Annotated in this window: 306 protein-coding genes, 6 tRNA genes, 1 pseudogene and 1 riboswitch (1 of these 314 only partly in view); of the genes and pseudogenes, 119 read left to right on the top strand and 194 right to left on the bottom strand. The window is 51.5% G+C overall.

The window, feature by feature from the left end; genetic code table 11:
- Positions 1–29 precede the first annotated feature (29 nt).
- Positions 30–119: transfer RNA gene (locus ACLJXE_RS02650), tRNA-Ser, on the bottom strand.
- 93 nt (positions 120–212) lie between these two features.
- On the opposite strand from ACLJXE_RS02650, the gene mtfA reads away from it, so the two are divergent.
- Both mtfA and ACLJXE_RS02640 read left to right on the top strand, forming a co-directional pair.
- Positions 213–1,010 carry a DgsA anti-repressor MtfA gene (mtfA, locus tag ACLJXE_RS02645; protein WP_121584795.1) on the top strand — a complete coding sequence of 266 codons (798 nt, stop codon included), beginning with the start codon at positions 213–215 and terminating at the stop codon, positions 1,008–1,010.
- A gap of 99 nt (positions 1,011–1,109) precedes the next feature.
- Positions 1,110–1,185 (top strand) — tRNA-Asn (locus tag ACLJXE_RS02640).
- Between the two features lie 42 nt (positions 1,186–1,227).
- Here the strand turns inward: ACLJXE_RS02640 and cbl are convergent.
- Both cbl and nac read right to left on the bottom strand, forming a co-directional pair.
- Positions 1,228–2,178, bottom strand: a complete 951-nt coding sequence (gene cbl, locus ACLJXE_RS02635; RefSeq protein ID WP_410750025.1) for an HTH-type transcriptional regulator Cbl — start codon at positions 2,176–2,178, stop codon at positions 1,228–1,230.
- A gap of 101 nt (positions 2,179–2,279) precedes the next feature.
- Entirely contained in the window at positions 2,280–3,197 is a 918-nt protein-coding gene (gene nac, locus ACLJXE_RS02630; protein ID WP_005127781.1) for a nitrogen assimilation transcriptional regulator NAC, read from the bottom strand.
- Between the two features lie 326 nt (positions 3,198–3,523).
- On the opposite strand from nac, the gene ACLJXE_RS02625 reads away from it, so the two are divergent.
- From ACLJXE_RS02625 to ACLJXE_RS02610, 4 genes are all read left to right on the top strand, one after another.
- Positions 3,524–3,599: transfer RNA gene (locus tag ACLJXE_RS02625), tRNA-Asn, on the top strand.
- A 214-nt stretch (positions 3,600–3,813) separates the two neighbouring features.
- Positions 3,814–5,130, top strand: coding sequence for a shikimate transporter (gene shiA / locus ACLJXE_RS02620; RefSeq protein WP_410750014.1), 1,317 nt, complete (start codon positions 3,814–3,816; stop codon positions 5,128–5,130).
- 118 nt (positions 5,131–5,248) lie between these two features.
- Entirely contained in the window at positions 5,249–6,703 is a 1,455-nt protein-coding gene (locus ACLJXE_RS02615; RefSeq protein WP_137345652.1) for an AMP nucleosidase, read from the top strand.
- 15 nt (positions 6,704–6,718) lie between these two features.
- Entirely contained in the window at positions 6,719–8,497 is a 1,779-nt protein-coding gene (locus tag ACLJXE_RS02610) for an aminopeptidase P family protein (protein ID WP_410750013.1), read from the top strand.
- Positions 8,498–8,551: 54 nt separating this feature from the next.
- Here the strand turns inward: ACLJXE_RS02610 and ptsG are convergent, their stop codons facing one another.
- The 14 genes from ptsG to yceD form a co-directional block, all read right to left on the bottom strand.
- The gene (gene ptsG / locus ACLJXE_RS02605; protein ID WP_005128998.1) at positions 8,552–9,985 is read right to left on the bottom strand and encodes a PTS glucose transporter subunit IIBC; all 1,434 of its coding nucleotides are present in this window, start codon (positions 9,983–9,985) and stop codon (positions 8,552–8,554) included.
- A 293-nt stretch (positions 9,986–10,278) separates the two neighbouring features.
- Positions 10,279–11,076: a metal-dependent hydrolase gene (locus ACLJXE_RS02600; protein WP_286629223.1), complete on the bottom strand. Its 798-nt coding sequence runs from the start codon at positions 11,074–11,076 to the stop codon at positions 10,279–10,281.
- A gap of 10 nt (positions 11,077–11,086) precedes the next feature.
- The gene (gene holB, locus ACLJXE_RS02595; RefSeq protein WP_410750012.1) at positions 11,087–12,091 is read right to left on the bottom strand and encodes a DNA polymerase III subunit delta'; all 1,005 of its coding nucleotides are present in this window, start codon (positions 12,089–12,091) and stop codon (positions 11,087–11,089) included.
- Complete coding sequence (tmk, locus tag ACLJXE_RS02590; RefSeq protein ID WP_271441744.1) at positions 12,088–12,729, bottom strand: dTMP kinase; 642 nt, start codon at positions 12,727–12,729, stop codon at positions 12,088–12,090. The genes holB and tmk overlap by 4 nt, the downstream gene beginning before the upstream one ends.
- Positions 12,719–13,741: a cell division protein YceG gene (gene yceG, locus ACLJXE_RS02585; RefSeq protein ID WP_410750011.1), complete on the bottom strand. Its 1,023-nt coding sequence runs from the start codon at positions 13,739–13,741 to the stop codon at positions 12,719–12,721. The genes tmk and yceG overlap by 11 nt, the downstream gene beginning before the upstream one ends.
- Positions 13,742–13,743: 2 nt before the next feature.
- Positions 13,744–14,553: an aminodeoxychorismate lyase gene (gene pabC / locus ACLJXE_RS02580; RefSeq protein WP_410750010.1), complete on the bottom strand. Its 810-nt coding sequence runs from the start codon at positions 14,551–14,553 to the stop codon at positions 13,744–13,746.
- A 130-nt stretch (positions 14,554–14,683) separates the two neighbouring features.
- A complete protein-coding gene (gene fabF, locus ACLJXE_RS02575) occupies positions 14,684–15,925 on the bottom strand; it encodes a beta-ketoacyl-ACP synthase II (RefSeq protein WP_005129014.1) in 1,242 nt (413 codons plus the stop codon).
- An 85-nt stretch (positions 15,926–16,010) separates the two neighbouring features.
- Positions 16,011–16,247, bottom strand: coding sequence for an acyl carrier protein (acpP, locus tag ACLJXE_RS02570; protein ID WP_000103754.1), 237 nt, complete (start codon positions 16,245–16,247; stop codon positions 16,011–16,013).
- A gap of 154 nt (positions 16,248–16,401) precedes the next feature.
- Positions 16,402–17,136, bottom strand: a complete 735-nt coding sequence (fabG, locus tag ACLJXE_RS02565) for a 3-oxoacyl-ACP reductase FabG (protein ID WP_286629219.1) — start codon at positions 17,134–17,136, stop codon at positions 16,402–16,404.
- 12 nt (positions 17,137–17,148) lie between these two features.
- Entirely contained in the window at positions 17,149–18,078 is a 930-nt protein-coding gene (fabD, locus tag ACLJXE_RS02560; protein WP_286629218.1) for an ACP S-malonyltransferase, read from the bottom strand.
- 15 nt (positions 18,079–18,093) lie between these two features.
- Positions 18,094–19,047, bottom strand: a complete 954-nt coding sequence (fabH, locus tag ACLJXE_RS02555; protein ID WP_005129019.1) for a beta-ketoacyl-ACP synthase III — start codon at positions 19,045–19,047, stop codon at positions 18,094–18,096.
- A gap of 78 nt (positions 19,048–19,125) precedes the next feature.
- The gene (gene plsX / locus ACLJXE_RS02550) at positions 19,126–20,205 is read right to left on the bottom strand and encodes a phosphate acyltransferase PlsX (RefSeq protein ID WP_271441739.1); all 1,080 of its coding nucleotides are present in this window, start codon (positions 20,203–20,205) and stop codon (positions 19,126–19,128) included.
- 122 nt (positions 20,206–20,327) lie between these two features.
- Positions 20,328–20,501, bottom strand: coding sequence for a 50S ribosomal protein L32 (gene rpmF, locus ACLJXE_RS02545; protein WP_003036242.1), 174 nt, complete (start codon positions 20,499–20,501; stop codon positions 20,328–20,330).
- A gap of 16 nt (positions 20,502–20,517) precedes the next feature.
- Entirely contained in the window at positions 20,518–21,039 is a 522-nt protein-coding gene (gene yceD, locus ACLJXE_RS02540) for a 23S rRNA accumulation protein YceD (protein ID WP_003036239.1), read from the bottom strand.
- 197 nt (positions 21,040–21,236) lie between these two features.
- On the opposite strand from yceD, the gene ACLJXE_RS02535 reads away from it, so the two are divergent.
- Entirely contained in the window at positions 21,237–21,821 is a 585-nt protein-coding gene (locus ACLJXE_RS02535; protein ID WP_286629216.1) for a Maf family protein, read from the top strand.
- A gap of 82 nt (positions 21,822–21,903) precedes the next feature.
- Here ACLJXE_RS02535 and rluC read toward each other — a convergent pair whose 3' ends face one another.
- A complete protein-coding gene (gene rluC, locus ACLJXE_RS02530) occupies positions 21,904–22,857 on the bottom strand; it encodes a 23S rRNA pseudouridine(955/2504/2580) synthase RluC (RefSeq protein WP_286629215.1) in 954 nt (317 codons plus the stop codon).
- 698 nt (positions 22,858–23,555) lie between these two features.
- On the opposite strand from rluC, the gene rne reads away from it, so the two are divergent.
- Positions 23,556–26,816: a ribonuclease E gene (gene rne / locus ACLJXE_RS02525; RefSeq protein ID WP_410750009.1), complete on the top strand. Its 3,261-nt coding sequence runs from the start codon at positions 23,556–23,558 to the stop codon at positions 26,814–26,816.
- Positions 26,817–26,857: 41 nt separating this feature from the next.
- Here the strand turns inward: rne and ACLJXE_RS02520 are convergent, their stop codons facing one another.
- The gene (locus ACLJXE_RS02520) at positions 26,858–27,793 is read right to left on the bottom strand and encodes a LysR family transcriptional regulator (RefSeq protein ID WP_410750008.1); all 936 of its coding nucleotides are present in this window, start codon (positions 27,791–27,793) and stop codon (positions 26,858–26,860) included.
- Positions 27,794–27,904: 111 nt separating this feature from the next.
- Between ACLJXE_RS02520 and ACLJXE_RS02515 the strand changes: the two genes are divergently transcribed.
- Complete coding sequence (locus ACLJXE_RS02515) at positions 27,905–29,104, top strand: MFS transporter (RefSeq protein WP_410750007.1); 1,200 nt, start codon at positions 27,905–27,907, stop codon at positions 29,102–29,104.
- A gap of 78 nt (positions 29,105–29,182) precedes the next feature.
- Here ACLJXE_RS02515 and flgL read toward each other — a convergent pair whose 3' ends face one another.
- The 11 genes from flgL to flgB form a co-directional block, all read right to left on the bottom strand.
- Positions 29,183–30,136: a flagellar hook-associated protein FlgL gene (gene flgL / locus ACLJXE_RS02510; protein WP_410750006.1), complete on the bottom strand. Its 954-nt coding sequence runs from the start codon at positions 30,134–30,136 to the stop codon at positions 29,183–29,185.
- A 14-nt stretch (positions 30,137–30,150) separates the two neighbouring features.
- Entirely contained in the window at positions 30,151–31,809 is a 1,659-nt protein-coding gene (gene flgK, locus ACLJXE_RS02505) for a flagellar hook-associated protein FlgK (protein ID WP_410750005.1), read from the bottom strand.
- A 64-nt stretch (positions 31,810–31,873) separates the two neighbouring features.
- The gene (gene flgJ, locus ACLJXE_RS02500; protein ID WP_410750004.1) at positions 31,874–32,824 is read right to left on the bottom strand and encodes a flagellar assembly peptidoglycan hydrolase FlgJ; all 951 of its coding nucleotides are present in this window, start codon (positions 32,822–32,824) and stop codon (positions 31,874–31,876) included.
- Positions 32,824–33,900, bottom strand: a complete 1,077-nt coding sequence (locus ACLJXE_RS02495) for a flagellar basal body P-ring protein FlgI (RefSeq protein WP_410750024.1) — start codon at positions 33,898–33,900, stop codon at positions 32,824–32,826. The genes flgJ and ACLJXE_RS02495 overlap by 1 nt, the downstream gene beginning before the upstream one ends.
- Positions 33,901–33,933: 33 nt before the next feature.
- A complete protein-coding gene (gene flgH, locus ACLJXE_RS02490) occupies positions 33,934–34,632 on the bottom strand; it encodes a flagellar basal body L-ring protein FlgH (RefSeq protein ID WP_003836756.1) in 699 nt (232 codons plus the stop codon).
- Positions 34,633–34,689: 57 nt separating this feature from the next.
- Complete coding sequence (gene flgG, locus ACLJXE_RS02485; RefSeq protein WP_005129045.1) at positions 34,690–35,472, bottom strand: flagellar basal-body rod protein FlgG; 783 nt, start codon at positions 35,470–35,472, stop codon at positions 34,690–34,692.
- A 13-nt stretch (positions 35,473–35,485) separates the two neighbouring features.
- Positions 35,486–36,241, bottom strand: coding sequence for a flagellar basal body rod protein FlgF (locus tag ACLJXE_RS02480; protein WP_045441661.1), 756 nt, complete (start codon positions 36,239–36,241; stop codon positions 35,486–35,488).
- A 20-nt stretch (positions 36,242–36,261) separates the two neighbouring features.
- Entirely contained in the window at positions 36,262–37,473 is a 1,212-nt protein-coding gene (flgE, locus tag ACLJXE_RS02475; RefSeq protein ID WP_410750003.1) for a flagellar hook protein FlgE, read from the bottom strand.
- Positions 37,474–37,499: 26 nt separating this feature from the next.
- Entirely contained in the window at positions 37,500–38,198 is a 699-nt protein-coding gene (gene flgD / locus ACLJXE_RS02470) for a flagellar hook assembly protein FlgD (RefSeq protein WP_286629207.1), read from the bottom strand.
- An 11-nt stretch (positions 38,199–38,209) separates the two neighbouring features.
- Positions 38,210–38,614 carry a flagellar basal body rod protein FlgC gene (gene flgC / locus ACLJXE_RS02465; protein ID WP_045441655.1) on the bottom strand — a complete coding sequence of 135 codons (405 nt, stop codon included), beginning with the start codon at positions 38,612–38,614 and terminating at the stop codon, positions 38,210–38,212.
- A gap of 3 nt (positions 38,615–38,617) precedes the next feature.
- Positions 38,618–39,034 carry a flagellar basal body rod protein FlgB gene (gene flgB, locus ACLJXE_RS02460; RefSeq protein WP_003036189.1) on the bottom strand — a complete coding sequence of 139 codons (417 nt, stop codon included), beginning with the start codon at positions 39,032–39,034 and terminating at the stop codon, positions 38,618–38,620.
- Between the two features lie 157 nt (positions 39,035–39,191).
- On the opposite strand from flgB, the gene flgA reads away from it, so the two are divergent.
- The 3 genes from flgA to flgN all read left to right on the top strand — a co-directional run bounded on the left by flgA (position 39,192) and on the right by flgN (position 40,664).
- A complete protein-coding gene (gene flgA, locus ACLJXE_RS02455; RefSeq protein ID WP_410750002.1) occupies positions 39,192–39,851 on the top strand; it encodes a flagellar basal body P-ring formation chaperone FlgA in 660 nt (219 codons plus the stop codon).
- Positions 39,852–39,944: 93 nt separating this feature from the next.
- Complete coding sequence (gene flgM, locus ACLJXE_RS02450; protein WP_005129057.1) at positions 39,945–40,238, top strand: flagellar biosynthesis anti-sigma factor FlgM; 294 nt, start codon at positions 39,945–39,947, stop codon at positions 40,236–40,238.
- Between the two features lie 3 nt (positions 40,239–40,241).
- Positions 40,242–40,664 carry a flagella biosynthesis chaperone FlgN gene (flgN, locus tag ACLJXE_RS02445; RefSeq protein ID WP_410750001.1) on the top strand — a complete coding sequence of 141 codons (423 nt, stop codon included), beginning with the start codon at positions 40,242–40,244 and terminating at the stop codon, positions 40,662–40,664.
- Between the two features lie 88 nt (positions 40,665–40,752).
- Here flgN and murJ read toward each other — a convergent pair whose 3' ends face one another.
- The 4 genes from murJ to rimJ form a co-directional block, all read right to left on the bottom strand.
- Positions 40,753–42,288: a murein biosynthesis integral membrane protein MurJ gene (gene murJ, locus ACLJXE_RS02440; RefSeq protein WP_410750000.1), complete on the bottom strand. Its 1,536-nt coding sequence runs from the start codon at positions 42,286–42,288 to the stop codon at positions 40,753–40,755.
- A 221-nt stretch (positions 42,289–42,509) separates the two neighbouring features.
- Positions 42,510–43,433 (bottom strand): Gfo/Idh/MocA family protein, encoded by a 924-nt coding sequence (locus ACLJXE_RS02435; protein WP_410749999.1) that lies wholly within the window; start codon positions 43,431–43,433, stop codon positions 42,510–42,512.
- Position 43,434: 1 nt separating this feature from the next.
- Positions 43,435–44,082, bottom strand: a complete 648-nt coding sequence (locus ACLJXE_RS02430; protein WP_410749998.1) for a YceH family protein — start codon at positions 44,080–44,082, stop codon at positions 43,435–43,437.
- Positions 44,083–44,117: 35 nt separating this feature from the next.
- On the bottom strand, positions 44,118–44,702 hold the full coding sequence (gene rimJ / locus ACLJXE_RS02425) for a ribosomal protein S5-alanine N-acetyltransferase (protein WP_271450131.1): 585 nt from the start codon (positions 44,700–44,702) through the stop codon (positions 44,118–44,120).
- Between the two features lie 260 nt (positions 44,703–44,962).
- Between rimJ and mdtH the strand changes: the two genes are divergently transcribed.
- The 9 genes from mdtH (at position 44,963) to ACLJXE_RS02380 (ending at position 51,858) form a co-directional block, all read left to right on the top strand.
- Positions 44,963–46,171, top strand: coding sequence for a multidrug efflux MFS transporter MdtH (gene mdtH / locus ACLJXE_RS02420; protein ID WP_286629201.1), 1,209 nt, complete (start codon positions 44,963–44,965; stop codon positions 46,169–46,171).
- Positions 46,172–46,287: 116 nt separating this feature from the next.
- Complete coding sequence (locus tag ACLJXE_RS02415) at positions 46,288–46,848, top strand: lipoprotein (RefSeq protein ID WP_061068127.1); 561 nt, start codon at positions 46,288–46,290, stop codon at positions 46,846–46,848.
- Between the two features lie 105 nt (positions 46,849–46,953).
- On the top strand, positions 46,954–48,000 hold the full coding sequence (pyrC, locus tag ACLJXE_RS02410; protein ID WP_410749997.1) for a dihydroorotase: 1,047 nt from the start codon (positions 46,954–46,956) through the stop codon (positions 47,998–48,000).
- A gap of 74 nt (positions 48,001–48,074) precedes the next feature.
- Positions 48,075–48,320 (top strand): DNA damage-inducible protein I, encoded by a 246-nt coding sequence (gene dinI, locus ACLJXE_RS02405; protein WP_006685106.1) that lies wholly within the window; start codon positions 48,075–48,077, stop codon positions 48,318–48,320.
- Positions 48,321–48,659: 339 nt separating this feature from the next.
- Positions 48,660–48,914, top strand: a complete 255-nt coding sequence (bssS, locus tag ACLJXE_RS02400; RefSeq protein ID WP_003036154.1) for a biofilm formation regulator BssS — start codon at positions 48,660–48,662, stop codon at positions 48,912–48,914.
- Between the two features lie 254 nt (positions 48,915–49,168).
- Positions 49,169–50,287, top strand: a complete 1,119-nt coding sequence (gene solA, locus ACLJXE_RS02395; RefSeq protein ID WP_410749996.1) for an N-methyl-L-tryptophan oxidase — start codon at positions 49,169–49,171, stop codon at positions 50,285–50,287.
- A 52-nt stretch (positions 50,288–50,339) separates the two neighbouring features.
- Complete coding sequence (locus ACLJXE_RS02390) at positions 50,340–50,453, top strand: YceO family protein (protein ID WP_003846814.1); 114 nt, start codon at positions 50,340–50,342, stop codon at positions 50,451–50,453.
- A 261-nt stretch (positions 50,454–50,714) separates the two neighbouring features.
- Positions 50,715–51,281, top strand: a complete 567-nt coding sequence (locus tag ACLJXE_RS02385; RefSeq protein WP_410749995.1) for a cytochrome b — start codon at positions 50,715–50,717, stop codon at positions 51,279–51,281.
- Position 51,282: 1 nt separating this feature from the next.
- Positions 51,283–51,858, top strand: a complete 576-nt coding sequence (locus ACLJXE_RS02380; RefSeq protein ID WP_410749994.1) for a YceI family protein — start codon at positions 51,283–51,285, stop codon at positions 51,856–51,858.
- A 47-nt stretch (positions 51,859–51,905) separates the two neighbouring features.
- On the opposite strand, the gene ACLJXE_RS02375 is transcribed toward ACLJXE_RS02380, so the two are convergent.
- Positions 51,906–52,958, bottom strand: coding sequence for a rhodanese-related sulfurtransferase (locus tag ACLJXE_RS02375; RefSeq protein WP_040230660.1), 1,053 nt, complete (start codon positions 52,956–52,958; stop codon positions 51,906–51,908).
- Positions 52,959–53,177: 219 nt separating this feature from the next.
- Between ACLJXE_RS02375 and ACLJXE_RS02370 the strand changes: the two genes are divergently transcribed.
- Positions 53,178–54,098, top strand: coding sequence for a Kdo(2)-lipid IV(A) acyltransferase (locus ACLJXE_RS02370; RefSeq protein ID WP_286629196.1), 921 nt, complete (start codon positions 53,178–53,180; stop codon positions 54,096–54,098).
- Positions 54,099–54,252: 154 nt separating this feature from the next.
- Entirely contained in the window at positions 54,253–55,473 is a 1,221-nt protein-coding gene (gene mdtG, locus ACLJXE_RS02365; protein WP_410749993.1) for a multidrug efflux MFS transporter MdtG, read from the top strand.
- Positions 55,474–55,619: 146 nt separating this feature from the next.
- Here the strand turns inward: mdtG and ACLJXE_RS02360 are convergent, their stop codons facing one another.
- A complete protein-coding gene (locus ACLJXE_RS02360; protein ID WP_410749992.1) occupies positions 55,620–56,951 on the bottom strand; it encodes a sensor domain-containing diguanylate cyclase in 1,332 nt (443 codons plus the stop codon).
- A 697-nt stretch (positions 56,952–57,648) separates the two neighbouring features.
- Here ACLJXE_RS02360 and ACLJXE_RS02355 point away from each other — a divergent pair.
- A complete protein-coding gene (locus ACLJXE_RS02355; RefSeq protein ID WP_410750023.1) occupies positions 57,649–58,020 on the top strand; it encodes a MysB family protein in 372 nt (123 codons plus the stop codon).
- Here the strand turns inward: ACLJXE_RS02355 and ACLJXE_RS02350 are convergent, their stop codons facing one another.
- The 3 genes from ACLJXE_RS02350 to mdoG form a co-directional block, all read right to left on the bottom strand.
- Positions 58,021–58,248, bottom strand: coding sequence for a YceK/YidQ family lipoprotein (locus tag ACLJXE_RS02350; protein ID WP_061068836.1), 228 nt, complete (start codon positions 58,246–58,248; stop codon positions 58,021–58,023).
- A gap of 74 nt (positions 58,249–58,322) precedes the next feature.
- Positions 58,323–60,851: a glucans biosynthesis glucosyltransferase MdoH gene (mdoH, locus tag ACLJXE_RS02345; protein WP_286629192.1), complete on the bottom strand. Its 2,529-nt coding sequence runs from the start codon at positions 60,849–60,851 to the stop codon at positions 58,323–58,325.
- Complete coding sequence (gene mdoG / locus ACLJXE_RS02340) at positions 60,844–62,379, bottom strand: glucans biosynthesis protein MdoG (RefSeq protein WP_286629322.1); 1,536 nt, start codon at positions 62,377–62,379, stop codon at positions 60,844–60,846. The genes mdoH and mdoG overlap by 8 nt, the downstream gene beginning before the upstream one ends.
- A gap of 271 nt (positions 62,380–62,650) precedes the next feature.
- On the opposite strand from mdoG, the gene mdoC reads away from it, so the two are divergent.
- Positions 62,651–63,811, top strand: a complete 1,161-nt coding sequence (gene mdoC / locus ACLJXE_RS02335) for a glucans biosynthesis protein MdoC (protein ID WP_410749991.1) — start codon at positions 62,651–62,653, stop codon at positions 63,809–63,811.
- Between the two features lie 20 nt (positions 63,812–63,831).
- Here the strand turns inward: mdoC and ACLJXE_RS02330 are convergent, their stop codons facing one another.
- From ACLJXE_RS02330 to csgB, 6 genes are all read right to left on the bottom strand, one after another.
- Entirely contained in the window at positions 63,832–65,319 is a 1,488-nt protein-coding gene (locus ACLJXE_RS02330; RefSeq protein WP_410749990.1) for a phospholipase D family protein, read from the bottom strand.
- Positions 65,255–65,797, bottom strand: coding sequence for an O-acetyl-ADP-ribose deacetylase (gene ymdB, locus ACLJXE_RS02325; protein WP_410749989.1), 543 nt, complete (start codon positions 65,795–65,797; stop codon positions 65,255–65,257). Before ymdB ends, ACLJXE_RS02330 begins: the two co-directional genes overlap by 65 nt.
- Positions 65,798–65,897: 100 nt before the next feature.
- Entirely contained in the window at positions 65,898–66,218 is a 321-nt protein-coding gene (locus ACLJXE_RS02320) for a type 1 fimbrial protein (protein ID WP_410749988.1), read from the bottom strand.
- A 151-nt stretch (positions 66,219–66,369) separates the two neighbouring features.
- Positions 66,370–66,702 carry a curli assembly chaperone CsgC gene (csgC, locus tag ACLJXE_RS02315; RefSeq protein WP_137383204.1) on the bottom strand — a complete coding sequence of 111 codons (333 nt, stop codon included), beginning with the start codon at positions 66,700–66,702 and terminating at the stop codon, positions 66,370–66,372.
- A 60-nt stretch (positions 66,703–66,762) separates the two neighbouring features.
- On the bottom strand, positions 66,763–67,215 hold the full coding sequence (gene csgA, locus ACLJXE_RS02310; RefSeq protein ID WP_286629187.1) for a curli major subunit CsgA: 453 nt from the start codon (positions 67,213–67,215) through the stop codon (positions 66,763–66,765).
- A gap of 41 nt (positions 67,216–67,256) precedes the next feature.
- On the bottom strand, positions 67,257–67,712 hold the full coding sequence (gene csgB, locus ACLJXE_RS02305) for a curli minor subunit CsgB (protein ID WP_048211206.1): 456 nt from the start codon (positions 67,710–67,712) through the stop codon (positions 67,257–67,259).
- Between the two features lie 760 nt (positions 67,713–68,472).
- Between csgB and csgD the strand changes: the two genes are divergently transcribed.
- From csgD to csgG, 4 genes are read left to right on the top strand one after another with little or no spacing between them, the layout of a single operon-like run.
- Positions 68,473–69,123 (top strand): biofilm master transcriptional regulator CsgD, encoded by a 651-nt coding sequence (gene csgD, locus ACLJXE_RS02300; protein WP_005129125.1) that lies wholly within the window; start codon positions 68,473–68,475, stop codon positions 69,121–69,123.
- Between the two features lie 4 nt (positions 69,124–69,127).
- Positions 69,128–69,526 carry a curli production assembly/transport protein CsgE gene (csgE, locus tag ACLJXE_RS02295; RefSeq protein WP_410749987.1) on the top strand — a complete coding sequence of 133 codons (399 nt, stop codon included), beginning with the start codon at positions 69,128–69,130 and terminating at the stop codon, positions 69,524–69,526.
- A 25-nt stretch (positions 69,527–69,551) separates the two neighbouring features.
- On the top strand, positions 69,552–69,965 hold the full coding sequence (csgF, locus tag ACLJXE_RS02290; RefSeq protein WP_005129126.1) for a curli production assembly/transport protein CsgF: 414 nt from the start codon (positions 69,552–69,554) through the stop codon (positions 69,963–69,965).
- 25 nt (positions 69,966–69,990) lie between these two features.
- Positions 69,991–70,824 carry a curli production assembly/transport protein CsgG gene (gene csgG / locus ACLJXE_RS02285; protein WP_005129128.1) on the top strand — a complete coding sequence of 278 codons (834 nt, stop codon included), beginning with the start codon at positions 69,991–69,993 and terminating at the stop codon, positions 70,822–70,824.
- 45 nt (positions 70,825–70,869) lie between these two features.
- Here the strand turns inward: csgG and ACLJXE_RS02280 are convergent, their stop codons facing one another.
- The 4 genes from ACLJXE_RS02280 to ghrA form a co-directional block, all read right to left on the bottom strand.
- Positions 70,870–71,352 (bottom strand): DUF1097 domain-containing protein, encoded by a 483-nt coding sequence (locus tag ACLJXE_RS02280; protein ID WP_271450548.1) that lies wholly within the window; start codon positions 71,350–71,352, stop codon positions 70,870–70,872.
- A gap of 101 nt (positions 71,353–71,453) precedes the next feature.
- Positions 71,454–72,008, bottom strand: coding sequence for a molecular chaperone (locus ACLJXE_RS02275; protein ID WP_005129133.1), 555 nt, complete (start codon positions 72,006–72,008; stop codon positions 71,454–71,456).
- Between the two features lie 23 nt (positions 72,009–72,031).
- A complete protein-coding gene (locus tag ACLJXE_RS02270; RefSeq protein WP_286629186.1) occupies positions 72,032–72,769 on the bottom strand; it encodes a phosphatase in 738 nt (245 codons plus the stop codon).
- Between the two features lie 116 nt (positions 72,770–72,885).
- Positions 72,886–73,824: a glyoxylate/hydroxypyruvate reductase GhrA gene (ghrA, locus tag ACLJXE_RS02265; RefSeq protein WP_410749986.1), complete on the bottom strand. Its 939-nt coding sequence runs from the start codon at positions 73,822–73,824 to the stop codon at positions 72,886–72,888.
- A 236-nt stretch (positions 73,825–74,060) separates the two neighbouring features.
- Here ghrA and ACLJXE_RS02260 point away from each other — a divergent pair.
- Positions 74,061–74,148, top strand: a tRNA-Ser gene (locus tag ACLJXE_RS02260).
- A 712-nt stretch (positions 74,149–74,860) separates the two neighbouring features.
- Positions 74,861–75,760 carry a lipid kinase YegS gene (gene yegS, locus ACLJXE_RS02255; protein ID WP_410749985.1) on the top strand — a complete coding sequence of 300 codons (900 nt, stop codon included), beginning with the start codon at positions 74,861–74,863 and terminating at the stop codon, positions 75,758–75,760.
- 21 nt (positions 75,761–75,781) lie between these two features.
- Here the strand turns inward: yegS and fbaB are convergent, their stop codons facing one another.
- Entirely contained in the window at positions 75,782–76,834 is a 1,053-nt protein-coding gene (gene fbaB / locus ACLJXE_RS02250) for a class I fructose-bisphosphate aldolase (RefSeq protein WP_410749984.1), read from the bottom strand.
- A gap of 252 nt (positions 76,835–77,086) precedes the next feature.
- Between fbaB and ACLJXE_RS02245 the strand changes: the two genes are divergently transcribed.
- From ACLJXE_RS02245 to ACLJXE_RS02235, 3 genes are read left to right on the top strand one after another with little or no spacing between them, the layout of a single operon-like run.
- On the top strand, positions 77,087–78,364 hold the full coding sequence (locus ACLJXE_RS02245; protein ID WP_286629182.1) for a nucleoside permease: 1,278 nt from the start codon (positions 77,087–77,089) through the stop codon (positions 78,362–78,364).
- Positions 78,361–79,365 (top strand): ADP-ribosylglycohydrolase family protein, encoded by a 1,005-nt coding sequence (locus ACLJXE_RS02240; protein WP_410749983.1) that lies wholly within the window; start codon positions 78,361–78,363, stop codon positions 79,363–79,365. The genes ACLJXE_RS02245 and ACLJXE_RS02240 overlap by 4 nt, the downstream gene beginning before the upstream one ends.
- Positions 79,362–80,327, top strand: a complete 966-nt coding sequence (locus tag ACLJXE_RS02235; RefSeq protein ID WP_410749982.1) for a PfkB family carbohydrate kinase — start codon at positions 79,362–79,364, stop codon at positions 80,325–80,327. The genes ACLJXE_RS02240 and ACLJXE_RS02235 overlap by 4 nt, the downstream gene beginning before the upstream one ends.
- On the opposite strand, the gene ACLJXE_RS02230 is transcribed toward ACLJXE_RS02235, so the two are convergent.
- From ACLJXE_RS02230 to thiM, 3 genes are read right to left on the bottom strand one after another with little or no spacing between them, the layout of a single operon-like run.
- On the bottom strand, positions 80,301–81,047 hold the full coding sequence (locus tag ACLJXE_RS02230) for a GntR family transcriptional regulator (protein WP_286629179.1): 747 nt from the start codon (positions 81,045–81,047) through the stop codon (positions 80,301–80,303). The two genes, ACLJXE_RS02235 and ACLJXE_RS02230, sit on opposite strands and share 27 nt — an antisense overlap.
- 51 nt (positions 81,048–81,098) lie before the next feature.
- Positions 81,099–81,899 carry a bifunctional hydroxymethylpyrimidine kinase/phosphomethylpyrimidine kinase gene (gene thiD, locus ACLJXE_RS02225; protein ID WP_048211195.1) on the bottom strand — a complete coding sequence of 267 codons (801 nt, stop codon included), beginning with the start codon at positions 81,897–81,899 and terminating at the stop codon, positions 81,099–81,101.
- Positions 81,896–82,684: a hydroxyethylthiazole kinase gene (thiM, locus tag ACLJXE_RS02220; protein WP_410749981.1), complete on the bottom strand. Its 789-nt coding sequence runs from the start codon at positions 82,682–82,684 to the stop codon at positions 81,896–81,898. The genes thiD and thiM overlap by 4 nt, the downstream gene beginning before the upstream one ends.
- A 31-nt stretch (positions 82,685–82,715) precedes the next feature.
- Positions 82,716–82,812, bottom strand: a riboswitch (TPP riboswitch).
- 234 nt (positions 82,813–83,046) lie between these two features.
- Here thiM and ACLJXE_RS02215 point away from each other — a divergent pair.
- Complete coding sequence (locus ACLJXE_RS02215; protein WP_410749980.1) at positions 83,047–83,379, top strand: RcnB family protein; 333 nt, start codon at positions 83,047–83,049, stop codon at positions 83,377–83,379.
- A gap of 56 nt (positions 83,380–83,435) precedes the next feature.
- On the opposite strand, the gene ACLJXE_RS02210 is transcribed toward ACLJXE_RS02215, so the two are convergent.
- From ACLJXE_RS02210 to apbC, 6 genes are all read right to left on the bottom strand, one after another.
- Positions 83,436–84,419 carry a fimbrial protein gene (locus ACLJXE_RS02210; protein WP_410749979.1) on the bottom strand — a complete coding sequence of 328 codons (984 nt, stop codon included), beginning with the start codon at positions 84,417–84,419 and terminating at the stop codon, positions 83,436–83,438.
- 11 nt (positions 84,420–84,430) lie between these two features.
- Positions 84,431–86,917, bottom strand: a complete 2,487-nt coding sequence (locus ACLJXE_RS02205) for a fimbrial biogenesis outer membrane usher protein (protein WP_410749978.1) — start codon at positions 86,915–86,917, stop codon at positions 84,431–84,433.
- A gap of 17 nt (positions 86,918–86,934) precedes the next feature.
- Positions 86,935–87,612, bottom strand: a complete 678-nt coding sequence (locus tag ACLJXE_RS02200) for a fimbrial assembly chaperone (protein ID WP_410749977.1) — start codon at positions 87,610–87,612, stop codon at positions 86,935–86,937.
- Positions 87,613–87,675: 63 nt separating this feature from the next.
- Positions 87,676–88,215: a fimbrial protein YehD gene (gene yehD, locus ACLJXE_RS02195; RefSeq protein ID WP_410749976.1), complete on the bottom strand. Its 540-nt coding sequence runs from the start codon at positions 88,213–88,215 to the stop codon at positions 87,676–87,678.
- A 266-nt stretch (positions 88,216–88,481) separates the two neighbouring features.
- On the bottom strand, positions 88,482–88,763 hold the full coding sequence (locus ACLJXE_RS02190) for a DUF2574 family protein (protein ID WP_410749975.1): 282 nt from the start codon (positions 88,761–88,763) through the stop codon (positions 88,482–88,484).
- 261 nt (positions 88,764–89,024) lie between these two features.
- Positions 89,025–90,134, bottom strand: a complete 1,110-nt coding sequence (gene apbC / locus ACLJXE_RS02185; protein ID WP_286629171.1) for an iron-sulfur cluster carrier protein ApbC — start codon at positions 90,132–90,134, stop codon at positions 89,025–89,027.
- A gap of 164 nt (positions 90,135–90,298) precedes the next feature.
- Between apbC and metG the strand changes: the two genes are divergently transcribed.
- On the top strand, positions 90,299–92,332 hold the full coding sequence (gene metG / locus ACLJXE_RS02180; protein WP_410749974.1) for a methionine--tRNA ligase: 2,034 nt from the start codon (positions 90,299–90,301) through the stop codon (positions 92,330–92,332).
- A gap of 106 nt (positions 92,333–92,438) precedes the next feature.
- Here metG and ACLJXE_RS02175 read toward each other — a convergent pair whose 3' ends face one another.
- Genes ACLJXE_RS02175 through ACLJXE_RS02165 form a run of 3 tightly spaced genes read right to left on the bottom strand, consistent with a single transcriptional unit; the run spans position 92,439 to position 95,357 of the window.
- A complete protein-coding gene (locus ACLJXE_RS02175) occupies positions 92,439–92,909 on the bottom strand; it encodes a DUF1456 family protein (RefSeq protein ID WP_286629168.1) in 471 nt (156 codons plus the stop codon).
- Between the two features lie 46 nt (positions 92,910–92,955).
- Positions 92,956–93,675, bottom strand: coding sequence for a two-component system response regulator BtsR (gene btsR / locus ACLJXE_RS02170; RefSeq protein ID WP_005129174.1), 720 nt, complete (start codon positions 93,673–93,675; stop codon positions 92,956–92,958).
- The gene (locus tag ACLJXE_RS02165; protein ID WP_410749973.1) at positions 93,672–95,357 is read right to left on the bottom strand and encodes a LytS/YhcK type 5TM receptor domain-containing protein; all 1,686 of its coding nucleotides are present in this window, start codon (positions 95,355–95,357) and stop codon (positions 93,672–93,674) included. The genes btsR and ACLJXE_RS02165 overlap by 4 nt, the downstream gene beginning before the upstream one ends.
- A 225-nt stretch (positions 95,358–95,582) precedes the next feature.
- Between ACLJXE_RS02165 and mlrA the strand changes: the two genes are divergently transcribed.
- Positions 95,583–96,314 carry an HTH-type transcriptional regulator MlrA gene (gene mlrA, locus ACLJXE_RS02160; protein WP_048211186.1) on the top strand — a complete coding sequence of 244 codons (732 nt, stop codon included), beginning with the start codon at positions 95,583–95,585 and terminating at the stop codon, positions 96,312–96,314.
- 51 nt (positions 96,315–96,365) lie between these two features.
- Positions 96,366–96,473, top strand: a complete 108-nt coding sequence (locus tag ACLJXE_RS02155) for a protein YohO (protein ID WP_003027354.1) — start codon at positions 96,366–96,368, stop codon at positions 96,471–96,473.
- Here the strand turns inward: ACLJXE_RS02155 and ACLJXE_RS02150 are convergent.
- From ACLJXE_RS02150 to bglX, 5 genes are all read right to left on the bottom strand, one after another.
- Positions 96,454–97,185 (bottom strand): ABC transporter permease, encoded by a 732-nt coding sequence (locus ACLJXE_RS02150; protein ID WP_410749972.1) that lies wholly within the window; start codon positions 97,183–97,185, stop codon positions 96,454–96,456. The genes ACLJXE_RS02155 and ACLJXE_RS02150 overlap by 20 nt on opposite strands.
- Positions 97,169–98,116, bottom strand: coding sequence for an ABC transporter ATP-binding protein (locus ACLJXE_RS02145; RefSeq protein ID WP_286629165.1), 948 nt, complete (start codon positions 98,114–98,116; stop codon positions 97,169–97,171). The genes ACLJXE_RS02150 and ACLJXE_RS02145 overlap by 17 nt, the downstream gene beginning before the upstream one ends.
- Positions 98,109–99,302 carry an ABC transporter permease gene (locus ACLJXE_RS02140; RefSeq protein ID WP_410749971.1) on the bottom strand — a complete coding sequence of 398 codons (1,194 nt, stop codon included), beginning with the start codon at positions 99,300–99,302 and terminating at the stop codon, positions 98,109–98,111. The genes ACLJXE_RS02145 and ACLJXE_RS02140 overlap by 8 nt, the downstream gene beginning before the upstream one ends.
- Complete coding sequence (locus ACLJXE_RS02135; RefSeq protein WP_410749970.1) at positions 99,290–100,207, bottom strand: ABC transporter substrate-binding protein; 918 nt, start codon at positions 100,205–100,207, stop codon at positions 99,290–99,292. The genes ACLJXE_RS02140 and ACLJXE_RS02135 overlap by 13 nt, the downstream gene beginning before the upstream one ends.
- A gap of 231 nt (positions 100,208–100,438) precedes the next feature.
- A complete protein-coding gene (gene bglX / locus ACLJXE_RS02130; protein ID WP_410749969.1) occupies positions 100,439–102,736 on the bottom strand; it encodes a beta-glucosidase BglX in 2,298 nt (765 codons plus the stop codon).
- Positions 102,737–102,968: 232 nt separating this feature from the next.
- On the opposite strand from bglX, the gene dld reads away from it, so the two are divergent.
- Positions 102,969–104,681 (top strand): D-lactate dehydrogenase, encoded by a 1,713-nt coding sequence (dld, locus tag ACLJXE_RS02125; RefSeq protein ID WP_410749968.1) that lies wholly within the window; start codon positions 102,969–102,971, stop codon positions 104,679–104,681.
- 63 nt (positions 104,682–104,744) lie between these two features.
- Here dld and pbpG read toward each other — a convergent pair whose 3' ends face one another.
- Both pbpG and ACLJXE_RS02115 read right to left on the bottom strand, forming a co-directional pair.
- On the bottom strand, positions 104,745–105,692 hold the full coding sequence (gene pbpG, locus ACLJXE_RS02120) for a D-alanyl-D-alanine endopeptidase (RefSeq protein ID WP_286629160.1): 948 nt from the start codon (positions 105,690–105,692) through the stop codon (positions 104,745–104,747).
- 179 nt (positions 105,693–105,871) lie between these two features.
- Positions 105,872–106,459 (bottom strand): Yip1 family protein, encoded by a 588-nt coding sequence (locus ACLJXE_RS02115; protein ID WP_410749967.1) that lies wholly within the window; start codon positions 106,457–106,459, stop codon positions 105,872–105,874.
- 162 nt (positions 106,460–106,621) lie between these two features.
- Between ACLJXE_RS02115 and ACLJXE_RS02110 the strand changes: the two genes are divergently transcribed.
- Entirely contained in the window at positions 106,622–107,197 is a 576-nt protein-coding gene (locus ACLJXE_RS02110) for a DedA family protein (protein ID WP_410749966.1), read from the top strand.
- Between the two features lie 30 nt (positions 107,198–107,227).
- Here ACLJXE_RS02110 and mdtQ read toward each other — a convergent pair whose 3' ends face one another.
- The gene (gene mdtQ / locus ACLJXE_RS02105; protein ID WP_410749965.1) at positions 107,228–108,667 is read right to left on the bottom strand and encodes a multidrug resistance outer membrane protein MdtQ; all 1,440 of its coding nucleotides are present in this window, start codon (positions 108,665–108,667) and stop codon (positions 107,228–107,230) included.
- A gap of 168 nt (positions 108,668–108,835) precedes the next feature.
- On the opposite strand from mdtQ, the pseudogene ACLJXE_RS02100 reads away from it, so the two are divergent.
- Positions 108,836–108,919 (top strand): annotated as a pseudogene (locus tag ACLJXE_RS02100) (SAM-dependent methyltransferase); the annotation flags it as partial.
- A 144-nt stretch (positions 108,920–109,063) separates the two neighbouring features.
- Here ACLJXE_RS02100 and dusC read toward each other — a convergent pair.
- Positions 109,064–110,008 (bottom strand): tRNA dihydrouridine(16) synthase DusC, encoded by a 945-nt coding sequence (gene dusC, locus ACLJXE_RS02095; protein WP_410749964.1) that lies wholly within the window; start codon positions 110,006–110,008, stop codon positions 109,064–109,066.
- Between the two features lie 215 nt (positions 110,009–110,223).
- Here dusC and ACLJXE_RS02090 point away from each other — a divergent pair, with 215 nt between their 5' ends.
- From ACLJXE_RS02090 to preA, 7 genes are all read left to right on the top strand, one after another.
- The gene (locus ACLJXE_RS02090; protein ID WP_005129194.1) at positions 110,224–110,622 is read left to right on the top strand and encodes a CidA/LrgA family protein; all 399 of its coding nucleotides are present in this window, start codon (positions 110,224–110,226) and stop codon (positions 110,620–110,622) included.
- Complete coding sequence (locus tag ACLJXE_RS02085) at positions 110,619–111,314, top strand: CidB/LrgB family autolysis modulator (protein ID WP_271440062.1); 696 nt, start codon at positions 110,619–110,621, stop codon at positions 111,312–111,314. The genes ACLJXE_RS02090 and ACLJXE_RS02085 overlap by 4 nt, the downstream gene beginning before the upstream one ends.
- A 148-nt stretch (positions 111,315–111,462) precedes the next feature.
- Entirely contained in the window at positions 111,463–112,347 is an 885-nt protein-coding gene (gene cdd / locus ACLJXE_RS02080) for a cytidine deaminase (RefSeq protein ID WP_286629156.1), read from the top strand.
- 187 nt (positions 112,348–112,534) lie between these two features.
- On the top strand, positions 112,535–113,254 hold the full coding sequence (gene sanA, locus ACLJXE_RS02075; protein ID WP_286629155.1) for an outer membrane permeability protein SanA: 720 nt from the start codon (positions 112,535–112,537) through the stop codon (positions 113,252–113,254).
- Positions 113,255–113,256: 2 nt separating this feature from the next.
- Entirely contained in the window at positions 113,257–113,496 is a 240-nt protein-coding gene (locus ACLJXE_RS02070; protein WP_137382289.1) for a DUF2542 family protein, read from the top strand.
- A 233-nt stretch (positions 113,497–113,729) separates the two neighbouring features.
- Positions 113,730–114,971, top strand: coding sequence for an NAD(P)-dependent oxidoreductase (locus ACLJXE_RS02065; protein WP_410749963.1), 1,242 nt, complete (start codon positions 113,730–113,732; stop codon positions 114,969–114,971).
- Complete coding sequence (gene preA, locus ACLJXE_RS02060; protein WP_410749962.1) at positions 114,965–116,200, top strand: NAD-dependent dihydropyrimidine dehydrogenase subunit PreA; 1,236 nt, start codon at positions 114,965–114,967, stop codon at positions 116,198–116,200. The genes ACLJXE_RS02065 and preA overlap by 7 nt, the downstream gene beginning before the upstream one ends.
- 57 nt (positions 116,201–116,257) lie before the next feature.
- Here the strand turns inward: preA and mglC are convergent, their stop codons facing one another.
- The 6 genes from mglC to folE all read right to left on the bottom strand — a co-directional run bounded on the left by mglC (position 116,258) and on the right by folE (position 123,176).
- A complete protein-coding gene (gene mglC, locus ACLJXE_RS02055) occupies positions 116,258–117,268 on the bottom strand; it encodes a galactose/methyl galactoside ABC transporter permease MglC (protein WP_005129205.1) in 1,011 nt (336 codons plus the stop codon).
- A 15-nt stretch (positions 117,269–117,283) separates the two neighbouring features.
- Positions 117,284–118,804 carry a galactose/methyl galactoside ABC transporter ATP-binding protein MglA gene (mglA, locus tag ACLJXE_RS02050; RefSeq protein ID WP_061068162.1) on the bottom strand — a complete coding sequence of 507 codons (1,521 nt, stop codon included), beginning with the start codon at positions 118,802–118,804 and terminating at the stop codon, positions 117,284–117,286.
- Between the two features lie 71 nt (positions 118,805–118,875).
- Positions 118,876–119,874, bottom strand: coding sequence for a galactose/glucose ABC transporter substrate-binding protein MglB (mglB, locus tag ACLJXE_RS02045; protein ID WP_043016958.1), 999 nt, complete (start codon positions 119,872–119,874; stop codon positions 118,876–118,878).
- A gap of 295 nt (positions 119,875–120,169) precedes the next feature.
- Positions 120,170–121,192, bottom strand: coding sequence for an HTH-type transcriptional regulator GalS (galS, locus tag ACLJXE_RS02040; RefSeq protein WP_410749961.1), 1,023 nt, complete (start codon positions 121,190–121,192; stop codon positions 120,170–120,172).
- 143 nt (positions 121,193–121,335) lie between these two features.
- On the bottom strand, positions 121,336–122,493 hold the full coding sequence (yeiB, locus tag ACLJXE_RS02035; RefSeq protein WP_410749960.1) for a DUF418 domain-containing protein YeiB: 1,158 nt from the start codon (positions 122,491–122,493) through the stop codon (positions 121,336–121,338).
- A 14-nt stretch (positions 122,494–122,507) separates the two neighbouring features.
- Positions 122,508–123,176, bottom strand: coding sequence for a GTP cyclohydrolase I FolE (gene folE, locus ACLJXE_RS02030; protein WP_003027410.1), 669 nt, complete (start codon positions 123,174–123,176; stop codon positions 122,508–122,510).
- 321 nt (positions 123,177–123,497) lie between these two features.
- Here folE and fghA point away from each other — a divergent pair, with 321 nt between their 5' ends.
- The gene (gene fghA, locus ACLJXE_RS02025) at positions 123,498–124,334 is read left to right on the top strand and encodes an S-formylglutathione hydrolase (RefSeq protein ID WP_410749959.1); all 837 of its coding nucleotides are present in this window, start codon (positions 123,498–123,500) and stop codon (positions 124,332–124,334) included.
- A gap of 274 nt (positions 124,335–124,608) precedes the next feature.
- A complete protein-coding gene (locus tag ACLJXE_RS02020) occupies positions 124,609–126,594 on the top strand; it encodes a ligand-gated channel protein (protein WP_410749958.1) in 1,986 nt (661 codons plus the stop codon).
- Between the two features lie 626 nt (positions 126,595–127,220).
- Here ACLJXE_RS02020 and lysP read toward each other — a convergent pair.
- Both lysP and yieE read right to left on the bottom strand, forming a co-directional pair.
- Positions 127,221–128,690, bottom strand: coding sequence for a lysine-specific permease (gene lysP / locus ACLJXE_RS02015; protein ID WP_410749957.1), 1,470 nt, complete (start codon positions 128,688–128,690; stop codon positions 127,221–127,223).
- Positions 128,691–128,885: 195 nt separating this feature from the next.
- Positions 128,886–129,767: a DNA-binding transcriptional regulator YeiE gene (yieE, locus tag ACLJXE_RS02010; protein ID WP_048211165.1), complete on the bottom strand. Its 882-nt coding sequence runs from the start codon at positions 129,765–129,767 to the stop codon at positions 128,886–128,888.
- A gap of 133 nt (positions 129,768–129,900) precedes the next feature.
- On the opposite strand from yieE, the gene ACLJXE_RS02005 reads away from it, so the two are divergent.
- The 3 genes from ACLJXE_RS02005 (at position 129,901) to ACLJXE_RS01995 (ending at position 133,093) form a co-directional block, all read left to right on the top strand.
- Positions 129,901–130,950, top strand: a complete 1,050-nt coding sequence (locus ACLJXE_RS02005; RefSeq protein WP_410749956.1) for a YeiH family protein — start codon at positions 129,901–129,903, stop codon at positions 130,948–130,950.
- 194 nt (positions 130,951–131,144) lie between these two features.
- Positions 131,145–132,002, top strand: coding sequence for a deoxyribonuclease IV (gene nfo / locus ACLJXE_RS02000; RefSeq protein WP_410749955.1), 858 nt, complete (start codon positions 131,145–131,147; stop codon positions 132,000–132,002).
- A 2-nt stretch (positions 132,003–132,004) separates the two neighbouring features.
- A complete protein-coding gene (locus ACLJXE_RS01995; protein ID WP_137383676.1) occupies positions 132,005–133,093 on the top strand; it encodes a sugar kinase in 1,089 nt (362 codons plus the stop codon).
- 106 nt (positions 133,094–133,199) lie between these two features.
- Here ACLJXE_RS01995 and ACLJXE_RS01990 read toward each other — a convergent pair whose 3' ends face one another.
- From ACLJXE_RS01990 to hypT, 4 genes are all read right to left on the bottom strand, one after another.
- Entirely contained in the window at positions 133,200–134,450 is a 1,251-nt protein-coding gene (locus tag ACLJXE_RS01990) for a NupC/NupG family nucleoside CNT transporter (RefSeq protein ID WP_286629146.1), read from the bottom strand.
- A gap of 95 nt (positions 134,451–134,545) precedes the next feature.
- Positions 134,546–135,481 (bottom strand): pseudouridine-5'-phosphate glycosidase, encoded by a 936-nt coding sequence (locus tag ACLJXE_RS01985; RefSeq protein ID WP_286629145.1) that lies wholly within the window; start codon positions 135,479–135,481, stop codon positions 134,546–134,548.
- A complete protein-coding gene (locus tag ACLJXE_RS01980; RefSeq protein WP_410749954.1) occupies positions 135,469–136,410 on the bottom strand; it encodes a pseudouridine kinase in 942 nt (313 codons plus the stop codon). The genes ACLJXE_RS01985 and ACLJXE_RS01980 overlap by 13 nt, the downstream gene beginning before the upstream one ends.
- Before the next feature lie 301 nt (positions 136,411–136,711).
- Positions 136,712–137,623: a hypochlorite stress DNA-binding transcriptional regulator HypT gene (gene hypT, locus ACLJXE_RS01975; protein WP_286629144.1), complete on the bottom strand. Its 912-nt coding sequence runs from the start codon at positions 137,621–137,623 to the stop codon at positions 136,712–136,714.
- Between the two features lie 350 nt (positions 137,624–137,973).
- Here hypT and ACLJXE_RS01970 point away from each other — a divergent pair, with 350 nt between their 5' ends.
- Together ACLJXE_RS01970 and ACLJXE_RS01965 are read left to right on the top strand one after the other, a co-directional pair.
- Positions 137,974–138,693 (top strand): aspartate/glutamate racemase family protein, encoded by a 720-nt coding sequence (locus ACLJXE_RS01970; protein ID WP_410749953.1) that lies wholly within the window; start codon positions 137,974–137,976, stop codon positions 138,691–138,693.
- A 76-nt stretch (positions 138,694–138,769) separates the two neighbouring features.
- Positions 138,770–140,068: an anaerobic C4-dicarboxylate transporter gene (locus ACLJXE_RS01965; RefSeq protein WP_410749952.1), complete on the top strand. Its 1,299-nt coding sequence runs from the start codon at positions 138,770–138,772 to the stop codon at positions 140,066–140,068.
- A 112-nt stretch (positions 140,069–140,180) separates the two neighbouring features.
- Here the strand turns inward: ACLJXE_RS01965 and fruA are convergent, their stop codons facing one another.
- The 3 genes from fruA to fruB are packed head-to-tail and all read right to left on the bottom strand — an operon-like array spanning position 140,181 to position 143,954.
- Positions 140,181–141,869, bottom strand: coding sequence for a PTS fructose transporter subunit IIBC (gene fruA / locus ACLJXE_RS01960; protein ID WP_286629141.1), 1,689 nt, complete (start codon positions 141,867–141,869; stop codon positions 140,181–140,183).
- A gap of 16 nt (positions 141,870–141,885) precedes the next feature.
- Positions 141,886–142,824 carry a 1-phosphofructokinase gene (gene fruK / locus ACLJXE_RS01955; protein WP_003027446.1) on the bottom strand — a complete coding sequence of 313 codons (939 nt, stop codon included), beginning with the start codon at positions 142,822–142,824 and terminating at the stop codon, positions 141,886–141,888.
- The gene (fruB, locus tag ACLJXE_RS01950) at positions 142,824–143,954 is read right to left on the bottom strand and encodes a fused PTS fructose transporter subunit IIA/HPr protein (protein WP_410749951.1); all 1,131 of its coding nucleotides are present in this window, start codon (positions 143,952–143,954) and stop codon (positions 142,824–142,826) included. The genes fruK and fruB overlap by 1 nt, the downstream gene beginning before the upstream one ends.
- Positions 143,955–144,322: 368 nt before the next feature.
- Here fruB and setB point away from each other — a divergent pair, with 368 nt between their 5' ends.
- On the top strand, positions 144,323–145,504 hold the full coding sequence (gene setB, locus ACLJXE_RS01945; protein ID WP_410749950.1) for a sugar efflux transporter SetB: 1,182 nt from the start codon (positions 144,323–144,325) through the stop codon (positions 145,502–145,504).
- Here the strand turns inward: setB and ACLJXE_RS01940 are convergent.
- The gene (locus tag ACLJXE_RS01940; RefSeq protein ID WP_410749949.1) at positions 145,501–145,755 is read right to left on the bottom strand and encodes a YkgJ family cysteine cluster protein; all 255 of its coding nucleotides are present in this window, start codon (positions 145,753–145,755) and stop codon (positions 145,501–145,503) included. The genes setB and ACLJXE_RS01940 overlap by 4 nt on opposite strands.
- A gap of 235 nt (positions 145,756–145,990) precedes the next feature.
- On the opposite strand from ACLJXE_RS01940, the gene yeiP reads away from it, so the two are divergent.
- Complete coding sequence (yeiP, locus tag ACLJXE_RS01935) at positions 145,991–146,563, top strand: elongation factor P-like protein YeiP (protein ID WP_286629126.1); 573 nt, start codon at positions 145,991–145,993, stop codon at positions 146,561–146,563.
- A gap of 55 nt (positions 146,564–146,618) precedes the next feature.
- Here the strand turns inward: yeiP and torD are convergent, their stop codons facing one another.
- Genes torD through torC form a run of 3 tightly spaced genes read right to left on the bottom strand, consistent with a single transcriptional unit; the run spans position 146,619 to position 150,882 of the window.
- Positions 146,619–147,251 carry a molecular chaperone TorD gene (torD, locus tag ACLJXE_RS01930; protein ID WP_410749948.1) on the bottom strand — a complete coding sequence of 211 codons (633 nt, stop codon included), beginning with the start codon at positions 147,249–147,251 and terminating at the stop codon, positions 146,619–146,621.
- Positions 147,241–149,739, bottom strand: coding sequence for a trimethylamine-N-oxide reductase TorA (gene torA / locus ACLJXE_RS01925; RefSeq protein ID WP_410749947.1), 2,499 nt, complete (start codon positions 149,737–149,739; stop codon positions 147,241–147,243). The genes torD and torA overlap by 11 nt, the downstream gene beginning before the upstream one ends.
- A gap of 12 nt (positions 149,740–149,751) precedes the next feature.
- Positions 149,752–150,882, bottom strand: coding sequence for a pentaheme c-type cytochrome TorC (gene torC / locus ACLJXE_RS01920; protein ID WP_410749946.1), 1,131 nt, complete (start codon positions 150,880–150,882; stop codon positions 149,752–149,754).
- 167 nt (positions 150,883–151,049) lie between these two features.
- Between torC and ACLJXE_RS01915 the strand changes: the two genes are divergently transcribed.
- Positions 151,050–152,531, top strand: a complete 1,482-nt coding sequence (locus ACLJXE_RS01915) for a PLP-dependent aminotransferase family protein (RefSeq protein ID WP_410749945.1) — start codon at positions 151,050–151,052, stop codon at positions 152,529–152,531.
- Between the two features lie 71 nt (positions 152,532–152,602).
- Here the strand turns inward: ACLJXE_RS01915 and uxuA are convergent, their stop codons facing one another.
- Entirely contained in the window at positions 152,603–153,793 is a 1,191-nt protein-coding gene (gene uxuA, locus ACLJXE_RS01910) for a mannonate dehydratase (RefSeq protein WP_410749944.1), read from the bottom strand.
- A 202-nt stretch (positions 153,794–153,995) separates the two neighbouring features.
- Between uxuA and ACLJXE_RS01905 the strand changes: the two genes are divergently transcribed.
- From ACLJXE_RS01905 to yejF, 9 genes are all read left to right on the top strand, one after another.
- Positions 153,996–155,462, top strand: a complete 1,467-nt coding sequence (locus ACLJXE_RS01905) for a mannitol dehydrogenase family protein (protein WP_410749943.1) — start codon at positions 153,996–153,998, stop codon at positions 155,460–155,462.
- A gap of 119 nt (positions 155,463–155,581) precedes the next feature.
- Positions 155,582–156,568: a CobW family GTP-binding protein gene (locus ACLJXE_RS01900; protein WP_271440084.1), complete on the top strand. Its 987-nt coding sequence runs from the start codon at positions 155,582–155,584 to the stop codon at positions 156,566–156,568.
- A gap of 34 nt (positions 156,569–156,602) precedes the next feature.
- Positions 156,603–157,316 carry a phosphatase PAP2 family protein gene (locus tag ACLJXE_RS01895; protein WP_410749942.1) on the top strand — a complete coding sequence of 238 codons (714 nt, stop codon included), beginning with the start codon at positions 156,603–156,605 and terminating at the stop codon, positions 157,314–157,316.
- A gap of 413 nt (positions 157,317–157,729) precedes the next feature.
- Entirely contained in the window at positions 157,730–158,299 is a 570-nt protein-coding gene (gene mepS, locus ACLJXE_RS01890) for a bifunctional murein DD-endopeptidase/murein LD-carboxypeptidase (RefSeq protein WP_286629119.1), read from the top strand.
- Positions 158,300–158,481: 182 nt separating this feature from the next.
- Entirely contained in the window at positions 158,482–160,041 is a 1,560-nt protein-coding gene (locus tag ACLJXE_RS01885) for a cyclic di-GMP phosphodiesterase (protein ID WP_410749941.1), read from the top strand.
- A 100-nt stretch (positions 160,042–160,141) separates the two neighbouring features.
- The gene (locus tag ACLJXE_RS01880; RefSeq protein WP_410749940.1) at positions 160,142–161,956 is read left to right on the top strand and encodes an extracellular solute-binding protein; all 1,815 of its coding nucleotides are present in this window, start codon (positions 160,142–160,144) and stop codon (positions 161,954–161,956) included.
- Entirely contained in the window at positions 161,957–163,051 is a 1,095-nt protein-coding gene (locus ACLJXE_RS01875) for a microcin C ABC transporter permease YejB (RefSeq protein ID WP_410749939.1), read from the top strand.
- Positions 163,051–164,076: an ABC transporter permease gene (locus tag ACLJXE_RS01870; RefSeq protein ID WP_286629115.1), complete on the top strand. Its 1,026-nt coding sequence runs from the start codon at positions 163,051–163,053 to the stop codon at positions 164,074–164,076. The genes ACLJXE_RS01875 and ACLJXE_RS01870 overlap by 1 nt, the downstream gene beginning before the upstream one ends.
- A 1-nt stretch (position 164,077) precedes the next feature.
- On the top strand, positions 164,078–165,667 hold the full coding sequence (gene yejF, locus ACLJXE_RS01865; protein ID WP_410749938.1) for a microcin C ABC transporter ATP-binding protein YejF: 1,590 nt from the start codon (positions 164,078–164,080) through the stop codon (positions 165,665–165,667).
- A 3-nt stretch (positions 165,668–165,670) separates the two neighbouring features.
- On the opposite strand, the gene ACLJXE_RS01860 is transcribed toward yejF, so the two are convergent.
- The 3 genes from ACLJXE_RS01860 to rsuA all read right to left on the bottom strand — a co-directional run bounded on the left by ACLJXE_RS01860 (position 165,671) and on the right by rsuA (position 168,261).
- Positions 165,671–166,015, bottom strand: a complete 345-nt coding sequence (locus tag ACLJXE_RS01860; protein WP_410749937.1) for a YejG family protein — start codon at positions 166,013–166,015, stop codon at positions 165,671–165,673.
- 332 nt (positions 166,016–166,347) lie between these two features.
- The gene (locus ACLJXE_RS01855; RefSeq protein WP_410749936.1) at positions 166,348–167,538 is read right to left on the bottom strand and encodes a Bcr/CflA family multidrug efflux MFS transporter; all 1,191 of its coding nucleotides are present in this window, start codon (positions 167,536–167,538) and stop codon (positions 166,348–166,350) included.
- Positions 167,539–167,553: 15 nt separating this feature from the next.
- Positions 167,554–168,261: a 16S rRNA pseudouridine(516) synthase RsuA gene (gene rsuA, locus ACLJXE_RS01850; protein WP_410749935.1), complete on the bottom strand. Its 708-nt coding sequence runs from the start codon at positions 168,259–168,261 to the stop codon at positions 167,554–167,556.
- 151 nt (positions 168,262–168,412) lie between these two features.
- Here rsuA and ACLJXE_RS01845 point away from each other — a divergent pair, with 151 nt between their 5' ends.
- Positions 168,413–170,173 carry a DEAD/DEAH box helicase gene (locus ACLJXE_RS01845; protein ID WP_410749934.1) on the top strand — a complete coding sequence of 587 codons (1,761 nt, stop codon included), beginning with the start codon at positions 168,413–168,415 and terminating at the stop codon, positions 170,171–170,173.
- Positions 170,174–170,297: 124 nt separating this feature from the next.
- Positions 170,298–170,582, top strand: coding sequence for a 50S ribosomal protein L25 (gene rplY, locus ACLJXE_RS01840; RefSeq protein ID WP_286629110.1), 285 nt, complete (start codon positions 170,298–170,300; stop codon positions 170,580–170,582).
- A gap of 119 nt (positions 170,583–170,701) precedes the next feature.
- On the opposite strand, the gene yejK is transcribed toward rplY, so the two are convergent.
- The gene (gene yejK / locus ACLJXE_RS01835; RefSeq protein WP_271456611.1) at positions 170,702–171,709 is read right to left on the bottom strand and encodes a nucleoid-associated protein YejK; all 1,008 of its coding nucleotides are present in this window, start codon (positions 171,707–171,709) and stop codon (positions 170,702–170,704) included.
- 134 nt (positions 171,710–171,843) lie between these two features.
- Here yejK and ACLJXE_RS01830 point away from each other — a divergent pair, with 134 nt between their 5' ends.
- The 4 genes from ACLJXE_RS01830 (at position 171,844) to narP (ending at position 174,869) form a co-directional block, all read left to right on the top strand.
- Entirely contained in the window at positions 171,844–172,071 is a 228-nt protein-coding gene (locus ACLJXE_RS01830) for a YejL family protein (protein WP_003027506.1), read from the top strand.
- Positions 172,072–172,102: 31 nt separating this feature from the next.
- Entirely contained in the window at positions 172,103–173,863 is a 1,761-nt protein-coding gene (gene yejM / locus ACLJXE_RS01825; protein WP_410749933.1) for an LPS biosynthesis-modulating metalloenzyme YejM, read from the top strand.
- A 74-nt stretch (positions 173,864–173,937) separates the two neighbouring features.
- Positions 173,938–174,014, top strand: a tRNA-Pro gene (locus tag ACLJXE_RS01820).
- Between the two features lie 207 nt (positions 174,015–174,221).
- Positions 174,222–174,869 (top strand): nitrate/nitrite response regulator protein NarP, encoded by a 648-nt coding sequence (gene narP / locus ACLJXE_RS01815; protein ID WP_286629103.1) that lies wholly within the window; start codon positions 174,222–174,224, stop codon positions 174,867–174,869.
- A gap of 95 nt (positions 174,870–174,964) precedes the next feature.
- On the opposite strand, the gene ACLJXE_RS01810 is transcribed toward narP, so the two are convergent.
- The 15 genes from ACLJXE_RS01810 to napF form a co-directional block, all read right to left on the bottom strand.
- Positions 174,965–176,014, bottom strand: coding sequence for a cytochrome c-type biogenesis protein CcmH (locus tag ACLJXE_RS01810; protein WP_410749932.1), 1,050 nt, complete (start codon positions 176,012–176,014; stop codon positions 174,965–174,967).
- The gene (gene dsbE / locus ACLJXE_RS01805; RefSeq protein WP_260863843.1) at positions 176,011–176,568 is read right to left on the bottom strand and encodes a thiol:disulfide interchange protein DsbE; all 558 of its coding nucleotides are present in this window, start codon (positions 176,566–176,568) and stop codon (positions 176,011–176,013) included. The genes ACLJXE_RS01810 and dsbE overlap by 4 nt, the downstream gene beginning before the upstream one ends.
- The gene (locus ACLJXE_RS01800; RefSeq protein WP_286629100.1) at positions 176,565–178,520 is read right to left on the bottom strand and encodes a heme lyase CcmF/NrfE family subunit; all 1,956 of its coding nucleotides are present in this window, start codon (positions 178,518–178,520) and stop codon (positions 176,565–176,567) included. Before ACLJXE_RS01800 ends, dsbE begins: the two co-directional genes overlap by 4 nt.
- Positions 178,517–178,996: a cytochrome c maturation protein CcmE gene (gene ccmE, locus ACLJXE_RS01795; RefSeq protein WP_005129319.1), complete on the bottom strand. Its 480-nt coding sequence runs from the start codon at positions 178,994–178,996 to the stop codon at positions 178,517–178,519. Before ccmE ends, ACLJXE_RS01800 begins: the two co-directional genes overlap by 4 nt.
- Positions 178,993–179,205 carry a heme exporter protein CcmD gene (ccmD, locus tag ACLJXE_RS01790; protein WP_410749931.1) on the bottom strand — a complete coding sequence of 71 codons (213 nt, stop codon included), beginning with the start codon at positions 179,203–179,205 and terminating at the stop codon, positions 178,993–178,995. Before ccmD ends, ccmE begins: the two co-directional genes overlap by 4 nt.
- On the bottom strand, positions 179,202–179,939 hold the full coding sequence (locus ACLJXE_RS01785; RefSeq protein ID WP_061068190.1) for a heme ABC transporter permease: 738 nt from the start codon (positions 179,937–179,939) through the stop codon (positions 179,202–179,204). The genes ccmD and ACLJXE_RS01785 overlap by 4 nt, the downstream gene beginning before the upstream one ends.
- Before the next feature lie 88 nt (positions 179,940–180,027).
- Complete coding sequence (gene ccmB / locus ACLJXE_RS01780) at positions 180,028–180,687, bottom strand: heme exporter protein CcmB (protein WP_410749930.1); 660 nt, start codon at positions 180,685–180,687, stop codon at positions 180,028–180,030.
- Positions 180,684–181,301 carry a cytochrome c biogenesis heme-transporting ATPase CcmA gene (gene ccmA, locus ACLJXE_RS01775; protein WP_086523394.1) on the bottom strand — a complete coding sequence of 206 codons (618 nt, stop codon included), beginning with the start codon at positions 181,299–181,301 and terminating at the stop codon, positions 180,684–180,686. Before ccmA ends, ccmB begins: the two co-directional genes overlap by 4 nt.
- Before the next feature lie 13 nt (positions 181,302–181,314).
- Positions 181,315–181,917 carry a cytochrome c-type protein NapC gene (gene napC / locus ACLJXE_RS01770; protein WP_096756434.1) on the bottom strand — a complete coding sequence of 201 codons (603 nt, stop codon included), beginning with the start codon at positions 181,915–181,917 and terminating at the stop codon, positions 181,315–181,317.
- Between the two features lie 9 nt (positions 181,918–181,926).
- Positions 181,927–182,376: a nitrate reductase cytochrome c-type subunit gene (gene napB, locus ACLJXE_RS01765; RefSeq protein ID WP_048212558.1), complete on the bottom strand. Its 450-nt coding sequence runs from the start codon at positions 182,374–182,376 to the stop codon at positions 181,927–181,929.
- A complete protein-coding gene (gene napH / locus ACLJXE_RS01760; protein ID WP_286629096.1) occupies positions 182,373–183,236 on the bottom strand; it encodes a quinol dehydrogenase ferredoxin subunit NapH in 864 nt (287 codons plus the stop codon). Before napH ends, napB begins: the two co-directional genes overlap by 4 nt.
- Complete coding sequence (gene napG, locus ACLJXE_RS01755) at positions 183,223–183,918, bottom strand: ferredoxin-type protein NapG (RefSeq protein ID WP_137384108.1); 696 nt, start codon at positions 183,916–183,918, stop codon at positions 183,223–183,225. The genes napH and napG overlap by 14 nt, the downstream gene beginning before the upstream one ends.
- A gap of 6 nt (positions 183,919–183,924) precedes the next feature.
- Complete coding sequence (gene napA, locus ACLJXE_RS01750; protein WP_410749929.1) at positions 183,925–186,411, bottom strand: nitrate reductase catalytic subunit NapA; 2,487 nt, start codon at positions 186,409–186,411, stop codon at positions 183,925–183,927.
- Positions 186,408–186,671 carry a chaperone NapD gene (gene napD, locus ACLJXE_RS01745; RefSeq protein ID WP_286629094.1) on the bottom strand — a complete coding sequence of 88 codons (264 nt, stop codon included), beginning with the start codon at positions 186,669–186,671 and terminating at the stop codon, positions 186,408–186,410. Before napD ends, napA begins: the two co-directional genes overlap by 4 nt.
- On the bottom strand, positions 186,661–187,152 hold the full coding sequence (napF, locus tag ACLJXE_RS01740; RefSeq protein ID WP_286629093.1) for a ferredoxin-type protein NapF: 492 nt from the start codon (positions 187,150–187,152) through the stop codon (positions 186,661–186,663). The genes napD and napF overlap by 11 nt, the downstream gene beginning before the upstream one ends.
- Positions 187,153–187,566: 414 nt before the next feature.
- On the opposite strand from napF, the gene eco reads away from it, so the two are divergent.
- Positions 187,567–188,064, top strand: a complete 498-nt coding sequence (eco, locus tag ACLJXE_RS01735; RefSeq protein ID WP_286629318.1) for a serine protease inhibitor ecotin — start codon at positions 187,567–187,569, stop codon at positions 188,062–188,064.
- 48 nt (positions 188,065–188,112) lie between these two features.
- Here eco and mqo read toward each other — a convergent pair whose 3' ends face one another.
- A complete protein-coding gene (gene mqo, locus ACLJXE_RS01730; RefSeq protein ID WP_410749928.1) occupies positions 188,113–189,774 on the bottom strand; it encodes a malate dehydrogenase (quinone) in 1,662 nt (553 codons plus the stop codon).
- 278 nt (positions 189,775–190,052) lie between these two features.
- On the opposite strand from mqo, the gene ACLJXE_RS01725 reads away from it, so the two are divergent.
- Positions 190,053–191,300, top strand: coding sequence for a SulP family inorganic anion transporter (locus ACLJXE_RS01725; RefSeq protein ID WP_410749927.1), 1,248 nt, complete (start codon positions 190,053–190,055; stop codon positions 191,298–191,300).
- Here ACLJXE_RS01725 and mgtE read toward each other — a convergent pair.
- The 6 genes from mgtE to ACLJXE_RS01695 form a co-directional block, all read right to left on the bottom strand.
- Positions 191,263–192,699 carry a magnesium transporter gene (gene mgtE / locus ACLJXE_RS01720; RefSeq protein ID WP_137384114.1) on the bottom strand — a complete coding sequence of 479 codons (1,437 nt, stop codon included), beginning with the start codon at positions 192,697–192,699 and terminating at the stop codon, positions 191,263–191,265. The two genes, ACLJXE_RS01725 and mgtE, sit on opposite strands and share 38 nt — an antisense overlap.
- Positions 192,700–192,850: 151 nt before the next feature.
- A complete protein-coding gene (locus tag ACLJXE_RS01715) occupies positions 192,851–194,494 on the bottom strand; it encodes a multidrug ABC transporter permease/ATP-binding protein (protein ID WP_410749926.1) in 1,644 nt (547 codons plus the stop codon).
- Between the two features lie 75 nt (positions 194,495–194,569).
- Positions 194,570–195,220, bottom strand: a complete 651-nt coding sequence (gene alkB / locus ACLJXE_RS01710; protein ID WP_410749925.1) for a DNA oxidative demethylase AlkB — start codon at positions 195,218–195,220, stop codon at positions 194,570–194,572.
- Positions 195,220–196,284, bottom strand: a complete 1,065-nt coding sequence (gene ada, locus ACLJXE_RS01705; RefSeq protein ID WP_410749924.1) for a bifunctional DNA-binding transcriptional regulator/O6-methylguanine-DNA methyltransferase Ada — start codon at positions 196,282–196,284, stop codon at positions 195,220–195,222. Before ada ends, alkB begins: the two co-directional genes overlap by 1 nt.
- A gap of 79 nt (positions 196,285–196,363) precedes the next feature.
- Complete coding sequence (apbE, locus tag ACLJXE_RS01700; RefSeq protein ID WP_410749923.1) at positions 196,364–197,419, bottom strand: FAD:protein FMN transferase ApbE; 1,056 nt, start codon at positions 197,417–197,419, stop codon at positions 196,364–196,366.
- A 115-nt stretch (positions 197,420–197,534) separates the two neighbouring features.
- Positions 197,535–198,635 (bottom strand): porin OmpC, encoded by a 1,101-nt coding sequence (locus ACLJXE_RS01695; protein ID WP_286629087.1) that lies wholly within the window; start codon positions 198,633–198,635, stop codon positions 197,535–197,537.
- 741 nt (positions 198,636–199,376) lie between these two features.
- On the opposite strand from ACLJXE_RS01695, the gene rcsD reads away from it, so the two are divergent.
- Together rcsD and rcsB are read left to right on the top strand one after the other, a co-directional pair.
- Positions 199,377–202,046 (top strand): phosphotransferase RcsD, encoded by a 2,670-nt coding sequence (gene rcsD, locus ACLJXE_RS01690; protein ID WP_410749922.1) that lies wholly within the window; start codon positions 199,377–199,379, stop codon positions 202,044–202,046.
- 16 nt (positions 202,047–202,062) lie between these two features.
- Positions 202,063–202,713, top strand: coding sequence for a response regulator transcription factor RcsB (gene rcsB / locus ACLJXE_RS01685; protein WP_003027592.1), 651 nt, complete (start codon positions 202,063–202,065; stop codon positions 202,711–202,713).
- Positions 202,714–202,825: 112 nt separating this feature from the next.
- On the opposite strand, the gene rcsC is transcribed toward rcsB, so the two are convergent.
- Complete coding sequence (rcsC, locus tag ACLJXE_RS01680; RefSeq protein ID WP_410749921.1) at positions 202,826–205,672, bottom strand: two-component system sensor histidine kinase RcsC; 2,847 nt, start codon at positions 205,670–205,672, stop codon at positions 202,826–202,828.
- A 168-nt stretch (positions 205,673–205,840) separates the two neighbouring features.
- Here rcsC and atoS point away from each other — a divergent pair, with 168 nt between their 5' ends.
- The 6 genes from atoS to ACLJXE_RS01650 all read left to right on the top strand — a co-directional run bounded on the left by atoS (position 205,841) and on the right by ACLJXE_RS01650 (position 213,104).
- Positions 205,841–207,679, top strand: a complete 1,839-nt coding sequence (gene atoS / locus ACLJXE_RS01675; RefSeq protein ID WP_410749920.1) for a two-component system sensor histidine kinase AtoS — start codon at positions 205,841–205,843, stop codon at positions 207,677–207,679.
- Positions 207,676–209,061, top strand: a complete 1,386-nt coding sequence (gene atoC / locus ACLJXE_RS01670) for an acetoacetate metabolism transcriptional regulator AtoC (RefSeq protein ID WP_410749919.1) — start codon at positions 207,676–207,678, stop codon at positions 209,059–209,061. Before atoS ends, atoC begins: the two co-directional genes overlap by 4 nt.
- A gap of 196 nt (positions 209,062–209,257) precedes the next feature.
- Positions 209,258–209,917 carry an acetate CoA-transferase subunit alpha gene (atoD, locus tag ACLJXE_RS01665; protein WP_410749918.1) on the top strand — a complete coding sequence of 220 codons (660 nt, stop codon included), beginning with the start codon at positions 209,258–209,260 and terminating at the stop codon, positions 209,915–209,917.
- Between the two features lie 2 nt (positions 209,918–209,919).
- Positions 209,920–210,570, top strand: a complete 651-nt coding sequence (locus ACLJXE_RS01660; protein WP_048211108.1) for a 3-oxoacid CoA-transferase subunit B — start codon at positions 209,920–209,922, stop codon at positions 210,568–210,570.
- Positions 210,567–211,889, top strand: coding sequence for a TIGR00366 family protein (locus tag ACLJXE_RS01655; RefSeq protein ID WP_286629080.1), 1,323 nt, complete (start codon positions 210,567–210,569; stop codon positions 211,887–211,889). The genes ACLJXE_RS01660 and ACLJXE_RS01655 overlap by 4 nt, the downstream gene beginning before the upstream one ends.
- Positions 211,890–211,919: 30 nt before the next feature.
- Positions 211,920–213,104 carry an acetyl-CoA C-acetyltransferase gene (locus ACLJXE_RS01650; RefSeq protein WP_410749917.1) on the top strand — a complete coding sequence of 395 codons (1,185 nt, stop codon included), beginning with the start codon at positions 211,920–211,922 and terminating at the stop codon, positions 213,102–213,104.
- A 43-nt stretch (positions 213,105–213,147) separates the two neighbouring features.
- Here ACLJXE_RS01650 and gyrA read toward each other — a convergent pair whose 3' ends face one another.
- A complete protein-coding gene (gene gyrA, locus ACLJXE_RS01645; RefSeq protein ID WP_286629078.1) occupies positions 213,148–215,784 on the bottom strand; it encodes a DNA topoisomerase (ATP-hydrolyzing) subunit A in 2,637 nt (878 codons plus the stop codon).
- A gap of 159 nt (positions 215,785–215,943) precedes the next feature.
- Here gyrA and ubiG point away from each other — a divergent pair, with 159 nt between their 5' ends.
- Entirely contained in the window at positions 215,944–216,666 is a 723-nt protein-coding gene (gene ubiG, locus ACLJXE_RS01640; RefSeq protein ID WP_410749916.1) for a bifunctional 2-polyprenyl-6-hydroxyphenol methylase/3-demethylubiquinol 3-O-methyltransferase UbiG, read from the top strand.
- A 40-nt stretch (positions 216,667–216,706) separates the two neighbouring features.
- Here the strand turns inward: ubiG and yfaL are convergent, their stop codons facing one another.
- Positions 216,707–220,474, bottom strand: a complete 3,768-nt coding sequence (yfaL, locus tag ACLJXE_RS01635; RefSeq protein WP_410749915.1) for an AIDA-I family autotransporter adhesin YfaL/EhaC — start codon at positions 220,472–220,474, stop codon at positions 216,707–216,709.
- A gap of 688 nt (positions 220,475–221,162) precedes the next feature.
- Here yfaL and nrdA point away from each other — a divergent pair.
- The 3 genes from nrdA (at position 221,163) to yfaE (ending at position 224,944) form a co-directional block, all read left to right on the top strand.
- Positions 221,163–223,448 carry a class 1a ribonucleoside-diphosphate reductase subunit alpha gene (gene nrdA / locus ACLJXE_RS01630; protein WP_410749914.1) on the top strand — a complete coding sequence of 762 codons (2,286 nt, stop codon included), beginning with the start codon at positions 221,163–221,165 and terminating at the stop codon, positions 223,446–223,448.
- A gap of 111 nt (positions 223,449–223,559) precedes the next feature.
- Positions 223,560–224,690, top strand: coding sequence for a class Ia ribonucleoside-diphosphate reductase subunit beta (gene nrdB / locus ACLJXE_RS01625; protein ID WP_003834668.1), 1,131 nt, complete (start codon positions 223,560–223,562; stop codon positions 224,688–224,690).
- Entirely contained in the window at positions 224,690–224,944 is a 255-nt protein-coding gene (gene yfaE, locus ACLJXE_RS01620) for a ferredoxin-like diferric-tyrosyl radical cofactor maintenance protein YfaE (RefSeq protein WP_135321220.1), read from the top strand. Before nrdB ends, yfaE begins: the two co-directional genes overlap by 1 nt.
- An 81-nt stretch (positions 224,945–225,025) precedes the next feature.
- On the opposite strand, the gene glpQ is transcribed toward yfaE, so the two are convergent.
- Together glpQ and glpT are read right to left on the bottom strand one after the other, a co-directional pair.
- Complete coding sequence (gene glpQ / locus ACLJXE_RS01615; protein ID WP_286629074.1) at positions 225,026–226,096, bottom strand: glycerophosphodiester phosphodiesterase; 1,071 nt, start codon at positions 226,094–226,096, stop codon at positions 225,026–225,028.
- A 3-nt stretch (positions 226,097–226,099) separates the two neighbouring features.
- Positions 226,100–227,458, bottom strand: coding sequence for a glycerol-3-phosphate transporter (gene glpT / locus ACLJXE_RS01610; RefSeq protein ID WP_048211098.1), 1,359 nt, complete (start codon positions 227,456–227,458; stop codon positions 226,100–226,102).
- 272 nt (positions 227,459–227,730) lie between these two features.
- Here glpT and glpA point away from each other — a divergent pair, with 272 nt between their 5' ends.
- Genes glpA through glpC form a run of 3 tightly spaced genes read left to right on the top strand, consistent with a single transcriptional unit; the run spans position 227,731 to position 231,795 of the window.
- On the top strand, positions 227,731–229,359 hold the full coding sequence (gene glpA / locus ACLJXE_RS01605; protein WP_410749913.1) for an anaerobic glycerol-3-phosphate dehydrogenase subunit A: 1,629 nt from the start codon (positions 227,731–227,733) through the stop codon (positions 229,357–229,359).
- A complete protein-coding gene (gene glpB, locus ACLJXE_RS01600) occupies positions 229,349–230,608 on the top strand; it encodes a glycerol-3-phosphate dehydrogenase subunit GlpB (protein WP_410749912.1) in 1,260 nt (419 codons plus the stop codon). The genes glpA and glpB overlap by 11 nt, the downstream gene beginning before the upstream one ends.
- Positions 230,605–231,795, top strand: coding sequence for an anaerobic glycerol-3-phosphate dehydrogenase subunit GlpC (gene glpC / locus ACLJXE_RS01595; RefSeq protein ID WP_286629071.1), 1,191 nt, complete (start codon positions 230,605–230,607; stop codon positions 231,793–231,795). The genes glpB and glpC overlap by 4 nt, the downstream gene beginning before the upstream one ends.
- Positions 231,796–231,836: 41 nt before the next feature.
- Here the strand turns inward: glpC and yfaU are convergent, their stop codons facing one another.
- The 6 genes from yfaU to ACLJXE_RS01565 form a co-directional block, all read right to left on the bottom strand.
- Complete coding sequence (yfaU, locus tag ACLJXE_RS01590) at positions 231,837–232,640, bottom strand: 2-keto-3-deoxy-L-rhamnonate aldolase (RefSeq protein ID WP_410749911.1); 804 nt, start codon at positions 232,638–232,640, stop codon at positions 231,837–231,839.
- Positions 232,641–232,665: 25 nt separating this feature from the next.
- The gene (locus ACLJXE_RS01585; RefSeq protein ID WP_410749910.1) at positions 232,666–233,955 is read right to left on the bottom strand and encodes an MFS transporter; all 1,290 of its coding nucleotides are present in this window, start codon (positions 233,953–233,955) and stop codon (positions 232,666–232,668) included.
- 56 nt (positions 233,956–234,011) lie between these two features.
- Positions 234,012–235,217, bottom strand: a complete 1,206-nt coding sequence (rhmD, locus tag ACLJXE_RS01580) for an L-rhamnonate dehydratase (protein ID WP_286629068.1) — start codon at positions 235,215–235,217, stop codon at positions 234,012–234,014.
- Positions 235,218–235,231: 14 nt separating this feature from the next.
- Entirely contained in the window at positions 235,232–236,014 is a 783-nt protein-coding gene (locus ACLJXE_RS01575) for an IclR family transcriptional regulator (protein WP_410749909.1), read from the bottom strand.
- Positions 236,015–236,284: 270 nt separating this feature from the next.
- Positions 236,285–237,481: a nicotinamide mononucleotide deamidase-related protein YfaY gene (locus ACLJXE_RS01570; protein WP_410749908.1), complete on the bottom strand. Its 1,197-nt coding sequence runs from the start codon at positions 237,479–237,481 to the stop codon at positions 236,285–236,287.
- A 113-nt stretch (positions 237,482–237,594) separates the two neighbouring features.
- The gene (locus tag ACLJXE_RS01565; RefSeq protein ID WP_410749907.1) at positions 237,595–238,137 is read right to left on the bottom strand and encodes a YfaZ family protein; all 543 of its coding nucleotides are present in this window, start codon (positions 238,135–238,137) and stop codon (positions 237,595–237,597) included.
- Positions 238,138–238,454: 317 nt separating this feature from the next.
- Between ACLJXE_RS01565 and nudI the strand changes: the two genes are divergently transcribed.
- The 8 genes from nudI (at position 238,455) to arnF (ending at position 246,549) form a co-directional block, all read left to right on the top strand.
- On the top strand, positions 238,455–238,880 hold the full coding sequence (gene nudI, locus ACLJXE_RS01560; protein ID WP_410749906.1) for a nucleoside triphosphatase NudI: 426 nt from the start codon (positions 238,455–238,457) through the stop codon (positions 238,878–238,880).
- A gap of 295 nt (positions 238,881–239,175) precedes the next feature.
- The gene (arnB, locus tag ACLJXE_RS01555) at positions 239,176–240,315 is read left to right on the top strand and encodes a UDP-4-amino-4-deoxy-L-arabinose aminotransferase (protein WP_410750022.1); all 1,140 of its coding nucleotides are present in this window, start codon (positions 239,176–239,178) and stop codon (positions 240,313–240,315) included.
- Positions 240,316–240,317: 2 nt separating this feature from the next.
- The gene (gene arnC / locus ACLJXE_RS01550) at positions 240,318–241,301 is read left to right on the top strand and encodes an undecaprenyl-phosphate 4-deoxy-4-formamido-L-arabinose transferase (RefSeq protein WP_410749905.1); all 984 of its coding nucleotides are present in this window, start codon (positions 240,318–240,320) and stop codon (positions 241,299–241,301) included.
- Positions 241,298–243,280, top strand: a complete 1,983-nt coding sequence (gene arnA, locus ACLJXE_RS01545; protein ID WP_410749904.1) for a bifunctional UDP-4-amino-4-deoxy-L-arabinose formyltransferase/UDP-glucuronic acid oxidase ArnA — start codon at positions 241,298–241,300, stop codon at positions 243,278–243,280. Before arnC ends, arnA begins: the two co-directional genes overlap by 4 nt.
- Positions 243,277–244,179: a 4-deoxy-4-formamido-L-arabinose-phosphoundecaprenol deformylase gene (arnD, locus tag ACLJXE_RS01540; protein ID WP_410749903.1), complete on the top strand. Its 903-nt coding sequence runs from the start codon at positions 243,277–243,279 to the stop codon at positions 244,177–244,179. Before arnA ends, arnD begins: the two co-directional genes overlap by 4 nt.
- Positions 244,176–245,831 carry a lipid IV(A) 4-amino-4-deoxy-L-arabinosyltransferase gene (gene arnT, locus ACLJXE_RS01535; protein WP_410750021.1) on the top strand — a complete coding sequence of 552 codons (1,656 nt, stop codon included), beginning with the start codon at positions 244,176–244,178 and terminating at the stop codon, positions 245,829–245,831. Before arnD ends, arnT begins: the two co-directional genes overlap by 4 nt.
- Positions 245,828–246,163 carry a 4-amino-4-deoxy-L-arabinose-phosphoundecaprenol flippase subunit ArnE gene (gene arnE / locus ACLJXE_RS01530; RefSeq protein WP_410749902.1) on the top strand — a complete coding sequence of 112 codons (336 nt, stop codon included), beginning with the start codon at positions 245,828–245,830 and terminating at the stop codon, positions 246,161–246,163. The genes arnT and arnE overlap by 4 nt, the downstream gene beginning before the upstream one ends.
- Positions 246,163–246,549: a 4-amino-4-deoxy-L-arabinose-phosphoundecaprenol flippase subunit ArnF gene (gene arnF / locus ACLJXE_RS01525; RefSeq protein WP_410749901.1), complete on the top strand. Its 387-nt coding sequence runs from the start codon at positions 246,163–246,165 to the stop codon at positions 246,547–246,549. The genes arnE and arnF overlap by 1 nt, the downstream gene beginning before the upstream one ends.
- A gap of 2 nt (positions 246,550–246,551) precedes the next feature.
- Here arnF and pmrD read toward each other — a convergent pair whose 3' ends face one another.
- The 9 genes from pmrD to ACLJXE_RS01480 all read right to left on the bottom strand — a co-directional run bounded on the left by pmrD (position 246,552) and on the right by ACLJXE_RS01480 (position 254,909).
- The gene (gene pmrD, locus ACLJXE_RS01520) at positions 246,552–246,815 is read right to left on the bottom strand and encodes a signal transduction protein PmrD (RefSeq protein ID WP_286629060.1); all 264 of its coding nucleotides are present in this window, start codon (positions 246,813–246,815) and stop codon (positions 246,552–246,554) included.
- Between the two features lie 106 nt (positions 246,816–246,921).
- Entirely contained in the window at positions 246,922–248,337 is a 1,416-nt protein-coding gene (gene menE / locus ACLJXE_RS01515; protein ID WP_410750020.1) for an o-succinylbenzoate--CoA ligase, read from the bottom strand.
- Between the two features lie 11 nt (positions 248,338–248,348).
- Complete coding sequence (menC, locus tag ACLJXE_RS01510; RefSeq protein ID WP_410749900.1) at positions 248,349–249,311, bottom strand: o-succinylbenzoate synthase; 963 nt, start codon at positions 249,309–249,311, stop codon at positions 248,349–248,351.
- A complete protein-coding gene (menB, locus tag ACLJXE_RS01505; protein ID WP_137384147.1) occupies positions 249,311–250,168 on the bottom strand; it encodes a 1,4-dihydroxy-2-naphthoyl-CoA synthase in 858 nt (285 codons plus the stop codon). Before menB ends, menC begins: the two co-directional genes overlap by 1 nt.
- A gap of 14 nt (positions 250,169–250,182) precedes the next feature.
- Positions 250,183–250,941: a 2-succinyl-6-hydroxy-2,4-cyclohexadiene-1-carboxylate synthase gene (menH, locus tag ACLJXE_RS01500; protein WP_410749899.1), complete on the bottom strand. Its 759-nt coding sequence runs from the start codon at positions 250,939–250,941 to the stop codon at positions 250,183–250,185.
- Entirely contained in the window at positions 250,938–252,608 is a 1,671-nt protein-coding gene (gene menD, locus ACLJXE_RS01495; RefSeq protein WP_410749898.1) for a 2-succinyl-5-enolpyruvyl-6-hydroxy-3-cyclohexene-1-carboxylic-acid synthase, read from the bottom strand. The genes menH and menD overlap by 4 nt, the downstream gene beginning before the upstream one ends.
- Positions 252,609–252,695: 87 nt before the next feature.
- Positions 252,696–253,994, bottom strand: a complete 1,299-nt coding sequence (gene menF / locus ACLJXE_RS01490; RefSeq protein WP_410749897.1) for an isochorismate synthase MenF — start codon at positions 253,992–253,994, stop codon at positions 252,696–252,698.
- 94 nt (positions 253,995–254,088) lie between these two features.
- Positions 254,089–254,394, bottom strand: a complete 306-nt coding sequence (elaB, locus tag ACLJXE_RS01485) for a stress response protein ElaB (protein WP_286629049.1) — start codon at positions 254,392–254,394, stop codon at positions 254,089–254,091.
- 53 nt (positions 254,395–254,447) lie between these two features.
- Positions 254,448–254,909, bottom strand: a complete 462-nt coding sequence (locus tag ACLJXE_RS01480) for a GNAT family N-acetyltransferase (RefSeq protein ID WP_410749896.1) — start codon at positions 254,907–254,909, stop codon at positions 254,448–254,450.
- Between the two features lie 67 nt (positions 254,910–254,976).
- Between ACLJXE_RS01480 and rbn the strand changes: the two genes are divergently transcribed.
- Positions 254,977–255,894: a ribonuclease BN gene (rbn, locus tag ACLJXE_RS01475; protein ID WP_410749895.1), complete on the top strand. Its 918-nt coding sequence runs from the start codon at positions 254,977–254,979 to the stop codon at positions 255,892–255,894.
- A gap of 64 nt (positions 255,895–255,958) precedes the next feature.
- On the top strand, positions 255,959–256,963 hold the full coding sequence (locus ACLJXE_RS01470) for a chemotaxis protein (protein WP_286629046.1): 1,005 nt from the start codon (positions 255,959–255,961) through the stop codon (positions 256,961–256,963).
- A gap of 58 nt (positions 256,964–257,021) precedes the next feature.
- Here the strand turns inward: ACLJXE_RS01470 and nuoN are convergent, their stop codons facing one another.
- The 14 genes from nuoN to lrhA form a co-directional block, all read right to left on the bottom strand.
- On the bottom strand, positions 257,022–258,479 hold the full coding sequence (gene nuoN / locus ACLJXE_RS01465; protein ID WP_286629045.1) for an NADH-quinone oxidoreductase subunit NuoN: 1,458 nt from the start codon (positions 258,477–258,479) through the stop codon (positions 257,022–257,024).
- Positions 258,480–258,485: 6 nt separating this feature from the next.
- Complete coding sequence (gene nuoM / locus ACLJXE_RS01460) at positions 258,486–260,015, bottom strand: NADH-quinone oxidoreductase subunit M (protein WP_005129465.1); 1,530 nt, start codon at positions 260,013–260,015, stop codon at positions 258,486–258,488.
- 228 nt (positions 260,016–260,243) lie between these two features.
- Positions 260,244–262,085 (bottom strand): NADH-quinone oxidoreductase subunit L, encoded by a 1,842-nt coding sequence (gene nuoL / locus ACLJXE_RS01455; RefSeq protein WP_410749894.1) that lies wholly within the window; start codon positions 262,083–262,085, stop codon positions 260,244–260,246.
- A complete protein-coding gene (gene nuoK, locus ACLJXE_RS01450; RefSeq protein ID WP_006683663.1) occupies positions 262,082–262,384 on the bottom strand; it encodes an NADH-quinone oxidoreductase subunit NuoK in 303 nt (100 codons plus the stop codon). Before nuoK ends, nuoL begins: the two co-directional genes overlap by 4 nt.
- On the bottom strand, positions 262,381–262,935 hold the full coding sequence (gene nuoJ / locus ACLJXE_RS01445; RefSeq protein WP_003028059.1) for an NADH-quinone oxidoreductase subunit J: 555 nt from the start codon (positions 262,933–262,935) through the stop codon (positions 262,381–262,383). The genes nuoK and nuoJ overlap by 4 nt, the downstream gene beginning before the upstream one ends.
- Before the next feature lie 11 nt (positions 262,936–262,946).
- Positions 262,947–263,489: an NADH-quinone oxidoreductase subunit NuoI gene (nuoI, locus tag ACLJXE_RS01440; protein WP_135321187.1), complete on the bottom strand. Its 543-nt coding sequence runs from the start codon at positions 263,487–263,489 to the stop codon at positions 262,947–262,949.
- A 14-nt stretch (positions 263,490–263,503) separates the two neighbouring features.
- Positions 263,504–264,481: an NADH-quinone oxidoreductase subunit NuoH gene (gene nuoH, locus ACLJXE_RS01435; protein ID WP_003028063.1), complete on the bottom strand. Its 978-nt coding sequence runs from the start codon at positions 264,479–264,481 to the stop codon at positions 263,504–263,506.
- Complete coding sequence (gene nuoG / locus ACLJXE_RS01430; protein ID WP_410749893.1) at positions 264,478–267,204, bottom strand: NADH-quinone oxidoreductase subunit NuoG; 2,727 nt, start codon at positions 267,202–267,204, stop codon at positions 264,478–264,480. Before nuoG ends, nuoH begins: the two co-directional genes overlap by 4 nt.
- A 79-nt stretch (positions 267,205–267,283) precedes the next feature.
- A complete protein-coding gene (gene nuoF / locus ACLJXE_RS01425; protein ID WP_410749892.1) occupies positions 267,284–268,621 on the bottom strand; it encodes an NADH-quinone oxidoreductase subunit NuoF in 1,338 nt (445 codons plus the stop codon).
- Positions 268,618–269,118 (bottom strand): NADH-quinone oxidoreductase subunit NuoE, encoded by a 501-nt coding sequence (nuoE, locus tag ACLJXE_RS01420; protein ID WP_003028069.1) that lies wholly within the window; start codon positions 269,116–269,118, stop codon positions 268,618–268,620. The genes nuoF and nuoE overlap by 4 nt, the downstream gene beginning before the upstream one ends.
- Before the next feature lie 2 nt (positions 269,119–269,120).
- Positions 269,121–270,923: an NADH-quinone oxidoreductase subunit C/D gene (nuoC, locus tag ACLJXE_RS01415; protein WP_137384160.1), complete on the bottom strand. Its 1,803-nt coding sequence runs from the start codon at positions 270,921–270,923 to the stop codon at positions 269,121–269,123.
- 85 nt (positions 270,924–271,008) lie between these two features.
- The gene (gene nuoB, locus ACLJXE_RS01410; RefSeq protein ID WP_003028075.1) at positions 271,009–271,671 is read right to left on the bottom strand and encodes an NADH-quinone oxidoreductase subunit NuoB; all 663 of its coding nucleotides are present in this window, start codon (positions 271,669–271,671) and stop codon (positions 271,009–271,011) included.
- Positions 271,672–271,686: 15 nt separating this feature from the next.
- Positions 271,687–272,130 (bottom strand): NADH-quinone oxidoreductase subunit NuoA, encoded by a 444-nt coding sequence (gene nuoA / locus ACLJXE_RS01405; RefSeq protein WP_040230134.1) that lies wholly within the window; start codon positions 272,128–272,130, stop codon positions 271,687–271,689.
- A gap of 626 nt (positions 272,131–272,756) precedes the next feature.
- Positions 272,757–273,695 (bottom strand): transcriptional regulator LrhA, encoded by a 939-nt coding sequence (gene lrhA / locus ACLJXE_RS01400; RefSeq protein WP_271440146.1) that lies wholly within the window; start codon positions 273,693–273,695, stop codon positions 272,757–272,759.
- A gap of 925 nt (positions 273,696–274,620) precedes the next feature.
- Between lrhA and alaA the strand changes: the two genes are divergently transcribed.
- Together alaA and yfbR are read left to right on the top strand one after the other, a co-directional pair.
- The gene (alaA, locus tag ACLJXE_RS01395) at positions 274,621–275,838 is read left to right on the top strand and encodes an alanine transaminase AlaA (RefSeq protein ID WP_286629042.1); all 1,218 of its coding nucleotides are present in this window, start codon (positions 274,621–274,623) and stop codon (positions 275,836–275,838) included.
- A gap of 84 nt (positions 275,839–275,922) precedes the next feature.
- Entirely contained in the window at positions 275,923–276,522 is a 600-nt protein-coding gene (yfbR, locus tag ACLJXE_RS01390) for a 5'-deoxynucleotidase (RefSeq protein WP_135321182.1), read from the top strand.
- A 49-nt stretch (positions 276,523–276,571) separates the two neighbouring features.
- Here yfbR and ACLJXE_RS01385 read toward each other — a convergent pair whose 3' ends face one another.
- From ACLJXE_RS01385 to yfbV, 4 genes are all read right to left on the bottom strand, one after another.
- Positions 276,572–278,404 (bottom strand): SLC13 family permease, encoded by a 1,833-nt coding sequence (locus tag ACLJXE_RS01385; protein ID WP_410749891.1) that lies wholly within the window; start codon positions 278,402–278,404, stop codon positions 276,572–276,574.
- A gap of 77 nt (positions 278,405–278,481) precedes the next feature.
- Positions 278,482–279,159, bottom strand: a complete 678-nt coding sequence (locus ACLJXE_RS01380; RefSeq protein ID WP_286629314.1) for a sugar phosphatase — start codon at positions 279,157–279,159, stop codon at positions 278,482–278,484.
- Positions 279,152–279,646 carry a YfbU family protein gene (locus ACLJXE_RS01375; protein WP_003028086.1) on the bottom strand — a complete coding sequence of 165 codons (495 nt, stop codon included), beginning with the start codon at positions 279,644–279,646 and terminating at the stop codon, positions 279,152–279,154. Before ACLJXE_RS01375 ends, ACLJXE_RS01380 begins: the two co-directional genes overlap by 8 nt.
- Before the next feature lie 83 nt (positions 279,647–279,729).
- Positions 279,730–280,185: a terminus macrodomain insulation protein YfbV gene (gene yfbV / locus ACLJXE_RS01370; RefSeq protein ID WP_003028087.1), complete on the bottom strand. Its 456-nt coding sequence runs from the start codon at positions 280,183–280,185 to the stop codon at positions 279,730–279,732.
- A gap of 339 nt (positions 280,186–280,524) precedes the next feature.
- Between yfbV and ackA the strand changes: the two genes are divergently transcribed.
- Positions 280,525–281,727, top strand: a complete 1,203-nt coding sequence (ackA, locus tag ACLJXE_RS01365; protein ID WP_006683648.1) for an acetate kinase — start codon at positions 280,525–280,527, stop codon at positions 281,725–281,727.
- A gap of 75 nt (positions 281,728–281,802) precedes the next feature.
- Entirely contained in the window at positions 281,803–283,947 is a 2,145-nt protein-coding gene (gene pta / locus ACLJXE_RS01360; protein WP_410749890.1) for a phosphate acetyltransferase, read from the top strand.
- Between the two features lie 69 nt (positions 283,948–284,016).
- On the opposite strand, the gene ACLJXE_RS01355 is transcribed toward pta, so the two are convergent.
- The 4 genes from ACLJXE_RS01355 to yfcF form a co-directional block, all read right to left on the bottom strand.
- Entirely contained in the window at positions 284,017–285,777 is a 1,761-nt protein-coding gene (locus ACLJXE_RS01355; RefSeq protein ID WP_410749889.1) for a hypothetical protein, read from the bottom strand.
- 506 nt (positions 285,778–286,283) lie between these two features.
- Positions 286,284–286,838, bottom strand: coding sequence for an NUDIX hydrolase YfcD (gene yfcD, locus ACLJXE_RS01350; protein WP_040230136.1), 555 nt, complete (start codon positions 286,836–286,838; stop codon positions 286,284–286,286).
- A gap of 56 nt (positions 286,839–286,894) precedes the next feature.
- Positions 286,895–287,446: a phosphodiesterase gene (gene yfcE / locus ACLJXE_RS01345; RefSeq protein ID WP_410749888.1), complete on the bottom strand. Its 552-nt coding sequence runs from the start codon at positions 287,444–287,446 to the stop codon at positions 286,895–286,897.
- Between the two features lie 55 nt (positions 287,447–287,501).
- Positions 287,502–288,146, bottom strand: a complete 645-nt coding sequence (gene yfcF / locus ACLJXE_RS01340) for a glutathione transferase (protein WP_410749887.1) — start codon at positions 288,144–288,146, stop codon at positions 287,502–287,504.
- A 134-nt stretch (positions 288,147–288,280) separates the two neighbouring features.
- On the opposite strand from yfcF, the gene yfcG reads away from it, so the two are divergent.
- From yfcG to ACLJXE_RS01320, 4 genes are all read left to right on the top strand, one after another.
- Positions 288,281–288,916 (top strand): GSH-dependent disulfide bond oxidoreductase, encoded by a 636-nt coding sequence (gene yfcG, locus ACLJXE_RS01335; protein WP_410750019.1) that lies wholly within the window; start codon positions 288,281–288,283, stop codon positions 288,914–288,916.
- A 54-nt stretch (positions 288,917–288,970) separates the two neighbouring features.
- Complete coding sequence (gene folX, locus ACLJXE_RS01330) at positions 288,971–289,333, top strand: dihydroneopterin triphosphate 2'-epimerase (protein ID WP_005129505.1); 363 nt, start codon at positions 288,971–288,973, stop codon at positions 289,331–289,333.
- 19 nt (positions 289,334–289,352) lie between these two features.
- Positions 289,353–290,246 (top strand): TIGR01777 family oxidoreductase, encoded by an 894-nt coding sequence (locus ACLJXE_RS01325; protein WP_286629038.1) that lies wholly within the window; start codon positions 289,353–289,355, stop codon positions 290,244–290,246.
- A 71-nt stretch (positions 290,247–290,317) separates the two neighbouring features.
- Complete coding sequence (locus ACLJXE_RS01320) at positions 290,318–290,833, top strand: GNAT family N-acetyltransferase (protein ID WP_286629037.1); 516 nt, start codon at positions 290,318–290,320, stop codon at positions 290,831–290,833.
- 33 nt (positions 290,834–290,866) lie between these two features.
- Here the strand turns inward: ACLJXE_RS01320 and hisP are convergent, their stop codons facing one another.
- From hisP to ACLJXE_RS01270, 10 genes are all read right to left on the bottom strand, one after another.
- Positions 290,867–291,640 carry a histidine ABC transporter ATP-binding protein HisP gene (hisP, locus tag ACLJXE_RS01315; RefSeq protein ID WP_005129511.1) on the bottom strand — a complete coding sequence of 258 codons (774 nt, stop codon included), beginning with the start codon at positions 291,638–291,640 and terminating at the stop codon, positions 290,867–290,869.
- Between the two features lie 13 nt (positions 291,641–291,653).
- Positions 291,654–292,361: a histidine ABC transporter permease HisM gene (hisM, locus tag ACLJXE_RS01310; RefSeq protein ID WP_271440245.1), complete on the bottom strand. Its 708-nt coding sequence runs from the start codon at positions 292,359–292,361 to the stop codon at positions 291,654–291,656.
- Positions 292,358–293,044 (bottom strand): histidine ABC transporter permease HisQ, encoded by a 687-nt coding sequence (locus tag ACLJXE_RS01305; protein WP_271440244.1) that lies wholly within the window; start codon positions 293,042–293,044, stop codon positions 292,358–292,360. The genes hisM and ACLJXE_RS01305 overlap by 4 nt, the downstream gene beginning before the upstream one ends.
- Positions 293,045–293,136: 92 nt before the next feature.
- Entirely contained in the window at positions 293,137–293,919 is a 783-nt protein-coding gene (gene hisJ, locus ACLJXE_RS01300; protein WP_003028120.1) for a histidine ABC transporter substrate-binding protein HisJ, read from the bottom strand.
- 247 nt (positions 293,920–294,166) lie between these two features.
- Positions 294,167–294,949 carry a lysine/arginine/ornithine ABC transporter substrate-binding protein ArgT gene (gene argT / locus ACLJXE_RS01295; RefSeq protein WP_410749886.1) on the bottom strand — a complete coding sequence of 261 codons (783 nt, stop codon included), beginning with the start codon at positions 294,947–294,949 and terminating at the stop codon, positions 294,167–294,169.
- Between the two features lie 287 nt (positions 294,950–295,236).
- Positions 295,237–295,806, bottom strand: a complete 570-nt coding sequence (locus ACLJXE_RS01290) for a UbiX family flavin prenyltransferase (protein WP_410749885.1) — start codon at positions 295,804–295,806, stop codon at positions 295,237–295,239.
- On the bottom strand, positions 295,803–297,269 hold the full coding sequence (locus tag ACLJXE_RS01285; RefSeq protein WP_410749884.1) for an amino acid permease: 1,467 nt from the start codon (positions 297,267–297,269) through the stop codon (positions 295,803–295,805). Before ACLJXE_RS01285 ends, ACLJXE_RS01290 begins: the two co-directional genes overlap by 4 nt.
- Before the next feature lie 66 nt (positions 297,270–297,335).
- The gene (locus tag ACLJXE_RS01280; protein WP_410749883.1) at positions 297,336–298,439 is read right to left on the bottom strand and encodes an alanine/ornithine racemase family PLP-dependent enzyme; all 1,104 of its coding nucleotides are present in this window, start codon (positions 298,437–298,439) and stop codon (positions 297,336–297,338) included.
- 1 nt (position 298,440) lies between these two features.
- Positions 298,441–299,862: an APC family permease gene (locus tag ACLJXE_RS01275; protein ID WP_200005627.1), complete on the bottom strand. Its 1,422-nt coding sequence runs from the start codon at positions 299,860–299,862 to the stop codon at positions 298,441–298,443.
- 94 nt (positions 299,863–299,956) lie between these two features.
- Entirely contained in the window at positions 299,957–301,354 is a 1,398-nt protein-coding gene (locus tag ACLJXE_RS01270) for a diaminopimelate decarboxylase family protein (protein ID WP_410749882.1), read from the bottom strand.
- Positions 301,355–301,567: 213 nt separating this feature from the next.
- Here ACLJXE_RS01270 and ACLJXE_RS01265 point away from each other — a divergent pair, with 213 nt between their 5' ends.
- Entirely contained in the window at positions 301,568–302,995 is a 1,428-nt protein-coding gene (locus ACLJXE_RS01265; protein WP_410749881.1) for a sigma-54 interaction domain-containing protein, read from the top strand.
- A gap of 35 nt (positions 302,996–303,030) precedes the next feature.
- On the opposite strand, the gene purF is transcribed toward ACLJXE_RS01265, so the two are convergent.
- From purF to pdxB, 9 genes are all read right to left on the bottom strand, one after another.
- Positions 303,031–304,548 (bottom strand): amidophosphoribosyltransferase, encoded by a 1,518-nt coding sequence (purF, locus tag ACLJXE_RS01260; RefSeq protein WP_137384176.1) that lies wholly within the window; start codon positions 304,546–304,548, stop codon positions 303,031–303,033.
- A 33-nt stretch (positions 304,549–304,581) separates the two neighbouring features.
- Positions 304,582–305,070: a colicin V production protein gene (cvpA, locus tag ACLJXE_RS01255; RefSeq protein WP_096756345.1), complete on the bottom strand. Its 489-nt coding sequence runs from the start codon at positions 305,068–305,070 to the stop codon at positions 304,582–304,584.
- Positions 305,071–305,272: 202 nt separating this feature from the next.
- A complete protein-coding gene (gene dedD / locus ACLJXE_RS01250) occupies positions 305,273–305,941 on the bottom strand; it encodes a cell division protein DedD (protein WP_410749880.1) in 669 nt (222 codons plus the stop codon).
- On the bottom strand, positions 305,931–307,199 hold the full coding sequence (folC, locus tag ACLJXE_RS01245; protein WP_410749879.1) for a bifunctional tetrahydrofolate synthase/dihydrofolate synthase: 1,269 nt from the start codon (positions 307,197–307,199) through the stop codon (positions 305,931–305,933). Before folC ends, dedD begins: the two co-directional genes overlap by 11 nt.
- A 192-nt stretch (positions 307,200–307,391) precedes the next feature.
- Positions 307,392–308,306: an acetyl-CoA carboxylase, carboxyltransferase subunit beta gene (gene accD, locus ACLJXE_RS01240; protein ID WP_286629031.1), complete on the bottom strand. Its 915-nt coding sequence runs from the start codon at positions 308,304–308,306 to the stop codon at positions 307,392–307,394.
- Between the two features lie 149 nt (positions 308,307–308,455).
- Positions 308,456–309,115 (bottom strand): DedA family protein, encoded by a 660-nt coding sequence (locus ACLJXE_RS01235; RefSeq protein WP_410749878.1) that lies wholly within the window; start codon positions 309,113–309,115, stop codon positions 308,456–308,458.
- 24 nt (positions 309,116–309,139) lie between these two features.
- The gene (truA, locus tag ACLJXE_RS01230; RefSeq protein ID WP_271454958.1) at positions 309,140–309,952 is read right to left on the bottom strand and encodes a tRNA pseudouridine(38-40) synthase TruA; all 813 of its coding nucleotides are present in this window, start codon (positions 309,950–309,952) and stop codon (positions 309,140–309,142) included.
- Positions 309,952–310,965 (bottom strand): aspartate-semialdehyde dehydrogenase, encoded by a 1,014-nt coding sequence (locus tag ACLJXE_RS01225; protein WP_410749877.1) that lies wholly within the window; start codon positions 310,963–310,965, stop codon positions 309,952–309,954. Before ACLJXE_RS01225 ends, truA begins: the two co-directional genes overlap by 1 nt.
- Before the next feature lie 67 nt (positions 310,966–311,032).
- Positions 311,033–312,169, bottom strand: coding sequence for a 4-phosphoerythronate dehydrogenase PdxB (pdxB, locus tag ACLJXE_RS01220; protein ID WP_410749876.1), 1,137 nt, complete (start codon positions 312,167–312,169; stop codon positions 311,033–311,035).
- A gap of 108 nt (positions 312,170–312,277) precedes the next feature.
- Between pdxB and flk the strand changes: the two genes are divergently transcribed.
- Positions 312,278–313,285, top strand: a complete 1,008-nt coding sequence (gene flk / locus ACLJXE_RS01215) for a flagella biosynthesis regulator Flk (protein WP_410750018.1) — start codon at positions 312,278–312,280, stop codon at positions 313,283–313,285.
- On the opposite strand, the gene ACLJXE_RS01210 is transcribed toward flk, so the two are convergent.
- A complete protein-coding gene (locus ACLJXE_RS01210; protein WP_410749875.1) occupies positions 313,282–314,460 on the bottom strand; it encodes an MFS transporter in 1,179 nt (392 codons plus the stop codon). The genes flk and ACLJXE_RS01210 overlap by 4 nt on opposite strands.
- Before the next feature lie 239 nt (positions 314,461–314,699).
- Positions 314,700–315,920, bottom strand: a complete 1,221-nt coding sequence (gene fabB, locus ACLJXE_RS01205; protein WP_005129715.1) for a beta-ketoacyl-ACP synthase I — start codon at positions 315,918–315,920, stop codon at positions 314,700–314,702.
- A 159-nt stretch (positions 315,921–316,079) separates the two neighbouring features.
- Here fabB and mnmC point away from each other — a divergent pair, with 159 nt between their 5' ends.
- The gene (gene mnmC, locus ACLJXE_RS01200; RefSeq protein ID WP_410749874.1) at positions 316,080–318,080 is read left to right on the top strand and encodes a bifunctional tRNA (5-methylaminomethyl-2-thiouridine)(34)-methyltransferase MnmD/FAD-dependent 5-carboxymethylaminomethyl-2-thiouridine(34) oxidoreductase MnmC; all 2,001 of its coding nucleotides are present in this window, start codon (positions 316,080–316,082) and stop codon (positions 318,078–318,080) included.
- 122 nt (positions 318,081–318,202) lie between these two features.
- Here the strand turns inward: mnmC and ACLJXE_RS01195 are convergent, their stop codons facing one another.
- From ACLJXE_RS01195 to prmB, 6 genes are read right to left on the bottom strand one after another with little or no spacing between them, the layout of a single operon-like run.
- The gene (locus ACLJXE_RS01195; protein WP_005129722.1) at positions 318,203–318,478 is read right to left on the bottom strand and encodes a YfcL family protein; all 276 of its coding nucleotides are present in this window, start codon (positions 318,476–318,478) and stop codon (positions 318,203–318,205) included.
- A 32-nt stretch (positions 318,479–318,510) separates the two neighbouring features.
- Positions 318,511–319,059 carry an elongation factor P hydroxylase gene (locus ACLJXE_RS01190; RefSeq protein ID WP_286629025.1) on the bottom strand — a complete coding sequence of 183 codons (549 nt, stop codon included), beginning with the start codon at positions 319,057–319,059 and terminating at the stop codon, positions 318,511–318,513.
- A complete protein-coding gene (locus tag ACLJXE_RS01185; protein ID WP_410749873.1) occupies positions 319,059–319,868 on the bottom strand; it encodes a sulfite exporter TauE/SafE family protein in 810 nt (269 codons plus the stop codon). Before ACLJXE_RS01185 ends, ACLJXE_RS01190 begins: the two co-directional genes overlap by 1 nt.
- Positions 319,868–320,692, bottom strand: a complete 825-nt coding sequence (mepA, locus tag ACLJXE_RS01180) for a penicillin-insensitive murein endopeptidase (RefSeq protein ID WP_410749872.1) — start codon at positions 320,690–320,692, stop codon at positions 319,868–319,870. Before mepA ends, ACLJXE_RS01185 begins: the two co-directional genes overlap by 1 nt.
- 3 nt (positions 320,693–320,695) lie before the next feature.
- Complete coding sequence (aroC, locus tag ACLJXE_RS01175) at positions 320,696–321,781, bottom strand: chorismate synthase (protein WP_286629022.1); 1,086 nt, start codon at positions 321,779–321,781, stop codon at positions 320,696–320,698.
- Positions 321,782–321,820: 39 nt separating this feature from the next.
- Complete coding sequence (gene prmB, locus ACLJXE_RS01170; protein ID WP_286629021.1) at positions 321,821–322,753, bottom strand: 50S ribosomal protein L3 N(5)-glutamine methyltransferase; 933 nt, start codon at positions 322,751–322,753, stop codon at positions 321,821–321,823.
- 166 nt (positions 322,754–322,919) lie between these two features.
- On the opposite strand from prmB, the gene smrB reads away from it, so the two are divergent.
- Complete coding sequence (gene smrB, locus ACLJXE_RS01165) at positions 322,920–323,471, top strand: endonuclease SmrB (RefSeq protein WP_286629020.1); 552 nt, start codon at positions 322,920–322,922, stop codon at positions 323,469–323,471.
- A 100-nt stretch (positions 323,472–323,571) separates the two neighbouring features.
- On the opposite strand, the gene sixA is transcribed toward smrB, so the two are convergent.
- The 4 genes from sixA to ACLJXE_RS01145 form a co-directional block, all read right to left on the bottom strand.
- Positions 323,572–324,057 carry a phosphohistidine phosphatase SixA gene (gene sixA / locus ACLJXE_RS01160; RefSeq protein ID WP_048211041.1) on the bottom strand — a complete coding sequence of 162 codons (486 nt, stop codon included), beginning with the start codon at positions 324,055–324,057 and terminating at the stop codon, positions 323,572–323,574.
- A gap of 208 nt (positions 324,058–324,265) precedes the next feature.
- Entirely contained in the window at positions 324,266–326,413 is a 2,148-nt protein-coding gene (fadJ, locus tag ACLJXE_RS01155; protein ID WP_410749871.1) for a fatty acid oxidation complex subunit alpha FadJ, read from the bottom strand.
- Positions 326,413–327,723 (bottom strand): acetyl-CoA C-acyltransferase FadI, encoded by a 1,311-nt coding sequence (gene fadI, locus ACLJXE_RS01150; protein ID WP_410749870.1) that lies wholly within the window; start codon positions 327,721–327,723, stop codon positions 326,413–326,415. Before fadI ends, fadJ begins: the two co-directional genes overlap by 1 nt.
- A 176-nt stretch (positions 327,724–327,899) precedes the next feature.
- Positions 327,900–328,184 (bottom strand): YfcZ/YiiS family protein, encoded by a 285-nt coding sequence (locus ACLJXE_RS01145; protein ID WP_137384194.1) that lies wholly within the window; start codon positions 328,182–328,184, stop codon positions 327,900–327,902.
- A 371-nt stretch (positions 328,185–328,555) separates the two neighbouring features.
- On the opposite strand from ACLJXE_RS01145, the gene fadL reads away from it, so the two are divergent.
- Positions 328,556–329,887 (top strand): long-chain fatty acid transporter FadL, encoded by a 1,332-nt coding sequence (gene fadL / locus ACLJXE_RS01140; RefSeq protein WP_410749869.1) that lies wholly within the window; start codon positions 328,556–328,558, stop codon positions 329,885–329,887.
- Positions 329,888–329,947: 60 nt separating this feature from the next.
- Here the strand turns inward: fadL and mlaA are convergent, their stop codons facing one another.
- Positions 329,948–330,703 (bottom strand): phospholipid-binding lipoprotein MlaA, encoded by a 756-nt coding sequence (mlaA, locus tag ACLJXE_RS01135; RefSeq protein ID WP_005129765.1) that lies wholly within the window; start codon positions 330,701–330,703, stop codon positions 329,948–329,950.
- A 286-nt stretch (positions 330,704–330,989) separates the two neighbouring features.
- Here mlaA and ACLJXE_RS01130 point away from each other — a divergent pair, with 286 nt between their 5' ends.
- The 6 genes from ACLJXE_RS01130 (at position 330,990) to ACLJXE_RS01105 (ending at position 335,970) form a co-directional block, all read left to right on the top strand.
- Positions 330,990–331,931, top strand: a complete 942-nt coding sequence (locus ACLJXE_RS01130) for a formate/nitrite transporter family protein (RefSeq protein WP_410749868.1) — start codon at positions 330,990–330,992, stop codon at positions 331,929–331,931.
- Positions 331,932–332,006: 75 nt separating this feature from the next.
- Positions 332,007–332,078: transfer RNA gene (locus ACLJXE_RS01125), tRNA-Arg, on the top strand.
- A gap of 331 nt (positions 332,079–332,409) precedes the next feature.
- Positions 332,410–332,772 carry a GtrA family protein gene (locus ACLJXE_RS01120; RefSeq protein WP_410749867.1) on the top strand — a complete coding sequence of 121 codons (363 nt, stop codon included), beginning with the start codon at positions 332,410–332,412 and terminating at the stop codon, positions 332,770–332,772.
- Positions 332,769–333,677 carry a glycosyltransferase family 2 protein gene (locus ACLJXE_RS01115; RefSeq protein WP_410749866.1) on the top strand — a complete coding sequence of 303 codons (909 nt, stop codon included), beginning with the start codon at positions 332,769–332,771 and terminating at the stop codon, positions 333,675–333,677. Before ACLJXE_RS01120 ends, ACLJXE_RS01115 begins: the two co-directional genes overlap by 4 nt.
- A 3-nt stretch (positions 333,678–333,680) precedes the next feature.
- Positions 333,681–335,282, top strand: a complete 1,602-nt coding sequence (locus tag ACLJXE_RS01110) for a DUF6311 domain-containing protein (RefSeq protein ID WP_410749865.1) — start codon at positions 333,681–333,683, stop codon at positions 335,280–335,282.
- A gap of 148 nt (positions 335,283–335,430) precedes the next feature.
- Entirely contained in the window at positions 335,431–335,970 is a 540-nt protein-coding gene (locus ACLJXE_RS01105) for a DUF2058 domain-containing protein (RefSeq protein ID WP_286628998.1), read from the top strand.
- Positions 335,971–336,070: 100 nt separating this feature from the next.
- Here ACLJXE_RS01105 and pgtA read toward each other — a convergent pair whose 3' ends face one another.
- The 3 genes in view from pgtA to pgtC are tightly spaced (each overlapping or abutting the next) and all read right to left on the bottom strand, a layout consistent with a single transcriptional unit that may run on beyond the window.
- Complete coding sequence (gene pgtA / locus ACLJXE_RS01100) at positions 336,071–337,318, bottom strand: two-component system response regulator PgtA (protein ID WP_286628997.1); 1,248 nt, start codon at positions 337,316–337,318, stop codon at positions 336,071–336,073.
- Entirely contained in the window at positions 337,308–339,317 is a 2,010-nt protein-coding gene (gene pgtB / locus ACLJXE_RS01095; protein WP_410749864.1) for a two-component system sensor histidine kinase PgtB, read from the bottom strand. Before pgtB ends, pgtA begins: the two co-directional genes overlap by 11 nt.
- Positions 339,314–340,405: the 3' portion of a phosphoglycerate transport regulator PgtC gene (pgtC, locus tag ACLJXE_RS01090; protein ID WP_410750017.1), read on the bottom strand. It continues 108 nt past the right edge of the window; 1,092 of the gene's 1,200 nt are visible here — the last part of the coding sequence; its start codon lies beyond the right edge, outside the window; the stop codon is at positions 339,314–339,316. Before pgtC ends, pgtB begins: the two co-directional genes overlap by 4 nt.

Here is a 340,405-nt window from a genome sequence, read left to right as displayed (position 1 = left end):
GTAGTGAAACGACATAAGTGCTTGAATAGTGGCGGAGAGAGGGGGATTTGAACCCCCGGTAGAGTTGCCCCTACTCCGGTTTTCGAGACCGGTCCATTCAGCCGCTCTGGCATCTCTCCGTTCTGGTGGTTGCCATGATGCCAGGTAATTTGGCATTTTAACAGACCCAGTTCCGTCAATTTCGTTCAAGTGACGAGTTTGCGAGCAAAACGATGATTAAGTGGCCCTGGAAAGAGCAAGAAACAGCCCGGAATGATGACTGGCCCTGGGATGACGCCCTGGCAATTCCTCTTCTGGTGAATCTTACTGAACAAGAACAAGCCAGGCTTATTGCCCTGGCCGAGCGTTTTTTACAGCAAAAAAGATTGGTTGCACTACAAGGATTTGAACTGGACGCACTGAAAAGTGCACGAATTGCTCTGCTTTTCTGTTTGCCTGTTCTGGAATTAGGCATCGAGTGGCTTGATGGTTTTCATGAAGTCCTCATTTACCCTGCCCCGTTTGTCGTGGATGACGAATGGGAAGATGATATTGGGCTGGTGCACAATCAACGGATTATTCAGTCAGGCCAAAGCTGGCAACAGGGTCCGGTGATCCTGAACTGGCTTGATATCCAGGATTCCTTCGATGCTTCCGGCTTTAATCTGATTATTCATGAAGTGGCACATAAACTTGATATGCGTAATGGCGATCGCGCCAGCGGCGTTCCGGCTATCCCGCTGAGGGAAATTGCGAACTGGGAGCACGATCTCCATGCCGCTATGAACAACATCCAGGATGAAATCGATCTGGTGGGTGAAACGGCCTGCAGTATAGATGCCTACGCAGCAACCGATCCTGCAGAATGCTTTGCGGTATTATCCGAGTATTTCTTCAGCGCCCCCGAGTTGTTTGCACCACGCTTTCCGGCATTGTGGCAACGTTTTTTCCAGTTCTATCGCCAGAACCCAATGCTTCGGTTGCGCGATAGCCAGGAAGAAGACCATTTTCGCTCATCAAATGTGCATTAATACTGAATTTGAAGATTAATTAACCAATTGATATGACGTATTAATTTTACTGTTGACACGTCATAGTGAGGTCAGTAATATGCGCCTCGTTCACACGATTCCTCTGTAGTTCAGTCGGTAGAACGGCGGACTGTTAATCCGTATGTCACTGGTTCGAGTCCAGTCAGAGGAGCCAAATTTAAGAAGCCTGCTCAGGAAACTAAGCAGGCTTTTTGCTTTATATCTGATAATCAATCATCACTTCATCAGGCTCCATTGCCTGGCGTTTAATCTCTTCCACCGATAAACCTGCGTTGCATAGCTCGATGAATCGCCAGACGTAATTACGTTGCAACTGACCGCGTTTGAGCCCCAGCCAAACGGTGTTTGCATCAAATAAATGCCGGGTATCAAGGCGGGTTAACGTCCCCTCCTCCTGCTCGCCACTGGATTGCTCCGCCACCAGCCCGATTCCCAGCCCCAGCGCGACATACGTTTTAATCACGTCCGAGTCCTGTGCACTGAGAATAATATCCGGCACCAACCCTTTACGCGCAAATGCCTCATCAATACGTGAGCGCCCCGTAATGCCCTGCCGATAGGTAATGAGCGGCCAGTGAGCAATAGACTCAAGCGTAAGCGGGGAAGCCTTAACTAATGGGTGATCCTGTGGAACGAGCAGGCTATGCTGCCAACGAAACCAGGGAAACGCCACCAACAACGGATCGCTACTGAGTCGTTCACTGGCAATACCAATGTCAGCGCCACCATTTTGCAGGAGAACGTCAATTTCTTGCGGTGTCCCCTGGATAAGCTCCAGGCGAACCTCCGGGAAGAGTTCACGAAATGCTTTGATCACCGCAGGCAGACTATAGCGTGCCTGCGTGTGCGTAGTCGCAATAGTCAGCACACCAGACGTGTCATTGGTAAACAGGTCCGCCAGTCGGCGAACATTGCTGGCTTCATTAAGAATACGCTCAGCGATCACCAGCAGTGCCTTCCCCGGTTCGGTCATGCCAAGTAAACGCTTACCACGGCGAATAAAAATTTCGATGCCAAGTTCATCTTCAAGTTCACGAATATGCCGACTTACCCCCGACTGCGAGGTATAAAGAATATTCGCGACTTCCGTCAGGTTGTAATCCTGACGGGCCGCCTCGCGGATTATTTTAAGTTGCTGGAAATTCACTTTTCGCTCCGGGTACATCAGACATAACGCTATTGTTAAAGTCTGACGCCCGGCATAACAAATAATAAAAACCAGCATCTTATTCCTGGCTGGAATAAGGTTTAACTCACCAGCTGTAGCTCACGATTTTCCAGAGCCGGACGGCTAACCAGTGACAACAGAATCTCTTTCACCGCCTGAGCCTGTGGTGTCAAACTGCCTCTGGCTGACATGTTAAGCGAGAGAGGCAGATTCATTGAGGGCGTTGTAATCCGCGCCATCCAGCCGTTCGCTGCATGACATAATGCCCGGGCTGCCGATTCAGGCAAAACTGTCACCCCCATACCGCTGGCAATCGCGGCCGTTAAGGTGGAGATAGAATCAATTTCACCTATTACTTTGGCCGTTAAACGGCGCAGTGAGAAGGCTTCGTCAACACGGAGGCGAACCGCACTGTAGTCCCGTGGCAGAAACAAATTCATCTGCGCGACTGCAGTTAAATCGACACTTGGCCCAGGACATTCACGCGTCCCCACCAGGAAAAGGTCCTCTTTGAGTAACGGTTGACTGGAAATACCAGCGATCGGCGAGCGCTCATAGAGCACCGCCATATCTAATTGACCACTGAGCAGTTTATCGTTCAGCACCGCCCCACTGTTTTCATGCAAATAGACCAGTACATCGGGCAGCTCTGCGCGAACGGTCTGTAATAACGGCATGGTAATTGATGATGCCGCAGTGCCAGGTGCCAGACCAATAGAAACGTGTCCACTCAGGGTCTGCCCTACATTATTGACCGCAAGCTGCGCCTGTTCACACTGACGTAATATCGTCCGGGCGTGCGTATACAACACTTTCCCTGCTTCTGTCGGCGTAACCCCACGTTTGGTGCGGATCAACAACTGTTGATCCAGTTCCCCCTCCAGCGTAGCAACCTGCTGGCTCAGCGCGGGTTGAGCGATATGCAATACTTCCGCGGCCTGGGTCAGGCTACCAATATCGACGATTTTTACGAAGTATTTCAGTCGTCTGAAGTTCATTTTGCCTCCTGTCGGAATACCAGAACCCATGCTGGCAGTCATGGAACTCAGGAGTGCAAGATACTTGCCAGTTTCATCTGCAGACGATTATTTAATGTTAAGCTCCCGTTAAGTAAGGGATGGCGCTGGAAAGTGATAGCTTTTACTGATTCCGCCTTTTTCCGGGCTGCCCCACAAGAGGTAGACACGCACCAGAATGGGGCAAATGTCTAAAAAGCATGAAAGATCGCCGCTTTGTTGAATTTGTCAGCAAACGAACACACAATTTCATTTACCCCTTTGACAACCCCCATCGCCCTCGCTAATATTCGCCTCGTTCACACGATTCCTCTGTAGTTCAGTCGGTAGAACGGCGGACTGTTAATCCGTATGTCACTGGTTCGAGTCCAGTCAGAGGAGCCAAATTTAAGAAGCCTGCTCAGGAAACTAAGCAGGCTTTTTGCTTATTAACGTCTTCAATCGTCTTATTTTTCATCTTGCCCTCTTGTAAGGGATAAAATCGTTTTATCTTCTCGTCTGTCGCGGTAGTCTCATTACAGTCGTTTATACCCCGACTGCAATGTGCGTAACCTAACTCCAATACTAATAATGAAAAAACAGTACAGACAGGATAACTATGGATTCCACCCTCACCTCCACGGGTCCCCAGCAGGACACCTCATCGCTTAACCGTGCCCGACGTGCCGCACTCGGCAGCTTCGCGGGTGCTGTGGTCGACTGGTATGATTTTCTGCTTTATGGCATCACCGCCGCGCTGGTATTCAACCGCGAGTTTTTTCCGCAGGTTAGCCCAGCGATGGGGACGCTCGCTGCCTTCGCCACCTTTGGTGTCGGGTTTCTGTTCCGCCCACTAGGCGGGATTATCTTCGGTCACTTTGGCGATCGCCTGGGCCGCAAACGTATGTTGATGCTTACCGTCTGGATGATGGGTATTGCAACTGCGCTGATTGGTATCATTCCCTCTTTCGACACCATCGGCTGGTGGGCACCTGTCCTGCTGGTGACGCTACGTGCCATTCAGGGTTTCGCCGTCGGCGGCGAGTGGGGTGGCGCGGCATTACTCTCTGTTGAAAGTGCCCCGAAAAATAAAAAAGCCTTCTACAGTAGCGGCGTTCAAGTAGGTTACGGCGTCGGGCTACTGCTCTCTACGGGGCTGGTCTCGTTGATTAGCTCGCAAACAACCGATGAGCAGTTCCTGAGCTGGGGCTGGCGTATTCCGTTCCTGTTCAGCATTGTGCTGGTTCTGGGCGCGTTGTGGATGCGCAACAGAATGGATGAATCGGCTGAATTCGAACAGCAAAAACAGGCCCCCCAACCGGTGAAAAAGCGACTACCGGTTATCGAGGCGCTCACCCGTCACCCAGGGGCATTTCTGAAAATTATCGCCCTGCGTCTGTGTGAGCTCCTGACGATGTACATTGTTACCGCGTTTGCTCTCAACTACTCCACGCAAAACCTGGGACTACCGCGCGAACTGTTTCTGAATATCGGGTTACTGGTTGGTGGGCTGAGTTGTTTGACCATCCCCTGCTTCGCCTGGCTTGCTGACCGCTTTGGTCGTCGGCGCGTCTACATTACCGGAGCACTGGTCGGTACACTCAGCGCCTTCCCGTTCTTCATGGCCCTGGAAGCGCAGTCCATCTTCTGGATAGTGTTCTTCGCGATTATGCTGGCCAACATTGCGCACGACATGGTGGTCTGCGTACAGCAGCCGATGTTTACCGGCCTGTTTGGCGCAAGCTATCGCTACAGTGGCGCGGGGGTGGGTTATCAGGTTGCCAGCGTTGTCGGCGGCGGTTTTACCCCGTTTATTGCCGCTGCATTAGTGACTTTCTCCGGTGGCGACTGGCACAGCGTTGCCATTTATCTGATGGCCGGATGCCTTATTTCGGCCGTCACCGCAATGTTGATGACAGATAAGCAACACGCGTAAATCTTTATGCGAAGGCTATCGGGTCTTCGCATAATCTTCCTCAACGTCTGACTTTTGTTTCACATTCCTGTGACATACTATCGGGAGAGCAGTACATCTGTGGAACAAGGAGACAGACATGAATAATAAGGGCTCCAGCCTGACCCCCGCTCAGGCACTGGATAAACTGGACGCGCTGTACGAACAGTCGGTGAAGGCTCTGCGTAGCGCCATTGGTAAGTATATTGAAACAGGGACGCTCCCTGACGACATCGCCCGCCAAAACGGTCTTTTTGTTTACCCATCGCTTTGTGTCACCTGGGACGGCAGTGCCACAAACCCACCGAAAACACGCGCATACGGACGTTTTACCCATGCAGGCTGCTACACCACGACCATCACCCGCCCGTCGCTTTTTCGTCCTTATCTTGAAGAACAACTGACGCTGCTGTATCAGGATTATGATGCGCATATTTCCGTCGAGCCATCACAGCATGAAATCCCCTATCCCTATGTGATTGACGGTTCTGAGTTAACGCTTGATCGTTCGATGAGTGCCGGACTAACGCGCCATTTCCCTACTACCGAACTCTCACAAATTGGTGACGAAACGGCAGATGGTACCTACCATCCGGCAGAGTTTTCTCCGCTGTCACACTTCGACGCCAGACGGGTAGATTTCTCTCTGGCGCGTCTGCGTCATTACACAGGTACACCGGTTGAGCATTTTCAACCCTTTGTGCTGTTCACCAACTACACCCGCTACGTGGATGAGTTCGTACGTTGGGGCTGCAGTCAGATCCTTGACCCGGACAGTCCCTATATTGCGCTGTCATGCGCAGGCGGGATCTGGATCACTGCAGAAACCGAAGCACCGGAAGAGGCCATCTCCGATCTGGCATGGAAAAAACACCAGATGCCTGCCTGGCATTTAATCACCACCGACGGTCAGGGGATCACGCTGGTGAATATCGGCGTCGGCCCCTCTAACGCCAAAACCATTTGCGATCATCTGGCCGTGCTGCGTCCGGACGTCTGGCTGATGATTGGACACTGTGGTGGCCTGCGCGAAAGTCAGGCTATTGGCGATTATGTTCTGGCTCATGCCTATCTGCGCGACGACCATGTACTGGATGCCGTGCTGCCGCCGGATATTCCGATTCCCAGCATCGCCGAAGTTCAGCGCGCACTGTATGACGCCACCAAAGAAGTCAGCGGCATGCCTGGTGAAGAAGTTAAACAGCGGCTGCGTACCGGCACCGTCGTCACCACTGACGATCGTAACTGGGAATTACGCTATTCCGCTTCTGCGCTGCGTTTTAACCTCAGTCGTGCCGTCGCTATTGATATGGAGAGTGCCACCATTGCAGCCCAGGGCTACCGCTTCCGCGTCCCTTATGGCACGTTACTGTGTGTTTCCGACAAACCACTGCATGGCGAGATCAAACTGCCAGGTCAGGCCAATCGTTTTTATGAAGGGGCCATTTCTGAACACCTGCAGATTGGCATCCGGGCTATCGATCGACTGCGTGCCGAAGGCGACCGGCTGCACTCCCGCAAATTGCGTACATTCAATGAACCGCCGTTCCGTTAAGGCCTGAAGGTAACTATGCACAACTCAACTCCCCTTTCCGCCCTGCGCAGTCTGCTGTTAGCGCAGGGACTGGATGGCATGATTGTTCCCCGCGCCGATGCTCATCAGAGCGAAGATTGCACACCGCACGACAATAAACTGGCCTGGCTCACCGGCTTTAGTGGTTCCGCTGGTCTTGCATTGGTACTTCGCGATCGCGCGCTGATGTTTGTCGATGGGCGCTATCAGGTCCAGGTGCGTAACGAAGTCTCTCTCGATGATTTTGAAATCCATCATTTGCACGATGAACCTCTGGCCGACTATTTGCAGGCTTACGTCACCTCGGGTTCGCGTATCGGCTTTGAACCTCTGCTGATGGTCAACAGCCAATTTGAAGCACTGTCGGCCACTCACTGCAAACTGGTTCCGATGGAACGCGATCCCTTCGACCAGATCTGGCTCGACCGTCCAGCCGCCCCCTGTGGTGTTATTCGCGAAATGCCCATTGAGATAAGCGGTGAAAGCAGCGCGCATAAGCGCGTAAGAATAGTGGAGCAACTGACTCAGCATCAGGCCGACGTACTGGCGATCACGCTGCCGGATAACATCGCCTGGCTACTCAATGTCCGTGGTGCCGATCTTGCGATGGTTCCGGTTCCTTTTTCGTTTGCCCTGCTACATCGCAGCGGCGAACTGGAGTGGTTTGTTGATAATAATAAGACGCAGCAGCTGCCTGCATCATTGCTGGAGACAGTCACGCTGGCCCCGCAAGAAAACTTTCTCTCTCGCTGCCAGCAACTTGCCCAGGGAAAGCGTTTCCTGGTTGATAAAGACTATGCGCCAGTCGCGCTGCGGTTTGCCATTGAACAAAACGGGGGTGAGGTTCTCTGGGTCCCCGATCCCATCACATTGATTAAAGCTCATAAAAATGATGTTGAACTGGCAGGGTATCGGGAATGCCATGAACAGGATGGCGCCGCATGGGTAAACTTTCTGGCCTGGCTGGCGCATGAAGTGCCATTGCGTGAGGCGGCAGGTAATCCTGTCACTGAACTGGAAGCACAAGCTAAACAGCTGGCGTTTCGCCAGCAGCAGCCCGGATTTATAGAACAAAGTTTCAGTACTATTTCCGCCTCTGCCAGCAATGCGGCGATGTGCCATTACCATTCGAGTGAGAAAACAAATACGCCCATCACCACACAGGCAATGTATCTGAATGATTCCGGCGGCCAGTATCAAAATGGTACTACGGATACAACCAGAACACTCGCCTTTGGTCCACAGGATCCGCAGCGTCGACTGCATTACACCGCCGTACTGAAAGGGTTTTTATCACTGATCTCATTGCAATTCCCCAGCGGTACGCAGGGTCACCAATTGGATGCGTTTAGCCGTCGGGCGCTTTGGGAGTTGGGTCTGGATTTTGACCACGGCACAGGACACGGCGTAGGCCACCAGCTACTGATCCACGAGCAACCGCACCGCATTGCGAAGAAAGTGAATCCCTGGCCTTTGGTGGCGGGTAACATTATCACCATCGAACCAGGCTATTATCTGGCTGGACAATATGGGATCCGCATTGAGAATCAGGTGGAGATTATCAATAGCCGACCCAGTTTTTGCCGCTTCTCTACCCTGACGCTGGTCCCCATCGATCTGAACCTTGTTGAATTACATCTGCTAAGTGATGCAGAGAAACAGTGGATTGATGATTATCATCAACAGGTAAGAGAAACGCTATCGCCACGCGTGGGCAGCGACGCGCGCCCGTGGCTGTTTGCTGCTACGGCGCCAATTCGCGTTCAGACTAATTAAGGCATAAAAAAGGCAGCCCGCAGGCTGCCTTAGTTCTCCCCAACATCTTACTGCTTAGCTGTTACGGATGTACTCATCCATTTCAGTTTTCAGGTTATCGGACTTGGTACCGAAGATAGCCTGAACACCAGAACCCGCGACCACAACGCCCGCCGCACCCAGTTTTTTCAGGCCAGCCTGATCCACTTTGGCAACGTCAGCAACGCTGACGCGCAGACGCGTGATGCACGCATCGAGGTTAGTGATGTTTTCTTTACCGCCAAACGCGGCAACCAGTGCCGGAGCCATTTCGCCAGTCGCGCCCGCTTTGTTGTCTTCAGTCGCATCTTCACGACCCGGAGTTTTCAGGTCCAGCGCTTTGATCAGCACACGGAAGATGGTGTAGTAAACAATCGCGTAACCAATACCGACAATCGGGAACAGCCACAGTTTGCTGCTGTTACCGGACAGAACGATAAAGTCGATCAGACCATGAGAGAACGACGTACCGTCGCGCATACCCAGCAGAATACAGATTGGGAATGCCAGGCCTGCCAAAATCGCGTGGATGATGTACAGGATCGGTGCCACGAACATGAAGGAGAACTCGATCGGCTCGGTGATACCGGTCAGGAACGAGGTCAACGCAGCGGAGATCATGATACCGCCCACTTTCGCGCGGTTTTCCGGTTTAGCAGAGTGCCAGATTGCAATAGCGGCAGCAGGCAGACCGTACATTTTAAACAGGAAGCCACCGGACAGTTTGCCCGCAGTCGGGTCACCTGCCATATAGCGAGGGATGTCGCCGTGGAATACCTGACCCGCAGCGTTGGTGTATTCACCGATCTGCATCTGGAATGGAACGTTCCAGATATGGTGCAGACCAAACGGCACCAGGCAGCGTTCGATGAAACCATAGATACCGAATGCGACGACTGGGTTCTGGTACGCCGCCCACTGGGAGAACGTCTGAATAGCAGTACCGATCGGCGGCCAAATGAAGGACAGGACCACACCCGTGAAGATGGCAGCCAGACCAGAAATAATAGGAACGAAGCGCTTACCGGCAAAGAAGCCGAGGTACTCAGGCAGTTTGATGCGGTAGAAACGGTTAAACATGTACGCTGCAATCGCACCGGAGATAATCCCCCCGAGAACACCCGTATCAGCAAGGTGTTTAGCGGCGATCTCTTCAGCAGGTAAATGCAGAACCAGCGGCGCAACAACAGCCATGGTTTTAACCATGATGCCGTAAGCAACAACTGATGCCAGAGCCGATACGCCGTCGTTGTTGGTGAAGCCTAACGCAACACCGATAGCGAAAATCAGCGGCATGTTCGCAAAAACAGATCCGCCTGCTTCTGCCATTACGTGCGATACAACGGCTGGCAGCCAGCTGAAGTTAGCGGAACCGACACCCAGCAGAATACCTGCAATCGGGAGTACGGATACCGGTAGCATCAGCGATTTACCGACCTTTTGCAGGTTAGCAAATGCATTCTTAAACATAATTGAGAGTGCTCCTGAGTATTTGTGCTTTTCTACGTTCTCACGCATTGGCGAGGGGGGAGAACCTCGCCGTGGACAGGGCATCTAAGTACCCTTTATTTATTACACAGAGTAAAATAATTCAGTTCATTTTTGTTTGACGGCTATCACAATTCAGCTGTGGATAGCCGAAAAACCCGCACATTCCGATAAAATGAGTAGCTGAATGTTTCCAACTGGTTATTCACCGCCCATTTTGTGGCGGTGAACTTTACTCGCTTTATTTATTAATTACGAGCTTTAAAAAAACTCAGTTAGCGGGCTGATTGCAGGCGAGAAGCGTCGATGTGAAACAGGCGGGCAAAGTTATCTGTGGTGATTTGCGCCAGTTCTTCAACGGCAACACCTTTCAATACGGCCATGTACTCTGCGACATCCCGAACCATGGCTGGCTGATTCTCTTTTCCGCGATGCGGTACAGGCGCAAGGTATGGGGAATCAGTCTCAACCAACAAACGATCCAGAGGAACATAACGCGCTGCATCGCGGAGCTGCTCAGCATTACGGAACGTGACGATGCCAGAAAACGAAATATAAAATCCGAGATCCAGCAATTTACCCGCAGTTTCCCTGTCCTCTGTAAAACAGTGTAGTACGCCGCCACAATCCGTCACGTTTTCTTCGCGCAGAATCGACAGCGTATCGGCACGCGCATCGCGGGTATGAACGATAACTGGCTTGTGTAACTCACGGCCAATCTGGATATGGTGGATGAATGATTCCTGTTGGCGAACTTTAGTTTCCGGAGTGTAAAAATAGTCCAACCCCGTTTCACCCAGCGCAACTACGCCCTCTTCGGCGGCAAAGCGACGCAGGTCCTCGACGTCATAGGTTTCATCCTGGTTTAGTGGATGAACGCCACATGAGAAAACCACATTGTCACGCTCGCCGACCAGTTTACGCATACTGCGGTATCCTGGTAGCGTGGTGGCAACAGCAAGACAGAACTTCACATCACGCGCGGCCGCTTTCGCCAGCACGTCATCCACGTCCTTATGCAAAGATTGATAATCCAGACCATCAAGATGGCAGTGTGAGTCGACTAAAAACATAATGTCTCTCTCAAAGATGGGGAACAGGCAGTATGGTGCCTGGTTGCAGGTAATGCTCAGTACGGAGAATAAGATCGGTTAATACCAGTTCACGGTTTACGCCGGTCACGTTAAGCAATTGCTGACGACAGTGACAAACATCACCGAGTATCGCCTGTATCTGCGCGACGGATAACCGCTCAGCGATTGACGATATCAACGCCAGAGCATCAGGATTGGTTAAATGGGCAACGCCATACGGGCGTTTGAGTGCATCTGTAAACAGCGTTGCCAGCCAGTGTAAACGGGTCGCAGCGTGCTCATGATTAAGTGCCGCCAACAGGATATACCAGTCGCCGGATTGCAATGTGTTCGCCAGTGCTGCACAGAAGTCAGTCCGGTGCGCCCAGCTTTCGGTTTGTAGCAACGTTAATGCCGCACCGGGCGATCCGGCACTCAGCCATAATGCGCTCAGTAGCGCCTCCTGAGATGCCGTCACTTCGCGGGCAAGCCAGGAAATGGCATACGATTCTGCCGGAGGAGCAAGATGATGTAACCGACAGCGGCTGCGTAGCGTCGCCAATAATCTTGCCGGCTCTGTGCTGGCGAGGAAAAACCAGGTCTGTGCCGGAGGCTCTTCCAGAGTTTTCAGCAAGGCATTGGCTGCTGCATCGGTCAACTGAGCCGCATCGGGGATCCATACCACCTTTGCCCCTCCCAGACGTGAGTGCTCGTAGAGCTTCTCGCTGACTTCACGTACCGCATCAACACCCAGCGTACTTTTTCCTTTTTCTGGCAACAGCGAATAATAGTCCGGGTGTGTACCTGCCTGCATCAACTGACAGCCACGGCAGTGCCCGCAGCTTTTGTGTCCTTCCGGCTGCTGGCACATTAAATAGCGGCTAAGAGCGTAAATCAGCGCGTCGTCACCCATTCCGGGTAACGCCTGAATCAGTAGCGCATGGTGACCACGACCCGCCTGGTAGCTGGCTACCAGTTTTTCAAAATCCGGTCGTAACCATGGATACCATTTCATGCGCCCTGCTCCTTCACCCACTCGGTGATGGTATTGCGGATATCCTCCATCACGACATCAAGCGGCTGTGTTGCATCAATCGTACGAATACTGGCGTCTTTGGCAGCCAGTTCAAGGTAGCGTGCGCGGGTGCGATTGAAGAAATCGAAAGACTCCTGTTCAATACGATCCAGTTCGCCACGTGCCCGAGCACGTTTTAACCCTACCTCGGGTGTCACATCCAGATACAGGGTCAGGTCAGGGCGAAAATCGCCGAGCACGGCATCCCGCAGTGTTGCCAGCATGTTTTGATCGATCCCACGACCACCGCCCTGATAGGCCTGAGTCGACAGATCGTGACGATCGCCAATAACCCAGCGGCCTTTTGCCAGCGCTGGCTTAATCACGGTTTCAACCAGCTGTACGCGCGCGGCATAAAACATCAGGACTTCGGCTTTATCGGTAATCACTTCATCGCCGACCGATTTGATGTCCAGCACCAAACTTCTTAACTTCTCTGCAAGCTGGGTCCCACCGGGTTCACGGGTAAATACCATGTCGCGAATCCCGAGTTGCTCAAGTGTCTCGACCACTACGTCACGTGCAGTGGTTTTTCCGGCGCCTTCCAGGCCCTCGATGACGATGTAATTACTGCCCATTTTTTTCCTTAAGCACTTTCAGATAATCCTGCACGGAGCGGTTGTGGCTGACAAGATTAGTGTTAAACGTGTGACCGCCTTTACCGTCAGCCACGAAATAGAGATACGGGGTCTTTGCCGGATGCGCGGCCGCCTGCAGCGAAGCCTCACCAGGCATGGCAATCGGACCCGGCGGCAAACCGGTGATGGTATAAGTGTTATAGGCGGTCGGCATTTCCAGATCTGCACGCGATAATTTTCCATTATACCGTGCCCCCATACCGTAAATCACGGTCGGATCGGTCTGCAAGCGCATACCGATACGTAAGCGGTTAATAAAGACCGAGGCCACCTGGTCACGCTCGCTGGCAACAGCGGTCTCTTTCTCAATAATTGAGGCCATCGTCACCAGTTGATTTTTGTCTTTATATGGCAGTCCGTCAGCGCGCCCTTCCCAGACCGTATCCACGGCTTTAACCATCTTTTGATTCGCACGCTTCAGCAACGCCACATCGGTAGTATTCGCGGTATACATCCAAGTATCTGGCCAGAACCAGCCTTCCACCCACTCCGGGTTTTCCAGCTTCAGTGCTCTGGCGACGGTTTCGTAGCTATCATCGCTCAGCGTATGCTTGATATACGGTGCATCGCGCAATTGTTTCAGGTAATCGCTCAGGCGCATCCCCTCGACCAGACGTAACGGAAACTGCGCTTCTTTGCCGCTTTCCAGCAATTGCAGCATCTCGCGTACGGTCATATCAGGCGTTAAACGGTAGGTTCCGGCTTTAAAATGCGAAAGTTCAGGTTCAACACGTAACAACCACTGGAATACCCGCGGACGATTGATAACCTTGTCCGTATACAGCTGTTCCCCCAGCGCCAGACGGCCCGTCCCCGCTTTCAGCGTAAAAATTGTCTCTTCTTTGATCAATAACTTACTGTCCGCCAGATGACGAACTTTCCACATTCCCACTCCCGCGGCAATGCCCAGCACAACCAGTAATAACAGGACAACGAGTAACAATTTTTTCATGACTAATTTGGGTGCTCACAAAGTGGGGCTAAAAAATTGAATAACAAACGTGAAGACAACGGCCTGTCGTCACAGGTACGCACGGGGAGAACAGGCATTAATGCATTGCAGACGACGATTTCTTCGGCCTGCATAACCTCCGCCAACCCGGCATACACTTCGACAACCCTGAAAGGCGATTGTGCCAGCATACGTATACAGAATTGTCGCATAATGCCATTCACACCTGCCTGATCCAGCCGGGGCGTATAAACCACGTCGTCTTTTCGCCAGAACAAATTAGCCGCACAGCATTCCGTAACCCATCCCTCGCTGTCAAGAACCAGCGCTTCATCGGCGTCCGTCTGTTCAAGATGAGAGCGGATCAGCACCTGCTCCAGCCGATTCAGATGCTTAAGCCCGGCAAGCATCGGGTTGCGCCCCAGACGAACAGGACTTAACGCCAGCACGATGCCTTGCTTTCGCCAGCTATCATAATGTGCAGGGTAAGCTGATACAGAGAGGATACGAGTCGGCTCATGACAACTTGCCCCACTGTAACCACGACCGCCACTGCCGCGGCTGATAATCACTTTCAGTACGCCACGAGCATGCCCTGCAGCCAGTTTTTCCATTTCAGCTTGCAATTCTGGCCACTTATCAAAGGGGATAAACAATGTTTGGCATGCGTCCTGCAAACGCTGGAGATGCGCGGCAAAAAAGCAAATTTTGCCGTCGGTAATACGCGCAGTGGTAAAGCAGCCATCACCAAACTGCGTCGCCCGATCGCTTGCAGCCAGCACATCCTGCTCACGGCCATTAATTAAGAACATAGTGGCTCCTTATTCGTGGTCCGCTAGTTTGGCAGGATGAGTCACCCAGGACAAGGACTGAAAATTGAATAAAAAAAGGCCCGACAAGCGGGCCTTTTCTCTTAGAGCCTGGTAAGTCACCTGCTGGTACTTAGATCTTTTTGAAGATCACAGAACCGTTGGTACCACCGAAGCCGAAGGAGTTGCACAGTGCGTATTCCATACCGCTAACCTGACGCGCCTCGTGCGGAACGAAGTCCAGGTCACAACCTTCATCCGGGTTATCCAGGTTGATGGTTGGCGGAACGGCCTGATCGCGCAGCGCCAGAATAGAGAAAATAGACTCTACCGCGCCCGCAGCACCCAACAGGTGCCCGGTCATGGATTTGGTTGAACTGACCATCACGCTACGTGCAGCATCACCAAACACCGATTTCACGGCCTGGGTTTCTGCTTTATCACCTGCTGGTGTGGACGTACCATGCGCATTGACATAGCCAATACGACCTGGTTCAATCGCCGCATCACGCAGTGCATTGACCATCGCCAGCGCAGCACCTGCACCGTTTTCCGGAGGTGATGTCATATGGTAAGCATCGCTGCTCATACCAAAGCCAACCACTTCAGCATAGATTTTTGCGCCACGCGCTTTCGCATGCTCGTACTCTTCCAGTACCACCATACCTGCGCCGTCGCCCAGCACAAAACCGTCACGCTCTTTGTCCCACGGACGGCTTGCCGCTTGCGGGTTATCGTTACGCGTAGACAGCGCACGTGCTGCGCCAAAGCCACCCACACCCAGCGGTGTACTGGCTTTTTCTGCTCCACCCGCAACCATCGCGTCCGCATCGCCGTATGCAATGATACGCGCGGCATGACCGATGTTGTGCACGCCTGAAGTACAGGCCGTGGCGATGGAGATGCTTGGCCCTTGCAGGCCGTACATGATGGTCAGATGACCCGCCACCATGTTAACAATCGTCGACGGAACGAAGAACGGGCTGATCTTACGCGGTCCACCATTTACCAGAGAGGTATGGTTTTCTTCGATAAGACCGAGACCGCCAATACCGGAGCCGATAGCGGCGCCAACACGGTGAGCGTTCTCTTCCGTAATTTCGAGGCCAGAATCCTGCATGGCCTGAACGCCAGCGACAATTCCATATTGAATGAAGGCATCCATCTTGCGCTGTTCTTTGCGCGAGATAATGTCATCACAGTTAAAATCCTTTACTAAGCCAGCAAATTTCGTTGCATAGGCGCTAGTATCGAAATGGTCGATCAGGCTGATGCCACTCTGACCGGCAAGGAGAGCTTTCCAGGTAGACTCTACGGTATTGCCGACAGGAGACAACATGCCCAGTCCGGTCACAACTACACGACGCTTAGACACGGTTGTCCTCCAGGGAGGGAAAATAATTCAAGTGGGAAAAAAAGATAAAACTCAGGCGGTCGAATGACCGCCTGGAGATGTTCACTTACGCCTGGTGGCCGTTGATGTAATCAATGGCAGCCTGAACGGTAGTGATTTTCTCAGCTTCTTCGTCCGGAATCTCAGTATCAAACTCTTCTTCCAGAGCCATTACCAGCTCAACGGTGTCAAGAGAATCCGCGCCCAGGTCTTCAACGAAGGAAGCATTGTTGGTAACTTCTTCCTGCTTAACGCCAAGCTGTTCGCCGATAATTTTCTTAACGCGTTCTTCGATAGTGCTCATACTCTTAAATTTCCTATCAAAACTCGCTTTCGCGATGGTTTTCGTAGTGTATAAAATGTTGAAAAATTTGCAACTAAATCCCGGCAGGTCTTACCACGATTTTACGTTATTTTGAGGCTAATCCCTACAATAACGCAAATCTTTTTCATCGTGGTTAAACCATGTACATCCCGCCGTTGACGTGCAAAGTCTCACCAGTGATGTAACTTGCTTCGTCGGAAGCTAAAAATGCAACCGCGCTGGCGATTTCCTGAGCGCCACCAAGGCGACCCGCAGGAACCTGCGCCAGAATACCCGCACGCTGATCATCAGACAGCGCACGCGTCATGTCCGTTTCAATAAAGCCCGGAGCAACAACGTTTACAGTAATACCACGGGACGCGACTTCACGCGCCAGTGATTTACTGAAGCCAATCAGACCCGCTTTCGCCGCAGCGTAGTTAGCCTGACCCGCATTTCCCATGGTACCAACCACAGAACCGATAGTGATAATACGACCATGACGCTTTTTCATCATAGCTCGCATTACCGCTTTTGACAGACGGAAAACAGATGACAGGTTGGTTTCGATGATATCGTTCCACTCGTCATCTTTCATGCGCATTAACAGGTTATCACGAGTAATCCCGGCATTATTGACCAGGATATCGACTTCACCAAATTCTGCACGAATATTTTCCAGAACAGATTCGATAGATGCAGGATCGGTCACATTCAACATCAGACCTTTACCCTTTTCACCTAAGTAATCGCTGATGGCCTGCGCGCCGCTTTCGCTTGTTGCAGTGCCGATAACGATCGCGCCACGGGCAACGAGTGTCTCAGCAATTGCGCGGCCAATGCCACGGCTTGCACCGGTAACCAGCGCGATTTTTCCTTCAAAACTCATGGTTTTCCTCTTTTATTGCTCTAGCGCCGCAGACAACGCCGCCGGCTCATTCAGTGCCGAAGCAGTCAGGGTGTCAACAATACGTTTCGTTAAACCGGTGAGGACTTTACCCGGACCGACTTCATACAGGTGCTCTACGCCCTGAGATGCCATAAATTCAACGGTTTTAGTCCACTGAACCGGGCTGTAAAGCTGACGAACCAGTGCATCGCGGATAGCATCGGCGGTGGTTTCGCACTTCACGTCAACGTTGTTCACAACGGAAACAGTCGGCGTGTTAAAGGTAATTTTCTGCAGTTCAATAGCCAGTTTCTCGGCCGCAGGCTTCATTAGCGCACAGTGAGATGGAACACTCACCGGCAGCGGTAACGCACGCTTAGCGCCAGCAGCTTTACAGGCCGCGCCTGCACGCTCTACAGCTTCTTTGTGCCCGGCGATAACCACCTGACCTGGTGAGTTAAAGTTTACCGGTGAAACCACCTGACCTTCAGCAGACTCTTCGCACGCTTTCGCGATAGCGGCATCATCCAGACCGATGATAGCAGACATACCACCAGTGCCTTCCGGAACGGCTTCCTGCATAAATTTGCCACGCAGTTCAACCAGGCGCACGGCATCAGCAAAATTGATAACACCTGCACACACCAGTGCAGAGTATTCACCCAGACTGTGACCTGCCATCAGCGCAGGCGTTTTACCCCCCTGCTGCTGCCATACGCGATACAGCGCGACAGATGCCGTCAACAGTGCTGGCTGCGTCTGCCAGGTTTTATTCAGTTCTTCTGCCGGACCTTGTTGAGTCAGAGCCCAAAGATCATAGCCCAGCGCTGCTGAAGCTTCAGCAAAAGTTTCTTCAACAATTGGGTAGCTTGCTGCCATATCAGACAACATTCCAACGGTTTGAGAACCCTGACCCGGGAACACAAATGCAAATTGCGTCATATTAAAATCCTTATACTAGAAACGAACCAGCGCGGAGCCCCAGGTGAATCCACCTCCGAAGGCTTCAAGCAATACCAACTGCCCTGCTTTAATTCGCCCGTCGCGGACGGCTTCGTCCAACGCGCACGGTACGGAAGCCGCTGACGTATTGCCGTGTCTGTCCAGCGTGACGACGACATTATCCATCGACATACCCAGCTTTTTCGCTGTTGCGCTGATAATGCGAAGATTTGCCTGATGTGGCACCAGCCAGTCCAGCGCAGAACGGTCGAGATTATTTGCTTCCAGCGTTTCATCAACGATATGAGCAAGTTCGGTAACCGCAACTTTAAATACTTCGTTACCCGCCATCGTCAGGTGAATCGGGTTTTCCGGATTCACGCGATCGGCATTTGGCAGCGTCAGCAGTTCGCCATAGCTACCGTCAGCGTGCAGATGGGTGGAGATAATACCCGGCTCTTCAGATGCGCTCAGTACAACCGCACCCGCGCCATCACCAAAAATAATGATCGTCCCGCGATCGGTTGGATCACAGGTGCGCGCCAGCACATCTGATCCGACAACCAGCGCATGTTTGACCGCGCCAGATTTTACATACTGATCGGCAACGCTAAGTGCATAGGTAAAACCAGCACAGGCTGCTGCAACATCAAACGCTGGGCAGCCTTTAATCCCCAGCATACTTTGGATCTGGCACGCCGCGCTTGGAAATGCGTGGGTTGATGACGTGGTCGCAACCACAATCAGACCAATTTGCTCTTTGTCGATGCCGGCCATTTCAAGTGCACGGTTAGCGGCAGCAAAGCCCATCGTCGCAACTGTTTCATTTGGCCCAGCAATATGGCGTTCGCGGATACCTGTACGACTGACGATCCACTCATCAGACGTCTCGACCATTTTTTCCAAATCGGCGTTAGTACGCACTTGTTCAGGCAGATAGCTGCCAGTACCAATAATCTTCGTATACATGTACGCTCAGTCACTTTTTGGTTATATACCGCCACGAGCAAATCACTGGTACGTTGACAGCACCCTCAGCCGGCACTGTTACCTGTGCACTCGTGAGTTGATACTTTCGCCACCGTCCAGCAGTTCGAATCCAGCTGGGTATACAGATTCCAGGCGAGCGGCAATTCGCTGAGGAACTTGTCGCTGCACCGCCTGCACTGCCTGTTCAATCGCGACTTCAAATGCTCGCTGATTGGCAGCACCATGACTCTTAATCACCGTGCCGCGCAATCCTAACAGACAGGCGCCATTATACTGGTCGGGGTTGAGGTGACTAAATCGCCTTGTCAGGCTTTTTTGTAACCAACGTTTTAATAACAGCAGCCACCACGACCGTTTTTTGCCCTCACCCTGAGATTTCAGCAGTGAAAGGAACATTCTGACAACACCTTCCATCGTCTTTAATGTGACATTACCTGTAAAGCCGTCACAGACCAACACATCGGTTTTGCCCGTCAGCAACTCATTGGCTTCAAGATAGCCGATATAATTGATAGAAGGGATTGTTTTTAGCACAGCAGAAGCATCCCGAATACTGTCGAGACCCTTAGTTTCTTCTTCACCGATATTGAGTAACGCAACGCGAGGATTGGCAATCCCAACCACCTCTTCTGCCAACACGGAACCCATGACGGCAAATTGCACCAACATCGTACTATCGCAATCCACGTTGGCACCTAAATCCAGCACCACCGTTTTGCCCTTTTGCTGATGCGGTAAAACCGTAACCAGCGCAGGACGCTCAATACCCTCAAGGGGTTTGAGCAAGAGTTTCGCAAGTCCCATTAATGCGCCCGTATTACCAGCGCTGACACAGGCTTGTGCTCGACCTTCTTTCACGAGCTCCAGGGCGACACGCATTGAGCTTCCACGACTGGCGCGGATGGCTTGCGAGGGCCGGGCATCACTGGCAATAACTGACTGAGCAGGGATAATCTGCAGACGTGAACGTTGTTCGAAGTCAGCTTTGGCAAGTAATGGCGTGATTGTATCGGGATCCCCGACTAAAAGAAGAGTGAGTTGCGAATTAGAATTCAGTGCCTGCAATGCTGCAGGCACTGTCACGGTAGGGCCAAAATCTCCCCCCATGACATCTAACGCCAGGGTTAGACGTGTCAAGGTATCGTCGCTGCCCGGTTAGGTATTTCCCCAGTCACCCGGGGAAAGCCTCACTAAGCTTCATCACGCTTGTGCTCTCTGTCTTTCTCACCGAAGTGGGAAATCCATTGAGTCATGCGTGATTACTTAGCGATTACCTTACGGCCACGGTAGAAACCGTCGGCAGTGATGTGGTGACGCAGGTGTTGTTCACCAGAAGTTTTGTCTACAGACAGGCTGGTGACTGCGGTCAGAGCGTCATGAGAACGACGCATGCCACGTTTGGAACGGGTTGGTTTATTCTGTTGTACGGCCATGGACCTTACTCCTCAATTACTTACGCTTTAAGCTGGCTAATACGGCAAATGGGTTTGGTTTTTGCGCTTCATCAGGCAATTCGCCAAAGACCATGTCCGCCTCGGACACTTCACAGTGTTCAGAATCATGCACCGGAACTACCGGCAAGGAGAGGATAATTTCATCTTCAACCATTGCAAGCAGATCGATTTCACCGAATTCGTTAACCTCAATCGGCTCATACGCTTCCGGGAGTGCTTCAGCCTGCTCGTCAGAACGGACAGGACTAAAACAATATGTTGTGTGAACATGAAGTGGGAACGGTTTCCCGCAACGCTGACACTCGAGCGTAACCGAAACCTTCGCATCACCGGTTATAACGGCAAGACGCTGGTTATCGATAGCGAACGACATGGAGCATTCCACATCACTGTCCACACTGACTACAGAATCGGCGACGCGCTCAACCAGATCAGAAGTATAGATACCTTCATAATCGAGGCGTTTTTGAGCCGTACGAACCGGATCAAGAGTCAGGGGTAATTTTACCTTTTGCATAGGGCGCGCATATTAACTTTGTAACGTCATATAGTCAAAGAAAAAGGCAGCCTGTGGTTGCCTTTTGCCAATAATTCGCACACATTGCGGGTCATCGACTTAAAATCGATCACGACAAGCCATCGCAGCCAGCTTGAAGGACGAAGTCCATAGTTTAAAATGGCTCTCATCATTACGCTATATGCGGGGGAAAAAATATGCCTCAACTTATTCTTGCGTCCACCTCTCCCTGGCGTCGCGCTTTGCTCGAAAAATTGGCCATCCCGTTTGAATGCGCTGCCCCGGAGGTTGATGAAACCCCCTTACCCGGCGAAACACCTCGGCATTTAGTGTTACGCCTGGCACAAGAAAAAGCGCAATCCCTTGCGCATCGGTTTCCATCACATTTGATAATTGGGTCTGATCAAATTTGTGTTCTTGATGGTGAAATAACCGGCAAGCCGTTAACGGAAGAAAACGCCAGACAACAATTAACCAAAGCCAGTGGAAATATTGTCACTTTTTACACAGGACTGGCGCTTTATAATTCAGCTAACGGTCATCTACAAACCGAAGTTGAACCGTTCGATGTCCATTTCCGCCATTTAAGTGACATGGAAATTGAAGATTACGTGCGTAAAGAACGCCCGTTACATTGCGCAGGCAGTTTTAAAAGTGAAGGATTAGGGATAGCGCTCTTTGAGCGTCTGGAGGGCCGCGATCCTAACACACTGATTGGCTTGCCGCTGATCGCATTGTGTCAGATGCTGCGCCGGGAAGACATGAATCCGTTAAAAGCCTAGTTAATCTGCCTGATGGCGACGCGGTGCGTCTTATCAGGCCTACGGCGCATAGCGCGATTGTAGGCCTGATAAGCAACGCGTATCAGGCTTTGCTGCGCAATACCTCAAGGCAGCGCTTCAGCTGATTATCCATCGGCGCTTCAATACGCATAACCTCACCCGTACCGGGATGGGTAAACTTCAACGCAGCAGCATGCAGGAACAGCCGGTTCAACCCCGTACCCGACAGTTGCTTATCAAACTCACGGTCGCCATAGCGGTCATCAAAAGCAATCGGATGCCCGGCAAATTGCGTATGGACACGGATCTGGTGAGTACGACCGGTTACCGGGCTACAGCGTACCAGCGTGGCAAACGCATAGCGTTCTTCTACTTTAAAACGGGTTTCCGACGGTTTCCCTTCCTGATTCACCCGCACGATACGCTCACCGCTTTGCAGAATGTTCTTTAACAAAGGTGCCTGCACAGTTTTGACATGCGATTGCCACTGACCCCTTACCAGCGCCAGATAGTCTTTTTGCATGCCTTTTTCACGCAATTGTTCATGCAGTGAACGCAGCGCCGAGCGCTTTTTGGCGACCAGCAACACACCGGAGGTATCACGGTCCAGACGATGCACCAGTTCAAGGAAACGCGCTTCAGGACGTAAGGCACGTAAACCTTCGATCACACCAAAGCTTAATCCGCTGCCACCATGAACGGCAGTGCCAGAAGGTTTGTTAAGTACCAGTATATGGTCATCTTCATACAAAATGACATCAGTCAACGCAGCGACCTTCTGCAAATTCGGAGAAATCGCTTCTTCTTCACGCTCAGCGACACGCACAGGCGGAATACGCACAATATCCCCGTCTTCGAGTTTGTACTCGGGTTTGATGCGTTTTTTATTCACCCGCACTTCGCCTTTACGCAAAATGCGATAAATCATACTTTTCGGCACGCCTTTGAGCTGGGTGCGCAAAAAGTTGTCGATGCGTTGCCCTGCTTCATCGGCAGTAATGGCAACTATTTTTACGGCTGGAGTCTCTGTTTTCATGGGGGCCGATTTTAAATAGCCATCAAGATTCGCGCCACACATTTTTCTATGCTTATATTAACTGCTATACCCTATTACTTAAGTTTGACATAACCGATTTGGTGGTTATTAAAGCAATCACCAGGCGGAAGTGTAAAAACTGTGAGTAACTGGGTGATAAATGGCAAAAGTCATCTTGCTATAACAAGGTTAGCAGTGGAATAATGGGCTTGTTTCCGTGTTGAATCTTGTTAAAACAAGAACTTTTCCGGAATGACCCAATTTTGCCCGACCGATCATCAACGCAGCAATGGCGTAAGACGTATTGATCTTTCAGGCAGTTAGCGGGCTGCGGGTTGCAGTCCTTACCGGTAAGTGCTCTATGGATTTCGCGTTGTAGGAAGGCGGCAAGTCTGGAATTCCCAGCTGCTTACTCCTGTAAGTCGCTGGGGTGAGAAGATGAAGCCAACGCACCAACAGCGTGAAAGACGACAAGCACAATGGAAGCTTCTCTGGAGAGTAATACCCAGACTGTTCCCCTGATAATTGCGCTGTGTTTCCGTATGAAATACAGGCAACCGACACTCTGCGCCTCTTTGAGCTGACGATAACCGTGAGGTTGGCGACGCGAATAGACACGAGGCCATCGGTTCACACCCGGAAAGGCATTTCTCTGCCCGCAGCTTAGTCGTCAATGTAAGAATAATGAGTAAGTTACGATGAAAAGAATGTTAATTAACGCGACTCAGCAGGAAGAGTTGCGTGTCGCCCTTGTAGATGGGCAGCGTCTGTACGATCTGGATATCGAAAGTCCTGGACACGAGCAGAAAAAAGCCAACATCTATAAAGGTAAAATTACCCGTATTGAACCGAGTCTGGAAGCTGCTTTCGTTGATTACGGCGCTGAACGTCACGGTTTCCTCCCGTTAAAAGAAATTGCCCGCGAATATTTCCCTGCAAACTACAGTTCCCATGGCCGTCCCAACATTAAAGATGTGTTGCGTGAAGGTCAGGAAGTTATCGTCCAGATAGATAAAGAAGAGCGCGGAAATAAAGGCGCAGCACTGACAACCTTTATCAGTCTGGCTGGCAGCTATCTCGTTTTGATGCCAAACAACCCGCGTGCGGGCGGCATCTCTCGTCGCATTGAAGGTGACGACCGTACCGAATTAAAAGAAGCGCTGGCAAGCCTGGAACTGCCTGATGGCATGGGGCTTATCGTGCGTACCGCGGGTGTCGGCAAATCTGCCGAAGCGCTGCAGTGGGACCTGAGCTTCCGTCTGAAACACTGGGAAGCTATTCAAAAAGCGGCTGAAAGTCGCCCCGCCCCGTTCCTGATCCACCAGGAAAGCAACGTCATCGTTCGTGCTTTCCGTGACTATTTACGTCAGGATATTGGTGAAATCCTTATCGATAACCCGAAAGTGATGGAGATGGCGCGTCAGCACATCGCTGCGCTGGGTCGTCCGGATTTCAGCAGCAAAATCAAACTGTACACCGGCGAAATCCCACTGTTCAGCCACTACCAGATTGAATCGCAGATTGAATCTGCCTTCCAACGTGAAGTGCGTCTGCCTTCCGGCGGGTCAATCGTTATCGACAGCACTGAAGCGCTGACGGCTATCGATATCAACTCCGCACGCGCAACCCGCGGCGGCGATATTGAAGAAACGGCGTTTAACACCAACCTTGAAGCTGCCGATGAAATTGCGCGTCAGTTGCGTCTACGTGACCTTGGTGGCCTGATCGTCATCGACTTTATTGATATGACTCCGGTTCGCCACCAACGTGCGGTAGAAAACCGTCTGCGCGAAGCCGTTCGTCAGGATAGAGCACGTATTCAGATCAGCCATATTTCTCGCTTCGGTCTGCTGGAAATGTCCCGTCAGCGTCTGAGCCCGTCTCTGGGTGAATCCAGCCACCACGTCTGCCCGCGTTGCTCCGGCACCGGTACCGTGCGTGACAACGAATCGCTGTCGCTCTCCATTCTGCGTCTGATCGAAGAAGAAGCACTGAAAGAGAATACCCAGGAAGTTCACGCAATCGTCCCGGTACCCATTGCGTCTTATCTGCTCAACGAAAAACGTACTGCGGTCAATGCCATTGAGACGCGTCAGAATGGTGTACGCTGTGTGATCGTGCCAAACGATCAGATGGAAACGCCGCACTATTCCGTACTGCGTGTACGCAAAGGGGAAGAGACGCCAACTCTGAGCTATCTGCTGCCGAAACTGCACGAAGAAGCGATGGCATTGCCGACGGAAGAAGAATACGTCGAGCGTAAGCAACCTGAACAACCGGCACTCGCAACGTTTGCGATGCCTGATGTTCCGCCTGCCCCGGCGCTACAAGAACCCGTTGCGAAACCTGCCTCTGCGCCAAAAGTTGCCGCAACAGCGGCCGCAACAGCCGCACAGCCTGGTTTGATTAGCCGTTTCTTCGGCGCGCTGAAGTCTATCTTTAGTGGTAGCGAAGAAGTGAAACCGGTGGAGCAACCCGCACCGAAAGCCGAAGAAAAAGCTGAACGCCAGCAGGATCGTCGTAAGCCGCGCCAAAACAATCGTCGCGACCGCAACGAACGCCGTGATAACCGCGACAACCGTGGCGATCGTGACAACCGCAACGAACGTTCAGAAAATGGCGAAAACCGCGATGAAAATCGTCGTAACCGTCGTCAGGCGCAGCAGCAGAATGCTGAAGCGCGTGACAACCGCCAGCAATCCAGCGAAGTTGCAGATAAAGCGAAATCCGGCGACGAGCAGCAGGCTCCGCGTCGTGAACGTAACCGCCGTCGCAACGATGATAAGCGTCAGGCGCAGCAGGAAGTTAAAGAGCTGAACCAGGCTGAACAGCCTGCACAGGATTCCGAGCAGGAAGAACGCGTGCGTCAGCCGCAGACTCGTCGTAAACAGCGTCAGTTGAATCAGAAAGTTCGATTCACCGACAGCGCGCCGGTTGAAGCCGAAGTGTCTACTGCAACCATCGTTGCTGAAACCGCTGTTGCTCAACCTGTTGAACAGTCCGCACCGGCTCAACGTACCGAACTGGCTAAAGTCGATTTACCAGCAGTCGTTGCACCAGAGCAAGAAGACAACAACGAAGCACGAGATAACAACGGTATGCCTCGTCGCTCGCGTCGTTCTCCTCGCCATCTGCGCGTAAGCGGGCAGCGTCGTCGTCGCTATCGTGACGAACGTTATCCGGTTCAGTCGCCGATGCCGTTAACGGTTGCCTGTGCTTCTCCTGAATTAGCATCCGGCAAAGTCTGGATTAGCTACCCTGTTGCCCGTGCTCAGGACATGCAGGTTGAAGAACAGCGCGAACAGAAACTGGATCAGGAACAAAACACGGCTGTGGCAGTAGAGCCTCAAGTCGCTGCTGCTGTCGTAGAGCACATTGCGGATGTCCCTGTACAGGAAAACGTCGTGCAACCTGATGTTAGCGTAGCGGAAACGCAGACTGTTGTGGCTGAAACGGCACATCCGGAAGTGATTGCCGCTCCGGTTGCTGAACAACCGCAGATTATCGCCGTCGCTGATGCACCTGTTGCCGAAGAGATTGCCGCACAAGCTGAGCCTGTTGCTGACGTCGCACCACCAGCAGTAGCCGAAGAGCCTGTTGAAACCGTAGCTTCCCAGCCAGAAGTGGTTGAAGAGGTTAGTGAGGTTGCGCCAGTTGTTGAGGTTGCGCCGGTTGTTGAGGCAGCCCCCATTGTTGAAGCGCCGAAAGATGCGATGAGTGCCGTAGCGCCAGCCACAGTGGCCGAAGTCGCGACAGCCAGCGTAGACGCTGAACTGATTCACAGCCATGCGACCGCACCGATGACTCGTGCACCAGCACCTGAATATGTACCAGAAGCGCCGCGTCATAGCGACTGGCAGCGCCCTGCTTTTGCCTTTGAGGGTAAAGGTGCGGCAGGTGGACACAGTGCCAGCCATCAGGCAACCGCACCAGCAACGCGCCCGCAGCCTGTTGAGTAAGTCATAAGCAATGAAAAAGCCGACCTCAGGGTCGGCTTTTTTTATACGTCGTGAACGCCCCTCATCCCCGTTACCTGTGGCATAACATCTTTCATCAATGCCAGAAATTTGCGTAAGCGGGTTGGATAATAACGTGCCCAGGGATAAACCAAATGCACGGGCAATGACGACGCATGCCAGTCAGGTAATAGCGTAATCAATCTTCCGCAGGCTATATCGTCTTCAACCATCCAGCTTGAGACAAGGGTAACCCCCAGCCCCGCAAGTGCAGCATTTCTGGCGACATAAATACTGTCGGTACTTAATCTGGGAGAAATATTCAACGTGATAGCTTCGTTACGCTGGTGATGAAGTAACGACACGCTGTGCTGATAAAATGTATTTACCGCGATCCAGGGCAGCGCCGATAGCTGTTCAGGGTGAGCCAAAATCCCAAATTGCGCGAGAAGCTCAGGACTTGCCACCATACTTCGCGGGACTTCAGCCAACAATACCGAAACCGTTGCCGGATCAACCTCAACCCCAACCCGGATAGCGCAGTCGATATTATCGCTGAGAAAATCAACGGTCTTATCATTCAGCATCCACTCAACGGATAACTGTGGATAGCGGGAAAGGAATTGCAGAAGCGGTTCAAGGAGTTGCTGTTGGCCGAACGCATGCGGTGCCCGAACCCGCAACGTCCCCACGGGCTCATCCTCCGTGACGTTCAGTCCATCCTCCAGCGCCAGCCAGGCATCAATAATGTGTTTGGCGTGCTGATACCCTCGCTCGCCATCATCAGTCAGTTTCATTGCATGGGTGGTACGCATAATCAGCTTAACGCCCAACAGCGTCTCAAGGGATTGCAGTCGTCGACTGACGGTTGCCTGGGTGGTACCCATTTGCTTTGCCGCCGCAGAAAGCGAACCAGCCTCGACGATGCGCACAAACGTGCGCATCAACTCCACCCTGTCTATACGTTCAGTTTTTATCATTTAGTCATTATTCATACGTGTAGCGTATAACTGTTTTACCACTGCGCGCGCTACCGTGCTACCGCTTGAAGGATAAAAATAGCCGCACATCCCGTGATTGAGGAATCATTTGTGAACACACACACCGCACTTTCCCGTTGGGTTATTTTTGTTCTGGCACTGGGCGCTGGATTCAGCGTTGCAGCAATCTATTATGCCCAGCCTCTTTTGCCTTTAATGGGCCAGGACCTGGCCTTAAGCATCACTGGCATGGGTCTGGTGCCAACGCTCACCCAGGCAGGATACGCGCTGGGCATTTTGTTTTTGTTGCCGTTGGGCGACCGTTATGACCGCCGGACATTAATCCTGCTAAAAAGCGTCGCTCTTGCCGCACTGCTGTTGGCCTGCAGCTTTACCGGACAGTTACATTCGCTACTGCTGGTTAGCTTATTGATGGGAATGGCAGCGACCATGGCTCAGGATATTGTGCCTGCCGCAGCCATCCTTGCACCTGAAGGTAAACAGGGGAAAACAGTGGGTACCGTCATGACCGGTCTGCTGCTGGGGATCTTACTCTCACGGACCGTCAGCGGGCTGGTAGGTGAGGCCTATGGCTGGCGGGAAATGTATCAACTCGCCGCCGTCAGTATTGCTGTGATTGCCGTGCTGATGTGGACAATGCTGCCCCGCTTTACGGTCCATTCCACGCTGAGTTATCCGGCATTACTGCTCTCCATGGCGCAACTGTGGCGTCGTTATCCTGCGCTGCGCCGGGCGGCGTTGGCGCAGGGCTTTCTGTCTGTTGCCTTCAGCGCCTTCTGGTCAACACTGGCGGTTATGCTATCTGAGCATTACCACATGGGCAGTGCGATGGCGGGAGCATTTGGCATTGCAGGGGCAGCCGGAGCGCTGGCAGCCCCTATGGCAGGCCATCTGGCAGATAAAGTCGGTGCCGGACGGGTAACACAGTTGGGCGCGCTGTTAGTCACGCTTTCTTTTGCACTTATGTTCCTGCTTCCGGCCTTACCAGTACAGGGGCAATGGTTGCTGATTGCCCTGTCGGCGATAGGCTTTGATCTCGGGCTGCAGTCAAGCCTGGTTGCCCACCAGAATCTGGTTTATAGCCTGGAGTCTCAGGCACGAGGTCGTCTGAATGCGTTGCTATTCACTATGGTGTTTATCGGCATGGCGCTGGGTTCTGTACTCGGAAGTCAGGTCTATGCGCTGGCAGACTGGGAAGGCGTGGTGACGCTAGCCACGTTCAGCGGCGTTGTTGCACTGGTAATTAGACTGACGGGTAAATTACCGGTTAGCCAGACAACGACAGCCTAAAAAAATGCCCGCTCCGGGGTGTATGTGGAGCGGGCAGACAAACATATCCAGTTTCATGATATGTTTCAAAAATGATCGTTACCGGTTGAGCTGGAACAGTGACATTCCCTGCATATCGGTAAACGTTTTATATGACGCCTGTAGCGCAGCCTGCTGCATAACATAAGAAGAAATCGCCGCATTCCAGTCAACATCAACCAGATTGCTCATCTGTTGCGTTTGACCCAACGCACGATCGGCCCCCAACGAGTCCAGAGCGCTAAGTTCACTGAGTTGCGTACCGAGCTCAGCGCGAACAGACAACACATTATTCAGTGAGTTCTTCAGACCACGGTTGGACTTATCGATGGCTGCTTTGGCTGCATCTTTGGCCGCATCATTGCCTTCAATCGGCGTATTCAGGGCTGCAATAGCGGTATCCAACATGACGAATAGGTTCGTTTCTGACTTGCTACCGTCTGGCTCTGGAACCGCGTTGCTGGTCACCGAGTTAAAAATCTTATCTCCGGTATGACCAATCACCATTGACCGGGCAGCATCGACCTGTTGGGTGATATTTTGAGTTCCACCACTATAAGCACCATCAGTCTGGGAAAATGGTGGCGCTTCCGTTTTGTAGCCGCCAAAGATATAGCGACCATTACCGTCAGTACTGTTCGCCAGATTCATTAACTGATCGCGGATCCCTTGTAAATCAGTTGCTAACGATGCCCGGTTATCATCACTCAATGTACCGTTGCCTGCGTTGACAATCTTTTCCTGCGCAGCGGTAATCGCGGTCGTCGCCCGACTTAAAACGTTCTCTTCCAGTGACACTTTTTGCGTCGCGAAAGTACGCGCCAACGTATATTGGCTGTTCTGCGCCTGAGCCTGTGAAAGTACCACGGCCTGTGATGCGGCAATCGGATCATCAGACGGGTTGTTCACGCGTTTCCCCGTTGACATCTGCTCGCCAAATTTCAACCATTCAGCCTGAGAGTTGGTGATGCCGCGCATGTTCTGCTGGTACATCATCTGAGTACTGATACGCATTGAGTTCCTCTCCCTTAGCGAATATTCAGCAGTGCATCAAAGAGCGAATTCGCCGTTTGCAGCACCTGAGCGTTGGCCAGGTAATACTGCTGATAACGCTGCAAATTCCCGTACTCTTCGTCGAGGTTAACCCCGGAAATAGACTGTTGCTGATTTGAAAGCTGAGTGACTACGTTGTTTTGCGTAGTGCTGCTGGTTTTTAAGGTCGCCGTTTTGTTCCCGACATCGCTCACCAGCGTAGCGTAAGCATCGTTAAAGGTTTTATTCCCGACGGTTGCCTTGGTTTGCAGATCCAGCAGTTTCTGGCCGTTACGGTTATCGCTCTTTCCTTTATCGGCATTGGGATCAGTGTCATTTTTGGACACTTCAGCCATGGCGATTTTCGACTCATCGGTCACCGCCACTTTCATATTAATAATGGCGTCACCCACGGGTTTCACCGTGAAGCTGTCATTTGCCAGCGCACCATTTTTGACGGTGATTTCCAGCCCATCAAAAGACATTTTTTCGTTAGTGATCGCCGGCTTAAAGCTGGTATTGTCAGCCAGGCGGGTTACCTGCCAGTCAGTGCCATCAAAAGTAATTTTATAGTCGGTTGCCTGCACCGACGAGCTATCCGTCATTTTAACGTCAAGCGCACCTGTCCCTTTATTCTTTGTATTGCTAAGAACTGCCGGGCCACCAATCTCGAAAAAGTCTTTGCCTTGAGCGCCGTTGGCATCAAAACCTTCTTTGTGTTGCGTGTTAAACCTATCAGCAAAGGCGAGAGCCAACTGGCCAAGGGTATTACGCGTCTGGTCGAGTTCCTGCGAACGGAACGTCAACAGCCCGCCCAGCGAGCCGGTCGTGATCAGCTTTTCCGGGATGGCAACTTCTCCGGCCACGCCGTCAACATAAGCGACGGTCGTGCGAGAGGGATCATCGCTGGAAGGTACAGCGGCCAGTTGGCGAGCATTGCTGCCTTGTACCAGCGAATAGCCATTCGCCATGGTCACGTTATAGGTGCCGCCGTCCTGAATACTGACTTCCACGCCGACAATCTTATTCAGCTCACTCACCAGTTGATCGCGCTGATCGAGCAAATCGTTAGGTGATGCACCCGCGCCAACGCCGGTCAAGCGGGAGATTTGGTCGTTAAGGCTGGCAATTTGCTTCGAATAGTTGTTGATCTGATCGACGCTGGCTTTAATAGCAATATTGACCTGTTTATCCTGATCGCGCAGATATTGGTCCGTCGTTTTGAACTGATTGACTAAGCCATCAGCTTTACCGATAAGTGCCTGACGCGCCGCCGGATCTTCTGCGTTGCTCACCAACGTCTGCAGACTGGTAAAAAAGCCCTGCATCGACGTTGAGATCGAACTGGTTTTGCTGGCAAGCAGGTTGTCGATTTTTGACATTTGCTCATAACGTGTCGTCAGACCGCTGCTCTGGTTCTGCGCCGCACGTAACTGATTAGTGATAAATGAGTCATACTCACGCTGTACGCCAGAAACATAGACACCATTGCCGACCCAGCCCCCCGCACCCAGCGTGCTGTTCGCCTGCGCCATAATTGTCGTTTGTCGGGTATATCCGGCAACGTTATAGCTGGAGATATTATTACTGGCAGTGTTCAACGCGGCCTGCGCTGCGCTGAGTCCACTCATCGCGTTATTAATCAAGCTGGACATGGAGGTTCCTTGTAATCCTTCAATACTCGGTATTATCGGCAGCAGGTCAGCAGACTTGAGCTATTTAAAAGAGATTATCGAGATTCGTGCTGTAGGTTTTACTCACCTTTTCGCTCATCGATTTTAGCTGCTGGATCATACTGGTTAATTTGCGCGCATAGTTAGGGTCGGTGGCGTAACCGGCATTCTGCAATGCCTGGGCACCCTGCTCAGCGGTCGCGGCACCGGTCACCGCTGCGTAACGCGGATTGCGGGATATCAGACCGACATAATCCGACAGTGCTTCAAGATAGGAGCTATAAACACGGAATTTCGCTTTCACTTTTTTCGCCTCACCGTTTTCGTATTCGGTGGTGGTAATTTCAGTGGTCGGCCCTTTCCAGCTTCCCGAGGCTTTTACCCCAAAAATGTTAAAGCTCGGCTCGCCGTTCTCCCGTCGAATTTGTCGTTGCCCCCACCCGGACTCCAGCGCAGCCTGCGCCAGAATCAGATGATGAGGAACCCCACTCTGCTGACTGGCCAGTTTTGCCGGCAACGAAAGTTGAGCCAGGAAGTCTTTGCTGTCACCCGACAGCGGCTCATCATTGCTTTCTGTGGTTCTGGGCATGGCTTTACGGACCAGTTGTGTCAGCGTCTGGTTTTGATAGCTGGTCACCGTTTCCAGCGAGAACTTCATCGGCACCTGCGGCGTATCATCCGCAGGTTGCCCCTGTCCTTGCGTCATCTGCTTGACCATCATTTCTGCCAGTCCCAGTCCTTTTCCAGCCGTCATCTGCTGGGCGATCTGTTGGTCATACATGCTGGTGTATAAACGCGTGGAGTCGCTGCTAAACACACCGTCTTTTGGCAGCGCCTCACGCATGCTTTTCAACATCATCTGCACGAACATCCCTTCTACCTGGCGGGCGACCGGGCGGATATTTGCCGCCGGGTCCTGGCCCGCTTTCGCTTTCAGTTCGTTCAGTGATTGTGCGTCCCAGGCTGCGCTGGTCAGCAGTTTGCTATCACCAATCATCAGATGATTTCCAGTTTGGCGCGCAGACAACCTGCACTTTGCATGGACTGCAGGATAGACATCAGGTCCATCGGAGTTGCCCCCAGCGCATTCAATGCACGTACGACGTTGTTCAGGTTGGCGCTGGAACGGACGCTCTGCAACGCCCCCCCGCTCTGGCGCAAATCGATCTGCGTTTGTGGCGTCACCACAGTTTGTCCACCACCAAACGGGGTATCCGGCTGGCTGACATTCGCCTGGCGGTTAACCGTAACCGACAGGTTGCCTTGTGCTACAGCGCAGCTATCCAGCGTCACTTCACGGTTCATTACCACCGATCCCGTACGGGAGTTAATAATCACCTTCGCGTCCTGCGGCGTGACGTTCACTTCCATATTCTGGATATCCGCGAGGAAACGTACCTGCGAGCTATTGCCACTCGGGACGCGTACCTGAATCGTGCGAGCATCCAGCGCAGTCGCACTGCCAAATCCGCGAGAACGGTTGATGGTGTCGGTTATCTGCTGCGCCATGGTGAAATCTTCATTATTCAGCTGCAGATTAATGGTATTACCGCCACCAAACTGGGTGGGTAACTCACGTTCAATAATAGCACCGTTGGTGATACGTCCGCCGTTAAGCTGGTTCACCTGGACACTACTTCCACCCGCTGCGGCACCTGCACCACCGACCAGAATATTCCCCTGCGCCAACGCATACACCTGGCTATCGACCCCTTTCAGCGGTGTCATCAGCAACGTCCCGCCACGCAGGCTTTTGGCATTCCCCATCGAAGAAACCACCACATCGATGGTTTGTCCCTGACGACCAAACGCCGGGAATGATGCGGTCACCATCACTGCCGCCACGTTTTTCAACTGCATATTGGTGCCCGTCGGCACGGTAATACCCAGTTGCGAGAGCATGTTATTCAGCGTTTGCGTGGTAAACGGTGTCTGGGTGGTCTGGTCACCCGTACCGTCCAGTCCCACCACCAGCCCGTAGCCTATCAGCGAGTTTTCACGCACCCCCTGAACACTGGTCAGGTCACGAATGCGATCGGCATGCGCAAAGGTGGTAGCCAGTACCAGTACCATTCCAACAAGAGTTTTAAACACTGGATACCTCGCTTACATCGGCGATAAATTAAGGAAGAAACGCTGCAACCAGCCCATATTCTGCGCCTCGTTGATATAGCCGTTACCGACATATTCAATACGCGCATCCGCAACCTGCGTTGACGGTACAGAGTTGCTGCCGCTAATGGTGCGCGGGTTAACAACTCCAGAGAAGCGAATGAATTCAGTACCCTGGTTAATGGCAATCTGTTTTTCACCCACTACGTGTAAATTGCCATTCACCAGTACCTGATCAACCGTCACGGTCAACGTACCACTGAAGGTGTTTCTGGCGTTCGCGCCGCCTTTACCGTTAAACGAGTTGCCGCCAGAAGCCTCTACATCGGCACGCTCGTTGCCAAACAACCCCTGCAGGTAACGTGGTACCGTGTCAAAACCAAAGTTAGTTTTGCCATCACGACTGGCATTCGCCGAGGAGCTTTTGCTCGCACTGACGTTTTCCTGCAATACAATAGTCAGCGTATCGCCAATATTGCGCGGACGGCGGTCTTCAAATAACGGCTGGTAGCCATAATTAATCGGCTGCGCAGACTGAAATATTGATCCATTCGCCACCGGCGTCGGGCCTGGAACTGGCTGAGCAGTCGTCGCGCCCTGGACGAGCGGAGTAGCCGGGATCCAGGCACATCCTGTCAGTGAAACCACCAGCAGGGCCAAAATCGGGTATGGGTGAAGCGCGTATTTTCGCATTGCCTTCATCTTCAAAATCAGTGCGCCGGTGAGGCTTTCACCCCACCGGACATCACTTTAGAGTTGCGTCAGTTTCTGCAGCATCTGATCGGTGGTCGATACCGCTTTACTGTTGATTTCATAAGCACGTTGAACCTGGATCATGTTGACCAGTTCTTCCGCCACGTTGACGTTAGAGGTTTCCACATAACCCTGGTACAACAGGCCCGCGCCGTTCAGCCCCGGCGTACTTTCGTTCGGTGCGCCGGACGATTGCGTTTCGGTGTACAAATTTTCACCAATACTTTCCAGGCCAGTATCATTCATGAAGGTCGTCAGGTTGAGTTGTCCCACCTGAACAGGCGCAGCCTGACCCTGCTGAGTCACACTGACAATACCGTCTCGTCCAATGGTGATGCTCAGCGAGTTAGCCGGGATAGTGATTGCAGGCTGTACCTGAAAACCACCCGCCGTGACCAACTGACCGTTCTGATCCACCTGGAAAGAACCATCACGTGTATAGGCTGACGTCCCATCCGGTAACATGACCTGGAAAAAGCCCTGGCCTTTAATCGCCACATCTTTGCTGTTATTGGTCTGTGACAGATTACCCTGGCTGTGCAAACGTTCGGTCGCAACCGGACGTACACCGGTACCAATCTGCAAACCGGACGGCAGTGTTGTCTGTTCAGAAGACTGCGCTCCCGGTTGACGAATCGTCTGGTACAGCAGATCTTCAAACACCGCACGCTGGCGTTTAAAACCATTCGTACTGACGTTTGCCAGGTTGTTGGCAATCACATCCATGTTGGTTTGCTGCGCGTCCAGGCCGGTTTTGGCGATCCATAATGAATTGATCATAAAATGTCCTGTATTAACTCATCGACAGCAGTTGGTTGGCGCGGCCCGCGTTATCATCCACGCTACTGATAATCTTCATCTGCATTTCGAAGCGGCGAGCGCTGGCAATCATATCGCTCATCGCCGCAACGGGTTTGACGTTACTGCCTTCCAGTACCCCCGACATCACGCGGATGCTGGGGTCGGCTTGCAGTGTCGGTCCCCGGGTAGCTTGCGCTGCCGCATTCAGACGGAACATGCCATCATCACCACGTTGCACTTCACTTCCCGTCGCTTTAACCAGCTTCAGACGTCCTACCGGCGCCACCGTATTCGCGGGATCGCCTGGGTTGAGCGCCGAAATCGTTCCGTCAGCGGCGATAGTCACTTCCGACCCTTCCGGTACCGCTATCGGCCCAGCTTCGCCGATCACCGGATGTCCCTGAATGGTCAGTTCACCGGTTGGGCTCACCTGAATAGCGCCATTGCGGGTGTATCCCTCGCTGCCATCAGCGGTCTGCACAGCCAACCAGCCATCCTGCTGCAAGGCCACATCCAGCGGACGGGAGGTATAATCCATCTGGCCTGGCGTCATATCGGCCCCAGGCGTGGAAGCAACCACCAGCGTACGTGTCGGCAGTGAAAGCCCTTCTACGGGAACCGCGCGCAGCGCGTTGAGCTGAGCACGAAAACCCGGTGTGGAGGCATTTGCCAGGTTGCTGGCCGTCACCGCTTGTTGATTCAGCGTCTGACTGGCCGCGCCCATGGCGGTATATATTGCGTGATCCATTAAGCCATCCCGTCAGGCGCTTAGCGCAGGTTGACCAGTGTGTTAAGGATCTGATCCTGGGTTTTGATAGTCTGCGCATTCGACTGATAGTTACGCTGAGCGACGATCATATTCACCAGTTCTTTACTCAAATCCACGTTAGAAGCTTCCAACGCACCGTTGGTCAGCTTGCCGAAGTTCCCCGTACCCGCGGTACCCAGCAGCGCCACACCAGAGGCCTGAGTTGCTGCCCAGACGTTATCGCCCTGAGATGCCAGACCTTCGTTGTTGGCAAAGTTTGCCAGCACGATCTGTCCCAGAACCTGTTTCTGTTCGTTGGAGTAGTTACCGACTACGGTACCGTCATTGTTAATCTGGTAGCTCACCAGATCGCCTGGTTTGTACCCGTCCTGATTAGTGGCAACAATGTTGTTTGCGCCAGTGTTCTGCTGCATGGAGTTCTGGAAACTCATGGCGAAGGTGACTGCGGGTGCGCCATTAAGAGCGGATGTGGTGATATTGAATGTACCGCCGCCGATTAACGACCCATTGGTATTAAATTCCAGTGTGGACGTTGGTGCGGTTGGCACAGCAGCCTTAGGGTCGCTGCTATCAATGGTATAGACAGCCCATTTGTTATCAGGCTGCTTTACAAAATAGGCGTTAACTTCGTGGGCATTGCCCAGGCTGTCATAAACGGTGACAGGACCTTTTTTGTTATAGCTGTCAGCATCTTTCGGATCGAACGTTGTCGTTGTCGGGATTTTATCCGATGAGTTCAGGTTGATCTGCATTGAGGCCTTGCTGGTTGCCTGTGCCGCCATCAATGTATTAGGGATCGTGATCGGCCCTGGGTTCGCACCTTGCTGAACTGTCGGCGGCGTACCGGTCGCTGGATAGCCCGTCAGCTTTAGCCCCTGCATGTTAACGATGTTGCGGTTTTCATCGAGTTTGAACTGACCGTTACGACTGAAGAAAACAGAACCATTGCTGTCAACCATACGGAAAAAACCGTTCTGGCTGATAGCCACATCCAGCCCGCGTCCGGTGTTGGTGGTGGTACCATCGGTAAAGTCCTGGGTAATACCCGCCACTTTAACGCCCAGGCCCACTTTAGAGCCGGCAAACATATCGGCAAAGGATGCCGTACCGGATTTAAAACCGTAAGTGGCGGAGTTGGCGATGTTGTTACCAATGACATCGAGGTTGGTCGCTGCAGCGTTCAGACCGCTTACCGCTTGTGAAAAGGCCATGACTTACTCCTGATAAGTGTGAAGGCTTAGATTATCTGCCGTACTTCGTCGAGGGTGGTGGTTCCATAGGTGCCCAGATCCAGCGTGTTACCGCCGTTACTGCGGATAACACCCTGCACCAGCGCAAACTGTAGAGGCTGCGCCACAAGCTGCGTTCCGCCATTACTGGCCGCAATCGAGACGTTATACGAACCGCTCGGTGCATCCGTGCCGTCCGTCATCGTGCCGTCCCAGGTAAAGGTATGCACACCCGCTTTCAACCCGCCAATATCAATGGTGCGTACCACCTTGCCGTCTTTATCGGTAATGGTTGCGGTAACCTTATCTGCCGGTTGCTGCAGCTCAACGCCAAACGGTGTCGTGGTCGTCGTTGCCCCTTCTTCCGCACCTTTACCGGTCAGAATGGTGGTTCCCGGGATCATGACACCATGGCCAATCAGAGTACTGGCCTGCAACGACTGGCTGCTATCGATCTGTCCAGAGATCGATCCCAGCGTGGTATTCAATTTTTCAATGCCGCTTACGGTACTGATTTGCGCTAACTGGGTAGTCAACTCATTGTTTTGCAGCGGGTTGGTCGGGTCCTGGTTTTTCAACTGCGCAACCAGAAGCGTCAGAAAGCTGCTTTGCAGATCAGCCGCGTTGCTCCCTGTCAGCGAACTTTTGCCAGTGGCAGCATTAACACCCGACGTACTCGGGTCATTCATTTTTACAGCAACGGACATGTGCGCCTCCTTTACTGGCCCAGCGTCAGCGTTTTAAGCATCAAGCTTTTCACGGTATTGAGCACTTCAACGTTTGCCTGATAACTGCGTGAAGCAGACATGGTGTTAACCATCTCGCCGACCACGTCGACATTCGGCATTTTTACGTAGCCATTCGCATCCGCCAGCGGATTGCCCGGCTCATAAACCAGCTTGTCCGGCGCCTGACTTTCAATGACGTCAGCGACTTTTACGCCACCGGTTGCTGCACCTGGTGCTGCATCGACCTGAAAAACAACCTGCTTTGCGCGATACGGCTGACCATCAGGTCCGGTCACGCTATCCGCATTCGCCATATTGCTGGCTGCCACATTCAGACGTTGAGACTGAGCCGTCAGCGCAGAACCTGCGATATCAAAAATATTGAGCAACGCCACGGGTTAGTTCCCTCCTTGCAGCACGTTCATCATGCCCTTGATTTGCCCACCTAATGCGGTAAGCCCCATCTGGTACTTCAGGCTGTTGTCCGCAAACTGCGTACGCTCCCTGTCCATATCCACCGTGTTGCCATCCAGAGACGGCTGGTCAGGAATGCGATAGAGCAACTCCGTAGAAGGCGCCGAGACAGTCTGAGCAGGAATGTGTTGTGCAGAGGTCAGCGTCAACGAAACACCGCCTGTTTCTTCCCGCCCTCGCACCATGACTTTTTTTAATTCACTGGCGAAATCCAGGTCGCGCGCCTGATACCCCGGCGTGTCCGCATTGGCAATGTTGGCCGCTAATATTTCCTGGCGTTGGGCGCGCAAATTCAGCGCTTCCTGTTGAAAACGTAAGGCGGCGTCGAGCTTATCGAGCATATCTCCTCCGCAAATGACAAAATTCAGCCGACAGCTTAAATCCCATCACGCGCGCGTTATCGCCGGAATAAACGCAAAATGCGTCGCTATTTGTTGCGTTGATGACTGCGTCACACAGGTAGAATCCTGCCACTACCTGAAAAAGCGCGAGGTTTTGATGCAAACGTTTAAACGTGGAATAGTCGTGGCAGCACTGCTGTTCAGCCCGATGACGCTGGCACAAGACCTGAATTCGCAGTTAACAGCGTGGTTTTCCCAGCGCCTGGCCGGGTTTAGCGATGAGGTGGTCGTCACTGTCCGTACGCCGCCAAACTTGCAACCCAGCTGCGATCAGCCTGCTCTGAGCGTGTCCGGCAGTGCGAAACTGTGGGGTAACGTGAACGTGCTGGCCCGCTGCGCCAATGAAAAACGCTATCTGCAGGTAAATGTGCAAGCCACCGGCAATTATGTTGTCACAGCGGCCCCTGTTGCCCGTGGAAGCGTCCTGAACGCGACCAGCGTAACGCTAAAACGCGGTCGCCTGGATCAACTGCCGCCACGCGCCATACTGGACATTAATCAGGTTCAGGATGCCGTGAGCCTGCGCGACCTGGTTCCTGGTCAGCCCATCCAGCTCACAATGTTGCGCCAGGCCTGGCGAGTAAAAGCGGGTCAACGCGTGATGGTTATCGCCAACGGAGAGGGTTTTCAGGTCAATGCCGAAGGTAAAGCGCTCAACAATGCAGCCGTCGCACAAAACGCACGAGTGCGGATGATTTCTGGTCAGGTGGTGAGTGGAATCGTCGATTCTGATGGGAATATTCTTATTAACCTATAATAGGTTAAAGATTTTTTAGCGAGTGCCGATAGATAATCAACCAATGATTAAAGCGGGCCGCTATAGCGTAACCCCTCGATGAGGATAGAAAAAATGAGTATTGATCGTACCTCACCATTGAAGCCAGTAAGCACTGTCCAGCCACGCGAAACCAGCGACTCGCCGGTACAAAAAGCGCGGAAGGAAAAAACAGCAACGACAAACAGCACCAGCGTAATGCTGAGTGACGCTCAGGCCAAACTGATGCAGCCCGGCACCAATGACATCAATATGGAACGTGTCGAAGCGCTGAAAACCGCGATCCGTAACGGCGAGCTGAAAATGGATACCGGAAAAATTGCCGACTCGCTGATCCGCGAGGCACAGAGCTACCTACAGAGTAAATAAAGTATGACTCGTTTGTCAGAAATACTTGATCAGATGACGACCGTCCTCAATGACCTGAAAACGGTGATGGATGCTGAGCAGCATCAGCTTTCTGCAGGGCAGATCAACGGTAGCCAGCTACAGCGAATTACAGAAGAAAAAAGTTCTTTGCTGGCCACCCTCGATTATCTGGAACAACAGCGCCGCCTGGAAAATGACGCCACGCGCAGCGCCAACGATGAGATTGCCGAGCGCTGGCAGACAATCACTCAGAAAACACAGCATTTGCGCGATCTCAACCAGCACAATGGTTGGCTGCTGGAAGGGCAAATTGAACGCAATCAACAGGCAATTCAAGTGCTGAAACCGCACCAGGAGCCGACGCTGTATGGCGCGAACGGCCAGACCTCTGCGGCACATCGCGGCGGGAAAAAATTCTCTATTTGATCATTGCCTGATGGCATTGTGCTTATCAGGCAACGCTATTCTGTTGACCGGATGCGGCGTGGTACCGCCATCCGGCATAAGATGTCCATTACGCCGTCCGGCGAACGAACTCTTTCACTTTAAAGCCCAGCACAGCAAGAGCGGCAAAGTAGGCAACGATTCCCACGACCACCACCGCCATCAGACGCATCACACGCCACACCATTGTCCCTTGTGACCAGTCCGGCATAACGTAAAGCATCCCTACCAGCGCAGCAGACATCACCAGCACTGAAATCACCAGACGCGTCACGAACCAGGCCCAGCCCGGCTGTGGGGTGAATATTTTCTGTTTACGCAGTTGCCAGTAGAGCAGTGAAGCATTCAGACACGCCGCCAAACCGATCGACAATGACAGTCCGGCATGCTTCAACGGCCCGATAAACGCCAGGTTCATCACCTGGGTCAGAATCAGCGTCACAATGGCAATTTTTACCGGCGTTTTAATATCCTGACGCGAGTAAAAACCAGGCGCCAGTACTTTCACGATGATAATACCAATCAGCCCGACCGAATACGCCACCAGCGCACGCTGGGTCATTGCCGCATCAAACGCGGTAAATTTTCCGTACTGGAACAGCGACACCGTCAGCGGTTTCGCCAGAATACCCAACGCTACGGCACTGGGTAACGCCAGCAGAAAGCACAGGCGCAGCCCCCAGTCCATCAGGCGACAATACTCATCATGATTTCCGCTGGAAAAACTTTTGGACAGTGATGGCAGCAGGATTGTCCCAAGAGCTACCCCCAAAACACCGGAGGGAAACTCCATTAGACGGTCAGCATAGTACATCCATGACACCGAGCCGGAGGCCAGAAACGAGGCGAAAATCGTGTTAATAATCATTGAAACCTGGCTGACGGAAACCCCAAGGATCGCCGGTCCCATTTGCTTCACGACGCGCATTGCCCCTTCGTCGCGGAAGTTGACACGCGGCAGTACCAGCATGCCAATTTTCTTCAAATGTGGAAGCTGATAAACCAGTTGCAGCACACCGCCCACGGTGACAGCCCACGCCAGCGCCAGCACCGGTGGATGGAAATAAGGTGCGGCAAACAGGGCAAAACCGATCATGCTGATATTCAGAAACGTCGGTGCAAACGCTGGAATGGAGAAGCGATTCCATGTGTTAAGGATTGCACCTGCCAGCGAGGCCAGCGAAATCAGCAGAATATAAGGAAAGGTTATTCGCAGCAGTTGGGTGGTCAGTGTGAACTTATCTGCAGTATCAGCAAACCCTGGCGCGGTGACCATTATCACCCACGGCGCAGCAAGCATCCCGGCCACCGTGACGACGGCCAGCGCCAGCGTCAATAGACCAGAAACATAGGCGACAAACACGCGGGTGGCGTCTTCACCCTGCTTACTTTTGTATTCGGCAAGAATCGGTACGAACGCCTGAGAGAACGCACCCTCAGCAAAAATACGGCGCAACAGGTTAGGCAGTTTGAATGCCACAAAAAAGGCGTCGGTCGCCATCCCTGCGCCAAAGATTCTGGCGACAATCGCGTCACGCGCAAAACCCAGCACACGTGAGAACATCGTCATCGAGCTGACGGCTGCCAGCGATTTTAATAAATTCATCTATGTTGTATTCCAGACTCTGAGGCAGAACCCCGCATAGCCAGTCCATAGGCCGGAGAAGGCGTTAAGCCCTCATCTGGCAATGTCGCAGGGCCTGATGCCGACGCTAAAGCGTCTTATCAGGCCGACAAACTGGTCTATCGCTTGAAAAGAGGTGTTTTTTGAGTGGGCATATAGTACCTGGATTACCGTGAATTACTACCGCCAGATGTTACAGGGGGTTATTCCGCCATCGCCTCCCGCCACAGTTTTTCAACCACACGCTGCGCCAGAATCGCCTGCTCGCCCGCCGTCTCAGGAACCGTCTGATTTTGTACGCAGGCTATAAAATGACGTGCGCATCCGGCAAACCCACGTTGTTCTAACGTCGTTTGCCATCCTGCAATTGGCTTATGTACCACACCTTGCCCGCGTTCTTCGCGCCATTCCCGCATATCCGTCACATCAATCAAGCCCCCCTCCGTCACGGCCTGGATGCACTCGCGCTGGCTACCAGCACGGCGGTGCATACTGGTAGTTATCTGTAGCTGGTCGGCAGAAAAATGATGTTCAGCATAAAGCATCTCACCGGTGTCATTTGTTAACAGCGTGCCGCCATTAAGTTGAACCTTTCCTCCTGCCAGCCACAGCGCGGTGTCTACCACGTGCAGATAATCATCCAGCAGCGTAAAACGCAGATCGTGCGGCCCGACGCTGTCCGTACGGTGCTTGTCCATACGAACAGACGCCGCATTGCCCAACTGCACCTTGAGATCCTGGTACAGCGGCGCAAAGCGACGATTAAACCCAACCATTAGCGTCAGCTTTTTCCGTGCCGCCAGCTCCACCAGTTGTTCAGCTTCGCGCAGATTTTCTGCCAGCGGCTTGTCCACGCAAACGTGAACGCCGGCATTCAGCAACTCACTCACTACGGCATAGTGGGTGGCGGTACTGGAATGAACGAAAACGGCATCGCAGGTTGCCGCTAAATTCTGTACGGAATCAACGTATGGCATTCGCCAGGTTTCACAAATACGCTGTGCTTTTTCCCGCGAGGGCGACCATGCGCCCTGCAGTGTCCAGTCCGCAGATGCGCCCAACACAGGCAACCATGCCTTTTGCGCGATACTCCCTAACCCGACCACGCCGATACGCAATTTTCCCACGTTAGTCTCCCAGATGTGCCAATAACGAATCGAGCCGCTGTTTCAACTCTGCCACTTCGGTTTCCAGCGCTTCAACACGCGCCTGCAAATCTCCAGACGCCGTCTGCGGTTCATCTGCCGGAGAGAGTGACTCATCAACCTCGCCACAAAACAGGTGCATATAACGACTTTCTCGTTTTCCAGGTTCACGCGCCAGGCGAACCACATAAGGGCCATCTTCCCGGGTAGCCAGTTTTTCCAGCGTCGACTCCACTTCCGCCATATCGCTGAACTCATACATTCGGGATGCGCGGCTACGCAATTCACCCGGCGTCTGTGCGCCACGCAGTAACAGCGTGGTGATCAATGCCACTTCACCCGCACTAAGCTTAAGATTGCCAAACTCTGAATTACAGAACCGCTGTTCGTATTTAGTCACACGATTACCAAAGCCGCTCACCGTACGCAGAAAATGCCTTTTTACCAGGTTATCAAGCTGATCCTGCACCTCGGCTTCCGATAGATTCATCACCGGTTCACGGTTGGTTTTTTGATTACACGCGGTCACCACACCATTCACGGAAAGGGGATATTGTTCCGGTGTAGTAACCTGTTTTTCTAATAAGCAGCCAATCACACGTGCTTCGGTGGCGGTTAATTCGTATTTCATCGTCTTCTCCATTATTCAGGCCGCGCGCCTGAAACTTAGCGACCGGGGGTCCATTCTGATGTTGTCAACGCCGTAAGCACATGATCGCGCCACTGCCCATCAATCAGCAGATAGTCTTTTGCATACCCTTCTTTCTCAAAGCCAAGTCGCGCAAGCAAATCGCCGCTACGCTTATTGTGTGGCATGTAGTTCGCCATAATGCGATGAATATGTTGCGTCCGCTGCATATAACGAATAGCGGCGGTCAGGGCTTCGTACATCAGTCCCTGCCCTTGCCACTTCTGCGCAATGGAATAACCGAGATAACAGGCGTGGAAAGATCCGCGCACCACGTTTGAGAAGTTCGCAACGCCGATAATTTCTTTTTCGTCTGGATCGAGCAGCGCGAAATACCAGGCCGTGCCTTGTTTATGAAATTCAGAGATCATGCTCAGACGCGCCTGCCAGCCAGAGGGGTAGCAGTGGCTTTCATCGCGAATAGGTTCCCAGGGCTTTAAGAAATGACGGTTTTCTGCGTAATAATCTGCCAGACGCCAGGCATCACGCTCATGCACCAAACGCACGACCAGGCGGTCCGTGGTTAAGCGCACTTTTGGCACGTTACTGCGATAGCCAAACATTCTATACCTACTCCTTCCCGTAACGTCTTCAATACGCAATTCGCATTACTATACCTGTGCAAATACACCCTGTGAAAAGAGCAAAATGCCATTTTTTGAATTATTCACACATTTTGATGAAAACTCTCTATCAAGACTGACTTTTGATAAAAAAATATTGTCCAGCCAGGGGTGGGAAAAGCGCAAACGACACCGCAGAATAGAAGGTGCTTATCTTTTAAACTCTCCACCGAGTGACGAGTTTTTTCCCTGGAGGGGAAATGTCGCAAGTCTCGCAGGCAAGGAACCTGGGTAAATATTTCCTGCTCATCGATAATATGCTGGTCGTGCTGGGTTTCTTTGTCGTTTTCCCACTGATCTCTATCCGTTTCGTCGACCAAATGGGCTGGGCCGCCGTGATGGTCGGTATCGCACTTGGATTGCGCCAATTTATTCAGCAAGGGCTGGGGATTTTTGGCGGCGCAATTGCTGACCGCTTTGGTGCCAAACCCATGATTGTGACCGGCATGTTGATGCGTGCTGCCGGGTTCGCCACGATGGGAATTGCTCACGAACCCTGGCTATTGTGGTTCTCCTGTTTCCTCTCCGGCTTAGGCGGTACATTATTCGACCCACCCCGCTCGGCACTGGTGGTCAAACTGATCCGCCCGGAAAAGCGCGGACGCTTTTTCTCTATTCTGATGATGCAGGACAGTGCGGGCGCCGTTGTTGGTGCATTACTCGGCAGCTGGCTGTTGCAGTACGATTTCCGCCTGGTTTGTGCCACGGGTGCGATTTTGTTCGTTCTGTGCGCTGCGTTTAACGCCTGGCTGCTTCCGGCATGGAAGCTATCCACCGTGAAGATTCCCGTGCGCGAAGGCATGAGTCATGTGATGCATGACAAACGATTTGTCACCTATGTCCTGACGCTGGCGGGGTATTACATGCTGGCGGTACAGGTTATGTTAATGCTGCCGATTATGGTTAATGACATTGCCGGTTCGCCGGCCGCCGTGAAGTGGATGTATGCTATCGAAGCGTGTCTCTCTTTAACGCTGCTCTACCCTATCGCCCGCTGGAGTGAGAAACGTTTTCGTCTTGAACATCGACTGATGGCAGGCCTGCTGATCATGTCTCTTAGCATGATGCCCATCGGTCTGGTCGGGAATTTACAGCAGCTTTTCACCCTGATTTGCACCTTCTATATCGGTTCTGTCATCGCGGAACCGGCACGCGAGACGCTGAGCGCGTCATTGGCAAATGCGCGCGCACGGGGCAGTTACATGGGCTTTAGCCGCCTCGGATTAGCCATCGGCGGCGCCATCGGTTATATCGGTGGCGGTTGGCTGTTTGACATGGGTAAAGCATTGTCACAGCCAGAGCTCCCGTGGATGATGCTCGGCATTATCGGCTTTATCACCTTCCTCGCGCTGGGTTGGCAGTTTAGCCATAAACGCCCGTCACGCGGCATGCTGGAACCTGATGCCTGATAGCCGATCAGACGTCCCGGACTCAATTTCAGTTTTTTCTGCTGGTGTCCGGGCCGCTGGTGCTTGATGCTGCATTGTGTCACGATTACGCCACAAGCATCATGTTGAGGAACCCCATGAAAAAGATTTTTTTTGCTGCTGCACTGATTGTCAGCGGCCTGTTGGTTGGTTGTAATCAACTCACACAATACACGGTTAGCGAGCAAGAAATTAATCAGGCATTGGCTAAGCATAACGACTTTTCGAAAGATATTGGTCTGCCTGGCGTGGCGGAAGCCCACATCGTACTGACCAATCTCGCCAGCCAGATTGGTCGCGAAGAACCGAATAAAGTGACGCTGACAGGCGATGCCAATCTGGATATGAATTCCCTTTTTGGTAGCCAGAAAGCGACCATGAAGTTGAAGTTAAAAGCATTGCCAGTCTTCAATAAAGAAAAAGGCGCGATTTATCTGCAAGAGATGGAAGTGGTGGATGCGACCGTCACACCAGAGAAAATGCAATCTGTACTGCAAACTCTGATGCCCTACTTAAATCAGTCGCTGCGGAATTACTTTAACCAGCAACCAGCCTATATTCTGCGTGAAGACAGCAGCAAAGGCGAAGCGTTGGCGAAAAAACTGGCGAAAGGGATTGAAGTTAAACCGGGCGAAATCATTATCCCGTTCACCGATTAATAAACAACAGGGCGCTAATGCGTCCTTTTTTTTCGTGCAAACGAAAACGTTTCCGCTTATCCTTTGTTTCCGGCAAAAAAGACTATCCTCAGCCGGAGCATATTGATGACTGCACCATCCCAGGTTTTAAAGATCCGCCTCCCAGACGACTGGCACCTTCACCTTCGCGATGGCGACATGTTAAAAACTGTCGTGCCTTATACCAGTGAAACTTATGGTCGCGCGATTGTTATGCCAAACCTCGCTCCACCGGTCACTACCGTTGACGCTGCTATTGCGTACCGCCAACGCATTCTGGACGCTGTACCCGCCGGACATAACTTTACTCCGTTAATGACCTGCTACTTAACGGACACGCTGGATCCTAATGAACTTGAGCGTGGATTCAACGAAGGCGTCTTCACTGCCGCTAAACTTTATCCCGCCAATGCAACAACCAACTCTACACACGGCGTAACCTCAGTCGATGCCATTATGCCGGTACTGGAGCGCATGGAGAAATTGGGGATGCCCCTGTTGGTGCATGGTGAAGTGACGCACGCTGATATCGATATTTTCGATCGCGAGGCACGTTTTATCGAAACGGTGATGGATCCCTTGCGTCAGCGTTTAACCGCGCTAAAAGTGGTGTTTGAACATATCACGACCAAAGATGCTGCCGAATACGTTCGCGATGGCAACGAGCTTCTTGCAGCAACCATCACACCACAGCATTTAATGTTTAACCGCAACCATATGCTGGTCGGCGGAATTCGTCCGCACCTGTACTGTCTGCCGATACTCAAACGTAATATTCACCAGCAGGCGCTGCGTGAACTGGTTGCCAGCGGATTCAGCCGTGCATTCCTTGGCACCGACTCCGCACCGCATGCACGTCATCGTAAAGAGTCCAGTTGCGGCTGTGCAGGTTGCTTTAACGCGCCGACAGCACTGGGAAGCTATGCTACCGTGTTCGAAGAGATGAATGCTCTGACGCATTTTGAAGCCTTCTGCTCACTGAACGGTCCACAGTTCTACGGCCTACCCGTCAATGATACCTTCATTGAACTGGAGAAAATTGAACATCAGGTACCGGATAGCATCGCACTGGAAAATGACACGCTGGTGCCATTCCTTGGCGGTGAAACCGTACGCTGGTCAGTAAAACGCTAAAAAAGTGTAGCCCACTGTTGTCAACTGGCGCAGTTAACTGTATAAATAACCAGTACATCCAACAGGGGGCTATTATGCGTATTGAAGTCACTATTGCCAAAACTTCACCTTTACCAGCCGGTGCTATCGACGCGCTGGCAGGTGAACTCTCCCGCCGTATTCATCATCATTTTCCGGATAACGAAGGTAACGTTACCGTTCGCTATGCCGGGGCAAACAATCTGTCGGTTATTGGCGCAACAAAAGAGGACAAAGAACGCATCAGCGAAATCCTACAGGAAACCTGGGAAAGCGCAGATGACTGGTTCATCAACGAATAAAAAATGATATGCAGTGATGTTTGTTTGCCGGGTCGCCCCGGCTTTTTTATACGTGCAGCCTTTTAATCAATCTTGCATTTACTACGCTAGCAGACAATTTATATTAAACACCTTGATTATCTTTTAATCAGAACACCAAAATAATTGCACAACATGCTAAAAAAAAATGAATAACATGTTGTTTTATTAGTCAGATACCACTGAAAACAAAAAATTTATGCGCCGCCCTCTTTAAATTTTCAATGAATACCCTTATTTATTGATATACTGAAGTTGCTTCAGAAAAAAACGCATTGAACCTCGAAAACCGTTGTCTAGTAACACGAATTAGGGGGCATGATGGAAAAGAATAATGAAGTCATTCAGACTCATCCACTTGTAGGATGGGACATCAGCACTGTTGATAGCTACGATGCGCTGATGCTGCGTTTGCACTACCAGACCCCGAATCGTCCGGACCCGGATGGGACTGAAGTCGGTCAAACGCTCTGGTTAACCACTGATGTTGCCAGGCAATTTATTTCGATATTAGAAGCCGGAATCGCCAAAATTGAATCCGGTGATTACCAGGTAAATGAGTATCAGCGACATTAAACCTGATACATCCAACCATCAAAAGGCACCTTCACGGTGCCTTTCTTATTTGCAGGTTGAATATTCCGGTTCAGTTATTTACCCTGCTATACCTGTCATACTTCAAGTTGCATGCGCGTTGGCTTTATTACTCGGCCCCTCCCTGGGCCTCGCCCTTTCAGGGCCGCTGCAAGTAGCGTTCAAAACGGCCGGGGCGTTTTGTCCTGCAACTCGAATTATTTAAGGTATACTATCGCGATTGCAGAGAGAAGCGGATGAAATACGACTTAATCATTATTGGCAGCGGTTCCGTGGGCGCCGCAGCCGGATACTACGCCACGCGCGCCGGTCTCAACGTTCTGATGATCGACGCTCATATGCCACCGCATCAGCAAGGCAGCCACCACGGCGATACACGATTAATTCGTCATGCTTATGGCGAAGGTGAAAAATACGTCCCACTGGTCCTGCGTGCGCAGACCTTGTGGGATGAACTTTCCGCACAAAATGAAGAACCTGTTTTTGTTCGCTCTGGCGTTATCAACCTGGGGCCCGCAGATTCAACTTTCTTAGCAACCGTGGCGCAAAGTGCAAAACAGTGGCAGCTCAAAGTCGAACAGCTGGATGCAGAAGCTATCATGGCTCGCTGGCCAGAAATTCGCGTGCCTGAAAACTATATCGGACTTTTTGAAGCCGAATCCGGTTTTTTACGCAGTGAGTTAGCCATTAAAACCTGGATTCGCCTGGCTGAAGAGGCGGGTTGTGCACAACTGTTTAAATGCCCCGTCACGGCAATTCATCACCACGATGATGGCGTAACGGTTGCAACAGCCGATGGTGACTACCACGCGAAAAAAGTCGTCGTCAGCGCCGGTACCTGGGTCAAGGCATTACTGCCTGAACTGCCGATACAACCGGTGCGTAAGGTATTCGCATGGTATCAGGCTGACGGACGCTACAGTGTCAAAAACAAATTCCCGGCATTTACCGGCGAACTGCCTGATGGCGATCAATACTACGGTTTTCCAGCTGAAAATGACGAGTTAAAAATTGGCAGGCATAACGGCGGACAGGTCATTCATTCACCTGAAGAGCGTAAACCGTTTGCCACTGTCGCCAGCGATGGCTCTGAGGCCTTCCCATTCCTGCGCGCTGTTTTGCCTGGCATCGGCTGTTGTCTGCATGGCGCATCCTGTACTTATGATAACTCGCCAGATGAAGACTTCATTATCGATACGCTGCCAGACCATGACAACACGCTGGTGATTACCGGACTCAGCGGACACGGTTTTAAGTTTGCTTCCGTACTGGGCGAAATTGCCGCTGATTTTGCCCAGGGTAAACCGTCAGCCTTTGACCTGACGCCATTCCGTCTGTCCCGTTTTAAGCGATAATTGATCAACGGCCTCGTTGGTGAGGCCATTTTTAATAACAGGAATAACATTGATGCGTCGCATCTTTCACTATCTGGTTAATAATATTCGCGAGCATTTCATGCTCTACATTATTTTATGGTCGCTGCTGGCGATTATGGACGTCATATATATTATGTTTTTCTAACCTATTTGCGCTGACATTAACTGACAAAAACTGATAATTACTTAATCTCACTGCAATAAACTGAATAACTTAACGTCCACTCCTTCTTGTTATCAAGCCCTTCTCCTTATCCACTCACACTAACGCTTTGATGATTACGCCTTTATTTAATCAATTTTATTGAAATAAGAATAAATATCATCACCATTGTTATTTATTAGTTGCATTAATGTCTTTTCCGCGCCATTTTCATTCACTTCTGAAATATCTAACGGTGTGTTTATGCAATTCAATAATAGTCCACAGCGCTATGGCGTGGTATCAGCCGCATTACACTGGCTGGTCGCTATTGCCGTCTATGGCATGTTTGCTCTGGGTTTATGGATGGTAACACTCAGTTATTACGATGGTTGGTATCACCAGGCACCTGAACTGCATAAAAGTATCGGTGTGCTGCTGATGATGGGACTGGTTGTCCGCATTGTCTGGCGGGTTGTTTCCCCTCCCCCTGCCGCGCTGAAAAGCTATTCCCGTCTAACCCGCATTGCGGCGGCATTGGGTCATCTCACGCTATATACCCTGCTTTTTTCTATTGTCATCAGCGGCTATCTGATCTCTACCGCAGACGGTAAAGCAATAAGCGTATTTGGTTGGTTCGATGTTCCCGCCACATTTACCAACGCCGGCGTACAAGCCGACATCGCTGGTAACTTGCACTTGTGGCTCGCCTGGACCGTGGTGGTTTTATCACTTCTGCATGGGCTAATGGCCCTGAAACATCACTTTATCGATAACGACGATACCCTTAATCGCATGTTGGGAAAATCGTCATCTGACTATGGAGCTTAAAATGAAAAAAAACCTGCTGGGGCTCACACTCGCCTCTTTATTATTCACGACCGGCTCTGCCATCGCGGCGGATTACAAAATTGACAAAGAGGGACAGCATGCCTTTGTTAATTTCCGCATTCAGCATCTGGGATACAGCTGGCTGTACGGCACATTTAAAGACTTCGACGGTACATTTACCTTTGACGAGAAAAATCCGGCTGCCGATAAAGTCAATGTCACCATCAACACCAACAGTGTTGATACCAATCATGCCGAGCGTGACAAACACCTGCGTAGTGCAGATTTCCTTAACGTAGGCAAATTCCCGCAGGCCACTTTCACCTCCACCAGCGTGAAAAAAGCGGGTAACGATCTGGATATCACCGGTAACCTGACCCTGAACGGTGTCACCAAACCTGTCACGCTGGACGCGAAGCTCATCGGTCAGGGTGGCGATCCGTGGGGTGGCACACGCGCCGGTTTTGAAGCGCAAGGGAAAATTAAGCTGAAGGACTTTAACATCACCACCGACCTCGGCCCTGCTTCGCAGGAAGTCGACTTAATTATCTCGGTGGAAGGCGTACAGCAGAAATAACGTCCTGGTGATGCCGGATGAGGCTTTTGCCACCATCCGGCATAGTGTTATTGCGCAGGATCGGGAATACCGAGCTTAGTATTTAAACGACCACGCGATTTATTAAAGATCTTATTGCCATTCTCACGCCCCGCACGACGGCGGCGCTGCTCTTCTTCTGGCAGTTCGCTCTCTTCACAACACAGTTCACTACAGCAGCCTTTATACTTTTGCGCACAGGCTGGACACTGAATAAACAACAGATGGCAGCCATCGTTTTTGCAATTAGTATGGCTGTCACATGCGGTACCGCACTGGTGACAATGCGAAATCACATCGTCAGAGATCCTCTCACCCATGCGTTCATCGAAAACAAAATTTTTGCCGATAAAACGTACAGGCAACCCCTGCTCACGCGCTTTGCGGGCATACTCAATAATGCCGCCTTCAATGTGCCAGACTTTGCTAAACCCGTTATGTTTCATCCAGGCACTGGCTTTCTCACAACGGATCCCCCCGGTACAATACATAACGATTTTTTTATCCTTATGCTCCTGCATCATTTCTACCGCTTTCGGCAGCTGATCGCGGAAGGTGTCTGCGGGGATCTCCAGTGCATTTTCGAAGTGACCCACTTCATATTCGTAGTGGTTACGCATATCAATAAACACCGCATCCGGATCGTCCAGCATGGCATTCACTTCAGCAGCCTTCAGATAATCACCCACGTTGCTGGCGTCAAAATCAGGATCATCAATGCCATCCGCGACAATTCGCTCACGGACCTTCATACGCAGAACCCAGAATGATTTGCCGTCATCATCTAATGCAATATTGAGACGCAACCCGGATAATGCAGGATCAAATGCGTATAGCTGTTGGCGAAACGCATCAACGTTACTTTGCGGTACACTGATTTGCGCGTTAATGCCTTCCCGCGCAAGATATACACGGCCAAACACATTCAGTGTAGTGAACAGTTGATACAGTGCATCACGCGTTTGCTGAGGATCAGCAATGGTGAAATATTTATAGAATGAAATCGTCGTGCGCGGCTCAGATTCTGCCAGCATTTTAGCTTTGAGCGCGTCATTCGAAATGCGGTTGTGTAACACTGGCATGGTGTACGTATCCTGCAATCAGTAAAAATGAAAATGGGCCGGCATGATAAAGCAAACATCGCCAATTTACATCCACACATTTTACGCTACATTTCATACTTCACGATAAAAACGCAACAACAATTGATGGTTTAATCACCGTTCTCCCGTCGTAAATTTTAGATACGCGCAAAAAAATGCGACAATACAGGGAATTGGTCGTTAGAAGACAGGATAGACATGACGAATTTACCCAAGTTTTCGGCTGCACTCCTGCATCCGCGTTATTGGTTAACCTGGCTGGGTATTGGCATCCTTTGGTTAATCGTACAGTTACCTTACCCAGTGCTCTATAAATTGGGATGTGCATTAGGCCGTCTGGCATTGCGTTTGATGAAACGTCGGGCAAAGATTGTTTCCCGCAATCTGGAACTGTGCTTCCCGCAAATGAGCAAGCAGGAACGCCAGCAGATGCTGGTAAAAAACTTTGAGTCTGTCGGTATGGGCGTAATGGAAACCGGCATGGCTTGGTTTTGGTCCGACAGGCGAATATCACGCTGGACTGAAGTTATCGGAATGGAGCATATCCGGGACGTTCAGGCACAAAAGCGTGGGATCCTGTTAGTTGGTCTGCACTTTTTGACCCTCGAGTTGGGCGCACGCCAGTTTGGTTTACAAGAGCCAGGAATTGGCGTGTATCGTCCTAACGACAATCCGCTGCTCGACTGGCTACAAACCTGGGGGCGTATGCGCTCCAATAAATCAATGCTCGATCGTAAAGACCTGAAAGGGATGATTAAAGCGTTGAAGAAAGGTGAAGTGGTCTGGTACGCGCCGGATCACGACTACGGCCCTCGCGCCAGTGTATTTGTGCCTTTGTTCGCCGTTGAACAGGCTGCAACAACGTCCGGGACCTGGATGCTGTCACGAATGTCGAATGCCTGCCTGGTGCCATTTGTTCCCCGCCGCAAACCTGACGGCAAGGGGTATCAATTGATCATGCTGCCACCAGAGTGTTCACCACCGCTGGACAATGCTGAAACAACGGCGGCCTGGATGAATAAAATCGTTGAAAAATGCATCATGATGGCCCCCGAGCAATACATGTGGCTACATCGCCGCTTCAAGACACGTCCTGAAGGCTCCCCCTCTTTGTACTGAGTCTTTGTTGCAGTCCTGTGGACTGCAACACCTTCTCTCCCCTTTTAGGTTTAACTGCTATCCGCATTGCAGCGACTATCAACCAGGCGCATAATTAGCCTGCTTATTTATATTTAATCGATAGCGCAAACAGCGCATCACACTGCGGATCGCTATGTCACCCTCTGATGCCCCCATAAACTGGAAACGCAACCTTACCGTTGCCTGGCTGGGCTGTTTTTTAACCGGCGCGGCATTTAGCCTGGTCATGCCATTTTTACCCCTTTACGTCGAGAGTCTTGGCGTGACGGGTCACAGCGCCCTGAATATGTGGTCAGGGCTGGTATTCAGTATCACCTTCCTGTTTTCAGCGATTGCCTCCCCTTTTTGGGGCGGGCTGGCCGACCGCAAAGGCCGGAAAATTATGCTCTTACGCTCGGCGCTGGGCATGGCCATCGTCATGCTGCTAATGGGGTTGGCGCAAAATATCTGGCAGTTCTTGATCCTGCGCGCCCTGCTGGGTTTGCTCGGTGGATTTATTCCTAATGCCAACGCACTGATCGCAACCCAGGTGCCACGCAATAAAAGCGGCTGGGCGTTGGGAACACTATCCACCGGCGGCGTCAGCGGTGCTTTACTTGGGCCACTGGCAGGCGGATTACTCGCCGATCAGTATGGTCTGCGCCCCGTATTTTTCATCACAGCCACGGTGCTGTTGATCTGTTTTATTCTGACCCTCTTTTTTATCCGTGAACGCTTCCAGCCAGTGAGTAAGAAAGAGATGCTGCACGTTCGCGAAGTCGTGACGTCGTTAAAGAATCCAAAGCTGGTGCTGAGCTTGTTTGTCACTACCCTGATAATTCAGGTTGCAACCGGCTCCATTGCGCCAATCCTGACGCTGTATGTACGGGAGCTTGCGGGCAATGTCAGCAATATCGCGTTCATCAGCGGGATGATTGCCTCTGTACCAGGTGTTGCAGCCTTAATCAGTGCACCAAGGCTCGGCAAATTGGGTGACAGGATTGGCCCGGAGAAGATCCTGATCGTTGCATTGGTTATCTCCGTATTGCTGTTGATCCCTATGTCATTCGTACAAACACCCTGGCAGTTAGGCGTGCTACGCTTTTTACTGGGTGCAGCTGATGGTGCATTGCTGCCTGCCGTACAGACCTTGCTGGTGTATAACTCAACCAACCAAATCGCCGGGCGTATCTTTAGTTACAACCAGTCGTTTCGTGATATAGGCAACGTTACCGGGCCGTTAATGGGGGCTGCTATATCGGCAAATTATGGCTTCCGTGCCGTCTTCTGCGTAACCGCTGGTGTTGTGTTATTCAACGCGATCTACTCATGGAACAGTCTGCGCCGCCGCCGGGGATCTCATGTCCTGGGATGATTTTGTGTATTCATTCTCAACGGTCCCCCCAATATATCAATTGGTTTAATTGTGTGGGACCATTGAGTGAACTCAAAAATAATTCTGGTCGCACTGGCTAAACACCTTTTTAAACGTCATGACACTCAATACTGCTACATATTATTCTAACCGTTATAGTAAACCACTTTATTTCTTCCGGAGTTTTTCGCTTCATACAACGCAGCATCAGCATATGATACGACTTTATCAGCTGAATAATCATCAGATTTACTACAATATACACCGATACTGATCGTCATTTTCTCTTTCAAGCCATATATATTGGGCTCGGCTGTTTCAGCCTCAACATTTTTTCTTATTCTTTCCGCAACAAACACTGTTTCAGCTTTATCTTTACACTTAATCAGGATCCCAAACTCTTCCCCACCAATTCTCGCAAAGATATCTGAGTCCCTGATCGATTTATTGATAATATCAACAATACTCTTTATAACGCGATCGCCTTCCTGATGGCCATAAGTATCATTGATGCGTTTGAATTTATCTATATCCAGTATCATTATACAGACAGCACCTTTTACTAACGATGATTTCAGTGCCTTATAGAATAATTTCCGGTTATATATCTTAGTCATCGCATCTTTTATTGCTGAATCTGTCTCTCTCTTAAGAATAATGAACGTGTTGTACATTAATATAGATATGATACATAAGGTGCTGATAACTTCGATTCCCCGACTGACATACCAGATATACATACTATATTCATCCAGACTTAACAGCAGAACATTCGTCAGGATTGCAGAGCAACACAATAATGCTATGCTTTTCCATAGTATACCATGTATTTTGGTTTTCACTGCCAGATACAATAAAACCATTCCCCATGCGATAATCAGCGAATATATGTAGCCAATATGCCAGTGCACCGTTTTATTGTCAGCTTTTAAACTGGTAATTTTAATCGTGACATCAGTATTATAACTGGATAAGTTATGTGAAAGGAATGCAATTGCCAGCATAATCAACAATGCTATAATTATGTAACATGGCTCTCTTTCTTTAGTCTCAATAACTGTGGCAGTCGCTTTATAAGATTTCAATGATACAAAAAGCAATGCAATAAAACTAATTTGCCTAAAATAATAGAAGATAGCAATATCATTTGTACGTTTTTCTATCAAAACGCTATCATTAATTAAACCCTGAACTATATATATAGTTTCTATAAAATAGATATTATTACTAAGAAATGCCATTCCTAATATCATCAGGTAGGTTAAATCTTTCCTGCAAAGGTATTGAAAAAGCATAAAAAGGAAAATAATGGCGTAAAGAAAAAACAACCCAACAATAATAATTAAATATGTTGTTTGAGGTACCCTCTGCACTTCTAACTGATACTGAGAAAGACACACACCAGCAATAAAATAGCTGACTAAGCAAGTAATGTAAAAGCTCATCAACCTGCTATTGTTTGAATTACTATTATTCATGACAGCCCTGGCAAGAATCCTATTTCGCATTTTATATATTAAGTCATTACTTTTTGCAAATTAATAATTCACCTCAAAAGCAGTAACACAATCATTTTTCTTTCAATAATAATTATATTATTTATAACACATGTTATTATTCATTTAATATTATGGATACTCTTTTATACTTCTCTACATATTAACATCTCCATCACATATATAATGATTAGCAATATCATTTATAGATATCTGACTTAAACAAATATCGATATTTTCAGACGTAATATTCACACGCGTCACTTTTAATTTTAATCTTCATTTTCAATTAGTTATAATAAATGGCTTTATATAAGTTATATTATTTCACCCGCTACAAAGTATGGCCTGGCGTCTATTCAATCATCCCCTTTAAACGATAACATCCTCACTCATGATGCTCCTGCCATAACTGCTTGAGTTTAATACACAACAACCGATTCTTAAAAACTTAAGGTTTGCTGTTTATGAATCGTATTGCCGGTTGGGTTTCCCCGTGTTTTTTGTTGTCTCAGGAAGCACCACAACCGTGTGGATATGGTGAGAAACCCCCGATGCTTCAAGCCGTTGCATGCCTGAAACTTCGCGATAAACGAATGCTTTGACAGTTCTCACCACACCACCTATATCTTTTTATTAGGCCAATCACCCATGCGATCAGGATGCGACTATGAATGCCATGTACCCCACCCTTGAAGAAGCCATTGATGCAGCCCGTGAAGAGTTTCTGGCTGATAATCCAGGCCTTGAATCTGACGAAGCCAGTGTCCAGCAGCTGAACGTACAAAAGTACGTGTTACAGGATGGCGATATCATGTGGCAAGCTGAATTTTTTATCGACGAAGATGATGGTGAAGGCGAATGTTTGCCCATGCTGAGCGGTGAAGCGGCGCAAAGCGTTTTTGATGGTGACTATGATGAGATTGATATTCGCCAGGAGTGGCAGGAGGAAAATACGCTCCACGAATGGGATGAGGGTGAATTTCAACTGGAGCCTCCCCTTGATACGGAGGAAGGGCAGACCGCAGCCGATGAATGGGATGAACGATAGTTACTCGTAAGGCCCATGGTGTATATCGAGCGGTAATAGCAATGTATCAAACACCAGCGAAAACGGCAGATCCAGGATAGTGACATAACGCCACGCAGAGTCCCGGACATCCCACTGCACGCCTGGATAGTATTGATTTCCGTGTCCTTGTCCGGGGATCGTCCGGCTAATAATGCTGCCGCATCCGCTAAGAAGAAAGACCATCATTCCCACAGCCAGTATTCGCACTGGATACCTCGTAACGTTTATATTCAGTATAAAAAAATACCGGCTCCAGGCCGGTATTTTTACGTTTCACAGGCTTATTTTTTCCTGAGCGCCAGTGGGTTCAGAGAGATCCCCTGATAATAATTAACCCATGAAGAATACTTATCTGGTGAATTCCAGACGCGATAATGTAAACGCGCCATGGTCACCGGATCGCTCAACAGAACCAGGCGGCGATCGCGATTCAGTTTCTCCGGCGTTTCATTCAACGCCTGCTCGACATGGCGATCGCGTGCGATTTCAAGCACGTTACTCGCACGATGGCGCGCAGTAGCCATTGCCGTTGCCAGCGCGTTAAACGACGGGTTAAACACGGCATGCATGAAACCGTCATCCAGCGAACGATTACGGTTCAGCTCCAGATAGTTATCCGTGTCCACCAGCACCTTCGGCGGAGAATACTCTTCCGGGATCAGGAACAGCTTCCAGCGTTTGGTACGTAACCCGACCGTTGAACGGCTGGAAATGACGGAAACAAACGGCGACAGGATGAGTGAAAAGACAATCGGAGCCAGCCAGAACAGGAAACGCAGATCCAGCCAGGCCATCCCTACTGCCCACACCAGGCCCAGCAACAGCTGAGAGCCGTGACGCATAAACGCCTCGCCCCACGGAGTAGAGTCGTCATCGCGTTGCGGCGAGTTCCACACCACTTCCCATCCGAGGAAGGCACTCACCACGAAAACGGTGTGGAACAGCATACGTACCGGCGCCAGCAGCACGGAGAACAGAACCTCCAGCAGCAGCGACAGCGTGACGCGAATAAATCCACCGTATTCTTTCGTGCCTTTGCACCAGATAAGCAGAATACTCAGCAGCTTCGGCAGGAACAGCAGCACCATCGTTGAGGCAAACAACGCGATAGCCAGCTCAGGACGCCACTGCGGCCAGACCGGGAACAGCTGACGTGGTTGCAGGAAGTACTGCGGTTCCGTCAACGCATGGACCACCTGTAAGGCGGTAGAAAGTGCAAGGAACATGAACCATAACGGTGCTGACAGATAGGACATCACACCGGTCAGGAACACCGCACGATGAACCGGGTGCATCCCTTTAACCAGGAAAAGACGGAAGTTCATCAGGTTACCGTGGCACCAGCGACGATCACGCTTGAGCTCATCCAGCAGGTTCGGTGGCAGCTCTTCATACGAGCCCGGCAGATCGTAAGCAATCCACACGCCCCAGCCCGCACGACGCATCAATGCCGCTTCCACGAAGTCATGGGAGAGGATCGATCCCGCAAACGAGCCTTCGCCCGGTAGCGGTGCAAGCGCACAGTGCTCAATAAACGGTTTCACACGAATAATCGCGTTATGACCCCAGTAGTGCGACTCACCCAACTGCCAGAAGTGAAGTCCGGCGGTAAACAGCGGGCCATAAACGCGGGTAGCAAACTGCTGGCAGCGCGCGTACAGGGTGTCCATGCCAGACGCTTTCGGCGAAGACTGGATAATCCCGGCATTCGGATTCGCTTCCATCAGGCGTACCAGACCCGTCAGACAATCTCCGCTCATCACGGAGTCAGCATCCAGCACCACCATATAGCTGTACTGGTTGCCCCAGCGACGGCAGAAGTCATCAATGTTACCGCTTTTACGCTTCACACGGCGACGACGGCGGCGGTAGAAAATCTGTCCTTCACCCTGCACTTCGGCAATCAACTCCATCCACGCCTTTTGTTCCGCGACGCAGATATCGGGGTTGTAGCTGTCACTCAGAATGTAAACATCGAAATGCTCCGCATTCCCCGTGGCTTTAACTGACTCCCACGTAGCGCGCAGACCCGCGAATACGCGGTCAACGTCCTCGTTACAGATAGGCATGATTAGCGCGGTACGGTGCTCGGGATTCAGCGGTTCATCCCCTACCGTTGAGGCAGAAATACTGTACTTGTCACGCCCAATAAGCAACTGCAGGAAGCCCATCAGCGCAGTCCAGAAACCGGCTGATACCCAACAAAAAAGCACGGCAAACAAAATGAGGATACCGGTTTGTAGCACATAAGGCAGCAACTGCATAAAGGAAACCCACAGGTCCTGCCCCACCATATCTGCCGGATTAATGAACGCCCATCCCTGATAAGGAAGGATCGTCTTCATATACCAGGTCGCTACGACCGTTTGCGCCAGCGTTAAGATCAACAGCGTATAACGGCGGATCGTGCCGACGGTACGCCATTTCTGCTCACTCTCTTGTTCTTCTTTCGTCAAACGAGAAAGATAACGCGGCGTGACATCGCGCCCACGCAGGCGATCCCAAAAACGACCAACCGGGTTAGTACGCCAGGGATCGGGAAACATTGAGGTACGCGTTGCTTTCGGCATTGCCTGCAGCTGGTCACGCCCTTCATCATCCTTTATCAACTGATCTTTGGCCAGAGAGTCTGGCCAGGCTTGCTCAAGGCGAGCTTTTACAGACCCCTGCGGTGAATCATCTTCGCGCGAGTAAGTACGGTGCTCGGCATCCAGCGCCTGATGAACGGCGCGGATGTCAGTTTTCGGCAGTGCTGCTTTTTCGATATCCGAAAGCGGCATTGCGTCAATATACTCAGTTGTCTTATTCATTGGCAGGTAACTGGTAGCTCCAGGTTTCACTCAACGGCTGATCGGCATTGGCCAACGCAGCACGCATTTCAGTGGTTTTCTTCGCATCTTTCACTTTCACGCGCAGCATCAAACGCCAACCTTTCGTAACCGGGTTGTAACGCACGGTGTTTTCCACGATTTCACCGTTGTCACCAATGCTGGTTTGCGCGGTAATCGGGGTGTCCTGCGGCAGCTTCTTCATCTCGGTGCCGGTGAAATCCACCACAAACGCGATAGTGCCGTCAGGCTGACGAATGAGATTGGATTGTTTGACATCCCCTGTGGAACGACGAGTCTGTTGCACCCAGGCATTTTCTGGCGCATGAAGCTTATCTTCATCACGCGTAAACGTCAGGGTGTACTTAAAGTTCATCTCTTTGCCTGCTTCCGGCAGTTGATCCGGCGTCCAGTAGGCAACGATGTTATCGTTTGTTTCGTCGTTAGTTGGGATCTCAACTAATTCAATTTTGCCTTTACCCCAGTCGCCTTTTGGCGTGATCCAGGCACTTGGGCGCAGGTCATAACGGTCATCGATATCTTCGAAACGGGAGAACTGACGCCCACGTTGCAACAGGCCGAATCCTTGCGGGTTTTCCATAGCAAAGCTGCTCACCGCGAGATGTTTCGGGTTATTCAGCGGACGCCAAATCCACTCGCCGTTACCCGCATGGATAGACAATCCGTTTGAGTCGTGCAGTTCAGGACGATAATTTGTCGTCGGAGAAGGCTGGTTCGGCCCGAACAGGAACATACTGGTTAACGGCGCTACGCCCAGTTTGCCCACTTTATCGCGCAGATAGACTTTGGACTGAACATCCACAACCGTGTCACGGCCTGGAATAATCACAAAGCGATACGCCCCGGTCGCGCGCGGGGAATCCAGCAGGGCATAAATGGTTAAACGTTTGTCAGTCGGTTTTGGACGTTCGATCCAAAACTCACGGAAGCGGGGAAACTCTTCACCAGAAGGCAGAGCGGTATCTATCGCGAGACCGCGCGCAGACAGACCATAGACCTGGCCTGCACCCAGTACGCGGAAATAGCTGGCACCGAGCATGCTGACGATTTCATCGTTTTTATCTTTGCTGTTGAGCGGATACAACACCTTAAACCCGGCGAATCCGAGATCTTTTACGGTGTCTTTATCGTGCTGCACATCGCCAAAATTAAAATAATCCGGGCTGTATTTGATTTTTTTTACCGCAGTCGCGGTAACTTCGTTAATCTTGACCGGCGTGTCGAAGTACATACCCTGGTGGTAGAATTCGAGCTTAAATGGGGTCTTGAGATTGCTCCAGTAGGCTTTGTCGCGATTAAACTGGATCTGCTGATAATCCGCATATTTCATGTCGCGGAAAACGGAGGGCAAGTTACTTTTTGGCGCCTCGTAGCCTTTATCGGCTAAGGATTGAGCTTGCTTTGCCACATCATCAATACTGAACGCCCAGCTCGATGATGTGTACAGCGTTAACATTACTGCTGCACCCAACCAACGCATTTTCATCATTTGTAGTTTATGTTTCATAATTAGTAAGCACTTCCCCCTTTGTGTGCTTATATTGATCCGATCCATTTTAATGGATAATCGGGTATTCCGACAACTGAATCCCTGTATTGTTCGCGTGCTGGCTCATGGTTTAAGCAGGTTCGTCTCCCTGTTTTCACTTTGAGTGCTTATCCTGGAGACAGGTTGTTGGACTTCGTGTAGGGTTGCCGTCGAATGTAACCATAATTCGTCTTAGGGATAAGACGAAAAGTCTGAGAATACGTAACTGTCTATGAGCTCTGTATCTCCACCGCGTGAATATTTTCTGGATTCCATCCGTGCCTGGCTGATGTTGTTGGGAATTCCCTTCCATATCTCGCTGATCTACTCCACACATACCTGGCATGTGAACAGCGCAGAACCGTCATGGATATTGACCCTCTTTAACGACTTTATTCATGCATTTCGCATGCAGGTCTTCTTTGTTATTTCGGGTTATTTTTCATACATGCTGTTTTTGCGCTACCCCTTAAAACGGTGGTGGAAAGTGCGTGTTGAACGCGTGGGGATCCCGATGCTGACCGCAATCCCGCTACTCACGCTGCCGCAATTTATCATGCTGCAATATGTGAAAGGCAAAGCCGACAGCTGGCATACTCTCAGTGGATACGATAAATACAACGCCCTTGCCTGGGAGCTGATTTCTCATCTGTGGTTTTTACTCGTCCTTGTCGTTTTAACAACCGTGAGTATGTGGGTGTTTAGCCAAATGAAACACCGGTTGACGAGCCCTGATGCCGCCAGCAATTCCGCGGTATCGATGACGAAACTGACGTTGATATTTTTGTTGCTTGGTGTCGGATACGCCGCCGTCAGAAGAACAATTTTTATCGTCTACCCTTCTATTCTCAGCGATGGCATGTTTAATTTCATCGTCATGCAAACGCTGTTCTATGTGCCGTTCTTTATGCTCGGCGCACTGGCATTTATCAATCCAAAGCTGAAAGCACTGTTCACAACGCCCTCGCGCGGCTGCACGTTAGGTGCGGTATTCGCTTTTGTGGCTTATCTGCTCAATCAACGCTATGGAAACGGCGATGCCTGGATGTATGAAACCGAATACGTGATAACGATGGTGATGGGACTATGGATGGTGAACGTCGTTTTCTCGCTCGGCCACCGTTTATTGAATTTCCAGTCAGCCCGCGTCACCTATTTTGTCAATGCATCACTGTTTATCTATCTGGTGCATCATCCGTTAACGCTGTTTTTCGGTGCCTATATCACACCGCACATCACATCAAATCTGCTGGGTTTTCTCTGTGGGCTGCTGTTTGTTGTCGGGATTGCAGTGATATTATACGAAATCCACTTGCGGGTACCGGTGCTGAAGTTCCTCTTTTCCGGGAAACCCATCGTTAAGCAGGATAAAAACAAAGCCATTGCCGGATAGCAGGCCTGTGATTGCATGGTTCAGAGCAACCATTCAATCGGTAATACAGAGGCAAGTCTCACCAAAACCCGCTTCCAGAATCCTGTGGCGGGTTCTTTTTTCAATACCCGCTCACTGCCGCCAGGACGATCCACCCAGTTTATCCGGCCCCAGCGGTCCAGGCGCAATTGCCAGGCCACATCACGCTGGCTTTGCATAAAGCGTTTATGAATCAATGACGCCAGCACTTCACTCTCAATCACAAATCCCATTTCCGTATTGAGCAACGTTGAGCGCGGATCAAAATTAAGCGAGCCGATGAAAACGTTGCGGCCATCAATACTGAAGGTTTTCGCATGCAGGCTGGAGCCTGAGTTCCCGGTCAACCCGCGATCATGTACCACTGCGCCGCGATCGCGGGTGGGTTTTAGCTCATACAGTTCTACACCATAGCGCAGCAATTTTTTCCGCCAGCGCGCATATCCTGCATGCACAATTGCCACATCATTCGCTGCCAACGAGTTAGTTAAAATAGCAATCTTTACCCCTTTTCTGACCAGGCGCAGGAGCTGTGCGACACCGGCACGTGTCGGCACAAAGTAAGCAGAAATGATATCAATGCGCTCAGTGGGTGAGCCCATGACGTCAAACAAACGCTGCGGTAATAGTGAGTGACGCGGAGCCTTCCCCTCTCCTTTTGCTGGATCGTCACTGAGCAGCCGCGTTTTGGCCCAAATCAGCGACAGTGATCCCTGATCGAGATGCGTCATAAACTGGCTGGTCTCCAGTTTGTGCAAATAGCGCCGGGTAATATCGTCATTATACCAGGATTCAGGCAGTTCAATGCGTTGAGTCGTTTCTGGCTCAGACAACGCCAGGACTTTTTGTAACGTTGAAACTGACTGACATTGCCAGTATCGCTCAAAATCATCCGCGACTTCTTTCACCACCGGACCAATGGCCATCACGTCAAGATCGGAAAACAGCGGTTCTTCACCCGCACCAAAATAGGCATCTCCGATATTACGCCCGCCAACAAGCGTCACTACACCGTCTGCGGTATAACTTTTATTGTGCATGCGGCGATTGAGCCGGGCGAAATCGGTTAAATACCCCAACGCGCGAAGGATGCGAAATGAGAAGGGATTAAACAGGCGGACTTCAATATTCGGATGGTTATCCAGCAGACGCAGCGTGTCATCAAGGCCCGGTGTGTTGTTATCATCCAACAGCAAACGAACCCGTACCCCACGTTTTGCTGCTGCCAGCAGAACAGAAAACAGCAGCAGCCCGGACATGTCGTTCTCCCAGATGTAATACTGCACATCCAGCGTTCGTTCCGCCATTTCTGTCAGCCGATAACGGGCTGCGAAAGCATCCAGACTATCATCCAGTGCCAGAATGCCGCACTGGTCAGGATGGCTTACGCACAATGGGGTAATGGCACGCTCAAGTCGCGTCATATCAGGCCGTGTGATCATCGCCTTGTTGGGTGAGTAATCTCCTGTATAGTCTGGCATTTTCCTCATCAAAACACACGAAGTAGATTTGATCAGGTAGCGCACGGCGGGTGATAAATTTCAGCACCGTATTCACCGCTATCTCCGCCGCCGCCGCACGTGGATATCCGTAGGCTCCGGTGCTGATAGCCGGGAACGCAATGGATTGATAACCATTGGCCAGTGCCAGTTGTAATGAATTGAGATAGGCCTCTTCAAGACGTTCAGCTTCATGATGATCGCCACCCTGCCAGACGGGCCCAACAGTGTGGATCACCGCTTTGGCGGGAAGATTTCCCGCCAGGGTGATAACCGCATGACCGGTTGGACATTCGCCCTGTTGCTGTAATACCTGTTTGCAGGCTTCCAACAGTGCAGGTCCAGCTGCGCGATGAATCGCTCCATCCACGCCACCACCACCCAGCAGCGAGGAGTTGGCTGCATTGACAATCACATCAACGGCGATTGTCGTAATGTCGCCCTGTAAAACATGAACACGCGATTGCATAAGTTCCCCCTGACAAAACACTCTCTGTTAAGTGTACAGCAGGGTTTTCAATGAAATCTCACTTTTTAACCTTCCAGGTGCATATCTACGCCGGAACGATTCATTTATATTCAATATTAAGAATCGCCATATTTTTCTGTTCATTAAGGTACTGCATTTTCACACTGGCAATTTGCTGGAGGCTTTCAGGGGCCATCGCTATCTGTTGTGTGTTATAGCGACGACTCCGTAACTTGCCATCACGCATACATGACAATTCAATCTGTTGTTGTTGCGAGTTCACCTCACAAGGTGATTCAACTATTGCGCCACGGAAATGGATAATCCCGCCAGGTGTGATTTGCTGCGCCGTTGCGGGGAACATAAAAAAAGAAGTCACACACAAACTGGTACTTAAAATACGTTTTAATAAGGTGCTCATAAGGGTTCCTCAATGATAAACCATCCTTGAGGGATCGACGTGATCCTTCACCGCTGCGATTAATGACCAAATAAAAACGTTTTCACGTCTCTATATTCATAGAACAGCACCGCTTTCCCAGCCACACCCTTAAAGCAAATACAGTAAAAAATCATGAGCGACTGCTTGAATCAGGCCACTGCTGGGACAGATGCAATGACTGCCCATCCGAAACGGTAACAACAATGTTGACCGTATCCTCAGGTGAAATATTAAAGCTCAGTTTTGTTAATTCAATCGGCCGATTAGCAGGGATCGACAGGCTTGTTTTCTGTTGTGTTTGGCTTTGCCCCCCCGACCCTTTACGTATGGCAAGAACTTGAACCTGGCACACGCAGGGTTGAGATAACGTCACCTGAGGAATAATGGTATACATCTCACCTTGCTGAGTTGTATTAAAGGTTATTTGATTTGAAAGCGCGGCAATGAGTAATAGCGTATGCATAATATGCTCCCGAAAAAAAACAGGGCTTTCGCCCTGTTTATTATCAGTCATAAAACTGAATTAGTGCTGGTTAGCTGTTGCATTGTTGCCATAACCAACCTGCTGAATCAGAACATTCGAGTCAGATGCAGTCTGATTAACCACTGCACCGTTACGACCACCGAACTGAGTTACACTGATGTCAGCATTTTTTGCATTCCACTGATTGATATCAGCACTGTTCTGGAAGCCAGTCTGTTTCAGGCTAATGGTACTGTCATCAGCACCTTGCCCGACGGTAGCACCGTTACCATGTCCGTGTTGTGTGATAGTCACGTCTGATTTACGTGCATCACTTTGCAGCGCATTCGCAACGTTACTTGACCCATATTGGTAAATACTCAATGAAGAGTCCGGGCCATAATTACTACCACCGTTATGGTGACCATTGCCGTTCAATTGCGGAACAAGGCCTGCCAGAGCACTGCCAGAAACTACGATTGCTGCGAATGCTGCCACTTTTAAAAGTTTCATGGTAAAACCCCCATCGGATTGATTTAAACGTCGTTTACGGATTAGCGTTGAGTAACGCGAATTGCCATTTGCGACTGTCTCTGCACCACAACTGCTGTTTTTTGTGTACCGTACTGGGTAATATTTGCTTTATTACCAGAACCTTTCTGGATAATCATCGCTGTATTACCGTAAGAGCTTTGTTTAATACTCGCATCATTGGAGCTGCCCGTTTGATCAATATATGCAAAATTATATGATCCTGTCTGATCTGTTCTCGCCCGGTTACCTGAACCTTCTTGCGAAATGACCGACAATAACTTGCTGCCCTCCTGGCGAGTATTTGCACTGTTAGCAGTGCCAACCTGACCAATAATGGCTGCCTGATTAAATGAAGACTTACTTAATTCATTTACCGCAAAGTTATATTCTGAATTAGCTAAATCATAACTGGTTGCGGATGCAATCCCAGGCACACCCAGTATTGTAAACATCATAAATAACAACTTGTTTTTCATGCTGTCACCCTGGACCTGGTCGTACATGAAGTTAAATTAGTTACCACTCAAATTGTTGTTAACATGGCTTACATTTGTTAACGCCGCGTTACGATGAAGAGTATGTCCGTTGAAACATTTTAAATAACTCACCCGCGAGTGGTATTTTTATATCCAGATTCACCCCAAAGTACTAATTAACAGTGAATAACACCGCAACAGGTATAGGTTTTATTTTTATTTCGCCATCCGGAATGAATTTCTATGCAGTCACTGAAAAAGTGCATTTTCCACGATTTCAGGGCTTCGCAGCACCACGTCGCGATAGTCATCGATGCAAGTCGTGACAAAGGTCAGTTTTTTCTCTCTAAAATTGTCCAACGTAAAGTGGGACAAGGAATTTAGAATTCATTAGAAATCTAAAACTCGTTAATTATTAATTTAAACCTTAAGAATCAATGGATTATTATAATTTGTATGATTTTTTAAATCTATGCAGCAACGGTAAAATGTACAACTTTCCTATCAAATCTAAACTCCAACAAAACCTAAAAATCACATTTAAATATATAATTTTACATCTTGTTACATGTTTAACACTTGCTTTAAGATTTGTAATAGCTAGATTGAAATCAGTTGAAGTCCATTTGTTTTAATATTTTCACCCCGTTGGGTCGATATTTTATTTCTACGCAGCAGTGCAACATCTGTCAGTACTTCTGGTGCCTCTATTTTAGTAGAGACAGCTGTCAGGTGTGCGACTAAAAAGTGGAGTTTCATCATGTTTAATGAAGTCCATAGCATTCATGGTCATACATTATTGTTGATCACGAAACCTTCTTTGCAGGCAACTGCATTATTGCAGCATTTAAAACAATCACTGGCGCTAACCGGAAAACTACATAATATTCAACGTTCTCTGGATGATATTTCCTCCAGCTGCATTGTTTTACTGGATATGATGGAGGCAGATAAAAAACTGATCCATTACTGGCAAGATAATTTGAGCAGAAAAAACAACAATATAAAGACGTTATTGTTGAATACCCCTGATGACTACCCTTATCGGGATATCGAAAACTGGCCACATATCAATGGTGTGTTTTACGCAACTGAAGACGAACAACGTGTCGTTAGCGGCTTGCAGGGTGTCTTACGCGGTGAATGCTACTTCACGCAAAAGCTTGCCAGTTATCTGATCACGCATTCTGGAAATTATCGTTATAACAGCACGGAATCAGCGCTGCTGACACACCGTGAAAAAGAAATACTTAATAAATTGCGTATCGGCGCCTCAAATATTGAAATCGCTCGCTCACTATTTATCAGTGAAAATACGGTAAAAACGCATCTTTATAATCTTTTCAAAAAGATAGCTGTCAAAAATCGTACGCAGGCGGTCTCATGGGCCAATGATAACCTCAGGCGATAAAGCCATGAAACGCTATTTAACCTGGATTGTGGCAGCAAATTTACTCTTTGCTGTCGGGAATCTGCACGCAGCGACAAGCGTGGAGGTGGAGGTTCCCGGACTGTTAACTGATCACACTGTCTCTTCAATCGGGCATGATTTTTATCGTGCATTTAGTGACAAGTGGGAAAGTGAGTACACAGGAAATTTAACTATCAATGAAAGACCCAGTGCGCGTTGGGGAAGTTGGATCACCATAACGGTCAATCAGGACGTTATCTTCCAGACTTTTTTATTCCCCACGAAAAGAGACTTCGACAAAATTGTCGTCTTCGCATTGGCACAAACTGAGGAAGCATTAAATCGCCGGCAAATAGATCAAACACTATTAAGCACGAGCGATTTAGCGCGCGATGAATTCTAAAACATGATTTTGTCCGGAGGCTTTCATGCGTGTCAAACATGCAGTGGTTTTACTCATGCTAATTTCACCATTAAGTTGGGCCGGAAACATGACGTTCCAGTTCCGAAACCCCAACTTTGGTGGCAACCCGAATAACGGGGCTTTTTTGTTGAACAGTGCTCAGGCACAGAACTCCTATAAAGATCCGAGCTATAGCGATTACGGAATTGAAACACCGTCAGCTCTGGATAACTTTACTCAGGCGATTCAGTCACAAATTCTCGGCGGCCTGCTCACCAACATTAATACCGGTAAGCCGGGAAGAATGGTGACCAATGATTTTATCATTGATATCGCTAACCGGGACGGGCAGTTGCAGTTGAATGTTACCGACAGGAAATCGGGAAAAACATCAACGATCGAAGTGTCGGGTTTACAAACACAGTCAACCGATTTCTAAGCCATAGCCACGAAAGGAAAAAATCATGCAGCGCTTACTTATAATGGTTGCAGTATTTTTACTCAGCGGATGCTTAACGTCACCACCGCAAGAAGCTGCTAAACCGACATTAATGCCTCGCGCCCAAAGTTACAAAGACCTGACGCATCTCCCGATGCCTACGGGTAAAATCTTTGTATCGGTTTACAATATCCAGGATGAAACTGGTCAGTTTAAACCTTATCCGGCAAGTAACTTCTCCACTGCCGTACCGCAAAGTGCCACGGCAATGCTGGTTACCGCACTGAAAGATTCGCGTTGGTTCATCCCGCTGGAGCGTCAGGGATTACAGAACTTACTGAACGAACGGAAAATCATCCGTGCGGCACAGGAAAACGGCACGGTTGCCATTAACAACCGAATTCCGCTGCAATCATTAACCGCGGCTAACGTGATGGTGGAAGGTTCAATCATCGGCTATGAAAGCAACGTTAAATCAGGTGGTGTCGGCGCGCGTTATTTCGGTATTGGTGCAGATACGCAATACCAACTCGATCAGATTGCGGTAAACCTGCGTGTGGTTAACGTCAGTACCGGTGAGATCCTTTCTTCGGTAAACACCAGTAAAACCATCCTGTCTTATGAAGTGCAAGCAGGGGTATTCCGTTTCATTGACTACCAACGACTTCTGGAAGGGGAAATTGGTTATACCTCTAACGAGCCCGTCATGCTTTGCCTGATGTCAGCCATTGAAACTGGCGTTATCTTCCTGATAAATGACGGTATCGATCGCGGCTTGTGGGATTTGCAGGATAAGAAACAAGTTGATAACGACATTCTGGTCAAATACCGCCATATGTCGGTACCTCCAGAGTCCTGAGAATAAAGAGAGAATAAAAAGCGTGAGGGAGGCCTCACGCTTTTTTTATTTACTGGTCAGTGTGGATGAAGCCGGGTTTTCGCGACGTGATGCCAGCCACAGACCACTGTTTTTCATCGCATAGCCAAACACCAATCCCAACCCCAGAGAAGGCAGAACCAACTGCCAGTCTCCCTGCCCTGCAAATGTTGCACATGCCCCCATAAATGTGCCCGGGACAAATGAAAGCAGCCATTGCTTTGCCTGGATACACATCATAAATGCGACAATTCCCGTTATGACATAACCAAGGATGTCCATATGCGGGGCAAGTGCACTACCATTAATAATCACCAACGCCCACACCACACCGCTAAGCAGCGTACACGCCGAGATCCACAGCCCTTTCAGTCCACCTTGTGGGCAGGCAAAATAAGCCGTACAGCCCAGGAAGCCAGCCCAACTGAGTAAACCAAGAGAAACGGCCACCCATCCCCATAGTCCGGAGAGAATGCCCGTTGTGATTGCAATAGAGAGAAGTATGTTCATGCCGCGCATCTTAGCAGAAAAACGGCATAGTAATGAGATCGTGCACACAATTTATGCAAGATGATAAATTGCGTTGCAGTATATAGTGATTTAAATCACATTTATTCGTCTGTATCTTCCTGTAATTCGTCCCACATTGCGCTAATGGCATCGCGCGTCAGCGGTGCCATAGTTCGCCAGAAAGCGGTATTCGCATGCGCCTCAACTTTACCCAGAAACGTGTCGCACCAGGGAAGCAGGTAGTCAACAAACAGGGTTTCCAGCGCTTCGCTCTCATCTTCTGCGGACTGGTCTTCAAGCCAGGATGCCGCCAGCAACAAGGTACCAATATGATCGGCAGGTGTATCCGCCAGCGGCATTCCACGTGCTGACAGGAATGCTCGAACGTCCGCTTCCTTAGCCCCTTCTACCCAGGCGCTACGATAAGGCGGCACTGAACACTCTTTCCCGACAAACAGCGCGTTGTAATCTGCAGCAAGCTGGGGCATATCACAGCTTTTCTGCAAACGGGCCAACAGCTCATCCTGTTCCAGTGGCCAGTTAGCAGACAGTTTACCTTCGCTAATCAGGGTAAACAGGGGAACCAGTAAAGGGTCCTGCGGTTGGCGGTAAAACAGCGAGCCCAGTACACGGCACAGGATAGAAAACTCGTTCATTGATATATTCCAGTAAGTAACAATTAAAGTTCAGCAAATTCCGCGATAGGCTCCATGCCCCGCGATTCCAGAAACGTCAGCAAGCGTTTTGGTGAAACGTTCAGAATTCGGTCTTCCGGGAAGTCCACATCATCCAGAATCTTACGGCATTCACCGAACTCTCCCAACGTAAATGCGGTATGGGAATCTGAACCCAGGGCAACCCAGCCACCTGCATCACGTACTGCAGCAGCCACTGCGCGACAGTTATCTTCACTGCCCTTACGCGAATGCAAAAATGAGGAATTATTGATTTCCAGTGCAACATGATATTTTGCCGCCGCCTGTGCAATTGCGGTGATATCGACGGGATATTTTGGATTTCCTGGGTGGCTGATAATATGCACATTGCCACTCGCCATCGTGGCGATCATCGCCTGCGTATTGGTTTCTTTATCGTGAGGGGCAAAAACTGGCTCATGGAAGCCCGCAATAATCAGATCAAGTGAGTCAAACATCGGCCCTGAACAGTCGATCTCACCTTCAATATTCTTAATGTTTGCTTCTATCCCGCGCAGGATCCCCACGCCGTTCACCACGCGCGGCCAAATACGCATGTTAATAAAATGCCAGTGATGTGGTGCATCCGCCATGTCCGGTCCATGATCGGTGATAGCAAACAGCTTGATGCCCTTGCGATGGGCTTCAGCGATATAATCACTCAAGGTGCTGTAAGCGTGGGTGCTGGCAACGGTATGCATATGCAGGTCAACGGGATACATAACTCTCTCCTGTAGTCGTTTTCCGTCAAGGATAGCAGGTATCGCCGCCATTAATACCCTAAATAATTCGGGGTGTATTTAGTCAAAACCCGGCACTGGCCGGGTTGATATTGATATCAATAGCCCCGAACGCGATCGACCTGACCGGTAACAGCTTTGCCACTTTCCAGGTTCAGGATTGTACGAGAGATATAATCCACCGCTTCCGCCGGGCGCGTTACCGCTGCAATGTGCGGCGTCATCGCCACACGCGAGTGTTTCCACAATGGGCTGTCTTCCGGTAGCGGTTCCCGACTATAGACATCCAGCATCGCACCTTTCAGTTTTCCGCTATTCAACGATGCCAGAAGATCGTCTTCATTGAGATGAACGCCACGCGCCAGGTTAAGCACATAGGCTCCATCCTGTAATTGATTCAACAGCCCGGCATTAATAATGCCTACCGTTTCTGCCGTGTTGGGCAGAAGATTAATCAGCACACGCGTCTGGCTTAAAAACGCACTCAACTCTTCGGTGCCCGCAAAACTTTCCACACCAGGCCAGGATTTACGGGTACGGCTCCAACAGCGTAACGGGAATCCCCATGCCTGCAGGCTCTCTGCCACTTTAGCCCCTAATACACCAGCGCCCATGATGCCGATGGTAAATTCATCATGGGTATACTCTTGCAACGGCTGCCACTTCGCCTGGGATTTTAATGCCTGATAGTCATCAAAGCGGCGGAACCAGTGCAACACCTGACTCACCGCATACTCCTGCATTTGCAGACCCATACCGGTATCTTCCAGACGGAAAAGTGGAATCGAGGTATCCAGCATCTCCGGGTGTGCTTTTAGCTTACTGAGGATGGAGTCCACTCCGGCTCCCAATGCAAAGACGGCTTTCAATTTTCGTCCTGACAGCATGTCAACCGGCGGATGCCAGACCAGCGCATAGTCGGCATGGGCGTTATCACCCGCTTTCCACTCGCGAACGTTAGCACCAGGGATTGCTTTCGCCAGCGCCTTTAGCCACCAGGCCGTATCAAATGTAGGGTGATAGAAAATTATTTCCATATTGTCTCCTGAACATTGTTATGCGGAACGTTCTCGCACTTATTATCATCATTTTCCGAGGGAACATCAGATTAGCAAATTTCAGGGTGCTGGCAAAAAAAACAATTCCCGCTCATTTAAACCCCATGTTGCTTGAAGTTTGTGTAAATGCACGTTTTTTTGAAAAAGTAGATTGACGCCGGGGCGGTATTTCCCCTACATTAGCGCCCGTTCCAGCAGTACAGGAACAACAATATGGTGAGGTGTCCGAGTGGCTGAAGGAGCACGCCTGGAAAGTGTGTATACGGCAACGTATCGGGGGTTCGAATCCCCCCCTCACCGCCATATTCGAGAAAGAGCTCGTACGCAAGTACGGGCTTTTTTTTCGCATATTGCACATCTGCGGGGGGATGAGAAACCCCCGACCGGGGTTCGACTACTGGCGCAGCCAGTTGGACAGACCGGGAGCATCGCGAACGGGCTGCCCCAAAGGGGCGAGCAACGCGAGTCAATCCCCCCTCACCGCCATATTCGAGAAAGAGCTCGTACGCAAGTACGGGCTTTTTTTTCGCATATTGCGCCCTGCCGGGGGGGATGAGAAGCCCCGACTGGGGTTCGACAACTGGCACAGCCAGTTGGACAGACTGCGAACGCAGAGAGCAGGCGGCCCAAAGGGCGAGCAAAGCGAGTCAATCCCCCCCTCACCGCCATATTTAAGAGAGAGCTCGTACGGAAGTACGGGCTTTTTTTTCGCATATTGCGCCTTGCCGGGGGGATGAGAAGCCCCGACCGGGGGGCGACAACTGGCGCAGCCAGTTGGACAGACTGAGAGCGCAGCGAACAGGCTGCCCGCAGGGCGAGCAACGCGAGTCAATCCCCTCACCGCCATATTCAAGAGAGAGCTCGTACGGAAGTACGGGCTTTTTTCGCCTCTACCCCGTACAGACTATCAACCTCCTGCAGAACCCGTCGAGGGGTCTTCGCTTTCAGTCAGTTCCTACGCCATAAACGCATTCCTGGCATACACTAGTTAAAACGATAAAAGTGAGGCAACAGGATGATAGCATTCCCGACCAGCTTACTGATCCTGAATGGGAAAAGTGCTGATAACCTTCCCCTGCGTGACGCTATTGCTCAACTGCGCAACGAGAGTGTCGAAATCCATGTTCGCGTTACCTGGGAAAAAGGCGACGCGCAACGTTACGTTGATGAAGCGCTCCGGTTGGGCGTGGCAACGGTGATTGCCGGCGGTGGTGACGGTACCATTAACGAAGTATCCACAGCGCTGATCCACTGCCAGGGGGAGAATGTTCCCGCACTCGGGATTTTGCCATTGGGAACGGCAAATGATTTTGCTACCAGCGTTGGCATTCCTGAAGCACTGGACAAGGCATTAAAGCTGGCTATTGCCGGGAACCCGGTAGAGATCGATATGGTGCAGGTCAACGATAAAACCTGCTTTATCAATATGGCGACCGGAGGGTTCGGTACGCGGATCACCAGCGAAACACCGGAGAAACTCAAAGCCGCCCTGGGCGGTGTGTCGTATTTTATTCACGGATTAATGCGCATGGATACGCTGAAGCCAGACAGTTGTGAAATTCGCGGCGAAAACTTTCACTGGCAGGGGGATGCGCTGGTGATTGGCATTGGCAACGGGCGTCAGGCCGGTGGCGGACAGCAACTTTGCCCGACAGCGCTCATTAATGACGGTCTGCTGCAACTGCGAATCTTTACCGGTGAGGAGCTGATTCCGGCACTGCTGTCGGCGATAACTCAGTCCGAAGACAATCCGAATATCATTGATGGCGCATCATCATGGTTTGATATCCGTGCGCCTCATGAAATCACCTTCAATCTGGATGGTGAACCGCTCAGCGGGCAAGAGTTTCATGTTGAAATCCTGCCTGCAGCCCTACGCTGCAGGCTACCGCCGGGTTGCCCATTATTGCGATAATCCGACGGTACTCTACTGACATCAGGCAATCGTGACGTTGTTATCCAGATAAACATCCTGGACGGCATTAATCAGCTTCACGCCGTCAGCCATGGTTTTCTTGAACGCTTTACGTCCAAGAATTAACCCCATACCACCGGCGCGTTTATTAATCACCGCGGTACGCACCGCATCGCTGAGATCGGTTTCTCCACCGGCCGCACCACCGGAGTTAATGAGTCCGGCGCGTCCCATATAGCAGTTCGCCAGTTGATAACGCACCAGGTCAATCGGGTTATCACTGGTTAGCTTGCTATAGACACGATCGTCCGTATAGCCGAAGTTAACCGCTTTATACCCGCCGTTATTCTCCGCCATTTTCTGTTTAACGATATCCGCGCCGATAGTCGCCGCCAGATGGTTTGCCTGCCCGGTCAAATCAGCCGAAACATGATAATCCACACCGTCTTTCTTAAACGCTGAGTTGCGCAAATAGGCCCACAGTACCGTTACCATGCCCAGCTCATGGGCGCGCTCAAAGGCCGCAGAGATCTCTTCAATCTGGCGGCGCGACGCTTCTGAGCCGAAATAAATGGTTGCCCCCACCGCGACCGCGCCCATATTGAACGCTTGCTCCACGCTGGCATACAGCGTCTGGTCAAAGGTATTCGGATAGCTGAGCGTTTCGTTATGGTTAATTTTCACAAGGAATGGAATGCGATGCGCATAACGGCGGGAAACAGACGCCAGCACGCCATAGGTTGACGCGACGCAGTTGCAGCCAGCTTCAATCGCCAGCTCAACAATATTTTTGGGATCAAAATACAGTGGGTTTGCGGCAAACGATGCCCCAGCAGAATGTTCCACACCCTGGTCTACAGGCAGAATCGACAAATAACCGGTCCCGGCGAGCCGTCCGGTGTTGTACAGCGTCTGCATATTACGCAGCACGGCAGGTGGACGGTTATTGTCAACCATCACGCGGTCGACGTAATCATGTCCTGGCAGGTAAAGTTGGTCAGAAGGAATGGTCATACAACGATGCTGTAAAAGGTTGTCGGCATCTTTGCCAAGCAACTGCGCAATATCAGTCATAGCTATGCTCCCGTAAGTTCCGATTTGATATCGGAAGTGGATTGTCCTGACCCGCCTGGTGGCGGGCAGCAATAAGCCTGGTACTGACTGCGTATTTTTTCCATCTTTAGCGCACTTTTCAGCGATTTCCGCTGGCTCGATTCAGGCATCAAAAAATGATACAGCGGTCAAATTTAGACCACAAAGGTATTTTAAAGGTATTATATAATGGTACTATCCAGCCGTACCTTACCTGTCATGAAGGATTTAAAGATGAAAACTACAGTTAAGCTGTCGTTCATGATGTTTGTGGAGTGGTTTATCTGGGGCGCCTGGTTTGTACCGCTTTGGCTCTGGCTGAGTAAAAGCGGCTTTACTGCCGGTGAAATTGGCTGGTCTTATGCCTGTACCGCTATTGCCGCGATCCTCTCCCCTATCTTCGTCGGTTCGATCACTGACCGCTTTTTCTCTGCGCAAAAAGTACTGGCAGTGCTGATGTTTGTCGGCGCAATTTTGATGTATTTTGCAGCGCAGCAGACGACGTTCGGCGGATTCTTTCCGCTATTGCTGGCGTACTCACTCACCTATATGCCGACGATTGCACTAACGAACAGTATCGCCTTTGCCAACGTCCCGGATGTCGAACGTGATTTTCCGCGCATTCGCGTAATGGGAACGATCGGCTGGATTGCATCCGGCCTGGCTTGTGGGTTCTTACCGCAAATGCTCGGCTATAACGACATTTCACCAACCAACATTCCGCTGCTCATTACAGCCGCAAGTTCCGCATTACTGGGTATCTTCGCTTTCTTTTTACCGGATACGCCGCCGAAAAGTACCGGCAAGATGGATGTCAAAGTCATGTTAGGTCTGGATGCACTGATCCTGCTGCGTGATAAGAACTTCCTCGTCTTTTTCTTCTGCTCTTTTCTGTTTGCCATGCCGCTGGCGTTTTACTACATCTTCGCCAACGGGTACCTGACAGAAGTTGGGATGAAAAATGCGACTGGCTGGATGACGTTGGGCCAGTTCTCTGAAATTTTCTTCATGCTGGCGCTGCCGTTCTTCACCAAACGCTTTGGCATTAAAAAGGTATTGTTGCTTGGTCTTATCACTGCAGCGATCCGCTACGGATTTTTTGTTTACGGTGGCGCGGAAGAATATTTCACCTACGCCCTGTTATTTCTCGGCATTCTGCTACATGGCGTTAGCTACGACTTCTACTACGTTACGGCATACATCTATGTCGATAAAAAAGCGCCAGTGCACATGCGCACCGCTGCGCAGGGATTAATCACTCTCTGCTGTCAGGGATTCGGCAGCCTGCTCGGTTACCGCCTGGGTGGGGTGATGATGGAAAAAATGTTTGCTTATAAAGAGCCGGTTGATGGCCTCACCTTTAACTGGGCTGGCATGTGGGGATTTGGCGCGATCATGATCGCCGTTATCGCCGTGCTGTTTATGATTTTCTTTCGCGAGTCAGACAAAGAAATCACCGCCATTAAGGTGGACGATCGCGATATCGCATTGCAACAAGGGGAAGTTAAATGAAAGCAGAACGTATTCTCGGTGCTCTTTATGGGCAGGCGTTAGGGGATGCGATGGGTATGCCGTCGGAACTGTGGCCGAGAACCCGTGTAAAGGCGCACTTTGGTTGGATCGACCGCTTTTTACCGGGCCCAGACGAAAATAATGCAGCGTGTTACTTTAATCAGGCTGAGTTCACTGACGACACCTCCATGGCGCTGTGCCTGGCGGACGCGCTGCTGGAATGCGACGGGAAAATAGTGCCAGACGTCATTGGGCGCAATATCCTGGCCTGGGCGGAAAATTTTGACGCCTTCAATAAAAACGTACTCGGCCCCACGTCGAAGATTGCGCTCAACGCCATTCGCGACGGCAAACCTGTCGCTGAGCTGGAAAACAACGGTGTCACCAATGGGGCAGCTATGCGTGTGTCGCCGTTGGGATGTCTGCTACCGACAGGCAATCTTGATGCGTTTATTGACGACATCGCGCTGGCCTCCAGCCCGACACATAAGTCGGATTTAGCTATTGCGGGCGCGGTGGTCATCGCCTGGGCGGTATCTCGTGCTATCGACGGAAGAACATGGTCTGAGATTGCCGGGGCACTTCCCGCGATTGCTCTCCACGCTCAGCAAAAACGGATCACTACGTTTAGCGCATCGCTTGCAGCCCGCCTCGAACTGGCATTGAAAATCGTTCGCGAGGCCAACGGTGCGGAATCTGCCAGCGAGCAGCTGTATCAGGTGATTGGCGCCGGGACCAGCACCATTGAATCCGTGCCCTGCGCCATCGCGATGGTCGAACTGGCACAAACCGATCCTAACCGCTGTGCCGTACTGTGTGCGAATCTCGGCGGAGACACTGACACCATCGGGGCAATGGCAACCGCTATTTGTGGGGCACTACACGGCGTAAGCGCGATTAGTCCGACGTTAAAACAGGAACTGGATGCGGTGAATAAGCTCGATTTCACCCGCTATGCCAGTGCGCTAGCGCGGCTGCGCGAGCAACGGGAGGCGCTATGAGTGCTACGCGTCTGCAAACGCTTCTCCCACAGTTGCACACTCAGCGACCGGTGACGGTAGTCGGTGCGGCGGTTATTGATGTGATTGCCGATGCGTATGCTCTTCCCTGGCGCGGCTGTGATATTGAGCTTAAGCAACAGGGCGTGAACGTGGGCGGTTGTGCGCTCAACATTGCCGTCGCCCTAAAACGTCTGGGCATTGAGGCCAGTAATGCCTTACCGCTGGGTCAGGGCGTGTGGGCCGATATTATCCGCAATCGTATGGCGAAAGAAGGATTGCACAGCCTGATCGACAATGCCGAGGGCGATAACGGCTGGTGTCTGGCATTGGTAGAGCCGGACGGTGAACGCACATTTATGTCCTTTAGCGGCGTCGAAAATCAGTGGAATGCTGACTGGCTGGCACAGCTGAATATCCCGCGCCACAGTCTGGTTTATCTCTCGGGCTATCAGTTAGCGTCTCCGTGTGGCGAGCTGCTGGTGCAGTGGCTGGAAGGCCTTGAGGAGGTCACGCCGTTTATCGATTTTGGTCCGCGCATCGGCGATATCCCTGATGCTCTAATTGCGCGAATTATGGCCTGTCATCCGCTGGTGTCACTGAATCGCCAGGAGGCAGAGATTGCTGCTGAACGATTCGGGCTAAGCGCCGACGTCGAAAGTTTTGGTGTCGAGTGGGTAAAACGCTTTACCACACCGGTGGTGATTCGGCATGACAAAGACGGCGCGTGGTATTTCAGCGAGCACACATCCGGTTGCGTGCCCGCCTTTTCGACCACCGTCGTTGATACCATCGGTGCGGGAGACAGTCACGCAGGCGGCATGCTGGCTGGGCTGGCATCGGGCTGGTCGCTGGGCGATGCCGTCCTGCTCGGCAATGCGGTAGCATCCTGGGTGGTGGGTCACCGCGGTGGCGACTGCGCCCCCTCACGCGAGGCGTTACTCCTCGCACACAAAGACGTATAGGTCGCTTCGACAGTAACTGATACTGTATTCAATAGGCCGTTGCTGCTGATCAAGCGCTACTTGCTTTATCACCAGTACCGGCACTTTGCTGTCCATCTGGATATGGGACTGGAACTCTGCGTCCGGCATTCGCGCACTGACGCGTGAGCGCGTGCGCTGTGGAAAGATATGCTGGCTGCGGAAATAGTCGTACAGTGAAACGCCAATCGCATCCACGTCATGGATAAGATGGGCGGGTACCCATGATTCTTCAATAGACACAGCATCTTCATCAACATAGCGAATGCGCTTCAGCAAGAAGACCTCACTGCCGACAGCAACAGCCAACTGCTGAGCCACCTCTTCCGGGCAGGGCACCACGCGTTTATTCACCCATAGCGTATCCGGCTTTTTACCGCGCAACACCACCTGTTGTGAAAAACCGCGCGCTTCTTTGAGCGAATACTCGAAGATGTTATTGATTTGCGTCCCGTAGCCACGCGCACGCGTCACCACCCCCTCTTCTTCCAGCGCCTGCATCGCTTTCCGCACCGTAATACGTGAAACGCCAGTCAACTGGCTGAGGTCACGCTCACCCGGCAGGATATTACCATGCTCCAGGATCCCACTGCGCACAGCGTTCTTAACCGTTTGAGCGAATTTCATATACAGCGGCGTATTGTCCGCCGCTGAAATACGTTCATTCAGTTGCGCGATAAGCTGGGTATGCGCTTGTTCCATTTATCTTTTTCCTGGCAGCCGTTTCTGTCGCCAGTATACCATTTCTGCTCATCACCACCACGCGTGGAAATGATGCACCGGACCAATCCCCTCGCCCACTTCCAGCGTATCCGCCTGCGCCAGCGCCGCAGAGAGCCACAACTTAGCCTCCTGTACCGTATCAGCCCAGTTAACATGACGTGGACGCAGTGCCGCCAGCGCCGCCGACAGCGTACAACCTGTTCCGTGCGTATTTTTGGTCACTACCCTTGGCGCGGTGAAACGCTGTTCGCCATCACGGGTAAAGAGCCAGTCAGGGCTTTGCTCATCATCCAGATGCCCCCCTTTCATTAATACCGCCTCACAGCCCAGCGCCCGTAGCGCCCGCCCCTGTTCTAACATTTCCTGCTCTGTTCGGGCATGCGATGCCCCGAGCAACGCCGCCGCCTCCGGCAGATTAGGGGTAATTATCGACACTTGCGGTAACAGACGGGTACGCAGCGTTTCAACCGCAGAGGAAGACAACAGCGGATCGCCGCTTTTTGCCAGCATTACCGTATCCAGTACGACGTTTTGTACCCGGTGACGCTGTAAGCGTTCGGCCACGGCTTCGACAATGTCGGTTTCTGCCAGCATGCCGATTTTGGTGGTATCGATGCGCACATCGCTGAACACCGAGTCCAGTTGCGCCGCCACAAAATCGGGTTCAATCCGGTATACCGACTGTACCCCACGCGTGTTTTGCGCCACCAGTGCCGTGATGACTGAACAGCCATAAGCGCCGAGTGCCGAAAAAGTTTTTAAGTCGGCCTGAATCCCTGCGCCACCGCTCGGATCGGTTCCAGCAATGGTTAAGGCGTTAATCCGTTTCATGCGTGCTCCTGGGGGTTCAGATTATAGAGGGCATCGAGAAATGCCGGAATAAAGCTTCCCGGTCCCGTCGATTGTTCAGTGGCGCGTTGTCCGGCTAGCTTCATCCAGCTACAGGCAGAAGCAACATTGTTCAACCGGTCCCCCTCCAGGGCGCAACTGGCTGCAACTACCGCTGACAGTGCGCATCCGGTCCCCACTACCCGCGTCATCAGCGGATCGCCACCATGAATACCCACTGTCCGCTGACCATCGGTGACGTAATCCACTTCGCCGGTAACAACGACAATGGTTCCGACCTCGCGTGCCAATGTTTGTGCGGCCGGAATCGCAGCCAATGCTGTATCGGTGGTATCCACACCGCGCCCACCGGCGTTCATCCCAGCCAGGGCGAGTATTTCTGACGCGTTGCCACGAATGGCAGCCGGGCGCAGCGTAAGTATGTCCAGACAAAAGCGACGACGAAAATCCAGTGCGCCAACGGCAACAGGATCCAGCGTCCAGGGGGTTTTCGCCTGCTGCGCCTGCTCAACGGCGGCACGCATTGCCGTGGCTCGCGCCTGGGTCAGTGTCCCAACATTAATGAGCAGCGCCTGGGCAATAGCAGCAAACTGGCTGGCTTCTTCAGGTTCAATCACCATTGCGGGGGATGCCCCTAAAGCCAGTAGCGTATTGGCGGTAAAACTCTGCACAACGTCATTCGTCATACAGTGTGTCAGTGGGGAAAGCGTTCTAAATTGCTGTAAGGTGTGAGCCGCAAGGGCACGGCTGTGCAGGTCAGGCTGCATGGTTCAACTCCTGCCCGCGTGAAGAAGGGACACGAGCAGTGTCAGACTTCCCTACGCTGGCATTATCCAGATCAGGTGGTACGGGTATTTCTCAGCCTTCACCAGGAAGGGCACCCCGAGTCGTTGAAACACAAATATAATATTCAGGTTTCAGCAACAGGATACTGCCTGCTCTTAACGATGTAAATTGGCGCGGAACAGGCTTTGGCGGTGAAACCGCTGGTTACGGTTGCCGAGTTTCCGTACGTTCATTTACACTTTTTACGAAATGACTGGAGTAATCACAAAATAGTGCTTGTCAAATGTCCTGTTAGCCAGGAATCATACAGGGCTAATTTTGATGACCCGAACAGGTAGAGAGGATGGGTATGAAGAAGAAAATGTTGCTGGGTGCACTACTGCTCGCAAGCAGTGCGGTCCGGGCCGCGCCGGCTGCAACCGCTGCCCCCACAGGTATTGATAAATATGAGTTGAGCAGTTTCATTGCCGACTTTACCCATTTCAAACCTGGTGACACTGTCCCGCCACTGTACCGTACTGATGAATACGCGATTAAACAGTGGAATCAGCGCAACTTACCAGCGCCTACTGCAGGTACCCACTGGACTTACATGGGTGGCGCATATGTCCTGATTAACGATGCCGACGGCAAAATCATTAAAGCCTACGACGGCGAGATTTTTTATCACCGGTAACGAAAATGTACCTTCATAACGAAGGTACATTTTTTAAGCGGATTACATCAGGCTAGTTAGTCATAAGATACTGAAAATATGACTTTGCTTTGTACTTCACCCGGTCGTAGTGATTCCCCTGTCACGTGAACATATTTCGCAATAATAGGGAAAGTGTACTGATTGTTGATTGTCTCCAGTTTAGCTATTCTGTCCATCAGAGTATCCCCCTGTTTTAGGGGAGTCGTCTTGGTACCGTTGTAAATCTGGAACCCGACCCCTTTTGCACCATTCGTCGCGGTATTTTTCAGTATCTTCCCGCTTTCATCCCAGTCACCTCGCGCGATTTTAAAACTGACAGGATTGGTGGTGACGTTGTATACGCCGTTGCAATTCAATATCAGATTTGTGGAGCCTGATTTAGTATTATTTGCTGCCAGCATCTCATTTAACGTAGTATCTGGCATCTTAATTTCATATCGAGGTAATGAGAACTGACAGGTTGTTGGTTTATGCATTACTGTAAAGCTTAAATTCTGTGTAAAAGCAGAATTTCCCGACAAACGTCCGGTAATCCAGCAATAAAGATAAACTAACCAGTTTGATGTACATGAGTTCTCAGATGTAATACTGACTGCCGGGTCACTCAGACTAAACGCATCACCGGAGACTGTCTGCTTAGCCGTCCCTGAATTTACATAACTTGCTGTAATCGTGAATTTTTTGGTATTCAGTGTTTCACTGGCGCTAACTGTTTTCTTTCCAATACTAACGGGAAAATCACTGCTCGTTAGATTGATATTAATTAAAATCTTCTTGCCGCTGCTACTCTGAATAGCAACAATGTAATTCGTTAATGGCGTTGTAAAATATAAGCTATCGCTATTGGCAGTACACGTTATATCGCCACTGGAATTGAGATTCAGTTGATTCGTCGCTGTTCCGGATGTCATATCCAGATTAATTGCCGTCAACCCGCCATTTTTTGTCTGAAATGTACATCCTGCCTGGGCTCCAAAGGATGACAACAGCAGAAATATTAAAAATACGTATCCTTTCATATCTTGCATCCTTAGCGGCAAATATAGACTGTATTCTCATCAATCACCTTATCGAAGGTAATCGTGCAGAATTGTCCCTGCTGTTTATTGACCGCGACGTGTACCGACGCGGGAATGTCGTTGGTGCGAATAAATATCCGGCTGCCCTGACCGACCAAACCGACATGATTACCGGCGTTATCTTCTACCTCATAGCCGAACGACAACGGAGAGCCGTCCGGTCGCTGGGCGAGGAAGTACAAGGGTTTACGCCGATCGGTTTCAAACTCCGTCATCACGACCGCGCCGCGATAGGGTACTGTGCCTTTTCGATTGCCCAGTAACGCCACATCACTATTACTGTCGGAAAGATCCAATATCAGCATATTTTCACGGTACGGCGTCAGACTGTCATAAACCGCGTAACCTTTGCTGTTGGTTGTCAGGTAACGATGTCCCTGCACCGCCGCGCCCTGTAATCCAGGCGCTTTAACAATGGCAAATGTATCCGAAAGCCGAGGAGCTAACGCGACACCCTCTGACCACACCACCAAACCACCCTGAATATTGCCGCTGGCCTGTTGATATTTATTCGATTGGCTATAACTGCTGCCAATGGTTGCCATAGGCGCGCGCCAGGCCAGGTTACCCCCCACCGTTGTCTCGCTCCCCTGCCGCTGATGACTGAAGTTAGCGCCGTAGTTGAATTGATCACGACTACCCGCTACACCGCTTAAGCTGGTGTTATTCGACTGATAACCATCATCATCAAATGTTGTTGAGTTAGAGACAAACAAATCGCGCCGCGGCGTAGAAATACCATCCTCCCACGAGAACGGAATGGAGATATACAGGTTAAAACGCTTATCCTCGTGATTATCCTCATCGTACGTCTGGCTAACGGAAAAGGTATAACTGATACGTTGCCAGGCGTTCGAATAACTCAACTGATAATCTTTGCCCGTCCCACTACGTTGCCAGTAGTCACGCCACAGGCCACTGGCCGTCAGGCCCCCCCAGTTTTCGGGTAATGCTTGATTGATATTAAGCGAAAAACTGTTCTTTCGACCAAAGTCATTCTGGTAATAATCCACAATGTCATAAACATCATTTTCATCATGCCTATAGCTATTTTTGTTATTCGCCCACACGTGATCGTTGAAGGTACGATAATCCTGCGAAGAGTAGCGATAACCCGCCAGCGCAAACTGTGTTCCGGTCTGTGCGATATATTTATTCCACGCAACCTGATAACTCTGCCCGTCAAAAACGCCATTATCCTGTTCGCTGTGCGAGTACGTTCCATCTACAGAAACCGCACCAATCGGCGTGTTCCATCCCGTGCCGAATACAAATGAAGAGTAGTTATCCGACAACATGGAACCGCCATATACCGTTAGCAGATTATTCAGTCCATACTGGTAACTACCCTGTATAAAATCAGACTGGTTGCTCGCGCCTTCGATGTTGCTACGTCCGGCGGCAAAATCATATTTCGCGACCCCCGCCTGCAACATATTGGGTACCGATGAATAAGGCACAAGGTAATGCCTTATCGAACCATCAGCCTCTTTAACACTAACGTCCAGATCCGCGCCGCCACCCGCAAGCTGCAAATCATCAATGGCGAATGGCCCCGGGGAGACCTCTTTCTGATAAATAACAAAACCGTTTTGTTCAATAGACACCAGCGCATTGCTCTGGGCTATGCCACGTACCACCGGCGTAAAGTGCTGTTTCGAATTTGGTAACATTTGCATATCGCGCCAGATACGCACACCGCGAAACCGTACAGCATCAAAAATATCCGAGCCGGTATACATGTCCCCGGCACGCAATGTGCCAAGGATGGACGGGATACCCCGTTCCATATATAAGGTATTACTTTTCCATTCGCCGCTACCTTCGTTACCTTTCGTATAGTTGGCATTTGAATGCAGTTGCCAGTCCAGCAAATTCAATCCGCTGTTCAGATTGACATAGCTGCTTTTATCATTTCCGCCGAGTTTATAATTACTGTAATACTGGCTGGCATAATAGGAAGTATAAAATGCGTTAATTCCGCGATCCCAGGTTTCAGGCGGCATATATCCTGATTCATATTCAACTACATATGCCTGAGGCACGCTTAAATTCAGGATAAATTGCCCAATGTCATAACCAATACTGCCGCCCTGCACTGCTGCACGCAGCGGTACACAATCTACGCCTTTATCTGCTTTAATCCCTTCAGTACGAATACCAATTTGCTGCAACTGCGCCCAGGATAAGCATGTTGCATCCGGTTCGGATTTAATATTAATATCGTAATGACCGCGCCAATGGTTATTTAGATAAACATCCATTTCATATATGCCGGGCATCGGCTTGTCGCCATCAATGTGATAGCGAGAAATTTTCTCACCGTTCAAACCACCGATCATAAAGTGGGTATCAAACGTTTCTTCTTCAGCCCATACAGATAATGAAGTTGCCAGCACCGACAAGATGGTCAGTGTAATCGAATTGATCTTTGACATAGCCAGTCCTTGAGCTATTATTCAGTTTTTATTTTTTCACTCAAATAATTACCGTAATCGTCAATAAGCGTGATTTTGTAATGACTAACCATAGCGGTGGTGCTCAACTTTTTATCTGACCACGGAGCAAGTAACACTGTCTCGCTATTTATTTTAGTATGACCTACTAATTCAGGTATCGTTATCCAGTTTGCGGAATTGTTTTTGATATTAATACCACCACTGGCATATTTTATACTTAAGCGAGAAAAACTTTTTTCGTCCACACTGGTAATACCTTGCGGGCGATAAATAAATTTGATGCGATTCTGCATAGCAAATTTAATCATATTCTTACCTTCTGATTCCGCAGAATTAGGAGGAATATCTAACACATTAAGAAAAAAAAGGCTTTCGCGATCTTTTGGCAACGTATTCGTCAGTTGCTTAATTTTTAGCTGCTGGCCGGAACCACCGCTAACTTTTGCCACCGGCGGCGTCATCACAAACGGTACGTGAATTTTCTCCGGTGGCAGGCTGGTATCACCGTCGTCAATCCACGACTGGACCAGCGCACTGCGATTACCTTCATTCATTAACTGCACGGTAATTTCTTTTTTCTGTGCTGGATAAATGATACGCGTGCCGTAAATGTAAACGCCTCCCCATGCAGGCAATACTGTGCCAGCCAATAATAATACTATTATTTTTTTCATTATAATTATCCTTACTACGGAAATAATCGGCGACCAGAGCCGCCGACAAACAGGATAGTAATCTTAATCAGTAACAACAGTCATCGTCAGCGAAGAGGCAACATCACCCGCAGAGACAGCGGCTGAACCAATTTTCGCGTAACGTGCGCTAAAGTTCAGCGTATATTTATTATCTTCTGTTTTAGTTAACTCAATACCTGTATCGGGGTTAACCTGTTTTGTAAAATCATCACCATAGTAAACGGAGAAGCCTGCACCATTATTTGCTGCGGTATTTCGTGTAATATATTTATTAGTGCTATCAAATTGAGAACTGGAGAAAGTAATTTTCGGTGCTTTATCCCCCGTACATTCAACAGTTAATGGCACGGTGGTTTTATTTGAGTATCCGTCATAAACCCCTCCAGCACTTAAGGCATTTAGTCTGTCAGCACCAATCTGGTTCATACCAATGGTCGCCGTGGTATCACCCGTAAATTTACAGGTAGTCCCAACAACCTTACCAGTAATAATCAATTCACCCTGATCAGAATCAGCAGCAAATGCCCCAGTGCTCATAAATACAGTGGACAAAATAGCAACAGAAATAGTTGAACGTTTCATAGCGTCTTCCTTAGTGAATTAATTTCTATTTATTAAGAGGGTTTAACCCTTTAAATTAAATTCTCACACCAGAAACGTTACCGCAATGTAAACGCGTTGTTTTATTGATTTAAAACAAATAACAATCAGCAATATAATTGCAACAAATAAATTGCGCTAAACATTATATTTAGAATTAATAAATCAATACAATTAACTGCCCACGAATCATGTTAAAAATGAATAACAAAAAACGAATTATTCATATAAATAATAAATAGCGATACTTAGTCGTAATGATTTAGCACAATCTGTCGCGTTGCATCCCCTTGTACAGCCACAACCTCAGTTACTACGCCCCTGACAGATGTAGACACTACATCTGTCAGGTTTGAAAGGCGGGTCGTGTTGCCACACCGCTGCTGTAACTGACTATCCACAACATCAGCGCTGCAGGTAGGAACAGTAACGCTTCCACTAATCGTCAATGTTGCCGTATCAGAGGCGAAGACAGGGAATCCAACTCCATAACTCAAAACGATTATTCCCATCAGAAAACGGTTTTTCATTATTAACGTTATTCCTGTAGTTAACGTAAAACAGCATAAACACGGTTTGTTCAGTGAACTGTGCACGAAAAAATCCGTACAGATCAATTGAAATTGTAGATTAATGAAGCGAATTTGATCAATTCAAATGATGATTTACGACTTTTTTCAGATAAAAACGGGGTTTCATTAAGTCAGGATAAACAATAGGGCGTTACTTTTTTATCTAATATATTCACCGCATCAATAATGTATTGGTGCGGTGAATACCTTCAGAAGAGATTAAACCGCGCGGAAGGCAATTTCCCCCGGGATAACCTCTCCCTGCCAGTAGAGCTGTGCGGCGACACGGCCGGCCAGATCGCGATAAATCGCGGTAAACTCACTGTCAGGACGACTGATAACCGTCGGCATACCGCGGTCGAGATCTTCACGCAAGGAAATATGCAGCGGCATCTGTCCCAGCAGTTGGGTGTGATATTGCTCAGCCAGCTTTTGTGCGCCACCCGTGCCGAAAATTGGTTCATGATGACCGCAGTTGCTGCAAATATGCATGCTCATATTTTCAACAATACCCAGCACCGGTACTTCCACTTTTTCGAACATCACGATGCCTTTTTTCGCATCGATAAGCGCAATGTCCTGCGGTGTCGTGACCACTACCGCACCTGTTACCGGAATGTTCTGCGCCAGCGTCAGCTGAATGTCACCCGTACCCGGCGGCATATCCAGAACCAGATAATCAAGATCCGGCCATAAGGTCTCTTGCAGCATTTGTAACAACGCTTTGCTGGCCATTGGTCCACGCCACACCATCGCATTGTCATCAGTGACCAGATAACCAATAGAGTTCGTCGCCAGGCCATGAGACATGATCGGCGCCATATGGGTGCCATCTGGCGAGGTTGGGCGCTGATTTTCCGCACCGAGCATGGTCGGAATGGACGGACCATAAATGTCGGCATCCAGAATACCTACTTTCGCCCCTTCGGCTGCCAGCGCCAGAGCCAGGTTCACCGCAGTGGAGGATTTACCCACACCACCTTTGCCGGAACTCACAGCAATGATGTTTTTCACACCATTAATACCCGGCTGGTTTTTCACGCGTTTCAGCGTCGCGATATTGTGCGACAGCTTCCAGTCAATGGCTTTCGCGCCGGTGATGCGCAATAGATCGGCACTGCATTGCTCTTTTAACACTTCAAACGCGCTGTGCCAGACGAACGGCATCACCAGCTCAACGTGCAACGTGTCATCCATCCAGGCGACATGGTGCAACGCTTTTAACGTCGTCAGATTATGCTTCAGGGTTGAATGCTGAAAATTCGCCAGCGTCCCGGCGACCATGGCGCGCAGGGTTTCTGGTGATTTGGCCTGGGATTGTGCGTTCATCCCGACTCCTTTTTGTTGTTCTGAAAAGACGATTGTCAGCGAGTAGTTTACTCCAACCGCAACAATTATTCATTTAAGGATAAATGCCCTTATCACTTGGCGCAGTAATTACCATTTTGGTACTATCAAAGCCCTTTTCACTACAAAAGAAGTAATTGCCCACTATGACTCAAGTCGCGAAGAAAATTCTGGTAACGTGCGCGCTGCCGTACGCCAACGGCTCTATCCACCTCGGCCATATGCTGGAGCACATCCAGGCTGATGTCTGGGTCCGTTACCAGCGAATGCGCGGCCACCAGGTTAACTTCATCTGCGCGGACGACGCACACGGTACGCCAATCATGCTGAAAGCCCAGCAGCTTGGTATTACACCTGAGCAGATGATCGGTGAAATGAGTCAGGAGCATCAGACTGATTTTGCAGGTTTTGACATCAGCTATGACAACTACCACTCTACGCACAGCGAAGAGAACCGTGAGTTGTCCGAGCTTATTTACACGCGCCTGAAGGAAAACGGTTTTATTAAGAACCGCACCATCTCTCAGCTTTACGATCCGGAAAAAGGCATGTTCCTGCCGGATCGTTTTGTTAAAGGTACCTGCCCGAAATGTAAATCTCCGGATCAGTACGGCGATAACTGCGAAGTGTGCGGCGCAACCTACAGCCCGACCGAACTTATCGAGCCGAAATCCGTTGTTTCCGGCGCGACACCGGTAATGCGTGACTCCGAGCACTTCTTCTTTGACCTGCCGGCGTTCAGCGAAATGCTGCAGGCGTGGACGCGCAGCGGCGCGTTGCAGGAGCAGGTTGCCAACAAAATGCAGGAGTGGTTTGAATCTGGCCTGCAGCAGTGGGATATTTCCCGCGATTCTCCGTACTTCGGTTTTGAAATTCCGAATGCGCCGGGTAAGTATTTTTATGTCTGGCTGGATGCGCCAATTGGCTATATGGGGTCGTTCAAAAACCTGTGCGACAAACGTGGCGACACCGTCAGCTTTGATGAGTACTGGAAGAAAGACTCCGATGCGGAGCTGTATCACTTCATCGGTAAAGATATTGTCTACTTCCACAGCCTGTTCTGGCCTGCCATGCTGGAAGGCAGCAACTTCCGCAAACCGACTAACCTGTTCGTTCACGGGTATGTCACAGTAAACGGCGCGAAGATGTCCAAGTCTCGCGGGACCTTCATTAAAGCCAGCACCTGGCTGAAACACTTTGATGCTGACAGTCTGCGTTACTACTACACCGCGAAACTCTCTTCGCGCATTGATGATATCGACCTGAACCTGGAAGATTTTGTTCAGCGTGTTAACGCCGATATCGTCAACAAAGTCGTGAATCTGGCTTCTCGTAACGCAGGATTTATTGCTAAACGCTTTGACGGCATTCTGGCCACCGAACTGGCCGATCCGGCGCTGTACAAAACCTTTACCGACGCAGCTGCAGTCATCGGTGAAGCGTGGGAAAGCCGCGAATTCGGTAAAGCAATCCGCGAAATTATGGCGCTGGCCGACGTGGCGAATCGCTATGTTGACGAACAGGCACCATGGGTTGTCGCTAAACAGGAAGGCCGTGACGCCGACCTGCAGGCAATTTGCTCCATGGGTATTAACCTGTTCCGCGTCCTGATGACATACCTGAAACCGGTACTGCCGACGCTTGCTGAACGTGTTGAGGCATTCCTGAACAGCGACCTGACCTGGGATTCCATTGAGCAACCGCTGCTCGGTCACAAGGTCAACACCTTTAAGGCGCTCTACAACCGTATCGACATGAAACAGGTTGAAGCGCTGGTGGAAGCGTCCAAAGAAGAAGTGAAAGCCGCAGCCGCACCGGTGACCGGCCCGCTGGCGGATGACCCTATCCAGGACACCATCACCTTTGACGATTTCGCCAAAGTTGATCTACGCGTGGCGCTGATTGAAAACGCCGAGTTCGTGGAAGGTTCCGACAAACTGCTGCGTCTGACGTTGGATCTCGGTGGTGAGAAGCGTAACGTCTTCTCCGGTATTCGCTCTGCCTACCCGGATCCCCAAGCCCTGATTGGCCGCCAGACCATTATGGTGGCGAACCTGGCGCCGCGTAAGATGCGCTTCGGTATCTCTGAAGGGATGGTGATGGCAGCAGGCCCTGGCGGAAAAGACATCTTCCTGTTAAGCCCGGATGACGGTGCTAAACCAGGTCAGCAGGTGAAATAACAAAAAAGCCGGAGATAATCTCCGGCTTTTTTTCCGGCTGGCGGCTTCGCCTTTCCCAGCCTGCAAATCCCGTAGGCCCTGCAAACGCAACGCCACTGGGCAAAATTCACGACTTCGCGTTATGTACTCGTGCAGTTAAACCACGCAAGAAATAGCGCAAAAATTGGTCACCACATTCGCGATAGTTCTTATGCTCCGGTGCACGCATCATCGCGGTAATTTCCGGCATCGATACGCGAAATTTCTGTTCGGTCATGATGGCCAGAATATCATCGGTTTTCAGTGAAAACGCGATACGCAGTTTTTTCAGCACCGTATTGTTGTTAACACGACGTTCAATCGCCAGCTCCGGTGCAGAATCATCTTTGCCACGCAGATGATAGATAAGGCCGTTCAGGAAACCGGAGAGGATGATATCCGGGCAGCGAACAAACCCGTCTTCATCTTCTTTTGTCATCCAGGTGTCAAAACCTGCCGAGGTGGATTCCATCTCAGCAAGCGCAAGAATGCGCACCATGTCGTTATTGTTCGCTTTCAGGGTGTAGCGCAGGCTACGAAGAATATCGTTACTTAGCATAGAGCCTTCAACTGTCGATGATGCAATGGCGCGCAGTGTACCAGTTTTACAGGCCAATCGCCTCTTTTAGACTTTTGAGGTAACGACGGCTCACCGGGACAGTCAGTCCGTTACGTAAAATCAGCTCAGCCTGGCCATTATCTTCCAGACGAATCTCCTGCAAATGGGCCATGTTGACCAGGTATTGTCGGTGGCAGCGCAGCAGCGGAGTACGGCTCTCCAGTGTTCTAAGCGTCAGCTCGGTGAATCCTTCTTTGCCATCGCTACTGGTCACATAAACGCCGCTCATACGACTGCTGACAAACGCCACATCATCCATTTGCAGCAGATAGATTCGGCTATGACCACTACATGGAATGAACTTAAGCGCCTGCTGATGTTCCGGCAGTAACGACACATCCTGCTTCGTGCGCTCCTGACGTAAACGGATCAGCGTTTTCTCCAGCCGCGTTTCTTCAATCGGCTTAAGCAGATAATCAAAGGCATGCTCTTCAAAGGCTTTCACTGCATATTCATCAAAAGCGGTGAGAAAAACGATATACGGGCGATGCTCGGGATCAAGCATACCCACCATTTCCAGGCCGCTAATACGCGGCATCTGGATATCAAGGAACAGCACATCCGGTCGCAGCTTATGTACTGCACCAATGGCCTCTACCGCATTCGAACACTCTCCGACTATCTCGATGTCGCTTTGCTCCTGTAACAGGATCCGCAGGTTCTCCCGCGCTAACGGTTCATCATCGACGATCAGCACTTTGATCATGCCAGTTCCTCCAGGGGAAGTCGTAAAGTAATTCGGGTAAAGAGGTCAGGCTCACAGGCTACGCTGATACCAAAATCATCGCCAAACCGTTCCCGCAGGCGTTTGTCCACCAGACTCATTCCAAGCCCACTGGACTCAGTCGTGGGCTGATACAGTCCGGCATTATCTTCAATATCCAGCATCAGATACTGCCCTTCCTGACGAGCAGTGATAGAGACTTCTCCGGTATCAAGTAGCTGGGAAGTGCCATGCTTAATCGCATTCTCAACTATCGGTTGCAGAGTAAACGCAGGCAATTGCTGATGCGAAAGCGCTTCCGGGACCGTTAAGGTTACCTGCAGACGGGACTGGAATCGTGCCTTTTCAATTTGTAGATAGGCATTTACGTGTTCGATTTCATCAGCCAGCGTCACAATTTCCGACGGACGTTTTAAATTCTTACGAAAGAAAGTCGAGAGATATTGCACCAGTTGGCTGGCCTGTTCGCTGTCACGACGGATCACAGCTTTAATCGTATTCAACGCGTTAAACAGAAAATGGGGATTAACCTGCGCATGCAGGAGTTTGATTTCAGACTGAGTCAGCATCGCTTTTTGTCGCTCATATTGTCCGGCCAGAATTTGCGCGGAAAGCAACTGGGCAATCCCTTCCCCCAGCGTGCGGTTAATTGAGCTAAAGAGACGGTTTTTGGCTTCATACAGTTTAATCGTCCCCATCACCCGTTGGTTTTCACCACGCAACGGGATCACCAGCGTCGACCCTAATTTGCATTGCGGATGCAGTGAACAGCGATAAGGCACTTCATTACCGTCGGCATACACGACTTCTCCGGTTTCAATCGCCCGTTGGGTGTATGAAGAAGATATGGGCTTGCCTGGCAGATGATGGTCATCACCAATGCCGGTAAAGGCCAGCAACTTCTCGCGGTCAGTAATCGCCACCGCACCGATATCCAACTCTTCATACAGCACCTGAGCAACCTTCATGCTGTTAACCTCGTTAAATCCCTGTCGCAGAATCCCCTCCGTAGAGGCAGCAACTTTTAGCGCAGTGGCAGAAAACGCCGAGGTGTATTTTTCAAACATCGCGCGTTTGTCGAGCAGAATACGCATAAACAACGCTGCGCCAACGGTATTGGTCACCATCATCGGTGCGGCAATGTTACTGACCAGGTGCAATGCATTCTCAAAGGGGCGCGCAATCAGCAAAATGATGAGCATCTGCACCAGCTCGGCAACAAAAGTAATCGCACCAGCCGTCAGCGGGCTAAACACTTTATCAGTACGGCCTCGTCGAGTGAGTACACTGTGTACCAGCCCCCCAAGCAGGCCTTCCACTATCGTCGAAATCATGCAACTGAGTGCCGTCATGCCCCCCATCGAATAGCGATGAAGACCGCCGGTCAGGCCAACCAGCCCCCCAACAACAGGCCCGCCAAGCAGCCCGCCCATCACCGCGCCGATGGCACGGGTGTTCGCAATGGAGTCTTCAATATGCAACCCAAAGTAGGTGCCCATAATGCAAAAAATGGAGAAGGTGACGTAGCACAGAAGTTTGTGCGGCAGTCGGACAGTGACCTGCATCAGCGGGATAAACAGGCGCGTCTTGCTCATTAACCACGCGATAACGAGAAACACGCACATCTGCTGAAGCAGCAGCAACACCAGATTAAACTCGTACATACCCGCCAACCACACATTTCTTAAAAGCGCGTAACATACATGGGCTGCGCATAACTTTCTTTGAACTGTTGCAAAAAAACAGGAATTTGTGAGAACGATCACTCGAAAGCGCGAGTATGACGACAATCTCACCCTTCTTCTGATCAAAAAACAGACAAAACTACCTGGTTCGCAAAAGAGCGTCTAAAGTAAAACTGGGACCTCGCGAGCAAGAGTGAGACAACGATGGCGCTTTACACGATAGGTGAAGTGGCTTTGCTTTGTGATATCAACCCTGTCACTTTACGTGCATGGCAGAGGCGTTACGGATTACTAAAACCTCAGCGTACTGACGGGGGGCATCGCCTGTTTAACGATGCGGACATTGACAGGATCCGTGAGATAAAACGCTGGATAAATAATGGCGTTCAGGTCAGTAAAGTTAAAATGTTACTCAGCAATGAGAACATTGATGTGCATAACGGCTGGCGTGAGCAACAAGAAACGCTATTGAGCTATTTGCAAAGTAACAATTTGCACAGCCTCAGGTTGTGGATCAAAGAGCGTGGTCAGGATTACCCTGCGCAAACGCTCAATACACATTTGTTCATTCCTCTGCGACGACGTCTGCAATGCCAGCAGCCCATTCTTCAGGCGCTGTTGGGGATCCTTGACGGTGTGCTCATCAATTATATTGCGATTTGCCTTGCCTCGGCGCGTAAAAAACAGGGTAAAGATGCCCTGGTAGTCGGCTGGAATATCCACGATACCACCCGCTTATGGCTGGAAGGTTGGGTCGCCAGCCAGCAAGGATGGCGCGTTGATGTGCTGGCCCACTCGCTCAATCAGCTACGGCCCGAACTGTTTGAAGGGCGCACCCTGCTCGTCTGGTGTGGAGAGAACCAAACCCCTGCACAACACCAACAACTGGATGAGTGGCGCGCGTTAGGTCATGATATTTATCCACTCGGTATTTAATATTTTATTAACAAACGTGTACAATCCTTGAATTCACATAAGGAGTACAAAATGAGCGCAGCTAAAATCGGTGTTATAACCCTCTTCCTGCTGATGGCTATCGGTGGTATCGGCGGCGTGATGCTGGCAGGGTATACTTTTATTTTACGTGCCGGGTAAGGTAGTTCGCGAATCGCTCAAACCCGCGATCGATAATGACTGCGGCCAATGCGACCAGCAGCGCCCCCTGGATCACATAGGCGGTATTAAACCCGCTTAATCCAATAATAATCGGTGTTCCCAGCGTATTCGCACCAACGGTAGAGGCTATCGTTGCGGTGCCAATATTAATAATCACTGACGTGCGAATTCCGGCCAGAATAACCGGTGCCGCGAGCGGAAGTTCGACTTTGCGTAGCTGCTGCCCATGACTCATGCCCATCCCGCTGGCAATCTCTATTACGCTGGCAGAGATCCCTCCCAGCCCTGCCAGTGTTGCCTGTAAGATCGGTAACACCCCATACAGGATCAGCGCGATAATCGCAGGCTCCGGGCCAAACCCCATCACCGGTACAGCGATCGCCAGCACCGCAACCGGCGGAAAAGTTTGCCCCACGGCGGCAATCGTTTCGACCAAAGGTCTGAACTCTACTCCCCATGAGCGGGTTACCGCCACACCTGCCCCAACCCCAATAATGACAGCAATCAGGCTTGAAATACCCACCAGTGTGAAATGCGCAAATGCCAGCGCCGTAAAGCTCTCTTGCTGATAAACAGGACGCGGCAATTGGGGAAACAACGCGCTGAATAGTGCCTGGCTGTGGGGCAATCCCACCAGCAACACCAGGAACAGCGCAATGAGCCACAGCAGAGGATCACGCAGATGTTTCACCGTGCGGTGTCTCCGAAAGCAGATCGTGAAAATGCAGCGTACCGCGGGCCGCACCCTGAGCATTCACTACCGGCAACACATCACAGCCACGGGCGACAAAAACAGACAACGCATCACGTAACGTCATCTCGTCCACCAACGGCTCACCCGCCAACTGTTCACCACGACGGATAAAATCCCCCACCGTACGCAGCGACAGCAGCCGTACCCCCAGCTCAGTGTGGCCAAAAAAGGTCCGCACGAAATCATTAGCAGGCGCAGTCAACATCGACAGCGGCGTGCCTTGCTGCACCACCTTGCCCGCATCCATTAACACCAGGTGTTCCGCCAGTCTCAGCGCTTCATCAATATCATGCGTCACCAGCACGATGGTACGACCCAACAGACGATGGATACGGCTCATCTCCTGCTGTAGCGCACTGCGTGTTACCGGGTCCAGCGCGCCAAAAGGTTCGTCCATCAGCAGGACCTGAGGGTCAGCCGCCAGCGCGCGTGCTACACCGACTCGCTGCTGTTGACCGCCGGAAAGCTGATGCGGATAACGGTGACGCAAATCCGCTTCCAGCCCCAGCAACGCCATCAGTTCTTCTGTTCGGTCATCAATACGTGCACGTGACCACTTTTGCAGCTGTGGTACGGTGGCAATGTTCTGGGCGACAGTCCAGTGTGGAAATAAGCCAATCGACTGGATGGCATAGCCCATGCGTCGCCTTAGTTCCAGCACCGGCAGACTACGGATCTCTTCTCCGGCAAAACGAATCTGACCACTGTCATGCTCGACCAGCCGGTTGATCATTTTCAGCGTAGTGGACTTCCCCGACCCGGAGGTCCCAATTAATACCGAAAAACTACCTTCGCCTAAATGCAGATTGAGATCGCTCACGGCCTGTTGCTGGTTATAGGTTTTATTGACATGGCTAAATTCAATCATCGTTTGTCACCTTCAGCAGCGCTAAGCCTAAATCAAACAGTGCATCAATCAGCACTGCCAGTACCACCACCGGAATCACGCCCAGTAGCACTAAATCCACGGCGCTACTGAGTAGCCCTTGAAAGACCAGCGCGCCAAATCCGCCTGCACCAATCAATGCGGCAATGACCGCCATCCCCACCGTCTGAACCATCACCACCCGCAAACTGCGCAGGAAAATGGGTAGCGCTAACGGAAGTTGCACCGAAATAAAACGCTGACGCGCGCTCATCCCCATAGCCCGCGCACTTTCCAGCACATCACGCGGAACCTGATTCAGCCCGGCCACCACGCCACGAACCAATGGCAATAATGCATACAGCACCAGCGCAATCAGTGCGGGCGTCAGGCCCGTTCCCGCTACGCCGAGCGAGCCAAGCCACGGGAAATGCTTAACCAGTCCGGCAAGCGGTGCGATCAACAAGCCAAACAATGCGACGGAGGGGATCGTCTGGATGACATTCAGCACGGCAAATACTGGCCCCTGACGCGAAGCCGAAAAGGTGCACCAGATACCCAGCGGCACGCCAACACACAGCGCAGGCACCACAGTACCGAACAGAATAGTCAGGTGCTGCGCCAGAGCATCATCAAAGACATCCTGGCGGTTGGCATATTCTTTGAGCAAAGAAAGATCGTTAAGGGAACCGGACAGCAGCAGCGCCACTGGCACAATGACAATTTGTGCATGCAGTACCCAGCGCCACAGCGGCTGAGCGGTGATACGTCGAATGGCGTCACTGCCAGCGAGCAACAACACCCCTAACCCAAGCCAGAAACCGCTACCCAGACTGGTTCTGGCGACAGAAGTTCCTGTCTGAGCCAGATGCGTTGCCATTTTCCCGGCCATAAACAACGCCGCAATCACCAGTAACTGGACAACAACCAGCGTCAATACATTGCCGGATTTACCGGGTATGAAGCACAGAACCACGAGCAGTAAAAGGGTCGCCGCCAGTCCCCACACCATGTTGGGCCAGACCTCCCAGAGTTGGCGACCTTCACCGGAAACCAGACGATTAGGGGCATAACTGATGAAAGGAAGCGCGGCTGCGGCCACGGTCAGAACCACCAGCAGCAACAGCACACGATTAACTGATATCTTCGACACAACACTCACCTGCTGCAAATCCGTTACTTCACCCATCCTTTTTGCTTCAGGTAATCTGCAGCGACTTTTTTCGCATCCAGCCCCTCAACGGCGATACTGGCGTTGAGCTGCTGCAGCGTTTTTTCATCCAGACTGGCAAAAACCGGCTGTAGCCATTCCCCCATTTGCGGGTAATCCTTGAGTACCACGTCACGTACGACTGGCGCAGGTGCGTAAATGGGCTGAACCCCTTTGGGATCACTTAATGTTTGCAGCCCCAGCGCAGCAACGGGACCATCGGTTCCGTAAGCCATTGCAGCATTAACTCCGGAGGTCTGCTGCGCCGCAGCTTTAATTGTCACCGCCGTATCGCCCCCTGCCAGTGACAACAATTGGTTCTGATTGAGCGTGAAGTCATACGCTTTTTCAAATGCGGGCAGCGCATCTGCACGTTCAATAAACTCAGCAGAGGCAGCCAGTTTGAAAGTCCCCCCCTCTTTCAGGTAACGGCCTAAATCCGCAAGAGAGACAAGTTTGTTTTTTTCAGCGATATCCTGACGTACTGCAATAGTCCAGGTATTATTGGCTGGCGCAGGCGTAAGCCAGATCAGCTTATTTTGCTCAGCGTCCAGTTTTTTCACTTTCTCGAAACCTGCCTGCGCATTTTTCCACGCGGGGTCGTTTTCATCTTTAAAAAAGAATGCGCCATTACCGGTATATTCCGGATAAATATCCAGCTCACCGGAAGTGATGGCCCCACGCACCACGGGCGTAGTGCCCAGTTGTACTTTATTGACAGTTTTCACGCCGTGGCTTTCAAGCACCTGCAAAATAATATTGCCGAGCAGCGCCCCTTCGGTATCAATTTTTGACCCCACAGTGACGGGTGATGCGGCCTGTAAAGGCAAGCTTATCGTGGCCAGCAACGCCAGCGAACCCACCCATACCTTTGAGATTGTCATGCTGCTCTCCTCATCCTTTTGCTGCCCTTTTCAGAGACTTGAGGAAAAAGCATAGTTGAAAAATCCAGTCTTAACCTGGCTATTGGGGGGTAACACTGAGAGTTATTAGCGGTAAGGCGAGAACAAAATAAAAAAATCCGGCAAACCCAACGTGAATTTACCGGATGATACGATTTCGCAGGCCTGATAAACGTAGCGCTATCAGGCACTGCGCGTGGCTTTACTCACCAATTATAACAATTCAAACTCGCCCTGCTTCACTCTGGCGGAGTCTACGCCGATAAAGACGTTAAATTTGCCCGGCTCCGCATCGTATTTCATATGCTGGTTCCAGAACTTCAGCGCGTCAATATCAATGGGGAAACTGACGGTCTGGGTTTCACCTGGTTTGAGGTTCACTTTCTCAAAGCCTTTCAGCTGTTTGACCGGACGACTCATCGAGGCCGTCACATCCTGTAAATACATCTGAATGACTGTCGCACCTTCACGCTTGCCGGTGTTGGTTACCTGCACGCTGGCAGTCACGGTTCCGTCACGTTTCATTGTTGGTGCAGAGAGCTTCACATCAGACACGGTAAACGTGGTGTAGCTCAGGCCATAACCAAAGGGATATAGCGGGCCATTCGCTTCATCAAAGTAGCGCGATGTATATTTGTTCGGCTTATCGGCGTTATATGGGCGACCAGTATTAAGATGGCTGTAATAGACCGGGATCTGCCCCACCGATCGTGGGAAAGACATCGGCAGCTTACCTGACGGGTTATAATCGCCAAACAGCACATCAGCAATCGCGTTACCGCCTTCGGTCCCGGCAAACCAGGTCTCGAGGATCGCATCAGCCTGCTGATCTTCCTTCACCAGGGCCAGGGGACGACCGTTCATCAGCACCAGTACCAGCGGTTTCCCGGTTGCTTTCAGAGCAGCAATCAGATCACGCTGGCTTTGCGGGATAGTGATATCGGTTCGACTAGAGGCTTCATGCGCCATCCCCTGCGCTTCACCCACTACCGCAACAACCACGTCAGACTGTTTTGCCGCGTTAACGGCTTCATCAATCATCTCCTGCGGCGAGCGTGGGTCAACTTTCACCGCCTCTTCGTACAGGTTAAGGAAGTCCACAATACCTTTATCGTTGGTGATATTCGCCCCTTTGGCGTAGACCACTTTACCTTTATCACCTATGGCATTTTTAATGCCTGTCAGCACCGTGACCGACTGATCGGCAACACCCGCCGCAGACCAGCTTCCCATGACATCACGTTTGCTGTCTGCCAACGGTCCGACAACTGCCACGGTTGCTGTTTTTTTCAGAGGCAATGTTTCCAGACGGTTTTTCAGCAATACCAGGCTTTCACGCGCCACGTCACGGGCTTCTTTGCGATGCAAACGGCTTTCCGCGTTGGTGTCCTGTGGATCAGATTCTTTCGCCCCCAGGTGGCTGTACGGGTCGTTAAACAGACCCATATCATATTTTACATTCAGTACATGGCGCGCGGCATCGTCGAGTTCCGCCATCGTAACCTTGCCCGACTTAATCAGTCCCGGCAGGTACTTACTGTAGTATTCATCGCTCATACTCATGTTAATACCGGACGTGATCGCCACGCGCACAGCATCTTCGGGGTCGGACGCGGTTCCGTGCTTAATCAATTCTTTAATTGCACCGTGATCGGAAACCGTTATGCCTTTAAAGCCCCACTTATCGCGCAGCACGTCTTTGAGCAGCCAGGCATCAGAGGTCGCAGGCGTCCCATTCAGTGAATTAAGCCCCACCATTACCGCACCGCTGCCGGCATCCAGTCCGGCCTTGTACGGCGGCATATAGTCGTTGAATAAACGCTGCGGACTCATATCCACGGTGTTGTACTCTTTTCCGCCCTCAACTGCGCCATAAGCAGCGAAGTGCTTGACGCTGGTCATCACGGAATACCTGTCGGCCGGACTTTTCCCCTGCATCGCTTCCACCATGGTTTTGCCCATGATGGCAGTTAAATAGGTATCTTCACCAAAACCTTCAGACGCACGGCCCCAGCGCGGATCGCGGGAGACATCGACCATCGGCGCCCAGGTCATGTTCAGACCATCGTCTGCGGCTTCATAGGCAGAAATCCGGCCAACTGTTCTGACCGCATCAAGGTTAAAAGAGGATGCCAGTCCAAGGCTTATCGGAAACACGGTACGTTGACCGTGCAGCACGTCATAGGCGAAAAAGAGAGGGATTTTCAGGCGGCTGAGTTCCATAACCTGATCCTGCATCTTACGGATATCCTGGCGAGTGACGGTATTAAAAATCGCCCCAACCTGTCCGTCTTTGATCATCTCACGGATGGCTTCTTTCGGGTTATCAGGTCCGACGCTTATCAAACGCAATTGCCCAATTTTCTCATCCACGGTCATCTGTTTGAGTAAATCGGTCACAAACGCATCCCGCGCTTCAGGCGTCAGTGGATGGTTACCAAACAAGGTGTCCGCCAGCGCTGGTTGCAACGCCAGGCCCACCGCGACACCTACAGAACATAGCCATTTCATGTTGATTCTCTCTTAATTTCTACCCGACGAGGCAGCGAAAATATAACAAAAACCGCAGCTTGCCGTAAGCCTAAACGGGAGTGGGGAAGAAAGCTAAGGATATTCTCTGAATTTTCAAAACCAGCATGAATCAGTGGGATACAACACAGAGACAATGCGAATGAGAAAGCGTATTGTCATACATAGCGCTATGCTTGTTCCTGATATTGAGTCCCACCACAAGGAGTGGAGAATGTCTTCCATTACAACAACTGATAATAAAGCGTTTCTGACTGAATTGACCCGCCTGGTCGGCCATTCACACCTGCTCACCGAACCGGCCAAAACTGCCCGTTATCGTAAAGGCTTCCGCTCGGGCCAGGGCGATGCGCTCGCCGTCGTTTTTCCCGGCTCGCTACTAGAACTGTGGCGTGTCCTCAACGCCTGCGTCTCGGCTGACAAAATAATCCTGATGCAAGCCGCCAATACCGGTCTGACCGAAGGCTCTACGCCTAGCGGCAATGATTACGATCGCGACATCGTTATCATCAGCACTCTGCGCCTCGACAAGCTGCACGTCATCGGCAACGGTGAACAGGTACTGGCTTATCCCGGTACGACACTTTATTCGCTGGAAAAGGCGCTCAAACCTTTTGGTCGTGAACCGCATTCGGTGATCGGTTCTTCCTGTATCGGTGCTTCCGTTATCGGCGGTATCTGCAACAACTCTGGCGGCTCGCTGGTACAACGTGGTCCGGCATACACAGAAATGTCGCTCTTTGCACGCATTGATGAGCAGGGCAAGTTACAGCTGGTTAACCATCTGGGTATTGAACTGGGTCAGACTCCGGAGCAGATCCTCAGTAAACTCGACGATGAGCGGATCAAAGATGATGATGTCCAGCACGATGGGCGTCATGCACACGATCATGATTACGTCACCCGCGTCAGAGATATTGAGGCCGATACGCCGGCACGCTATAACGCAGACCCTGAGCGATTGTTTGAATCTTCTGGTTGCGCCGGAAAGCTTGCGGTGTTCGCCGTGCGCCTGGATACCTTTGAGGCTGAGAAAAACCAGCAGGTCTTTTATATCGGTACCAACCAGCCAGAAGTGCTGACTGAAATCCGTCGTCATATTCTGGCCAAATTTGAACATCTGCCGGTCGCGGGTGAATATATGCACCGCGATATCTATGACATCGCCGAAACCTATGGCAAAGATACGTTTCTGATGATCGACAAACTCGGCACTGACAAAATGCCGTTTTTCTTTACGCTGAAAGGCCGCACCGATGCGATGCTGGAAAAAGTGAAAATTTTCCGCCCGCACTTTACCGACCGCGCGATGCAGAAATTTGGTCATTTATTCCCCAGCCATTTACCGGCACGGATGAAAAGCTGGCGTGATAAATACGAACATCACCTGCTGTTAAAAATGGCCGGTGGCGGTGTAGCAGAAGCACAGAGCTGGCTGACTGAGTTTTTCAAAACTGCTGAAGGTGATTTTTTTGCCTGTACACCGGAAGAAGGTAGCAAGGCATTTTTACACCGCTTCGCGGCGGCGGGCGCGGCCATTCGCTATCAGGCCGTCCATGCGGATGAAGTGGAAGATATTCTGGCGCTGGATATTGCGCTGCGCCGTAACGATACCGAATGGTATGAGCACCTGCCGCCGGAAATAGACAGCAAGCTGGTGCACAAACTCTACTACGGCCACTTTATGTGCTACGTCTTCCATCAGGATTACATCGTCAAGAAAGGCGTGGATGCTCACGAACTGAAAGAGCAAATGCTGGTGTTACTGCGTGAGCGCGGGGCACAATATCCTGCAGAACATAACGTGGGACATCTGTATAAAGCACCAGAAACATTGACGCGTTTTTATCGCGAGAACGACCCGACCAACAGCATGAATCCAGGTATTGGCAAGACCAGTAAGCAGAAGTTCTGGAAAGAATCGTAGGCCCGATAGCGTAAGCGCCATCGGGCTCGTTGCCCGGGGCGCTTCGCTTACCCGCCCTGCGGTTTAATCGTTTTGCGCGGTTTGCTCACCTGTCGCTGAACCCGCTGCCGCCATCTGTGCGGCTTTTTGTTTTTTATAGCTCAGCGCCGCGGCCGGAACAGGCATCACCTTACCGGTTTCGATCCAGGTGCGTAAACGGCTGGCATCGGCAAAGTGGGTATATTTGCCAAAGGCATCCATCACCACCAGTGCTACCGGCTTGTTGTTAATGACCGTGCGCATCACCAGACAGTGACCCGCCGCGTTGGTAAAGCCGGTTTTGGTGAGCTGAATGTTCCAGTTATCACGGTACACCAGATGGTTGGTGTTACGGAACGGCAGCGTATAAGCCGGATTAGCAAAGGTCGCCATGTCTTCACGCGTCGTACTCAACTGCCCTATCAGCGGATACTGCTTGCTGGCAATCAGCAGTTTAGTTAAATCACGCGCCGTCGAGACGTTATGAATCGATAACCCGGTCGGTTCCACAAAGCGCGTCTGGGTCATTCCCAACGACTTCGCCTTCGCATTCATTGCTTTGATAAAGGCGTTATAACCGCCCGGATAGTGGTGCGCCAGGCTTGCCGCTGCGCGGTTTTCTGAGGACATCAGCGCCAGCAGCAGCATGTCTTTACGGCTGATTTCGCTGTTCAGTCGCACACGAGAATAGATGCCTTTCATTTCCGGCGTCTGGCTGATATCAACGTTCAGTTTTTCATCCAGCGGCAGTCGTGCATCAAGCACCACCATCGCCGTCATTAATTTGGTAATCGACGCAATCGGGCGCACGAGGTCCGGGTGGTTCGAATAGATAACTTTGTTGGTATTCAGATCAACAATCATCGCACTACCGGAAGCAATCTCAGGTTGAGATGCCACTGCGGTAGTCGCCGTTTTCGCTACGGCTTGGGGTGCAAAAGGAACGGCCAGCACCAGGGCAAGACTTAATAATGAAACTCGGAATTTCAGCATGATGAGGTTTCTGATAATGGTTCACGCACGTCACAACGCACACCGCCTGAAATAAGGATTATCTCAAGCTAGCTCAGGCATCATAGCGATCCGGCAGGTTTGCCGCTACAGAAGAATCATCTCGAAATGCTGCGTTGCTGACTTTTACGTCAACAACGCAGCGCAGACAGGTTGTACGCCTAGAACAATCGGTATCCGTACCCCCACAGGATCACCGTAATCGCCAGCAGAACCTCCAGCACCAGAACGCCGATTGCCAGCGTTGAGCTGGAAAAGCTCAGCCCTTCTTCTTTAGTGATATTCAGGAACGTTGGAATACCGAGATAGAGTAAATAGCCGGTGTAAAACAGCGCGATGGTTCCCACGAGCGCACACAGCCAGACCAGCGGATACAGCGCCACCAGCCCGCTTAAAAACAGCGGGGTGGCAACATATCCGGCAAAGACCATGCAATGCGCCAGCGACGGGCGTCGCGGGTAATTACGCGCCATCCACCAGATAACTCTGCCCATGATGGCCACACCCGCCAACATCACGCCGTAAAACAGAATTGCCATCGCAAATCCGGTAAACAGGGATAACTTCAGTACATTGCCGTCGCCAAAATTCCAGCCAATTTGCGTGGTGCCAATAAACGCACAAATCACCGGGATTGCCGCCATCAGCAGTACATGGTGGGTATAGTGATGCGAAACACTTTCGTTTTCGCTGTTGATCACGTGCATTTCACGATCGGGATGGGAAAACAGCCCCCAGACATGGTTCATACCGCCCCCTTCTTGTCAGCTCCGGACCTCAACACTTCAAGTATAATTCAGCTTTTGATTATTTTATGTACACATGAAAAATACCGATGCGCTGAGTTGCTGCTTTTCCGGCATGAACAATTCACTGGGTGTATGCTATGGAGCGTGGAGGTCATACAACGTATGGATATAACGCATTATGTTGAGCAATACGGCTATGCGGCGCTGATTATTGGCAGCCTTGCCGAAGGCGAAACCATTACCTTGCTAGGCGGTGTTGCTGCGCATCAGGGAGTTCTTAAATTTCCGCTGGTGGTGCTCTCCGTCGCGTTGGGTGGGATGATTGGCGATCAGTTACTCTTTTTACTTGGGCGCCGTTATGGCGGTAAAATTTTACGTCGTTTCTCGCGTCATCGGGCAAAAATCCACTACGCACAGAAGATGATCCAACGGCGACCCTATCTGTTTGTGGTCGGCACACGCTTTATGTACGGCTTTCGCGTCATTGGCCCGTTGCTGATTGGGGCCAGCCACCTGCCGCCGAAGATTTTCATCCCACTGAATATCCTGGGGGCGTTTGTCTGGGCATTGCTGTTTACCACGCTCGGCTATGTGGGCGGTGAAGTGATTGCCCCATGGTTGCATAGCCTCGACCAGCATATTAAACATGGGGTCTGGTTGGTTCTGGTTATCGGCGTTGTGGTGGCTGCTCGCTGGTGGATGAAACGGCGAAGTAAACGCAAAGAACACTCGAATTGACCCGACAGAAGCTTCTGCCGGGTCAGACTATCAGGAAGCGCGGTAACCGCCGCCCAGTGCGCTGGTCAGCTGTATAGAAGCATCCAGCCACTGTCCCTGTATAACCAGACCATTAAGCTGTTCGCGTAATGCCGGAATTTTGGCCTCGCTAACCCGGGAACCCGCAATGATACCGGCGCTATATCGTGCCTGCGCAAGCCCCACAACGCGTTGTGCGTCATGTTCAATTTGCTGCTGATGCTGGTTCTTCTGCGCCAACGTTTCTACCTGTGATGCCGCACGCGCCACATCATTCACCGCATCGACCACTGCCTTGTTGTAATTTGCCACCGTCAGGTTGCTCTGCGCTTTCGTGATATCGAGATTCGCATTCAGTCTGCCGCTATCAAAAATAGGCAGCGTCAGTCCAGCCGTCACGCCCATCTGCTGTGCGGAATGGCGGAACAAATCGCTCAGATGCAGCGCATCCTGCTGTAAAAACGCCATCAGGTTAACGTCCGGATAGAATGCCGCTTTTGCCGCATCAATGCTGCTCAGCGATGACTCAATGTACCAATGTGCGGCCTGTAAATCAGGGCGGCGGGCCAGCAGCGAATAACCAAGCTGGGACGGTAGCTGGCTTTCTACCGCCGGTAGCGTCGTCGCTTTAAGCTTCATGACGGAAGATTGCGAGTTGGTCAGTGCGCTCAGCCGCGCCTCTATCACCTTCATTTTGCCGCTGACATCGTTCAGCTGCTGCTCCGTTTTACTGGAGTCGATATCCGTTTCAACACCTTCGACAGAAGAGGTAATCCCGTTTTGATACAGTTGACGATCGACGGTGATGACGTTCTGCTGCTCGTTTTTAATCTGCGTCAGCACAGTTTTCAGCGCCGCCTGTGTCTGCCACTCCCAGTACAGACGCGATACACCGCTCGCCAGTAACTGGCGAGTTTGCTCACGTTCAGCCTCCCGTGCTTTCACCTCACCAATACGCGCCGCCACTTCAGCCCGGTTTTTACCCCACAGATCCAGGTTCCAGCCTGCAGTTAAACCAAAGGTTCCATTGGTGTACCACGGCCCGGTAGTGCCTGCCGCAGGATCGGTAATGGCAAACGGTCCCATTAAACCTTCTGCCGACATTCTTTGACGTTCAACATCTGCGGAAAAATCAACCTCTGGACCATCCTGCGCCTTAACCGCTTTAGCCTGCGCTTCTGCCAGTTGAATGCGCTGTTCTGCTACCTGCATGTCTGGAGAATTCTTGAGTGTGCTGTCAATCAACGCATTCAGCTGTGGATCGTGATACGCCTTCCACCATTGGCTATCCGGCCAACCATTTTTTAATGCCGCAGGCAACGCGGAGTCAACGTTCATAGCGGGCGTCTGCTGTGACAGCGATTGACGATTGTCATGCATAGGAGCACAACCGACCACCCAAATAAGCAGCGGCAAACATGCTGTTGCAACAAGAACAGAGTTACGATTCATGGGAATATACAGGTAAGAAAAGATGCACAGAGAGTACGACTTACCGCATTATCTTTTTTAGTTACGCGTGGCAATACATCTTTTGAAATAAAACCACATTATTAAGAAACATATACATAGCAAATGATTCTGTCAAAATAATTCCATTGAATTATAAATGGAGGCGTAATGTCACAAAATATCTATGATGACCCGACATTCTTTGCCGGATATGCCACGCTGGATATTTCACAGAGGATGTTATCCAGGGCGCGCAGCATGACACCCGCGGATGGGATTGTTTATCAGCGTACGTAAGCCTGTGTAATCCTGATGGCGCTGCGCTTATCCGGTCTACGAATTACGCGTCCGCTCCGTAGGCCGGATAAGGCGGTTACGCCGCCATCCGGCAATAAATCAGGCAGCACTTGTGATGGCCTGAATCGCGCGTGCAATATCCGGTGAATTATTCAACGCCCTAATTTTCTGAAACAGTTCTGTCGCTTCAACATATTCTTTACGAAGATATCCCAGCCACTGTTTGATACGCGCCACATGATACAGCCCGGTATCACCCTGTTTTTCCAGTCGGGTATATTTTTGCAATAATGTCACAACCTCAGGCCACGGCATACGCGGTTCGTTATATTTCACCACGCGACTCAAATTCGGGATATTAAGTGCACCGCGCCCTATCATGACGGCGTCGCATCCACTGATGGCCATACAGTCCTGTGCGCTTTGCCAGTCCCAGATCTCTCCATTCGCGATAACCGGGATATTGAGACGCTGACGAATCTCGCCAATAGCCTGCCAGTTAATGTGCTCGGCCTTATAACCTTGCTCTTTAGTTCGACCGTGCACCACCAACTCGCTGGCACCGGCCTGCTGGACGGCATCAGCGATTTCGAACTGCCTGTCACTGCTGTCCCAGCCCAGACGCACTTTTACCGTCACCGGTAAATGGGCCGGAACCGCGTCACGCATGGCCTTAGCGCCACGGTAAATCAGTTCAGGGTCCTTCAGTAAAGTTGCGCCACCGCCGCTGCCATTTACCAGCTTCGACGGGCAGCCACAGTTTAGATCGACGCCATACGAACCCAGCTCAACCGCGCGGGCTGCATTTTCTGCCAGCCACTGTGGATACTGCCCCAGCAGTTGTATACGCACCGGTGTACCGGATGTTGTGCGGCTGGCGTTAAGCAGCTCTGGGCAAATGCGGTGAAAGACTTTTACCGGCAGCAGTTGATCCACCACGCGAACAAATTCGGTGATACAGAGATCATAATCATTCACTTCAGTCAGCAACTCGCGCACCAGTGAGTCGAGCACGCCTTCCATCGGCGCCAGTAAAACACGCATATTGTTACCCGCAAAAAAGAGAGGCGCTATGGTAACGTCTCTATGCAGGAGATTAAAGCGTCTCAGCGCCGGGCACAGGTTTGGTTATGCTGATTGGGGGCATTGCCTGATGTTCCTGATATCTATTTCCACTATGCTTAGAATTCATGATGTGATCGGTAGCACGTTTTAAAGTTTAATTGTATGATGAATCAGTCTCGTCAAGGGTTTCAATTATGAGCAAGTCACTGAACATTATCTGGCAATATTTACGCGCGTTCGTCCTCATTTATGCCTGCCTCTATGCAGGTATTTTTCTTGCATCACTGCTGCCGATAACGATTCCGGGCAGCATTATCGGCATGCTGATTCTGTTTGTATTACTGGCATTACAGATCTTACCGGCAAAATGGGTAAACCCGGGTTGCTACGTACTGATACGTTACATGGCCCTGCTGTTTGTCCCGATTGGCGTGGGGATCATGCAGTACTTTGACTTGCTACGCGCACAATTTGGTCCGGTCGTGGTGTCCTGCACCATCAGTACGCTGGTCGTATTCCTGGTAGTGAGTTGGAGCTCGCACATTGTTCACGGCGAACGCAAAATCGTTGGTCAAAAAGGGTCTAAACAATGATGTCGTATATCTGGTGGTCATTACCCCTCACCCTGGCGGTATTTTTTGCTGCACGTAAGCTGGCAGCGCGATTTAAACTGCCGTTGCTGAATCCGCTGCTCGTGGCGATGGTGGTGATTATTCCCTTTTTGATGCTGACCGGTATCCCCTACGATCACTACTTCAAAGGCAGCGAGGTGCTGAACGATTTATTGCAACCGGCTGTCGTCGCTCTGGCTTATCCGTTATATGAACAGCTGCACCAAATCCGTGCCCGCTGGAAATCCATTATCGCAATCTGTTTTGCCGGCAGTGTCGTGGCCATGGTCACGGGCACGTCCATTGCCTTGCTGATGGGCGCTTCACCGGAGATTGCCGCCTCTATTATGCCTAAATCGGTAACCACACCTATCGCGATGGCTGTGGGAGGGAGTATTGGTGGTATTCCAGCAATCAGCGCAGTGTGCGTCATTTTTGTCGGTATCCTCGGTGCCGTATTTGGCCATACCCTGCTGAATGCAATGCGCATTCGCACTAAAGCAGCACGTGGACTGGCAATGGGGACGGCTTCACACGCCCTGGGCACGGCTCGCTGTGCTGAACTGGACTACCAGGAAGGGGCATTTAGCTCACTGGCGCTGGTGATTTGCGGGATTATCACCTCATTGGTTGCCCCCTTCCTGTTCCCGGTTATCCTGGCAGTGGTAGGCTAATTTGCATTTTTAAGCTGTTTATTTGCGATGCGTTGCACATTTTTCATTTAAGTTTCATAAGTTGCATACACAATGAGATTTGGATCACATATAAAGCCCTGTCAGGCCCGTAAACTACGGTTCCATTACATTGTTATGAGGCAACGCCATGCATCCACGTTTTCAAACTGCTTTTGCCCAACTCGCGGATAACTTGCAATCAGCCCTGGCCCCTATTCTGGCGGATGAACATTTCCCGGCCATGCTGACGGCTGAGCAGGTATCTTTGCTTAAACGCGAATCGGGACTGGACGAAGACGCGCTGGCATTCGCTCTGCTGCCTTTAGCTGCGGCCTGCGCACGCACCCCGCTGTCCAACTTCAACGTTGGCGCAATCTCACGAGGTATCAGCGGAACCTGGTATTTCGGTGGGAACATGGAGTTTCTTGGTGCAACAATGCAGCAAACCGTTCACGCCGAGCAGAGCGCGATCAGCCATGCCTGGTTACGTGGCGAAAAAGGACTCGCCGCGATTACCGTCAACTACACCCCTTGCGGACACTGCCGTCAGTTTATGAATGAGCTGAACAGCGGACTGGATTTACGTATTCACCTGCCAGGGCGTGAACCACACGCACTACGCGACTATCTGCCGGACGCTTTTGGGCCAAAAGATCTCGACATCAAGACGCTGTTGATGGACGACCAGGATCACGGCTTCGCGCTGCAAGGCGATGCGCTCACCCAGGCGGCGATTGCCGCAGCAAACAGATGCCATATGCCCTACAGCAACTCCCCGAGCGGCGTGGCGCTGGAGTGTAAAGATGGTCAGATTTTCAGCGGCAGTTATGCTGAAAACGCCGCCTTCAACCCAACGCTGCCACCGTTGCAGGGCGCATTAAACCTGTTGAGTCTGAACGGTTACGACTATCCGGACATTCAACGTGCGGTGCTGGCAGAAAAAGCGGATGCGGCGCTTATCCAGTGGGATGCGACGTCTGCCACCCTGAACGCGCTGGGCTGCGATAATATCGAACGCGTACTACTCGGTTAAGTCGTGACGCCCGGTGGCGTTGCACTTACCGGGCCTACAAGCCAACCGTACAGTATGTTGGTCCGATAATCCCTGCGCCATCGGGCAACAGTGACTAAAATCCCCTCAATCAGACTGCTGTTTCTTGCGCTCCGTCGTTGGGTACAGTAGCCTGATTGAAATTCCATCCAATTATCGAGTTTTCTGCATGTTAAAGCGCGTGTTTTACAGCTTGTTAGTCCTGGCAGGCTTGCTGCTGTTGACAGTGCTTGGACTCGACAGATGGATGAGCTGGAAGACGGCCCCCTATATCTATGACGAATTACAGGATCTCCCTTACCGGCAGGTTGGCGTTGTCCTGGGCACAGCAAAATACTACCGTACCGGCGTCATCAATCAGTATTACCGCTACCGCATTCAGGGCGCATTAAATGCGTATAACAGCGGCAAAGTAAACTATCTGCTACTTAGCGGCGACAACGCGCAGCAAAGCTATAACGAACCGATGACGATGCGTAAAGACCTGATTGCCGCGGGCGTCGATCCCGCTGACATCGTGCTTGATTACGCCGGGTTCCGTACGCTTGATTCAATTGTACGCACCCGCAAAGTATTCGATACCAACGATTTCATCATCATTACTCAGCGATTCCACTGTGAGCGCGCGTTGTTTATTGCGCTACATATGGGCATTCAGGCTCAGTGCTATGCGGTACCCTCGCCAAAAGATATGCTTACCGTGCGGGTGCGCGAATTTGGCGCTCGCTTTGGTGCGCTGGCCGATCTCTACCTTTTTAAACGCGAGCCACGTTTTTTAGGTCCGCTGGTGCCCATCCCGACCATGCATCAGGTACCTGATGATGCTCAGGGATATCCGGCAGTCACTCCGGAACAATTACTCGAATTACAAAAGAAACAAGGAAAATAAGCATGGATGTACAAACTCTCTTCGTGGTATTGGCCTTTTTGCTCATTCCCCTCTTTTGTTTCCGTGAAGCCTGGAAAGGATGGCGCTCCGGGGCCGTAGATAAAATTAAGAAGAATGCGCGCGAACCGGTTTACGCTTATCGCTCTCAAGAGCCTTTGCAATTTTGGTCCTATGTGCTGGTTTATGCCGGGTGCGGATGTTTATCATTAGGTATGGTTGTTTATTTAGTGTTTTATCGTTAACAATATTGCCTTTATATTAGCGTTTGCGAATAACTAATATTATGATAACGGTTACCATTTCAATATAAGGGATAAATGCTGCCTGTCAGCATCTCCCTCACACCTTCTTCTATTTGTGAATCCTTTCACAGAATACTCTTCCTGCAGTGCTTAGCCTTAAGGATAGCCTTTCAATTTTTATATTTTGTTATTAACGGTTTGCCTTAATTTACTCAAGCATTAAGGAATAAAATATGCCACAACAAAATTATCTGGATGAGCTCACGCCTGCTTTCACCCCATTATTAGCGATAAAAGAGGCTTCTCGTTGTTTATTATGTCACGATGCCCCCTGTAGCCAGGATTGCCCGGCACAAACTGACCCTGGGAAATTTATTCGCTCCATTTATTTCCGCAATTTTAAAGGCGCTGCTGAAACTATCCGGGAAAATAATGCGCTTGGTGCGGTGTGCGCCCGGGTATGCCCAACCGAAAAATTATGCCAGCGCGGATGTACACGCTCAGGAATTGACAGGCCTATCGATATTGCACGTCTGCAGCGATTTATTACCGATTTTGAACAGCAAACCGCAATGAAAATCTATCAGCCCGCAACAAAAACGCTGGGCAAGGTAGCCATCATCGGTGCAGGACCGGCCGGATTACAGGCCAGCGTAACGCTGAGTAATCTTGGCTATGATGTCACCCTGTTCGAAAAACAGGCCCAGCCTGGTGGCTGGTTGCGTTATGGCATTCCAGAGTTTCGTCTGCCACAGACGGTTTTAGATCATGAAATTGCCCGTATTGTGGAAATGGGCGTAACCATCAGATGCAATTGTGAAGTTGGCAATGCCCTCTCCCTTGAGCAACTCAAAACAGAATACCGCGCCGTACTGGTGACCGTAGGAATGTCTTACGGTTCTACGTTGCCTCTGTTTGACCAGGCGAATAATGTCGAAATTGCCGTCAACTTCCTGCAACGGGCCCGGCAGTCAGGCGGCGATATTACCGTAGCGCAAAGCGCATTGATCATCGGCGGCGGCGATGTGGCAATGGATGTCGCCAGTACACTGAAATTGCTGGGCTGCCCTTCAGTCACCTGTGTCGCGCGTGAAGAACTGGCCGAATTTCCTGCCAGCGAAAAAGAGTTCAACAGTACCCAGGCATTAGGGGTATCGATTATTGACGGTTTTACTCCTGTGGCGGTTAGTGGAAATCGCGTAACCTTTAAGCACGTACGTCTGCCGGGAGAACTCTCGCTTGAAGCCGAACATATTATTCTTGCCGTCGGTCAACATGCGCAGCTTGATGATTTTGCCGCGTTAAAGCCACAGCGCAATCTTATCGATACGCACAATTACCAAACCGCCGATCCGGTTATGTTTGCCGCAGGCGATATTGTTAAAGGCGATAAAACGGTTGTATACGCCGTGAAAACCGGAAAAGAAGCCGCTCAGGCCATTCATCACTATTTAGAGGGAGCTTGCTCATGTTAACGAAAGATCTTTCTATTACTTTTTGCGGCGTCAAATTTCCCAACCCGTTCTGCCTCTCTTCTTCCCCGGTGGGCAACTGCTATGAGATGTGCGCCAAAGCCTATGATACCGGCTGGGGCGGTATTGTTTTTAAGACCATCGGTTTCTTTATTGCCAATGAAGTCTCCCCACGCTTTGACCATCTGACCAAAGAAGATACCGGCTTTATTGGCTTCAAAAACATGGAGCAAATTGCCGAGCACCCGCTGGAGGAGAATCTGGCCGCAATTCGCCGACTGAAACAGGACTACCCAAACAACGTCCTGATTGCGTCGATCATGGGTGAAAACGAAGAACAGTGGCAGGAGCTGGCTCGTCGGGTTGAAGAGGCAGGTGCAGACATGATCGAATGCAACTTTTCCTGCCCACAAATGACCTCACATGCCATGGGCAGTGATGTCGGGCAAAGCCCTGAGCTGGTCGAAAAGTATTGTCGGGCAGTTAAACGCGGCTCAACCTTACCAATGCTGGCTAAAATGACACCGAATATTGGTGATATGTGTGAAGTAGCTCTGGCGGCTAAACGCGGAGGCGCCGACGGTATCGCGACCATCAATACGGTTAAATCCATCACCAATATCGACCTGAACCGAAAAATTGGGATGCCGGTCGTTAACGGTAAATCCAGTATTTCTGGTTACTCCGGCAAGGCCGTGAAACCTATTGCTCTGCGCTTTATTCAGCAACTGCGCATGCACCCTGAACTGCGCGATTTCCCGATTAGCGGCATTGGGGGAATTGAAACCTGGGAGGATGCCGCCGAGTTTCTGCTGTTGGGTGCTGCCACGCTGCAGGTAACCACCGGGATCATGCAGTATGGCTACCGAATCGTGGAGGACATGACCAGCGGGCTGTCACATTACCTCGCCGATCAAGGATTTGATTCGCTGGAGGAGATGGTTGGTCTCGCCAATGCCAATATCATCCCCGCAGAGGAGCTTGATCGTAGCTACCTCGTCTATCCGCATATCAATCTCGAAAAATGTGTTGGCTGTGGCCGTTGCTACATCTCCTGCTATGACGGTGGGCACCAGGCGATGGAATGGAATGAGGAGACCCGTACACCACACTGCAACACGGAAAAATGCGTGGGCTGCTTGCTGTGCGGCCACGTTTGCCCGGTAGCCTGTATCGGTCTCGGTGAGGTGAAATTTAAAACCGGCGAGAAAGCGCATGCGTTAACGTTGTAACACGCACAAAAAGCCCGGTGCAGATTGCGCTGCACCGGGCTTTTAGCGTTTTAATCGTTACTTCTTACGTGCGTATTTCAGTGAATCCAGCGCGACGGCGAAGATGATGATGCCGCCCTTAATAATATACTGCCAGTAAGGGTTCACGCCGATGTAGGTTAAACCATAGTTGATGACGGTGAAAATTATCACACCGGTCACCACGCCGAAGACCGTCCCCACGCCACCGCTAAACGACACGCCGCCTACCACGCAAGCTGCAATCGCATCAAGCTCATACATAAAGCCGAGGTTGTTGGTCGCGGAACCGATACGCCCGGCTTCCAGCAATCCACCGAAGGCATAGAACACACCAGACAGCGCATAGATAATCAGCAGGTTCAGCGCCACGTTTACACCGGACACTTTCGCCGCTTCCGGGTTCCCGCCGATGGCGAAAATGTTTTTACCAAAGCGGGTCTTGTTCCACAGCACCCAGACAAAAGCTACCGCAATCAGCGCATAGAAGGTGATGTAGGAAAGTCGGAAACTACCCAGCGCAATAAAGCCCTGCGCAAAGGTTGAGAACCCGCTGTCAAAGCCAGAAATTGGCGATGCGCCGACAAAGTCGTAGTACAGGGAGTTAATACCGTAGACAATAATCATCGTGCCGAGGGTGGTGATAAACGGCGTCACATTCAGATAAGCAATGATGATACCGTTTACCAGACCGATGACAGCACCGATAACGCAAACAATCAGCACGACCACAATAATGGGCATCGTCGCCATTTCCGGGAATACCTTGTTGGCATTCTCCATCGACTGCAACAAGGTTGCCGCAACGACCGCCGCCAAACCTACCTGGCGCCCTGCTGACAGGTCCGTCCCTTGCGTAACAATCAGCCCGGCAACACCCAGCGCGATAATAATACGCACGGAGGATTGCGTCAGAATATTACTCAAGTTCAGTAAACTTAAGAATGTGGGGTCCTGGAAAATAATAATGGCCAGCAAAACCAAAAGAACAACGTAAATTCCGCCTTCTTTCAGGTAAGTAAGAAAACTTTTCTTATTTAACGCACTCATGAGGAGCCCCTAATCTTAAAGGTGCAAAGACGCAAGACGGAGGATTTCGTTTTGCGTTGTTGTTTTAGTGTCAACAATTCCAGCGACGAGGCCATTGCTCATCACCAGAATACGATCGGTAATACCTAGCAACTCCGGCATTTCAGAGGAAATAATAATGATCCCCTTTCCTTTTTTCGCCAGTTCAGCAATCAACTGATAAATCTCAAATTTCGCGCCGACATCAATACCGCGTGTAGGTTCATCCAGCATCAGGATTTCAGGCTGCGTTAACAACCAACGGCCAATGACCACCTTTTGCTGATTACCACCAGAAAGTGAACCAATTTGCGTACGATGCCCTGGTGTTTTTACCCTCATCGAGTCAATTACCCACTGGGTATCACTCTTCATGCGGGAGTTATCCAGCAGGCCAACTTTATTTTTATAGTTTTGGATATTGGAAATTAACGAGTTAAAACCAATGTCCAGATAGGCATAAATACCGGTTGAGCGACGCTCTTCAGTGACCAGCGCAAAACCATGGTTAATCGCTTCATTCGCACTGTGATTATTGATTTTTTTGCCGTGGAGCGTAATCGTGCCCGATGATTTCTCACGAATGCCAAACAACGTTTCAACGATATCGGTGCGTTTCGCGCCAACCAGACCGGCAATGCCGAGAATTTCCCCTTTATGGAGATCAAAAGAGATATCACGAATCGACGGCTGACGCAGAGACGTCAGGTTACGCACTTCCAGAATCACTTCTCCCGGCTTGTTCTCTTTATCCGGGAAACGTTGGTTCAGTGAGCGTCCGACCATCATGGCGATGATCTTATCCATGTCCAGCCCTTCCAGCGGCTGGGTCGCAATCCATTGACCATCGCGCAGCACGGTAATTTCATCGCACAGTTGAAAGATTTCTTCCATTTTGTGAGAAATATACACGATCCCGCACCCACGCTCTTTCAGCTTACGGATGATGGTAAACAGATGATTAACCTCTTTCTCAGTTAACGATGAGGTCGGTTCATCCATAATGACGATTTTGGCGTCATACGAAAATGCTTTCGCAATTTCGATCATCTGCATTTGCGAAACAGATAATGTTCCGACGCGCGCACGCGGATCGATGTCAATATCCAGTTCATCAAAAATCGCTTTGGTATCGCGGTACATTTTTTCCTGATCGACAAACATACCTTTGGTGGGATAGCGCCCCAGCCACATGTTGTCCATTACAGAACGTTGTAATACCAGGTTTAATTCCTGGTGTACCATTGAAATACCATTCTCAAGCGCTTCTTTAGCAGAATGAAAATCGATTTCTTTACCCTGAAATAAAATACTACCGGAATCTTTTTGATAGATCCCAAAAAGACATTTTAATAATGTTGACTTTCCAGCGCCATTCTCGCCCATCAGAGCATGAATAGAATGTGGGCGGACTTTTAAATTGACATTATCAAGAGCCTTAACGCCGGGAAAGGACTTGTTGATGCCGCTCATTTCCAACAAGTATTCACCTGACGACTGAGTATTAGTGCTGACCATAATTATACCTTGTTGGCCTTGCAGAGTGCGTAATTAAGGGCGCAATGAAATTGCGCCCACAGACGGAGTATTTATTTGTTGGTGAACTCTGCCAGATTATCTTTATCGACACCTACATATGGAACGCGAACAATTTTGTTCTCAATTTTCCAGTTGGTGCCATCTGCCGCGCCTTTGCCGTCCGCCAGGTTCCTCGCCAGATCGAAGGTCGCTTTCGCCTGGTTGTTTGCATCGTTCAGCACGGTACCGGCCATGGCACCCGATTTCACCAGAGCCAGTGCTTCAGGCAGCGCATCGACGCCAAATACCGGGACGCTGGTTTTGTTGTGCGCTTTCAGCGCTTCAACTGCGCCCATCGCCATGGCGTCATTGTTGGCGATAACCACTTCAATTTTGTTTGCGTTAGGACCAGACATCCACGCATCCATTTTATCTTTCGCCTGAGCGGTATCCCACATTGCGGTATCTAACTGCAACTGCTCAGTTTTAATGCCTTTATCGTTCAGCTCTTTAATCACGTAGGTCGTACGTGCTTCAGCATCCGGATGTCCCGGTTCACCTTTCAGCAGTACAAACTGAATTTTGCCGTCTTTATTCAGATCCCAGTTTGGGTTAGCAGCCCAGTGCTTGGCAATCAAATCACCCTGAATAATCCCGGACTCTTTGGAGTCAGTACCGACGTAATAGGCTTTGTCATAGCTGTCCAGCGCTTTACGGGAAGGCTCTTTGTTGAAGAATACAATCGGTACGTTCTGACCACGTGCTTTTTCAATTACCGTTCCTGCTGCTGCCGGGTCAACCAGGTTGATGGCCAGTGCTTTAACGCCTTTTGCCAACAACACATCAATCTGATCGTTCTGTTTGGACTGATCGTTTTGCGAGTCATTCATCAGCAACTGTACATCCGGCGCCGCTTTGGCATCTTTTTCAATAGCCTTACGTACCACAGACATAAAGTTATCGTCATATTTATAGATAGTCACACCAATGCGGGTATCAGCAGCGTGCGCAGCCGCGCCGAATAACATGCTTGCCATTACAGCAGACAGGGTCAACACCTTCTTATTCATGGTATCTCCGGTTTTATTATGCAGGGTAGTGCTTGAGATAAATGCTCGGCAGGCAGAACGTTACTGAAGTGTTACTGAACGCCGAAGCTCACTTTTAAAAATATTTCTTCCGTGTCTGGCAACGCTCCAAAAACAGGCTTTAATTTTTGTTTAAGACGCCTATACCTCGATGAAAGTGATTATTCACCGTTACATAGTAGTTACAGCGCAGCAAACAGTGTCATCATAGCTATCGCATTGTTAAGATACTGTGAATTTACTCACATATTGAAAGCGGTTACATGGCCCGACATTATCAGTTAGTGATCGGTGCCGCATTCTGCCGCAAAGCCACAGAATGGCGCCGCACCAGTGTCGGCATAAAGCAATGTGTTGCATCAGGATCCAGCGTTCCCGCCGCGCCTTGTAGCGCAAGCTCAGTGGCCATTTTTGCCATAGAAGCAATAGGATAGCGCACCGTTGTCAACTGCGGGTCGGTGTAACGCGCGATGGGGATATCGTCGAAACCAATGATAGACAGATGTAATGGAATGGCGATGCCGTTGTCTTTTAGCGCCGTTAGCGCGCCAGCGGCCATATTGTCGTTGTAAGCGAAGACAGCCGTCAGTTGCAGGTTGCGTCCCAGTAGTTCCACCATTGCGGACTCTCCACCCTGCATATCCGGTGAACCTGTACCTATCCAGCTGTCGGCTGGGGTAATCCCCTGTTCTTTCAGCGCACTTAGCCACCCTTCTTTACGCATTGTATCGTCCTCAATGCGGTGACTTGATGCCAGGTAACCAATACGTTGATGCCCATTATTCAGCAGCATGCGGGTTGCCATTTTAGCGCCGCTAATATTATCCAGACAGACACAACGATGCGCATAGCCCGGCACAATGCGGTTGATCAGCACCATACCGGGGATCTGATCCATAAACTCCGCCAGCTCGCGATCGCTCAACGCTTTCGAGTGAACAATCAGTGCGTTACAACGCTGACGAATCAATACCTCAATGGCGTGACGTTCTTTTTCAGCTTCGTGGTAGCTGTTGCCAATCAGGACGTACTTCTGATGCTGCTGGGCAACCAGGTCCACGGCTTTGACCAGCGCGCCAAAAAATGCATCTGAAACATCCATCACCACGACCCCAATCGTGTCGCTCACCTGCGTCGCCAGCGCTTGTGCATTGGCGTTAGGGCGATAGCCGAGCTGAGTCACTGCTTTCATTACCGCTTCACGCGTGTCAGGACTCACCAGCGCGCTGTTGTTGAGTACGCGGGAAACCGTCGCAACCGAAACGCCGGACTGCCGTGCCACATCACGTATGGTTACCATATTCACTACCCTGTTTAAGATGCGGTTACCCGCAGACACCCCAGGCTGTGTATTTTGTCAGCACAACGCAGCGGACTGCGTGAGTGATGTCACAGGAATGAAAGCGCTTACATCCATTTTGTTAATGAATGTGATCCAGATCGTTATCTGGATGTTCGCGGTAATGATGCCCCTGACGCACGCAGGGTTAATTGACGCCATAGCCATTCGACCGGGCCTTGCCGGTAAAAACGCAACCAAATGACGGAGAAAAGCAGGTTAACGGCCCAGACCGGAATGACAAATAACAGCAGCGCCAGTCGGTCATATTTCATAAATAAGCCAAATTGATAAAACAGCGTGGTGCAAATCAAGGTTTGTAACAGATAGTTGGTCAACGCCATGCGCCCAACGCAGGCTATCGCAACAACCCATTTTAAGCGGCTAAGCTGCGGCCAGAAACCAAACAGCAACGCGGCATAGCCAATTGTCTGAAACGGCGCTCCCAGCTCACGCGGAGCCTGCAACAAAAAAGCGCACCAGCGATATGCCCAATCCAGATGCCACTGCGCAACGATAGCAGGCAGGTTAATCGCAATGCCAATAATGACCAATAACGCGCCGGTACGTCGATAGTGCTGCAAACTGTACTGCCCTTTCAGCCAACCGCTGCGCATCAATGCCGCTCCCAGCAGCATCATCCCCGCCAACTGCCAGCCGTACTGTGCCCCCAGCGCCAGTAAGCTGCCTGACAGCATATCTACGCGATTGCTGACCGCTTCCATACCGCCGTTAATCTTCCAGTATTTCTCATACAGCAACGCAGAAGCATCCGGTGTCCAGGCCCGACTGGTCTCACTTCCGGAAATAAATCCCAGCAATAACAGCACACCAACGCCCACCAGATAGAGCAACACGCCGGTATTAAACAGACTTTTGACTGAAGGGGCATCACGAACCAACCGCCAGCAAATCAGCCCGATGAGGCCATACGCCAGCAGGATATCGCCATCCCAGAACAGCAAACCGTGAATGAACCCCAGCAAAACCAGCAAAGTGAGTCGCGACTGGATCCAATGTTTGCCTCGCGGTAGCAGCATCTGCAAACCCGCGCCAAACAGCAGCGCAAACAGCGTGAGGAATTTCACCTGCGCAAAGAGATCAAGCACAGCCCAGGTCCAGGCATCTGACGGAGTAATGTTGCCGTACCAGGCAGGATTCAGATAGGCCGCCTTTGGCAGACCAAAGGCGCTAATATTGAGAAGCAGGATACCGAGGATGGCGACGCCACGAATAAAATCCAGCGTGACATTACGCTCCATGGCCCCTGCCCTGATCAGTTGTGGTGACGCACGGCGCGCAGGAATTCCTGACGCGTATTCTGGCTGGACTTAAACAATCCGCCAAGCGAGGTAGTGGTGGTGGCGCTGGTCGCATCACGGATACCACGCGCTTTCACGCAGTAATGCACAGCATCAATTGAAACCGCCACATTATTCGTCCCGAGCAGCGTTTGCAGCGCAGTTAGAATTTGCTGAGTCAGCCGTTCCTGGACCTGCGGGCGCTGGGCGAAGAACTGCACAATGCGGTTAATCTTCGACAGGCCGATAACCGAATCTTTCGGGATATAGGCCACCGTCGCTTTGCCATCAATCGTGACGAAGTGATGTTCGCAGGTGCTGGTCAGCGTGATATCACGAACCGTGACCATCTCATCAACCTTCATCTTATTTTCAATGACGGTGATTTTAGGGAAATTAGCGTAATCGAGGCCGGAGAAAATCTCATCGACATACATTTTTGCGATGCGATGTGGAGTTTCCATCAGACTGTCATCGCTCAAATCAAGATTGAGCAATTGCATAATCTCGGTCATATGTCCGGAGATAAGACGTTTGCGCGTTTCGTTATCCATCTCTTGCACGGGCGGGCGTAGTGGTGTTTCGAGACCACGCGCGACCAGCGCTTCATGAACCAGGGCCGCTTCTTTACTGAGTGATGACATTTCTTTTTCTCCTGCAGGTGTGGCGCCTCTGCCCTGCGTGGGGCAAAGTTTTTAGGCTGTGTCACAGCCAGAACATTGTGCGTGAGGTGGCGCACATAATCCAGTATTCACCGCGATAATTATTGAAATTGGTGCTGCCTTTTAGCGCAGGTATTCCATACGCCGTTCATCCGGGTGAATTCGAGTGTTAATGTAAAGTTATATAGATGATGAAGTATGTTTGCTCAATGCGGAAGTGAAAGTTACTCACAGTGCAATGAATAATCTGTATTATGGTGAGTTCGCAAACACATTCAGGTTCAACACAACAAGGAGCCACGCATGGAAATGCTTGAAGAGCACCGCTGTTTTGAAGGCTGGCAGCAACGCTGGCGTCACGACTCCATCACGTTAAATTGCACCATGACCTTTAGTATTTTTCTTCCACCCCCCCGGGATAATACCCCGCCTCCGGTGCTGTACTGGCTGTCAGGTTTGACCTGCAATGATGAAAACTTCACCACTAAAGCCGGGGCACAACGTATTGCGGCTGAACTGGGCATCGTTCTGGTGATGCCCGATACCAGCCCGCGTGGGGAACAGGTCGCCAATGATGAAGGCTACGATTTAGGCCAGGGTGCCGGATTTTATCTCAATGCCACGCAACAGCCATGGGCCGCACATTTCCGCATGTATGACTATATGCGTGATGAGCTGCCGGCACTCATTCAGTCACAGTTTAACGTCAGCGATCGCTGCGCCATCAGCGGGCACTCAATGGGGGGGCATGGCGCACTGATCATGGCACTGAAAAACCCTGGCAAATACACCAGCGTTTCTGCCTTCGCCCCCATCGTTAATCCCTGTCGCGTACCGTGGGGTGAGAAAGCCTTTAGCGCCTATCTGGGCACGGATAAGTCTCTATGGGCAGAGTGGGATAGCTGCGCGTTGATGTTAGCCAGTAAGCCAGAAGATGCGATTCCAACGCTGATTGATCAGGGTGATAGCGATCAGTTTCTTGCCGATCAGTTGCAGCCAGCGGTGCTGGCCGAAACGGCACGTCAAACCGCATGGCCGATGACATTGCGCATTCAGCCAGGCTACGATCACAGCTATTACTTTATTTCATCGTTCATTGAAGATCATCTGCGCTTTCACGCTCAATATTTGCTGAAGTAATCCTGGAGGGCGTTAGCCCTCTTTACTTCTCCATCTTTTCTTCACTTTTTCTCCTTTTTTATTTCACTACTATCCCACTGAATCAAAAAGATTTTTCTCACCAATCTCATCAAACACAAATGATTTCTATTATCATTTGTGTTTACAAAAATTCATACTTTTGTACAATCCTCCCGCTTCTTTACTGAAAAGAGTCCTTAAAAGACAAATACATACAATTGTCATGGCCTTTCATATGACACGCAGTTTGATTCATTTAAATGGAATGATACAAATGACTATACCTCACGTTAAGGCTGTAGCTGCCGCAGTATGCGTCGCCAGTCTCCCATCACTCGGCCATGCCGCTGAACAAGACACCGTAGTTGTTACCGCTACCGGCTTCGAGCAGAAGATTCAGGATGCTCCCGCGTCGATATCTGTTATTACCAAACAGCAGATTGAGGACAAAGCCTATCGAGATGTTACCGATGCGCTAAAAGATGTCCCTGGCGTCGTCGTCACTGGCGGGGGGAGCAGCAGCGATATCAGCATTCGCGGTATGGCTTCGCAATACACGCTCTTCCTGGTTAACGGTAAACGTATCAGTACACGCGGTACGCGCCCGAACAGCGACAACTCAGGTATTGAGCAAGGCTGGCTACCGCCACTGGAATCCATCGAGCGTATAGAGGTGATCCGCGGCCCGATGTCATCCCTCTACGGCTCCGATGCGATGGGCGGCGTCATTAACGTCATCACCAAGAAAGTGTCGAATACCAAAGCCTGGACTGGCTCTCTACACGGCGATGCCACTTTCCAGGAAGACAGAGATTCCGGCGATATTTACCAGACTAACGCCTATGCGTCTGGGCCACTGATTGACGGATTACTCGGCGCGAAGGTGACTGGCTTATTCTCCCACCGGGCCGAAGATAAAATCGTTAATGGCTACAATGAACAGCGTATGCGTAACGGGGGGTTAACCCTGAACTTTACGCCAGATGATAAAAATGACATCGACTTCGATGTCGCGCATGAACTACAGGATCGCAACAGCACACCGGGCGAATCGATGGCGGCAGAAAACTGCCGTAACGGTGTTTGTAAGCCAAACAGCAAAAGCTACAACCGCTATGAACACACGACGTATTCATTAACCCACAGCGGTTATTACGACGATTTCAACAGTACCAGCTATGTTCAGCAGGAAGAGACCAAAAACCCTGGTCGTCAGATGAAGTCCTACAACACGATCTTCAATAACCAGAACCAGGTCTTCCTCGGGGCACACACCCTGACAGTTGGCGGGCAATACCGTTATGAAAAACTGCGTGATAACGGCAACCAACTGCAAGCAGCTGACGGTCTGAACAAACTGACCCGCTGGAGCTGGGCGCTGTTTGCCGAAGATGAATGGGCGGTTACCGATACTTTCACGCTGACCGGTGGTCTGCGTATGGACAAGGATGAAAACTACGGTGACAACTGGACGCCGCGCGGCTATGGCGTATGGCACCTGAGCGATCAGTGGACCTTAAAAGGGGGTGTTTCTGCGGGCTATCGCGCCCCGGATCTGCGCCAGTCTTCTGCAAGCTGGGGGCAAGTGACCGGTGGCGGTCGTCTTAACGGTATCATCGTCGGCAACCCGGATCTGAAACCAGAAAAAAGCCTGAGCGAAGAGATCGGTTTACTGTGGGATAACGGCAACGACCTCAACGCAGGCGTTACGTTGTTCAATACTGACTTCAAAAACAAAATCACCGAAGTTCGCCGCTGTAACAGCAGTGCCGATCCGGCCTGCACCATCGGCAATACCCATTATGACTTTGTCAGCGATCGCGTTAACGTTGATAAAGCCAATATGCGCGGTGTCGAATCCACCTTCGGCTGGAAAATCACCCCCGACGTCAACTGGACAGCGAACTATACCTATACGGAATCTGAGCAGAAAAGCGGTCAGTTCTCCGGCCAGCCGTTGAACAAAATGCCGAAGCATATGTTCAACACCACGCTGGACTGGCAGGCCACCCAGGACCTCGGTTTCTGGAGCCGTTTGAATCTGCGCGGGAAAACGTCTGAATACCTGAGCCGTACCTCCATGGCACAAGGTACCCCTTCCTATACCCAGGTGGATATCGGTATGCGTTACTATGCAACTAAAGATGTACTGCTTACTGCTGGCGTGTATAACGTGCTGGATAAACAAATCGATTACGATACCTACGACACCGTTCTTGATGGACGTCGTTACACGGTTGGCCTGACTTACAACTTCTAAGTTTTGGACAATAAATAACCCCGGCACTCACCATGCCAAATGCTGTTCAGTTAACATTTTAGTTTCAGAAAGCATCAACATGTATTGGCGGGGTAATGAACATGCTCTCTCAGAGAAAGGGTTCCGTTCACCTCATGTTCATCGCTTCTCTGTACACTGAACGCCAGTGAACGTGTTAAGGGTGCTATCGCCGCACCCTTAACAATCCCGGCTCCCGGCACAGAAAATCGTCGCTGCGCGATTCATTCGTCTTATTCCGTCTGCCTGTCGGGTCGGGGCCGAGCCTGCGTCCCTGCAGGCCATCCCCTCTGCCCGCATCCCTGCGGGAAGCTCCGGTCAGCCGTCAACGCCTCATCGACTTTCAACCGGACCAGGGTGTCGTGTCAGCGCTCTGGCTTTCAGCAATATCCGTTTTACAGTTCAGACCAAAAATGCGGATAGTGAGGTGTGGGCTGGTCCGGCTGAAAATTGCCGACGTGTTTCCGTAAGGCCGGAGGAACCCGCAGGGATGCGGGTTCAGGGTGAGTGCCGGGGGGTTATTGTCTGCCGGATGGCAGCGCGGAGGCCTTACCCAACCTACACTATCTTACGTAGGCCGGATAAGCGCGGTGCCATCAGGTACAAGATTACTTCTTCACACGTTTCGGAAAGTGCATTTCGCTGTAACGAACGAAACGGGTTCCCTTGGTCAGCTTATAGCCAAACCAGATGATCAGGAACAGCGGGATACCAATGTAGGTTGCCATTACGCCGCCCCAGTCAATGGTATCTTTCAGGAACGCTTCGTAGTTTTGACCCAGGGTAATGATCAGGCACAGGACAAAGGCAAAGATCGGCCCCAGAGGGAAGAAGCCAGAACGGTACGGCAGACCCTTAATATCATGGCCCTGTAACACATAACCACGACGGAAACGATAGTGACTAATTGCAATTCCCAGCCAGGCGATAAAGCCCGTCATCCCGGAGGTGTTCAACAGCCACAGGTACACAGTCTGGTTACCAAACATGGATGTCAGGAAGCACAGACCTGCCACGACAGTCGTCGCGTACAGCGCGTTACGCGGTACGCCACCACGAGACAGTTTAGAGAAAATACGCGGCGCTTTACCGTCACACGCCAGGGTGTAGAGCATACGTGTTGATGCATACATGCCGGAGTTACCCGCTGACAGCACCGCCGTCAGGATAACGGCGTTCATCACCGCCGCTGCAGACAGCAGACCCGCGTGCTGGAATACCAGCGTGAACGGGCTGACGCTGATGTCTTTTACATCATTGCGCAGCAGGCTCGGATCGGTATACGGGATAATCAGGCTGATAATCAAAATCGCGAACACATAGAACAGCAGGATTCGCCAGAATACCTGGCGCACCGCGCGTGGAATGTTCTTCTCAGGATCTTCAGATTCACCCGCGGCGATACCAATCAACTCGGTTCCCTGGAATGAGAAGCCGACGATCATCGCCACACCAATCATGGCTGCAAAACCGCCAGCAAAGGGGGCATCACCTGTAGTCCAGTTACTCCACCCCACCGGTTGAGCACCTTTGAAGATACCGATAATCATCATCACGCCAACCACGATGAAGATAATCACGGTGGTAACTTTGATCAGTGAGAACCAATACTCCGCTTCGCCAAATCCACGTACCGAGATGTAGTTCAGCAGGAAGATAACGCCAAGGAACAGCGCACTCCAGATCCAGCCTGGCGTATCCGGGAACCACCAGCTCATTACCAATTGTGCGGCCACCAGGTCCACGGCGATAGTCACCGCCCAGTTGTACCAGTAGTTCCAGCCGAGCGCGAAGCCAAAGCCTTCTTCTACATAGTTCTGACCGTAGGTAGAGAACGAACCGGAAACCGGCATATAGGCTGCCAGCTCACCAAGACTGGTCATCAGGAAGTACACCATCAGGCCAATCAGAATATAGGAAAACAGCGCGCCGCCAGGACCCGCCGCAGAAATGGTTGCACCAGATGCAACGAAAAGACCCGTTCCGATGGAACCACCAATGGCGATCATCGTCAGGTGACGCGCCTTCAGTTCACGGCGTAGCGTGGGCGCTTCTGTGGTTTTAGTTTCGGAAACCATGTGAAAATGCTATCCATCCAAAAAATGAGGCGCGATTGTAGCAGACGAAATGGCATTCTTCCGGCACAAATGCGCTGTTATAAGAGACCTTCATGACTGGCCGCGGATTATAAGTAAAGCAGAAACTGGGCAACCTATAACGATTGCCCTCAGTTGAAGATGGGGTGTTCATTGCAGGTGCGACGCATCCGCGTCTTATTCAACCTGCTCTACCTGGTCGCTATAACGTAAAAAACGCAGCAGCGAGTTTGAAAGATGTTTTTGCCGATGATGGACGCGCCAAAGCGTGCGGACCAGACGTGGTAACGGCACCGGAACTTCACTTAACGTTCCTGCCTGCAGTTGTTCCGCAATAACCCGACGCGACAAGCAGCTGATCCCCAGGCCATGACGAACAGCATGTTTAATAGCCTCAGAGTTACCCAACTCCATTGCCATCTGAAATCTTGGTAGATGAGACAATAGCAGGTAATCCACCAACTCACGGGTACCGGACCCACGTTCGCGCAGGATCCAGGGCGAAGCCGCAAGTTGCTCCAGCGTCACGGGACCAGTGGTTAGCGGCGATGACGGCGCAGCAAATACCACCAGTTCATCTTCCAGCCACGGTTCAGAGATGATTTCTGTACTGTGACATGGCCCTTCGATAAGCCCGATGTCGACCCGAAAATCCAGCACTGCATTGATAACATCCTGGCTGTTGCCCACGCTGAGTTCCAGCGGCAAATCGGGGAAATCACGCCGATAACCTGCAATCATGGCAGGTAAAATATAGTTGCCGATGGTGCTACTGGCATAGACGCGAATCGCGCCATTATCTTCACGAAAAAGCTGTTCGATTTCTGTCGTCTGCTCGAGCAATGCCAACGCACGCGGATAGAGTAAGCGCCCGTGCTCATTGACCACCAGCCGCTTGCCGACGCGGTCAAACAGTTGCACGCCAAGTTGCCCCTCTAAATCGGTCAGCGCCGCGCTTACCGCTGATTGCGACAATGACAGCATGACAGAAGCCTGGGTCGTCGAGCCGCTTTTCAGTACCTCAGCAAACACTTCAAGTTGTCGCAGGGTGATATGCATAGTCGTTTTCCACCGGGTAGTCCGTGCTTACCACTTATAAAGATTAATTATAAATATATAATCAATTTTATTTTTAAGCCACTTCACCTTACAATTTTTGCCAAGAAATCATTCAAATTATTCAGGAGGGGTTATGACTGAACTCGCCCTACAGAATCATCGTCGTACAGTGTGGCATTTTATTCCGGGGCTTGCCCTGAGCGCAGTTATCACCGGAGCCGCCTTATGGGGAGGTTCCATTCCCGCCGTCGCAGGTGCGGGGTTCAGCGCCCTCACCTTAGCCATCTTATTCGGGATGGTTATCGGCAACACCGTGTATCCACAAATCTGGAAAAGCTGTGACGGTGGCGTGCTGTTTGCCAAACAACATTTACTGCGTCTGGGGATCATCCTTTATGGTTTCCGCCTCACCTTCGCCCAAATAGCCGACGTTGGTGTCAGCGGTATCGTCATCGACGTCCTGACGCTCAGCAGCACCTTTATGCTGGCCTGCTTCCTCGGGCAGAAAGTATTTGGTCTGGACAAACACACCAGTTGGCTGATTGGCGCGGGAAGCAGCATTTGTGGTGCCGCTGCGGTATTAGCCTCCGAGCCGGTGGTGAAAGCTGAAGCCAGTAAGGTAACGGTCGCCGTTGCTACCGTGGTCATCTTCGGGACCATTGCTATCTTCCTGTACCCGGCGATGTACCCGTGGCTTTCGCACTGGTTTAGCCCGGAAACCTACGGGATTTATATTGGCTCCACGATGCATGAAGTCGCACAGGTTGTTGCTGCCGGGCATGCAATCACCCCGGAAGCTGAAAACGCAGCCGTCATTGCTAAAATGCTGCGTGTCATGATGCTGGCTCCATTCCTCATCATCCTGGCGGCACGTGTTAAACAACTCTCTCCGGCGACCGGCGGAGAGAAAAGCAAAATCACCATTCCGTGGTTTGCCATCCTGTTCATTGTGGTCGCGATTTTTAACTCGTTCCACTTTCTGCCGCAGTCGGTAGTGAACATGCTGGTAACACTGGATACCATTTTGCTGGCAATGGCGATGGCCGCGCTGGGGCTGACCACTCACGTTAGCGCCCTGAAAAATGCCGGTGCTAAACCCTTGCTGATGGCGTTGGTCTTGTTTGTCTGGCTGATTGTGGGCGGTGGTGCAATCAACGTCTTCATTCACAGCGTGATGGCATAATCGATCACGACTATCCCCCGATGACCCGCTATACTCTTCCCTTTTGCAGTTGAGTATGGCGGGTTTTTCCCGTCATATTTCAAGTTGCAGGCACGTTGGCTGCGCACGTTCACCCCAGTCACGTACTTAAGTACGCTCCCGGGGATTCTCTTTCTTGCCACCTTCCTGCAACTCGAACTATTTAGGGAATCATTATGAAATACATCGGAGCGCACGTAAGCGCCGCTGGCGGTCTGGCTAACGCCGCTATTCGAGCCGCAGAAATCGAAGCGACCGCATTCGCCCTGTTCACCAAAAATCAGCGCCAGTGGCGCGCCGCACCATTGACCACTGAAGTCATTGATGACTTCAAGTCAGCCTGCGAGAAATATCACTTTTCCTCCGCACAAATCCTGCCACACGACAGCTACCTGATTAACCTCGGCCATCCTGTCAGCGATGCGCTGGAAAAATCACGCGATGCTTTTCTTGATGAAATGCAGCGCTGCGAGCAGCTTGGTCTATCCCTGCTTAACTTTCACCCGGGCAGTCACTTAATGCAGATCCCGGAAGATGAATGCCTGGCGCGTATTGCCGAATCAATCAACATTGTCCTTGCTCAGACTCAGGGCGTGACGGCTGTCATTGAAAACACCGCCGGGCAAGGTAGTAATCTTGGTTTTAAGTTCGAGCATCTGGCGGCAATCATCGACGGTGTCGAGGATAAATCCCGTGTAGGTGTCTGCATCGACACCTGCCACGCCTTCGCGGCCGGTTACGATTTGCGTTCCGCTGACGAGTGTGAAAAGACATTCGCTGAATTTGAACGTATTGTCGGCTTTAACTATTTACGCGGTATGCACCTGAACGATGCCAAGAGCACATTTGGCAGCCGCGTTGACCGCCACCATAGCTTAGGGGAAGGCAATATCGGTCACGATGCATTCCGCTGGATCATGCAGGACAGCCGTTTTGACGGCATCCCACTGGTACTGGAAACCATCAACCCTGATATCTGGGCCGAAGAAATTGCATGGCTGAAAGCGCAGCAAACTGAAAAGGCGGTCGCATAATCATGAACGACAGGGAAAAGCAGATCCTTAAGATCCTGCGTCGCAATCCGCTAATACAGCAAAATGAAATCGCAGATATTTTGCAGATCAGCCGTTCGCGCGTCGCCGCACATATTATGGATTTGATGCGCAAAGGAATGATCAAAGGTAAAGGTTATATCCTTACCGAACAAGATTATTGCGTCGTCGTCGGCGCAATTAACATGGATATTCGTGGTGTCGCTGACATCCACTATCCTCAAGCCGCATCTAACCCCGGCAGCATCCACTGTTCAGCAGGCGGCGTGGGACGAAACATCGCCCACAACCTGGCGCTACTGGGCCGTGACGTGCATTTAATTTCCGCTGTTGGTAGCGATTTCTATGGCGAAACGCTGCTGGAACAGACCCGTCAGGCTGGTGTTAACGTTTCCAATTGTATTCGTCTGCATGGACATAACACCTCCACCTACTTGTCGATCGCGAATCAGCAGGAAGAGACCGTACTGGCGATTAACGATACCCACATTCTGCAACAGCTAACGCCGCAGTTGCTGAACGGTTCACGGGATCTTATCCGCCATTCCGGCGTCGTGCTGGCAGATTGCAACCTGACTGCTGAAGCCATCGAGTGGGTATTTACTATTGCTGATGACATTCCGGTATTTATTGATACCGTTTCAGAGTTCAAAGCAGCAAAAATGAAGACCTGGTTTACACGTATTCATACGCTCAAACCCACGCAGAAAGAGTTGGGCATTTTATGGGGTAAGCCCGTCCAGTCGGATGCGGATCGCGTGCAGGCCGTCAACGACCTCCATCAGCAGGGGGTAAAACGCATCTTTGTGTGTCTGGAAGACGAATCCGTTTTTTGCAGCGAAAAGGACGGAGAGCAATTTTTACTGACATCGCCGAAGCATACGGTGATAGACAGCTTCGGTGCCGATGACGCATTTATGGCGGGATTGTTATACAGCTTTCTGGAAGGCAGTGAGTTCCGCGAAAGCGCGCAGTTTGCAATGGCCTGTGCAGCATTATCACGCGCCAGCGTCAGTATTAACAACCCGACGCTCTCCGCCGATAATGCCCTGTATTTGCTGAAAACCGCTTAGATGTAATGCCGGATGGCACTATGCTTATCCGGCCTGCAAACTACAAGCAACAACGCTTCCTCGTAGGCTGGGTAAGGCGTTAGCCGCCATCCGGCAAAACATCCGGCTACGCTAAACCAATAAAGAAACCGGCTATTGTGGCGCTCATCAGGTTAGAAAGCGTTGCCGCAGCCAGTGCTCTCATCCCAAGCTGCGCAATTTCCGGTGCGCGCTGTGGCGCAATGGCTGAAAACGCACCGACAACAACACCAATCGAACCAAAGTTTGCAAATCCACACAGGGCAAACGAAATAATCGCAATGGTCTTCACATCCAACGTCCCACCCGTTTGCAGGTACGGCGAGAAGTTGAGATAAGCGACAAATTCGTTGATTGCCAGCTTCTGCCCGATCAGGCTCCCCGCCAGCGTTGCATCGCTCCAGTCCACCCCCATAATCCACGCCAGCGGAGCCAGAATATAGCCAAAAATGCCTTCCAGGGTCGCGTGCCCGAAGCCAAACCAACCGCCAACGCCCCCAATAATGCCGTTAATTAACGCAATAATGGCGACAAATGCCATTACTACCGTCGCAACACCTGCGGCAATTTTCAGCCCGGTCATCGCCCCGCTCGCCGCCGCCTCGATGATGCTTTTCGGTGGTGTCTCAGTAAACGACAGATTCTCGAAGGTAACGCGAGACTCTTCTGTTGCCGGGCTCAACATACGCGCGAACAAAATCCCGCCAGGAATTGCCATCAACGATGCCGCCAACAAATAATCGATGGGTACCCCCATTCCGGCATAACCAATCATCATTGAACCCGCAATAGACGCCATCCCGCTACAAATTGCAGTAAACAGCTCATTGCGATTCAGGCGCTCAATAAAGGGTTTCACGATTGCCGGAATTTCGTTTTGCCCGAGAAAAATCGTCGTCACCGCAACAAACGACTCGATTTTACTGATGTTCAGCGCTTTCTGGAAAATACCACCGAGAATACGGATCAACAGTCCCATTACGCCAATGTAGTAAAGCAGGCTTATCAGCGCGGTAACAAAAATGATGGCGGGGAGAACCCGGAAGGCAAAGATAAAACCGGCACCGTCAAATAGCACATCCATTTTAGGACCTACCAACGAGCCAAAAATAAATGCACTTCCTGCATCGCTATATGACATAACCTTGTGGACACCGAGTGCAGCCTGTTCAACCAGCCATTTCCCCGGAGGGAAATACAACATGATACCGCCAATGGCGATTTGCAGAACCAACGCAGCGCCAACGGTACGCAGGCTAATACGTTTTTTATTTACTGACAGCAGAAACGCGATGGCCAGTAATACCACCATACCCACAACACTTCTCATTATATCCATAATGAAATCCCTTCATGCCAGGAAACCCGGCGCTAACGCCAGGTTTTGGTAGGTTTGATATGCACGGGCGACCGCTTTCTGCCCGGAAAATTCGGTCAGGCGAGGCGTTGATATTCCTTCGCAATCTCGCAAGCCAGTACGGCGTTGTTGAACACCAACTGAATGTTAGATTTCAGACTGTCGCCTCCGGTCAGTTCCGCAACCCGTGCCAGAAGGAACGGTGTGCTATCTTTGCCCACAACGCCCTGCTCTTCAGCTTCTTTCACTGCCCGATCGATTGCCGCGTTAATTTTTTCTTCTGCCATTGCAAACTGTTCAGGGATTGGGTTTGCGACAACCAGGCCGCCGTTCAGGCCGGTTTGCCATTTCACCGCCATTGCGCGGGCAATTTCTTTTGCGCTGTCCAGACGAATACTGACGTCAAACGGGCTGGTGCGGCAGAAAAATGCTGGCAGTGATTTTGTCTGATAACCAATGAGCGGCACACCGAAGGTTTCTAAATATTCGGTTGTTAATCCGAGGTCGAGAATAGATTTTGCCCCTGCGCAAATAACCGTAACATTGGTATGTGCCAGTTCTTGCAGATCCGCAGAAATATCAAATGTATGCTCCGCCCCGCGGTGAACACCGCCGATGCCACCGGTTGCAAATACTTTAATTCCCGCCATAGCGGCAATAATCATGGTAGAGGCAACGGTAGTCGCGCCATTTTTCCCCGCCGCTACAACAAACGGTAAATCTCGACGGCTAACTTTAGCAACGTTATGCCCTTCGCGTCCTAAAAGGTCAATTTCGTCTTTACTCAAGCCAACTTTCATTACTCCGCCAATAATGGCAATGGTTGCAGGCACAGCACCATGTTTGCGAATGGTTTCTTCTACTTCAATTGCTGTCTGCGCATTTTGTGGAAATGGCATGCCATGAGAAATAATGGTTGACTCAAGTGCAACAATCGGTTTTTTACTGTTTAATGCTTCCTGAACTTCTGGAGATATTTGTAATAATTCAGAGGAAAGAGTTAATTCAGACATTCTGTGTTCTCCACTATTGAGCTAACATTCGCAACAGACAAATCAGGGTTATTGGTATATTCACAGGCCAGTGCCATAGATGAGCAACCCTGCGCAAATCGAACCGAATCAATAAAGGGCAAACCGTCTACCCAGCAGGAAGCCAGTCCCGCCATCATGGCATCACCAGCTCCCGTTACATTGATGACGTGAGTTTTAATGGGCAGCGACCAGCCGCGACTCCCTGATATATCACTATAATAAACACCGTCCCCCCCCATGCTGAGCACCAGGCGGTTTAGGCCACGTTCATGAAACCACGTGGCAACTTTGCCAACATCCTCTCGCCCGGAGAGTGCAATACCACTCAGGGTTTCAGCTTCAAGTCGATTAGGTTTTAAGGTATGGATTTTGCCGAGTTGCTCGCGAATTTTAACGCACTTCCATGCCGATACCGGGTCAACAAACACCGGTACCTCACCCGCATTTTCCAACACCCATGTCAGCGCGTCTTCACTGATATTACAGTCAGCAACAATGACTTTTGCTGCACGAATAAAATCACGATGTTGCGACAAAAAATCTACTGAAATGTGGTCGGTAATACTCATATCATTAATGGCAACCAGCATCTCACCGGTATTATCAAGCAGCGACAAATAACTTGATGTATTTTCTCCAGCAACAATCAGGCATTTTTCGACATGAACACCAGATTGATTAGTTTGTGCCAGCAGTGATTGCCCATAGAAATCGTTACCAACGGCAGTCAGTAACCATGAATTTTTCCCCAGCAGCGCTAAATTATGAGCGATATTGCGTCCCACACCGCCTGGCGTAAATTTTATTTTCCCCGGATTTGAGTCCGCATAATTCAGAGAAGCATGCGAATACCCGGCAACATCCATATTGGCCGAGCCAATGGTTACTATGTATTCCTTTTCACGCATAGCACGTCCCCTGGCAATATAATTACCACTAAAGAGTTCGTCATAAATAATCCTTACCACATAAAGGATTATTAGAGCACATGTTCACTATCAAACATGTGTTCATGTTAGCCAGGTTTTTTGTAAAGTAAATCCATCCGCAAGATCTAAAACAAATAGATATGAACAGAGTCACAATTTTTTATAGATACAGTTTGCAAGGGAGCGAAAAAATGAGAGACAGAACACAAATCGAGCAAACCAGAAAAAAACCTCCGGATAACCGGAGGTTTTTCAGATGCGTCAGGCAGACGGGTGTGTATTAACTGAGCGAAACCAGATCCTCCGGCATGTGGTTGTACAAAATCCGCCAGAAGTGCTCAGCCGTTTTATTCAAGCGGGTATCCATCCGGTAAATATAGGCCTGAATAGGTACCATCAGTTCCGGCGTCTGCAGACAAACCAGCCGCTTGTCACGCAGTTCGTTTACGATAGTCCACGCCGGCAGCCAGGCGATACCATGCCCATCTAATGCCATATTTTTCAATAACTCACTCATCGAAGACATAAACAGTGTACGAGCAGAAATGCCCCCCACTTCCGCCAGATGACGGTTTACCAGTCTTCCCATGTAAGATGTGCTGGTATAGTTCAGAATCGGCACCTGCGGCTGATAGATATCAAACAACGCCCTCCCCTGCGCGTCAGCCGCACAGACGGGATACAGCTCAGACTCAAAAACCTTCAAACCGCAGAAAGGTGACTGCATTAAATCTTCATCCCGAAAGGAGATAATAAAATCACTTTTCCCTTCACGCAGGGTATTCACCGCTTGCACCACATCAATCGCCTCGACGTGATAAACAAATTCCTCCCCCCAGGCCGCCATTGAGTGCACTAATCTGGGCAACATAGTCAGCGACAGAGAATGTGCCGCCGCTATTTTGATATTGGGTACCCCAAGCAGGTTGTGCCCACTTAGCTCATCCAGATTGCATTCCAGCTGTTGCAGCAGACTACGGGTTTGTGAATGAAAGAGCTTACCCTCCTCCGTGAGTTGCAGTGGGCTCGTCGTGCGATCAAAAAGCTGTACCCCCACGGCTGATTCGAGCGCCTTGATCCGCCTGCTAAATGCCGGTTGCGATATATTGCGTTCCTCAGCCGCCTGGGAAAAATGACGACACGCCTCCAGCGTCAGGAAATCATATAACCATTTTGTCTCAATATTTTTCATGCCTGTCACGCGGATGTTTAAATAGGGTGATTAACCTAAAACATCATGCCAGAGGTGTTCCAGAGATGATATTGGCGATTAGCCACCGATGATTCGTTTTTTGCATCGAACCTTCGTTTTTGGCATTACCGTGCCTCCCTCCCCCTCGGCCACGACCGCTCGCCTGCCGCGTATTGTCGGACCTCAGGCTCAATATCGGCCTGCTGAGGTGACAAACGAAGCCAAATCCATGCAGTTTTTGCATTAAACAAAACATTATTGCATTTCTCCTCTCGACTCGCTGCTGTTAAACATTAGGGCAAGACAAACACAGCCTGAATATTATTTAACGGTGAATTGAGGTATATATCGTGAAAGGTTTAATTGGCGTACTTGGTGGTATGGGTCCGGCGGCAACCGTCGATCTCTTTAATAAATTCGTCACCTTTACCGCGGCACAACGTGACCAGGAACATATCCCATTAATTATTTCATCTATTCCTGACATTCCTGACCGAACTGACGCGTTAATGCATCATGGTAATTCTCCACTCCCGGCAATGCGCGATTATATGCATAAACTCGAAGATGCTGGCGCGGAGTGTATTGTGATCCCCTGTAATACCGCCCACTTTTGGTTTAATGAATTAAAAGAGTGCTGTCACACAGAGCTGCTCAGTATCGTTGAAACGACCATCAACGAGGTCAAGAACTGTGGGAAATCACGTATTGGACTGCTCGCCACCAACGCCACGTTGTACATGGGTCTCTATCAAAAAGGCATTGAATCTCTTGGGCTAACCTGCATCAGTCCTGACTCTGCCAGTCAGAAAAAAGTGATGGAAAGCATCTATTGCTTAAAAGCCGGTGATGCTAAGCGGGCACAAATTCTAATGAATGAACAGGCTCAGGCACTCTTCTCTCGCGGCGCACAAGTTATCGTACTGGGCTGTACGGAAGTCCCCGTCATCCTGGCCGACGCGGTCAAACAGTCACCTGATAAATATATCGACTCAACCGGTTCGTTGGTTCGCGCCGGTATTAAATGGTACGAGAAACGCGTGGGTAAAAATCACCTTTTGGTGCAATGAATATCTATGCCTGGCTAATTATTACATTACATAAACACCCATTTTAATAACGACTCATTCTCTGGCGGAGGCCATTATGATTTGGCTGGAAATTATCGTAGTGTTAGGGGCAATATTTTTTGGTATCCGCCTCGGCGGAATTGGTATCGGTTTATGTGGCGGGCTGGGGCTGGCTATATTAACGCTGGGATTTGGGTTGCAAATTGGTTCGCCGCCCGTGGACGTCATTCTTATTATTATGACGGTTGTCGTGGCAGCATCGGCGCTACAGGCCGCAGGTGGTATGGATTATCTGGTTCGCGTTGCCGGGAATTTTATGCGGCGTAACCCTAAATATATCAATATCATTGCGCCCATTATTACCTGGTCGATGACCATTATGGCGGGGACCGGATTTATTGTCTTTTCTACCCTACCAGTCATTGCCGAAGTAGCAAAAGAGTCCGGTATCCGCCCCTCACGCACGCTCGCAGGGTCCGTCGTCGCCTCCCAGGTGGCAATATCCGGCTCGCCGATCAGTGCTGCGATGGCCGCAATGTTAACCATCATGGAAGGAAACGGCGTCAGCTTTATACAGGTCATGGCGGTATGCCTGCCCGCCTCGTTCGTTGCCGCAATGGTAGCCGCATTAATCGCTTCACGCCAGGGGTGCGAGCTACAGGATGATGAAGTGTATCTGGAACGCCTGCAAAAAGGTCTGGTCCGTAAATATGAAAGCCAGAGTAGTACGACGCCAGGTGCTGTGCTTTCCGTTGCCCTGTTTATGCTGGCAACCATCGTCATTGTCATCCTTGCCGCCTGCCCTCAGTTACGTCCAGGATTCGACGTCGGTAGTCCGATGAATACGCGGGATATTATTATTATCTGCATGCTATCTGCCGCTTGCCTGATGGTCGTGCTATGCAAAACATCTACAGATGCCATTGTACTGGCATCCACTTTTCGGGCAGGGATGAGTTCGCTGGCCGTCATTCTCGGCATTGTTACGCTGGGAACCACATTCATTGACGCACACTTAGCGGAAATTAAAGATATCGCGGGTAATATTCTACAGGCCTACCCAATGCTGTTGGCTCTGGTACTGTTTGGGACCTGTGCGCTGCTCTATTCGCAGGGAGCCACCACGCCGTTGATTATCCCGCTTGCCGTCGCGCTCGGCGTACCCACCTGGGCCATTCTGGCTTCTTATGTGGCAGTGACTGGCGTGTTTGTTCTACCCACCTACCCCACTTCACTGGCGGCAATGGAGTTCGACACCACCGGGACAACACGCGTGGGTAAGTATGTCTTAAACCATCCGTTTATGTTGCCCGGACTCGGCGGCATCATCGCTGGCGTTGCCTTTGGTTTTATCATTGCCCCAATGATTGCTTGAGATAATAAATGACGGTTCACATTGCGGTGATGTAAGACCGCTAGTCTCAACGACAGGAATGTGCAGATCAAAAAAAGGGCAGAGAAATCTCCGCCCTTTTATCCGTATTTAATTATGCCGCTTTAGCAACTGCATCCACTTCCGGGCGCTTCAGCACCGCGTAGGAGAGACCTGCCACCAGCGTACCGGCAACAATCGCCAGCAGGTAACCAAGCACAGGGGTAATGGCGCCGGGGATCAGCAGTACGAACAGTCCGCCGTGTGGTGCCATCAGCTTCGCGCCTACAGCCATTGAAATTGCCCCCGTCACCGCGCCACCGACGATACAGCATGGCAGAACACGCATCGGATCGCGGGCCGCGAACGGAATTGCACCTTCGGTGATAAAGCACAAACCCAGTACCAGCGCCGCTTTGCCACCTTCTTGTTGTGCTTTGTCGAACTTACGACGCGCAACCAGCGTTGCCAGACCCAGAGCCAACGGTGGCACCATGCCTGCCGCCATAATGGCTGCCATCGGTGCATAAGTTTGCGTACTCAGCAGACCCACCCCAAAAGCGTAGGCCGCTTTGTTCACTGGACCGCCCATGTCGGTACACATCATGCCACCAAGAATGGCACCAAGCAGAACCGCATTCGCCGTCCCCATGGTTTGCAGCCAGTGAGTCAGGCCTTCCAGAATGCCCGCAACCGGTTTACCAATCAGGTAAATCATTGCCAGACCCACTACCAGACTCGAAAGCAGCGGAATAATCAGAATCGGTTTCAGCGCTTCCATACTCTGTGGGAGTTTCAACTTCGTGCTGATGATCTTCGCCACATAACCGGCAAGGAAACCGGCGATAATCCCACCGATAAAGCCAGAACCGGTGCTCACTGCCAGCATACCGCCGATAAGACCCGGCGTCAGGCCAGGACGGTCAGCGATAGAAAATGCAATGTAACCTGCCAGAACTGGCACCATCAGTGCGAAGGCTGAGCCCCCACCAATCTGCATCAGTGCTGCAGCCAGCGTACCTTGCTCTTTGAATGCTTCAATACCAAAGGCGAATGACAGCGCAATACACAGGCCGCCCGCAACCACCATCGGCAGCATGTAAGACACACCGGTCAACAGGTGACGATACGCGCCCGCGCCCTCTTTTTTGCCTTCTGTAGCCGCAGCCTGATTCTTCCCGGCAGGCTGATACGGGGTCGCTTCATCCAGCGCTTTATCCAGTTCCTGCTTCGTTTTCTTCAGCGCCAGGCCCGTAGACGTGCGATACATCGGTTTTCCAGCAAATTTCGCCAGATCAACCTCAATATCAGCCGCCACAATCACCAGATCAGCCTCGGCAACCTCTTCCGGCGTAATGGCATTACCTGCCCCTACTGAGCCACGGGTTTCCACTTTCACCCACCAGCCGCGTTTTTTCGCTTCGGTTTCAATGGCTTCAGCAGCCATAAACGTATGTGCGACACCTGTTGGACAAGCTGTCACTGCCACCACACGTTTTGGACCATTGCTTGCCACTGGCGTTGTCACAACCGGCGCGCTATATGGCTGCGCATGGCCTTTTGCTTCACTGAGAAAAAGCTCAGGATGCGCAACCGCGCGACCGATGTCACCCAGCCAGACCTTTTTGCCGTTCAGGGAACTGTCGACAGGCAGCTTATCGCCCAGGACAATGGCCAGCTCTGCATCATTTGGATTATCGATAATCTCCAGATGCGCTTTCTGTGCCGCCGCTCCAAGCAGGGTTTTCGCCATATAGGCGCGAGCCTGGCCGAGATTAGCGTCAATAATCAGCAGCGTTTTCATTATGCCTCTCCTGCTGTCAGTTAAACGGTTTTAAGTCGACACGCGCCATCATTGCGGCCAACTGAGGACGATCGGTAATGCCCACATTACTTTGGCTTACCGCCAGGGCGGCAACTGCCGTCGCCAGACGCAGGGTATGTTCGCTGGATTCACGCATCAGCAAGCCATAAATCAGACCGCCAACCATCGAATCACCCGCACCTACAGTACTGACCACCTCAACTGACGGTGGTTTAGCAATCCATTCACCCGAAGCGTTAACCCATAACGCGCCTTCCGCACCGAGTGAAATCACCACGTGCGCAATGCCTTGTTCACGCAGAGCATGTGCCGCATCGATAACATCTTTCATTTCTGGCAGCTTACGGCCAGCCCAGATTTCCAGTTCACGACGGTTTGGTTTCACCAGCCACGGAGCCGCTTTCAGGCCTGCGACCAGCGCTTCACGACTACTATCAAAGATAATGCATGGACACTGACTGCGCAGGCGCGTCATCCAGTCAGTGAATGCTTCAGGGCTCACGCCGGTCGGCAAGCTGCCACTGACGCACACCATATCGAATTGCCCCAGCCAGCTTAGCGAGTCATTCACAAAGCGTTCCCAGTCAGCCGGCGTGACTTCAAAACCGGAAAAATTGAAGTCAGAAACTTCACCATCTTTTTCAGTCAGCTTGACGTTAATACGGGTACGCCCCTGCACCACCTGAAAACGGTTAGCGATGCCCAGTTCACTGAACAACTGCTGAAAACCATCCTGGTTGTCCTTACCCAGAAAGCCGCCGACCGTTACGTCAATCCCCAGGTCCTTAAGCACTTTGGCGACGTTAATCCCTTTTCCCGCCGCATGCAGACCGGTCGTTTTCACCAGATTGACTTCACCGCGTTCAATTTCCGGGCAAAAACCGACCAGATCATAAGCCGGATTCAGGGTGATAGTTGCAACACGTCTGCTCATTATGCGCCCTCCCCGAGACCCGCCGCGATGGCATCGCCAATGGCTTTCAGCGCCTGTTCAGCATCTTCACCCTGTGCGGTAAAGCGCAGGTGGTGTCCTTTTTTCACGCCCAATGCCACAACTTTCATCAAACTGCGTCCATTTGCCGGTTTTCCGGTTCCATCAAGATTTGTCACGGTTATTTCACTATTAAATTGTTTAATCGTATTCACCAGCATGGTGCCCGGACGGGCATGTAAACCATGCTCATTACGCACTACAAACTCGGCACTCAGTACATCATCAGTTAATGCATCATCGCTGGTCAGCAGCGCCAGCACAGTCGCAGCATCAGCCTTCAGCAAACGGTCAGCTTTATTGCTCAGCAACAGATCACCAAGACGCTTCAGCACCGCAACGGGTTGGTCATCATTCATCGCGACAGTAACCAGCAGCGCAGCCGCTTCGCCCTGCACGTCAAATGCGCTTACCGCACGACTGACCGCGACGGCGCTGCGCACATTGCCTTCAGCACAGTCATTCAGCCAGATGCCCTGCCCAAGATTCATTGGTTGTTCGTTAATGGCTCTGGCCACAAAGGTGGCATCTACTGCACCGACTTCTTTCAGACGCGCGGCGTTCAGTGCCTGCAGCGTCACCAGCGAATTGGCGACGACGTCCAACGACAGCGTTTCGTTATCAAGCTTCAGTTGCTCGCTCTGCTTTTCTCCCATCAGCAATGCCCGCAACTCTTCTGCCGTGGTGGCAGATTTCAACTGTTCCGCTACCGAGTCATCACTCAATACATGAGTCAGCTGACGCAGCAACCCGAGGTGCTCATCTGAGCTGGCTGCAATGCCGATTGCCACATACGCAACCTGACCTTCGCCCCACGTCACGCCCTGCGGAAACTGAAACACCTGCACCCCGGTTTTCAGCACCTGATCGCGTGTGTCTGTCGTACCGTGAGGAATGGCAATACCATTGCCGAGGAACGTCGATGTTTGTTGTTCGCGCGCCAGCATGCCATTGACATAGCCGTCCGCAACGTTGCCCGCTTGCACCAGGGCTGCGGCAACCTGCCGAATAGCCTCTTCTTTATTCCCGGCCTGTTTGCCCGGGTGAATATCCTGAACAGATAACTGGAACATGATTCTCCTCTCCTGCCGAATTGAAACGATTCAGCTAACATGAGAAAAAAGGCGTCACCCGACTTCATCAGTTAAGGCAAGATGACGCTGAAACGTTTCAAGAAGTTTGGATCTTTCTGCTTCAGCACGCAAGTAAAGTTAACAATTAACTTGCTGAATTTAGATATGCCGCACATTTTCTCGGCGTTTCTTTGAAACAAGCTGACGCAAAAACGTGTTCAGCGACTCAACTTCAGCATCGTCAGCATGTGGACTTCTCAGACTGAAATGACATTTTGATTTTCCATACCGATTTTGATTTAGTGCCCTGTTTATTTTCTGGCGAGCAGCGTAAACTCCGCCTCTCTTCACTCCACTGATAGCTAAACATGCATAACACCCCCGTAGCCGCCACACCCAAGGCGTTTGATTTAACGTCTTCGGCGTTCCTGCTTGTCGCTTTTCTCACGGGTATCGCCGGGGCATTACAGACCCCCACGCTCAGCCTTTTTCTGACCGATGAAGTCCATGCTCGTCCGGGAATGGTGGGGTTCTTTTTTACCGGTAGCGCCGTCATCGGCATTTTGGTAAGTCAGTTTCTGGCCGGACGCTCTGACAAAAAAGGCGATCGTAAAAACCTGATCGTTTTTTGCTGTGTACTGGGCATGCTGGCCTGCGTGCTGTTTGCCTGGAACCGTAACTATTATATTTTGCTGTTTGTCGGCGTATTCCTCAGTAGCTTTGGCTCCACCGCCAACCCGCAAATGTTTGCTCTCGCCCGTGAACATGCCGATCGCACGGGCCGGGAAGCCGTCATGTTCAGCTCTATTTTACGAGCTCAGGTTTCACTGGCCTGGGTGATCGGCCCACCGTTGGCCTACGCGCTGGCCATGGGATTCAGCTTTACGGTGATGTATCTCAGCGCCGCGGTGGCATTTATTGTCTGCGGCGTGATGGTGTGGTTTTTCTTACCATCAATGAACAAAAGCGTCCCTCTCGCGACAGGTGCGGTTGAAGCTCCACGCCGTAATCGTCGTGATACGCTGCTGCTTTTTGCTATCTGCACATTAATGTGGGGTACCAACAGCCTCTATATCATTAATATGCCGCTGTTTATCATCAACGAGCTGCATCTACCTGAAAAACTCGCCGGTATCATGATGGGTACCGCCGCAGGGTTGGAAATCCCAACCATGCTGATTGCCGGATATTTTGCGAAACGTCTGGGCAAACGTCTGTTGATGAGAATTGCCGCCATCGCCGGGTTCTTTTTTTATGCAGGCATGCTGTTGGCACATTCGCCAGCGGTTTTGCTCGGCTTACAGTTGCTGAACGCGATTTACATCGGCATCCTCGGCGGGATTGGCATGCTTTATTTTCAGGATTTAATGCCGGGACAGGCGGGATCAGCAACAACGCTGTACACCAATACCATCCGCGTAGGCTGGATTATTGCCGGGTCGCTGGCAGGTATTGCTGCAGAGATCTGGAATTACCACGCCGTATTCTGGTTTGCGCTGGTGATGATCGTCGCGACAGTTGTATGCCTGGTGCGCATCAAAGACGTTTAAGGTGCAGTCAACGCTTCAAGCTCAATAAGGTACAGCATGGCCTGGTGTGTCGTTTTACCGCACATTTCCTCACTGGGTTGCAAACCGGCACACACTTTTGGGCGCAACGGAGACGCAAAAATCTTACAGCGCAGGGATTCATCTAGCTGAACGCATGGCGTATTAGCGGGCTTGCCATCAGGCATGCCAGGGATAGGGCTGGAGATAGAAGGCGCAGTGCAACATGCGCCACAATCCGGACGGCATTCCATACAGTATTCTCTTTAGCGTAAACCATCGGATTGTTCAGGTAGCGAACAGTATACACAAATTCATTCGGCGTGCCTCAAGATAGCAGATGCACAGCCAACAACGAGGCAACCAGAAGGGTGGAGTGTATACCCCCTTTTTTGCACCAGCAAAAGTGTGAATTCCGCTTGCCTGAATGCCCCGGCGCGAGTAGTTTGACGCGATATTTTAGACACTCCTCACTACAGGATTTTTTCGATGCCAAGAGCGAACGAAATTAAAAAAGGTATGGTACTGAATTACAACGGCAAGCTGCTGATTGTAAAAGATATCGATATTCAATCACCGTCCGCACGTGGTGCAGCTACGCTGTACAAAATGCGTTTTTCTGATGTCCGCACGGGTCTGAAAGTTGAAGAGCGCTTCAAAGGCGACGATATCGTAGATACTGTCACCCTGAGCCGCCGCGGGGTTGATTTCTCCTACGTCGATGGCAACGAATATGTCTTTATGGATAAAGAAGACTATACCCCGTATACCTTCACCAAAGACCAGATTGAAGAAGAGCTGCTGTTCATCCCGGAAGGCGGGATGCCGGACATGCAGGTACTGCTCTGGGACGGCCAATTACTGGCGCTTGAACTGCCGCAGACCGTAGATCTGGAAATCGTTGAAACCGCACCGGGTATTAAAGGTGCTTCAGCGAGTGCGCGCAACAAGCCAGCAACTATGAGCACCGGCCTGGTGATCCAGGTTCCTGAGTATCTGAGTGCAGGTGAGAAAATCCGTATTCATATCGAAGAACGCCGCTATATGGGTCGCGCAGACTAATACCTCTGCCGCACAGTGACGATCAGGGACAGCGCAGGCTGTCCCTTTGTCATTTTCAGCGTTGGCTACTGAGATAAAAATCATCCATCAACAGTGATTCCAGATACAGCTCATCTTCCCGTATAAAACCCACAATTACGCTAACCGCCCGCGCATAGAATCCCTCCTCATCACGCTGCTGGCAGCTATCACGAAACAAGGGTGCCCAACACATAATGTGATGATGCAAAAAGTAATATTGTGCAGATAGCGTTTCCTTTTTGGTCACCATCCTCGCCATCAACGCCAGCTGTATAGCGATATGATCGGAGGGTTCATTTTCCTGCGCAGCCAGTCCGTGTTCAACCAACAGTACATTCATTTGTCGGCGTTCTTCAGCCGCCGTTGTATGTGGATAATGTCCCGCATACGGGGAAACACCGCCGGGCGGCGCCAGCAAAAATAACGTTGCAAAATCTGCGGCCAGCTCCAGTTGTCGGCTTTCACGACGCAGAACCTGCGTAAGGCTACGTTCCAGTTTTTTAACATCCAGCGAAAGCCCAGGGATACCCGCCAGCGACGCAAGCCACTGCCGGTTTTCCTCACTTTCAAGACGAGCGAGTTGTTTCTGGTCCAGCTCACGAAACAGCAATTGCGAAAACCACTGATAGACCGCGGCACGTTGCTGACAAATAAGGTTATGCTGCATTTTCCCCCTCCTCTTTAACGGTTTCTGGTCCACCGAATCCCGTAACCTGCGGAGCCTTCTCCTGATAACGTTCAACCTCCACCAGCACGGTATGCGCTGAAGGCCCTTGCGCCAGTTGAGACGTACCAATATCCGCGCTCAGAACATTAGGATCGCCATAGGTACAGAGCGTCCCTGCTTTCCCACCTTCCCGTGGGGAATACCATGCCCCTTCATGAATGCGGATCACGCCAGAGGTAAAATCAGGGCTAATCACCACCCCCGCCAGCACCTGACCGCGCGCGTTAAAGACCCGCGCAATATCCCCGGCTTTTAACCCCCGCGCGGCAGCATCTTGCTCGCTGATGTAAAGCGGTTCTCTTCCGGCTACTGCATATGTGCTGCGAAACGCATCACTTGAGCACAACTGGGAGTGCAGACGTTTATCCGGGTGACAGGATTGCAGGTGCAGTGGATATTTGTCTTTCCTGCCCTGATGGCTACGTTCAAACGGCTCCATCCACACCGGATGCCCTGGGCAATCCTCATACTGAAAACCAGCGATCGTTTTGCTGTAAATTTCAATCAGACCTGATGGTGTACCCAGAGGATTAAGATCGGGCTGATCGCGAAATTCGCCATGACGAACCCACGGTTGTCCCGCGGGATATTCAACATACCCTTCACCTTTCCAGAACGTGTCAAAGTCTGGCAACGTGACACCGAGCGAGGCCCCCATTTTGACCCCTTCGTCATAGAGTGTTTGTACCCACTGCATTTCATCGCGGTTTTCCCGGTATACCGCCTCCTTGCCAAAACGTTTACAGAGTCCGGCAAATACGTCGAAATCATGCCGCGCTTCATATTGCGGTTTGACGATCTGATGCAGTGCCATCAGTCCCTTATTCGAATGAGTGCCAAACTGCTCAATATCATTGCGTTCAAAGCGTGTAGTCACAGGCAGGACAATATCGGCAAAACGACAGGATGCGGTCCATTGGTGATCTAACACCACCACGGTCTCCAGTTTCTTCCACGCCTCGATCATTCGGTTGCGATCCTGCTGGGCGTGGAACGGGTTAGCCGCGCTGAAGATCGCCATTTTGATGTCAGGGTAGATTAACGTCTCACCGTTAAAGGCGATTTTTTTGCCCGGTTCCAGCAGGCAATCAACAATACGTGAGGTAGGAATATGCTCAGATACGCCGCGAAAATCCGGTTTATACTTCGCCTCTGGCGGATTGTTAATGCTCCCCAGCCCAGATAGTACCGGTCCGGCTGACGTCACCGTCCCTCCGCCGTTGTAGTGCCAGCCGAACCCCACACCACCGCCCGGTAAGCCAATTTGACCGACCATACTGGCCAGCACCACCAGCATCCAGGGATACTGTTCGCCATGGTGCATACGCTGTACGCACCAGCCGCCCATAAACTGCGTCCGGCCTTTCACCAACAGCCGGGCAAAATCACGGATCTGATCCGCCGTCAGCCCACAGATTTCCGCGGCCCACTCGGCATTTTTCGGTTGCTTGTCTGTTTCTCCCATCAGGTAGGGTAAAAACTGCTCGAAGCCGACGGTGTAGTCGTTAATGAATACCGTGTCGTACAGTTTTTCTTCATACAGGGTATGTGCGAGTGCCAGCAGTAACGCAACGTCGGTTTGTGGTCGTAACGCCAGCTGTTCACACCCCAGAAAATTTTGCGATTTGCTCCGCACCGGATCAACACTGATGACGCGCATTTTGCCTTGGGCGACGGCCTCTTTGATCTGCTGCCAGTAGCCAAACGCGTCGTGATCGGGAACCAAAAATTCAATCTGCAAATTCTTAATGGGATCACAGCCCCACAGTACGATGGTATTGCTGTTCTCGATAACCAGCGGCAGCGAGGTTTGCTGTTCATAGACTTCAAGCGAACCAATAACATGAGGCAAAATCACCTGTGCTGCAGCCGCTGAGTAGTCGCCTACGGTCGTCACATAGCTACCATGCAAACCGAGCCCTCTGTCCATTGCACCGCCAGCCTTATGGTATTTGCCCACCATTTGCCAATCCGCCAGCCCGGTAAAGACGCCGGATGAACCATAGGTTTTTTGCACCCGTTCAAGCTCTTCATAAAACAGGTCCAACGCCTGATCCCAACTAACTCGCACAAAACGATTATCTCCCCGCTGGCTACGATCCGACTTCTCACGCTTGCGTAACCAGTCCAGTCGAACCATCGGATAGCGAATCCGTGAAGGGTTATAGACGATTTCACGTACCGCATTGAGCATCTCGCACGGGTATTTGTCATGTTTGAACGGACGCGTTTCCGTCCACTCGCCGTTAACCACTTTGGCTTCAAAAGCACCATAATGGGAGCCAGACTGGATCCATTGTTCGGGGTTTTCCCCCGCCGCCCATACTTTTGATATCAGCGGGTTAGGCGCCAGCGCACTGGCGGCACCAACCGCCAGCATTCCGGTCAGAAAACGACGGCGGGACGGATTAAAGTCATGAATATCCATATTTTATCCTTATTATTTGTTAGGTTCAGACACATCGCTGGCGTGGGTCTGGAGGTATTTCAACAACGTACGTTCTTCCACCGGATTGAGTCGATAATAGGTCGACATCGCTTTCAGTCCGGCAATCCAGCCATTGGCGGTGTATCGGGTAGCTGGCGGCGTGCTGTGACAGGCGCTACACGTCGATTGCAGCATCTGATCTGAGTACTCCCACACCGGTGTAATGCTATCGATGAGTCCCTGCGCGGAGGTCCATGCGGTCACGCTAACCTGCTGCCATTCCTGATGTGAAGCAGGGTCAGTCTGGGTTTGCAGGTCTTTCACGGTTTCCATCAGTGAAGCATCAAGGACCGCGGAAAATACGCGTTTGCCCATATACTGGGTGATCACCCGCCCACGCCCCTTGCTTTCACGCCAGCCCGTCACCTCCAGCTGGACGTTGCTCCCCTCTTTTTGCAGCACCTTGACCTGGGTTGCCGGAAATAACAGCGCTTTCCCTGCTGGCGCTCCCGCCGTCGCTGTCAGTGTTTTTTCGCTTAACGAAAACAGCATCGTCGCAGTTGATCGTTTTTCTCCTTGCTGTTGTAGCTGCTTGTAACGTTCGCGAAAGCCACTGCTCATGTCCGGTTTGTGGTGCGCGATCCCTTTGTGACAGTCAATGCAGTTGCTGTCCTTCGCCGCTGCCGCCGTCATCTGCGCCGCGGCATTGGCGGATTGTTTTCCATGATCCATCGCCTCATAGCTGTGACACGATTTACAGGCTGCCGAATTGTTGGCGCTCATCCGCGCCCATTCTCGCTGGGCGAGCTCAGCCCGTTTGGCATTGAACTTTTCCGGGGTATCAATCGAAGGTGAGATAAAGGTGTGGTAGAGATCGTTTAAGGCTTCCGTTTTGCGGATAAGCGTCGGGAAGACTCCCGGGGGAATGTGGCAATCCTTACACTCCGCTCGCACACCAGAGGCATTACGAAAATGCACACTGGTTTTATACTCCTCTCCTGGTGTGCGCATCGAGTGGCACGATAAACAAAACTCCGTAGTGCTGGTGTAATGTACGCCCTGCCATGTTCCCCAAATGACAATGGCCATTACGACTGCGCCACCTAACGCACACCAGAGCGCGTTCTTTTTTATCCACGACATACCTGCCTCCATTTTTTTAATAACGTCACGCTAAGGGATATTAAAAATCAAAAATAGAGACAGCGATTTCATATTATAGGAACAGCATTAACTCTATGAGGTTTATCAAAACAGTAATATTCTGAAACGTGTAATATGCCGTTATTGTTTAAACAAGGAATTTCCTCATGCTGACACTGTCTCTCAATAGGGAAAGTCGCACCCCGCTACAATTGCAGATTTTTCAATTTTACTTTCAGGCAATTCAGCAAGGCGATTTGCTTTGCGGGGATAAACTGCCCTCTATCCGCGAGCAGGCACAGACACTAAATGTGGCCAAAATCACGGTGGTCATGGCGTATGAAAAATTGATGGCGGCCGGTTTTATTAAAAGCAGGCAGGGTATCGGCTATGAAGTCACATTTACGGCACCTATGCGTAGTCCCCCGGTACACGTGCCGTCTGCGGAAGGATCTCCGCCGATAAAACCTAAGCCTGCCGGTGTTTCTACCGATGTTTACGGTGAAATGGGGCGTGAGTGCTATTGCCGGATGGGAGTCCCTGACCCCAATGCGTTTCCCTGGTCAAGCTGGCGTAAATGGAATAATGCCCCCAGCGTACTTAAAGAGCAGCTACTGACTCGATATCATTCACCAAACGGATTATTTTCATTACGTGAGCAAATTGTCAGATACCTTAATTTATCCCGCGGCATTAATACCAGTGCACAAAACATCATCATTACTGATGGAATTCAGGAAGGATTATCACTGCTCAGTCAAATATTTATTATCCATCATGCGCTAAGCCAGAATAAAAAGTGTCACGTGGTCGCCGAATCACCTTGTTATTCTGGTGCATGGCATCTGTTTAATTATTATGGTGCCGATATTACGTCTATTGCCGTGGATAATCACGGGCTATGTACCGATAATTTACCTGAGATTGAAACCCAGCTTTGTTATGTGACACCTGCTCATCAGTATCCAATGGGCAGTGTTCTGTCACTTGAACGACGTAAGTCATTACTCACGTGGGCACAGCGAGTGGGCGCCTGGATTATTGAAGACGATTACGACGCTGTATTTACGTATGGTGAGAATCCCCTTCCGGCACTGAAAGCCATGGATTACCACAACCGGGTTATCTACATGGGGACCTTCTCAAAAACGCTGGGACCGGGGGCACGTCTCGGTTACCTCGTTTGCCCTGATGAACTGCTGCCCGCCGTTCAAAATATGAAAGCGCTGAACAACAATGGTAGCCAGTGGTTATTGCAGCAGTTTTTAGCCGAGTTAATGCAAAACCAGGTGTTTTATACCCATCTCGGCAAGCTAGCCTGCAACTACGCAGCACGCCTTGCATTACTGCGTGATGGCTTATCAGCCCTGTTCCCTGAAGGAAAGATCGATGGTGCCACGGCAGGATTACATCTCTCATTACGCATTAACTGGTCGCCTGACGTCATCGCGAAACTACGCCAGCGCTGCCTGCTGGCAGGGGTACGCTTTGATACATTACAGGAAATTGAAAACGGCTCAGAAACCGCCTGGCGGCAAAAAAATTCCGATGCGGTGATGTTCTTTGGCTTTGGCGGGTTGCAGGTGCCGCACCTCAGAAAGGTATTAAACGTACTGGAGCAGGAGATGTGTGCGTTATTGCAGCAATAACAACGCACCTGAGTATTGCCGGGGGGCGGGACAAGCGCCATCCGGCAATTTATGGCCTCGTGTTGAGCGAATTACAGCAGATCGCGGAACTGCGTTTTTTTCAGCGCCAGCTCCACGCCGCGAACTTCTGCCAGCCCTTTCAGGCGACCAATCGCGGAATAGCCCGGATTCGTTTTCTTGTGCAGATCGTCAAGCATCTGATGTCCATGATCCGGGCGCATTGGGATCGGACGCAAATCGCCCGCTTTCTTTCGGCGTTGCTCTTCGCTCAAAATGGCTGCCACCACCGATACCATATCCACGTCGCCCTGCAAGTGTGCACCTTCGTGAAAGGTTTTCGGATTTTCTTCACGGCAGGTTGAACGCAAGTGTGTGAAGTGAATACGATCGCCAAAGGTTTCAATCATTTTTACCAGGTCGTTGTCGGCGCGCACGCCATACGATCCGGTACACATGGTGAAACCATTATTGATGCTATCTACCGTTTCTTTCAGCCATTGCATATCTTCAATGGTCGACACGATACGTGGCAGACCGAGGATTGGCCGTGGCGGATCATCAGGATGCACCGCCAGGCGTACGCCAACTTCCTCAGCAACAGGCACAATCGCCCGCAGGAATACAGCCATGTTATTGCGCAGATCGTTTTTGCTGATCCCATCATATTCCGCCAGGCGCGCGCGGAATTGATCCAGCGTATAACCTTCTTCGGCACCAGGCAGGCCAGCTATAATGTTGCGGGTCAGCTTTTCAATATCAGCAGCGGTCATTGCATTGAAATAATCCCGCGCCTGGCGCTGCTCTTCAGCGGTGTAATCGGCTTCGGCACCCGGACGTTGCAGAATGTGCAATTCAAAAGCCGCAAACGCAATCTGGTCAAAGCGCAGCGCTTTGGACCCATCCGGTAACTGATATTCAAGGTCGGTACGCGTCCAGTCCAGGATCGGCATGAAGTTGTAGCACACGGTATCAATGCCGCAGGTCGCCAGGTTTCGAATACTTTGCTGGTAGTTTGCAATCCACGTCTGATATTGGCCGGACTGTGTTTTGATGTCTTCGTGGACAGGGATACTTTCCACCACCGACCAGGTCAGCCCTTTTTCGGCCAGAATCGCCTGGCGCTTTTGAATTTCTTCTACGGGCCACACTTCACCGTTTGGAATGTGGTGCAAGGCGGTCACAACACCCGTTGCGCCAGCCTGACGCACATCATCAAGCGATACTGGATCGTTTGGTCCGTACCAACGCCAGGTTTGTTCCATTGCTTCACCTCACAAGTTGTTATACCAAATTAAACGACTGTTATGATGACTACCATACAGGCATCCGGTCCACGATCAACACATCGCCTATCATTGATTGATCCAGCTCACATTACCCGGATAAATGAGGCACACCAATTCAATTTGTTGTCATATAACTTTATACTGCCATTGTTAATTAATGGTTAATCAGGTGTATTTAATGAAGACTATTGCCTCAGCGTCTCTTGCGGAAAATGTCGTGATACCTCAGTACGATCGCCAACAGCTAAAAACGCGGATCGTACATTTTGGTTTCGGTGCATTTCATCGTGCCCATCAGGCGTTATTGACCGACCGGGTATTAAATTTGCAGGGCGGAGACTGGGGGATTTGTGAGATCAGCCTGTTCAGCGGCGACCGACTGATGAGTCAGCTACGCGAGCAGGATCATTTATTTACCGTGCTGGAAAAAGGTGCAGCCGGTAACCAGCCGATTATCGTCGGGGCCGTCAACGAGTGCCTGAATGCAAAGCTGGATTCACTGGCTGCCATTATCGAAAAATTTTGCGAGCCTCAGGTCGCGATTGTCTCGTTAACCATTACGGAAAAAGGCTACTGTATTGATCCTGCCACCGGGTCACTCGATATCGCTAACCCGCGTATTATTCACGATCTGCAAGTACCGGATGAACCACACTCTGCGCCGGGTATTATTGTTGAGGCACTGCACCGCCGACGTCAACGTGGGCTGCAACCGTTTACTGTTCTCTCCTGTGATAACATCCCGGACAATGGTCATGTGGTAAAAAACGCCGTACTGGGAATGGCGGAGAAACGCTCGCCTGAGTTGGCTAACTGGATACAGGAGCACGTCAGTTTCCCGGGAACCATGGTAGACCGGATTGTCCCGGCTGCGACTGAAGAATCCCTGGATGAAATTGCCCGCGAATTAGGCGTGGCAGACCCTTGTGCAATCAGCTGCGAGCCGTTTATTCAGTGGGTCATTGAAGACCATTTTGTCAGCGGCCGTCCGCAATGGGAAACTGCCGGTGTACAGATGGTTGATGATGTTTTGCCGTGGGAGCAAATGAAACTACGGATGCTGAACGGTAGCCATTCGTTTCTCGCTTACCTCGGTTATCTGGCGGGATTCCAGCATATCAGCGACTGTATGCAGGACAGCGCATTTCGCGAAGCGGCTCACCGCCTGATGCTCAGCGAACAAGCCCCGACGCTGCGCATCACTAATGTTGATTTAGACCAGTATGCAGACAGCCTGCTGGAACGCTTTGCCAATCCGGCGCTAAAACATAAAACCTGGCAAATCGCGATGGATGGCAGTCAAAAATTACCCCAACGTATGCTGGACGGGATTCGCGTTCATTTAGCACGTCAAAGCGAGTGGCCGCTGCTGGCACTCGGCATTGCAGGCTGGATGCGCTACGTAAGCGGGATTGATGATTCCGGTGCAATGATTGATATTCGTGACCCGATGAGTGACAAAATCCGCACTATCGTCGAACAGAGTACGGAATCAGAACGTGTCAGCGCGCTGCTTTCACTGCACGAAATCTTCGCCACTGACCTCGCACAGAACCCACAATTCGTCGAAACCGTGGAACGAGCCTGGCAACGTATCGCCCAATACGGTGCACATCAGGCTGTCATCGAGACGTTAAAACGTTAACGATTTCTGCCATTAAACAGGACGAAGTTCGTCTTCGTCCTCTCTGCCCTTCTCTTTTCCCCCGTTTTTCGCCAGGATTGTTAAGAGCCATTACGGTAATTTATGATTCTGGAGTAAACGTGACTAAAACCAATCTCATCACGGGTTTTCTCGGCAGTGGCAAAACCACATCTATTCTTCATCTACTGGCCAACAAAGATCCCGCAGAGAAGTGGGCCGTTCTGGTCAATGAGTTTGGCGAAGTGGGTATCGACGGCGCTCTGCTGGCCGATAGCGGCGCATTGCTCAAAGAGATCCCCGGCGGCTGTATGTGCTGCGTTAATGGTTTGCCCATGCAGGTTGGTCTCAATACGTTGTTACGCCAGGGAAAACCGGATCGGCTGCTGATTGAGCCCACCGGTCTCGGGCATCCCAAACAGATTCTGGATTTACTGACCGCGCCGGTTTACGAACCGTGGATCGACCTGCGCGCAACGATCTGTATCCTTGATCCGCGCCTGTTGCTGGATGAAAAAAGCGTAGCGAATGAGAATTTCCGCGATCAGTTGGCATCTGCCGATATCATCGTTGCCAATAAATCCGATCGTGCCACAACAGAAAGCGAAATTGCGCTGCAAACCTGGTGGCAGCACTACGGCGGCAACCGCCAGTTAGTTCACGCCGATCATGGACAAATCGACGGACAACTACTGGATTTGCCCCGGCTGAATCTGACGGAGCTTCCCTCCAGCGCGGCACATACTCACCAGCATGCTGATAAAAAAGGGCTGGCAGCCCTAAGCTTGCCTGCGCAGCAACGCTGGCGTCGCAGTCTGAACAGCGGTCAGGGACATCAGGCCTGCGGCTGGATTTTTGACGCTGACACGGTGTTCGATACCATCGGCCTGCTGGAATGGTCACGTCTCGCCCCTGTTGGGCGTGTGAAGGGAGTGATGCGTATTAAAGAGGGGCTGGTGCGTATCAACCGTCAGGGTGAGGACTGGCATATTGAGACTCAAAACGTCGCTCCTCCTGATAGCCGTATTGAACTCATCTCCGATACCGAGACCGACTGGAATGCATTACAGAGTGCATTGTTGAGGCTTCGTTTAGACGTTGGCGCGTAAGGTTGCCTCCGTTTTATGGCAATGGTAAACGACGATGAAAACCCGATACCCTCTGATACTCCTGCTTAATATTGCTGGTCTGGCGCTGTTTCTGTCCTGGTACCTTCCACACGGGCATGGGTTCTGGTTTTCTCTTGATTCGGGCATTTTCCACTTCTTCAATCATAAGCTGGTTGAGAGCCCGCTGTTCCTGTGGATTGTCGCTGTCACCAATAACCGGGCCTTTGACGGCTGTTCATTATTGGCGATGGGGACATTAATGCTGAGTTTTTGGCTAAAAGAAACGCAGGAAGGTCGTCGCCGTATTGTAGCAATTGGGCTGGTGATGCTGCTAACAGCGGTGATATTAAACCAGTTGGGCCAGGCGCTTATTCCGGTTAAGCGCGCCAGCCCCACTCTCACATTCGATAATATTAATCGCGTCAGCGAGCTGCTGCATATTTCAACAAAAGATGCCTCCAGAGACAGTTTTCCTGGCGATCACGGTATGATGCTGCTTATTTTTTCCGCATTTATGCTGCGTTATTTCGGAAAAGTCGCAGGAATAATCGGCCTTATTATCACTGTGGTTTTTGCCTTTCCACGCGTAATGATCGGCGCACATTGGCTCACAGATATCGTGGTAGGTTCAATGACCGTCGTATTGATTGGCTTGCCCTGGTGGTTAATGACGCCATTAAGCGACCGCCTGGTTACGCTGTTTACCCATTATCTTCCCGGCAAAAACAAACAATTTTTAAACAAATAACGCAGAGTAATTAACATCATCAGGGATACTTCTGATTCCCTGATGATATCTGCCGGGAAATTATCATTCTGACTGTCATTCTCCTGTCATATTATTCTTGTTTAAAATGAATGAATTGCGTATTTTTTACCCTATCTGTTCTTAATTTAGCCAATGCCGTTTATTCACTTTCTGTATCACTTTTTCTTATAAGAAATCACGTAAAATCACTCGCAATGACCGGAGCGATCGGGTAATCTCGGACTCGTTTTGCCTCGCGGGATAATTATTCTCTATAAGAATAAATTTGTGCGTTCTGCCACAGATTTGACCTTAAAGAATTGTCTCATTATGCGTTGGTAATTAGTCTCGTCACGTTTGGCATTTTTTATAACGATATTTATCGTTAAGGACTTCAAGGGAAAACAAACAAAATGGTCAAATCTCAACCGATTTTGAGATATATCTTGCGGGGGATACCCGCGATAGCAGTTGCGGTTCTGCTTTCTGCATGTAGCACAACGAACACCGCGAAGAATATGCATTCTGAGACGCATGCTGTGGGCAATGGAGATAACTCTTCACTGCAAGCCTCTCAGGATGAATTTGAAAGTATGGTACGTAATATCGATGTTAAATCACGTATTATGGATCAATACGCTGACTGGAAAGGCGTGCGTTACCGCCTTGGCGGCAGCACTAAAAAAGGTATTGATTGTTCAAGTTTCGTACAACGTACGTTCCGCGAACAATTTGGTTTAGAGCTTCCACGCTCAACCTACGAACAACAGGAAACGGGTAAATCCGTTTCGCGCACTAACCTGCGCACAGGCGATCTGGTTCTGTTCCGTGCTGGCTCTACGGGACGCCACGTCGGTATCTATATCGGCAATAACCAGTTCGTACATGCCTCGACCAGCAGTGGCGTTATCATTTCCAGCATGAACGAGCCTTACTGGAATAAACGTTACAACGAAGCTCGCCGGGTCCTGAGCCGCAGTTAATTTCGTTTGGCAGCTATCCCTTGGCTATCCTGATGAGACTTATCAAAAGCACTGCTTCGGCAGTGCTTTTTGCGTTGCGCCATGTTTAAGAAAAATCTCACTATGCGAATCAATCCAGGTTATAGTTTTACAGATCAAGCAGTTTAATAATAGGCGGATACCCCAGGTAAACATAAGGAACTATGTTCAGACGTCCCTCATCTTCCAGTCGAAATCTCCTTTTTACCTGTATTTTTACGGGGGTAGTCGTCGCGGTACTTGTCAGCGCCCTGCAGTTTTTTACCACCTGGCACAAACGCGATATTAAGTACGAGACGCTTCTTTCCGATATCGATTACTACATCAGCAGTTACCTCTCAGACCTCAAAAACACAACTGATGCCCTGCAGCCGCTGGTCTCATACAATTGCCAACAAGTTGCCGCCAGGCTGACCTCCAGCGCAGCTTTTAACCTCAATGTACGCGCTTTTTTATTGGTAAAAGACGGTATTGCTTTCTGTTCCTCCGCAACTGGCGCGATGGACTCGCCTATTCTGTCGCTGATTCCGAAGCTGGATATCCACAAAGATGTCGATGTGGAATTACTGTCCGGTACCCCGATGATGCCTGACAATCCGGCGATCATGATTTGGCACCGGAATCCTTCATTTAATAATAGCGGCGTGTTTTCCTCACTGAATATCAATCTGGCGCCTTACCTGCTCTATACCGCCCGGGAAGATGATTTTGACGGTATTGCGATTATTGTCGGTGATACCGCTATCACGACATTTTCATCCCAACTGATGGACGTCTCCGCGCTTCCGGATACCACCTGGCGCCAGACGACGCTGAAAGGGATCCCTATGAAAATTCGGCTTTACGCGCAAGAGTGGACGTACACTGACGTCTGGTATGCCGTCATGTTGGGATGTATGGTCGGGATCATGACTGGGTTGCTTTTGTGGTACTACATCTACGCCATTCGTTTGCGCCCGGGGAAAGATATTCTCAACGCCATCAAGCACGATCAGTTTTATGTGGTTTACCAACCGGTCGTTGAAATGGAGACGCTGGAAGTAAAAGGCGTGGAAGTATTGTTACGCTGGCGCCACCCGACCACAGGTGAGATCCCGCCAGATGCGTTTATTCACTACGCTGAATCACAACAAATGATTGTGCCGCTGACGCAGCATCTGTTCAAACTGGTGGCCCGTGATGCCCCTGCATTAAAAAAAGTGTTACCGCAAGGTGCAAAGCTCGGACTCAACATCGCTCCGACGCACCTGCATGGTGAGGGCTTTAAAGACGATATTCAGCACCTGAATGCCTCCCTGCCGCCACACCATTTCCAGGTTGTACTGGAAATCACCGAACGCGATATGCTCAATCAGCACGAAGCATCAAAGCTTTTTGAATGGCTACACTCTGCCGGATTCGAAATTGCCATTGATGATTTCGGCACTGGCCACAGCGCACTCATTTATCTGGAACGCTTTACCGTGGACTATCTGAAAATCGACCGAGGATTTATCAACGCCATTGGGACAGAAACGCTTACATCTCCGGTACTGGATGCTGTATTGACACTGTCTAAGCGTCTTAATATGCTGACGGTTGCTGAAGGGGTAGAAACGCCAGAGCAAGCCCGATGGCTGCGCGATCGCGGAGTTCATTTCTTCCAGGGATACTGGATCAGCCGCCCATTAACGCTTGATAATTTTGTGCGTTGGATGGCGCAACCCGATAAGCCAACGTGGTGATCGCACCAGGCGATTCATATATTTTCACTCGCCACCCCAACCTCTATTGCTCAGGCAAGAAGCCTGTCAGGTTGTGGCAGGACAAGGAAACCTCTGTGATATGATTCCTCGCGTACTGCTTCTGTTTATCGCCCTTATTGGGCTTAGCGTTCATGCCCAATCCATCAAAGAAAGCTACGCCTTTGCCGTGTTGGGCGAACCTAAGTACGCGTTTAATTTTAATCATTTTGATTATGTTAACCCTGCGGCCCCCAAAGGCGGGCAGCTCACCCTCTCCGCCCTTGGTACCTTCGACAACTTCAACCGCTACTCGATGCGTGGCAACCCTGGCGCACGCACCGAAACGCTCTACGATACGCTGTTTACCACCTCAGATGACGAACCCGGCAGCTACTACCCGCTCATTGCTGACAGAGCGCGTTACGCCGATGATTATTCATGGGTAGAAATCGCGATTAATCCGCGGGCCCGTTTTCACGATGGTTCACCCATTACCGCACGCGATGTCGAATTCACCTTCCATAAATTTATGACCGAAGGCGTACCGCAGTTTCGTTTGGTCTACAAAGGAACAACGGTAAAGGCAATTGCTCCGTTAACAGTGCGAATTGAACTCGCCAAACCGGGCAAAGAGGATATGCTCAGCCTGTTTTCCTTACCCGTTATGCCCGAAAAGTACTGGAAAGATCACAAGCTCAGCGACCCCTTGTCGTCACCACCACTTGCCAGCGGCCCTTATCGCATCAGTCAATGGAAAATGGGACAGTACATTGTTTATTCGCGCGTTAAAGATTATTGGGCGGCAAACCTGCCCGTCAATCGCGGACGCTGGAACTTTGATACCATCCGCTACGATTACTATTTAGATGACAACGTCGCTTTTGAAGCGTTTAAGGCCGGAGCATTCGACCTGCGACTTGAAAACGATGCAAAAAATTGGGCAACCCGTTATACCGGTAAGAATTTCGCGAATCATTACATTGTCAAAGACGAACAAAAGAATGAGTCCGCACAGGACACTCGATGGTTAGCCTTTAATATTCAACGACCAATGTTTAGTGACCGACGTGTACGGGAAGCGATTACGCTGGCCTTCGATTTTGAATGGATGAATAAGGCCCTGTTTTATCATGCCTGGAGTCGGACAAACAGCTATTTCCAGAACACCGAGTATGCAGCCAGAAGCTATCCCGATGCGGATGAACTGGTGATCCTTGCGCCTATGAAAAATGAGCTGCCACCGGAGGTCTTTAGTCAAATCTATCAACCACCGATGTCGAAAGGCGATGGCTACGATCGTGAAAACCTGTTGAAAGCCGATGCGTTACTACAACAGGCGGGGTGGATACTGAAAGGGCAACAACGGATAAATAGCACCAGCGGAAAACCGCTGACCTTCGAGTTATTACTCCCGGCTGGCAGCAACAGCCAGTGGGTATTGCCATTCCAGCATAACCTACAGCGGTTAGGTATTACGATGAATATCCGCCAGGTCGATAACTCGCAAATCACTAACCGCTTGCGCAGCCGTGACTATGACATGATGCCCAGGCTCTATCGCGCGATGCCGTGGCCAAGCTCAGACCTGCAAATTCTCTGGGCCTCTGAATATATAGACTCCAGCTATAACGCGCCCGGTGTGCAAAGCCCGGTCATTGATAAACTGATTAGCCAGATCATTGCCGCACAAGGGAATAAAGCCAAACTGATCCCGTTGGGGCGGGCACTGGACCGGGTATTAACCTGGAACTACTATATGTTGCCGATGTGGTACATGGCAGAAGATCGTATAGCCTGGTGGGATAAGTTTTCGCATCCGGCTATCCGTCCGATTTATACCATTGGCATCGACAACTGGTGGTATGACGTCAACAAAGCGGCGAAACTTCCCGCAGCCAGACGACAGGGAGAGTAAATGGGCGCTTATCTGATTCGACGTCTGCTGCTGGTGATCCCCACGCTCTGGGCCATCATTACTATCAACTTCTTCATCGTACAGATTGCACCTGGCGGTCCTGTTGAGCAGGCCGTCGCCGCCATTGAGTTCGGACAAAGCGGTGCGTTGCCCGGTGCGGGCAGCGAAGGTGTTCGCGCCAGCCACGCGCAAACCGGCGTTGGGAATATCAGCGACAGTAACTACCGTGGCGGCCGGGGCCTTGACCCGGAAGTTATTGCGGAAATTACCCGTCGCTACGGATTCGATAAACCCATTCATGAACGCTATTTCAAGATGCTCTGGGACTATATCCGTTTTGATTTTGGCGACAGTCTGTTTCGCAGCGCCTCTGTTCTTACGCTCATCAAAGACAGCCTCCCGGTGTCCGTTACCCTGGGGCTCTGGAGTACACTCATCATCTATCTGGTGTCGATTCCACTTGGTATCCGCAAAGCAGTCCACAACGGCAGTCGTTTTGACGTCTGGAGCAGCGCATTTATTATCATCGGCTATGCCATCCCCGCCTTCCTGTTTGCCATTTTATTGATTGTCTTTTTTGCCGGGGGCAGCTATTACGACCTGTTCCCGCTACGTGGGCTCGTTTCCGCTAATTTTGACGCCCTGCCGTGGTATCAAAAAATGACCGATTATCTGTGGCACATTACCCTGCCGGTACTGGCAACCGTGGTGGGTGGGTTCGCCGCGCTGACCATGCTGACTAAGAACTCATTTCTGGATGAGGTACGTAAGCAGTATGTCGTGACGGCGCGTGCCAAAGGTGTTAGTGAAAAAAATATTCTATGGAAGCATGTGTTCCGCAATGCCATGTTGCTGGTAATCGCAGGATTTCCCGCCACATTTATCAGCATGTTTTTCACCGGTTCACTGCTGATTGAAGTGATGTTTTCGCTTAATGGTCTGGGATTACTGGGGTATGAATCTACCGTATCGCGCGACTATCCCGTGATGTTCGGCACACTCTACATCTTCACCCTGATCGGCCTGTTGCTCAATATCCTCAGTGATATCAGCTATACGTTGGTCGATCCTCGTATTGATTTTGAGGGACGCTAATGTCGCGATTAAGCCCCGTCAATCAGGCCCGCTGGGCGCGTTTTCGTCATAACCGTCGCGGCTACTGGTCATTATGGATTTTTTTGGTGTTGTTTGGCCTTAGCATGTGTTCCGAGCTGATCGCTAATGATAAGCCACTGTTGGTACGCTATGACGGCAGCTGGTATTTCCCTCTGGTTAAAAACTACAGTGAGAGCGATTTCGGCGGCCCGTTAGCAACAAAGGCTGATTACCAGGATCCGTGGCTGCAACACCGTCTGGAGAACCAGGGTTGGATACTATGGGCCCCCATTCGGTTCGGCGCGACCAGCATCAACTTTGCCACCGATAAGCCCTTCCCTTCTCCGCCCTCTGCACAAAACTGGCTGGGTACTGACGCAAATGGTGGTGACGTGCTGGCGCGTATCCTTTACGGCACCCGCATCTCAATTCTGTTTGGCTTGATGCTGACCCTGTGCTCCAGCGTCATGGGGGTGATGGCTGGCGCACTACAGGGATATTATGGCGGTAAGGTAGACCTATGGGGACAACGGTTCATCGAAGTGTGGTCCGGTATGCCAACGCTGTTTCTGATTATATTGCTATCCAGCGTCGTTCAGCCTAACTTCTGGTGGCTATTAGCTATCACCGTGCTGTTTGGCTGGATGAGCCTGGTTGGCGTGGTACGCGCAGAATTTCTGCGCACCCGAAACTTTGATTACATTCGCGCAGCGCAAGCGCTCGGAGTTAGCGATCGCAGTATTATTTTGCGTCATATGTTGCCGAATGCGATGGTTGCCGCCCTGACCTTTTTACCGTTTATTTTATGCGCCTCAATCACCACGCTCACCTCGCTGGATTTTCTCGGGTTCGGATTACCGCTCGGCTCTCCATCACTGGGAGAATTGCTGTTGCAGGGTAAAAATAACCTTCAGGCCCCGTGGCTTGGGATCACCGCGTTTGTCTCCGTTGCCCTCTTATTATCGCTACTGATTTTTATTGGTGAAGCGGTACGCGACGCATTTGATCCCAATAAGGCGATTTAAGATGACACAACCTCTGTTAGCCATTGAGAATTTATCAGTCGGTTTTCGTCAACAAGATACCGTACGCACTGTAGTCAACACACTCTCTTTGCGCGTTGATGCCGGGCAAACGCTGGCGCTGGTGGGTGAATCGGGTTCAGGTAAAAGCGTCACCGCGCTTTCGGTGTTGCGTCTGTTGCCCACGCCGCCTGCAGTGTACCTCTCCGGTGATATCCGCTTTCACGGTGAATCATTACTTCACGCTAACGAGCAGACGCTTCGCGGTGTACGGGGAAATAAAATTGCCATGATTTTCCAGGAGCCAATGGTGTCGTTGAACCCATTGCATAACCTTGAAAAACAGCTCTATGAAGTCCTGTCTTTACATAGGGGAATGCGTCGGGAAGCCGCACGGGCAGAAATTCTGACCTGTCTGGATCGTGTAGGCATTCGCCATGCAGCGAAACGCCTTACTGATTATCCTCACCAGCTTTCCGGCGGCGAGCGCCAGCGCGTAATGATCGCTATGGCGCTGTTAACCCGCCCGGAGCTATTGATTGCCGACGAACCCACAACTGCGCTGGATGTCTCTGTGCAGGCGCAAATTCTGCAACTGCTGCGAGAATTGCAGCGTGAGCTGAACATGGGATTGCTGTTCATCACTCATAATCTCAGCATCGTGAGAAAGCTGGCCGATTCCATTGCCGTCATGCAGAACGGTCAATGCGTTGAACAAAACCGTGCCGAGCCACTGCTTGCTGCACCAACCCATGCCTACACACAGAAACTGTTAAATAGTGAACCCTCTGGCGATCCAGTCCCTTTACCCGCCGGACAACCGCCATTACTGGAAGTGAATGGGCTCAGCGTCGCCTTTCCTGTACGTAAGGGTATTCTCAAGCGCGTGGTGGATCATAACGTGGTGGTTAACAACGTCAGTTTTGCCCTCAGGCCCGGTGAAACACTGGGGCTGGTGGGCGAATCAGGATCCGGGAAAAGTACCACCGGTCTGGCGCTGCTGCGATTAATCACATCGCAAGGCAGTATTGTGTTCGATGGTCTGGCGCTGCATGCCTTAAATCGTCGCCAGCTGTTGCCAGTACGTCACCGCATTCAGGTTGTCTTTCAGGACCCCAACTCTTCATTGAATCCGCGTTTGAGCGTATTACAAATTATTGAAGAGGGATTGCGCGTTCACCAGCCAACACTTTCGGCTGAACAGCGGGAAGCGCAGGTAAAAGCAGTGATGGCTGAAGTCGGACTCGATAGCGAAACCCGCCATCGTTATCCTGCAGAGTTTTCCGGTGGTCAACGCCAGCGCATAGCCATTGCCAGGGCATTGATTCTCAAACCCTCGCTGATCATTCTGGATGAGCCGACATCCTCGCTCGACAGAACCGTACAGGCACAAATCCTCACACTGTTAAAGTCCTTACAGGAAAAGCATCGTCTGGCCTATATCTTTATCAGCCATGATTTGCATGTTGTACGTGCGTTATGCCATCAGGTTATTGTGTTGCGGCAGGGAGAAGTCGTGGAACAGGGGCAATGCGAGCACGTATTTAACGCGCCACAACAGGCCTATACGCGTCAGCTGCTCGCGCTAAGCTGACGCTCAAAACGGATTGTTGTTTGAAAAAGGTTCTGCAATGGCCACGCCGAAATTTTTCAGCCTGCAGGTCGCGGCAAACTCATCCTGGCGATTCACAAACAGACACGGTTCCCCTTCACATTCCAGTACGGAACAAGGAACTTCAATATCGCTAAGCGCCTGGCTGAGTTTATGCATGACTGACCACGCACTGTCACCATCGGGACTGAGTAATTTTAACGCTACCAGACTATTTTCTGTACTTTGGCCATTGTGCGGAATCGGTTCAACCTTTGAACCTGCGAAACCCACCGACCAACGATAGCACTGTGGCAGACGATGAACGATTGAGAGTTGTAATGTAGTCACTTTCTTTCCCCGGAAGCACAATTACTTCACAATTATTTTACACTAATATTAACACATCATTGACAACACGTCTTTAACAGTTCGTAAACGTTTACATCCAGTCCGCATGCGGCTTACTTAGCCAGATAGTTAAATTTATTCGTCGTTTCGGACATCTTTGCGGGCTATATGTACTCGTTTCTGCGATCTAACTCAACCTTTTTAACTACAATGATGTGACTTTTTACATAAATTGATTTTACATAAAATAAACATTACTGGGGGGAATGATAGATTTGGGGTTGATATGCATCAACTCCGGAGGCTTTATGGCCTCCAGGTTGTGTATTAGATCACCGTTTTTTGGCGCGACTGGCGTAGAGATAGAAGAGAATTGAGCTGGTGGCGCAAAACGCAATCGACCAAATCATTGGCCAGGCTGAGTTAAAGGTCGCCAGCGACAAGAGCGCGCCAACAATAGCGCCAATGCCAAAACGAAACGTCCCTGCTAACGATGAGGCCGTACCGGCCATGTGTGGAAACTCATCCAGAATGACCGCCATCGCATTTGATGACACCATCGACACGCAACCTACAAACGCCGCAACACCGACAACCAGTGCCCAGAATCCAATGCCGAACAGCGCGCTGAATACCATCCAGCACGCCATCATAAACTGGATCCACAGCCCGGTACGGAACATATTTAGTGCACCAACCCGACGAACAAAGCGACTGTTAATGATCGTCATCACAAACAGGAAAACGATGTTCAGTGCAAAGTAATAACCGAAATGCTGCGGTGAAACATGGTTGATTTCAATGTAGACAAAGGGACCTGCGCTCAGGAAAGAAAACATCCCGGCAAAGCTAAACCCACTGGCCAGCATGTAACTCAGGACGCGCTTGTGGCGAAACAGCGAGGCAAAGTTGCCCAGAGTAGTACGCAAGCGAAACGGCTGACGACGCTCAACGGGCAAGGTCTCCTTGATCAGCGTAAAGATCATCCCCGAGGCCAGAATCGCCGCCACAGCGAGGATCCAGAAGATATAGTGCCAACTTAGCCATACCAGCACCCAACCGCCCACAATAGGCGCCATCAGTGGTGCAATCGTCGTCACCAGCATGACAAATGACATCATGCGCGAGAATTCTTCCTTCGGATAGATGTCGCGCATCAGGGCATTGATGACCACGCTTGCCGCCGCTGCCGCCAGACCGTGGAAGAAACGCATAGTGATCAACTGATCGATAGTTTGCGCCAACGCACAGGCGACCGCTGCCGCCGCAAACACCAGAGTCCCTCCCAGTATCACGGGTTTACGCCCGATGCTGTCGGCCATCGGCCCATAGATCAACTGCCCCACCGCGAACCCCAGAATATAGGTACTGAGGGTCATTTGCGCGCTGCCTGCCGGCACGCCAAATTGAGCAGAGATCACCGGCAGTGCCGGAAGATACATATCGATCGACAACGGCATCAACATGGCCAACAAGCCAAGAATAAAAACAATGGCAATTGAAGAGTTCTGCCGGGTGGTCACATTTAGCTCCTGATATTAACGCGGGGTTAAGTTAACGCTGGCGATTTCTTCTTCAGTCAATGGACGGTATTCACCGGGCTCCAGATCCTCATCAAGCTTGATGGCACCGATGCGTTCACGATGCAGTTCCACAACGTGATTCCCGACAGCAGCAAACATGCGTTTAACCTGATGATAGCGCCCTTCACTGATGGTCAAACGTACCTGAGTCGGCGTAATCATTTCCAGCACAGCCGGCTTCGTCAGATCTTTCTCGTTATGCAATTGCACACCACGGGCAAACTGCTCAGCGGTATCGTCTGCCACCGGTGATTCCAGCGTTACCCGATAAGTCTTCTCACAATGGTGACGCGGAGAGGTAATGCGATGCGACCACTGACCGTCGTCGGTCATTAACACCAGTCCGGTGGTGTCGATATCCAGACGTCCTGCCGCATGCAGTTTGTGCGCGACAGGTTCGTCGAGAAAATAGAGAACTGTCGGGTGATCCGGGTCATCCGTGGAGCAAACATAGCCCTGAGGCTTATTCAGCATAAAATAGCGTGGGCCAGTCTGTTGAACCAGAGAATTGCCGTCATATTCAACGTCATGTTCTGGCAGCAGCTTAAAGGCACTATTTCTGACGATTTCGCCGTCGACGGTAACACGGTTACCACGGATCTCACGCCCGGCAATAGCGCGGCTGACGCCGAGTTGCTGAGCGATAAATTTATCAAGTCGCATGAGTGTGATTTTGCCTGTAACAATACGGAAATCGGGCGTTATGCCCGAAAAGTGGAGCCGTTTTCCGCTCAGTATAACGAGCTAACAACTTCCCTCAAGGGAAAAAGATTCGTGGCATACTATACGCGAGACTGTTACATATTGTGAGCCCATGATTTTTACTCTTCGTCCTTACCAAAAAGAAGCCGTGGATGCCACGCTCAACCATTTTCGCCATCACCGCACTCCGGCAGTTATCGTCCTCCCCACTGGCGCGGGCAAAAGCCTGGTTATTGCTGAACTGGCGCGGGTTGCACGTGGGCGCGTATTGGTACTGGCGCATGTCAAAGAGCTGGTTGCGCAGAATCATGCCAAGTACTGCGCTCTGGGGTTAGAAGCCGATATCTTTGCCGCCGGGTTAAAGCGCAAAGAGAGCCACGGGAAAGTGGTTTTTGGCAGCGTTCAGTCGGTGGCACGTAATCTGGACGCCTTCCAGGGAGAATTCTCCCTGCTCATCGTCGATGAATGCCATCGCATTGGTGATGATGAAGAGAGCCAGTATCAACAGATCCTGACACACCTGACCAACGTAAATCCTCATCTACGCCTGCTCGGGCTCACCGCCACGCCTTTTCGCCTGGGCAAAGGCTGGATTTATCATTTCCATTATCACGGTATGGTACGCGGCGATAAAAAAGCGTTATTTCGCGATTGCATTTATGAATTGCCGCTGCGCTACATGATAAAGCACGGTTATCTGACGCCGCCTGAGCGCCTCGATATGCCGGTCGTACAATATGATTTCAGCCGCCTGCAGGCGCAGAGTAATGGCCTGTTCAGTGAAGCCGACCTTAATCGGGAGCTGAAAAAACAACAACGAATAACACCGCATATTATCAGTCAGATTATTGAGTTTGCTCAGACACGCAAAGGGGTAATGATTTTCGCCGCTACCGTTGAGCACGCCAAAGAGATTGTCGGCCTGCTGCCTGCTGATGATGCGGCGCTTATCACCGGAGAGACACCGGGATCGGAACGTGATGTATTAATCGAAGACTTCAAATCACAGCGCTTTCGCTATCTGGTTAACGTTGCGGTCTTAACCACCGGATTTGACGCCCCACATGTTGATCTGATAGCCATCCTGCGCCCAACCGAGTCGGTCAGCTTGTACCAACAAATCGTTGGACGCGGGTTGCGCCTGGCACCGGGGAAAACTGACTGTCTGATCCTTGATTACGCCGGGAATCCGCACGATCTGTACGCCCCGGAAGTGGGTTCGCCCAAAGGGAAAAGTGACAACATTCCGGTGCAGGTATTCTGCCCTGCCTGCGGATTTGCTAACACTTTCTGGGGGAAAACAACCGCTGATGGCACGCTGATCGAACACTTTGGCCGCCGCTGCCAGGGATGGTTTGAAGATGATGAAGGTCATCGTGAACAATGTGATTTCCGCTTTCGTTTTAAAAACTGTCCGCAGTGCAATGCAGAAAATGACATCGCCGCTCGCCGCTGTCGGGAATGCGATACCGTACTGGTCGATCCGGACGATATGCTGAAAGCGGCGCTCAGGCTCAAGGATGCGCTGGTCCTGCGCTGTAGTGGTATGGCGTTACAACATGGGCAGGATGACAAAGGCGAATGGCTGAAAATTACCTATTATGACGAGGATGGCGCCGACGTCAGCGAGCGTTTTCGCTTACACACGCCCGCGCAGCGAACGGCCTTTGAACAGCTGTTTATTCGCCCACATACCCGCACCCCCGGAGTGCCTTTACGCTGGATAACCGCCGCCGATATCCTCGCCCAACAGGCCCTACTGCGGCATCCTGATTTTGTGGTGGCGCGCATGAAAGGCCAGTACTGGCAGGTACGTGAAAAGGTCTTCGACTATGAAGGTCGTTTCCGGCGGGCACATGAATTACGCGGTTAATTGTACTTTTGATTGATGTACCAGCCGTTTGAGTATAGAATCTCGCCCGCTTTTGCATACGCAAAGCAGATCACTTACCTGTTGCTGGGTCGCCTGTAGCAGGAATTATTAAAGAGAGATTTAAATGTTTACTATCAACGCTGAAGTACGTAAAGAGCAGGGTAAGGGTGCGAGCCGCCGCCTGCGTGCCGCTAACAAGTTCCCGGCAATCATCTACGGTGGCGCAGAAGCCCCGATTGCTATCGAACTGGATCACGATGCAGTTATGAACATGCAAGCTAAAGCTGAATTCTACAGCGAAGTTCTGACCCTCGTTGTTGACGGTAAAGAAGTGAAAGTTAAAGCTCAGGCTGTACAGCGTCACCCGTTCAAGCCGAAGCTGTCTCACATCGACTTCGTTCGCGCGTAATCGCCAACAAGTTGAAGAAAAACCCCGCCCCGGCGGGGTTTTTTTATGGCCGTTGTTTATCGATGGCGACAAAACAAAAGGCCAGATAAGGCGATTAAGCCCATCCGGCATCAACGATATTACTTTCCGCCTGATGTGCGACGCTGCAGTTGGTCACGCAGATTCGGCGGTGTACCTTTGATGGTTAAGGTATCCGTTGCCGGATCCCAGAAAATACGCTCACCCAACAGCATGGCATCAAAGTTAATCGTCAACCCACCGCCGCTCCCGGCAAACTTGGTTAACTGACGCAGTGTACTGCGATCTGCCGGGAAGCTTTCTTCCAGCTCATACCCTTTATCAGCAGTAAACTCACTGAAACTGACTTCACTGACGCCGGAGAGCTCTTTGGACAGCGACTCCAGTTCGATCTCTTCGCCTGCCTGCAGTTGCTCGTTACAGTAGCTGTAGACCTGCTGGCGCACGTTCTGACGCTCAGCCTTATCGAGCTGCGCCTCAGCGGTAAAGTCGTCCACGGCCTGCAACAGGCCACGGTTTTGCGCTTTGGCATTCAGACCTTCGCTAGCGCCAAGGAAATCCATAAAGAAATCGGCAACTTTACGCCCAACCCGCCCTTTCAGGAACGTCAGGTATCGCGTGGACTCCGGGTTGGTTTCCCACTCGGTTAAATCAATACGCGCGACGATGTCCGCATGATTGATATCCAGGTAGTGTGTCGGATTGATATCCAGGTTTTCATTGACGCGCATACTGCTTAAATTATTCAGCACCGCAACCAGAAGATACTCAACCGCCAGATAGCGATAATGGCAGAACAGTACGACACCACCGTCGGCAAAAGGATATTTCGCCAGTTCGTCGCGAAGACGTCCCGTCGCAGCACGACTAAAAGCCAGAAAATCTTCTTCACCCTGGCGCTGTAAGCGCAGCGTTTGCGCCAGCTCGCTCTCTTCGCTAAAGAGGCCATAGGCTTTATTCTTGGCGCTATAAACCCGGTGTAACTCAGCCATCATCTCGACAACCGTCGCTGTCGGTTCCAGTAATGAATCGCGCAAGACCAGCTCAAGATTCTGCTCGTCACGTTTGATAAGCTGGTGCAGGGCAATCTGGTTGATATCCAGACTCATGATAAACTCTCCTTTTAGACCGGGCGGTATTCAACCACCTGCCGGGCAGTGACGCAATAGAAGATAAAAAAGCAGAAAAAAAACTGTCTCTACGGTAATATGTTGCCCTTTCATGAACAGACTGATTTCGATTTATGCCACAAATTTCCCGCTATAGTGACGAACACGTTGAACAATTGCTGAATGAGATGCTCAACGTACTGGAAAAACATAAGGCACCAACCGATCTTTCCCTGATGGTTCTGGGAAATATGGTGACTAACCTTATCAATACAAGCATCGCACCGGCCCAGCGCCAGGCGATTGCGAACTCTTTTGCACGCGCATTGCAGTCTTCGGTAAACGACGACCAAGCGCACTAAGAGCCTGCTCCGGGGAAACGAACAACAGTTTATGGTAACTCATCATCAGCGCTACCGTGAGAAAGTCTCCCAGATGGTTAGCTGGGGTCACTGGTTTGCCCTGTTCAACATGTTGTTGGCCATGGTACTCGGTAGCCGTTACCTGTTTGTCGCCGACTGGCCGACAACGCTTGCAGGGCGTGTTTATTCTTACCTGAGCGTTGTCGGGCATTTTAGCTTCCTGGTGTTTGCCACCTATCTGCTAGTCCTGTTTCCTCTGACGTTTATCGTCATGTCCCAGAGGCTGATGCGATTCTTATCAGCCATTCTGGCGACAGCAGGTATGACGCTGTTGTTGATTGACAGCGAAGTGTTCACGCGCTTCCACCTGCATCTCAACCCCATAGTTTGGGAGCTGGTCATTAACCCTGACCAGAATGAAGCGGCCCGTGACTGGCAGTTGATGTTTATCAGCGTGCCCATCATTCTGCTAATCGAAATGCTGTTTGCGACCTGGAGCTGGCAGAAACTGCGCAGCCTGACGCGTCGCCGCCATTTTGCCAAACCGTTAGCCGCCTTCTTTTTCGTTTCATTTATCGCCTCGCATGTGGTGTATATCTGGGCTGATGCCAACTTCTATCGCCCGATTACCATGCAGCGTGCAAACCTGCCACTTTCCTATCCTATGACCGCACGTAAGTTTCTGGAAAAACATGGTCTGTTGGATGCACAAGAGTATCAGCGCCGCCTGATTGAACAGGGTAATCCGGAAGCGGTCTCAGTCCAGTATCCGCTCAGTGAGCTGCGTTACCGTGATATGGGAACGGGTCAGAATGTCCTGTTGATCACCGTTGACGGTCTGAATTACTCGCGCTTTGAACAGCAGATGCCTGCTCTGGCAGAATTTGCCGGGCAGAATATCTCCTTTACGCGTCACATGAGTTCGGGAAATACCGCAGACAACGGGATTTTTGGCCTGTTTTATGGCGTCTCTCCAAGCTACATGGACGGCATTTTGTCGACCCGAACGCCTGCCGCGCTGATCTCTGCGCTGAATCAACAAGGTTATCAGTTGGGATTGTTCTCCTCTGATGGCTTCACCAGCCCACTGTATCGCCAGGCATTGCTGTCGGACTTCTCGATGCCAAGCGTGCAAACGCAATCTGATGAACAAACTGCAAACCAGTGGATCAACTGGCTGGGCCGCTACGCGCAAGAAGATAACCGCTGGTTCTCATGGGTCTCCTTTAACGGGACCAACCTTGATGACAGCAACCAGAAGAATTTTGCCAAACGCTACGCCAGCGCGGCGCAAGATGTGGATGCAAACATCAACCGTATACTCAGCGCACTGCGTGATTCCGGGAAGCTGAACAATACGGTGGTCATTATTACCGCAGGCCGGGGCGTGCCGCTGACGCAGGAAGAGAATAACTTCGACTGGTCGCGCGGTCATCTCCAGGTCCCCCTGGTTATTCACTGGCCAGGAACACCTGCACAGCGTATTAATAGTCTGACCGATCATACTGACTTGATGACGACGCTCATGCAGCGCCTGCTTCACGTCAGCACCCCAGCAAGCGAGTACTCACAGGGACAGGACTTGTTTAATGCAACACGTCGCCATTACTGGGTCACAGCAGCTGACAGCAGCACAATGGCAATTACCACGCCAGAGATGACGCTGGTGCTCAACAACAACGGTAATTATCAGACCTATGATTTGCGCGGTGAGAAAATTAAAGACCAGAAACCACAGCTGAGCCTGCTGCTACAGGTCCTGACGGATGAGAAACGATTTATTGCTAACTGATTAATTATAAATCAGTTAGCAAGACATCCTCTTGCATTCGTGGTGGAAAGCAGTAGTATTAGCAGCCATAACGTCGGCACGTAGCGCAGCCTGGTAGCGCACCGTCATGGGGTGTCGGGGGTCGGAGGTTCAAATCCTCTCGTGCCGACCAAAATTCCCCAAAAAAACCAACCGTAAGGTTGGTTTTTTTATGCCTGCGATTCAATGGTCCGCACCACCACCACGACTTTCCACACAGGTTTTACTACTTACCCATGGACAAATTGGGGTAAAATTTATCCTCTCATCAGCACATGGAATCTGGACGATTTATGTGCTGAAAACAATAATGATACTAATAAAAACTCAGGAGAAAAGTATGCCTGAAGCAACGCCTTTTCGGGTGCTGATTGTTGACGACCACCCACTGATGCGGCGAGGAATTAGTCAATTATTGCAACTGGATAGCGCATTTGATGTGGTCGCTGAAGCCGGCGATGGCGCAAGTGCTATCGATCTGGCAAACCGTCTGGATCTTGATGTGATCCTGCTCGATCTCAATATGAAAGGCATGAGCGGACTGGACACCCTGAATGCGCTACGCCGGGATGGCGTCACTGCACAAATTATTATTCTTACCGTTTCGGATTCCGCCAGCGATGTGTACGCCCTGATTGATGCCGGCGCGGATGGCTATTTGCTTAAAGATAGCGATCCTGAAGTCCTGCTGGAAGCCATTCGCGCTGGCGCAAAAGGAGGTAAAGCCTTTAGCCAACGCGTCAGCGATTATCTGCGGGAACGGGAACTGTTTGGCGCGGAGGAAGATCCGTTCAGCGTACTCACCGAACGTGAGCTGGATGTGTTACATGAACTGGCTCAGGGATTATCGAATAAACAGATTGCATCTGTACTGAATATTTCCGAACAAACGGTGAAAGTGCATATCCGCAACCTGCTGCGAAAACTTAACGTCCGCTCTCGCGTTGCCGCCACCATCCTGTTTTTGCAAACACGCGGAATGCAGTAATCGATAAGATGCCGGATGCGACGCCTCAGCGTCTTATCCGGCCTACAAGGCCCGTACAGGCCCGAAAGCTGCGCGCCATCGGGCAATCTGAACGCTTATTTCTCCTGCGGCGCTAACTGTTCCATCGCCTGTTTGATGCTGCGCTCAATTACCGCCCGACGGGTATCATTGGCGGGCAATAATTTCAGCATCATCTCCCACGCCGCAACCGCCTCACCGAAGCGCTGCTGTTCGAAAGCGTTAAAAGCGTACATGCTCAGTACGCGCACATTCGCATGTTCGCTCCTGACCAATTGACGTAACAACTCCCCACCACGACGGTTATCATCTGGATCGGAAGAACGGGTCAACGCTTCAGCATAACCCAGCGCAGCATCGCTGTTTTTAGGATCCAGTCGGTATGCATTGGCATACGCTTCAGTCGCCGTACTGGCATTACCGAGAACCATGCCTATGCGACCAAGCATAATCCAGCCTTCAACGTTTCCGGAATCGGTTTGCAGCCGGGTGCGTAATCCCAGCGCCAGACGCGCCATATCCTCTTCATTCAGCGGTTCAGCCTTTGGATCTAACGCCCGCTCCAGCAACGCCGGAGCCTGTGCAGTCGCCTGTTGCCAGACCTTAACCTGCTTATAACTGCCGGTTAGGTAATAGCTCACCGCGCCCACCACCAGCGCCACGATCACGCCGGGTATAAAGAGTCCTAATCCACCGCGTTTACCGTCGGGGGTAATATCATCAGGAAATTCTTCCTGCTTCACTCGTACACGACGGCGTGAACGGGCAAAAATAATCCAGCCCCCCAGACCAATTGCCACAACAGGCATCACCCACAGCAGCACAGTCAGCGGCGTCAACGGCGGATCATACGTCACGAAGTTGCCGTAACGCGCCACCATGTAATCGACAATTTCTTTCTGGCTTTTCCCTTCCTGCATCAGTTCGTACACCTTCTGACGCAGATCGGTGGCAATCATTGAGTTAGAGTCAGCAATGCTGTTGTTCTGACACTTGGGGCAGCGTAACTGTTCAGTGAGCTGACGGAACTGCTGTTCCTGCGCCTCATCTTTGAACTGCATCACGTCAATAGTGGCCAGCGCCGATCCCGAGATAACCAGCATCAGCAGGCCCAGAAAGAACCTCATTGCGCCGCCTCCTTACTGTATTTATCCCACAATGGTTTGATCTCGCTTTCCCACACCCTGGCGTTTAAGTCGCCGGCATGACGATAGCGAATGATGCCTTTACCGTCGATCAGGAATGTTTCCGGTGCACCATACACGCCAAGATCCAGCCCGAGCATACCGTCACCGTCAAACAGACTTAAGGCATACGGATTGCCCAGCTCTTTCAGCCAAACGATGGCTTTTTGACGATCGTCTTTATAGTTCAACCCAACGACCCGCACGCCTTGTGCCGACAGCTGGTTCAGATACTGGTGCTCAGCGCGACAGGTTGGACACCAGGTCGCCCAGACGTTCAGCAGCACCGGTTTCCCTTGCGTCAACACATCAGCCTGGTAATGCTGGCCCGGATTTTCCAGTGACTCCAAACGGAATGTCGGCACCGGCTTACCGATTAACGCCGATTCCAGATTCGTCGGGTCGTCTCCCTGTGCGTTACGTGCCAGTTGCCACAGCAGCGCCGCTGCAATAACGAGAAAAATAATAAATGGAATTAACAATGCATTGCGCTTCATACAGCCTCCGGCGCGTTTTTTTGCGCAGCAGCACGAGGACGTGTGCGCTGGCGATAGCGTGGATCAAACAGGCAGAACAACCCGCCCAGCGCCATCAGCAACCCTCCGGCCCAAATCCAGCGAATAAACGGTTTATAGTACAGACGCACTGCCCACGCGCCGTTGTCCAGCTCTTCGCCTAATGCAGCGTACAAGTCACGCGTCAGTCCGCCATCGATCGCCGCTTCGGTCATCATTGAACTGGTGCTGTTGTAAAAGCGTTTTTCCGCATGCAGCGTCGCTTCCGGCTTGCCATCACGGGTAACACCAATCACGGCCACGCCCCCCCGATAGTTAGGTCCGGTAATATCTTTTACTTCGCGGAAAGTGAACTGATAATCATGGATACTGACGCTATCGCCCGCCTTCATTCGCACATCACGTTCAACGCTGTAGTTCTGGCTAAAGGCAATACCGACAATGGTAACAGCCAGCCCCACGTGACCTGAAACCATGCCCCAGTAGCTCGGCGTCAGCTTCGTGCCACGCGAAATACGCAGGAACGCTTCGGACATAGCCAGCACAAATATCCAGCATGCCATTGCCATACCCACGACCGTCATGGCAGCGATGCGGTCTTCAAACAACCACGGCAGCAGCACGGACAGTACCAGCGTGGTAACAAATGCGACAATCAGTAGCGTTTTCAGCTTACGCGGTCGGTCACGTCCCCAGCGCACCAGTGGCCCAATCCCCAGCAATAGCGCAAACGGTGCCATCAGCCAGGTAAACATGGTATTGAAGAATGGCTCGCCAATCGAAATACTGCCCAGTCCCAGTTGCTTGTGCACCAACGGCAGCAGCGTACCCAGCAGCACCACCAGCATCGCTGCAATCAGCAGAACGTTGTTCCCCAGCAGCAGCGATTCGCGCGACCACAGCGCGTTATTGACCCGCGAGCGAACCTTGTGTCCACGTACCGCAAACAGCAGCAGGGAACCGCCGATAACCAGCACCATAAAAGCAAGAATGAACATCCCGCGCGACGGGTCAGAGGCGAAAGCGTGCACCGACACCAGTACCCCCGAACGCACCAGGAACGTCCCCAGCAAGCAAAGCGAGAAGGCGCATATTGACAGCAGCAACGTCCAGGCTTTAAAGCTGGCACGTTGTTCGGTCACTGACAGCGAGTGCATCAGCGCAGTCCCCACCAGCCACGGCATAAACGAGGCGTTCTCAACCGGGTCCCAGAACCACCAGCCGCCCCAGCCCAGTTCGTAGTATGCCCACGCAGACCCGAGCACAATACCCAGTGTCAAAAACACCCATGCAGCCAGCGTCCACGGACGGGAAAAACGGGCAAAGGTGCTATCCAGACGCCCGCTCATTAGCGCGGCAATCGCAAAAGCAAACGCCACAGAGAAACCGACATACCCCATATACAGCAATGGCGGATGGAAGATCAGCCCCGGATCCTGCAATAGCGGATTCAGGTCGCGGCCTTCAATAGGAAAATCTGGCAACGTGCGGGCAAACGGATTGGAGGTAAACAGGATAAACAGCAGGAAGCCAACGCTGACCATGCCCATCACCGCCAATACGCGGGCGACGATATCCAGCGGCATCCGCTGGCTGAACAACGCCACAGCGAACGTCCAGCCGCTCATCAGCAACACCCACAGCAACAGTGAGCCTTCATGCGCGCCCCATGTCGCGGCGACGCGATACCAGACCGGAAGTTGCGTATTGGAGTTACTGGCGACATAGGTCACGGTAAAATCATTGACCACAAATGCGTTAATCAGGACCAGAAACGCGCCCATCACACAAATAAACAACAGCCAGGCGAATGGCCGCGCAGAGGCCATCATCCGCACATCGCCACGCGCGACACCCCACAGCGGATAGACCGAGAGCAGTAATGCAACGCCGAGCGCCAGGCACAATAGTCCATTGCCAATTTCAGGCATCATGACGTTTTATCCTTATAAACACTTTCCGGGCGACGGTGGTTCTCCTGCATCGCTTTTTCGACTTCCGGCGGGGTGTAATTTTCATCATGTTTGGCAAGGACCTCTTTGGCCTGCACATGATTACCCTGATCCAGTTCGCCCTGAACAACAACGCCCTGCCCTTCACGGAACAAATCCGGCAAAATGCCTTCATACGTCACATCCACCACGCCTTCGGCGTCATAGATGCTGAAGTTAACTTTCAGCGACTGCGGGTCGCGCTTCACACTACCCGGCATAACCATTCCGCCAACGCGCAGGCGTTGACCGACTTCCGGCATCTGCTGAGTTTCGCGCTTGCCGTAGAGTATTTCTCCCGGCGTATAGAATAAATCGATATTGGAACGCAGTGCGTAGAGCACCAGCGTGATGGTCAATGCCAGGCCCGCCAGCACCGCACAGGCTATCCATAACCGATTTTTACGTCGAATATTCACGCCGCCTCCCGTTGAGCTTGCGCTGCACGCATGCGGGCTTCCCGCGCCCGTTGTTGCGCCACCCCGCGCAAAATCGCGCGATGCTGTAGTGCAGAATGCAGCACCAGCACCGCCAGCGGAATTACGCTCATGGCTACGGCCAGCCAGACATATAAGGCGTAACCGCCCATTGCGAAAAAATCACTCCATGATGCAAATGCAGGGGTCATTGGCGGCCTCTTTTTAAGATCAGTTCACTCACCCACGGGCGGCGTTTTTCCATCAATAAAATCAGATTACGCATGCGCATCAGCGCCAGCGTGACAAACAGAAGTAGATAGCCAACGATCGCCAGGCGCAGTGGCGTACGCATCGCCGGATCAATACTTTGCTGCATACGGGTCGACCCCTGGTGCAACGTGTTCCACCACTCAACCGAGTAGTGAATAATCGGTAAGTTCACGACACCAATCAGCACCAGAATGCCAGCAGCACGCCCCGCCAGGCGGCGGTCATCAAACGCATGCCACAGCGCAATGGCACCAACATAGAGAAACAACAGCACCAGCTCAGAAGTGAGTCGGGCATCCCAAACCCACCAGGTTCCCCACATCGGTTTTCCCCATGCAGAGCCCGTCACCAGTGCAATAAAGGTAAACACTGCGCCAACGGGTGCCATCGCAGCCAGCGCCAGATTGGCCATTTTCATCTGCCAGACCAGGCCGATAAATGCGGCAACCGCCATCGACGCGTAAATGCCCATCGACCAGATTGCCGCCGGGACGTGCAGATAGATGATGCGATAGCTCTGCCCCTGCTGATAATCCGCTGGCGCGAAACCAAATCCCCAAACCCATCCTGTTACCAGTACCACTGCGCTGGCAATCGCCAACCATGGAATAAACCAGCCACAGACCTGATAGAGACGTGGGGGCATCGCCAGTTGATGAAGTGTTTTCCACATAGTTCAGTCACCAGACTCAATAAATTAGTAAATTTCCGTTTTACCGGAGGGCGGCTTCGCCTTGTCCGGCCTACAAGTCATATCTGCGCTATTGCACGCTGATACGTAACGCAGCCGCCGTCGCAAAGGGACTTAACGTGGCGCTTCCTACCAGTAGAGCGCCAAGAATCGCCATATACCCCTCAACGGGTAAGTGCATCGAGGCGGCGTCCATCGCAGCGGTTGCAAAAATCAACAATGGAATGGTTAGCGGGAGTACCAGCACGCTCAACAGCACGCCACCGCGTTTTAACCCCACCGTCAGTCCCACGCCAGGTGCGCCGAGAAAACCCAGCGTCGGCGTTCCAAGCAGCAACGTCAGCGCCATAATTTGCCAACCATACATATCCATTCCCAGCAGCAATGCCACCAGCGGCGAGAGAATCAGCAGCGGCAAACCTGTTACAACCCAGTGCGCCATCACCTTCGCCAGCACCACAGCCGGTAGCGGCAATGGCAGCAGCATCAATTGTTCGAGGCTGCCATCCTGTAAGTCATCCCGGAATAAACGTTCCAGCGCCAGTAATGATGCCAGCAATGCCGCCACCCAGATAACGCCCGGTGCAATGCGAGCCAGCAGCTGTGGCTCCGGCCCTATGCTGAGCGGGAACAGGGTTATGACGATCAGGAAAAACCATAACGGATTGGCGATCTCTGCACTATGACGGAACGCAACTCGCAGTTCTAAACGGAAGATTTGCCACATCATTGCGCGGCCCTCTCGCTGGTCAGCGCAATACGTCGCACTTTATCGGTCTCAACACCCAGAGGCTGGTGCGTGGTAAGGATCACAATACCACCCTGCTCTGTATGCTGTGCCATGCGCTGAGTCAGTCGCTCAACGCCGTGCACATCAATTGCCGTAAAGGGTTCATCGAGGATCCACAGTCGCGCGCGGGTCAGCCAGAGGCGAGCCAGTGCCACGCGCCGCTGTTGTCCGGCGGAAAGTTGATTAACAGGAATATCTTCATATCCGGCGAGACCTGCCTGCGCCAGCGCCGCCAGACAATCGCCATCATGATGGAAAAACCGCAGATTCTCCAACGCCGAAAGCCGGGTTTTTATCCCCGGCTGATGTCCGATCCACAGTAGTTCCTGATGGTAGCTGTCCCGCACCTGGTGCAGCGATTTCCCTTGCCAGCAAACCTCTCCGGCGTCAGGACGAGCCAGCCCGGTGAGCAACCGCAACAGGGTGGTTTTCCCTGCGCCATTACTCCCGGTAATTTGTACCCATTCCCCTGCATTGACGCGAAATGACAGATCGCTAAACAGTATTCTGTCATCTCGCTCACAGAGCAGTTCTCTGGCCTCAAGCATCCTGATTATTTACATCCTGTTAAAAGCCCGGTTTGACTTCGCGCATATCAGGTAGTTTGTGTGCAATCCCTTTATGACAGTCAATACAGGTCTGCCCTTCTTTCACGGCCTGGTCATGCATTTTTGCCGCAACACCTTTCTGGGCGGTTAAATCCATAAACTCGAAGTTGTGACAGTTCCGACACTCCTGCGAGTTATTGTCTTTCATACGCCGCCACTCATTTTGCGCCATCGTTAAACGATGGTCTTCAAATTTTTGCGGTGTATCTATCAACCCCAGTGCTTTCGCGTACAGCTCCTTGCTGGCCTTGATTTTGCGGATCATTTTCGGACCCCACTCATGGGGAACGTGGCAATCAGGGCAAGTCGCGCGCACACCGCTGCGGTTGTTGTAGTGTACGGTTTCCATATATTCCTGGTATACCGTATTGCGCATTTCGTGACAGCTAATGCAGAACTCTTCAGTATTGGCCTTTTCCATACCGGTATTAAAGCCGCCCCAGAAAATAATGCCGCCCACAAAGCCGATTAACAACAGCGTGCCGAGCGCCAGACGGCTGGGGCGACGCCACCATTGCCAGACGCGCTTAATCCAGCCTGGTTTACGGTTAGAATTTTCCATAATGACCTCTTATTTCCCGTAACCTTTCGAGGGGGTGAAGGTATTTTCAACAATCGGTGCCGCATCAGCCTGCGGGACATGACACTGCAGGCAGAAGTAACGACGCGGAGCGACTTCAGCCAGTACCTTGCCGTTGCTGTCCATAAAGTGCGTCGGGCTGATACGCGGTGCACCGGTGGTGCGGTAGCTTTCAACACCGTGACATTGCAGGCAACGGTTGGTATTGGTAGTCACCTGGTAGCCGTCAACACTGTGCGGAACCATCGGTGGCTGATTCACATAATTCAGTGGCATACGCTCCTGCTCTTTCGGCATGCGAATCGCCCCTTCCTGTGTCCCTGAGACTTCCGGTGACTGGCTCAGATCCACTCCATTTGCAGCCCAAACGGCCCCACTGACTACCAGGGCCAGCGCGGCTGTCCATTGACTCAGCGCTTTAATCAGGTCATGGCTTTTCATGATTTCGCTCCCGAACTCCATCGTGTTGTTATTGTAAAAACATCCTCAGAACAGACATCCACACAGCGACCGCAGGCCATGCAATCGCGACTGGTCACCTGCACCGGGCTTTGCTCATCCAGCACCGGCGCACGTAGCACATGCGGTTCCGGGCAAACATGAAAACAATCCATACAGCGGTTACATCTCTTACGTTCTTTCGCCGAAACGGTTAATGCACCTTTACTACCCAATGCGCCATATAGCGCACCCAGGGGGCAGAGATGCCCGCACCAGCCATGCTCAACAACCAGTAAATCAAATAAAAACAGCGCGAGAATAAGCAGTGCCCCGCTCCCAAAGCCCATTACCAGGCTACGTCCCAGCAAGGAGACCGGATTTATCCATTCCCACAGCAGCGTCCCTGTCAGGGCTGAACCGACCAGGATAACCACCAGCAGGACGTACCGTATATGGCGCGGCAAAGTTGCAGACTGATTCAGGTCAAATCTTCTGCGCAGCCAGCTCGCCAAATCAGTAACCGGATTCATTGGGCAGACCCAACTACAAAACAGTCGCTTACCTGCAAGGGCATACAGGACCGTAATAATGGCGGCCCCTGTTAACGCGACTGTTGCGGGCAGGTGCCCGCTGGCCAGGCTTTGCAGGGTGATCAGCGGATCGGTGAACGGAAGGGTATCCAGCAACAGGCTGCTGCTGTAATTACCATGCAGCACCCACACGCCCAGCCACGGACCGCTGAGAAACATTGCCAGAACCAGGAACTGGCTCAGACGACGCAACACCAGCCAGCGATGGCTCCGCCACCAACCTTTTTTCGCTTGTGCTTCACGCCCCGCATCACGTTTACGATTTGCCATTGTTCCCCTCCAGCCAACCGAAGCGGTAATGGTGTCCCAACTCCCCTTTTGCCAACGAAAGTGGCAACACTTTTATTGCCGGCTGTTCCAGTACGCAGACTTTTTCGCATTTACCGCAGCCAGTGCAGGCATCGCTATGCACGGTCGGAATAAACCGCGCATGCTTACCGGTACGCATGTTGCGATCCAGTTCCAGGGTGATGGCCTCATCGATTTTCGGACACTCGCGATAGCAAACGTCGCAACGCAATCCCTGATAGTTAAGGCAGTTCTCGTGATCCAACAACACCGCCAGTCCCATGCGTGAATCGTCAATAGACTCGATCTCCCTGTCCAACGCGCCACTGGGGCAAACTTTGGCGCACGGAATGTCTTCACACATCTCGCAGGGGATGTCGCGAGCGACAAAATAGGGTGTTCCGGCCGCCAGCCCGGAGGCCAGCGTTGCCAGTTTCAGTGTGTCGTACGGGCAAGCCTGGACGCACTGACCACAGCGCACGCAGGCGCTGGCAAATGCGTCCTCACTCAGAGCCCCAGGCGGGCGCAGCCGCACGCCTGTTGCGCGTGCGGTTTGCTGTTGCAACCCCAGCGCCACGCCAACGACAGCCAGCCCGCCCGCCGCGCGAACCATATCGCGCAGGAAGCGGCGGCGGCCATTTTGGGGTTTTGCTGACCGGGACATAACGCGTTACACCTTCGCCAGTTTCACAGCGCACTTCTTGAAATCCGTCTCTTTAGAGAGCGGATCCGTCGCATCCAGCGTCAGATTGTTCACCAACTGTGCGGCGTCGAAGAACGGCATGTACACCAGCCCCTGCGGCGGACGGTTGCGGCCGCGTGTTTCAACAATCGAAATCACTTCACCACGACGGGAAACCACTTTAACCTTGTCACCACGGCGCAGATCGCGTGCTTTCGCGTCCAGCGGATGGATAAACAGTACCGCCTCCGGGAACGCACGGTGCAGTTCCGGTACGCGGCGCGTCATGCTGCCAGTGTGCCAGTGTTCCAGCACACGACCGGTGGAGAGCCACAGATCATATTCTTTGTCCGGTGCTTCAGCCGCCGGTTCAAATGGCAGTGCGAAGATGACGGCTTTTCCATCCGGTTTGCCATAGAACTTGTAGCTTTCTCCAGCCTTCACGTACGGATCGTTGCCTTCGCTGTAGCGCCACTGAGTCTCCTTACCGTCAACCACCGGCCAGCGTAACCCGCGCGCCTTGTGGTAATCATCGAACGGTGCAAGATCGTGTCCGTGTCCGCGACCAAACCAGGCATACTCTTCGAACAGGCCTTTTTGCAGATAGAAACCGAGTTCGCGAGATTCATCGTTTAGTTGATCTTCAGCCAGTTCGCTGACCGGGAATTTCGTTACAGCTGGCGTGGCAAACAGCACGTCATACAACGTCTTACCGCGCAGCTCGGGTTTCTTAGCCAGCAGTTCCTCCGGCCAGACATCTTCCGTTTTGAATCGGCGAGCAAACTGCACCATCTGCCACAGGTCAGATTTCGCTTCACCCGGTGCTTTAATCTGCTGGCGCCAGAACTGAGTACGGCGCTCGGCGTTACCGTAAGCCCCTTCTTTCTCTACCCACATCGCTGTTGGCAGGATCAGGTCGGCCGCCAGAGCACTGACCGTCGGGTACGGATCGGAAACGATGATAAAGTTGCGCGGATCGCGCCAGCCAGGCATACGCTCTTCGTTGATGTTCGGCCCAGCCTGCATGTTGTTGTTACACATCACCCAGTAGACATTGAGCTTGCCATCTTTCAGTGCACGATCCTGCGCCACAGCATGCAGGCCGATTTTCGCCGGAATGGTCCCCGTCGGAATGTTCCAGTGTTTTTCACAGATATCGCGGTGTTTCTCGTTCGTCACCACCATGTCCGCAGGCAGACGGTGAGAGAAGGTCCCGACTTCGCGCGCGGTACCACAAGCGGAAGGCTGCCCCGTCAGCGAGAATGGGCCGCAGCCTGGCTGAGAAATTTTACCAGTCAGCAGGTGCAGGTTATAGACCAGGTTGTTAGCCCATACGCCACGGGTATGCTGGTTAAAGCCCATCGTCCAGTAAGAGATGACTTTCTTCTTCGGATCGGCATACAACTGCGCCAGCTGTTCCAGCTGATCTTTTGGCACGCCGGTCATTTCTGCCGTTTTATCCAGCGTATATTCTGCGACAAACGCTTTGTACTCTTCAAAGCTGATCGGTTCAGAGGCGTCAGAACCTGGGTTTTTCGCCGCTTTTTCCAGCGGATGCGTAGGACGTAAACCGTAGCCGATATCCGTCGCCCCTTTACGCAGGTTAACGTGCTTGCTAAAGAAGTCCTGGTTTATCGCATTGTTTTGAATGATATAGTTTGCGATATAGTTGAGGATCACCAGGTCGCTTTGCGGCGTAAAGACGATGCCGTTATCCGCCAGCTCAAAGCTACGATGCTGGAAGGTAGAGAGAACGGCGACGTTGACGTTAGGATCGGACAGACGACGGTTGGTAATACGCGACCACAGGATCGGGTGCATTTCCGCCATATTTGCGCCCCACAGGACGAAAGCATCCGCATGCTCGATATCGTCATAACAGCCCATCGGCTCATCCATACCAAAGGTACGCATAAAGCCCACAACGGCTGACGCCATGCAGTGACGCGCGTTTGGATCGATATTGTTCGAACGGAAACCGGCTTTGAACAGTTTTGCGGCAGCGTAACCTTCCCAGATGGTCCACTGACCGGAGCCAAACATACCAACAGCTTCTGGCCCTTTCTCTTTCAGAGACGCTTTAAACTTCTCTTCCATCACATCAAAGGCCTGGTCCCAACTAATCGGGGTGAATTCGCCTTCTTTGTGATATTTGCCGTCTTTCATGCGCAGCATCGGCTGCGTTAAACGGTCTTTTCCGTACATGATTTTCGGCAGGAAATAACCTTTAATGCAGTTAAGCCCACGGTTAACCGGCGCATCAGGATCGCCCTGACATGCCACAACACGTCCTTGCTGGGTTCCTACCAATACGCCACAACCGGTACCGCAAAAACGGCACGGAGCTTTGTCCCATTTGATCGCTTCTTGCTGACCGACTACCGCGCGGGCAACGCCCGGCACGCTTAACCCGGCAGCCGCCGCAGCGGCCGCAACGGCGTTAGCTTTCATAAAGCTACGACGACTGAGTTTCATGGTGTTTCCTCACCTTGCTCATCCTGCTGGTGATAAACCAGCGACACCGCCAGTACGCCCGCAACGTTGCGCACTGACTCAATTGTTTTCATTAGCGTTTCACTATGCTCAGCTTCTACCACCACAATCAGCTGACCGCTTTCCACATCGCTGAGAGCAACGTCGCAACCCGGAAACGAACGTAGCTGCGTGGCGATATCGCTGATGTGCTGACTTTTGGCCTGAACGACCAGGCTGCAGACCTGCCAGTTAGTATCCATGGTTGTACTCCGCATTAATGGCTGATACCGGACAGATAGCGACACACGCGCCGCATCCGTTACATGCCTGATTGTCGAGCTGTGGCTGATAAATACCGGACAGCGTGGGGCGAAAGGTAATGGCCATGGGTTCACAGCTATCCTGACAGCGATGGCATTCAACGGACTGATGCGCGAGACAGTTGTCACCGATCGAAAAATTCAGATCCCATGCCCTGGTGTGGCGCGGAAGAAAAAGTGATTCGGGACAGGCCTCTGCGCAGGCGTAACAAAAGCTGCATTCGCCGTGTTTGAAATTTACGCCTGGATAACCGCCCTGGCCTCGCTGCAGGATGTCGGTTTCACACGCCTGGATGCAGGCGTCACAACGGAGGCAATGAGCCAAAAAATGAGAGTTTTCCATGCTCCACGGCGGACGAATCCCATTGCTGGCTTTACGCCAACTGCCTGTCAACATGCCTCGACGGGATAAATCAACCATGACATTGTCCTTCCATAATGACGCTCTCCCTGAGCGGGTTGAACGACAATAAAAAACGCACTATTTATGAGTAGTTATTTTTAGCCGTAAGATATTTCAGGATGTGTTAGAGGTGCATACCCCAATTGGGGTAAATGCTGTTGCCGGATCAAAAGAGTGTTGAGTTGGCGGAAAAAAACGCGCTTTTGCTCACATTTCAATGAGTTATATAGTAAATTATATAACGAAAACATCAGACAGAGAATAATCTCATAATTAAGATAAATCTTAGAACTTATCGCTACCCAAAAATACAAACCGTTAATTAATACACTTAAAATATAAGTAAATTTAGATTAATAGACGATGTAAATATGTTAACCTGCACTGGATACGTTCGAAAGACAGAAGAAAGGAAACACTGTGAACAATAAGATGAAGACAATTGTCCCTGCGGTACTCCTCGCCGCCTTCGCCAGCACCTCTGCGTGGGCGACAACCACCGATGCCAGCGCTCAGCCGCTGGAAAAAGTCGCCCCTTATCCTAAAGCGGACAAGGGAATGAAGCGTCAGGTTATTCAGCTTACTCCAGAGAAAGATGAATCTACTCTGAAAGTAGAACTGCTGATCGGACAAACGCTGGAAGTTGATTGCAACAAACATCGTCTTGGTGGAGAACTGGACAGCAAAACGCTGGAAGGTTGGGGTTATGACTACTATGTATTCGACAAAGTGACTTCTCCGGTTTCAACCATGATGGCCTGCCCGGACGGCAAGAAAGAGAAGAAATTCATCACCGCGTATCTGGGTGACGACGGGATGCTGCGTTACAACAGCAAATTACCGATTGTGGTCTACACCCCGGAAAACGTGGAGGTGAAATACCGCATCTGGAAAGCAGACGAGAACGTACAGAACGCAGTCGTACGTTAATTGAAGAATGCCCGATGGCAGCATTTGTGCCGTCATCGGGCATTTTGTTTATAGCGCGATATCCGCTACGGCTTTCTGCTCAGGTTGCGGTTGTGCCTGAGGTTTTAGCTGTGGTTTCGGTGCTTCATCAGCGACCTGCGGTTTATCGTACTTCAGACCCAGTACTTCGCTGGTGTATTGCAGCTCTTGCTCCGTAGCATCAACGTTGCCGTTCAGCTTCGTGCCATAAGACGGAATAATCGTTTTCAGCTTCGTCTGCCATTCCGGGCTGGCAACTTTATCTTTAAACACTTTTTCCATCAGATGCAGCATGATCGGCGCCGCGGTTGATGCCCCCGGTGATGCGCCCAGCAGCGCAGCAATCGTACCGTCTTTATCGCTCACCACTTCGGTACCCAGGCGCAACACGCCGCCCTTCTCTTCATCACTTTTGATGATCTGTACGCGCTGGCCAGCCTGCCACAAACGCCAGTCTTCTTTCTTCGCCTCTGGATAGTACTCCTGCAGAGCAGCAAAACGATCGTCGTCGCTGAGCATGACCTGGCTTACCAGATATTTGACCAGATCGAAGTTATCCAGACCAACATTCACCATTGGCATAAAGTTGGACGTGGTGGTAGAACTGAGCAGATCCCACAAGGAGCCATTTTTCAGGAACTTAGTGGAGAAGGTTGCGAACGGCCCAAACAGCACCACGCGTTTGCCATCCAGAATACGAGTGTCAATGTGCGGTACGGACATCGGCGGCGCGCCGACAGATGCCTGACCATACACTTTCGCCAGGTGACGATTGACTACATCAGGATTTTCTGCCACCAGGAACTGACCACCAACCGGGAATCCGGCATAGCCTTTCGCTTCCGGGATATCGGTTTCCTGCAGCAGTTTCAGTGCCGCACCACCGGCACCAATGAAGACAAACTTCGCCTTAATCGCGTGTTCCGCTTCGTTGTTTTTCAGATCGGCAACCGTGACGGTCCAGCTATTATCCGCGTTACGCTTAAAGCCGCGAACTTCGGTGCTCAGTTGTAGCGCAAAATTAGGCTTTTTCTGCAACGATGCAATCAGCTGGCGCGTAATTTCACCGTAGTTCACGTCAGTACCGATCTCGGTACGCGTTGCCGCAACTTTCTGTTTGGGATCGCGACCTTCCATAACCAGAGGCGCCCATTCTTTAATCTGCGCGTGATCTTCAGAGTAGCGCATACCACGGAACAGGGTGCTTTGCTGGAGTGCAGTGTAACGGGCACGCAGGAAATTCACGTTCTCGTCGCCCCAGACAAAGCTCATATGGGGAACAGTGGTGATAAATGAGCGGGGTTCATGCATCACGCCGTTGTTGACCTGATACGCCCAGAACTGGCGGGAAATCTGGAAGGCTTCGTTAATTTCGACTGCCTTTTCAATACTGATGCTACCGTCAGCCTTTTTAGGCGTGTAGTTCAGTTCCATCAGTGCGGAGTGGCCTGTTCCGGCGTTGTTCCAGCCGTTTGAACTCTCCTGAGCAACGCCATCCAGTCGCTCTACCATGGTCATTGACCATTGCGGCTCCAGCTCCTGTAAATAGGTTCCCAGTGTGGCGCTCATGATGCCGCCGCCAATCAACAGTACATCCGTTTCCTGCTCTTCCGCCGCTTTCGCTTTTGCTGCCATCGAGACAACATTCAGCCCTACAGCCATGGTGAAGAGCATGGCAGTCACTTTTTTCATAATGTTAATGCCTTACTTTTAGAATCGCTTTTTGCTTTTAGTGCAGGTGAAAATCGAGCGGTAACAACGGTAACACTTAAGTAAAAATAATTAAATATTGTTTATAAATTATATTTAAATTTTAAAAATGTTATTAATACGTTGATTCTTTATGTGGTTATTGACAATCATTTCTGGAAACCTCCCCGTCAGACAGGTACTATGCTGCGCTTTGCTATTCACCGCACGGATGCCTGTCGGTCTGCTGTCATCAGGCCTTTTCTGACCTGAGAGTAACTATGTCTGCAACACACTCTTCCCCTGCCGCGGTGGCAGAACACACCACCCGCACCGTGTTACGCCACCCCCGTCTGCTGGTTCGTGAAACGTTGGCTGGTGTGGTAACCGCATTGGCACTGATCCCGGAAGTGATTTCGTTTTCAGTTATCGCCGGCGTGGACCCTAAAGTCAGCCTGATAGCCTCGGTGGTACTGTGCCTGGCGATGTCCTTTTTAGGTGGGCGTCCGGCAATGGTTACCGCCGCTGCAGGATCGGTTGCATTAGTCATTGGCCCGATGGTGCATCAACACGGCGTGCAATACATCCTGCCTGCGGTAGTGCTGGCAGGGATGATTCAGATCCTGTTTGGCGTATTGGGGATGGCGCGTCTGATGCGATTCATCCCCACGGCAGTGATGACCGGTTTTGTCAACGCACTGGGTATTTTGATTTTCTTTGCCCAGGTCCCACATTTCTGGGGAAAAAGCCCGTTAATCTGGGGGCTGTTCGTCCTGACGCTGCTGATTGTGCTGTGGGTTCCGCGGTTTATTAAAGCAATCCCCGCGCCGCTGATCGCTATCGTGCTGCTGACCGTGTTCACTGTCACCAGCGGGCAACTGTTACCGACCGTCGGTGACGAAGGTTCAATGAGCGGCGGTCTGCCGGGCTTGACGCAGTTACTCGTACCGCTCAACCTGCAAACGTTAGCCATTATCTGGCCCTGCGCGCTGAGCATCGCTTTTGTTGGATTGATGGAATCGCTATTAACTGCACGACTGGTTGACGACCTGACGGTCACCCCGTCGAATAAAAACCGTGAAAGCACCGGACTGGGCGTAGCCAATATCCTGGCCGGTTTTTATGGCGGTATCGCCGGATGCGCGATGATCGGTCAAACGATTGTCAACGTTGAGATGGGGAAAGCTCGCAGCCGTGTTTCCACGTTTGCCGCCGGGCTGGTCTTGCTGCTGCTCGTCACCGCACTCAGCGAAGTGATGGCAAAGATACCGATGTCAGTACTGGCGGGAATTATGGTCATTGTGGCGGTGAAAACGTTTAGCTGGCACAGCATCCAACCCACAACGTTGGCCAACATGCCGGTCGCCGAAACGCTGGCAATGTTGGTTACCGTCGCCGCGACAGTCTCTACCGGCAACCTGGCGATTGGCGTGGTTGCCGGCGCGATCACGATGTTGATACTGCCGCGTATCGTCAGAGGGAAACGGGCGTCTACATCAAAAACAGCGTCGCCAGCCCCAGAAAAATAAAGAATCCGCCGGTGTCGGTGATAGCGGTAATCATGACGCTGGAGCCGACCGCCGGATCGCGCCCCAGCTTGACCATCGTCATCGGGATGATAACGCCCATCAGCGCTGCCATCAGCAGATTGAGCATCATCGCCAGGGTCATCACGCCGCCCAGCGCCATATCATCGTACAGCCACCAGGTGATGCCGCCCATGATCCCGCCCCAGACAAGGCCGTTGATCAGCGCTACCCCCATCTCACGCAGGATCAGAAACGTCAGGTTGCCGGGCTGAATATTCTGCAACGCCAGCGCCCGGACGATCATGGTGATGGTCTGATTGCCTGTATTACCGCCAATCCCTGCCACAATGGGCATCAGCGAGGCCAGTGCCACCAGCTGTGAAATGGTGTGCTCGAAACCGTCAATGACCCGCGAGGCAATAAAGGCGGTACAGAGATTAATTGCCAGCCACGCCCAACGGGTTTTTACCGCTTTAGTGACTGGAGCGAATACGTCCTCTTCGGCACTTAAGCCCCCCATTCGACGCAGATCGGTATCGGTTTCTTCATAAACCACGTCGACGATCTCATCGATGGTTAAGCGTCCCATCAGTTTGCCAGAGGGATCAACCACCGCAGCACTGACCAGGTTGTCACGTTCAAACGTACGCGCCGCGTTCTCGGCGATATCTTCCGGAGAAAATGTCAGCGGATCATCCTCCATCACTTCGCTGACTTTCCGCTGCACGTCATTGAGCAGAATACAGGTTAGCGTCAGTTCGCCCACCAGGACTTTATTGCGATCGGTCACGAAGAGTTTATCGGTGTTCTCCGGCATTTTTCCTAGCCGCCGCAAGTACCGCTGCACCACTTCCAGCGTCACGTCCGGACGTACGGTGATGACTTCGAACTCCATGATCGCACCGACGCGATTCTTCTCGTAGTGCAGCACCTGACGTACGCGCGCCCGCTCTTCAGCAGGCAATGATGCCAGCAGTCGACCGGTAAGGTTACGGGGTAAATGCTGTACCAGATAAATCTGTTCGTCGATGTCGAGATATTGCAGCGCATCCAGTAGCTCGCGGTCGCTCATCTCGTCGATCAGGTCATCCCACACATTTTCTGATGCTTCAAGCAGGACGTTGCCGCGTTTTTCACTTTCGACCAGTCGCCACAGGGCGTGACGTTCTTCGGAGGGCAGTGCTTCGAGGGTATCGGCCAGATCGGGTGGCGGCAGATGCGCCACCAGTGCCCCTACCTCAGCAATATCGTCGGCTAACGTACCGACGTCATATTGCTCAGCCAGGGTAAGCTTACCCAATAATGTTGAAATAATGGCTTTATCAGTAGTCAGTAGCCAGATAAGACGAGCACGTTCCTCGTCACGTAGCCTGGCGCTGTTTTTGTTTATTACGGACATCAATCATAAATCCATGATATGAAATATCATCAATCATGATGCCGAATTATGTAAATAACAATAAACGAGGCCGTCGGCTGGATAAAAAACCGACGGTATGCAGAGCCGTAGGCCCGATCAGCGTCACGCCATCGGGCAATAACGTACTGGTTCAGGCGGTGCGGGCGACCGCGTCGCGCGAAGCCGCATCACGTTCATCGTCCAGCAGTTCACTCAATTGCCCATTACGCATTTCCAGCAAACGGTCTGCATGAATAAAGTAATGATCATCATGGCTAATGGCGAAAATGGTTTTGCCCATCTCCTGCATCAGCGGCAACAACACCTGGTAGAATTCACGACGGAAATGCGGATCCTGATCGGCGGCCCATTCATCCAGCAGAATGATGTCGCGCTCCTCCGCTAACGCCAGCAGCAGCGCCACACGCTTTTTCTGCCCTTTCGACAGCTTCAGGTTGAGAATGCGCCCGTCGTTCAGTTCCAGCTTGTGCGCCATTTGCAAATGATCCAGCCACTTCGCAACCAGCGCCGGAGAAGCGTCTCTGCCTTCGGGCCCCAGCAATTTGTCAAACAGCCAGACGTCGGTAAACACGGCAGAGAACAGCTTACGGTAGTCCTCCGGTTTTTCGACAGCAACCGCCTTGCCATCCAGTAAAATCTCACCAGACTGCGGCTGGTACAATCCGGTCAGCAACATCGCCAGCGTGGATTTACCGCTGCCGTTACCGCCAATCAGGAAGATCAGTTCACCACGACGAATGGTCAGATTCACTGGCCCAACGGAGAACGCATTATCCTGATAGTGGAAAACCACGTTACGCAACTCCAGCGTTTGCCAGTTCGGAAATGCGGCTGGCCGCGGGAATTCTGCCTTAAAGGGGGCCAGGGAGAACGTATTCAGCTTGTTGAACGCCACCTGTGCAGTCAGCAGCGTCGGCAGCGCGCCGACGGCGGAGAGCAACGGCGTGCGCAGGAATAGCAACGTCAGCGAATAGGTTGCCGCCACCGCGGTATCCGCCCAGCCCAGACTGTTGGCCATCCAGAACACCAGGCCAATGGCTCCCAGCATCATAATATTTGACCAGTTGACCGCACTCAGGTGGAAGGTATCAGCACGAATAATATGGTGGCGGTATTCTTTGGCATCCGGGACGTACAGCTGGTTAAAGATATGTTCAGCACGTTCTCGGTTGAGCGTCAGTTCTTTGCGCCCTTCCAGCACCGTCTGGTAGTCGTGGTACAGCTTGTCTTCGGTTTCACGCAGGGTAGCCATGTGTTTATACACCCGCGCCACCAGCACAAATCCGCCCCAGATGGTGATTGCCATCCAGATTGCCGTCACCAGCAGCATTTTCGTCGACAATATGGCCAGATACGCCGCCGACCCCACGGTCAAAATAATCCCCTGTACCAGCTCAGGCAGGCGGACAAAGGCAATGGTAATGTTACGGATATCGCTGGTTAAACCGGCCAGTAACGAGGCGCTACCGATTTGCTCGATACGCTCGACGTGGGTGTCCAGAATACGTTTGATAAATTCGCTACGCAGGCGGTAGACAAAGTGGTGTCCCAGCGTGGTGAGCGCCAGCTGTGAACCGAGGGTGACGACCATCAGTAACAGCAGCAGGCCAAGAAACTCCGGTAGCACCATCAGCGTGGTGTCGACCGTTTCAATCAGGCGCTGATTGATAAACGCAATCAGCCCAATCCCCAGCGCGGCACTGGCAAGGCTGAGCGCCATGACGCTGATAAATGGCCAGCGATACTGCCGCCAGACAAGAAGTAAAAGTTCCATGCAAACAACCCGGGCAAGTAATAACAGCCCGCAGTTTAAACATCTCTTCGCTCACAGCAATAATAATTCTTATTTTTATTCTTTTTTACCTGCCTGGCGAAACGTCAGGTTGTAACGACAATCCCCCGTCAAGGGATGATACCCTGTTTTGAGAGGCTGGACGCCGTGATAAAACAGCCGCGAGTTTCCCCCCCATACCACCACATCACCATGCTCCAGCAATACTCGCTTTAAGGGATCGCTACGCCGTAAGCCACCAAACTGAAAAATTGCCGGCAGGCCCAGCGATACAGAGACGATAGGCGCTCGCAGGTCAGGTTCATCTTTATCCTGATGTAAAGACAGTTTTGCCCCCGGCGTATAGCGATTGATAAGGCAAGCATCCGGTTTAAAATCAGGATAGCCTGCGGCCGTTGCCGCCTGTTGGCACAGTTCAGCAAAGACCTCGGGTAATGGCGGCCAGTGAGCGCCAGTTAAGGGATCGACCGGTGAATAGAGGTAGCCATGTTGATCCGTTGTCCAGCCCAGATGGCCGCAATTCGTCATGGCCACCGACATCGTATAACCGCCAGGGGTGACCATCTGGCGAAACGGCGACTGCCTGGCGGTCGCCGCGATTGCCCGCAGTAAAGCGGGTGCAGATTCAAATGCAAAACGCCGCAAAATCACCGCACCTGAGGCCAACGGCTCGTGCCAGGGTTTCTCATCAGCAAAGAGATCGAGCATTATGTTTCCTCGCGGGTGGTCTCACGTTGCAACAGCTGCGCCTTGCGCGTTATTCCCCAACGATAGCCAGAAAGCGCGCCATCACCGCGGATTACGCGGTGACACGGGATCACAATGGCCAGTTTGTTCGCCGCGCAGGCACTGGCTACGGCACGCACCGCCTTCGGCTTGCCGATAGTGCTGGCCAGTTGCTGATAACTCACCGTCTCACCACAAGGGATTGTTCGCAGCGCTTGCCACACCTGTTGCTGAAAGGCGGTTCCCTGAATATCCAGCGGCAATGACAGTGCAGTATTGCGCGTATTTATCACGGCGATCACCTCACGCACATGTTGTTGAAACTCCGCATTGGCGGGCTCGTCATGTGCCGTCGGAAACAGTTCATGCAATTCGGCTATCAGCGTAGCATCGTCGTCGCCCAGCAAGATCGCGCAGATACCCCGTTCACTTTCCGCTACCAGGCAGCGACCCAGAGCGCAATCTGCAAGGGTATAGCGCACAGAAACATTACCGCCGCCTTTACGAAATTGCCTGGCGGTCATACCTAACGCGTGATCCGCTTTGCGGTAATAGCTGCTGCTGTCGGGGAATCCGGCGTCAAGAATCGCCTTCGTGACCGGTGTGCCTTTTGCCAGCGCGTCACGCAGGCGACGGGCACGCCATGACTGTTGCCAGGCTTTTGGGGTCATTCCGGTGGTTGCTTTGAACAGGCGATGCAGGTGAAACGGGCTCATCGCAACATGCTGCGCAAGAGTCTCCAGTGTGAGGGGGGACTCCTGCTCCAGCAACTGACAAGCGTGAGCTATTTTGTCCAGCCGCTGCTGTTGTGCGCTGTCTTTGTCCGGCTGGCAGCGTTTGCAGGGACGAAACCCTGCCGCCTGTGCCTGCTCTGCATCCGCGAAGAACCTGACATTTTTGCGCAGCGCATGTTTTGCCCGACAGGACGGTCGACAGAAGATGCCGGTAGTCTGAACAGCAAAAACAAACTGACCGTCAGCACCCGCGTCACGGTCCAGCACAAACTGCCAGCGTTCATCATCAGTTATGTGTAAGAAATTTGTCATGATGGACTCCTTTGTTAAGCATAGCGCTTAGCCTCAGTGTGTCCGCATTGCGGGTTATAAAAACCCGCAATCTTGCTTTTTAATTTTTTTCGCTGACCAGGAAGCTTTTAAATTGCGGCGACATCCAGGTTTTAAACCCTTCGCCTTCTTTAACAATCATATAAACCGCCAACCCTTCGCGACGCACAACCTCCTTGGCTTTTTGCGGGCCAAGCACCATTAGCCCGGTATCCCAACCGTCAGCCTCCAGCGCCGTTGGGGCAATCACCGTCACAGAGACCAGATTGTGTTCGATCGGACGACCGGTTTGCGGATCGATGACATGGGACAGACGTTTTCCGTCCAGTTCGTAATAGTTGCGATAGCTACCGGAGGTGCTGATGCCATGCCCATTGATATCGACAATCGCCTGTACCGCGTTTTCACGATCGGTCGGTTTCTGTATTGCCACACGCCACGGTTGCCCCTCGGCATTCATTCCGCGACTGTTCAACGCGCCACCAACAGAAACCAGATAGCGGGCGATCCCTTCCTGCTCCATCAATCGCGCCAGATGGTCCGCCGCATACCCTTCCCCCACGGTGGAGAGATCCACATACAGATCCGGTAAATCTTTTTGCAGGTAGTTCTGCCGCGTGTCATTGATCACGCTCAGGTGCTGCAACCCGGTTTGGGCTTTTGCCGCATCAATTCTTGCCTGTGTAGGTGTATGCAGCGGTTGCTGCTGTGGACCAAAGCCCCACAGGTTCACCAACGGCCCGACGGTGATGTCCATCGCGCCGTCGGTTTTTGCGCCAATGCGTAACGCCGATGTCACAATATCCGCCAGCGCATCATTCACCGGCCACGGTGACAGGCTTTTTGACAGGTTAAAACGCATCAGCGCAGAATCGTTCTTATAGGTAGAAAGCAGTTGATCATCAGCATCGAGCTGCGTCTGGATCTTCGCCTGCAACTCCCCGGCGCGTTTGGCATCCACGCCAACCACACTGACCCGCCAGAAAGTGCCCATGGTTTTGCCTTCCAGGACTGTCGCGGTTGATGGCGGGGTCTGGATTGATTTAGGGGCCTCATCGCACCCGACAAAAAAGAGTGTTGCTGCCAGCAGCGCTGCACGACAAAAAGTCATATCCATACGTGATTACCCTTATGAAAACGGGCGCAAGAGTACACCAAAAAAGAGTGTTTGTACGTCAAAAAAACGGCATTAAAAAAGGCCCCGTAGGGCCTTTGATAGAAATAAATGCAGATTAGAACTGGTAAACCAGACCCAGTGCTACGATATCATCAGTAGAGATACCTGCATTACGGGTGAACTGGTTGTCATCCAGCAGGTTGATTTTGTAATCAACATAGGTAGACATGTTTTTGTTGAAGTAGTAGGTCGCGCCAACATCAACATATTTCAGGATATCCTGGTCGCCGTAGCCATTGTCCAGATCTTTACCTTTGGACTGCAGGTATGCCACGGACGGACGCAGACCGAAGTCGAATTGATACTGAGCAACAGCTTCGAAGTTCTGTGCTTTGTTAGCCCAACCCAGTTTGCCGGCGCGCGTTGCGTTGTAAGTCTGGGTGTACTCTGCGGCCAGGTACACGTTGTTCGCGTCGTATTTCAGACCGCCAGTGTAGGTTTCAGCACGATCGCCGGTACCGAAGTTCAGCCGGTTCTGCTCATCAGTACGTTTGGAGCTGGTGACCGCGGTACCCAGGGAGAAGCCTTCGCCGATATCATAAGTGATAGATCCGCCGACGCCGTCACCGTTCTGATTCAGTGCGTCACGACCGTTGCCAGTCACGCCGGTCATGCCTTCACCTTCCGGACTACCGTTTTTACCCTGGTACTGCAGGGCAAAGTTCAGACCATCAACCAGACCGAAGAAATCAGTGTTACGGTAGGTTGCAAAGCCGTTACCACGCTGCTGCATGAAGTTGTCAGAACCGTAGGTATCGCCGCCGAATTCCGGCAGGACGTCGGTCCAGGACGTTACGTCATAAACAACGCCGTAGTTACGACCGTAGTCGAAAGAACCTGCATCAGCGAATTTCAGACCGGCAAACGCGACACGCGTCCAGGCATTGTTTTCGTTTTCAGAGGAGTTACCCATGATCTGGTATTCCCACTGGCCATAACCGGTCAGTTGGTCGTTAACCTGGGTTTCACCTTTGAAGCCGATACGCATATAGGTCTGATCACCATCTTTAGTAGAGTCATCAGAGAAATAGTGCAGACCGTCGACTTTACCGTACAGATCTAATTTGTTGCCGTCTTTGTTGTAAATTTCAGCCGCATTTGCTGCGCCTGCTACCAGCAGAGCCGGTACCAGGAGGGACAGTACTTTAACTTTCATGTTATTAACCCTCTGTTATATGCCTTTATTGCTTTTTTATGCCACTGCTCACTGGCTAACCCTCATTAACCAGTCGGCAACTTCATTCTCCGCAAAAACACAGAATAATCCAACACGAATATGATACTAATACTTTAAAGATGTTTCATTTGTCGATGTAGATGTTTCAAAATATTAACAAAAGGGAACTTTTTTTAATTAAGAAAATGGGATGAATAAGCACGAATAGTCAAGAATCATTATAAAATACATATAAATCAATTGATTACGAAAAATACAACCATAGCACTGAATGATAAAAAAAAATCTTCACTCGCAACTAAAATAGACTCGCTATCATCATTAACTTTATTTATTACCGTCATTCATTCATGAATGTCTGTTTACCCCTATTTCAACCGAATGCTCTGCGTTCGGTTTTTTTTTACCCTTCTTTACACAAACATCACTGTTCTGTGCTACCGATGAAAAACTATAACGACTATTAACTATCTCACCTGTTCACCATCACATATAAATCAGGCAAATAATTTCTTGTTATTTAATGCTAAACCAGTATGTTTCATACCTATATTTGTACTGATAGTGACCGACTGTACACGTTTGCATTGCCTGCCAGGCAACGATACACAGCAATAAAAAATGCAGCCCACCGTATGTTGCGTAAGTATGGCAATTCATACATTACCCTTTATACTGCCCCTTCATCTTTAGCGTCGTTTTAACAGGTCATAAACACGAATGAGTCAGTCTGACACAACGGCTTCTACCCGATTCTCCCTGCTTCCGGGAAGTATTACCCGTTTCTTCTTATTACTGATCGTGGTGCTGTTGGTGATGATGGGCGTAATGGTCCAGAGCGCGGTCAACACCTGGCTAAAAGATAAGAGCTATCAGATTGTCGATATCACCCACGCAATTCATAAAAGGGTGGATACCTGGCGGTACGTGACCTGGCAAATCTATGACAATATTGCAGCGACAGCCAACTCATCGACTGCCGACGGGTTACAGGAAACCCGACTCAAGCAAGATGTCTACTATCTTGAAAAACCCCGTAGAAAGACTGAAGCACTGATTTTCGGCTCGCATGACAGTTCTACGCTGGAAATGACCCAACGTATCTCAACCTATCTGGATACACTGTGGGGCGCGGAGAATGTCCCATGGTCAATGTATTATCTGAATGGTCAGGACAATAGCCTGATTCTTATCTCAACGCTGCCGCTGAAAGATCTCACCTCCGGCTTTAAAGAATCGACAATTGGCAACATTGTCGATTCACGCCGCGCTGAAATGTTACAACAGGCCAATGCGCTCGATGAGCGTGAAAGCTTCTCGTCCCTTCGCCGGTTGGTCTGGCAAAACGGCCATTACTTCACGTTACGCACAACCTTTAATCAGCCAGGACATCTGGCAACCGTGGTCGCGTTTGACCTGCCGATTAATGATTTGATCCCCCCGGGCATGCCGTTGGACAGCTTTCATCTGGAGCCTGATGCCACGTCTACGGCTGAGCATCTCAGTGAAAAAGAGTCGCCTGACAGCGTTAGCATCAACTTTAACAATAGCAAGATTGAGATCTCCTCAGCGCTAAATTCAACAGATATGCGACTGGTCTGGCAGGTTCCCTTTGGTTCATTACTGCTTGATACGCTGCAAAGCATTCTGCTACCACTGTTACTGAATATCGCTCTGCTGGCGCTGGCGCTGTTTGGCTATACCACTTTCCGCCACCTTCCTGCCCGCTCAAACGAAGTGGCGCCAAACCTTGTCGCAAATAATGAACTGCGGGTGCTTCGCGCAATCAATGAAGAAATTGTTTCGCTGCTGCCGCTGGGATTATTGGTACATGACCAGGAATCCAACCGCACGGTTATCAGCAATAAGATTGCCGACCACCTGCTGCCACATTTAAATCTGCAAAATATCACCAGCATGGCAGAGCAGCATCAGGGGGTCATTCAGGCCACCATCAATAATGAATTGTATGAGATCAGGCTGTTCCGCAGCCAGATCTCAGCCCGCACGCAGATCTTTATCATTCGCGACCAGGATCGCGAAGTACTGGTCAATAAAAAGCTGAAACAAGCGCAGCGACTGTATGAGAAAAACCAACAGGCTCGCGCCGCCTTTATGCAAAACATTGGTAGCGCACTGAAAGATCCTGCCAAAACGCTGGCCATAAATGCTGCCGCACTCAATACGCCCGACAGCCAGAAACTGGCAAACCAGGCAGACGTACTGGTACGTATGGTCGATGAGATTCAGTTGGCCAATCTTCTGGAAAGCGATGACTGGAAAAGTGAATCAACGCTGTTTTCCGTGCAGGCGTTAATTGACGACGTGGTACCTGAAGTACTGCCAGCCATCAAGCGTAAAGGGTTACAGCTGCTGATTAAAAATCACCTGAGCGCCAATGATGAGCGCCGCGGCGACCGCGGTGCCCTGCGTCATATTTTGCTGCTGCTCATGCAATATGCCGTGACCACGACGCCAATTGGCAAAATTACGCTGGACGTCGACCAGGATGAGTCGGAGGCAGAGCGTCTGACCTTCCGTATTCTGGATACGGGGGAAGGCGTCGCGCTGAATGAAATTGATAATCTGCACTTCCCGTTCATCAATGACACGCAGAGCGATCGATATGGCAAAGCTAATCCACTCACGTTCTGGTTGTGCGATCAGCTCGCGCGCAAACTGGGCGGACATCTAAATATTAAAGCGCGGGAAGAACTTGGAACGCGCTATATCGTCCATGTTAAGATGCCGCCGCATGACCAACATGCTGATAGTGAAGAACGGCTGTTGGATGATGTCTGCGTGATGGTTGACGTCACCTCGAATGACGTACGCAGCATTGTATTGCGTCAGCTGGAAAACTGGGGAGCAACCTGCATCACGCCCGATGAGCGACTGAATAGTCAAGAATATGATCTCTTTATCACTGATAATCCGTCTAATCTTACTGCCTCAGGCTTGCTTTTAAGCGATGATGAGTCTGGCGTGCGAAAAATTGGCCCCGGTCAGCTGCGCGTCAACTTTAATATGAGCAATGCTATGCAGGAGGCTGTCCTGGAGCTAATAGAAGAACAACTGGCGCAAGAAGAGATCCAGGAACTTCCCCTCGGCGGTGATGAAAACGCCGAACTTCATGCCAGTGGTTACTATGCACTCTTTGTGGACACAGTACCGGATGATGTTAAGAGGTTGTATACTGAGGCAGCAACCAGCGATTTCGCTGCGTTAGCCCAAACGGCCCATCGCCTGAAAGGCGTGTTTGCCATGCTTAATCTGGTACCCGGCAAGCAGTTATGTGAAGCGCTGGAACATCTTATTCAAGAGAAAGATGCTCCAGGTATAGAAAAGTACATCAGCGACATTGACGTTTACGTCAAGAGCTTGCTGTAGCAAGGTAGCCCAATACATGAACACTATGAACGTAATTATTGCCGATGACCATCCGATTGTACTGTTCGGTATTCGTAAATCACTTGAACAAATCGAGTGGGTGAACGTTGTCGGCGAATTTGAAGACTCCACTGCACTGATCAACAATTTGCCTAAATTAGATGCTCATGTGTTGATTACCGATCTCTCAATGCCGGGAGATAAATATGGTGATGGGATCACGTTAATTAAATATATCAAACGCCATTTCCCGAGCCTGTCGATCATCGTTTTGACCATGAACAACAACCCGGCCATCCTGAGCGCGGTACTGGATCTCGACATTGAAGGGATCGTGCTGAAACAAGGTGCGCCAACTGACCTGCCTAAGGCACTGGCGGCGCTGCAAAAAGGTAAGAAATTCACTCCGGAAAGTGTCTCTCGCCTGCTGGAAAAAATCAGCGCCAGCGGCTATGGCGACAAACGTCTGTCACCGAAAGAAAGTGAAGTTTTGCGCCTGTTTGCCGAAGGTTTCCTGGTGACTGAAATCGCTAAAAAGCTCAATCGCAGTATTAAAACCATCAGTAGCCAGAAAAAGTCTGCAATGATGAAGCTCGGCGTGGAAAATGATATCGCCCTGCTGAATTACCTGTCATCCGTGACGTTAAGCCCGTCAGACAAAGAGTAATTCGGTTTCATATCATCTGCCTGAAGGCACCGCGTTTATCTGGCCTACGAACAATACAGCGTTGAGTATGTTCTGTAGGCCGGATAAGGCAATCACCGCTCCCCTGCCTCTTTTATCCCCGCGTTTTTCTCACGCGTTCCGCATAGACCGTCAACGTCTGCTTCAGCACGTCTAACGTCACTGGCTTGGATAAACAGCTGTCCATTCCCGACTCCAGACAACGCTGCTTCTCTTCCGCCAGAGCATTGGCCGTCACACCAATAACCGGCAGCGTTAACCCCAGTTGGCGAATACGCTGCGTCAAGCGATAACCATCCATATTCGGCATGTTGACGTCGCTCAGCACGATATCAATATGGTTTTTACTCAACACATTGAGCGCGTCCACACCGTCGTTGGCGGTTTTACACTGATACCCCAACGATCCTAGCTGATCGGCCAGTAAACGACGGTTAATCGGATGATCGTCAACCACCAGAATCATCATGTCATCGTTTGTGGCTCCCATTTTGTCCGGAGCTGGCAACGCGGTGGAAAGCGCTTCACTGCCCAGTTCAACGCTGTAGATATGCGCCAGCAGCGCAGGCAACTCGTGCGGTGATGCCACGCTGTGCACCCACTCCCCAGGCGTTCTTTCCAGCGGAATACCAATGTGGCGACGACAGAAAATCACCGTGGCTCGTCCCTTCCACGTCTGATCCAGCACATCATCAGCAATCAACACATCATTTGCATCAGGTTGCTGCCCCTCATAACGCAGCACCGTCACCCCGGTACGCGTGAGGCTGGATTCGATAAAGTGATAGAGTGACGCGTTTCGTACGGCCAGCCAGCAGCGGGTACTGGCAAGACCCTCCACACTTTTATTCTGCGGGTACTGGGCACCATACAGCGGTATCCGCAGCGTAAACTGGCTCCCCATTCCCGGTTCGGAATCGACGGAAATATCCCCGTCCATCATGCTGATCAGTTTCTCACAGATAGCCAGACCCAACCCGGTCCCCTGGAAATTACGCTGCACGCCCGTCCCCACCTGGAAGAAAGGATCGAACAGACGAACGACTTCTTTGGCCGGGATCCCCACGCCAGTATCACGCACACGAATGCTGAGGTAGTCGCCGCTGCACTGAACATGCAGCACAATACAGCCAGTATCAGTGAATTTAATCGCATTACTCAACAGGTTAGAAATGACCTGCTGTAAGCGCATCGGATCGCCATTTAATGCCACAGGCACATCCGGTTCAATGAAACAGTACAATCCCAGTTGCTTGCGTACCACCAGCGGCAGATAGTTGGCCGTAATATGGCTCATCACTTCACGCGGTGAAAATTCACGCGGTTCAATCTTCAACTGTTCGGATTCGATTTTCGAGAAATCAAGAATATCGCTGATAATCTTCAACAACAGGCTGGAAGAGTTATTCATCGCCGTCACCAGGCGATCCACTCCGCTGGGCAGTTCTTTCGTTTGCAGCAGGTCAAGGTTACCGATAATGCCATACAGCGGCGTGCGTAGCTCATGACTCACCGTCGCAAGGAACATTGATTTTGACTGGCTGGCCTGTTCCGCTGCCTGCGCCATCTCCTGTAACGACTCTTCCATTTTCACGCGAGCACTCACATCGACCAGGACACATATCGCTACGTTCTCATTGCGATAACGTGAATGCACAAAGCTGATTTGCAGATTAGTATTATTGCTGGTCAATACATCGACGAAATTAACCTGCTGGCCGCAGATAATTTGCGTCAACCGTTGCCTGTCTTCATGCGTCAGCATGTTGAGATAGGTATGCGCCAGCTCGTTGCTCAGAATGTTAATGCCATCAATTGTGCGCAGAATACAAATACCGACCGGCGCAGAAGCCACAATTTTACGGTTAAACTGTTCATGCTCTTCCAGTCGCTGGGCATCGCTTTCCGCTGGAATAAAAATACGCCGCTCATACATGCGCGTCAGCATAAACAACGCCGCACCTACCAGCACATTCAGCAGAATCGCGTTCAGGATCATCATGCGTATCCGCTCCAGCACCAGATCGACCGGAACGGAGTAAACAATACTGAGCGAGGATGGCGGCAGGTTTTTCTTCAATACCAGATTGCGAAAACCTGGCGTATAGCCAAACCATGAACGCTCCTGCATCCAGCGCGGTTCAGACTTAATATTGCCTTCAGGACCGGTAAGTGAAATCAGCGCATGACCATTTTCATCAAGGATTGTCACCCCCATCGGCAAACTGCCCGGTGTGAAGAAGTTCTCCATGCGAATCGGTTGTTCCACACCCAGCAACGCCTGCAGGCGATTGGCAAGATAGACCGGCGTCAGCGCATAAAAATACCCCACCCCCGGACGTGGCCCCTGGCTTATCCAGAACAGGTTATTGCCGTTTTCTTCCTGTGGTGCATTGCGATACTTAATGATGCGCTCATGCAGCGCTTTCAGCGCCTCGTCACGTTCGACAGGCATATCCCGCAGACCAAAATTGGCCATACAGAGGTTATCGCTGCCGATCAGGAACACGCGGTTCAAATCATAAGCCGCTGAGAAATTGTCGCGCCAGTAGCGCATAAACCACGCCAATGACTCCAGCGAGCCACGCCAGGCATTACCCATCACCGCACAGTCGGAATCGGCAAACAGCGGTTCAAAATTCGGCACCACGGTTTTATCATCCCGTGCCCGCAATGACATCACGCCGTTTTCTGCCGTTAACCGGTTTTCAGCAATGTATTTCAGCTCTTTTATCACGTCAGAAGTACGCTGAATGTAGCGTTGGGCCTGATCGGAGCTGAGATTAAACTCCTGGCGGATCTCAGACTCTCGCTGGTGCAGCGCATTCACAATGTAGAACACCGAAGCAAAAGCAATCAGACACCAGACCAATAAGGCCAGCGCTCTGAACAGGTAGCGTGAGACTTTTAGAGTTGAATGAACGGAAGCAAGGTATTTCAAAGGGGCGAAGCTCCGCCTCAGGATATCAATAGAGTGTGGTTAAGGTAGCGGTAAATGTCCGGCGTCGCAATGCCCTCTCTTTACGGGAATATGATACACCGCTCTGACACCGTTGTCTTAACCCCTGATAATCGTCGTTTGCCTAAAAAACACTGCACGGATGTGAGAATGCGCAAGCTGAGATGGCTGACACGTCGTTTAACCCCGCGACGTTTACGCAACCAAATGATCATGATGGCCATTCTGATGGTCATTGTGCCGACGATTTCTATTGGTTATATCGTAGAAACCGAAGGCCGGTCAGCAGTCTTATCTGAAAAAGAGAAAAAACTGTCAGCGGTGCTCACTCTGCTTAACGGCGCGCTGGGCGATCGCTTTAGCCACTACGCGGATTTACCGCGTGAAGCGCGCATTCGGGCGCTGAATCTTGAGTTGGGCCCCATTACCGAACGGATCACCCAGGCATTTCCTGGCATTGGCGCGGGATATTACAACAAGGCACTGGATGCAATCATCACCTACGCCCCCTCTGCGCTGTATCAAAGTAATGTCGGTATCACCATCACCGACGATCACCCCGGACGCAAAGTGATGAGCAGCAACGCACCTGAGGTTTTTTCCGGACGACAGGTTCGTGGCGACATCCTCAACTCCATGATCCCCATCGAACGGCAGGGTGACGTCATTGGCTATATCTGGGCGAATGAACTGACGGAAGATATCCGCCAGCAAGCCTGGAAAATGGACGTCAGGATCATTGCCGTACTGGTTGCCGGACTCATCAGTAGCCTGCTGTTGATTGTGCTTTTTTCTCGCCGTCTCAGTGCGAATATCGACATTATCACCGACGGACTCTCCACGCTGGCGCAAAAAACACCAGCCCGCCTGCCTGAACTGCCCGGCGAACTGGGGCAAATCAGCCGCAGCGTCAATGCGCTGGCACAAACGCTTCGGGAAACCAAAACCCTTAACGACCTGATTATTGAAAACGCAGCAGACGGCGTCATTGCAATCGACAGACAGGGTGATGTCACCACCATGAACCCGGCGGCAGAGCAAATCACTGGCTATCAGCTTCATGAACTGGTCGGACAACCCTATGCAACCCTCTTTGCCGATACTCAGTTCTCCAGCCCGGTACTGGATACACTGGAGCACGGCACCGAACATGTCGCCCAGGAGGTGAGTTTTCCTGGCCGCGACCGCACCATTGAAATAAGCGTCACCACCAGCCGGATCCATAACGCGCATGGCGAGCTAATCGGCGCTCTGGTGATCTTCTCTGATTTAACTGCCCGCAAAGAGACACAGCGCCGGCTGGCACAAACGGAAAGGCTCGCGACGCTCGGCGAGTTGATGGCGGGAGTGGCGCATGAGGTACGTAACCCGCTGACGGCAATCCGTGGCTATGTACAGATCATCCGCCAGCAAACATCTTTACCAGAACATCAGGAATATTTATCCGTTGTGCTGAACGAAATTGACTCAATCAATAAAGTCATCCAGCAACTGTTAGATTTCTCGCGCCCGCGACAAAGCCAGTGGCAGCAGGTACGGCTCAATGCGTTGATTGAAGAAACGCTGATCCTCGTGCAAACCTCGGGTCTACAGGCCCGAATCGCGTTTATCACGGAATTAGATGCCAGCCTGCCAGCTATCGTCGCCGATCGCGAACTCCTCAAGCAGGTGATCCTCAATATTTTAATCAATGCGGTGCAGGCAATCGCCGCACGGGGCGAAATTCGAATCCGCACCTGGCAATACTCAGCCTCACAGCAGGCGGTGATGATTGAAGATAATGGCAACGGTATCGATATTGCCATTCAGAAGAAAATATTCGACCCCTTCTTTACGACCAAAGCGTCAGGTACGGGTCTTGGACTGGCGCTAAGCCAGCGCATTATCAACGCGCATCAGGGGGATATCCTCGTGACAAGTATGCCGGGCTGCGGCGCAACCTTCACCCTGATTTTACCTCTAAACCCGCAGGGAAATCCGTCAGAATGAAAACGACCTACCGTATTCTCATCGTTGATGACGAAGAAAATGTTCGCCGTATGCTTACCACTGCGTTTTCCCTGCAAGGGCATGAGACGCACTGCGCCAGCAATGGAAAAGCCGCGCTGACTCTGTTTGCTGATACGCATCCTGACGTGGTACTGATGGACATCCGTATGCCAGAGATGGACGGTATTGATGCACTGAAAGTCATGCGCGCCCAGCAACCGCGGATCCCCGTTATTCTGATGACGGCCTACGCCGAAGTGGAGACCGCAGTGGAAGCTCTCCGTAGCGGCGCGTTTGACTATGTGATTAAACCCTTTGATTTGGATGAGCTCAATCTGGTCATTCAGCGCGCGCTACAGCTTCAGGCAATGAAGCAGGAGATCCGCAATCTACATCAGGCGCTAAGCACCAGCTGGCAGTGGGGGCATATCCTGACTAACAGCCCGGTGATGATGGATATTTGTAAAGACACGGCAAAAATCGCCCTCTCACAGGCGAACGTACTGATTAGCGGTGAAAGTGGCACAGGAAAAGAGTTGATTGCCCGCGCCATCCATTACAACAGCAGACGCGCCAACGGTCCCTTTATCAAAATCAACTGTGCGGCTTTACCGGAATCCTTACTGGAAAGCGAACTGTTTGGTCACGAAAAGGGGGCATTTACCGGTGCACAAACCCTACGCCAGGGGCTGTTCGAACGCGCGCATCAGGGAACGCTTCTGCTCGACGAAATTGGTGAAATGCCACTGGTTCTGCAGGCCAAACTGCTGCGTATTTTGCAGGAAAGAGAGTTCGAGCGCATCGGCGGACACCAAACTATCCGCGTCGATATCCGTATTGTTGCCGCCACCAACCGCTGCCTGCAAACAATGGTGAAGGAAGGAACGTTCCGCGAAGACCTGTTTTATCGGCTTAACGTGATTCATCTGACCCTTCCCCCGTTACGCGAACGCCGCGAAGACATCGCCCTGTTAGCGAATCACTTTTTACAAAAATTTAGTTCGGAAAATCAGCGGGATATCATTGAGATCGATCCTACGGCGATGTCCATGCTTACCGCCTGGCCATGGCCAGGAAACATTCGTGAACTGTCTAACGTCATCGAACGTGCAGTGGTCATGAATACCGGCGCGGTGATTTTTGCCGAAGACCTGCCTGCGCAGTTCCGATCGCCTGTCAGTACCGTAACAGAAGTAAAAGCGGTTCAAACCGGAGAACGCAATCTGAAGGAAGAAATTAAGCGTGAGGAAAAACGCATCATCCTTGAGGTGCTCGACAATCAGGATGGCAACCGTACCCGAACAGCGCTAATGCTGGGGATCAGTCGGCGCGCTCTGATGTACAAACTGCAAGAGTATGGTATTGACCCGTCAGGCTCCTGATACCTAAATTTGCTATGCAGAATTTTGCACACTGCGCAAAACTCTGCATAGCAACTCCACCGTCCCCTCACCAGCCAGTAAAAAATAAATCATAAAATTCAAATAATTAAAAAATAATTTCGCCACTTTTCATTCTGGCACCCGGCTTGCAATTCCCTGAGCGTACCCAAAATGGAGTATGCAAAAGGGAAACATAATGAAAACAAAACTGATTACTTTACAAGACGCAGCGAACTTCTTTCGTGACGGCATGACCATCATGGTCGGCGGTTTTATGGGGGTTGGCACGCCACCTCGCCTTGTCGAAGCCTTACTTGAATCTGGCGTCAGGGATTTAACGTTAATTGCCAACGATACCGCGTTTATCGATACCGGTATTGGTCCCTTGATCGTTAACGGTCGGGTGAGCAAAGTGATTGCCTCGCACATTGGCACCAACCCTGAAACCGGTCGCCGCATGATTGCCGGCGAAATGGACGTGCAACTGGTGCCACAAGGCACCCTGATTGAGCAAATCCGCTGCGGCGGCGCGGGTCTTGGCGGTTTTCTCACGCCAACCGGTGTCGGCACCGTAGTAGAAGATGGCAAGCAGACCATGACGCTTGATGGCAGAGTCTGGTTACTCGAACGTCCATTGCGTGCCGATCTGGCGCTGATCCGTGCCCACCGCTCTGACACGCTTGGCAACCTGACCTATCAACTTAGCGCCCGTAATTTTAACCCACTGATTGCCCTCGCCGCCGACATCACACTGGTTGAACCGGATGAAATGGTCGAGATCGGTGAACTCCAGCCAGACCAGATCGTCACCCCCGGTGCCATTATCGACCATATCGTCATTCCACAGGAGAGCTAATCATGGATGCTAAACAACGTATTGCGCGCCGTGTGGCGCTTGAGCTTCACGATGGGGATGTCGTCAACCTGGGGATTGGCCTGCCGACGATGGTTGCGAACTACCTGCCCGCTGATATTCATATCACATTGCAGTCAGAAAATGGTTTTCTCGGTCTGGGTCCGGTCACGACCGCGCATCCCGACCTGGTAAACGCCGGCGGGCAACCGTGCGGGATTTTGCCAGGCGCCGCCATGTTTGATAGCGCCATGTCATTTGCGTTAATTCGCGGGGGCCATGTCGATGCCTGCGTGCTTGGTGGGTTACAGGTCGATGAGCAGGCTAACCTCGCCAACTGGGTCGTTCCCGGCAAAATGGTGCCCGGCATGGGAGGAGCAATGGATCTGGTGACCGGCGCGCGCAAAGTGATTATCGCTATGGAGCATTGTGCAAAAGACGGCTCAGCGAAGATCCTCCGACATTGCACCATGCCGCTGACGGCACAACATGCGGTGCATATGCTGGTCACCGAACTCGCTGTTTTCCGCTTCATTGACGGAAAAATGTGGCTTACGGAAATCGCGGAAGGATGCGATATCGCCACGCTGCGTGAAAAAACTGAAGCACAGTTTGATGTCGCTGCCGAGCTGATTATCCTGCGAGGTGATGCATGATCGGCCGCATTGCTCGTTTTATGACGCGCGTGGTCAGCCGCTGGCTGCCTGACCCGCTAATTTTCGCCATGCTGTTAACGCTGTTGACCTTCGGCATCGCGCTGTGGCTAACGCCACAAACGCCAGTCAGCATGGTGAGATTCTGGGGTGATGGTTTCTGGAACCTGCTGGCCTTTGGCATGCAGATGGCGCTGATCATCGTCACAGGCCATGCGTTAGCCAGTTCAGGACCGGTGAAAAGTCTGCTGCGTACGGCGGCCTCCGCCGCCAAAACCCCCGCTCAGGGGGTGATGCTGGTGACATTTTTCGGTTCAGTCGCCTGCGTCATCAACTGGGGTTTTGGTCTGGTGGTGGGGGCGATGTTTGCCCGTGAAGTCGCACGCCGAGTACCCGGCTCCGACTATCCGCTGCTGATTGCTTGTGCCTACATCGGTTTTCTCACCTGGGGAGGTGGCTTCTCCGGTTCAATGCCATTGCTGGCGGCAACGCCAGGCAACCCGGTTGAGCACGTCGCAGGGTTAATTCCGGTCGCAGACACGCTGTTTACCGGTTTCAACATCTTCATCACCGTGGCACTGATCGTCGTGATGCCGTTCATCACACGCATGATGACGCCAAAACCCTCTGATGTGGTAAGCATCGATCCGAAGCTGTTACTGGAAGAAGCTGATTTCCAGAAAAAACTGCCACCCGACGCCCCACCATCGGAAAAACTGGAAGAGAGCCGCATTCTGGCCCTGATCATCGGGGCATTAGGGATTGCTTATCTGGCCATCTATTTCACTGAGAAAGGCTTCAACATCACCATCAACACCGTCAACCTGATGTTTATGATTGCCGGTCTGCTGCTGCATAAAACGCCTATGGCCTATATGCGTGCCGTTAGCGCTGCCGCACGTAGCACCGCCGGCATCCTGGTGCAGTTCCCCTTCTACGCCGGTATTCAGTTGATGATGGAGCACTCTGGCCTCGGCGGATTGATTACCGAGTTCTTCATCAACGTCGCCAACAAAGACACCTTCCCACTGATGACCTTCTTCAGTTCAGCACTGATTAACTTTGCCGTGCCATCTGGTGGCGGCCATTGGGTTATTCAGGGGCCATTCGTCATGCCAGCCGCTCAGGCCCTTGGCGCCGATCTCGGTAAGTCCGTCATGGCTATCGCCTATGGCGAGCAGTGGATGAACATGGCGCAGCCGTTCTGGGCGCTACCTGCATTGGCTATCGCCGGATTGGGTGTGCGCGACATCATGGGGTACTGCATCACCGCCCTGCTCTTCTCAGGCGTCATTTTTGTCATTGGATTGACCTTGTTCTGACCGCCATTACTTACCTAAAGGAACAGAAAAATGAAAAACTGTGTCATTGTCAGCGCGGCACGTACCGCAATCGGTAGTTTTAATGGCGCACTGGCGACCACCAGCGCTATCGAGCTGGGATCAACCGTGATAAAAGCGGCAATCGAGCGCGCTCATCTTGATCCGCAGCAGGTTGAAGAAGTCATTATGGGCAACGTGCTGCAGGCCGGTCTGGGACAGAATCCGGCGCGTCAGGCATTGCTAAGAAGCGGTCTTTCCGACTCCGTTTGCGGCTTCACCGTCAACAAAGTGTGTGGCTCAGGTCTCAAAAGCGTGGCGCTTGCGGCTCAGGCGATCGCAGCCGGACAGGCCCTGGCACTGGTCGCTGGTGGAATGGAAAACATGAGTCAGGCCCCCTACCTGTTAGATGCTAAAGCGCGCTGGGGATATCGCCTCGGTGACGGGCAATTGTCAGACGTCATTTTGCGCGACGGGCTGATCTGTGCTGAACATGGCTACCATATGGGGATTACCGCCGAGAACGTCGCTAAAGAGTACGGCATCAGCCGCGAAATGCAGGATGAACTGGCACTGCTATCACAGCAGAAAGCCATTGCCGCAATAGAGTCCGGCGCTTTCCAGGCCGAAATCGTCCCCGTCAGCGTACAATCACGTAAGAAAACCCTCATTTTTGAACGCGATGAGTTTCCCAAGGCAGACTCCACGGCGGAAGGTCTTGCCGCATTGCGTCCGGCGTTCGACAAAGCGGGCACTGTTACCGCTGGCAACGCCTCGGGGATTAACGACGGCGCAGCCGCTCTGGTGGTAATGGAAGAGTCGGCAGCGCTGGCTGCTGGGCTAAAACCGCTGGCGCGCATCAAAGCCTGGGCCAGCGGTGGCGTCGCCCCGGCGATGATGGGCATGGGACCCGTTCCTGCCACGCAAAAAGCGCTACAGCTGAGCGGACTGCAACTGTCGGATATCGATCTTATCGAAGCTAACGAAGCATTTGCCGCGCAGTTTCTTGCCGTGGGTAAAACGCTGGGGTTTGATGCACAAAAGGTCAACGTTAACGGTGGTGCGATTGCGCTGGGCCACCCTATCGGCGCCAGCGGCGCGCGTATTCTGGTCACATTGCTGCACGCGTTACAGGCACGGGATAAAACACTCGGTCTGGCAACGCTGTGTATCGGCGGCGGACAGGGTATAACGATGATCGTAGAGCGGATGAACTAAAAAAAAGGGCCGGATTTCTCCGGCCCTTCTCATTACTGCTTAATTACTCTTCTGCGTCATCCGCTGCATCGTCATCGCTTTCGGCTTCAGGCGCGATATCATCGTCCCCTTCAGCAGCGCTTCCGTCGATGGAATCCAGTTCTTCGTCATCAACCGGTTCAGCAACACGTTGCAGACCCACTACGTTTTCATCTTCCGCCGTGCGGATGAGGATCACGCCCTGGGTGTTACGCCCAACCACGCTGATTTCCGACACGCGCGTACGCACCAGCGTACCGGCATCGGTGATCATCATGATCTGGTCAGTATCTTCAACCTGTACCGCGCCGACAACAGAACCGTTGCGCTCGGTGACCTTGATGGAGATAACGCCCTGCGTCGCACGAGATTTCGTCGGATACTCTTCCGCCGCGGTACGCTTACCGTAGCCGTTCTGCGTCACGGTCAGGATGGCACCTTCACCGCGTGGAACAATCAGAGAAACAACTTTATCTTCCCCTGCCAGCTTGATACCGCGCACACCGGTCGCGGTACGCCCCATCGCACGGACGGCGTCTTCTTTGAAGCGCACCACTTTACCGGCAGCAGAGAACAGCATGACTTCATCAGAACCCGAGGTCAGATCGACGCCAATCAGCTCATCACCATCATTGAGGTTAACCGCAATGATACCGGCAGAACGCGGACGGCTGAACTCGGTCAGTGCCGTTTTCTTCACTGTACCGCTGGCGGTCGCCATAAAGACGTTCACGCCCTCTTCGTACTCGCGTACTGGCAGGATAGCCGTGATACGTTCGTTGGCCTCAAGCGGCAGCAGGTTGACGATTGGACGTCCACGCGCGCCACGGCTCGCTTCCGGGAGCTGATAAACTTTCATCCAGTACAAACGACCACGGCTGGAGAAGCAGAGGATCGTGTCATGAGTGTTGGCCACCAGCAGGCGGTCGATAAAGTCTTCTTCTTTAATACGTGCTGCTGATTTACCTTTCCCACCACGACGCTGCGCTTCGTAATCGGTTAACGGTTGATATTTAACGTAGCCCTGGTGAGACAAGGTTACGACAACATCTTCCTGGCTAATCAGATCTTCGATGTTGATGTCAGCGCTGTTCGCGGTAATTTCAGTACGACGTGCGTCGCCGAACTGCTCACGAATCAGCTCCATCTCTTCACGGATAACTTCCATCAGACGATCGGCACTGCCCAGAATGTGCAGCAGTTCAGCAATCTGCTCCAGCAGCTCTTTGTATTCGTCGAGCAGTTTTTCATGCTCAAGGCCGGTCAGTTTCTGCAAGCGCAGATCCAGAATCGCCTGGGCCTGCTGTTCAGTCAGGAAGTACTGACCATCACGCACGCCAAACTCAGGTTCCAGCCATTCAGGACGTGCAGCGTCATCACCCGCACGTTCCAGCATGGCAGAGACGTTACCCAGTTCCCAGGAACGCGCAACCAGTGCCGCTTTCGCTTCAGCTGGGGTCGGTGCACGACGGATCAGTTCGATGATCGGATCGATGTTGGCAAGCGCAATCGCCAGCGCTTCGAGGATGTGCGCACGGTCGCGGGCTTTACGCAGTTCAAAAATAGTACGGCGGGTAACCACTTCACGACGGTGACGAACAAACGCAGCGATAATCTCTTTCAGGTTCATGATCTTCGGCTGACCATGGTGCAGCGCAACCATGTTGATACCGAACGAAACCTGCAGTTGGGTCTGGGAGTAGAGGTTATTCAGCACCACTTCCCCGACCGCGTCGCGTTTCACTTCAATCACGATGCGCATACCGTCTTTGTCAGATTCGTCACGCAGTGCGCTGATACCTTCAACGCGTTTGTCTTTTACCAGCTCGGCGATTTTCTCGATCAGGCGTGCTTTGTTCACCTGATACGGAATTTCATGCACGATGATGGTTTCACGGCCCGTTTTCGCGTCAGCTTCGACTTCCGCACGCGCGCGAATGTATACCTTGCCGCGACCGGTACGGTAAGCTTCTTCGATACCACGACGACCATTAATGATCGCAGCGGTCGGGAAGTCCGGACCCGGAATATGTTCCATCAGCCCTTCAATGCTGATGTCTTCATCGTCAATATATGCCAGACAGCCGTTGATCACTTCCGTCAGGTTGTGCGGCGGAATGTTGGTTGCCATACCTACCGCGATACCGGACGAACCGTTCACCAGCAGGTTAGGAATTTTGGTTGGCATGACGTCTGGAATGCGTTCGGTGCCGTCGTAGTTATCGACGAAATCAACCGTTTCTTTTTCCAGGTCAGCCATCAGCTCGTGGGCGATTTTCGACATACGGATTTCCGTATAACGCATCGCAGCTGCGGAGTCGCCATCGACAGAACCAAAGTTACCCTGACCATCCACCAGCATGTAACGCAAGGAGAATGGCTGCGCCATACGAACAATGGTGTCGTAAACGGCGGTATCACCATGAGGGTGGTATTTACCGATTACGTCACCAACGACACGGGCAGATTTTTTATAGGCTTTATTCCAGTCGTTGCCCAATACGTTCATGGCGTAAAGTACGCGACGGTGTACCGGCTTCAGGCCATCTCGGACGTCCGGCAGCGCACGGCCAACAATGACCGACATCGCATAATCCAGATAGGAGCTCTTCAGCTCTTCCTCAATGTTGACCGGTGTAATTTCTCTCGCAAGGTCGCTCATCTAACCGCTATCCCTCTACTGTATCCCGGATTCAAAGGTCGCAAATTATAACACATCCACGCAGATTCAGGTAAATGGATTCCCCCAGACAGAGGCTTTATTCATCCCGTCAGGCTGATATACTCGTTTGTATTGCTAATTCCAGGAGTAGAAGCCCCAATGAATGCCGAAAAACCCCCGGTAACTCACAACGTTGACCATGAAGAAATTGCCAAATTTGAAGCAGTCGCGTCGCGCTGGTGGGATCTTGAGGGTGAATTTAAGCCTCTGCACCGCATTAACCCGCTGCGTCTGGGCTATATCGCCGAACGGTCAGGTGGTCTGTTTGGTAAAAAGGTACTCGACGTCGGCTGCGGCGGCGGGATTCTGGCAGAAAGCATGGCGCGTGAAGGCGCAACAGTCACCGGCCTGGATATGGGGTTTGAACCCTTACAGGTGGCAAAACTGCATGCGCTGGAAAGCGGTATTCATGTTGAGTATGTGCAAGAAACCGTCGAAGAACACGCCGAGAAATATGCGCACCAGTATGACGTTGTGACCTGCATGGAGATGCTGGAACACGTACCGGACCCGCAGTCAGTGGTCAGAGCCTGCGCCCAGCTGGTGAAACCTGGCGGCGACGTGTTTTTCTCCACGCTCAACCGCAATGGCAAGTCATGGCTGATGGCGGTCGTCGGTGCTGAGTACATTCTGCGCATGGTGCCCAAAGGCACGCATGATGTGAAAAAATTCATTAAACCTGCCGAATTGCTGAGCTGGGTGGATCAGACCGATCTCCGTGAACAACATATGACTGGCCTGCACTACAACCCGCTGACTAACACCTTTAAGCTGGCCCCAGGTGTTGACGTCAACTACATGCTGCACACTAAAAATAAATAATCTCGTTATTGTCCCTCCCGCACCAATGGTGCGGGAGCGATCACCAGTTAGCCGTCAGTGACAAATACCCCATCGCCTGTGTGAAATTCTGCGTGCCTTTTTGCCACGCTACGCTACCGCGCAACGAAACACGTTGACTGATATTTGTCTGAATCCCCATTTTGACCTCACCACGCCGCTTGCCCGCATCATCAGCAATATCGCTGCCATCCTCATTCAGGGTTGTGGTGTGCGGATCCCAATAATAATTGACATCCAACATTGGCGTGAAACGCACGTTGTGGGCAGGAGACAAGTGCCACTCGCTGTGTAGCCCTAATCGGCTCTGTATGTTATCACCCTGCTGTTGTGAAACCTGCGAATGGTTGGCCGCAGTAAAATTATCCTGCTTCACGCCGTTGTAGATAAATTGTGCCTGTGGTTCCAGCAAGAAACCATTACGCATCGACCACTGATAACCGCCTTCCAGTGACGCCTGCATACCAGAGGTACTGTAGTGGTCGTCCCCTCCTTGCGACTCTGAAACCTGATTATCAAACCAGGCATACTGGAGCCAGCTATCCAGCCATACACCCTGTTGACCACGGCCATGCTGGAACCAGGTTGAGGTGATACCAAGAGCATAACCGTGGTTTTCATTGTGTTCATCTGTACCGGTTATCCCGGAACGGCTTTCCCCCTGATTATCGCTATAACCGCCCACCACACCCAGCAGCCACATACCTTCATCGCCCGCCGCGCGCGTCATCACATTGCCACTCAACTGCACAGTGGAAAAATCCTCATGCTGCTCCAGTTGGCCTGCCGCGGTGTAATCATTGTGCCCACCACTGACCCGCAAATGGAGCGCCTGACCATCTGCCCCGGCGTGATCGCGACGCTCCATAACAAACGCCTGGTTTGCGGCACGTAAATTATTGAGATACCCGCCCATTTTGGCATTTAACACGGGTTGAAATGCGGGAGTCGACGCAGGTGTGGGGTCAGGCGTCGGTTGCAGATCAGGTGGCGTTGGTGGTACTGGCGGCGGCGCTATTTTTTGCGACCGGAGATACCAGTCATTATTGTCTTCAACGAGCGTATAATCATACGCCCCCAGATTGACGTAGCCATTCCCTGCAAGACTAAACTGCGCATCGTTTTGATAGCTGACCGGGTCCGCGGTGAAATCCACGACTTTGATACCCGTCGATGTCGGCTGCCCAATCCCGGAAACCGGATTAATCACGACTGTCGTGGTACCGGAAGTATTGCCGTTCAGTACCAGCGTATCGCTCGTTGAACTATCACCGTCCAGCTCGCTGTCCATCTCCAGCGTGCCACCGCCGGTATAATCCCCATTAACCGTGACGGTGTCGCCCGCCACGCCGTTTGCTGCGCTGATCGTGCCAGACGTGTTAGTCAGATTACCGTCTACCGTCACCCCCGCCAGATTCGTGAGACTGTCGGTCTCCAGATTGGTTTGCAGTGTGCCGCTCAGGGTCACGCCATCGGTAGCATTAACCAGGGTTCCCTCACCGCTGAACAATGACGCATCCAGGACGCTGGACGTATCCTGTTGAGTGAGCCGCAGGACGGTACCATCGCTAATGTCAAATGTTCCGGACGAAGATGTATCGATAGATTGCACATCCTGATCCATGCCCGTTTCAAACACCGCCCCCTCACCAACCCATAACGATGAGGCATAAGGAAGAATATCGACCGCATCACCTTTCAACGTGCCCTCTTCTACCCTTACCGCAGAAGTTGCCGTGCCGGTTGCCATCAGTTCCAGCGTACCTGTACCGGTTTTGGTCAGCGTGCTGCCACTGTCCTGATGCGTACCGGTACTGTCGGCCATTAATCCGCCCCACTGGGTATCCACGCCGTCTTCAACGCGAATTTCTCCATCGGCGCGCATTTCAATATCCCGGGCATGGCCTGCGGTCTGCGAGCGGGTATCAACATCAGCCGTCACATCCATTTCGCTGTGTTGCTGGCTATCGGTGAAGATGACGGAACGGTTGTAGTCAGTATTACCCAACTGAGAATTATCACTGACATCCAGGATGCCGGAAGCAATTTGTGTGTTTCCCAGGTACGTATTGTCATTGGCGAGGCTCACATGCTGGTCACCCGCATTGATAACCACATACACGCCATCCCCACTACCGTCACTGCCTCCCACATGGATCCCGTTGCCACCGATAAGGTCGATAACATCATTTTGACCGATTACCGTCCCGCCACTGCCGCTAATTTGCAGGCCATCATTCAGCGACGAATCACCGTTATAGGTTGTGAAATCAGAGAGATCCAGCACACCGCCATTTAAAACGATGGACTGCGGGTCGGCCTGCATTTCCTCCAGATCGGCCTGATTCCCGCCCAGAGAAAGTACGGCGTTATCTTCCACCACAATATCGCCGGTTAACGCCATCGACTGTGCACCCGCCAGGGTATAGCTCCCATTTTGTGCAACAGTCAGTTGCCCTTCGCCCTGTATCGTGCCGGCAAACGCTCCGCTATCGACGGTAACATTGCCCCCGGCGTCAATATTTAACGTTCCATTTTCAAAACCGGTCAGTGAATGAATAAACGTTTGCTGTGTATCCCCAACATTCAGTTCAGCGCGGTTATCAGGACGGCGAAGACCCCCAATGCGCAACCCATAGCAGTCCTGCGGGTCATTTTGGCAATGCGTGTCGCCAACATTCATCAGGGAATTACTGCGCCCCAGCGTGACCTCTCCGTTCTCTATCGTCATCTCACCGGTAAAATCATTATTATCCGCATTCAATACCAGCTCACCCTCGCCCTCTTTGGCAATAAGGCCGGTTCCGGCAAGCGAATCCATCGCCCCATCATTTGCGTTATCACCAATAACCATCGTCTTATTGGCCGCAATATCAAACTCAACCACACTATGGCCGATATACATGAAACCACCCGCCGCCGCCGACGCGCTATCGCCATACCCCCAGGCACTATTGTTACTGTCAATCAGCACGCCGTCATTCTGTGTGTAATTATCATCAACTGATATATCAATAAGATAAGGTGCATTCACGCTATTGGTATAGATCGCGCCACCGTCACCTTCCGCAATATTATTCGTAAAACGGGTATTATTTATTATTGTTTTCCCGGATAAATGTGTATTGTCGGTGTCATTATCTGTCACATCGATAGCGCCGCCGTCTCCGTCACTATACGTTGTTGATGTATGGGCTTGATTATTATCAAATACCACATCACTAAAATAGTTATCGTTATTAATTGAATAAACTGCGCCGCCTTTCCCATCGTTTGCAATATTCCCTGTAAAAATGGCATTGGTGACAACCACATCCATATCACCCACATCATTTGTTCCGGCTGAATAGATCGCCCCACCGTAGCCACCTGCCACATTTTTAGTAAATACAACGTTATCAAGGTTCAGATATGCGTTCTCTTTAGCAAAAATTGCGCCACCGTTATTATATGCTCCACTCACGCTGTTATTTGCAAAAAGCGCCATTCCGGAATCGCCTTCAGGCGCTACACTGAAGCCAGCACCGCCCGCCAGAAACACAGCTCCGCCGCTGGCGTTATTTGTCATATCAGAGAAGATAAGCCACTGCCCGTCAGAAACCTGCCACGCGGTATTTCTCCCAGATATATTCTGGCGACTGGCATGACAGCTGCTCGTGACGTTGTATCCCTGGCATGCCTGAGTCACCTGCGTCGTCGCCTCAGCCTGCATAAGAGGCCCGGCTAACATGGGTGGTAGAATCAACAGGAATCCTTTCCTTTTAAAAATACGCCATTCTTTATTACACATAATAAAAAGCCAATAAGTAAAAACACATCGTCATTTAAAGCCAAGTATTGAACGCAGAAAAATACAGATTTGTAAAAATGTTCCACCGGATAATAAGAATCTACTCATTGGATTTAATGATATTAAACAAAACATTTAGTAAATCTAAATAGAAAAGGAGAAAAGATAAAAATAATACAACCTAAATTAATCTTCAGTTCTCTTTTTTCTGCACAAATAAACAAAATGAATATTTCATTAACATTTGCTGTTTAAAAATTAGACCGACTAAAAATAACACGCCGTTACATACGTTCATATTATGAACAATCGCAATGAGTATCACTTTTCCACATCAAAAACAGGTTAAAAATCAATTTTTGTCATGCATAATACGATAGCGGTAAGTCGACCGGATCAATTAAGCGTGTAATTGTGACGTTCAAGAAATCAGCAAACAGATATTTTTAACAATTTTTTCTCTTCCCATTGACTTTCCCGAACACCTTGTCTGACCTAAGTTGCGCCGGAACCCGTTTTCTTCACCCGACTTATCCACAAGGTTATGCACTTGCAAGAGGCCTGTTTTCACACTATCTTGCAGTAAATCATAAACACACCCCCTATATATAGTGTTCGCAACGGATTACCTCACGACAGGATTTCGGGCGTAGCTATTGCGGAGATAACCCAAACAGGTGCTACATACATGAATCAGAGTCTGCTGGTGACTAAGCGTGATGGCCGTACTGAGCGCATCAATCTGGACAAAATCCACCGAGTTCTGGATTGGGCGGCAGAAGGGCTGAATAACGTATCGATTTCTCAGGTCGAGCTGCGCTCCCACATTCAGTTTTATGACGGTATCAAGACTTCCGATATCCACGAAACGATTATCAAAGCCGCCGCCGATCTGATCTCCCGCGACGCACCGGATTATCAGTACCTGGCTGCTCGCCTGGCAATTTTCCACCTGCGTAAAAAAGCCTACGGTGAGTTTGAGCCGCCAAAACTGTTCGACCATGTGGTGAAAATGGTTGAAATGGGCAAATACGACAATCATCTGCTGGAAGACTACACGGACGAAGAGTTCAAGCAGATGGACTCGTTCATCGTACACGACCGTGATATGACCTTCTCTTATGCTGCGGTGAAGCAGTTAGAGGGAAAATATCTGGTTCAAAACCGTGTTACCGGTGAGATTTATGAAAGCGCACAGTTCCTCTACATTCTGGTCGCTGCCTGCCTGTTTTCTAACTACCCGCGTGAAACCCGTCTGGAATACGTTAAACGTTTCTACGACGCCGTTTCTACGTTTAAAATTTCACTGCCGACACCAATCATGTCCGGCGTGCGCACCCCTACCCGTCAGTTCAGTTCCTGCGTACTGATCGAGTGTGGCGACAGCCTGGATTCGATTAACGCCACTTCCAGCGCGATTGTAAAATACGTTTCCCAGCGCGCCGGTATCGGCATCAACGCGGGTCGCATTCGTGCTCTGGGTAGCCCGATTCGCGGCGGTGAAGCGTTCCACACCGGCTGTATCCCGTTCTACAAACACTTCCAGACAGCGGTGAAATCCTGCTCTCAGGGCGGTGTTCGTGGCGGTGCCGCCACGCTGTTCTACCCGATGTGGCATCTGGAAGTGGAAAGCCTGCTGGTACTGAAAAACAACCGTGGTGTAGAAGGCAACCGCGTCCGTCATATGGACTACGGTGTGCAAATCAACAAGCTGATGTATACCCGCCTGCTGAAAGGCGGTGACATCACTCTGTTCAGCCCGTCCGATGTTCCGGGTCTGTACGACGCATTCTTCGCCGATCAGGACGAGTTTGAACGCCTGTACACAAAATATGAAAACGACGACAGCATCCGCAAACAGCGCGTGAAAGCGGTTGAGCTGTTCTCGCTGATGATGCAGGAACGTGCTTCTACAGGTCGCATCTACATTCAGAACGTTGACCACTGCAACACTCACAGCCCGTTTGATCCGGCTGTCGCACCGGTGCGCCAGTCCAACCTGTGCCTGGAAATTGCACTGCCGACCAAACCGTTGACCGATGTGAACGACGAGAACGGTGAAATTGCGCTGTGTACGCTGTCTGCATTTAACCTTGGTGCTATCGACAGCCTGGATGAGCTGGAAGAATTGGCTGTACTGGCTGTGCGTGCTCTCGATGCGCTGCTGGATTACCAGGATTATCCCATTCCGGCCGCTAAGCGTGGCGCCATGCGCCGTCGTACGCTGGGTATTGGCGTAATCAACTACGCCTACTGGCTGGCGAAAAACGGTAAGCGTTACTCTGATGGCAGCGCCAATAACCTGACCCACAAAACCTTTGAAGCCATTCAGTATTACCTGCTGAAAGCCTCTAACGACCTGGCAAAAGAGCAAGGCGCATGCCCGTGGTTTAACGAAACCACTTACGCCAAAGGTATTCTGCCGATCGATACCTACAAGAAAGATCTGGATGCCATTGCCAACGAGCCGTTGCACCTGGACTGGGAGCAACTGCGTGAGTCCATTAAGACCCACGGTCTGCGTAACTCCACGCTTTCTGCGCTGATGCCGTCAGAGACCTCTTCGCAGATCTCCAACGCCACCAACGGCATTGAGCCTCCGCGCGGTCACGTGAGCATTAAAGCATCCAAAGACGGCATTCTGCGTCAGGTTGTGCCGGACTACGAACACCTGCACGACGCGTACGAACTGCTGTGGGAGATGCCGAACAATGACGGGTATCTGCAACTGGTAGGGATCATGCAGAAATTTATCGATCAGTCGATTTCTGCCAACACCAACTACGATCCGTCACGCTTCCCATCAGGAAAAGTGCCGATGCAGCAGTTACTGAAAGACCTGCTCACCGCCTACAAATTTGGTGTCAAAACGCTGTATTATCAGAACACCCGCGACGGTGCGGAAGATTCTCAGGACGATCTGGTGCCATCCATTCAGGATGATGGCTGCGAAAGCGGCGCATGTAAGATCTGATGAATGATGCCGGGTGGCGCTACGCTTACCCGGCCTACGATTGCACGGTTTGTAGGCCGGAAAAGGTGCTTGCACCGCCTCCGGCGCACATCCCACAAAGGATTCACATCAATGGCATACACCACTTTTTCACAGACGAAAAATGACCAGCTTCTGGAACCGATGTTTTTCGGTCAGCCAGTGAACGTCGCCCGCTACGACCAGCAAAAATATGACATCTTCGAAAAACTGATCGAAAAGCAGCTCTCTTTCTTCTGGCGTCCGGAAGAAGTCGACGTTTCACGTGACCGCATTGACTTCCAGGCACTGCCGGAACATGAAAAACATATTTTTATCAGCAACCTGAAGTATCAGACGCTGCTGGACTCTATTCAGGGGCGTAGCCCGAACGTGGCACTGCTGCCGCTGATTTCTATCCCTGAGCTGGAAACCTGGGTGGAAACCTGGGCATTTTCCGAAACTATCCATTCCCGCTCTTATACCCATATCATCCGTAATATCGTTAACGATCCAGCGGTGGTGTTCGACGATATCGTCACCAACGAACAGATCCAGAAACGCGCGGAAGGCATTTCCAGCTACTACGATGAGTTGATCGAGATGACCAGCTACTGGCATCTGCTGGGCGAAGGCACGCATACGGTCAATGGTAAAACGGTTGTCGTCAACCTGCGTGAACTGAAGAAAAAACTGTATCTGTGCCTGATGAGCGTTAACGCGCTGGAAGCTATTCGCTTCTACGTCAGCTTTGCCTGTTCTTTCGCTTTTGCGGAACGCGAACTGATGGAAGGCAATGCAAAAATCATTCGCCTGATTGCCCGCGATGAAGCCCTGCATCTGACCGGCACCCAGCATATGCTGAACCTGCTGCGCAGCGGTGTCGACGATCCAGAGATGGCTGAAATTGCCGAAGAGTGTAAACAGGAATGCTATGACCTGTTTGTACAGGCCGCGTTGCAGGAAAAAGAGTGGGCAGATTATCTGTTCCGTGACGGCTCGATGATCGGCCTGAACAAAGATATTCTCTGCCAGTACGTTGAGTACATCACCAATATCCGTATGCAGGCTGTTGGTCTTGATCTGCCATTCCAGACACGCTCTAACCCGATCCCGTGGATCAATACCTGGCTGGTATCCGATAACGTCCAGGTTGCACCGCAGGAAGTGGAAGTCAGCTCTTATCTGGTCGGGCAGATCGATGCCGAAGTCGATACCGACGACCTGAGTAATTTCCAGCTCTGATGGGCCGCGTGACGCTGCGCATCTCTGGCACACAACTGCTGTGCCAGGATGAACATCCTTCCCTGCTGGCCGCGCTCGAATCGCACAACGTTGAAGTCGAGTATCAATGTCGTGAAGGTTACTGCGGCTCCTGTCGTACCCGTCTGGTGGCGGGTCAGGTTGACTGGATTGCAGAGCCCCTGGCCTTTATTCAGCCGGGTGAAATATTGCCCTGCTGTTGCCGGGCAAAGGGTGATATTGAAATAGAAATGTAGTTTTGTGGGATGGCGTTGTGCTTACCCGACCTACAAACACCATCGTTCGTAAGCCGGGTAAAGGTAGCCGTTCAGGCAGCGTTAGTGCTTATCGGTTAAAAACAGTACCGCTTTGTCGGGGAAGTCGGTGAACAGCCCGTCAACGCCCGCCTTGTTGTACAACACGTCATACAGCTGGTTTACATCTGTTGCATAATCCGGCAGCTGATCGGCACGAACAGTATATGGATGCACCACCATCTTGTTCTGGTGCGCGTCCTGTACCATACCCGTTAATGAGATATTGCCCTTACTGGACTTCTCATCAACCAGCATATGGTAGTCCGGCCCAATGCCATCCGCATACTCCGCCACCTGCTTCATGGCACCCGGTTTGAACATCCAGTCATAGTTGTAATTCACCCAACTGCCGTCTGGTTTTTTCTCCTGAGTTTCATTCCAGTCAGTGTACGCAATCAACTGCACCAGATTGAGATCCATCCCCATCTTCGGTTCCAGTTCATTTTTGATGCGTTTTAACTCCGCAACATCAAAGCACTGCAGATAGACATTATCTTGCTTACCGGTGTACCCGTACTTTTTCAGCACTTCCAGCGTCTTAGCGGCGATGTCCTTCCCTTCCTGGTGATGGAACCACGGCGCTTTCATTTCCGGGTAAATGCCGATGTTTTTGCCGGTTGAATGATTTAATCCCTGAACAAACTCGATCTCTTCTTCGAAAGTGTGCACACGGAAATCAGATTTACCCATCGGGAAACGCCCTGGATATGTCTGTACCTTTTTGCCATTTTCGATATCGAAACCTTCGGTAAATTTCAACGATTTGATCTCATCCAGCGTAAAGTCGATGGCATAGTAACGCCCATCTTTACGCGCACGATCCGGGAAGCGCTCAGCGACATCGGTGACGCGGTCCAGATAGTGGTCATGCAGGACGACCAGATGGTCATCCCTGGTCATCACCAAATCCTGCTCAAGATAATCCGCGCCCTGAGCATAGGCCATCGCTTTCGCGGGCAGCGTATGCTCCGGTAAATAACCGCTTGCCCCACGATGCGCAATCACGATTTTATCGGCGGCGACCGCCGCGCTGCTAACAACCATACCAGCCAGCATCAGCGCGACGCTGAGACTTTTCAATGTGGTTTTCATTAATTAGCCCCCGTTACGTTTCAGCAGCATTTCTTCGTGATGACGTTTTTCACCAATCATGACGACCACCAGCAGAATCACCGCCAGCACGCTACCGCCAATCATCACCATAAAGCCGCCGTCCCAGCCGAAGAAGTCAACGGTGTAGCCGACAATGGCGCTCGCCGCCACAGAACCGCCGAGATAACCGAACAGTCCGGTAAAGCCTGCCGCCGTGCCCGCCGCTTTTTTCGGTGCCAGTTCCAGCGCATGCAGACCGATCAACATTACCGGGCCGTAGATCAGGAAGCCGATGATAATCATACAAGCCATATCAACGTTCGGGTTCCCTGCCGGGTTCATCCAGTAAACGATGGTCGCGATAGTCACCAGCGTCATAAAGAACACACCGGTGGCACCACGGTTACCGCGGAAGACCTTATCCGACATCCAGCCGCACAGCAGCGTACCCGGAATACCGGCATACTCATACAGGAAGTAAGCCCAGGACGATTTATCCAGTGCAAAATGCTTCACTTCTTTCAGATAGGTCGGTGACCAGTCCAGGATGCCGTAACGCAGCAGATAGACGAACACGTTGGCGATAGCGATATACCACAACAGTTTGTTCGGCAGTACGTATTGCATGAAGATCTGCTTCGCAGTCAGCTCTTCTTCCGCTTTTTCGTTGTAATCATCCGGATAGTCGTTCTTGTACTCTTCGATAGGCGGCAGGCCACAGGACTGCGGCGTATCACGCATCATCGCAAAGGCGAACAGCGCAACAACTATCGCACCAAAGGCAGGCATGTACAGCGCAGCTTTCCAGTCGTTAAACCAGGCCATACCCAACAGGAACAGCAGCGGAGGCAGACCGCCACCCACGTTATGCGCACAGTTCCAGACGGAAACGATGCCGCCACGCTCTTTCTGCGACCACCAGTGCACCATGGTACGGCCACACGGCGGCCACCCCATCCCCTGGAACCAACCGCAGAGGAACAGCAGCACAAACATTACTGCAATGCTGGATGTCGCCCACGGCACGAAGCCCATGAACAGCATCACCGCAGCAGCCAGAATCAGGCCAGCTGGCAGGAAAACGCGCGGATTCGAGCGATCCGAGACGGACCCCATGATGAATTTCGAAAATCCGTATGCAATGGAGATACCGGACAACGCAAAGCCCAGATCGCCACGAGAGAAACCCTGCTCAACCAGGTATGGCATGGCCAGAGCAAAGTTCTTACGTACCAGATAGTACGCGGCATAACCGAAAAATATCCCCAGGAAAATCTGCCAGCGTAATCGACGATAAGTCGGATCGATCTCCGCTGCAGCTAAACGTGCTTTGTGTGGCGCAGGTTTAAAAATGCTCAACATATATAGTAGCCTCCGTGGCCGTCTTTCATTCGAAGGAAACACTGCAGATTGCCGCAACAACCCTACCGCTCCCAGTGTGGCCGCGATGTTAAGGAAACATTCAAGGCAATAATGTGAATTACAGCACAGATTGTTACACATTTATGACAAATGTTCATAAAAGCGCACGGAATCACGTTTCATTTTCGAATTATGAGCGATTATGCGCGAAATCAAACAATCCATGTTTTTTATGTGGCTAAATGATAAAAAACGAACTGTGAGGAAAAACAATGAAAACTCGCGACTCGCAAACAAGTGACGTGATTATCATTGGTGGAGGAGCAACAGGTGCAGGGATCGCACGCGACTGTGCCCTACGCGGATTGCGCGTCATCTTAGTAGAACGCCACGATATCGCGACAGGCGCAACGGGCCGTAACCACGGTCTGCTGCACAGCGGAGCACGTTACGCCGTTACTGATGCTGAATCTGCCCGCGAATGCATTAGCGAAAACCAAATTCTGAAACGTATCGCCCGCCATTGTGTTGAGCCGACGGACGGTCTGTTTATTACGCTGCCGGAAGATGAACTCTCTTTCCAGGCAACCTTTATTCGTGCCTGTGAAGACGCAGGCATCCGCGCAGAAGCGATTGATCCACAACAGGCGCGTATTATCGAACCCTCGGTAAACCCGCAACTGATTGGCGCAGTGAAAGTACCAGACGGTACCGTTGATCCTTTCCGCTTAACCGCCGCCAACATGCTGGATGCACGCGAACATGGCGCAGTCATCCTGACGGCCCATGAAGTGACGGGGCTGATTCGTGAAGGTGCGACTGTGTGCGGGGTGAACGTACGCAACCATCTGACGGGCGAGATGCAGTCTCTGCATGCGCCGGTGGTCGTAAATGCCGCCGGGATCTGGGGACAGCGCATTGCGGAATATGCCGATCTGAGCATCCGTATGTTCCCCGCGAAAGGTTCTCTGTTGATCATGGACCATCGCATAAACCAGCATGTTATCAACCGCTGCCGTAAGCCATCTGACGCCGATATTCTGGTCCCTGGCGATACCATTTCGCTGATCGGTACGACCTCACAGCACATTGATTACGACGATATCGACAGCAACCGCGTCACCGCAGAAGAGGTGGATATTCTGCTGCGTGAAGGTGAGAAGCTGGCGCCAGTTATGGCGAAAACTCGCATCCTGCGAGCTTACTCCGGTGTGCGTCCGCTGGTGGCCAGCGACGACGATCCGACCGGTCGTAACGTCAGCCGCGGTATTGTGTTATTCGATCACGCAACGCGCGACGGACTGGACGGATTTATCACCATTACCGGTGGTAAACTGATGACCTACCGCCTGATGGCGGAATGGGCCACCGATGCAGTGTGCCGAAAACTGGGCAATTCTCGCCCTTGTACGACCGCAGAAACTGCACTCCCAGGCTCGCAGGAATCGACCGAACACACGCTTAAACGCGTTATCTCTTTGCCAGCGCCACTGCGCGGCTCGGCGGTCTACCGCCATGGCGACCGCACCCCGGCATGGCTTAGCGAAGGCCGTCAGCACCGCAGCCTGGTCTGTGAATGTGAAGCTGTCACCGCAGGTGAAGTGCAATATGCCGTTGAAAATTTAACCGTCAACAGTTTGCTCGATTTACGTCGTCGCACCCGCGTCGGGATGGGGACGTGCCAGGGCGAATTGTGCGCCTGCCGCGCCGCAGGCTTGCTGCAACGTTTTAATGTCACCACCGCCGCACAATCTATCACCCAACTTTCAGAGTTTCTCAACGAACGCTGGAAAGGCGTGCAGCCTATCGCGTGGGGGGATGCACTGCGCGAAAGCGAATTCACCCGCTGGGTTTATCAGGGGTTATGCGGTCTGGAAAAGGAGCACCAGGATGAAATTTGATACCGTCATTATCGGCGGCGGTCTCGCCGGGCTGATGTGTGGCCTACAACTGCAAAAAAGCGGGTTGCGCTGCACGATTGTTACCCGCGGCCAAAGCGCTCTGCACTTTTCCTCCGGCTCACTGGATTTGCTCAGCAACCTGCCAGATGGTCAACCGGTAACCGACATTGAAGCGGGGCTGAATGCGCTGCGTACTCAAGCACCAGATCATCCTTATAGCACCCTCGGAACACAGACCGTACTGGCGCTGGCGCAGCAGGCACAGAATCTGTTGGAAGAGTGCGGAACACATTTGCACGGTAAGGTTCATCAGGCTCATCAACGTGTCACACCGTTGGGAACCCTGCGTTCAACCTGGCTTAGTTCAGCGGAAGTGCCGGTCTGGCCGTTATCAGCACAACGCATCTGTGTGGTGGGAATTAGCGGCTTACTGGATTTCCAGGCACACCTTGCCGCGGCCTCACTACGCCAGCGCAATCTCAGCGTCGAAACGGCTGAAATCGATTTGCCAGAACTGGATGTCTTGCGTGATAACCCAACCGAGTTTCGCGCCGTCAACATTGCACGTCTGTTAGATAACGAAGATAAATGGTCGCTGCTCTATGACGCCCTGCTGCCAATCGCAAAAACCTGCGACATGATCATTATGCCAGCCTGTTTCGGCCTGGCTGACGATCGGCTCTGGAAGTGGCTCAACGACCGCCTGCCCTGCTCACTAATGTTATTACCCACTTTACCACCATCAGTGCTGGGCATGCGCCTGCATAACAAATTGCAGCGCCAGTTTGTACGCCAGGGTGGGGTGTGGATGCCAGGCGATGAAGTGAAAAAAATCACCTGTCAGGACGGTATAGTGAGCGAAGTCTGGACCCGCAACCATGCCGATATTCCATTGCGTCCACGCTTCGCCGTGCTCGCCAGCGGCAGCTTCTTTAGCAGCGGACTGGTTGCCACGCGTGAGGCCGTTCATGAGCCGATTCTCGGTCTGGATGTACAACAAACTGCCACACGCGCGCAGTGGTATCAGCGTGACGTCTTTGATCCACAACCGTGGCAACAGTTTGGCGTAACCACCGATGCTGAACTGCGTCCATCGCTTGCAGGAAAAACATTAGAGAATATGTTTGCCATCGGATCGGTACTTGGCGGTTTTGACCCTATCGCCCAGGGGTGCGGAGGCGGAGTATGCGCAGTGAGCGCTTTACACGCCGCACATCATATTGCGAAACGTGCAGGAGGCCAGCAATGAGCGACACACGTTTTGAAAGTTGTATCAAATGCACAGTGTGCACCACTGCCTGCCCGGTAAGCCGTGTCAACCCGAGCTATCCAGGCCCCAAACAGGCTGGCCCGGACGGTGAACGTCTGCGTTTGAAAGATGGTGCGTTATATGACGATGCGCTGAAATATTGCATCAACTGCAAACGCTGTGAAGTGGCCTGCCCTTCTGATGTGAAAATTGGCGATATTATCCAGCGTGCGCGCGCCAAATATGACACCACACGTCCGTCGCTGCGTAACTTTGTCTTAAGCCATACCGATTTGATGGGCAGTGTTTCTACGCCGTTCGCACCCATAGTGAACACCGCTACGTCATTGAAACCGGTGCGTCAGCTTCTTGATTATGCACTAAAAATCGATCATCGCCGTACGCTGCCGAAGTACTCCTTCGGTACCTTCCGTCGCTGGTATCGCAGTATAGCCGCACAACAGGCGCAGTATCAGGATCAGGTCGCGTTTTTCCACGGTTGCTTTGTGAACTACAACCATCCGCAACTCGGTAAAGATCTGATAAAAGTGCTGAACGCGATGGGTACCGGCGTACAACTGCTGAGTAAAGAGAAATGCTGTGGTGTACCACTGATCGCCAACGGTTTTACCGATAAAGCACGTAAGCAGGCGGTAAGTAATGTGGCTTCACTGCGAGAAGCGATTGACGGAAAAGGTATTCCGGTGATCGCCACCTCCTCAACCTGTACCTTTGCGCTGCGTGATGAATATCCTGAAGTGCTGGATGTCGACAACTCAGGTCTGCGCGAACATATTGAACTGGCTACACGCTGGCTGTGGCGCAAGCTGGACGAAGGGAAAACGTTGCCGCTGAAAACGTTGCCGCTAAAAGTGGTCTATCACACCCCCTGCCATATGGAGAAAATGGGCTGGACGCTCTACACGCTGGAGCTGCTACGACAAATTCCGGGGCTTGAACTGACAGTGCTGGATTCTCAATGCTGCGGGATCGCCGGAACATACGGCTTCAAAAAGGAAAACTATCCGACGTCACAGTCAATCGGCGCACCGCTGTTTCGCCAGATCGAAGAAAGCGGCGCGGATATCGTCGTGACCGACTGCGAAACGTGTAAATGGCAGATTGAGATGTCTACAAGCAAGCGCTGTGAACATCCGATCACCCTGCTCGCCAACGCATTAGGCTAACGCTGCTGCCCGATGGTATTCCACCATCGGGCAAGCATGTATCAATAACTGCTTTTCAGCTTCTGCGCTGCCTTATCAGATTTAAACATCGCCAGCCTGCCATCCAGTGCCTCACTATAAAGCATCGTATCTACGCCCACGGCAACAAAGTTCGCTCCCCACTGCAGACATTTTTGCGCCATCGCCGGATCGACAGCAAGAAAGCCTGCTGCTTTTCCGGCAGCACGAATGCGGCGGATGCTCTCTTCAATGATTCGCTGCACCTCAGGATGCCCGGCGTTATCCGGATAGCCTAAAGACGCAGAGAGATCTGCCGGACCGATGAAAACACCATCGATACCGTCCACATCCAGGATTGCATCCAGATTATCCAGCGCCGTTTTACTTTCGACCTGCACCAGCAGACAGAGCGACGCATTGGCCTGCGCCATATAATTCTCTATTCGCCCCCAACGCGCCGCTCGCGCCACGCTCGCCCCGACACCGCGTTCGCCGAGCGGAGGATAACGGGTAGCAGAGACCACCTGACGCGCCTGCTCAGCGCTGTCAACCATCGGGATCAGCAGCGTTTGTGCACCAATATCCAGTACCTGCTTAATCAACGCCTTACTGCCTTCAATCGGACGGATCACCGGTTGGCTGGCATAAGGGGCGATTGCCTGGAGCTGGTGATAGAGGTCCTGCACCGTATTCGGTGCATGCTCACCGTCAATCAACAACCAGTCATAACCTGACGTCGCGGCAATCTCGGCCATATAGGAAGTGGTTGAACTGAGCCACAGGCCAATCTGGACTTCCCCTTTGTACAGCGCTTCTTTAAAAGGGTTTGATAACAATGCGTTCATAACGATCCTTACAACGTAGATAAGATTAATGATGCACCGCGCCCATTTGCGAAGCAGGACGGCTGACTTTCAGGGTGAAGATAATGACTGAACCCATAACCGCCACGCATGCCAGGGTCAAAAGCCCTGCTGCATCACTGGCAAAAACGGTTTCAGCTTTAACCCGCAAGATGGGGGCCAGAAACCCACCCACTGCGCCAAACAGATTTACAAAGCCAATGCCCGCCGCCAGTGCGGTACCCGAGAGCAATTGAGTCGGCATTGTCCAGAACACCGGCTGGACGGCAATAAAGCCCGCAGCCGCCACACATAAAGCCAGAATAGCCAGCACCGGAGACACCAGACCGGAAACGCCGATCCCGATCCCGGCGGCTAACAACGTCAGGGCCGCCACATTGCGCCGGTCACCGGTACGATCGGAATAGCGCGGGATGAGCCAGGTACCGAACAGGGCAACCACCCACGGAATAGCCGTCACCACGGACGCAGTAAAACCAACTTTGGTTCCCAATAATGCCGCAACCTGGGTGGGCAGGAAGAAGATCAATCCGTAGACCGCTACCTGAATCGTCAGGTAAATCATCGCCAGTTGCCAGACGCGACCATTGCACAAAGCATCCGACAGCTTTGAGGTGGCCTTTTTCTCTTCTTCGCTCGCCAGCTGACTGATGAGAACGGCTTTTTCTTCCGCACTCAGAAAACGCGCCTGCTGCGGCGTGTCGTCCAGCCAGAAGAAGGTGAAAACGCCTGCGCCAACCGCCAGTAAACCTTCGATAACGAACATCCAGAACCAGCCTGGCTGGCCCATAAAACCGTGCATCTCCAACAGCGCGCCAGAAAGCGGCGATCCCAGCGTTAACGCCAGCGGCGCCCCCATGTAAAACAGCCCCATGATGCTGGCCCGGTTGCGCTGCGGAAACCATTGCGACGTCAGGTAGATCATACCGGGGAAGAAACCGGCTTCCGCCGCCCCCAACAGGGTACGGATAATCAGGAACTTTGCTTCGGTATCCGCCCACGCCATCGCCGCAGAGAGAAATCCCCACAGCAGCGTGGTGGTGCCGATCCAACTTCTGGCACCAAATTTACGCATCAGCAGGTTGGCAGGAACGCCCAGGAACGCGTATACCACAAAGAAAATACCCGCACCCAGCGCATAAGCTTCATTGCTCAGCCCGGTATCAATCTGATACGTCTCTTTGGCAAACCCAATGTTCGAACGATCCAGAAACGCCAGCACATACAGCGCCAACATAAAGGGAATCAAACGCGCACGGTTTTTCTTCACTACACCGTCAAGTAAAGTGGTTGTCATCACAAGATCCTCAAAGAAATGAGGGCGTTGCCGTGAATAAGGCAACGCACTGGTCATTAGTGGCTGTAGGGGCGTTTCAGATTGCAGTCACGGTTAAGCTCGACGCCAAAGCCAGGCTTATCGAGTACCGACTTATGGATTCGTCCATTCACGGGTACGGGTTCATCCAGCAGAATCGGGTCAAACTGAGGGCGCATCGTTGAACAATCCGGGCTGGTCATCAGGAACTCACTAAACGGGGTGTTCGTGAAAGTGATCACCGCATGGTGCGAGTAGACCGATGAGCCGTGCGGCACCACCAGTTGTCCACGCGATTTGGCGATGGCGGCAATTTCCACCAGCGTGGTTAATCCACCACACCAGCCTACATCAGGCTGCATGATATCAATGCCGGTTTCAGACAGCGTACGGAAGGACTGCAACGTGCCGTGGTGTTCACCACTGGTCACCATCATGCCTGCCGGTGCATTGCGCTTCAGCTCACGATAACCTTCATACTGCTGTGGCGGCAGACACTCTTCGATCCATTTCAGGTTATGCGGCGCACAAGCATGTGCCAGTTTGGTGGCATAGTTCACGTCCTGGCTCATCCAGCAATCGAGCATCAGCCAGAAATCCGGGCCACATTTCTCACGCATATCAGCCACCATCGCAGCATCTTTGCGAACGCCTGCATCTCCGTCGTGCGGCCCCCAGTGGGTCGGCATTTTGCCGCCGATAAACCCCAACGCTTTTGCCAGATCCGGCCTCGCACCCGTGGCGTAAAACTGGATCTCATCGCGCACTGCGCCCCCCAGCAGTTTGTAAACCGGTAAGCCAACCACCTTGCCAAACAGATCCCAAAGCGCGAGATCCACGCAAGAGATCGTGTTCATCACCAGACCGCCAGAGCCGGAGTAATACATTGTGGCACCAAGCATCTGATCGTGAATGAGTTTAATATCACTGACGCATTTGCCTTCGATAAAGCGATTAAGGTGCTTTTCGACAATAAAACAGCCCATTTCTCCTGCCGTCGAGACCGCAAACCCCGTCTGGCCGTTTTCTGCCTCCACTTCGACAATCAACGTCCCCAGCACGTTTATGCCGAAAGACTGGCGCGACTGTTCATACTCACGGTATTTACTCATTGGCGTGGCAATGTGATCGTCAATCCAGTGATGAGCGCCCTGGTCATGATAATCACCCCCGCCCGCCCCTTTCTCCGCCGTAGCGCCGCCGGTAAACCAGGCACGAACATGTTTAATTTTTGGTAGGGTCATGATGTTCTCCATTATTATGATGCGAGTGAATCGAGGGGGCTTTTCCAGCCCAACAGACGTGAAATATCTTTGGCGCAGGCTATTGCCTTCCCGGCCAGGTAATCACGATTCTCTTCGTTGATTTGTAAGCGAGTACCGACCACTGAAATCGCGGCAGTCAGCGTATTACTGGCATTAAAAACGGGGGCGGCAACACAGCGAACATCCGGGTAATCCTCGCCGTTATCAAAGCTCCATCCGCGCTGACGAATGCGCTCCAGTTCATCATTCAATTGCTGAGGATTGGCAATGGTGGTCGGCGTCGCCTTCTCCCATACCAACTGGTCAATAATGGTTTTGCGTACTGCCGCAGGCTGCCAGGCCAGCAAACATTTGCCAATGCCTGAGCGATACAGAGAAAGACTTTTTCCCTCATGCGATCGCACACTGATGGTGGACGAGGATTCCACTTTCAGAATGTAATACGCGCTTTCGTGGTCGATGATCCCCAGATGACAAAGCAAATCGGTTTCATCCATCAGCTGTGTCAAACGGGGTCGCGCCAGCTCACGCAGATCCATTTTGCTCAACGCGTGTCCCGAAAGTTCAACCAGCTTGGTCCACAGGCAGTATTTCTCCTGGTGATCAATACTGAGAAAGCGCTGACGCTTTAGTTCGTTTAACAACAAATAAGCGGTGCTTTTCGGAATACCCAACGTCTCCACAATCGTTGCGGCGCTACACGGGCCGATACGCGCAATAAGATTGAGAATGTCTATCGCTCTGGTGAGAGCAGGGACCTTGCTTGATTCCAACATACTGGACTCCGGTCTGAGATACTGGAATCAGTGTGTTCGGTCAACAGGGGTAAAATTGTGAAGCACATCAAATCCCGCCTTTCTTCCAGCTGGCTGGAAAGATTACGTATAGAAATGTGAACCACAGCACGGATTTTTCCACGGGGAGTACAACAGGTTGGACAAAAATGCAGGGAAAATTGCCGGATGGCGGGTGAACGTCTACTCCGGCAGATAAACAGACGTTCACGCAAAGCCCGATAAGCGCAGCCCCATCGGGCAATTTACAGGTTAGATCGTCAGCGACTCAACCACTTCAATCCAGCCGTGTTCGCTGGCAAGATCCTGCCCGTTTAACCAGCGACGCAGCATATTAAGCGCCATCATTGCGCAAACTTCCTGACGAACAGCCAAACTGTAGCGATTTGCATTGAGTCGCACCCGCAAGGCATGTGTGCCGTCAGGTGTTGCCAGTGCGAAGTTAATATGTTCGTTTTCGAAACCCGATACCGCCAGCGCCAGTTCGGCATAATGGTTGCCGCGTCGCTCGGTTATCCAGTGCGCCGTTTGTGCCAGCGTTTCTTCCTGAGATGGCACCACTTCACTGGCCAACAGAGGCGCGTTAGCGCGAGAAAGCTGGAGTGCGATCAGGCCCGCGGTAAACTGCTCGCTGAGCGTCAGGCTGAACTGTCGCGACTGCAAAGTACGTGCAATTTGTGCAGGAAGCCCTTCCGTGCCTTCAAAAATCATATTCTGCCCGGCAACCCGTTTCACCTCCGGCCAGAGCGCCAGCATCGCTTCACGTTGGGAATCGGGCCCGGTTAGCTTCAGCTCGATTATTGGCATGGACGAACGATATCCCATTGTCACCCCGGGCGGTAAAACCAGAGAGTCCAGGCTCTGCGCCAGATCGCTTTCAGAACGACCAAAAGTCGTTAAGCGCAGACATAGCGGGGGCTGAGAAAGAGAAAAACGTTCACGCAGGCGCGGCAGGATCTCATGTTCAACCATCACTTTAAATTCTGACGGCACACCCGGCGTAAAGAACATCAGGCAGCGATTAAGCTTTACGGCGAACCCGCAGGCAGTTCCGACCGGATTATTAATAAACTCCGCACTGGCCGGAAGTTCAGCCTGTTTGCGATTGCTCGGTGCCATCACGCGTCCCCGCTCACGGAAAAAACGCGTCATTTCGGCCAGCCACGCTTCATGCAGAACCAGCCCTTCACCTTTTGCGGTTGCCGCCGCCAGGGCGCTCAAATCATCGCTGGTTGGACCTAAGCCACCATTAACAATCAAAATATCGGCATGTTCACTGCGTTCGCGCAAAATGGCGACCAGATCGTCAAGATTGTCGCCCACCGTGTTACGGCGGGTTAATGGTAATCCCTGATTAAAGAAAAAATCGGCCAGCCAGGCGGCATTGGTGTCGACGATCTGACCGTGCAACACTTCATCCCCGGTGGATAGCATCTCCACGTTTAACATTGTGTTCTCCTGCTTATGCAATCAAAACACTATAACGCAATGGAGGGGGAACATGGAGGAGGAAGGAGAGAGAGAAATAAAAACAGGCGCGGCTAAATGCCGCGCCAGGGACATCAGAAGCTGGCGCTGACCCCAACGTACGGGCCGTCAGCAATCGCGTTATCGCGGTTGCCATCTTTACCCGCCAGATTCAGGTAACGGTAACCTGCTTCAATGCTCAGCGGACGCATAATCGTCAGGCGCGCCCCGGCGTTAGCTTCTTCGTAGCTGTCGATCCCGCTGGAGAGTGAGTCCGGGGAGTAGTAGTATTCGCCAAACAGACGGAAACTGTCGCCGATCGGCCACTGTAAACCACCACCGACAGCTGCCGCGTAGCCTTCATCACCGTCTTTCGGGTTGGTATAGATACCTTTCCCGCCGACTGTTGCCAGCAACGGACCCAGAGGGATATTCAGACCAAGGCCAAGCCCTGCAACATCACCGTCGTCATCGTTATGCATCCAGTTACCGCTGACAGCCAGACCCGTGGTTTCAGTTCCCATACCGAATCCAAGGTTGGTGTAATCTTCGCCAGCCTGGCCATTAATGCTAATCGCGTTCGCCGACGCAGAAACAAACAGCATTCCGGCAAAACCCAGTAAGACACTTTTTTTCATTTTCTATCCTTTCAAGCAATAATCAAAACATAGCCCCAAAACCGCTGGATTGTACTGCCAGATGGCGAGGAATCAATGAGCTAAAAAAGCGATACAATGACATATTGTAACTAAATACTACCCGCAATGTTTCAGTAAGGTTAAGTTCTTACCTGAAATAGACGGTAAAAGGCACCTGATTGCCGTTTTCAACAGACAACGTTATTTTCCCCGGCAAAGCTGGCTTAAACAGCAATGAAGCGTTTTTTCTGCCGCCTGCAAAAGGTAAGATGTGTTAACGATGGATCCCTCCGCCCTCCCCTACAAGGAACAGACTTATGCGCCAAAGAACGATTGTTTGCCCACTCATTCAAAATGAAGGCTGTTATTTACTGTGCAAAATGGCCGACGATCGCGGTGTTTTCCCTGGCCAGTGGGCGTTGTCTGGCGGCGGCGTTGAGCCAGGCGAACGTATCGAAGAAGCCTTACGTCGGGAAATCAGGGAAGAACTGGGAGAACACCTCGAGTTATCGCAGATTACCCCCTGGACCTTCAGTGACGATATACGAACCAAAACCTACGCTGATGGTAGCCAGGAAGAGATTTACATGATTTATCTCATCTTCGATTGTATTTCCGCCAACCGTGAAGTGAAGATTAACGAAGAGTTCCAGGACTTCGCCTGGGTTAAACCGCAAGATCTCGCCCATTACGATTTAAACATCGCCACACGTAAAACGTTAACATTAAAAGGGTTATTGTAAACTCAAATGGTGATAGCGGCAGGATATTGATCCTTCAGATCACGGCATTGCACTCATCATTCAGCAGCAGAACTGCAATGCCGTAGCCACGACAAAATACTCGTAAAAATCATTTATTTTCAGACAAATAAAATAATCTCATCCGCATTCCCCTTTATATCTCCAACCTTAAACTCTTAAGGATAAATTAACCTTCAGTCTTTAACCTTTGTGGCCTGATGAAATAATTAACGATGCCCCTGTTTATCACTAAAAATAAAACTGCGGTGGCGTTAAATGGCTTTAAGGAATCATGATGTCTGACTTTTTGCCTTTCTCCCGCCCGGCAATGGGTGATGAAGAACTTGCAGCCGTTAAGGCGGTTCTGGATTCAGGGTGGATAACTACAGGTCCTAAAAATCAGCAGTTGGAAGACGCTTTCTGCCAGCTCACAGGAAACCAAAACGCCGTTGCCGTCTGTTCCGCGACGGCAGGTATGCACATTACGCTAATGGCGCTGGGTGTGGGTGAAGGCGATGAAGTGATTACCCCGTCGATGACGTGGGTATCTACACTCAACATGATTGTCCTGCTGGGCGCCACACCGGTGATGATCGATGTCGACCGCGATACGCTGATGGTGACCCCCGAGCAAATAGAAGCCGCTATTACACCACGAACCAAAGCTATTATTCCCGTGCACTATGCCGGGGCCCCAGCCGATCTTGATGCCATTTACGCCATCGGTAAACGCCATGGAATCCCGGTTATTGAAGATGCAGCGCACGCCGTCGGAACGTTATACAAGGGTCGTCATGTTGGTGCTCGTGGTACCGCAATCTTTTCCTTTCACGCTATCAAGAATGTTACCTGTGCAGAGGGGGGGTTAATTGTTACTGACGACAGCCAGTTCGCTCAACGGCTTCGCAGCCTGAAATTTCACGGCCTGGGTGTAGATGCTTATGACCGTCAAACCTATGGTCGCGCGCCGCAGGCTGAAGTTCTCGCGCCGGGATACAAGTACAACCTGACTGACATCAACGCCGCCATCGCCCTGGTGCAGTTGAACAAGCTGGATCGTCTGAACGCACGCCGGGCGCAAATTGCGCAGCAGTATCAACAGGCGCTGGCCGATACGCCGTTTCAACCGCTCACCCGGCCTCAGTGGTCGCATGTGCACGCCTGGCATTTGTTCATCATTCGCGTGGATGAAGCCCGCTGTGGGCTGAGCAGAGATGCTCTGATGGAAGCACTAAAGGCCAGAAATATTGGCACAGGCCTGCATTTTCGCGCGGCCCACACGCAGAAATATTATCGCGAACGTTTCACCGATCTTTCTCTGCCTAATACCGAATGGAATAGCGCACGCATTTGTTCACTGCCGTTATTTCCCGACATGACCGACGATGACACACAACGCGTCATTACGGCACTTCGCCAGATTGCAGGACAATAAGCATGTTTGAAGCCACACCGATTAGTAAAGTCTCGGTGGTTATTCCCGTTTTTAACGAACAGGAAAGCCTGCCAGAATTAATCAGGCGCACCAGCGCCGCCTGCGAAAAACTGGATACTGAATATGAAATTCTGCTCATTGATGACGGTAGCAGTGACAATTCGGCTCAACTGATGATGGACGCCTCCCAGGCAGCGAACAGCCATATTGTCTCTATTCTGTTGAATCGAAACTATGGGCAACACTCGGCGATTATGGCCGGTTTCAGCCACGTCACTGGCGACCTGATCATCACGTTGGATGCTGATTTACAAAACCCGCCAGAGGAGATCCCGCGACTGGTTGCCACGGCAAAAGAAGGCTTCGATGTCGTCGGAACGGTGCGTCAGAACCGCCAGGACAGCCGCTTTCGTAAGACCGCCTCACGGATGATCAATCATCTGATTCAGCGCACAACCGGTAAAGCAATGGGTGATTATGGCTGCATGCTGCGCGCCTATCGCCGTCACATCGTCGATGCCATGTTGCATTGCCAGGAGCGCAGCACCTTTATTCCTATCCTGGCTAACATCTTTGCCCGTCGCGCCACGGAAATCCCGGTACACCATGCTGAGCGTGAATTTGGCGACTCTAAGTACAGTTTCATGCGTCTGATAAACCTGATGTATGACCTGGTAACCTGTCTGACCACCACGCCATTGCGTATGTTGAGCCTGCTGGGCAGCATCATTGCCGCCACAGGCTTTACCCTGTCGGTCCTGCTTGTTGTTCTTCGCCTGACGCTCGGCCCGCAGTGGGCGGCAGAAGGTGTGTTTATGCTGTTTGCCGTGCTGTTTACCTTTATCGGCGCGCAATTCATTGGCATGGGATTACTCGGCGAATATATCGGTCGCATTTATAACGATGTCCGCGCACGCCCTCGCTATTTTGTTCAACACGTTATCCGTCCACAAACCACGCAGTCAACTGAGGAAAACCGCGCATGAAAGCCGTCGTATTTGCCTATCACGATATGGGATGTCAGGGGGTTCAGGCCCTGTTGGATGCGGGTTATGACATCGCTGCTATTTTTACGCACGCCGATAACCCAGGTGAAAAAGCGTTTTTTGGCTCAGTTTCCCGCCTCGCTGCCAGCGCAGGAATTCCAGTGTATGCTCCGGACGAGGTCAATCATCCGTTGTGGATCGAGCGGATCGGCCAGCTCGCCCCCGATGTGATCTTCTCATTCTACTATCGCCATTTACTCAGCGATGAGATCCTGCGTCTTGCGCCTGCGGGTGCCTTTAATCTGCACGGCTCATTACTGCCCAAATATCGTGGCCGTGCACCGCTGAACTGGGTATTAGTCAATGGTGAAACCGAAACAGGTGTGACGCTTCACCGCATGGTCAAGCGCGCAGATGCCGGTGCCATCGTCGCCCAACAACGCATTACCATTTCCCCCGATGACGTGGCGTTAACCCTGCACCATAAATTATGCCAGTCTGCCCGCGAGGTACTGGCGCAGGCGCTGCCAGCCATCAAAGCCGGTGATTTTCAGGAATACCCACAACAGGAAGCCGACGCCACCTGTTTTGGTCGCCGCACGCCGGAAGACAGTTTCCTCGACTGGAACAAACCCTGCGCACAACTGCATAACATGGTTCGCGCCGTGTCCGATCCATGGCCCGGTGCATTCAGCTATGCCGGTACGCAAAAATTCACCATCTGGTCATCACGCCAAAGTACAAATACATCTGCGGCTCTGCCGGGAACGGTTATCTCCGTATCGCCATTGCTGATTGCGTGTGCCGATGGCGCACTCGAAATCATTACCGGGCAAGCGGGTGATGGCATTACTATGCAGGGCTCACAGCTGGCACAAGTTTTGGGTCTGGTTGCAGGTTCCCGCCTCAACAGCCAGTCCGTTTCCGCCAGCAAACGTCGCACCCGCGTTTTGATCCTTGGCGTTAACGGTTTCATTGGCAACCACCTGACCGAACGCTTGCTACGCGAAGATAACTACGAAATCTACGGACTTGATATTGGCAGCGATGCGATTGAGCGTTTTCTGCAACACCCACGATTCCATTTTGTGGAGGGTGATATCAGCATTCACTCCGAATGGATTGAATATCATGTGAAAAAATGCGACGTCGTGCTGCCACTGGTCGCCATTGCCACACCGATTGAATATACCCGCAACCCGCTGCGCGTCTTCGAACTCGATTTTGAAGAAAACCTGAAAATTATTCGCTACTGTGTCAAGTACCGCAAACGCATCATTTTCCCGTCAACATCTGAAGTCTATGGTATGTGTACCGATAAAGACTTCGATGAAGACAGCTCCAACCTGATCGTCGGCCCGGTTAATAAACCGCGCTGGATCTACTCGGTTTCGAAACAACTGTTGGATCGCGTCATTTGGGCATACGGTGAAAAAGAAGGGCTACGTTTCACCTTATTCCGTCCGTTTAACTGGATGGGACCGCGTCTGGACAGCCTGAACGCCGCACGTATCGGCAGCTCACGCGCCATTACCCAACTGATCCTGAATCTGGTGGAAGGCTCCCCCATCAAGCTGATTGAAGGCGGCAAGCAGAAGCGCTGCTTTACCGACATTCGTGACGGTATCGAAGCCCTGTTCCGCATCATTGAAAACGACGGCGGGCGCTGTGACGGCGAGATCATCAATATCGGTAATCCGGATAATGAAGCAAGTATTCAGGAACTGGCTGAAATGCTCCTTTCCTGCTTCGAAAAACATCCATTGCGCCAACACTTCCCACCGTTTGCTGGTTTCCGTGACGTTGAGAGTAGCAGCTACTATGGCAAAGGCTACCAGGACGTTGAGCACCGCAAACCCAGTATTCGTAACGCCAAACGTTGCCTGAACTGGGAACCAGCAATCGATATGCAAAAAACGGTTGAAGAGACGCTGGACTTCTTCTTACGCAGTGTGGATATCACGGAACACACATCATGACCAAAGTGGGCTTGCGAATAGATGTCGATACATTCAGGGGGACACGCGAAGGCGTGCCCCGCCTGCTGGAGACATTGAACCGGCATAACGTTCGGGCAAGTTTCTTTTTTAGCGTCGGGCCCGACAACATGGGGCGCCATCTCTGGCGTCTGGTGAAGCCGCAATTTTTGTGGAAGATGCTGCGCTCAAATGCAGCCTCACTCTACGGGTGGGATATTTTACTGGCCGGCACCGCCTGGCCTGGAAAAGAAATTGGCCTGGCCAATGCGACCATCATTTCGCAAGCAGCCCGGTATCACGAAACTGGCTTACACGCCTGGGATCATCATGCCTGGCAATCTCGAAGTGGCGGCTGGAACGATAAACAGTTGATTGATGATATTTCGCGGGGCATTAATGCGCTCGAAACGATCATCGGCCAACCCGTCACCTGTTCTGCCGTAGCTGGCTGGCGTGCCGACTCGCGCGTCGTCGATGCGAAAGAAACATTCCATCTGCGCTATAACAGCGATTGCAGGGGAATATCGTTATTCCGTCCTGTACTTGAAACAGGAGAAATGGGTACGCCACAAATTCCGGTCACACTACCGACATGGGATGAGGTGGTTGGTCAGGAGGTGCAGGCAGCGGACTTCAACGACTATATTCTCTCCCGCATTCAGAGGGACAAAGGCACCCCGGTCTACACGATTCACGCAGAGGTGGAAGGCATTGCTTTTCAGCAAAAATTTGACGACCTGCTCATTCGTGCCGCCGACGCCGGGATTACGTTTTGTCCACTGGGCGAACTGTTACCAGACGATATCAGTACACTACCAACGGGCCAGATCGTTCGTGGCAAAATACCCGGCAGAGAGGGATGGCTCGGCTGCCAGCAACCCGCGAGTGTGACACCATGAAATCCGCACGTTACGCCCTGGCATTTGTCGCATTTATTGCACTGTATTTTATTTTACCCATCAATAGCCGCCTGCTCTGGCAGCCCGACGAAACGCGCTATGCTGAAATCAGCCGGGAAATGCTGACGTCTGGCGACTGGATCGTCCCACATTTTTTAGGGCTACGCTATTTTGAAAAACCCATCGCGGGATACTGGTTAAACAGCATCGGACAATGGTTGTTTGGCGCAAACAACTTTGGCGTCAGGGCGGGGGCTATTTTTGCAACCCTACTGACTGCACTCCTGGTCGCCTGGCTGGCAATGCGGCTATGGCGTGATAAACGTACGGCCATACTCTCTGCCGTTATCTTTCTAACGTTTTTCTCTGTTTACAGTATTGGAACCTATGCGGTACTTGATCCCATTATCGCACTGTGGCTAATGGCGGGTATGTGCTGTTTTTGGGAGGGAATGCAGGCCACCACCAGAACACGTAAAATTGTCGCCTTTTTGCTGTTAGGATTCACCTGTGGCATGGGCGTGATGACCAAAGGCTTTCTCGCGCTCGCTGTCCCCGTCCTCAGCGTGCTGCCATGGGTTTTCGTGCAAAAGCGCTGGAAAGAGATCTTTATTTACGGTCTGTTGTCGATTATCAGCTGTATTGCCATTGTCCTGCCGTGGGGACTGGCGATTGCACAACGCGAACCAGACTTCTGGCACTACTTTTTCTGGGTTGAGCATATTCAGCGTTTTGCGCAGGATGATGCCCAACATAACGCACCATTCTGGTACTACATACCGATTTTCGTGGCGGGTGCCTTACCCTGGCTCGGGCTACTACCGGGTGCATTGCGTACCGGCTGGCGTGAGCGGGATGTACCACGTAGCGCCTTATACCTGCTGAGCTGGATTATTATGCCGATCCTGTTTTTCAGTATCGCCAAAGGGAAGTTGCCAACCTATATTCTTTCCTGCTTCGCACCGCTGGCAATCCTTACCGCACGGTTTGGCTTGCAGGCTGCTGAAAAAGGTTCTGCAGCCCTGCGCGTCAACGGTTGGATCAACATTCTGTTCGGTGTTACTGGTATTATCGCCACATTTATCGTGTCCACGCTCGGACCGTTGAAGACACCGGTCTGGTCGCATATCGAAACGTATAAAGTGTTTTGCTCATGGGGTATCTTTATCACCTGGACACTATTTGGCTGGTATACGCTTAACAACAGTGAAAAAAACTGGAGATTAGCAGCGCTGTGTCCGCTGGGGCTGGCGCTGTTGTTCGGCTTCTCTGTACCTGACCGGGTAATGGAATCCAAACAACCACAGTTTTTTGTCGAGATGACAAAAGAGTCGCTGGAGTCGAGCCGTTATATTTTCACCGACAGTGTTGGCGTTGCCGCAGGACTGGCCTGGAGCCTGAAACGCGATGACATCAACATGTACGGGCAAACAGGTGAGTTAAAATACGGCCTTAATTATCCAGATGCCCAGGGACGCTTCGTCAGCCGGGATGACTTTGCCAGCTGGTTGGCGCAACATCGCCAGGAAGGGATCATTACGCTCGTGCTGTCAATTTCGAAGGATGAGGATATTAATCAGCTTGCCATTCCCCCCGCTGACTATATCGACAATCAGGGGCGCCTGGTCTTGATTCAGTACAGGCCTAAATGATCTGGCTAATCTTAGTCCTTGCCAGCCTGCTCAGCGTCTGTGGGCAATTGTGCCAGAAGCAGGCCACCCGCCCGGTACCCGCCCACGCGCGAACACGCTATATCGCACAGTGGATTGGTCTGGCGCTGGCCTGTCTGGGACTGGCCATGCTGCTCTGGCTGGCAGTATTGCAGAATATTCCCGTCGGTATCGCCTACCCAATGCTAAGCCTGAACTTTGTATGGGTCACGCTGGCGGCATGGAAAATCTGGCGCGAACCTGTCACAACGCGTCACTGGTTGGGGGTTGGGCTACTCATCACCGGCATCTTTATTCTTGGGAGCGCGGTGTAATGGGCATCTTTTGGGGGCTGTGTAGCGTGATTATTACGTCGGTTGCTCAGCTTAGTCTGGGTTACGCGATGGATAATCTGCCGCCCATGCTGCAACCGCTGGCGTTTATCTCCGCCGTTTTTTCAACCAGCGGCAGCGCATTCGCCTTATATGGCGGGCTGGTAGGTTATTTACTGTCAGTGATGTGCTGGCATAAAGCCCTGCATCAGCTCGCGCTGAGCAAAGCCTATGCCTTGCTCAGCCTCAGCTATGTACTGGTGTGGATCGCATCAATGATTTTACCTGGCTGGCAAGGAACCTTCTCAGTAAAAGCCCTGGTGGGTGTGCTGTGTATTATGGCGGGATTAATGACCATATTCTTACCTGTCCGCCAGCACACGCCCTGAGATCATTTATCGTCAGACAGCTGTCGCAGACGCTCCCATTCTTCACAGAGATACTGTCTGGCATCAATGATTTTAATCACTCGCGATGTGTCACGGTTAATACAATACTGGGCATCTTTTAGCGGTGACAGGAGATCGCCGGCTTTTACACGCTCGCAGGCTTGCGCTTCAGCCAGCATTTTCAACGAACCACCGGTATCAGAAAGTACAATATAGAGCCTCCCTGCTTTTTGGTTAAAACAAGACTTCTTCACATGCCATTCCATAGCGCACCTTTTGCTAATGATTTTCACACCAGGTTACACTTTAGCAGATAAACCAAAGGACAATGGCCAGGGAGTGGCAATTATGCGAGATAAATTTAATGCTTTCTTAAGCTTTACCGCAGGTACGGACCCACTCCAGCAGCGCCCGGCGAGAAATCTTAATACCACCGCTTTTCAATTCTGCGGGTAAATTGAGCCAACGAATGGGTTGCTGGAAACGTGCCAGCTTATCTTTCACCCATTCTGCCAGATCAATACTTCCGGCTTCGGCATCGTACTCCACAACCGCAACGGGGCGGTGGCCAAATTCTTCATCTTCTATTGGAACAATAAAAGCTTGCAGAACATGGGGATGCGATACAATAACGCGCTCTACCTCTTCCGGTTGGATCCCTTCCCCGCCACTAAAAAACAGGTTGTCCATCCGCCCGACAATGGTTAGCTTGCCCTCCTGCACGGTGCCACGATCGCGGGTGGCAAACCAGCCTTGCGCATTAACCAGCGGATAAAGCTGTCCGTTGCGCCAGTACCCTTGCGCCATGCTGGCGGCACGCAACCAGACTTCATCATCAACAATCCTGACTTCTCTGCCTGGTAGTGCAGAGCCGACATCCGCCTTACCATCGGCTTCTTTCGCACAAACCGTGGAGGCAAACTCCGTCAACCCATAGCCGCACCAGCAGCGAATCCCCTGCTCGCGCGCCTGCTCAGTCAACTCAACCGGAATTGCCGCCCCCCCCAGCAGTACCGCTTTCAGCGTAACCGGGGTGTTGTTAACCAGCAAACGCCACAGCTGCGTGGGAACCAGCGAAGCATGGGTACAACCCGTCAGCATCTGCTCTAACGGTTGCTTATCGCGCACGGTCATACGCGCGCCCGCAAACAGCCAGCGCCACATAATCCCCTGACCGGAAACGTGAAATAACGGTAGCGAGAGCAGCCAGTCATCGTCTTCGCCAAATGGCATCAGTGACAGCACTCCCTGCGCACTCGCCAAATGCGCCTGACAAGTATGTACCGCCGCTTTAGGCAGTCCGGTTGAGCCGGAGGTTAACGTCATTGTGCTCAAGCGCTGGGGCAACCAGACGGCAGCATGCTCGCCAGACTGTTCCAGCATCCGCAGCGGTGTCAGTCCCGGGAGTGGACTTTCTCCTTCCAGATCCAGCACAAAACGCAGCGTCAGATCCGGGATTAACGCATCCAGCAACGACTGTGGCAACTGCGGGTTCACAGGTAAAATTCGTGCCCCGCACTGCAACAATGCCAGCCAGGCCAGCAGCGGACGGGGGTGATTCCAGGCGCGGAGTAATATGCCATCACCCTCTTCCACACCTTGAGCCGCAAAGCCGCTTGCCAGGCAATCGACTCGTGCACAGAGATCGCCCCAGCTTAACACCTCATCATTGAGGCGTAAGGCTGGCGCGTCCGCACGAGCCTGTCGCCAGTGACGCCACGGCCAGTCAGTAAAATCAGGAGCATCGGACAACCGCTCCAGGCCCGATGCGCTTACGCCATCGGGCATTTCCCACTGGGTCATAGCAATCGTTCCAGCGCATCTATCTCAATGCACGGCAACGTACTGCCTGGCCACGCGCGTACCTGCTGGCACTGCATCAGACTGAGCGTATCCAGACCAGGGATAGTCTGTGGCGTCAACCAGGCGGCAATGCGCGCCAGCTGGGTTAAGCCCAGGCTCGACTCGATAGAGGAGCTGATTACGGCGGTGAGACCGAGCGCGTGTGCGGCTTCAACCTGCTCACGAACCTTGTCGAGGCTACCCGTCAGCGTAGGCTTGATGACGACAGCCTTCACGCCCTCTTCGGCCATAAAGGTGAAATCGGCTTCACGCAGACTTTCATCCCAGGCAATGGCAATCCCTGTTTCACGCGAGAACGCGCGGGAATCATCACGGGTTTTACACGGCTCTTCGAGGAAGGCAATGCGCCCGCGATACTCAGGATTGACATATTTCGCAAACTGCTGGGCTTTCAGCGGCGTCCAGGCACGATTGGCATCAAGCCGCAGGTGCAGTTCCGGGATCGCCTCCAGCAACAGGTTAACGACCATACCGTCGCGAACAGCCTCATACAGACCGACTTTTACCTTCGCAACTTTCTCGCCAGGCATGTCTGCCAGTTGCAGCACCAGATCGTCAGGATCACCTGTACACAACGGCGCAGCACGATAGTCCGCCGCCTCAGGCAACGTACCTTCAATCTCGGCCAGCGCACAGCTAACACCAAATGCGACGGCAGGCAGCGTTGGTAAGGATGAATCCCCCTGTAGCCAACCGTTAACCCAGGCCAGCAGCGCAGTTTGCGCCTCTTCCCAGGTTTCCTGGCTGAAGCCCGGAAGTGGCGAGATCTCTCCCCACCCTTCGCGTTCGCCGTCACGAAGACAAACGTACAGCCCGTCACGCGTTTTTAACCGCCTGTCACGCAAAATCACCCCCGCGTCCATGGGGATCTGCCAACGGTATACCTGCGCGCTACGCATTACGGATTCCGTTTGAATTTGCTGAAGTCAGGCTGGCGTTTCTGGTTAAAGGCGTTACGGCCTTCCTGACCTTCTTCCGTCATGTAGAACAGCATGGTCGCGTTACCGGCCAGCTCCTGCAGACCCGCCTGACCATCGCAATCGGCATTCAGTGCAGCTTTCAGGCAACGCAGCGCCATCGGGCTGTTTTGCAGCATTTCACGACACCAGCGCACAGTCTCTTTTTCCAGATCGACCAGCGGAACCACGGTATTGACCAGGCCCATATCCAGCGCCTGTTTTGCATCGTATTGACGGCACAGGAACCAGATTTCACGTGCTTTTTTCTGACCTACGATGCGTGCCATGTAGGACGCGCCCCACCCGCCGTCGAAGGAACCGACTTTCGGGCCAGTCTGACCAAAGATGGCATTTTCAGCCGCAATAGTCAGATCACACATCATGTGCAGCACATGACCACCACCGATGGAATACCCGGCTACCATCGCGACAACCGGTTTCGGACAAGTGCGGATTTGGCGCTGGAAGTCCAGAACGTTCAGATGATGCACTCCGGAATCATCCTGGTATCCGCCGTAATCGCCACGTACTTTTTGATCGCCACCCGCGCAGAACGCTTTATCGCCCGCACCGGTCAGAATAATCACGCCAATATTGTCATCATAGCGAGCATCCGCCAGCGCCTGAATCATCTCTTTGACGGTGACAGGACGGAAAGCATTGCGTACCTGCGGACGATTAATGGTGATTTTTGCGATACCGTCGGTGGATTTCTCATAGCGAATGTCGGTGTAGCCTTCAGAGCAGTCGAGCCATTCTACCGGTGCGTAAAGCATTGTTTCATCAGGATAGATCATAAAATGTCCTATAGTCAGCGACGCAGAATCTGAGCCAGACAGTGCACCACGCCAGCGGGATTCTCCCGATGCGCGTTGTGTCCGGCATTACGAATCACATGGTTCGGTACGGATAGTTCCGCCGCCAGAGCGCGGAATTTATCGTCACGTTCACCACATAAATAATAAAACGGAAATGTGCGCGTTTTCAGTTGCACACGTAAATCAGGTTGTACGGCCAGCGAGGTGGCTTCCAGCATTGCCGCCAACGTTTCACCCTTATTCTGGCAGCGTAAAGCGACCAGCGCCTCTCTTTCGGTCATATCCAGCGAAGCGAAAACCGGTTGCTGGTACCAGTCATTAAATACATCGTGCAACGGCTCACGGCGAAAACGTGCGGCCCAACGTCCATCTGAAAGACGACGCTGAACGCGCTCATCTTCGTGTTGTAAGCCCGGGTGCCCACCTTCAACAACCAGACCGCAGAGTCCCGGCATCCCCTGACAGGCCGCCATCATTGCGACTCTGCCGCCAAGCGAATATCCCACCAGCCAGTAGTTAAGTATGTTGTAACTAAGCAGCGTATTACGTAACAAATCGCTGACGTCATCGAATCCGTTCACGCTGATATCAGCAGAACCGCCGTGGCCAGGCAGGTCGATATACAACCGCGAATAGTCCGGGAATGCTTCACCGACCGCCTGCCATTCCCGGCGATCACCGGAAAATCCGTGCAGGAAAACCAGCCAGGGGAAATCCACCTGACCCGTGTTTGCCTGCGCGTGCAGGATCATAGATGACTTACCTGCGCCAGCAGTTGCTGCAGGGTTTGCGCCCCGTCAGTTTCATTCACGACCAGCTCAATCACCGTTGCCACCGGTGTACGCCAGGCGTTCGTCAGTGCGTCCTCCAGTTGCGCCCAGTTCTCCGGGCGGTGATATTTGAGATCAAACATCGCCGCGGCATGCTCAAAATGGACGTTCTGCGGCATCAGGTAGAACCGTTCACGTTCGCTTTGCGGGGTTGGCAGCAGGGAGAAAATCTGTCCGCCGTTATTATTCACCACAATCAGGACAAACGGCGCGGAAACCTGGCGCAATAAGGCCAGCGCATTCAGGTCATACAGTGCCGATAAATCGCCAACAATAGCCAGCGTTGATTTCGCACTGGCACGCTGTACGCCAGCCGCCGTTGATAGCAGACCATCAATACCGCTCGCACCGCGATTGCTGTATACCGGGAAACCTGCCGGAAGCTGAGACAGCGCGTCAATCAGCCGTACAACCAGGCTGTTCCCTACGAACAACTGTCCCTGTTCTGGCAGATACTCGCGAATACGGTGCGCCAGCTGTGCTTCGCCAAACGTGTCACGGCGGGCTTCTACCGCCTGCCATGCCTGTTGCGCCAGCCGCGGGATCGCCACACACCAGGGCTGGCGTTTCTCTGCCGGATGCAGCTCCAGCCAGTCGCCCACTTTTGCTACCAGCCGACGTCCACGATGATGAGCAGGATCCAGACGTCCTTCGATATTGTCGACAATCCAGAATTCCTGGGGATCGCAATTGGCCTGCCATTGCAGCAGTCGTTTACCGGTCAGACTACTGCCGAGCTGCACCACAATCTGCGCCTGCTCTAATTCAGCTACCGCTTTCGCGTTCCCCAGCCACAGATCGGCGCAGGGCAGCGGCTGTCCGGTTTGCGACAGCACATCACCAATGAGTGGCCAACCTAACGTCTGCGCCCAGAGCGCAACTTTCTTGCCCTCTTCGGCGCTCATACGCCCGGCAAGTACCACACCACGTTTTTGCCGCCAGAAAAACCAGTCGCGCTGTTTATCACTTTCCAGTCGACGCGCTTCGCGCAACCAGGGTTTATCATCCTGCCACCAGTCACCAAGACGCTGCTGCCAGGCCAGACCCGTTTCGTCCATCTCGCCATATAAGGGTTCTGCAAACGGACAGTTTATATGAACTGCCCCGCTATGCAGCGCCGCTAAGGCGTTATCGATAGTAGACACCAGCCAGCTTGCCGGAATGTCCTGCGTCGGGCGTGGTAAAGAGAGTGTTTGCGACGGATGCGACGCAAACATGCCAGCCTGACGAATCGCCTGGTTAGCGCCACAGTCAATAAGCTCAGGCGGTCTGTCAGCTGTGAGTAAAATCAGTTTTTCACCGGTCAGCCCGGCTTCAATCAGCGCCGGATACAAATTCGCTACCGCCGTACCAGAGGTGACAATAACGGCAACAGGTTGCCTGCTGACTTTCGCCAGGCCTAAGGCGAGATGTCCCAGTCCGCGCTCGTCAAAATGGGTATGATGGATAAAAGCGGGATTTTCCGCTGCCGCTAACGTCAACGGCGTCGAACGAGAGCCAGGGGCAATGCAAACATGCCTGACGCCGTGGCGAGTGAGTGCTTCCAGAATGACCGCCGCCCAGCGTCGGTTAAATGCGCTTACTGACATGAGATTGTCCGGTATCAATATTGCGACACAGTATAAAGAATCGAATAAATGGATTTTTGATATGAGTCGGGAATATACACGAAATCATTATCCTTCCATCTGTAATAAAGTACGTAACCCTGCCGCTTTATTATCTATTTCTTGCCATTCTTGCTCAGGATCTGAACCGCGCACGATCCCCGCCCCGGCATACAGGCGCACTACGTTTGCGCTAATTTTCGCTGAACGTAATGACACGCAAAACTCGCTCTGACGCAGTGAAAGATAACCCGCGGAACCGGCATACCACTCGCGTTCAAAGGGTTCATTATGTTGGATAAATTCACGCGCCAGCTCGCGCGGAATACCCGCTACGGCTGCAGTAGGCTGTAGCTGTACCAGACAGAGCGTATCATCCGCCTGATTAAGTGCAGTCCAGATACAGCGGCGAAGATGCTGTACTTTTCGCAGTCTGAGTACCTGCGGAGGCAAGACATCGAGGGTTTGCGTACAGTTCTGCAGCCGTTGGCAAATATCTTCCACCACCAACATGTTCTCACGCTGGTTTTTATCGTCCTTCATCAGCCATTCACCAAGCTGCCAGGCGCGATGATCGTCAGGATGATTGGCGACTGTTCCGGCCAACGCTTCAGTGCGCAGTGCCGTGTCACGTCGCCTGTACAGACGTTCAGGAGAAGAGCCAAGAAACGCAGATTCGGCGGAAAACGCCATATAGAAGTGGTAACAGTTGAGATTTAAACGACGACTGGAGGCCATAACCGCCGCCGCGTTCACCGGCTGAGAGAACTGTAAATCGGTCGCACGCGCCAGCACCACTTTGTCGAGTTCTTCCTCAGCAATGGTCTGCGTGGCAAGCTCAATAAGGCGAATCCAACCGTCTTTATCCGGCCAGTGCTGCTCTCCCGTCAAAATCAGACGCAATGAGGGAAGCGGTTTTACCTGCGCAAGTGTTGAAATAAACGCAGCGGCCTGCGCGGCATCTTCACGCAACGACACGTCGCTATACAGGTGTAGTCGTAAGGTTGCAACCCCGGCACAGCGCCGCCATTCCAGGCGAGGCAGCAATAAATTACCGCGCTGCGGCTCAAACGCATTCAGGCCCCAGACGCGCAGTTCGGGGTAATTATCATGTTGGCGTAAAAACCGTTGGGCGGATTCCAGTGAGGAGAATGTCGCAACTGCGCCCAGCACAGCAGCTTCTTCATCGCCGTTACGTTGCTGCCAGTAAAACTGCGGCCAGACGGGCTGGCTGGCCAGCCATCCTAAAGCGTCAAAAGCGTCATTCAGAGGGAAAGGGATGTCATAAATACGGATGCCAGGTGCTGCCGGTATCTCTTGCGACAAAATGCGCATCAGACTTTCCAGCGCAGTAGTGATTGAATGCACGCGGACCTCTCCCTGTTAAAAACCTCTCATTATACGGGGTACTGGGTAGAAAAAGCAGTACCCCCGTATAGGGAGTGCGATGACAGCGCTATATTTATCGCCGTGCCAGCAATAATCCCATCACTAAACCGACTGTCGCCCCCACGCCGATCCCACGCCAGGGTTTTTCGTGTACATAGTCATCTGCCCGGCAAACAGCCTGCTTTGCACGATAATAGTAACTGTCAGAGGCGTGACTAACGCGGTTTCTCACATCTTCTAACGCCTGCTCAGCCCGCGCTTTCAACTCAAGGTATTTCTGGTCTGCAGGATCGCCGGAAGAACGCAGCACTTCTTCCAGCGTTTCGCTCAACAATTCCAAATCGTCATCAATACGTGATTCGTAAGAATGAAAAGACATTATATTCCCCCTTTCTATTGACGTACCCGCTAACTATAGACGACTGGGGCTGTTTACGCTTGATGCCCCTCACGCGCCATACCGATGTGTGGAATACCATCTTCGTCATAGATCTCCGTGACTGGAACGAAACCAAATCTCGCATAGAACGATTGCAAATGCGCCTGAGCCCCCAGGTATAACGCCTTATGCGGCCAATGCTGTGTACAGGATGCCAGCGTTTGCGTCATTAACTGCTGCCCCAATTTTTCACCGCGTAGCGCTTCGCGTACAATCACCCGGCCAATTACAACTGGCTCCAGATCATCGTCACTTTTCAGAATCCTCGCATACGCCACCAGTTCATCATTGTTCCATCCCAGTATGTGACGGTTCTCCCCGACTAAGTCGTCGCCATCCACGTCCTGATACGGACATTGTTGCTCAACAACAAATACCGCGCAGCGAAGCTGAAGAATGGCATACAGCTCCTGAACACTCAGCTTTGCATGATGGAGATCTTGCCAGTGGATCATTGTCTGCCCCTTTGTTGTGATAACCTGAACACCCTGCCTCATTGATGGCGAAAAGTGTAACGTAAAGATGGAACTACTATTTTTAGGTACGTCTGCGGGAGTTCCCACACGCTCTCGCAATGTAACGGCAATATTACTGAATCTGCAACACCCGACTCAGGCAGGTTTGTGGCTTTTTGATTGCGGCGAAGGGACGCAGCATCAAATGCTTAGCACCCCGTTCAACCCGGGCAAACTTGATCGTATTTTTATCAGTCATCTGCATGGCGATCACCTTTTTGGTTTGCCAGGGCTGCTGTGCAGCCGTTCAATGGCGGGGAACGTCCAGCCGCTGACGCTTTACGGTCCGAAAGGATTACGGGAATTTACCGAGACAGCCCTGCGACTAAGCGGCTCCTGGACCGATTACCCGCTGGATATTGTAGAAATCACCGCCGGGGAGATTCTCGACGATGGCCTGCGTAAAGTGACCGCGTTTCGACTGGAACATCCGCTGGAGTGCTACGGTTTTCGTGTTGAAGAGCACGACAAACCCGGCGCACTTGATGCCAACGCGCTCAAAGCGGCGGGCGTTAAACCAGGCCCTTGTTTTCAGGATCTCAAAGCGGGAAAAACGATCGTACTGGAAGACGGGCGCACAATTAACGGGGCCGATTTTCTCGCCCCGGCAATTAAGGGAAAGTCCGTCGCCATTTTTGGTGATACCGGCCCCTGTGCAAGCGCTATTGAACTGGCAAAAGGGGTGGACGTGATGGTGCATGAAACCACGCTGGACGCCTCTATGGAAGAAAAGGCCAACAGCCGGGGGCACAGTTCTACCCGTCAGGCCGCACAGCTGGCACGGGACGCCGGTGTGGGCAGACTCATCATGACCCACGTCAGCTCACGCTACGATGCAAAAGGCTGCCAGCGGTTACTTGAAGAGTGCAGAGCACTGTTCCCGGCAACGGAACTGGCTCACGATTTCGCCATTTTCACCGTTTAACGCTTTATTTTTCCGCCTCAGTGCCGATAACAGTGGAAAGGCTGGCTTTCACACTGAGGACAGGATGAACAATTTCCAGAAAGATATTGATGACAGGACCAATCTAACCCTGTCTAACCGCTTTGAGCTGCTGCTGTTTCGCCTCGGCAAGTCGGTTGAAGAGCAGAAATCAGAGCTGTTTGGCATCAACGTTTTCAAACTCCGTGAAATCGTTCCGATGCCAACATTTACCCGCCCTGCCGGCATGAAGGCTCCGCTGTTAGGCATGGTGAATATCCGGGACCAGGTGATCCCGGTGATCGACCTGCCTGCTGTCGCCGGGTGTAAACCTGAAACCGGGCTTAATATCCTGTTGATCACAGAGTACGCCCGCAGCGTACAGGCGTTTGCGGTGGAGTCAGTCGAGAACATTATGCGCCTCGACTGGCAGCAGGTGCACACTGCTGAGAAAGCCGTCAATGGTCGCTACATCACCAGTATTGCTTGTCTGGACGACGACAAAGAAACCAACAATTTGGCGCTGGTGCTTGATGTCGAACAGATCCTGTATGACATTGTGCCGTCCAACCACGATTTACGTGCAACCGACCTGAAAACCAGCAAATTCAATATCACGCCGGGTGCGGTGGCCATTGTTGCGGAAGACTCCAAAGTTGCCAGGGCGATGCTGGAGAAAGGACTGAACGCGATGGAAATTCCGCATCTGATGCATGTCACGGGCAAAGATGCCTGGGACAAAATTCAGCAACTCTCCGAAGAGGCACAAGCGGAAGGTAAGCCAATCAGTGAGAAAATCGCCCTGGTGCTGACCGATCTGGAAATGCCGGAGATGGACGGTTTTACGCTTACCCGTAAGATAAAAACCGACGAGCGTCTGAAGAAGATCCCGGTTGTTATCCACTCTTCACTTTCCGGTAGCGCCAACGAAGATCACGTTCGCCGAGTGAAAGCAGATGGCTACGTGGCTAAATTCGAAGTCAATGAGCTTTCTTCAGTCATTCAGGAAGTGATGGATCGTGCGGCGAAAGATGTCAGCGGACCGCTGGTAAGTCGCCAGCTTTCCGCCTGATAGCTTTGCCCCCATAAAAAAACCCGCCGAGGCGGGTTTTTTCGTTTCAGCGTGTCGCTTACATCAGCGGCGCCGCCAGCTGCACGATGCTGATCAGCGGTTGCGGATAGACACCGAGGATCAGAACCAGCAGGGCAGAGATCAGCACCACGATACCGCCCGCGCTGTACTGCCAGTTAGACGGTGCATCGCGGTTCAGTTGCTGCGGAGCACTCAGGTACAGGCTCACAGCAACGCGCAGGTAGTAGTACAAACCAATCGCGGAACCGACCACCACCGCGGCAACCAGCCACCACAGGTTAGCCTGTACACCGACCGCCAGTACGTAGAACTTACCGATAAAGCCCAGCGTCATCGGGATACCTGCCAGAGACAGCATCATCACCGTCATCACAGCCGCAAGGATCGGGCGATGCCAGAACAGACCACGGTAGGAGAACAGTGAATCAGCATCCGGACCACGATACGGGCTGGACATCAGGCTGACCACACCGAACGCACCAAGGCTGCTGAACAGATAACCGGCCAGATACACGCCTACCGCTTCCATCGACATCTCGCCGCTTTGCAGCGCAATCAGCGCCACCAGCAGGTAGCCGAGGTGAGAGATAGAGGAGTAACCGAGCAGACGCTTAATGTTGGTCTGGCTCAGCGCCATCAGGTTACCGAAGATGATGGACGCGAAGGCAATCACACCGAGCACAATACGTACCGCTTCGCTGTCGCCAACCGGCGCGTACAGGAACAGACGCATCACCACGCCGAAGATAGCGATTTTGCTCGCCGTCGCCAGGAAGGTGGAAACCGGGGCCGGAGCGCCCTGATATACGTCTGGCGTCCACAGGTGGAACGGCACCAGTGAAAGTTTGAAGCCGAGGCCCACGATCATCAGACCGAAGCCAGCCAACAGCAGCGGCTCATGCAGCATACCGTCGCCGAGGCTCTTACCAAGTGCAACGAACGACAGGTTGCCGGACTGTGCATACACCAGCGCCATACCAAACAGCAGGAATGAAGACGCTGCGGCAGACAGGATGGTGTATTTGATACTGGCTTCCAGTGAACGCTTCTGACGGAAGGCATAACCGACCAGGCCAAACAGCGGCAAAGAGATCAGTTCGATACCGAGGAACAGCGCCGCCAGATGGTTAGCGTTAGCCAGCAGAATACCGCCCAGTGCGGCAATCAGCACCAGCAGGTAGAACTCTTCCCGGTTGTCGTCGTAGCCTTCCAGCCATGGGTAAGCAAAGGTACAGGTAGCAAGACTCGCCAGCAGTACCAGCCCGGTATAGAGCATGGCGAAACCGTCGACCCGCATCAGCGGGGTGACGTCCATGGCGCCCGCCTGGCCAACAAACCAGAGCGAAACCAGCGCGGCGTTAAGACCAATGACCGACAGCGTGGCATTGAGGAAGTGATTGCGTCGCCACGCAATGGAGAGCATCACAACCACCACCGTCAAGCCGACGATCAGCAGCGGTAGCAGCGCAATCAGGTGTTGTGGAGTTATTGTCATGGCGATTTACGGCCTTGTAGTAGTAACGGAATTAACAAACCACTGCTGGATGTTGCTCATCGCAGAATGCGAGGTATCCAGAATCGGCTGCGGATAGAAGCCAAGCAGTACCAGAAGCACGACCAGCAACAGGATGATAAACAGCTCACGCAGCGACATCCCTGGCAGTTCAACACTGGCAATCTGGCTTTTCGCCTTACCAAAGTAAGCGCGATGCAGCATCGCCAGCGAGTATACAGAAGCAAACACCAGACCAAAGGTTGAGATCACCGTAATGACCGGAACCACCTGGTAGCTGCCGAACAGAATCATGAATTCGCCAACAAAGTTACCTGTACCAGGCATACCCAGCGTACAAACGGCGAAGAACATGGACAGTGCAGGCAACCATTTCATTTTGCCCCACAGGCCGCCCATCATACGCATATCACGCGTATGCAGACGCTCGTATAACTGTCCACACAGAATGAACAGACCGGCTGCGGACAGACCGTGAGCGATCATCTGGATCACCGCACCCTGGTACGCCAGCTGGCTGCCCGTGTAGATAGCAATCAGTACGAAGCCCATGTGCGATACCGAGGTGTAGGCAATCAGACGTTTGATATCGTACTGATTAAAGGCCATCCACGCACCGTAGAAGATACCGATAACGCCGAGCCACATCGCGATAGGTGCGAACTCCGCCGACGCGTTCGGGAACAGCGGCAAAGAGAAGCGCAGCAGACCGTAGGCTGCGGTTTTCAGCAAGATCCCCGCCAGGTCAACGGAACCTGCGGTCGGTGCCTGGGAGTGCGCGTCCGGCAACCAGCCGTGCAGCGGAACCACCGGCATTTTCACCGCGAAGGCGATGAAGAAGCCCAGCATCAGCAGATATTCCACACCGTGGGACATCGGGGTATTCAGCAGTTCTTCGTAGTTGAAAGTCCAGACGCCAGTGGCTTTGTAGTGCACAAACACCAGCGCCAGGATGGCGATCAACATCACCAGACCACTCGCCTGGGTGTAAATGAAGAACTTGGTTGCCGCCGTGATACGCGTTTTACCGTCAGAGGCTTTATGCCCCCACAGCGCGATCAGGAAGTACATCGGCACCAGCATCATTTCCCAGAAGAAGAAGAACAGGAACATGTCGATGGCAAGGAACACGCCGATCACGCCGCCGAGGATCCACATCAGGTTCAGGTGGAAGAAGCCCTGGTATTTTTCGATTTCATTCCAGGAGCACAGTACCGCCAGAACACCGAGCAGACCGGTCAGCACCACCATCAGCAGCGATAAACCGTCGATGGCTAAGTGAATAGAGATGCCGAAACGCGGGATCCACGGCAGGATAAACTCAGACTGCCACTGCGGAATGCCAGCGGATTGCGTCAGTGAATAGCCGCCCTGCAACCACAGTTGCAGACCAAGCGCCAGCGTCAGTCCCATGGTAATCAGCGCTATCCAGCGCGGCACCTTCACGCCAAAGCGTTCGGTCTGCCAGCACAGGAAGCCACCGATGAAAGGGATTAATATCAACCAAGGTAATAACATGGTGATCTTTGTTCCTTGTTTAAGTCCCGTTCAGGCTATCTCACTCGTCATAGAGAACCCCGGCTGTGCTCGCAACCCTCACGTACTTCAGTACGCTCCGGTTGCTGTGCGCAGGCGGTGTCCACTCTGACTTCGCCGATAACGCCTGTCCTTTTGGACCTGATTTTCAACGAATTTTAATAATTCTCTTTGGGTTTGTTGTGTCGGGCACAATACCAACCCTCAAACTCAACGCAGTACCATCAACAGTGCCAGCACAACGACAGCGCCGATGCTCATTGATGCCACATACCAGCGCAGATAGCCGTTCTCGCTTAACAGCAGACCTTTACCTGCAAAGCGGGAAAGGATAGCCGGGATGTTCATCATTGCGTTCAGCGGATCGCGTTTCAGCAGCCAGGCGATGCCGAGGAACGGCTTAACGAACACTTTGTCGTACAGCCAGTCAAAGCCCCAGGCGTTATACCACCAGGTACCCAGCAGGCGGCCCGGCGCACTGTTGGCAATCGACGTCACCAACGTACGTTTACCCAACCACAGCCATGCTGCGATCAGGATGCCCGCAATCGCGACGATACCGGAGGTAATTTCCAGCGTCATAACACGACCATGCTCAAGCTCAGTCGTTGCAGGCAACACACCCTGCAGCGGCGGCACAATCAGCGCACCAACAAAGGTGGACAGAATCATCAGCACAATCAGCGGCAGATGATGGGTAATCCCCTTCCCTGCGTGAGCGTGAATTTGTTCTTTACCGTGGAACACGATGAAAATCATACGGAAGGTGTACAAAGAGGTCATGAACGCACCGACCAGACCTGCAACCATCAGATTGATATGACCGTTCGCCATCGCACCGGCCAGGATCTCATCCTTACTGAAGAAGCCTGCGGTAATCAGCGGCAGAGCCGACAACGCCGCGCCACCAATCAGGAAGCAGAGATACACCAGCGGAATAGACTTACGCAGGCCGCCCATCTTGAAGATATTCTGTTCGTGGTGGCAGGCAAGGATAACCGAGCCGGATGCCAGGAACAGCAGCGCTTTAAAGAAGGCGTGCGTCATCAGGTGGAAAATCGCCGCATCCCATGCCTGTACGCCAAGCGCCAGGAACATGTAGCCAATCTGGCTCATGGTGGAATACGCGAGAACGCGTTTGATGTCGGTCTGTACCAGTGCGGCAAAACCCGCCAGCACCAGCGTGATAGCACCAATAATCCCTACCAGATGCAGAATTTCCGGGGTCATCAGGAACAGACCGTGGGTGCGTGCAATCAGGTAGACACCGGCGGTAACCATCGTCGCGGCGTGGATCAGCGCAGAGACAGGTGTCGGGCCCGCCATCGCGTCTGCAAGCCAGGTCTGCAACGGCAGCTGCGCAGATTTACCCACCGCACCGCCCAGCAGCATCAGGGTTGCCCACATCAGCATATTGTTACCGTCTGCAAAGTGCGCAGGCGCCAGTTCCACCATTTCGCGGAAATTCAGCGTACCCAGCTCGTTGTAGAGGATAAACAGTGCGAAGGCGAGGAATACGTCACCGACACGGGTTACCACGAAGGCTTTCATTGCCGCTGCGCCATTCTTCGGATCGGTATAATAGAAACCGATCAGCAGATAGGAGCACAGGCCCACGCCTTCCCAGCCGAGATACATCAGCAGCAGGTTATCCGCCAGCACCAGAACCACCATGCTGGCGATAAACAGGTTGGTGTAGGCGAAGAAACGAGAGTATCCCTCTTCACCGCGCATATACCAGGAGGCGAACATGTGGATCAGGAAACCGACGCCGGTTACCACGGAAAGCATGGTCAGCGACAAGCCGTCCAGCACCAGGTTGAAACCGATGTTGAAATCACCGACGGACATCCACGTCCACAGTGGCTGGCTGTAGGCCTGCTGGCCATTAGCAAAGAAGTCAACGCCAACAAACGCGGTTACCAGTGCCGCCAGGCCAATCGACCCGACGCCCACGGTCGCGGACAGATTTTCTGACCAACGACCGCGAGAGAACGCCAGCAATACAAAGCCAATAAATGGCAGAATAATGGTTAAGGCAAGCATGTTCATCCACGCATCTCACTTACTGAATCGATGTTCAGGTTCTGGCGACGGCGATGGAGTTGCAGCAACAGCGCAAGTCCAATGCTCGCTTCAGCAGCCGCGAGGCTGATGGCAAGAATGTACATCACCTGACCATCGGTCTGGCCCCAGTAGCTTCCGGCGACCACGAAGGCCAGCGCAGAGGCGTTAATCATGATTTCCAGCCCGATCAGCATAAACAGCAGATTGCGGCGGATAACCAGACCCGTTAAACCCAGTACGAATAAGACAGCCGCGAGGATCAGTCCATGTTGTAAGGGGATCATGCGTGCTCCTCCGTTTTTCTTTTCGCGCGGTCATCCGTGCGGTTGCTCAGCACTTCACCTGAACGCTCTTCGCGACCGACGTGGAAGGCCACAACCAGACCCGCCAACAACAGCATCGAAGCCAGTTCAACCGCCAGAACATAAGGTCCAAACAGGGAAATGCCGACAGCTTTCGCGCTGATCGGTGTACCGTCGATGCCCTGATCGTTAACACCCAGGATGGCATACACAATGACCACCAGCATGATGGCCGACAAAATCGCCGGACCAATCCACACCTGCGGCTTCAGCCACTGACGTTCCTGTTCGATTTCAGAACCACCGAGGTTGAGCATCATCACCACGAACACGAACAGCACCATGATGGCACCCGCGTAGACGATAATTTCCAGCGCACCCGCGAAGTAAGCGCCTAACGAGAAGAACACCCCAGAAATCGCCAGCAGCGAAATAATCAGGTACAGCAGTGCGTGTACCGGATTGGTGTGGGTGATCACCCGCAAGGTTGCGAGAATGGCTATCAGGCCACAGATATAAAAAGCGAACTCCATTGCCCCTCTCCTTACGGTAACAGGCTCTTGACGTCGATAGGCTTAGCTTCGTTCTCTGCTTCGCCTTTATCTTTGCCGTCGATTGCCATACCTGCCATCCGGTAGAAGTTATATTCCGGGTATTTGCCCGGACCGGAGATCAGCAGATCCTCTTTCTCGTAAACCAGGTCCTGGCGCTTGTACTCACCCAGCTCGAAATCTGGAGTCAGCTGAATAGCGGTTGTCGGACAGGCTTCTTCGCACAGACCACAGAAAATGCAGCGTGAGAAGTTAATGCGGAAAAACTCCGGATACCAGCGGCCATCTTTCGTCTCTGCTTTTTGCAGAGAGATACAACCAACCGGACACGCTACCGCACACAGGTTACAGGCAACGCAGCGCTCTTCACCGTCCGGGTCGCGCGTCAGAACGATACGACCACGAAAACGGGGCGGTAGATAGACCGGCTCTTCCGGGTACATCTGCGTTTCGCGTTTTGCGAACGCATGCAGGCCGATCATCCAGATACTACGAAGCTGGGTGCCTGCACCTACAAGTAATTCTTTTAAGGTCATGGTCTTTGTGTCCCTTATTGCGCCTGCCAGAGAATGACAGCCGCCGTTACCAGCAAGTTGACGAGCGTCAGCGGCAGACAGACTTTCCAGCCGAAGGACATTACCTGGTCATAACGAGGACGCGGTAACGACGCACGAATCAAAATGAACATCATCATGAAGAACGCGGTTTTCAGCGCGAACCAGACGAATGGCGGTAAGAACGGGCCATGCCAGCCACCGAAGAACAGAGTAACCATCAGCGCAGAAATGGTGACGATACCGATGTACTCGCCCACAAAGAACAGACCGAATTTCATGCCGGAATATTCAATGTGGTAACCATCGGCCAGTTCCTGCTCGGCTTCTGGCTGGTCAAACGGATGACGGTGACACACCGCTACGCCCGCGATGGCAAAGGTGACAAAACCAAAGAACTGCGGAATAACGTTCCAGATGTCGGCCTGGTTATTGACGATGTCGGTCATGTTAAATGAACCGGCCTGCGCCACTACGCCCATCAGAGACAATCCGAGGAACACTTCGTAGCTCAGCGTCTGCGCAGACGCACGCATCGCACCGAGCAGCGAGTATTTGTTGTTGCTCGACCAACCGGCGAACAGCACCGCGTAGACCGCGAGGCCTGCCATCATCAGGAAGAACAGGATCCCGATGTTCAGGTCAGCAACCACCCAGTTCGGACTCACTGGCACAATAGCAAAGGCCAGCAGCAGCGAGGTGAAGGCGATCATCGGTGCCAGGGTAAAGATGACGCGATCCGAGAATTTCGGGATCCAGTCTTCTTTAAAGAACATCTTGATCATATCCGCAACCAGCTGGAGCGAACCGCCCCAGCCCACACGGTTCGGTCCGTAACGGTTCTGGAACAGACCCAGCAGACGACGTTCACCAAAGCTCATGAATGCCCCGCAGGTGACCACCACCAGCAGGATCACCACCGCTTTGAGAATGCTCAGCAGGATCTCAATCAGATCGGGTGTAATCCAACTCATTGTTGTGCCTCCTGCAGATCCTCAAGACGCGCACCTGCCAGAACTGGCGCGATGCCAGGCATGCCCATCGGCAAACCAACCTGCCCTGCCGTTAAGCCTTCAGCGATTTCAACTGGTAATGTGACCGTGTTGCCATCGTAGCTGAAAGAAACGCGCGTGCCGGTGTTGACGCCCAACTTCGCGGCATCTGCCGGGTTGAGTTTGATGTACGGCTGCGGCATGCGGGTCTGGAAGACCGGTGCACGCTGGGACATTTCATCACTACCAAACAGATGGTAGTACGGTGCGATACGCCACTGACCATCCTGCGCCTGGAAGCTCGCCGGAACGGTAGTGAAGTAATCCAGGCCACCTTCAGAGGCTTCAATCAGACGCACGCCCGGATCGCCATGACGCAGTTTACCACCCACTTCATCCTGGAACTTGTTCCACGCCTGTGGGGAGTTCCAGCCTGGTGCCCAGGCAAACGGAATTTGTGAACGCGGTGCAGACGGCTGGTTGTTCCCTTCCATCGAGAAGGCGAACATGGTGTCTTTATCCTGCGGCTGGCGCGGCTCGTGTACGCTGATGTTAGCGCGCATTGCCGTACGACCACTGTAGCGGTGCGGTTCACGTGCCAGTTTCTGTCCACGGATGCGGAAGCTGGCATCCGGCGCAGCATCTTTAATACCCGCCAGCTGCGGCAGCTTCTCAACGACCGCGTCGATAACGTGGTCGAGCTGCGTCCAGTCCACTTCACGGCTCTGTACGGTGCTGTGCAGCGAATGCAGCCAGCGCCAGCTTTCCAGCATGATGGTGTTGGCTTCGTAATAGGACGGGTCATAGACCTGGAAGAAACGCTGGGCGCGGCCTTCGTTGTTAATCACCGTACCATCGCTTTCGGCGAAGCTTGCGGCGGAAAGCACCAGATGGGCGTTTTCCATAATAGCCGTACGCTGATGGTCAATGACCAGTACCAGCGGCGCTTTCGCCAGTGCGGCGTTCACACGCGTTGCTGAAGCATGGCGATGCAAATCGTTTTCCAGCACCACAACGGCGTCAGCACGACCTGTTTCCAGTTCAGTCAGCGCATCATCAAGGGAACCACCGCCAATCATGCCCAGGCCCATGCTGTTAACAGAGCGGGCAATCATGGTGATGCCGACGTCTGCGCCACGGCCTTTCAGTGCTTTCGCCACGTTAGCAGCAGCCTGAATCACTTCAGCGCTCCCGGCGTTAGTACCGGAAATAATCAGCGGCTTCTTCGCCCCGGCCAGTGCCTGAACAATAACGTCAATTTTGTTCTGCAGGTCACGGTCGATGCCGTCAACCGCCGGTGCGTTGTTATCCAGCGCATGGGCGATAGCGAAACCTAAACGCGCCTGATCTTCAACCGGTGCACGGTAGGTCCATGCCGCGATATCATCCAGACGGGTGTTATCGACGTTGGTCACGAACAGCGGATGTTTGGCACGCTGGCCAATGTTGAGGATGGCTGCAATCTGCCAGTCGGCCACTTTCTGTGCCGCTGCCATTTCACGCGCTTTCCCCTTCACCGCCTGACGCACAGCCAGCGCAACACGCGCCCCGGTCTGGGTCACATCTTCACCCAGCACCAGGACTGCGTCGTAAGATTCGATTTCACGCAGAGCCGGGGTATGAATACCGCCGTCACGCAGCACGCTCAGCGCCAGTTGCAGACGTTCCTGCTCACCCTGGGCGATACCGGTATAGAAGTTATCCGCACCCACCAGTTCACGCAGCGCGAAGTTGCTTTCAACGCTGGCTCGCGGAGAGCCGATACCGATCACTTTCTTCGACTGACGCAGAATATCTGCCGCCCCCTGCATCGCCTGCTCAGCGTTGAGGGTGATCAGATCATCGCCACGACGCTGTACCGGCTGACGCGGCCTGTCTTTCAGGTTCACGTAACCATAGCCAAAACGACCGCGATCGCAGAGGAAGTAGTGGTTTACGGTACCGTTGTAGCGGTTTTCGATACGACGTAGTTCACCGTAGCGCTCACCCGGGCTGGTGTTACAACCAATGGAACACTGCTGGCAGATGCTCGGCGCAAACTGCATATCCCATTTACGGTTATAACGCTCGGAGTGCGTTTTATCAGTGAACACACCGGTCGGGCAGATTTCCACCAGGTTACCGGAGAATTCGCTCTCGAGAGTACCGTCTTCCGGACGACCGAAATAGACGTTGTCATGTGCGCCATACACGCCCAGATCCGCGCCATCGGCGTAATCTTTGTAGTAACGCACGCAGCGGTAGCAGGCGATGCAGCGGTTCATTTCGTGAGAAATGAATGGCCCCAGATCCTGATTGCGGTGAGTACGCTTAGTAAAGCGGTAGCGACGGAAGCTGTGACCGGTCATAACCGTCATATCCTGAAGGTGGCAGTTACCGCCCTCTTCACAGACCGGGCAGTCGTGTGGGTGGTTAGTCATCAACCATTCCACCACGCTTTCACGGAATTGCTTCGCTTCTTCGTCGTCGATAGAAATAAAGGTGCCTTCGGTAGCCGGTGTCATACAAGACATCACCAGGCGACCACGCGTATCTTCCGCGTTTTGATATTGCTTCACCGCACACTGGCGGCAAGCACCGACGCTCCCAAGCGCCGGGTGCCAGCAAAAGTATGGAATATCAAGGCCGAGAGACAGACAAGCTTCCAGCAGGTTGTCCGCTCCGTTGACCTCATATTCTTTGCCGTCTACATGAATCGTAGCCATAGTCAGCATGCTTCCAGTTGGCTCGGTCATAACCGAGCGTTAATCGAATTTCTTATCGCGACACAGGGTTACCCTGTAATCACCAGCGCTCTTTCAGCAGGTTCGGCTGAATACCACTAATTACGTGGGTATTGCTGAAAGTCTGCTTAATGCCAGCTTCGAATTCTTCGCGGAAATATTTAATGGCGCTCTGCAGCGGTTCAACCGCACCCGGTGCGTGCGCACAGAAGGTTTTACCCGGACCGAGGAAACGACACAGTTGCTCAAGTGTCTCGATATCCCCCGGCTGGCCTTCACCACGCTCCAGCGCACGCAGAATTTTCACACTCCACGGCAGGCCATCACGACATGGCGTACACCAGCCACAGGATTCGCGGGCGAAGAACTCTTCGAGGTTGCGCACCAGCGGTACCATGCCAATCTCGTGGTCAACCGCCATCGCCAGTGCCGTACCCAGACGGCTGCCCGCTTTACCGATGCTTTCGAACTCCATCGGCAGGTCGAGGTGCGCTTCGGTGAGGAAGTCAGTACCCGCACCACCTGGCTGCCAGGCTTTAAACTTCAGGCCATCGCGCATGCCGCCCGCATAATCTTCGAGGATTTCACGCGCAGTAGTGCCAAATGGCAGTTCCCACAGTCCCGGATTCTTCACGCGACCGGAGAAGCCCATCAGCTTGGTGCCCGCGTCTTTGCTCTTCGAGATGTTCTGGTACCACTCCACGCCCTGATCGAGAATTGCCGGAACGTTACACAGGGTTTCGACGTTGTTAACGCAGGTCGGTTTACCCCATGCGCCAGAGCTTGCCGGGAACGGCGGCTTGGAGCGCGGGTTCGCGCGGCGACCTTCGAGGGAGTTTATCAGCGCGGTTTCTTCACCACAGATGTAACGCCCTGCCCCGGTATGCACAAACAGCTCGAAATCGAAACCGGTGCCCATGATGTTTTTACCAAGCAGGCCAGCTTCGGTGGCTTCAGCAATCGCACGACGCAAATTCACAGCCGCTTCGATATACTCACCGCGCAGGAAGATGTAACCACGGTACGCTTTCAGCGCAAACGCGGAGATCAACATACCTTCCACCAGCAGGTGCGGCAGCTGTTCCATCAGCAGGCGGTCTTTATAGGTGCCCGGCTCCATTTCATCGGCGTTACACAGCAGGTAACGGATGTTCATGGATTCGTCTTTCGGCATCAGGCTCCACTTCAGACCGGTGGAAAAGCCCGCGCCGCCACGCCCTTTCAGGCCAGCGTCTTTTACCTGGTTAACGATTTCATCCGGTGACAGCCCGGTCAGGGCCTTACGCGCACCTTCATAACCGTTCTTGCTACGGTATTCGTCCAGCCAGACCGGCTGTTTATCATCGCGCAGACGCCAGGTCAGCGGATGTGTTTCGGGAGTACGGATAATGTCTTTCATTTATACCGCTCCAACAGTTCGGGAATGCCTTCCGGGGTCAGGTGAGCATGAGTATCTTCATCGATCATCATGTTCGGCCCCTTGTCGCAGTTCCCCAGGCAACAGGTCGGCAGCAGCGTAAAGCGACCATCAAAGGTCGTCTGCCCCGGCTTGATGTTGAGTTTTTTCTCAAGCGCAGCCTGGATCCCCTGGTAGCCATTGATATGGCACACGACGCTGTCGCAATAGCGGATCACGTGGCGACCTACCGGCTGGCGGAAGATCTGGCTGTAGAATGTCGCAACACCTTCGACGTCGCTTGCCGGGATACCCAGCACGTCAGCGATCGCGTAGATCGCCCCATCCGGCACCCAGCCACGCTGTTTCTGAACGATTTTCAGCGCTTCAATGGACGCCGCACGCGGGTCTTCGTAGTGGTGCTTCTCGTGCTCAATCGCTTCACGCTCAGCCGCACTCAGCTCAAAAGCCTCGGTTTGTGGTTGTTGATTCTCGTGCATAATTAGCGGTCCACATCTGACATAACAAAATCGATACTACCCAGATGGACGATCAGGTCGGACACCAGGCTGCCACGTACTGCTACCGGGATCTGCTGCAAGTGCGCATAACTCGGGGTACGGATACGAGTACGGTAACTCATGGTGCTGCCATCGCTGGTCAGGTAGTAACTGTTGATACCCTTGGTCGCTTCCACCATCTGGAAGGACTCGTTCGCCGGCATAACCGGGCCCCACGAAACCTGCAGGAAGTGGGTGATCAGGGTTTCGATATGTTGCAGCGTGCGCTCTTTCGGTGGCGGCGTGGTCAGCGGGTGATCCGCTTTGAACGGGCCTTCCGGCATGTTATTGAGGCACTGCTCAAGGATGCGCAGACTCTGACGCAGTTCTTCAACTTTCAGCATCACGCGGGTATAGCAGTCGGACACACCGCCGCCAACCGGAACTTCAAAGTCAAAGTTTTCGTAGCCAGAGTACGGACGTGATTTACGCACGTCAAAATCAATACCCGTCGCACGCAGCGCAGCACCGGTACAGCCCCAGTCCAGCGCTTCTTTTTTGCCATATGCGGCAACGCCCTGAGAACGGCCTTTCAGGATGGTGTTGCGCAGTGCGGCTTTCTCGTAGGAATCCAGACGCTTCGGCATCCAGTCGAGGAAGTCACGCAGCAGTTTGTCCCAACCGCGCGGCAGATCGTGTGCGACGCCACCGATACGGAACCAGGCCGGGTGCATACGGAAACCGGTGATCGCTTCGACGACGTCATAGATTTTCTGACGGTCGGTAAAGGCGAAGAATACCGGGGTCATTGCGCCGACGTCCTGAATGAACGTAGAGATGTACAGCAGGTGACTGTTGATACGGAACAGTTCGGAGAGCATGACGCGAATCACATTCACGCGATCCGGTACGGTAATGCCCGCCAACTTTTCGACCGCCAGCACATAAGGCATTTCGTTTACGCAACCACCGAGGTATTCAATACGGTCAGTGTACGGAATGTAGCTGTGCCAGGACTGACGCTCACCCATCTTTTCAGCACCACGGTGGTGGTAGCCGATGTCAGGTACACAGTCGACGATTTCTTCGCCATCAAGCTGCAGGACAATACGGAACGCACCATGGGAAGACGGGTGGTTAGGACCGAGGTTGAGGAACATAAAGTCCTCATTTTCGGTGCTACGCTTCATGCCCCAATCTTCTGGCTTGAACGTCAATGATTCCATTTCCAGATCCTGTTTGGCTTTGGTCAGCTCAAACGGATCGAATTCAGTCGCACGCGCTGGATAGTCTTTACGCAGCGGATGGCCTTCCCAGGTATGCGGCATCAGCAGACGCGTCAGGTGTGGGTGGCCTTCGATATCGATGCCAAACATTTCCCAGGTTTCACGTTCATACCAGTTGGCGTTCGGGAAAAGTTTGGTGAAGGTCGGTACGCGCAAGTCGTTCTCAGACAATGCCACCTTGAGCATAATATCTCGATTGCGTTCAATGGAGATCAGGTGGTAGAAAACGGAAAAATCCGCGGCAGGTAATCCTTCGCGGTGCGTACGCAGACGTTCATCCATGCCGTGTAAGTCAAACAGCATGACATAAGGTTTCGGCAGTCTCTTTAAGAAATCGCCAACTTCGAGTAACTGTTCACGCTTGACCCAGACAACGGGTACCCCGGTGCGAGTCGCCTGAACGGTAAAGGCATCCGGCCCAAAACGGTTGCGCAGTTCGCCAATGACCGGGTCATCGAGGTGATCCCGTGTTTGCCATGCAGCGTCTTGCGCGGTTAAGTCGGTCATATTGTTCACCATTGCAAATGGTCCGTGGTAGTCGGCAGTGCTTCGCGCTATTTATGTAGTGATAAGCGAAGGAAGTTCTGCTGCCGACAGGCGCAAATTAAATCTCGTCTGGTGTACGAAGATTCGTTACAGCAATACGTTCGCCGCGTTTACGCTCGCGTTCTGACTGCATATTGGCGCGATAAACGCCCTGATCGCCAACCACCCAGGAGAGCGGACGGCGTTCTTTGCCAATGGAGTCTTGCAGCAGCATCAGTGCCTGCATGTACGCTTCCGGACGCGGCGGGCATCCCGGGATGTACACATCTACCGGAATAAATTTATCAACGCCCTGCACGACCGAGTAGATATCGTACATACCGCCGGAGTTGGCGCATGCGCCCATGGAAATAACCCATTTAGGTTCCAGCATCTGATCGTAGAGGCGCTGAATAACCGGGGCCATTTTGGTAAAGCAGGTTCCGGCCACGACCATGAGGTCAGCCTGACGCGGTGATGCGCGCAGAACTTCCGCACCAAAACGGGCCACGTCATGCACGGCGGTAAACGAGGTCACCATTTCTACGTAGCAGCAGGAAAGGCCAAAGTTATATGGCCAAATTGAGTTTTTACGGCCCCAGTTAACCATGTCATGCAATTTGCCCATGAACACGTTTTTGTTAACTTCTTGCTCCAGGGGGTCGGTTACGATCTCCTGTTTTTGCAGGGGGTAACGGTCGTTCTCACCGTTAGGATCTATGCGGGTGAGCGTATAATCCATCTTAATGCCTCGCGGTTAGCGTTGACGATTAGCGATACTGTTCGTTTCCGGGTTCATACGCTCGCGGCGTGAACGCGCGGGCGTCCAGTCCAGCGCGCCAATACGCACCAGATAAACCAGACCTGCCAGTAACACAAAAATAAAAATTGCAGCTTCCACAAAGCCAATCCAGCCGCTTTCACGGATAGAAGTTGACCATGCGAACAGATACAGCGCTTCAACGTCGAAGATAACGAAGAACATGGCTACCAGATAAAACTTGGCAGACAGGCGCAAGCGGGCGGTGCCGACCGAGTCGATACCTGATTCAAACGGCACGTTTTTAGATCTCGCGCGTGCGCGACCACCTAAAAACCAACCGCCGACGAGCATCAGGCAGCACAGGCCAATGGCGACAATAAGAAAGATAGCGAATGCCCAGTGATGAGCGATGACTTCAGTGGATGTTGACATACTCATTGCTTACTCATCAAAAGTAGCGCCAAATTCTCTGCTCTTTTCGGCAGATGAGCGCCACATCGATTCATGGGGAGGAATAAAAAAAACCTTACAATCACTGTAGAAAATCATTTATACAGCCAATTGATGGGGTTTTTTACTCCTTTCAATAACCTTTTGTCAACTTTAACAAAAGTTTCCTCACATTATTTTACACTGCTCCAACTTCATTAACATAAAGTGCTCTTTAGACTCATTTCGATCGTGTCATCAGTCAATTTCAATGTTGTTGAATCGTGTCCGTAGTGAAGTAAAAAAGATAATACACGTCTATTTTGACAGGAATTCGCACAGATGCCTCCCCCTAAATGGGAGTATTTTCTTGATCTGTGACACGCTTTTGTTAATTCACCATAAAAAACAGCAACAATTTCTCTAGTTTTTTAACATGGAAATGAATAGCGCCTCGGGTGATTATTTTTTGCACTACTTGCAGGTGATTTTTTTACCTACTGATTTTGTTAATTTTTGGTATACAAAATGGCATCTCCGACCATTATTTGCATAAAAAAAGAGCCGCTGGATGTTTTTTCATCACCAGCGACTCTTTTTTGCACTTACATTTTATAACGATTATTTATGGTACATCACTCAAAATCGCCTTCAACTATCAGTGAATCGTCTCCCCCTTCAGGGGTAAACTGGTTGTATTGCCAGGGATTTTGATAGGTCTGCATCGACTTAAAGATCACCTGAGCCAGCTCATTTTGTGAGGCAGGGTCGCAGCACAGCAAGTACTCCGTTTCCGGCAACGGTGGTAATCCGTCCGCCGCACCCAGTACGCGTAAATCCGGGCTCATCATTTCTACAGGACGAGCAGTCACTCCCAACCCCGCCTTCACTGCCGCACGCACAGCCGCTAATGTTGAAGCAACATAGGCCAGACGCCACGGGATCTGCGCCGCGTTCAGTGTTGCCAGTACCATATCGCGGAACGGACTCGGATCGTCCAGCAGTACCAACGGTACCGGTTCACCTTTTTGTAAAATATATTCGGCCGCACAATACCAGTGCGTAGGAGAGGTACGCAGATTCAAACACTCAAAATCGCCTGGCCGATTGGTCGTCACCACCAGATCAACTTCTTGTGACTTCAGCATATCCACCATGTAGGCGTTGCGTTTCACTCTGACATCCAGCGCAAGCTTCGGATAAACCGAACTTATCCGGTTGAGCAGAAAGGGAAGGATGGTATCCGCTGACTCATCAGAAGCGCCAATAGTTAACACTCCCTGAAGATTGTTAAACATTAATGATGAGCATGCCTCATCATTAAAACGCAATATTTTTCTGGCGTAACCCAGCAACTGAATCCCATGCTCGGTCAGTAGTTTGTTACGTCCATGGCGCGCGAACAACTCTTTCCCCACAAGTTGCTCGAGGCGTTGCATTTGCTGACTCACCGCAGACTGAGTGCGACATACCGCAGCTGCCGCAGCCGCGAAGGTATTCAGATCGGCAACAGCAACGAAGGTTCTCAGCAGATCGAGGTCGAGGTTAATTATCGGACGATTTGCATTTATCATAATTTTTCACTTACTCGCGGGTCATACCGGGTTAATGCTGTGCATTCAGAAACAAACAACTCCATTTGTAATGGACCTCCCTCGCAGTTTCACCAGGTGTAACCAGGTGAAAATAAGGATGTATTTACTTTAACAAACGAAACAATTCCCTTTCAGCGCTATATAATCCCCGTGACACTCATCGGAATATAGCAACGAGAAAGAGTCATTTTTTTAGCTGTTGGATGATTCTGACTAATGGAAAACATGTAAATTTTGTAAATTTAAAAAATAGTTAACGAACACTAATTTACACATTAAAAACTAACTTTTCAGTATGTTAGAAACTCTCAACTAACATTAGAATTATCTCAAAACACACGTTTCGCACCATTTCATGGGACTTATCTTAACCTAAAACCACTATATTTATAAGTGTTATCGCGAATTAATCGAAGCAAAAAGGTGTTAACTCAGACTGGCGGTTTTCGTATTATTAACGCGTTCAATAAATACTGTTTAAATATTAAATAATAATTAATTAAGAATGCCACCATTCATTAATTATACTTAACAATAGATTCACACCGCGCCGTTATCAGATCAGGCCGATAACAGTTTGTCAGGCTGAGACCTCAGTATTTTCGAATTGCGCAAACAGCAGATACTGCCAACCGCACACTGACTTGCACATCTCACTATTTTTAGCCAAACAAATCACCACACCCGAGTCGACATTGTGAAACATATAACCACAAAATACAAAATATTAAGATTATAATTCCACATTAGTTTAATTATTTAGTTATTAACAGTTAATTATAATCTCGCAACTTTCGAAATCTTCTACTAAAGACCCTTCAAAACTCACCGTCGGGGGAGTACATTGTTCTGTGCTGACTTCCACGGCAGGGAGTGGCATTCACAGCTAAAAAGGTCAAGATTCATGTCCCCCATTGAAAAATCCAGCAAATTAGAAAATGTCTGTTATGACATTCGTGGCCCGGTTCTGAAGGAAGCAAAGCGCCTGGAAGAAGAAGGCAATAAAGTTCTGAAACTCAACATCGGCAACCCTGCGCCATTCGGGTTTGAAGCACCAGATGAAATTCTGGTCGATGTGATCCGCAATTTGCCTACCGCACAAGGGTATTGCGATTCAAAAGGTCTTTATTCAGCCCGCAAAGCGATCATGCAGCATTACCAGGCCCGCGGGATGCGCGATGTTACCGTGGAGGACATTTATATCGGTAACGGCGTTTCTGAATTAATCGTTCAGGCGATGCAGGCATTGCTGAACAGTGGGGACGAAATGCTGGTTCCTGCGCCTGATTACCCGCTGTGGACAGCGGCAGTATCGCTCTCTGGCGGTAATGCCGTGCACTACCTGTGTGATGAATCATCAGACTGGTTCCCGGACCTTGATGATATTCGGGCAAAAATCACCCCGCGTACGCGAGGGATCGTCATCATCAACCCAAACAACCCTACCGGCGCCGTCTACTCCAAAGAGCTGCTGATGGAGATTGTTGAGATTGCTCGCCAGAACAACCTCATTATCTTTGCTGACGAGATTTACGACAAAATTCTTTATGATGACGCGGAACATCATTCTATTGCTCCACTGGCCCCGGATCTGCTGACCATCACCTTCAACGGCCTGTCAAAAACTTACCGCGTTGCGGGTTTCCGTCAGGGCTGGATGGTACTGAACGGACCGAAGAAACACGCCAAAGGGTATATCGAAGGTCTGGAAATGCTGGCCTCCATGCGTTTATGTGCCAACGTTCCGGCGCAGCATGCCATTCAAACCGCGCTGGGTGGATACCAGAGCATCAGCGAATTTATCATGCCAGGCGGACGTTTGTATGAACAGCGCAACCGGGCCTGGGAACTGCTCAATGATATTCCTGGCGTCTCTTGTGTAAAACCGCGTGGTGCGCTGTATATGTTCCCGAAAATTGATGCCAAACGCTTCAATATTCATGATGACCAGAAAATGGTACTCGATTTTCTGCTACAGGAAAAAGTCCTGCTGGTTCAGGGCACCGCATTCAACTGGCCGTGGCCGGATCACTTCCGTATCGTCACGCTACCGCGTATTGATGATATTGAAATGTCGCTGAGCAAGTTTGAGCGTTTCCTGTCCGGTTATCACCAGCTGTAATAACCTAGAGTGCTACCGAGATTTGCATCCGGTAGCACTCTCTGCGCAAAATACCTTTACTGAAGTCACTGAGTAAGGGTTGTTATGAAGCAGAGCCATTTTTTTGCCCACCTCTCCCGTCTGAAACTCATTAACCGCTGGCCGCTGATGCGCAACGTGCGCACCGAAAACGTGTCTGAACACAGTCTGCAAGTGGCGATGGTTGCGCATGCGCTGGCGGCAATCAAGAACCGAAAGTTTGGCGGCCAGGTTAACGCTGAACGCATTGCCCTGCTGGCGATGTACCACGACGCCTCCGAAGTGCTGACCGGTGACCTCCCTACCCCGGTGAAATACTTTAATTCGCAAATTGCCCAGGAATATAAAGCTATCGAGAAAATTGCCCAGCAGAAACTGGTCGATATGGTCCCTGATGAACTGCGAGATATTTTTGCGCCGTTAATTGATGAACACGCCAGCAGCGATGAAGAGAGAGCGATCGTTAAACAGGCCGATGCGCTTTGCGCCTATCTGAAATGCCTTGAGGAACTTTCAGCCGGGAATAATGAATTTAAGCTGGCGAAAACACGGCTGGAAAAAACGCTGGAGTCACGCCGCAGTGAAGAAATGGACTATTTTTTAGCCGTATTTGTACCGAGTTTCCACCTCTCGCTGGATGAAATCAGCCAGGATTCTCCTTTGTGATGTTTCGCCGGATGGCGGCTAACGCTCATCCGGCGCAGAGGTTAAAAAATCAAAACGGGAACAGCATAGGGATCATCACCACACACACCGCCATCACGATCACCGTAAATGGCACCCCAATTTTCACAAAGTCGCTAAAACTGTAGTTACCCGGCCCCAACACCAGCGTGTTGACAGGTGATGAGACTGGCGTCATAAAGGCTGCAGATGCCGCCATCGCAATGACCATCGCAAAAGGATAGGGTGAAACCCCCATCGACTTCGCCGCCGCCAGCGCAATCGGCGCCATCAGCACCGCTGTTGCAGTATTCGAGATAAATAAGCCAATGGTCGCGCACAGGACAAACAGACAACCCAGCATCATGTACGGGCCATATCCCCCACCGACGTCCATGAGTCCTTTTACGACCAGATCGACACCGCCGGTTTTTTGTAAAGCCAGCGCGAAAGGCATCATCCCGACGATCAAGATAATGCTTGGCCAGTGGATCGCCTTATAGGCGCTTTCTGCATCAATACACCGGAATTTCCCCATCAGCAGGCAGGCGATAATTGCGGCCACCGTATTGGGTATTTCATCCGTCAGCATTAACGCAACCATCAGCACCAGGCAGAAAATCGCATGCGGTGCCTGACTGTGCGCCGGAGATGCCTCACTGACTTCAACCGGCATGTTCAACACCACAAAATCGCGGCCTTTTTTCCCAAGCGCGGTGATCAGTTTCCAGTTCCCCACGACCAGAATGATATCGCCCATCAGCAACGGTTCATCCACCACCGCGCCGTCCATCGCCGAACCATCACGCTTCACCCCGACGACGTTCAGGCCATACCGCGTACGAAACGCGATTTCCCGTACCGTTTTACCGATTAATTCTGATTCAGGGATCAACGAAATCTCCGCCATCCCCACATCGAGCGCCTGTTCGGAAAAATACTCGCCGCGCAACACCATCGGCTCCAGCAATTGTTCACTGCAGAATTCGCGCAGATCGACATCAGCAGCGGACATATCAATGAGCAAAACGTCACGGGCACGGAACTCAGAGACCCCATTAACGTCCACAATCACGCGCCGAAAGCGACGCCAGCGCTCAACACCAATCACGTTCGCCCCGTAGCGCTCACGCAGCTTCAGGTCGTCAAGACGCTGGCCAATCATCGGCGAGCCGGGACGAATAGCCAGGCGGCGGGCGCGCCCCGTCAGACGGTACTCTTTGATAAGATCGCGAAAGGTCCGGCGTTTCCAGCCATCCCCCTGCTGCCCGGAGTCCTCACCCTTGAGCATAAAACGCATCAGCAACATGTAAATAATGCCGAGCACCAGAACAACCAGCCCCAACGGCGTCACACTGAAAAAACTGAAGCCGTTAAGTCCTTCGCGCAGTAACTCACTGTTGACGACCAGGTTCGGTGGTGTCGCTACCAGCGTCATCATGCCACTGATAAGCCCCGCGAAGCTAAGCGGCATCATCAGGCGTGAGGGAGAGGTTTGCATGCGCATAGATACGCTTAAAACAACAGGAATAAAAATCGCGACTACACCGGTGGAACTCATAAAGGCACCGAGCCCGGCGACGGTGATCATCAGCAAAACCAGCATCTTGACTTCACTACTGCCGGCAACCTTCACCAGCCAGGCCCCCATCACCGTTGCCACCCCGGTACGCACCAGGCCGTCCCCAATGATAAATAAGGCCGCTATCAAAATAACGTTAGGATCGCTGAAACCCGAAAAAGCCTCTGAGATGCTCAGTGTTCCACTCAGAACAAAGGCAATGATGACCAACAGAGCAACTGCATCCATACGTACTCTGCCAGTGGCAAACAAAACGACGGCAATCGCCAACAATGAGAGAACCCATATCAATTCACCGTTCACAACATATCCTTGTTAAATGAGAGGGATGGATTGAGTTTGCCATAAAAAAGCCCCAACAGTCTGGGGCTAAATCACGATCAGGTATTTCTTATAACGACCACATTCCCGTTGGGTTGCTTGGTCACGGAAATCTGTTCCAGACTGGTCAACGAAAAGTCGACCTCATCCAGACGCGGCGTGTCCGACGGCGCGTTGACCGCGATCACATGACATCCGGCAGCCAGGCCAGAGAGCACCCCAGCGGGCGCATCTTCAACCACTGCACACTCCTGCGGTGCAAGACCTAGCAGTTGAGCGCCTAACAGATATGCATCTGGCTCAGGTTTGCCTCTCTTTACCCGCTCAGCGGTGACAAACACTTCAGGTGCGGGAAGGCCTGCAACACGATGGCGTGCCCGCGCAACGGGCATCGACCCCGAGGTCACAATCGCCCATGGAATGCCCGCTTTATTGAGATGGTTGAGTAAATCAATCGCCCCCGGCAGCGCGACGATCCCAGCGGTTTCCGTGGCCTCTATTTGCTCCAGGCGCGTAAACTCCGCAGCGATCTCCGCCTCTGACTTGCCCACCATAAAGTGTCGCAGAGAGGTAATGGCCTGCTTACCGTGAATAAATCCCAGCACCTCGGCGTGATCGAGACCAAAACGATCGGCCCAGTTGCACCATGCTCGTTCTACCGCAGGTAAGGAATCGACCAGCGTCCCATCCAGATCAAACAGAAAGCCTTTGCACTGCACGCTCGCCCCCTCAGGCATTAATGATTTGGTTAATTTCATTCGCGCTCAGGTGATACTGACGCGGGCAGGAGTGCCAGACATTCAGCATGCGCTGATATTTTTCCCACATTGGGGTCTGAGCGTTGAAGCCATGTGTACCGGCATCAAAATGGGTATAACGGCCTTCCACGTTCACCATAAAACGAACGTACCCGAGGAAACGGGCTTCCGTTGCGGCATCAAAGCCAAGGAACGTCACGCGGCGTTCATCAATAGCCTGTGCATCTTTAAGATTAGTCCAGGACACGTGTAATGCGTGATACATCTCCATAATATCGATAATCGTACGACAGGTTTCTTCCGTCAGCTCACCAAACTCACGATCCAGCTCGCGCATCTGCAAGCCGTAACCGCGTTCAATAATCGTCTGCAAACGACGATAACGCTCGGCGTTGGTCGGATCGAGCATGGTCATCATTTTGTACTGGTTCGACAAAATAAGACGTTGAGCGTTGGTCATTTCCATTTGGGACTCCTGTATCACTACTACTGCGATGAAAAAAAAGAAGGCAACTTGTGCCTTCTTTTATATGCGTAATCAGGGGTCAATTACAAATCATCGAGGAAAGTTTTATCCAGTTGTTTGAAGGCGCGCTTAAGCGTGTCAGCCAACGCCTGATAATCCGGCTTCCCTTCAACCGGCGACAACGCCTGTCCGGCTTCTTGTAATTTCCCCCGAACTTCGTAGAACCAGTTGAGAATCGAAGGCGGCAGTGGTGTAACGGAACGTTTACCCAGCCACCACATGCCCTGCATTGGCAGGCTCAGCGCAAACAGCGCCGTTGCCACAGCCGGTCCCAACTGACCACCTAACGCAATTTGCCAGCATAACGTAAAGACGGCGATAGGTGGCATAAAGCGAATCGCATATCGTGTCATGCGGATCACGCGATTCTCAACAAAAACAGGCGCCAGGCGCTTTTCCATTGGCCACGTCTTTGCGTAGTGCTGTCCCCGGCGAAACAAGCTAAAAAAATTGACGGAGCGATTATCCGGTGTCGACATGGCGGTTACCTCAACTTCACATATAAAAATTAAAAAATTTGTGCAAAACAACAACTATAAGGGACATCGTTCAAAACATTTTGTCTTCGATACCCACAATCAGGTATCCTGTGTCGGCCTGTAAGGCCTTTAGTCCAAAATCATTGAGTCGTCAAATTGGCATACAGTATGCCATTGGCTGAAAAATACGCAAAATGACATAGACTCAAAGGTATTTATTCCATCGTGCCCAAAAAGACCATGGCGCATGATGTTAATCATAAACGTCGGTGTCATCATGCGCTACGCTCTATGACTCCCTGACGTTTTTTTAGCCACGTATCATAAATAGGTACTTCCATGTCGAGTAAGTTAGTACTGGTTCTGAACTGCGGTAGCTCCTCACTGAAATTTGCCATCATCGATGCAGTAAACGGTGAAGAATACCTCTCTGGTTTAGCCGAATGTTTCCATCTCCCAGAAGCACGTATCAAGTGGAAAATGGACGGCGGTAAACAAGAAGCGGCTTTAGGTGCAGGCGCCGCTCACAGTGAAGCGCTGAACTTTATCGTTAACACTATTCTGGCACAAAAACCAGAATTGTCCGCGCAATTGACTGCAATTGGTCACCGTATCGTACACGGCGGCGAAAAGTATACCAGCTCCGTGGTTATCGACGATTCCGTTATCCAGGGCATCAAAGATTCCGCTTCTTTCGCACCGCTGCACAACCCGGCTCACCTGATCGGGATCGCAGAAGCGCTGAAATCCTTCCCAAGCCTGAAAGACAAAAACGTGGCTGTGTTCGACACCGCGTTCCATCAGACTATGCCGGAAGAATCTTACCTCTACGCTCTGCCGTACAGCCTGTACAAAGAGCATGGCGTTCGTCGTTACGGCGCGCACGGTACCAGCCACTTCTTCGTGACTCAGGAAGCGGCAAAAATGCTGAACAAACCGGTTGATGAACTGAACATCATCACTTGCCACCTGGGCAACGGCGGTTCTGTTTCTGCAATCCGTAATGGTAAATGTGTTGATACCTCCATGGGTCTGACCCCGCTGGAAGGTCTGGTGATGGGTACACGTTCCGGTGACATCGACCCGGCAATTATCTTCCACCTGCACGACACCCTGGGCATGAGCGTTGACCAGATCAACAAAATGCTGACCAAAGAGTCTGGCCTGCTGGGTCTGACCGAAGTCACCAGCGACTGCCGTTATGTTGAAGACAACTACACCACCAAAGAAGACGCTAAACGTGCAATGGACGTTTACTGCCACCGTCTGGCGAAATACATCGGTTCCTACACCGCGCTGATGGATGGTCGTCTGGATGCGGTTGTCTTCACCGGTGGCATCGGTGAAAACGCAGCGATGGTTCGTGAACTGTCTCTGGGCAAACTGGGCGTTCTGGGCTTCGAAGTTGACCACGAACGTAACCTGGCCGCACGTTTCGGCAAATCTGGTTTCATCAACAAAGAAGGTACCCGTCCTGCGGTGGTTATCCCAACCAACGAAGAACTGGTTATCGCGCAAGACGCGAGCCGTCTGACTGCCTGATTTCACACCGCCAGCCTAGCTGGCGGTGCTGTTTTGTAACCCGTCGAAACCGACGGTAACGAAAGAGGATAAACCGTGTCCCGTATTATTATGCTGATCCCTACCGGAACCAGCGTCGGCCTGACCAGTGTCAGCCTTGGCGTGATCCGTGCTATGGAACGCAAAGGCGTTCGTCTGAGCGTCTTTAAGCCAATCGCTCAGCCTCGTGCCGGTGGCGATGCACCAGACCAGACTACCAGCATCGTGCGTGCTAACTCCTCTCTGCCAGCCGCTGAGCCGCTGAAGATGAGCCATGTTGAATCTCTGCTGTCCAGCAATCAGAAAGATGTGCTGATGGAAGAGATTATCGCGAACTACCACGCGAACACTAAAGATGCTGAAGTTGTACTGGTTGAAGGCCTGGTCCCAACCCGTAAGCATCAGTTCGCCCAGTCTCTGAACTACGAAATTGCGAAAACGCTGAACGCGGAAATCGTCTTCGTGATGTCTCAGGGCACCGATACTCCGGAACAGCTGAACGAGCGTATTGAACTGACTCGCAGCAGCTTTGGCGGCGCGAAAAATACCAACATCACCGGCGTTATCGTTAACAAACTGAACGCACCGGTTGATGAGCAGGGCCGTACCCGCCCGGATCTGTCCGAGATTTTCGACGACTCTTCCAAAGCGAAAGTGATCAAAGTTGATCCGGCTAAACTGCAAGAATCCAGCCCGCTGCCAGTCTTGGGCGCGGTGCCGTGGAGCTTCGATCTGATCGCAACTCGTGCAATCGATATGGCGCGTCATCTGAACGCCACCATCGTTAACGAAGGCGATATCAATACCCGTCGCGTGAAGTCTGTAACGTTCTGCGCACGCAGCATTCCGCACATGCTCGAGCACTTCCGTGCAGGTTCCCTGCTGGTAACGTCTGCCGATCGCCCTGACGTGCTGGTTGCAGCATGCCTGGCGGCCATGAACGGCGTAGAAATCGGCGCCCTGCTGCTGACTGGCGGCTACGAAATGGACGCGCGCATCAACAAACTGTGCGAACGTGCATTCGAAACGGGCCTGCCGGTATTCATGGTGAACACCAACACCTGGCAGACCTCTCTGAGCCTGCAGAGCTTCAACCTGGAAGTTCCGGTTGACGATCACGAGCGCATCGAGAAAGTTCAGGAATACGTTGCAAACTACATCAACGCTGACTGGATTGAATCTCTGACCGCGACCTCTGAGCGCAGCCGTCGTCTGTCTCCGCCAGCGTTCCGTTATCAGCTGACCGAACTGGCGCGTAAAGCCGGTAAACGTGTTGTTCTGCCAGAAGGTGACGAACCGCGTACCGTTAAAGCAGCGGCTATCTGTGCTGAACGTGGGATCGCAACCTGCGTACTGCTGGGTAACCCGGATGAGATCACCCGTGTTGCCGCGTCTCAGGGCGTTGAACTGGGCGCTGGCGTAGAAATCGTTGACCCAGATGTGGTTCGCGAAAGCTACGTTGCTCGTCTGGTCGAACTGCGTAAAAACAAAGGCATGACCGAAACCGTTGCCCGCGAACAGCTGGAAGACAACGTAGTTCTCGGTACTCTGATGCTGGAACAGGACGATGTTGACGGCCTGGTTTCCGGTGCTGTTCACACCACTGCGAACACCATTCGTCCACCGCTGCAGTTGATCAAAACCGCGCCGGGTAGCTCTCTGGTGTCTTCCGTGTTCTTCATGCTGCTGCCGGATCAGGTTTACGTTTACGGCGACTGCGCAATCAACCCGGATCCGACCGCAGAGCAGCTGGCAGAAATCGCCATTCAGTCCGCGGACTCCGCGATTGCCTTCGGTATCGAACCGCGCGTAGCAATGCTCTCCTACTCCACCGGCACCTCTGGTGCAGGTAGCGACGTAGAGAAAGTTCGCGAAGCGACCCGTCTGGCTCAGGAAAAACGCCCTGACCTGATGATCGACGGCCCGCTGCAGTACGACGCCGCCGTTATGGCTGATGTAGCAAAATCCAAAGCGCCGAACTCGCCGGTTGCAGGTCGCGCTACCGTGTTCATCTTCCCGGATCTGAACACCGGTAACACCACCTACAAAGCGGTACAGCGTTCTGCCGACCTGATCTCCATCGGGCCGATGCTTCAGGGTATGCGCAAGCCGGTGAACGACCTGTCTCGTGGCGCGCTGGTAGACGATATCGTCTACACCATCGCTCTGACCGCGATCCAGTCTTCCCAGCAACAGAAGTAATCAACGAAATATCGCATTTCGTAGTAAAACCGGCCAGTGGAAACACTGGCCGATTTTATATATGCGATATTATGCATTATTTCTGTGCCGGTGAAGGTGAAGTCGGCTAGTGAATTTATGCCCATGGCTTTGGCTTTCATCCTTAACAAGGCCAAGCGCCTTTCTGTAACCATAGATTGGACTCGACTGATCCGTTTCTCCATAAATATAGCTTTTTTCGAGAGGCACCTGTCCACACGCTGATATGGAGCGAAGTAGGTTATCTGCGTTATTTAATTCCATTTTTAATTTCTTATTACCACGAAGATCATGTGGATTTTTCAGTAACTCAGTAACTAACTTAACAGCTCCTCCAAGTTTTTCAGTAATGCCTTTTTGAACATTCGCGACTTCGCTCATCAGTTGTCCTTTACACTCTAATTCCACATTTTGCCCATCAGGAGTATTCATATTGTTGAGTAACGGCATAACTATACTTTCACAATATTTCAGAGTGTTTATCAGGTCGAGACTTATCTTATTGTTATCAACCAATTGTTGATAGAATTGTTTGAGTGTTGGAATAACTCGCTCTGTAATATTGCGTTCTAGTTCATTTTTTGCCGCACAACTCATTCCAGTCTGTTGATAGCATAAGAAATTATTCTCTATGTCTTGAATGCTATTGTTTTCATATTTAGCCGCTTCTGCAAGCGCTTGATCAACGTAAATTTCTGCGTTATTAATAGATATTTCTTTCAGATCCAAACTGTGGACTGTTTTTCTCAGTGCACTTATAGCTTCTTTTAATTTAGCTACAGCCTCCGGTTCCATCTGTTCGGCCAACGAAAGCTGCTCTTGCAGATCTCTCAATTCCTTTTTCGACTCAACCAGGGAATTCTGAATCTCCTTACGTTGCTCCTGCAACGCCGGCTTCTGTGTCTGCAGTTCCGCCATCAGTTTAGCGGAGGACCCTTTAAGCTTTTCTGACAGCATATTTGGGGATAATTTATCCTTATCATTTAAATGCGCCCCGACATCTTTATAGTAAGCGCCGAGTGTCTCATTTATATTTTCAATAGTTTTGGCAAACGCGTTGCCATACATATGTTCTGTCTCAATCATACCGTCAATTTTGGTGCCAATATAACCGACTGATTGAATTTCACTTTTTCTGGCTTCAAGTGCTTGTCGTTCTGACCTATTTAAATGCTCGTCCCCTAATTTAACATCAATTTCTTTAACTGCATCATTTATATCGCCTTTATGTTCGATAACATCCGAGCAGAGTTTTTTATTTTCAGCAATATTCTCATTAAGACTAGATACGAACCTGGGGTTATACATGACAAATGGAGTAAGCTCACCACGATAAACCTGAAAATTCTCCTGAGCCTTATAAAGCTCAGACTTATCCTCAGGGAACGCCAGGCATACCTGACCGGCCGCTGGTAAAATCGCATTTGTATTTTTTACAAATGCAATTAACTCTCCCGCTTTTGAAAAACCATCCATATTTTTCATAGCATCTACAAATGATTCATTTTTTACCTGAGAGCCCGTAGTAGCATTTATCCCTTTCTCTGCGGATATCGTACCCGGCGTTGGGGGTAGCGGTCTTGACTGTGTACTTACCCGGCCATTTCCACCCGGCGTTGGGGGTAGCGGTCTTGACTGTGTACTTACCCGACCATTTCCACCCGGTGTTGGTGGTTGCGCCGAAGAATTCTTGACAGAACCTAATGAACCCGCGATTACCTTATGCTCACCGTTTTCCCTGCTGACTTTGTCTGCATGCTGATGATGAAAACTCAGATGAAAATGTTTATTTATTATACTCCTGATACCCATTTGTTTACCTCTTATATTTGTAAATACAATATTATTCCTGTTTTTTGAAATATCTACTTGTTCGTATTATGCCGGGGAAATAAGATAGTTTATCGTCAGTCATAAATATGCTCTATGTATATAAAGCACTGAAGCCATATTTACACACTGATATTTTCCCCCGATTAAAATCAAGGAAGTCATTCAAAAACCACCGCCAACACCATACAGAAGTAAGAATATCATTCTGCTGACAAGATAATTTCAAAAAGTGCTCCTCATTAGCGCATACTTCCGTCGTAAGTTAACTATTTTTTGCTTAACTGCACAGCATCAATAAATGACTATTCTTCTCTTTTCATATGTTGGTTGGTTTTGCCAGGGGGATATCACTGTTGGCGAGGAATAGCGAGGCGGTGATTGGTGCACAGATAATGAGTTATCACTCATGAATAGCACCGGATGGCGAGGTTAAAGCTTATAACCCAGCCCCCGGAGACATCACCGGGGGGCTGGGTCAGCGGAATTTACTCCGCCTCTTCCTGCTTTTCGGCTTTCGCCCCTTCATTCTTAGCGTTGCGGGTCATCCACAGCGCCAGGGCTTTCAGTGAGTCCGGCGTAAATTCGTCGCAGCGCGCGGTAATTTCTTCCGGCGTCAACCAGCACACTTCACTAATCTCTTCTTCCTGCAGCGCAAACGGTCCGTGGGAAACACAGCTAAACAGCCCGCCCCAGACGCGACAGTTCTGGTCTTCAAAATAAAACTGACCGTGCTCGGCAAACGGGACACCCGCAATGCCCAATTCTTCTTCCGCTTCGCGACGCGCCGAGTCCAGAAGCTGCTCATCAGCCTGAACAACACCACCTGCGGTAGCATCCAGCATACCGGGCATAAAGTCCTTTGTCTCAGTGCGACGTTGAACCAGAATTTTACCCATACCATCGTGGACAACGATATACGTTGCACGGTGGCGCAAGCATTGTGCCCGCATTTGTTCCCGGCTGGATTGTGCAATGACTTCATTGTCTTCATTCACAATATCCACCCATTCAGTACTTGCCAAACGACGCTGTTCCACCATCAGGAAACCTTCTTTTTTCTAGCGCTCTTACGGCGCGTTTACGTTTGTGGGGTAAATTACGGATTAATCTCGACCTGCGCAATAATACTTTGATCATTGAGTGCCATCACGCTGAGAACATTATCATCCAGAATCCCGTAGCTTGCCGTAAATCCCCCTTTCGGGATGCTTACCGAACCTGGGTTAAACTGGTAGATATCCCCACGTCGCTCTGCCACCGGCAGATGCGTATGCCCGAAAACCAGCACATCGCCGGCGTTGAGCGGTGGTAAGTTATCCGGACCGAAAAGATGTCCGTGCGTCAGAAAGAGTCGCTGGCTGTCAGTCAGAATTTGCTGCCACGGTGCGGTTATTGGAAAATGCAGGAGCATCTGATCCACTTCGCTGTCGCAATTACCACGCACTGCAATTATCCGCGACGCCTGCTCATTCAAACGTTCGGCGACCTGTGCTGGCGCGTAACCCTCTGGCAGAGCATTACGCGGCCCATGGTTCAATACATCGCCCAGTATCACCAGCCATTGCGCGCCGCTTTGGGTAAACCGTTCAAGTACGCATTCCGTAGCCGGCAACGAACCATGAATGTCCGATGCGAACATCAGTTTCATCACTCACCCCTCGTTGAAAAATACCTTTCAATGATACTGGATTACGCCCCTACTTTCAGCAGGAACGCTTCGCTGAAAGCGCGATAAAACGTTGTACCGAAGCGCGCTGCCACTGGAAGGTGGCATACTCCGCAAGCTGTTCTGGTACATCATCGCCATTCAGAACCAATCGATTAAGCATTAGCGCTAAATCGCTGTCTGCGATACACCATTCACCAAACAAATTCTGCTTACCGTGCACCAGTAAACTGCCCGCCGTGGCAAACAATTTTTCCGCACTGGCCCTTCCTGCTTCCGTCAACGGACCTTTCTTCACGCCACCAAAAACCACATCTGTCGAACGCTCTTCCCGGATAGGCATCAGATCGCTACGGAGCCAGGCCTGAACCTGGCGGGCACGAGCCCTTTTTTGTAGATCGTGCGGATAAATGCGCTCCCATTGCGGCGGAGCGAAACGTTCTTCCAGGAACTCGGCAATCGCCGAGGATTCACTCAGTTCAAAACCGTCAATGTCCAGAACCGGTACACGACGCGTCAGCGCATACCCTTGCCATGAAGGTTGCAAGTGTTCACCACTATTGAGGTCGACAGTTTTCAGCGTAAAAGGCAGCCCTTTCTCTTGCAGAGCGACATAAACAGACAGCACATAAGGGGAGAAAAAGTTGGCATCTGACCACAGCGTAATTGCAGGTTTGCTCATAATGTCCTCTGAAGTGTATTGGCTTGCTTTCAAAATATAGAGTCTTTCTCTCGCTGTCACTTGATGAAAACTCACGCACGTCAGCAGCTTCTATACTTGTAGTGACCCGGTTCATGACAAAACGGACGCTGAAAATGATCGACCTCTACTACACTCCATCGCCAAACGGGCACAAAATCACACTGTTTCTCGAAGAGGCACAGTTAAAATACCGTCTGATTCATATCGATATCGGCAAAGGGCATCAATTTCATCCTGATTTTCTGCAAATCTCGCCGAATAATAAAATCCCGGCCATTATCGACAGCGCACCGGAAGATGGTGGAAAGCCAATTAGCCTGTTTGAATCTGGCGAGATTTTACTCTACCTGGCGGAAAAGAGCGGTAAGCTACTCAGCGGCGAATTACGCGAGCGCCACACCACGCTGCAGTGGCTCTTCTGGCAGGTTAGCGGACTTGGGCCAATGCTCGGACAACATCATCACTTCAGCCACTTCGCACCGCAGACTATCCCCTACGCCATTGAACGGTATCAGGTGGAAACCCAGCGACTGTACAACGTCATGAATAAACGCCTGGAAATATCACCCTGGCTGGGGGGCGATCATTACAGCATTGCCGACATTGCCTGCTGGCCGTGGATTAATCTCCACCAGCGCCAGCGTATCGACCTTGACAACTATCCGGCGGTCAATAACTGGTACGAACGTATCCGTACTCGTCCCGCAACAGAACGGGCGATGCAGCAAGCGCTGAGCGAGAAAAGTTAACGCGATTCGGTTCTCGTGTATCATGAAAAGGTTCATACATGGAGGAAACCTGCAATGTCACAACCTGACGCAATTATTCGTATAAAAAACCTTCGTCTGCGCACGTTTATCGGCATTAAAGAAGAAGAGATTCTGAACCGACAGGATATCGTCATCAATATTGCCATCCACTATCCAGCAGACAAAGCCCGGACCAGTGAAGATATCAACGACGCGCTGAATTATCGTACCATCACCAAGAGCATCATTTCGCACGTTGAGAGTAACCGCTTCTCATTGTTGGAAAAATTAACGCAAGATGTGCTCGATATCGCACGCGAACATCACTGGGTCACTTATGCTGAAGTGGAGATCGATAAACTTCACGCATTGCGTTACGCCGACTCCGTTTCCATGACATTGAGCTGGCAGCGCTAAACGTAACCCGGGAGGCGACATGCAGATTCTGATTACCGGCGGTACTGGCCTGATTGGACGTCATTTGATCCCCCGCCTGCTGGAACTGGGGCATCAGATTACCGTTGTAACACGTACTCCTGATAAGGCTCGTCAGATTCTGGACTCCCGGGTCACGCTATGGAAAGGGCTGGAAGAGCAGCAAAACCTCGATGGCATTGATGCTGTCATCAACCTTGCCGGAGAGCCTATCGCTGACAAACGCTGGAGCGCTGAGCAAAAAGAACGTTTGTGCCAAAGTCGCTGGGGGATCACGCAGAAGCTGGTTACGTTAATCCACGCCAGCAGTACGCCACCGTCCGTACTCATCTCCGGTTCCGCAACGGGGTACTACGGCGATCTGGGTGAAGTCGTGGTGACGGAAGAAGAACCGCCGCATAATGAATTCACCCATAAGTTGTGCGCCCAGTGGGAACAGATCGCCAGTGCTGCGCAAAACGACAGAACGCGCGTATGTTTGCTGCGTACTGGCGTTGTATTGGCCTCGACGGGCGGGATCCTCGCAAAGATGGTCCCACCGTTTCGTCTGGGGCTTGGCGGACCTATCGGCAATGGACGTCAATACCTGGCCTGGATCCATGTTGACGATATGGTCAACGGGATTATCTGGCTGCTGGATAACGATTTGCGCGGTCCCTTCAACATGGTTTCGCCATACCCGGTTCGCAATGAACAGTTTGCCCATGCGCTGGGTCATGCCCTAAACCGCCCGGCGATCCTGCGCGTTCCGGCGGCCGCCATGCGGCTGCTGATGGGCGAATCCTCGGTGCTGGTCCTCGGGGGGCAGCGCGCGTTGCCCAAGCGACTGGAGGCGGCCGGTTTTGCGTTTCGTTGGTACGATTTGGAAGAAGCGCTGGCCGATGTCATCCGATAATGTCTGATATCCCTTCACTGTTGCCATTGTGGTGGTATGGTTAAAAAACCGAATACCACAATGGCGACGTTATGGCGATAATATCAACACCCCGACTTACCCTCTCTTCGTACCAACTCGCTGACTGGCCTTTTTTCCAGCGGCTACGAGAAAATCCTGACGTCATGCGTTTCATGGGTGATATCGCCCCAACCAAAGATACTCGCCTGCTCTTCGCCAGACGCCTTTCCGCTCGACATACATTTGTTATCCGGGAGCACAACAACACGGCGCAACTGGGCGATATTGGCTTACAGATAAGCCATCTTTATCCTCAGGAAGCTGATATTGGCTATGCCATCACGCCGCGGGCGCAGGGGAAAGGTATAGCCAGTGAAGCCGTACGTGCAGTGTGTGATTATGCCTTTCAACAGGCTGGCGTAACGGCGATAAATGCCTATGTATTAGCCGGGAATACCGGGTCGATACGCATTCTGGAAAAAACAGGATTTATACGCACTCAGGTGCTCGAAAAAGCCTATGAAGTGAACGGCATAGCGCATGACGACTGGGTTTATCGTCTGGAGTACAGCGCGTTAAAGCGGTAGGCCCGGAAAGCGTAGTGCCTCCGGGCAACTCAATTACTTCAGTGATCCTTTAAGGAACTGCTGTAAACGCGGGCTTTGTGGGTTCCCGAACACCTGCTCCGGATTGCCCTCTTCTTCGATTTTTCCCTGATGCAGGAAAATAACGTGTGAGGAAACATGGCGGGCAAACCCCATTTCATGCGTCACGACCACCATGGTTTTCCCCTCTTCGGCCAGCTGTTGCATTATACGCAACACTTCACCGACAAGCTCCGGATCAAGCGCCGAGGTTGGCTCATCAAACAGCAGAACTTCGGGCTCCATCGCCAGCGCACGGGCAATGGAGACACGCTGCTGCTGACCGCCGGACAGATGAACCGGGTATTTCCCCTGCGCGCGCTCATCAATACCGACTTTGGCCAGATACTTCACCGCACGCTCGCGGGCTTCATGCTTGCTCAGCCCCAGCACCTGAATCGGTGCTTCCATGACGTTTTCCAGCACCGTCATATGACTCCACAGGTTGAAGTGCTGAAAAACCATCGTCAGCCTCGTACGTAACAGACGCAGCTGATTTTTATCTGCAACCTTCAACTGGCCGTCTTTGTCGCGCACCAGGCCAATATTCTGACCGCTAACCACAATCGTTCCGGCGCTCGGTTTTTCCAGAAAGTTAATGCAGCGCAGGAAGGTACTTTTACCCGAACCTGACGAACCAATAATGCTGATAACATCACCCGCGTTGGCCTGCAGCGATACCCCTTTCAGCACTTCATGTTCGCCGTAGTGCTTATGTAAATCGATAACGTTTAATTTATTTTCAGACATCGTGTTACTCGAATCATTTAGAGGATACATGCTGCAACCAGCGTTTTTCCGCTTTACGGAACAGACTAATCAGGACATACGAAATCATCAAATACAGTACAGCGGCAATACCGAATGCGGTAAATGGCTGGTAGGTTGCCGAGTTGATGTCACGGGCGATTTTCAACAAATCCGGCACCGTCGCGGTAAACGCCAGCGCCGTGGAATGCAGCATTAAAATGACTTCGTTGCTGTATGCCGGTAACGCAATACGCAGTGCAGAAGGCAAGATAATGCAGCGATACAGTTTAAAGGAAGAGAAACCGTAAGCTCGTGCGGCTTCAATCTCGCCATGTGGTACGGAACGGATGGCCCCGGCAAAAATCTCCGTAGTGTAGGCACAGGTATTAAGCGTCAATGCCAGTACGGTACAGTTAAGTCCGCTGCGGAAAAACGCGTTGAGGAAATCTGTCCCTTTCACAATCTCCAGCGTATACATACCGGAATAAAACACCAACAGCTGAACATACAGCGGCGTTCCACGAAAAATATAGGTGAACAACCAGATAGGAAACTGGATAAATTTATTGCTTGATACACGACCAATCGCCAAAAACAGTGCCAGAATCCCGCCCATCACCACCGATGAGATCAGCAACCACAATGTGATCGCCACGCCGGTAAAGCGATAGCCGTCAGTCCACAACAGGGATTTCCAGTACTCCTGAATAATTTCAATCACAGGTCAGCCCTCTTCACACCCACGGAGTAGCGGCGCTCAAGGTACAGCAGCACACCATTAGACACGGTGGTAAACACCAGATAGATGACCCCACACACCACGGCAAAATAGAACGGCTCCCAGGTACTTTTTCCGGCAAGCTGAGTGGCTTTCACCACGTCTTCAAGTCCAAGCAGTGACACCAGCGCCGTGGCCTTCAGAATAACCTGCCAGTTGTTGCCAATCCCCGGCAAGGCAAAGCGCATCATTGCCGGAAACATAATGCGGCGAAAAATTTGCGAACGGGTAAAACCGAATGCCGTCGCCGCTTCAATATGACCTTTTGGTACAGCCATAAACGCGCCACGGAAGGTTTCAGTAAAATAGGCTCCGTAGATAAATCCGAGCGTAATAATCCCTGCGACCATCGGATCGATATCAATCTGACTGATACCCACTGCGTCGGTAATCGTATTCAGCGCGATTTGTAATCCGTAGAAAATGAGCAGCATTAAGACGAGATCGGGAACCCCGCGGATAAGCGTGGTGTACCCTTCGAAAATAAGCTCCATTGCCCGGTTTTGCGAAAGCTTCGCTGCCGCGCCAACAAGGCCTATCATGACCGCCAGCACTACCGAGCTGAGAGCCAGCTCCAGCGTAACAATCGCGCCCTGTAAAATAACACCTGAAAAGCCATACAACATGCTGCCTGTCCTGTCGTGTGTGGTAGCTCTGGGCCTCTTTTCTCCCTCCCGCAGCGGCAGGAGGGAGCGGGCTTTATCAAAAAACGGGGGGATTAGCCGCCGTATACATCAAAATCGAAATACTTTTTCGCCAGCTTCTCGTAAGTACCGTCAGCACGCATCTCTGCAAATGCTTTATTCAGTGCTTCGCGCAGTTCATTATCGTCTTTACGCAGCCCCATACCGGTACCGACGCCGAACAGTTTCTCGTCTTTCACTGACGGGCCGCCGAATTTGTAATCTTTACCTACTGGCTGCTTCAGGAAGCCTTCGCTGGCCGCGACTTCATCCTGGAATGCGGCATCAATACGCCCGGCCGTCAGATCAGAATAGATATTGTCTTGCCCCTGATAGGAGACAATTTCAATGCCTTTTGGCGCCCAGTGTTCGTTACCGAACGTTTCCTGAGTCGTGCCCTGCAGCACACCGACACGTTTACCTTTCAGAGACTCAATGGTCGGCTGAATAGCGGAATCTTTAGCAACCACCAGACGAGAGTCTGCTGCATAAAGCTTGTCGGTAAAGGCAATCTCTTGCTGACGTTTTTCAGTAATGGAGAGCGACGACATGATGGCATCGATCTTCTTCGCTTTTAACGAAGGGATCAGCGCATCCAGCGGGTTTTCCACGAAGGTACATTGTGTATTGATGCGTTTGCAGAGCTCTTTAGCCAGATCGATATCAAAACCGACCAATTCACCCTGCGCATTTTTCGATTCAAACGGTGCATAAGTAGGATCTGTACCGATACGAATTTTTTGCGGGATGGCTGCAAATGCTGCGGTAGCACTGGAGAAAGCCAGAACCAGAGAAAGAGACAACACCAGTTTTTTCATAACTATCCTCAACAGACTGTCTTTTATAGGGGATCTTTACAGGACCAGGTGCAGTTATCGTGCCATTAATCAGGCCGACAAGGCAAAGCATTCTACCTTGTCAGCGGTATTTATTTGCATGAAAAGCGCTTAACTATGCAATCACGCCTATTAAAACCACGATAAAAGCACCAAAACAGTGCACTGAAATCATTATGCACCGTAATGGTTAACCCCTATGGTGCAGTCAATTCCCCGTTTCAGCGTATCAATCGCCGTAGACATTAAAGTTAAAATACTTACTCGCCATTTTGTCGTAAGTGCCATCTTGACGCAGTTCGCCCAGCGCTTTATCAAACGCCGCTTTCAGCTCGACATCGTCTTTGCGTAAACCGATCCCGGTCCCGTCGCCAAAGTATTTTTTATCTTTTACTGAAGGACCGGCAAAATCGAAGTCCTTACCTGCAGGTTGTTTCAGGAAGCCTTCGCTGGCTGCGACTTCGTCCTGCAATGCCGCATCCAGACGGCCCGCCGTCAGGTCAGAATAGATCAGATCCTGGTTCGCATAAGCCACAACATCCACGCCTTTGCTGCGCCAGTTATCATTGGCATAGGCTTCCTGCGTCGAACCTTGCAGTACGCCAACATGTTTACCCTTGAGTGAATCCAGAGTCGGTTGAATTGGGGAACCTTTCGCAGCGATCAGACGTGAATCTGCTGCGTAAAGTTTGTTTGAGAAAGCAATTTCTTGCTGGCGTTTCTCGGTGATGGAAAGCGAAGAGATGATGGCATCAATTTTTTTCGCTTTCAGCGACGGGATCAACGCATCAAAGTCGCTGGCGACCCAGGTACATTTGATCTGCATACGTTTACACATCTCATTTCCCAGATCGATATCAAAGCCGACAAAATCGCCTTTGGCATCTTTAGAGGAAAAAGGTGCGTACGTGGTGTCCGTACCGATACGAACTGTCTGCGGAAGTGCTGCGTAGCTGGCTGCGGTTGCACAGGCGCTTACCAGCAAAGACAAAGCAAGAACCGTCTTCTTCATACATAACCCTCAAGTGGCGTAATTTTATTATGTTTTACGTTGTGTTGTGTGTTTGCAGACTTTTTCATGCAGGTCTTATGCCATTTTCGCATCGATGAGGATATTCGACGTTAAATATGTTAATAAAACGTTGCAATATTGTCCTGATTTTGAAGATAGCAGGTCTGACGGTTGAACCGCAGCGTTTCGTTGCGTTTTAACGAATTAAATGTTGAGGATATGATCGCGGTTACAAAATTGCCCTGAAACAGGGCAATGGATGTTTCTTTGCACGTTGATGGAACGACTTATGCGCCCTGCCAGCGAGTGAACAGATCCTGCGGAAGGGCGATATCAAACTGATCAAGTACGCGATTAACCGTTTGATTAATCACATCATCAAGTGTCTGTGGCCGATGATAGAAGGCGGGAACGGGTGGCATAATCACCGCGCCAATTTCTGCCGCCTGAGTCATAAGACGCAAGTGCCCGAGATGCAGCGGAGTCTCACGTACACACAGTACCAGCGGACGGCGTTCTTTCAGCACCACATCTGCCGCACGGGTAAGCAGTCCGTCTGTGTAGCTGTGAACAATACCTGAAAGCGTTTTAATTGAGCATGGCAGGATGACCATTCCCGCCGTCTGGAAAGAGCCAGATGAAATACTGGCGGCAATATCACGCGTATCGTGTGTCACATTCGCAAGCGCCTGTACGTCACGCACAGAAAGGTCCGTTTCCAGCGCCAGCGTCTGTCGCGCCGCCTGGCTCATCACCAGATGGGTTTCCACGTCAGCAACGTCGCGTAAAACCTGTAACAGCCGCACACCATAAATTGCGCCACTGGCACCGCTAATCCCTACAATGAGTCGTTTCATTTTATCTTTCCATCACTTGATGGGCTAACTGTGCCGTATTTCTTTACCGCAGACAACCTGGAATCATTCTCCTCTTCAGTCCGCAAAGCAGGTTTTAGCGCATACCATGAAATCAGAATACAAACCATAAAGGCCAGTTCTACCAGCATGATCACGCCCCCTTTTTCACTGAACCAGGTTCCCACCATGATGGCAACGTTAGTGACAATAACAAACCTGGCTACCCAGGGAAAAAACGGTGAGCGATAGCGCAGTAAATCAGGGGAATACTTTCCATCATTCACAGCCTTGCGAAACTGATACTGACACCAGCCAATGGTTATCCACGCCAGACAGCCCACCTGCCCGGTACTGGCAATCAACAAAATATAGAATTTCTGTGCAGGAATATATCGAGTCAGCATCGATACCAGCGCCAGGATAACTGTTATCAGAATAGCGTAAACAGGCACACCGCTAGCGTTGGTCCTGGTGAAAACACGAGGGGCGAAACGGTCACCCGACATTGCCCATAGCATACGTGAACTGGCATAGATTGCGGAATTCGCCGCTGAAACGGCAGCAGAGAATATGACAAGCGTCATCAGTACATCTGCGCCAGACATACCAACACGTGAGAACACCCACACGAAGGGGCTGGTTCCATCGGGTATCTTTCCATGTGGATAAACCAGCGCCAGAACGGCAATCGCCAGACCGTAAAACAGAATAATACGCAAACCGATTCCCAGAATCACCTTAGGTAAGACTGTGTGTGGCGACTCCGTTTCGCCTGCCGCATTTCCAACCAGTTCTACGCCCTGGAACGAATAGATGACGATTGTCATGCAGACCAGAATTTGCTCCCATCCGTGGGGAAACCACAAACCAGCACTTTTTAACGTCGGATGCCAGCTCGCGTCTCCTGACAGCGAGAAAATCATGATCCCGCCAGCCGCGATGAAAAGCACTATCGCAAAAACCTTAATCGCAGATAACCAGTATTCGCATTCACCGAAACTTTTCGCAGAACAGAGATTGATCAGCGTTAGCACGACAAGAATGATAAGACAGAAGAAGTGGACGGGAATAACGGGGAAAAATTGATGAGCAATAAAACCCGCGGCAGTCAGATCCGCCGCCAGGGAAAACACCCAACTCAGCCAATATAACCAGCCAATGGTATAGCTCCAGATGGGATTGGGCAGGAACATCAACGCATAATGCTGAAATGAGCCCGAATGCGGAAATGCGCAGGACAGTTCGCCAAGGCACATCATTGTTGCCAACATAATCGCACCAGCGAACAGATAAGACAGTAATGTTCCCGCAGGCCCAACGCTATTCAGCGGTTCGGCAATGCCGATAAACAAACCCGTGCCAATTGTCCCGCCGAGCGACATCATCAACAAATGGCGCTTTTTGAGGTTTCGTCGTAGACCATTTTCAGGTTCGGCGGGGGGTAGCACTTGCAGGGTACTCATGGTCACTCCCTGTCTCAGATAAGGTCAGAGACGCCGCCACAGACGCATCACTGTGGCGGCAGTGGCTTAACGAATAAACCGCGTGGCAACGCCCTTCGTCTGACAGGCCATCAGAAGCCCCGTATAGTCGAGCTCAAAGCGGACGACATCCCCGACTTTCAGCGACTGCTCGCATGCTTCAATATCCACCAGCGTATGGTCACTGGTCTGTCCCAGGATGGTGATATCATCGTCGCAGGGCACGCAGTTATCTGAAGGTACATCCTGACGACCAAACGCCAACAACGCCCGCTTGCGAGTGCCATGATCAACAAAGGTTTTTGTTTGCAGGAAGGCGTCTACACCAAGTTCTCCGACGGGTATTGTCGGCTTGCTGTTCAGCTCAATAATCTCTGCCTCAAGGACATACATATCGGAACAGGCTTTTTCCACCGGCTTTGTAGAGTGATGGAATTCGTTCAAATACTTCATCTCGACATACTCAATACCGAACTCATGCAGCCCCCCGATCCGCAAATGGTTTAACCCCTGAGGCCAAATGCCTTTATCCAGTAAATGGTAGCTGGTGCAATTCCCGGCAGAGAGTCGACGAATTGGCGCACCGCTGTCCTGCTCGACTCGCGCGGCCAGTGCCAGAAAATCTTCACCATTTTTCACCGTCGGCAGGACGGTGCCATAGCAGTTGAAGTTGGTTCCCAGGCCATATAGATCCAGGCAAGGCAATTCCTGAATGAGCCGGATAGTGCTGAGAATGTGTGAATACTCGGTGAACCAGATACCTTCACGTAAATCCCCCATATCAACCATCAGCAAGACCTGATGCGTTTTCCCCTGGCGTTGGGCTTCCTGCGATAATGCCCGCAGGATGACGGGTTCACTGTTCAGACTGATATCGGCATAGCGGATAACATCTTCAATCTCACTCAGGCAAGGACTGCGGAGCAGACAGGTTGTACAGCCGATTTCACGGATTTTTTTCAGGTTATAGGTCCGCGACTCTGCAATCACCTTAATGCCGCCATTAAATACCGCCTGCGCGGTTTCAACACAGCCATCAAAAACTTTATTGACGGCCATGACCTCAATCCCACTGCTGGCTAACAGCGCTTTTTCCGTTCGGGCATTTTCTTCCAGCTTACGTAAGTTGATTTCCAGGATTGGCATATACATTTTATTTTCCTCCTGCCACGCTCAGACGAGCATTACGTTTCTGGGCCCGGTGATAGATACATTCGGCAACGATAACGGCCAGCAACGCGCCACCGACGATCTTGCCGGCGTACTGGAAATATCCTCCCATATCAATTTGTGAAGGCGGGATAAACAGCAGCGCGACAGCAAAAGCGATAGAGATAAATCCAAGCGCTGGCAGCACGGCAGGTAAGACTTTTCCGGGTATCTTGAAGCTTCTGGGCGTATCCGGTTGCGTCTGGCGCAAACGCCAGAATGCCGGGAACATCACCAGATAGGGAATGAAATAGGTGATGGTCGTCAGTGCAGTCAACATCCAGTACGCCGCGGCGACGCTTGGGGAGATAAAGGTTGAGAAACACAGAACCGTGACGATTATTGCCTGTACGATCAGCGCAAAGGCTGGCGTTTTCCAGACCGGATGCAACCGGGCAATTTTATCCCCTAACAGATTATCCTCACGTGAGGCTTCCTGAAGCATGTAGATAGGTCCTACCAGCCAGGAGTTGATCTGACCTAAAGCGCCAAAGAACATACAGATTGCCATTACCGGGATAAGCCAAGGCATATGTAACGTATCCGCCGCGGCATGCATTGCCTGCATCACGCCCGCCACAATATCCGTTTTTCCCGCGGGCAACAGGGTGTTCAGCGCCCAGGTGCCGACCATATATATCCCAACAATAACAGCTGCGGAAACCGCCATCGCGCGAGGGAAATCACGCTGCGGGTTACGCGTACGTCCGGCAATCATCGGTGCGACTTCCAGCCCGGCGAAAGCAAACATCATGCTCGACAGAAAGACGATAGTATCCCAGTGGCTCAGATCGGGAACCCAGTTCGCCGCCGTCGCATAATCGGTTTGCATCTCATGCCCGGTCGCCAACCACACGATAGCCAGGATAATCAAAATTGCTGATGGAATGAATACACCGCACCAGGCGCTGACACTGTTGATAATTTTAGTCCACTCCATGCCGCGAATATTCATTAGCGTCAGCAACCAAAAAATAACCGCCGAACCTATACCAATAAACGCCTTATTCTCCGCCAGCCCCCCGCCAATCATGTAACCCAACGCCGTAAAACCGAACTGAAGCATCAGGGGAAAAAACAACACGCAGGAAAAGAGGAAGCACACTACCACTATCCACGCGATACGTTTCCCAAAAGCTTCTTTAATCCAGACGAATATCCCACCATCTTTCGGCCATCCTGTCGACAGCTCACCGCACACCATCGCCAGCGGAAAGAACAGACAGAATGCAGCTATCACCCACAACAACATTGCTGAAGCACCGTAGGGCGCGACATTGGGTATTTGCCGCAAACTCAGAATGGCAATGACATTCATAAAGACAATATCTTTGATGCCAAGTAAGCCAGAACTATTGTTACTCATGGCCATCTCCTGTTATGCACTCAGGGGCATCACTGCCCTCTTCGAATCACCTGACTCACAGACTCCAGCCGATGCCGGAGTCCACAAATGAGATTTAATAAATGTCGTACTTGACCATATCTTCGTAACTGTCTTCCCGACGGATTAAGCGGTCTTTACCCTCTTTGTCTATCATCACAACAGCAGAGCGTGGGCGGTTGTTATAGACTGTCTGGCTTTCGATGGTGTAAGCGCCCGCATCCAGAAACGCTACGATATCGCCGATTTGCGTGTTCTGCGGCATCAGGAACTCTTCCCCCTTCACGCCCATATGGAAGTAATCGCCGCCATCACACAGCGGTCCGGCGAGTTTGATCCACGCATCGTGAGAATCTGTTATTCTGGAGACGTTGTAGACGTAGAAGAACCAGTCAAAATGCTGGCTGTCTGAAAGCACGCTGTATCCGGCATCAACAAATTTCCATTCAACATGGCATTCCACATTGCCGTTCAGGTCGTAGTTCGTTTTACGTTTTTCACAGGCAACTTCGGTTAACAGGACAGCGGCCGAGCCGGTAACTTTACGCCCAGGCTCTATGCAGATTTCCACATCCGTACGCCACTTATGGACTTCACGAATAACCGCATCAGCAAAGTCCTGCGCCGTAATCCCGGCATACATGTTGTCTTTAAGCGGATCGCCATTCTCTTCGTCATATTTGTAGGGCACGGGAATACCGCCGCCTACGTTGATGAGATCAAATTTAATGCCCAGAACCTCTTCCAGACGGCGGGATTCATCCACCAGCACTTTGGTCGCTTTGGCAAAAGGTTCAGATTCCGGCACCTGATCGCCCACATGCATATGCAATCCGCGCAGATGGACATAAGGCATTTCCAGGATTCGCCGACAGGTCTCTTCCGCTTGCTCCAGATCCAACCCCGATTTCGCGTGAAATGCCGTCACCAGTTCAGCATGCGTCGCTGAAGGAACGTTTGGCTCCACGCGAACGCAAACATTGGCGACTTTCTTCAATTTGCGGGAGATCGCGTCGATATGATCCAATTCATACAAGCTGTCGACGTTGATCAGGTACAAATCGTTCGCAATGGCATATTCCAGATCAGCAGGTTTTTTCACTACACCGTTGAAAACGATCTGATCGCCTCGGAAACCTATTTCCAGACATTTACGCACTTCATACTGCGAATTTGCCTCTGCACAAATTCCTGCGTCGCGAATGGCCTGAAGAACGCCCATTACTGAACAGGTTTTAGAGGCAAAAAAGGTTTTAGTGTTTTTGTGGGCAGCGAACGCCTGCTGGATTTCGTTGATATTACGAACGATCTCTGACTCAGAGAACACATAGAACGGTGTTGGATACTTGCGTGCTAACGCATCCAGATCCACGCCATCAAAACACAAGTGACCCTCTTTTTGCTGGAAACGGCGATCGTTCTTCATCACCTGCTCACGTAACTGGTTGTAGTTTTGAATAATCAAATCAGTCATAACACCCTCTGCTTATTTTCATCGTAAGAAGCCACATTCTTTTAATGGATATAAAGCAACAGGCATGCCATCTTTTTATTAATTAAAAATCAACGCGTTATGGTTTTTCGTGAATTATATTTTTTGTCATTTAGCGTGTTATTCATCACAATGACGAAAATTCGTCACTTCTATAATGATGCCGTGAAAAACAGGAAAAGAAGGAATCCGCCTATGGCTTCAACCAACGGAGAACTGGCTGCGGCACTTAAAATGTTCTCCCGCTTCTTCGACCTCATCCACCAACCCCTGGCGGTGATTAACGAGCGTGGCGAGTACGTTTACTACAACCAGGAAAGCGCAGATCTGGATGGCTACAGCATTGAACAGGCGTTAGGCAAGCATATGCTGGACGTCTATCCGAGTATGAAAGAGACGCAAAGCACCATGCTTTCATCATTGAAGAAGGGCGTAGAGTATATCGGTCATTACCAGATTTACTACAACGCACGCGGTCAGGCGGTGGATTATCAACATACCACCGCCCCACTCTATTCAAACGATGGCAGCATGATAGGCGTGATTGAAATTGGCAGGAATATGTCTGGTGTCAGGCGGCTGCAGGAGCAGGTTGTTGAACTGAACCATCTGCTTTATGCCGATCGCCATGAAAAACACCATGCCATCATTACTGAAAATGCGGAAATGCTGCACAACATTGCGAAAGCAAAACGTCTGGCAGCCAGCAATATTCCCGTGACTATCGTTGGAGAAACAGGAACCGGTAAAGAGCTTTTTTCTCGTCTCATCCATCAATGCAGTAAACGCGTGGATAAACCTTTCATTGCCCTGAACTGTGGCGCACTCCCACCGACACTCATCGAAAGTACACTTTTTGGTACTGTCCGCGGCGCATACACGGGAGCGGAAAATAGTCAGGGATATCTGGAACTGGCCAACGGCGGTACGCTTTTCCTTGATGAATTGAACGCGATGCCTATTGAAATGCAAAGTAAGCTGCTGCGTTTTCTCCAGGATAAAACGTTCTGGCGGCTGGGCGGTCAACAACAGATCCATTCAGATGTACGTATCGTTGCGGCAATGAATGAACCGCCCGCGCGATTGATCCAAACCGGTAAACTACGCGCAGACCTGTTTTACCGGCTGAATGTGGGCATGCTAACCCTTCCCCCTTTACGCAAACGCCCGGAAGATATTGCGCTGCTGGCTAATTATTTCATCGATAAATACCGTAATGATGTGCCGCAAGATATTCATGGTCTGAGCGAAGCGGCACGTATTGCCTTACTTCATCATACCTGGCCTGGCAATGTCAGGATGCTGGAAAATGCCATCGTGCGCAGCATGATTATGCAAGAGAACGACGGGATGCTGAAAAAGATTGTCTTTGAAGAGGAGGAGTTAAACTTAGGCGTTGCAGATATCCCAACCGTTGTCAGCCGACCCATACGCTCTGAGCCAGAGGGGGATAGCTCCCTTGACATACAGGTGGCCAGATTCGAAAAAAGCCTGATTGAAACGGCACTAAATACTTGTCAGGGAAATATTGCCGCTGCGGCACGCAGTCTCAATGTTTCCCGAACGACGCTGCAATACAAAGTACAGAAATACGCTATTCGCTTCGGCGTGGTTAATGACTGATGAAAGCCAGCGACATTATGCCGCTGGCGATATCGTTAACCTTCGTTGTGCATCTCAAGATTTTCCGCTTCGTTCTGGCGCAATACCGCTTTGGCATCGTCATTACGCAAAGAGTCCAGGAAATCGAGATACTGCTGGTCAACATCTTTAGTGACATAGACGCCATTAAACACGGAGCATTCAAACTGCTGAATATCCGGGTTCTCAGCACGCACAGCGTCGATCAGATCATTCAGATCCTGGAAGATGAGCCCATCCGCGCCAATGATTTGACGGATCTCGTCTACTTCACGACCATGAGCAATCAGCTCCGTCGCCGTAGGCATATCGATACCATAAACGTTCGGGAAGCGAATCTCCGGTGCGGCAGAGGCCAGATACACCTTCTTCGCTCCGGCCTCACGCGCCATCTCGATAATCTGTTCTGAGGTGGTCCCGCGCACAATGGAGTCGTCTACCAGCAGCACGTTCTTATCACGGAATTCCGCACGGTTGGCGTTCAGCTTACGGCGCACGGATTTACGGCGCAGTTGCTGACCCGGCATGATAAAGGTACGCCCCACGTAGCGGTTTTTCACAAACCCCTGACGATATGGCTTACCGAGGATACGGGCAATTTCCAGCGCAATATCACAAGAGGTTTCCGGAATGGGGATCACCACGTCAATATCCAGATCTTCCCACTCACGGGCAATTTTTTCGCCAAGCTTTGTTCCCATATTCACACGGGCGCTATAGACGGAAATCTTGTCGATGAAGGAGTCAGGACGCGCGAAGTAAACATATTCAAACAGGCATGGGTTACTGACCGGATTATCGGCACACTGGCGGGTAAACAACTGGCCTTTTTCGGTAATATACACCGCCTCACCAGGAGCAACATCACGCAGGAATTCAAAGCCCAGCGTATCCAGCGCCACGCTCTCGGAAGCCACCATATATTCGGTACGACCATCGCCGATATCGCGTTTGCCCAGCACCAGCGGGCGGATACCATTAGGATCGCGGAAGGCCACCATACCGTGGCCGATAATCATCGCCACGCAGGCATAGGCGCCGCGGATCTGGCGGTTAGTTGCGGCAATCGCAGCAAAAATATTATCGGCTTCCAGCGGGTAGTGGCGGAAATTATCCAGCTCGCTGGCGAAAATATTCAGCAGAATTTCAGAATCTGAAGTGGTATTGATGTGACGGCGCTTTTCTTCGAACAGCTTTTTACGCAGCTCATGCGCGTTGGTCAGGTTGCCGTTGTGGGCAAGCGTGATGCCATACGGTGAGTTGACATAAAAAGGTTGAGCTTCGGAGGCGCTGGAGCTGCCAGCCGTTGGGTAACGCACATGACCGATGCCCATATTGCCCTGCAAACGCTGCATATGGCGCGCTTCAAAAATATCGCTCACCATTCCGTTTGCTTTACGCAAACGGAAGCAGTTATTGGCATCAATGGTGATGATGCCTGCGGCATCCTGACCACGGTGCTGAAGCACCGTTAACGCGTCATAAATCGACTGGTTTACCGGCATAACACCGGCGATACCGACAATACCGCACATACGTCTTTTCCTCGTTCAGCAACGACCCAAAGTTTATACTTTGGGCAAGAAACTTGACGAGCTTTGCAGATAGTCAAAGAACCATCTGATGATGAAACTGAACTGTGGGATCAGCTGCGACTTACTCCAGTCTTCACTTTTCGACACACCGGTAAATGTATCGAGAAAGAACAGTATGGCGGCGACGATCAACGCCCCTCTCAGAGCACCGAAGCAGATCCCCAACACCCTGTCAGTCCCCGACAGGCCTGTTTTCTCCACCAGCTGACCTATCACAAAGTTAACGATAGCGCCGACGATAAGTGTCGCGATAAACAGTATCGCGATAGCAATCCCATTCCGAACCAGTTCGTCTTCAAAGCCCGTAAACCAGACAGACAGGTAAGTGTAGTAATGGCTGGCGACAAAGAAAGCACAACCCCAAGTCACCAACGATAATGCTTCACGTACAAAGCCACGGATCAGGCTAACCAGACAGGAAAAACCAATCACCGCGATAATGGCGTAATCAATCCAGACCATAAGTGTCCCACGATTTTACGCCCTGTCGTCCTGTTCGGGGCGCATTCTAACAGAAAAAGAAAACGTTTGCGTAGGGATTTCCTTTCCACGCGTAAATAAAAATGGCGCTGAAAAAATCTTCAACGCCATACGGTTTTATGCCTCTTCGGGCACTGCCGGAGAGCGGTGTTAATACCTTATCCGGCCTACATGAGACAGCCCCTTAATTAGGGGTATACCCCATAACAACTCCACTCAGGCCGGAGATTTTCTGCAGTTCTCCCAGCGAGTTTTTCAGCTTATCTCTGGACGCATCAGGCCCGACAAGAATTCGGGTTATTTTACCCTGTACTGGCGTTGACGGGGAAGTATATACCCGGAAACCCGCACCACGTAACTTACCGACGATCTCATTGACCTTATCCGCATTTTTCAACGCGCCAAGCTGCACAACGTAGGCTTTCCCGGTTGGTGCCGGGGCGTCGTCGACGACCGGTTTCGGTGCAGGGGCAGGAACGGGCGTCGGCGCCGGAGCAGCAGCAACAGTTTGCGGCTTCGGTTTAGGTTTTGGTGGCTCCACAGGTGCAGGGATAGGATCTAACTCCGCGTTGTTTGCTGCCGTCAGACGCGACGGATCCAATGACGGTGCAGCCGCATCACCGGCACGTACCTCTTCTGCGGCACCTTCCGGCGGTTGCGTCGGCAGTGCCTGCGTCGCCGCAGGCATCATGTCCGGTTCATCGCGATCGCCGGGTTTTGGTACCAGCGGGATCGCCGCAAACTCATCCTGATAATGTTTTTTCTGCCCGTCGAGCAACCCGGGAAGCACAATCACCCCAAGCGCGACCAGCACAATAGTGCCAACTAATCGATTCTGAAACTTACTCGCCACCGCTTCTCCCCACGTCTATTACTTCCATGACATGTGCGACAGTGTGAAACGATCCACACACCAACACGGTATCTTCTGGTTTTGCCGCGGCCAGGGCCGCAAGCCATGCCTGAGCCACGCTGTCATAGGCTTCGCCATTACCCAGGTGCTCCAGCAGTTGTTCTGCCGTTGCGCCACGCGGGCCTTCCAGAGGCGCACAATACCAATCGTCAACCACGCTTTTCAACCAGGCTAACGTACCGGCAATGTCTTTATCATGTAGCATACCGATAACCGCAAGTACGCGCCCGCTTTTCACTAACTTTTTCAGACGTTCAGTCAAATATTCCGCTGCATGCGGATTATGAGCAACATCAAAAATCACTCGCGGTGACTTGCTCACAATCTGAAAACGCCCCGGTAAAATAGCCTGCTCGATACCTTCACGAATCGCCTGCTCGCTGACGTTAAGTCCGCTGGCTCTCAGTGCTGCCAGTGCGGTCGCGGCGTTAGGTTGCGGGACCTGCGGTAACGGCAGTTGTGTCAGCGTACCGTGGCTATCTGTGAATGACCAGTCGTTCTCTGTAACCGAATAGCGCCAGTCCACACCACGGCGCTGCAGTATCGCCCCTGTCTCTTGCGCCACATCTGCGATGGTATAGGGCATTTCCGGTTCACCGACGATAGCCGGTTTCTCTGCTCGGAAGATCCCCGCCTTCTCACGGCCAATGCTTTCGCGATCGGGCCCCAGCCAGTCAGTATGGTCAAGCGCAATGCTGGTGACTACCGCGACATCAGCATCGACGATATTGGTTGCGTCAAGACGGCCGCCTAACCCCACTTCCAGAATCACCACATCAAGCTGCGCCTGTTTAAACAGCCACAATGCTGACAGCGTGCCGTATTCAAAGTAGGTCAGGGAAATATCACCGCGCGCAGCTTCAATCTCAGCAAATGAGGCGGTATGCGCAGACTCCGGTAACTCGCCCCCCTGCACGCGAACACGTTCCGTGTAGCGCACCAGGTGGGGAGAACTGTACACACCGACTTTATATCCGGCCGCGGTGAGTACGGACTCCAGCGTTCGGCAAGTCGTGCCTTTGCCGTTGGTTCCCGCAACGGTAAAAACAAACGGCGCCGGTTTTAATACGCCCAGTTTCTGTGCCACCAGACTCACGCGTTCAAGACCTAAATCGATGGTTTTACTGTGCAGGTTTTCCAGATAAGAAAGCCACGAGGCCAGGGGCGACGTGGCTTGGGGAATACGTTTATTGTCCATGATGCCTGTAGATTCGTTACGTTGAGAAAAGCAAAAAGGCAGCGCCAAACGGCCTGCCCTTTTGTACTCGTCATCTTTCAAGTTGCAGGAGTGTTGGCGCTACTTGCTCACCCGAATCAATTACCAGCGTAAGCTCATCGGGATGAATTGTCTTGCCACCTGCCTGTAACCCGAAATCCATAGAGTAAACTATCAGACCTCTGATTCCTGATCAGGTGCCGGAGATACCACCTCACCCTCACGTGGTTCATCCGGATTCGGCGCGGGCAGATTCATCAGCTTCGCCAGAACACTTGCCAGTTTCAGACGCATTTCCGGGCGGCGTACGATCATATCGATAGCGCCTTTTTCAATCAGGAATTCACTACGCTGGAATCCCGGCGGCAGTTTTTCACGTACGGTTTGCTCGATAACGCGCGGGCCGGCAAAGCCGATCAGTGCTTTCGGCTCAGCAATGTTGAGATCGCCCAGCATCGCGAAGCTTGCTGAAACACCGCCCATGGTAGGATCAGTCAGTACGGAAATGTACGGTAAACCGCGTTCCTGCATTTTCGCCAGCGCTGCAGAAGTTTTTGCCATCTGCATCAGTGACATCAGCGCTTCCTGCATACGCGCTCCGCCAGAAGCGGAGAAACAGATCAGCGGGCAGTTGTCTTCCAGCGCCTGTTCAACCGCACGGACGAAACGCGCGCCGACGACAGAGCCCATGGAGCCGCCCATAAAAGCGAACTCGAATGCAGCTGCAACGACCGGCATGCCGTGAAGCGTACCCTTCATTACCACCAGCGCGTCTTTCTCACCGGTTTCTTTTTGCGCAGAAGCCAGTCTGTCTTTGTATTTTTTGGAATCACGAAACTTCAGCACATCTTTCGGCTCAAGCTCGCTACCCAGTTCCACAAGAGAACCTTCATCTAACAGGCTATGCAGGCGATTACGCGCCGACATGCGCATGTGATGGTCACATTTCGGACAGACCTCAAGATTACGTTCCAGCTCAGCACGGTATAAAACCTGACCGCAGCTATCGCACTTGGTCCACACCCCTTCAGGAATGCTTGCCTTGCGGGTGGGAGTAATGTTGCTTTTAATTCGTTCAATCCAGCTCATTGGTGACCTTTCTGCCTGAACCCTAGTCAGCTTTGTTATAAGGGGCGCATAATGCCATTTTTGCCCCTAACAGACCATGAATGTTGCACATTAAAACATAACAGCCCGAAACTTTGGATAAAAAAGTGGTCGAACCGCTGAGTTACTTTCTATTTTGCAGCACGTGACGCAGCACGCTTGTGACGAATAACTTCAATCACGCCAGGCAATACCGAGAGGACGATAATCGCCACAATCAGTAATTTCAGGTTTTCCTGAACAATCGGCAGATCGCCAAACAAGTAGCCTGCATAGGTGAACAGTAATACCCACAACAGCGCGCCCACCACGTTATACATCGCAAAATGACGGTAGGACATGTGCCCCATACCGGCAACAAACGGTGCAAATGTACGCACAATAGGAACAAAACGCGCCAGAATAATCGTTTTACCACCATGACGTTCATAGAACGCATGGGTTTTATCCAGATAACTGCGGCGGAAAATTTTGGAATTTGGGTTGCTGAACAGCTTCTCGCCAAACAACCGCCCGATGGTGTAGTTCACCGCATCGCCCACAATAGCCGCCACTATCATTAACGCCACCATCAGATGGACATTAAGATCGTTGGTTGGCAGTGCAGAAAGTGCACCGGCGACAAACAGCAATGAATCTCCCGGCAGGAACGGCGTAACCACCAGTCCCGTTTCGCAGAACAGAATCAAAAACAGAATAGCGTATACCCAAACACCGTATTCCGCGACCAGTTCCGCCAGGTGCACATCAATGTGCAGAATAAAATCGATAAGAAAGTAAATCAGGTCCATAGTTTTGCCTTTATACGACTCAAATTAGTCCGCCAGAAATAGCGGGCCCATCGGCGGTTTTGGCAGGTCGAACCGATCCGGGTAATCTACCGCAACCAGATACAATCCTTCCGCTTTCGCCGTTGCCGCTGCCAGCGTTCTGTCCTTCGCCGCTAACAGTTCTGCTATCCAGCTCTCCGGCTGGTTGTGGGCGCCTACTTCCATCAGGCTGCCGACAATATTCCTGACCATATGATGTACAAAGGCATTCGCTTTAATATCCACCACCACATAAGTGCCGAAACGCGTAACGTTTATATGCATCACGTTACGCCACGGTGTGCGCGACTGACACTGCACTGCCCGAAACGAGGTAAAATCATTCTCGCCAATCAGGCACTGAGCCGCACGATGCATACGCTCAGCATCCAGCGGCTCGTAGTAATGCGTCACGCCTTTTCCCAAAACGGCGGGACGCAACCGATGATTGTAGATGATGTAGCGATAACGGCGAGCCGTCGCGCTAAATCGGGCATGAAAATCATCCGGTACCGCTTTCACCCAGCGCACGGCAATGTCACCAGGTAAATTCGCATTTACCCCCAGCGTCCACGCCGCATCTTTACGTTGCGCGGTGGTTTCAAAATGCACCACCTGTCCCGTACCATGAACACCCGCATCCGTGCGGCCCGCACAAAATACGGTAATGCGTTCATTAGCAACCTGAGAGAGCGCTTTTTCCAGTTTCTCCTGAACGCTGCGCACTTCGTTCTGGCGCTGCCAGCCATAATACTTGCTGCCGTCATACTCAATGCCCAGCGCAATTTTATGCGTTGACGGCTGTTGCAGGTCAGACATTAGTACAGGTACTCCTGCACCAGTTTTTCCGCGACTTTTACTGCCATCAATGCGCCGCCAAAGCGCACGTTATCCGCCACGGACCAGAACTGAACCTGTTCCGGCATACCGTAGTCGTTATGTACGCAACCAATTGACAGGTGCGGTGTACCAGATGCATCGCCAACCTGAGTTGGGAAATCGGTCTCTTCTGACAGAACAATATCTTCACCACGAGAAAAGGCATCACGCGCCTCTTCTGCAGCCAGCGGGCGCAGCGCTTCAAAATTCACCATCTGCGCATGACCGTAGAACACCGGTGACTGCACGATGCTGGCTGAAATCAACAGACCATCATCTTGCATAATTTTACGGACTTCATCGACGATACGACGTTCTTCGCGCACGCTGCCTTCGCGATCGGGCAACAGCGGCAGCATATTGAACGCCAGTTGGCGGCCAAAGAAGTCATCCTCGTCAATTGGGATCCCGTTGAGCAATTTCGCACTCTGTCCGGCCAACGCGTCTACCGCTTTTTTACCGTGGGCAGAAGCCGAGATAATGTTGGTTACCGTAATCCGTGAAAGACCACCGTCATCGATCAGCGGTTTCAGCGCAGAAAGCAGTTGACTGGTCAGGCTGTTTGGCACCGCAATAACGTTGCGATTGCGGTAATCCGCCAGTACAAATGGGTTAACGTCCGGGATGACCAGCGGAACGTCAGGCTCAAGCGCAAACAAACCGCTGCTGTCAATCACCAGACAACCGGCATTGGTTGCTTCCTCCACCCATGCAGCGGTGGCTTCAACTCCCGCGACAAAAAATGCCAGCTGTGCCTGGGTCCAGTCAAAGTCAGCAACATCCTGAACAATGACCGATTTACCGTTAAAACGCAGGTGTTCACCAGCACTTTCATTACGTGCCAGCGCATAGATTTCACCGACCGGGAACTGGCGTTCAGCCAGCGTATCGAGCAGGGCTTCGCCTACGGCGCCCGTTGCGCCCAGAATGGCAATATTCCAGCCTTCAGACATGGTGATTTACTCCAGAAATACATAAGCGTCCCTGTCGTATTATTCGACAGGGAGCATTAAGAAGACATTAATGTGCCGGATGATGAACGGCGTTAAAACCCAGCTTACACAACAGGGCTGCGGCAGCAGCGTCGTCACACATTACGTATAAAGACGACCATTCGCGACGTTCAAGATAATTCTTGCGCAGTTTATCAAATTCACCCGGGATTCCAGCAACTTTGCGCAGTGGCGCATCATCGCGGCGCACATCATACACTAAATGAACCAGCCTTTTCAGTGTTGGCTGATCTAACGGACCATGCAAGGTAATACGCCCAAAATCCGGTGCGGGTAACAACGTGTTTAATGCAACGTGCTGCTCACGGCCAATAAATTTGCTATAGGCCTCAAAGACCTGCGTTGTCCCACGCGCTTTCCCTTCCAGGGTATAGCCGGCAATGTGTGCCGTACCAATGTCCGCTTTCTCCAGCAGCGCCACATTCAGATCCGGCTCACCTTCCCAGACATCCAGCACGACACTCAGCAACTGCCCGGCGTTGAGTCGATTCAGTAAGGCGGAATTATCCACGACCGGTCCGCGGCAGGCATTAATCAGAATGGTTCCGGGCTTCAGGCGGCTAATCAGCGCCTCATCGGCCAGATGCAGTGTTTTGTACGGCCCTTCTTTGAACAGCGGCGTATGGAAGGTCAACACATCTGCTTGCTCAACCAGTTCTTCCAGTGCGCGGAAATCGCCCTCGTCGCCCCGATCGGCACGTGGTGGATCGCACAGCAAGGTGCGGACCCCTAATGCTTCCAGCCGCGCCTGTAAACGCCCCCCCACATTACCTACACCGACAATACCGACCGTACGGTCACGTAACGTAAAACCGTCACGCTCAGCCAGCATCAGCAGCGCAGAGAAGACATATTCCACTACCGCAATCGCATTGCAGCCGGGAGCAGCAGAAAAACCAATCCCTGACTGCGCAAGCCAGGCATCATCCACATGATCAGTACCTGCCGTTGCCGTACCGACAAACTTTACCGGTTTTCCACTGAGTAGCGATGCGTTTACTTTCGTCACCGATCGCACCATTAAGGCATCCGCATCATCCAGTTCTGTGACGGGAATCGGGCGACCGGGAACCGCTTTGACCTCCCCCACACGACTGAACAGTTCGCGGGCATAGGGCATATTTTCATCAACGAGAATTTTCACGTCTTTCTCACCTGTTTGAGAACGAGAGTTAACCGGGCAAGTGTGCCATAATCTCGCCGCCAGGCATACTGCGAGACCTGGCTCGCTCAGATTTAAGGAACAGAGATGATGCAGCCCATTTCAGGTACGCCCGCACGCCCTCCCGGCGAAGGCCAAAACCCGCCTTCCGGTGCAGGCGAGCAGCCACTGTCCACGCAGCAGCGTACCGTACTGGAACGACTGATTACCCGTTTGATTTCGCTTACCCAACAGCAAAGCGCCGAGGTGTGGGCTGGAATGAAGCACGATCTGGGCGTTAAAAACGATACGCCGCTGCAGTCACGGCACTTCCCTGCAGCAGAACAAAACCTGAATCAGCGTCTGGGGGTTGCTCAGCAGAATCATGCTAACCGTCAGGTTCTGTCACAGCTCACTGAATTACTGAGTCAGGGAAATAATCGCCAGGCGGTGAGTGATTTTATCCGTCAACAGTACGGGCAGACAGCACTCAGCCAGCTCAAACCGGAACAGCTGAAGAATGTGCTCACCCTGTTGCAACAAGGGCAGCTTTCAATTCCGCAGCCGCAGCAGCGGCCAGCAACCGATCGCCCTTTATTACCCGCCGAGCACAATACCCTGAATCAGTTGGTCACTAAACTGGCTGCCGCCACGGGAGAGTCCGGGAAAATGATCTGGCAGTCCATGCTGGAACTGTCTGGTGTAAAAAGCGGTGAGCTGATCCCGGCAAAACAGTTCACCCATCTGGTGACATGGCTGCAGGCGCGCCAGACCCTCAGTCTGCAAAATGCGCCAACGCTGCAAACGCTGCAGGCGGCACTAAAACAGCCGCTGGAGCCAAATGAGCTAACAGCCATAAAAGAGTATGCGCAGCAAACATACCAGATCCAGCCGCAAACGATCCTGACAGCGGTACAAGTGCAGGACTTGCTGAATCAGATCTTCCTGCGCCGCGTGGAACGTGACCGGGAGCAGGAATTAAACGATCCGCGTCATCTTCAACCCATTTTCAGCCCGTTCGCGCCGGTGATTGAAACGGTAAAAACACTGTCGGCGCGACCGGGGCTGATGTTTGTCGCCTTGCTGATCGCATTAGCCCTGTTCTGGTTGCTTGCTTAACCTTTTCGCAGAGTCAGCAGCGTCACGAAAATGCCCACTACAGCGGAAATCGCCCCGGCAAGGAATACCGAGGAGTAACCGTATGCAGTGGCCAGAACCCCGGCGACAGGACCGCTTATGCCGTAGGAGATATCCTGAAACGCGGCGTAACCGCCGAGAGCTGTACCACGAACCTGGGCAGGCACTCGCTTCACGACCTCGACGCCCAGCGCCGGGAAGATCAGCGAACACCCGGCCCCGGTCAAAGCAGCGCCCAGTAGCGCAACCCAGGCAGATGGAGCCTGCCACAATAGAATCAGACCCGCGGTTTCAACCAGCAAAGAGACAACCGCGACGTTCACCCCGCCAAACCTGTCTGGCATCCAGCCAAACAGAATACGCATCAGCACAAACGCGCTACCAAACGCAGTCAGGGTAAACCCTGCCATCGTCCAGCCATTGCTGACAAAGTAGAGCGAAATAAAGGTACCGATTACCGCAAAACCAACGCCCTGCAGCGCCAGACCCAGACCCGGTTTCCAGATAAGCCCCACCACGCTCCATAAGGAAGGTCGCTCTCCTGCATGAGCAGGGACTTTACGGACGGTACCGTTGAACGCCCATGCCAGCAGCGGTAATACCATCGTGGTTCCTGCCAACACCGCGAAGCCATAATGGCTGTGGATCAGCAGCCCCAGCGGTGCGCCGGCCGCCAGTGCGCCGTAAATCGCCATTCCGTTCCACGACATCACCTTACCGGAGCGTGTTGGCCCGACCAGCCCAAGCCCCCAGGTCAGTGTTCCGGTCAGTAACTGGCTTTCACCAAAACCGAGAATTAAACGTCCGACAATCAACAACGCAAACTTCACGGGAACGGAGACGGGCAAAAGCGCCGCTAGCAACCACGCCGCACCCGCCAGTGCACAGGCAAACATCCCCTGCAGCGCCGAGCGCTTGGCGCCATACTGATCGGCTAACCTACCGGCATAACCACGTGTTAATACCGTTGCCAGAAACTGGATGCCCACGGCGATACCAACCATGGTATTGCCATAGCCCAGCTCCTGGTGCACAAACAGAGGAATGACGGGCAAAGGTAAACCGACCGTCATATAGGTCAGGAAAACCGCAAAAGCGATACGAAACAGCGAAAAATTCGCTGAAGGTGTTTTTTCTTGTTGGGTTACAGCTGTCATGCGTTACTCCAAAATGCAGAGTAAGGCGAGGAATGTCCACGCCCCCTCTACCTGACTATCAGGATTAAGGTGCGTTGGATAACGTTAAACGCTTACGCATTATCAAGAGGATAATGTTGAAGCTGGAGTCTGCCTGTAAAGTGGACCTATTGTCAACGCGATAAAAAAGGGAGCCGCACGGCTCCCTTTTGGCCTGCTTAGCGAAACACAGCAGGCAATGACGGATGTCAGTATCAAACTTACGCTTTCAGCTTACGCATAACCAGCGTGGCGTTGGTGCCGCCAAAACCAAAGCTGTTAGACATAACAGTCGTCAACGCTTGCTCGGTCGGTTTAGTCACGATGTTCAGACCTGCAGCCTGCTCATCCAGCTCTTCAATGTTGATGCTCGGCGCGATAAAACCGTGCTCCAGCATCAGCAGAGAGTAGATAGCTTCCTGAACACCCGCAGCGCCCAGTGAGTGACCGGTCATGGCTTTGGTTGCAGAAATGGCCGGGCTGTTGTCGCCAAAGACTTCGCGGATTGCGCCCAGTTCCTTCACGTCGCCTACCGGAGTAGAAGTACCGTGGGAGTTCAGGTAGTCAATCGGGGTATCAACACCGTGCATCGCCATCTGCATGCAGCGAACGGCACCTTCACCGGACGGAGCAACCATGTCTGCGCCATCAGACGTTGCGCCGTAACCTACGATTTCAGCGTAGATGTGCGCGCCACGAGCCAGAGCGTGTTCCAGTTCTTCGACAACAACCATACCGCCGCCGCCTGCGATAACAAAACCGTCACGGTGTGCATCATAAGTACGGGAAGCTTGAGACGGGTTGTCGTTATATTTGGTAGACAGTGCACCCATGGCGTCGAACTCGCACGCCATTTCCCAGCACAGCTCTTCGCCGCCGCCAGCAAAAACGATATCCTGTTTGCCCAGCTGAATTTGTTCAACAGCGTTGCCGATACAGTGTGCAGAAGTCGCACAGGCAGAGCTGATGGAGTAGTTAACGCCGTGGATTTTGAACGGTGTCGCGAGGCAGGCAGAAACGCCGGATGCCATCGCTTTGGTGACCACATACGGGCCAACCGCTTTCAGACCGCGCGGGCTACGCATTGCGTCAGCGCCGAATACCTGAAAACGCGGGGAGCCGCCGCCGGAACCTGCAATCAGGCCAACGCGCGGATTGTTCTGGTAATCTTCTGCAGCAAGGCCGGCATCAGCCACTGCCTGCTCCATAGAAAGGAAAGCATAGATGGATGCGTCGCTCATAAAGCGCACTACTTTGCGGTCAATGAGGCCAGTGGTATCCAGTTTTACGTTGCCCCAGACGTGGCTACGCATGCCGGAGTCCTTCAGCTCCTGAGAGAAAGTGATCCCTGAACGTCCTTCACGCAGAGATGCCAGGACTTCCTGCTGGTTATTACCGATGCTGGAAACGATGCCCAAGCCAGTAATCACTGCACGTTTCATTCAATACCTCTGTAAGTCGCACTATTTTAAAGTTTCGAGTGGCACAATAGCGTACACTTGTACGCCGAACAAGTCCGATCAGCCATTTAATGTGGAAATTTGCGCAGCCAGGCACTCCTCGTTAAGATCGGGGCACAGCCTGTCAGACGAGTAACTTACGTGAAACAATACGCTATACAACCTGCCAACCTTGAATTCAACGCTGAGGGTACACCTGTTTCCCGAGATTTTGACGATGTCTATTTTTCCAATGATAACGGGCTGGAAGAGACACGCTACGTCTTCCTCGGTGGCAACCACCTCGCCGAACGTTTTCCTGTTCACCCACGCCAGGTGTTCGTGGTGGCAGAAAGTGGCTTTGGTACAGGGCTAAACTTCCTCACGCTCTGGCAGGCATTCGCCACCTTTCGTAACGCACACCCTGACGCTACCCTGGAAAGATTACATTTCATCAGTTTTGAAAAATTTCCGCTGACGCGTGAGGATCTGGCGTTAGCGCATCAGCACTGGCAAGAACTGGCGCCATGGGCAGAGCAACTCCAGGCACAGTGGCCACTGCCGCTGGCAGGTTGCCATCGTCTACTGCTTGATGAGGGGCGGGTTACTCTGGATCTGTGGTTCGGTGACATCAACGAACTCACCGGCAAGCTGGACGAGTCCCTGAACCAACAGGTTGATGCCTGGTTTCTGGACGGATTCGCTCCGGCAAAAAATCCGGATATGTGGACGCCAACACTCTTTAATGCCATGGCTCGACTGGCCCGACCGGGTGGTACGCTGGCAACCTTTACTTCGGCTGGTTTTGTGCGCCGGGGATTGCAGGAAGCCGGATTTACAATGCAGAAGTGCAAAGGTTTTGGTCGTAAACGTGAAATGCTGTGTGGCGTGATGGAACAGACGATGACGCCCCCGTCATCAGCCCCGTGGTTTTTGCGTACAGGAACGAAGAAACGTGAAGCGGCCATTATTGGCGGTGGTATTGCCAGTGCATTACTGTCTCTGGCGCTACTGCGTAGAGGCTGGCAGGTCACGCTCTACTGCGCTGACGATAAACCTGCGCAGGGTGCTTCCGGCAATCGTCAGGGCGCACTCTATCCGTTGCTCAGCAAACATGATGCGGCGATTACTCTTTTCTTCCCCACCGCATTTACCTTTGCTCGTCGCCTGTACGATGCCCTACCCGTTAATTTTGCCCATGACTGGTGTGGCGTAACGCAGCTCGCCTGGGATGAAAAAAGCCAGCAGAAAATCAGCCAAATGCTGTCACTTGAACTCCCCAGGGCACTCGCCGTCGGGGTGGACGCAGACCAGATTTTGCAAACAACAGGCGTTGTGACCGAATGTGATGGCATCCAGTACCCGACTGGCGGATGGCTGTGTCCGGCACAGCTTACCACCGCCGTTCTCGACTATGCGACAACACTTGGGTTACGTACCCACTACCAACACACCCTGACCTCACTTGCTCATCAAACCGATAGCTGGCAGTTGCAGTTCGCCAGCGGAGACGCGGCAACACATGAGGTCGTGGTTCTGGCGAATGGGCATTGTATTCACCGTTTTGACCAGACTCAGTCACTACCGGTGTATTCCGTTGGCGGTCAGGTAAGTCACATTCCCACGACGCCTTCGCTTTCCGCACTGCGCCAGGTTCTGTGCTATGACGGCTATCTTACCCCGCAAAACCCGGAAAATCAGCAGCACTGTATTGGAGCCAGCTATCATCGAGGTTGTGAAGAGACGTCATTCCGTCATGATGACCAGCAACAAAACCGTCAGCGTTTGATCGACTGCTTGCCGGATGCGACATGGGCAAAAGAAGTGAATGTCAGTGATAATGCAGCCCGTTGCGGCGTCCGTTGTGCCACGCGTGATCACTTACCGATGGTCGGTAATGTGCCGGACTATAACACCACACTCAATCAGTATGCCCGGCTTGCAGAAGACAAAGAGCATGTTTCAAGTGCACCGGTATACCCGGATTTGTTCATGTTGGGCGCGCTGGGGTCACGTGGGCTATGTTCTGCCCCGCTATGTGCAGAAATTCTGGCCGCGCAAATGAGTGATGAACCTATACCAATGGATGCCAGCACGCTGGCGGCGCTGAATCCGAATCGTCTATGGGTAAGGAAGTTATTGAAGGGTAAAACGGTGAAATAAAAGGGTGGGGTGTCATCCGATCATTGCCTGATGGCGCTACGCTTATCAGGCCTGCAAACACCCGCCCACGTAGGCCGGATAAGACACCTCAGTGTCGCCATCCGGCACACCCCCTGTAATTATTATTTTGTCGCCTTCTGGAACAAGGTGTCCCACATCTCTTTCACTAACGCCTGGTCACGTGGCGAGAGTTCGCCCGCGCTGATGGCTTTTTCCAGGCTGCTGGTCACATTGGCGTACAATGCCTCAGCGGAATGGTCCTCCCCACCGTCCAGTTCAGCAACGGCCAGTGTCAGGTGCCCACGCAAATAACCACTGGCAAACAACTCATCATCGCTGGCGTGCTCTACCATATCGTCGATTAATGCCAGAATGCGTGATTCAAACTCCGCGATCATCTTCTTTCCTCATTGTAAACGTGGCATCGGCGTCAGTTGAGCGCTTCGGGCCACGGGAATTGTTCCGCCTTAAGTTCAGGCGTGTGATAATAATTCTGTAGTGCGTTAATGAAACGCGCCGGGCGTTCAGGGATCCCCTTTTCCAGATACTCCATCACCTGAGCATGAACACGGCGCTGGAATACCACACGATCCGGTTCAAAGTCCCCTTCCAGGTTGTCGCAACTGACGTTAAACGGGTAGCCCGCCGCCATACAAAACAGCCAGTCAAACGCCTGCGGCTTCACTTCCACATCTTCAAACTGACATTGCGTTTTCGCATCACGTCCGTCCGGGCAGTACCAGTAACCGAAGTCAACCAGCTCACGACGCGCTTTACCGGCAATACACCAGTGCGAAATTTCGTGCAACGCGCTGGCGTAAAAGCCATGTGCAAAAACAATACGGTGATACGGTAACTCTGCATCAGCAGGAAGATAGATCGGTTCGTCGTCGCCCTTAATCAGACGGGTATTAAATTCATCGGCAAAGCAGCCGTTAAAAATATCAATTAACTGTTGGTAGTGATGGGTTGTGTTCATTAGTTCATCCCCAGCCAGTGGAGAATCTCCTGTCCATGATTATCGTAAAGTAATTTGGCACTCATCACTGCGGAAACAATGACGATCATCGGCCGAATGAGTTTTTGCCCTTTACTGAGCACCAGTCGCGACCCCATCCGTGCGCCAATAAACTGACCAATGAGCATCACAAACCCGGTCGCCCAAACCACTTTGCCACCCAGCGCGAACAGCAACAGCCCGCCGATATTTGAGGTGGCATTCAAGACTTTGGCGTGTGCCGTCGATTTTGCAAGATTGTAGCCGCACAACATAACGAAGCAGAGCGCATAAAACGATCCGGCGGCCGGGCCAAAGAAACCATCGTAAAATCCAACGCAGCCCCCGGCCACCAGCGCAAAAGGCAAACCATACAGGCGGCGCTGTCGGTCTTCTTCACCCACTTTAGGCATTAACAGAAAGTAGAGGCCAATACAGATAACCAGAACCGGCAGGATCTGACGTAAAACGTCTGACTGCACATGCTGGACCAACAACGCGCCGCTCATTGAGCCAATAAATGTCATGAAAATATTGAGCTTCTGGTCGGCAAGATTCACGACACCGCGACGAATAAAATAGATTGAAGAAGAGATCGATCCGCCGCACGCCTGCAACTTATTGGTTGCCAACGCTTGCGCAGGTGGCATACCGGCGGCCATCAATGCGGGAATCGTAAGTAAACCGCCGCCCCCCGCCAGAGAATCAATAAACCCTGCCAACATTGCCACGAAAAAAAGAACACCCAGCAGCAGCGGAGACACCATAAACAAATTGGCAAAATTATCCATTAGAGTACATGCTCGTCCAGTAACGCCTGGCAGGAAGGCGGCAACGGCGGCGGTGTCTTCTTCTCAGGCTTTGTTGTTCCAGGTTTTGGAGGTTCGAACCAGCTTTGCAGCTCTGCGCCACAGCCATCACCCGGTGGAGGCAACGGTTGGTCTTCGCACTCAAGACTGTCGGCAGGGCAACGTAACCGGACATGCATATGCGCACGATGCTGGAACCACGGTCGCACTTTGCGTAACCAGTCCCTGTCGCTTCCCGCATCCAGACACAGCTGCTGCTTAATTGCCGGATTCACGAAAATACGCGTGACTTCACTATCTTTTGCAGCCAGCCTGATCAGGCTGAAAATCTCCGGCTTCCACAGTGACGGTACGACACGCTTACCATCCTGCGAGACCAGATCCAGTGCCTGAGGCCGCAGCAGTTGTGTCTGCGTCCAGCGTGTTTTCGGCAATTGCAGGAAAATATCGACATCCAGCCCGGTCTGGTGACTGGCATGACCGCCATTAAAGCGCCCACCCGCCGGCATCCCCATATCTCCGATTAATACCGTGCCCAGCCCCAGATTGTTGGCCTGGTTACTCAGTCGCTGGATAAAGGTTACCAGCGTGGGATGGCCGAAATAGCGGCGCTGGTCAGTGCGCATCACCTGATAGTGTTCTGACTGTACCGGCAGCGTATCCGCCCCAACGATACAGCCATTGGAGAATGCGCCGATAGACTGTGCGCTACCCGCAACAGGATGGGTAATTTTCTGCCAGGGCGTGGCCGCCAGACAGGCGGTGCTGGCAAGCAGAGCCAACACCGCAAGTGCCGTTTTTTTCATTTCTTACCAGCGTGGAATGTCAGTCTTCACATCCGCATTTTGCGCCCGCTGGCGCAACAGGTGGTCCATCAACACAATAGCCAGCATCGCTTCAGCGATCGGCACTGCGCGGATCCCAACGCACGGATCGTGACGTCCTTTGGTGATCATTTCGACTTCTTCACCAAAGCGGTTGATAGTACGCCCAGGCACAGTGATGCTGGACGTCGGTTTCAGCGCCATATGGGCAATAATTTGTTGCCCGCTGCTGATCCCTCCCAAAATGCCACCCGCATGATTACTCTGGAAACCGTCTTTGGTGATCTCATCACGGTTCTGGCTGCCACGCAGTGCTACAACGTCAAAACCGTCGCCAATCTCTACGCCTTTTACGGCGTTAATGCTCATCAACGCATGCGCAATGTCAGCATCAAGACGGTCAAAAACAGGTTCACCGAGACCTGCCGGCACACCGTCAGCGACAACGGTGACTTTTGCTCCAATGGAGTCGCCCTCTTTTTTCAGTCCGCGCATCAATTCATCCAGCGCTTCGATTTTATCCGGGTCCGGGCAAAAGAAGGGATTCAATTCGACCTGAGACCAGTCTTTAATCTCCAGCGGAACATCGCCCATTTGCGTCAGACAACCACGGATTTTAACGCCGAATTTTTCCGCCAGATATTTTTTGGCGATTGCTCCCGCCGCTACGCGCATTGCCGTTTCACGAGCGGATGAACGTCCACCGCCACGGTAATCACGGAGGCCGTATTTCTGCTCATAGGTATAGTCGGCGTGTCCTGGACGGAAAACATCCTTGATGGCGCCATAATCCTGAGAACGCTGATCGGTATTTTCAATCAGCAGGCCAATACTCGTACCGGTGGTGACGCCGTCGAATACGCCGGAGAGGATCTTCACTTGATCCGGTTCCCGACGCTGGGTGGTGTAACGCGACGTGCCCGGACGGCGCCTGTCGAGATCGTGCTGCAGATCGGCTTCAGTCAGAGGAATGCCCGGCGGAACACCATCAACGATACAACCGAGCGCCAGCCCGTGTGATTCGCCGAAGGTTGTTACGCGAAAGAGTTGCCCAATTGTATTTCCTGCCATCACGGCTCCGTTATGCGTGTTGTGTATCTGCGCGTGTATTTAGTCTTTGTAAATGCTGAAGTGCTCACGAGCAGCGATCAACTGCTCTTTGGTCAGCATGAATACACCGTCTCCACCGTTGTCAAATTCCAGCCAGGTAAACGGCACATCAGGGTATTGCTCTATCAGATGTACCATGCTGTTTCCGACTTCACAAATCAGAATACCGTTATCAGACAGGTAGTCCGGGGCGTTACCCAGAATGCGGCGAGTCAGCTTCAGCCCATCACTACCGGATGCCAGACCCAGTTCAGGCTCATGACGGTATTCGTTCGGCAGGTCTGACATGTCTTCCGCATCAACATACGGCGGGTTAGTGACGATCAGGTCATACTGGATTTTCACCAGATCGCGGAACAGGTCGGAACGGATCGGCGTTACGTGATGAATCAGACCGTGCTCTTCAATATTGTGTTCGGTAACCGCCAGCGCATCCGTAGAAATATCAACCGCATCCACTTCAGCTTCCGGGAAGGCATATGCGCAGGCGATAGCAATACAACCGCTGCCGGTGCACATATCGAGGATATGCTGCGGCTGCTTGTTGATAAGACCAGCAAAACGGTTATTGATCAGCTCGCCAATAGGCGAACGCGGAACCAGCACGCGCTCATCAACATAGAATTCATGCCCGCAGAACCAGGCCTTGTTGGTCAGGTAAGCCACCGGAATACGCTCGTTGACGCGACGAATCACACGCTCAACAATACGATGACGCTCGCTGGATGTCAGACGTGCGGTACGCATGTCTTCAGGAATATCCAGCGGCAGATAGAGAGACGGCAGCACCAGCTGTACGGCCTCATCCCACGGGTTATCCGTACCATGGCCATACCAGATATTCGCTGCGCTAAAACGGCTGACCGCCCAACGCAACATGTCCTGAATGGTATGCAGTTCACTCACTGCTTCATCGACGAAAATTTTATCCACGTATTCCTCCAGGGCATGCTCGCATTAAATTCGGCGGCTAGTTTGCCACGAAGACGGCGATAAATCAGCATTCACACCGAGCCTGAGCGCGAAAATTGCGTTTTAAGCGATCGGATGCCCGTCGAGTCGGGTTAAACTAACGGAAAATAAAAGATGAGACTCTCGAATGAAAAAGAAAACATCGCTCAGCGAGGAGGATCAGACGCTGTTTCGCCAGCTGATGACCGGCACTCGTCAAATTAAGCAGGACACCATTGTCCATCGACCACCACGCAAAAAAATCACCGAGGTTCCGGTCAAAAGGCTGCTACAGGAACAGGCTGATGCCAGCCATTATTTCTCGGATGAATTTCAGCCGCTGCTGAACACTGACGGTCCGGTAAGATACGTGCGGGCCGATGTCAGCCATTTTGAACTGAAGAAGATGCGCCGTGGTGATTACTCCCCGGAGCTGTTTCTTGATTTGCACGGATTGACGCAACAGCAGGCCAAACAGGAGCTCGGCGCATTGATTGCCGCCTGTCGTCGTGAGCATGTCTTTTGCGCCTGCGTAATGCATGGCCACGGGAAGCACATTCTGAAACAGCAAACGCCGCTGTGGCTGGCACAACATCCGCATGTGATGGCCTTCCATCAGGCACCGAAAGAGTACGGCGGCGATGCCGCACTGCTGGTACTGATTGAAGTGGAAGAGTGGTTGCCACCTGAACTCCCCTGAGGCAGCAATTCAGAAACAAAAAGAGCCGCATTAGCGGCTCTTTTATTTTCCGGATGGCGATCCTGCCTTATCCGGACGATGAAACGTGGCACGGGTTCGATTAAATCGCTTTTGCCATTTTCAAATTACACGGGCTCATCTGCCAGTTAAAAATGCCCTTTCCGCTCTCATCAAGCGTTACGCTGGCTATCGCAGATGTGGTAAACATCGGCGGCGTTTCTCCCGGGCAAAGCTCAGACACCAGATATCCCACTAACGGTAAGTGAGAAATCACCAGCGCCGTTGCGATACCTTCATTGGCCAGAGCCTGTAAATAGGCACTGACCAGACCGACATCGCCGCAGGGAGTCAGCTCCGGCAAAACATCCACACCGGCTGGCAGGTTCATACATTCTCCCACCACATCCAGCGTCTGTTCGGCTCGTAGGAACGGGCTCACCAGAACACGTTCGATATCCACTTTTTGACCTTTCAGCCAGTTCGCCATCAGGCGAGATTCGTCACAACCACAAGAGGTTAAAGGACGAACCGAATCACTGGCGGCATCAAGGGCCGCGTCGCCGTGACGCATGATAAAAACTTGCATATTGCACCGCTTTTGTTAACCAGAATCACCAACACGTTTACACAAAGCCCCTATTGGCAGTGGTAACTATGTGGTGGCCGGCATTGTGCCTTATCCATTCACCGAATGAAACGCTGTTTTTTACCTCAACGGCGTAAGTATAGTCAATCTCTGTTTACATTTTGAGCGCGACACATACATTCAGTGCGGATTCATCCTACCTTTGACCTCATGAATTCAGGTCAGTTTCCCCGATATTCCAGAATCTTTCACCACGTTCCGCCATCTGCAATAACTGTTCACACGGTGTAAACCGTGAACCATATTGCGTGGACAGTCGTTGCAGAACCGCAACCACTTCACCCGCACCGAGAGAATCCATATACCGGAACGGGCCGCCGAGGAATGGCGGAAAACCAATACCAAATACCGCGCCAATGTCACCATCGCGCGCGCTGCGGATAATCTGCTCATCGAAGCAACGTGCTGCTTCGTTAAGCATTAACATGACACACCGCTCTGCAATTTGCGGGGCTGCGAGTTGGCCCTGACCCTGGACGCCAATAAGCGTATAAATTGCAGGGTCGACCTGTTTTTTGCTTTTACGCCCTTTCGCCCCATAAAGATAGAAACCCCGACCATTTTTTCTACCTTTGCGATCGTCATTCAAAATTGAAGCAACAACATTTGCAGGCGCGCTAAAACGTTCTCCATATGCGGCCTCAAGCACTGGTATAATTTTAGTGCCCGTATCAATTCCGACCTCATCCAAAAGTTGGATTGGCCCTACCGGAAAACCAAACTTAACCAGCGCGGCATCAATAGTGTCGACACGTTCACCTTCGGTCAGCATGCGAATCGCTTCGTTGATGTAAGGCGCTAAAATACGGTTAACGTAAAAGCCAGCCTTATCCTGGACAACAATCGGTGTTTTGCCCTGTTTTTTCGCTAACTTAACGGTTGTGGCAATCGTCTGCTCTGAGGTTGTTGCATGCGGGATCACTTCCACCAGTGGCATTTTTTCTACCGGACTAAAAAAGTGCAGACCAATGACCTGTTCAGGCCTGGCAGCATTAGCCGCAATATCACCAATCGGCAAAGATGAGGTGTTTGATGCAAAAATAGTATGAGGGGCACAATTCTGTTCAATTTCTGCCACCATCTGTTGTTTTAACGACAGATCTTCGAATACCGCTTCAATAATCAGATCGCGATGAGCAAAACCGCGATAATCGGTGGTTCCCGAAATCAGCGCCAGTTGTTTGTCACGTTCACCGGCCTTGATATGACGGCGACGAACCTTCGTTTCAAGTTGATCCCAACTGTACTTTAGCGCGTGGTTGATTCCTTTAGCATTAATGTCTTTGATGCGCACCGGCAAGCCACCTTTACAGGCAGTGACGTAAGCAATACCGCCGCCCATCAAACCACCGCCCAAAATACCGACGCTATTCAGCGGGCCGGGCTTCGCTTCACTACCGGGATCCTTTTTCACATCGGTATTGGCAAAAAAGATGTTCCGTAGCGACTTAGACTGCGAAGTCATCGCCAGCTCGCCAAACGCGCGGGCTTCTGCCTCATAGCCGCTGCTGCTCCCCTGCGCGAGACCGGTTTCGATCACCTCAAGAATGCGGTCCGTTGCGGGGTAGTTACCCAGCGTTTTTTGCGCCGTCTTTTTGCTGACCATACGAAACAGCAGCGCACGTCCCAGCGGCCCCGCCAACACGCGTTCACGTACGGGCAGAACCCGGTGCGCTGAACTGTCTTTTTTGGCCAGTTCAACCGCGGCTTCCAGCAAAATGGTCTGTGGTACAACGTCGTCCACCAACCCCACTTTTAGTGCCTGTTTTGCCCGTAGCTGTTTTCCTGTCAGGATCATATCCAGCGCCGTACTGACACCAATAAGACGGGGTAACCGCTGGGTTCCACCGGAACCGGGAAGCAGGCCTAACTGTACTTCCGGTAAACCCAGCACGGTTTTAACGTCATCGGTACAGATACGGTTATGGCAGGCCAGCGCCATCTCCAGCCCACCGCCCAGGCAGGCACCATGAATAGCGGCGACAACCGGGATCGGCAATGCATTAATTTCCGCCATGATCTGCTGCCCCTGACGGGCCAGCGTTTCAGCTTCCTGCGCGCTGCGGCAATCCCCTATCATGTTGATATCGGCACCGGCGATAAAATTATCGGGTTTCGCCGAAATGAACACGACGCCACGCAACGCTTTATTGTCGCGAATTTGTTTCAGAATGGCCCGAACCTGAGAAGCAAACTCCGCTTTCAGGGTATTCATTTTCTCTCCGGGTACATCAATGGAGACAACAGCGACGTTATCCAGACGCACGTTGAGTGTAAAAGCCGATGTCATTTCCATTATTCTGCCTCCAGAACCATTGCCGCCCCCAAACCACCTGCCGCACATGCGGTGACTAAACCAAAGCCACCGCCGCGACGCCGTAATTCATGGAGAGTTTGGGTGATCATTCGTGCACCGGTTGCGGCGAATGGGTGTCCATAGGCAATTGAGCCACCCAACACGTTAAATTTACCGTCATCGACTTCGCCAGTGGCATGAGAACGCCCTAACACTTCGCGGGCAAAACGCTCACTGCCCAGCAACTGGAGGTTCGCCAGCGTTTGTGCGGCAAAGGCTTCATGCATATCAATAAGCGTTAAATCCGCCATGGTTAACCCTGCGCGCTCAAGAGCAAGCGGTGTCGACCATGCAGGTCCTAACAGCATGTCCTGCCAGACATCAATGGCGGTAAAGGCAAAACTACGCAGATATCCCAGCGGTACCAGCCCTAACTCTTTCGCACGCGATTCCGTCATCAAAATCACGGCGGCAGCACCATCTGTTAACGGAGTACTGTTGGCCGCCGTAACGGTACCGTGTTTTCTGTCAAATGCCGGACGCAACCTGGCGTAATCCGCCATCGTCGAGTTACCGCGAATATTGTTATCTTCTGAAAAAGGATCTTTAAAGGGGGGGGCGTAGGTCGTCATCACCTCTTCCGCAAGTTTTCCTTCAGACCATGCCTGAGCCGCGCGCTGATGAGAACGATGTGCCAACGCATCCTGTTGTTCACGTGTGATGCCATAGGTTTTCGCCATTTGTTCAGCTGTATCCCCCATGCGTAAACCGGTGGAATATTCAGCAACAGCCGGTGGCACAGGCATCAAATCGCGCAAGCGCAATCGGGAGAAGAGTTTCAGACGTTGCCCGGTTGTGCGGGCTTTATTGACATCCACCAGTACTCGCGCCAGCTTTTTGCTGACGCCAATAGGCAGAACGGAAGAGGAGTCTGCGCCGCCGGCAATCCCAGCACGAATAGTACCGGCCATCAGGCTTTCTGCAACATTCGCCACGGCCTGAAAGCTGGTTGCACAAGCCCGGCTTACGCTGTAAGCATCTGTATGCACATTCATCCCCGTTCCCAGAACGATTTCCCGGGCAATATTGGGAGCTTCTGGCATTTGAACCACCTGGCCAAAAACCAGCTGTTCAATCACGTCAGCAGGTATTTCGCTGCGGGCCAGCAATTCACCAACAACCATTTTTCCCAAATCAACGGCGGGAATGCCATGAAATGCGGTAGCCTGACGGGCAAATGGCGTACGCAATCCGCTCACGATGGCGATACGGTCGCCCTGGCGCGTAACCAGCGGTAAAGCCTGACTCATAACACTCCCCTGTAAAAAATAAAAATAAGTGGTCTGACCTGATCACAGTCTTAACCAATTTTTTACATTTAGCCAAGCGGGGAGAAAAGAAAGTGAGAGCTATGACACAGTGAATAGTCACTGACTGTTACGAAAATACCCTTGCCACGAGGTGGCAAGGGCATAAGCAGAAGGGATTAACGCAAGCCCAGCTGGAAAATCAGCGTTTCAGCTTCACAGGCAAAAACAAAGTCGATATCCAGACGCACACCCTCTGACTCTTCAGTGAAAGTCGAGGTGATTTTGCAAGGTTCAGATTCCACGCTACGTGCCTTCTCAGTCAGAGCGGCCAGCGTTTCTTCTGCCTCTGCGCGATTCGCGAACACGCGGCTGTATGACGCGGTGCAATCGGAGTTATCCATGATGGTGCCAACATCCATACAGCAGCAAACCGGGGTTTCATCAGCACTGCATTTACTCATTGTAGATTTCCTCTGTATTCGCACCTGAGGTGCCAGATAAACGATGGGGATATTTTACGCTCCCATTATTCGCCTCTCCAGTCGTTAATTGTGTGAAATGAGATAAGTGACCGAAATCACACTTAAAAATGATCTAAAACAAAAATCACCCAAACAGGTGAGTGCGCGTACCCGCAATTTTGCCAGCTGGATCGCGTTTCTTAGATCAGAATTGAAAATATTTATAAACATACTTGCAACATTCTGGCTGGTCCGACCTATACTCTCGCCACTGGTCTGATTTCTATGTGGTACCTCAGACCCTACACTTCGCGCTCCTGTTACGGCATGTAACATAGTTTGTATAAAAATAAATCTATGAGGTTATGGTCATGAGCCAGAAAACCCTGTTTACAAAGTCTGCTCTCGCAGTCGCAGTGGCAATTATCTCCACACAGGCCTGGTCTGCAGGCTTTCAGTTAAACGAATTTTCTTCCTCTGGCCTTGGCCGGGCATATTCGGGTGAAGGCGCTATTGCAGATGATGCAGGTAACGCCAGTCGTAACCCCGCGCTGATCATGATGTTTGATCGCCCTACTTTCTCTGCCGGTGCGATTTTCGTTGATCCGGATGTCGATATTTCCGGACGCTCACGTATTGGTAACGACGCCAGCCAGGATAATATCGCCCCAACCGCCTGGATACCGAACGTGCATTTTGTTGCCCCGATTAACGATCAATTTGGTTGGGGGGCATCTGTTACCTCTAACTATGGTCTGGCAACGGAGTTTAACAATAATTACGCAGCCGGCTCGATGGGCGGAAAAACCGATCTGGAAACCCTCAACTTAAACCTGAGCGGTGCCTACCGTCTGAATAATCATTTTAGCTTCGGTCTCGGTTTTAACGCCGTCTATGCCAAAGCGAAGCTTGAGCGTTATGCAGGCGATCTCCCACAGCAGATCGTTGCAGGTTCTGGCGGCAAAATTCCTCCATCACTGGCCGCACAATACCCGGCAGATACGCAGATTGCGCGCCTGAAAGGCGATGAGTGGGGCTTCGGCTGGAACGCCGGTATTCTTTATGAAGTGGATAAAGACAACCGTTACGGTTTCACCTACCGTTCGGAAGTAAAAGTTGACTTCGATGGTGATTACCGCAGCAGCCTGCCATCAATGGACCGTATTCCAGCACAGTTGCGCCCGGTGTTCGCTAGCCTGCCGGCTGGCACCAACGGCAACACAATCGACGGTTCACTTGATCTGAACCTGCCAGAAATGTGGGAGTTCTCAGGTTATAACCGCGTTGCGCCACAGTGGGCGGTTCACTACAGCATGGCATATACCAGCTGGAGTCAGTTCCAGGAGCTTAAAGCGAAAGGCAGCAACGGTCAGACCCTGTTCTATAAAGAAGAAGGTTTCAAAGACTCTTACCGCATCGCGCTGGGTACTACCTACTACTACGATGATACCTGGACATTCCGTACCGGTATCGCCTTCGATGATAGCCCTGTTCCAGCTAACCGCCGTTCCATCTCTATTCCGGATCAGGACCGCTTCTGGCTGAGTGCGGGTACAACCTATGCGTTTAATAAAGATGCTTCATTGGATGTCGGCGTTTCTTATATGCACGGTCAGAAAGTGAAATTCGAAGAAGGCCCGTACTCCTTCGAATCAGAAGGGAAAGCCTGGCTGTACGGTATGAACCTGAACTACGCATTCTGATTTTCATCAGATGTAAAAAAGGTGAGCTTTTTAGCTCACCTTTTTATTTGCCTCAATTCCTTACTCAGAATCGATCTCTTTTAACTCATCCTGAATATCTTTTGCATTCGGGTTTTCTTCTGGTTTGAGTTTACCGCCATTCGCAATAAAGTCATGACGCTGGAAGTAAGCTTCACGCACCATGATGTAAGGATCTGAAGATTGGCGCAGCAGGCCGTCAGAATCGAGCAGTTGCGCACGCGTTTCTATTCCTTCAACCGTCCATTTACCTATCGATAACGGCCAGGTTAACCAGGACAGAACCGGATACAACGTATCCACCATATCGCCGCCATCGTCACGCAGCGTGAAGCTGCCGTAGAATGGAAGCTGCATGTATGGACCGTAACCGACATCATAGTGGCCTAATGTGCTGCCGAAGCGGTGTGGTTCAACACGCTGCAACTTCGGATTCGCCATCCCCGCCACATCAATAAACCCACCCATACCTAACAAGGTGTTCAGGAAGAAACGGGTAAAATGCACCATCCCCTGATAGGGGTCGCCTTGCAGGAAATAGTTAACCATGACAGCCGGTTCTTCAAGGTTGCCAGTAAAGTTGCTCAAACCATTACGGGCCGGCTGCGGAACATAATCACGCCAGGCGACAGCCACCGGGCGAACAACATATGGATCCAAAACATTAAAGTTGAAGTTGTACATGGTGCGGTTGAACCCTTCAAATGGGTCCGAACGCCCCTGCTGTTCAGTACCGGAGCTCGCACACCCCACCAAAAGTGTGGTTCCCAGCGCAAGCGCCGACAGGCGAAGCTTCATAAGTGTCTCCCTGTGTATTATGGCTATCGCTGATTGCCATCCATGACGGAACGATGATGTATCCGCCTGATTAGATGTGAGCGATTGTAACAGCACGTCAATCGATGTCTATATGCCCTAACTTACTGATTTGATCATAGCCTGGTAATACAGACACAGTGATGGTTCATTCTAACGAAGCCAATAAAAACATGCGTTACCATTTTTGCGATTTCAGACTTTATCCACCAGCCTTCAAATAAAAACCGCTACGCTTTAGCAATACAAGCTTATTCAGGATCCTGGTATGAATGACATCGAAAAAGAGAAGATTGATCGTCACAGCGACGAACTCCAGGTGGAAAGCGAAGAAAAGCGGAGCGGAAAAAAGATAGAACTCAATGAGGACAGGCTCCCCTCACGTGCAATGGCGATCCACGAGCATATCCGCCAGGACGGTGAAAAAGAGATGGAACGCGACGCGATGGCGCTATTGTGGTCAGCCATCGCTGCCGGGCTGTCAATGGGTGCATCGTTGCTGGCAAAAGGAATTTTTCATGTACAACTGGAGGGTGTTCCCGGCGGATTTTTGCTGGAGAATCTCGGTTATACCTTCGGCTTTATTATTGTGATTATGGCCCGCCAACAACTCTTTACGGAAAATACCGTCACCGCCGTCTTACCCGTTATGCAAAACCCTACCCTCGGCAATTTTGGTCTGTTGATGCGTCTGTGGAGCGTAGTACTACTGGGTAATATTCTGGGCACCGGGGTTGCGGCATGGGCGTTTGAATACATGCCGATTTTTGATGAGGCGACCCGTGACGCCTTCGTCAAAATAGGCATGGATGTAATGAAAAATAACCCGACGGAGATGTTTGCCAATGCCATTGTCTCCGGCTGGTTGATTGCCACGATGGTCTGGATGTTTCCCGCCGCCGGAGCCGCAAAGATTGTCGTCATTGTCCTGATGACCTGGCTGATTGCCTTAGGCGATACCACACATATCGTCGTGGGTTCAGTTGAAATTCTCTATCTGGTCTTTAATGGAACACTGCACTGGGGCGACTTTTTCTGGCCTTTTGCCTTACCGACACTAGCCGGGAATATCTGCGGCGGGACATTTATCTTTGCGCTGATGAGCCACGCGCAGATCCGCAACGATATGAGCAATAAACGCAAGGAAGAAGCCAGGTTGCAAGCAAAGCGGGAAGCACAACCGCAGAAAAACCAGAAAAAACAGACCTGAATGGCGACTGTTTGAGCAGTCAGGCAGCCTGAGACTTACCGTTGAGAGTAAAAAACGCTATACTCGTGCCGCTTCGTCCCCTTAGTTAAATGGATATAACGAGCCCCTCCTAAGGGCTAGTTGCAGGTTCGATTCCTGCAGGGGACATTCTGAAGCGAGTTTATTCTTATATCTAAGCTAAAGGCCATCACATACTTGCTGTTCTTTTATCATCTCTGGCTGTACAATTTTTTACGTATCGGAAGAAAGTAGCAGAGCTATAAGCATGCTGCATTTATGTTACCAATATGTTAACCAAACTCATTCCAGACATAGAGCAGTATATTGATGGCAGAGCGCGCACATAGAGGTGTTGCTTTTTGCATCAACCCAATGGTGGAAAGATACCTAAATTCCCTCTAAAAAGCAGTTCACCAGTCGATCGATTTAGTTAGCAATGGTAAACTGAACCCCATACTAGAATTTTCTTATTTTTCAAATGTTAAAATTATTCGCAAAGTACACATCTGTAGGCGTTGTCAATACCCTAATACATTGGGTCGTTTTTGGTACGTGTATATATGTGCTTTCTACAAACCAAGCCTTGGCGAACCTGGCAGGCTTCATTGTAGCTGTAAGCTTCAGCTTCTTTGCTAATGCTATGTTCACATTTAAGTCGAAGGCTTCAACAACACGATACTTTCTCTATATAGGGTTTATGGGCGCGGTTAGTGCTGCTGTCGGTTGGGGTGCAGATATGCTCTTGCTCCCGCCATTACTGACGCTGATTTCGTTCTCCGCGATCAGCCTTGTATGTGGATTTTTTTACTCAAAATTCATTGTATTTAGGGATGTAGGATGAAAATATCACTGGTTGTTCCTGTCTTCAACGAAGAAGAAGCAATACCTATTTTCTATCAAACCGTTCGCCAGAGCTTAACCAAATATGATGTGGAAATCGTATTTATCAATGATGGTAGTAAAGATGGAACAGAGAAGATTATTGATACCCTATCATTATCTGACCCATTAGTTGTTGCTGTATCATTTACCCGTAATTTTGGTAAAGAACCCGCCCTTTTTGCTGGACTCGAACATGCTACAGGGGATGCAATCATTCCAATCGATGTTGACCTTCAGGATCCAATTGAGGTCATTCCGCAGCTTATCGAACGCTGGCAAGCAGGAGCGGATGTAGTATTAGCAAAACGAGCTGATCGTAGCACCGATAGCCACATCAAGCGTAAGACAGCAGAATGGTTTTATCGTCTACATAACAGAATTAGCTCACCAAAAATCGAAGAAAATGTTGGTGATTTCCGTCTGATGTCACGAGAAGTGGTCGAGAACATAAAAATGATGCCTGAAAGGAATCTTTTTATGAAAGGAGTCCTTTCATGGGTCGGGGGAAACGTTGATGTTATTGAATATACAAGAGCAGAACGCGTAGCGGGTACATCTAAATTTAATGGGTGGAAACTCTGGAATCTCGCACTTGAAGGTATCACCAGTTTCTCAACTTTCCCTCTGCGTATATGGACATATATAGGGCTATTTGTTGCTGGTCTTTCATTCTTTTATGGGGGCTGGATGATTATCGATACACTTGCATTTGGAAACCCTGTACGTGGATATCCATCATTGATAGTATCCGTTCTCTTTCTTGGCGGGGTCCAGCTTATCGGTATCGGCGTACTTGGTGAATATGTCGGAAGAATATACATTGAGATAAAACAAAGACCTCGATATATAAAAAAGTGGAAGTAAATTATGAAAGTTAATTACTATTTAATAACATCAGCTCTCTTTGGGTTATTATTTTTCTATTTATGTGGTGGGATGAATACTCTCGATGTAACAAATATCGGGTATCTTATGTCCGGAGATCCGGCCCAACATTGGTTAGGATGGGAATTCTTTAGGCATACCCCACTAATTCAATGGCCACTAGGAAAAAACACAGAATATGGTATAGAGTTGAATAACTCTATCGTCTACACCGACTCCATACCTATTTTTGCTATTTTTTTCAAATTAATAGCTGCAATACTTCCTGAAACATTTCAGTACACTGGGATCTGGATTTTATCCTGTTTCGTTCTACAGGGTGTAACATCATTTTTATTAATTAATAAATTAACTAACAACAATATTTACTCATTAATACTTTCTGCATTATTTATATCCGCTGTTCCTTTTCTTACCAGAACCGGCGGACACTTTGCGCTCTCTGCACAGTGGATTATAATTGCATCCTACTTACTTTATGCTTGTAACAGATTTAAATCAAAGAGTTGGATAATTCTGCTTTTCATTGCATCCTGGGTACATGCTTATCTTTTAGCGATGGCACTTGTAATTTATATAGCTGATCTCGCCACCAGAAAGCTAAATGGTGAATTTTCTTTAAAATCAGCCATTTATCATGCGATTTTGAGTGGTGTAGTCCTCTATATATCCATGTACTCAATTGGATATTTCACCATTTCAAACAGTTTTTCCGCTGATGGTTATGGTTTCTATAAATTTAACCTTAACTCGTTTTTCAACCCTTATTACCCACCATACTCCTCTATTATCAAACCAATGCCGGCAGGTGCTGGAGATTATGAAGGTTTAAATTACCTTGGTATTGGTGTGATTTTGGCGATCGCACTGATCGCAGCTAAAATTAAATCAGCGGATGTCAAATTCAAAGAGACACTGAAAAATAATAAAATCATTGTTTTGTTAGTTTCATTATGTCTTATTTATGCAGTATCTGTGAACGTAGATCTTGGTAAAACAACCGTATTAGCATTCTATTTACCCGATTTTCTCAGGGGAATCACTAACACATTTAGAGCTACTGGTAGATTTGGCTGGTTAGCATTCTATGGCATACTGATTTTTACAGCCATATCCCTCTGCAGGATCTATAAAGGTCGTCAGTTAATTGTCGTTTCTCTTATTTTAGTTTCATTGAATATTTACGATATTCATAAAATATATAAAGAAAGAGAAAAGACCTTTTCCAACGAAAATACAACCTATCTCATGGATTCCCCTGAGATAAAATACATTGCAAAAAACTACAAAAAAATACTCACGCCATCTCCTTGGGAGTTTTCAAGTGAGTACGTTAAATGGGCATATCTCGCATCAACAAATAACATGTCTATGAACTTTGGATATTTTGCAAGATTCAATGGTGATACCTGGAACAAACAAACAGAAGAGATACTACAAGCAGTAAATAATGTCGAGCTAGATAAAGATGCTATTTATTTATTAAAGGACAAAAATCAGTACGATAAAATAGTTAATACCTTAGGAGACAAGGCAATTAATTTCTCTTACGGAAATGCCTATGTCGTAGGTATTAAAAAATAACACAATCACATTTCATAAAATAATAAAACAGCCGGGTGCTCGGTTGTTTTATTATTATCTTGATAATTTAGCATACACCATAATCTGGCATCCCGTCGGAGGTTAAGGTTATAATCCTGACAACGATTTTATTGGATCAGACGCAAAAATGACAAAACTCACCCTACAAGAGCAGATGCTGAAAGCGGGCTTAGTCTCCAGCAAAAAAATGGCGAAAGTACAGAGAACGGCGAAAAAATCGCGCGTTCAGGCCCGTGAAGCCAGAGAAGCGGTTGAAGAGAATAAAAAAGCACAAATTGAACGGGATAAGCAGTTAAGCGATCAACAGAAACAAGCGACGCTGTCGAAAGAATACAAAGCGCAGATTAAGCAGCTTATTGAAATGAACAAAATCACCATTTCCAAAGGTGATATTGGGTATAACTTCACCGATAATAATCTGATTAAAAAAATCTACGTGGATAAGGTGACACAGGCACAATTGATTAAAGGGCGTCTGGCTATTGCCCGGCTGACTGCCGAAAGCGACCGCGACAGTGAATATGCTATTATCCCGGCTGTCGTTGCCGATAAAATTGCACAACGCGACGGCAGCTACATCGTCTTAAATTGCGAGCTGAGCCAGGAAGCGAAAGACGAAGACGATCCGTACGCTGATTTCGTCGTACCTGACGATTTAATGTGGTAAATGAAAAATGCCGGATAATAAGTCCGGCATTTTTTCTAATAGTGAGGTGACAACTCAGATGCTCACTCAACTCCCCTTATCATAACCGCATATCCTCTCTCTAGAACTTATAATGCTCTTTGCTTAGTCCGTATTTCCTCATCCGCAAATACAGTTTTTTGCGCGGAATTTGCAGATATTCTGCCACTTCATTAATACGCCCTTGATGAATATTTAGGGCTTCGGTAATGATTTGCCGCTCGTACTCTTCAACCCGGCGATCCAACGGTGTCGGTTCCGGCATATGCAACTGCGGATTGGCGGTTTCCGCCAATGGCAGCAACCCAACGGCAAAAAGCTCTGCGGCGTTTGCCAGCTCTCGCACATTGCTCAGCCACACACGACGTCGCATCCCTTTTAGCAATTCCCCGTCGACCTCCGGAATGGGGTGGTTCAGACGCAGACAGGCTTTTTGCAGGTAATGGCGAAATAGCGGCTCAATATCGTCCGGGCGCAGGGATAGCGGCTGGCAGGCGATTTGCGTCATGGCGAAACAGTAATAGAGTTCGGCCACGATCTGGTTTGTTGCCGCCAGCTCCACCAGCGATGTCGTGCCAATACCAATTAACCGAAAAGGGCGCCGCTCCTGGCTTTGCAGGTGAACCAACTGGTGCTGTTGCTCGCGCGTCAAACACTCTATATGGCTTAATACCAGCGTCCCTCCTTGCGCTTGTGCCATCAGCTCATCAAGCTGAGCGGTGTTCCCGGTGGTGAGCTCTGCGCGGATAAGCGGCCCCTGGGCGCTACGTCCCAGTTGATGCAGATAACGGGCTCCCGTCATGCGTCCCGTTCCCGGCTCCCCATAAAACCAGACGGCAAGATCTGTTTCTGCGAGTTGCTGCAGGCGTTGACGGTACTGACTTACCCAGTCGCTGTAGCCAACCAACTCAACCTGTAGCTTTTGCTGGCAGTAATGACGACGGGCAATCACAGATTTTCGTTGTTGCAACGCCTCTGCAACCTGCAACAGCAGCTTGCCGGGATCGACCGGCTTTTGCAGAAAATCCCATGCCCCTTTCTTCACCGCATCCACCGCCATCGGCACATCACCATGTCCGGTAATCAGCAGGATCGGCAGCTGGTTATCATCCTGATGAAAAAGAGCCATCAGTTCGATACCGTTGCAGCCGGGCATACACACGTCACTCAGGACGATACCAGGCCAGTCAGCCTGTAGCCAATTTCGGGCATCATAGGGGTTATTGCACGCGCATACCCGATAACCCGCCTGCTCGAGCAACAAGGTGTAAGCATCAAGGACATCGGCATCATCATCAATCAGCAGAACAGAATATTCATCACTCAACATCTTCTACATCCGTCAGGTTGAATTGCAGTACCACGCAGGCATTGCGCCCCAGCGTCGATGCCAGGCGTAGCTCGCCGTTCATCTGCGTCATTAACGAGACACAAATTGATAGCCCAATACCGAGACCCACATCCTTACTGGTGGTAAACGGTTTTAATAGCGACGGTAGCAGTGCGCCAGGCCAGCCGGGACCATTATCACTGACAAATACACATACCGTGCTACCTTCAGCCTGCCAGTGAACGTCAATCTTCGCGGCAATCGGGCAGGCATCCAGCGCATTTGCCAGTATGTTTACCAGAACTTGCTGAATTCTCACCTCATCGCCCGTAACCCACACGCGCTCAACCGGCAGCGAAAGCGTACCCTGCTGCGGTTTATGCCGCATAGACAATAACTCCCAGGCCGCGCTGAAAGTTTGTCGTAAATCGACCGGATGCAGTGGTGCCCCCGGCTCGGCCCGGCGCGCAAACTGTCGCAATGAGCGGATAATGGCATCGATACGGGTAATGAGTCCTTCAGCTTTGGTTAACGTGCTTCTGGCCTGCGCCAACTGCTCCTGTTCAATTGCCCTGCCCGCAGTAAACAGATACATCGACAATGCATTCAGTGGTTGATTGATTTCGTGGGCCAGCGTGGTCATGGTCTGTCCGACCACCGCCAGTTTCGCCGTCTGAATCAATTCGCCCTGGGTCGCTCGCAGATCGGCTTCAATCTCCTTACGCTCTGCCACTTCCTGCTCAAGCTGACTTTTTTGCGTATTGAGCTGACCCAGCGTATGGCGCAGTAACCCCGCAATGCGCCCTAGCTCATCACGGCCATAAACCGGGATCGAAGCATCGGTTCTGCCAAGACCAATTTGCACCACAGCCTGGTTGAGCGCAGTAAAACGCTTCACCAACCGTGAACGGATAAAGTAGTGGTTGAGTCCCCAGGCAAGAAGCAGCGCCAACAGCGTCGCCAGCAGAATAAGCCCGCCGCTAACGCGAACAATCTGCTCCAGTCGCTGGTTAAACATCTGCATTTGCTGATGACTACTTCCCAACTGAGCCTCAAGCAATGTTCGAAAACGACCAAGCGTAGCTTCTCTGGCATGACTGGCATCAACCAGTGCTTTTTGCGCCGCGACATAATCGCGCATCGTATCGGGCATTTTGTTTTTCATCATCCCGATTTCCAGCAATTCGTCGATGGTTTGTCGCAACGTGATAGTACTGGGCCAGTCGTCCAGGGTACGGATATTTTCATCCGCCGTTTTCTTCAGATTTTCCAGATAGCGAATATGATTCTCCACCAGCATGCCGTCGTCGCTACCTGACTTCAGTTCATTCAACCTGTCGCGTAAATCATCGACAATCTGGTTTTCAATTCTTGCCAGCGTGTACACCTGTTGCTGCTCATTCTGCACCTCCCTGGCGCGTTTCAGGTACAACGCCGCGTCGCCATTTTTCGCTTCAATTTGATCCAACAACGTTCCCTGCTGCCAGGTGAAATCCTGCACCAGAGAGTTCAGTTCGGTCGTGAAATCATCATGTAACCAGTCGATTCGCGCGGAAAGTTCGCTGACTTTTTCGCGTACCAGGAACATGTTGTAGAGCACTCTGTCCAGCTCGGTCATCAACGCCCGGCTGTCCTGCAAAATCACCGCCAGCTGTTGCTGTTCCGTGGGTTGCAATCCCCGACTCAGCAGTTCAATTTTGTCCAGATGTTCTATGATCTGATTGCGCAGTTGCAGCCGTACGGTCGTATTGGGGGCAAGCAGGAATTCATTAAGCTGATCGACCACCAGGTTAAGATTCCCTTCAATCAAAAAAGCGGAATGCACGCGCGGGAAATAGTCATCGAGCGAATAGCGGATTTGCGAACTTTGCTCATGCCAGGAATACAAACTGACACAGCTCACGCTTAGTGTCAGTAAAGCTCCTGTCAGAAAAGCCCCCCGCAAACTGCTGCTGATGCTGAGCTGACGAAGACGCTGCAATAGCGAACCGCCTTTCATTGTAGTTCTTCCAGTTTTGATATCGCCAGACGCTGGTTTTTAAGAAACCAGAGTTGCCACTCCATCATTTGCTGTTCAGCAAAGCTTTTATTATCGAATTGAGCAAGCCAGGCTTCATCTTCGCTGCTCCTGGCGTCGATTGGGACCTGGGTTAACAGCGCTCTGATTTCGGGTAACGGGCGTTTCAGACGGGCTTCCGCGCTGTACAGCGCTCGCCAGGCATCCTTAAGCTGCGCGAGGCGGAAACTGATGGCCGTATCAAACATCCGCTGGACCAGTTGTTGACGTTTCAGGATCAGACGGTAATTAAGCGGTGGCTGTTTCATCAAAATGGCCTGTTGGGCTGCACGCGGATTATCTGTTGCCAGCGACGTTACCGGATATTTACCGGTATTCGCATCTGCAAGGATCCGCTGCCCTTCCGGGCTCAATAAATAGCGGATAAAACGTTGTGCTTCATTGGCGCGCGGGCTGTTTTTCAGCACGGCTACGTAGGTTGGCGAGACTGCAGAGTGTGGGAAGTAATTAAAGGTCAGATTGGGGTCATTGAGCAGCAGATTGGCATAGTTATCAATAACCGGTCCCGCAACGCCCAATCCGCTCTTAATTTTGTCCGCAACACCAAAGCTGCGTGATGAGATGGTCACCAGGTTCCCGGCACTGGCCAGCAATGTCGCCCAACCTTCTTGCCACCCTTTTTGTTGCAGCAGTGATTCAACCATCAGGTGATTGGTATCGGAGCGCGATGGGCTACTCATCAGCAGAGCATTTTGATATTTAGGATGCGTTAAATCCCCCCAATCCGTCGGTGCTGGCAGATGTCGCGCCGTCAGTGCTGAACGATTAATCAGCAGACCAAATCCCGAGATCGCCACGGCTACAGACGTCGACCGTATTGACTCAGGCACCAGACGCTGGCTTTCCGGTAAGGCATTATCAAAAGGAGCAAGTTTCTGATGCTCCTGAAGATGCTGCAGTAGCATCGGCGAAGACGTTAAAATCAGGTCAACGTTTTCCGCATTCGCGGTGTCGAGCAATTGCTCCAGAGAAGAACTGGTCCGGTTTAGCGTGCGGATCATCACTGACCC

It is taken from the genome of Citrobacter sp. U14242 (assembly GCF_046555775.1).
Taxonomy (GTDB): domain Bacteria; phylum Pseudomonadota; class Gammaproteobacteria; order Enterobacterales; family Enterobacteriaceae; genus Citrobacter.
Note: the sequence above shows the minus strand (reverse complement) of the source record. Positions and strands in the feature narration are given on the sequence as shown.

Coding starts and splice junctions, on each gene's coding strand:
- mtfA (WP_121584795.1), top strand. CDS start 213: ATGATTAAGTGGCCCTGGAAAGAGCAAGAAACAGCCCGGAATGATGAC.
- nac (WP_005127781.1), bottom strand. CDS start 3,197: ATGAACTTCAGACGACTGAAATACTTCGTAAAAATCGTCGATATTGGT.
- shiA (WP_410750014.1), top strand. CDS start 3,814: ATGGATTCCACCCTCACCTCCACGGGTCCCCAGCAGGACACCTCATCG.
- ACLJXE_RS02615 (WP_137345652.1), top strand. CDS start 5,249: ATGAATAATAAGGGCTCCAGCCTGACCCCCGCTCAGGCACTGGATAAA.
- ACLJXE_RS02610 (WP_410750013.1), top strand. CDS start 6,719: ATGCACAACTCAACTCCCCTTTCCGCCCTGCGCAGTCTGCTGTTAGCG.
- ptsG (WP_005128998.1), bottom strand. CDS start 9,985: ATGTTTAAGAATGCATTTGCTAACCTGCAAAAGGTCGGTAAATCGCTG.
- ACLJXE_RS02600 (WP_286629223.1), bottom strand. CDS start 11,076: ATGTTTTTAGTCGACTCACACTGCCATCTTGATGGTCTGGATTATCAA.
- holB (WP_410750012.1), bottom strand. CDS start 12,091: ATGAAATGGTATCCATGGTTACGACCGGATTTTGAAAAACTGGTAGCC.
- tmk (WP_271441744.1), bottom strand. CDS start 12,729: ATGGGCAGTAATTACATCGTCATCGAGGGCCTGGAAGGCGCCGGAAAA.
- yceG (WP_410750011.1), bottom strand. CDS start 13,741: ATGAAAAAATTGTTACTCGTTGTCCTGTTATTACTGGTTGTGCTGGGC.
- pabC (WP_410750010.1), bottom strand. CDS start 14,553: ATGTTCTTAATTAATGGCCGTGAGCAGGATGTGCTGGCTGCAAGCGAT.
- acpP (WP_000103754.1), bottom strand. CDS start 16,247: ATGAGCACTATCGAAGAACGCGTTAAGAAAATTATCGGCGAACAGCTT.
- fabG (WP_286629219.1), bottom strand. CDS start 17,136: ATGAGTTTTGAAGGAAAAATCGCGCTGGTTACCGGTGCAAGCCGTGGC.
- fabD (WP_286629218.1), bottom strand. CDS start 18,078: ATGACGCAATTTGCATTTGTGTTCCCGGGTCAGGGTTCTCAAACCGTT.
- fabH (WP_005129019.1), bottom strand. CDS start 19,047: ATGTATACGAAGATTATTGGTACTGGCAGCTATCTGCCTGAACAAGTG.
- rpmF (WP_003036242.1), bottom strand. CDS start 20,501: ATGGCCGTACAACAGAATAAACCAACCCGTTCCAAACGTGGCATGCGT.
- yceD (WP_003036239.1), bottom strand. CDS start 21,039: ATGCAAAAGGTAAAATTACCCCTGACTCTTGATCCGGTTCGTACGGCT.
- ACLJXE_RS02535 (WP_286629216.1), top strand. CDS start 21,237: ATGCCTCAACTTATTCTTGCGTCCACCTCTCCCTGGCGTCGCGCTTTG.
- rluC (WP_286629215.1), bottom strand. CDS start 22,857: ATGAAAACAGAGACTCCAGCCGTAAAAATAGTTGCCATTACTGCCGAT.
- rne (WP_410750009.1), top strand. CDS start 23,556: ATGAAAAGAATGTTAATTAACGCGACTCAGCAGGAAGAGTTGCGTGTC.
- ACLJXE_RS02520 (WP_410750008.1), bottom strand. CDS start 27,793: ATGATAAAAACTGAACGTATAGACAGGGTGGAGTTGATGCGCACGTTT.
- flgL (WP_410750006.1), bottom strand. CDS start 30,136: ATGCGTATCAGTACTCAGATGATGTACCAGCAGAACATGCGCGGCATC.
- flgK (WP_410750005.1), bottom strand. CDS start 31,809: ATGTCCAGCTTGATTAATAACGCGATGAGTGGACTCAGCGCAGCGCAG.
- flgJ (WP_410750004.1), bottom strand. CDS start 32,824: ATGATTGGTGATAGCAAACTGCTGACCAGCGCAGCCTGGGACGCACAA.
- ACLJXE_RS02495 (WP_410750024.1), bottom strand. CDS start 33,900: ATGGTACTGGTACTGGCTACCACCTTTGCGCATGCCGATCGCATTCGT.
- flgH (WP_003836756.1), bottom strand. CDS start 34,632: ATGCGAAAATACGCGCTTCACCCATACCCGATTTTGGCCCTGCTGGTG.
- flgG (WP_005129045.1), bottom strand. CDS start 35,472: ATGATCAATTCATTATGGATCGCCAAAACCGGCCTGGACGCGCAGCAA.
- ACLJXE_RS02480 (WP_045441661.1), bottom strand. CDS start 36,241: ATGGATCACGCAATATATACCGCCATGGGCGCGGCCAGTCAGACGCTG.
- flgE (WP_410750003.1), bottom strand. CDS start 37,473: ATGGCCTTTTCACAAGCGGTAAGCGGTCTGAACGCTGCAGCGACCAAC.
- flgD (WP_286629207.1), bottom strand. CDS start 38,198: ATGTCCGTTGCTGTAAAAATGAATGACCCGAGTACGTCGGGTGTTAAT.
- flgB (WP_003036189.1), bottom strand. CDS start 39,034: ATGCTCGATAAGCTCGACGCCGCCTTACGTTTTCAACAGGAAGCGCTG.
- flgA (WP_410750002.1), top strand. CDS start 39,192: ATGCAAACGTTTAAACGTGGAATAGTCGTGGCAGCACTGCTGTTCAGC.
- flgM (WP_005129057.1), top strand. CDS start 39,945: ATGAGTATTGATCGTACCTCACCATTGAAGCCAGTAAGCACTGTCCAG.
- flgN (WP_410750001.1), top strand. CDS start 40,242: ATGACTCGTTTGTCAGAAATACTTGATCAGATGACGACCGTCCTCAAT.
- murJ (WP_410750000.1), bottom strand. CDS start 42,288: ATGAATTTATTAAAATCGCTGGCAGCCGTCAGCTCGATGACGATGTTC.
- ACLJXE_RS02430 (WP_410749998.1), bottom strand. CDS start 44,082: ATGAAATACGAATTAACCGCCACCGAAGCACGTGTGATTGGCTGCTTA.
- rimJ (WP_271450131.1), bottom strand. CDS start 44,702: ATGTTTGGCTATCGCAGTAACGTGCCAAAAGTGCGCTTAACCACGGAC.
- mdtH (WP_286629201.1), top strand. CDS start 44,963: ATGTCGCAAGTCTCGCAGGCAAGGAACCTGGGTAAATATTTCCTGCTC.
- ACLJXE_RS02415 (WP_061068127.1), top strand. CDS start 46,288: ATGAAAAAGATTTTTTTTGCTGCTGCACTGATTGTCAGCGGCCTGTTG.
- pyrC (WP_410749997.1), top strand. CDS start 46,954: ATGACTGCACCATCCCAGGTTTTAAAGATCCGCCTCCCAGACGACTGG.
- dinI (WP_006685106.1), top strand. CDS start 48,075: ATGCGTATTGAAGTCACTATTGCCAAAACTTCACCTTTACCAGCCGGT.
- bssS (WP_003036154.1), top strand. CDS start 48,660: ATGGAAAAGAATAATGAAGTCATTCAGACTCATCCACTTGTAGGATGG.
- solA (WP_410749996.1), top strand. CDS start 49,169: ATGAAATACGACTTAATCATTATTGGCAGCGGTTCCGTGGGCGCCGCA.
- ACLJXE_RS02390 (WP_003846814.1), top strand. CDS start 50,340: ATGCGTCGCATCTTTCACTATCTGGTTAATAATATTCGCGAGCATTTC.
- ACLJXE_RS02385 (WP_410749995.1), top strand. CDS start 50,715: ATGCAATTCAATAATAGTCCACAGCGCTATGGCGTGGTATCAGCCGCA.
- ACLJXE_RS02380 (WP_410749994.1), top strand. CDS start 51,283: ATGAAAAAAAACCTGCTGGGGCTCACACTCGCCTCTTTATTATTCACG.
- ACLJXE_RS02375 (WP_040230660.1), bottom strand. CDS start 52,958: ATGCCAGTGTTACACAACCGCATTTCGAATGACGCGCTCAAAGCTAAA.
- ACLJXE_RS02370 (WP_286629196.1), top strand. CDS start 53,178: ATGACGAATTTACCCAAGTTTTCGGCTGCACTCCTGCATCCGCGTTAT.
- mdtG (WP_410749993.1), top strand. CDS start 54,253: ATGTCACCCTCTGATGCCCCCATAAACTGGAAACGCAACCTTACCGTT.
- ACLJXE_RS02360 (WP_410749992.1), bottom strand. CDS start 56,951: ATGAATAATAGTAATTCAAACAATAGCAGGTTGATGAGCTTTTACATT.
- ACLJXE_RS02355 (WP_410750023.1), top strand. CDS start 57,649: ATGTACCCCACCCTTGAAGAAGCCATTGATGCAGCCCGTGAAGAGTTT.
- mdoH (WP_286629192.1), bottom strand. CDS start 60,851: ATGAATAAGACAACTGAGTATATTGACGCAATGCCGCTTTCGGATATC.
- mdoG (WP_286629322.1), bottom strand. CDS start 62,379: ATGATGAAAATGCGTTGGTTGGGTGCAGCAGTAATGTTAACGCTGTAC.
- mdoC (WP_410749991.1), top strand. CDS start 62,651: ATGAGCTCTGTATCTCCACCGCGTGAATATTTTCTGGATTCCATCCGT.
- ACLJXE_RS02330 (WP_410749990.1), bottom strand. CDS start 65,319: ATGAGGAAAATGCCAGACTATACAGGAGATTACTCACCCAACAAGGCG.
- ymdB (WP_410749989.1), bottom strand. CDS start 65,797: ATGCAATCGCGTGTTCATGTTTTACAGGGCGACATTACGACAATCGCC.
- ACLJXE_RS02320 (WP_410749988.1), bottom strand. CDS start 66,218: ATGAGCACCTTATTAAAACGTATTTTAAGTACCAGTTTGTGTGTGACT.
- csgC (WP_137383204.1), bottom strand. CDS start 66,702: ATGCATACGCTATTACTCATTGCCGCGCTTTCAAATCAAATAACCTTT.
- csgA (WP_286629187.1), bottom strand. CDS start 67,215: ATGAAACTTTTAAAAGTGGCAGCATTCGCAGCAATCGTAGTTTCTGGC.
- csgB (WP_048211206.1), bottom strand. CDS start 67,712: ATGAAAAACAAGTTGTTATTTATGATGTTTACAATACTGGGTGTGCCT.
- csgD (WP_005129125.1), top strand. CDS start 68,473: ATGTTTAATGAAGTCCATAGCATTCATGGTCATACATTATTGTTGATC.
- csgE (WP_410749987.1), top strand. CDS start 69,128: ATGAAACGCTATTTAACCTGGATTGTGGCAGCAAATTTACTCTTTGCT.
- csgF (WP_005129126.1), top strand. CDS start 69,552: ATGCGTGTCAAACATGCAGTGGTTTTACTCATGCTAATTTCACCATTA.
- csgG (WP_005129128.1), top strand. CDS start 69,991: ATGCAGCGCTTACTTATAATGGTTGCAGTATTTTTACTCAGCGGATGC.
- ACLJXE_RS02280 (WP_271450548.1), bottom strand. CDS start 71,352: ATGAACATACTTCTCTCTATTGCAATCACAACGGGCATTCTCTCCGGA.
- ACLJXE_RS02275 (WP_005129133.1), bottom strand. CDS start 72,008: ATGAACGAGTTTTCTATCCTGTGCCGTGTACTGGGCTCGCTGTTTTAC.
- ACLJXE_RS02270 (WP_286629186.1), bottom strand. CDS start 72,769: ATGTATCCCGTTGACCTGCATATGCATACCGTTGCCAGCACCCACGCT.
- ghrA (WP_410749986.1), bottom strand. CDS start 73,824: ATGGAAATAATTTTCTATCACCCTACATTTGATACGGCCTGGTGGCTA.
- yegS (WP_410749985.1), top strand. CDS start 74,861: ATGATAGCATTCCCGACCAGCTTACTGATCCTGAATGGGAAAAGTGCT.
- fbaB (WP_410749984.1), bottom strand. CDS start 76,834: ATGACTGATATTGCGCAGTTGCTTGGCAAAGATGCCGACAACCTTTTA.
- ACLJXE_RS02245 (WP_286629182.1), top strand. CDS start 77,087: ATGAAAACTACAGTTAAGCTGTCGTTCATGATGTTTGTGGAGTGGTTT.
- ACLJXE_RS02240 (WP_410749983.1), top strand. CDS start 78,361: ATGAAAGCAGAACGTATTCTCGGTGCTCTTTATGGGCAGGCGTTAGGG.
- ACLJXE_RS02235 (WP_410749982.1), top strand. CDS start 79,362: ATGAGTGCTACGCGTCTGCAAACGCTTCTCCCACAGTTGCACACTCAG.
- ACLJXE_RS02230 (WP_286629179.1), bottom strand. CDS start 81,047: ATGGAACAAGCGCATACCCAGCTTATCGCGCAACTGAATGAACGTATT.
- thiD (WP_048211195.1), bottom strand. CDS start 81,899: ATGAAACGGATTAACGCCTTAACCATTGCTGGAACCGATCCGAGCGGT.
- thiM (WP_410749981.1), bottom strand. CDS start 82,684: ATGCAGCCTGACCTGCACAGCCGTGCCCTTGCGGCTCACACCTTACAG.
- ACLJXE_RS02215 (WP_410749980.1), top strand. CDS start 83,047: ATGGGTATGAAGAAGAAAATGTTGCTGGGTGCACTACTGCTCGCAAGC.
- ACLJXE_RS02210 (WP_410749979.1), bottom strand. CDS start 84,419: ATGAAAGGATACGTATTTTTAATATTTCTGCTGTTGTCATCCTTTGGA.
- ACLJXE_RS02205 (WP_410749978.1), bottom strand. CDS start 86,917: ATGTCAAAGATCAATTCGATTACACTGACCATCTTGTCGGTGCTGGCA.
- ACLJXE_RS02200 (WP_410749977.1), bottom strand. CDS start 87,612: ATGAAAAAAATAATAGTATTATTATTGGCTGGCACAGTATTGCCTGCA.
- yehD (WP_410749976.1), bottom strand. CDS start 88,215: ATGAAACGTTCAACTATTTCTGTTGCTATTTTGTCCACTGTATTTATG.
- ACLJXE_RS02190 (WP_410749975.1), bottom strand. CDS start 88,763: ATGAAAAACCGTTTTCTGATGGGAATAATCGTTTTGAGTTATGGAGTT.
- apbC (WP_286629171.1), bottom strand. CDS start 90,134: ATGAACGCACAATCCCAGGCCAAATCACCAGAAACCCTGCGCGCCATG.
- metG (WP_410749974.1), top strand. CDS start 90,299: ATGACTCAAGTCGCGAAGAAAATTCTGGTAACGTGCGCGCTGCCGTAC.
- ACLJXE_RS02175 (WP_286629168.1), bottom strand. CDS start 92,909: ATGCTAAGTAACGATATTCTTCGTAGCCTGCGCTACACCCTGAAAGCG.
- btsR (WP_005129174.1), bottom strand. CDS start 93,675: ATGATCAAAGTGCTGATCGTCGATGATGAACCGTTAGCGCGGGAGAAC.
- ACLJXE_RS02165 (WP_410749973.1), bottom strand. CDS start 95,357: ATGTACGAGTTTAATCTGGTGTTGCTGCTGCTTCAGCAGATGTGCGTG.
- mlrA (WP_048211186.1), top strand. CDS start 95,583: ATGGCGCTTTACACGATAGGTGAAGTGGCTTTGCTTTGTGATATCAAC.
- ACLJXE_RS02155 (WP_003027354.1), top strand. CDS start 96,366: ATGAGCGCAGCTAAAATCGGTGTTATAACCCTCTTCCTGCTGATGGCT.
- ACLJXE_RS02145 (WP_286629165.1), bottom strand. CDS start 98,116: ATGATTGAATTTAGCCATGTCAATAAAACCTATAACCAGCAACAGGCC.
- ACLJXE_RS02140 (WP_410749971.1), bottom strand. CDS start 99,302: ATGGGTGAAGTAACGGATTTGCAGCAGGTGAGTGTTGTGTCGAAGATA.
- ACLJXE_RS02135 (WP_410749970.1), bottom strand. CDS start 100,207: ATGACAATCTCAAAGGTATGGGTGGGTTCGCTGGCGTTGCTGGCCACG.
- bglX (WP_410749969.1), bottom strand. CDS start 102,736: ATGAAATGGCTATGTTCTGTAGGTGTCGCGGTGGGCCTGGCGTTGCAA.
- dld (WP_410749968.1), top strand. CDS start 102,969: ATGTCTTCCATTACAACAACTGATAATAAAGCGTTTCTGACTGAATTG.
- pbpG (WP_286629160.1), bottom strand. CDS start 105,692: ATGCTGAAATTCCGAGTTTCATTATTAAGTCTTGCCCTGGTGCTGGCC.
- ACLJXE_RS02115 (WP_410749967.1), bottom strand. CDS start 106,459: ATGAACCATGTCTGGGGGCTGTTTTCCCATCCCGATCGTGAAATGCAC.
- ACLJXE_RS02110 (WP_410749966.1), top strand. CDS start 106,622: ATGGATATAACGCATTATGTTGAGCAATACGGCTATGCGGCGCTGATT.
- mdtQ (WP_410749965.1), bottom strand. CDS start 108,667: ATGAATCGTAACTCTGTTCTTGTTGCAACAGCATGTTTGCCGCTGCTT.
- dusC (WP_410749964.1), bottom strand. CDS start 110,008: ATGCGTGTTTTACTGGCGCCGATGGAAGGCGTGCTCGACTCACTGGTG.
- ACLJXE_RS02090 (WP_005129194.1), top strand. CDS start 110,224: ATGAGCAAGTCACTGAACATTATCTGGCAATATTTACGCGCGTTCGTC.
- ACLJXE_RS02085 (WP_271440062.1), top strand. CDS start 110,619: ATGATGTCGTATATCTGGTGGTCATTACCCCTCACCCTGGCGGTATTT.
- cdd (WP_286629156.1), top strand. CDS start 111,463: ATGCATCCACGTTTTCAAACTGCTTTTGCCCAACTCGCGGATAACTTG.
- sanA (WP_286629155.1), top strand. CDS start 112,535: ATGTTAAAGCGCGTGTTTTACAGCTTGTTAGTCCTGGCAGGCTTGCTG.
- ACLJXE_RS02070 (WP_137382289.1), top strand. CDS start 113,257: ATGGATGTACAAACTCTCTTCGTGGTATTGGCCTTTTTGCTCATTCCC.
- ACLJXE_RS02065 (WP_410749963.1), top strand. CDS start 113,730: ATGCCACAACAAAATTATCTGGATGAGCTCACGCCTGCTTTCACCCCA.
- preA (WP_410749962.1), top strand. CDS start 114,965: ATGTTAACGAAAGATCTTTCTATTACTTTTTGCGGCGTCAAATTTCCC.
- mglC (WP_005129205.1), bottom strand. CDS start 117,268: ATGAGTGCGTTAAATAAGAAAAGTTTTCTTACTTACCTGAAAGAAGGC.
- mglA (WP_061068162.1), bottom strand. CDS start 118,804: ATGGTCAGCACTAATACTCAGTCGTCAGGTGAATACTTGTTGGAAATG.
- mglB (WP_043016958.1), bottom strand. CDS start 119,874: ATGAATAAGAAGGTGTTGACCCTGTCTGCTGTAATGGCAAGCATGTTA.
- galS (WP_410749961.1), bottom strand. CDS start 121,192: ATGGTAACCATACGTGATGTGGCACGGCAGTCCGGCGTTTCGGTTGCG.
- yeiB (WP_410749960.1), bottom strand. CDS start 122,493: ATGGAGCGTAATGTCACGCTGGATTTTATTCGTGGCGTCGCCATCCTC.
- folE (WP_003027410.1), bottom strand. CDS start 123,176: ATGTCATCACTCAGTAAAGAAGCGGCCCTGGTTCATGAAGCGCTGGTC.
- fghA (WP_410749959.1), top strand. CDS start 123,498: ATGGAAATGCTTGAAGAGCACCGCTGTTTTGAAGGCTGGCAGCAACGC.
- ACLJXE_RS02020 (WP_410749958.1), top strand. CDS start 124,609: ATGACTATACCTCACGTTAAGGCTGTAGCTGCCGCAGTATGCGTCGCC.
- lysP (WP_410749957.1), bottom strand. CDS start 128,690: ATGGTTTCCGAAACTAAAACCACAGAAGCGCCCACGCTACGCCGTGAA.
- yieE (WP_048211165.1), bottom strand. CDS start 129,767: ATGCATATCACCCTGCGACAACTTGAAGTGTTTGCTGAGGTACTGAAA.
- ACLJXE_RS02005 (WP_410749956.1), top strand. CDS start 129,901: ATGACTGAACTCGCCCTACAGAATCATCGTCGTACAGTGTGGCATTTT.
- nfo (WP_410749955.1), top strand. CDS start 131,145: ATGAAATACATCGGAGCGCACGTAAGCGCCGCTGGCGGTCTGGCTAAC.
- ACLJXE_RS01995 (WP_137383676.1), top strand. CDS start 132,005: ATGAACGACAGGGAAAAGCAGATCCTTAAGATCCTGCGTCGCAATCCG.
- ACLJXE_RS01990 (WP_286629146.1), bottom strand. CDS start 134,450: ATGGATATAATGAGAAGTGTTGTGGGTATGGTGGTATTACTGGCCATC.
- ACLJXE_RS01985 (WP_286629145.1), bottom strand. CDS start 135,481: ATGTCTGAATTAACTCTTTCCTCTGAATTATTACAAATATCTCCAGAA.
- ACLJXE_RS01980 (WP_410749954.1), bottom strand. CDS start 136,410: ATGCGTGAAAAGGAATACATAGTAACCATTGGCTCGGCCAATATGGAT.
- hypT (WP_286629144.1), bottom strand. CDS start 137,623: ATGAAAAATATTGAGACAAAATGGTTATATGATTTCCTGACGCTGGAG.
- ACLJXE_RS01965 (WP_410749952.1), top strand. CDS start 138,770: ATGATTTGGCTGGAAATTATCGTAGTGTTAGGGGCAATATTTTTTGGT.
- fruA (WP_286629141.1), bottom strand. CDS start 141,869: ATGAAAACGCTGCTGATTATTGACGCTAATCTCGGCCAGGCTCGCGCC.
- fruK (WP_003027446.1), bottom strand. CDS start 142,824: ATGAGCAGACGTGTTGCAACTATCACCCTGAATCCGGCTTATGATCTG.
- fruB (WP_410749951.1), bottom strand. CDS start 143,954: ATGTTCCAGTTATCTGTTCAGGATATTCACCCGGGCAAACAGGCCGGG.
- setB (WP_410749950.1), top strand. CDS start 144,323: ATGCATAACACCCCCGTAGCCGCCACACCCAAGGCGTTTGATTTAACG.
- ACLJXE_RS01940 (WP_410749949.1), bottom strand. CDS start 145,755: ATGGAATGCCGTCCGGATTGTGGCGCATGTTGCACTGCGCCTTCTATC.
- yeiP (WP_286629126.1), top strand. CDS start 145,991: ATGCCAAGAGCGAACGAAATTAAAAAAGGTATGGTACTGAATTACAAC.
- torD (WP_410749948.1), bottom strand. CDS start 147,251: ATGCAGCATAACCTTATTTGTCAGCAACGTGCCGCGGTCTATCAGTGG.
- torA (WP_410749947.1), bottom strand. CDS start 149,739: ATGGATATTCATGACTTTAATCCGTCCCGCCGTCGTTTTCTGACCGGA.
- torC (WP_410749946.1), bottom strand. CDS start 150,882: ATGTCGTGGATAAAAAAGAACGCGCTCTGGTGTGCGTTAGGTGGCGCA.
- ACLJXE_RS01915 (WP_410749945.1), top strand. CDS start 151,050: ATGCTGACACTGTCTCTCAATAGGGAAAGTCGCACCCCGCTACAATTG.
- uxuA (WP_410749944.1), bottom strand. CDS start 153,793: ATGGAACAAACCTGGCGTTGGTACGGACCAAACGATCCAGTATCGCTT.
- ACLJXE_RS01905 (WP_410749943.1), top strand. CDS start 153,996: ATGAAGACTATTGCCTCAGCGTCTCTTGCGGAAAATGTCGTGATACCT.
- ACLJXE_RS01895 (WP_410749942.1), top strand. CDS start 156,603: ATGAAAACCCGATACCCTCTGATACTCCTGCTTAATATTGCTGGTCTG.
- mepS (WP_286629119.1), top strand. CDS start 157,730: ATGGTCAAATCTCAACCGATTTTGAGATATATCTTGCGGGGGATACCC.
- ACLJXE_RS01885 (WP_410749941.1), top strand. CDS start 158,482: ATGTTCAGACGTCCCTCATCTTCCAGTCGAAATCTCCTTTTTACCTGT.
- ACLJXE_RS01880 (WP_410749940.1), top strand. CDS start 160,142: ATGATTCCTCGCGTACTGCTTCTGTTTATCGCCCTTATTGGGCTTAGC.
- ACLJXE_RS01875 (WP_410749939.1), top strand. CDS start 161,957: ATGGGCGCTTATCTGATTCGACGTCTGCTGCTGGTGATCCCCACGCTC.
- ACLJXE_RS01870 (WP_286629115.1), top strand. CDS start 163,051: ATGTCGCGATTAAGCCCCGTCAATCAGGCCCGCTGGGCGCGTTTTCGT.
- yejF (WP_410749938.1), top strand. CDS start 164,078: ATGACACAACCTCTGTTAGCCATTGAGAATTTATCAGTCGGTTTTCGT.
- rsuA (WP_410749935.1), bottom strand. CDS start 168,261: ATGCGACTTGATAAATTTATCGCTCAGCAACTCGGCGTCAGCCGCGCT.
- ACLJXE_RS01845 (WP_410749934.1), top strand. CDS start 168,413: ATGATTTTTACTCTTCGTCCTTACCAAAAAGAAGCCGTGGATGCCACG.
- rplY (WP_286629110.1), top strand. CDS start 170,298: ATGTTTACTATCAACGCTGAAGTACGTAAAGAGCAGGGTAAGGGTGCG.
- yejK (WP_271456611.1), bottom strand. CDS start 171,709: ATGAGTCTGGATATCAACCAGATTGCCCTGCACCAGCTTATCAAACGT.
- ACLJXE_RS01830 (WP_003027506.1), top strand. CDS start 171,844: ATGCCACAAATTTCCCGCTATAGTGACGAACACGTTGAACAATTGCTG.
- yejM (WP_410749933.1), top strand. CDS start 172,103: ATGGTAACTCATCATCAGCGCTACCGTGAGAAAGTCTCCCAGATGGTT.
- narP (WP_286629103.1), top strand. CDS start 174,222: ATGCCTGAAGCAACGCCTTTTCGGGTGCTGATTGTTGACGACCACCCA.
- ACLJXE_RS01810 (WP_410749932.1), bottom strand. CDS start 176,014: ATGAGGTTCTTTCTGGGCCTGCTGATGCTGGTTATCTCGGGATCGGCG.
- dsbE (WP_260863843.1), bottom strand. CDS start 176,568: ATGAAGCGCAATGCATTGTTAATTCCATTTATTATTTTTCTCGTTATT.
- ACLJXE_RS01800 (WP_286629100.1), bottom strand. CDS start 178,520: ATGATGCCTGAAATTGGCAATGGACTATTGTGCCTGGCGCTCGGCGTT.
- ccmD (WP_410749931.1), bottom strand. CDS start 179,205: ATGACCCCTGCATTTGCATCATGGAGTGATTTTTTCGCAATGGGCGGT.
- ACLJXE_RS01785 (WP_061068190.1), bottom strand. CDS start 179,939: ATGTGGAAAACACTTCATCAACTGGCGATGCCCCCACGTCTCTATCAG.
- ccmB (WP_410749930.1), bottom strand. CDS start 180,687: ATGATGTGGCAAATCTTCCGTTTAGAACTGCGAGTTGCGTTCCGTCAT.
- napC (WP_096756434.1), bottom strand. CDS start 181,917: ATGGAAAATTCTAACCGTAAACCAGGCTGGATTAAGCGCGTCTGGCAA.
- napB (WP_048212558.1), bottom strand. CDS start 182,376: ATGAAAAGCCATGACCTGATTAAAGCGCTGAGTCAATGGACAGCCGCG.
- napH (WP_286629096.1), bottom strand. CDS start 183,236: ATGGCAAATCGTAAACGTGATGCGGGGCGTGAAGCACAAGCGAAAAAA.
- napG (WP_137384108.1), bottom strand. CDS start 183,918: ATGTCCCGGTCAGCAAAACCCCAAAATGGCCGCCGCCGCTTCCTGCGC.
- napA (WP_410749929.1), bottom strand. CDS start 186,411: ATGAAACTCAGTCGTCGTAGCTTTATGAAAGCTAACGCCGTTGCGGCC.
- napD (WP_286629094.1), bottom strand. CDS start 186,671: ATGGATACTAACTGGCAGGTCTGCAGCCTGGTCGTTCAGGCCAAAAGT.
- napF (WP_286629093.1), bottom strand. CDS start 187,152: ATGGTTGATTTATCCCGTCGAGGCATGTTGACAGGCAGTTGGCGTAAA.
- eco (WP_286629318.1), top strand. CDS start 187,567: ATGAAGACAATTGTCCCTGCGGTACTCCTCGCCGCCTTCGCCAGCACC.
- mqo (WP_410749928.1), bottom strand. CDS start 189,774: ATGAAAAAAGTGACTGCCATGCTCTTCACCATGGCTGTAGGGCTGAAT.
- ACLJXE_RS01725 (WP_410749927.1), top strand. CDS start 190,053: ATGTCTGCAACACACTCTTCCCCTGCCGCGGTGGCAGAACACACCACC.
- mgtE (WP_137384114.1), bottom strand. CDS start 192,699: ATGTCCGTAATAAACAAAAACAGCGCCAGGCTACGTGACGAGGAACGT.
- ACLJXE_RS01715 (WP_410749926.1), bottom strand. CDS start 194,494: ATGGAACTTTTACTTCTTGTCTGGCGGCAGTATCGCTGGCCATTTATC.
- alkB (WP_410749925.1), bottom strand. CDS start 195,220: ATGCTCGATCTCTTTGCTGATGAGAAACCCTGGCACGAGCCGTTGGCC.
- ada (WP_410749924.1), bottom strand. CDS start 196,284: ATGACAAATTTCTTACACATAACTGATGATGAACGCTGGCAGTTTGTG.
- apbE (WP_410749923.1), bottom strand. CDS start 197,419: ATGGATATGACTTTTTGTCGTGCAGCGCTGCTGGCAGCAACACTCTTT.
- ACLJXE_RS01695 (WP_286629087.1), bottom strand. CDS start 198,635: ATGAAAGTTAAAGTACTGTCCCTCCTGGTACCGGCTCTGCTGGTAGCA.
- rcsD (WP_410749922.1), top strand. CDS start 199,377: ATGAGTCAGTCTGACACAACGGCTTCTACCCGATTCTCCCTGCTTCCG.
- rcsB (WP_003027592.1), top strand. CDS start 202,063: ATGAACACTATGAACGTAATTATTGCCGATGACCATCCGATTGTACTG.
- atoS (WP_410749920.1), top strand. CDS start 205,841: ATGCGCAAGCTGAGATGGCTGACACGTCGTTTAACCCCGCGACGTTTA.
- atoC (WP_410749919.1), top strand. CDS start 207,676: ATGAAAACGACCTACCGTATTCTCATCGTTGATGACGAAGAAAATGTT.
- atoD (WP_410749918.1), top strand. CDS start 209,258: ATGAAAACAAAACTGATTACTTTACAAGACGCAGCGAACTTCTTTCGT.
- ACLJXE_RS01660 (WP_048211108.1), top strand. CDS start 209,920: ATGGATGCTAAACAACGTATTGCGCGCCGTGTGGCGCTTGAGCTTCAC.
- ACLJXE_RS01655 (WP_286629080.1), top strand. CDS start 210,567: ATGATCGGCCGCATTGCTCGTTTTATGACGCGCGTGGTCAGCCGCTGG.
- ACLJXE_RS01650 (WP_410749917.1), top strand. CDS start 211,920: ATGAAAAACTGTGTCATTGTCAGCGCGGCACGTACCGCAATCGGTAGT.
- gyrA (WP_286629078.1), bottom strand. CDS start 215,784: ATGAGCGACCTTGCGAGAGAAATTACACCGGTCAACATTGAGGAAGAG.
- ubiG (WP_410749916.1), top strand. CDS start 215,944: ATGAATGCCGAAAAACCCCCGGTAACTCACAACGTTGACCATGAAGAA.
- yfaL (WP_410749915.1), bottom strand. CDS start 220,474: ATGTGTAATAAAGAATGGCGTATTTTTAAAAGGAAAGGATTCCTGTTG.
- nrdA (WP_410749914.1), top strand. CDS start 221,163: ATGAATCAGAGTCTGCTGGTGACTAAGCGTGATGGCCGTACTGAGCGC.
- nrdB (WP_003834668.1), top strand. CDS start 223,560: ATGGCATACACCACTTTTTCACAGACGAAAAATGACCAGCTTCTGGAA.
- yfaE (WP_135321220.1), top strand. CDS start 224,690: ATGGGCCGCGTGACGCTGCGCATCTCTGGCACACAACTGCTGTGCCAG.
- glpQ (WP_286629074.1), bottom strand. CDS start 226,096: ATGAAAACCACATTGAAAAGTCTCAGCGTCGCGCTGATGCTGGCTGGT.
- glpT (WP_048211098.1), bottom strand. CDS start 227,458: ATGTTGAGCATTTTTAAACCTGCGCCACACAAAGCACGTTTAGCTGCA.
- glpA (WP_410749913.1), top strand. CDS start 227,731: ATGAAAACTCGCGACTCGCAAACAAGTGACGTGATTATCATTGGTGGA.
- glpB (WP_410749912.1), top strand. CDS start 229,349: ATGAAATTTGATACCGTCATTATCGGCGGCGGTCTCGCCGGGCTGATG.
- glpC (WP_286629071.1), top strand. CDS start 230,605: ATGAGCGACACACGTTTTGAAAGTTGTATCAAATGCACAGTGTGCACC.
- yfaU (WP_410749911.1), bottom strand. CDS start 232,640: ATGAACGCATTGTTATCAAACCCTTTTAAAGAAGCGCTGTACAAAGGG.
- ACLJXE_RS01585 (WP_410749910.1), bottom strand. CDS start 233,955: ATGACAACCACTTTACTTGACGGTGTAGTGAAGAAAAACCGTGCGCGT.
- rhmD (WP_286629068.1), bottom strand. CDS start 235,217: ATGACCCTACCAAAAATTAAACATGTTCGTGCCTGGTTTACCGGCGGC.
- ACLJXE_RS01575 (WP_410749909.1), bottom strand. CDS start 236,014: ATGTTGGAATCAAGCAAGGTCCCTGCTCTCACCAGAGCGATAGACATT.
- ACLJXE_RS01570 (WP_410749908.1), bottom strand. CDS start 237,481: ATGTTAAACGTGGAGATGCTATCCACCGGGGATGAAGTGTTGCACGGT.
- ACLJXE_RS01565 (WP_410749907.1), bottom strand. CDS start 238,137: ATGAAAAAAAGTGTCTTACTGGGTTTTGCCGGAATGCTGTTTGTTTCT.
- nudI (WP_410749906.1), top strand. CDS start 238,455: ATGCGCCAAAGAACGATTGTTTGCCCACTCATTCAAAATGAAGGCTGT.
- arnB (WP_410750022.1), top strand. CDS start 239,176: ATGTCTGACTTTTTGCCTTTCTCCCGCCCGGCAATGGGTGATGAAGAA.
- arnC (WP_410749905.1), top strand. CDS start 240,318: ATGTTTGAAGCCACACCGATTAGTAAAGTCTCGGTGGTTATTCCCGTT.
- arnA (WP_410749904.1), top strand. CDS start 241,298: ATGAAAGCCGTCGTATTTGCCTATCACGATATGGGATGTCAGGGGGTT.
- arnD (WP_410749903.1), top strand. CDS start 243,277: ATGACCAAAGTGGGCTTGCGAATAGATGTCGATACATTCAGGGGGACA.
- arnT (WP_410750021.1), top strand. CDS start 244,176: ATGAAATCCGCACGTTACGCCCTGGCATTTGTCGCATTTATTGCACTG.
- arnE (WP_410749902.1), top strand. CDS start 245,828: ATGATCTGGCTAATCTTAGTCCTTGCCAGCCTGCTCAGCGTCTGTGGG.
- arnF (WP_410749901.1), top strand. CDS start 246,163: ATGGGCATCTTTTGGGGGCTGTGTAGCGTGATTATTACGTCGGTTGCT.
- pmrD (WP_286629060.1), bottom strand. CDS start 246,815: ATGGAATGGCATGTGAAGAAGTCTTGTTTTAACCAAAAAGCAGGGAGG.
- menE (WP_410750020.1), bottom strand. CDS start 248,337: ATGCCCGATGGCGTAAGCGCATCGGGCCTGGAGCGGTTGTCCGATGCT.
- menC (WP_410749900.1), bottom strand. CDS start 249,311: ATGCGTAGCGCGCAGGTATACCGTTGGCAGATCCCCATGGACGCGGGG.
- menB (WP_137384147.1), bottom strand. CDS start 250,168: ATGATCTATCCTGATGAAACAATGCTTTACGCACCGGTAGAATGGCTC.
- menH (WP_410749899.1), bottom strand. CDS start 250,941: ATGATCCTGCACGCGCAGGCAAACACGGGTCAGGTGGATTTCCCCTGG.
- menD (WP_410749898.1), bottom strand. CDS start 252,608: ATGTCAGTAAGCGCATTTAACCGACGCTGGGCGGCGGTCATTCTGGAA.
- elaB (WP_286629049.1), bottom strand. CDS start 254,394: ATGTCTTTTCATTCTTACGAATCACGTATTGATGACGATTTGGAATTG.
- ACLJXE_RS01480 (WP_410749896.1), bottom strand. CDS start 254,909: ATGATCCACTGGCAAGATCTCCATCATGCAAAGCTGAGTGTTCAGGAG.
- rbn (WP_410749895.1), top strand. CDS start 254,977: ATGGAACTACTATTTTTAGGTACGTCTGCGGGAGTTCCCACACGCTCT.
- ACLJXE_RS01470 (WP_286629046.1), top strand. CDS start 255,959: ATGAACAATTTCCAGAAAGATATTGATGACAGGACCAATCTAACCCTG.
- nuoN (WP_286629045.1), bottom strand. CDS start 258,479: ATGACAATAACTCCACAACACCTGATTGCGCTGCTACCGCTGCTGATC.
- nuoM (WP_005129465.1), bottom strand. CDS start 260,015: ATGTTATTACCTTGGTTGATATTAATCCCTTTCATCGGTGGCTTCCTG.
- nuoL (WP_410749894.1), bottom strand. CDS start 262,085: ATGAACATGCTTGCCTTAACCATTATTCTGCCATTTATTGGCTTTGTA.
- nuoK (WP_006683663.1), bottom strand. CDS start 262,384: ATGATCCCCTTACAACATGGACTGATCCTCGCGGCTGTCTTATTCGTA.
- nuoJ (WP_003028059.1), bottom strand. CDS start 262,935: ATGGAGTTCGCTTTTTATATCTGTGGCCTGATAGCCATTCTCGCAACC.
- nuoI (WP_135321187.1), bottom strand. CDS start 263,489: ATGACCTTAAAAGAATTACTTGTAGGTGCAGGCACCCAGCTTCGTAGT.
- nuoH (WP_003028063.1), bottom strand. CDS start 264,481: ATGAGTTGGATTACACCCGATCTGATTGAGATCCTGCTGAGCATTCTC.
- nuoG (WP_410749893.1), bottom strand. CDS start 267,204: ATGGCTACGATTCATGTAGACGGCAAAGAATATGAGGTCAACGGAGCG.
- nuoF (WP_410749892.1), bottom strand. CDS start 268,621: ATGAAAGACATTATCCGTACTCCCGAAACACATCCGCTGACCTGGCGT.
- nuoE (WP_003028069.1), bottom strand. CDS start 269,118: ATGCACGAGAATCAACAACCACAAACCGAGGCTTTTGAGCTGAGTGCG.
- nuoC (WP_137384160.1), bottom strand. CDS start 270,923: ATGGTGAACAATATGACCGACTTAACCGCGCAAGACGCTGCATGGCAA.
- nuoB (WP_003028075.1), bottom strand. CDS start 271,671: ATGGATTATACGCTCACCCGCATAGATCCTAACGGTGAGAACGACCGT.
- nuoA (WP_040230134.1), bottom strand. CDS start 272,130: ATGAGTATGTCAACATCCACTGAAGTCATCGCTCATCACTGGGCATTC.
- lrhA (WP_271440146.1), bottom strand. CDS start 273,695: ATGATAAATGCAAATCGTCCGATAATTAACCTCGACCTCGATCTGCTG.
- alaA (WP_286629042.1), top strand. CDS start 274,621: ATGTCCCCCATTGAAAAATCCAGCAAATTAGAAAATGTCTGTTATGAC.
- yfbR (WP_135321182.1), top strand. CDS start 275,923: ATGAAGCAGAGCCATTTTTTTGCCCACCTCTCCCGTCTGAAACTCATT.
- ACLJXE_RS01380 (WP_286629314.1), bottom strand. CDS start 279,159: ATGCCTGAGGGGGCGAGCGTGCAGTGCAAAGGCTTTCTGTTTGATCTG.
- ACLJXE_RS01375 (WP_003028086.1), bottom strand. CDS start 279,646: ATGGAAATGACCAACGCTCAACGTCTTATTTTGTCGAACCAGTACAAA.
- yfbV (WP_003028087.1), bottom strand. CDS start 280,185: ATGTCGACACCGGATAATCGCTCCGTCAATTTTTTTAGCTTGTTTCGC.
- ackA (WP_006683648.1), top strand. CDS start 280,525: ATGTCGAGTAAGTTAGTACTGGTTCTGAACTGCGGTAGCTCCTCACTG.
- ACLJXE_RS01355 (WP_410749889.1), bottom strand. CDS start 285,777: ATGGGTATCAGGAGTATAATAAATAAACATTTTCATCTGAGTTTTCAT.
- yfcD (WP_040230136.1), bottom strand. CDS start 286,838: ATGGTGGAACAGCGTCGTTTGGCAAGTACTGAATGGGTGGATATTGTG.
- yfcE (WP_410749888.1), bottom strand. CDS start 287,446: ATGAAACTGATGTTCGCATCGGACATTCATGGTTCGTTGCCGGCTACG.
- yfcF (WP_410749887.1), bottom strand. CDS start 288,146: ATGAGCAAACCTGCAATTACGCTGTGGTCAGATGCCAACTTTTTCTCC.
- yfcG (WP_410750019.1), top strand. CDS start 288,281: ATGATCGACCTCTACTACACTCCATCGCCAAACGGGCACAAAATCACA.
- folX (WP_005129505.1), top strand. CDS start 288,971: ATGTCACAACCTGACGCAATTATTCGTATAAAAAACCTTCGTCTGCGC.
- ACLJXE_RS01325 (WP_286629038.1), top strand. CDS start 289,353: ATGCAGATTCTGATTACCGGCGGTACTGGCCTGATTGGACGTCATTTG.
- ACLJXE_RS01320 (WP_286629037.1), top strand. CDS start 290,318: ATGGCGATAATATCAACACCCCGACTTACCCTCTCTTCGTACCAACTC.
- hisP (WP_005129511.1), bottom strand. CDS start 291,640: ATGTCTGAAAATAAATTAAACGTTATCGATTTACATAAGCACTACGGC.
- ACLJXE_RS01305 (WP_271440244.1), bottom strand. CDS start 293,044: ATGTTGTATGGCTTTTCAGGTGTTATTTTACAGGGCGCGATTGTTACG.
- hisJ (WP_003028120.1), bottom strand. CDS start 293,919: ATGAAAAAACTGGTGTTGTCTCTTTCTCTGGTTCTGGCTTTCTCCAGT.
- argT (WP_410749886.1), bottom strand. CDS start 294,949: ATGAAGAAGACGGTTCTTGCTTTGTCTTTGCTGGTAAGCGCCTGTGCA.
- ACLJXE_RS01290 (WP_410749885.1), bottom strand. CDS start 295,806: ATGAAACGACTCATTGTAGGGATTAGCGGTGCCAGTGGCGCAATTTAT.
- ACLJXE_RS01285 (WP_410749884.1), bottom strand. CDS start 297,269: ATGAGTACCCTGCAAGTGCTACCCCCCGCCGAACCTGAAAATGGTCTA.
- ACLJXE_RS01280 (WP_410749883.1), bottom strand. CDS start 298,439: ATGTATATGCCAATCCTGGAAATCAACTTACGTAAGCTGGAAGAAAAT.
- ACLJXE_RS01275 (WP_200005627.1), bottom strand. CDS start 299,862: ATGAGTAACAATAGTTCTGGCTTACTTGGCATCAAAGATATTGTCTTT.
- ACLJXE_RS01270 (WP_410749882.1), bottom strand. CDS start 301,354: ATGACTGATTTGATTATTCAAAACTACAACCAGTTACGTGAGCAGGTG.
- ACLJXE_RS01265 (WP_410749881.1), top strand. CDS start 301,568: ATGGCTTCAACCAACGGAGAACTGGCTGCGGCACTTAAAATGTTCTCC.
- purF (WP_137384176.1), bottom strand. CDS start 304,548: ATGTGCGGTATTGTCGGTATCGCCGGTGTTATGCCGGTAAACCAGTCG.
- cvpA (WP_096756345.1), bottom strand. CDS start 305,070: ATGGTCTGGATTGATTACGCCATTATCGCGGTGATTGGTTTTTCCTGT.
- folC (WP_410749879.1), bottom strand. CDS start 307,199: ATGGACAATAAACGTATTCCCCAAGCCACGTCGCCCCTGGCCTCGTGG.
- accD (WP_286629031.1), bottom strand. CDS start 308,306: ATGAGCTGGATTGAACGAATTAAAAGCAACATTACTCCCACCCGCAAG.
- ACLJXE_RS01235 (WP_410749878.1), bottom strand. CDS start 309,115: ATGGACCTGATTTACTTTCTTATCGATTTTATTCTGCACATTGATGTG.
- truA (WP_271454958.1), bottom strand. CDS start 309,952: ATGTCTGACCTGCAACAGCCGTCAACGCATAAAATTGCGCTGGGCATT.
- ACLJXE_RS01225 (WP_410749877.1), bottom strand. CDS start 310,965: ATGTCTGAAGGCTGGAATATTGCCATTCTGGGCGCAACGGGCGCCGTA.
- flk (WP_410750018.1), top strand. CDS start 312,278: ATGCAGCCCATTTCAGGTACGCCCGCACGCCCTCCCGGCGAAGGCCAA.
- ACLJXE_RS01210 (WP_410749875.1), bottom strand. CDS start 314,460: ATGACAGCTGTAACCCAACAAGAAAAAACACCTTCAGCGAATTTTTCG.
- fabB (WP_005129715.1), bottom strand. CDS start 315,920: ATGAAACGTGCAGTGATTACTGGCTTGGGCATCGTTTCCAGCATCGGT.
- ACLJXE_RS01195 (WP_005129722.1), bottom strand. CDS start 318,478: ATGATCGCGGAGTTTGAATCACGCATTCTGGCATTAATCGACGATATG.
- ACLJXE_RS01190 (WP_286629025.1), bottom strand. CDS start 319,059: ATGAACACAACCCATCACTACCAACAGTTAATTGATATTTTTAACGGC.
- ACLJXE_RS01185 (WP_410749873.1), bottom strand. CDS start 319,868: ATGGATAATTTTGCCAATTTGTTTATGGTGTCTCCGCTGCTGCTGGGT.
- mepA (WP_410749872.1), bottom strand. CDS start 320,692: ATGAAAAAAACGGCACTTGCGGTGTTGGCTCTGCTTGCCAGCACCGCC.
- aroC (WP_286629022.1), bottom strand. CDS start 321,781: ATGGCAGGAAATACAATTGGGCAACTCTTTCGCGTAACAACCTTCGGC.
- smrB (WP_286629020.1), top strand. CDS start 322,920: ATGAAAAAGAAAACATCGCTCAGCGAGGAGGATCAGACGCTGTTTCGC.
- sixA (WP_048211041.1), bottom strand. CDS start 324,057: ATGCAAGTTTTTATCATGCGTCACGGCGACGCGGCCCTTGATGCCGCC.
- fadJ (WP_410749871.1), bottom strand. CDS start 326,413: ATGGAAATGACATCGGCTTTTACACTCAACGTGCGTCTGGATAACGTC.
- fadI (WP_410749870.1), bottom strand. CDS start 327,723: ATGAGTCAGGCTTTACCGCTGGTTACGCGCCAGGGCGACCGTATCGCC.
- ACLJXE_RS01145 (WP_137384194.1), bottom strand. CDS start 328,184: ATGAGTAAATGCAGTGCTGATGAAACCCCGGTTTGCTGCTGTATGGAT.
- fadL (WP_410749869.1), top strand. CDS start 328,556: ATGAGCCAGAAAACCCTGTTTACAAAGTCTGCTCTCGCAGTCGCAGTG.
- mlaA (WP_005129765.1), bottom strand. CDS start 330,703: ATGAAGCTTCGCCTGTCGGCGCTTGCGCTGGGAACCACACTTTTGGTG.
- ACLJXE_RS01130 (WP_410749868.1), top strand. CDS start 330,990: ATGAATGACATCGAAAAAGAGAAGATTGATCGTCACAGCGACGAACTC.
- ACLJXE_RS01120 (WP_410749867.1), top strand. CDS start 332,410: ATGTTAAAATTATTCGCAAAGTACACATCTGTAGGCGTTGTCAATACC.
- ACLJXE_RS01115 (WP_410749866.1), top strand. CDS start 332,769: ATGAAAATATCACTGGTTGTTCCTGTCTTCAACGAAGAAGAAGCAATA.
- ACLJXE_RS01110 (WP_410749865.1), top strand. CDS start 333,681: ATGAAAGTTAATTACTATTTAATAACATCAGCTCTCTTTGGGTTATTA.
- ACLJXE_RS01105 (WP_286628998.1), top strand. CDS start 335,431: ATGACAAAACTCACCCTACAAGAGCAGATGCTGAAAGCGGGCTTAGTC.
- pgtA (WP_286628997.1), bottom strand. CDS start 337,318: ATGTTGAGTGATGAATATTCTGTTCTGCTGATTGATGATGATGCCGAT.
- pgtB (WP_410749864.1), bottom strand. CDS start 339,317: ATGAAAGGCGGTTCGCTATTGCAGCGTCTTCGTCAGCTCAGCATCAGC.